Annotated in this window: 467 protein-coding genes, 6 tRNA genes and 14 pseudogenes (2 of these 487 only partly in view); 257 read left to right on the forward strand and 230 right to left on the reverse strand. The window is 65.2% G+C overall.

The window, feature by feature from the left end; all coding sequences use genetic code 11:
- The 4 genes from HMUK_RS03860 to HMUK_RS03875 all read right to left on the reverse strand — a co-directional run.
- On the reverse strand, positions 1-353 hold the 5' end (the start) of the coding sequence (locus tag HMUK_RS03860) for a hypothetical protein (RefSeq protein ID WP_015761790.1). It extends 640 nt beyond the left edge of the window; 353 of the gene's 993 nt are visible here — the first part of the coding sequence; it begins with the start codon at positions 351-353; its stop codon lies beyond the left edge, outside the window.
- Positions 354-573: 220 nt separating this feature from the next.
- Positions 574-1,293 (reverse strand): OapC/ArvC family zinc-ribbon domain-containing protein, encoded by a 720-nt coding sequence (locus HMUK_RS03865; protein WP_015761791.1) that lies wholly within the window; start codon positions 1,291-1,293, stop codon positions 574-576.
- Positions 1,293-1,673 carry a DUF2073 domain-containing protein gene (locus HMUK_RS03870; protein WP_015761792.1) on the reverse strand — a complete coding sequence of 127 codons (381 nt, stop codon included), beginning with the start codon at positions 1,671-1,673 and terminating at the stop codon, positions 1,293-1,295. Before HMUK_RS03870 ends, HMUK_RS03865 begins: the two co-directional genes overlap by 1 nt.
- Positions 1,674-1,679: 6 nt before the next feature.
- Positions 1,680-2,321: an Era-like GTP-binding protein gene (locus tag HMUK_RS03875; protein WP_015761793.1), complete on the reverse strand. Its 642-nt coding sequence runs from the start codon at positions 2,319-2,321 to the stop codon at positions 1,680-1,682.
- Positions 2,322-3,386: 1,065 nt separating this feature from the next.
- On the opposite strand from HMUK_RS03875, the gene HMUK_RS03880 reads away from it, so the two are divergent.
- Positions 3,387-4,937 (forward strand): Cdc6/Cdc18 family protein, encoded by a 1,551-nt coding sequence (locus HMUK_RS03880; RefSeq protein WP_015761794.1) that lies wholly within the window; start codon positions 3,387-3,389, stop codon positions 4,935-4,937.
- Positions 4,938-5,054: 117 nt separating this feature from the next.
- On the opposite strand, the gene HMUK_RS03885 is transcribed toward HMUK_RS03880, so the two are convergent.
- Positions 5,055-5,702, reverse strand: coding sequence for a S24/S26 family peptidase (locus HMUK_RS03885; protein WP_015761795.1), 648 nt, complete (start codon positions 5,700-5,702; stop codon positions 5,055-5,057).
- An 84-nt stretch (positions 5,703-5,786) separates the two neighbouring features.
- On the opposite strand from HMUK_RS03885, the gene HMUK_RS03890 reads away from it, so the two are divergent.
- The 3 genes from HMUK_RS03890 (at position 5,787) to HMUK_RS03900 (ending at position 9,118) form a co-directional block, all read left to right on the forward strand.
- Positions 5,787-7,370, forward strand: coding sequence for a DNA-directed DNA polymerase II small subunit (locus HMUK_RS03890; protein ID WP_015761796.1), 1,584 nt, complete (start codon positions 5,787-5,789; stop codon positions 7,368-7,370).
- Positions 7,371-7,423: 53 nt separating this feature from the next.
- Positions 7,424-7,696, forward strand: coding sequence for a hypothetical protein (locus tag HMUK_RS03895; RefSeq protein WP_015761797.1), 273 nt, complete (start codon positions 7,424-7,426; stop codon positions 7,694-7,696).
- A 129-nt stretch (positions 7,697-7,825) separates the two neighbouring features.
- The gene (locus tag HMUK_RS03900) at positions 7,826-9,118 is read left to right on the forward strand and encodes an O-acetylhomoserine aminocarboxypropyltransferase/cysteine synthase family protein (RefSeq protein WP_015761798.1); all 1,293 of its coding nucleotides are present in this window, start codon (positions 7,826-7,828) and stop codon (positions 9,116-9,118) included.
- Here HMUK_RS03900 and HMUK_RS03905 read toward each other — a convergent pair.
- From HMUK_RS03905 to HMUK_RS03920, 6 genes are all read right to left on the reverse strand, one after another.
- Positions 9,115-9,591 (reverse strand): hypothetical protein, encoded by a 477-nt coding sequence (locus HMUK_RS03905; RefSeq protein ID WP_015761799.1) that lies wholly within the window; start codon positions 9,589-9,591, stop codon positions 9,115-9,117. The genes HMUK_RS03900 and HMUK_RS03905 overlap by 4 nt on opposite strands.
- Positions 9,592-9,636: 45 nt before the next feature.
- Entirely contained in the window at positions 9,637-10,269 is a 633-nt protein-coding gene (gene serB / locus HMUK_RS03910) for a phosphoserine phosphatase SerB (protein ID WP_015761800.1), read from the reverse strand.
- A gap of 780 nt (positions 10,270-11,049) precedes the next feature.
- Positions 11,050-12,054 (reverse strand): hypothetical protein, encoded by a 1,005-nt coding sequence (locus HMUK_RS17025; RefSeq protein WP_015761801.1) that lies wholly within the window; start codon positions 12,052-12,054, stop codon positions 11,050-11,052.
- Positions 12,055-12,355: 301 nt separating this feature from the next.
- Positions 12,356-14,575 carry an ATP-dependent DNA helicase gene (locus HMUK_RS03915; RefSeq protein WP_015761802.1) on the reverse strand — a complete coding sequence of 740 codons (2,220 nt, stop codon included), beginning with the start codon at positions 14,573-14,575 and terminating at the stop codon, positions 12,356-12,358.
- 149 nt (positions 14,576-14,724) lie between these two features.
- The gene (locus tag HMUK_RS17030; protein ID WP_143723977.1) at positions 14,725-15,066 is read right to left on the reverse strand and encodes a hypothetical protein; all 342 of its coding nucleotides are present in this window, start codon (positions 15,064-15,066) and stop codon (positions 14,725-14,727) included.
- A 111-nt stretch (positions 15,067-15,177) separates the two neighbouring features.
- The gene (locus HMUK_RS03920; protein ID WP_015761803.1) at positions 15,178-16,149 is read right to left on the reverse strand and encodes a cation diffusion facilitator family transporter; all 972 of its coding nucleotides are present in this window, start codon (positions 16,147-16,149) and stop codon (positions 15,178-15,180) included.
- A 53-nt stretch (positions 16,150-16,202) separates the two neighbouring features.
- On the opposite strand from HMUK_RS03920, the gene HMUK_RS03925 reads away from it, so the two are divergent.
- Positions 16,203-16,706: a metallophosphoesterase gene (locus HMUK_RS03925; protein ID WP_015761804.1), complete on the forward strand. Its 504-nt coding sequence runs from the start codon at positions 16,203-16,205 to the stop codon at positions 16,704-16,706.
- Positions 16,707-16,865: 159 nt separating this feature from the next.
- On the opposite strand, the gene HMUK_RS03930 is transcribed toward HMUK_RS03925, so the two are convergent.
- Positions 16,866-17,540 carry an ArsR/SmtB family transcription factor gene (locus HMUK_RS03930; protein WP_015761805.1) on the reverse strand — a complete coding sequence of 225 codons (675 nt, stop codon included), beginning with the start codon at positions 17,538-17,540 and terminating at the stop codon, positions 16,866-16,868.
- A 139-nt stretch (positions 17,541-17,679) separates the two neighbouring features.
- On the opposite strand from HMUK_RS03930, the gene HMUK_RS18005 reads away from it, so the two are divergent.
- The 4 genes from HMUK_RS18005 (at position 17,680) to HMUK_RS17035 (ending at position 20,896) form a co-directional block, all read left to right on the forward strand.
- Positions 17,680-17,805 (forward strand): DUF7859 family protein, encoded by a 126-nt coding sequence (locus tag HMUK_RS18005; protein WP_015761806.1) that lies wholly within the window; start codon positions 17,680-17,682, stop codon positions 17,803-17,805.
- A 38-nt stretch (positions 17,806-17,843) separates the two neighbouring features.
- Positions 17,844-18,941, forward strand: coding sequence for an aminopeptidase (locus HMUK_RS03935; protein ID WP_015761807.1), 1,098 nt, complete (start codon positions 17,844-17,846; stop codon positions 18,939-18,941).
- A 197-nt stretch (positions 18,942-19,138) separates the two neighbouring features.
- Entirely contained in the window at positions 19,139-20,161 is a 1,023-nt protein-coding gene (locus tag HMUK_RS03940; protein WP_015761808.1) for a hypothetical protein, read from the forward strand.
- A 417-nt stretch (positions 20,162-20,578) separates the two neighbouring features.
- Positions 20,579-20,896, forward strand: a complete 318-nt coding sequence (locus tag HMUK_RS17035; protein WP_126967153.1) for a hypothetical protein — start codon at positions 20,579-20,581, stop codon at positions 20,894-20,896.
- A gap of 190 nt (positions 20,897-21,086) precedes the next feature.
- Here the strand turns inward: HMUK_RS17035 and HMUK_RS17040 are convergent, their stop codons facing one another.
- From HMUK_RS17040 to HMUK_RS03950, 5 genes are all read right to left on the reverse strand, one after another.
- Positions 21,087-21,569: a hypothetical protein gene (locus tag HMUK_RS17040; RefSeq protein ID WP_126967154.1), complete on the reverse strand. Its 483-nt coding sequence runs from the start codon at positions 21,567-21,569 to the stop codon at positions 21,087-21,089.
- A gap of 66 nt (positions 21,570-21,635) precedes the next feature.
- Positions 21,636-22,136 (reverse strand): hypothetical protein, encoded by a 501-nt coding sequence (locus HMUK_RS17045; RefSeq protein WP_126967155.1) that lies wholly within the window; start codon positions 22,134-22,136, stop codon positions 21,636-21,638.
- A complete protein-coding gene (locus HMUK_RS17050) occupies positions 22,136-22,618 on the reverse strand; it encodes a hypothetical protein (protein WP_126967156.1) in 483 nt (160 codons plus the stop codon). The genes HMUK_RS17045 and HMUK_RS17050 overlap by 1 nt, the downstream gene beginning before the upstream one ends.
- Before the next feature lie 84 nt (positions 22,619-22,702).
- Positions 22,703-23,671 carry a hypothetical protein gene (locus HMUK_RS03945; protein WP_015761810.1) on the reverse strand — a complete coding sequence of 323 codons (969 nt, stop codon included), beginning with the start codon at positions 23,669-23,671 and terminating at the stop codon, positions 22,703-22,705.
- The gene (locus tag HMUK_RS03950; protein WP_015761811.1) at positions 23,664-24,491 is read right to left on the reverse strand and encodes a hypothetical protein; all 828 of its coding nucleotides are present in this window, start codon (positions 24,489-24,491) and stop codon (positions 23,664-23,666) included. The genes HMUK_RS03945 and HMUK_RS03950 overlap by 8 nt, the downstream gene beginning before the upstream one ends.
- Positions 24,492-24,876: 385 nt before the next feature.
- On the opposite strand from HMUK_RS03950, the gene ilvA reads away from it, so the two are divergent.
- From ilvA to HMUK_RS03970, 4 genes are all read left to right on the forward strand, one after another.
- Positions 24,877-26,088, forward strand: a complete 1,212-nt coding sequence (gene ilvA, locus HMUK_RS03955) for a threonine ammonia-lyase (RefSeq protein WP_015761813.1) — start codon at positions 24,877-24,879, stop codon at positions 26,086-26,088.
- 39 nt (positions 26,089-26,127) lie between these two features.
- Positions 26,128-26,505, forward strand: coding sequence for a Rid family detoxifying hydrolase (locus tag HMUK_RS03960; protein ID WP_015761814.1), 378 nt, complete (start codon positions 26,128-26,130; stop codon positions 26,503-26,505).
- Between the two features lie 25 nt (positions 26,506-26,530).
- Positions 26,531-26,755 carry a hypothetical protein gene (locus HMUK_RS03965; protein ID WP_015761815.1) on the forward strand — a complete coding sequence of 75 codons (225 nt, stop codon included), beginning with the start codon at positions 26,531-26,533 and terminating at the stop codon, positions 26,753-26,755.
- A gap of 28 nt (positions 26,756-26,783) precedes the next feature.
- A tRNA-Ser gene (locus tag HMUK_RS03970) sits at positions 26,784-26,865 on the forward strand.
- 214 nt (positions 26,866-27,079) lie between these two features.
- Here HMUK_RS03970 and citZ read toward each other — a convergent pair.
- On the reverse strand, positions 27,080-28,216 hold the full coding sequence (gene citZ, locus HMUK_RS03975) for a citrate synthase (protein WP_015761816.1): 1,137 nt from the start codon (positions 28,214-28,216) through the stop codon (positions 27,080-27,082).
- A 223-nt stretch (positions 28,217-28,439) separates the two neighbouring features.
- Here citZ and HMUK_RS03980 point away from each other — a divergent pair, with 223 nt between their 5' ends.
- Positions 28,440-29,657, forward strand: coding sequence for a potassium channel family protein (locus HMUK_RS03980; protein WP_015761817.1), 1,218 nt, complete (start codon positions 28,440-28,442; stop codon positions 29,655-29,657).
- Here HMUK_RS03980 and HMUK_RS03985 read toward each other — a convergent pair.
- Entirely contained in the window at positions 29,654-29,911 is a 258-nt protein-coding gene (locus HMUK_RS03985) for a DUF7536 family protein (protein WP_015761818.1), read from the reverse strand. The genes HMUK_RS03980 and HMUK_RS03985 overlap by 4 nt on opposite strands.
- Before the next feature lie 122 nt (positions 29,912-30,033).
- On the opposite strand from HMUK_RS03985, the gene HMUK_RS03990 reads away from it, so the two are divergent.
- Together HMUK_RS03990 and HMUK_RS03995 are read left to right on the forward strand one after the other, a co-directional pair.
- Complete coding sequence (locus HMUK_RS03990; RefSeq protein ID WP_015761819.1) at positions 30,034-30,990, forward strand: succinylglutamate desuccinylase/aspartoacylase family protein; 957 nt, start codon at positions 30,034-30,036, stop codon at positions 30,988-30,990.
- A 42-nt stretch (positions 30,991-31,032) separates the two neighbouring features.
- Positions 31,033-32,109, forward strand: a complete 1,077-nt coding sequence (locus tag HMUK_RS03995; RefSeq protein WP_015761820.1) for a pyridoxal-phosphate dependent enzyme — start codon at positions 31,033-31,035, stop codon at positions 32,107-32,109.
- Here the strand turns inward: HMUK_RS03995 and HMUK_RS04000 are convergent.
- Positions 32,106-32,327 carry a DUF7511 domain-containing protein gene (locus HMUK_RS04000; protein ID WP_015761821.1) on the reverse strand — a complete coding sequence of 74 codons (222 nt, stop codon included), beginning with the start codon at positions 32,325-32,327 and terminating at the stop codon, positions 32,106-32,108. The genes HMUK_RS03995 and HMUK_RS04000 overlap by 4 nt on opposite strands.
- A gap of 141 nt (positions 32,328-32,468) precedes the next feature.
- Between HMUK_RS04000 and HMUK_RS04005 the strand changes: the two genes are divergently transcribed.
- Positions 32,469-34,148, forward strand: a complete 1,680-nt coding sequence (locus HMUK_RS04005) for a glycoside hydrolase family 9 protein (RefSeq protein ID WP_015761822.1) — start codon at positions 32,469-32,471, stop codon at positions 34,146-34,148.
- Between the two features lie 82 nt (positions 34,149-34,230).
- On the forward strand, positions 34,231-35,013 hold the full coding sequence (locus HMUK_RS04010; RefSeq protein ID WP_015761823.1) for a DUF7260 family protein: 783 nt from the start codon (positions 34,231-34,233) through the stop codon (positions 35,011-35,013).
- A gap of 32 nt (positions 35,014-35,045) precedes the next feature.
- Here HMUK_RS04010 and HMUK_RS04015 read toward each other — a convergent pair whose 3' ends face one another.
- Positions 35,046-36,308, reverse strand: coding sequence for a tRNA(Ile)(2)-agmatinylcytidine synthase (locus HMUK_RS04015; protein WP_015761824.1), 1,263 nt, complete (start codon positions 36,306-36,308; stop codon positions 35,046-35,048).
- A gap of 171 nt (positions 36,309-36,479) precedes the next feature.
- On the opposite strand from HMUK_RS04015, the gene HMUK_RS04020 reads away from it, so the two are divergent.
- Positions 36,480-37,448 (forward strand): transcriptional regulator, encoded by a 969-nt coding sequence (locus tag HMUK_RS04020; RefSeq protein ID WP_015761825.1) that lies wholly within the window; start codon positions 36,480-36,482, stop codon positions 37,446-37,448.
- A gap of 967 nt (positions 37,449-38,415) precedes the next feature.
- On the opposite strand, the gene HMUK_RS04025 is transcribed toward HMUK_RS04020, so the two are convergent.
- The 5 genes from HMUK_RS04025 to HMUK_RS04045 form a co-directional block, all read right to left on the reverse strand.
- Positions 38,416-38,670 carry a glutathione S-transferase N-terminal domain-containing protein gene (locus tag HMUK_RS04025; protein WP_015761826.1) on the reverse strand — a complete coding sequence of 85 codons (255 nt, stop codon included), beginning with the start codon at positions 38,668-38,670 and terminating at the stop codon, positions 38,416-38,418.
- A gap of 75 nt (positions 38,671-38,745) precedes the next feature.
- The gene (locus HMUK_RS04030; protein WP_015761827.1) at positions 38,746-40,146 is read right to left on the reverse strand and encodes an NCS2 family permease; all 1,401 of its coding nucleotides are present in this window, start codon (positions 40,144-40,146) and stop codon (positions 38,746-38,748) included.
- 78 nt (positions 40,147-40,224) lie between these two features.
- Positions 40,225-40,785 carry an orotate phosphoribosyltransferase gene (gene pyrE / locus HMUK_RS04035; protein WP_015761828.1) on the reverse strand — a complete coding sequence of 187 codons (561 nt, stop codon included), beginning with the start codon at positions 40,783-40,785 and terminating at the stop codon, positions 40,225-40,227.
- A 166-nt stretch (positions 40,786-40,951) separates the two neighbouring features.
- Positions 40,952-41,644: a phosphoribosyltransferase gene (locus HMUK_RS04040; RefSeq protein WP_015761829.1), complete on the reverse strand. Its 693-nt coding sequence runs from the start codon at positions 41,642-41,644 to the stop codon at positions 40,952-40,954.
- 65 nt (positions 41,645-41,709) lie between these two features.
- On the reverse strand, positions 41,710-43,119 hold the full coding sequence (locus HMUK_RS04045; protein WP_015761830.1) for a PAS domain S-box protein: 1,410 nt from the start codon (positions 43,117-43,119) through the stop codon (positions 41,710-41,712).
- 123 nt (positions 43,120-43,242) lie between these two features.
- On the opposite strand from HMUK_RS04045, the gene glmM (HMUK_RS04050) reads away from it, so the two are divergent.
- Complete coding sequence (glmM, locus tag HMUK_RS04050) at positions 43,243-44,607, forward strand: phosphoglucosamine mutase (protein ID WP_015761831.1); 1,365 nt, start codon at positions 43,243-43,245, stop codon at positions 44,605-44,607.
- Between the two features lie 4 nt (positions 44,608-44,611).
- Here the strand turns inward: glmM (HMUK_RS04050) and HMUK_RS04055 are convergent, their stop codons facing one another.
- The 6 genes from HMUK_RS04055 to HMUK_RS04080 form a co-directional block, all read right to left on the reverse strand.
- The gene (locus tag HMUK_RS04055) at positions 44,612-45,796 is read right to left on the reverse strand and encodes a DUF7118 family protein (RefSeq protein ID WP_015761832.1); all 1,185 of its coding nucleotides are present in this window, start codon (positions 45,794-45,796) and stop codon (positions 44,612-44,614) included.
- A complete protein-coding gene (gene hisI, locus HMUK_RS04060; RefSeq protein WP_015761833.1) occupies positions 45,797-46,162 on the reverse strand; it encodes a phosphoribosyl-AMP cyclohydrolase in 366 nt (121 codons plus the stop codon).
- Between the two features lie 37 nt (positions 46,163-46,199).
- Positions 46,200-47,204 carry a prepilin peptidase gene (locus HMUK_RS04065; protein ID WP_015761834.1) on the reverse strand — a complete coding sequence of 335 codons (1,005 nt, stop codon included), beginning with the start codon at positions 47,202-47,204 and terminating at the stop codon, positions 46,200-46,202.
- A gap of 92 nt (positions 47,205-47,296) precedes the next feature.
- The gene (gene fer, locus HMUK_RS04070; protein WP_015761835.1) at positions 47,297-47,686 is read right to left on the reverse strand and encodes a ferredoxin Fer; all 390 of its coding nucleotides are present in this window, start codon (positions 47,684-47,686) and stop codon (positions 47,297-47,299) included.
- 68 nt (positions 47,687-47,754) lie between these two features.
- Positions 47,755-48,951 (reverse strand): inorganic phosphate transporter, encoded by a 1,197-nt coding sequence (locus tag HMUK_RS04075; RefSeq protein ID WP_015761836.1) that lies wholly within the window; start codon positions 48,949-48,951, stop codon positions 47,755-47,757.
- Between the two features lie 78 nt (positions 48,952-49,029).
- Positions 49,030-49,719: an alanine-zipper protein gene (locus tag HMUK_RS04080; RefSeq protein ID WP_015761837.1), complete on the reverse strand. Its 690-nt coding sequence runs from the start codon at positions 49,717-49,719 to the stop codon at positions 49,030-49,032.
- A gap of 93 nt (positions 49,720-49,812) precedes the next feature.
- Between HMUK_RS04080 and hisA the strand changes: the two genes are divergently transcribed.
- Positions 49,813-50,535: a 1-(5-phosphoribosyl)-5-[(5-phosphoribosylamino)methylideneamino]imidazole-4-carboxamide isomerase gene (gene hisA / locus HMUK_RS04085; protein ID WP_015761838.1), complete on the forward strand. Its 723-nt coding sequence runs from the start codon at positions 49,813-49,815 to the stop codon at positions 50,533-50,535.
- 24 nt (positions 50,536-50,559) lie between these two features.
- Here the strand turns inward: hisA and HMUK_RS04090 are convergent, their stop codons facing one another.
- On the reverse strand, positions 50,560-51,633 hold the full coding sequence (locus HMUK_RS04090; RefSeq protein WP_015761839.1) for a TrmB family transcriptional regulator: 1,074 nt from the start codon (positions 51,631-51,633) through the stop codon (positions 50,560-50,562).
- Between the two features lie 122 nt (positions 51,634-51,755).
- On the opposite strand from HMUK_RS04090, the gene HMUK_RS04095 reads away from it, so the two are divergent.
- A complete protein-coding gene (locus HMUK_RS04095; protein ID WP_126967157.1) occupies positions 51,756-52,967 on the forward strand; it encodes an MFS transporter in 1,212 nt (403 codons plus the stop codon).
- A gap of 120 nt (positions 52,968-53,087) precedes the next feature.
- On the opposite strand, the gene HMUK_RS17485 is transcribed toward HMUK_RS04095, so the two are convergent.
- The gene (locus tag HMUK_RS17485) at positions 53,088-53,264 is read right to left on the reverse strand and encodes a hypothetical protein (protein ID WP_015761841.1); all 177 of its coding nucleotides are present in this window, start codon (positions 53,262-53,264) and stop codon (positions 53,088-53,090) included.
- A 418-nt stretch (positions 53,265-53,682) separates the two neighbouring features.
- Between HMUK_RS17485 and hisB the strand changes: the two genes are divergently transcribed.
- The 5 genes and pseudogenes from hisB (at position 53,683) to HMUK_RS04120 (ending at position 57,131) form a co-directional block, all read left to right on the forward strand.
- Positions 53,683-54,270: an imidazoleglycerol-phosphate dehydratase HisB gene (gene hisB, locus HMUK_RS04100; protein ID WP_015761842.1), complete on the forward strand. Its 588-nt coding sequence runs from the start codon at positions 53,683-53,685 to the stop codon at positions 54,268-54,270.
- Positions 54,267-54,794, forward strand: coding sequence for an amino acid-binding protein (locus tag HMUK_RS04105; protein ID WP_015761843.1), 528 nt, complete (start codon positions 54,267-54,269; stop codon positions 54,792-54,794). The genes hisB and HMUK_RS04105 overlap by 4 nt, the downstream gene beginning before the upstream one ends.
- 55 nt (positions 54,795-54,849) lie before the next feature.
- A complete protein-coding gene (locus tag HMUK_RS04110; RefSeq protein ID WP_015761844.1) occupies positions 54,850-55,878 on the forward strand; it encodes a YihY/virulence factor BrkB family protein in 1,029 nt (342 codons plus the stop codon).
- Between the two features lie 31 nt (positions 55,879-55,909).
- Positions 55,910-56,101, forward strand: a pseudogene (locus HMUK_RS04115) (dihydrolipoyl dehydrogenase); the annotation flags it as partial.
- 580 nt (positions 56,102-56,681) lie between these two features.
- Positions 56,682-57,131 carry a hypothetical protein gene (locus HMUK_RS04120; RefSeq protein WP_126967158.1) on the forward strand — a complete coding sequence of 150 codons (450 nt, stop codon included), beginning with the start codon at positions 56,682-56,684 and terminating at the stop codon, positions 57,129-57,131.
- A 101-nt stretch (positions 57,132-57,232) separates the two neighbouring features.
- On the opposite strand, the gene HMUK_RS04125 is transcribed toward HMUK_RS04120, so the two are convergent.
- The 5 genes and pseudogenes from HMUK_RS04125 to HMUK_RS04145 form a co-directional block, all read right to left on the reverse strand.
- Complete coding sequence (locus HMUK_RS04125; RefSeq protein ID WP_015761846.1) at positions 57,233-58,081, reverse strand: SDR family NAD(P)-dependent oxidoreductase; 849 nt, start codon at positions 58,079-58,081, stop codon at positions 57,233-57,235.
- Between the two features lie 203 nt (positions 58,082-58,284).
- A complete protein-coding gene (locus HMUK_RS04130) occupies positions 58,285-59,067 on the reverse strand; it encodes an ABC transporter permease (RefSeq protein WP_015761847.1) in 783 nt (260 codons plus the stop codon).
- Between the two features lie 19 nt (positions 59,068-59,086).
- Entirely contained in the window at positions 59,087-59,392 is a 306-nt protein-coding gene (locus HMUK_RS04135) for a hypothetical protein (RefSeq protein ID WP_015761848.1), read from the reverse strand.
- Positions 59,393-59,423: 31 nt separating this feature from the next.
- Positions 59,424-60,308: an IS1595 family transposase gene (locus HMUK_RS04140; protein ID WP_012807489.1), complete on the reverse strand. Its 885-nt coding sequence runs from the start codon at positions 60,306-60,308 to the stop codon at positions 59,424-59,426.
- A gap of 83 nt (positions 60,309-60,391) precedes the next feature.
- Positions 60,392-61,039: pseudogene (locus HMUK_RS04145) on the reverse strand (ABC transporter ATP-binding protein); the annotation flags it as partial.
- Between the two features lie 458 nt (positions 61,040-61,497).
- Between HMUK_RS04145 and HMUK_RS18215 the strand changes: the two are divergent.
- From HMUK_RS18215 to HMUK_RS04160, 3 genes and pseudogenes are all read left to right on the forward strand, one after another.
- Positions 61,498-61,611, forward strand: a pseudogene (locus HMUK_RS18215) (DUF5828 family protein); the annotation flags it as partial.
- A 148-nt stretch (positions 61,612-61,759) separates the two neighbouring features.
- Positions 61,760-62,077: a 2Fe-2S iron-sulfur cluster-binding protein gene (locus HMUK_RS04155; protein ID WP_015761852.1), complete on the forward strand. Its 318-nt coding sequence runs from the start codon at positions 61,760-61,762 to the stop codon at positions 62,075-62,077.
- 46 nt (positions 62,078-62,123) lie between these two features.
- Positions 62,124-62,735, forward strand: coding sequence for an IMPACT family protein (locus HMUK_RS04160; protein ID WP_015761853.1), 612 nt, complete (start codon positions 62,124-62,126; stop codon positions 62,733-62,735).
- A gap of 150 nt (positions 62,736-62,885) precedes the next feature.
- On the opposite strand, the gene upp is transcribed toward HMUK_RS04160, so the two are convergent.
- The 5 genes from upp to HMUK_RS04185 all read right to left on the reverse strand — a co-directional run bounded on the left by upp (position 62,886) and on the right by HMUK_RS04185 (position 68,284).
- Complete coding sequence (gene upp / locus HMUK_RS04165) at positions 62,886-63,563, reverse strand: uracil phosphoribosyltransferase (protein WP_015761854.1); 678 nt, start codon at positions 63,561-63,563, stop codon at positions 62,886-62,888.
- 58 nt (positions 63,564-63,621) lie between these two features.
- Positions 63,622-63,864 (reverse strand): hypothetical protein, encoded by a 243-nt coding sequence (locus HMUK_RS04170; protein WP_015761855.1) that lies wholly within the window; start codon positions 63,862-63,864, stop codon positions 63,622-63,624.
- A gap of 208 nt (positions 63,865-64,072) precedes the next feature.
- Positions 64,073-66,760, reverse strand: coding sequence for a TRAP transporter permease (locus HMUK_RS04175; RefSeq protein ID WP_015761856.1), 2,688 nt, complete (start codon positions 66,758-66,760; stop codon positions 64,073-64,075).
- Complete coding sequence (locus HMUK_RS04180) at positions 66,757-67,239, reverse strand: DUF1850 domain-containing protein (protein WP_015761857.1); 483 nt, start codon at positions 67,237-67,239, stop codon at positions 66,757-66,759. The genes HMUK_RS04175 and HMUK_RS04180 overlap by 4 nt, the downstream gene beginning before the upstream one ends.
- A 4-nt stretch (positions 67,240-67,243) precedes the next feature.
- Positions 67,244-68,284: a TAXI family TRAP transporter solute-binding subunit gene (locus HMUK_RS04185; RefSeq protein WP_015761858.1), complete on the reverse strand. Its 1,041-nt coding sequence runs from the start codon at positions 68,282-68,284 to the stop codon at positions 67,244-67,246.
- 216 nt (positions 68,285-68,500) lie between these two features.
- Between HMUK_RS04185 and HMUK_RS04190 the strand changes: the two genes are divergently transcribed.
- The 3 genes from HMUK_RS04190 to HMUK_RS04200 all read left to right on the forward strand — a co-directional run bounded on the left by HMUK_RS04190 (position 68,501) and on the right by HMUK_RS04200 (position 72,395).
- Complete coding sequence (locus HMUK_RS04190; RefSeq protein ID WP_015761859.1) at positions 68,501-69,220, forward strand: DUF5828 family protein; 720 nt, start codon at positions 68,501-68,503, stop codon at positions 69,218-69,220.
- A 548-nt stretch (positions 69,221-69,768) separates the two neighbouring features.
- On the forward strand, positions 69,769-71,154 hold the full coding sequence (locus HMUK_RS04195) for a PKD domain-containing protein (protein ID WP_015761860.1): 1,386 nt from the start codon (positions 69,769-69,771) through the stop codon (positions 71,152-71,154).
- Positions 71,155-71,210: 56 nt separating this feature from the next.
- On the forward strand, positions 71,211-72,395 hold the full coding sequence (locus HMUK_RS04200) for an inorganic phosphate transporter (RefSeq protein WP_015761861.1): 1,185 nt from the start codon (positions 71,211-71,213) through the stop codon (positions 72,393-72,395).
- A gap of 556 nt (positions 72,396-72,951) precedes the next feature.
- On the opposite strand, the gene HMUK_RS04205 is transcribed toward HMUK_RS04200, so the two are convergent.
- Positions 72,952-74,364, reverse strand: coding sequence for a hemolysin family protein (locus HMUK_RS04205; protein ID WP_015761862.1), 1,413 nt, complete (start codon positions 74,362-74,364; stop codon positions 72,952-72,954).
- Positions 74,365-74,482: 118 nt separating this feature from the next.
- Here HMUK_RS04205 and HMUK_RS04210 point away from each other — a divergent pair, with 118 nt between their 5' ends.
- The 3 genes from HMUK_RS04210 to HMUK_RS04220 are packed head-to-tail and all read left to right on the forward strand — an operon-like array spanning position 74,483 to position 75,886.
- On the forward strand, positions 74,483-74,746 hold the full coding sequence (locus tag HMUK_RS04210; protein ID WP_015761863.1) for a glutathione S-transferase N-terminal domain-containing protein: 264 nt from the start codon (positions 74,483-74,485) through the stop codon (positions 74,744-74,746).
- Positions 74,746-75,261, forward strand: a complete 516-nt coding sequence (locus HMUK_RS04215) for a redoxin domain-containing protein (protein WP_015761864.1) — start codon at positions 74,746-74,748, stop codon at positions 75,259-75,261. The genes HMUK_RS04210 and HMUK_RS04215 overlap by 1 nt, the downstream gene beginning before the upstream one ends.
- A gap of 43 nt (positions 75,262-75,304) precedes the next feature.
- Entirely contained in the window at positions 75,305-75,886 is a 582-nt protein-coding gene (locus HMUK_RS04220; RefSeq protein ID WP_015761865.1) for an L-threonylcarbamoyladenylate synthase, read from the forward strand.
- Positions 75,887-75,944: 58 nt separating this feature from the next.
- Here the strand turns inward: HMUK_RS04220 and HMUK_RS04225 are convergent, their stop codons facing one another.
- Positions 75,945-76,595 (reverse strand): CRISPR-associated protein Cas4, encoded by a 651-nt coding sequence (locus HMUK_RS04225; RefSeq protein WP_015761866.1) that lies wholly within the window; start codon positions 76,593-76,595, stop codon positions 75,945-75,947.
- A 90-nt stretch (positions 76,596-76,685) separates the two neighbouring features.
- Between HMUK_RS04225 and HMUK_RS04230 the strand changes: the two genes are divergently transcribed.
- Complete coding sequence (locus HMUK_RS04230; RefSeq protein WP_015761867.1) at positions 76,686-77,546, forward strand: polysaccharide deacetylase family protein; 861 nt, start codon at positions 76,686-76,688, stop codon at positions 77,544-77,546.
- Here HMUK_RS04230 and hjc read toward each other — a convergent pair.
- Complete coding sequence (hjc, locus tag HMUK_RS04235) at positions 77,543-78,061, reverse strand: Holliday junction resolvase Hjc (RefSeq protein WP_015761868.1); 519 nt, start codon at positions 78,059-78,061, stop codon at positions 77,543-77,545. The two genes, HMUK_RS04230 and hjc, sit on opposite strands and share 4 nt — an antisense overlap.
- A gap of 361 nt (positions 78,062-78,422) precedes the next feature.
- Entirely contained in the window at positions 78,423-78,575 is a 153-nt protein-coding gene (locus tag HMUK_RS17490; RefSeq protein WP_015761869.1) for a hypothetical protein, read from the reverse strand.
- A 243-nt stretch (positions 78,576-78,818) separates the two neighbouring features.
- Here HMUK_RS17490 and HMUK_RS04240 point away from each other — a divergent pair, with 243 nt between their 5' ends.
- A complete protein-coding gene (locus tag HMUK_RS04240) occupies positions 78,819-79,424 on the forward strand; it encodes a TetR/AcrR family transcriptional regulator (RefSeq protein ID WP_015761870.1) in 606 nt (201 codons plus the stop codon).
- A 138-nt stretch (positions 79,425-79,562) separates the two neighbouring features.
- Here the strand turns inward: HMUK_RS04240 and HMUK_RS04245 are convergent, their stop codons facing one another.
- Together HMUK_RS04245 and HMUK_RS04250 are read right to left on the reverse strand one after the other, a co-directional pair.
- Positions 79,563-79,952 carry a DUF2237 family protein gene (locus tag HMUK_RS04245; protein WP_015761871.1) on the reverse strand — a complete coding sequence of 130 codons (390 nt, stop codon included), beginning with the start codon at positions 79,950-79,952 and terminating at the stop codon, positions 79,563-79,565.
- 24 nt (positions 79,953-79,976) lie between these two features.
- A complete protein-coding gene (locus HMUK_RS04250) occupies positions 79,977-80,765 on the reverse strand; it encodes a class I SAM-dependent methyltransferase (protein WP_015761872.1) in 789 nt (262 codons plus the stop codon).
- An 87-nt stretch (positions 80,766-80,852) separates the two neighbouring features.
- On the opposite strand from HMUK_RS04250, the gene HMUK_RS04255 reads away from it, so the two are divergent.
- Both HMUK_RS04255 and HMUK_RS04260 read left to right on the forward strand, forming a co-directional pair.
- Complete coding sequence (locus tag HMUK_RS04255; protein WP_015761873.1) at positions 80,853-81,146, forward strand: hypothetical protein; 294 nt, start codon at positions 80,853-80,855, stop codon at positions 81,144-81,146.
- A 13-nt stretch (positions 81,147-81,159) separates the two neighbouring features.
- On the forward strand, positions 81,160-81,573 hold the full coding sequence (locus HMUK_RS04260; protein WP_015761874.1) for a GIY-YIG nuclease family protein: 414 nt from the start codon (positions 81,160-81,162) through the stop codon (positions 81,571-81,573).
- A gap of 79 nt (positions 81,574-81,652) precedes the next feature.
- Here HMUK_RS04260 and HMUK_RS04265 read toward each other — a convergent pair whose 3' ends face one another.
- From HMUK_RS04265 to leuS, 3 genes are all read right to left on the reverse strand, one after another.
- Positions 81,653-82,105 carry an acyl-CoA thioesterase gene (locus HMUK_RS04265; protein WP_015761875.1) on the reverse strand — a complete coding sequence of 151 codons (453 nt, stop codon included), beginning with the start codon at positions 82,103-82,105 and terminating at the stop codon, positions 81,653-81,655.
- A gap of 112 nt (positions 82,106-82,217) precedes the next feature.
- Positions 82,218-82,496, reverse strand: a complete 279-nt coding sequence (locus tag HMUK_RS04270; RefSeq protein WP_015761876.1) for a hypothetical protein — start codon at positions 82,494-82,496, stop codon at positions 82,218-82,220.
- A 66-nt stretch (positions 82,497-82,562) separates the two neighbouring features.
- Positions 82,563-85,322: a leucine--tRNA ligase gene (gene leuS / locus HMUK_RS04275; protein ID WP_015761877.1), complete on the reverse strand. Its 2,760-nt coding sequence runs from the start codon at positions 85,320-85,322 to the stop codon at positions 82,563-82,565.
- Between the two features lie 206 nt (positions 85,323-85,528).
- On the opposite strand from leuS, the gene HMUK_RS04280 reads away from it, so the two are divergent.
- Together HMUK_RS04280 and HMUK_RS04285 are read left to right on the forward strand one after the other, a co-directional pair.
- The gene (locus HMUK_RS04280; RefSeq protein WP_015761878.1) at positions 85,529-86,584 is read left to right on the forward strand and encodes a phytoene/squalene synthase family protein; all 1,056 of its coding nucleotides are present in this window, start codon (positions 85,529-85,531) and stop codon (positions 86,582-86,584) included.
- A gap of 67 nt (positions 86,585-86,651) precedes the next feature.
- The gene (locus tag HMUK_RS04285; protein WP_015761879.1) at positions 86,652-87,860 is read left to right on the forward strand and encodes an inorganic phosphate transporter; all 1,209 of its coding nucleotides are present in this window, start codon (positions 86,652-86,654) and stop codon (positions 87,858-87,860) included.
- On the opposite strand, the gene HMUK_RS04290 is transcribed toward HMUK_RS04285, so the two are convergent.
- From HMUK_RS04290 to HMUK_RS04300, 3 genes are all read right to left on the reverse strand, one after another.
- A complete protein-coding gene (locus HMUK_RS04290) occupies positions 87,853-88,308 on the reverse strand; it encodes a universal stress protein (protein WP_015761880.1) in 456 nt (151 codons plus the stop codon). The two genes, HMUK_RS04285 and HMUK_RS04290, sit on opposite strands and share 8 nt — an antisense overlap.
- Positions 88,309-88,772: 464 nt before the next feature.
- Positions 88,773-88,845: transfer RNA gene (locus HMUK_RS04295), tRNA-Gln, on the reverse strand.
- An 86-nt stretch (positions 88,846-88,931) separates the two neighbouring features.
- On the reverse strand, positions 88,932-89,651 hold the full coding sequence (locus HMUK_RS04300) for a hypothetical protein (protein ID WP_015761881.1): 720 nt from the start codon (positions 89,649-89,651) through the stop codon (positions 88,932-88,934).
- Positions 89,652-89,800: 149 nt separating this feature from the next.
- Between HMUK_RS04300 and HMUK_RS04305 the strand changes: the two genes are divergently transcribed.
- From HMUK_RS04305 to HMUK_RS04325, 5 genes are all read left to right on the forward strand, one after another.
- The gene (locus HMUK_RS04305) at positions 89,801-90,256 is read left to right on the forward strand and encodes a hypothetical protein (protein WP_015761882.1); all 456 of its coding nucleotides are present in this window, start codon (positions 89,801-89,803) and stop codon (positions 90,254-90,256) included.
- A gap of 46 nt (positions 90,257-90,302) precedes the next feature.
- Entirely contained in the window at positions 90,303-90,905 is a 603-nt protein-coding gene (locus HMUK_RS04310) for an IMP cyclohydrolase (RefSeq protein WP_015761883.1), read from the forward strand.
- 92 nt (positions 90,906-90,997) lie between these two features.
- Positions 90,998-91,360: a NifU family protein gene (locus tag HMUK_RS04315; protein ID WP_015761884.1), complete on the forward strand. Its 363-nt coding sequence runs from the start codon at positions 90,998-91,000 to the stop codon at positions 91,358-91,360.
- A gap of 96 nt (positions 91,361-91,456) precedes the next feature.
- On the forward strand, positions 91,457-92,281 hold the full coding sequence (locus HMUK_RS04320; protein WP_015761885.1) for a hypothetical protein: 825 nt from the start codon (positions 91,457-91,459) through the stop codon (positions 92,279-92,281).
- 54 nt (positions 92,282-92,335) lie between these two features.
- Positions 92,336-93,592, forward strand: a complete 1,257-nt coding sequence (locus tag HMUK_RS04325) for an MFS transporter (RefSeq protein WP_015761886.1) — start codon at positions 92,336-92,338, stop codon at positions 93,590-93,592.
- On the opposite strand, the gene prs is transcribed toward HMUK_RS04325, so the two are convergent.
- The gene (prs, locus tag HMUK_RS04330) at positions 93,593-94,441 is read right to left on the reverse strand and encodes a ribose-phosphate diphosphokinase (RefSeq protein WP_015761887.1); all 849 of its coding nucleotides are present in this window, start codon (positions 94,439-94,441) and stop codon (positions 93,593-93,595) included.
- 64 nt (positions 94,442-94,505) lie between these two features.
- The gene (locus HMUK_RS04335; protein ID WP_015761888.1) at positions 94,506-95,312 is read right to left on the reverse strand and encodes an HVO_0234 family beta-propeller protein; all 807 of its coding nucleotides are present in this window, start codon (positions 95,310-95,312) and stop codon (positions 94,506-94,508) included.
- 195 nt (positions 95,313-95,507) lie between these two features.
- On the opposite strand from HMUK_RS04335, the gene HMUK_RS04340 reads away from it, so the two are divergent.
- The gene (locus tag HMUK_RS04340; protein WP_015761889.1) at positions 95,508-96,500 is read left to right on the forward strand and encodes a DUF4349 domain-containing protein; all 993 of its coding nucleotides are present in this window, start codon (positions 95,508-95,510) and stop codon (positions 96,498-96,500) included.
- On the opposite strand, the gene hemL is transcribed toward HMUK_RS04340, so the two are convergent.
- From hemL to HMUK_RS04365, 5 genes are all read right to left on the reverse strand, one after another.
- A complete protein-coding gene (hemL, locus tag HMUK_RS04345) occupies positions 96,501-97,841 on the reverse strand; it encodes a glutamate-1-semialdehyde 2,1-aminomutase (RefSeq protein WP_015761890.1) in 1,341 nt (446 codons plus the stop codon).
- A gap of 49 nt (positions 97,842-97,890) precedes the next feature.
- Positions 97,891-98,370 (reverse strand): molybdenum cofactor biosynthesis protein MoeA, encoded by a 480-nt coding sequence (locus tag HMUK_RS04350; protein WP_015761891.1) that lies wholly within the window; start codon positions 98,368-98,370, stop codon positions 97,891-97,893.
- Positions 98,371-98,395: 25 nt separating this feature from the next.
- Positions 98,396-98,947, reverse strand: a complete 552-nt coding sequence (locus HMUK_RS04355; RefSeq protein ID WP_015761892.1) for a MogA/MoaB family molybdenum cofactor biosynthesis protein — start codon at positions 98,945-98,947, stop codon at positions 98,396-98,398.
- Positions 98,944-99,414 (reverse strand): cyclic pyranopterin monophosphate synthase MoaC, encoded by a 471-nt coding sequence (gene moaC, locus HMUK_RS04360; protein ID WP_015761893.1) that lies wholly within the window; start codon positions 99,412-99,414, stop codon positions 98,944-98,946. The genes HMUK_RS04355 and moaC overlap by 4 nt, the downstream gene beginning before the upstream one ends.
- 94 nt (positions 99,415-99,508) lie before the next feature.
- On the reverse strand, positions 99,509-99,718 hold the full coding sequence (locus HMUK_RS04365) for a hypothetical protein (protein ID WP_015761894.1): 210 nt from the start codon (positions 99,716-99,718) through the stop codon (positions 99,509-99,511).
- 197 nt (positions 99,719-99,915) lie between these two features.
- On the opposite strand from HMUK_RS04365, the gene HMUK_RS04370 reads away from it, so the two are divergent.
- Positions 99,916-100,740, forward strand: coding sequence for a molybdopterin synthase (locus HMUK_RS04370; RefSeq protein WP_015761895.1), 825 nt, complete (start codon positions 99,916-99,918; stop codon positions 100,738-100,740).
- Between the two features lie 2 nt (positions 100,741-100,742).
- On the opposite strand, the gene HMUK_RS04375 is transcribed toward HMUK_RS04370, so the two are convergent.
- From HMUK_RS04375 to hemB, 6 genes are all read right to left on the reverse strand, one after another.
- Positions 100,743-101,378, reverse strand: a complete 636-nt coding sequence (locus HMUK_RS04375; protein WP_015761896.1) for a chemotaxis protein CheC — start codon at positions 101,376-101,378, stop codon at positions 100,743-100,745.
- Between the two features lie 131 nt (positions 101,379-101,509).
- Positions 101,510-101,965, reverse strand: a complete 456-nt coding sequence (locus HMUK_RS04380; protein WP_015761897.1) for an Lrp/AsnC family transcriptional regulator — start codon at positions 101,963-101,965, stop codon at positions 101,510-101,512.
- A 7-nt stretch (positions 101,966-101,972) separates the two neighbouring features.
- Complete coding sequence (locus tag HMUK_RS04385) at positions 101,973-102,323, reverse strand: P-II family nitrogen regulator (protein ID WP_015761898.1); 351 nt, start codon at positions 102,321-102,323, stop codon at positions 101,973-101,975.
- Positions 102,316-103,641 (reverse strand): ammonium transporter, encoded by a 1,326-nt coding sequence (locus HMUK_RS04390; RefSeq protein ID WP_015761899.1) that lies wholly within the window; start codon positions 103,639-103,641, stop codon positions 102,316-102,318. The genes HMUK_RS04385 and HMUK_RS04390 overlap by 8 nt, the downstream gene beginning before the upstream one ends.
- A 447-nt stretch (positions 103,642-104,088) precedes the next feature.
- A complete protein-coding gene (locus HMUK_RS04395; RefSeq protein ID WP_015761900.1) occupies positions 104,089-105,363 on the reverse strand; it encodes a DUF6498-containing protein in 1,275 nt (424 codons plus the stop codon).
- Between the two features lie 121 nt (positions 105,364-105,484).
- Positions 105,485-106,465: a porphobilinogen synthase gene (gene hemB / locus HMUK_RS04400; protein WP_015761901.1), complete on the reverse strand. Its 981-nt coding sequence runs from the start codon at positions 106,463-106,465 to the stop codon at positions 105,485-105,487.
- 113 nt (positions 106,466-106,578) lie between these two features.
- On the opposite strand from hemB, the gene HMUK_RS04405 reads away from it, so the two are divergent.
- The 3 genes from HMUK_RS04405 to HMUK_RS04415 all read left to right on the forward strand — a co-directional run bounded on the left by HMUK_RS04405 (position 106,579) and on the right by HMUK_RS04415 (position 108,114).
- On the forward strand, positions 106,579-106,890 hold the full coding sequence (locus tag HMUK_RS04405) for a hypothetical protein (protein WP_015761902.1): 312 nt from the start codon (positions 106,579-106,581) through the stop codon (positions 106,888-106,890).
- A gap of 39 nt (positions 106,891-106,929) precedes the next feature.
- Positions 106,930-107,577: a DedA family protein gene (locus tag HMUK_RS04410; protein WP_015761903.1), complete on the forward strand. Its 648-nt coding sequence runs from the start codon at positions 106,930-106,932 to the stop codon at positions 107,575-107,577.
- 66 nt (positions 107,578-107,643) lie between these two features.
- Positions 107,644-108,114, forward strand: a complete 471-nt coding sequence (locus HMUK_RS04415; RefSeq protein WP_015761904.1) for an Lrp/AsnC family transcriptional regulator — start codon at positions 107,644-107,646, stop codon at positions 108,112-108,114.
- Here the strand turns inward: HMUK_RS04415 and HMUK_RS04420 are convergent.
- Positions 108,111-109,127, reverse strand: coding sequence for an amidohydrolase family protein (locus tag HMUK_RS04420; RefSeq protein WP_015761905.1), 1,017 nt, complete (start codon positions 109,125-109,127; stop codon positions 108,111-108,113). The genes HMUK_RS04415 and HMUK_RS04420 overlap by 4 nt on opposite strands.
- A 335-nt stretch (positions 109,128-109,462) precedes the next feature.
- Between HMUK_RS04420 and HMUK_RS04425 the strand changes: the two genes are divergently transcribed.
- Together HMUK_RS04425 and HMUK_RS04430 are read left to right on the forward strand one after the other, a co-directional pair.
- A complete protein-coding gene (locus tag HMUK_RS04425) occupies positions 109,463-110,950 on the forward strand; it encodes a proton-conducting transporter transmembrane domain-containing protein (RefSeq protein ID WP_015761906.1) in 1,488 nt (495 codons plus the stop codon).
- Positions 110,940-113,357, forward strand: a complete 2,418-nt coding sequence (locus tag HMUK_RS04430) for a DUF2309 domain-containing protein (protein WP_015761907.1) — start codon at positions 110,940-110,942, stop codon at positions 113,355-113,357. The genes HMUK_RS04425 and HMUK_RS04430 overlap by 11 nt, the downstream gene beginning before the upstream one ends.
- Before the next feature lie 9 nt (positions 113,358-113,366).
- Here HMUK_RS04430 and HMUK_RS04435 read toward each other — a convergent pair whose 3' ends face one another.
- Positions 113,367-114,098, reverse strand: coding sequence for a competence/damage-inducible protein A (locus HMUK_RS04435; RefSeq protein WP_015761908.1), 732 nt, complete (start codon positions 114,096-114,098; stop codon positions 113,367-113,369).
- Between the two features lie 43 nt (positions 114,099-114,141).
- Entirely contained in the window at positions 114,142-116,229 is a 2,088-nt protein-coding gene (locus tag HMUK_RS04440) for a (Fe-S)-binding protein (protein ID WP_015761909.1), read from the reverse strand.
- Positions 116,230-116,387: 158 nt separating this feature from the next.
- Between HMUK_RS04440 and HMUK_RS04445 the strand changes: the two genes are divergently transcribed.
- Positions 116,388-116,990, forward strand: coding sequence for a hypothetical protein (locus HMUK_RS04445; protein WP_015761910.1), 603 nt, complete (start codon positions 116,388-116,390; stop codon positions 116,988-116,990).
- Here HMUK_RS04445 and HMUK_RS04450 read toward each other — a convergent pair.
- Positions 116,987-117,250 carry a HalOD1 output domain-containing protein gene (locus HMUK_RS04450; RefSeq protein WP_015761911.1) on the reverse strand — a complete coding sequence of 88 codons (264 nt, stop codon included), beginning with the start codon at positions 117,248-117,250 and terminating at the stop codon, positions 116,987-116,989. The two genes, HMUK_RS04445 and HMUK_RS04450, sit on opposite strands and share 4 nt — an antisense overlap.
- Before the next feature lie 119 nt (positions 117,251-117,369).
- Positions 117,370-118,401 (reverse strand): radical SAM protein, encoded by a 1,032-nt coding sequence (locus HMUK_RS04455; RefSeq protein ID WP_015761912.1) that lies wholly within the window; start codon positions 118,399-118,401, stop codon positions 117,370-117,372.
- 105 nt (positions 118,402-118,506) lie between these two features.
- Between HMUK_RS04455 and HMUK_RS04460 the strand changes: the two genes are divergently transcribed.
- Positions 118,507-119,826, forward strand: a complete 1,320-nt coding sequence (locus tag HMUK_RS04460) for an MFS transporter (protein ID WP_015761913.1) — start codon at positions 118,507-118,509, stop codon at positions 119,824-119,826.
- A gap of 296 nt (positions 119,827-120,122) precedes the next feature.
- Here the strand turns inward: HMUK_RS04460 and HMUK_RS04465 are convergent, their stop codons facing one another.
- The 8 genes from HMUK_RS04465 to HMUK_RS04500 form a co-directional block, all read right to left on the reverse strand.
- Positions 120,123-120,500, reverse strand: coding sequence for a Rid family detoxifying hydrolase (locus tag HMUK_RS04465; RefSeq protein WP_015761915.1), 378 nt, complete (start codon positions 120,498-120,500; stop codon positions 120,123-120,125).
- Positions 120,501-120,531: 31 nt separating this feature from the next.
- Positions 120,532-121,380, reverse strand: coding sequence for an SDR family NAD(P)-dependent oxidoreductase (locus HMUK_RS04470; protein ID WP_015761916.1), 849 nt, complete (start codon positions 121,378-121,380; stop codon positions 120,532-120,534).
- 82 nt (positions 121,381-121,462) lie between these two features.
- A complete protein-coding gene (locus HMUK_RS04475) occupies positions 121,463-122,632 on the reverse strand; it encodes a mandelate racemase/muconate lactonizing enzyme family protein (protein ID WP_015761917.1) in 1,170 nt (389 codons plus the stop codon).
- Positions 122,633-122,700: 68 nt separating this feature from the next.
- Entirely contained in the window at positions 122,701-123,543 is an 843-nt protein-coding gene (locus tag HMUK_RS04480; RefSeq protein ID WP_015761918.1) for a carbohydrate ABC transporter permease, read from the reverse strand.
- Positions 123,540-124,478: a carbohydrate ABC transporter permease gene (locus HMUK_RS04485; RefSeq protein ID WP_015761919.1), complete on the reverse strand. Its 939-nt coding sequence runs from the start codon at positions 124,476-124,478 to the stop codon at positions 123,540-123,542. Before HMUK_RS04485 ends, HMUK_RS04480 begins: the two co-directional genes overlap by 4 nt.
- Before the next feature lie 3 nt (positions 124,479-124,481).
- The gene (locus tag HMUK_RS04490; RefSeq protein ID WP_015761920.1) at positions 124,482-125,783 is read right to left on the reverse strand and encodes an ABC transporter substrate-binding protein; all 1,302 of its coding nucleotides are present in this window, start codon (positions 125,781-125,783) and stop codon (positions 124,482-124,484) included.
- A gap of 135 nt (positions 125,784-125,918) precedes the next feature.
- Positions 125,919-126,722, reverse strand: coding sequence for a creatininase family protein (locus tag HMUK_RS04495; RefSeq protein WP_015761921.1), 804 nt, complete (start codon positions 126,720-126,722; stop codon positions 125,919-125,921).
- A 2-nt stretch (positions 126,723-126,724) separates the two neighbouring features.
- On the reverse strand, positions 126,725-127,825 hold the full coding sequence (locus tag HMUK_RS04500; protein ID WP_015761922.1) for an ABC transporter ATP-binding protein: 1,101 nt from the start codon (positions 127,823-127,825) through the stop codon (positions 126,725-126,727).
- A gap of 192 nt (positions 127,826-128,017) precedes the next feature.
- Here HMUK_RS04500 and HMUK_RS04505 point away from each other — a divergent pair, with 192 nt between their 5' ends.
- The 17 genes from HMUK_RS04505 (at position 128,018) to HMUK_RS16620 (ending at position 141,684) form a co-directional block, all read left to right on the forward strand.
- Complete coding sequence (locus HMUK_RS04505; protein WP_015761923.1) at positions 128,018-128,794, forward strand: IclR family transcriptional regulator; 777 nt, start codon at positions 128,018-128,020, stop codon at positions 128,792-128,794.
- Positions 128,795-129,433: 639 nt separating this feature from the next.
- Complete coding sequence (locus HMUK_RS04510) at positions 129,434-130,501, forward strand: DUF373 family protein (RefSeq protein ID WP_015761924.1); 1,068 nt, start codon at positions 129,434-129,436, stop codon at positions 130,499-130,501.
- 29 nt (positions 130,502-130,530) lie between these two features.
- Entirely contained in the window at positions 130,531-130,824 is a 294-nt protein-coding gene (locus HMUK_RS04515) for a hypothetical protein (protein WP_015761925.1), read from the forward strand.
- A 100-nt stretch (positions 130,825-130,924) separates the two neighbouring features.
- Positions 130,925-131,028 (forward strand) — tRNA-Arg (locus HMUK_RS04520).
- A 312-nt stretch (positions 131,029-131,340) separates the two neighbouring features.
- Positions 131,341-131,490 carry a hypothetical protein gene (locus tag HMUK_RS17495; protein WP_015761926.1) on the forward strand — a complete coding sequence of 50 codons (150 nt, stop codon included), beginning with the start codon at positions 131,341-131,343 and terminating at the stop codon, positions 131,488-131,490.
- Between the two features lie 592 nt (positions 131,491-132,082).
- The gene (locus tag HMUK_RS04530; RefSeq protein WP_223270930.1) at positions 132,083-133,627 is read left to right on the forward strand and encodes a hypothetical protein; all 1,545 of its coding nucleotides are present in this window, start codon (positions 132,083-132,085) and stop codon (positions 133,625-133,627) included.
- A gap of 175 nt (positions 133,628-133,802) precedes the next feature.
- Positions 133,803-134,477: a hypothetical protein gene (locus HMUK_RS17055; RefSeq protein WP_015761929.1), complete on the forward strand. Its 675-nt coding sequence runs from the start codon at positions 133,803-133,805 to the stop codon at positions 134,475-134,477.
- Positions 134,478-134,508: 31 nt separating this feature from the next.
- On the forward strand, positions 134,509-134,943 hold the full coding sequence (locus tag HMUK_RS17060) for a hypothetical protein (RefSeq protein WP_126967118.1): 435 nt from the start codon (positions 134,509-134,511) through the stop codon (positions 134,941-134,943).
- Positions 134,944-135,006: 63 nt separating this feature from the next.
- Positions 135,007-135,501 carry a hypothetical protein gene (locus tag HMUK_RS17065; RefSeq protein WP_126967117.1) on the forward strand — a complete coding sequence of 165 codons (495 nt, stop codon included), beginning with the start codon at positions 135,007-135,009 and terminating at the stop codon, positions 135,499-135,501.
- A gap of 117 nt (positions 135,502-135,618) precedes the next feature.
- Entirely contained in the window at positions 135,619-135,945 is a 327-nt protein-coding gene (locus HMUK_RS04535) for a hypothetical protein (RefSeq protein ID WP_015761930.1), read from the forward strand.
- A complete protein-coding gene (locus HMUK_RS04540) occupies positions 135,942-136,358 on the forward strand; it encodes a hypothetical protein (RefSeq protein WP_015761931.1) in 417 nt (138 codons plus the stop codon). Before HMUK_RS04535 ends, HMUK_RS04540 begins: the two co-directional genes overlap by 4 nt.
- 4 nt (positions 136,359-136,362) lie before the next feature.
- Positions 136,363-138,207, forward strand: coding sequence for a hypothetical protein (locus HMUK_RS17845; protein ID WP_015761932.1), 1,845 nt, complete (start codon positions 136,363-136,365; stop codon positions 138,205-138,207).
- Positions 138,207-138,395 carry a hypothetical protein gene (locus HMUK_RS04550; RefSeq protein ID WP_015761933.1) on the forward strand — a complete coding sequence of 63 codons (189 nt, stop codon included), beginning with the start codon at positions 138,207-138,209 and terminating at the stop codon, positions 138,393-138,395. Before HMUK_RS17845 ends, HMUK_RS04550 begins: the two co-directional genes overlap by 1 nt.
- 26 nt (positions 138,396-138,421) lie before the next feature.
- Positions 138,422-138,979 (forward strand): hypothetical protein, encoded by a 558-nt coding sequence (locus HMUK_RS04555; RefSeq protein ID WP_015761934.1) that lies wholly within the window; start codon positions 138,422-138,424, stop codon positions 138,977-138,979.
- Positions 138,976-139,791 carry a hypothetical protein gene (locus tag HMUK_RS04560; protein WP_015761935.1) on the forward strand — a complete coding sequence of 272 codons (816 nt, stop codon included), beginning with the start codon at positions 138,976-138,978 and terminating at the stop codon, positions 139,789-139,791. Before HMUK_RS04555 ends, HMUK_RS04560 begins: the two co-directional genes overlap by 4 nt.
- Positions 139,784-140,689, forward strand: coding sequence for a hypothetical protein (locus HMUK_RS04565; protein WP_015761936.1), 906 nt, complete (start codon positions 139,784-139,786; stop codon positions 140,687-140,689). Before HMUK_RS04560 ends, HMUK_RS04565 begins: the two co-directional genes overlap by 8 nt.
- A 149-nt stretch (positions 140,690-140,838) precedes the next feature.
- Positions 140,839-141,684, forward strand: a complete 846-nt coding sequence (locus HMUK_RS16620; protein WP_015761937.1) for a S1 family peptidase — start codon at positions 140,839-140,841, stop codon at positions 141,682-141,684.
- A gap of 256 nt (positions 141,685-141,940) precedes the next feature.
- On the opposite strand, the gene HMUK_RS04570 is transcribed toward HMUK_RS16620, so the two are convergent.
- Positions 141,941-142,963 carry a hypothetical protein gene (locus HMUK_RS04570; RefSeq protein ID WP_015761938.1) on the reverse strand — a complete coding sequence of 341 codons (1,023 nt, stop codon included), beginning with the start codon at positions 142,961-142,963 and terminating at the stop codon, positions 141,941-141,943.
- A gap of 116 nt (positions 142,964-143,079) precedes the next feature.
- On the reverse strand, positions 143,080-143,274 hold the full coding sequence (locus HMUK_RS04575; RefSeq protein WP_015761939.1) for a hypothetical protein: 195 nt from the start codon (positions 143,272-143,274) through the stop codon (positions 143,080-143,082).
- Between the two features lie 127 nt (positions 143,275-143,401).
- Here HMUK_RS04575 and HMUK_RS04580 point away from each other — a divergent pair, with 127 nt between their 5' ends.
- A complete protein-coding gene (locus HMUK_RS04580; RefSeq protein WP_015761940.1) occupies positions 143,402-144,457 on the forward strand; it encodes a tyrosine-type recombinase/integrase in 1,056 nt (351 codons plus the stop codon).
- A gap of 607 nt (positions 144,458-145,064) precedes the next feature.
- Here the strand turns inward: HMUK_RS04580 and HMUK_RS04590 are convergent.
- Positions 145,065-145,994, reverse strand: coding sequence for a halocin C8-like domain-containing protein (locus HMUK_RS04590; protein WP_164731977.1), 930 nt, complete (start codon positions 145,992-145,994; stop codon positions 145,065-145,067).
- A gap of 357 nt (positions 145,995-146,351) precedes the next feature.
- Between HMUK_RS04590 and HMUK_RS04595 the strand changes: the two genes are divergently transcribed.
- The 6 genes from HMUK_RS04595 to HMUK_RS04620 all read left to right on the forward strand — a co-directional run bounded on the left by HMUK_RS04595 (position 146,352) and on the right by HMUK_RS04620 (position 152,227).
- The gene (locus tag HMUK_RS04595) at positions 146,352-147,986 is read left to right on the forward strand and encodes a potassium channel family protein (RefSeq protein WP_015761943.1); all 1,635 of its coding nucleotides are present in this window, start codon (positions 146,352-146,354) and stop codon (positions 147,984-147,986) included.
- A gap of 202 nt (positions 147,987-148,188) precedes the next feature.
- Positions 148,189-148,467: a hypothetical protein gene (locus HMUK_RS04600; RefSeq protein ID WP_015761944.1), complete on the forward strand. Its 279-nt coding sequence runs from the start codon at positions 148,189-148,191 to the stop codon at positions 148,465-148,467.
- Between the two features lie 84 nt (positions 148,468-148,551).
- Positions 148,552-148,944: a DUF7383 domain-containing protein gene (locus HMUK_RS04605; protein ID WP_015761945.1), complete on the forward strand. Its 393-nt coding sequence runs from the start codon at positions 148,552-148,554 to the stop codon at positions 148,942-148,944.
- 176 nt (positions 148,945-149,120) lie between these two features.
- Positions 149,121-150,794 carry a thermosome subunit beta gene (thsB, locus tag HMUK_RS04610; protein WP_026190156.1) on the forward strand — a complete coding sequence of 558 codons (1,674 nt, stop codon included), beginning with the start codon at positions 149,121-149,123 and terminating at the stop codon, positions 150,792-150,794.
- A gap of 341 nt (positions 150,795-151,135) precedes the next feature.
- A complete protein-coding gene (locus HMUK_RS04615) occupies positions 151,136-151,678 on the forward strand; it encodes a putative phosphothreonine lyase domain-containing protein (protein WP_015761947.1) in 543 nt (180 codons plus the stop codon).
- Between the two features lie 339 nt (positions 151,679-152,017).
- Positions 152,018-152,227, forward strand: coding sequence for a DUF2061 domain-containing protein (locus HMUK_RS04620; RefSeq protein WP_015761949.1), 210 nt, complete (start codon positions 152,018-152,020; stop codon positions 152,225-152,227).
- 24 nt (positions 152,228-152,251) lie between these two features.
- On the opposite strand, the gene HMUK_RS04625 is transcribed toward HMUK_RS04620, so the two are convergent.
- From HMUK_RS04625 to HMUK_RS04635, 3 genes are all read right to left on the reverse strand, one after another.
- Positions 152,252-152,476, reverse strand: a complete 225-nt coding sequence (locus tag HMUK_RS04625; RefSeq protein WP_015761950.1) for a hypothetical protein — start codon at positions 152,474-152,476, stop codon at positions 152,252-152,254.
- 54 nt (positions 152,477-152,530) lie between these two features.
- The gene (locus HMUK_RS04630) at positions 152,531-152,827 is read right to left on the reverse strand and encodes a hypothetical protein (RefSeq protein ID WP_015761951.1); all 297 of its coding nucleotides are present in this window, start codon (positions 152,825-152,827) and stop codon (positions 152,531-152,533) included.
- A gap of 134 nt (positions 152,828-152,961) precedes the next feature.
- A complete protein-coding gene (locus tag HMUK_RS04635) occupies positions 152,962-153,483 on the reverse strand; it encodes a universal stress protein (RefSeq protein WP_015761952.1) in 522 nt (173 codons plus the stop codon).
- Between the two features lie 102 nt (positions 153,484-153,585).
- Here HMUK_RS04635 and HMUK_RS04640 point away from each other — a divergent pair, with 102 nt between their 5' ends.
- Positions 153,586-154,578 carry an alanine dehydrogenase gene (locus HMUK_RS04640; protein ID WP_015761953.1) on the forward strand — a complete coding sequence of 331 codons (993 nt, stop codon included), beginning with the start codon at positions 153,586-153,588 and terminating at the stop codon, positions 154,576-154,578.
- Here HMUK_RS04640 and HMUK_RS04645 read toward each other — a convergent pair.
- Positions 154,568-154,747: a DUF7535 family protein gene (locus HMUK_RS04645; protein ID WP_015761954.1), complete on the reverse strand. Its 180-nt coding sequence runs from the start codon at positions 154,745-154,747 to the stop codon at positions 154,568-154,570. The genes HMUK_RS04640 and HMUK_RS04645 overlap by 11 nt on opposite strands.
- Before the next feature lie 106 nt (positions 154,748-154,853).
- Between HMUK_RS04645 and HMUK_RS04650 the strand changes: the two genes are divergently transcribed.
- Complete coding sequence (locus HMUK_RS04650; RefSeq protein ID WP_015761955.1) at positions 154,854-155,438, forward strand: signal peptidase I; 585 nt, start codon at positions 154,854-154,856, stop codon at positions 155,436-155,438.
- 164 nt (positions 155,439-155,602) lie between these two features.
- On the opposite strand, the gene HMUK_RS04655 is transcribed toward HMUK_RS04650, so the two are convergent.
- The 5 genes from HMUK_RS04655 to lpdA all read right to left on the reverse strand — a co-directional run bounded on the left by HMUK_RS04655 (position 155,603) and on the right by lpdA (position 159,554).
- Positions 155,603-156,058 carry a peroxiredoxin gene (locus HMUK_RS04655; protein WP_015761956.1) on the reverse strand — a complete coding sequence of 152 codons (456 nt, stop codon included), beginning with the start codon at positions 156,056-156,058 and terminating at the stop codon, positions 155,603-155,605.
- Between the two features lie 2 nt (positions 156,059-156,060).
- On the reverse strand, positions 156,061-156,462 hold the full coding sequence (locus HMUK_RS04660) for an Hsp20/alpha crystallin family protein (RefSeq protein WP_015761957.1): 402 nt from the start codon (positions 156,460-156,462) through the stop codon (positions 156,061-156,063).
- A gap of 82 nt (positions 156,463-156,544) precedes the next feature.
- The gene (pheA, locus tag HMUK_RS04665) at positions 156,545-157,363 is read right to left on the reverse strand and encodes a prephenate dehydratase (RefSeq protein ID WP_015761958.1); all 819 of its coding nucleotides are present in this window, start codon (positions 157,361-157,363) and stop codon (positions 156,545-156,547) included.
- Positions 157,364-157,409: 46 nt separating this feature from the next.
- Positions 157,410-158,024 (reverse strand): hypothetical protein, encoded by a 615-nt coding sequence (locus HMUK_RS04670; protein ID WP_015761959.1) that lies wholly within the window; start codon positions 158,022-158,024, stop codon positions 157,410-157,412.
- A 111-nt stretch (positions 158,025-158,135) separates the two neighbouring features.
- Positions 158,136-159,554 carry a dihydrolipoyl dehydrogenase gene (gene lpdA, locus HMUK_RS04675; RefSeq protein ID WP_015761960.1) on the reverse strand — a complete coding sequence of 473 codons (1,419 nt, stop codon included), beginning with the start codon at positions 159,552-159,554 and terminating at the stop codon, positions 158,136-158,138.
- Positions 159,555-159,686: 132 nt separating this feature from the next.
- Here lpdA and HMUK_RS04680 point away from each other — a divergent pair, with 132 nt between their 5' ends.
- The gene (locus tag HMUK_RS04680; protein ID WP_015761961.1) at positions 159,687-160,526 is read left to right on the forward strand and encodes an alpha/beta fold hydrolase; all 840 of its coding nucleotides are present in this window, start codon (positions 159,687-159,689) and stop codon (positions 160,524-160,526) included.
- Here HMUK_RS04680 and HMUK_RS04685 read toward each other — a convergent pair.
- On the reverse strand, positions 160,523-161,080 hold the full coding sequence (locus HMUK_RS04685) for a MaoC family dehydratase (protein ID WP_174259131.1): 558 nt from the start codon (positions 161,078-161,080) through the stop codon (positions 160,523-160,525). The genes HMUK_RS04680 and HMUK_RS04685 overlap by 4 nt on opposite strands.
- Positions 161,081-161,351: 271 nt before the next feature.
- Here HMUK_RS04685 and HMUK_RS04690 point away from each other — a divergent pair, with 271 nt between their 5' ends.
- From HMUK_RS04690 to priL, 6 genes are all read left to right on the forward strand, one after another.
- Positions 161,352-161,654, forward strand: a complete 303-nt coding sequence (locus HMUK_RS04690) for an AbrB/MazE/SpoVT family DNA-binding domain-containing protein (RefSeq protein ID WP_015761963.1) — start codon at positions 161,352-161,354, stop codon at positions 161,652-161,654.
- A gap of 3 nt (positions 161,655-161,657) precedes the next feature.
- The gene (locus HMUK_RS04695) at positions 161,658-162,209 is read left to right on the forward strand and encodes a hypothetical protein (RefSeq protein ID WP_015761964.1); all 552 of its coding nucleotides are present in this window, start codon (positions 161,658-161,660) and stop codon (positions 162,207-162,209) included.
- 39 nt (positions 162,210-162,248) lie between these two features.
- Positions 162,249-162,794: a poly(R)-hydroxyalkanoic acid synthase subunit PhaE gene (locus HMUK_RS04700; RefSeq protein WP_015761965.1), complete on the forward strand. Its 546-nt coding sequence runs from the start codon at positions 162,249-162,251 to the stop codon at positions 162,792-162,794.
- A 3-nt stretch (positions 162,795-162,797) separates the two neighbouring features.
- Entirely contained in the window at positions 162,798-164,192 is a 1,395-nt protein-coding gene (gene phaC, locus HMUK_RS04705) for a class III poly(R)-hydroxyalkanoic acid synthase subunit PhaC (protein WP_015761966.1), read from the forward strand.
- Between the two features lie 85 nt (positions 164,193-164,277).
- Positions 164,278-165,018 (forward strand): beta-ketoacyl-ACP reductase, encoded by a 741-nt coding sequence (locus HMUK_RS04710; protein ID WP_015761967.1) that lies wholly within the window; start codon positions 164,278-164,280, stop codon positions 165,016-165,018.
- A 55-nt stretch (positions 165,019-165,073) separates the two neighbouring features.
- A complete protein-coding gene (gene priL / locus HMUK_RS04715) occupies positions 165,074-166,162 on the forward strand; it encodes a DNA primase regulatory subunit PriL (RefSeq protein WP_015761968.1) in 1,089 nt (362 codons plus the stop codon).
- A gap of 25 nt (positions 166,163-166,187) precedes the next feature.
- On the opposite strand, the gene HMUK_RS04720 is transcribed toward priL, so the two are convergent.
- The 4 genes from HMUK_RS04720 to HMUK_RS04735 all read right to left on the reverse strand — a co-directional run bounded on the left by HMUK_RS04720 (position 166,188) and on the right by HMUK_RS04735 (position 169,526).
- Entirely contained in the window at positions 166,188-166,397 is a 210-nt protein-coding gene (locus tag HMUK_RS04720; protein ID WP_015761969.1) for a DUF7472 family protein, read from the reverse strand.
- A gap of 55 nt (positions 166,398-166,452) precedes the next feature.
- The gene (locus HMUK_RS04725) at positions 166,453-166,962 is read right to left on the reverse strand and encodes a sugar O-acetyltransferase (protein ID WP_049940739.1); all 510 of its coding nucleotides are present in this window, start codon (positions 166,960-166,962) and stop codon (positions 166,453-166,455) included.
- A 123-nt stretch (positions 166,963-167,085) separates the two neighbouring features.
- Complete coding sequence (locus HMUK_RS04730; protein WP_015761970.1) at positions 167,086-167,262, reverse strand: ribbon-helix-helix domain-containing protein; 177 nt, start codon at positions 167,260-167,262, stop codon at positions 167,086-167,088.
- A gap of 101 nt (positions 167,263-167,363) precedes the next feature.
- Complete coding sequence (locus HMUK_RS04735; RefSeq protein WP_049940740.1) at positions 167,364-169,526, reverse strand: twin-arginine translocase subunit TatC; 2,163 nt, start codon at positions 169,524-169,526, stop codon at positions 167,364-167,366.
- Between the two features lie 110 nt (positions 169,527-169,636).
- Here HMUK_RS04735 and HMUK_RS04740 point away from each other — a divergent pair, with 110 nt between their 5' ends.
- Positions 169,637-171,433, forward strand: a complete 1,797-nt coding sequence (locus tag HMUK_RS04740; protein WP_015761972.1) for a twin-arginine translocase subunit TatC — start codon at positions 169,637-169,639, stop codon at positions 171,431-171,433.
- Here the strand turns inward: HMUK_RS04740 and HMUK_RS04745 are convergent.
- Together HMUK_RS04745 and larE are read right to left on the reverse strand one after the other, a co-directional pair.
- Positions 171,430-172,410: a sensor histidine kinase gene (locus tag HMUK_RS04745; RefSeq protein ID WP_015761973.1), complete on the reverse strand. Its 981-nt coding sequence runs from the start codon at positions 172,408-172,410 to the stop codon at positions 171,430-171,432. The genes HMUK_RS04740 and HMUK_RS04745 overlap by 4 nt on opposite strands.
- Before the next feature lie 91 nt (positions 172,411-172,501).
- Complete coding sequence (gene larE, locus HMUK_RS04750; RefSeq protein ID WP_015761974.1) at positions 172,502-173,371, reverse strand: ATP-dependent sacrificial sulfur transferase LarE; 870 nt, start codon at positions 173,369-173,371, stop codon at positions 172,502-172,504.
- Between the two features lie 198 nt (positions 173,372-173,569).
- Here larE and HMUK_RS04755 point away from each other — a divergent pair, with 198 nt between their 5' ends.
- Positions 173,570-174,319, forward strand: coding sequence for a ribonuclease H-like domain-containing protein (locus tag HMUK_RS04755; protein ID WP_015761975.1), 750 nt, complete (start codon positions 173,570-173,572; stop codon positions 174,317-174,319).
- Positions 174,320-174,475: 156 nt separating this feature from the next.
- Here HMUK_RS04755 and HMUK_RS04760 read toward each other — a convergent pair whose 3' ends face one another.
- Both HMUK_RS04760 and HMUK_RS04765 read right to left on the reverse strand, forming a co-directional pair.
- Positions 174,476-175,111: a rhomboid family intramembrane serine protease gene (locus tag HMUK_RS04760; protein WP_049940741.1), complete on the reverse strand. Its 636-nt coding sequence runs from the start codon at positions 175,109-175,111 to the stop codon at positions 174,476-174,478.
- A gap of 74 nt (positions 175,112-175,185) precedes the next feature.
- Complete coding sequence (locus HMUK_RS04765; protein WP_015761977.1) at positions 175,186-176,313, reverse strand: ORC1-type DNA replication protein; 1,128 nt, start codon at positions 176,311-176,313, stop codon at positions 175,186-175,188.
- Positions 176,314-176,595: 282 nt separating this feature from the next.
- Between HMUK_RS04765 and HMUK_RS04770 the strand changes: the two genes are divergently transcribed.
- A complete protein-coding gene (locus tag HMUK_RS04770; protein WP_015761978.1) occupies positions 176,596-176,883 on the forward strand; it encodes a hypothetical protein in 288 nt (95 codons plus the stop codon).
- A gap of 99 nt (positions 176,884-176,982) precedes the next feature.
- Here HMUK_RS04770 and HMUK_RS04775 read toward each other — a convergent pair whose 3' ends face one another.
- Positions 176,983-177,399 carry a plastocyanin/azurin family copper-binding protein gene (locus HMUK_RS04775; RefSeq protein ID WP_015761979.1) on the reverse strand — a complete coding sequence of 139 codons (417 nt, stop codon included), beginning with the start codon at positions 177,397-177,399 and terminating at the stop codon, positions 176,983-176,985.
- Positions 177,400-177,436: 37 nt separating this feature from the next.
- Positions 177,437-179,503 (reverse strand): helix-hairpin-helix domain-containing protein, encoded by a 2,067-nt coding sequence (locus tag HMUK_RS04780; RefSeq protein ID WP_015761980.1) that lies wholly within the window; start codon positions 179,501-179,503, stop codon positions 177,437-177,439.
- 87 nt (positions 179,504-179,590) lie between these two features.
- On the opposite strand from HMUK_RS04780, the gene HMUK_RS04785 reads away from it, so the two are divergent.
- Both HMUK_RS04785 and HMUK_RS04790 read left to right on the forward strand, forming a co-directional pair.
- The gene (locus HMUK_RS04785) at positions 179,591-179,968 is read left to right on the forward strand and encodes a universal stress protein (protein ID WP_015761981.1); all 378 of its coding nucleotides are present in this window, start codon (positions 179,591-179,593) and stop codon (positions 179,966-179,968) included.
- Between the two features lie 49 nt (positions 179,969-180,017).
- Entirely contained in the window at positions 180,018-181,562 is a 1,545-nt protein-coding gene (locus HMUK_RS04790; protein ID WP_015761982.1) for a glutamate--cysteine ligase family protein, read from the forward strand.
- On the opposite strand, the gene HMUK_RS04795 is transcribed toward HMUK_RS04790, so the two are convergent.
- The 5 genes from HMUK_RS04795 to HMUK_RS04815 all read right to left on the reverse strand — a co-directional run bounded on the left by HMUK_RS04795 (position 181,546) and on the right by HMUK_RS04815 (position 185,573).
- Positions 181,546-182,508, reverse strand: coding sequence for a metal ABC transporter permease (locus HMUK_RS04795; RefSeq protein WP_015761983.1), 963 nt, complete (start codon positions 182,506-182,508; stop codon positions 181,546-181,548). The genes HMUK_RS04790 and HMUK_RS04795 overlap by 17 nt on opposite strands.
- Complete coding sequence (locus tag HMUK_RS04800) at positions 182,505-183,233, reverse strand: metal ABC transporter ATP-binding protein (RefSeq protein WP_015761984.1); 729 nt, start codon at positions 183,231-183,233, stop codon at positions 182,505-182,507. The genes HMUK_RS04795 and HMUK_RS04800 overlap by 4 nt, the downstream gene beginning before the upstream one ends.
- Positions 183,230-184,303: a metal ABC transporter substrate-binding protein gene (locus HMUK_RS04805; RefSeq protein WP_015761985.1), complete on the reverse strand. Its 1,074-nt coding sequence runs from the start codon at positions 184,301-184,303 to the stop codon at positions 183,230-183,232. Before HMUK_RS04805 ends, HMUK_RS04800 begins: the two co-directional genes overlap by 4 nt.
- Positions 184,304-184,394: 91 nt before the next feature.
- Positions 184,395-184,868, reverse strand: coding sequence for a TIGR00725 family protein (locus HMUK_RS04810; protein ID WP_015761986.1), 474 nt, complete (start codon positions 184,866-184,868; stop codon positions 184,395-184,397).
- A gap of 93 nt (positions 184,869-184,961) precedes the next feature.
- Positions 184,962-185,573, reverse strand: coding sequence for a DUF7139 domain-containing protein (locus HMUK_RS04815; RefSeq protein ID WP_015761987.1), 612 nt, complete (start codon positions 185,571-185,573; stop codon positions 184,962-184,964).
- A gap of 241 nt (positions 185,574-185,814) precedes the next feature.
- Between HMUK_RS04815 and HMUK_RS04820 the strand changes: the two genes are divergently transcribed.
- Positions 185,815-186,750, forward strand: coding sequence for a GIDE domain-containing protein (locus HMUK_RS04820; protein ID WP_015761988.1), 936 nt, complete (start codon positions 185,815-185,817; stop codon positions 186,748-186,750).
- A 47-nt stretch (positions 186,751-186,797) separates the two neighbouring features.
- Here the strand turns inward: HMUK_RS04820 and HMUK_RS04825 are convergent, their stop codons facing one another.
- From HMUK_RS04825 to HMUK_RS04840, 4 genes are all read right to left on the reverse strand, one after another.
- Positions 186,798-187,541 (reverse strand): DNA polymerase sliding clamp, encoded by a 744-nt coding sequence (locus HMUK_RS04825; RefSeq protein ID WP_049940742.1) that lies wholly within the window; start codon positions 187,539-187,541, stop codon positions 186,798-186,800.
- 73 nt (positions 187,542-187,614) lie between these two features.
- Complete coding sequence (nirK, locus tag HMUK_RS04830) at positions 187,615-188,709, reverse strand: copper-containing nitrite reductase (protein WP_015761990.1); 1,095 nt, start codon at positions 188,707-188,709, stop codon at positions 187,615-187,617.
- Positions 188,710-188,940: 231 nt separating this feature from the next.
- The gene (locus HMUK_RS04835; RefSeq protein WP_015761991.1) at positions 188,941-191,268 is read right to left on the reverse strand and encodes a methyl-accepting chemotaxis protein; all 2,328 of its coding nucleotides are present in this window, start codon (positions 191,266-191,268) and stop codon (positions 188,941-188,943) included.
- A gap of 6 nt (positions 191,269-191,274) precedes the next feature.
- Positions 191,275-192,381 carry a BMP family lipoprotein gene (locus HMUK_RS04840; RefSeq protein WP_049940743.1) on the reverse strand — a complete coding sequence of 369 codons (1,107 nt, stop codon included), beginning with the start codon at positions 192,379-192,381 and terminating at the stop codon, positions 191,275-191,277.
- Positions 192,382-192,660: 279 nt separating this feature from the next.
- Between HMUK_RS04840 and HMUK_RS04845 the strand changes: the two genes are divergently transcribed.
- The 6 genes and pseudogenes from HMUK_RS04845 to HMUK_RS04865 all read left to right on the forward strand — a co-directional run bounded on the left by HMUK_RS04845 (position 192,661) and on the right by HMUK_RS04865 (position 195,882).
- Positions 192,661-193,449 (forward strand): 23S rRNA (uridine(2552)-2'-O)-methyltransferase, encoded by a 789-nt coding sequence (locus tag HMUK_RS04845; protein WP_015761993.1) that lies wholly within the window; start codon positions 192,661-192,663, stop codon positions 193,447-193,449.
- A gap of 78 nt (positions 193,450-193,527) precedes the next feature.
- A pseudogene (locus tag HMUK_RS18120) lies at positions 193,528-193,644 on the forward strand (hypothetical protein); the annotation flags it as partial.
- Positions 193,645-193,665: 21 nt separating this feature from the next.
- A complete protein-coding gene (locus HMUK_RS04850; RefSeq protein WP_394324822.1) occupies positions 193,666-194,046 on the forward strand; it encodes a hypothetical protein in 381 nt (126 codons plus the stop codon).
- Between the two features lie 102 nt (positions 194,047-194,148).
- A complete protein-coding gene (locus HMUK_RS04855; RefSeq protein ID WP_015761994.1) occupies positions 194,149-194,586 on the forward strand; it encodes a TRAM domain-containing protein in 438 nt (145 codons plus the stop codon).
- A 140-nt stretch (positions 194,587-194,726) separates the two neighbouring features.
- Positions 194,727-195,062, forward strand: a complete 336-nt coding sequence (locus tag HMUK_RS04860; protein WP_015761995.1) for a hypothetical protein — start codon at positions 194,727-194,729, stop codon at positions 195,060-195,062.
- A 37-nt stretch (positions 195,063-195,099) separates the two neighbouring features.
- Positions 195,100-195,882, forward strand: coding sequence for an SDR family oxidoreductase (locus tag HMUK_RS04865; protein ID WP_015761996.1), 783 nt, complete (start codon positions 195,100-195,102; stop codon positions 195,880-195,882).
- Here the strand turns inward: HMUK_RS04865 and HMUK_RS04870 are convergent.
- The 3 genes from HMUK_RS04870 to HMUK_RS04880 form a co-directional block, all read right to left on the reverse strand.
- A complete protein-coding gene (locus HMUK_RS04870) occupies positions 195,879-196,115 on the reverse strand; it encodes a hypothetical protein (protein ID WP_015761997.1) in 237 nt (78 codons plus the stop codon). The two genes, HMUK_RS04865 and HMUK_RS04870, sit on opposite strands and share 4 nt — an antisense overlap.
- A 57-nt stretch (positions 196,116-196,172) precedes the next feature.
- A complete protein-coding gene (locus HMUK_RS04875) occupies positions 196,173-197,171 on the reverse strand; it encodes a mannose-1-phosphate guanylyltransferase (protein WP_015761998.1) in 999 nt (332 codons plus the stop codon).
- A 586-nt stretch (positions 197,172-197,757) separates the two neighbouring features.
- Positions 197,758-198,051, reverse strand: coding sequence for a DUF7091 family protein (locus HMUK_RS04880; RefSeq protein ID WP_015761999.1), 294 nt, complete (start codon positions 198,049-198,051; stop codon positions 197,758-197,760).
- Positions 198,052-198,439: 388 nt separating this feature from the next.
- Here HMUK_RS04880 and HMUK_RS04885 point away from each other — a divergent pair, with 388 nt between their 5' ends.
- From HMUK_RS04885 to HMUK_RS04895, 3 genes are all read left to right on the forward strand, one after another.
- On the forward strand, positions 198,440-199,372 hold the full coding sequence (locus HMUK_RS04885) for a replication protein A (RefSeq protein WP_015762000.1): 933 nt from the start codon (positions 198,440-198,442) through the stop codon (positions 199,370-199,372).
- 1 nt (position 199,373) lies between these two features.
- Positions 199,374-199,985, forward strand: coding sequence for an RPA family protein (locus tag HMUK_RS04890; protein WP_015762001.1), 612 nt, complete (start codon positions 199,374-199,376; stop codon positions 199,983-199,985).
- A gap of 101 nt (positions 199,986-200,086) precedes the next feature.
- Complete coding sequence (locus HMUK_RS04895; protein WP_015762002.1) at positions 200,087-200,524, forward strand: hypothetical protein; 438 nt, start codon at positions 200,087-200,089, stop codon at positions 200,522-200,524.
- Here HMUK_RS04895 and HMUK_RS04900 read toward each other — a convergent pair whose 3' ends face one another.
- Positions 200,525-200,977, reverse strand: a complete 453-nt coding sequence (locus HMUK_RS04900) for a DUF5814 domain-containing protein (RefSeq protein ID WP_015762003.1) — start codon at positions 200,975-200,977, stop codon at positions 200,525-200,527.
- Positions 200,978-201,081: 104 nt separating this feature from the next.
- On the opposite strand from HMUK_RS04900, the gene HMUK_RS04905 reads away from it, so the two are divergent.
- Both HMUK_RS04905 and HMUK_RS17850 read left to right on the forward strand, forming a co-directional pair.
- Positions 201,082-201,152: transfer RNA gene (locus tag HMUK_RS04905), tRNA-His, on the forward strand.
- Between the two features lie 133 nt (positions 201,153-201,285).
- Positions 201,286-201,474: pseudogene (locus tag HMUK_RS17850) on the forward strand (hypothetical protein); the annotation flags it as partial.
- Here the strand turns inward: HMUK_RS17850 and HMUK_RS04915 are convergent.
- Genes HMUK_RS04915 through HMUK_RS04925 form a run of 3 tightly spaced genes read right to left on the reverse strand, consistent with a single transcriptional unit; the run spans position 201,423 to position 204,009 of the window.
- Entirely contained in the window at positions 201,423-202,610 is a 1,188-nt protein-coding gene (locus HMUK_RS04915) for a site-2 protease family protein (protein ID WP_015762005.1), read from the reverse strand. The pseudogene HMUK_RS17850 and the gene HMUK_RS04915 sit on opposite strands and share 52 nt — an antisense overlap.
- 48 nt (positions 202,611-202,658) lie before the next feature.
- Positions 202,659-203,258: a DUF5789 family protein gene (locus HMUK_RS04920; RefSeq protein WP_015762006.1), complete on the reverse strand. Its 600-nt coding sequence runs from the start codon at positions 203,256-203,258 to the stop codon at positions 202,659-202,661.
- 43 nt (positions 203,259-203,301) lie between these two features.
- Positions 203,302-204,009, reverse strand: coding sequence for a DUF4013 domain-containing protein (locus tag HMUK_RS04925; protein ID WP_015762007.1), 708 nt, complete (start codon positions 204,007-204,009; stop codon positions 203,302-203,304).
- 128 nt (positions 204,010-204,137) lie between these two features.
- Here HMUK_RS04925 and HMUK_RS04930 point away from each other — a divergent pair, with 128 nt between their 5' ends.
- The 14 genes and pseudogenes from HMUK_RS04930 (at position 204,138) to HMUK_RS04990 (ending at position 216,876) form a co-directional block, all read left to right on the forward strand.
- A complete protein-coding gene (locus tag HMUK_RS04930) occupies positions 204,138-206,231 on the forward strand; it encodes a DEAD/DEAH box helicase (RefSeq protein WP_015762008.1) in 2,094 nt (697 codons plus the stop codon).
- 176 nt (positions 206,232-206,407) lie between these two features.
- Positions 206,408-208,291 (forward strand): SLC13 family permease, encoded by a 1,884-nt coding sequence (locus HMUK_RS04935; RefSeq protein ID WP_015762009.1) that lies wholly within the window; start codon positions 206,408-206,410, stop codon positions 208,289-208,291.
- 65 nt (positions 208,292-208,356) lie between these two features.
- A tRNA-Pro gene (locus HMUK_RS04940) sits at positions 208,357-208,429 on the forward strand.
- 382 nt (positions 208,430-208,811) lie between these two features.
- On the forward strand, positions 208,812-209,027 hold the full coding sequence (locus tag HMUK_RS04945; protein WP_015762010.1) for a DUF7557 family protein: 216 nt from the start codon (positions 208,812-208,814) through the stop codon (positions 209,025-209,027).
- The gene (locus HMUK_RS04950; RefSeq protein ID WP_015762011.1) at positions 209,028-209,429 is read left to right on the forward strand and encodes a type II toxin-antitoxin system VapC family toxin; all 402 of its coding nucleotides are present in this window, start codon (positions 209,028-209,030) and stop codon (positions 209,427-209,429) included.
- A gap of 71 nt (positions 209,430-209,500) precedes the next feature.
- Positions 209,501-209,695, forward strand: a pseudogene (locus HMUK_RS18125) (hypothetical protein); the annotation flags it as partial.
- A 23-nt stretch (positions 209,696-209,718) separates the two neighbouring features.
- Positions 209,719-210,612 carry a hypothetical protein gene (locus HMUK_RS04955; RefSeq protein ID WP_015762012.1) on the forward strand — a complete coding sequence of 298 codons (894 nt, stop codon included), beginning with the start codon at positions 209,719-209,721 and terminating at the stop codon, positions 210,610-210,612.
- Positions 210,613-210,733: 121 nt separating this feature from the next.
- Positions 210,734-213,355, forward strand: a complete 2,622-nt coding sequence (locus HMUK_RS04960) for an ATP-binding protein (RefSeq protein ID WP_015762013.1) — start codon at positions 210,734-210,736, stop codon at positions 213,353-213,355.
- Positions 213,356-213,628, forward strand: a complete 273-nt coding sequence (locus tag HMUK_RS04965) for a DUF7854 family protein (RefSeq protein ID WP_015762014.1) — start codon at positions 213,356-213,358, stop codon at positions 213,626-213,628. It begins immediately after the preceding gene.
- A gap of 48 nt (positions 213,629-213,676) precedes the next feature.
- Positions 213,677-214,237 (forward strand): DUF7504 family protein, encoded by a 561-nt coding sequence (locus HMUK_RS04970; protein WP_015762015.1) that lies wholly within the window; start codon positions 213,677-213,679, stop codon positions 214,235-214,237.
- 39 nt (positions 214,238-214,276) lie between these two features.
- On the forward strand, positions 214,277-214,612 hold the full coding sequence (locus HMUK_RS04975) for a DUF7855 family protein (RefSeq protein WP_015762016.1): 336 nt from the start codon (positions 214,277-214,279) through the stop codon (positions 214,610-214,612).
- The gene (locus HMUK_RS04980; protein ID WP_015762017.1) at positions 214,609-215,406 is read left to right on the forward strand and encodes a DUF7856 family protein; all 798 of its coding nucleotides are present in this window, start codon (positions 214,609-214,611) and stop codon (positions 215,404-215,406) included. Before HMUK_RS04975 ends, HMUK_RS04980 begins: the two co-directional genes overlap by 4 nt.
- A 25-nt stretch (positions 215,407-215,431) precedes the next feature.
- Positions 215,432-216,205 carry a DUF7857 domain-containing protein gene (locus tag HMUK_RS04985; protein WP_015762018.1) on the forward strand — a complete coding sequence of 258 codons (774 nt, stop codon included), beginning with the start codon at positions 215,432-215,434 and terminating at the stop codon, positions 216,203-216,205.
- Positions 216,202-216,876, forward strand: a complete 675-nt coding sequence (locus HMUK_RS04990; RefSeq protein ID WP_015762019.1) for a MinD/ParA family ATP-binding protein — start codon at positions 216,202-216,204, stop codon at positions 216,874-216,876. Before HMUK_RS04985 ends, HMUK_RS04990 begins: the two co-directional genes overlap by 4 nt.
- 36 nt (positions 216,877-216,912) lie before the next feature.
- On the opposite strand, the gene HMUK_RS04995 is transcribed toward HMUK_RS04990, so the two are convergent.
- Complete coding sequence (locus HMUK_RS04995) at positions 216,913-217,773, reverse strand: transcription initiation factor IIB (protein ID WP_015762020.1); 861 nt, start codon at positions 217,771-217,773, stop codon at positions 216,913-216,915.
- A gap of 193 nt (positions 217,774-217,966) precedes the next feature.
- On the opposite strand from HMUK_RS04995, the gene HMUK_RS05000 reads away from it, so the two are divergent.
- Positions 217,967-218,473 carry a DUF7858 family protein gene (locus HMUK_RS05000; RefSeq protein ID WP_015762021.1) on the forward strand — a complete coding sequence of 169 codons (507 nt, stop codon included), beginning with the start codon at positions 217,967-217,969 and terminating at the stop codon, positions 218,471-218,473.
- A gap of 193 nt (positions 218,474-218,666) precedes the next feature.
- Here the strand turns inward: HMUK_RS05000 and HMUK_RS05005 are convergent, their stop codons facing one another.
- A complete protein-coding gene (locus HMUK_RS05005; RefSeq protein WP_015762022.1) occupies positions 218,667-219,380 on the reverse strand; it encodes a ParA family protein in 714 nt (237 codons plus the stop codon).
- 47 nt (positions 219,381-219,427) lie between these two features.
- Positions 219,428-219,847 carry an HIT family protein gene (locus HMUK_RS05010; protein ID WP_015762023.1) on the reverse strand — a complete coding sequence of 140 codons (420 nt, stop codon included), beginning with the start codon at positions 219,845-219,847 and terminating at the stop codon, positions 219,428-219,430.
- Between the two features lie 114 nt (positions 219,848-219,961).
- Between HMUK_RS05010 and HMUK_RS05015 the strand changes: the two genes are divergently transcribed.
- The 4 genes from HMUK_RS05015 to HMUK_RS05030 all read left to right on the forward strand — a co-directional run bounded on the left by HMUK_RS05015 (position 219,962) and on the right by HMUK_RS05030 (position 222,498).
- Entirely contained in the window at positions 219,962-220,342 is a 381-nt protein-coding gene (locus HMUK_RS05015) for a secondary thiamine-phosphate synthase enzyme YjbQ (protein WP_015762024.1), read from the forward strand.
- Positions 220,343-220,467: 125 nt separating this feature from the next.
- Complete coding sequence (locus tag HMUK_RS05020; RefSeq protein ID WP_015762025.1) at positions 220,468-221,709, forward strand: hypothetical protein; 1,242 nt, start codon at positions 220,468-220,470, stop codon at positions 221,707-221,709.
- A gap of 80 nt (positions 221,710-221,789) precedes the next feature.
- On the forward strand, positions 221,790-222,149 hold the full coding sequence (locus HMUK_RS05025; protein ID WP_015762026.1) for a helix-turn-helix domain-containing protein: 360 nt from the start codon (positions 221,790-221,792) through the stop codon (positions 222,147-222,149).
- Between the two features lies 1 nt (position 222,150).
- Positions 222,151-222,498 carry a DUF7521 family protein gene (locus tag HMUK_RS05030; RefSeq protein WP_015762027.1) on the forward strand — a complete coding sequence of 116 codons (348 nt, stop codon included), beginning with the start codon at positions 222,151-222,153 and terminating at the stop codon, positions 222,496-222,498.
- 125 nt (positions 222,499-222,623) lie between these two features.
- Here the strand turns inward: HMUK_RS05030 and ileS are convergent, their stop codons facing one another.
- Positions 222,624-225,893, reverse strand: a complete 3,270-nt coding sequence (gene ileS / locus HMUK_RS05035) for an isoleucine--tRNA ligase (protein ID WP_015762028.1) — start codon at positions 225,891-225,893, stop codon at positions 222,624-222,626.
- A gap of 89 nt (positions 225,894-225,982) precedes the next feature.
- A complete protein-coding gene (locus HMUK_RS05040; RefSeq protein WP_015762029.1) occupies positions 225,983-226,168 on the reverse strand; it encodes a hypothetical protein in 186 nt (61 codons plus the stop codon).
- Positions 226,169-226,313: 145 nt separating this feature from the next.
- On the opposite strand from HMUK_RS05040, the gene HMUK_RS05045 reads away from it, so the two are divergent.
- Entirely contained in the window at positions 226,314-227,135 is an 822-nt protein-coding gene (locus HMUK_RS05045; protein ID WP_015762030.1) for a bacteriorhodopsin, read from the forward strand.
- Between the two features lie 87 nt (positions 227,136-227,222).
- Here HMUK_RS05045 and HMUK_RS17505 read toward each other — a convergent pair whose 3' ends face one another.
- Complete coding sequence (locus tag HMUK_RS17505; RefSeq protein ID WP_015762031.1) at positions 227,223-227,393, reverse strand: hypothetical protein; 171 nt, start codon at positions 227,391-227,393, stop codon at positions 227,223-227,225.
- An 85-nt stretch (positions 227,394-227,478) separates the two neighbouring features.
- On the opposite strand from HMUK_RS17505, the gene HMUK_RS05050 reads away from it, so the two are divergent.
- A complete protein-coding gene (locus HMUK_RS05050; RefSeq protein WP_015762032.1) occupies positions 227,479-228,957 on the forward strand; it encodes a single-stranded-DNA-specific exonuclease RecJ in 1,479 nt (492 codons plus the stop codon).
- A gap of 25 nt (positions 228,958-228,982) precedes the next feature.
- Positions 228,983-229,222 (forward strand): hypothetical protein, encoded by a 240-nt coding sequence (locus tag HMUK_RS05055; RefSeq protein ID WP_049940744.1) that lies wholly within the window; start codon positions 228,983-228,985, stop codon positions 229,220-229,222.
- 11 nt (positions 229,223-229,233) lie between these two features.
- Here HMUK_RS05055 and HMUK_RS05060 read toward each other — a convergent pair whose 3' ends face one another.
- From HMUK_RS05060 to HMUK_RS05075, 4 genes are all read right to left on the reverse strand, one after another.
- Positions 229,234-229,641, reverse strand: a complete 408-nt coding sequence (locus HMUK_RS05060) for a hypothetical protein (RefSeq protein WP_015762034.1) — start codon at positions 229,639-229,641, stop codon at positions 229,234-229,236.
- Positions 229,638-230,324 carry an RAD55 family ATPase gene (locus tag HMUK_RS05065; RefSeq protein WP_015762035.1) on the reverse strand — a complete coding sequence of 229 codons (687 nt, stop codon included), beginning with the start codon at positions 230,322-230,324 and terminating at the stop codon, positions 229,638-229,640. The genes HMUK_RS05060 and HMUK_RS05065 overlap by 4 nt, the downstream gene beginning before the upstream one ends.
- A 124-nt stretch (positions 230,325-230,448) precedes the next feature.
- On the reverse strand, positions 230,449-230,697 hold the full coding sequence (locus tag HMUK_RS05070; protein ID WP_015762036.1) for a DUF7577 domain-containing protein: 249 nt from the start codon (positions 230,695-230,697) through the stop codon (positions 230,449-230,451).
- A gap of 497 nt (positions 230,698-231,194) precedes the next feature.
- Positions 231,195-232,097, reverse strand: coding sequence for an acyltransferase (locus tag HMUK_RS05075; RefSeq protein WP_015762037.1), 903 nt, complete (start codon positions 232,095-232,097; stop codon positions 231,195-231,197).
- A gap of 159 nt (positions 232,098-232,256) precedes the next feature.
- Here HMUK_RS05075 and HMUK_RS05080 point away from each other — a divergent pair, with 159 nt between their 5' ends.
- From HMUK_RS05080 to HMUK_RS05100, 5 genes are all read left to right on the forward strand, one after another.
- The gene (locus HMUK_RS05080; RefSeq protein ID WP_015762038.1) at positions 232,257-233,267 is read left to right on the forward strand and encodes a CPBP family intramembrane glutamic endopeptidase; all 1,011 of its coding nucleotides are present in this window, start codon (positions 232,257-232,259) and stop codon (positions 233,265-233,267) included.
- Between the two features lie 160 nt (positions 233,268-233,427).
- On the forward strand, positions 233,428-234,522 hold the full coding sequence (locus tag HMUK_RS05085; RefSeq protein WP_015762039.1) for an aldo/keto reductase: 1,095 nt from the start codon (positions 233,428-233,430) through the stop codon (positions 234,520-234,522).
- A gap of 87 nt (positions 234,523-234,609) precedes the next feature.
- Positions 234,610-235,530 (forward strand): ribonuclease Z, encoded by a 921-nt coding sequence (gene rnz, locus HMUK_RS05090; protein WP_015762040.1) that lies wholly within the window; start codon positions 234,610-234,612, stop codon positions 235,528-235,530.
- Between the two features lie 43 nt (positions 235,531-235,573).
- Complete coding sequence (locus tag HMUK_RS05095) at positions 235,574-236,509, forward strand: NAD(P)H-binding protein (RefSeq protein WP_015762041.1); 936 nt, start codon at positions 235,574-235,576, stop codon at positions 236,507-236,509.
- Positions 236,506-237,222 (forward strand): DUF7530 family protein, encoded by a 717-nt coding sequence (locus HMUK_RS05100; RefSeq protein ID WP_015762042.1) that lies wholly within the window; start codon positions 236,506-236,508, stop codon positions 237,220-237,222. The genes HMUK_RS05095 and HMUK_RS05100 overlap by 4 nt, the downstream gene beginning before the upstream one ends.
- On the opposite strand, the gene HMUK_RS17510 is transcribed toward HMUK_RS05100, so the two are convergent.
- The gene (locus HMUK_RS17510) at positions 237,223-237,396 is read right to left on the reverse strand and encodes a DUF5786 family protein (RefSeq protein WP_015762043.1); all 174 of its coding nucleotides are present in this window, start codon (positions 237,394-237,396) and stop codon (positions 237,223-237,225) included.
- Between the two features lie 117 nt (positions 237,397-237,513).
- Between HMUK_RS17510 and HMUK_RS05105 the strand changes: the two genes are divergently transcribed.
- Positions 237,514-238,509, forward strand: a complete 996-nt coding sequence (locus tag HMUK_RS05105; RefSeq protein ID WP_015762044.1) for a DUF5784 family protein — start codon at positions 237,514-237,516, stop codon at positions 238,507-238,509.
- 465 nt (positions 238,510-238,974) lie between these two features.
- On the opposite strand, the gene HMUK_RS05110 is transcribed toward HMUK_RS05105, so the two are convergent.
- Positions 238,975-240,702 (reverse strand): excinuclease ABC subunit C, encoded by a 1,728-nt coding sequence (locus HMUK_RS05110; RefSeq protein ID WP_015762045.1) that lies wholly within the window; start codon positions 240,700-240,702, stop codon positions 238,975-238,977.
- 81 nt (positions 240,703-240,783) lie between these two features.
- On the opposite strand from HMUK_RS05110, the gene HMUK_RS05115 reads away from it, so the two are divergent.
- Together HMUK_RS05115 and HMUK_RS05120 are read left to right on the forward strand one after the other, a co-directional pair.
- Complete coding sequence (locus HMUK_RS05115; protein WP_015762046.1) at positions 240,784-242,211, forward strand: APC family permease; 1,428 nt, start codon at positions 240,784-240,786, stop codon at positions 242,209-242,211.
- 1 nt (position 242,212) lies between these two features.
- Entirely contained in the window at positions 242,213-242,938 is a 726-nt protein-coding gene (locus HMUK_RS05120) for a universal stress protein (RefSeq protein ID WP_015762047.1), read from the forward strand.
- A gap of 13 nt (positions 242,939-242,951) precedes the next feature.
- On the opposite strand, the gene HMUK_RS05125 is transcribed toward HMUK_RS05120, so the two are convergent.
- Positions 242,952-243,530 (reverse strand): hypothetical protein, encoded by a 579-nt coding sequence (locus HMUK_RS05125; protein ID WP_015762048.1) that lies wholly within the window; start codon positions 243,528-243,530, stop codon positions 242,952-242,954.
- Positions 243,531-243,828: 298 nt separating this feature from the next.
- On the opposite strand from HMUK_RS05125, the gene HMUK_RS05130 reads away from it, so the two are divergent.
- The 3 genes from HMUK_RS05130 (at position 243,829) to HMUK_RS05140 (ending at position 245,243) form a co-directional block, all read left to right on the forward strand.
- Positions 243,829-244,173, forward strand: a complete 345-nt coding sequence (locus tag HMUK_RS05130; protein ID WP_015762049.1) for a hypothetical protein — start codon at positions 243,829-243,831, stop codon at positions 244,171-244,173.
- A 12-nt stretch (positions 244,174-244,185) separates the two neighbouring features.
- Complete coding sequence (locus HMUK_RS05135; RefSeq protein WP_015762050.1) at positions 244,186-244,848, forward strand: hypothetical protein; 663 nt, start codon at positions 244,186-244,188, stop codon at positions 244,846-244,848.
- Between the two features lie 131 nt (positions 244,849-244,979).
- Entirely contained in the window at positions 244,980-245,243 is a 264-nt protein-coding gene (locus HMUK_RS05140) for a hypothetical protein (protein ID WP_015762051.1), read from the forward strand.
- 63 nt (positions 245,244-245,306) lie between these two features.
- On the opposite strand, the gene HMUK_RS05145 is transcribed toward HMUK_RS05140, so the two are convergent.
- Complete coding sequence (locus HMUK_RS05145; protein WP_015762052.1) at positions 245,307-245,501, reverse strand: hypothetical protein; 195 nt, start codon at positions 245,499-245,501, stop codon at positions 245,307-245,309.
- Between the two features lie 248 nt (positions 245,502-245,749).
- Complete coding sequence (locus HMUK_RS05150) at positions 245,750-246,331, reverse strand: Hsp20/alpha crystallin family protein (protein WP_015762053.1); 582 nt, start codon at positions 246,329-246,331, stop codon at positions 245,750-245,752.
- A gap of 1 nt (position 246,332) precedes the next feature.
- Between HMUK_RS05150 and HMUK_RS17515 the strand changes: the two genes are divergently transcribed.
- The 4 genes from HMUK_RS17515 (at position 246,333) to HMUK_RS05165 (ending at position 249,327) form a co-directional block, all read left to right on the forward strand.
- Positions 246,333-246,605 (forward strand): hypothetical protein, encoded by a 273-nt coding sequence (locus tag HMUK_RS17515; RefSeq protein WP_164731976.1) that lies wholly within the window; start codon positions 246,333-246,335, stop codon positions 246,603-246,605.
- A gap of 57 nt (positions 246,606-246,662) precedes the next feature.
- On the forward strand, positions 246,663-247,346 hold the full coding sequence (locus HMUK_RS17520) for a hypothetical protein (RefSeq protein ID WP_164731975.1): 684 nt from the start codon (positions 246,663-246,665) through the stop codon (positions 247,344-247,346).
- A gap of 221 nt (positions 247,347-247,567) precedes the next feature.
- Positions 247,568-248,497: an ABC transporter ATP-binding protein gene (locus HMUK_RS05160; protein ID WP_015762055.1), complete on the forward strand. Its 930-nt coding sequence runs from the start codon at positions 247,568-247,570 to the stop codon at positions 248,495-248,497.
- Positions 248,494-249,327: an ABC transporter permease gene (locus HMUK_RS05165; protein WP_015762056.1), complete on the forward strand. Its 834-nt coding sequence runs from the start codon at positions 248,494-248,496 to the stop codon at positions 249,325-249,327. The genes HMUK_RS05160 and HMUK_RS05165 overlap by 4 nt, the downstream gene beginning before the upstream one ends.
- A 19-nt stretch (positions 249,328-249,346) precedes the next feature.
- On the opposite strand, the gene ligA is transcribed toward HMUK_RS05165, so the two are convergent.
- The 5 genes from ligA to HMUK_RS05190 all read right to left on the reverse strand — a co-directional run bounded on the left by ligA (position 249,347) and on the right by HMUK_RS05190 (position 256,494).
- On the reverse strand, positions 249,347-251,449 hold the full coding sequence (gene ligA / locus HMUK_RS05170; RefSeq protein ID WP_015762057.1) for an NAD-dependent DNA ligase LigA: 2,103 nt from the start codon (positions 251,447-251,449) through the stop codon (positions 249,347-249,349).
- Positions 251,450-251,565: 116 nt separating this feature from the next.
- On the reverse strand, positions 251,566-252,720 hold the full coding sequence (locus HMUK_RS05175) for a hypothetical protein (RefSeq protein WP_015762058.1): 1,155 nt from the start codon (positions 252,718-252,720) through the stop codon (positions 251,566-251,568).
- Between the two features lie 253 nt (positions 252,721-252,973).
- Complete coding sequence (locus HMUK_RS05180; RefSeq protein ID WP_015762059.1) at positions 252,974-253,678, reverse strand: bacteriorhodopsin; 705 nt, start codon at positions 253,676-253,678, stop codon at positions 252,974-252,976.
- Complete coding sequence (locus HMUK_RS05185) at positions 253,671-255,260, reverse strand: methyl-accepting chemotaxis protein (RefSeq protein WP_015762060.1); 1,590 nt, start codon at positions 255,258-255,260, stop codon at positions 253,671-253,673. The genes HMUK_RS05180 and HMUK_RS05185 overlap by 8 nt, the downstream gene beginning before the upstream one ends.
- Before the next feature lie 121 nt (positions 255,261-255,381).
- A complete protein-coding gene (locus tag HMUK_RS05190) occupies positions 255,382-256,494 on the reverse strand; it encodes a pyridoxal-phosphate-dependent aminotransferase family protein (protein ID WP_015762061.1) in 1,113 nt (370 codons plus the stop codon).
- Between the two features lie 383 nt (positions 256,495-256,877).
- Between HMUK_RS05190 and HMUK_RS05195 the strand changes: the two genes are divergently transcribed.
- Entirely contained in the window at positions 256,878-257,957 is a 1,080-nt protein-coding gene (locus HMUK_RS05195; RefSeq protein ID WP_015762062.1) for a DUF4397 domain-containing protein, read from the forward strand.
- 147 nt (positions 257,958-258,104) lie between these two features.
- Positions 258,105-259,061 carry an AAA family ATPase gene (locus HMUK_RS05200; RefSeq protein ID WP_049940871.1) on the forward strand — a complete coding sequence of 319 codons (957 nt, stop codon included), beginning with the start codon at positions 258,105-258,107 and terminating at the stop codon, positions 259,059-259,061.
- Positions 259,062-259,161: 100 nt separating this feature from the next.
- Here HMUK_RS05200 and HMUK_RS05205 read toward each other — a convergent pair whose 3' ends face one another.
- Genes HMUK_RS05205 through HMUK_RS05225 form a run of 5 tightly spaced genes read right to left on the reverse strand, consistent with a single transcriptional unit; the run spans position 259,162 to position 265,891 of the window.
- Complete coding sequence (locus HMUK_RS05205) at positions 259,162-259,620, reverse strand: pyridoxamine 5'-phosphate oxidase family protein (RefSeq protein ID WP_015762064.1); 459 nt, start codon at positions 259,618-259,620, stop codon at positions 259,162-259,164.
- Between the two features lie 46 nt (positions 259,621-259,666).
- On the reverse strand, positions 259,667-261,274 hold the full coding sequence (locus HMUK_RS05210; RefSeq protein WP_015762065.1) for a DUF7519 family protein: 1,608 nt from the start codon (positions 261,272-261,274) through the stop codon (positions 259,667-259,669).
- Positions 261,271-262,608 (reverse strand): DUF58 domain-containing protein, encoded by a 1,338-nt coding sequence (locus HMUK_RS05215; protein WP_015762066.1) that lies wholly within the window; start codon positions 262,606-262,608, stop codon positions 261,271-261,273. Before HMUK_RS05215 ends, HMUK_RS05210 begins: the two co-directional genes overlap by 4 nt.
- On the reverse strand, positions 262,605-263,231 hold the full coding sequence (locus tag HMUK_RS05220; protein WP_015762067.1) for a DUF7269 family protein: 627 nt from the start codon (positions 263,229-263,231) through the stop codon (positions 262,605-262,607). The genes HMUK_RS05215 and HMUK_RS05220 overlap by 4 nt, the downstream gene beginning before the upstream one ends.
- Positions 263,231-265,891, reverse strand: coding sequence for a transglutaminase domain-containing protein (locus HMUK_RS05225; RefSeq protein WP_015762068.1), 2,661 nt, complete (start codon positions 265,889-265,891; stop codon positions 263,231-263,233). Before HMUK_RS05225 ends, HMUK_RS05220 begins: the two co-directional genes overlap by 1 nt.
- 198 nt (positions 265,892-266,089) lie before the next feature.
- Here HMUK_RS05225 and HMUK_RS05230 point away from each other — a divergent pair, with 198 nt between their 5' ends.
- From HMUK_RS05230 to HMUK_RS05240, 3 genes are all read left to right on the forward strand, one after another.
- A complete protein-coding gene (locus HMUK_RS05230; RefSeq protein WP_049940745.1) occupies positions 266,090-267,382 on the forward strand; it encodes an O-acetylhomoserine aminocarboxypropyltransferase/cysteine synthase family protein in 1,293 nt (430 codons plus the stop codon).
- Between the two features lie 400 nt (positions 267,383-267,782).
- Positions 267,783-268,994, forward strand: coding sequence for a homoserine O-acetyltransferase MetX (gene metX / locus HMUK_RS05235; protein ID WP_015762070.1), 1,212 nt, complete (start codon positions 267,783-267,785; stop codon positions 268,992-268,994).
- A 60-nt stretch (positions 268,995-269,054) separates the two neighbouring features.
- Entirely contained in the window at positions 269,055-269,357 is a 303-nt protein-coding gene (locus HMUK_RS05240) for a DUF7130 family rubredoxin-like protein (RefSeq protein WP_015762071.1), read from the forward strand.
- A 94-nt stretch (positions 269,358-269,451) separates the two neighbouring features.
- Here the strand turns inward: HMUK_RS05240 and HMUK_RS05245 are convergent, their stop codons facing one another.
- On the reverse strand, positions 269,452-269,931 hold the full coding sequence (locus tag HMUK_RS05245) for a hypothetical protein (protein ID WP_015762072.1): 480 nt from the start codon (positions 269,929-269,931) through the stop codon (positions 269,452-269,454).
- 77 nt (positions 269,932-270,008) lie between these two features.
- Here HMUK_RS05245 and HMUK_RS05250 point away from each other — a divergent pair, with 77 nt between their 5' ends.
- Entirely contained in the window at positions 270,009-270,917 is a 909-nt protein-coding gene (locus tag HMUK_RS05250) for a ketopantoate reductase family protein (protein ID WP_015762073.1), read from the forward strand.
- 54 nt (positions 270,918-270,971) lie between these two features.
- Here the strand turns inward: HMUK_RS05250 and HMUK_RS05255 are convergent, their stop codons facing one another.
- The 6 genes from HMUK_RS05255 to HMUK_RS05280 form a co-directional block, all read right to left on the reverse strand.
- Entirely contained in the window at positions 270,972-272,015 is a 1,044-nt protein-coding gene (locus tag HMUK_RS05255; protein ID WP_015762074.1) for a lysylphosphatidylglycerol synthase transmembrane domain-containing protein, read from the reverse strand.
- Between the two features lie 2 nt (positions 272,016-272,017).
- A complete protein-coding gene (locus HMUK_RS05260; protein ID WP_015762075.1) occupies positions 272,018-273,538 on the reverse strand; it encodes a sulfatase in 1,521 nt (506 codons plus the stop codon).
- Between the two features lie 198 nt (positions 273,539-273,736).
- Entirely contained in the window at positions 273,737-274,489 is a 753-nt protein-coding gene (locus HMUK_RS05265) for a uroporphyrinogen-III synthase (protein ID WP_015762076.1), read from the reverse strand.
- The gene (gene cobA, locus HMUK_RS05270; RefSeq protein ID WP_015762077.1) at positions 274,482-275,309 is read right to left on the reverse strand and encodes a uroporphyrinogen-III C-methyltransferase; all 828 of its coding nucleotides are present in this window, start codon (positions 275,307-275,309) and stop codon (positions 274,482-274,484) included. The genes HMUK_RS05265 and cobA overlap by 8 nt, the downstream gene beginning before the upstream one ends.
- A complete protein-coding gene (gene hemC / locus HMUK_RS05275) occupies positions 275,306-276,439 on the reverse strand; it encodes a hydroxymethylbilane synthase (protein ID WP_015762078.1) in 1,134 nt (377 codons plus the stop codon). The genes cobA and hemC overlap by 4 nt, the downstream gene beginning before the upstream one ends.
- A gap of 85 nt (positions 276,440-276,524) precedes the next feature.
- Positions 276,525-277,070, reverse strand: coding sequence for a CDP-2,3-bis-(O-geranylgeranyl)-sn-glycerol synthase (locus tag HMUK_RS05280; protein ID WP_015762079.1), 546 nt, complete (start codon positions 277,068-277,070; stop codon positions 276,525-276,527).
- Positions 277,071-277,194: 124 nt separating this feature from the next.
- On the opposite strand from HMUK_RS05280, the gene HMUK_RS05285 reads away from it, so the two are divergent.
- Both HMUK_RS05285 and HMUK_RS05290 read left to right on the forward strand, forming a co-directional pair.
- Complete coding sequence (locus HMUK_RS05285; RefSeq protein WP_015762080.1) at positions 277,195-278,028, forward strand: proline dehydrogenase family protein; 834 nt, start codon at positions 277,195-277,197, stop codon at positions 278,026-278,028.
- Between the two features lie 63 nt (positions 278,029-278,091).
- The gene (locus HMUK_RS05290; RefSeq protein WP_015762081.1) at positions 278,092-278,757 is read left to right on the forward strand and encodes a DUF502 domain-containing protein; all 666 of its coding nucleotides are present in this window, start codon (positions 278,092-278,094) and stop codon (positions 278,755-278,757) included.
- Between the two features lie 816 nt (positions 278,758-279,573).
- Here the strand turns inward: HMUK_RS05290 and HMUK_RS05295 are convergent.
- The 5 genes from HMUK_RS05295 to HMUK_RS05305 all read right to left on the reverse strand — a co-directional run bounded on the left by HMUK_RS05295 (position 279,574) and on the right by HMUK_RS05305 (position 283,497).
- On the reverse strand, positions 279,574-280,512 hold the full coding sequence (locus HMUK_RS05295; RefSeq protein ID WP_015762082.1) for a branched-chain amino acid transaminase: 939 nt from the start codon (positions 280,510-280,512) through the stop codon (positions 279,574-279,576).
- Positions 280,513-280,776: 264 nt separating this feature from the next.
- The gene (locus tag HMUK_RS17085; RefSeq protein ID WP_126967113.1) at positions 280,777-281,076 is read right to left on the reverse strand and encodes a hypothetical protein; all 300 of its coding nucleotides are present in this window, start codon (positions 281,074-281,076) and stop codon (positions 280,777-280,779) included.
- Between the two features lie 57 nt (positions 281,077-281,133).
- A complete protein-coding gene (locus HMUK_RS17090) occupies positions 281,134-281,964 on the reverse strand; it encodes a hypothetical protein (RefSeq protein WP_015762083.1) in 831 nt (276 codons plus the stop codon).
- A gap of 182 nt (positions 281,965-282,146) precedes the next feature.
- Complete coding sequence (gene ribB, locus HMUK_RS05300) at positions 282,147-282,815, reverse strand: 3,4-dihydroxy-2-butanone-4-phosphate synthase (RefSeq protein ID WP_015762084.1); 669 nt, start codon at positions 282,813-282,815, stop codon at positions 282,147-282,149.
- On the reverse strand, positions 282,799-283,497 hold the full coding sequence (locus HMUK_RS05305) for a DUF120 domain-containing protein (protein ID WP_015762085.1): 699 nt from the start codon (positions 283,495-283,497) through the stop codon (positions 282,799-282,801). Before HMUK_RS05305 ends, ribB begins: the two co-directional genes overlap by 17 nt.
- A 167-nt stretch (positions 283,498-283,664) precedes the next feature.
- On the opposite strand from HMUK_RS05305, the gene HMUK_RS05310 reads away from it, so the two are divergent.
- Positions 283,665-283,937, forward strand: coding sequence for a DUF7520 family protein (locus HMUK_RS05310; RefSeq protein ID WP_015762086.1), 273 nt, complete (start codon positions 283,665-283,667; stop codon positions 283,935-283,937).
- Positions 283,938-284,077: 140 nt separating this feature from the next.
- Here HMUK_RS05310 and HMUK_RS05315 read toward each other — a convergent pair whose 3' ends face one another.
- The gene (locus HMUK_RS05315; RefSeq protein ID WP_015762087.1) at positions 284,078-284,365 is read right to left on the reverse strand and encodes a DUF5789 family protein; all 288 of its coding nucleotides are present in this window, start codon (positions 284,363-284,365) and stop codon (positions 284,078-284,080) included.
- Between the two features lie 117 nt (positions 284,366-284,482).
- On the opposite strand from HMUK_RS05315, the gene HMUK_RS05320 reads away from it, so the two are divergent.
- The 4 genes from HMUK_RS05320 to HMUK_RS05335 all read left to right on the forward strand — a co-directional run bounded on the left by HMUK_RS05320 (position 284,483) and on the right by HMUK_RS05335 (position 287,926).
- Positions 284,483-285,268: a PHP domain-containing protein gene (locus HMUK_RS05320; protein ID WP_015762088.1), complete on the forward strand. Its 786-nt coding sequence runs from the start codon at positions 284,483-284,485 to the stop codon at positions 285,266-285,268.
- Positions 285,269-285,313: 45 nt separating this feature from the next.
- Positions 285,314-285,478 carry a DUF6757 family protein gene (locus HMUK_RS17525; protein WP_015762089.1) on the forward strand — a complete coding sequence of 55 codons (165 nt, stop codon included), beginning with the start codon at positions 285,314-285,316 and terminating at the stop codon, positions 285,476-285,478.
- A 114-nt stretch (positions 285,479-285,592) separates the two neighbouring features.
- Complete coding sequence (locus tag HMUK_RS05325; protein WP_015762090.1) at positions 285,593-286,072, forward strand: cupin domain-containing protein; 480 nt, start codon at positions 285,593-285,595, stop codon at positions 286,070-286,072.
- Between the two features lie 699 nt (positions 286,073-286,771).
- Positions 286,772-287,926: a hypothetical protein gene (locus HMUK_RS05335; protein WP_394324820.1), complete on the forward strand. Its 1,155-nt coding sequence runs from the start codon at positions 286,772-286,774 to the stop codon at positions 287,924-287,926.
- Between the two features lie 129 nt (positions 287,927-288,055).
- On the opposite strand, the gene HMUK_RS05340 is transcribed toward HMUK_RS05335, so the two are convergent.
- The 5 genes from HMUK_RS05340 to alaS form a co-directional block, all read right to left on the reverse strand.
- Positions 288,056-289,282 (reverse strand): acyl-CoA dehydrogenase family protein, encoded by a 1,227-nt coding sequence (locus tag HMUK_RS05340; RefSeq protein WP_015762092.1) that lies wholly within the window; start codon positions 289,280-289,282, stop codon positions 288,056-288,058.
- 113 nt (positions 289,283-289,395) lie between these two features.
- Positions 289,396-290,115, reverse strand: coding sequence for a type 1 glutamine amidotransferase (locus HMUK_RS05345; protein WP_015762093.1), 720 nt, complete (start codon positions 290,113-290,115; stop codon positions 289,396-289,398).
- Positions 290,116-290,206: 91 nt separating this feature from the next.
- Complete coding sequence (locus tag HMUK_RS05350) at positions 290,207-290,986, reverse strand: alpha/beta fold hydrolase (protein ID WP_015762094.1); 780 nt, start codon at positions 290,984-290,986, stop codon at positions 290,207-290,209.
- A gap of 39 nt (positions 290,987-291,025) precedes the next feature.
- The gene (locus HMUK_RS05355) at positions 291,026-291,982 is read right to left on the reverse strand and encodes a DUF4013 domain-containing protein (protein WP_015762095.1); all 957 of its coding nucleotides are present in this window, start codon (positions 291,980-291,982) and stop codon (positions 291,026-291,028) included.
- Between the two features lie 51 nt (positions 291,983-292,033).
- Positions 292,034-294,808 carry an alanine--tRNA ligase gene (alaS, locus tag HMUK_RS05360; RefSeq protein WP_015762096.1) on the reverse strand — a complete coding sequence of 925 codons (2,775 nt, stop codon included), beginning with the start codon at positions 294,806-294,808 and terminating at the stop codon, positions 292,034-292,036.
- Between the two features lie 167 nt (positions 294,809-294,975).
- Between alaS and HMUK_RS05365 the strand changes: the two genes are divergently transcribed.
- Positions 294,976-295,449, forward strand: coding sequence for a DUF6789 family protein (locus HMUK_RS05365; RefSeq protein WP_015762097.1), 474 nt, complete (start codon positions 294,976-294,978; stop codon positions 295,447-295,449).
- Here the strand turns inward: HMUK_RS05365 and HMUK_RS05370 are convergent, their stop codons facing one another.
- Positions 295,450-296,418: a replication factor C small subunit gene (locus tag HMUK_RS05370; RefSeq protein ID WP_015762098.1), complete on the reverse strand. Its 969-nt coding sequence runs from the start codon at positions 296,416-296,418 to the stop codon at positions 295,450-295,452. It lies immediately after the preceding gene.
- Between the two features lie 55 nt (positions 296,419-296,473).
- Positions 296,474-297,214 (reverse strand): class I SAM-dependent methyltransferase, encoded by a 741-nt coding sequence (locus HMUK_RS05375; RefSeq protein WP_015762099.1) that lies wholly within the window; start codon positions 297,212-297,214, stop codon positions 296,474-296,476.
- An 86-nt stretch (positions 297,215-297,300) separates the two neighbouring features.
- Here HMUK_RS05375 and HMUK_RS05380 point away from each other — a divergent pair, with 86 nt between their 5' ends.
- The 4 genes from HMUK_RS05380 to HMUK_RS18220 all read left to right on the forward strand — a co-directional run bounded on the left by HMUK_RS05380 (position 297,301) and on the right by HMUK_RS18220 (position 299,247).
- Positions 297,301-297,735, forward strand: coding sequence for a DUF7534 family protein (locus tag HMUK_RS05380; protein ID WP_015762100.1), 435 nt, complete (start codon positions 297,301-297,303; stop codon positions 297,733-297,735).
- A gap of 49 nt (positions 297,736-297,784) precedes the next feature.
- The gene (locus HMUK_RS05385) at positions 297,785-298,225 is read left to right on the forward strand and encodes a DUF2391 family protein (RefSeq protein ID WP_015762101.1); all 441 of its coding nucleotides are present in this window, start codon (positions 297,785-297,787) and stop codon (positions 298,223-298,225) included.
- 107 nt (positions 298,226-298,332) lie between these two features.
- The gene (locus HMUK_RS05390; RefSeq protein WP_015762102.1) at positions 298,333-298,911 is read left to right on the forward strand and encodes a DUF7090 family protein; all 579 of its coding nucleotides are present in this window, start codon (positions 298,333-298,335) and stop codon (positions 298,909-298,911) included.
- Between the two features lie 177 nt (positions 298,912-299,088).
- Positions 299,089-299,247, forward strand: a complete 159-nt coding sequence (locus tag HMUK_RS18220) for a DUF7563 family protein (RefSeq protein WP_015762103.1) — start codon at positions 299,089-299,091, stop codon at positions 299,245-299,247.
- Between the two features lie 114 nt (positions 299,248-299,361).
- On the opposite strand, the gene glmM (HMUK_RS05395) is transcribed toward HMUK_RS18220, so the two are convergent.
- Positions 299,362-300,675 (reverse strand): phosphoglucosamine mutase, encoded by a 1,314-nt coding sequence (glmM, locus tag HMUK_RS05395; RefSeq protein ID WP_015762104.1) that lies wholly within the window; start codon positions 300,673-300,675, stop codon positions 299,362-299,364.
- Between the two features lie 91 nt (positions 300,676-300,766).
- Complete coding sequence (locus HMUK_RS05400) at positions 300,767-300,997, reverse strand: DUF7860 family protein (protein ID WP_015762105.1); 231 nt, start codon at positions 300,995-300,997, stop codon at positions 300,767-300,769.
- Positions 300,998-301,082: 85 nt separating this feature from the next.
- On the opposite strand from HMUK_RS05400, the gene HMUK_RS05405 reads away from it, so the two are divergent.
- Both HMUK_RS05405 and rpiA read left to right on the forward strand, forming a co-directional pair.
- Positions 301,083-301,340 carry a hypothetical protein gene (locus HMUK_RS05405; RefSeq protein WP_015762106.1) on the forward strand — a complete coding sequence of 86 codons (258 nt, stop codon included), beginning with the start codon at positions 301,083-301,085 and terminating at the stop codon, positions 301,338-301,340.
- Positions 301,341-301,409: 69 nt separating this feature from the next.
- Positions 301,410-302,090, forward strand: coding sequence for a ribose-5-phosphate isomerase RpiA (gene rpiA / locus HMUK_RS05410; protein WP_015762107.1), 681 nt, complete (start codon positions 301,410-301,412; stop codon positions 302,088-302,090).
- 60 nt (positions 302,091-302,150) lie between these two features.
- On the opposite strand, the gene HMUK_RS05415 is transcribed toward rpiA, so the two are convergent.
- Complete coding sequence (locus HMUK_RS05415) at positions 302,151-302,318, reverse strand: DNA-binding protein (protein WP_015762108.1); 168 nt, start codon at positions 302,316-302,318, stop codon at positions 302,151-302,153.
- A 245-nt stretch (positions 302,319-302,563) separates the two neighbouring features.
- Between HMUK_RS05415 and larB the strand changes: the two genes are divergently transcribed.
- The 4 genes from larB to HMUK_RS05430 all read left to right on the forward strand — a co-directional run bounded on the left by larB (position 302,564) and on the right by HMUK_RS05430 (position 305,484).
- Positions 302,564-303,331, forward strand: a complete 768-nt coding sequence (gene larB, locus HMUK_RS05420; RefSeq protein ID WP_015762109.1) for a nickel pincer cofactor biosynthesis protein LarB — start codon at positions 302,564-302,566, stop codon at positions 303,329-303,331.
- Between the two features lie 83 nt (positions 303,332-303,414).
- Complete coding sequence (locus HMUK_RS18225; RefSeq protein ID WP_015762110.1) at positions 303,415-303,564, forward strand: DUF7563 family protein; 150 nt, start codon at positions 303,415-303,417, stop codon at positions 303,562-303,564.
- Between the two features lie 88 nt (positions 303,565-303,652).
- The gene (locus HMUK_RS05425; protein ID WP_015762111.1) at positions 303,653-303,895 is read left to right on the forward strand and encodes a GIY-YIG nuclease family protein; all 243 of its coding nucleotides are present in this window, start codon (positions 303,653-303,655) and stop codon (positions 303,893-303,895) included.
- Between the two features lie 140 nt (positions 303,896-304,035).
- Positions 304,036-305,484 (forward strand): phosphoglucomutase/phosphomannomutase family protein, encoded by a 1,449-nt coding sequence (locus tag HMUK_RS05430; RefSeq protein WP_015762112.1) that lies wholly within the window; start codon positions 304,036-304,038, stop codon positions 305,482-305,484.
- A gap of 13 nt (positions 305,485-305,497) precedes the next feature.
- On the opposite strand, the gene HMUK_RS05435 is transcribed toward HMUK_RS05430, so the two are convergent.
- The 3 genes from HMUK_RS05435 to HMUK_RS05445 all read right to left on the reverse strand — a co-directional run bounded on the left by HMUK_RS05435 (position 305,498) and on the right by HMUK_RS05445 (position 307,646).
- Positions 305,498-305,878, reverse strand: a complete 381-nt coding sequence (locus tag HMUK_RS05435) for a GNAT family N-acetyltransferase (protein WP_015762113.1) — start codon at positions 305,876-305,878, stop codon at positions 305,498-305,500.
- A gap of 449 nt (positions 305,879-306,327) precedes the next feature.
- Complete coding sequence (samp2, locus tag HMUK_RS05440; protein ID WP_015762114.1) at positions 306,328-306,528, reverse strand: ubiquitin-like small modifier protein SAMP2; 201 nt, start codon at positions 306,526-306,528, stop codon at positions 306,328-306,330.
- Between the two features lie 47 nt (positions 306,529-306,575).
- Entirely contained in the window at positions 306,576-307,646 is a 1,071-nt protein-coding gene (locus tag HMUK_RS05445) for a polymer-forming cytoskeletal protein (protein ID WP_015762115.1), read from the reverse strand.
- Positions 307,647-307,769: 123 nt separating this feature from the next.
- Between HMUK_RS05445 and HMUK_RS05450 the strand changes: the two genes are divergently transcribed.
- Complete coding sequence (locus HMUK_RS05450; RefSeq protein ID WP_049940748.1) at positions 307,770-308,783, forward strand: AI-2E family transporter; 1,014 nt, start codon at positions 307,770-307,772, stop codon at positions 308,781-308,783.
- A gap of 19 nt (positions 308,784-308,802) precedes the next feature.
- On the opposite strand, the gene HMUK_RS05455 is transcribed toward HMUK_RS05450, so the two are convergent.
- Positions 308,803-309,591, reverse strand: a complete 789-nt coding sequence (locus HMUK_RS05455; RefSeq protein WP_015762117.1) for a sulfurtransferase — start codon at positions 309,589-309,591, stop codon at positions 308,803-308,805.
- A 257-nt stretch (positions 309,592-309,848) separates the two neighbouring features.
- On the opposite strand from HMUK_RS05455, the gene HMUK_RS05460 reads away from it, so the two are divergent.
- On the forward strand, positions 309,849-310,712 hold the full coding sequence (locus HMUK_RS05460; protein WP_049940749.1) for a sulfurtransferase: 864 nt from the start codon (positions 309,849-309,851) through the stop codon (positions 310,710-310,712).
- 152 nt (positions 310,713-310,864) lie between these two features.
- Here the strand turns inward: HMUK_RS05460 and HMUK_RS05465 are convergent, their stop codons facing one another.
- Both HMUK_RS05465 and HMUK_RS05470 read right to left on the reverse strand, forming a co-directional pair.
- Positions 310,865-311,341, reverse strand: coding sequence for a hypothetical protein (locus tag HMUK_RS05465; protein ID WP_126967112.1), 477 nt, complete (start codon positions 311,339-311,341; stop codon positions 310,865-310,867).
- 102 nt (positions 311,342-311,443) lie between these two features.
- Positions 311,444-311,995: an NADPH-dependent FMN reductase gene (locus tag HMUK_RS05470; protein ID WP_015762120.1), complete on the reverse strand. Its 552-nt coding sequence runs from the start codon at positions 311,993-311,995 to the stop codon at positions 311,444-311,446.
- A gap of 109 nt (positions 311,996-312,104) precedes the next feature.
- Here HMUK_RS05470 and HMUK_RS05475 point away from each other — a divergent pair, with 109 nt between their 5' ends.
- The gene (locus tag HMUK_RS05475) at positions 312,105-312,695 is read left to right on the forward strand and encodes a hypothetical protein (protein ID WP_015762121.1); all 591 of its coding nucleotides are present in this window, start codon (positions 312,105-312,107) and stop codon (positions 312,693-312,695) included.
- A 20-nt stretch (positions 312,696-312,715) separates the two neighbouring features.
- Here the strand turns inward: HMUK_RS05475 and HMUK_RS05480 are convergent, their stop codons facing one another.
- A complete protein-coding gene (locus HMUK_RS05480; protein ID WP_015762122.1) occupies positions 312,716-314,173 on the reverse strand; it encodes an amidohydrolase family protein in 1,458 nt (485 codons plus the stop codon).
- Positions 314,170-314,646 (reverse strand): SpoIIAA family protein, encoded by a 477-nt coding sequence (locus tag HMUK_RS05485; RefSeq protein WP_223270934.1) that lies wholly within the window; start codon positions 314,644-314,646, stop codon positions 314,170-314,172. Before HMUK_RS05485 ends, HMUK_RS05480 begins: the two co-directional genes overlap by 4 nt.
- Before the next feature lie 226 nt (positions 314,647-314,872).
- Between HMUK_RS05485 and HMUK_RS05490 the strand changes: the two genes are divergently transcribed.
- Together HMUK_RS05490 and uvrB are read left to right on the forward strand one after the other, a co-directional pair.
- Positions 314,873-315,751 carry a DUF106 domain-containing protein gene (locus HMUK_RS05490; protein ID WP_015762124.1) on the forward strand — a complete coding sequence of 293 codons (879 nt, stop codon included), beginning with the start codon at positions 314,873-314,875 and terminating at the stop codon, positions 315,749-315,751.
- A 426-nt stretch (positions 315,752-316,177) separates the two neighbouring features.
- Positions 316,178-318,232, forward strand: a complete 2,055-nt coding sequence (gene uvrB / locus HMUK_RS05495) for an excinuclease ABC subunit UvrB (protein WP_015762125.1) — start codon at positions 316,178-316,180, stop codon at positions 318,230-318,232.
- Positions 318,233-318,562: 330 nt separating this feature from the next.
- Here uvrB and HMUK_RS05500 read toward each other — a convergent pair.
- Positions 318,563-319,224, reverse strand: a pseudogene (locus HMUK_RS05500) (HD domain-containing protein).
- A gap of 215 nt (positions 319,225-319,439) precedes the next feature.
- Between HMUK_RS05500 and HMUK_RS05505 the strand changes: the two are divergent.
- Positions 319,440-320,318, forward strand: a complete 879-nt coding sequence (locus tag HMUK_RS05505; RefSeq protein ID WP_015762127.1) for an alpha/beta fold hydrolase — start codon at positions 319,440-319,442, stop codon at positions 320,316-320,318.
- 1,168 nt (positions 320,319-321,486) lie between these two features.
- Here the strand turns inward: HMUK_RS05505 and HMUK_RS05510 are convergent.
- The 4 genes from HMUK_RS05510 to HMUK_RS05525 form a co-directional block, all read right to left on the reverse strand.
- Positions 321,487-321,771, reverse strand: a complete 285-nt coding sequence (locus HMUK_RS05510; protein WP_015762128.1) for a type II toxin-antitoxin system RelE family toxin — start codon at positions 321,769-321,771, stop codon at positions 321,487-321,489.
- A complete protein-coding gene (locus HMUK_RS05515) occupies positions 321,764-322,045 on the reverse strand; it encodes a ribbon-helix-helix domain-containing protein (RefSeq protein WP_015762129.1) in 282 nt (93 codons plus the stop codon). The genes HMUK_RS05510 and HMUK_RS05515 overlap by 8 nt, the downstream gene beginning before the upstream one ends.
- 352 nt (positions 322,046-322,397) lie before the next feature.
- Positions 322,398-322,469, reverse strand: a tRNA-Thr gene (locus HMUK_RS05520).
- 67 nt (positions 322,470-322,536) lie between these two features.
- On the reverse strand, positions 322,537-323,184 hold the full coding sequence (locus HMUK_RS05525) for a DUF7114 family protein (RefSeq protein ID WP_015762130.1): 648 nt from the start codon (positions 323,182-323,184) through the stop codon (positions 322,537-322,539).
- 54 nt (positions 323,185-323,238) lie between these two features.
- Here HMUK_RS05525 and HMUK_RS05530 point away from each other — a divergent pair, with 54 nt between their 5' ends.
- Complete coding sequence (locus HMUK_RS05530) at positions 323,239-323,931, forward strand: enoyl-CoA hydratase/isomerase family protein (RefSeq protein ID WP_015762131.1); 693 nt, start codon at positions 323,239-323,241, stop codon at positions 323,929-323,931.
- Positions 323,932-323,957: 26 nt separating this feature from the next.
- The gene (locus HMUK_RS05535) at positions 323,958-324,665 is read left to right on the forward strand and encodes a DUF3105 domain-containing protein (RefSeq protein ID WP_015762132.1); all 708 of its coding nucleotides are present in this window, start codon (positions 323,958-323,960) and stop codon (positions 324,663-324,665) included.
- Positions 324,666-324,695: 30 nt separating this feature from the next.
- Here HMUK_RS05535 and HMUK_RS05540 read toward each other — a convergent pair whose 3' ends face one another.
- From HMUK_RS05540 to HMUK_RS05545, 3 genes are all read right to left on the reverse strand, one after another.
- Positions 324,696-325,529 carry an NAD+ synthase gene (locus tag HMUK_RS05540; RefSeq protein WP_015762133.1) on the reverse strand — a complete coding sequence of 278 codons (834 nt, stop codon included), beginning with the start codon at positions 325,527-325,529 and terminating at the stop codon, positions 324,696-324,698.
- A 484-nt stretch (positions 325,530-326,013) separates the two neighbouring features.
- Entirely contained in the window at positions 326,014-326,268 is a 255-nt protein-coding gene (locus HMUK_RS17095; protein WP_015762134.1) for a hypothetical protein, read from the reverse strand.
- A gap of 534 nt (positions 326,269-326,802) precedes the next feature.
- Complete coding sequence (locus HMUK_RS05545; RefSeq protein ID WP_015762135.1) at positions 326,803-327,183, reverse strand: VOC family protein; 381 nt, start codon at positions 327,181-327,183, stop codon at positions 326,803-326,805.
- Between the two features lie 207 nt (positions 327,184-327,390).
- On the opposite strand from HMUK_RS05545, the gene HMUK_RS05550 reads away from it, so the two are divergent.
- Positions 327,391-328,362: an aldo/keto reductase gene (locus HMUK_RS05550; protein ID WP_015762136.1), complete on the forward strand. Its 972-nt coding sequence runs from the start codon at positions 327,391-327,393 to the stop codon at positions 328,360-328,362.
- A 98-nt stretch (positions 328,363-328,460) separates the two neighbouring features.
- Here HMUK_RS05550 and HMUK_RS05555 read toward each other — a convergent pair whose 3' ends face one another.
- Both HMUK_RS05555 and HMUK_RS05560 read right to left on the reverse strand, forming a co-directional pair.
- Complete coding sequence (locus HMUK_RS05555; RefSeq protein ID WP_015762137.1) at positions 328,461-329,339, reverse strand: YkgJ family cysteine cluster protein; 879 nt, start codon at positions 329,337-329,339, stop codon at positions 328,461-328,463.
- Between the two features lie 48 nt (positions 329,340-329,387).
- Positions 329,388-329,765 (reverse strand): CBS domain-containing protein, encoded by a 378-nt coding sequence (locus tag HMUK_RS05560; RefSeq protein WP_049940750.1) that lies wholly within the window; start codon positions 329,763-329,765, stop codon positions 329,388-329,390.
- Between the two features lie 85 nt (positions 329,766-329,850).
- On the opposite strand from HMUK_RS05560, the gene HMUK_RS05565 reads away from it, so the two are divergent.
- The 3 genes from HMUK_RS05565 to HMUK_RS05575 all read left to right on the forward strand — a co-directional run bounded on the left by HMUK_RS05565 (position 329,851) and on the right by HMUK_RS05575 (position 332,640).
- Complete coding sequence (locus HMUK_RS05565; protein WP_015762139.1) at positions 329,851-330,684, forward strand: aldo/keto reductase; 834 nt, start codon at positions 329,851-329,853, stop codon at positions 330,682-330,684.
- 524 nt (positions 330,685-331,208) lie between these two features.
- Positions 331,209-332,057 (forward strand): NAD(+) synthase, encoded by an 849-nt coding sequence (gene nadE / locus HMUK_RS05570; RefSeq protein ID WP_015762140.1) that lies wholly within the window; start codon positions 331,209-331,211, stop codon positions 332,055-332,057.
- Positions 332,058-332,109: 52 nt separating this feature from the next.
- Positions 332,110-332,640: an HTH domain-containing protein gene (locus HMUK_RS05575; protein WP_015762141.1), complete on the forward strand. Its 531-nt coding sequence runs from the start codon at positions 332,110-332,112 to the stop codon at positions 332,638-332,640.
- A 195-nt stretch (positions 332,641-332,835) separates the two neighbouring features.
- Here the strand turns inward: HMUK_RS05575 and HMUK_RS05580 are convergent, their stop codons facing one another.
- Positions 332,836-333,117, reverse strand: a complete 282-nt coding sequence (locus tag HMUK_RS05580; RefSeq protein ID WP_015762142.1) for a hypothetical protein — start codon at positions 333,115-333,117, stop codon at positions 332,836-332,838.
- Between the two features lie 370 nt (positions 333,118-333,487).
- On the opposite strand from HMUK_RS05580, the gene HMUK_RS05585 reads away from it, so the two are divergent.
- From HMUK_RS05585 to HMUK_RS05615, 8 genes are read left to right on the forward strand one after another with little or no spacing between them, the layout of a single operon-like run.
- Positions 333,488-333,793, forward strand: coding sequence for a 30S ribosomal protein S24e (locus tag HMUK_RS05585; RefSeq protein ID WP_015762143.1), 306 nt, complete (start codon positions 333,488-333,490; stop codon positions 333,791-333,793).
- Position 333,794: 1 nt separating this feature from the next.
- Entirely contained in the window at positions 333,795-333,929 is a 135-nt protein-coding gene (locus HMUK_RS05590; protein ID WP_015762144.1) for a 30S ribosomal protein S27ae, read from the forward strand.
- Between the two features lie 21 nt (positions 333,930-333,950).
- Entirely contained in the window at positions 333,951-335,597 is a 1,647-nt protein-coding gene (locus HMUK_RS05595; RefSeq protein ID WP_015762145.1) for a bifunctional N(6)-L-threonylcarbamoyladenine synthase/serine/threonine protein kinase, read from the forward strand.
- A 33-nt stretch (positions 335,598-335,630) separates the two neighbouring features.
- Positions 335,631-336,092 carry a universal stress protein gene (locus HMUK_RS05600; RefSeq protein ID WP_015762146.1) on the forward strand — a complete coding sequence of 154 codons (462 nt, stop codon included), beginning with the start codon at positions 335,631-335,633 and terminating at the stop codon, positions 336,090-336,092.
- 42 nt (positions 336,093-336,134) lie between these two features.
- The gene (locus tag HMUK_RS05605; RefSeq protein WP_015762147.1) at positions 336,135-336,404 is read left to right on the forward strand and encodes a DUF5808 domain-containing protein; all 270 of its coding nucleotides are present in this window, start codon (positions 336,135-336,137) and stop codon (positions 336,402-336,404) included.
- A 47-nt stretch (positions 336,405-336,451) separates the two neighbouring features.
- A complete protein-coding gene (locus HMUK_RS05610) occupies positions 336,452-337,114 on the forward strand; it encodes a non-canonical purine NTP pyrophosphatase (protein ID WP_015762148.1) in 663 nt (220 codons plus the stop codon).
- Positions 337,107-337,415, forward strand: a complete 309-nt coding sequence (locus HMUK_RS17100; RefSeq protein WP_015762149.1) for a hypothetical protein — start codon at positions 337,107-337,109, stop codon at positions 337,413-337,415. The genes HMUK_RS05610 and HMUK_RS17100 overlap by 8 nt, the downstream gene beginning before the upstream one ends.
- Positions 337,412-338,191: an SDR family NAD(P)-dependent oxidoreductase gene (locus HMUK_RS05615; RefSeq protein ID WP_015762150.1), complete on the forward strand. Its 780-nt coding sequence runs from the start codon at positions 337,412-337,414 to the stop codon at positions 338,189-338,191. Before HMUK_RS17100 ends, HMUK_RS05615 begins: the two co-directional genes overlap by 4 nt.
- 7 nt (positions 338,192-338,198) lie before the next feature.
- On the opposite strand, the gene HMUK_RS05620 is transcribed toward HMUK_RS05615, so the two are convergent.
- Positions 338,199-338,666, reverse strand: coding sequence for a DUF7384 family protein (locus HMUK_RS05620; RefSeq protein ID WP_015762151.1), 468 nt, complete (start codon positions 338,664-338,666; stop codon positions 338,199-338,201).
- Between the two features lie 338 nt (positions 338,667-339,004).
- Here HMUK_RS05620 and HMUK_RS05625 point away from each other — a divergent pair, with 338 nt between their 5' ends.
- Positions 339,005-339,619 carry a hypothetical protein gene (locus HMUK_RS05625; RefSeq protein ID WP_015762152.1) on the forward strand — a complete coding sequence of 205 codons (615 nt, stop codon included), beginning with the start codon at positions 339,005-339,007 and terminating at the stop codon, positions 339,617-339,619.
- A gap of 69 nt (positions 339,620-339,688) precedes the next feature.
- Here HMUK_RS05625 and HMUK_RS05630 read toward each other — a convergent pair whose 3' ends face one another.
- Positions 339,689-340,300, reverse strand: coding sequence for an MBL fold metallo-hydrolase (locus tag HMUK_RS05630; RefSeq protein WP_015762153.1), 612 nt, complete (start codon positions 340,298-340,300; stop codon positions 339,689-339,691).
- Positions 340,301-340,481: 181 nt separating this feature from the next.
- Between HMUK_RS05630 and HMUK_RS05635 the strand changes: the two genes are divergently transcribed.
- The gene (locus HMUK_RS05635) at positions 340,482-340,664 is read left to right on the forward strand and encodes a DUF5786 family protein (protein ID WP_018257335.1); all 183 of its coding nucleotides are present in this window, start codon (positions 340,482-340,484) and stop codon (positions 340,662-340,664) included.
- Positions 340,665-340,703: 39 nt separating this feature from the next.
- On the forward strand, positions 340,704-341,264 hold the full coding sequence (locus HMUK_RS05640) for an endonuclease dU (protein ID WP_015762155.1): 561 nt from the start codon (positions 340,704-340,706) through the stop codon (positions 341,262-341,264).
- A 5-nt stretch (positions 341,265-341,269) separates the two neighbouring features.
- Here the strand turns inward: HMUK_RS05640 and HMUK_RS05645 are convergent, their stop codons facing one another.
- The 5 genes from HMUK_RS05645 to pspAB form a co-directional block, all read right to left on the reverse strand.
- Positions 341,270-341,926 carry a potassium channel family protein gene (locus tag HMUK_RS05645; protein ID WP_015762156.1) on the reverse strand — a complete coding sequence of 219 codons (657 nt, stop codon included), beginning with the start codon at positions 341,924-341,926 and terminating at the stop codon, positions 341,270-341,272.
- A 280-nt stretch (positions 341,927-342,206) separates the two neighbouring features.
- Positions 342,207-343,256, reverse strand: a complete 1,050-nt coding sequence (gene radA, locus HMUK_RS05650; protein ID WP_015762157.1) for a DNA repair and recombination protein RadA — start codon at positions 343,254-343,256, stop codon at positions 342,207-342,209.
- Between the two features lie 182 nt (positions 343,257-343,438).
- Complete coding sequence (locus HMUK_RS05655; protein ID WP_015762158.1) at positions 343,439-345,169, reverse strand: alpha/beta hydrolase; 1,731 nt, start codon at positions 345,167-345,169, stop codon at positions 343,439-343,441.
- A gap of 97 nt (positions 345,170-345,266) precedes the next feature.
- Entirely contained in the window at positions 345,267-345,731 is a 465-nt protein-coding gene (locus HMUK_RS05660; RefSeq protein ID WP_015762159.1) for a hypothetical protein, read from the reverse strand.
- A complete protein-coding gene (gene pspAB, locus HMUK_RS05665; protein WP_015762160.1) occupies positions 345,722-346,339 on the reverse strand; it encodes a PspA-associated protein PspAB in 618 nt (205 codons plus the stop codon). Before pspAB ends, HMUK_RS05660 begins: the two co-directional genes overlap by 10 nt.
- Before the next feature lie 2,037 nt (positions 346,340-348,376).
- On the opposite strand from pspAB, the gene HMUK_RS05670 reads away from it, so the two are divergent.
- The 6 genes from HMUK_RS05670 to HMUK_RS05695 all read left to right on the forward strand — a co-directional run bounded on the left by HMUK_RS05670 (position 348,377) and on the right by HMUK_RS05695 (position 354,985).
- A complete protein-coding gene (locus HMUK_RS05670) occupies positions 348,377-350,242 on the forward strand; it encodes an ABC transporter substrate-binding protein (protein WP_015762161.1) in 1,866 nt (621 codons plus the stop codon).
- Positions 350,243-350,446: 204 nt separating this feature from the next.
- A complete protein-coding gene (locus HMUK_RS05675; protein ID WP_015762162.1) occupies positions 350,447-351,454 on the forward strand; it encodes an ABC transporter permease in 1,008 nt (335 codons plus the stop codon).
- On the forward strand, positions 351,441-352,463 hold the full coding sequence (locus HMUK_RS05680; protein WP_174259132.1) for an ABC transporter permease: 1,023 nt from the start codon (positions 351,441-351,443) through the stop codon (positions 352,461-352,463). The genes HMUK_RS05675 and HMUK_RS05680 overlap by 14 nt, the downstream gene beginning before the upstream one ends.
- Positions 352,464-353,537, forward strand: a complete 1,074-nt coding sequence (locus HMUK_RS05685; RefSeq protein WP_015762164.1) for an ABC transporter ATP-binding protein — start codon at positions 352,464-352,466, stop codon at positions 353,535-353,537.
- Positions 353,537-354,592: an oligopeptide/dipeptide ABC transporter ATP-binding protein gene (locus tag HMUK_RS05690; RefSeq protein ID WP_015762165.1), complete on the forward strand. Its 1,056-nt coding sequence runs from the start codon at positions 353,537-353,539 to the stop codon at positions 354,590-354,592. Before HMUK_RS05685 ends, HMUK_RS05690 begins: the two co-directional genes overlap by 1 nt.
- A gap of 156 nt (positions 354,593-354,748) precedes the next feature.
- Positions 354,749-354,985, forward strand: a complete 237-nt coding sequence (locus HMUK_RS05695) for a hypothetical protein (protein WP_015762166.1) — start codon at positions 354,749-354,751, stop codon at positions 354,983-354,985.
- Here HMUK_RS05695 and HMUK_RS05700 read toward each other — a convergent pair.
- On the reverse strand, positions 354,982-355,905 hold the full coding sequence (locus HMUK_RS05700; RefSeq protein WP_126967109.1) for a HEAT repeat domain-containing protein: 924 nt from the start codon (positions 355,903-355,905) through the stop codon (positions 354,982-354,984). The two genes, HMUK_RS05695 and HMUK_RS05700, sit on opposite strands and share 4 nt — an antisense overlap.
- 442 nt (positions 355,906-356,347) lie before the next feature.
- Positions 356,348-357,226 (reverse strand): zinc metalloprotease HtpX, encoded by an 879-nt coding sequence (gene htpX / locus HMUK_RS05705; protein ID WP_015762168.1) that lies wholly within the window; start codon positions 357,224-357,226, stop codon positions 356,348-356,350.
- Positions 357,227-357,373: 147 nt separating this feature from the next.
- Here htpX and HMUK_RS05710 point away from each other — a divergent pair, with 147 nt between their 5' ends.
- The 6 genes from HMUK_RS05710 to HMUK_RS05735 all read left to right on the forward strand — a co-directional run bounded on the left by HMUK_RS05710 (position 357,374) and on the right by HMUK_RS05735 (position 363,523).
- On the forward strand, positions 357,374-357,880 hold the full coding sequence (locus HMUK_RS05710; protein WP_015762169.1) for a TspO/MBR family protein: 507 nt from the start codon (positions 357,374-357,376) through the stop codon (positions 357,878-357,880).
- A 60-nt stretch (positions 357,881-357,940) separates the two neighbouring features.
- The gene (locus tag HMUK_RS05715) at positions 357,941-359,056 is read left to right on the forward strand and encodes a 60S ribosomal export protein NMD3 (protein WP_015762170.1); all 1,116 of its coding nucleotides are present in this window, start codon (positions 357,941-357,943) and stop codon (positions 359,054-359,056) included.
- A gap of 85 nt (positions 359,057-359,141) precedes the next feature.
- Positions 359,142-360,302, forward strand: a complete 1,161-nt coding sequence (locus tag HMUK_RS05720; protein ID WP_015762171.1) for an outer membrane protein assembly factor BamB family protein — start codon at positions 359,142-359,144, stop codon at positions 360,300-360,302.
- Positions 360,303-360,357: 55 nt separating this feature from the next.
- Positions 360,358-361,440, forward strand: coding sequence for a class I SAM-dependent methyltransferase (locus tag HMUK_RS05725; RefSeq protein WP_015762172.1), 1,083 nt, complete (start codon positions 360,358-360,360; stop codon positions 361,438-361,440).
- A gap of 100 nt (positions 361,441-361,540) precedes the next feature.
- Positions 361,541-362,422: a hypothetical protein gene (locus HMUK_RS05730; RefSeq protein WP_015762173.1), complete on the forward strand. Its 882-nt coding sequence runs from the start codon at positions 361,541-361,543 to the stop codon at positions 362,420-362,422.
- A 207-nt stretch (positions 362,423-362,629) separates the two neighbouring features.
- Entirely contained in the window at positions 362,630-363,523 is an 894-nt protein-coding gene (locus tag HMUK_RS05735) for a hypothetical protein (protein WP_015762174.1), read from the forward strand.
- 18 nt (positions 363,524-363,541) lie between these two features.
- Here HMUK_RS05735 and HMUK_RS05740 read toward each other — a convergent pair whose 3' ends face one another.
- Positions 363,542-365,293: a helicase C-terminal domain-containing protein gene (locus HMUK_RS05740; RefSeq protein WP_015762175.1), complete on the reverse strand. Its 1,752-nt coding sequence runs from the start codon at positions 365,291-365,293 to the stop codon at positions 363,542-363,544.
- A 96-nt stretch (positions 365,294-365,389) separates the two neighbouring features.
- On the opposite strand from HMUK_RS05740, the gene HMUK_RS05745 reads away from it, so the two are divergent.
- Complete coding sequence (locus HMUK_RS05745) at positions 365,390-366,631, forward strand: type IV pilin N-terminal domain-containing protein (RefSeq protein WP_126967108.1); 1,242 nt, start codon at positions 365,390-365,392, stop codon at positions 366,629-366,631.
- Positions 366,632-366,642: 11 nt separating this feature from the next.
- On the opposite strand, the gene HMUK_RS05750 is transcribed toward HMUK_RS05745, so the two are convergent.
- A complete protein-coding gene (locus HMUK_RS05750; RefSeq protein WP_015762177.1) occupies positions 366,643-366,843 on the reverse strand; it encodes a DUF7561 family protein in 201 nt (66 codons plus the stop codon).
- 101 nt (positions 366,844-366,944) lie between these two features.
- Here HMUK_RS05750 and twy1 point away from each other — a divergent pair, with 101 nt between their 5' ends.
- Entirely contained in the window at positions 366,945-367,922 is a 978-nt protein-coding gene (gene twy1, locus HMUK_RS05755) for a 4-demethylwyosine synthase TYW1 (RefSeq protein WP_015762178.1), read from the forward strand.
- 10 nt (positions 367,923-367,932) lie between these two features.
- Here twy1 and HMUK_RS05760 read toward each other — a convergent pair whose 3' ends face one another.
- Together HMUK_RS05760 and HMUK_RS16645 are read right to left on the reverse strand one after the other, a co-directional pair.
- Positions 367,933-369,180, reverse strand: a complete 1,248-nt coding sequence (locus HMUK_RS05760; RefSeq protein WP_015762179.1) for a coiled-coil domain-containing protein — start codon at positions 369,178-369,180, stop codon at positions 367,933-367,935.
- A 131-nt stretch (positions 369,181-369,311) separates the two neighbouring features.
- Positions 369,312-370,135 (reverse strand): annotated as a pseudogene (locus HMUK_RS16645) (IS1595 family transposase); the annotation flags it as partial.
- A 615-nt stretch (positions 370,136-370,750) separates the two neighbouring features.
- On the opposite strand from HMUK_RS16645, the gene HMUK_RS17105 reads away from it, so the two are divergent.
- The 3 genes from HMUK_RS17105 (at position 370,751) to HMUK_RS16655 (ending at position 374,690) form a co-directional block, all read left to right on the forward strand.
- Positions 370,751-371,671, forward strand: a complete 921-nt coding sequence (locus HMUK_RS17105) for an alkaline phosphatase family protein (protein ID WP_015762180.1) — start codon at positions 370,751-370,753, stop codon at positions 371,669-371,671.
- Between the two features lie 94 nt (positions 371,672-371,765).
- Positions 371,766-373,202 carry a sulfatase-like hydrolase/transferase gene (locus tag HMUK_RS16650; protein ID WP_015762181.1) on the forward strand — a complete coding sequence of 479 codons (1,437 nt, stop codon included), beginning with the start codon at positions 371,766-371,768 and terminating at the stop codon, positions 373,200-373,202.
- Positions 373,203-373,220: 18 nt separating this feature from the next.
- A complete protein-coding gene (locus HMUK_RS16655; protein ID WP_015762182.1) occupies positions 373,221-374,690 on the forward strand; it encodes a flippase in 1,470 nt (489 codons plus the stop codon).
- A 103-nt stretch (positions 374,691-374,793) separates the two neighbouring features.
- Here the strand turns inward: HMUK_RS16655 and HMUK_RS18130 are convergent.
- Positions 374,794-374,876 (reverse strand): annotated as a pseudogene (locus tag HMUK_RS18130) (IS6 family transposase); the annotation flags it as partial.
- 345 nt (positions 374,877-375,221) lie between these two features.
- Here HMUK_RS18130 and HMUK_RS05765 point away from each other — a divergent pair.
- The 3 genes from HMUK_RS05765 to HMUK_RS05775 are packed head-to-tail and all read left to right on the forward strand — an operon-like array spanning position 375,222 to position 376,945.
- On the forward strand, positions 375,222-375,686 hold the full coding sequence (locus tag HMUK_RS05765; RefSeq protein ID WP_015762183.1) for a dTDP-4-dehydrorhamnose 3,5-epimerase family protein: 465 nt from the start codon (positions 375,222-375,224) through the stop codon (positions 375,684-375,686).
- Between the two features lie 3 nt (positions 375,687-375,689).
- Positions 375,690-376,763 (forward strand): glucose-1-phosphate thymidylyltransferase, encoded by a 1,074-nt coding sequence (locus HMUK_RS05770; RefSeq protein WP_015762184.1) that lies wholly within the window; start codon positions 375,690-375,692, stop codon positions 376,761-376,763.
- A gap of 2 nt (positions 376,764-376,765) precedes the next feature.
- Positions 376,766-376,945, forward strand: a complete 180-nt coding sequence (locus HMUK_RS05775) for a hypothetical protein (protein WP_015762185.1) — start codon at positions 376,766-376,768, stop codon at positions 376,943-376,945.
- Here HMUK_RS05775 and rfbD read toward each other — a convergent pair.
- Positions 376,942-377,832 carry a dTDP-4-dehydrorhamnose reductase gene (gene rfbD / locus HMUK_RS05780; protein ID WP_015762186.1) on the reverse strand — a complete coding sequence of 297 codons (891 nt, stop codon included), beginning with the start codon at positions 377,830-377,832 and terminating at the stop codon, positions 376,942-376,944. The two genes, HMUK_RS05775 and rfbD, sit on opposite strands and share 4 nt — an antisense overlap.
- Positions 377,833-377,884: 52 nt before the next feature.
- Between rfbD and rfbB the strand changes: the two genes are divergently transcribed.
- The gene (gene rfbB / locus HMUK_RS05785; protein ID WP_015762187.1) at positions 377,885-378,811 is read left to right on the forward strand and encodes a dTDP-glucose 4,6-dehydratase; all 927 of its coding nucleotides are present in this window, start codon (positions 377,885-377,887) and stop codon (positions 378,809-378,811) included.
- 2 nt (positions 378,812-378,813) lie between these two features.
- Complete coding sequence (locus HMUK_RS16660; RefSeq protein WP_079979646.1) at positions 378,814-379,272, forward strand: NUDIX domain-containing protein; 459 nt, start codon at positions 378,814-378,816, stop codon at positions 379,270-379,272.
- Positions 379,273-379,515: 243 nt separating this feature from the next.
- On the opposite strand, the pseudogene HMUK_RS17860 reads toward HMUK_RS16660, so the two are convergent.
- Positions 379,516-379,801 (reverse strand): annotated as a pseudogene (locus HMUK_RS17860) (UTP--glucose-1-phosphate uridylyltransferase); the annotation flags it as partial.
- 187 nt (positions 379,802-379,988) lie between these two features.
- On the opposite strand from HMUK_RS17860, the gene HMUK_RS05795 reads away from it, so the two are divergent.
- From HMUK_RS05795 to HMUK_RS05815, 6 genes and pseudogenes are all read left to right on the forward strand, one after another.
- Positions 379,989-380,843 (forward strand): IS5-like element ISHmu1 family transposase, encoded by an 855-nt coding sequence (locus HMUK_RS05795; RefSeq protein WP_015762189.1) that lies wholly within the window; start codon positions 379,989-379,991, stop codon positions 380,841-380,843.
- Positions 380,844-381,061: 218 nt separating this feature from the next.
- Positions 381,062-381,394, forward strand: a pseudogene (locus HMUK_RS17865) (ISH3 family transposase); the annotation flags it as partial.
- A gap of 144 nt (positions 381,395-381,538) precedes the next feature.
- Positions 381,539-381,997 carry a DUF4212 domain-containing protein gene (locus HMUK_RS05800; protein WP_015762190.1) on the forward strand — a complete coding sequence of 153 codons (459 nt, stop codon included), beginning with the start codon at positions 381,539-381,541 and terminating at the stop codon, positions 381,995-381,997.
- Positions 381,994-383,682, forward strand: coding sequence for a sodium:solute symporter family transporter (locus HMUK_RS05805; RefSeq protein WP_015762191.1), 1,689 nt, complete (start codon positions 381,994-381,996; stop codon positions 383,680-383,682). The genes HMUK_RS05800 and HMUK_RS05805 overlap by 4 nt, the downstream gene beginning before the upstream one ends.
- Complete coding sequence (locus HMUK_RS05810) at positions 383,682-384,152, forward strand: universal stress protein (RefSeq protein ID WP_015762192.1); 471 nt, start codon at positions 383,682-383,684, stop codon at positions 384,150-384,152. Before HMUK_RS05805 ends, HMUK_RS05810 begins: the two co-directional genes overlap by 1 nt.
- On the forward strand, positions 384,152-384,373 hold the full coding sequence (locus HMUK_RS05815; RefSeq protein WP_015762193.1) for a hypothetical protein: 222 nt from the start codon (positions 384,152-384,154) through the stop codon (positions 384,371-384,373). The genes HMUK_RS05810 and HMUK_RS05815 overlap by 1 nt, the downstream gene beginning before the upstream one ends.
- A 517-nt stretch (positions 384,374-384,890) precedes the next feature.
- On the opposite strand, the gene HMUK_RS05820 is transcribed toward HMUK_RS05815, so the two are convergent.
- Positions 384,891-386,297, reverse strand: a complete 1,407-nt coding sequence (locus tag HMUK_RS05820) for a signal recognition particle protein Srp54 (protein WP_015762194.1) — start codon at positions 386,295-386,297, stop codon at positions 384,891-384,893.
- A 92-nt stretch (positions 386,298-386,389) separates the two neighbouring features.
- Here HMUK_RS05820 and HMUK_RS05825 point away from each other — a divergent pair, with 92 nt between their 5' ends.
- Both HMUK_RS05825 and HMUK_RS05830 read left to right on the forward strand, forming a co-directional pair.
- Complete coding sequence (locus HMUK_RS05825) at positions 386,390-386,764, forward strand: cupin domain-containing protein (RefSeq protein WP_015762195.1); 375 nt, start codon at positions 386,390-386,392, stop codon at positions 386,762-386,764.
- 70 nt (positions 386,765-386,834) lie between these two features.
- On the forward strand, positions 386,835-387,485 hold the full coding sequence (locus HMUK_RS05830) for a bifunctional 4-hydroxy-2-oxoglutarate aldolase/2-dehydro-3-deoxy-phosphogluconate aldolase (protein ID WP_015762196.1): 651 nt from the start codon (positions 386,835-386,837) through the stop codon (positions 387,483-387,485).
- A 56-nt stretch (positions 387,486-387,541) separates the two neighbouring features.
- Here the strand turns inward: HMUK_RS05830 and ftsY are convergent, their stop codons facing one another.
- The 6 genes from ftsY to HMUK_RS05860 form a co-directional block, all read right to left on the reverse strand.
- Positions 387,542-388,645, reverse strand: a complete 1,104-nt coding sequence (gene ftsY, locus HMUK_RS05835; protein ID WP_015762197.1) for a signal recognition particle-docking protein FtsY — start codon at positions 388,643-388,645, stop codon at positions 387,542-387,544.
- Between the two features lie 7 nt (positions 388,646-388,652).
- The gene (pfdA, locus tag HMUK_RS05840; protein WP_015762198.1) at positions 388,653-389,111 is read right to left on the reverse strand and encodes a prefoldin subunit alpha; all 459 of its coding nucleotides are present in this window, start codon (positions 389,109-389,111) and stop codon (positions 388,653-388,655) included.
- Positions 389,108-389,281 carry a 50S ribosomal protein L18Ae gene (gene rpl18a, locus HMUK_RS05845; protein WP_015762199.1) on the reverse strand — a complete coding sequence of 58 codons (174 nt, stop codon included), beginning with the start codon at positions 389,279-389,281 and terminating at the stop codon, positions 389,108-389,110. The genes pfdA and rpl18a overlap by 4 nt, the downstream gene beginning before the upstream one ends.
- A gap of 173 nt (positions 389,282-389,454) precedes the next feature.
- On the reverse strand, positions 389,455-390,120 hold the full coding sequence (locus HMUK_RS05850) for a translation initiation factor IF-6 (protein ID WP_015762200.1): 666 nt from the start codon (positions 390,118-390,120) through the stop codon (positions 389,455-389,457).
- 3 nt (positions 390,121-390,123) lie between these two features.
- Entirely contained in the window at positions 390,124-390,402 is a 279-nt protein-coding gene (locus tag HMUK_RS05855) for a 50S ribosomal protein L31e (RefSeq protein WP_015762201.1), read from the reverse strand.
- A complete protein-coding gene (locus HMUK_RS05860) occupies positions 390,402-390,554 on the reverse strand; it encodes a 50S ribosomal protein L39e (protein WP_015762202.1) in 153 nt (50 codons plus the stop codon). The genes HMUK_RS05855 and HMUK_RS05860 overlap by 1 nt, the downstream gene beginning before the upstream one ends.
- A gap of 153 nt (positions 390,555-390,707) precedes the next feature.
- Between HMUK_RS05860 and HMUK_RS05865 the strand changes: the two genes are divergently transcribed.
- The gene (locus HMUK_RS05865) at positions 390,708-391,217 is read left to right on the forward strand and encodes a hypothetical protein (protein WP_015762203.1); all 510 of its coding nucleotides are present in this window, start codon (positions 390,708-390,710) and stop codon (positions 391,215-391,217) included.
- 73 nt (positions 391,218-391,290) lie between these two features.
- Here HMUK_RS05865 and HMUK_RS05870 read toward each other — a convergent pair whose 3' ends face one another.
- Positions 391,291-392,094 carry a ZIP family metal transporter gene (locus tag HMUK_RS05870; protein WP_015762204.1) on the reverse strand — a complete coding sequence of 268 codons (804 nt, stop codon included), beginning with the start codon at positions 392,092-392,094 and terminating at the stop codon, positions 391,291-391,293.
- Positions 392,095-392,290: 196 nt separating this feature from the next.
- On the opposite strand from HMUK_RS05870, the gene HMUK_RS05875 reads away from it, so the two are divergent.
- Positions 392,291-392,557: a hypothetical protein gene (locus HMUK_RS05875; RefSeq protein ID WP_015762205.1), complete on the forward strand. Its 267-nt coding sequence runs from the start codon at positions 392,291-392,293 to the stop codon at positions 392,555-392,557.
- Between the two features lie 8 nt (positions 392,558-392,565).
- Here the strand turns inward: HMUK_RS05875 and thpR are convergent, their stop codons facing one another.
- The gene (gene thpR, locus HMUK_RS05880) at positions 392,566-393,126 is read right to left on the reverse strand and encodes an RNA 2',3'-cyclic phosphodiesterase (protein WP_015762206.1); all 561 of its coding nucleotides are present in this window, start codon (positions 393,124-393,126) and stop codon (positions 392,566-392,568) included.
- A 70-nt stretch (positions 393,127-393,196) separates the two neighbouring features.
- Between thpR and HMUK_RS05885 the strand changes: the two genes are divergently transcribed.
- From HMUK_RS05885 to HMUK_RS05900, 4 genes are all read left to right on the forward strand, one after another.
- On the forward strand, positions 393,197-393,409 hold the full coding sequence (locus HMUK_RS05885; RefSeq protein WP_015762207.1) for a hypothetical protein: 213 nt from the start codon (positions 393,197-393,199) through the stop codon (positions 393,407-393,409).
- Positions 393,410-393,446: 37 nt separating this feature from the next.
- Positions 393,447-394,223 carry a tetratricopeptide repeat protein gene (locus HMUK_RS05890; protein WP_015762208.1) on the forward strand — a complete coding sequence of 259 codons (777 nt, stop codon included), beginning with the start codon at positions 393,447-393,449 and terminating at the stop codon, positions 394,221-394,223.
- Positions 394,220-394,510: a DUF424 domain-containing protein gene (locus HMUK_RS05895; RefSeq protein WP_015762209.1), complete on the forward strand. Its 291-nt coding sequence runs from the start codon at positions 394,220-394,222 to the stop codon at positions 394,508-394,510. Before HMUK_RS05890 ends, HMUK_RS05895 begins: the two co-directional genes overlap by 4 nt.
- 178 nt (positions 394,511-394,688) lie before the next feature.
- Positions 394,689-395,933, forward strand: a complete 1,245-nt coding sequence (locus tag HMUK_RS05900; protein ID WP_015762210.1) for an aminotransferase class V-fold PLP-dependent enzyme — start codon at positions 394,689-394,691, stop codon at positions 395,931-395,933.
- Between the two features lie 342 nt (positions 395,934-396,275).
- Here the strand turns inward: HMUK_RS05900 and HMUK_RS05905 are convergent, their stop codons facing one another.
- Positions 396,276-397,295, reverse strand: coding sequence for a zinc metalloprotease (locus HMUK_RS05905; protein ID WP_015762211.1), 1,020 nt, complete (start codon positions 397,293-397,295; stop codon positions 396,276-396,278).
- Between the two features lie 270 nt (positions 397,296-397,565).
- Between HMUK_RS05905 and HMUK_RS05910 the strand changes: the two genes are divergently transcribed.
- Positions 397,566-398,246 carry a DUF502 domain-containing protein gene (locus tag HMUK_RS05910; RefSeq protein ID WP_015762212.1) on the forward strand — a complete coding sequence of 227 codons (681 nt, stop codon included), beginning with the start codon at positions 397,566-397,568 and terminating at the stop codon, positions 398,244-398,246.
- 74 nt (positions 398,247-398,320) lie between these two features.
- Here HMUK_RS05910 and HMUK_RS05915 read toward each other — a convergent pair whose 3' ends face one another.
- Positions 398,321-399,112, reverse strand: a complete 792-nt coding sequence (locus HMUK_RS05915) for a hypothetical protein (RefSeq protein WP_015762213.1) — start codon at positions 399,110-399,112, stop codon at positions 398,321-398,323.
- 106 nt (positions 399,113-399,218) lie between these two features.
- Here HMUK_RS05915 and HMUK_RS05920 point away from each other — a divergent pair, with 106 nt between their 5' ends.
- From HMUK_RS05920 to HMUK_RS05945, 6 genes are all read left to right on the forward strand, one after another.
- The gene (locus HMUK_RS05920) at positions 399,219-399,539 is read left to right on the forward strand and encodes a DUF5783 family protein (protein WP_015762214.1); all 321 of its coding nucleotides are present in this window, start codon (positions 399,219-399,221) and stop codon (positions 399,537-399,539) included.
- A 333-nt stretch (positions 399,540-399,872) separates the two neighbouring features.
- A complete protein-coding gene (locus HMUK_RS05925) occupies positions 399,873-400,895 on the forward strand; it encodes an AAA family ATPase (protein WP_015762215.1) in 1,023 nt (340 codons plus the stop codon).
- Between the two features lie 4 nt (positions 400,896-400,899).
- Positions 400,900-401,085: a hypothetical protein gene (locus HMUK_RS05930; protein ID WP_015762216.1), complete on the forward strand. Its 186-nt coding sequence runs from the start codon at positions 400,900-400,902 to the stop codon at positions 401,083-401,085.
- 101 nt (positions 401,086-401,186) lie between these two features.
- Positions 401,187-401,639 carry an HTH domain-containing protein gene (locus tag HMUK_RS05935; RefSeq protein WP_126967203.1) on the forward strand — a complete coding sequence of 151 codons (453 nt, stop codon included), beginning with the start codon at positions 401,187-401,189 and terminating at the stop codon, positions 401,637-401,639.
- 85 nt (positions 401,640-401,724) lie between these two features.
- Entirely contained in the window at positions 401,725-403,743 is a 2,019-nt protein-coding gene (locus HMUK_RS05940; protein WP_394324818.1) for a heme-binding protein, read from the forward strand.
- A 288-nt stretch (positions 403,744-404,031) separates the two neighbouring features.
- Entirely contained in the window at positions 404,032-404,583 is a 552-nt protein-coding gene (locus HMUK_RS05945) for a hypothetical protein (protein WP_015762219.1), read from the forward strand.
- Positions 404,584-404,606: 23 nt separating this feature from the next.
- Here HMUK_RS05945 and sufU read toward each other — a convergent pair whose 3' ends face one another.
- On the reverse strand, positions 404,607-405,059 hold the full coding sequence (gene sufU, locus HMUK_RS05950; RefSeq protein ID WP_018257309.1) for a Fe-S cluster assembly sulfur transfer protein SufU: 453 nt from the start codon (positions 405,057-405,059) through the stop codon (positions 404,607-404,609).
- Positions 405,060-405,235: 176 nt separating this feature from the next.
- Here sufU and HMUK_RS05955 point away from each other — a divergent pair, with 176 nt between their 5' ends.
- On the forward strand, positions 405,236-406,495 hold the full coding sequence (locus HMUK_RS05955) for a PH domain-containing protein (RefSeq protein WP_015762221.1): 1,260 nt from the start codon (positions 405,236-405,238) through the stop codon (positions 406,493-406,495).
- Positions 406,496-406,550: 55 nt separating this feature from the next.
- On the opposite strand, the pseudogene HMUK_RS05960 reads toward HMUK_RS05955, so the two are convergent.
- The 3 pseudogenes from HMUK_RS05960 to HMUK_RS17870 form a co-directional block, all read right to left on the reverse strand.
- Positions 406,551-407,436: pseudogene (locus tag HMUK_RS05960) on the reverse strand (IS1595 family transposase).
- A gap of 239 nt (positions 407,437-407,675) precedes the next feature.
- Positions 407,676-408,238 (reverse strand): annotated as a pseudogene (locus HMUK_RS05965) (IS1595 family transposase); the annotation flags it as partial.
- Between the two features lie 2 nt (positions 408,239-408,240).
- Positions 408,241-408,672 (reverse strand): annotated as a pseudogene (locus HMUK_RS17870) (IS1595 family transposase); the annotation flags it as partial.
- A gap of 238 nt (positions 408,673-408,910) precedes the next feature.
- On the opposite strand from HMUK_RS17870, the gene HMUK_RS17530 reads away from it, so the two are divergent.
- From HMUK_RS17530 to HMUK_RS05980, 4 genes are all read left to right on the forward strand, one after another.
- Positions 408,911-409,066 carry a hypothetical protein gene (locus HMUK_RS17530; protein ID WP_018257082.1) on the forward strand — a complete coding sequence of 52 codons (156 nt, stop codon included), beginning with the start codon at positions 408,911-408,913 and terminating at the stop codon, positions 409,064-409,066.
- Positions 409,067-409,317: 251 nt separating this feature from the next.
- Complete coding sequence (locus tag HMUK_RS05970; RefSeq protein ID WP_015762224.1) at positions 409,318-409,896, forward strand: magnesium transporter; 579 nt, start codon at positions 409,318-409,320, stop codon at positions 409,894-409,896.
- Position 409,897: 1 nt separating this feature from the next.
- Positions 409,898-410,464 carry a magnesium transporter gene (locus tag HMUK_RS05975; RefSeq protein WP_015762225.1) on the forward strand — a complete coding sequence of 189 codons (567 nt, stop codon included), beginning with the start codon at positions 409,898-409,900 and terminating at the stop codon, positions 410,462-410,464.
- Between the two features lie 47 nt (positions 410,465-410,511).
- A complete protein-coding gene (locus HMUK_RS05980; protein ID WP_015762226.1) occupies positions 410,512-411,561 on the forward strand; it encodes a nucleoside recognition protein in 1,050 nt (349 codons plus the stop codon).
- Here HMUK_RS05980 and HMUK_RS05985 read toward each other — a convergent pair.
- Positions 411,558-411,971, reverse strand: coding sequence for a hypothetical protein (locus HMUK_RS05985; protein ID WP_015762227.1), 414 nt, complete (start codon positions 411,969-411,971; stop codon positions 411,558-411,560). The genes HMUK_RS05980 and HMUK_RS05985 overlap by 4 nt on opposite strands.
- An 80-nt stretch (positions 411,972-412,051) precedes the next feature.
- On the opposite strand from HMUK_RS05985, the gene HMUK_RS05990 reads away from it, so the two are divergent.
- Both HMUK_RS05990 and HMUK_RS05995 read left to right on the forward strand, forming a co-directional pair.
- Complete coding sequence (locus tag HMUK_RS05990) at positions 412,052-412,957, forward strand: lamin tail domain-containing protein (RefSeq protein ID WP_015762228.1); 906 nt, start codon at positions 412,052-412,054, stop codon at positions 412,955-412,957.
- A 61-nt stretch (positions 412,958-413,018) separates the two neighbouring features.
- Positions 413,019-414,122: a molybdopterin-dependent oxidoreductase gene (locus HMUK_RS05995; RefSeq protein WP_015762229.1), complete on the forward strand. Its 1,104-nt coding sequence runs from the start codon at positions 413,019-413,021 to the stop codon at positions 414,120-414,122.
- Here HMUK_RS05995 and HMUK_RS06000 read toward each other — a convergent pair whose 3' ends face one another.
- The 3 genes from HMUK_RS06000 to HMUK_RS06010 are packed head-to-tail and all read right to left on the reverse strand — an operon-like array spanning position 414,123 to position 415,755.
- Positions 414,123-414,755: an HAD family hydrolase gene (locus tag HMUK_RS06000; RefSeq protein ID WP_015762230.1), complete on the reverse strand. Its 633-nt coding sequence runs from the start codon at positions 414,753-414,755 to the stop codon at positions 414,123-414,125.
- A complete protein-coding gene (locus tag HMUK_RS06005; protein ID WP_015762231.1) occupies positions 414,752-415,168 on the reverse strand; it encodes an RNA-binding domain-containing protein in 417 nt (138 codons plus the stop codon). Before HMUK_RS06005 ends, HMUK_RS06000 begins: the two co-directional genes overlap by 4 nt.
- Positions 415,165-415,755 carry an AAA family ATPase gene (locus tag HMUK_RS06010; protein ID WP_049940753.1) on the reverse strand — a complete coding sequence of 197 codons (591 nt, stop codon included), beginning with the start codon at positions 415,753-415,755 and terminating at the stop codon, positions 415,165-415,167. Before HMUK_RS06010 ends, HMUK_RS06005 begins: the two co-directional genes overlap by 4 nt.
- Positions 415,756-416,046: 291 nt before the next feature.
- Here HMUK_RS06010 and HMUK_RS06015 point away from each other — a divergent pair, with 291 nt between their 5' ends.
- Positions 416,047-416,424 (forward strand): YccF domain-containing protein, encoded by a 378-nt coding sequence (locus HMUK_RS06015; protein WP_015762234.1) that lies wholly within the window; start codon positions 416,047-416,049, stop codon positions 416,422-416,424.
- On the opposite strand, the gene HMUK_RS06020 is transcribed toward HMUK_RS06015, so the two are convergent.
- The 4 genes from HMUK_RS06020 to HMUK_RS06035 form a co-directional block, all read right to left on the reverse strand.
- Complete coding sequence (locus HMUK_RS06020) at positions 416,425-417,267, reverse strand: polyprenyl synthetase family protein (RefSeq protein ID WP_049940754.1); 843 nt, start codon at positions 417,265-417,267, stop codon at positions 416,425-416,427. It abuts the gene before it with no gap.
- Positions 417,268-417,497: 230 nt separating this feature from the next.
- The gene (locus HMUK_RS06025) at positions 417,498-418,448 is read right to left on the reverse strand and encodes an electron transfer flavoprotein subunit alpha/FixB family protein (protein ID WP_015762236.1); all 951 of its coding nucleotides are present in this window, start codon (positions 418,446-418,448) and stop codon (positions 417,498-417,500) included.
- The gene (locus tag HMUK_RS06030) at positions 418,445-419,236 is read right to left on the reverse strand and encodes an electron transfer flavoprotein subunit beta/FixA family protein (RefSeq protein WP_015762237.1); all 792 of its coding nucleotides are present in this window, start codon (positions 419,234-419,236) and stop codon (positions 418,445-418,447) included. The genes HMUK_RS06025 and HMUK_RS06030 overlap by 4 nt, the downstream gene beginning before the upstream one ends.
- Before the next feature lie 115 nt (positions 419,237-419,351).
- On the reverse strand, positions 419,352-420,494 hold the full coding sequence (locus HMUK_RS06035; RefSeq protein WP_015762238.1) for a helix-turn-helix transcriptional regulator: 1,143 nt from the start codon (positions 420,492-420,494) through the stop codon (positions 419,352-419,354).
- A gap of 156 nt (positions 420,495-420,650) precedes the next feature.
- Between HMUK_RS06035 and HMUK_RS06040 the strand changes: the two genes are divergently transcribed.
- Positions 420,651-421,886, forward strand: a complete 1,236-nt coding sequence (locus HMUK_RS06040; protein ID WP_015762239.1) for a DUF7096 domain-containing protein — start codon at positions 420,651-420,653, stop codon at positions 421,884-421,886.
- A 31-nt stretch (positions 421,887-421,917) separates the two neighbouring features.
- Positions 421,918-422,379: a type IV pilin gene (locus HMUK_RS06045; RefSeq protein ID WP_015762240.1), complete on the forward strand. Its 462-nt coding sequence runs from the start codon at positions 421,918-421,920 to the stop codon at positions 422,377-422,379.
- A gap of 98 nt (positions 422,380-422,477) precedes the next feature.
- Here HMUK_RS06045 and HMUK_RS06050 read toward each other — a convergent pair whose 3' ends face one another.
- Entirely contained in the window at positions 422,478-423,098 is a 621-nt protein-coding gene (locus HMUK_RS06050) for a methyltransferase domain-containing protein (protein WP_015762241.1), read from the reverse strand.
- A 178-nt stretch (positions 423,099-423,276) separates the two neighbouring features.
- Between HMUK_RS06050 and ahaH the strand changes: the two genes are divergently transcribed.
- The 13 genes from ahaH (at position 423,277) to HMUK_RS06115 (ending at position 435,973) form a co-directional block, all read left to right on the forward strand.
- Complete coding sequence (gene ahaH / locus HMUK_RS06055) at positions 423,277-423,609, forward strand: ATP synthase archaeal subunit H (protein ID WP_015762242.1); 333 nt, start codon at positions 423,277-423,279, stop codon at positions 423,607-423,609.
- Complete coding sequence (locus tag HMUK_RS06060) at positions 423,596-425,836, forward strand: V-type ATP synthase subunit I (RefSeq protein ID WP_015762243.1); 2,241 nt, start codon at positions 423,596-423,598, stop codon at positions 425,834-425,836. Before ahaH ends, HMUK_RS06060 begins: the two co-directional genes overlap by 14 nt.
- A gap of 488 nt (positions 425,837-426,324) precedes the next feature.
- Positions 426,325-426,582 (forward strand): hypothetical protein, encoded by a 258-nt coding sequence (locus HMUK_RS06065; RefSeq protein WP_015762244.1) that lies wholly within the window; start codon positions 426,325-426,327, stop codon positions 426,580-426,582.
- Between the two features lie 24 nt (positions 426,583-426,606).
- Positions 426,607-427,191 (forward strand): V-type ATP synthase subunit E, encoded by a 585-nt coding sequence (locus HMUK_RS06070; protein WP_015762245.1) that lies wholly within the window; start codon positions 426,607-426,609, stop codon positions 427,189-427,191.
- Positions 427,188-428,264, forward strand: a complete 1,077-nt coding sequence (locus HMUK_RS06075) for a V-type ATP synthase subunit C (RefSeq protein ID WP_015762246.1) — start codon at positions 427,188-427,190, stop codon at positions 428,262-428,264. The genes HMUK_RS06070 and HMUK_RS06075 overlap by 4 nt, the downstream gene beginning before the upstream one ends.
- Positions 428,261-428,584 carry a V-type ATP synthase subunit F gene (locus HMUK_RS06080; protein WP_015762247.1) on the forward strand — a complete coding sequence of 108 codons (324 nt, stop codon included), beginning with the start codon at positions 428,261-428,263 and terminating at the stop codon, positions 428,582-428,584. Before HMUK_RS06075 ends, HMUK_RS06080 begins: the two co-directional genes overlap by 4 nt.
- Before the next feature lies 1 nt (position 428,585).
- Complete coding sequence (locus HMUK_RS06085) at positions 428,586-430,346, forward strand: ATP synthase subunit A (RefSeq protein WP_015762248.1); 1,761 nt, start codon at positions 428,586-428,588, stop codon at positions 430,344-430,346.
- A gap of 2 nt (positions 430,347-430,348) precedes the next feature.
- A complete protein-coding gene (locus HMUK_RS06090) occupies positions 430,349-431,764 on the forward strand; it encodes a V-type ATP synthase subunit B (protein WP_015762249.1) in 1,416 nt (471 codons plus the stop codon).
- 309 nt (positions 431,765-432,073) lie between these two features.
- Complete coding sequence (locus HMUK_RS06095) at positions 432,074-432,826, forward strand: bacteriorhodopsin (protein ID WP_079979647.1); 753 nt, start codon at positions 432,074-432,076, stop codon at positions 432,824-432,826.
- A gap of 149 nt (positions 432,827-432,975) precedes the next feature.
- Positions 432,976-433,710: a lycopene cyclase domain-containing protein gene (locus HMUK_RS06100; RefSeq protein WP_015762251.1), complete on the forward strand. Its 735-nt coding sequence runs from the start codon at positions 432,976-432,978 to the stop codon at positions 433,708-433,710.
- Positions 433,695-434,744 (forward strand): Brp/Blh family beta-carotene 15,15'-dioxygenase, encoded by a 1,050-nt coding sequence (locus tag HMUK_RS06105; RefSeq protein ID WP_015762252.1) that lies wholly within the window; start codon positions 433,695-433,697, stop codon positions 434,742-434,744. The genes HMUK_RS06100 and HMUK_RS06105 overlap by 16 nt, the downstream gene beginning before the upstream one ends.
- 83 nt (positions 434,745-434,827) lie before the next feature.
- Complete coding sequence (locus HMUK_RS06110) at positions 434,828-435,523, forward strand: V-type ATP synthase subunit D (RefSeq protein ID WP_015762253.1); 696 nt, start codon at positions 434,828-434,830, stop codon at positions 435,521-435,523.
- Between the two features lie 60 nt (positions 435,524-435,583).
- Positions 435,584-435,973, forward strand: a complete 390-nt coding sequence (locus tag HMUK_RS06115) for a DUF6276 family protein (protein ID WP_015762254.1) — start codon at positions 435,584-435,586, stop codon at positions 435,971-435,973.
- 295 nt (positions 435,974-436,268) lie between these two features.
- On the opposite strand, the gene prf1 is transcribed toward HMUK_RS06115, so the two are convergent.
- A complete protein-coding gene (gene prf1, locus HMUK_RS06125; protein ID WP_015762256.1) occupies positions 436,269-437,522 on the reverse strand; it encodes a peptide chain release factor aRF-1 in 1,254 nt (417 codons plus the stop codon).
- A 111-nt stretch (positions 437,523-437,633) separates the two neighbouring features.
- On the opposite strand from prf1, the gene HMUK_RS06130 reads away from it, so the two are divergent.
- The gene (locus HMUK_RS06130; protein WP_049940757.1) at positions 437,634-438,443 is read left to right on the forward strand and encodes a MinD/ParA family ATP-binding protein; all 810 of its coding nucleotides are present in this window, start codon (positions 437,634-437,636) and stop codon (positions 438,441-438,443) included.
- 18 nt (positions 438,444-438,461) lie between these two features.
- On the opposite strand, the gene argS is transcribed toward HMUK_RS06130, so the two are convergent.
- On the reverse strand, positions 438,462-438,928 hold the 3' portion of the coding sequence (gene argS / locus HMUK_RS06135; protein WP_015762258.1) for an arginine--tRNA ligase. Its footprint extends 1,309 nt past the window's final position; the window shows 467 of its 1,776 coding nt (coding positions 1,310-1,776); its start codon lies beyond the right edge, outside the window; the stop codon is at positions 438,462-438,464.

A 438,928-nucleotide genomic window follows, 5' to 3' on the forward strand; every position in this document is an offset into this window, starting at 1 on the left:
TTGGTCTGGAAGGTGTAGGTCGTCTTCCGTCGCTCTCGTACCGCCTCGGGAACACGCTCCTTCGAGAGGACCTGATCCATGTATCTGAAGATCGGATCCCCGTACCGCTCGGCCAGATCCACGCTCTCGAACTTCCGTTCCAGAATGTAGCGGTCTTCGTGACTCGGATCAGGACGATAGTGAGAGACGAGTCTCCCGTCCGCGTACACGGGTAACTGTTCGTCGTTACCTGGCCCCCCGGTACCGAGCGGTTGCACTGTACTGTCCGACGAACGGTCGGCGGTTGCGCTCTGTACCGCACCGAGTAGCGATGTGGAGGCGATGCCCTTGAGGAATTTTCTTCGTTTCGTCATTGCAAGCAGATTTTGGTTTAGAGCACAGTCAAAAAAAAACCTATTATCTCTATTTGATTTTCAACGAAGTGGTTTGTAGGCAATGTAGAGGTTGATATAAAAGATAACGAAGATCTGGAATTGAGACCGGGAGAGTCGGCAGAAATGGCAGAAAGTGTCTGAAACCGTTTTTGACGATATCGTTAACCGAAGCGCCGGCCAGCGAAAGACGCCGTCCGAGTCAGTCCCGAAAGTTCTCGGGAACCTGGATGCTGTAGCGGCCGTCCTCTTGGAGTGCGACGATGTACTCCTCGCGGTCGTACAGCTCCATCAGGTTCAGCTCGTACTGACCGGGTTCGAGCACTTTGATGCTCTCGAACTGGTCGTTGAGCTCCTCGCGGAGTTCTTCCAGCCCCGGTCGGTCCGCGCGGGGTTTCCGGTCGGCAGTTGGCTCGGCGTCGTCCTCGGCGGCGTCGGCCGAGACACGATCGGCCGGGGCTGACTCGGAGCGCTCCGTCTGGGCGGGGCGAGCCGACGCGGGATCGTCGGTCTGGACCGGCTGAAAGTGATGCTCACCGTCGTCTGACGGTTCCGCAGGGAGTTCGTCGACGGAGACCACGTCCGTGCGGGCGCTGGCCTGGGCGGTGTCTTCGGGACTGGGGCGAGGGTCCCCACGGTCGGGACCCGTCGTGTCGGGACCGTCGCTTCGGGTCGGCGACTCCCCGGCGGTGGCACTCCCCATCAGGTCCTTGACGGTCGCAGCGGTCTTGCCGACGGTCTGGGCGACCGACGATCCGCCGGACGGTTCCGGTGGATCTGGCGGTTCCGCCGCGGTGTCGACAGAGTCGGCACCGGCGGGTTTGAACTGGAACTTGTTGCCGCCACAGTCCGGACAGCCCGACAGCATCTCCTTGGAGCCGTCCGAGAACGTGCGGTCGCAGTTCGTACACTGGTGTGGCATTATTTCCGGGTGACGAGGGCACTGATGACGTTTTCGTCCTTGTGAAGCGTCTCGATCTGGTTGGCCGGCCCGATCACGGTGAGTTTCTTCGTCGACTGGGTGCCCATGAGTCGGTCGAGGAAGCTCGTGTCGGACGTCTCCGAGCGCGGATAGGTCTCGATCTCGATGCCGTTGAACTCGTCGGGACTGATCTCGGTCATCGTCACTTCGATCAACCGCGATTCCTCGTCCGGGGACAGCCCCTCTTCGAGGACGACGATCTTGCCGTCGCGGACGCCGTCGAGGATGTTCCTGATCTTCTCCATGGAGGTCAGTCCGTCCATCTGTTCGCCGCTGATCAGGTCGATCTGCACGCCGTCCTGTGGTTTTGCTTCAGCCATCCACGATCACCCGAAGTACTCCGCGATCTTGTCGTACACTTCGTCCATGTTGTCTCCTTCCAGGGCCGACAGCGGAATCGTCTCGTGTTGTGGGAACGCGTTGCGGATCCGCTGGACCGACGACTCTTCGAGGTCCGTCTTGTTCGCCAGAATCAGAACCGGCAGGTCCTGACTCTCGATGATCCCGATCAGCATGGTGTTGACCTGCGTGAACGGATCCGTCGAGGAGTCGAGCACGTAGATGACGCCGTCTACGTCCTCGCGGAGCCAGTGCATCGCCTCCGCGACCCCCTCGGTGGCCTCCCGCGAGCGACGCACGGCGTCGTCTTTCTCCATGTCGTGATCGAGGAACTCCTCGTAGTCGACCTTCGTCGTCACGCCCGGCGTGTCGACGATGTCGATGTTGACCGTCGCGCCGTTGCGCTCGATCTCGATGTCCTCTTTCCGGCGCGCGCGCCTCGTTTCGTGTGGAATGTGACTCTCGGGGCCGACGGCGTCACCGGTCCAGTCACGGGCGATTCGGTTGGCCAGGGTCGTCTTCCCAGCGTTCGGTGGGCCGTAGATACCGATACGCTTGGGGTTCTCTTCCGAGAACAGCGTCGATGCCGCGCGTGAAATACTGTCTTTGAGATCTGTGAGCAGTCCCATCCTCGTTCCTCCCGCCCGAACGTCCGTATTCGGGGGCTTGAGCGTAGTAGAAAGGCGAATTCACTTAAGGCTACGTCAGACAACCATACCCGAATTGATAGTACGTCGAAAGATACAGCGCGGAAACCTGTCGAGAAAACGCGACGGGGACGAGATAGGAAAGTTGCGGGACGATAAGTCAGCCTGGCGGGACGGTAAGCCAACCCGAGGGAGGAGTGGAGAACGGTAACAATCTGGGAGGGACTTCGAGGGGGAGCACAACACCCCCACCCCTTCGTTTCGACTGGAACGCCATAACCCCTCGTGGGGACCAGCGGGAGAGACGGGACTCGCGCGGGAAACCTACGGGTGGTTCGCGCGGGAGGTTTCGTCTGGAACGCTACTAGAGAGACGTGAGAACGTGTAGAACAGCGTCTAGAATACTAGATACGACTAATTACTTGTCTCTGCTTCTAGTGCGGCTTTGGTTTTCACGTATCATACATAAGTCTTCCCTCATCTAGTGAGACCTCGACAGACTGCCGTACCCCCCACCACCCTCTTCAACGCGTTCCACCCGAAACGAAGGGGTGGGGGGGTTCGTGAACTCCCTTCCGAAATCCCACTCGAAGCTGTTCGTCTCCTGCTAGCACCTCTCTCACGTCGACTCTCGAATACACCCGACAGTACAGACCCCCGTCCGTTTCTGGTCCGCCCGCTCCCGCCCGCCGACCGTTCTCACTGTCGACACTCTCCTCACTGTCGAGTGTGAATTCGTCACGAACGTCTCCGTCTCGGGGGAATGCCTGCAGGACCGGACAGCTATCCACATCTCGAAGGTACGGTGAAGCTGCGGTCAGTAACGACAGAGACACGAATCGGGGACCCGACGTAGGGCTGGATCGACAGGAGTCTCCGTTCCGACCGAAATGTTTAATATCGAGTCACCCACGGGTTCTTGTGGTTCAACTGGACTCGCGCCGTTCGGTGAAATTCGCGTACAACGTCTTTCCGAGCGGTCTCAGTCGCGATTCCACACTGCGCACCGGTCTTTCCACCTGAAACGAGGGGGTTGTCACCACGACTATGGACGAGACAGGAAACGACGCCGACCCGAACACGCCGGATCGAGAGTCCTCAGAGGAGACCGACGACGACCAGCCCGACCGCGACAACTTCGGGACGGATCTCGACGACGTGGTGCTGGACGACATCGACACGGGTGAGGACGGGGCCACTGACGAGGCGTCCCGTGGCCTCTTCGACGACCTTCTCAGCGGCGAGCCGATCTTCGAGAACAAGGAAGTTCTCCGTCCCTCGTACACACCACACAAGCTCCCACACCGGGAAGAGCAGATCAACAACATCGCGACGATCCTCGTCTCCGCTCTCCGTGGAGACACGCCCTCGAACATCCTCATTTACGGGAAGACGGGGACCGGAAAGACTGCCAGTGCCAAGTTCGTCAGCGAGGAACTGGAGACGACCTCACAGAAGTACGAAGTCCCCTGTATGGTCGAGTACATCAACTGCGAGGTGACCGACACGCAGTATCGCGTCCTCGCACAGCTCGCCAACAAGTTCATCGAGCAGAACCGGACGTACATCGGCGATCGCATCGAGGAACTCGATACGCTTCGCGAACGCGCGACCTCGAACCCGGACGGGGACCTACTCGCCGAGACCGACTTCGCGACCGTCGACGAGATCGACGCCGAAATCGAACGGCTCGAAGCCGATCGCGCGGAGTTCGAGGAAGTGCCGATGACCGGGTGGCCGACCGATCGGGTGTACAGCTCGTTTTTCGACGCCGTCGACTACCACGAACGCGTCGTCGTCATCATGCTCGACGAAATCGACAAGCTCGTCGAGAAGTCGGGCGACGACACGCTGTACAACCTCTCGCGGATGAACTCCGAGCTCGAACGCTCGCGGGTGTCGATCATGGGCATCTCGAACGACCTGAAGTTCACCGACTTCCTCGATCCCCGCGTCAAGTCCAGCCTCGGCGAGGAAGAGATCGTCTTCCCGCCCTACGACGCCACGCAGCTCCGGGATATCCTCGATCACCGCTCCGACGTGGCGTTCAAGTCCGACGCACTGACTGACGACGTGATTCCGCTCTGTGCCGCCTTCGCGGCCCAGGAACACGGCGACGCTCGGCGAGCGCTCGACCTGCTCCGGACGGCCGGCGAACTCGCGGAACGGGACCAGACCGACTGCGTCGAGGAAGACCACGTCCGACAGGCCCAGGAGAAGATCGAACTCGACCGGGTCGTCGAGGTGGTGCGGACGCTGCCGACCCAGAGCAAGATCGTCCTCTTCGCGATCATCCTCCTGGAGAAAAACGGCGTCCACAACATCAACACCGGGGAAGTGTTCAACATCTACAAACGGCTCTGCGAGGAGATCGACGCCGACGTGTTGACTCAACGTCGCGTCACCGATCTCATCAGCGAACTCGACATGCTGGGGATCGTCAACGCCGTCGTCGTCTCGAAAGGGCGCTACGGCCGGACCAAAGAGATCAGCCTCTCGGTCCCCATCGACGAGACCGAGGCCGTCCTGCTGTCGGACTCCCGGCTCGGTGACATCGAGGACGTGCAACCGTTCGTTCAGGCCCGGTTCGACAACTGACCGATCGGCAGGCTCGCTCGACTCGAAACGAAGGGATATCGTGCCGCTCGACACGCTCGTTCGCCCCTCTCTCTCTACAGGCGCGAGAACACCGCCGACTCGCTCGTCTCCCGACGATCAGGCCAGCGCTCGCTGGAGTTGGAGCCGGATGTTGCCCAGTAGTGGCACTCTCGTCTCGGCGGTCCCGACGACCCAGGACTTTCGGACCGGATCGCAGGCACCGGGGCCACAGCTCGGCAGCCCGTTGACCTGGTCGTAGCCGGCGTTGTTGTCACCTTTCGTCACGAAGCCGGCCGAGTCGGCCGGGCAGTTGCGCAGTTCCTCGCAGCTGTCGGCGTTGATGTAGGCGGGATCCGCCTTGTCGTACCAGTTTTCGCTCTCGTTGACCCAGAACATCGCTCGGTGGATCACTGGTGTGGACGCTCCGTCGCCGTCGGGCTGGAAGACGATCACGTCGCCGTCGTTCTGGAACGACCTGTAGCCGGTGTCAGCGCCGCGATTTGCGGGCACGACGCCGGTGTCGGCGTAGGCTCCCTCACCGGCGAAGCGGTCTTCGTCCATGACGAAGACGAGGTCGCCGGTGTCGATGTGTGGTTCCATGCTACCGGACTCGATCGCGACCAGCGGCGGCCACACGCCGCTGATCGCGAACAGCAACAGTCCGACTGCGACGACTGCGCCGGCACTGCTGACGAGATCGAACAGGTAGACGAGCCCGCCCGGTTGGTCGTCGTCGGGCGGGTTCGGACCGCGTGGCTCGCTCATCGTCGTAGAGTGCGTGGAAACGACGTATCAACCTTCTGTCTCGGAGTTCGCTAGCCTTTTCTCGACTGGTGTCTAGCTATCTGTGTGCCCCTGGAGACGCCGGCCCGACTCGTGAGCGAACTCGCCAGCCGTGGCTACAACGCCGAACGCGAGGCGGTGACGCTGCTCGCCGACGCCTCCGATCCGAATGTCGCCCTCGACCGTGCACTGGAAACGATTCCCGAGGACACGCTCGTCCTCTCGGCCGATCACGTTCGAACGGCCCTGGAGAGCGAGCACGACGCCGACGGTGGCCGATCCGGGAACGAGACGCGTCCGGCCGACACGACGAACCCGGCAGACACGGACCCCTCTGTTTCGACTGGAACTGGCCCCACCTCGTCGACCGATTCCGGCGGGTCGACTCCAGTCGAAACGGAGGGGTCTTCGACGGCTCGCTCGGTCCGCTCGTCCGATCCCGACCAGCGATCGATCGAGGTCCACAACGACATGACCGGTCAGTCGACCGGAACGGGCGAGTACTCGGATTTCGTCTCCGTCTTCCGGGACCGCTACGAGAAGCTCTCGAAGCAACTACGCGGGCGCGTGAACCACCGTCCCACGAACGCGCTCGAACGGATGAGCGGCGGCGAGGAAGCAGCCATCGTCGGGATGGTCTCGGATATCCGCTCGACGGCCAGCGGTCACTGGCTGATCGAACTCGAAGACACCAACGGCACGTTCCCGTGTCTGGTGATGAAAGACCGCGCCATCGCCGACCTCGTGCAGGAACTGCTGTACGACGAGGTGATCGCCGTCGACGGGACGCTGGCCGACGACGGCGGGATTCTCTTCGTCGACTCGCTGCACTTCCCCGATATCCCTCGGACTCACGACCCCTCGACGGCCGACCGGCCGGTTCAGGCGGCGCTGATCTCAGACGTCCACGTCGGCAGCCAGGAGTTCATGGCCGACGCCTGGCACCGCTTTGCAGACTGGCTCCACACCGAAGAAGCCGCCAACGTCGAGTACCTGCTGTTGGCCGGCGACATGGTCGAGGGGGTCGGCGTCTATCCCGACCAGGACGATGAACTCGACGTGGTCGACATCTACGAGCAGTACGAGCGCTTCAGCGAGTACCTCAAGGAGATCCCCGGCGACATCGAGATCCGGATGATTCCCGGCAACCACGACGCCGTCCGCCTCGCCGAGCCCCAGCCGGCCTTCGACGAGGAGCTTCGGGACATCATGACGGCCCACGACGCCCAGGTCCACTCGAACCCCGCTCTCGTGACGATCGAGGGCGTCACGGTCCTCATGTACCACGGCGTTTCGCTGGACGAGGTCATCGCCGAGTTGCCCGACGAGAAGGCCAGCTACGACGAGCCACACAAGGCGATGTACCAGCTCCTGAAAAAGCGCCACGTCGCGCCCCAGTACGGCGGTCACACGCGTCTGGCTCCGGAAGACCGGGACTACCTCGTCATGGAGGAAGTGCCGGACGTGTTCCACACCGGCCACGTCCACAAGCTCGGGTGGGGGAAGTACCACAACGTGCTGGCGATCAACTCCGGGTGCTGGCAGGCCCAGACCGACTTCCAGAAGAGCGTCAACATCGATCCCGACGCCGGGTTCGCGCCGATTCTGGATCTCGACACGCTGGACATGACCGTCCGGAAATTCGTGTGACGATCACACTGTTCGACCGTGCCAATTATTTTGTTGTCACACGAACTGAGTGTATGTTCGAACTGACGGCCCTTCGGGAACACAGAGCGGTAAAGCTGATCGCCGTACTCGTGATGGCCGTCCTCGTATCTGCGTACTTCCCGTATCTGGTGCCCGCGATCGGGGTCGCGTTACTGTACCTCGGCATCTCGTGGTATCGAATGGGGGGACCTGCGAGAAAGGGAGTCGGTTTCACCCTCGCCGCTGGTGGTGCGGTCCTGCTAGCAGTGTCTCCGGTCGTCTACGCTGGACTCGTGCGACAGCCGGGATTCGAAATGGTTCGGTAGGCAGGTAGCCTCCTTTTCCGAGACGAACCCGTTCGTGTTCCACCCGAAATACCGCCGCTATCCCGGACAGCGAGCGGTATCGACCGGTGTCGGCGGGACTTAAGACGGACCGGACAGACGTTCGAACGTATGAGCGACGACCGCGGATTCGAGACCGACGCACTGCACGTGGGACAGGAGACGCCAGAATCTCACGCGAACGCTCGCGCCCCACCGATCTACCAGACGACCTCCTACGTCTTCGAGGATGCCGAGGACGCGGCGGCACAGTTCGCCCTGGAGAAGCCGGGCCACATCTACTCGCGGCTGATGAACCCGACCACGGGCATGTTACAGGAACGTATCGCTGCACTCGAAGGCGGGGTCGGTGCGGTCGCGACCTCTTCGGGGATGGCGGCGCTGAATCTCGCGACCTTCCTGCTGGCCGACGCCGGGGACAACATCGTCACGGCGTCCTCGCTGTACGGCGGCACGTACACGTACTTCACTCACACCGCGCCGCGCAACGGCGTCGAGGCCCGCTTCGTCGATACGCTGGACTACGAGGCCTACGAGGAGGCCATCGACGAGGACACGGCCTACGTCCACTGTGAGACGATCGGCAATCCGTCGCTGGTGACCCCGGACTTCGAGCGACTGGCCGAGATCGCCCACGACAACGGCGTCCCACTCTTTGTCGACAACACCTTCGCGACGCCGTACCTCTCGAACCCGATCGAGCACGGGGCCGACATCGTCTGGAACTCCACGACCAAGTGGATCCACGGCCACGGCACGACCGTCGGCGGCGTCCTCGTCGACGGCGGAAGCTTCCCGTGGAACGAGCACGCCGAGAAGTACCCAGAGATCGCCCAGGACAACCCCGCCTACCACGGGATCAACTTCGACGAGACGTTCGGGCCTGCGGGGCTCACTTACGCCGCCATCGCGCGCGGCCTCCGTGACATGGGCAACCAGCAGTCCCCCTTCGACGCCTGGAACACGATCCAGGGCCTCGAAACCCTCCCGGTTCGGATGGAACGCCACTGCGAGAACGCGATGGCCGTCGCCGAGCACCTGGCCGACCACCCCGAGGTCTCGTGGGTCACCTACCCCGGACTCGACGACCACGAGACCCACGACAACGCCAGCGAGTACTTAGACGGTGGCTACGGCGGGATGATCACGTTCGGACTGGAAGACGGCTACGACGCCGCACGGGGCACCGTCGAATCCACAGAGATCGCCTCGCTGCTGGCAAACGTCGGCGACGCGAAGACGCTGATCATCCACCCCGCATCGACGACTCACCAGCAACTCACCGACGAGGAGAAGCAGGCCGCCGGCGTCACGAACGACCTCGTTCGGCTCTCCGTGGGTCTGGAGTCGGCCGACGACATCATCGCAGACCTCGACCAGGCGATCGAGCGGGCGACGAGCTAGAGGCCACTCAGCACGCCCGCCGCGCCGGCCACCAGCGGCACCAACACGAGCAGATACGCCGCCGCCGAGACGGCCCAGTCACGGGTGATCGTCCGCACCCGCTGGCGGGCCAAGCCCGGGCGCGGGAGGACGACGACGGCGAAGAACCCGACCATTAGGACGAGCAGGACGACCGCGGTCAGCAGGTACGTCACCACGCCGTCGCCGAGGACGTTCCCGACGAGCAACAGTAGCGTCACGTACAGCGGCCCGGTGAGCCAGCCCGCGGCGTGGTGGACGACGGCGGCGAGGCGCTTCGGTGCGCTGTCGGGGTTCTGCTCGGTCAGGACGCCCGACGCGACGAACGGCGGCGTCTCACCCTCTGGCAGGCGAGCCATCACCACGTCCATCCCGCGGGTCGCGAGCATCCCGGCGACGATGCCGAAGGTAATCAGTAGCGCCACTCCCGGTGAGACCGACGAGAGAATCGTCATACCAGTGGATGGGGTCGCCACCGACTTTGAAGCGATACCAAACGACTACAGCACGCTCTCGCCTTCGAGCAGCTCGGACAGCTCGGCCATCGTCTCGACGATGGTGTCACACGAGGGGGCGACCGCGGGCTTCGGGTCGAAGCCGACGGCCAGTCCCGCCACTTCCAGCATCGGGAGGTCGTTTGCTCCGTCGCCGACGGCGATCGTGTCGTCGCGGTCCTCGCCGACGACCGTCGTCACGATGTCTAAGGCGTCGTCCTTGGTGCCCTCGATGAGCGGCCCCTCGACCGCGCCGGTGAGCTTCCCGTCGGCGACGGGCAGGCGGTTGGCGACGATCGCGTCGACCTCTACCCCCTCGGCTTCGAGTGCAGCCTCGACGCCGCGTTCGAAGCCGCCGGTGAGGATACAGACGTAGACGCCCGCTTCGCGCAGGGCCTCGATCACGTCGGCCGCGCCGGGGCGAAGCTCGACCCGATCGAACGCCGCCTGTGCCGTCTCGTCGTCCATTCCCTCCAGCAGCGCACACCGCTGATAGAGGCTCTCCGCGTACTCGATCTCGTCGTTCATCGCCCGCTCGGTGATCTCGGCCATGTCCTCGGCCGTGTCGTTCTGATTGCCCAGCAGGACGGTCATCTCCGAATCTGAGAGGGTCCCGTCGAAGTCGAAGGCGACTAGCATTGTCAGGCGGTTTCTCGCGGAGGGTTTCAAAGGGTCCGGTTTCGAGTGGAGTGGTCGCGGATCGACGGGTTCGGTCGCGACGGGCTACGGCGTCGGCGGTGGCCCGTCGTAGCCGTCTATATCGATCGTATCCCTTTGCTCAGGAACGGACGATTACTGGCCAGTTGGGATAAATATATTTTCAGTACACAAATCTGATCCGTATAAACGCTTCAAGCTAGTCCCCTTCAAGAGATACAGAGTACCGTTATAATCTCATCTTTCGTCTATCGAGTTGTACCTAATATATTTATAAAATAATATAGAATTAAATTATTTATTATAGTATAAAAATATAGTATAAATCAATAAATAAAACTAAGTGGCTTGCCAACTTCCGAGGAGATATGTCGCTGTCAAGAGATATCTTGCTATTCAGCATCGTCTTGATGATCTGGTCAATTCAAGCTGAAATGACACCAGGTGGTTCCACAATCATTGTGGTTGCATCAATGGTATTTGCCTTGGCTGGACTTGCAGGTAGCATCTATCGTTCAGCGGATGAGATACTACTAGATTGAGGAAATCGGGAACTCAGAGTACGTTAATCAGAGAAATTATGCAATTTGTGGGCTCAAAAACAGTGGTTTTCCACCTCAGACTGCACAACAGCCTATCACGACTGGCTAAATAAAAATATAACAAACATATATGGTGACCAAAACTATACAGTGAAACCACTGTCTATGCAAGATCAGACTTGACCCGTGAAATAAAAACAAATGTCAAATATATATTGGCCTATCTTTTCACTCCGTCAATCCTAAGCGTTTCAACAGTAGCGTCAAAGTTCATCTTTGATCCTGTAGTCCACAACCCGCAACTCAGGCTGCCGCCAAATGCTACACCGATCCGATATTCGTTTCCCTCTCTAAACCCTTCCCAAGTCGCTGATTCTGTACTCCTTGCTGTGCCACTATCGTAATTCCTGCCAGTTTCACTTGCCGTAGTGATGTCGAAGTTGCTCTCACTACTGAAATTTCTCGTAATTGTTGTCTCCTTTGATAAATTCTGAACAAAATACCCCACCGAAATCCCAGTGTGGTTCTCATAGCCATCGACTTTATCAGACATCCCGAGCAAGAAATTTGCAGTTCCTAGTGCTATCGGGATATAGGCTGGTGGCACTGACTCGGGCGTAACTTTTGATGTGACCTGCTTTTTCACATCTTTCAAACGCTTCTTATTAGCACGACTTTTTCTCCCTGTTTTGTTTGATCGCTCGCTAGTCTGTGGGTCAACGTATTCAGTGTAGCCTGGATTAAGCTCATATTCGAGTTCTACGTCGATGAAGATGTCTAATTTGTCTGACTTGGCCTCAAACGGAGTCCCCATCACGACACCGAAAGTGTCCTTGGGACCAGCGGCTGTCCGTTGGGTCTGTCCACTGACATTACCAGTTGGACCAGATTCAACATCCAGATTATCAAAACCCTGATTTGTCACCCGGTCGGCCTCAAAACTGTCGGATTCTGTCTTTTTCAGCGTATCTCCAGGCTCAATTGTCGGAGGGTTCTTCTGTGAATTTGGAGGGAGACCAGATAGGATCACTCCATCACTAGTCAGCGTATTGGCCTCATCGTCATCCTCTGCTGTATCTCCCTGAACGCTGCCCGCTACTCCAATTGTCCCGACCGTGCTAGTTGCTACAAGTTGGGCAAACTTCCGCCTGCCAATTTTTCGTGACATCATAGACGCATTAACCAAGCATACATTTCTTCTTTTTGTCTGGAGCAATTTAGACATTACTGAGAACTAACTTTAATGAGAAAGAATAAGAGTACCATGTCGGCAGTGCTAGAAATGAATGACTTCATTGTCTATATTTGGATATGTGCGTGGCTTTTCGGATATTCATATCTATGAGTTGAAATCCAACCGTATACAGACAATAAAATAATATCACTTTGTCTATCTCATATCGTTAAAAAACCACAACATAATATAAAACACATAAATTTATAGGTGGGTACTGTTGTGATATACATAATATTGGTGGCGATTGAATAATGTCACAAGCCAGAACAGCACTTTGCATCCGTCGATCCTACGGCGTCGGCGGCGGCCCGTCGTAGCCGTCCACGTCCTGGTAGAAGTTCAGCATCGCGAACTTGAGCTTCTCTGGGTCGATGTCGATCATCTCCGCGCGCTCCTCCGGCGGGAAGGTTCCCCGCACCGCGTAGTCGTGCATCTCCATCTCGGCGGCCTCGGTGTAGCGCCGATCCAGCAGGATGCGGACGCCGAAGTCCTCGGGCGAGCGGACCACGCGGCCAAGCGCTTGCCGGGTCTTGCGGATCGTCGGGATCTCGACGGCGTAGTGCCAGCCCGCCTCCTCGTCGTCGCCGAAACTCATCGCGTAGGCGTTCTGGACGGCGTCCATCCGGTCGTCGAGGTGGGGGTAGGGGACGCCGACCACGACGACGGTCCGGGCGTCGTCGCCGTCGTAGCTCACGCCCTCGCCGAGCGTGCCCCACAGCGACGTACACAGGAGCGCGTCGTCCCGGTCGACGAACGAGTCTCTGAGGTCGCGGGCCTGCGTTCCGGGCTCGTCGAGGTACTGCTTCCCGTCTACGTCGACTCGCTCGTGGTATCGTTCGGCCTCGGCGTAGCTCGGGAAGAAGGCGAGCGTGTTCCCGGGCGTCATCTGGGCGGCGTCTTCCAGCACGCCAGCGACGGCGTCCTGGGTCGACGGATCGTCGCGTTCGCTGGAAAACAGCGCGGGGCCGTCGACGGCGTAGGTCCGTCTGCGTTCTTCGGGGAACTGCTCGCCGTAGGCCATCGCCTCGGCGTCGGTCAGTCCGAGCACGTCCTGGGTCACGTCGAAGGGTCGCAGCGTCGCGCTCATCAGCACCGACGCGTGCAGATCCGAGAAGAGGTCCCCGGTCACGTTCGAGGGGATGCAGGTGTACAGCTCCGCCCGACCGTAGATGTCGCCACTCTCTTCCCGGCGTCGGACACTCACCACGGGGTACTGTCCGAGGTCGTCGCTCTCTTCGAGCCACGCCGAGAGGAACTGGGCCGCCTGCAGGGTCTGACACTCCTTGCGCGTATCGAGGTCGCCCTCCTTGAACGCCTCCTCGTACTGCTGGTCCAGCTCTCGGCCCAGTTCCAGCGCCTGGTCGAGTTCCTCGTGGAAGCCGGGGCCGCTGTACTCCTGGAGGAAAGCGAGTGTCAGTTCGTCTCGGCGGTCGTCGTTGGCGATCGAGAGGTCGTACCAGTGGTCCTCGACCTGCTCGCGCTCGCCGAAGCCGAACGCCTCGTCGTAGGTCGTCCGCAGTGCCCGAAGGAAGGTCGCGAGCACGTTGTGAGCGGCCTCGCTTCTCGCGCCTTCGCCGCCCGAACCGGCCGCCGTCTCCTCGCTCTCGGCCAGTTCGTCGATGGCGCTCTCGACGGTCGTCTCGGTGAGGGTCCGACGAGCGTGGTCGCGGGCGGCGTTCTCGACGTTGTGGGCCTCGTCGAAGACGGCGACCACGTCCTCCGGGTCCCGGCCGAGCCACCGAAAGAACTGTTCGCGGATCATCGGATCGAGCAGGTGGTGGTAGTTACAGACGACCAGATCGACGCCCTCGACGCCCTCCTTGAGCAGTTCGTAGCCACAGAGCCCGCGGTCGTGGGCGTACTCGTACACGTCGTCGGGCGTGCGAACGTCCTCGTACAGCCAGGCGTAGAACTCGGTCGTGTCCACGGTGAGGTTCCGGTAGTAGTGATCGCAGATCGTCGCGTCCGTCTGTAGCTCTTCGAGGTCTTCTTCGACCGCCTGGAGTTCGTCCATGACGGCGTTGCGGGCCTCTAGCGCGTTCTCCTGGTTCTCGCCGTCGCTGGGGCCTTCGGTGGCCTGGTCGAGCAGCTCGCTCTCCTGGCGTTCCAGCTCGGCCCGTTCGCGTTCTTTGTCCACCAGGTCACGGGTGGTATCGCGGAGCGCCTGACACTCCTCGTAGTCGACGTCGATGTGACACATCGACCCCTTGCCACGGAAGACGACCGCACGGATCGACTCCTGAGCGGTGATCGCTCGGGCGTCCTCGACGAACTGACGCATCTGCTGGTGGACGTTGGTCGTGATGACGACGGTCTTGTCTGCCTGCCGGGCGTACTCCAGTGCCGGCACGAGCGAGGCCAGCGTCTTGCCGGTCCCGCAGGCCCCCTCGAAGAGCACGTCACGACCGTCGGTCAGCGCGTCGTAGATGCCGCCCATCGCCTCGCGCTGGTGGTCGTAGGGCTCCTCGTAGGGGAAGAAACGCAGATAGTCGTCGTCGGTCGTCGCCACGTCACTCTCTTGGCCGCTATCGGGCAAAAGGGTTCGGCCCTAGTAACGGATCGTGCTTCGTTCGACGCAGTGTGCTCGCTGGCGAAGGCCGTGACAGATTAGCATTTGGTGATTGAAAGTATTTACCGCTCGCCCATCTTCGATAGTCGCTACAATACAGCAGTGTCTCTGGATGATCGTTTGATCGTCCACAGAGTATAGCCAAATCCCGCAACAACGACGGAAAGGAGCAGGTAGGTGAACTGTCCACTCATCATTGCACCGGTAATGAGTGAGCCGAGTACCAACAAAACAACAGTATGCTCATAGTTACTGCTCCGAAGCGAAACCGACATTGAGAGGATCCAGGCTGCAAGTACGAAGCCTAGTATGAGGCTTCCCTGTATGATTAGAAGGTATCCAAAGACGATTGCAGCTATTCCTGCTCCAATCACGTCTAGCGGTTCTATTTTCCGAATATCCATATGGTTTATATGACCGCTCACGTACATCAATCCTGCGGCAATAGACAAAGTGCTGTTCAGATAGGAGGCCGAGCAATCCACTTTCGAGGCCTTCTCACCGAGGAATGAAGCCGCGCCTCCAAACAGTGCACTCTTCCCTCAGCTCTCCGGTTCGATGTACACCTTCTGGATGCCGGCACCCGTCGCTTTGAGCTGTGCTTCGATCGCGGTGATTCGCTCGTCGATCTCGTCTGTCTCCAGTCCGTCCTCGAACTGTACGTCTGCGGTCACCAGCACCTCCTCGGGACCGAAGTACACCGTCCGGAAACCGATGATCGACGTGACGCCCGGATGGGATCGGACGATGTCGCGCAGTTCCGCCTCCACGTCGGGCTGGAGGCTCTCGCCGAGGATGAGCCGCTTGTTCTCCCAGGCCAGCGCCAGCGCGAACCCCATCAGCATGAGCCCGATCAGCAGCGCGGAGAGCTGGTCGAAGACGGCGTTGCCGGTGAGCTGTTCGAGCGTGATGCCCGTCAGCGCGATCACGATCCCCAGCAGCGCGATGGTGTCCTCGGTGAGAGCAGTCAGCGTCGTCACGTCGCTGGTCTTGCGGAACGCCTCCCGGTAGCTGGTCCAGTCGTGATCTCCCATCTGGCGTTTCATCTCGGCGCGGGCCTTGTACAGTGCCCACGCTTCGAAGACGAAGGCTCCGATCAGGACGGTGTAGTTGACCCAGACTGGATCCAGCCACCCTGGCGGCGCGTAGCTCAGAAAGAGGAAATCGACCGTTTCACCCGCGTGCTGCCCGCCGCCGTGCCCGCCGCCGGTGAGCTGACTGTAGCCGTGTTTGGCGCTCTCCCAGCCGGCGATGCCAAAGAGGAACACCGAGACGAGGAAGCTATAGAAGAACTGAGACTTCCCGTAGCCGAAGGGGTGTTGCTGGTCGGCGCTTCGGTCGCTGAAGCGGATGCCGATCAACAGGAACACCTGGTTCCCGGTATCAGAGATGCTGTGGTACGTTTCCGATAGCATCGCCGCACTCCCGGTCAGGAGAAAGCCGACGAACTTCAGGATCGCGATCGCACCGTTCGCGACCAACGCGGCGAGGACGACCGACTTGCTTCCAGCCATTGTCTACGCGCTCTGGCGGCCCCAACTAAGTGTTTCTGGAACGGAACAGCGATATGCTCGCGATCATCTCGGACACGCACGGTACCGACGACCATCGACTCACCGGTCGGACGCTCGACGCCGTTCGCGAGGCCGAGATCGTCGTCCACGCCGGTGACTTCACGACCGAACGCGTCTACGAGGCCATCGCGGCCGAGACCGACGAACTCGTCGCGGTTCAGGGGAACAACGAGGAACCGGCTCTGGGGCGGCGACTCCCCACGACCGCGACCGTCGAGTGGCACGACCGGCGGTTCGTCCTCGCCCACGGCCACGAGCACACCGAGACGGCGCTGTCACTGCTGGCTCGTCAAGAGGCCGCAGACGTGGTGATCGTCGGCCACTCACACCGGCCGGAACTGTCGACCTCGCTCGGTCCGTTGCTGATCAACCCGGGGAGCTACGCCGATCCACGGCGGTATCGCCCTGCACACGCAGAAGTGGTGGACACTGGAAGCGAGTTGCGAGTAACGCTGTACGAGCCCGACGGAACGACGATAACGGAGGTGTGCCAGTGAATCTGGACTCACCAGCGTCGACGGATCGTGTGTCAGTCTGGTCACGGCCCGTACTGCGGTGGGCCGACGCAATCAGTAGTACACACCTGAGGTAAAAAGAGGCGACGGTAAGACAAAGAGCCGTTTGACAGACCTCCGAAGGTGGGTCAAGCGATAGTTTCACCGACCGAAGTGCCAGGCTGCGAACACTCCGAGGAGGACGACACAGCCGCCCGCGAAAAACGCTGCGCCCGGTGGAACGGCGTTTACAGCCGCTTGCGCACCACTCTGTGCGACGGTGCCGCCGTCGGCCGCGACCTGTCCCGCGCTCTCTGTCACGCTCCCGGCAGAACCGGACGGCAGATAGCTGCTCCCCGGCTGTCCCGTGCCGGCACTCCCCTCCTGGACGCCGCTTCCCAGCAGCGACCGACCCAGCAGTTCCTGGACGAACAGGCTGAGGACCCCCACGACGGCGACCCCGCCGAGCAGACTCGTCACCGCGCTGCGCAGCCCCGAGGTCTCCTGCTCGTCGCCCGCACAGATGACCAGCGGCTGGTCTGCGGGCGCGTACACGTCCATCTCTCGTCCCTTCTCGGAGTAGGCCGTGTCGGCGACTTCCACCGCACCGGCCGTTTCGAGCTTCTCCAGGTGGTACTGGGCGTTCTGGAGGGAGGTGTCGACGCGATCGGCGAGCTCGCCGGGCGGGGCCGGCTCCTCGTGTAGCTCCGCGAGTAACTTCCGGGCGGTCGCCGCCGACAACGCCGAGAGCACGTCGTCGGCGTCATCACTGTCGACCGAGATCACCCGAGGGTCCGCGTCGGTGACTGCGGGGTCTTTCGAGGGGAGCAGTGACATGCACTCTGGGTACGTACTACGACCGTATGAGTCTTTACCATACATCAAAGAGCTATTTTACAGACGCGAAAACCGGTCGAGCGGCCCGATTTCCGGACGTGCCGAAACGACTTTGTTCGGCCGGCTACAACGGCCGGCCATGCCCGGTTGGGAAGTGTACGCGATACTGGCGGTCCTGCTCCTGTTGGTCTTTTTCCTCTACCTGATGGTTCGCCGAACGGTGACGGGATTCAAAGAAGGGATCAAAGAGAGCCAGCGCAAGTAGACGAAACTGGTTAGTTCACGCACTCGGTGGCTGTCGATATGGACCCACGTGTCCGCGAACACGCAGAGATCGTCGCAGACCACTCCGTCGAGCTGCAGGCCGGTGACGACGTCGTCATCGACGCCCATCCCGACGCGGCGGACCTCGTGACGGCGCTCCACGAGGTGATCGCCGACCGCGGCGCGAACCCACTCACCGTCCAGGACCGCCTCGGTGCTCGCTTCCGACGCGCGTATCTGCGCAACCACGACGGCGACTTCGAGACGCCGGCACACGTCCAGGCGCTGTACGACGAGATGGACGTGTACATCGCCATCCGCGGCGGCGGCAACGCCACCGAGACCAGCGACGTCGACCCCGAGACGACCGCGGCCTACCAGCAGGCCCAGCAACCGCTGCTCGACGAACGCCTCTCGAAGCGGTGGTGTCTCACCCAGTACCCCGCCCAGACCAACGCCCAGCTGGCCCAGCTCAGCACGGAGGGCTACGAGAACTTCGTCTGGGACGCGGTCAACAAGGACTGGGACGCCGTCCGCGAACACCAGTCCCAGATGGTCGACATCCTCGACCCCGCCGACGAGGTCCGGATCGTCTCGGGCGACACCACCGACGTGACGATGAGCGTCGCCGGCAACCCGACGCTCAACGACTACGGCGAGCGCAACCTCCCCGGCGGCGAGGTCTTTACCGCCCCCGTCGCCGACAGCGTCGAGGGCGAGGTCCTGTTCGACAAGCCCCTGTACCATCAGGGCCGAGAAGTGACGGACGCATACCTCACGTTCGAGGACGGCGAGGTCGTCGACCACAGCGCGTCGAAAAACGAGGACGTGCTGACGGAAGTGCTCGACACCGACGCGGGCGCGCGCCGACTCGGCGAACTCGGGATCGGGATGAACCGCGACATCGACCAGTTCACCTACAACATGCTGTTCGACGAGAAGATGGGCGACACCGTCCACATGGCCGTCGGCCGCGCGTACGACGACACCGTCGGCGAAGACAACGAGCAAAACGACAGCGCCGTCCACGTCGACATGATCGTGGACATGAGCGAGGACTCGTACATCGAGGTGGACGGCGAGCGCGTACAGGAGGACGGGACGTTCGTGTTCGAGGACAACGAAATCGAGCAGTAGCGAACCGGAACGCTGCACGGCTGGTGCAGCGAAGCGGGGGAGACGACTCGTCTGGCGTTTACAGACCGAGACGCCGACGGCACGTGACCCGGGTCACCCGCTCGCGCTGGTGAGATCTCACTCGGAGGGTGTGTTCTGGTTCGAACATTGTTTCTGGAATACGAACACTCATATTGTTTTGACGAACTGGAAATAGCGTGTACCAGTTTACCCCTGACGAAATCGACAGCAGTCGAGCCAATCACCAGGCCGTTATTCAGGATGCAGAGAACATCGATGCGAAGCGGATTGGGAACCTCGGGGAGATCGCGTTCGAGCAGTTCTGCCGAGAGTATCTGCCAGCAGAGATGTGGGAGTGGCAGAACGAGGATGCGATCAGACGATGTAACCCGGAGAGTTTCGCGGGACACGACTTCGAGGTGTTCGGCTACGAAGTCGACGTGAAGACCTCTCGCGACGTGTCAGCGTTTCTCCCGGAGAATCTGGTCGAGATGGATTCAGCCGACGACATCATCGTGATGGTCTGGCACCGGGACAACGAAGACAGCCTGATTCTGCTCGGCTGGGAGCACGTCGCCACGCTCGAGTCGAAAGTCGAGACCGAGGAACAGTTCTCGGGGGACACTCCGGCGAAGCTCGACCACCTCGCCGCTCGGCCGATGAACGACCTCCAGGACCTCGGACCGAACACGGCGAACATGAACCAGAAACCGGAGAACCCGTTTCAGCCGGGTGATCGCGTCGAGAAGCGAGACGACGAAGATGCCTCGGTGGGGGTCGTCGTCGAGGTTCTGCCACCGGAGACGCAGATCGAACTATTCGGGCAGGAAATGGACGGCGAAGCCGTCCGGGTAGCGTTCCCCAGCTCGCTCGACGAGGGACCAGGCGACTGGCGAGACATCGAGCCAGCACTGTTGTCCTCGTACTGCGACGATCAGGACGTTAGCCTCTACACGTACAAGCACGAGAACCTGAAGTTCGCGGAGAATCCGTACACAGTCGGTGATTACGTTGTCAAGTCCTCACACGACGACCCGAACCTCGCCGTGGTCGTCGGGATCGACGGCGACGAGGTGAGTGTCGTCTACGAAGGTCCGACCGGAGAGGAAGTTGCACCGGCGAACCTCTCTGATCACTGTGACGACGAAGACCTGAAACGGTATCAATACTCACCTGACGAACTGGAGTTCACCACGCTCGAGGAGCACGGCGAGGATTAGACCTCGATTGTCCGATAATTCTCTTCGACCTGTTCCACTGGTTCTTCGATTTTCCGACCACACGCCACGCACTGGAGTCCGATCCGACTGCCGGGGAGCGTAACCGCCTCGATCGTCGCATCACACCCAGCGGGGCAACATAGCCATTCGTTCAGGGACATCGGATATGGATCAAGGATATGTGTGAGTAAAAGTGAGGGCCAACGCCGGAGTGAAAGTGAAACTGAAATTCACCAAACAGCGGCTGCGAAATATGTTTAGAATAATATTTACCCAAAATATTTTTTAATCTATATATAGGTTAATTATCTTTCAATTTTTAAATTTTCATAACAGAATCTGTAATCGGGTATAGTGGTTTTTATTACCGGGTGCTTCAGCGAAAGGCTGAAATTCTTAGAAAGACTTCCTTTATATATGAATGAAGCTATCCAAGAATATATATTTGTTTTTGCTATCATGATATTAATGTATGTACTCGTAAGGTACCAGTATCTAACGCCACGAATGATTGGATTTGACACAATTATCAGGAACACTCCTGATGAGAAAGCAGCATATATCATTTCAAATGTATACCTTCGGATTGGTGTCTTGTGCTTATTGGGTATCTTGATTGAGACCTTATTTCAACCACCAAGCTACTCACGAAATATTTTAATAGGAATTGCAATTCTTGACCAGCTAATAGTGATACTGAAGTTGTATTTTGAACACACATATAATGTGGGGTGACTGTAATTTATAGTGGGAACAATCCATTTTGAAAAGTATAATAGCTATCTGGTGTTTCGCACCCCGAAAAGGGTCATAGGACATGCAGTAGGGGGTTAGTGAGTTGAAGAACCGATTATCTCCAACCTTAGTTACAATCATATACTGTCACCGCATATTAATATAAATAAGTTTTATATACTATACTCACTTATTCTTCTTTTATGATATTATGGCTCTCAAATTCTGACTTTAGTCCATCAATATCAATTTGTTCACGGAACTTCTGATTCCCCAGCCTTATGGGGCGTGTAACTGACTCACCATCTTTTTGATAGACAATTAGTATTATTCGTCCCTGGAATGAATCCAACCCTTTGATCTCTTTTATATCTGCTATTTTTATTTTATCTGCTTTATTCATATATCCAAAATAACTAATTGCTTTATTAAAAATATAAGATAAAAATATACTAAATACTAGGATGCTGACCACAACCATCCCGATAGTTGATGGGTCAACACCCAATATTAATCCGAATATCGACAAGCAAACAGCAAATATTATCAAAATTTTCACCTTTATATCGGTCAGGACTACTTCGTATAAAGTTCTCCATATTGATTCACTAATATAAATATACTCGCTATCGAACTTAATAGATCCTCCCAAAATCCTATGTTCTTCAGCCATGATATTTATTTAATAGTTGCTATTTAACTCCTCAACGAATAAGGCTGACGATCCAAGATAGGGGATTTAAGCGAAGGCGGCTCCCCCTGTAGCCGTGGCAAGAATTCCAATGCCAGCCAGATACACTGATATGGCTGCAAGAGCTGCGATTACTACAACGGCGACAACAGCTGCCAGAACTGCAACTACGATATCACCCAAGGTAATATCATACCTATCTGCTAGCTCTCGCGCGAATTCCCACGCAAGGTCCTCAGCATCCTTTCTGGTGATACTATTTTCTCCCACACAAGTTTCAACACAGATTGGTGGCGAGGTGTCCTCAGATCCGATATATGCGCATATGTCTCCAGACTCATCAACCCCCATCCCAACGTAGAAACCAACGTCGAACTTAACAAACCCTGAATCCAGAGAGAGATCTCCGGACACCGAGTAGATCTGGGGAGTTCGCCCATAGGCACATTCCTTACGGCCAAGACTCACCGTATCCTGCATGGTTGAGCAGAACTCTCCACCTCCCACGACATCGGGAATAGCCTCACAATAGTCAATATTGACGCCCATTATTCTTCACCCTCCATCTGAACATCACTCGGAACTGGTCTGCTCTCAATCACAGTTGGTTCAAATGCCTTGTTTGATTGCGGAATTTTCAGTTTATAGACAGCACCGTCTCTCCAGAACTTCAGCCGGTTTCCTTTCATCCACTCAAGGTTTAGTGCCCCCGTCCGACTTTCCGAGGTAACCTGATAGATCTCATCTGGGGTTTGCTCTGCTTTTGTTACACCAGTCGCAATGAACAGTTCAACTGTCCCAGTGAAAACGGACGTTGAAAATGCCATACGATCATGATTCGGCTGCTTTGATCGTGTGGTAGAACCCAGCAATTCAATCGCGAGGTCCTTCACGGATTCATCGCTGTACTTGCTGTCTTCTATTGAGGGGTATTTTTCTTTTGCACTTACGACTAGCGGTGAGGAAGCAATGACTGCAGTACTTCCAACTCCTGCCAGTACATCTCTCCTACTGAGGTTGTTATTTCCCACATAGAGCGCTTAGTTCTAATCTCAGTTAAAGATTATTTAGGCACTCTAACTATGTTACAATTGCTACTATTGTCTTTCGGGGACCTAATTTTGGAGTTTAGAGAGTATATCCGACCAGGAGAGATCTTGTGAGAACAGATCCGATTCGAGGTTCCACGACCATGGTGCGGCGTCGTTGGGATCTGGTTCGTGGCCAGTCGGCTCGAGATCCTCAATCGACCCACCGAAGAGTTGGTCGGTCGGATGGTCACCGTCAGCAGGCCAGCGATCGTAGAACTCGACGACTTTCTTGTCGGTCTTGTAGTACGCCAGCGTCGCCATGCGCTTCAGCTCCGGGTGAGCGTCTTTCCCGGTGTGAATCACGTTGCCGCAGGCGTCGACGCCGATCTTGGCGAATCGCTTGGCGAGTGGTGTCCACTGGGTCGCGACCTCTCGACGATAGGTTCGAGCGTCGAAGTGCGTCGACGACTCGTCGATGAAGACGAACTTCGGAACGTCGCGGTGTTCCAGAAGGGTGACGGCGAGGTCGTGCGCGGAGGTCACGACTTCGTCGGTCAGGGGCCAGCTCCGGACGTTCGAGATGATCATGTACTCGTCGAGCTGGGTTTTTCGTAATTCAGCGACTAGGGACATGGTATTGGTCTTGCCTGTGTTGGGATTGCCCGCGCCGAGGATGAACGCCGGTGCCTCGTTGTTCTCGATCTCGTCAAGGAGCATCATTGGGAGCCGAAGCGTAGAGCTATCGAGATCCTGCTCGGTGACGCCGACCAAGTGCGACATGACCGAGCCGTTTCCGTTGGTGACGGCTTTGGTCGTCCGATCGGCGAGGTACTTCTCCAGCAGCGTCTCGCCGAGTTTCGACTCTTCGAACGATGTCGTGTCGAGATCGCCACGAGCGACAGCGTCTTCGACGAAGGACAGCGCTGCTCGATCCTGCGCGTCGTCGACGATTCCGGTGTGGGGATAGTATTGCTCATGTGTTTCGAGACCGCCACGAATCTGCTCGCGGAGCTTCGCCGCAGTGAGCAGGTGCTCGTCGACGCCATCAGTCACCGGCGGGCGCACCCCCGTTCCCAGCTCCGGCGAGATCAGCAAGGTCTTGGTCGAAGTCGATACGAACGCCGGGGGTTTCGGACTCCTGCGAGTTCTCTTCAGTCTCGCGAATCTTCCGCTCGAGGCCGAACTGCTCGATCGCGTTGTCGATCTCGTCGGTCAACCCCCCTCCTTCGTCTGGAAGGGTCCCGCGTTCGAACGTCGAGACGATCCGAAGCACGGCCTTCCGGGTGGCGTTACGGATGATCGTGAACGCCTGGGCTTCGATCGCGAAACCACGCTTGGCGTCTTCCTCGAGCTGGCCGCGACACTCCTCGACAGCTTGGAGTGTTTTCATCAGCTCGCGGTCGGACATCGTACCGCGCCAAGTGCCTTCGACAGTCTGTTCGTCGAGATTGACCTGCTTCCCGAAGGCGAGATCGGGACTCACTCGATCGAGTTGCCCTTCGGTGATCGTCCACTCGCTGAATCGCTGGCCGGGGATGCGGAAGATGCCGCCCTTCGTGTAGCGAGCGTCGACGTCGACGAGCCAGACGTACGTCGGTTCCCACAGCAGTGACCGGACCTTCTTGCCGGTCGGTCGACCGACGATCGGGATGATGATGATAGCTGTGAGGCCGATGATCTGGAGGTTGCGCGGGGGTTCGAAGCCGATGACCGACGCCAGAACGAACGGCCCGAGGCCGAGACCCGACGCCAGGAGCGTCAGGTTCTCGGTCAGCCAGCGGAACGCGCGGAACCAGCGAGATCGACTCGGGTCCTGCTCTGGTTCGTTAGTCTGTTCCGTCCGGGCTCGGGATCGCTCATGCGACGCGCTCACCTCGTTCGGTCGTGCCGACCTTGGCCGCTGCTTCGTACAGGACTGCGACGACGAGCAGCGCCACGAGTACTCGGAGAGCGTTCTTGTGTCCGATCATGAGTTTACTGGACTGGGACTCCCCAGGAGACGACCGTCGCGATAAACGCCAGCTGCATTCCGAGCGGCGTGTCGGCAGCCACGCGTCAGACGATCGTTCGGTCCGGCCCACGTCCTTCGGTTACACTTTCACTCCGCTTTCATCGCTTTTAACCCATCTCGTGTCCTTGGATCACTCGCGCACCCTCCATCGGTGGTGGGCACCATCCATTTCGTTCCCCTTTCCCGAACGTCGCCCAGCGACAGCTGTCGCGCCAACAGTAACAAGCACCGGGGTGTAACTGCCGGTATGCTCGCTTTCGATGACGTGCTGGCCGCCCGCGATCGCGTCGCCGAGACGGCTCGACACACCCCGCTCGACTACTCGCACACCTTCTCGTCGATGACGGGCGCAGACGTACACCTCAAGCTCGAACTGTTCCAGCGGACCGGCTCGTTCAAGATCCGCGGCGCGACCAACCGGATCGCGACACTGTCGGAGGGAGAACGCGAGGCGGGCGTCGTCACCGCCAGCGCGGGCAACCACGCCCAGGGCGTGGCGCTGGCGGCGACCCGTATCGGCGTCGATTCGACGATCGTCATGCCCGAACGCGCCCCCGTCTCGAAGGTCCAGGCCACCGAAAGTTACGGTGGGAACGTGGTCCTCCACGGGCGAGACTACGACGCGGCCGCCCAGAAGGCCCACGAGATCGAGCGCGAGTCCGGCCGGACCTACGTCCACGCCTTCGACGACGAGATGGTGATGGCCGGCCAGGGGACGATCGGACTGGAGATCTACGAGGACCTGCCCGGCGTCGACACCGTCGTCGTCCCCATCGGCGGCGGCGGCCTCATCAGCGGGATCGCGACGGCGCTGAAGGGCCAGGACGACGACGTGCGCGTGATCGGCGTGCAGGCAGACGGGGCGTCCAGCGTCGCCGAGTCCCTGAAGAAGGGCCACCGGATCGAACGCGATTCGGTCCAGACGATCGCCGACGGGATCGCGACCCGGACCATCGGCGACCGGACGTTCGAGGTGATCGAAGAGCGCGTCGACGAGGTCGTCACCGTCACCGATCCGGAGATCGCCGTCGCGCTGACGACGCTGCTGGAGCGGTCGAAGACGCTGGCCGAGGGAGCGGGCGCGGTCCCGCTTGCGGCCCTGCTCGAAGGGAAGTTCGACTACGAGGACGACGAGACGATCGTTCCGACGCTCTGTGGGGGCAACATCGACCTGAACACGCTGACGAACGTCATCATGCGAGGGCTGGTCGAGACCGGGCGGTACTGCAAGATCAGGACCGTCCTGGAGGATCGGCCGGGCTCGCTGGAGGAACTGGTCGAGGTGCTGTCGGCGGCCCAGGTCAACGTCTACGGCATCGAGCACGACCGGACCTCGCGGGACATCGCCATGAACGACGCCGAGGTCGAGTTGGACTTGGAGACGCGGGGGCCGGACCACGTCGCGGAGCTGCTCGATCGGCTCGAAGACGCGGGCTTCGAGGTCGAAGTCCTGGTGTAGCGCCCCACATTTATGCCCTCGCCGGTCGCGCGTTGACGTATGAAACGGATTGTCAGTACCGACGCCGCCCCCGCCGCGGTCGGAGCGTACAGTCAGGCCACGACGACCGACGACCTCGTCTTTACGGCCGGACAGATCCCGCTGACTCCCGAGGGCGACCTGCTCGACGAGGCCGCCATCGACGTACAGGCCCAGCAGGCCCTCGAAAACGTCGAGGCCATCCTGGAGTCGTCGGGCACGAGCCTCGACAACGTCCTGAAGGTGACGGTGTACCTCGACGACATCGACGACTTCGAGGCGATGGACGACGCCTACGAGAGCTTCTTCGAGAGCGAGCCGCCGGCCCGCAGCGCCGTCGGCGTCGACGAACTCCCGAAGGGCGTCGGCGTCGAGATCGAGGCGATTGCGACGAAGTAAAGGCTGACCGGCCCACAGCGTCGGTATGGACGATCGCACCAGAGAGAGCCTGCTGTGGGGGGTCGTCGGAACGCTGTCCTTTCTCGTACTCGTCCAGGGCTACGAGCTACTCGCCGCCGCCACGGTGACCGTCGGCGTCAAGGCCGGCGTCGCCCTGATGGTCGGCGTCACCACCACGGCAGTGACGACCGTCGCCCGCGATCGACTCCTCGACGCCCGGCGTCGCCCAACCGAGAACGAAAGCCCTTAATCACCCGCCCGCCGACGTTTCGATGCGTGCCAGGATGGCCGAACGGTAAGGCGCACGCCTGGAAAGCGTGTTCCCTTTCGGGATTCTGGGTTCAAATCCCAGTCCTGGCGTGATTCTGCCGCGAGCAAACTCGCGAGCGGCGACTCTCCCATCGAGAGGATTTGAACCCCTGGAAGTCGCAGCCCCGGAACGGCCGAGCGAAGTGAGGCCGCATGCCCGGACCGTCTTCCTCTGGGTTCAAATCCCAGTCCTGGCGTGATTCTGCCGCGAGCAAACTCGCGAGCGGTGACTGTCTAAACGTGGGCGAAAAAACTGAACGCCCGTCTATCGCTCGTCGAGGGGGACGAACGTCTGATCCGTCGGGCCGACGTAGCGAGCGCGGGGCCGGATCAGACGGTTGTTCTCGTACTGTTCGAGGACGTGGGCCGTCCAGCCGCCGACGCGGGACATCGCGAAGATGGGAGTGTAGATGTCGATGGGGATCCCCATCTGGTAGTACGTCGAGGCCGAGTAGAAGTCGACGTTCGGGGCCAGCCCCTTCTCCGCTTTGAGGTAGTCCTCGATGGCGGTGGACATCTCGTACCACTTGAGCGAGCCGGCGGCCTCCCCCAGTTCCTTCGAGCGCTGGCTGAGGATCTTCGCACGGGGGTCCTTGACGTTGTAGACGCGGTGGCCGAAGCCGGAGACGCGCCGTCCCTCGTCGAGTGCCGTCTTCACCCAGTCGATCGGGTCCTGCTGGGCGTCGTCGACCTCCTTGAGCATCTCCATGACGTCCTGGTTCGCGCCGCCGTGGAGCGATCCCTTCAGGGTGCCGATCGCGGAGGTGATCGCGCTGTGGAGATCCGACAGCGTCGAGGCCGTGACCATGGCCGAGAACGTCGAGGCGTTGATGCCGTGGTCGGCGTGGAGCACGAGCGCCATGTCGAACGTCTCGGCGAGCACCTCGTCCGGTGCCTCGCCGTTGAGCATGTAGAGGAAGTTCGCGGCGTGCGAGAGGTCTTCCCGCGGTTCGACGGCGTCCTGTCCGTCACGGAACCGGGCGAAGGCAGCCAGCACGGTCGGGATCTTGGCGGTGATCCGGCGACCTTTCCGGAGGTTGGCGTCGAGGTCGGTCGGGTCGGTTTCGGCGTCGGGATCGTGCGAGGACAGCATCGAGACCGCCGTTCGGAGCGCGGCCATCGGATTCTCGTCGGCGTCGGCGAGCTGCTCGACGGTCTGCATGACGTCGTCGTCGACGTGTCGCTCCTCGACCATCGCGTCGGTGAACTCGTCGAGCTCCGCTGCGTTCGGGAGGTGACCGTGCCAGAGGAGATACAGGACCTCCTCGAAGCTTGCGCCGGTCGCCAGGTCCTCGATCGTGTAGCCACGATAGACGAGTTTGCCCGCGTCACCGTCGATCTTGCTGAGCTCCGACTCGGTAACGAGGACACCCTCCAGACCTTGCTTGAGGTCGTCGGACATACGCAGAGAGTTTTTTACCTGCCGGGAAAAACATTGTCTTTCTGTGCGTCGCTTGCCCCGGTCTGTGGGGGAGATTTTTGAACGTTTAGCCATCGATCGGGTCGACAGTGGACGATCGTTCCGACCACCGGACAGAGTTCGACAGAACGGTGATTCGGAGCGGCCGACTCGGCGAGGCCGACACGGCGAATAGCTTTTGGCCGCCCCCCGCGCAGGTGGAGACATGTCGACCGAGGTGGCCTACGAGCCGGTCAGCGTCAAGGCGGTGCTGGCCGAGATGAAAGACACCGCCGAGCTGTTGATCGATCTCTCGTACTCGGCGGTGTTGCTGGGCAGCGACGAGGTCGCCGCGGAAGTGCTCGAACTCGAAGAGCGGATGGACGTGTTGCAGTTGCGCGCCCGGATGAGTCTGCTCATGGCCGCCCGGAACACGGAAGACGCCGAGGCGCTGGCTCCCGTGCTGGGGATGGTCGGAGCCGCGGAGAAGATCTCCGATGCGGCCGGCGACATCGCCAAGGTCGTGCTCGAAGACATCGGCCTGCCGGAGGCGATGCGGGCCACCCTCCCGGAGGCCGTCGAGACGATCGTCCGTGCGACCGTCGCGCCGGGGTCGCGACTCGCCGACGAGACGCTGGGCGACCTCAACCTCGAAACGGAGACCGGCGTCCGCGCCATCGCGGTCCGGCGGGCCGGCGACTGGCTCCTCAACCCCGACGCCGAGACGACCGTCGCGGCCGGCGACGTGGTGCTCTTTCGCGGCCCGGACGACGGAATCGGCGCGGTGTATCGGGACGCGACCGGCGAGGGCTACGAGCCACCGGCACCGCCCGAGAGCGACATCGAGGACCTGGAGCGGGCCGTCGACTCGATCGTGCTGATGAAGGACATGGGCGAGCTGGCCGTCGATCTGGCCTACGGCGCGGTGCTGTTCGACGACACGGATCTGGCCGAGGAGGTCGTCGAACTCGAAGCCGAGGTCGACGCCCTCCAGTCCCGGTTCGAGGCCTGGACGCTCCAGGCGGCCGGTCGCCACGACGACCCGATCTCGCTGCGCGGGCTCGTCCACCTGGCCCGGGCGACGGAGGTGATCTCCGACGCCGCACTGGAGATCAGCGAGGGCGTCTTGCGGGGCCTCTCGACACATCCCGTCGTCGCCGAGGCGGTCCGAGAGTCCGACGAGGTGATCGTCAGCGTCCCGGTCGCGGCCGACAGTGCCCTCGACGGCACCACGATCGGACGACGGCAGGTCAAGACGGAGACGGGAATGCGGATCATCGCCGTTCGCCACGCTGGCGCGAGCGACCGGACCGGACGCGAGGGGGGCGACTGGGAGGTGTCACCGGGGCCGGAGACGACGCTCGAAGCCGGCGACGTACTGATCGCGAAGGGGACGCGCAGCGGTGCCGAGCGGTTCGGGGCGCTGGCCGGCCAGCGCGACTAGAGCGACCGGATCTGGCGGATCGCCGAGCCGGCGACGAACACCGCAGTGATGAGCCCGCCCAGCGAGACGAACAGGACGAACGCCAGCCCGGCGTACAGCACCGCCGGCCGCTGGGCTCCGGGGATGACGACGAAGAAGGCGAAGACCGCCGCTGTGAGCAGCGCTGCCAGGAAGAAGCCGCGCTTGGCGTGAGTCGGGACGTTCAGCGCTGCCACGAGCGCGCCGGGGCCGGTGTCGGGCTGACTCTCTGACACGGCACTCCCTTGGGACGGCCCGAATAAGGAGCCGTCGGTTCAGCCCAGCCCGCGACCGCGAGCGGGTTCGCTACGGCGCGAATCCGAACCAGTAAAAGTCCCGGCCACTCAAAGTCGTTCAAATGGTTACCCTCGGGACGGCGACGGCCCAGCCGGGCGAGACGGACACGGGACGGCTGGCAGTCGGCGAAACACGGGACGGAAGCGAGGTCGGGCTGCCGGTCGCCGTCGTCAACGGGGCCGACGACGGCAAGACGCTGTACCTCCAGGCCGCGAGCGACGGCGACGAACTCAACGGCGTCGGCGTCGTCCAGCGGGTCGTCCCACGGCTCGATCCCGCCGAGATCTCCGGAACGATTCTGGTCGTCGGGATCGTCAACTACCACGCCTTCCAGGTGGCAGAGCACCGGAACCCGATCGACGACACGAAGATGAACCGGGCGTACCCGGGCAACGACGAGGGCACGTCCTCGGAGCGGATCGCCGCGGCGACGTTCGACGCCGCCACGCGAGCGGATCTCGTGGTCGATCTCCACCAGGGGTCGACCTCACAGATGATCGACGAGTGTCGCGTCCGCTGTGGCACGCGCCACCGTCTCCACGACGAGTGTCTCGAACTGGCGAAGGTGTTTGGCTGTGGGTACATCCTCGACCAGAAGGGCCCGGACGGCCAGCTCGCGCGGGCCGCACCGGACGAGGGCGTGCCGACGATAGATCCCGAGCTGGGCGGCTGTGTCGGCTGGGACGAGCAGTCGATCCAGCTGGGCGTCGAGGGCGTGTACAACGTGTTGCGGTACTACGGGTTCCTCGCGGAGTCTCACAGCTTCGAGGCCCAGACCCGCGCTCGGGGGTTCGACCAGTACGGCTCCCCGGCGGGCGGTCTCGTCGACTTCCAGAAGCAACTCGGCGACCGTGTCACACGCGGAGACACGCTGTACACGATCACCGACGTGTTCGGCCAGCAGAAAGACGTGGTCACCGCCCGCTCCAGCGGGATCTTCTGGCGGGCTCGACGCCTCCCTCAGGTCGCGACCGGCGAGTACGTCTGTTCGGTGGGCACCGACATCGACTCGGTGTAGCCGGGCGACAGATTTCCGTACCGGCGACCCGACACCACGACCATGTACCACTGCGAAGCCTGTGGCCGCGAGTACGGACCCGACGGCCCCTGGCGGTGTGCCTGTGGCCACGCCCTGGACTACGCTCGGCGACCGCTGCCCGACGCCGATAGCCCGCCGGACCCGACGACGCTGGACCGCGATCGCGGGCTCTGGAGCTTCGAACCGTTCCTCCCCGTCGAGCGTCGCGTCTCGCTGGGCGAGGGGTGGACGCCGCTGGTCGACGACGCGGCGTTCGACGCCCAGCTCAAGCTCGACTCCGTCTTTCCGACGGGGAGTTTCAAGGACCGCGGGGCGACGGTGACACTCTCCCAGGCCGACGCGCTGGGCGTCGAGCGGGTGGTCGAAGACTCTTCTGGCAACGCCGGACTGGCGATCGCGAGCTACGCGGCGCGAGCGGGGATCGACGCCGAGATCTACGTCCCGGCCGACGCCAAGCCGACGAAGCTCCGCAAGATCGAGCGGACCGGCGCGGACGTGGTCCGGATCGAGGGCACTCGCGGGGACGTGACCGACGCCTGCCACGACGCGCTCGACGGGGACGCCTGGTACGCCAGCCACGCCTGGCAGCCCGCCTTCTTCGCCGGGACGATGACCTGGGCGCTGGAGGTGGCCGCACAGCGCGGCTGGGACGTACCGGACGCGGTCGTCGTCCCGGTCGGTCACGGGACGCTCCTGCTCGGAGCCTATCGCGGCTTCCGGGCGCTGCGAGCGGCCGGCTGGACCGAGCGGGTGCCACGCCTGCTGGGCGCACAGGCCAGTGGCTACGCGCCGATCGCCGCCGGCCGGCCGGCCAGTGACGGCGAGGCCGACGACGCCAACGAGGTCGCCGACGGCATCCAGATCCACAGACCGGCGCGGGGCGATCAGTTGCTCGACGCCCTCGCCGCGACCGAGGGCACCGCCGTCGCCGTCGACGCCGCAGCCACCGAGCGAGCCCACGACCGCCTCGCGCGAGCCGGGTATCAGGTCGAGCCGACCTGCGCGACCGCGGTGGCCGGGCTAGAGCGGTTTCGAGCGGCGGGGACGATCACGGCCGAGGAGGACGTTGTGGTCGTCCTGTCCGGACAGAATTACTAGCGGCAGTCGGCGACGTCGACGGCGAACTCGGCGTCGACCGCGAGCCAGTGGGTCTCGGCGTCGACGGGGTCGATGTTCTCGGGATAGAGGATACACCGCTCTGAGTTGTCCGCACGCTCCTCGACGACGGCAGACAGCTGTTCGCTGGGGAACTCCTCCTGGGGGAGCGGTTCCGGGGCGATCGACGGATCGGGCTCGCCCGACGATGGCTGGCTCATAGCGCCACTGTTGGTCCCCGAGCGGTATTGTTACAGAGCGACTACCGGAACGTCGGAGACGGTAATCGCAGGCAGTCGGGGGCCTCCGGGCGGCCGTAAGTAGACCCTAAAGCTAAGCGGGCGGACGCGAATAGGCGGACGATGGAGATTCTGGTCAACCAACTCGGTTACGAGACCGATGGCCCGAAACGAGCGGTCTGTCGCGCGACAGAGCGCCACGACCTCGATGGCTTCGTGTTGCACGACGGGGACAGCGTCGTCTTCGAGGGGACGCCGGAGTTCGTCGGCGGCGTCGCCGACTGGGGAGAGTGGGTCTTCTGGACGCTGGAGTTCTCCTCGCTCACCGAGCCCGGCGAGTACACGCTCCGGGCCGGCGAGGCCCACTCGCGGCGCTTCGAGATCGGCGAGGACCTCCACAAGGAGACGCTCCTCTCCGATCTGCTGTACTACTGCAAGACCCAGCGTGCCAGCGGCGAGTACGACCGGGCCGACCGATCGGTGCCGTTCGTGGGCGACCGCGAGGGGACGGTCGACGTACGCGGCGGCTGGTACGACGCCTCGGGCGACATGAGCAAGTATCTGAGCCACCTCAGCTACGCCAACTACTTCAACCCACAGCAGATTCCGATCGTCGCCTGGGGACTGGCCGACGCCCGTGACAGACTGCACGACGGCGACCACAGGCTGGGCGGGGAACTCGACGCGCGACTGCGCGAGGAGATCCACCACGGCGCGGACTTCCTCGTCCGGATGCAGGACGACGCGGGCTACTTCTACATGACCGTCTTCGACCAGTGGTCCAAGGACGTGGACCGCCGAGAGATCTGTGCCTACGAGACCGAAGAGGGACACAAGACGATCGACTACGAGGCCGGATACCGCCAGGGCGGAGGGGTCGCCATCGCCGCGCTGGCTCGCGCCAGCCAGGTCGAGGGACCGGGCGCGTTCGACCGTGAGACCTACCGCGAGGCCGCGGTCGAGGGGTTCGATCACCTGCAGGCCCACAACACGGAGTACCTCGACGACGGGACCGAGAACGTCATCGACGACTACTGCGCGTTGCTCGCCGCCACGGAACTGGCCGCCGCCACGGACGACGAGCGGTTCCGGACGGCCGCCAGAGAGCGCGCTCAGTCGCTGCTGGACCGCCAGACCGGCGACGACCGCTACGACGGGTGGTGGCGTGCCGACGACGACGATCGCCCCTTCTATCACGCGTCCGACGAGGGACTGCCGATCGTCGCGCTGTTGCGCTACCGGGCGGTCGACGCCGACGGGCCGCTGGACGACGCCATCGTGAACGCGATCGAGCGCTTCTGGGGCTTCCAGACGACGGTCGGCGACGAGGTCACCAACCCCTTCGACTACCCGCGCCAGTACGCCAGACCGGTCGACGAGGACGAACCGCGCGCGTCGTTCTTCATGCCCCACGAGAACGAGACCGGCTACTGGTGGCAGGGCGAGAACGCCCGGATCGCCTCGCTTGCGACCGCGGCCGCGCGGTCGCGGGCACAGCTCGACGCGGAACTGGGCGAGCGCCTCGATCGGTTCGCCCAGGCCCAACTCGACTGGATCCTCGGGTCGAACCCCTTCGGCGTCTGCATGGTCCACGGCGTCGGCGCGCCGGAGCCGACCTACCACCGCCAGTTCCGCAACGTCCCCGGCGGCGTCCAGAACGGTATCACCGCCGGCTTCGAGAACGAGGCCGACATCGCCTACTGTCCCGAGCCCTGGGGCGACGACCACGCGCACCGCTGGCGCTGGGCCGAGCAGTGGATTCCCCACTCGGCCTGGCTGTTCCTGGCGGTCAGCTCGCTGTAGCGTAGGGAGCGGTATATAGGACACATAGCAACCGCCTACATCCCCCGTTCCGTCGCCACCGCTACGAGCGGAGACGCCACACATGCCAGAGACACGCCAGTCCCGGATCGAGCACGCGCTCGAACTGCTCGACCGGGAAGTGACCTACGCGAGCGACGAACGGTCCGCGTTCGAGCGGTTCCGGTCCCGCGTCCGGACGCTCGATCCGACGAGTCCGAGAGATCCCGGCGTCCAAGCGGGCGGCGGTGGCGTCGTCGCTCTGGAAACGGCCCCACCGCCGGACGCCGCGGCACGCACGGTCCGGCAGGCCTACGACGAGACGGTCCTGTCGGTGTCACACTTCGAGGCCGAGTACGGGGAGACGTTACGGCAGAACTTCGAGGCGGAGGTGGGGACCGAAGTCGCCGTCCAGGTGTTCGAGACCGGGCGGGTGACGCCGCCGGTCCACGACGCCCTGCTGGCGGCCACCGAGCAGGCGATCGAGGAGCGGACGACGTACCTGGAGACGCTCCGGACCGAACGGGAGTCGCTGTGTCGGGCTCGCGACCGGCTCGACGACTGCGAATCGCGCGCGGCCGAGCTCGGGACACGGCTCACGACGACGGACAGCCCGGACCGCAGTGGGATCGACGAACAGCTGCAGTCGCTCGAAGCGGTCTGTGAGGGCGTGGCCGAGACCAGACAGGAGCTTCTCCACGGCCGTTCGACCGCACAGCTGGTCGGCATCTCCGGTGAGACCCTCGTCCAGTTCCTCTACGCGGAGTGTACGGCGACGTGTCCGGTGCTGGCCGACGCCGCCGACTGCATCGAGACGATCCGACACCAGCGTCGGCGGTGTCTCACGCTGCCGGCCGCCACGTCGTGACGCCGCGCGACCTGCCCGTGGTGGTCGGCGACTCACCGCTCGGGGTGGCACGGGCCGTCGAAGCCGCCGCGGACGAGGGGCTTGGCGACGTGACGCCGCGCCACCGGCGGGACCTCGTACCAGCCGGGCTCGATCTCTCGGGCCAGCGGGCGCTCGACCTTGCCGTCGCGGTTGGTGTCACAGTCTCGACAGCGGTAGCCCTGATCGCGCCCGGCGCTGCTCATCGACCGACCGCACGCCGGACACTCCGGCGTGACCAGTTCCGTCTGGACGGGATCACGCAGCGCGAACTTCTCCAGTTTGAGCGTGCCGTCACCGACCTCACCACAGACCGTCAGCACGTCGCCGGGACGGAGCGCCCGGACCCGGTCCCGGAAGCGCTTGGTCGGCTCGAAGGCGGCACACTCGACCGTCGCGTCCCCGTCGGCCAGTGTGAAGAAGACGTGGCCGCCTTCCCGCGTTTCCGGTGGCTCGACGACGGTCCCGTCGGTCCGGTAGGCACTCCCGTCGGTCAGTGCGTCCAGGGGAGCCGACTGGAGGTGGGCGTCGGTCCCCTGATTCGTGACGAAGGTCCGGGTTCGATCGACGGGCTCGCTGCCGATCGCCGCCGCGACGCTGCGACAGGCCTCGGGATCGTCGCCGCGGATCCCGTAGAGGATCGGACAGGGCGTCCGGGGGACACAGACCGGATATCCCGACGCGTGATCGACGGTGTCCCAGACCGTCGGGTAGTGGCGGTCGGCGGCGGCGAAGACGGAGTCGGTGTCGACGGAGCGCTCGGTTCCCCAGCGGTCGCGCTCGCGGTAGGCGATGTGCTCGTACGTCCAGTCCCCGAAGGCCCGCCAGGCACCGACCGCGGCGAGCGCGCCGATCAGGCCGCGACCGTTGCCGACGGTCGTCGACTCGAAGCCGGCGTCGGCGATCCGTCGGCGGGCCGTCTCGACGTCGAGCAACTCGCGGACGGCGGCCCGGGAGTGGTCGGCGACGGCCTCGGGGACGGCCGTCGGATCACAGTCCGCGACGACCAGTCCGGGGTTCGTCCGGGGATCGTCGGCCGCCATGGCGAGCGCGTCGGCCCCGAGATCGAGTGCGCGATCGGCGGACACGTCACAGTGGACCGCCAGCGCGGCGTTGCCGCGAGTCTTGTGCTCGACGGCGGGGTCGAGTCGGACCAGGAGCGTCCGCTGGACCGACCCGCCCGCGGCCTCGATGCGCTCGGCCAGCCGCGTGGCTGCGAACGTCGTACACATCCCCTCGGTGCGGGAGTCGGTGTCGTCGAGGCCGATGACCGTCACGCCGTCGGCTACGCTGCGGGACGGTTTCGGCGTTTCGACTGGGCTGCCCAGCGGGAACCGTCTGCGCGTACCTGTCGTCGAATAGACGAGAATTGGAGATACAGCCGTCCTATCCCGGCGCAACGCATATATGCAGCGAATATCTTGTGTTATAGAGAGGGACGAAGTACTATGTCACGGTCGGCACTGGTCGAGAACGTCACGGCGATGCTGGGAGACGCTGGCTTCCTCGTCAGCGACCGGTGTGCGATTCGGCCGAAGAGCTTCGACGTTGCGGCGCGGCGCGGTGAGGACGTGTTGCTGGTGAAGATCCTGGGCAACATCGACGCGTTCGACGCCATGACCGGCGCGGAGATGCGACGCCTGGGCACCTACCTGAACGCGACGCCGATGGTCGTCGGGCTCCGGACCCGCGACGAAGAGCTCAAACCCGGCGTCGTCTACTTCAGACACGGCGTCCCGGTGCTGTCGCCGGACACGGCGATGGACCTGTTCGTCGAGGAGGTCCCGCCGCTGATCTACGCCGCGCCGGGCGGGCTGTACGTCAACATCGACAGCGAGGTCCTCGCGGACGCTCGCGAGGATCGGGACTGGTCGCTGGGGCGACTCGCAAAGGAACTGGGCGTCTCCCGTCGGACCGTCTCGAAGTACGAGGACGGGATGGACGCCTCCGTCGACGTGGCCGCAGAACTCGAAGAACTGTTCGACGCGCCGCTCACGTCGCCGGTCAGCGTCCTCGACGGGGCCGAGGAAGTTCGCGACGAAGAGGAGACGCCGGAAGATCCGGAGGTGGCTCCCGAAGACGAGTCGCTCGTGACGGTCTTTACCCGGATCGGCTTCGAGGTCCACCCGACGGACCGAGCGCCGTTCAAGACCGTCTCCGAGAACGAGCACGAGCGCCAACAGGTCCTGACCGGCCGCTCGGAGTTCACCAAGACCGCCGAGAAGCGTGCCCGGATCATGTCCTCGGTCGGGGAGGTCACCCGGACCCGCTCGATCTACGTGGTCGACGAACTCAAACGGGAGTCCGTCGACGGCACCGCCATCATCGAGCAAAGCGAGATGGAGGCCATCGACGACGCCGACGACCTGCGAGACCTGATCATGGAACGGGGCGAGGATCCCGAAGAAGTTGCGTGACAAAGGCCGCTCGTCACTGCTCCGAGCAGGACGGAAGTTAGGGCGCGCCGCTGCCGTACGTCTCGTCGAGGTACTCGACGATGTCAGACCCACCGTTTCCTCCTCGGGTTCGGTCTCTCCGTTCCCGAACCACTCGTCGCAAAACGTGGGCGAAAAGACCGTCCACTCGCTTCGCTCGTGGACGAAGAGAATCCTTACGCTGCGCCGCTCCCGTACGTCTCGTCGAGGTACTCGACGATGTCAGACCCACCTTTTCCTCCTCGGGTTCGGTCTCTCCGTTCCCGAACCACTCGTCGCAAAACGTGGGCGAAAAGACCGTCCACTCGCTTCGCTCGTGGACGAAGAGAACCCTTACGCTACGGTTCCGTACGTCTCGTCGAGGTACTCGACGATGTCAGACCCACCTTTTCCTCCTCGGGTTCGGTCACTCCGTTCCCGAACCACTCGTCGCAAAACGTGGGCGAAAAGACCGCCCACTCGCTTCGCTCGTGGACGAAGAGAACCCTTACGCTACGGTTCCGTACGTCTCGTCGAGGTACTCGACGATGTCAGACCCACCTTTTCCTCCTCGGGTTCGGTCACTCCGTTCCCGAACCACTCGTCGCAAAACGTGGGCGAAAAGACCGCCCACTCGCTTCGCTCGTGGACGAAGAGAACCCTTACGCTACGGTTCCGTACGTCTCGTCGAGGTACTCGACGATGTCAGACCCACCTTTTCCTCCTCGGGTTCGGTCACTCCGTTCCCGAACCACTCGTCGCAAAACGTGGGCGAAAAGACCGCCCACTCGCTTCGCTCGTGGACGAAGAGAACCCTTACGCTACGGTTCCGTACGTCTCGTCGAGGTACTCGACGATGTCAGACCCACCTTTTCCTCCTCGGGTTCGGTCACTCCGTTCCCGAACCACTCGTCGCAAAACGTGGGCGAAAAGACCGCCCACTCGCTTCGCTCGTGGACGAAGAGAACCCTTACGCTACGGTTCCGTACGTCTCGTCGAGGTACTCGACGATGTCGTCGGACTCGGCCATTCCTTCGACGCCGTTGTCGGGGTCGACGAGGACCGGGACGCCGGTCTGGCCCGAGACCTCCTCGACTTCGGTGCGCTCGTCGTGGGAGCGCGGGACCATGTGGGACTGGTAGTCGAGATCGAGTTCGTCGAGCTTGTCGATCACTTTCGCGCAGTACGGGCAGCCTTCCAGCTCGTACAGTTCGAGGTTCGTCATCGAGAGATAGTAGACGCTCGCGGTATATCAGCACCACGGTGGTGTGTGGCGTCCGGACACACCAGCAGATCGACCTCAGAGACTCGTGAGGATCCCGCTGGTTCGGACGACGAAGTAGACGATGAAGGCGGCGGCGAGGAGCCACTGACCGACCAGCACGTCGTCAAACTCTCCCTGTCCGGTCTTGACGATCGGGTAGGAGACGATCCCGGCGGCGATCCCGTAGGCGATCGAGTAGGTGAAGGGCATGACGATGATGGTGAGCGCGGCCGGCACCGAGTGTGCGAAGTCGTCCCACTGGATGTCGACGACGTTGCGCATCAGCAACACGGCGACGACGACCAGGGCGATGTGGGAGGCGTACTGCGGGATCGCCGCCGCCAGCGGCACGACGACGAGCGAGGCGAGGAAGAGGACGGCGATGACGAGCGCCGTCAGGCCGGTCCGACCGCCCTCCTCGACACCGGTCGCGGACTCGATGTACGTCGTCACCGTCGAGGTGCCGAGCATCCCGCCGATCGTCGTCCCGACGGCGTCGGCCATCAGCGGTTTGTCGATGTCGGGGAAGTCACCGTTCTCGTCGAGGAAGCCACCGGCCTGGCCCACGCCGACGAGCGTCCCGGCCGTGTCGAAGAAGTCCACGAAGAAGAACGTGAACACGATCAACGCGAAGGAAAAGGCCTCTACGTCGCCGAAGCCGCCGACGAACGCCCCCGCCAGCGGCGCGATGTTGTACTGTGCCTGGGGGATCGACTCGGGTGTGAGCACGCCCCGGGAGAAGACGCCGGCGGCGGTCAGTCCCCAGCCGACGAGCGTCGTCGTGAGGATCCCGAGGACGATCGCACCGCGGATCCGCGCCGCGTAGAGGACGAACGTCAGGAACAGACCGGCGACCGAGAGGATCGCGACGGGATTACTGGCGATGCTGCCGAGTGCTACCAGCGTCGCCGGGTCGTCGACGACGATCCCCATCGCCTGGAGGCCGATGATCGCGAGGAAGAGTCCGAGACCAGTCCCGACCGCGAACTTGACTGGTTCGGGAAACAGTTTGATCACGTACTCCCGTGCGCCGATAGCCGTGAGGACGATGAAGACGACCCCCTCGACGACGATCGCGGCGAGTGCAGTCTCCCAGGGAACGCCCAGAACGCCGATGACGGTGATCGCGAAGAAGGCGTTGAGTCCGAGTCCCGGCGCGAGGCCGAAGGGCCTGTTCGCGTAGAACGCCATCACGAACATCGCGATCGCGGAGGTGACGATCGTCACGACCGCGAGCATCTGGAACACTTCGCCCGGCGTGAACCCGTCGATAGCGATCCCGCCCGGGACACCGTCGTCCGGGAACGCCGTGAGGATCGCGGGGTTGACGACGACGATGTAACTCATCGTCAGGAACGTCGTGATCCCGGCCAGTACCTCCGTCCGAACGTCGGTGTCGTGTTCGTCAAGTCCGAAGAATCGTTCGAATACGCCCATCTACCTGTCACTCAGTCTTGTCGCTGTTAAACGTGACGAGAACGGCGGCGGCAGGTTAGCGTTTTGATAATTAGACGCTCACTCGGCAGCGTCGTCAGGCCGGTCGGCCAGCAGATCCGACGCCGTCACGAGCGAGGACAGTTCGAGGTCGTGCTCGGCGAGGTTCTCGCGGGCACCCTCTTCGCGGTCGACGACGACGAGCACTCGCGAGACCGTCGCACCCGCCTCACGGAGTGCCTCGGCGGCGTCGACGGCGCTCTGGCCGGTCGTCGCGATGTCTTCGAGGATCACGACCTCTTCGCCCTCGGCGAGGTCGCCCTCGATGAGGTTGGCGGTGCCGTACTCCTTCTGTTGCTTGCGCGCGATGACGTACGGCGTGCCCGTCTCGACGCTTGTGACGGCCACCAGCGGGACCGCACCCAGTGCGACGCCCGCGAGCGTGGTCCCCTCGGCGTACCAGTCGGCCCCGGCGAGCGTCTCGGCGAAGGCCTCGCCGATCAGTGCCAGACACTCCGGGTTCGTCTCGAAGACGTACTTGTCGACGTAGTAGTCGCTGGTCCCTCCGTGTGAGAGCTCGAACTCGCCGTACTTGACGGCGTCAGCGTCCCGCAGCGCGGTGATGAGTGCGTCGTTGGCCATACCAGCAGTCTGCAGTGTGGCCGGTAAAAGGCGTTGAAACGGTGCGACCGTCCGGGGGAGGACCAGCGAGTGACCCGGGAGGTATCATACGGATTATTGTAGCGATTTACCGGTGATCGTCTACTCCGTGGCGACGATCACCGGTAAGCAACTACAATAAACCGTATCAGTCGACGAGTCGCCAGCCGCCGTCGGCCCACTCGATCACGTCGCGTCGTTCCATCTCTGTGAGCACCTCGTCGAGACGGTCGGGCTGAGCGATCTCCATCTGGATGCGTTCGACGCCGTGATACTCCCGAAACAGGTGCCGGAGGTCGTCCTCGTCGTGGACTCGCTGGTCGCTCTTTGCCATCAGTCCCGAGAGGAGTTCGATCATGTCCTCGACGAAGTTCCAGGGGTAGACGACCCATGTCCACTCTTCGAGGCGTTCGCCGACGAAGTCGGGTTCGTGTTCGCTGGTGTCGAGCAGCTGTAGCGTGGCCGTGCGGACGCTCGCGGGGCCGGCCTCGCGGACGTAGTCGGCGGCGGTCTGGATCGACTTGCCGGTGTCGGCGATGTCGTCGACGACCAGCACGTCCTTGTCGGCGACGGAGTCGTCCGGCATCGGGTACTTGATCTTTGCCTCCTGGCCGGACTGGGCCGTGCCGACGTAGTGTTCGACCTTCAGACTCGTCAGGTCGTCCAGTCCGAGGAAGTCACAGAGACAGCGCCCGCCGAACCAACCCCCGCGGGCCAGCGCGACGACCACGTCGGGCTCGAAGTCGGCGGCCTTCACGTCGTTGGCGACGCGGCGACACAGGTCGTAGATGTACTCCCAGTTGGTGATGGTACACGAGAACTCCTCGGGGAGATCGCTCATACACGACCTGCGTGTGCGGGCGACCTTAAGCCGATTGCAACGGGTAGGCTTCCGCTCGATACGTGTCACTCCGGCGCTGGAGCGGCCGCACGCGGCAGGACGACGGTGATCGTGTTGCCCGTCTCGTCGTTGGTGGTAAACTCGATCCGGCCGTCCGAGAGATCGACGATCCAGTAGACCAGCCACAGTCCCAGCCCGGTGCTGTGGTACACGTCGCTCATCGGTTTGTCGCCGGTCAGCACGCGGTACTCGAACTCCGGCAGGGGCGGGCAGTCGTCGTCGATCACGATCACGATCTCGTCGTCGCGAACGGTGCCGGTGATCCGGACGGTCGGAGCGTCGCTCTCGGCGTGTTTGACGGCGTTCTCGATCAGCTCCGAGAGCGCGACTTCGACTTCCGCCAGCGCACTGGCGACGAGCTCGGGAGAGAGTGTCGTCTCGACGGTGGCTGCCGGGTAGCGAACGCGGACGCTCGCGAGCGCGGCGTCGACGGCCTCGGTCATATCGACGGTCGTCGGGCAGGCGGGCGACCGAAAGAGGTGGATCGTCTCGCGCTGTTTTTCGGTCGTCTGGAGGAGTGCCTCGCCGACCCGCCGGATGACTGCGGCCCGCTCCGGGGCGTCGACCTCGGGATCGTCGGCGATCAGCTCCGCCTGCCCGAGGATGGTCGTCATGTCGTTGCGGATGTTGTGGCGCAGGAGGTTGTCGACGACTGCGAGCTGGCGCTCCCGGCGGTTGCGATCGGTCACGTCTCTGGTGAAGCCGACGATGCGAACGACTTCCCCGTCCTCGACGATCGGCTCCGCCTGGACCCACACCCAGCGGTTGTAGTTCTCGCCCGGGTTGACCCGGTACTCCATGTCGACCGATTCGCCACGGGAGAGCGCCGCCATCGAGCGCTCGACGGCGGGCACGTCGTCGGGATAGACACAGTCCATAAACGCGTCCGTATCCGCCTCGATGGCGTCGACCGAGCCGCCGTAGACGGATTCGTAGGCGGGGTTGAGAAAGAGCAGCTCCGACCAGTCCCCGCTGAACATCCAGAGCACGTCGTCGGTGTTGGCCGCTAGCTCCCGGAGTCGCGTCTCGGTTTCGTCGCGCTCGCGTTCGGCAGTGACCCGATCCGAGATATCGCGCGAGCTGACGACGTAGCCGCCCAGCTCCGAGTCCGTCAGGTTAGACATCCGACTCTCCAGCCACACCCATCCCCCCTCGCGCTGGCGGTGGCGGTACTCGACGGTCACGTCGAGGAACTCGTCGTCGACGGCGATCGTCTCCTCGAAGCGGGTCCGAACGTAGTCCCGATCGGACGGATGCATGAACTCGAAGGCGTTCTCGCCGATCAGATCGTCTGGATCGTACCCGAGGATCGTCTTGGCCGCTCGATTGAGGTACTGGTAGGTCCCGTCCCGGTCGACGACCGCGATCTTGTCCTGCGCGTAGTCGAGGAGCACGCGATCGACCGGTCGGTTCATATCAGCGTGTATACACCGCGTGCGGGCAAAAGGATGGTGGTCGTTCACATGTGTCGGGCAGCGGGTGTCGAAAGCGACGGAGGCGGTAGCCCTAAGCCGGTCGGCACACGAGTGCACAGCGAGATGCACGTCTTCGGGTCCAGCGGCGTCAGAGGTGTGGCAAACGAGGAGGTGACACCGGCGTACGTCCTACAGATCGCACAGGCGACCGGCTCGGTGTGGGACGACGCCCGAATCGCGCTGGCACGAGACACGCGGACCAGCGGGGAGATGCTCGCGGACGCCGCGGCCAGCGGGCTGGCCAGCACCGGCCACTCCGTCGACTTGCTCGGCGAAGCGCCGACGCCGACGTTACAGGCCTACTGTGCCCGTCACGGCGTCCCCGGCATGATGATCACCGCCTCGCACAACCCGCCAGCGTACAACGGCGTCAAGCTGATCGGCGCGGACGGGGTCGAACTCGACAGGACCGTCCTCGACGACATCGAGGATCGCCTCGAAGCCACGGAGTTCGACACCGTCCGGTGGGACGGGCTGGGCCGGACGAGGGCGGTCGACGGAGCCGGCGACGACTACATTACTGAAGTCCTCGACACCGTCGACCGGACGGCGATCGCGGCGGCGGATCTGACTGTGGTCGTGGACCCGGGCCACGGAGCCGGCTGTCACACCAGCCCGACGTTCCTGCGAGAGCTCGGCTGTACCGTCCGCACCGTCAATGCCCAGCCCGACGGCCACTTCCCCGGTCGCGACCCGGAACCGATCGACCCGCACCTCGCCGACCTGCGAGAGTACGTCCGCACGACCGACGCCGACCTCGGCATCGCACACGACGGCGACGCCGACCGTGCGGTGTTCGTCGACGAGACCGGGACGACGATCAACGGCGACGCCGCACTCGCGGCGCTCGTCGAGGCGACCGTCGAACCCGGCGACACCGTCGTCTCGGCGGTCAACGCCTCACAGCGCCTCGTCGACGTCGTCGAGGCCGCCGACGCCGAGCTGACGCTGACCCGGATCGGCTCGACGTACCTCATCACGCGGATCCAGCAGCTCCGGGCGGCCGGCGAGACCGTCAGCGTCGCAGGTGAGGGCAACGGCGGCATCATCTTCCCGGGCTACCGGATCGCCCGAGACGGGGCCTACACCGCCGGGAAGTTCCTCGAACTCGTCGCCGAGGAACCCGCAAGCGAGATCGCCGCCCGCTTCGACGACTACGTCAACGTCCGCGCGGCCGTCGAGTACGAAGACGAGACAGAGCGCGCGGCGATGCTCGACGCCGTCGAAGCGGCCGCCACCGAGGCCGTCGCGGACCTCGATACGACCGATGGCTACCGGCTGAACTACGGCGACGGGTGGGTCCTGGCCCGTCCGTCGGGGACCGAGCCCGTCGTCCGGATCTACGCCGAGGCCCACACCCAGCAGCGGGCAGACGAGCTGCTATCGACCTTCGCGGACCCGATCGATCGAGTCCGCGAAGACGGGTGAGCGATCACGCCAGCCCCGACAGCTCGTCGAGCGCGTCACGGAGCGCGTCGCGTTCGGCCCGCAGGTCGGCGAGTTCGTCCGCGACCGCGCCCGTCCAGAGCCGTTCTCGCTCCGCGTCAGTCAGACGCTCGCGGGCGACCGCGCTGTCTCGCAGCCGATCGTACTCCGACCGGCGAGTGAGCGCCCGGACGGCCCGCAAGTCGTTCACCACGTCCGGGGCGAACCGGGCGACGACCGAGATCCGTTCGTTGCACTGCCAGCGCAGCGTGTCCGCCGCAGGCGGGGGCCAGCCGACGGTCAGGGGATCTGCGTCGAGCCGTTCGAGGTAGGTCTGGCTGGTCGCGACGGATCGCTTGAGGGCGTCGGCGTCCTCGACGTAGTGGTCCAGCTTCGACCGCGAGTACTCCGCGTACGCGAGCAGCTGCGGGATCGGCTCGGTGCCCGCCTCGTGGCCCCGGACGTACGCCAGCAGGTCCTCGGGCGGTTCGCGAAACGGGACCAGCGGGTACAGCGCCGTCGTCTCGACGAAGTCGAGTACCTCGCGGGCCGACGCGTTCGATCGGAAGGCGTCGAACGCGTCGGCGACGGCATCGTCGTAGCGCTCGATGGGGTCGCGGAGCCGCTCCGTCGGCGCGTCGAGGTCGGCCTCGCCCAGTTCGAGCAGGCGCTCGCGGTCGTCGATCCGGTCCGCGACGGTGTCGAGGCGACGCCGTGCGGCGCGTCTGGCCTCCCCGTAGCGCTCGCGGGCGTCCTCCCACTCGACGAGGGGGTCGGCCGTCTCCTCGGCGGCGTCGATGCGCTCGCGGACGGCCGCGAAGTCGTCCTCGGTGAGCCGGCGCTGCTGGAGGCGCTCGTCGATCTCCTCGAAGACGGTCCGCTCGGGCAGTTCCTCGTCGAGGTCGTTCGTGAAGTGGGCGATTCGGTCCTGGAACTCGATGAAGGCCGCGAAGTCGCCGTCGCCGGTCGCCCGGCCCTCGTACTCCGTCAGCAGCGCGCGAAGCTCCTCGCAGGCCGTCCGGAGGGCCCGCAACGAATCCTCGCCGGCCGGCGCGCGGCTCTCTTCGTTCACCGCGCGCTCTTCCGTCGCCCCCTCACTTCGTTCGGCGCCGACGCTCTCGACGCGCTCGCGGGCCGCCCGCCGGTCGGCGTCGGCTTGCCGGAGTCGCGTGACCGCGTCAGCGTCGGCCATCTACTCGTAGACGTCGTCGGGATCGAACACCTGCTCGCCGACGACCTCGCCGTCGACCGTGCGGTGGAAACAGGAGCGGTAGCCGGTGTGACAGGCACCGCCCTCCTGGTCGATCAGATAGAGGATCGCGTCCCCGTCACAGTCCATCCGGATCTCCTCGATTTCCTGCGTGTGGCCGCTGGTCCCGCCTTTCTTCCAGAGCTCGTCGCGGCTGCGCGAGTAGTAGTGGGCGTAGCCCGTCTCGCGAGAGCGTTCCAGAGCCGCCTCGGAGACGTACGCGAGCATCACGACCTCGCCGGTGTCGGCGTCCTGTGCGACCGCCGGCAGGAGGTCCTGTTCGTCGAAGGCGAGTTCGCCGTCGCTCATGAGCGGGCGAAGGCGTGTCCGCCGCATAGGTCTTCTGCTAGCCGAGCCCCAGCGTCCTGAGCAGCGACACCAGCACGTCGCCGTAGGTAATCGAGAGGACGAGTCCGGCGAACGTCGGCACGAGGAACGGGATTCCCGGCGAGATCCACACCTCGTCCTCGGCGGCGATCACGTCGAGACCGTCGCACAGCCCCTCGGGCGTGGTGCCGTACGCTCCGTCGATGTCGTCGAGGAACGCCTCCGCCCCCCAGGGGTCGTCGTAGTCGGCGGGCGATGGCGCGGGTGTCGTGCCGCCGTCGGTCCGAATGTTCCCGTCTCCGACCTCGCCGGGGACCGCCGGCAGGCTGTCGGGGTCCCGGTGGGCCGCCGGATCGGCGCGCAGCTCGGCCAGCGTACAGTCCCGCCAGCGCAGGTACATCCGGAGGGCGTCGAGGTCGAGCCCGCGGCGAGTGAACCCGTCGGGCGTCTCCAGCAAGAGCCCGTACTCCTCGGTCAGCTCCGGCGTCGCGACGGGCTTGCCGATCACCATCGGGAGCCCGACGCGACCGCGAGCGAGGTTCGAGGCGGCGACGCCGACCGGATACAGCGCCCCCGCGACGACCGTGTTCGAGAGGATCGTCAGCGAGAACACGCCGATCGCGGGCTGGAAGGTCGGAACCGTCGTCGTCGGCAGGTAGTAGATCGGGTACGCGGGAAAGAGCAGCGCCAGCACGTAGAACGCCTTCGTGTCGGCTCCGCCGAAGCTACCCATGTACCAGAACGCCGTCACCAGCGGGACGATGAACCCGAGGCTGATCGCCGCCTGGACGAAGAACAGTCGGTCGCCGCCGACGTAGGCACCGTACCCGTCCCAGGCGAGCAACGCGATCGCCAGCGCCGCCAGCGGGAGCCAGGCTCTGGTCGGGACCCGCCGGGTCTTGACGTCGCGATAGGCCGCCCACCCGAAGACGGGGATCGCGACGAGTCGGAGGAGATCCGAGGCCGGTGCCGCCACCCCGATTCCGGGGACGGTAACGAGACTGTCGAACGTCGAGGATAACACGAGCGGTGGATATCGGCCCACGAAGATATCACTTGCGGGGAGAAAGCGGGGCCGTTACCCCCAGGCCATCCGTGGCCGAGAACAGCAGGTCCTCAGATGACGCGGTTCTGCAGGTAGTCGAGGTGCTTCGCGTTGTACACGATCTTGACCTCGTCGGCGTCGGGGCTGCCGATGCAGGTCAGACGGACGTTCTTCTCTTCGACTTCCTCGTCGGAGAGGATCTGCTGCATGTCCATGTCGATCTCGCCTTCGACGACGATAGCTGCGCAGTTGGCACAGGCACCGGCGCGACACGAGAAGGGCCAGTCGTAGCCCTGGGCTTCGGCGGCTTCGAGGATGTACTCGCCCTCGTTGACTTCGAGCGTGCCGTAGTCCTCGTCCGAGAGGTCGGCGTCGGCGGCGTCTTCGAAGACGCCGTCGTCGTACATGTCCCAGCCTTTGTCGTCCACTACTTCGTAGTTGAGGTACTCAACTGTGGGCATCACCTGTTCGGTTGGCCCCCCGCACTGTTAGACTTTGCTGTTCCGCCCGAGCGGCCGCCGGAATTCGGTCAAAAAATCGGGACGAACTTGAACACCAGATAGGCGGCGAGCGTCGCGACCGCGGGAACGAAGTTTTGTGTGAGGATCACTCTCGCGGTCGTCTCCGGCTCGAACAGGTCGGCCGCCTTCGGAATGTCCTCGGGCTCGCCGATCGGCTGTTTGTGCTTTTCGCTCGGCGTGCCGGCCTGACCGCCGACGGTCGGCGCGTCGGGCGCGTCGGCGGTGAGTGCGCCGACCGACACCTCCGGAGTCTCGCCTTTGACCGTGTCCGAGATCGTCGTCGTCCGGGTGGCGCGGCCCCAGCCGAGCCCGACGATGCTCATCGTGGCGATGATGACGAAACTCGCCGGCACCCCCAGCGCCGAGAGGAAGGTGACGATGGTGGAGCTGACGGCCGCGACCAGCAGCGCCGCCAGCAGCGGGAGATCGGTGAGATCGTTCCCGACGGTGTCCATCGTCCGCCGGGCGATCGTGAACGCGCCAAGACCGATCGCGCCGCCGCCCAGCAGGATGGCCGGCGTCATCTCCAGGGAGTTGTTTCCGACCAGCGGTGCGACCGCGTTGGCGATGTTCGAGGCACCCGCGGCGAAGGCCATGTAACAGCCGATCCCGACGACCAGGAGCGTCCCGATCAGTTCCCGGCGCGTGGTGTTCTCGCCCAGCACCGGCCGCGGGACCGACCCCGACCGATCGAGGGCGAGCAGCGAGCCGTCGGTCTGTGGGATCGCGAAGCGCTCGACCAGCGCCGGGTAGAAATACCGGCCGATGACGCCGCTGACCCAGAACGCGATCACCGGCGAGACCAGCCACCAGGAGACGATCTCTCCCATCGCCTCCCAGTTGAGCGTCCCCTGGGCGATCCCCAGCCCCGCCATCGCGCCGACGGCCGTCATCGACGTGGAGGCGGGGACGCCGACGACGTTCGAGAGGAAGAGCGCGAACCCGATGAAAAAGAGCACGACGATGCTGACGAGCATCGTGAACTCCGAGGAGACGATCCCGCTGCCCAGCGTCTTGACGACCTCCCGGCCGACGAAGTGGCCGCCTGCGAGGGCGAAAATCGTCATCAGAGCGGCGGCCCCGAACTTCGAGAGCGTCCCAGCACCGACCGCTGGGCCGAAGGCGACGCCCGTCGAGGACCCTCCGATGTTGAACCCGACGAAGATCGCAACGAGAATACCGACCAGAAACAGTACTTCGACCATATCCGTGGCACGTCCCAGAGCCGTTAAAGGGTACCGACACCCGCTTTTGCGGGTGTTCAGCACTCACGTGTCACACGCTCACATATCGCTGTCGTCCCCGTCGTCGCCCTCCGTCCGCTCTTTTTCCGGCAGGACCTCGCGTTCGCGCTCGACGGTCTCTTTGACATCGTCTGCGACCTCCTTTGCCGTCCCGGTCTTCTCGCGGGCCTCGTCGGCCTTCTCGGTGGCTTCGTCGGCTTTCGCCGTGGCCTCGTCGACGCGTTCGGTCGCTTCACCGACCCGCTCGGCGGCGTCGTCGGCGGTGTCCGGGTCCGCGTCGGCGACCTTGTCGGTGACCTCGTCGACCTGTTCCGTGGCCTCGTCGACCTCCTTGGCCGCGGTCTCGACGTCGGTGGCGGCGTCCTCGACGGTGGCGGCCGTCTCGTCGAGTTCGTCGGCGACGGTCTCGACTTCCTCGGCGGCCTGTTCGAGTTGCTCTGCGGTCTCGGCGACCGTCTCGGTGCCGTACTCGTAGGCCCGCGCGATGACGACGAACTGGACGATACCCATCAGGACGAACAGCGTGACCGCGATCCCGACGGCGATCTCGAACGTCGAGACGACGGCGGCACCGAGGTCGACGACCCCGAAGACGAGCAGGGCATAGGCCCCGGCCAGTCCGGCGGTCGCGACGCCGGTCGCACGGGCAAACTGTCGGTACGCCGACGACTCGTCGAGGACGGCTGCCTGAAACCGAGCGAGCAGCCCGGGACCGGAAGATCGTGACATGCCTCCCTATCGAGTGGACGTGCGCATAAGGGTTCGGAACGCGACGGCCGGGACACCGATACCCTTTCACGGATCGCCGGCACACTGACGGGTATGTTTCCGGAGTTTGCGGTGATCCCGGCGGTGGACATGCAGGACGGGCAGGTGGTCCAGCTGGTCGGTGGGGAACGCGGGACCGGCAAGCGCTACGGCGAGCCTGTCGCGGCCGCCCGACGGTGGATAGAGGCCGGTGCGACGACGCTGCACCTGGTCGACCTCGACGGTGCCTTCGAGGGTGAGCGAGCGAACGCCGACGCGATCGACGCCGTCCTCGACGCCGTCGACGCGGACGTGCAGTTGGGCGGGGGCATTCGGACGGCCGAGGACGCGATCGACCTGCTCGACCGGGGCGTCGACCGGGTCATTCTCGGCACCGCGGCCGTCGAGAACCCCGACATCGTCGCCGAGATCAGCGAGGAACATCCCGAGAGCGTCCTCGTGAGCCTCGACGCCAAGGACGGCGAAGTGGTCGTCTCGGGGTGGACCGAGGGGACCGGGCTGGACCCGGCCGAGGCCGCGAGCCGCTACGCGGAGCTCGGTGCCGGCGGGATTCTCTTCACCGACGTGGACGTCGAGGGGCAACTGGAGGGGGTCCGCACGGAGCCGGTCCGGCGCGTCGTCGACGCCGTCGAGATCCCCGTGATCGCCAGCGGCGGCGTCGCGACCGTCGAGGACGTGCGAGCGCTCCGGGACGCGGGTGCGGCCGCCGTCGTCGTCGGCAGCGCGCTCTACGAGGGCGCGTTCACGCTCGAAGAAGCGATGGCGGCGGTCGAGTGACGATCGCCCGTACCGCCGGCAGTGTCAGGCGTCCCTGATCGTCACTTCGCGGGCGGCGTACTCCTCGTAGTACGGTCCCAGACCGCAGGCCTGGCCGCCGACGCTGACCAGTCCGTCGTCGGTCTCGACGACCAGCGAGTTCTCGATGGGGAAGGCGTTGTTCACCGGTTCGACGAGGTTCTGGCGCACCTCGCGGATCGGGACGCCCTCGAACTGGCGGGCCGTCTCGTCGGTGGTGGCGACCACGTCGAGGTCGGCGACGACGTCGTGGCCCGCCGTCGTGTGGAGGGCCGCGGTCGTCACGCCCGAGCGAAACAGCTCGAAGGTCGCCGGCAGCGTCGGTGGTTCGGCGACGAAGCGCTGTTCGCCCATGGGCCAGACGTTGCTGACGTAGTTGCCGAAAAAGCCAGAGGCGACCTCGTTCTGGTTGAACGCGAGCGCGTAGCCCCGGCCGTGGCGACTGGTGAGCATCCCGTGCGAAGCCAGCACGCCCCCCAGCGCGTCCCGAACGACGAACAGCGGCGGGCGGCCGTCCCAGCTCCGGACGACGTGTGCGTACCGACCGGGGTCGTCCATCTCGGCGACGTGCGACTCCGCGGACTCGCCGGCCAGCAGACAGTAGACGGTCAGTCCCCGCTCCCGGGCGTCGGCGAGCGCGTCGGCGACGGTGGGAAAGGCGTTCGACGGGACGATCGCGAAGACCTCTCGCTCCGCACGCGCCAGTTGGCGTTCGAGGCGGCGCTCGACGGTCTGGCTGGCGTGGACGACCTCGAACCCCGCGGCCGTCTCGGCCGGCTGATCGTACACGCTCTCGACGGCGGTCTCGAACTCCGAGAGGTGCATCGTCAGCGCGTCGACGGCCTCCTGGGGTGGTCGGGCGCGGAGCTTCGTCGGCGTCGCGCTCTCGTCGACGATGACCAGTCCGCGTTCGGCCAGTGCGGTCGCGATCTCGTAGACGTAACTCTGTGAGACGCCCGCGGCCTCCGAGACGGCCCGGGTCGTCGCTTCCCCCCGCTGTAGAATTACCAGGTAGGCGTCGACCTCCTTCGTCGAGAGTCCGAAGGCCGACAGCGTCTCCCTGATCTGGCTTTCACCCATGCGAGGACTTTTCTTATACTATTAGAAAAACTTTTCTCGTCGGATCACCACGCTTCGGCTATGACCGCAGGTGTCGCACGCACTGGCGCTCTGGCCCCGGACCACCGGACGGCAGGTGAAGCGTGACCGGGTCGAACCGCCGGCTCTGGACGGCGGCCCTGTTCGCGACGATGGCGCTGACCGGCGCGATCTTGATGATCCGTGGGCCGGTGATCCCGGAGTTGCGAACCGCCTTCGACGCGCCCGCGTGGCAGGTCGGTCTGATCAGTACCGCCGGCACCGCCGGCTACCTGGTCGTCGTCTCGATCGTCGGCTTCGGGGCCGGCCACCTGAAGCCCCACCGGTTGATCGTGGGCGGGCTGCTGGGCAGCGCGCTCTCGCTACTGGCGATGGGTGCGGCCCCGCTGCTGGCGGTGTTTCTCGTCGGCACGCTCGTGCGCGGAACGATGAACGGTGTGCTCAGAGGACTGAATCGGCCGATACTCAGCCACTTCTACCCGGAGAGCCGCGGCCGGATGTACAGCTACTACGACATGACCTGGGCCGCCGGTGCGATGGTCGGACCGATCGGCGTCGTCGCCGTCCTCGCAGTGGCCGACTGGCGGCTGGCCTACTACGGGCTGGCCGTCGGGATGGCACTGCTCGCCGTCGTCGTCTGGCGGCTCGACGCTCCCGCGGTGACGGGAACCGAGGAGCCGTTCGACCGTCGGGAACTGCTGGCGCTGCTTCGCAGGCCCGAGATCGCCGCGATGATCGTGGTGATGTTTCTGGGGACCGGCGTCGAGGGCGGACTCTTCCTCTGGTTGCCGACCTACGTGGACAGCGTCGTGCCGACCGGCGTCGCCGGCCTCGGCCTCTCGGCGGCGGCGCTGTCGTCGCTGTCGCTGTCGGTGATGATCGCCGGCTACGTCCCCGGTCGCCTCCTCTATGGCCGCCTCTCGGAGCGAGTGGGCTACCTCAAGATCCTCATCGGGATCCTCGCGCTCCTGGTCCCGACGTTCTACGCGACGTTCGTCCTCGCGACGGGACTGTGGCTCCTCCCCGGCGTCGTCGTCATCGGCGCGCTCATCTCCGGCATCTTCCCGATGCTCGTCTCCTACGCCACCGACGCCGTCCCCCGCCACAGCGGCCCCGTGACCGCCGTCGCCGCCATCTCCTCGTCGCTGGGCGTCGGCATCGCGCCCGCCGTGATGGGGTGGGTCATCAGCGGCTCGGACCCCGGCGCGGCAATGCGACTCCTGCTCGTGCCCCTCGTGGCCGCCCTCGCCGTGGTACTCCTCGCGCGAGTGGCCGAGCAACGGCGCGAACGGGCGGGCCTCTCCGTGGCCGACTGATACCGTCGGCTGTCACCGTTGCAAGACCTCCGTGACCACGGTGTCGCGACATGCCGTACGGAGTTCCAGCCGGCAGTATGAACGTTGCCGCTGGGGCTGCCGGGCGCGGACGACGCCGTCCTACCGCGAGGACCGCGCCGCCGGCCCCTCGGACTGGACGAACTTCGGGAGGATCAGCGCGTAGGCCCCGCCTGCGACCAGCAGCGCGCCGACGATGTCCGTCGCCATCGTGTGAAAGAGGAGCGCGCCCGCCAGCATGACCGCCGACGCGCCAGCCTGTACTTTCGCGTCGTCCATACGTCACACTCGTCGAAGATCCCCATAAGCACCCGGCAGACAGCCGTCTGACGCCGTTCCGTGGGTGTGGTCAGTCATCGACGGGCGGTGTTCAGATAGGCAGGGACTGCTAGAGCGGATACACAGAAAGCCCTCTGGCCGGCTATCACGTGGCGGCGACGCCGCCACGCTGTACTCGCTCTTTCATCCGCCAGAAGTCGGCCACTTGGGCCGTCTACGTGCCTGGTGGATGAAAGGGCGAGGCGCGGTAGACGGATCTGCGCCGGCACTATTCGACCGACGGGAGAATATCCGGCACAGATCCGTCTAGCGTGGCGAGGGCTTTCGGTGTCTGCAACGCAGAAAATGCAGCGGCTTCTCTGAGCACGACCCATCGCGGGGCGCAACCGCCAAATAGCCGGCCCGACACTACTGGCGTATGACCGACCGCACCGCGGCCGTCACCCGCGAGACGGCAGAGACCGACATCGAGGTGACGCTGGACGTCGACGGCGACGGCGAGTCGACGGTCGACACCGGCGTCGGCTTCTTCGATCACATGCTGGACTCGTTTGCGACCCACGGCCTGTTCGACCTGACCGTCCACTGTGACGGCGACTTAGAGATCGACGACCACCACACCGTCGAGGACGTGGCGATCACGCTGGGCGAGGCCCTCGCGGAAGCGCTGGGCGAGAAACGCGGCATCCGGCGCTTCGCCGACCGCCGGGTCCCGCTGGACGAGGCCGTCGCCGGGGTCGTCGTCGACGTGTCCGGTCGGCCCTACTTCGCGTTCGACGGCGAGTTCTCGCAGGGACGGGTCGGCGGGCTGACCAGCCACATGGCCAAGCACTTCTGTCGGTCGCTCGCGACCAACGCCGGGCTGACGCTGCACGTCGAGGTCGACGGCGAGAACGCCCACCACGAGATCGAGGCGCTGTTCAAGGGACTGGCGCGGGCGCTGGACGACGCCACCCGGATCGACGAGCGCCGGTCGGACGTGGCGAGCACGAAAGGCGAGCTATGAGCAGCGACACCGGTGGAGCGACGTTCGACACGATCATGGAGAAGTTCTCCGACTCGCCCGGCCAACAGCAGGTGATCCGCCTGCTGCTCGAACGGGGCTTCTCCGTCAACGACGACGGTCGAGTCGTCTCCGGCGGCATCGAGATTCCGAACACGGAGGTCGCCCGCGAGGTCGACGTGGACCGCCGTGTCGTCAACGCCACGACGAGCGCGATCCTCGAAGACGAACAGCTCACGCGCATCTTCCAGAACATCTCGGCGATCCCGAGCCTGATGGACCTGGCTCCGGTGCTGGATCTGACCGTGCTGACCGTCGCCGTCAGCAACGCCGAGGAGAGCGGCATCGTCGCGGCCGTCACCGACGCCATCGCGGACCACGACATCACGATCCGGCAGGTGATCTCCGAAGATCCGGAGTTCACCGACGACCCGCGCCTCTATGTCATCACCGACGAGGCCTTCCCCGGCGAGTTGATCACCGACATCAAGGCGCTGCCGTTCGTCCACCGGATCGAGTTGCAGTAGCGTTTCGGCGCGGCGGCGCTGTAGCTTTTTCCCGCTGGTCGCCCAACGACAGGCAATGAGTCGCTATCGCAACGTGGGGCGGTTCCTGCGTGCGGTCTACACGGAAGTCCGCGCCGAACGGATCACGTTCATGGCCGGGAGTATCGCCTACCACGCGTTCATCTCGCTGCTGCCGTTCTTGCTCGTCCTGTTACTGCTCGTCACGGAGTTCGGCGATCCAGAGACCGCGAGCCGACTGGTCGCGGCCATCGGGACGTACTTCTCACCGAACGAGAGCGGGCTCCTGACCAACGTCGTCGAAGGGGCGCGCAGCGAGACCAGCCTGTCGATCCTCGGCGTGCTGACGCTACTCTGGGGCGCGCTCAAGATCTTCCGCAGTCTCGACACCGCGTTCTCGGACATCTACGAGACCGGCGACGAGAACACGCTGGGGGACACCTTCGCCGACGCGATCGTGGTCCTTGTGGCGCTCGTGGTCGGCCTGCTGATCGTCGGACTGGCGAGTACGCAACTCTCGTTCGGCGACGGCCCGGTCGGGACCCTGCTGTCGAAAGTCGTCGCCGTCGCGGCGCTGACACTGGTATTTCTTCCCGTGTTCTACGTCTTTCCCGACACCGACGTGACCGTTCGCGAGGTCGTCCCCGGCACCGTCGTCGCCGCCGGGGGCTGGACCGCCCTCGAATCGCTGTTTCGCTACTACGTCGCCTTCACCGGCACCTCCGAGACCTTCGGCGTCGTCGGGACGATCCTCCTGATCGTCACGTGGCTCTACTTCAACGGCCTCGTCCTGCTGGTCGCGGCGGCGACGAACGCGGTCCTGGCCGGCCGTTCCGAGGACGTGGCCGCCATCGGCTGGGGCGAGGAAGAACTGGTCGAGACTGTCGAATTTGCCGAGCCCCTCGAAGAGATCTGTGGGGCCTTGGACGCCGGGGAGCCGGTGACCGTCCAGACCGGCGAGACCAGCGTGACCCTCCCGCCGGCGGACGAGCGCGACTGCAGCGTCGAACAGATCGACCGCCCGGACCTGCTGGGCGGCGACGAGGCACGGGGCCGGCTCGTTCTGCGCTGGGAAGGCGAGCGGTGACTCGCTGGGAGCGAACTGTGTGCCGCCGGGAGGACGAGGGATGACGACGGCGACCATCACCGTCGAGACCGGCTTCGTTCTGGGGGCCCAGATCGTCGGGCCGGAAGCCTCGGAGCTGATCGCCGAGGTCGGCCTGGCCATCGAGATGGGCGCGACCCTCGAGGATCTGAGGTCGACGATCCACACCCACCCGACCCTCTCGGAGGCGATCCACACCCGTTGAGTCGTCGGACCACGCCCGCGAGGCGATCAGTCCAGCGCCGGACACTGTTCGAGTGCCGCCGAGAGCCTCGGACACCACGGAGTCTGGGAGAGGCCCCGGCCCTGTCGGTGGGTAGTATACAAACCCAGGACGGAGGCGCACCGTTGCGCGACCCACTGCCGGTGTGGGGTGAGAAAGCGTGATACCGAGAACGGCACCCCACGAGAATATGACCAATTCCCTATAATTTGGAGTCCACTGGCAGAGAACAGCGGACGAACTCGATCGACGTGACGGAGAGGTCACTGTGCCTTCGGGTGACCCTCGATTTTTCAGAGGACGACAAGACGATAATTGATGGTTAAATTTACGTTACTGATTTCACAGTTATCTAATATAATATATCTATTCACATTTAATACCCGAAACTATGTCTGGGAAGAAAAGACCGACCGATGCAACGCTTCGAGAAGGTTTCGTCGAGGCAGGTCGCTCCCTCGTGTTGGACAGCGATCCAGAAGCCATCGACGGTGCCGATGTCGCAGCTGAGCTCGGCGTCGACGAAGACCGCTTTTACCGGTGCTTCGATAGCACTGGCGAGTTGCTACTAGAGATATACTCTCGGGAAGTCGAATCGTTTACCGAGCAGCTTCGCGCAGAACTGAGTGAGATCGGCGACGACAGCGAGGCGATCCGATTGTTCTTCGAACGATACCTCGCATTCTTCGCCGAGAACCCGTACATGGACGCCGCACGGTCGATCGACGACGCCTTCGGGCTCGCCCTCGAAACTCCCGAGCGGGCCAGAGCGTTCGAACGGACGCTACTCGAACAACAACTTCCACTCATCGAACAGGTCCAACAGCACAGCGACGGCCCGATAGCAGAGATGGATCCGGCCATCGTCTTCGGCTTTCTCCGACCGCTTCGGAGCCTCCACAGTGACGTACAGACATCGGATCGAGCATATTTCGAAGCGGTTCTCGACGCTCTCGTCGACGTGCTCGTTCGTGGTTTGACGAGTAATGGACCTGCCGAGCAGGTCCACTGACAGAAGTGACTACGTGAGGACCCGCCGGACGGAGCGGTTGCCGACCCAAATCACCGTCACGATCGGGCCGGAGCAGCGCGGCCAGCCACTCGTCGAGGCACTCATGGCCACTCCGCATCGACACCGACTACCGATGCGGTCGTCTCCCAGACCCGCTGGCGGACAGCCGGATCCTGCGCCTCCGGCGGGAGCTCGGCTGGGGCGTCATCTCGGTAATAACGGCCAGACCGAGTCTCGAAGCTCGGATCGGTGGCCAGCGAGACAAGTCGGTTCGCGGCGGTTCCCACGTCGACCCCCCAGAAGGGTAGGATATCCGCGACGCGAGCGAGCACTTTCCGCCACCACGGTACGTTCCGGACGATGTTGGTCCCGGGGACGAAGCCGGGATGAAAACAGTTCGCTGTGACGTCGCTGGGGTCGAGTCGCTCGGCCAGTTCCGCGATGAAGACCACGTTCGCCAGTTCGGCGCGAGCGTAGGCGTCGACCCAGTCGTATGCAGACCGCATCTGTAGGTCGTCGAACGCCAGTTCGCCGAGGCGATGGAGATGAGACATCGTCAAGACGATGCGGCTCGAAGTGTTCGCTCTGAGTCGACCGATCAACTCGTGGGTTAGCAGATACGGGGCGGCGTGGTTGACAGCCAGCGTCAACTCGACGCCGTCAGCAGTCTCAGTGCGGGTCGGTGAACAGGTCCCGGCGTTGTGCGCGAGCACATCGATACTGTCGTACTGACTGCGCAACGCAGCTGCTAAGGAACGAACAGCTGCCTGCGTGCCGAGATCAGCCTCGTAGAATCGTATCTCGCCCGCAGACTCGGTGTCGGCGAGTTCGCGACCGCGGTCCGCATCACGGCCCACTACGGCTACCTCTGCGCCACCCTCGGCTAACCGGATCGCAGCCTCCCGGCCGATACCGCTGGTGCCACCAGTGAGGACGATCGTCGATGTCATCGATTGCCCCCTGTCCAGCAACGCGGTTCGATCCCGACAGCTCGCACCGAGGCAGTGGGAGTCGACCGCGGTCCGAAATATCGGTGTCGGCGGTCGTCTCGTCGCTCTCGTCGGCGACGGCACGATACGTCGGTTTCAACAGTGAATCCGTATTCGGATCGAAGCATGCGTAGCGAGTACGATCGACAGTCGCAGTGAACCGCTCAGTAGTCGCCAAGGACGGCGAGCCGTCGTGCCCGGCGCTGACACCAGACGAACACGGCATAGCCCGCAACAAGGTAGAACAGCCCGGTCCCCAGCAAGAGCAGCAGCGAGACGGGATCGAAGTCCCAGAGGCGATAGCCATCGGTCATAGCCGCTTGCAGCATGGCGCTGCCCTGAGCCAGCGGAAGCAGTCGGAGTAGGTCGACGCCAGTCGTGGGCACAGCGACGAGGCCAGCCAACGCGAAATTACAGAGGGCGAGCCAACTGTCGACTTTCTTGTAGAGGACCGATATGCCACCGACCGCGAAGCCGATACCGAACACCGAACTGACAGACAGTAGCACGATCGGCACGATCGTGAGGAGATCCACCTGGAGCTGTTGGCCCGTGATCACGAGCATCCCCAGGAGCATCAACGTCGAAACGAGCCCGGCGAAGACGAGCGTAGCGAGTGCCTTCGTCAGGAGTACGACGTTGAATCCCAGCGGCGTGAGGAAGTGTCGCTCCATCGTCCCCCACTCGGATTCCTTCCAGATCGCTTTCCCCACGTCGATGAACGCGATCGTCGAAAGCGTCCAGAGGAAAAATCCGACAACGATACTGTCAAGCGACTTGTCGAACCCATCTCCGACGAGGGCACGGCCACCGAGGAAGATCACCCCGAAAATGAGGGCATAGGCGAGTAACAATCCGCCCGTATCGACCGGATATCTGAGATAGACGAGAAGTTCCCGCTTTGCAACAACGCGGATCAGGTTGGCGTACGACGCCCAGCCGCCCACAGCGGATCGGGCCCCCACGTCACTCACCCCCCGTCACTTCAACGAAGGCCTCTTTCATATCAGGGGTGTCGGTCGCGATGTCGACGATCCGTGCGCCTGCATCCTGAAATCGGTTCATGAGGTGGTACAGTCCGTCGCTGTCGACAGCGAGTCGCACGATCGTGCGTTCGTCTCGGGCGTCTATCGTCGCCTGAGGGAACCGCTCGTTGATCGCAGTCCGGACGGAAGTCGGGCAGTTCCTGAGGTCGATCCGGTATTCTTTCGTACCGAACATATCGAGGAGCGATGAAACGGTGTCGTCGGCGACGATTCGCCCGTCTTGCATGATACGCTCTTGTGAAGCACGTTGTTGATTTTCAGAGTGCGGCGTTGAGAGCATGTTTGAGTGCTTCGTCACCTGGTTTTCTGTAGAGTTCACGGCGGAGTTCGAAGGCTCTGAGATACGGCGTTAGCTTGTCTTTCGAGACGCCTCGATGGGGCGAGAGCCACCGTCGCGTCAGCGACGCGTGGCTCTCGCAGCCGTTGACGTGTACTTCGCCATCAGCGTATTCACCGTCGCTGTGGACGACGTATTTGCGGGTGAATGAGTCGTCGTCTTCTAGTGGGTCGTAGGCCCGAAATCCGTCCGTATAGACGGTCAGTGACTCCTCTTCGTGGTCAGCAAGCAGGAGTCGAACGGTCGATTCGTCAGCGGATTTCGCTGGCACGACGTACCGCTCGTCCGAACCACGATCGACGAGCGTGAACACCGGCGGTTTGTCGCCGTCGTACGATCCCCGTCCACGCGTGGACAGGCCACGCGAGCGCGACTCCTGGTCACGCTCGCGGCCTTTGAGACCAGCAGAGACGTACACTTCGTCGATTTCGACCGGTCCAGACAGCGTAATCGAAGGCGCGTCGAGAGTTCTGGCGAACTGCTCGACGTGCCGTCTCACCGTCCGGTAGGAACAATCAAGCTCTGCCTCGATTTGCCGAATACTCGTGTTGAACCGTAAGAACACGTAGATCGTGAAGTACCATTCTTTGAGCTTCAGCTTCGAGTGAGCGAAGATCGTGTCGGTCTTGTCGTTGAACGTGCGACCGCAATTCTTACACAGATACCGTTGATACACCCGGTAGCTGCCGTTTCTGACCGTCAGGTCAGAACGGCAGCGGGGGCACTCGACGCCATCACGCCAGCGAACCTGTTCCAGCAGGTCCGCTGCAGCCGATTCCGACACGAACCGGCTTATTGGGAACATATCGGGCACCGCTAGCGCGGTGCCCTTGCCCTCTTCGACTTTCAGCTCCAGCCATCGCTATCAACAATCTCCTTCGCAAGAGCGTGCATGATAATAACTCGATCACAGACGTCCTCAATGACGTCCATATCGTGACTCGAAAGCAGTACCGTCATGTCCTGCTGGTCGATCGTGTTTCGGAGTTCTTTCTTGAGTTGCCTGGTGCTTTCAACGTCCAGACCGAGTGTTGGTTCGTCGATACAGACGATCGATGCGTCGGTGACGAGGACGCTGGCCAGCGAAACTTTCTGTTTCATTCCGCGCGAGAGATTCCGGACCACCTCGTCGCGCTTCTCATCGATTTCAAACCGCTGGAGAATCTCGTCACACTCTTCGAGAACGGCATCTGGATCCAGACCGCTAATTCCGGCAAAATAACGCAGATTTTCCTCGACGGTCAGTCGCCAATAGTTGTTCCTCGCCCCCTCGAGCATCGCATCGATCTGTCGGTGGGCGAGTCGAGGACGGTCGTGAACGTCGACGCCACCGACCTCGACAGATCCCGAATCCGGAATCACCAGCCCGAGTATGGATTTGATCGTCGTCGTCTTCCCCGCCCCGTTCGGACCGAGCAGCCCCACCACCGAGCCGGGTTCGACGGTGAACGACAGGTCGTCCACCGCGGTCACCGCACCGTCGTCGAAACGCTTTGTGAGACCGTCGACCACGAGGTCTGGTGCGTCATTTGACATTTCTCTGTGATTTATCCGATGTATCTCCGGTATTTATTATCTTCGTTATCACCAAGTGACGACGACCCAGTCTGTCGAGCGGGAGATCGTTCGAGACGGATCCGATGACAGCCGATTTATAACTCTGTGAAACGGAGTGCGAGCGGAACGGACCGATCACGATAGTTCCGGGTACCGACACGACCGAGAACGTCGCAAGCAAGATCGGAGACACGACATTCCGATGGAATGGAGACAGCAATGCGTACGAGTCCTGTCTCGAACAGGGCGTTGTGATCGGACGGGACACAGAGGATGGGTATCGACGGGTCCACTTGCTCCGTCTTCTGGACTGTCGGCTGGACCCACCACGAGTGGAAAACTTATACTCGTACATCACAAATCACCCACGAACTGATGGGAACGCCAGTCCGTGATTTCAACGGCGACACCCGATAGCGCGACTATTCTACAGAACAATGAAAGACATCGAAGAGAGCGTCTCGGGCTTCAAGCGTCGTGGCGGCTGGGTGAACGTCGTCGAGCACGGCGAACGGATCGTCCAGGCGCTGCGCGAGCTGGACGACGAGGACGGCGTTGAGCAGATCGACCGCCCGGACCTGCTGGGCGGCGACGAGGCACGGGGCCGGCTCGTCCTGCGCTGGGAGGGCGAGCGATGAAACCCCGGGAGCGAACGGTGTGCCGCCGGGAGCGAACGGTACGCCACCGGAAGGACGAGGGATGACGACGGCGACCATCACCGTCGAGACGCCCGACGGCGCGGTCCGAGAGATCGACTGCGAGGCCGGGCGCGTGCTGCGGGACGTGCTGGTGGAACACGACCTGTCGCCCCACAGCCGCCTGGCCGTCGCCAACTGCGGCGGGCGCGGACTGTGTGCGACCTGTGGCGTTCGACTCGAAACGCCTCCCGAGGCCGACCACTGGCACGATCGGCTGGCCGACCGTTTCGGCTACCCGCGACTGTCCTGCCAGATCGAGGTCGTCGACGGAATGGCGGTCCGGATTCCCGAGAAGCGCGTCTGGGGCCGGCGAGAGTGACCGTCCGAAGGACAAGCTGTATGCCCGCTCCGGCACAACGGCCGCTGTGACCGACGAGGCGTACGACACCGTCGCGGGCCGGGGGGAGGCGGCCTTCGAGGTGCAGGGCTCCGAGTTTATCGGCCGGGTGTGTCCGGCCCACACCGTCGACGAGGCGGAGGCGTTCGTCGACGCCGTGAGCGGAGAGTACGCCGACGCGACCCACAACGTCCCGGCCTACCGGGTGCGGGCCGACCCCTTGCGCGAGTATTCGAGCGACGACGGCGAGCCGTCCGGCAGCGCCGGCAAGCCCGCGCTCAACGTCCTCCAGCAACGCGAAATCGAGAACGTCGCCGCCGTCGTCACCCGCTACTACGGCGGCACGAACCTCGGCGTGGGCGGCCTCGCCAGAGCGTACTCGCGGGCCGTCAAGGACGCTGTCGACGACGCCGGCATCACGACCGAGCGACCCCACGAGCGGCTGACGGTCACGGTTGACTACGACGACTCGGGAACGGTGCGTGGCATCGTCGAGAGCACCGGCGTCGAGTTCGACGCGAGCTACGAGGCGACGGTGACGTTCGATCTGCGGGTGCCGGTCGCGGAGGCCGACACCCTCCGTGAGCGCATCGCCAGCGCGACCAGCGGTCGGGCACGGATCGGTTCGTCAGACGACTAGATTTCCGGGCCGAGAACGGGTTCGATCGTCCGTTCGAAGTTCCACTGGAACTCCTACTGGACCGCCGTGTTGCGGATTTCCACCCGAAGAGAAGGGGTTCGTGGATCGTCGAACGAACCGGTGATATCCATCCGTCGACCGTCCGGGAACTTAATCAGTTCGGAACGCCCTGTCGCCGGCGTCGCCCAGGCCGGGGACGATGTAGCCGTCGTCGTCGAGTTCGTCGTCGATCGCGACCGTCAGCAGTTCCGCGCCGGGGTCGGCCTCGTTCAGACGGACCAGCCCCGGCGGCGCGGCCACCGCAGAGAGCACGAGGAGCTGCTCGGGGTCGGTCCCCTGCGAGCGGATCGCTTCGAGGACCGCGGCCATGGTCGAGCCCGTCGCGAGCATCGGGTCGGCGACGATGACGGTGTCGGTCGCGCGGATCTCCGGTAGCTTCACGTAGTCGATCGAGATAGGGAACGAGCCGTCGTCTGCCATCCCGGCGCTCTCGTCCCGGCTGGCCGAGATGACCCCCTGCCGGGCCCGCGGAAAGGCCTTGAGCAGTCCCTCGACGAACGGCGTGGCCGCCCGCAGAACGTTGACGATCACCACGTCGCCGAGCCCCTTGACGCGCTCGCCCATCGTATCCGTCAGGGGTGTCTGGATGGCGACGTACTCGGTCTCCATGCGGCCGTCGATGATCTCGTAGCCACAGATTCGACCGAGGCGGACCAGCCCCTTCCGGAACTCGACCTGTTCGGTCTCGACGTCACGGAGCCGCGACAGTTCGTCTCGTGCCAGTGCGTGGGTGATCACCTTCGCCTCGCCACGATCCTCGATAGCCATGCGCGAAGGCACGAGCGGGCGGCGCTTAACTGTTGATCGATCGCGCCGGAGCAGCGACCTACGCGTCGCCGGCCCGCGGCGAGAACGACAGGTCGGCCTCCGTCTCCTCCTGTCCGCTCTCGGGCGTCTCCGTCTCGGCTTCGTCGTCGTCCGTCCCGTCGTCGTCCGCGTCGTCGCCCGCGCCGTCGTCCTCGTCGGTACCGACGGCACCGCCACCGCCGCCGTCGCTACAGCCGGCCAGCAGGCCGATGCTCGTGAGTGCTGTCGCCCTGACGAACTGTCGTCGAGTGCTGTCGTCCATGCACCCGGTCCTGGGGGTGGGACCCATTTCGTTATGCGACTCGAATCGGGAACAGTTCGCTCTTATCCGACGGTAAGGACGGGTGGCAGATCGAGAGGCAGTTCTACCCTCGACTTATACTGCCGGCTGTAACTTCGTGAAGATCTTCGCCACCCCGGGGTGGCGAAATTGTTCACAGATTTATAGCCGGTAGTATTACCGGGCCCGGCTACGCGGCGTCGGCGGTCGCTCCGGAATCGCCGCGGGGGGCCGCCCGCCGGTTCTTCGCCAGCAGCGCGACCAGCATCGCGAGCCCGACGGCCCGGAGCAGCAGGTCGGCGGTCAGAGAGACCGAGCCGCCGCCGAGCCCCAGCAGCGCCGTCACGTCGTAGCCGGCCGACACCGGGAGCCCGGGAGCCATCAACAGGAGCGAGCTGACCGCCAGCCCGGCCCGTTCCCAGCGGTCGAGGGGCGCGTAGACGAAGCCGATCACGGTGCCGGCCAGCGCGACGACGCCGAGGAAGACGCCGACGACGGGGACGAACACCTCCGGGAGCGACCAGCCCAGATCCAGCAGATCGGCCGGGGTGGCGACGCGAAACTGCTCGCCCAGGGGTAGCTCCGCCGCGTCGTCCTTCTCCCGGAGCAAGACGATGCCGGGGACCAGCACGAACGCGAAGGGGACGATCGCCTTGTTGAGCGACAGCGAGAACGCCTCGATGCCCGTCTGGAAGGGGTCCGACTTCGCGATGCCCGAGGCCGCGTAGGCGGCGACGGCCACCGGCGGCGTGATGTCGGCGATGACGCCGAAATAGAGGATGAACAGGTGCGCGGCGAGTTCGGGGATACCGAAGGTCACGAGCGCGGGCCCCAGCATCGACACGAGGATGATGTAGGTGACCGTCGTCGGCATCCCCATCCCGAGGATGATCGACGCGATGGCGGTGATGACCAGCAGGAGGACCAGCGAGCCCCCGGCCAGCGAGCGGATGAGCGCGACTAGGTTCGGCCCCAGCCCGGAGACGCTGATCACGCCGGGGATGATTCCCGCAGCCGCGACCGCGACGACGACCGGGACCGCGGTCCGGGCACCGCTGTCCATCGACTTGAGCACGAAGGTACCGAGCCGAACGAGCCCGTTGTCGCCCGCCGCCGGGCGACCGACGGCCGTCGAGAGCCCGTCGGCGGCCTCGTCGACCGCGGGATCGAGCGCGAGCCACGACGCGGTCAGGCGCGGCTTCGAGAGCAGTGTCAGGACGCCCGCCGCGATCGCCAGTCGGCCCACGGTGCCAAGCGTCGCCGCGGCGGCCCCACCGATCGATAGCCCGCCCGGACCGCCGCCGCTCAGTGCGGCGACGAGGGGCGCGCCGGTCGACCACTGTGCGAGGAACTGCCCCAGGCCGAGCGCCAGGAGGAGGGCGACGAGTCGCCCCCGCGTTTCGTCGCTGTAGGCCGCGACGAGCGTGATCAGCGCGACGATGGCCACGAGCGTGAACCACGCCGAGCGCGCGACCGAGAGCCGAGCGCCGATGAGGTAGTACAGCAGGAGGAAGATGGGGACGAGGTAGAACCAGCCCGTCCAGAGGTGTCGCCGGATGTCGACGACCGAGTCGGGATCGAGCCCCCCGATACCCAGCCGCGAGGCCTCGAAGTGGACCATCACCCAGACGCCGAAAAAGAAGACGACGGCCGGGATCGCGGCGGCGACGATCACGTCGGCGAAGGGCGTCGCGGTGTACTGGACGATCAGGAAGGCCGCGGCACCCATCACCGGCGGGAGGATCTGACCGCCCGAGGAGGCCGAAGACTCCACGCCACCGGCGAACTCCGGGGAGTAGCCCGACCGTTTCATCAGCGGGATCGTGAACGCGCCGGTCGTGACCGTGTTCGCGATCGAGGAGCCGGAGATCGTCCCCATGAAACCACTCGCGAGGATCGACGCCTTCGCTGGCCCGCCCTTGCGCGTGCCCGTCGCCGCGTACGCGAGATCGATGAACCACTGGCCCGCCCCGGACATCTCCAGGAACGCGCCAAAGAGGATGAAGATGTAGATGAACTGCACCGACACCGTCACCGGAATACCGAAGACGCCGTTCTCCGTGTTGTACCAGAGGTTCTGGACGATCGAGGGCCAGGTCAGCTCCGGGATCGAGAGGACGCCGACGTAGGCCGCGTCCTGTGGGATCAACACGCCGAAGCGGGCGTAGACGATGAACGCACCCACGATGAAGACGAGATAGAGACTGATCGCTCGCCGCGTCGCCTCCAGGACGAGCAAGACGCCGACGACGCCCAGGACGAACGCGTAGGACACGTTCGTCAGCGGGCCGAGCAGGCCGGCAACCGGGTCGAGGAACGTGAACACCTCCTGGATCGGCCGACCGGCGGGCAGCCCCAGCGCGCGCATGCGCTGGATCTCTCGGAAGTCGGTGACGAAGTACGCGCTCGACAGCACCGTGACTGCGATCAGGAGGAGATCCGACGGCGTCACGCGGTCGAGGTCGGGATCGACGAACAGCCAGGCCAGTCCGTCACCGATCGCGTCCATCGCCGAGACGAGCGGGCTGTCGGGGCCGAGCCGAGCGGCCGTCCGCGCTCGGAGTCCGCTGCAGGCCCGCGCGAATCGCCCGTCGCCCGTGCTCCCGGGGTACAGCAGGAACGTCAGCACGAGCGCGAAACCGACGTGAATGGCGTTGATCTGCAACAGCTGCAGGGAGGCGAGTTCGACCTCGCCGAGGACGGGCAACTCGACGGCGAAGACGAACCCGCGGGCGGCGAACCACATCTGGTAGGCCGAAAAGAGGATGCCGACGATCGAGACGACGACGCTGGCCACCCGCCGCAGCGAGCGTTTGCGTTCGATCTCCTGGAGCAAGTCGTCGGCCGCGACATCGGTATCGGTGATGCGAGGAGTCATGTGACGTGATCGATCGCCACCGCCAGCGCCGGCCGGCGCTCGACGGTGATGCGGACGGCGCGTGCGTTCGAACGGTTCACCAGGTCGTAGCGCTGGTCGCCGACGTGGAGCCGATGGCCGGCGATCCGGCCCGGCTTGACCGTGATCGTCTCGAACGTCCCCGGCGGATCGTAGACGAACGAACCGTTCGCCCGCGTGACGTTGGCGTCGGCCGGCAGTCCCCAGCCGTACGATTCGAAGGTCATCCGGGTCATCTCTAACTGTCCGTCACGGACCCGGTAGGTGTCGACGACGCGCGTGCGCTCGACGCTGTGGGTGTACGCCAGCGCGACGCGCGTGTCCTCCTCGACCGGCGTCCGGAGGAGTACGTCGCCCGAATCGACCGACGAGACGACCAGCGTCTGCTGGGCCGGCAGCGAGACGCCGACGGCCGCCGTCACGAGGACTGCGGCGACCAGTCCGGGACGGAGCCACCCCATCGGATCAGGCGTCGAAGTAGGCCGCAGCGCCGGGATGGAGCTCGATCGACATCCCGTCCTGCGCCGAGTCGACGCCGATGAACTCCGTCTTGATCGTCAGCGCGTCGACGTTGTCGAAGATCGCGGCCGTCACCGTCTCGACCGTCGCTTCGGGCACGTCGGCGTTGGTCGCGATCATCGCCTGGACGGCGACCGTCTCCACGTCTTCGGAGACGCCCGAGTACGTCCCGCCCGGGATGGTGTCGTCCGCGAACCACGACGCCGCGTCCTTGACCGCCGTGCGGTTGTCGCCGTCGATGGGGACGATCGCGACGTCGTTGGTCGTCGCCAGATCCTCGATCGCCCCGACCGGCCAGCCCCCGACGACGAAGGCGGCGTCGATGTCGCCGTTCCGGAGCTGGTCGGCCGCCTGCGAGAACGAGGCGTTTTGCTCCTCGAAGTCGGTGATGCCGACGGCTTCGAGGATCTGGTTGGCGTTGACCTGCGTGCCGCTGCCCAGATCGCCCGTGTTGATCGTCGCTCCCGAGAGGTCAGACAGCTGCGAGATGCCGGTGTCGGAGAGGGTCACGACCGTGATCGTCTCGGGGTACAGCGTCGCGACGCCGCGCAGGTTCTCGACGGCGTTGTCCTGGAACGCGTCGATGCCGGTGCCGTTCTTCGCGAAGTACGCGATGTCGTTTTGGATCAGCGCGAAGTCGGCGTTCCCGTTGGCGAGGCTGCCGACGTTCTCGACGCTGGCCCCCGTCGACTGGACGTTCAGCGTGAAGTCGGTGTTGTCCTCGACGACCGTCTTGAACTCGTTCGAGAGCGGGAAGTATGTGCCGCCGGTCCCACCGGCGTGCCACGAGAGGCGGGTGTCGGCCTGGCCGTCGCCGCCGTCAGAGGATTCGGTGTCGGTGGCCGTCTCGTCGCCGCCGTCCATCCCCGTCTCCGTCGGTGAGTCTTCCGCACCGCCGCCGCCGTCGTCGCCGGCACAGCCGGCGAGTGCGGTAACGCTCACGAGTCCAGTCGCGCGGATGAATCGTCGTCTGGTGTGATCGCCCATAGACCGGCCGTACCACCGGACGACATTTCGTTATGAGACCCGAAACAGCCGGTAAGTCGGCCCTATGCTGGAGCGAGAGGTCGCTGCGATCGTCGGGAACGGGGCCGTCCGTGCCGGTCGGTACCACGCGTCCGACGAAAGCTTATGGTGCTGTAGCGACAAAATCCGCCAGCATCAACGGATGGACACCACGTCCACTAGCTGTTCTAATCGACCATGGAAGACATAGAAGAGAGCGTCTCAGGCTTCAAGCGCCGCGGTGGTTGGGTCAACGTCGTCGAACACGGCGAACGGATCGTACAGGCGCTGCGAGAGTTGGCGACCGACGAACGCGTCGACCAGCCAGTCGACGGCGACGCCCTCGAAGAGTTCGACGAGTGGCGACCGAAGAGCCACGAGCGACTCGACGAGGACGTCAACGAAAAGACCGCCGAACAGGCCCGCGTCGACGAGGGCAAAGGCGAACAGGCGGGGAAAGACCCCGACGACGACCTCCGGACGGCCGGCGAGAAACTCGCAGACTCCTACGAGAACCTCGACGAGCCCGACGAGGCCGTCGAGTCGTGGGGCGAGAGCTTAGACTACGTCGCCCGCGCCGCCGACTCGGCCAGCCGCAAGGCCCTGCGGACGGTCGAAGACACCGTCTACAAGAACGTGATGACCCAGATCGCACCGTACTACTTCGACAACGCGCTCGTGAGCGCGAACCTCCAGCGGGTCAACGGCGACGACCGCCCCGAGTACGTCTTCGAGATCAACGTCAACGACGACGACCTCAAGGAACGAGTCTCCAACCGCCTGGCGGACTTCGACAGCGACGTCGACCGGTGGCACGTCAACACCGAGAAGGAAGTCGAGGCCGCCGCCACGGCGGAGGGCGTAGAGGTGAGCGAGGAAGAGACGGGCGACGAGGAGACGGATGCGAAGACGAACTAAACGCTGCTCTGTCAGCGTTTAATTTCGGGTTCGTATCCGGGAGACGCCAAAACGAAATTTCGCTCGGCTTCCCTCGCTCAGTTCGTTTTGGCGTCGGAGAGGTGAGAGACGAACCGACGCCGTGAGAAACGAGACCAAGTAGCGGAGAATTTCCGGAGAGAGAGAGCGACTGCGGACCCAGATTACGACCACTATTTCTGGAAGAATCGCGGTACCGGATCGCACACCCCAGAATTACTCACGGAGTCGTTTCTCTATAATGAAAACACGAGGGTCTTGAGTGTCTTCTGTAAGTCGTTTTGTATCAGTAGATGAATTTCGTTAATTCGAAGCCGGGCACTTCGGTAACAGTTCCGTACTTCCCGAACGACTGTGTAAAATTATGAAGGACTTATGTGGGATTCTCACAACGTCTCCGACGGAGGTTCGGCCCTTCCCGGTTCGCGGCGGCGACCGTCGGGCTGTCGAGCGCCCGGGGTCGTCCGACACACCACTGGCATGGGACGCGTGGGGTTGGGGCCAAACGACTGCCTCCGAGAGTGACAACCATGGACAATTCACGCAGAGAGTTCATTCGTGCGGTATCGAGTACGTTCGTCCTCGCGGCTGGCGCTGGCACGACCGTGGCCGCGACGGACTGTGGCAACGTTGCCGAGTGGGACCCGGACGCGACCTACAACGGCGGCGATCAGGTGACCTACGAGGGGTCCCTGTGGACCGCCGAGTGGTGGACTCGGGGCTCCGCCCCCGAAGAGAGTAAAGCCGTCTGGACGCTCGAAGGGTCCTGTGGCGGCGACGGCGGGACGGGCAACGAGGGACCGACGGCGTCGGTCAGCGCGTCCGCGACCACGGTCGAGCCCGGAACGACCGTCGACCTCGACGGATCGGGATCGTCCGACGCCGACGGGTCGATCGCCAGCTACGAGTGGGAGTTGGGCGACGGGACGACGGCGACCGGGGCGACGACGAGTCACAGCTACGACTCGACCGGGGACTACACCGTCACGCTCACCGTCACCGACGACGGCGGAGCCACCGACAGCGCGACGACGGGGATCTCTGTCAGCTCCTCGTCGGGCGGCAACAGTGACGCCATCTTCTCCCCGTATCTCGGCACGTGGGGCGACATCCTCGGCGACACGCGGAACGCGAGCACCGACCGCGTCGTCCTCTCGTTCGTCGGCGACGGCACCGACGACGGGACGGTCACTCCCGCGTGGCTCACCGCGGACGGCGACCGGCCGCTCTCGGACCACGCCGACAAGATCAGCACGCTGCAAGACGAGGGCTACGACGTGTGGGTCGCCATGGGCGGCTGGGACGGCCGGATCGTCGCCAGGGACGCGAGCAGCGTCTCGGAGGTCAAAAGCGCCTACGAGACCGTCATCGACACGCTCGGCGTGACTCACATCGACATCGACGACGAGAACTACGACGAGCCCGGTCGTGACGGCACCTACTACGAGATGCGCAACGAGGCGCTCGCACAGATCCAGTCCGAGCGGCCGGACGTGAAAGTCACGTACACGGTGGCCGCCAGGCCCTCCGGGATCGTCAACGCCGACCACTGTCCCGGGAAAGACATGATCACCGACGCGCTGGAGAAGGGCGTCGAGCTGGAGTACATCAACATCATGACGATGGACTGGACCGACGTGGACACGACCCCCGAACGGGTCAAATCGGCCGTCGAGGGCACCGTCGACTGGATGAGCAACGTCTATCCCGACAAGAGCGAGGCACAGCGGCGCGCGAAGCTCGGGTTCCTCCCCAACGTCAACGAGTCCGAGTGGTCGGTCAGCGACACCCAGAACGTCGCCGACTACGCGAAACAGCAGGGGATCGGAAACGTCAGCATGTGGGCGCTGCACCGAGACACCAGCGACTACGGCCACTCCGACGCCCTCTACCCCGTCGAGAGCGGGAGCAACTGAAGCCGTCTCCCGCCAGCCGACAGCCTAATAGGGAGGCCGGCAAAATCCGGTGACAGATGGTCGCTGGGAGTACGCTCGGAACGCTCGTGATCGCCGCCGCAGCGAGTCTGTTCATGGCCTGGGCGATCGGCGCGGGATCGTCCGGCTCGACGCCGTTCGCACCGGCGGTCGGGGCCAACGCCATCTCGGTGATGCGCGCGGGCTTTTTCGTCGGGATTCTGGGTCTGCTCGGAGCGGTGTTACAGGGGGCCAACGTCACAGAGACGGTCGGGAGCGGGCTCGTCCTCTTTCCCGACGGTGGCGGCCTCTCGGCGATCGCGGCGACGATCGCGCTGCTGACTGCGGCAGTGCTGGTCGCGACCGGCGTCTTCACCGGCTATCCGATCGCGACAGCATTTACCGTCACGGGTGCGGTCGTCGGCGTCGGGCTGGCGATGGGGGGCCAGCCCGCGTGGCCGAAGTACCAGCAGATCGTCGCTCTCTGGGTCGGCACACCGTTCGTCGGCAGCGGCGTCGCCTACGCCACGGCCCGCTTGCTCCGCACAGAGAACGTCCGCGAGCGTCTCTCGATCGGTGGGCTGGCCGGACTGGTCGGCGTGTTACTGGCGAACGTCGAGTTCACGGGCCTCGGACCCGACGGCGGCCCGGGTGCCCTCTCGGTCGCACTCGCACGCACGTTCGAGGGCGGAACCGGCGGCCGGGCGCTGGTCTCGCTCGTGCTCGGACTCCTGGTCGCCACGCTGGTGTGGTACGACATCCGCGAACACGGCGAGCGAGCACAGCGGCGATTCCTGCTGGTGATGGGCGGGCTCGTCGCCTTCTCGGCCGGCGGCAGTCAGGTCGGGCTGGCGATCGGACCGCTGTTGCCGCTGCTCGATACGTTCACCGTCCCGATCGTCGCGGTGCTGCTTGGCGGCGGGATCGGCCTGCTCGCGGGCTCCTGGACCGGCGCACCCCGGATGATCAAGGCCCTCTCGCAGGACTACTCCTCGCTGGGGCCGCGCCGATCGATCGCGGCGCTGATCCCCTCGTTCATGATCGCACAGACGGCCGTGTTCTTCGGGCTCCCAGTCTCGTTCAACGAGATCATCGTCTTCTCGATCATCGGGAGCGGCGCGGCCGCTGGCGGCGGGTCGGTCAGCGGCGAGAAGATGGGCAAGACGGTGCTGGCGTGGGTCGCCTCGCTGGGACTGGCGCTCGGCCTCGGCTACGGCGTCTTCAGCGCCGTAGCCATCCTGTAGCCCACGTCGACGGCGAAACGGCGGTCTCGGACCGATCTCGCCAACTTATCTCGGTACCCGGGTGTGCGGAACGATCGGCGTCGCATCGCGTTCCGTCGCGCCAGCCGAGCCGTCGGAAGAACAGTCACTGTCGCTCACATCGTCGTCTACCGCTCGCGTTCGCGTGCCAATCGGGACAGTATCGTCGCACTGGTCTGGGGAGTGAATTGCCATACCAACCAAACGGTTGTCGACTGTATATATGATTCTTCGGCCATATAGCAACATATTCCTTATTTCTGCTAGAACACGTCCAGAGACACACCACAGCAACTCAGATATGACATCTTTTCGACCGCAGGTCTGAGACAGCACCTCGACCAGTACCGAAAGCGTCGGTCCGAGGGCGTCCGGGGACACAGAGACGGTTGTAGACGGCTCCAGTCGACCGCACGCCGACCACACTGTGTGGGGGTGTTCGAGAGCCTCTCGTCACCGGTCGAATCGGCGATTTCTGGACGACCAGAGTCGAGCGGCGACGTACAGTCGATCTGGTGAGTGTCGACACCGTCGCGTATCACTCGGTCGGCGTTTGTGTGGACGTGTCGCCATCGCTCTCGGTCTCGCCGTTCTCGCCGTCTTCGGGCTCGATACGCGACAGTCGCGCCTTCATGATGCGGGTGTTCTCGACCCGCTCGACGACGATCTCGACGCTGTCGAACTCGATGCGTTCGCCCTCCTCGACGAGGCGGCCCGCGCGGTTGAAGATGAAGCCGGCGATGGTCTCGAACTCCTCGCCCTCGGGCAGTTCGAGGTCCATCGCCTCGTTGACCTCCTCGATGTTGACCTCGCCTTTGACGACGACCTCGCCGTCGCCGACGAACTCGATCGGCTCTTCTTCCTCGCCTTCGAGGATCTCGCCGACGATCTCCTCGGTGAGGTCCTCCATCGTCACCAGTCCCTCGGTGGTGCCGAACTCGTCGATGACGATGACCATGTGGAGCCGTTCGCGGCGCATCTCCGTCAGGAGGTCGTCGACGTTTTTCGACTCGGGAACGTGCAGCGTCGGTTCGATGAGGTCCGCGAGTGCGGTCTCTGCGTCGCTGTAGTCCCGATCCCGGACCAGGTCCCGCAGGTGTGCGATGCCGATGACGTTGTCGAGACTCCCCTCGTACACCGGCACGCGGGCGTGGCCGCTCTGGACGCACTGCTGGATCGCCTCCTCGACGGAGGCGTCCTTCGAGATGGCCTCCATGTCCAGTCGCGGCGTCATCACTTCCTTGGCGATCGTGTTGTTGAACCGCAGCGTCCGCTGGAGCATCTCGCGTTCCTCCTCGTCGAGGACGCCCTCGCGCTCGCCGGTCTCGATGATGTCCTGGATCTCCTCGCGAGTGACGTACGAGGTCTCGATGGCCGAGCGGCCGCCGGTGACCTTGTTGACGATTCGAGTGAGATAGTCGAACAGGACGATCAGGGGCAACAGGACCTTCTCGGAGAACTTCAGCGGCTTGGCGATCCGCAGGGCCCACGACTCCGTGTTCTCGACGGCGTAGCTCTTGGGCGCGCTCTCGCCGAACAGCAGGACGATCGCGGTGATCCCGAACGTCGAGAGCGCGACCGCGAGGCCCTGCTGGCCGCTCCCGAGGTAGTACGTCAACAGCCCCGTCGCGATCGAGGACATCGCGATGTTGACGAGGTTGTTCCCCACCAGAATCGTCACCAGCAGCCGGTGTGGGTCCTCTTTGAGCCCTTTGAGGGTCTTCGACCCGGGGACGGCGTCCTCGACGAGGGCCTCGACGCGGTGGCTGGGCAGCGAGAACATGGCGATCTCCGACGAGGAGAAAAACGCCGACAGCCCGATCAAGAGGAGAATGATCCCCGCACCGATCCCGAGAAACACGTTCTCGGGCAGTTGGACGGGACCGTAGATGTCGACCTGTAGTGGCAAGGCTACCAGTGAATCGACTCCGACAGGGGGGTCAAGAGCCATCAACGTCTGAGTTTGCAGAGGGTGTGAATTAAACGTTGCCATGGGGTACCCCGCCGACGCGACACGGAATGCACACACCCGACAGAATTACCGGTCGCTCGCTCCTACGGGCGGGTGTATGAGCGACACCGCCATCACACTCTATCGGCTCCAGGCCTGCCCGTTCTGTGAGCGGGTCGTCCGTCGGCTCCAGGAGTACGGCCTCGACTACGAGTCACGGTTCGTCGAACCGCTGCACTCCGAGCGCGACGCCGTCAAGCGCCTGTGTGGAAAGCGAACCGTCCCGGCGATCGTCGACGAGCAGACGGGCGTGACGATGGCAGAGAGCGCGAACATCGTCGACTACCTCGATCGAACCTACGGCGAGGGAGGGGACGACTGATGGAGCTCGATTTCGACGTGGTCGATCTCGGTCCCGCAGACCACCCCGAGGTAGGCGAGCGAGCCCCCGACTTCACCCGTCCGCTGGTCACCGACGAGTACTGGGCGGACGTGTCCCTGTCCGAGCTGGTCGCCGAGGACGACGATCCGACGGTGCTGGTCTGTCACTCCATGGACGGGGCCTTCCCGGCGACGTACGCCTGGAACGAGATCCGCGAGCGCGAGTGGCACGCCGACGCCACCGTCGTCGGCCTGTCGATCTCGACGCCGTACGCCCACAAGCGCCTGCTCGACGAGCGAGAGCTGGGCGACGACTACCGGCTGTACTCCGATCCCGCCAACGGCGTCGCCGAGGCGTACGGCATCGTCAACGATCTCGACGGGATGAGCGGCGTGGCCGAGCCCCGGCCGGCCGTGTTCGTCCTCGATAGCGACCGGACGATCGAGTACGCCTGGGTCGCCACGGAGTGGCCCGACTTCCCGGACTACGACGCGGTCGAGGCGGTCATCCGATAGCGGTTCCAGCACGCTTTTTCGCGGCCCGGCCCACGTTCGGGTGATGAGTGATCTCGACCGCGCGGCCGACGCGATCGACGACGGTGAGCTGGTGATCTACCCCACCGAGACAGTGTACGGGCTGGCCGGCGACGCGCTCGACCCCGATGCCGTCCAGCGCGTGTTCGACGTGAAGGGCCGAGACCGCTCGAAGCCGGTCTCGCTCGCGGTGCCAAGCGTCGACGCGGCGACCGACTACACCGAACCCAGCGAGCGCGAACTGGCGTTCATGCGGGCCTTCCTCCCGGGCCCGGTGACGGTGCTGGCCAGGCGGCGGCCGTCGGTGCCCGACGTGCTGACCGCCGGGCGTGACCGCGTGGGCATTCGCGTGCCCGACCACGAGCTGGCGCTGGCGCTGCTGGAGCGAGTCGCGCCGATCACGTCGACCAGCGCCAACGTCAGCGGGGAGCAAAGCGCCCGGACGGTCGACGAGATCGGCGAGTCCGTCAGAGAGGGCACAGCAGTGGTCCTCGACGGCGGCCGGACGCCCGGCACGGAGTCGACGGTGGTCGACGTGGCCGCCGACGAGATCGTCCGCGAAGGGGCCGACTGCGAAGCGATCCGGGAGTGGCTGGCCGAGCACTGAGTGGCGCGCCGTCCGTTGCGTCCCGCTCGACCGGCGTCGTGTCTGCCGACGCCGGCTCCTACGAGAGCATGCTCGCAAGCGAGCGGGTCGTCGTGCCACACGTCTCGCGGTACTCGCAGGGGGCACACTTCGCGTCGCTGTCGACACGCGAGGGCGGGCCGTCGATCGTCTCGGCCGTCCTGACGGCCTTCCTGTAGGCCGCTTTCCGCCTGACCGTCAGGTCGATCTCGCGGACGACGCCGTAGGCCGGATACTCGGCGACGGCCCGCTCGACCGTCGTCTCGTGCTCCCAGGCGAGGGCCTTGGCCGCGGCCACGAGCCGGACGGTCTGGGGCTCCCAGACGCCTTCGTCGGGCGGCTCACCGGCGAAGACGAGCGACGGGACGAGCGGCGCTTCGAGCACCTTGTGAGCGATCCCGCGACACTCCCGGCCGGTCAGGAGGGCGTCGCGTCGCGGCGGGTCGACGAGCGCGTCCCAGTAGTCGAGCCGCCGTGCGAGCCGCCCGAGCCGCTCGCGGTAGGTGCCGGGCGAGACCTCGATGGGAGCGGCGAGCAGCGCCGCGTCGACCGACCGGAGAGTGTCGTACTCGAAGGCCAGCCGTCGCACGTCGTCGACGCCGTCGGGGATCGTGGGCTCGCCGTCGCGCCGTCGGTAGTAGAGCTTTCGCGGACAGTACGCCGCCGTCGCCAGGTCACGGAAGGTGTGCACGGACGCCCCTGGCCCCGTCACGGGTCATAAACGTGTGGCGCTTCCCGCTCGCGAGCAACACTTATCCCCGACAGTTCGAAACGAAGGGACATGCCCGACGGCCATCTCGTTCTCGTCTTCGACGACGGCTACGCGGCGGACTACGAACAGCTCTTGCCCGTGTTGCGCGCTCACGGCGCGCCCGCGGCGGTGGCGGTCGTGCCCGAGTGGCTGGGCGACGACGACCACCTCACGGTCGATCAGCTCGCTGCGCTGGCCGAGGCCGACTGTGAGATCTGCTCGCACGGGAGCCGCCACCGCTACCTCCAGGCCCACCACCTCGCGGCCGACGTGACCCCGGGCGAGGAGCGGGTCACCGTCGCCGCCGGCCACGTGTTTCCGGGGGAAGAACACGGCGTGCTCGCTGGCGATCGCTACGAGGTGACCGACGGCGACCGGACGACGACAGTGACGCTGGGGGAGCCACTCGCCGTCGGCGAAGAGACGGTCACCCTCGGCATCGAGCGCGAGATCGACGCCGCGTTCGACGGCGAGGAGGCGGTCCTGCGCCCGACAGAAGCGACGCTCAGAGACGAGATCGCCGGCGTTCGCTCGGCGTTCGATCGACTGGGCTACGATCCCGACGCCTTCGTCTTCCCGTACGACGCGGCCGACCCGCGAGCGTGGGCGCTGGCCGCCGAGACCTACGACGTGCTCCCCAACGCCGCCGTACGCTCACTGCCCAATCGGCCGGACACCGCACCGACGAGCTACCAGCGGTGCTACCTCGAACGGAGTCACCTCCGGCGAGCAGAGATCGAGACGTACCTCGACAGCGTCGCGACCCAGGGCGGACTGGGCATCCTGGCGGGCCACTCCGCCTGGGAGACGGTCCCGCCCGAGCGGGTCGCGTTCGTCATCGAGGCCGCGCGCCAGCGCGGGATCGAGGTGACGACCTTCTCCGGGCTCTAGAGCATCTCCGCGGCCTCTTCGACGCCGAGGTCGCCCCGGTCGAGCGCGGCCAGGATGTCGAGTGTCGCCTGGTCGGGGCCGTCTTCGCCGCCGATCTCGGCCAGCGTGACCTTCTCGCTGTGGCCCACGAACTCCTCGAAGTCGGTGCCCTCCGCGAGCGCCGTCTCCTTCTTGACGCGGTAGTTGCCGCCGTCGGTGGTGTAGAGGTCGCCGGGGTGGAAGAAAAACCAGTCCTCGCGGTCGAATCGCACGCCGATCCGGGGCTTCGCGCCGAAGTTCCGGGCGAAAAAGAGCAGCGCCTCGACCTCCTCGCCGTCGAGGTAGATCGGGTCGCCCGCGCTCGACTTCGCTTCGACGGCGTAGAACCGCTCGCCGTCGCCGGCCAGCACGTCCGGTAGTTCCCGTTCGGTCGCCGAGCCACTGGCCGGCGCGCGCATCACCGCGAAGCCCGCCTCGTCCAAGGCGTTGACGAGTTCGCGCTCGCGGCGGTCCCCTTTGGCGTTCGAGCCTACCATTACTCGACCGGTCGGTCTCGACGTATTTAAGCGCACGTTCGGCGCGTCGAGTGGAATCGGGAGTCGCATCGTAAGCTGGTAGCATGTAGATATGCTTTCATTCAGGGCGTTGTAGCTGCTTACCGGTGAGCGTCTTCCCCGTAGCGACGCTCGCCGGGGCAGTCCGACAACCGTCCGTATCAGAGTCAACATCCTCGAAAAAAGAAAGCAGGTGATCTTTCCAGCAGGGGCCAGAGACAGAGCTCCAAGCGCGACGATAGGATACTCGAACAGAAGTCATACTGCCGGCTGTCACTGTGTCACGATAGTCGCGACCGCGGGGTCGCAATGTTCTGTACAGACGGACAGCCGGCAGTATCACCTACATCATGGCCTCGTAGAAGATGCTCAGCGCCAGCACGAAGCCACCAGCTAGTCCGATACCAATCGCGGCAAAATCGTTCCCTGGGATCCCACTAGCTATAATCGCCAGAAAGAGACTCACCGCGATTCCGAGTTTTGTATCGTCTTTCATATCTGCATTTTAACATCTTAGATTTATAAATTGCACTTATTATAGACAATCATATGGTTGTTTCTTTCAATTTATACTGTGTTCTATCTGTCAGACTGAATATTCAATAGAGGTAGGATTTTGTCTGAGTCTCGATCCTGTAAGCTTCGAGTAGAACCGCATGTACGCTCCACGACGACGGTTAATTTCACGCGAGTTCGGGAGCGACAGTTTCTTGCCCCCTGACTGGATAGTCAGTCAACAATGACCACTGACGACGAGATCATGGAGGCCACGTTTGCGGCTCTGTGCAAGCACGGCTATGCGGATCTGACGATGCAGTCGATCGCCGACGAGTTCGAGAAGAGCAAGTCGCTGCTGCACTACCACTACGACTCGAAAGAGGACCTGATCGTCTCGTTCATGGAGCATCTCCTGGAGAACTTTCTGGAGGAGTTCGACGAGGACAGCGACGCAGAGCCCATGGACCAGCTGCTTCGCATGACCGAGATCGTCGTCGAGGGAGACGACAGCGAGGGCCCCGACGACGTGCACATGGCGCTGCTGGGGCTGCGCGCACAGGCACCCTACGACGAGGCGCTGCGCGCCCAGCAGGTCCGCAACGACTGTCATATCCGCGAGCTGATCGCCGACATCGTCCGGGACGGCATCGAGCAGGGCCAGTTCCGCGACGACGTGGATCCCGAGCGGTTCGCCGCGGCGTTCCGGTCCGCGATCGAGGGAGCCCAGTCACACGACGTGATCCTCGGCGCGGACGCGCCGACCGAGACGGCGCTGGCGGGCATCGAGGAGTACCTTCTCCGGGGACTTCTGGCGGACGGTGAGACCCTGGAGGGACGGACCGCGTGAGCGAGACGGCAGACCGGGACCTCACAGAGGGATCACTGCTCGGGCCGCTGGTGGCGCTGGCCGCACCGATCGTCTTCACCCAGCTGTTGCAGGTCCCGTACAACCTCGTCGATACCTTCTGGGTCGAGCGCACGGCGCTCACCGATCGTACGCGTGGGCTTCCAGCGTCGCCAGCTCGACGGTGTCCAGGACGGCCTCGTTGGTCGCGTCGAGCACCACCGGCGGTACCGTCGTCTCGGGGAGTTGCTCGCGGCGCGTCGCCCGGAGGGCCTCGACCCACCGCCCCAGACAGAGACACCAGCGATCGCCGGGTTCCAGACCGGGAAAGTCCAGTTGCGGTCGCGGTGTCAGCAGGTCGTTGCCCCGCCGTTTGCTGAACTGGAGGAACTCGTCGGTCATCACCGCACACAGTTCGTGGCGGCCGCGATCCTGCGGATGCTCGCCACAGCAGCCGTCCCGCTCGAAGCCAGTCTCCGGGTCGGTGCTGCACGGTTCGAGTGGCTCGCCCAGCACGTTCGTCTCGCTCATACCGATAGATGGGCGAGTAGTGGGTTATGTCTGGCGAGAGACGGACTCGCCTGGCACCGCGACGAACCGGAGTCGTCGGTAGTCCGCGGTCCAGGTCTCGGTGTCGGGGTCGTACTGCTCGGGACGGAGCCGATCCTCGACGGCCGCGACGACGGCGGCTCGCTCGGCGTCCGAGAGCGGTGCGAACAGCGAATCGCCGAACACGGCCAGCCACTCCCGCAGGCCGTCCGGGCCGTCGAGGTCGGTCGGCCGGTCGAACACCGTCGCCGACCGCACCGCGAAGCCGTGGCGCTCCAGCAGCGTCGCGTGCTCGCCGATCGTCGGGAAGTACCAGGGGTCGGCGGCGTCGTACCCCCGGTCGCGGAGTTCCGTCCGGACCGCCGCGACGATGGCGGCGACGTTCCCGCTCGCGCCCAGTTCCGCGACGTAGCGACCGTTGGGGGCCAGCGCCGCGGCGACGCGTTCGGAGACGGCGTCCTGGTCGTCGATCCAGTGCAGCGCGGCGTTCGAAAACACCGCGTCGAATCGCTCGTCCGTCTCGAACGCCGTGGCGTCGACGCAGTCGAACCGCAGGTCGGGGTATGCCGCGCGTGCCTGCCGGATCATCTCGCTCGACGCGTCGATCCCCAGTACGTCGCCCGCACTGCCGACCGCGTCGGCGACGGTCGCCGTGAGGTGACCCGTTCCACAGCCCAGATCGAGGATGCGCTCGCCGGGTCGCGGGTCGAGCAGGTCGACGACGCTGTCGCCGTAGTCGGTCACGAAGCCGGCTGCGTCGTCGTATCGTCCACCGTCCCACTCGTTGTCTGTCATAGATTCGCTTCGTCCGGCCCCGTACAAACGGTGTCGGTACCGGCCGGAAGCAGAACGCATACGGGGCCGGGCGGCCATCGTCCGGGCATGAGCGAGTTCGCCGACGACGTGCAGGCAGTGTTCGAATCGACAGGGGCAGACGAAGCGACCGCGGCGACAGCCGCCGAGAAGCTCGCGGCCTTCCGCGAGGAGTACGACGAGGAACTGACCGCCGACGCCGTCGAGCAGCAGTTCGCCGACGCGCCCGACGAGGCGTTCGTCCACGCCTACGACTGGCTGGTGGGCCACCTCGCGGCCGCGAACGACGACTGCACCGACTCCCGGGAGTACCGGCTCGAAGGGTTCGACAGCTTCGCGGCGGACCCCGAGGTCGGCGCGTGAGCGTCGTCCTGCGATGAGTGAGGGCGGCACCTACACCCTCCTAATCGAGCGGACCGAGGACGGCACACTCGAAGTGGGCGCGCTCGGTTCGCTGTCGTTCCCGTCGGGATGGTACGCCTACACCGGGAGCGCGCTGGGCAGCGGCGGCTTCAGCCGCGTCGACCGTCACGAACGCGTCGCGGCGGGCGACCACGACGTGCGCCACTGGCACGTCGACTACCTGCTGGGCGCGCCCGGGACCCAGCTCGATCACGTCGTCTGCTCGGCGGGCGTCGACATCGAGTGTGCGGTCGCCGACGCCGTCGCCGGCAGCCGCGTCCGCGAGTTCGGGAGCTCCGACTGCGACTGTGAGTCCCACCTCGCCTTCCACCCCGACCGGACGACGCTTCTGGACGCCGTCGATCGAGCACACCGGGCGAACCGGTAGCGTCGGCCGGTCATACTGCCGGCTGTCCGTCTGTACAGACCGTGGTCGCGAATATCGTGAAACGGTGACGCCGGCAGTATCAGGAACTGTTCCCGTCGGTCTCGGCGTCGGCGAGCGCCGCGTCCCGCAGTTCGCGTTCGGCGTCGGTCTCGGCCGTGAGTTCGGGGACACCGGTCGGCTCGCCGTCGTCGAGCGCGACGAAGACGAAGTGGCCTTCGGTCGTGACCTCCGTCTCGCCGGTCGTCGGATTCTCTCGTTCGGCGCGCACGCGGACGCGGACGCTCGTCCGTCCGGAGTCGTAGACGTACGCCTCCGTGAGCGCGGTGTCGCCGACGGGGATCGGGCGACGGAAGTTCAGTCCGTCCATCCGGGCGGTCACGCAGGGGTGGCCGGCAAAGCGCATCGCCGACATCGCGCCGATCTCGTCGAGCCACTTCATCACGATCCCACCGTGTGCGGTGTCGTAGTTGTTGGCGTGGTTGGGCTGGACGCGGTAGCGGTTCGTCAGATGGGTCGAAGCCAGCGTCGGCATGCGAGGCGCTTCGAGAGAAGCGGGGAAAAAGGCGCGGCTGTCGACTGTGTGTTGGCCGACAGCTTCGCCGCCCGTAGCGGCGAAGCGCTCCGCGAGGCGACGGTCGGCAGTGTCAGACCGCGACGCGCTCGACGCCGGGCTCGATCTCCTCGGTCTCGTAGTCGGACTCGCTCTCGCCCCGGCGCTGGCGGAGCCAGCGTGCGGCCAGCCCGATCGTCACGACAGCGGCGACGAGCCCGAGGAGCCACAGCGCTGAATTGCCGCCCGCGTCCGCCGTCGCCGAGTCGGCGACCGGTTCGTCCGGCTCGCTCGCGGGTTCGGCGTCGGTGGTCTCGTCTCCCAGGGGGTCCGCGACGTTGATCTCGAACAGGGTGACGTTGTCGAATGCCATACGAGAACCGAGGAGTGCCAGCGTCTTATATATACACCAACAGGAGCGAGTCCCACTGTGGATCGATCACGTGATGTGGATGGCGGGCTTGTTCGGCCGGGCTCTGTGTGCCTGCTCGCCGTCGGGCTCGGCTCGCCTGACGACCACGTCCGCGTCGAACTCCTCGGCGAACAGCCACGACGCCTGTTCCAGCACCGTCAGCTCCCGCTCGGGAGCCAGCACTGGCTCGAACCCGCCCGAACGGTCGGCCAGCTCGGCCGCGTAGTCGGCCGCCGCCTCGGTGCCGGGCACGGCGTCGGCGTCCATGATACGACCGACGACCGCCCCGTCTGCCGGCTGTCCCGCGGGTGTACTGCCGTCCCGAGAGCGACGGCTCCCCTCGCTCGCGGTCGAGTCTGGCTCCTGGTTCACCTCGCGAGCGATCTCGTAGGCGCGATAGCTCCAGTCGGGCGCGACGACGAGCTCGATCTCGTCTGGATCGGTGATCTCGACCACGTCGGTGATCTCGCGCACGTCAGCGAGCGTCGTCCGGACGAGTTCGCGCTCGGTGCGGTAGTCGGGGATGTCGTGCAGCGGCGTGGGCCAGTCGGCACCGGCGATCAGCCCCTCGCCGTCCAGCGCGGACCACAGCTCCTCGGCCAGATAGGGGGCGAGCGGCGCGAGCAGTTTCGTCAGCACGCGCAGCCCCCGACTGTACGCGAAGCGGTACGGGGTCTCGTACTCGCGGTAGCGTCGCAGCAACTGGGCGAACTGCTGGAGTTCGGTGACGACCCGGTGGAAGCGAAAGCGGTCGTACTCGTCGGTGACCGCGGCGATCGTCCGATCGATCTCCCGTTCGAGGTAGGCGTCGTGCGGTCTGCTCTCGGTCCGACCGCCGGCACCGTCGGTGAACGACAGCACCATCCGGTACACGTCCTGCTGGAACTCGTAGGCGTTGCTCACGTCCGTCGCCGTCCACTCGAAGTCCTGGCCGGGGTGTGCCGCCGAGAGGACGAACAGCCGCGTGGTCTCCGCGCCGTACTCGTGGGGAGCCACGTCGTTGCCCTTCGACTTGGACATCTTCTCGCCGCCGTGCAACACCGTCCCCTGGTTGACCAGCCGGTCGACGGGCTCGCGCCGGTCGAGCAGACCCAGGTCCGCCAGCGCGCGGGTGAAAAAGCGGATGTACAGCAGGTGAAGCACCGCGTGCTCGTCGCCACCGACGTACACGTCGACCGGGAGCCAGTCGTCGGCGACCTCGTTCTCGAAGGGAGCCGTCGAGAGGTCGGGGTTCAGGTACCGCAGGAAGTACCAGGAGGAGTCGACGAAGGTGTCCATGGTGTCGGTCTCGCGTTCGGCGGGGCCGCCACAGTCGGGACAGGTCGTCTGGACGAACTCGTCGCTCGCGGCCAGTGGGTTCCCCGTGGTCTGGACGAACTCGGGAAGTTCGACGGGGAGGTCCTCGTCGGGCACCGGCACCGCGCCACACTCCTCGCAGTGGACCATCGGGATCGGCGTCCCCCAGTAGCGCTGTCGTGAGATGAGCCAGTCCCGGAGCCGGTAGGTTGTCGCCGCCGTCACGGCGTCGTGGTCCAGCAAGCGCTCGCGGGCGGCCGCGCTCGCCAGCCCCTCGTAGGCCCCGTCGGCGACGATCATCCCCTCGTCGGTGTACGGGAGGGGCTGGCCGTTACGTTCTCCGTGTTCGCCGTCGTTGGGCGCGACGACTCGCTCGACCGGGAGGTCGTGTGCCGTGGCGAAGGCGTGGTCGCGCTCGTTGTGGGCCGGCACGCCCATCACCGCGCCCGTCCCCACGTCAGAGAGGACGTAGCTGGCGACGTAGACGGGGATCTCCTCGCCGGTGACCGGGTTCGTCGCGGTGAGGCCAGTGTCGACGCCGGCCGTTCCCTCGGCTCGGCCGTCCGCGGCGCGGTCGTGGAAGTCGTCGACCGCCTCGCTCGCTCCCGAGGACGTGCGCTGGGCGAGTTCGCGGGCGACCCCGTGGCCCGGCGCGAGGGCCAGATACGTCGCCCCGAAGACGGTGTCTGGCCGGGTCGTGAACACGTCGATCGGATCGCCGTCGATCTCGAAGGTGATCTGGGCACCCTCGCGGCGGCCGATCCAGTTGCGCTGGATCTCGCGGACGCTTTCGGGCCACCCGTCGAGGGCATCCAGGCCGTCCGCGAGTTCGTCCGCGTAGTCGGTGATCGTGAAGAACCACTGGTCGAGTTCGCGGGTCTCGACCGCGGTGCCACAGCGCCAGCAGACCCCCTCGCCGTCGGCGTGTCCCGGCGTGTCGTCGCGCACGTCGGCGTGACCGTCGCCCTCGTCGACCTGTGCGTCGGCCAGGACGGTCTCGCAGTCCGGGCACCAGTTGACCTGCGCGCCGGTGTACTCGACGAGATCGTTCTCGTAGAAGCGGGTAAAGAGCCACTGGTTCCACCGGTAGTACTCCGGCTCACAGGTCGTGATCTCGCGAGACCAGTCGTAGCCAAACCCCATCCGTTCGAGTTCGTCGCGCATCTGCTCGATGCACGTTCGAGTCCACGACTCCGGGTCGGTGTCGCGCTCGTAGGCGGCGTTCTCCGCCGGGAGCCCGAAGGCGTCCCACCCCATCGGGTGGAGCACGTCCTCGCCGTTCATCCGCCGGTAGCGAGCGACGGCGTCGGTGATCGCGTAGTTGCGGATGTGGCCCATGTGCAGCGAGCCCGACGTGTAGGGGAACATCCCCAGCACGTAGGTCCCCTCGCCGCGGTCGATCGCCGCGTCGTCGAGTTCGTACACGCCCTCGCGGTCCCAGACGTGTTGCCAGTACTCCTGGACGCGGGCGTGGTTGTAGCGGTTCGACATCGTCGTGCCCGGATGGTGGGAGGGTGGCACCATCACTGTTCTGCCAGCGAGAGCGTGACGCCGAGCGCGTGGGAGTCGACGAACGGAAACCTACATGATCTTTCGCAATGGTTCGGGCAGAACCACGGCGTCGGCGACGGCGAACGCGGGGCTGGCCCCATCTGTTGGGCGGCCTTTTTTGTACACCGAGCCGGAGTATACTCACAATGACCGGAGTGCCGCAGCAGGCGACGCTGGCTGACGATCGGACCTGGGCGTTCGAGGCCGTCCAGTCGGTCTCCCGGACGTTCGCGCTGAGTGTCGAGTTGCTGGACGAGCCGATGACGGAGTGGGTCTGTACCGGCTATCTCCTCTGCCGGACCGCAGACACGATCGAGGACGAACCGACGATCCCGATGGGCCGACGCGCCGAGCTCTTAGAGACCTTCGACGCGATGCTGGCCGAAGAGTCGGAGACGACCGTCGAGGACTTTCTCTCGGCCGTCGAGCCGGAGACGCCGGCCGACGGGGGCGACGACTGGGCCGTCCTCGGTCAGACCGACCGGATCGTCCGCCTCTGGCGGTCGTTTCCCGACCCCGTCCAGGACGGGATGCGCTCGATCACCCGCGAGATGGCGACGGGCATGGCGGACATCCTGCGCCGCCACGAGGACAGCGGCGGCCTCCGTCTGGAGACGCTCGACGAGCTCGAAGAGTACTGCTGGTACGTCGCCGGCACCGTCGGCCAGCTGTTCATGAAGCTCCAGACCGCCCGAGCCGACCCCGACGACCCCACGCCGGACCCCGAAGACGCCCGCGCGTTCGCACTCCTGCTCCAGCTCGTCAACATCGCCAAGGACGTTCGCGCCGACTGGGACGAAGAGCACAACGTCTACCTGCCCGGCGAGTGGCTCGCCGAGGAAGAACTCGACCACGAGGCCGTCGCCGAGCCCGAGCACTCGACCGCGGTCGCCCGCGTCGTCGGCCGGGTCGTCGACCAGGCCGCCGACTACGCACACGGTGCCCAGCGGTACCTCTCGACGGTCCCGGAGGGAGACAACGGCGGTCTCCTGGAGGCGACGGCGCTGCCCTACCTGCTGGCACTCGGGACGATCCGCGAACTCCGCGAACGGACCGTCGACGCCGTCGAACAGCCCGACGCGGTCAAGCTCGAACGCGAGGAGGTCGAGGCGCTGTTCGCCGAGGCCGAGGACGGCTTCACCCGCGACCAGGTCCGCGATCTCGCAGCCACGGTGCGAGCCGGTCCGTACCACGAGCAGTAGCGACCGACGACCCTGGCGCGAACGCTTTTGACAGTGCCCGTCGAACGGCCGGCATGGACCGGAATCGATGACCGGGGTCGCGTTCTGGTCGCTGGTCGGCCTCGCCTCGCTGACGAGCCTCGTGACGGCGTGGGCCCTCGGTGCGAACAGCAACTCCCCGCCGTTCGCGCCAGCGATCGGTGCGAACGCCATCTCGACGATGCGGGCGGCCTTCCTCATCGGTATCCTCGCCGCCCTCGGCGCGTTGACACAGGGCGGCGCGATCTCCGAGACCGTCGGCGCGGGGCTCATCGACGGCGTCCAGATCACGTCGCTTGCGGCGACGGCGGGGCTGCTCACCGCGAGCGCGTTCATGGCCTTCGGGGTCTACAGCGGCTATCCCGTGCCGGCGGCCTTCGCCACGACCGGCGCGATGGTCGGCGTCGGGCTCTCGCTGGACGGCGATCCCGCGATGGCCACCTACTGGCGGATCGGGACGTTCTGGCTCCTCGTGCCGCCTGTCTCGGGCGGCCTGGCGTATCTCACGGCGACGATCCTGCGCCGGGACGACATCCCCGAGACGGTCGGGGTCCCGCTGCTCGCGGCCATCGTCGGCGGGATCGTCGCGAACGTCCAGCTCGGCGTCGTCCCGACGCCCCCCGGCGTCCAGCAGGGTTCGATCGCCGGGTTTCTGGCGCGACAGGTGCCCACGCCGATCGTCGGCGGGCTCGACCTCGGCGTCGTCGGGTTCACGCTGGTGTTCGCGGCGGTGAGCTTCCAGTGGATCCGCCGCCGCACGCTGGCCTCGGTGGACCGCGGGATCAAGACCTTCCTCGTCGTGCTGGGCAGCGTCGTCGCGTTCTCCAGTGGCGGCAGTCAGGTCGGGCTGGCGACCGGACCACTGGAGAACCTCTACGGCGCCCAACTCGAACTGCCGGGGATCGTCCTGCTGGGACTCGGTGCCGCCGGCATCCTCGGCGGGGCGTGGATGGGCGCGCCGCGACTGCTCCAGGCGACTTCTCGGGAGTACGCCCAGCTCGGTGTCCGCCGGTCGATCGCCGCGCTCGTCCCCGGTTTCATCATCGCCCAGACCGCGATCGCGCTGGGGATCCCGATCTCGTTCAACAACATCATCATCTCCGGCGTGATCGGCGGTGGGCTGGCCGGCGGCTCGGCGGGCGTCTCCAGGCGAAAGATCGGCGTCACGCTGGCGTTCTGGGTGATCACGCTCGTGACCTCCATCGGGATCGGCTTCGGCCTCTACCGGCTCCTCGCGACGGTGCTCGGCGTCACCTGACGACGGTGACGGTCACCGGGGCCTCGCGGACGACCGCCGTCGCGACCGTCCCGAGCAGGCGCTTCGCGAGATCGCTGCCGCCGCCGTGACCGCCCATCACGATCTGGTCCGCGTCGTTGGCCTCGGCGTAGGCGACGATCGTCTCGGCGGGGTCACCCTCCTCGACGACCGTCTCGACGGGGTCACCCTCCTCGACGACCGTCTCGACGGGCTGGTCGGTACCGGCGGCCTGCTCTCTGGCGGCGTCTATCACGTCCGCCGCGTGCTCGCGAGCCGCGCCTCCCCGCACCTCGTCGGTCAGCACGCCGCTCTCGCTCATCGCGGCGTCGATCGGCGTCACGACGTTCAACACCGTGATCGGACAGTCGAAAACGTCCAGCGCGTGGGACAGCGCCGCCTGCGAGAGCGGCGAGCCGTCGAGGGGGACGAGGACGTGTGAGGGTCGCATACCGGAACCGTCGTCAGCCGGGATCAAAGAGGTGGGTGCTCGTGTCAAGTGCTATGGGTCGGCGAGTGTGCTCGCCGGGAAATTCGTCGCAAAAATAGTCCATCCTGGATATCGAACCGGAGCAAGACGGTCGCTCACTACGTTCGCGCTGCGACTTGCAGGGCTCGAATCCACTCCGTCGACGATTCCGCGGCTCGCGAGTTTGCGAGCCGCAGGAATAGTCCATCCTGGATATCGAACCGGAGCAAGACGGTCGCTCACTACGTTCGCGCTGCGACTTGCAGGGCTCGAATCCACTCCGTCGACGATTCCGCGGCTCGCGAGTTTGCGAGCCGCAGGAATAGTCCATCCTGGATATCGAACCGGAGCAAGACGGTCGCTCACTACGTTCGCGCTGCGACTTACAGGGCTCGAATCCACTCCGTCGACGATTCCGCGGCTCGCGAGTGTGCTCGCCGCAGGAATAGTCCATCCTGGATTCGAACCAGGGTCGAAGCCCCCAGAAGGCTTCAGGATTGGCCACTACCCCAATGGACTGTGTACCCCATCGTATCCGGCAGTCGCATATCAGTGTTACGGACGAGACGGTTCCGTGTGACCGTCTGCCATCCGATCGCCGGGGGCTACAGCGACACCGTCTCCAGGGACTCGGAGATCTCCTGGACGTGGTCGTTGTAGGCGGCGACGAACGCGCTCACGTCGTCGGCGTGGGCTCGCAGGTCGTGGGCGTCCGGGGGCTGGTACTGCGAGAGGAGGTAGACGCCGCCCTCGCCGCCGACCCGGAGGTAGTCCGCCCGCCCTTCCTCCCAGTTGAGTTCCCAGCGCGAGCCGTCGATCCGAGTCGTGAAGGTACCGTAGCTGTCGCCGCTGTAGCGGTAGAGCTGCTGGGCCATGGCGTCGGCGGCCTCCCGGAGCTCCGAGAGGATCGCCTGGCGGGTAGCGACCACGTCGTCGACGGTGGCGATCTCGGGGAACTCGGTCGAAACGTCGTCGAGGACGCCGTCGAGCGAGCGAACGTGGTCGTTGAACGCGGCGACGAACGCGTCGTAGTCGCTCATCGCCGTCGCCAGAGCGGACGGTTCGGGCGGTTGCTGGGTCGAGACGACGTAGATCTCGCGACCGCCCCGTTCGTAGCGGAGGTACTGCACGTCGCCGGCCTCGTATTTCAGCGTCCAGGAGGCGGCGTCGGTCTCGAAGGTCGCCTGTCCGTAGTCGCCGCCCTGGAGGCGGGCGAGTTCGCGGGCGATCTCACCCGCGTGGTCTGTGACCGCGGCGACGATCTCGTCCCGGCGCGCGGCGGCCGCGTCGGTCCCGACCACGTCGGCGTCCAGCCCCTCGATCATCGTCCACAGCGAAGGGTTCGAACGGCATAACGGCGGTGACTTCGGACGGGCGCAGAAAGACGAGCGTACCGTCGTGGCGGGGCGAATACGCCCGGATTATCCCGTGAACGATCGAGACAGTATAGCACCGGGCGGCCCCGAGTCGATGCATGGCTTCCGAAACTCCCGCTTCGAGCGTCGGCCGCGACGGGACGCCCGCCGTCTCCTCGCCGTGGGTGCGCGGCCTGGCGGCCGGACTGATCGGCGGGCTCGAGACGGGCGTGTTTCTGACAGTCGCCGCACCGGCTGTCCTCTCGGAGACGTTCCCGGCACTGGTCTTTGCGAGCGGGCCGGTCGTGGGCTGGCTCGTGCTCGCGGTCGCCAGCGCCGCGGCCGGGATCGTCTTTACGACCGTCGTCGAGCGACAGGCGCTCTCGACGACGGTCGTCCTCGGAATCGGATACAGCGTCGCGCTGTGGCTCGTCGCCGCGGTCGCGCTCCCGACCTGGCTCGGGGCGGTCGGAGCCACCGCCCCGCCGTTCCCGTGGTTCGATCCGACGCTGCTGGCCGGACTGGCCCTCTACGGTATCGTCCTCGGAATCGGACACTGGCTGTTCGGCCGGTGACGGGCAAAATCGACACCTCCTTACTTCGACCGCCGAACGAACGGATATGTACGTTGGACGGTTCGTCGTCGTCGGCCCGCAGGTCGGCGCGTACCGCGTCTCGTCGCGATCGTTCCCGAACAGGAGAGCCCTCGACCGTGACGGCACGATCACGGTCGGACCGACCGAAGACGCTCCCGAGACCGACAACCCCTACATCTCGTACAACGCCGTGCGGGAGACCGACCGGGGCGTCGTCGTCGGTAACGGCTCTCACGTCGACCCGATCGCAGAGAAGCTCTCGCTTGGCTACCCCGCGCGGGACGCCGTCGCCGAGTCGCTGCTGGCGCTTGACTTCGAGAAGGACGACTACGACACCCCGCGCATCGCCGGGATCGTCGGCGTCGATCCCGACGACCCCACGACGCGGGCCGAGGGCCACGGCGGCGTCATCGGGACGGTCCGCCGGGACGCGCTCCTGGTCGAAGAGGTCACCGAGCCGACGCTGGTCGCGACCTACGAGACGGACAGCCCGGAGGCGTTCGACCTGGAAGCGACCGACGCCGAGGAGATCGCCCGGGAAGTCTACGGCCACGAGTTCGAACACGCCGTCTGTGCGGCGGGCGTCACCGTCGACGGCGGCGTCGAGACCGCGATCTACAACGGCTAGGGCGCTCCAGTCCGCTTTTTACGGCTCTCGGCCGGAGTCCGAACGGGTCAGTCCAAAGGTCTAAGCAGGCGGGGCACCCATGTGTAGACACTATGAGCACGGAGACCGAAAGCGGCGACGACCTCGAGGAGCGTATCACGAACTTCCTGCGCCGGAACTTCCCGCAGATCCAGATGCACGGCGGCTCGGCGGCGATCCAGAACATCGACCGCGAAGAAGGCAGTGTCACGATCCAGCTCGGCGGTGCCTGTTCTGGCTGTGGGATCTCGCCGATGACGATCCAGGCGATCAAGACCCGCATGACCAAGGAGATCCCCGAGATCGACACGGTCCACGCCAACACGGGCATGGACGGCAGTGAGGGCATGGCCGGCGGTGCCAGCCCGTCGATGCCCGGCGACTCGCGGGGCGGCGAGATCGGCGGCGACGACGAAGGCCCCGAAGCGCCGTTCTAAGCTCCAAGCTTCTCCGTTTTTTCTCGTCGGTGAGCGACGGCTCCGCGCCGTGGAGCCGGGCCGTGGGATTATGCATCTCGCTGCCTAACTACGGGTATGCGTCTGGGGCCCCTCGCGCTCGTCGCCGTCGCGCTCCTGGCGGGGTGTGGCGGGCTGGTCGGCACGTCCACGGAGACGACGGTGACGCCGGCACCGGTCCCCGAACCGCCCGCCACCGAGTCGACCGGCAGCGCGATCGCACCGGGCGTCGGGGGTGCGCGGATCGTCGACGCCGACCGGCTGGCCCGAGCCCACCGAACGGCGATCCGGAACCGCTCGTACGTCTGGCAGGAGCGCCAGCGCGCGAGTCCCGTCGAGACGAACGAATCCGAGCGAATCGACACGCGGCTGTGGGTCGAGCGCGAGCGGCGCTATCGCTACGAGCTGTCGACCTCGTGGCGTCCGGTCAACACCTCCGAGTACACCGAGGGCGAGACGCGATACCGACGTGACGTGAGTCGCGCCGGCTTCACCTACTCGACGGCACCCGGAACGAACGTCACGGCACGCTACGGCCACCAGCCCGAAGTGGCGATCAGCCGGTATCTCGCGATCGGATCGGCCACCGTCGCGGCGACCACGGTCGACGGCCAGCGGTACTATCGGATCACGGGCTCGGCCGACACGTTACCCGTGACCGGTGAGATCAGCAACTACAGCGTCGAGGCACTGGTGGCTCCCTCGGGGTTCGTCCGCTCGCTGTCGGTCAGCTACGAGGACGTGATCGGCAGCAACCGCGAGCGGATCGACTATCGCTACCGGTACAGCGCCGTCGGCGAGACGACGGTCCAGCCCCCGGAGTGGGTCCGGGCGCGCTGGCCGGAGAACGTGACGACGGCGACGACCACCCCCACGGGGAGCGCGACCGATACACCGGACTGACACTTTCTTTGACTATCGAAACAATCTTTGTACTACAGGAGGAGTCCTCCACCAGTGACAGAACGCCAGAAACAACTGCGAGCGCTGTTTTTCACGCGATTCGCCGGTGCCTTCGGGCTGGTGACGCTCCTGACGCTGTTGCCGACGTACATCGAAGTCCTCGGGGCCGAGGGGTTCGTCGTCGGGATGTTCGTCACCGGCCTGACCTTCGCACAGGCAGTCGCGGTGATCCCGGTGTCGTACCTCGGGGACCGCTACGACAAACGGACGATCCTGCTCGTCGGCCTCGGGCTGGCAGCCGCCGTCTACGGTGCCTTCACGTTCGTCGAGACGAGCTGGGGGTTCGTCCTCGTCCGGGGGGTCCAGGGCATCGCCGCGACCACTGCCGGCCTGCTCGGACTCGCGCTCGTGGGCCAGTTAGCCAGGGACAGCAAACGCGGCAACACCATCGGCAAGTCGAACTCCTGGCGGTTCGCCGCGGACATCGGCGGGACGCTCTCGGCCGGGGTACTCTACGACAACTTCGGCTTCTCGACCGTCTTCGGGCTCCTGATGGTCGTCACCGGGCTGGCCTTCCTCGCGGTGCTCGCGTGGGTCGAGCCCGACGAGACGACCGTCGAGGAGTTCGCGTTCTTCGATCTGGCGGTCAACCGCCGGATCGCGACGATCACGAGCTTCCGGGCCCAGTACGCCGTCGCGGTGACGCTGGTCCGTAACTGGGTGCCGATCTTTGCCGGCGTCGCGGCCGCTCAGGGCGGACTGGGGTTCAACGCCGCCGTCAACGGTGCGACGGCGGTGAGTCTGACCATCGTCAGCGCCCGCTTCATGAACATGCTGAGCCAGCCGTTCACGGGCCGGCTCTCCGACCGGTTCGGTCGCGCGCGGTTCGTCTTCGTGGGCGGGCTCGCATACGGGATCGCCGCCCTCCTCGTCCCGTTCACGCCCGCGATCGGCTCCGCGCTGGCGCTCCCGGCCACGTTCCCCTACTTCGGCGAACTCTCCGCGGCGTTCCTCCCGCTGCTGGCCGTCAGTGCCCTGCTCGGGATCGCCGACTCGATCCGGGAGCCCGCCAGCATGGCGCTGTTCGCAGACGAGGGGACGGGTGAGGGCGTCGCCGCGAGTTTCGGGATCCGGGACATCGTCTGGCGACCGGGCGCGGTCGTCGCACCGCTGGTCGGTGGCTGGCTCATGAGTAGCGTCGGCATAGACTGGGTGTTCTTTCTGGGCGCTGGGGCCGCCTTCTCCGGCGTGATCGCGTTCGTCGGCATCCTCTCGTACGACCACGGGCGCGAGGGGCTGGCGAAGTGGTGATCAGAGTCGCTCGGCGACGGCGCTCGCGGCGCTCACGTCGCTGACGGCCCGTTCGATCGTGTCGGTGCCGTAGACCCGTTCGACGCCGGCACTCGCCAGCTTCGTCTGGGCGTTGGACGCCAGCATGGGGTGGACACAGGAGACGAAGACCCGGCCGGCCCCCCGGTCGTTCAACACGCCGACGGCCTCGCTCATCGTCGATCCGGTGGCGATGATGTCGTCGGCGACGACCACGTCCCGGTCGGCGACGGTCGCGTCGCTTGGCGAGATGTCGACCGCGCCGGTGTCGTAGTCTCTCTCTTTCTCGAAGTAGTCGACGGTCCCGCGCCCGTAGGCGTCTCGGACGGTCGTCGCGATGTCGACGGCCCCCTCGTCGGGCGAGAGAAAGAGCGGTTCGTCGAGCGTCGCGGGCAGCGGGTCGGCCAGGACGCCGGCAGCGTCGACCGGTTCGGCGGGCACGTCGAAAAAGTCGCAGACGGAGTCCTCGTGGGGGTTGACCGTCAGCACGCGGTCGGTGCCAGACGAGATGGCCCGTGCCATCGCACGCGAGGAGACGGGTTCGCCGGTTCGAAACGCCTCGTCCTGGCGGGCGTAGCCCATGTACGGCAGGACTGTGAGGACCTCGTCGGCACCGGCTTCGCGGGCGGCGTCTTGCAACTGGAGCAGTTCGACGTGGGCGTGATCCGAGAGCGTCGAGGCGACGACGACCGCCCGGTCGATCTCGTCGGGGACGCGCACGACAGACTCGCCGTCTGCGAAGTCCTCGTACTCGACGCGCCCGAGTGACTCGTCGCTCGCGTCGGCCAGCGCCGCCGCGAACGCCTGCGATTCCGAACCGGGGATGATCATGTTCGCCCATCTACCGGCCGCGCTAAACCCCTTTTCGGTTCCCAGAGAGCCCCGGTCCGGCGAGCTACGGCACGGCGACGCCGGTGACTCCGGCCAGCCCGAGCGCGCGCGAGCGCCACTCCGGTGCGCCGTCTTTCGCGGTCACCGGGTCGATCGCGACGGTGCCGTCGGCGGTGACCGTCACCGTCGCGGCGGCGTAGGCGACGTCGACGATCCCGGACACGGTCGGGTCGACCGCCGCCCACTCGCCGCTGGCGCGTGCGAAGAGATCGCCGTCGACGACTGCGTGTGCGCGGTCGCCGTCACGCTCGGCCGAGACGACGGTCGCGTCGCCGGCCAGTTCGGTCGTCCAGCCGTCGGCGAGACGGTCGACGCCGTCGGCGGTCCCGGCGTACGGTCCGGCGGCGGCCACGTCTCGGACGGCGTCCCCGCCCAGCGCGACGAGGTCGTCGCCGTCGATCCGGAAGCAGCCCTCGGCGGCCGCCACGAGGTCGCCGTCGACGGCGTGGGGCTCGTCGACAGCGCCCAGTGTCACCCACTCGTCGCCGTCGAGCCGGGCGAGTGTCCCGTCCTCGCTCGCGGCGACGACGCGCTCGTCGACGCCGACCGCCGTCGCCGGGCCGAAGCCGGTGGCGGTGAATCCCGCCTCGTCGCCGACCAGCACGTCCTCGTCGGTCGCGACCGCGAGGCGGCCGTCGCTGCCGGCGATGTCGCGGGCCGTACACCCGTGTTCGAGCCCGAAACGGCCGATCTGGTCGTCCGAGAGCGCCACCGTCGCCACGCCCATCTCGCAGGCGACGTAGGCGTGGACCTCCTCGCGGCGCTCCTCGTAGATCCGCTTCTCGTCGAGGGCGATGTCGTCGTCGCTCATGGGCGGGGGTTGGTCGGGTCGGCTGGAAAGGCTACCGCCTCACCGGTTCGGGACGCCGGTGTGACGGACGGCCCTCGGAATCTCGAAGCACGGGCCGGCGTCGGAGGCTGCCGAGACACACCACGTCGTGACTCAAAGCGGCCTTTCACCGTTCAGGGCCTTGATGCGACCGTCCGTCGTACGATCAGGCGACCCATGCCAACGATACACGTGACCAGACGACAGATCGCGCTGCTGGCCGTCGTCGTCCTCGTCGCCGTCGCCGGCTGTTCGGGTGCCCAAAACACCGCCGACAGCGGCGGCTCCGATCTGGGAATGCAGTCGGCCGGCGACGGCAGCGGCGGCAGTAGCGGTGGCGGCGGCGTCGGCAGCTACTACGACGCCGACGGGGATCGCGTGATCGTCCGCGAGTCCCGGATGGACCTGCGGGTCGACAACTTCACGCGGGCGTTTCGCTCGACCCGCGAGATCGCCGCGGCCCACGGCGGCTACGTCGGCGACCGCTCGCAGAACTCCCGGGGCGACTGGGACGAGGGCCGGATTACGGTCCGGGTGCCCCCCGAGAACTTCTCCGAGGCCCGCGACGACCTCGCGGTGCTTGGCCACGTCGAGGACGAGTCGGTGTCGGTCCAGGACTTCACCGACGAGTACAACGACCGCGAGGCCCGCATCGAGGACCTCCAGCAGGAAGAACGGGCCCTCGAAAGCCTGCTGAGCCGGGCCAACGACAGCGAGGAAGCCAGCGAGATCAGAAACGACCTCCGGGAGGTACGAGACGAGCTCCGAACCCTCCGCCAGCAACAGTCCTCGCTGGAGCGCCGTGAGGCCATGTCGACGATCCGGATCGACGCCCACGAGCCGGTGAGCGAGCAGCCACCCGAGAACTACCGCTCCTCGTTTGGCTTCGACGACGCGTTCATGGAGGCGTTCTACGGCGGCCTGACGGCGGTGAAGTACGTCGTCGTCTTCTTCGGCTACGCGATCCCGATCGGGCTCTCGCTGTTGCCGCTGGCGGCCTTCGGCCTCGTGCTCGTCGGCGGCTTCCGCCGGACTCGGCGGTTCGTCTCGGGAGCGATGAGCGCCGACTCGGAGAGGGCAAACGACTCGCCGGCAGTCGTCGAGACGAGCGGTGACGAGGCCGGGACGACCGACGACGGCGAGCCCGACGGCGGCGAGACCGACGAGTAGCTACAGGGCGTCCTTGTACGCTTCCAGCGCTTCGTCGATGTCCGCCTCGGTGTGGGCGTCACAGACGAACTGCGACTCGAACTGGTTGGCCGTGAGGAAGACTCCTTGCTCTTTCATCGCCGGCCAGAACAGGCGCTGCCAGCGCTCGGTCTCGGCCCGTTTGACGTCCGCCCCGGTCTTCGGGCAGGTCTCGAAGCGCTCACAGTCGGGGTCCTGCGTACAGCCGGCGTCACAGGGGCCGCCGGCCTGCGTGCCGTCGGCGTCGCGGGTGAACACCACCTTGAACATCGAGTCGGTGCCGACGACGGTGTACTCGGGTGCCTGATCCGCGAGGATGTCCGTCAGGCCGGCTCGCAGCCGTTCGCCAAGGCCGTTCACGTGGTCGTACACGTCGTTCTCGGCGGCGTAGCGCAGCGTCTCCAGGCCGGCGGCCATCGTCACGGGGTGACCCGAGAAGGTGCCCGACTGGAACACGTCGCCAGCGGGGGTAAACTGCTCGACGATCTCCGAGCGGCCGCCGACGGCTCCGACCGGGAACCCGCCCCCGACGATCTTGCCGAAGGTCGTCAGGTCGGGCGTGACGCCGAATTTCCCCTGAGCACACTGGAGGCCACCGACCCGAAAGCCCGTGATGACCTCGTCGAAGACGAGCAACGAGCCGTGGTCGTCACACAGCTCGCGCAGCGTCTCGTGGTAGCCATCGACCGGGTGGACGATGCCGTAGTTGCCCAGGATCGGCTCGGTCAGGACCGCGGCGATGTCGTCGCCGTGCTCGGCGAACAACTCCCGTGCGGCCTCGGCGTCGTTGAACGGCAGCGTCAGGGTGTGCTCGGCGAACTCCGGGGGGATGCCGGGACTGGAGGGGGCGGTGTGGTCGCCCTCGCCCTCGACCAGCGTCGACTCCTGTGCGCCGTGGTAGCCCCCCTGCATGACGACGATCTTGTCCCGGCCGGTGTAGGCCCGCGCCAGACGCACCGCCGACACCGTCGCCTCGGTGCCGCTGTTGACGAAGCGGGTCATCTCGACGCTGGGGACGTGCCGGCGGACGAACTCCGCCAGCTCGACCTCGACTTCCGTCGGCGCGCCGTACATCGGCCCCTCGGCGGCGCGTTGCTGGACCGCCGACTGGACCGGTTCGGGCAGGTCGTGGCCCAGCAAGAGCGGGCCGTAGCCCATCACGAAGTCGAGATATCGGTTTCCGTCGGCGTCGATGACGTGGCCGCCGTCCCCGCGCTCGACGAAGAAGGGGTAGGGCTGGGTCGCTCGCACCGAAGAGTTGACGCCGCCCGGCATCACCGACAGCGCCCGATCGTACAGCGATCGCGACTGCTCGTGGTTCATGGCCGTGGATTTGGCCCAGGTCGGAAAGATACTGTCGGTCGTGGAGCCGTCACCTCGACACGTCTGTCGTCTCCGCGACGACGGGCACCCGCTCGTGGCCGGCCGCGCCCAGCAGCGCGATCGTCCGCGCGGTCAGGAGCGTCCCCACGGAGACGGTCTCGCGGCCGCCAAGCGTCGTCGCCGAGAGGACGTTCTTGCCGGGGACCACCGGCTCTCTGAGCGCCACGTCGTCGTTTCGACGACTGGCGTCGTCCGTCTGGACGACCGCGTCCGTGGTCGGGGGAAGCGGTGCGCCCGCGGCGACCGCGACGGCAGTCCGCAACGGCGTCTCGGCCGGCGGCTCGTCGTGAGGAGCGAGGTCTGCGACCACGTCCATGACCACCGGGGCCGCCCGCCGCGTGTCCTCGACCTCGACGGCCGCGACGGCGTAGCCCGCGACGCGAGCGCGGTCGTACTCCGGGGTGGCGGCCGGGCGGTCCTCGGCCAGGACCGCGCCGCGGGCGTCGGCGAGGGAGACCTCGTGGCTCACGTGTCGAACGTCGCCGTCCGGGCGCTCATCGACCCGCCAGCCCGACGACGTGGCCGATCTCGGGCAGGAGCACGTCCTCGACGCCCAGCGCGATCGCGTCCGGGCTCCCGGGGAAGGCGTAGACGGCGGTCTCGCCGACGATCCCCGCGGTCGCGCGGGTCAACATTGCGGCGGTGCCGACCTGCTCGTGGCTCAGCCGCCGGAAGTACTCGCCGATACCGGGGATTTCGGGGTCCAACAGCGGCCGGACCGCCTCGATGGTCACGTCGTCGGGCGTCAGTCCCGTCCCGCCGGTGGTGACGATCACGTCGACCGTCGCTCCGCCGGCGCGCTCGCCCGCCAGCGTCTCGACGCGCTCGCGGATGGCCGCCGCGTCGTCCGCGACAACGTCGGTGACGGCGACGCGGTGGCCGGCATCCTCGATCGCCGCGCTCGCGACCGGCCCGCTCTCGTCCTCGTCGCTCGACCGAGAGGAAGAGATCGTCAGCACGGCGAACGCGAGGGTCTCGTCGGTGCCGTGGTGATGGTGGTGGCCGTGCTCGCCGTCGCCGTGATCGTGGCCGTGCTCGTCGCTCATGAGTCTCCCTTGACCTTCGCTTCCACGCGCACGTCCGAGATGCGCGTGTCCGGATACTGCCCGTCGGCGTCTTTCTCGGCGGACTTCACCATGTCCCAGACCGTCAGCAGGGCGCGGGTGACGCCGTTGAGCGCCTCCATCTCGACGCCGGTCTGGCCGGTCGAAGAGACTTCGACGGTGCTCTCGACGCCGTCCTCGCGGACCGCGAAGTCGACGGTGACGCCGTCGATCGCGAGCGGGTGACACATCGGGATGTCGTCCCAGGTGCGCTTGACGGCCTGGATCGCGGCGACGCGGGCCGTCGCCAGCACGTTGCCCTTCACGACCGCGCCGGTCTCGATCGACTCGGCCGTCGACGGTTCCAGGTCGATCCGTCCGCTCGCGACCGCCCGGCGGTCGACGACGGCCTTGTCGCCGACGTCGACCATCTGGGCCGCGTCGTCCTCGACGTGGCTGAACTCGTCCATACCGCCCGCAACGGCCGGGGCCTACAAACCGCTTTGTGCTTCTGTCGTTGGTCGTGTGGAAAAATCGAAGGTGGACTCGACCACTGGCTCATTCTCACGTCTGCGTGACAACGGTGTCCGTTTTCTTCCCGATAATCTTCACCGAAAACACGCGTTCTCGGGGAACGAGCTCGTAGACATCCCGACCGTCTTTTTCTCCCCTTTTGACCCTCCAGTGTTGGGTCTCGTCGTTGTATTCTATCTCGGAGCTATCGACATGTAGTTCCTGAACGCCGTCCGGAGTCTCGTATCTGATCGCAGGCATATCTTCACTTCGGATCGGACGGGTTTATCTCTGTGTCACGTCGGCTTGTCTGGGTGAACACGTCCCACAGAGGGAATCGGCGACCGTGTCGAGGGTTTTGGATGCTCGAACCCGTTTACAGTCACAAGTGCTACCGGTCGTTCCCGACGAGTGAGAGCCTGGGCAACGTATAGGTAGCTCGGGCAGCCAGTTCCGGTATGCACGTTCTGGGAGTCGCCGGCCCGTCGGACGCGGGGAAGACGACCCTCGTCGAGCGGGTCTGCGAGCGGTTGGCCGAGCGGGGCCGCGTCGCGACGATCAAGCACTGCACGCACGCGCCCGACGTGGACACCGAGGGCAAGGACACGGCGCGCCACCGGGCGGCCGGAGCGGCAGTGAGCTACGGTCTCGCCGACGACGCGTGGTTCGCGACGGGCGAGGATCGGGGCCTCGACGAGACGCTCGACGAACTCGCGCGGTCGTACGACTACGCCGTCGTCGAGGGGTACTCCGGGGCGCGGATTCCGACGGTGGCGCTTGGCGGGCGCGACCACGCCGGGCGACGGCTCGCGGCGGGCGAGACCGCGAGCGACGTCGACGCGGCGGCGCTGGTCGAGGCGCTCCACGACTGCGAGCCCTACGAGACGCTGGGCTCGCTCGTGGCACGGGTCAAAGCGTCGAGCGACAGCGACCGTGCCGGTGCGATCGCGACGTTTACCGGACGGGTCCGCGAGCGCGACGACCACGACGACACGCCGACGGAGTACCTGGAGTTCGAGAAGTACGAGGGCGTCGCCGAGGAGAAACTGGCGACCATCCGCGACGACCTCTGTGCGCGCGATGGCGTCTTCGAGGTCGCGCTGCACCACCGCACCGGCGTCGTCGAAGCCGGCGAAGACATCGTCTTCGTCGCCGTGCTTGCGGGCCATCGCCGCGAGGCGTTCCGAGCGGTGGAGGACGGGATAGACCGCCTCAAGGACGAGGTCCCGCTGTTCAAGAAGGAAGTGACCGTCGAAGACGCCGTCTGGGCGCACGAGCGGTAATACTACAGCAGATCGCTGGCCGTCGTGTCCTCTGCCACGTCGGTGTCGAGGTCGATGTCCTGAATCATCGCCACGAGGTCTTCGAGCTGGGGGAAGGTGTACACCGTCATGTCGATGTCCGCTCCCTCGGCGACGATGTGTGAGTCGACGACGAAGACGAGGTCGGAGTCGGGCCAGCCGCCCATCGAGTCGATGATCGTCGCCGTGTCGTCGACCAGCAGGCTCGGGGTCGTCATGTCGATGGTCGCGTCGAGGACGTTCGCCCACCCGTCGATGAAGCCGCTGGTCATGATGTTGCCGATCTCCTGGAGCGCCGACTCTTCCATCTCGGAGAACCCCTCGTCGGCCCCCTGGATACCGCCCATCATCTGTCCCGCCAGGCGCTTGCCGTGGTCGGGATCGAGGACGAACAGCACGTACCCGCCGGGAGCCTCGGTCAACTCGACGTAGATGCCGATTCGCTCGTCGTTTCCGAGGTGGGTCTTGACGTCGCCGATGTCGAGAAAGTTGATCTGAGAGGTCCGCACCGAGGCGTCGACACCGGTCAGTTGCGAGAGGTGATCGGCGACGGTGTCCGATCCCTCCTTGGCCATCTTGTTGAAGAGGTCGAGTTTCCGCACGTCGACTTGCAGGCTCATACGCTCGAATCGGGAGCCACTCGCTTAATCGCACCGCCGGGATTTCAGCGTCTGATACTCGGAGCCACCCGTCGTCGCGAGGACGGCACGCCGGTCGAACAGCGCGACGCCGGCGGCGTCGCGGACCGACGTTACTCCCCCTCGACGCGAAACTGTCCGTACTCCGTGACCGTGTTGAGCACGACAGACGTTTCGACGGCGGTGATGTCGTCGTCTGTCATCAGCTCCTTGATCCGTGCGTTCATCGCCGCGGTGTCCGTGAACTTCCCGATCGCGACCACGTCGTGGCTCCCGGTCACCTCGTAGACGCCGATCATCTGCTCGGCGTCGCCGAGTCGCTCCGGGACGCCGGGCAGTCCGTCTCCGTCGATCGTCAGCTGGAAGACGGCCGTCACGTCGTAGCCGAGCGACTCGTAGTCGATACGGGGCTCGTACCCCTCGATAACGCCGCGGGTTTCGAGCTGGTCGATCCGCTGGGAGACGGTCGGCTCCGCGATCCCGGTCGCCCCGGAGATGTCGCGGGGGCTGGCGCGGCCGTCCGCCAAGAGGGCGTTGACGATCCGGCGCTCGGTGTCGTCGACGTTCATCGAGCGATCAGACGGCGTCCGGTCCGCGTTCACCCGTCCGGACCTGGACTGCGTCCTCCACGTCGATCACGAAGATCTTCCCGTCGCCGGGCTCGCCGGTGTGTGCGCCTTCCTGGATCGCATCGACCACGTCGTCGGCCGGGATGTCGGCGACGACACACTCGATTTTGACTTTCTGGTGGAGATCGACGACGTACTCCTCGCCGCGCCACTGGCCTTTCTTGGCCGGCTGTGAACCGCGGCCGGAGACGTTCGTCACCGTCAGCGACGGCGCGCCCACTTCCGCCAGCGACTCCTTGACGTCGCCGAGCTTGTCCGGCCGCACCATCGCGACGACCATCTTGATCTCGTCAGTCATCGTTGGTCACCTCCGTGAAGTTCGCAGTACCACCGTCGGCGACGACGCCCTCGCCGCTGCCGAACTCGGGGTAGGTCTCGACGCCGTGCTCCGAGACGTCCAGGCCTTCCTGTTCGTGCTCGGGCGTGACGCGTGCCTGTCCGACCGCCTTGAGAGCGCCCCAGATGAGGCCGGTCGCGGCGACCGTCCAGACCGTGATGATCGCGACGCCGATCAGCTGCGTGACGAAGCCGTCGATCATGAAGCCGACGTTGGCACCGCCGGCCCAGGCGTCGACCGCGACGAAGGAGTACAGCAGGGTCCCGAGGACGCCCGCGCTCCCGTGGACCGGGAAGACTGCACATACGTCGTCGATCTGGAGGCGTTTCTCGACGAAGTTGAAGACGATCGGCAGCTGCGCGCCGGCGAGGCCACCGACGAGGAACGCACCCCACCAGGTCGTCGTGTTGGGAATCGCGGTGATGCCGACCAGGCCGGCGAGGAGACCGTTGGCGACGTACAGCGTGTCGACTTTGCTGGTCTTGACCCAGGAGATCAGACCGGCACCGATGGCCCCGCTGGCCATGGCGATCGTCGTCGTCATCGCGACACGCCCGACGTACGAGAAGTCGCCGAGCGCGATCGCGCCCTCTTCGATGCTGAAGACGGTCGCGGCGGTGCCGACGTTGAAGCCGTACCAGCCGAACGCGAGGATCAGCGTCCCCAGCACGGCGAAGGTCATCGAGTGGCCGGGGATGACGTTCGCGCTGCCGTCCTCGTTGTACCGGCCCATGCGCGGGCCGAGCACGTAGGCCGCCGTCAGACCGGCGATACCGCCCATCCCGTGGACGACCATGCCGCCGGCGAAGTCAGCGAAGCCCAGGCCGGCGAGCAGACCGCCGTCGTACCACGACATCCCGCTGACGACCGGGTAGATCACTGCGGCGATCAGGACCGTGTACGTGATGTACGCCCGGAGCTTCGCGCGACCGGCGACGGCCCCGGAGACGATCGTCGCCGCCGTCATCGCGAAGACGGCCCCGAACAGCCACGTCACCCAGCCCGACGAGCTACCGTTCATCTGCCAGGAGAGCCCAGCACCGCCGACCAGTCCCTCGACGGTCGCCCCGACGAGGAAAAACAGCGCGACGCCGACACTCCAGGTCAGGAGGTTCTTCGTCAGCTGGTTCGCGACGTTCTTGGAACGGACCTGGCCGGCCTCCAGCATCGCGAAGCCCGCGTGCATGAAGAAGATCAGGAACGTTACCACCAGTACCCACAGGAGGTTGACTCCCTCGACAATCGATTCTGGGTTCGACTGTAGTAGTTCGTACGTCATTGTTTTGGATCGTGTTTGAATTGCGTCTGAATGTCCATCTTTATCTCCACAGCGCCCGTCATCGTCAACTTGCTCACGGAAGTGGTCTTGCCGTAGCCCTACATAAGGATTTGCTTTACAATAACAGAGATAGGAGGGTGTTGCGTAGACGATCGTCCAGATTAAGGTATGATATTATCGATATAAGGTTGTATTCCGTCCAGAAAATCGCTGCCTGTCCGCCCGGATTTCGAACGTTCGTCAACCGGGCGAACGGCCGATTGCGGTGCTTCGGGGGTATTTCGCTCGCGCGCACCCACTGATACGGTTTATTGTAGTTGCGTACCGGTGATCGTCTACTCCGTGGCGACGATCACCGGTAAATCGCTACAATAATCCGTATGACAGCAGTGTCGCCGCGCCGGTCCCCAGTCGTGAGATGGGCGCGTCGGCGCTGCTCGCCCGGGCTCACGACCGGGATCGATCGGCCTCGCGGTCGAAGACCGACAGGATCGGCGTCGTCGCGGGGAGATGCGGGAGCAGGTACTCGTCGTCGGGCAGCTCGACGACGACCGTCTCGGTGCCGAGCAGCCGATCGAGGAGCGTCCGTTCGATCCGAACGGCCGTCTCGTCCCAGGGCTCGACGCGCCACAGCGAGACGCCGAACAGCCGGTCGTACGCGACGAGGGCGCGCTCGCCCTGCGCGGCGCGGTACTCGACTGCGCCGTATCGCAACAGGTGATCGACAGAGACGAGTGTCAGCGGAATCGCGACGCCGAGCGCGACCAGGAGGCCGACGACGAGCCAGGCGCTGCCGAAGGCAAACAGCGCCGCGACGGCCAGCAGAAAGACACCGAGAAACGCGGCCCCGGGGTGCTGTGGGAGACGCAACGCGCCACCGAAGACGCGACCTGCGAGTGTGGGTCGAACCCGGTCGGCCGCGGCGGCGGACACGCCCGCGACCGACTGGGGCTCGGGCGGGGCCTGGGACCACCCGTACGCCTCGTCGTACGAGACGAAGTAGACGGCGAGCCGGTCGCTGTACACGCCAAGGAAGTCAGAGGCGTACTTCAGACCGATAATCGCGATCAGCAGCGCCGGACCGACCGCGGTGGGATCGAGCGACCCCAGCGTCGTGTCGGGTCCGGCGCTGACGATGCCGACCATCGAGAGCGTGAACATACCGACGAAGAACACGGTGAAGATGCGAAAGACGACACCGCTGATGGCGGTCTGAGAGTTGTGGTTCCGGTACTCGCCGCGCAGGAAGTAGGTCCGTATCGTCGACACACCGGTGGTACAGAGGATCGCGAGCGTGGCCAGGGTCACGCTCGCGACCGTGTCGTCGTCGAGTGCCGACGTGCCCAGCGGGCCGACGAGGAAGGCACCGGCGAACAGCCAGACCCCCGCGACGACCAGTACCGCGATCGGGAGGGTCAGCAGCGTCACGACGTAGATCTGGAGGTCGGTCCACGGAACGTCGAGCGTCGGCCGGCGCTGTGCAACCGCCCCGATCAACAGCCCGTCGGTGTCGACCTCGGGCGGTCGGGCGGCAAACAGCGCACGCACGAACGCCCACACCGCGTCGACGCCCAGTTCGAACCAGTAGAGCACGAGGAGGGCGGCGACGTTCCACTCGAAGGCGACGACGCCGACGACCGGCACGGCGTTGGTGACGGTGATCTCTGCGAGTTCGAGCCGACGACTGTCCGTCGACGGAACGATCCGGCGGAGGGCGACCATCTACGCGTCGGTAGCGACGCTCGACAGATGAATGGCCCGGTAGTCCACCGTCCGATCTGGAGCCACGCCGTGTCACAATAGCGAGAGCTGGCGAGTGTGGCGACCACACCGCTGGGCAGCCTCAGAGGCGCTGGGCGATGTCCTCGGCGAAGTACGTCAGAATGAGGTCCGCGCCGGCCCGCTTGATCGAGAGCAGCGACTCACGGGCGACCGCGTCGAGGTCGAGCCACCCCTTCTCGCTGGCGGCGTGCAACATCGCGTACTCGCCGCTGACGTTGTAGGCGGCGACGGGGTGGTCGTACTCGCGGCGAATCGCGCTCACGATATCGAGGTAGGGCAGCGCGGGCTTGACCATCAGCACGTCCGCGCCCTGCTCTACGTCGAGGGCGACCTCCCGCATGGCCTCGCGGCCGTTCGCGGGGTCCATCTGGTAGTGTCGCCGGTCGCCGAAGGCGGGTGCGCCGTCGGCGGCGTCGCGGAAGGGACCGTAGAAGGCCGACTCGTACTTGGCCGCGTAGCTCATGATCGGCACGTCCGAGAAGCCGTCGTCGTCGAGCGCCTCGCGGATCGCCCCGACCATCCCGTCGGTCATGCTGGAGGGTGCGACCATGTCCGCCCCCGCGCGAGCGTGCGAGACCGCCGTCTTCGAGAGCAGTTCCAGGGTCGGGTCGTTGCGGACCGTCAGCGTCGGGTCGTCGGCCGCACCGTCCTCGACGATTCCGCAGTGGCCGTGACTGGTGTACTCACAGAGGCACACGTCCGTGATGACGTAGGCGTCGGTCTCGTCGGTGATCGACCGGACCGCGCGCTGGACGACGCCGTCGGTCGCCCAGGCTCGCGAGCCGCGTTCGTCCTTTGCCTCGGGGACGCCGAAGACGATCACCGCCTCGACGCCGGTCGCCAGCACCTCCTCGACGCGGTCGACGGCCGCCTCGACCGGGACGCGTTCGTGACCCGGCATCGTCTCGATGGGCACTCGCTCGTCGGTGGTGGCGTCGACGAAGATCGGCGCGATCAGGTCCGCTGGCGAGAGGGCCGTCTCGCTGACCAGCCCGCGGACGCCGTCGGTCCGGAGCCGGCGCGGTCGGCGTGTCGGTTGCATACGACAGTCTCGGTGGCTCGGCCCAATGAAGTCACCGCTCCCGGTGACCCAGCAGCGCCGGTCCGGCGAGCCCGTGGCGAACGTTTTCGGTCCCGTCGCCCGAACGGCGAGCTATGGCTGCTGGCACTGTGACCGTCGTGGGTAGCGCGCTCCTGATACTCGCCCTCGGCGTCCTGATCAGGTTCGGTCGCGTGACGACGCTGATCGCGGGCGTCGGCCCCGACGACAGCCCGGACCCGTCGGTGGTCGATCTCGTCGGCACGTACACGATCCTCGTCGGACTCGCTACGGGCGCGATGGCCGTCCTGACCTGGACCGGCGACGCGGGCGATCGGCTCTGGATCGCCTACACCGCAGCGATCGTCGCGAGTGCCGTGGTACTCGTCGGCTGGGTGAACCGCGCGCACCGCGGCATCGGCGGGTAACAGAAAGCATTTCCACCACAGGATCGTTGCCCCTGTCGAATGGCCTCTCTGGCGTTCCCCGCTCGCTCGCGGCTCCGGACGTGGGCCGAGGAGTACGGCCTGCTCGCGATCGCGCTCTCGTTCGTCGTGCTGGCGGGAGCCGGTGTGGCGCTGTTCGTCGTCGGCGACGAGCAGCTGGCCCGCGAGCTGATCCAGCGCTACGGGCTCGCGGCGCTGCTCGTGATCTTCGTCCTCGAAGGCGCGATGTTGCTGTATTTCGCCCCCAGCGAGGTGCTCGTCCCCGCCGCCATCGGCGCGCTGGCGACGACCGACGGCGGCTACGACTGGGGTGCGATCGTCGCCATCTTCGTGGTGGCCGTCGTCGGGGCGACGGCGGGCCAGACGACCCTGTTCGTGCTGGCCCAGCGGGGCGGCCGCGAGTGGCTCCTCCAGAAGCCGTGGTTCCGGGTCAGCGAGTCGAAGCTCGACCGCTTCGACGGCTGGTTCGATCGCTGGGGCCACGCCGCCGTCCCCGTCAGCAACGCGCTCCTGTTCACCCGCGGCATGCTGACGGTGCCGGCCGGCGTCGCCGAGATGCGCGTGCGGCGGTTCGCCGCGCTGTCGGCCGTCGGGACGCTGGTCTTCGAGACGTGGCTCGCGGTCTCGTTTTACTACCTCAACGAGGCCGGCCTCCTGTGGTTCCTGTGACAGACCGGTCGACGGCGAACTGGTCGGCTAACAAAGGTAAAGTGTCTCTGCGCTGGAGGTACAGGTATGAGCAACACGGGCCTCGACGACGTGGACAGAGCGATCCTGTACGCGCTGCAGGAAGACGCTCGCGACATGTCCTCGGGCGACATCGCGGAACGAACCGGCACCTCTGACAGCACGGTCCGCAAGCGCATCCAGCGCCTCGAAGGCGACGAGATCATCAAAGGGTACAGCGCCGAGGTGGACTACCAGGAGTCGGGCTATCCGCTCCGAATGTTGCTTTTCTGTACCGCGTCGATCCCGGAGCGGGGCGAGATCGTCCCGGAGATCCTGTCGATCGACGGCGTCGTCTCCGTCCAGGAGCTGGTCACCGGCGAGGAGAACCTCCTCGTGACGGTCGTCGGGGAGTCCGACAGCGACATCACGCCGGTCGCACAGGAGCTGCTCGACATGGGCGTGACGGTCGCCGACGAGGTGCTGGTTCGAAGCCACGAGACGACGCCCTTCGGGGAGTTCGACCCCGAAGACGTCTAACAGATCACGCGCTCGACGTCCAGCGCGGTCGCGCGCCGGACGACGCTCTCGACGGGGTGGCGTGAGCCGGCCAGATTGTCCGAGTCGCCGTCGAGGACGGTCAGGGCCGCCCGCTTGCCGGGCGCGACGACGCCACAGTCGAGGCCCGCGATCTCGGCACCGGCCGTCGTCGCCATCCGCAGTACCTCGCGGGCGCTCACGTCGAACTGCCTGACCGTGTACGCCATCTCTCGGAACATCGACGGCGGGTTCAACATGACGTTGTCCGTGCCGAGCGCGACGGTCGTGTGATCGAGCAGGTCTCGAATCGGCGGCCGGCCGACGCCGAGGACGGTGTTGGCGCGCGGGCACACCGCCACCGGGACGGACTGCTCGGCGACGCGTTCGAGGTGCTCCCCTGCGGCGTGAACCATGTGGACGAGCAGGTCCGGCTCCAGATCGAGCGCGGGGTGGATGTCCGTCTGGTCCGGTTCTCCGGCGTGGATGGCGAAGGGGACGCCCCGGTCGGCCGCCGCGTCGCGCTGTGGCCCGAAGTCGTCGTCGTTGGCACCGCTGGCTCCGAAGCCGTCGGCCACGTCGAGGACCGACGCGTCTCCGCTCCCGAAGACGAACGGATCGATCGACAGCGGCTCGGCGGCCTCCCGGAGCGTCCGCGCGCCCTCTCTCCCGAACTCCCGGAAGTCCAGCGTCGAGACGGTCCCGGTCCGCTGCATGAACCGAAGCGTCCGGCGCATCGCGGTCACGAGCTCGGCCCGGTCGGCGTCGGCCAGTCGACGGTGCTTCAGGCTGTCGGGCGGTGCGACCGCCGCGTCGAGCGAGAGCCCGACGGCGGCGTCTTTCGCGACCGCGTCACCGAGGTGGGTGTGTGCGTTGACGAACGCCGGCAGGATGATGTCCGTCGACGCCGTGTCGGTCTCCTCGACCGCCTCGATCCGGCCGTCTTCGACGACGACACGGCCCGTAACGGGTTCGAACGACTCACCGACGAGAACGGTTCCCTCTAACGCAGGCATACCCGTGGTGGTGTACAGGGAACGATATGGTTTTCTATATGCGATATTCGAACGATCCGGTAGCGTTATGGGCCAAGGTGGGCAAGCCGACAGCAGCGCGGCGGGGAACGCGAGAAGGGCCTCCGCGACGGTGACGACGTGTGCGAAACGCGTCGGTCCCGTGCTCGAAGCGCTCGAAGACCATCACGTTCTATAATCTACTTCTTCCAGAACGATCTGGTAGTATAGATAGATTTAATAGACAGTCTGTTCGTACATCCGGGTGAAGATGACCGATCGCTGTGATCGCGTGTGCCACGCGGGGTCACGGTGATCGGACGGAGACCGACCAAACGATGACCGGACAAACGCAGGCGACGACCGTAGGACAGCTACCGACGCCAGACGGCGAGGACTCGCGCGTCGCGGCGACACTGACACGAGTCGTGTGGTTCCTCTGTGTCGTGAGTGTCGGCGTGTTGGCGCTTCGGCTCCGGGGCAGCGGACCATGGGGGATCGACGGTCTCGTCGCGGTCGACGGCCTGACCGCCGTGATGTGGGTGACCGTCACCTTCGTCAGTGGGATCGTCCACAGCTACTCGCGACGCTACATGGCCGGCACCCGGACGATCGATCGCTTCTTCGGACGCGTGTTCGCGTTCACGCTGATCGTGATGGTCCTGGTTGCCGCCGACGCCCTCGCGCTGTTCGTGGCCGCGTGGCTCGGGATGGGGCTGGTGATGGCCGACCTGATCGGCCACGTCGAGGGGTGGCCACAGGCACGGGCCGCCGCCGCGCTCTCGCGCCGGTACTTCCTGGCCAGCACCGGCGCGCTCGCGGTCGCGCTCGGAACGCTGTGGTGGCACACCGGCGCGACGACGGTCTCCGGCGTCGCGCCGGCGCTGGGCGAAGCCTCCGGGACGGTCGTGCTGTTTGCCGCCACCGCGCTCGTGCTGGCGGCGATGATCCAGTCCGCGCTCGTCCCGTTCCACACCTGGCTCGTCTCTTCGATGACGGCACCGACGCCCGCCTCCGCGCTGATGCACGCCGGTTTCGTCAACGCCGGTGGCGTCCTGCTGGTTCGCTTCGCGCCGGTGGTCACCGTCGACAGCGCGTTCATGCTGGCCGTCGCCGTCGTCGGTGCGACCAGCGCGCTGTCGGGAAAGCTCCTGAAGACCGTCCGCACGGACGTGAAGGGGAAGCTCGGCTGTTCGACGGTCGGCCAGATGGGGTTCATGATCATGCAGGCCGGCCTGGGCTTTTTCGGGGCGGCCGTCACGCACCTCGTCTTGCACGGATTCTACAAGGGCTACCAGTTCCTGAGCTCGGGGAGTCAGGTGGCCCACGAGAGCCCGCAGTCGCCGACGGCCACCGATTCGGCGGGACCAGTCGGCGCGGTCGTGATCGCCGCCACCGCGCTGGCCGGTGGCGTCCTGTTCGCCGTCCTCACCGGGAAAGGGACGAAGCTGGACAGCGGGCTGGTGCTCGCGCTGCTGGTCGTGCTGACGGTGCTTCACGCCGCGCGCGATCTCGTCACGCGGTCGGCGCTGCCCGCGTCGGTTCGGTACGGAGCCGTCCCACTGGTGGCGTTGCCGGCGATCGGGATCTACGGCGTCGTCTACGGGACGATCGAGGGACTGCTGGGCGGACTGCCGGGAGTCGGAGCGACCGCGGAGCTGACGGTGGCCCACGGCCTCATCGCCGCCGCGTTCGTCGCCACGTACCTCGCGATCGAGCGCGGTGCCTACAAGCACAGCCAGCGCCTCTACGTGGTGCTTTTGAACGCCACACAGCCACCGTCCGAGACGCAACTGACCGCTACGGAGGAGTACAATGAGTACTGACGACGCGATCCACGAGAGTATCGAGACGGCAGCACAGACGGTCGGCTCCCGCTGGCCGTTGCACTCGTTCGTGACGGCCAACCCCCTCTCGGGCTTCGAGGACCAGCCCTTCCACGAGGCCGTCGCGGCCACAGCAGACACGCTGGGGAGCGACGGTTACCCAGACGCCGACGTGTTCCGCCGTGCCTGGGAAGACGGTCGGATCGACCCCGACGTCCTCCGGACCACGCTGCGCGAACACGGGTACGAGAGCGATCCCGAGACGACGCTCGATCGCATGGCGAACACGGAGCGGGCCGAGGCGACCGAGACGGCGACCGCCAGCGAGCGGGTGGACGCGGTGCTGACCAAGTGGCTGTCGGCGTTCCTCGATCAGGGACAGGCCAAGTGGCCGATGCCGGAACGCGAGGACGGCTTCTACGACGCGTTCCGCGCCGTCGCTCGCCACGACGGCGAGATCCCCGACGCCGAAGCGATCGCCGAGCTTCCGGACTGCCCGCTCGACGCCATCCGAGAGCAGCTCGTGAACGATCCCGTCGGAGAGTGGCCGGACATCTTCGAGTTCCACCTGGCCGCGTTGCCGGGCTGGACCGGCCTGCTCAAGCAGCGGGCCGACGACGGGGACGCCTGGCAGTCCGCGTACCCGATCACGCTGGCCGGCTATCTGGCGGTCAGGCTGACGCTGGTCGACCTGTTCGACGCCCCGCGCACGCCCGCGGAGGCAGACGGGGACGACGCCACGGTGGACGGGGCCGTCCCGCTCCCCGAGGTCTGGCTGACCGCCTGGGAGGCGACCTACCGCTCGGAGCTCGTCGCGGAGCTTACCGACGCAAGCGAGTCGGTCGCTGAGACCGACGAGGGGGACAGACCGGACGCACAGCTCGTCTTCTGTATCGACACCCGCTCGGAGATCATCCGCCGCCACGTCGAGGCCGCTGGCGACTACGAGACCCACGGCTACGCCGGGTTCTTCGGCGTCCCGATGCGCTACGAGGGACACGACTCGGAGGTGGCCGTCGACGCCTGCCCGCCGATCCTCGACCCACAGCACCGCATCGCGGATCGTCCCACGGACCGCGAGGTGTCACGCCACGCCGAACACGACCGCTGGGCGGCCATCCGCGAGGCGGGCGAGAGCGTGATCGGGCGGCTCCGCTCCAACGCGGCGACGGCGTTCAGCTACGTCGAGACCACCGGCGCGGGGTACGGGGCCGCACTCGCGGCCCGGACGCTGGTCCCCGGACGCGTCCACGACCTGCTCGACGCCGTCGACGATCGCACGCCCGACGACCACGCGGTCTGGGAGCCGGCCGTCGATCACGATCCGGACCACGCCCACGAACTCCCGGCGGGGCTGACGGTCGAGGAGAAAGTCGAGTACGCCGCGACGGCGTTCGAACTCATGGGCTGGGAGCAGTTCGCCCGCCTGGTCGTGTTCACCGGCCACGCGAGCCAGACGGCGAACAATCCCTTCGACGCCAGCCTCGACTGCGGTGCCTGTGCCGGCAACCCCGGCGGCCCCAGCGCCCGCGTCCTCGCCGCTGTCTGCAACGACGACGCCGTCAGAGAACGCCTGCGTGACCGCGGCATCGACGTGCCCGAAGACACCTACTTCCTGGCCGGCGAGCACAACACGACCACCGACGAGATCGAGCTGTACGCGGACGCCGTCCCCGAGACACACGCCGACGATCTCGACGCGCTCCGCGCCGATCTCGAAACTGCGCGTGCCGGTGCGGCCGCCGAGCGCGCCGACGACATGGGCGCGGACGGCGACGCGGGCCGTGATACGCACCGCCGCGCGGCCGACTGGGCAGAGACGCGCCCGGAGTGGGGGCTGGCGGGCAACGCCGGCTTCGTCGTCGGCCCGCGCGAACTCACCGACGGGCTCGATCTGGACGCCCGCGCGTTCCTCCACTCCTACGACTGGACGACCGACGACGAGGGCGACGCGCTCGAAGCCATTCTGACCGGGCCGATGGTCGTCACCCAGTGGATCAACGCCCAGTACTACTTCTCGACGGTCGACAACGCCGTCTTCGGCAGCGGCTCGAAGGTGACTCACAACCCCGTCGGCAACGTCGGCGTCTACCAGGGCAACGGCGGCGACCTGCTGACCGGCCTCCCGCTGCAATCGCTGATGGCTGCCGACGACGAACCGTACCACCAGCCGCTTCGCCTCTCGACGGTCGTCCACGCGCCCGTCGAGCGCGTCACCGACGTGCTCGCCGACAACCCCGAGGTCGCCGAACTGCTGGACAACGACTGGCTCCACCTCACCGTCGTCGACCCCGAGCAGGAGCACTGCGCGTTCCACTACGCCGAGGACCTGGAGTGGACGCCGATCTCGGAGGAGACGACACCAGCACAGGCGACCGCTGGGACGCCCTCGCCGGCCGACGACTGATCCGGTCGACTACTCGGGGCTGTCGACGCGTTGTGCGACCCACTCGGCCGCCGCGGCCACCTCCTGGGCGTCGGTCCCCGACACCTTCACCCGACCGTCCGCGTCCCCGTGTGCGGGGTAGCTGCCGACCGCCACGTCGAACCGCTCGCGAACGCCCGCGAGCACGTCCTTGAGCGCGCCCTCGGGCGTGACCGTCGGCACGGACTCGGCGACCGCGTCGCCACCGAACTCGTCGGCGACGCTGTCGAACATCGCCTGCAACTCCTCCGGGAAGCCGGGGAAGACGTAGACGTTCTCGACCACGCAGCCGGGGTTGAAGCTGGCCGCCGTCTGGAGCGGGCGGGCGTCCGCCGGCAGCGCCGCGGTCTCCTCGAAGTCCAGGTCGAAGTCGTGTTCCTCGTAGCGCTCGGGGTTCTCCTCGCGGTACTCGCGGGCCTTCTCCTCGACGCGCTCGCGGACGGCGGGCTGGACGGTCATCTCGCGGTCGAAGGCGTCGGCGACCGCTTCGAGGGTCACGTCGTCGGGCGTGTCGCCCAGGCCGCCCGTGACGATCACGGCGTCGAAGGCGTCGGCCCACTCCCGGACGTGGCGGGCGATCAGCGCCCGGTCGTCGGGGATCGTGAGCATCCGCGCGATCGTGACCCCGCGCTCGGTCAGCCGGCGGGCCAGCCACCCGGCGTTCGTGTTCTCCGTGTCCCCCGAGAGAATCTCGTCGCCGACGGTGATGAGTGCGACCTGCATCGGGCCGTCGTTAGATCCTCGGGGAGGTAAGTGTTGGCGACGGTTAGGCCGCGCTCTCGGCGGCGATCGCTTCGGCCAGCAGTTCGGTGACGCCGACGATCTCGATGTCGTCCTCGTAGTCGCCGGTCTTGCGGCCGTCCTCGTACATCGTCATGCACATCGGGCAGGCGACGACGAAGCGATCCACGGTCGCGCCCGCTTCGGTGTCCTCCAGGGCCTCGCGCAGGCGCTCTTCGCTGGGTTTTGCCTCCTCTTCGAGGTCCATCCAGAGGCCGCCCCCGCCCCCGCCACAGCAGAAGGAGTCGTCGCGGTTGCGGGGCATCTCCACGCGGTCGACGCCCGTCGCGTCGATCAGCGCCCGCGGGGCCTCGAACTCGCCGTTGTACCGCCCGAGGTGGCAGGGGTCGTGGTAGGTGACGGTGTCTGTGAGCGTCGCCGGCACGGCCAGTCGCCCGGTCTCGACGAGGTCGGCGACGACCTGCGTGTAGTGGGCCACGTCGTCTCCCTCCCACTCGCAGGCCTCGAACTCGGGGTACTCGTGTTTGAACGTGTTGAACGAGTGGGGGTCCGTACAGACGATCCGGCCGAACTCGCAGTCCTGGATAGCGGCCGCGTTGTCCTCGACGAGCATCTCGTAGAGCCCCTCCTCGCCGACGCGGCGCACGTCGTTGCCGTCGGTCTGCTCGTCCTCGTAGAGGATGCCGTAGGAGGCGTCGCTGGCTTCGAACACGCGGGCCAGCGCCTTGGCGATCTCCTGGTTGCGGTCGTCGTAGCTGGGGTAGTCGCCGACGTACCAGCAGTAGTCGACGGGCTCCTCGCGGGCGTCGGGCACGTCGAAATCCAGTTCCTCGGTCCAGTCGGGCCGCTTGCGTTCGGGTTCGCCGAAGGTGTTGCCCTGCTGGAAGACGTTCATCATGGCGTCCTGGACGTGTTCGTCCATCTGGCCCGACTCCGTCAGCCGGCGGTTCATCTCGGTGAAGTGAGTGAGGTGTTCGATCTCGACCGGACAGGCGTCCATGCAGGCCATACAGGCCATGCAGGACTCCATCGTCGCGCTGTCGACGACTGATGTACCCCCATCCGCGACGATGTCGACGGCCTCGCCCCCGGCGTCCCGTTCTTCGCGGTACTGCTTCAGGTCGAGGATCACGTCGCGCGGATCGAGCGGGCGGCCCGACTCCTTGGCCGGACACGCCGACGAGCAGCGGCCACACTTCGTGCAGGCGTCCTGATCGAGCAGCTGTTTCCAGGAGAAGTCGTCGATCTCGCTTGGGCCGATCTCCTCCGGGCTGGCGTCTTCGGGGACGCCGGGGAGGCGCTTGCCGGCCTTCTCGTCGCGAGTGACGACGTTGGCAAAGGACGACAGCATGTGGAAGGGCTTGGCGTAGGGCACCCAGGCGACGAAGGCCAGCGCCAGCAGCGAGTGGCTCCACCAGATCACGGGGTAGGCGGCGGCCGCCATCTCGGGGGAAACACCTGCAGCGGCGAGCCACTCCTTGCCCGCCCAGCCGACGAAACTCCACGTCTCGAAGCTCACGTTTCGGACCGCGCTCGTCCCGAGGATGCGGACGGCCTCGGTGACGTACCCGCCGACGCCGAGCAGGAAGAGCGCGCCGAGGAAGTAGTCGTCCTCGCGGGCGGTGTGGCGGCCGTGGAGCCGGTCCGTCCGGCGGACGTACCGCCGCCACATCGCGACGCCGACCCCGACGACGAACAACAGCCCCATCGCGTCCATCACGAAGGAATAGGAGAGGTAGAACTCGCCGACGAAGAAGGACTCGCCGGTCAGGGGCCGGTAGAGGTCCATGTCGATGCCCAGAATCGTCGTCCCGATCAGCAGCGTCAGGAACCCCCAGAAGACGAAGGTGTGCATCACGCCCGCGACGAGGTCGCGGTCGAACTGCTTGGCGTTGGTCAGCGCGAGGCGCGCGCCCGAGAGGATCCGCGAGGGAAGCGCGTCCAGGCGCGGGAACGGCTCGTCACTCCCGCGAGTGTAGCGTGTGAGACGCTCGTACACGCCGAAGGCGAACACGAGCAACGCCAGCGCCGCGAGGTAGTAGAACACCGCCTTGCCGACCGGTCCGATCTGCCAGAAGGTCGGTCTGGTGGTGGTCTGGAGTGGAACTGTCATGTGCTACCACGAACCGGAAGCCGCTTAAATTTTGCTCCGAACCCGCGCCGTCTTGCGAGAACGAGCCAGCCGTTTTGAGTTGTCTGCCTCGTCGGCGATCGCAGTCTTGCCACGTCGTCGACAGGTATAAACGGTAGAAGGCACAGAGATACGGTCCGATGGACGAGAAAACAGAGGAGCTCCGAGACATCTTCGTCGACGTAGCGGGCGAGGACACCGTCACCGAGCGCCAGGAGGACGGCCACGGCTCGCTACTCTCCGACGAAGGGGGTGTCGAGGAGCGCCTGCTGACAGTGATCGACCGTCTGTGCGAGCGCTTCGAGGTGGACACATCGCTGTCGGACGAGGCACTCGTCACGGTCGTCCGTCGCTACTACGAGGGCGACGACGACGCGGCCATCGCCGACGCCGTCGACGCCGACACCGACGTGGTCACCCGTGCCCGGATCGACCTCCACCTGCTCCGAGACGAGGACACCGACGCACCGTTCGACCTGGCACGACTGCGCGAGGCCGACACCGCCGAGACCGTCCGCGAGGAGTTCGATCTCACGGAGGCCGAACTGGCACGCTACCGGCGCGTCGTCACCGCCCAGACCCGCGCCCGGCAAGTCAGCGGTCGCTTCCAGAGCGAGTACGAAGACGTGCTCCACGACGCCGGGATCGGGACGGTGTTGACCGACGGCGTCCGTGACGACGGACTCGGGGAAGCGACCGAAGACATCGGCTCGCTGGAGGAAGACGCCGACGTGGACTTTTAACTACCCGAGATCGGCGACACTTCGACGTGCCCGTCGGCCCGAACCGTCACGTCGTGGCCCGCGTACGCGAACGTGAGCACGCCGAGCGTCTGGCGACCGCTGAACAGCGCGTCCAGCGCGTCCGGGTCGACGACTTCGTACAGCGGCGGGAGTTCCACCACCGGCTGTCCGGTGTGTGAACTGACCGCTCGGACGATCGCGGTACTTGGCTCCCACTCGTCGTCGATTTCGACACCGTTCCTACGTTCGGTCGCTGCCATGTTTCGCAGATATTCACGCCAATTAATAAAAGTTCGTCAGACAGTTCAATGGATTGTACGGACGGGTCGGTGCCCGGACATTGTCTTCGAATTATCATTCAGGCAGACGATCGGCAGTATCAGTCCCCAGCCGCCGACTGCCCGCCCCCCGGCTGCCCCGAGGACAGCGGCGTCCGTTCCACGACGGTCCCGTCGTACGTCGGGTGCTGCTCGACGATCTCACCCTTCTCGACGTCGCCGTCCTCGACCATCTCTTCGAGGAGCCACCAGGCGAGTTCGACGTGCTCCGATTTCACGGCGTAGAACTCCTCGGGCACGCCCAGTTCCTGCAGGCGGTCCTCGCCGACCCAGGTCTTGCCGTAGACGAGCGTGCCGTCGTCGGTGACCTCGTCGAACTCGCGGCCGATGTTGCGGGCCATGCGCTTCATCCGGGAGCGGTGCTGGGCGGCGTCCTTGAAGACGGAAGTACAGAAGTAGACCTTCTCGTGGTCGCCCATCGTCTCCAGGATCTCGTGGCTCCCCTCGACGGCGCTCATGTGGCCTTCCTTGCGCTCGAAGCCCTCCGCTTGCATCCGGCGGAAGTTCCCGTCGGACATCTCGAACTCGTTGATGTTACAGAAGTCGGCGGCCCCTTCGTCGAGAAAGTCGAGGAACTCCTCTTCGGCGCGGATGCCGGGAATCTCGAAGGCCGGTGTGAGACCTTCCTCGCGGGCGATGTAGAGGATCTCCTCCCACTCGGTGCCGTGGAGGTCGCCCCACTGTTCGAGGGGCGGGTGGAAACGGATCTCGTCGAGGCCCGCCTCGCTGAGGCGGCGCATGTTCTCGCGCCCGCCCGTGATCCCGGTGTAGAGGTGCGTGTGGTGGTCCTCGCCGAATTCGTCTTTCAGCAGTTCGAGGTAGTGACACGTTCGGTCCAGCGCCTCCTGGGGCTCGCCGCCCGTGATGGAGGTCCCCAGCGCGTCCATCAGTTTCGCCTCGGCGATCACGTCCTCGTCGGACTCGACGGGGCGCTCGTTCGCGTACACCTGATCGACGTTCTTGCGGTTCTCGCCCAGCGGACAGTAGAAGCAATCGCGCTGGTCACAGTAGCCGTAGACGAACATGACCATCTTCCCGCCCTCGGCACACTGTTCACAGCCCTTGGAGATCATTCAGTGCTCGGTCTTGTTCGTCCAGCGGCAAAAAGCGTCCGAAACGCGATCGCAGCGCGTCGGTCTCGTGCCCACTCGTAAGTACCGGCCGTCCGTACGGAGCGTATGGCCACCCGCTCGCGGCGTGGGCTCGCGATCGTCTTCGCCGTCGTCTTTCTGGACCTGCTGGGGTTCGGGATCATCATCCCGATCCTGCCCTACTACACGCGCACGTTCCCCGGCGGTACGGAGTTCGTCATCGGACTGCTGGCGGCCTCGTACTCGCTCATGCAGTTCGTCTTCGCTCCACTGCTGGGCTCGCTCTCGGACCGGATCGGCCGTCGCCCCGTCATCGTGGTGTCGCTCGGCGGCTCGGTGATCGCCTGGACCGTCTTCGGGCTGGCCGACGCGCTGTGGCTGTTGTTCCTCTCACGCATGCTCGCAGGTGCGATGGGTGGGAACCTCTCGACGGCACAGGCCTACGTCGCCGACGTGACCCCGCGAGAGGAGCGAGCGAAGTCACTGGGCCTGCTCGGGGCCGCGTTCGGACTGGGATTTATCTTCGGTCCCGGAATCGGTGCAGTGTTGAGTTTCGACGGCGTCGTCGCCGCCGTCGACGGCCTCGTCCCGGTCGTGGCCATCACCCGCTTCTCGCTGCCGAGTTTCGCCGCCGCCGCGGCGAGTCTCTGCGGCGTCGTCGTCACGCTACTGTTCCTGCCGGAGTCGCTGCCGGCCCCCGCCCGCGGCGACGAGACCACGCGGCGGCCGTCCCAGATCGCGCAGTTGGTGACGGCCGTCCGGACGACCGGGTTGCGAGAGCTGCTCGCCGCGTTCTTCCTCGTCTCCTTCGCGTTCTCGGGCGTCCAGATCATGTTCATTCCGTTCGTCGCCGACGTGTACGGCTACACGGCGAGTCAGAGCGCGCTCTTGCTCACCTATATCGGCGTGCTGTCGGTCGTCGTCCAGGGCGTGTTGATCGGGCGACTGACGGCGCGATACGCCACAGTGTCGCTGACGGTCGGTGGGACCGCGGTGCTCGCAGTGGGCGTCGGGCTCTTGCCGTTCACGAACTGGCTGGGAGCGAGCGTCTTCGATCTGACCGGCGTCGCACCGTTTCTCACCGGCGAGTTGCTGGCACTGCTGGCGGTGCTGACGCTGCTGCCGCTCGGCAACGGCGTGTTGTCGGTGACGCTGACGACGATCGTCTCCCAGCGAGCCTCCGCCGCGACCCAGGGGAGCGCGTTCGGCCTGACACAGGGTGCCGGCAGCCTCGCGCGGACGGTCGGGCCGATCGTGATGGGCGGGCTCTACACCGTGGTGGGTTACTGGTCGCCGTTCGTCGTCGGCGCGGTGTTGCTCGTCCCCGTCGGAGTGTTGGTCCTCCGTCTCGGGAACGCTCCGGAGCCGCCCGAGCCGCGGCCTGTCGATCCGGGCCACGTTCGATGAAGTGTGTACCCGTATTCGGGGAGATGTTCCCACCTTTCGCATATACGTCTCTTCTCTACACCAGACACACATATTATTCAGATATATGGACGTATACTCAACTTTCAGCAGCTAATTAGTCATCCCTGTCGTTACTTGCTCCCGGTTCTGATTCAAGAACGCCAGTATACAATCATAGAGGTAGCTTACTGGTCGGAAAAGCCAGTAGACGTAGCCAGGTTCGAAAATGCGGTCGTCAAAGCTACCGGCCGTTCCCGCCACAGCGGGCATCGCGGGGGACGGCCGAATGTCCCTCGCTACTCGCTGCGAGCGACGAGTTCGATCTCGACGCCGATGTCGATGGGGAGGCGGGACACTTCCATGGCCGCGCGGGCCGGGTACGGCTCGGACATGTACTCGGCGTACACTTCGTTGACCGCGTCGTAGTTGTCCATGTTGGTGACGTAGACGTTCGTCTTCAGCACGTCGTCTAGCGACGCGTCGGCAGCCTCCAGGATCGTCTCCAGATTTTCGAGGGTCTGTGCGGTCTGCTCTTTGATGTCTTCGGAGACGATCTCGCCGCTCTCGGGATCGACCGGCCCCTGGCCGGAGACGTAGATGCGGTCGCCGTCCTGCATCGCCTGTGAGAACGGTCCGATCGCGCTCGGTGCGTCGTCCGTATGGATTTCTCGCATACCAGAAGTCAGTCACAACGCGACATTGAATCTATCGATCTGGTCTGGTCGGGGGCTCGTCCGCGTGATAGATCTCGTTCTGGAAGGACATCGGCAGGCCACTCGTGAGCCCGCCGTCGACGACGATGTTCTCGCCCGTGATGAAGCCGGATCGCTCCGAGGCCAGGAAGAGCGCGGTGTCGGCGACCTCGTCGGGACGGCCGAACCGACCCAGCGGGTACTGATCGAGCCAGCGATCTCGGGCACTGGTCTCGTCGGCCCGCTCGTCGGTGTTTTCCATCTCCTTCTCGCGGCTCTCGGTCTCGATCGTGCCCGCCGAGAGGACGTTCGACCGGACGCCGTACTGGCCGTAGTGGCTCGCGATGTTGCGCGAGAGCGCCAACAGTCCGCTCTTGGCCTCGGAGTAGCCCGAGAGCCCGATGCCGAACAGCCCGTTGACCGAGCCGACGTGGACCATCGAGCCGCCGCCGGCCGTGGTCATCGCCGGCAGGGCCTCCCGAGCCAGCAGGTAGGGTCCCTTCAGGTTGAGTTCGAGCATCCACTCGAAGGTCTCCTCGTCACACTGGTGGAGCAGCTCCGCCGACTCGGCGGCTCCCCCGGCGTTGTTGACGAGCACGCGCAGATCGCCGAACTCCTCGATCGCGACGTCGACGAGATCCCGCACTGCGTCGGGGTCGGTAACGTCACACTCGACGGGGACGACCCGACCGTCGTGTTCCGCCGTGAGCCGTTCGGCGACCGGAGCCACGTCCTCGTAGGATCGCGAGCAGATCGCGACGTCGCCGCCGGCCTCGGCGAAGGTCTCGGCGATCTGCCGCCCGATGCCTCGTGACGCACCGGTCACTATCGCTGGTCGGTCCGCGAGGGACAACTCGATCATATCGATCTGACACACGGTCGCGGGTCCCAAGAAGGTTCCCCCGGGCGGCGAGAACAGAGCGACGACCTGTCGACGACGACAGCTATCGGACGCGGTACTCCTCGACGGTGTCGAGGTCCACGTCGATTCCGAGGCCGGGTTCGTCCGGCACGGTCATCCGGCCCTCCTCGACCGTGAAGGGGTCCGCGATGACGTCGTCTTCCCAGCCGTAGTAGGTCGTGTCCGGCGGGAGGGAAAATCCGGGGATCCCGTGGACCGCGTGCAAGATTGCGGCCGTCCGGATCCCGAGATCGAACGCGCAGTGGTGGGTGAAGGGAACGCCGGCGTCCTCGACGATGGCCGCCTGCTGTCGCAGTCCCGCGATGCCGCCCGCTGGCGTCAGATCGAGGACCGCCACGTCCATCGCACCGGCCTCGACGAGCGAGCGGAGGTTGTTGGGGATGTACGTGTCCTCGTTGGGAGCGATCGGCTGGCGGAGACGCTGGCGCAGTGTCGCCAGCGAGTCGTGGGCGTTGACGCGGATGGGCTGTTCCATGTACTGCAGGAAGATGCCGGACTCTTCGAGGGCGGCCCCGACGCGAACCGCCTGATCGAGCGACCACCCCTGATTGGGGTCCAGCCGGAACTCCAGTTGCCCGTCGACCTCGTCGTGCATCGCCTGGATGCGGGCCACGTCCTGTTGCCAGTCACGGCCGGCCTTGGTCTTGAGGACGGAGAAGCCGGCGTCGAGGGCTTCCTGGGCCTTCACGCGGGACTCTTCCGGAGAGAGGATACCCAGACAGAAGGCGAACTCGACCGCGCGGTCGTCGGCGGCGTCGGCACCGCCAGCGGCGGCGTTCATCGCGGTCGTCTGGTACGGTGCGGTCGCCCCGCCGAGCAGTTCGAAGACCGGCTTGTCGAGCGCCTTGCCGGCGATGTCCCAGCAGGCAGTCTCGACGGCGGCGAAGAACAGTTCGATGTTGGTGTACTCGATGAACACCTGTCGGCGGAGCCGTTCGACCTCGAAGGGCGACTGGCCTTCGATCAGCGGGCCGATTCCGTCTTCGATGATCGACTCCGTGGCCGCCGGTGAGAGGAAGGTCCGCATCTCGCCCCAGCCGGCGATGCCCTCGTCGGTGTCCACGCGGACGAGGACACGTTCCATCGATTCGACGCGTCCGTGGTTCGTCACGTACGGGCCGATGCCCAGACGTTCGTCGAGGTCCACCAGCGGTACGTCGACAGTCGTCGCTGTCACGTCGGTGATCTCCATGCTCACGTGTGCCAGCGGAGCCACAATGAACGTATCGGCTCTGGCCGACGAGAGAAGGGGTGGAGTCGTTACTCCTTGACCGCGCCGGCAGTCATGCCCGCGACGATGTACTCTTCGAGGAAGGCAAACAGGACCAACAGCGGCAGGATGCCGATCACGGAGACGGTCAGCATCATCCGCCAGTCGGTCTGGAGTGCCCCGACCATCGAGAACACCCCGCGTGGGATGTTGTACTTCCCCGCGTCGGTGAGGAAGGTGAGCACGAACAGCAGTCGGTTCCACGCGTAGAGGAACGTGTAAGTGATGCTCGCGACCAGCGCGGGCTTGGTCAGCGGGAGCACGATCTTGGTGAGGATCTGTCGCTGGCTGGCCCCGTCGATCCGGGCCGATTCCTCCAGTGATTCGGGAATCGTCTGGAAGTAGCCATACAGCATCCAGACGTTGAACGGCAGCGTGAACGCGGCCGCCGGGATGATCACCGCGAGGTACGTGTTGTAGATCCCGAACTGGGTGATGACGTCGAACAGGCCGACGATCAGCACCACCGGCGCGAACATCTGCACGACGAGGACGGCAAGCAGGAACGACCGCTTGCCGACGAAGTCGTTTCGCGCACAGGAGTACGCCGCCGGGATCGCCAGCAGCAGCGTCAGCGCGACGGTCCCCAGCGAGATGAGGAAGCTGTTACCGACCCACAGCAACACGTCGGTCTGGCCCCAGACCTCGATGTAGGACTGGACGGACGCTTCCGAGGGGAACAGCGTCGCCGGACTGGAGAAGATCTCCGACTCCTGCTTGAACGTACTGGAGAACATCGCGTAGAAGGGGAACATCATGATCCCCAGCAGCGCGATCAACACGCCGTAGAGACGGACTTTGCGGAGCTGGCTGCGCTCCTGGCCGGCCATCATAGTTCGTCACCTCCGCGGGTGTAGATCCGCAGGTAGATCACGGCAAACACCAGCAGGAACAGGAACCCGACGACGCTGTAGGCCGCGCCCCGGCCGAGGTTCCCGTTTTGCAGCCCGACCTGGTAGATCCAGATCACGAGCGTGGACGTGGTGTTGATCGGCCCGCCGCCGGTCATCGTCCAGATGGTGTCGAAGCTGACGAACGTCCAGATCGTCGACAGCAGCGTCGCGATCAGGATGACGCTCTTGAGCTGTGGGAGCGTGATGTAGCGGAACTGCTCCCACTTCTCCGCGCCGTCGATGGCCGCGGCCTCGTACAGCTCCTCGGGGATCGACTGGAGTCCCGCGAGGAAGATGATCGCCATGAACGGCGTCCCGATCCAGATGTCGGCCACGACGACGCCGAGCCAGGCGACTTCCGGGTTGCCGAGGATACCGATCCCCTGGTCGATCACGCCCAGCTTGATCAGGATCGCGTTGAGGTAGCCGTACTGGGGGTGCTCGATCCAGCGGAAGACGACCGCCGAGATCGCGTACGGGATCCCCCACGGGATGAGGAACGCGGTCCGGAAGAACTTCCGACCGCGGATGTCGCCCTTGAGGTGAATCGCGATCAGCAGGCCCAGCAGCGCCTTGCCGGCGACGCCGACCAGCACCCAGCGGCCGGTCTGCCAGAGCAACTGATAGAAGATGTCGCTCTGGAGGATCTCCACGTAGTGCTGGAAGCCGACGTACGTCTCGATCGTCGAGTCCGCCGGCGACTCGTAGAAGGACAGCCGGAACGTCTCCAGGATCGGCCACCCGACGACGCTCAGCAGGAAGATCGCGGCCGGCGCGATCAGGAGATACGCCTGACTGTGCTTCCGTAGGTACTGCAGTCCCCGTTCGAAACGGGAGCCGGCCGACGGCTCCGTGTACTCTTCTGCGATTCCCATCTGTTATTGCATCATCTCTTCGAGGTCCGCCTGTGCGTCGTCCAGGGCCTGCTGGGGGGACTTCTGGTCGCCCAGCGCTTCCTGGATCGCCTGGACCATGCGGTTGTTGAACTCGTTGAAGTTCGACAGTTTCGGCCGAGCGCGGGCGTACTGACCGGCCTCGATGAACGGTGCCCAGTTCTCCGAGTCCTGGAAGTAGTCGCGCTCGCCGACCGCCTCGACCGTCGGCATGAATCCCTTGCTGCTCGCGTACTCGAAGTGGCGGTCCTCGTCGAAGTAGAACCGTAGCAGGTCCCGCGCGAGGTCCTCGACCTCGGTCTGGGCGAAGATCGAAACGCCGTCGATCGTGTTCAGGCTGTAGCGGCCAGCGGGCCCCTCCGGCACCTGTGCGATCCCGTAGTCGAAGTCGGCGTCGCTGTCGTCGATGTTGATGCCCGTGTAGACGTGGGCGATGACCATACCCAGCGAGCCGGACTCGAACAGCTGACGGATGTCCTGGCGCGTCGAGGACAGCGGCGAGGACTGAGTGACGCCGTGTTCGAGGTGCAGGTCCGAGTAGAAGCTCAGCGCCTCGACGGCCCCATCGGAGTTGACGACCGGCTGACCCTCGTCGTCGATCAGGTCCGCGCCGTGTGACCAGTGGTAGTGGTAGTACTGCGAGCCGGTCTCGATGGCGTCGGCACCGGCCAGTCCCAGTGCGGGGGTGTCGGTCTCCTCGGTGATGGTCTGGGCCGCCGAGAGCATGTCGTCCCAGGTGTCGAGCTGGGGGTCCTCCGGATCGAGGCCCGCCGCCTCGAACACGTCCTTGTTGTAGTAGAAGCACTTGTTGGATGCGGCCCAGGGGGCAGCGTAGTACTCGCCCTGGTACATACAGCCGTCGGCCATGCCCTGGTAGAACTGGTCGCCGAACTCGCCTTCCATCATGTCGGTGATGGGGACGAGCGCTTCCTTGCCGACGAGCTGGGGGATCCAGCGGGCCGGCCAGCGACTTACGTCAGGTGCCTCGCCGCCGTCGACGCGGTTGTTGACCGTCTGCTGGGCGTTGTCCCAGGTGACGCTCGTGAAGTCAAGCGTGACGCCGAACTCCTCTTCGAAGGCCGCGTTGTTCTTCTCGAAGAACTCGGCGATGTTGTCGCCGACCCCCATCGTCAGGAACTGGATGGTCTGCTGATCGCCACCGTCGCTGCCGTCGCTGCCACCGTCACCGCCGTCGCTGCCACCGTCACCGCCATCGCCGCCATCGCCACCGTCGCCCATACAGCCGGAGATGGCGATGAGGCCACCGGCACCGATGGCTTCGAGCATTCGTCGTCGGTCGATACGTCCGTCGGAAAGTGAGTCTGGTTGTTCGCTCGGCATCTGACAGCATTGTTCACTCGATAGTATATAAATCCGCCGATTCATCAGGGTCGATTATTAAAAACAACAGCTAGCAAGCGGTCAAGCGTTGTGTTCGTGGATCGCGACCAGCAAGGCAGCGAGTTCGCTCGTGACGGCGTCGTAGATTCGGGCCCCCTTCTCGGCGCTGGCGAGCTCCGGCGCGCCGATGGCACCCGACTCGGAGTACTCGTCGAAGGACCGATACACCGAGACGGGACCGCCATCCAGGAGGTCGCCGCCGCTCCACTCGTAGTGTTCGTCCCAGAGAGTGCCCTCGCGCTTCGCGGCGTCGGCGACGAGGTCGGGCCGCAGGTGGAGCATCAGCGAGGTCTCGTACTCGCCGCCGTGGGCCATCCCACCGTCCTCGCTGTCCCGCAGCGCTCCGACTTCGTCGGTGGCTAGCGTGAAGTACGTCGTCCCCAGGACCTCGGCGTCGGTCTCGGTGCCGACGGTGCTGACGACGGCGTCGACGAGCGCCGCGTTGCCGCCGTGGCCGTTGACGAAACAGACGGCGTCGAAGCCGTTCTGGATGCCAGTCAGCGCCACGTCTTCGAGCACCGCACGGAGGTGGTCGAGCTCCAGCGACAGCGTCCCACCGAACGAGAGGTGGTGGGGCGAGAAGCCCGTCCAGACCGTCGGCGTCACGAGGACGGGAACGTCAGCGCCCGCCTGTTCGGTGCCACCGTGGACGACCGCGTCGACGAGGATGGTGTCCGTCGCGACCGGGAGGTGGTGGCCGTGCTGTTCGATGCTGCCGACGGGGACGACGAGGACCGACCCGTCGCTGTCGGCGACCTCGCGAATCTCCGCGTACGGTTTACCGGCCCATTCGCTGTCGGTCGCGCCGATTGAATCGTAGAGCATGCTCAGGCTGTCGGGATCGCTTCGGGTTCGTCGTCGATCGGGACGCGGTCGCCCGTCTCGTCGAAGAAGTGGATGTCCTCGATATCGAAGCCCAGCGAAACCGTCTCACCGGGCTCGGGATGGTACTCGCTGTCGACGCGGGCGATGATCTCGCCGTCGCCCTCGGGCGGATGCAGATAGAGGAAGTTGTCCGAGCCCATCGGCTCGACCACGTCGACGACGGCTTCGAGGTGGCCCTCGTCGGTGCCGACGGTCAGGTCCTCGGGGCGGACGCCGAGCGTGTAGGCACCGGCGTCGAGAGACACCCCGAGAGTCGTCTCGAACCCGTTGCCCGAGAGGTGGACGCCGTCGCCGCTTTCGGTCACGTCGACCTCGAAGAAGTTCATGCTCGGCGAGCCGATGAACCCCGCGACGAACTTGTTGTTCGGGCGGTCGTAACACACCTCCGGCTCGGCGATCTGCTGGAGTTCGCCGTCGTTGAGGATGGCGATGCGGTCGCCCATCGTCATGGCCTCGGTCTGGTCGTGGGTGACGTAGATCGTCGTCACACCCAGTTCCTCCTGGATACGCTGGAGCTCGGTGCGCATCTGGGTCCGCAGCTTGGCGTCGAGATTCGAGAGCGGCTCGTCCATCAGGAACACGTCGGGGTCTCGGACGATGGAGCGTCCGAGCGCCACACGCTGTTGCTGGCCGCCAGAGAGCTGCTTGGGGAGCTGATCGAGCAGCTCCGGAATTTCGAGGAGATCGGCGGCGTCGTTCACCCGCTCGTCGATCTCGGCGTCCTCGTACTCGTCGGAGAGACGCAGTCCGAAGGACATGTTCTCCCGAACGCTCATGTGGGGATACAGCGCGTAGTTCTGGAACACCATCGCGATATCGCGGTCCTGTGGTCGGACGTCGTTGACGATCTGGTCACCGATTTCGATCTCGCCCGAGGTGATCGTTTCGAGCCCCGCGATCATCCGGAGCGTCGTCGACTTCCCACAGCCGGACGGACCGACCATCACGAGGAACTCCCCGTCCCGGACGGTGAAATCTATCTCCTTGACCGCCAGAAGATCGTCGTACACCTTTGTGACATCAGAGAGACGTACCTTGCTCATGGCGACGTACACCACCCTGCGTTACTATGGTTAAAAAATCTATCGGCGGTCCGGAGAGCGACGGCGAGCGTGCCGACACAGGATGAAGCACGGTACAGCGGAGGACAGCGCCGTCTGCCGTCGCGTGAGAACGGCCCACAAGATCTATTTGACAATGGCAAACTTTACAGCCGGTGAAGTGGTACGGAGTACATGACGAACGACCGAACGCCACGACGAATTCAGTCGGTGGAGTTGGCGTTCGACATCCTCGAAGTGTTACGCGATTCGGGAGGGGCGACGGTGACGGAGGTCGCCGACCAGATCGATCGCTCACCGGGCACGACCCACACCTACCTCGCGACGATGGCAGACCGAGGGTACGTCCGAAACAGAGACGGAGAGTACCAGGTCGGACTGTTCGCAGTGCCACTCGGAGAGTACGTCAGAGGTCAGTCCCAGCTCTACCGGGTCGGCAAGTCGGAGGTCGACGAGCTAGCACAGGAGACCGGCGAGGCCAGCCACCTCGTGGTCGAGAGCCACGGCCGCGAAATCCCGCTGTACGAGCGGTTCGGCCCAGACGCCGTCGGCGAGACGCTGTACGAAGAGAACAAGGGCCACCCGCGGTGGAACCTCCACTGCTCTGCCGCCGGCAAAGCGATTCTGGCCCACACGCCGCCAGAGCGGCGCGACGAGATCCTCACGAACTACGAGTTCGCCGAACGGACGCCACAGACGACGACCGACGAGGCGTCGCTGCGCGAAGAGCTCGAAGCGGTCCGACAGCAGGGATTCGCACAGAACGACGAAGAGCAGATCACGGGGTTGCGCGCCGTCGGTGCGCCGATCCGATACGAGGGCCAGATTCGCGGAGCGATCAGTCTCTCGGCCCCGACGAGCAGGCTCCAAGGCCAACAGTTCGCCTCTGAGATTCCGGAGCGCGTCGTGCAGGCGGCAAACGTCGTCGAGATCAATCTCCAGTCCGCATGAGTGACTCATATTCGACAATAGTAAACGGCCGTGGTGACAACGTAATATAATTAACATCGGTACCGTCGTTAGATGAATTATTTATCGTCGTATTCATTTCGGAGAGCGATATCGACCTGTATTCGGGGTGAAATAAACACGGCGTTTTTTTGACGATGTCAAAGGACTGGGCACGGAACGACGATGCCATCTCGCGTTGGCGAGCAAACAGTCACACGCCGCCACAGTGCTCTGAGAGCGGTCCCGGTTCCGCCGAGGGATCAGTTCAGCGTTACACCGTCTGTCCGGCAGCAGATGCTACTACACCATCGAATTCGAGTCCATAGTTCACCAACCCCTAATCGTATTGGTTCTGGTTTTCTCTTTTGCCCCCATATTCTCAATGTTGGTTCCATATTTGGCATTTCTATCTATCTATAGACTGCCCTTCGCCACAAGTTCCGCATCTCTTTCGGATGATAGCCACACGATCTACTGTTTGGCTCTTGGACCGACGAAACCGACACCCGTGCTTGCAGCATCGCCCTCTCGACAGCGCCCGATACGGCGTACGTGTCTGACGCCGGAGACGACGACTACGGGCGGAGCGACGGCGGACGACAAAAGTGATTATACGGATCCCCCTCCTACTCCCGCTCGATGCTGCTGATACTGTGTGTCGACCTCGACGACGACCTCGGCCGCAAGACGGACTGTGAGACGCCCGTCGTCGGCCGCGACGCCGTCGAGTCGGCCGCAGTCGAACTGGCGACTGCCGACCCCGAAGACTCCGACGTGAACGTGCTGTTCGAGGGTGTTCACCTCTACGACTCCATCGACGACGAGGCCGTCGAGGTGGCAGCCGTCACCGGCGTCGACGGGAGCGACGTGGCAGCCAACCGCGCCGTCGGCGAGGAGGTCGACACGGTACTCGCGTCGCTGACCGCCAGCGAAGACGTGCGCGCACTGCTCGTGACCGACGGTGCCCAGGACGAGTCGGTCGTGCCCGTGATCCGCTCACGAATCCACATCGACGGCGTCCATCGCGTGGTCGTCCGCCAGGCACAGGACCTCGAATCGATGTACTACACGATCAAGCAGGTGCTCGACGACCCGGAGACCCGCGGGACGATCCTCGTGCCGCTGGGAATCTTGCTCCTGATTTATCCGCTGGCGATCCTCGCGAACTTCCTCGAACTCCCGGGGTCCGCCATCGGGATCATCTCCGGTCTGCTGGGCCTGTACGTCCTCGCGCGCGGTCTCGGTGCCGAGGAGACGCTGGACCGGACCGTCGACCGCGTCCGCTCGGGACTGTACGCCGGGCGCGTGACGGTGATCACCTACGTCGTCGCCGCGGCACTGATGGTCATCGGCGGCGTCAGCGGCGTCCGGACCGTCGAGTCGATGGCCGTCGAATCGGTCGCCGAAGCCATCGCCGGCCTCGTCTTCGGCTCCGTCCGGTGGTTCGCCGCCGCCGGCATCACCAGTAGCTTCGGCCGCGTCACCGACAAGTACCTCTCGGACAGCTTCGAGTGGCGCTACCTCAACGCCCCGTTCTACGTGCTGTCGATCGCGGCCGTTCTCTACGGCGTCAGCTCCTACTTCCTCGGTACGGCCACGATCGAAGAACTGGCCGTGGCACTGACGGCCGGCACACTGCTCGGCCTGGGCAGCACGCTCGCGTTCGCCATCGCCGAGACCCGCTGGCAAGGAGCCGATCCGGTGTAGTCAAGCGCCTGGCGTGCCAGGCCACCGCCATGTACGTCTCCAGAGCCGTCCGGTCGATCCGGGACGACCCCATCGAGGGGGAATCGGTCGGGCTGGTCCTCGAACCCGACGACGAGACCGATCCCGACGCCGTCGCCGCGGCCGCTCGGGCCGCCGACGCGACCGTCGAGCGCCGCCTCCAGTTCGGCGAACTCGAAGTGCGCGTCCCACACCAGCAGGTCGGCGACGTCTGTGCCATCGACGGACTGGCCGCCGTCGAGACCACCAACGCGATCGGAATCTACCCCGACGAAGCCGAAGAGGACATCGACCAGGAGGGGTGAGACGCCCGACCGCCCGTCGCTGGTCACCGCCCCGGACGACGCGACGGCCGCCAGTCCGAGTCGTACCGCTTTTGACTGCCCGGGGAGTACGCGGCGACGAGGGCACGTAGCTCAGTCCGGATAGAGCGTCGGACTTCTAACGCCGTCACGGCCGTGACGGTGGAAGCGATCCGACGGTCGTGGGTTCGAATCCCACCGTGCCCGTCCCGAAACCGTCGGTTCCGTACTTTTCCCGGATAACACGGTTATCAAGCCGTTCGTCATCCTCTCTCGACGGTTCTCGAATTCGATTTGAGAGCCAGAATTTGGTGCCCAACACAGGTGCGAACGCACCCCTCCGCCGTCTGGCATACTCTGTTACCGGGAGGTGGTCGGCGTGATCTCTCCCGATGGTTCTCCGTCTCGCGAGAGTTGGCCGTTCGATCCCAACGAGTTCGTCCGCGCGTCTCGCCTCCTGGAAGCGACTGACCGAGAAGTTCGCCAGGCGATCGAAGAGGTCAAGGACGGTGGTTCCCGATGAACGGGACCGCCTACGTCTGCGACGACTGCGGCGTCACGATCGTCGAGCGTGATCCCGACCAGACTGATCTCTGTCCAGTCTGTCGAACTGGGGGCGATCCCGAGCAGTATCCGCCGCTTAACCAGGAGCGAGGTGACTACCGATGACCTGCTGGTCCGAGTACGTTCACTACGACTGCGAGGACTGCGGCGAGATCTGCATCAACCACGAGGAGAGTGATCCCGCCCAGCTGGGCAAATGTCGCGGCTGCCACATCGACGATCTCGTCGAGGACTACGAGCAGCGACTTCGTAGCCAACACTCGACGAACACCACGAGCGACCGGCCGGAGGGAGCGACCCCCTCACATGGGGGTCCGACCGACGCCGGGAGCGCACGCCCCCAAGCGAAGCGCAGGGGGCATTCGTCAGGCGGTCGCGGTCGCGGTAGCGGTCTCGTCTCCGAGGACTCTGCGAACTCTGACTCATTCTAACCTTGTCTACGGACGAACCCACCACCGGCGGCTCTCGGCATACCAACTTGAACAACTCTGTAAACGACTCTGACGGGGGTAACTCACCGAAAATCGGTTCGGAGTTACCCACTCCGTACGAGCGCGTTTCAGAGTTCCACGAGGAATACTCCGACCGTGCTCACCTCCGCCTGTCGACAACCCATGGCGAACGACTCCGAGAGGAGTACACCCGAGAGTTCACGGAGAGCTACGAATCATCCGCCCCACGAGAGTGGGACGACCCAGTGAAAGGCCAGGAGGTCGTCCGCCGGGAAGCCGTCACTTGGGGAACCGCCGTACTCCGAACGCTCGAAGACTACGCCGATACCCGCCGGACGACAGTGAATCTCGAGAAAGGTCGTCCGTCAGATCCGGAGTATCAGGAGTGGTCCGTACAGGCTGAAACGCGCTGGTTCGCCAGCTACCAGAAGCGCTACTACGCCCAGATGAAAGGCTGGCTCCGGGAACTTTGCGGTGGCAAACGACCATCCGGAGAGTACACCGAACCCGACTTCGAGAATCCCCATGTGGCCCTCGTCACGCTATCGGCCTCGAGCGTCCCGAACGGTGATCGCGTCGGTCCGGTCGAACACGAACGGGTCCGTCGCGAGAGCTGGCAGGACGTGTATCACACTCTCCGGAACACCATGCGCTCGAAAGGCTACGAACTCGGTGACGACTGGCAGTACGACCGCCGTAGCGAGCCACACGCGGGCGAACGCGGCGGTGGCCTGAACCACTGCTATGGCCACGACCACATCGTGATCGTCGTCGACGGCGAGGTGGACGCGACAGACTTCCAGCCTGTCGTCGAAAAACACGTCGAGACGTGCGACTGGGCCGGTGAGACTGCACACGCCCTCGAGAAAGCCATCGAGGTGAAGGCCGCTGACGAGGTGGAACACCTGGCTGAGTACTGTGCCAGCTACGCGGCCATCAAGCCCGTCGATCTCCTCGAGCGGCCGATAGAGTACGTCGCGTGGGCCAGCGCAGTCAACGCGGCCAACGTAAAGACGGTCTCACGCTCTGACGCTGCCAAACACGCCGCCACTGCTGACGCCTGCCGACAACGCGCTGAGTCCCCACAGTGCGACCAGGACCGCGATCACGCTGAAGAGATTATCCCCTCGACACGTCGTGGATATGAACTTGAGTGTGCTGAATGCGGCAGTCCCCACGGGATCGACCAGGACCAGACACTAACAGCTGCCCGATCTCCGAACGACGGCCCAGCGATCGCCGACGGCGGCCTCGTCGATCGCGTCGAACAGCTCAAGGAGCGGTGGCCGTCCGCTCGAGCAGGTGCGACAGTCGGTGAACGACCACAACGTCGACGCTGGCGACTGGCGATCGAGGAATACCTCAAACAGAACCCCGAAGCAGACCCACCCGAGATACTGGGCCAGCTGCAACTGCCACCGGACGCTCGCGAGGTCCTAGCCGAGATCGAGGCCGGGATCGATCGAAGTGTACCCGTCGGCTTCGAGCGGCCGCCCGAGTGGCAAGTCAAGTCGATCACCGTCGGTGAAGAGGAGTATCCCGCTTCCTCCGGTAACGGCGTGACGATGGTCGAGACGAAGTTGCCCGTCGAACGAGTGTACGAAGAGTCGGTTCTATCGGAGCGCGACGACGTGACTCGCTGGCGTTGTGAGAAGACAAACGTCGCGATCGGCGGCCCTAATGCTGGTCGAAAGATGGCCGGCTATCTTGTGAAACAGGGGATCAAGCATCCATGGGTTATAGAAAGTTTAGTAGTTATTGAACACGTTCGAGGGTTAAATTCGATCTAGAGAGGCTTCACTCACTAGTTAAAATAGTAGTATACCTATATATAAAATATCATATATTAGTTATATATAAAACATTGTCTATTGGTTGTATTAAATATACTCATCTCGCATATATTATCCTGTTTCCCCATATTAATTACTTCACCATCATGTGTTCGAACTGGATAGCAATCCCATGGCAACATTTGATGTAACGGTATACACGTCAAAAGAGGCGCATAGTAATGATGGGTTTGACGCCCGAGATATGGCAATAGAATTCATCGAGGGCGCATTCAACCGCTCGGATAATCACAGTGTGGACGCCACTGCTTCCGATTCTATTGTTGACGCTCCGGTTGAGTACGCAAATGATCCATTCAAGGGCCCAATGCCTTGCCATAGTTATAGAACATGGTATGATGATTTGCTACACTGGTTCAGGGAATGGTTAGATTGTAATGAGCCATCGGAGATCGCAACAGACTGTAACCTACTGGTTACGTATGGTACCACCGGTGGACTTGGTGGAGGAGATGACGCCTATGCCTGTGTAGGAGAAAAATTGGTCCAATTCGATTCATATGAAGAATATGGATACGAAACAAAGCATGATTCAGTTGATACCCTCCTAGAAGAGCTTGGTCATGCGCTCGTATCCAATATGGAAAATGAGGATGATGATAAAGTAGCCCACGACTCTGGATATATATTCCATCATTCAGAGGGGAATACTATAACCCCAATAGGTATTACCGGAGATACAGACTATAACAACTGCAATGTATACGTGAATAAAGACAGATGGGATGGAGAAGGTTGGGAAGCAAGGTATTCACAATGTACTGAAGATAATTTCGTGAAAAATTAAAATGAGTCAAGAGCACAACCGAAGACGGTTTATGAAGTTTGTTGGAACTGGCGCATTGTCCGCTGGCTATGTTAGTACTGGATCTGCTCAGACAGATTCAGAGAGAGATGATAATAAACAAGAGATAGGCATATACAACCATTCTGATAAAGTTGCAAATATCGGAATAGAAATAGGAACGAGTGACAAAGTTATTTATAATAACAAGCATTCACTTCATGGGGCACGACTAGATCAGATACCAGATCATGCAGAAACAAACAAGCGATATTCTGTTTCTGAGCAATTGTCGAACTCAGCGAGGCTTGCAACATCTGATCACGCAATAATCCGAGTGCGGAGTGATAGTGGTGAAATGGAAAAGTTGTCAGTACCAGTGGACAGTGGACAAATCTCAGAAAGAGTTTCTGTCACCGCATATATTAGCTCTGATGGAGAATTAAAGTTAGAATATAGTGTTGATTAGAATAGACCATAAATAGAAGAATAGGTCCTAAAGTTTTTCTTTCTTTCGCACATCATAGCAATCATGGCAAGTCGAAGACTCCTGCTTAAAAAAGTAGGGCTCCTATCCATAGTTTCTCTTTCAGGGTGTATTAATAAAATTGGAGGAAGTACAGACGGCAGAAATGTGCCAACAGTAACCCAAGATTGTGACGCTTCTGCTCGACCTGATGGGAAATATCCTAGCTTTCCTAGAGAAATAACAAGAAATAATGTAGAGGGTTTTGTATTGAAGTTTGAGAAGGCTTGGGTTCAAGCAGAGATTAATGATAGTGGAGATAACTTCTCTGGTTTTGATGGCTGGGATAGTAGTGTATATCAAGAATTGGATAACGGATTTTTTGTTACCACCCGTATATCTGCTGATTACTCATCTGGAAAAAACGAGGAAGGTGGAACAGATCTTGGTAGTGAAGTATTCTCTGCTTGGTACTATATCAATTCAGATTTTGCCTTTCGCTCCCAGAGGGACACCGACGAACCGCCCAACAATGGTTGGCAGACGGTCGCTTGTGCCTGATTATTCTATTTTCTGTGCGACTATACAGCCATACCCATAACCCACTTTATAAAACTTAGCCATACTTCTATTTGTACTCAAGGGTTTTTGGGCGGATCTTGAAGATACAGTGTAGCAATGCCCAGTAAACCCGACTCCTTCGACGATCTCGAACCGACCGAAACCACCACGGACGACGGCGGAACCGATCGGATCGATCTCGATCCCGGCCAAGAGGTGGTCGGCACGATCACCGGCCTGAACCTGAACGCTGGGTACAACGGTGTGGTCGAGCTGGACGGCCGCCCGATGTACCTGAACAACCAGCTCAAGAACCAGATCATCGCGGCGCTCGTCGAAGGCAGTACGATGGGCGTTCGGATGTCCGAGGACACCGAGACCTTCGAGAACGACGACGGCGAGGAACAAGAGTACCACCCCAAGGAAGCGAGGTTCGACCGATGAGCAGCCAGTACAAGAACCGCGTGTCGGACATGGCGAGCGACTACATGAACATCCGGAGCCTTCCGGCGATGCTGTCGGTCGGCTTCATCCTCGCCAGTCTCTACCAGTTCGGCGGCATCTCCGACGTGACGCTCACCTGGCTCGCTGACTCTGGTGGCTACACCCTCACCAACCAGCACGCAATCATGGTATCGCTCGGAGCCTTCGCTGCGGCGTTCGCCTCCAGCGAGACCAAGCGCTTCGAACACTACGAGCGCTGGGAGCAGGTCGCGATCGCCGCCGGCCCGGGTGTGATCCTCGGCCAGCAGTACGTCACCGAAGTGAACGACTTCCTCCTCAGTCTGGGCGACCCGCTCGGGATGCAGCTGGCGTTCGGTGCGACGATCCTCTCCTGGGGAGTCGCGGTCCAGTAGATCCATGATCGGACACAAGAACGCGCTCCGACTGCTCGTGGCGCTGCTCGTCGTCGGGTCCGTTATCCCGGCCCCGGCAGTTGCCCAGTCGGATAACGAGTATTCCCACCAGTTCACTGGTGGGCCGCAAGGGGTCGTAGTCGACCAGAGTAACATCTCTGGCGACTTCACGGTCACAGTCTCCTCGACCGAGGTGACTGGTCGGTCTGGCCAAAAGACGCTGCTCGCGCAGAAACGGCTAGGTCCCGGTACCGAGGAGAAGATCGTCTTCATGAACGAAGGTGCCTACGACAACATCACCGTCGAGGTGACGATCCACGACAGTGGTGAGCCTGAGTTCATGGCTGAGTCCGATGTTGGGATCGACGTTCCGTACATCATCGGCCACACTGGTGGTGACGCTGATCTCCAGTGCAACAAAGACGAAAAGCTGTTCTCGATGACCAACCCGATGGTCGAGGTCGTGGACTGCACTCCGCCGGTGGATAATGGCGTTGACACCAGTCAGACTGATGCTGAACAGTTGAAGATCGATCTGTACCAGTCTGGTCAGAATGCAAAAGCCTCGAGCGACGTCTACCAGACCACGCTCGACAACTACCTTCAGGACACCGAGACGCAGGCTCGGATCATCGGCAAGAACGCTTACGTCCGGGCGCTGAACAATGGCAGCAGCAAGGCTGCTGCCAAGACTGAGGCCAAAAACGCCGTCGCTGATTACTACTCCACTCACGAGCGGAACCTCATCGCCAAGTGGAATCTGCAGGTGTCTAACTACGAGTATAACCGCGGTGTCGCTGTGAACGAATCACTCGATCAAAACGAGGAAGCCGTCTACCAGCGAACCGCCCCGACGTACCTCAATGGTACGATGGGTGCCAACGGTGATTACGAGCAGTTCCCCTACTTCGCCAACGTTGGCAGTAATTCGCTGACGCTGTCGAATGGTACTACGGTCTCTGCGAGTACGATCGTCTTCGATGAGGTGCAGCGAGACAGTACCGACGCCACCCACAACAACAAGGGAGAGGCTGGTACTCTGACGATGACTTCTGGTTACGTTGACTGGGAGGACTCCGTGGGCGATATCAACACTGTGTACGGTGTAACGTTCACTGGCCCCACGTCTGACTACGAAGATGTTGAGGCCATCGACTTGGCTGAGTACGAGGCCAAGTGGTCCGAAATCCAGTCCCAGAACACGCAGGTCCAGAACGACATGGACACTGTTGTCGAGAACACGTACGACGAGTACCAGTCGGGCGAGATCAACAACACCGATCTCGTCGATCCGTACGTGCTGTCCAACGACTTCAGTGCTGGTAACGAATACCAGTCGTGGTCTGCTGCCCAGCTGACGCTGCTCGGCACCAACAGCCCCGAAGCCATGGACACGATGGGCGAGTTCAACGTCACGACCGCTGACGGCACCACGCACACTGGTGTGCTCATGTCCCAGTCGAACCCGGCGAGTGGCCAGTTCGAGGTCAACACGACCTACGACACGGCCAATATCACCGGCCCGCAATTCGTGGTCACCGCTGATCGACTCGTCGAACTCGACGGCGAGTTCACGGTCGACTCGATCGAGACGACTGACGGCGAAAGCCGAGAGAACGTGACGATCGAGAAGACGACCTACGACACTGCGGACATCAACGTGACGCAGCTGGTCGAGTTGTACGAACAACTCAACAAGGAGCGCGCCGAGTGGGAAGCTCGCGAGCAGAACTTGCGTGGCGGCGCTGGCGGGTTCGCGTTCGGCAACAGTACGAGTCTCGGGATCATCGCCGCCCTCGCTGGCGGGATGCTACTCCTTCGAAACCGCGACGACGGAGGTCGGTACTGATGGTCTACTGGCTGGTGCTGAAAGCGATCCCGATGAAACCCGTCTCCGCGATCGCACTGCTCGGGTTCGGCCTCGAGGCGATGGGCGTCCCCGTGATCGGCCCAGCCGTAGATCTCGTTTCGCCACTCGTCGACGATGCGATCGGCTGGATAGAGTCACAACTAACTGCCTCGTGGCAGTTCTGGTAACACCATTCCCCTACCCGGTTTCAGACATGAATCACAACGTCGTTAGCATCGCGTTCGTCCTGCTCGTCTGTAGTACAGTCCTAGCTGGCGTCTCGATCGGTCAACAGACCGCCGGCAACACAGCAACTCCAGCGGATCCGTCAGGTCCTGATGGCGGTCCCTCGAACTACGAACTCGTGATCGACGAGAACGTCGGTGTCGTCGACTACAGCGTCGAGGACGGCGTGTTCGTCATCGAGTTCTATTCGGACGAGTTCAAATCCGTCACCCTCTCCGCAGCTCCGGATACAAGCAGTCAGTCCGGCTCGATCTCGTTCCGGTCCGTCGTCGTCGAGGCCGATACCAGGACGACCGTGCGTATTACTGCCTCGTCCGCCGTCTCGATGTGGACTGACGACAGTCTCGAACGAGAGCAAGCGTACTACATCCGCAAGCAGTCGGGCTTCATCGTCGACGGCCCGTGGACCGCTTCGGACGTTCGTGACGCCGCACTCGGCGGCGCTCTCGGCGTCGTGGTCGCCGTCCTGTACGAAGCAGTCGCCGCCAAGGTCGGTACGACCGAACGAGGTGAGCGCGTCGCATGAGCGACCCTGAAGCCGGACAGGAACAGCCCGCCGAACTGGACCAGGAGCCGAGTCGATCCCGGTGGTTCCGTGCGTTCCGATGGCTGACCGAGAACCTGACGCTTCTGGCGTCGGGTGTCGGTCTCGGCCTGTTCATTCTCGCGTCGGTCATCGGCTACGAACTCCCGCGCAATCTCAAGATCATCGGCCTCACAGCTATCATCATCGTCCCGATCGTCGGGCGACCGACCGGCAAGAAGGTCCGGTCGCTGTTGTGGGAACCGACGTACGTCTGGCTCGTCGACGTCGACGCTCGCTACACCAAGGGCGGCATCTTCCGCGTTCCTGGCCAGCGATTTAGCGAGTGGACGATCACCGAGGGCCAACTCGACTGGGTGAGTCCCGATCTCGCCTTTGGAAAGCAGGTCGATCTCGACGAGCAGACCGTCGAGGGCACCTGGCGCGGTACCATGTCCGACCGAGAGCTGATGAAAACGCTCCAGGCCGTCGAGGAGTGTCGCGGCCAACTCGAAGAGGACGCGAAGCGTGGCTTCGCCATCGAAGCCCAGGCGTTCACGATCATCCGCAATGCCACCCGGAAGGCCGTGCTGCGGATCGTCTCGATGTTCGAACGTGGGACCCTTCCAGACGAAGGAGAGGGGTTGACCGACGAGATCGACAACGCGATCGAGCAGTTCGGTCTCGAGCGGAAGATTCGCGAGACTGAAGAGGACTCGCAGGAGTCCGAAACCCCTGGCGTTCGTATCGACTTCGACCAAGACCTTGCTGATCTCGCCGGAGCTGGGAACGGAGGTGCGCCCGCCGATGACTGATGGCGTCGACGAACACTTGCTCACTGCGGCGAAGCTCTACGAGCAGGTCCGTGGCGATCTCGACGGCGACGATCGTCTCCTTCCGCATACCGGGATCGTCGACGATACCCAGGACCGAGCGGCGCTGTCGTTCCTCGAGACTGCGTTCCGAGAAGCCGACGAACTTCCCACTTCGTCAAGGACGTTCGAAGGTACGTCGCTCGGCCAAGTGCTTGCCTCGAAGCAAATCACCGGGACTGCAACCGAAGCCGTCGCCCAGGGCAACGGCTCGATCATGTCCCACATCGTCGGCGTCACCGAACAGGATCTCGATGCCTCCGCGCTACGGCTCCCTATGATGCTGCTCGAGGAAATAGAGAACAACGGCGCTCCGGCGTTCATCACTGCTGCCGGGAACCCGAACACCGGCAAAACGAACACGGCGATCCTGCTAATTCAGCTGCGTGCGCTCGATCGCGACGATCTCCTCGTACTGTCGAATGTTCGCACCTGGAATGAGACAGATATCGTCGTCACGTCGGCCCACGATCTCGCCGTGCAACTCCTCGAGCATCGCGACCGACCGAAAGCAATCCTGATCGACGAAGGATCGACCCACTTCGATGCTCGGACGAACCGGCGAGAAGTGGCCGAGCAGTACACTCCGCTGGCGAAGCGGTACGCAAAGCTCAACGTCGACCTAGAGGCTGTCGTCGTCCATACCGGTAAGGACCTTCATCCAGAGCGTAAGCGACTCTCCACGCTGGCAATATACAAGACTTCGAAGAAATCTGCTAATTTCTTCGAACACTGGCCTGCTGATGCCGACACACCCACAGATCAGTTGTTTGGTGGGAGTCTAGAGGAAATCGAAAAAGCCACCGGCTACGATCCCGATGACGCGGCTCCTTGGACCTAGAATCTTCAAGCTGGGCTTTTCGAAAAGGATATCGATTGGTCTGAATTACTCAGTAAGTTAAAAGAAGGCGGGCCTGAATATAGGAATGAGTAAAATACCAACCTGCTTTAGCGGTGATAGATATAAATATGAATCTTGTTAAACATTAGATGGGGATGAAGAATCAACTATCCGAATGGTATGATCCATCAGCAAATCCAGTTTACCAGACTATTACTAAAATCCGGTTTCCTCGGCAACAGGGACACGCTACTGGGTTTTTTTATAATAGTGATGATAAAACATATCTAGTGACTAACAGACACGTGGTTTCACCTGACGATGATGAGGTACAAGATCCAGATTCTATTCGAATATTTACACGTCCTGTTGACTCCTTAGGAGATCGAGAATATCACGATATCTCACTAAATGAAGGGGAAGGAAAGAGTTGGTTCACGCATCCAATTCACGATGCAGACATAGCTGTACTGCCTCTAGATTTTGAATTAGATTGTGTCAATCATAGGATTGGAATTGATGAAGAGCGTCCCGTTGAAACCGGAAGTCTGGCCTACAACGAGGATTCGATTCTTTCAGAAAAAGATAGGGTTCTCCCAGGTAATAGAGCACAAGTAGTCGGTTATCCAGGAGACTATGTAGATCAACAATATGGGTTCCCTGTGACAAGAAACGCCGTCGTTTCTACTCAATACGGTTTTCCGTTCGATGGGAATCCTATTTTTTTAACTGATGCCCGGATGCATCCTGGAACAAGTGGAAGCCCTGTGGTGGCTGGCCCGGAAACTCTCATTATACATGGTGGTCTTGATCTTTGGGGACCAGCGTATAAATTGCTCGGAGTGCATTCTGCTACCTTACAACAATCTACAGTCGATAAAGATGATGAGAGGATGTTAGAATTAAATACCACCTGGTATGCAGAACTGATAGAAGAGATTCTATTCTTAAAAGATACAGATATTGAAGAACTAGATGATCAAGAAAATAATTGAATATTATCCCCGCTTTTTTGTGGCCCAGATTAGTTTCACTTTCACTCCGGCGTTGGCCCTCACTTTTACCACTCCATATCCTTGGTCCATATCCGATGTCCCTGAATGAATGGCTATGTTGCCCCGCTGGGTGTGATGCGACGATCGAGGCGGTTACGCTCCCCGGCAGTCGGATCGGACTCCAGTGTGTGGCGTGCGGACGCAAAATCGAAGAACCAGTGGAACAGGTCGAAGAGAATTATCGGACGATAGAGGTCTAATCCTCGCCGTGCTCCTCGAGCGTGGTGAACTCCAACTCGTCAGGTGAGTACTGATACTGTTTCAGGTCTTCGTCGTCACAGTGATCAGAAAGATTGGCCGGTGCAACTTCCTCTCCGGTCGGACCTTCGTAGACGACGCTCACTTCGTCGCCGTCGATCCCGACAACCACCGCGGGGTTCGGGTCGTCGTGTGACGACTTGACGACGTAATCACCGACAGTGTACGGATTCTCTGCGAAATTCAGGTTCTCGTGCTTGTACGTGTAGAGGCTAACGTCCTGGTCGTCGCAGTACGAGGACAACAGTGCTGGCTCGATGTCTCGCCAATCGCCCGGTCCCTCGTCGAGCGAGCTGGGGAAGGCTACCCGGACAGCTTCGCCGTCCATTTTCTGCCCGAATAGTTCGATCTGTGTCTCCGGCGGTAGCACCTCGACGACGACCCCGACCGATGCATCTTCGTCCTCCCGCTTCTCGACACGATCGCCCGGCTGAAACGGATTCTCCGGTTTCTGGTTCATGTTCGCCGTGTTCGGCCCCAGGTCCTGGAGGTCGTTCATCGGCCGAGCAGCGAGGTGGTCGAGCTTCGCTGGCGTGTCGCCCGAGAACTGTTCCTCAGTCTCGACTTTCGACTCGAGCGTGGCGACGTGCTCCCAGCCGAGCAGAATCAGGCTATCCTCGTTGTCCCGGTGCCAGACCATGACGATGATGTCGTCAGCTGAATCCATCTCGATCAGATTCTTCGGGAGAAACGCCGACACGTCGCGAGAGGTCTTCACGTCGACTTCGTAGTCGAATACCTCGAAATCGTGTCCTGCGAAACTCTCCGCGTTACATCGTCTGATCGCATCCTCGTTCTGCCACTCCCACATCTCTGCTGGCAGGTACTCGCGACAAAACTGCTCGAACGCGATCTCCCCGAGGTTCCCGATCCGCTTCGCATCGATATTGTCTGCATCCTGAATGACAGCCTGGTGATTGGCTCGACTGCTATCGATTTCGTCCGGAGTAAACTGATACACACTGATACCATTTTATTTAACCACTATGAGTTTTCGTGTACCAGAAAGCACTCAGGAATTTCAACGACTCAACCCACCCACCGACCCACCCCCAAGTGGGTACTGGAAAATACCGTTTATTCCTCGTCGACGGCTTGCCGAACGGCCTCGACGACGAACTCCCGCCGTTCCTCGTCAGTCATCTCTTCGTCCAGCTCGTCGATCTCCTCCAGGACTTCGAGCTTCATCTTGATCGCGTCCCTGACCCAGCCAGATCGAGAATCACCGTAGGAGAGTGTACTATCGAGTTCGTCGAGTAGCTCCTGCTCCATATTGAAACTCGGCTGTACCATCTTGCTAACGTAGTGGATAGCCAATTGCTTAATTCCTGACTTGCCCAGTTGCTAACTTGCTTAGTTGCCAAAAGCTTATTACCAAGTAGCTAAATTAGCAACTCATATGCCCGACCCGGATCTCGAACCCATCTCGCCGGTCGAAGCCGTTGAGATGTACCACGATGCGATGGTCGACGAACTGGCGGAGTCGACCAGGAAGAGCAACAAACACCGGCTTCGTGCCTTCATCCAGTTCTGCGACGAAGAGGAGATCGAGAACCTGAACGATCTCACCGGGCGCGATCTCTACAAATATCGGATCTGGCGGCGAGAGGGCAACGGCGACGGTCGAGAGCCTATCAAGAAGGTCACCCTGAAAGGACAACTCGCCACGCTTCGGAGTTTCCTCAAGTTCGCTGGCGAGATTGATTCCGTGAAGCCAGATCTCTACGAACAGTTGTCGCTCCCGGCGATGAAAGGCGGTGAAGACGTATCGGAATCGACCCTCGACCCCGAACGAGCGCTCGATATTCTGGAGTATCTCGAGAAGTCCCAGCCCGGAAGCCGCGACCACATCATCATCGCCCTGCTCTGGGAAACGGGTGGCCGAACGGGCGCAATCCGTGGCCTCGACCTACAGGATCTCGATCTCGATGGCGACCATCCCCGATTCTCCGGCCCGGCAGTTCACTTCGTCCACCGACCGGAAACCGGTACTCCACTCAAGAACCAGAAAAGCGGCACTCGCTGGAACCGGATCAGTGAGAAGACGGCTGCGTTCATCGAGGACTACATCGAGTTCCACCGTCCCGACGTGACGGACGATCACGGCCGGGACCCTCTGCTGACCAGCGAGTACGGTCGTGTCGCCGGGAACACCTACCGGAGAACACTCTATCGGGTCACTCGCCCGTGCTGGCGCGGCGAGGAATGTCCCCACGATCGAGATCTCGACGAGTGCGAGGCAACGCATCTCGATCACGCGAGCAAGTGTCCGTCAGCTCGGTCACCCCACGACGTTCGGAGTGGCCGGGTCACCTACTACCGTCGAGAAGACGTCCCCCGGAAGATCGTCCAGGAGCGACTGAACGCGAGCGAGGACATTCTCGACCGACACTACGACCGTCGATCGAACCGCGAACAGGCCGAACAGCGCAGCGACTTCCTCCCGGACGTGTGATACCCATGTTACTACAATCCACATCGCGAACTGTCGGAAAGCAGGTTCCCACCGTGCCCGTCCCGAAACTGTCGGTTGCTTACTCTTCTCGGCATACCAACTCGAACAACTCTGTAAACGACTCTGACGGGGATAACCCACCGAAAATCGGTTCGGAGTTACCGACTCGCTACGAGCGCGTTTCAGAGTGATTGCTTTCGTGAGGATGCTCAGTAGCTTTTTATTGCCGTACTTGAGAAAGTGTGCGAGTCGCTCTCTGTATTCAGCACAACTGTTGGCTCCTGTTATCGTTTGAAGAATCCAATAAGGCCGCTACTACTGAATTTTGATCCTGGAATCCAAGCTAGCTTGTTTTAATCCAAAAAGCAGCGCTAGAATTTGAGATGCCGCTTCGACCGCGATGTCACGAGACGTAGTTCAAATACGACACCACGAGTGTCGGCACTCCCACAGCGACTGCTGTCGAGATGGCGACTCTGATGTTGCTTGGGACCGTCGTGAACCTGTTCATGACGTATAGGAGTGCAAGTGCTATCAATACGAAGATCAAATACACTCCGACCGTTCGGCCGAGGGACGCGCTATTCATAGGACGTAATTTATATTTTCAACATATGTTTATACGCCGGTCGGAACATATCTTTTTGTCTACTCCTCTGGTGGTGCATCCATAGACTGCGATCAGCGTACAGACCACAGCAATGAACGCCCCACAGGCGAATCCACCGATGCCTGCAGAACCGACGCCGATCAGACCGCACAAGAACCAGACCGGCGCCCCACACGTAGCGAAGCAGATCGCGTTAACAGCGGTCTTGCAGAGATCACAGGTGTAGCCTTGAGTTGAGACGCCACTGTCGGACGAGTCAACTCCAGCATTGATTCTGTCGAAATCCTCGTTCGTGACCGTGGCGGTTGTAACTTCTTCGCCGGTCGCGTCAACTAACTTGATCTCCTTAGAGACGGTAGCGGTTTTTCCTTCGACTTCGTCGAACTGGATCGGATACTCTTCGGGGGTGGTCATTCCCCTATCGACTACTTCGGCACCGGCGACGATGACTTCCTCGGTTTCTGCGTCGATACCGATTGTCGCATAGGCCTCATCACCCGACGTACCCTTGATTGGCGAATACGCGAAGTGCTTGGTTGTTTTCCGACCCGCTGCATCTTCCCCGCTGACTTCGAGGACTGTCGCATGTGCAACGCTAAATCGAACTTTTCCATCCAACTCGTCAGTTACATGCTTACGCAGGCTTCGAAACTCGTCGGTCCGTTTGAGTCTACCGAGGACTTTCGCGGATTTCGGTGGTTCGAGCGTCGTCTTTTCAAATCCGGCCGGATTTGCCTGAGCGGCTCCGGTACCGGTGAGCATCCCCAAACTAGCAGCGCTACAGGCGATACCGCTCAGAACCTTACGACGATTTATACTTCCAGAACTAGAATTCTGGCCGGTGGACTCGGACTTCGCCGGGCCGTCTCTCCTCTTTCGGTCGTTCATCGTTTCGGGACCAAAACTGTCCTGGTTGGAGTTTCTCATCCGCAATATTACTTTTAGCATATATATAAAAATTTTTGTCCTTGAGCAACGGTAGTGTTCTGATAAGAGAGAGTAACGTCATTCAGGCACGGAAAGCCCTGGCCCGCTATAGTAACAATTGAAATGATTTACACAGTGATCGCACTGCCGTCGTGCGGTCGGGTGTGCATTGATTTTCAATGGCTACTATAGCCCGATCTGTGGCGGATATTCTCTCTCCGCTCGAATAGTGCCGCCACAAATCGAGCGACGCGAGGGCTTTCGGTGTCTGTAACTCAGCAAGCGCGGTCGCTTATCTGAACACTACCCTCGGTGCAGGGAGAACCGTTTTTACCGAGGTCGATAAGACTGGAGTAGATGGACTCCTGGAAGCGACGGACTGCGCTGTACGTCGTCGGGCTGATCGGCGTCATGCTGGGCTTTACGCTCGTCTACGACTACGGCATGAGCGCGTTCGACGGTCGGCCACGGACGTTTCTGGAGGCTCTCCAGGTCGTCGTCGAGACGTTCACGACGACGGGGTACGGGTCAGACGCCAAGTGGGAGAGCCCCGAGATGCTCCTGCTCGTGACGGTGATGGACCTCACCGGCGTCGTCCTGATCTTTCTGGCGCTCCCGGCGCTGCTCTTTCCGCTGTTCGAGGAGGCCATCTCGACGAACGTCCCGACGACCGTCAAGAACGACATCGAGGACCACGTCGTCATCTGTCGCTACACGCCCCGCGGGGAGACGCTCGTCGGCGAACTCGACGCCTGGGGAGTCGATCACGTCGTCGTCGAGTCCGACCGCGAGCGGGCGACGGACCTCTACGAGGACGGCCACCGCGTCATCCACGCGGACCCACAGTCGGTCGAGGGGCTACGGAACGCGGGGCTGGCAGACGCCCGCGCGCTGGTCGCCGACGCCGCGGACGAAGTGAACACGAGTATCGTCCTCACCGCCCGCGAGGTCGACGACAGCGTCTCGACGGTCAGCGTCGTCGAGGAGCCAGACCGGGAGCGCTACCACGACCTCGCCGGGGCAGACCACGTCGTGTCGCCGCGTCGGCTGCTGGGCGAGAGCCTCGCCGGGAAGGTGACGACGAGCGTCTCGACGGCCGTCGGCGACACGATCGAGATCGGGCAGGACTTCGACATCGCGGAGCTGCCGATCCACCGCGGCAGCGATCTCGTCGGCCGCACGCTGGCCGACAGCAAGATCCGCGAGGAGTCCGGCGTCAACGTCATCGGGGCGTGGTTCCAGGGCGAGTTCGAGAGCCCGCCCTCGCCGGAGGCGATCCTCGACAACGGCACGGTGTTGCTCGTGGCCGGCCGCGAGGAACAGCTCCAGCGACTCAAGGACATGACGCTGTCGAGCGTCCGCCAGTTCGGCCACGGCGAGACCGTCGTCGTCGGCTACGGCGAAGTCGGACGGACCACGGCACGGGCCCTCGACCGGGCGGGGATCGACTACACCGTCCTCGACCACGAAGACAAGCCCGGCGTCGACGTGGTCGGGGACGCGACCGAACCGGACGAACTCCGGGCCGCCGGCATCGCGGACGCTCGCACCGTCGTGCTCGCGCTGTCCGACGACACCGACACCGAGTTCGCCACGCTCGTGGTCGGCGACCTCAACCCGGACGTGGAGATCATCGCCCGTGCCGAACAGACCGAGAACGTCCAGAAGATGTACCGCGCGGGTGCGGACTACGTCCTCTCGCTGGCGACGATCAGCGGCCGGATGCTCGCCTCGACGATCCTGGCCGACGAACAGGTGATCTCGATGGACGAGCAAGTCGAGATCGTCCGCACCGCGGCCGACAAACTCGCCGGACAGACGCTCGGACAGGCGCGCGTCCGGGCTCGGACGGGCTGTACTGTCGTCGCGGTCGAACGCAACGGCGACGTGATCACCGACGTTGGCCCGGACGTACACGTGGCGGAGGGCGACGACCTCGTCGTCGCCGGTACCGACGACAGCGTCGACCGGTTCCGCGCCATCTTCGACTGATACTGCCGGCTGTAACTGTTTCAAGGTATTCGCGACAAGGGGGTCGCGAAATTCTATACAGACTTACAGCCGGCAGTATGATACGGAGCGTGCGGTGTCCCGGTGAGCTGACGGCTGCAACCTCCGAGGCAGGGAGATTTCACCACTTCGAGGGCGGTCGTTTCACAGCCCTTTCGGTCCCTGGTCGCGTGTCTGCCGACAGATGCATCCCTCCCGTGTCGTCGCCCTGTGTTTCCTGGGGGTCAGTCTCCTCCTGGTCGCACAGCTCGGCCTCGTCTCCCCGTTCACGCTGACGTTGCCAACCGTCGTCCAGTTGCTCGGTGCCGCCATGCTCGTGCTGGGGAGCCTCTACGGACTGGTGCGCTACGAGGAGAACCCGATCGTCACCGAGTACGGCCCGGAAGCGTACCTCCTGATCGGTGCGAGCCTGTTCCTGTTCGTGGCGCTGGCGCTGTCGATCGCGCTCTCGATCGGTGTGTGACCGGTCCAGACGCGCCCTCGGAGATCTCGTGAGCAGCGGCGAGTGGCCCCGACAGCTAAGGGCACGCCGGGCGAGGGATCGACCATGACCGACTACCGCGCGAACTACGCGATGGTGTCCTTGCAGGAACAGCTGGGGCCGGACCCGAACGCGCTCGACGTACCGTGGGCGACGTTCTCGGCCGACGAGAGCGACGTACACACCTTCGACGTGCCGACGGCCGATCCCGTCGAGCCGTACGTCCAGATGCAGGTCTACGACGTGGGCAGCTACGACCACGAGCTGTTGATCAACGGCCAGGCGCTGTCTGGCTTCGACCTCCCGACGGGACAGGGCTGGCAGTACTGGATGGACACCGTCACGTCGGCACGCCTGCGCGAGGGCGAGAACACACTCCAGTTCCAGCGCGATACGACGACCGACGACAGCTTCGTCGTCGGGACGCTCACGGTCAACTGGAAGGAACCGGTCGATTAGAGCATATAAAAGATGGGGGAGCTGGGGGCCTCCCCGTGGCAACACTTCCCACGATATTCGTGTCGTTCGGGCGTCGTCCCCCGGTTTCTGCTCTCCTGGTCGTCGATTCGGCAATCCCGCCGACGGGGCAAATCCCGTACTTTTATATAGAAGCACATTCAATCAATCGAACGATTATGAGCCAGCGACAAATGCAGGGTCAGCCGATGATCATTCTGGGAGAGGACTCCCAGCGGATGAAGGACAAGGACGCACAGAGCCACAACATCTCGGCGGCCCGCGCGGTCGCGGAGTCGGTCCGATCGACACTCGGCCCGAAGGGGATGGACAAGATGCTCGTCTCCTCGCTCGGTGACGTGACCGTCACGAACGACGGCGTCACTATCCTCACGGAGATGGACATCGACAACCCGACCGCCGAGATGATCGTGGAGGTCGCCGAGGCCCAGGAAGACGAGGCCGGCGACGGCACGACGACCGCCGTCTCCATCGCGGGCGAACTGCTGAAAAACGCCGAGGAGCTCCTCGAACAGGACATTCACCCGACGGCGATCATCAAGGGCTTCGACCTCGCGTCGACGGAAGCCAAGAACCAGATCGGCGAGATCGCCACGTCCGTCGATCCCGACGACGAGGAACTGCTCAAGAAGCTCGCCGAGACCTCGATGACGGGGAAGGGCGCGGAGCTCAACAAGGAGCTGCTCGCCCAGCTCATCGTCGACGCGGTCAACGCCGTCACCGTCGAGGCCGCGGACGGCTCGGTCATCGCCGACCTGGAGTTCCTCAACATCGAGACCCAGACCGGTCGCGCGGTCTCGGACTCGGAGCTCATCGAGGGCGCGGTCGTCGACAAGGACCCGGTCCACGAGGAGATGCCGACCACCGTCGACGACGCCGACGTGCTCCTGCTCGACACGCCGATCGAGCTCGACGAGACCGAAGTCGACGCACAGCTCTCCGTCGACGACCCGAGCCAGCTCCAGAACTTCCTCGACAAGGAAGAACAGCAGCTCGAAGAGATGGTCGACGCCATCGCCGCGACCGGCGCGAACGTCGTCTTCTGCCAGAAGGGCATCGACGACATGGCCCAGCACTACCTCGCCAAGGAGGGCATCCTCGCCGTCCGACGGGCCAAGAAGTCCGACATCGAGTTCCTCCGAGAGGTGCTCGGCGCGAACATCGTCTCCGACGTACACAACGCCACCGCCGACGACCTCGGCCACGGCTCCGTCCGCCGGGACACCGAGGAAGAGCTCTTCTACGTCGAAGGCGCGGGCGAGGACGCACACGGCGTCACGCTCCTCCTGCGTGCCTCCACCGACCACGTCGTCGACGAACTCGAACGCGGCGTCCAGGACGCGCTCGACGTGGTCGCCTCGACCGTCGCGGACGGCCAGATCCTCGCCGGTGGCGGCGCACCCGAGGTCGAACTCGCCAGCCGCCTGCGAGACTACGCGGACGGCGTCGAAGGCCGCGAACAGCTGGCCGTCGAGGCCTTCGCCGACGCGCTGGAACTCATCCCGCGCACGCTCGCCGAGAACGCGGGACTGGACTCCATCGACTCGCTGGTCGACCTGCGCGCCGCCCACGAGGGCGGCGACGTACAGGCCGGCCTCGACGTGTACAGCGGTGACGTGGTCAACACGCTCGACGAGGGCGTCGTCGAGCCGGCCCACGCGAAGCGACAGGCGATCTCGTCGGCTGCCGAGGCGGCGAACCTCGTGCTCAAAATCGACGACATCATCGCTGCTGGTGACCTCTCGACCAGTGGCGGCGACGAGGAAGGCGGTCCCGGCGGCGCGCCCGGCGGCATGGGCGGTATGGGCGGCGGCATGGGCGGCATGATGTAGGAGCGGCGAGCGCAGCGAGGCGCTCCGAACTGCCGAGCGGGAGCGAACGGAGTGAGCGACACGCGAGGCAAGCCCACTTTTTGCTACACTCGCGGCCTAACGGCCGCTCGTTCGCGAAAACTTGGGGAAAAAGCGCGTCGGGCTCCAGTCGCGGCGCGTCCGCGCCGCGGTAGTTACTCGCCCCGACCGGTCCCTTCGCGACCGGAGAACCGGGCGACCTGCCGAGTCCTTCGGACCGCTCGGTCGCCCGGACGCTCGCAGTATTGGGTCCTTGCGTTCACTTTTACTTTCACTCCGGTTGGCTCGTATATTTATACAACCCTCATGAAGACACTCGGTGTATGCGATCACCACTCGAAATCGAAAATCGAGAGCAGTACTGGCTCCGAAGTCGAGATGTGAGTGACTCGTCGACGGTCGCTGGCGACGACTACTTCTCGGAGTACGATATCCTACGCGCCGACGAGATGACCACCGCAGATCTCCCACAAGCAGACAGCGACACCGTTCGGGAGATCGATCGTGACGCACTCGACCAGGAAATTCTCACCGGGAAGTGGCAGATCACGGGGTCGCCTGAACGAATCGAAGACCTGTTTCCGAAGCTCGTCGCCGACGCTGAGGACGGAATCGTCTGGGCGGTCAAGGCCATGACGACGTTCGGCTTCGAGAACCTCCCGATGTACGATGAGTACGTCCTGGCCGTCTACACACCGAATTACTTCGACCATGGAGACGTTCACCGCGTCAGGGACTACATCCGCACGGAGTACGGCGAGACTGGGGAGTTGTACTACAAGCCCGACATCTACACGAAGAAGGGTATCGACGCGACCACGGTCGGTAAATTCGGGCTTTCGACCCCTGCTCGATACGTCGAGTGAGAGCGATTCGATGACTGCCGACTACGATATCTGACCGGCCACACCCTCCGACGCCAAGGCGATGCTCGTCGCCCACGTCGCGGCCATCTTCGAACACGGTCCCGACTCGTACGCCGACCGACAGGTTGTGGTGTGGATGACTAAACCCGAGGGAAGGTTTGGGTGTGTCGAGGCAATCGAGACGGCGAAGTGTCGGTCGTCTGGATGGCACCCTCTCTAATTACACTTAATTAGTTTTTAGCGTCTTCGTTCTGTCTTTTGCCATGATCCGTTTTCAGTGCCTGCTGCCGGCGACTGACCGGTTGCGATCACTCTCCGTGATTTGAGGGATATGACACCGTGGAGACCCACCGTCGATCGATCCTGAAGGCTGCCTCTTATCGCCTGTTCGCCACGAGTGTGGTTTTCGGGGTCGCCGTCCTCTTTACCGGCGAGTTCGGGGCCTCGGCGAAGATCGGACTCTCGGCCGCGGTCGCGAAGACGGTGCTGTACTACGTCTGGGAACGGCAGTGGAGCAGCATCGAGTGGGGGCTGGCCCAACCGGAGTGACCGATCGAGAGTGACCATCTTCAGTCAGGTGGGGAGTGCGAAGACGAATCCGAGCAACACGAGCGGAACGGCGAACACCAGCGAGTACCAGACGCCGCCGACTGCCAGCAACAGCCACGTCGACGCCCCGTAGCCGGTGGGATCCCAGTCCAGTCCCGCTCGTGGGAGCCCGAGCGCGGCGACGGCCGGGAGGCCGACGGCGTAGCCGATCGTTCCGACGACCGCGACGTCGATCAGGCTGTTGCTCATACTGCCGGCTGTAACTTCGTGAAGATCTTCGCCACCCCGGGGTGGCGAAATCGTTCACAGATTTACAGCCGGTAGTATCAGCTGTGCGCCCGTCTGGGGGTCGTTCGACGCACCGCTCGCGAACACGGCGAGGAGTCCGCCGACGAACGGAAGCGACCCACAGAGGCCGGCGAGGACGTACGACGGGAGCACCGACCTCGTGGGTGGGAGCGTCCGGAACAGCGAGCGAACGCGCTTCGCGACCAGAAAGGGCGTCCAGAGGACGGTCGCGACGACGCCCGGTGCCAACAGCGTGGCGACGAGGTCGAGCCAGTCGGCGATCTGTGTCGACAGCGATTGGAGGGGGACCATACCGGGGTGTGTGTGACGACGAACAACCAGTTTCCGTCTCCTCGTGGCCCGGACGCGTCGGGCCGGTCGTCGGCCGGTTCGGTCTCACTCGGCCACACCGCGGCGAGGAATCGGCGTGCCCCGATCGGTCCCGGCTACGCGTCGACGGCTTCGACCTTCGAACCGCCACAACTGCGACACGTCGCGATTTCGGTTCCGGGGTCGCCGTAGTACTCTTCGCCACAGGACGGACATCGATGGGTCGGCTGCGTTCGCTCGTCGAGCCCGCCGGTGATCGTCACCGGAATCTCCGAATCGAGCATGACGGCCTGGCTGACGCTCCCAAAGAGCAGCGAGCCCAGCGGCGATCGCTTCCGACCGCCGAGGACGATCTGGTCGGCTCCGATCCGACTGGCCGCGTCGAGGATCTCGCTCGACGGGTCGCCGCTAGTGCTCATCGTCTCGACGGTGATCCCACGGTCCCGGAACCACTCCTGGACGTTGCGACCGGCCGTGATCTGCGTCGGCGACGTGTTCTCGGCGACGCTCTCGTCGTCGAAGACGTGCAACAGCGTCACCGTGATCTGGTCGCGGACGGCCGGCAACTCGCTGATAGCCCGAGCTTGCCCCATCGCACGCTCCTCGTCGCTGTCGATCGGCATGAGAACGTCGTACATTGCTATCGTACCTCACGAAAACCTCCGGCGAGCGAGCGTATTGTAAGTCGTTCCGTACCACCTCGCCCAGTGACTAAGTGAGAGGGGGACACAGGCAGACGTATGCAGACCTTACTGCTCGGACCAGATGCTGTCGACGAACACACGCCGCTCGCGGACGTGATCGCCGCCGTCTCCGACGCGTTCGGTGCGTACGCACGCGGCGACGTCGTCATGCCGGCCAAGTCCTACGTCGATCTCCCCCAGTACAACGGCGACTTTCGTTCCATGCCGGCCTACGTCGCCGCCGACGAGTGGGACGCCGCGGCGCTCAAGTGGGTCAACGTCCACCCGGACAATCCCGACTCGTACGACCTCCCGACAGTACTGGGGACGCTGATCTACTCCGATCCCCGCAACGGCTTCCCGCTCGCCGTGATGGACGGGACGCTCCTCACCCAGAAGCGGACCGGCGCGGCGTCGGCGGTCGCGACCGACCACCTCGCGGTCCCCGACGCCTCGTCGATGGGGCTGGTCGGTGCGGGCGTGCAGGCCTACACCCAGCTCGAAGCCATCGCCCAGGTCCGTGACATCGAGACGGTCGTCGTCGCCGATCAGGACGAGGCGGCGGTGCAGGCGTTCGTCGATCACTTCTCGGACCGCTTCGACGTGCGCGGCGGGACGATCGAGGAGGCCGCCGCCTGCGACGTGCTCTCGACGGTGACGCCCGTCTCGGAGCCGATCATCCACGCCGTCGGCGACCGGACCCACGTCAACGCGATCGGAGCCGACGCCGCCGGGAAACACGAGATCGCCGACGAGGTGTTGCTCGACGCGACGATCGTGATCGACGACTACGAGCAGTGTACTCACTCGGGCGAGATCAACGTCCCCTGGAGCGAGGGGCGACTGGACGACGACGACATCCACGCGGAACTCGGTGATCTCGTCGTCGGCGATCGACCCGGTCGAGACGGGATCGACGGCGTGACCGTCTTCGACTCGACCGGGCTGGCGATCCAGGACGTGGCCTGTGCCCACGTCGCCTACGAGAACGCCAGTGACGGGGGATCGGGGACCGACTTCGAACTCGTCGGGACCGACCTCAGTTCGTGAGCTTGTCGACCAGCCAGATCAGTGCGAGGATCGGCAACACCGGGAGCATGACGACGAGCATGCCGGCGAAGATGAGCCAGCCGATCGCGTTCATCTGACTGTCGTCGCTCTCGTTGGCCAGTGGCGTGACCGTCCGGAGTCCGGAGCCGCCGTCGGTTTCTGCTGCCATGTCTCGACGTTCGACGCCTGCGTTGATAATGCTCTCGGGTTCTATCGACGACACGCCGCCAGTCTGTGGTAATCACTCACAAACAATTATGTAGTTTCGACCACATATGTACGGTGTGAGTGATCGACATCCGAGCCACGGTCGCGGTCCCGCGCGTCCTCCCGAATCTCGGTCGCCGGTCCCCGGCTCGCGCGTGGTCTGGCGGGCGGTCGCCCTCTTGCTCGCCGCGTTCGTCCTCGTGAGCGTGTTCGGACAGATCGCCCCGATCAGCTACGTCAACAGCGGGAGCATGGCTCCGGCGCTGTCGACCGGTGACGGGTTCGTCGCGGTGCCGGCGGCCGTCGCCGACGATCCCGATCCCGGCGACGTGATCGTCTACCGCTCCCAGGAGATCGAGGCCGGCGGACTGGTCACCCACCGGATCGTCGGCCGGACCGACGGGGGGTTCGTGACGAAAGGCGACGCGAACCCCGTCACCGACCAGCAGGCCGGCGAACCGCCGGTTTCGCGCGATCGCATCGTCGCGCAGGTGTTCGCGGTCGACGGGCGCGTGGTCTCGCTGTCGGGTCTCGGGACCGTCTCGATGACGATTCGCAGCGCCGTCCGGACGAGTCCCGTCGGCCTCCCGCCAGCGTCGATGGAGCTGCTGGTGCTTGCCGCGGGTGCGGTGTTGTTCTGGCGCGGGCGGTGATATAGTAACGATTGAAACGATTTACACACCGATCGCACTGCCGTCGCGCGATCGGGTGTGCATTAATTTTCAATGGCTACTACACTGTCGGCTGTACGTCTGTACAGAATTTCGCGATTCCGTGCTCGCGAATCTCCCGAAACAGTTACAGCCGGCAGTATGAGTCACTCGGCGGGGTCGACGAGGCCGAGCTCGGCCAGATCCCGGAGCACGTCCAGAGCGTGGCCGTCCGGCCGGACGCCCTCGTAGAGGCCGACGACGCGCCCCGCGGCGATGACGAACGTCGTCCGGGCCACGCGCCCGTCGTCGAGGGCAACGCCGAAGGCGTCGGCGATCTCACCGTCGGGATCGGCCAGCAGGTCGAACGCGAGGTCGTGGTCCTCGGCGAACGCGCGGTGGCCGTCCACGTCGTCGGTCGAGACGCCGTAGACGGGGATTCCGGCGTCTCGATAGGTGTCGTAGTGGTCGTCGAACTGGCGGGCCTGGGTCGTCCAGCCGGCGGCGTCGTCTCGCGGGTAGCAGTAAAGCACCGTCGCACCGCCGAAGTCGGGCTCGACGCGCTCGCCCCACTGGTTCCGGGCGCTGATCGCCGGGGCGTCCGAGCCCGTGTCGAGCACCATCGTCACTCCACCGTGATCGACGTGCCGCCGTCGCTGGACTGCTTGCCCAGCTCGACGGTCAACACGCCGTCGTCGTAGCTGGCGGTCGTCGCCTCGGGAGCGACGGCCTCCGGGAGGCGGACCGTCCGACGGGCGGCCTGTCGGGGTCGTTCCCGCTTCACGTAGCGACCGTCTCGGTCCGGCTCGTCGTCGGCCGCACTGATCGTCAGCAGCGTGTCGTCTTCGAGGGTCACGTCGATGGCGTCGCTGGACCGGCCCGGGAGGTCGGCGCGGACGACGATCTCCTCGCCCGTATCGAGCACGTCGACGGGAACGCCCGTGCGCTCGGTGCCGAACTGCTCGCTCACGAGGTCGAAGGCCCGTTCCAGCTCTTCGAAGGGATCTGTCGGTGTCGAGTCGTCCATGCGTACCTGTTGGCTCGGAACCGGGATAAAAACCGTCGCTCGTACTGGGCCGGCGGTCACGCCGTGGGCCCTTCGCTGGCGATCAATTCAGGACGGTCTCGGAGTCGTACGAGCCCAGTCGCTTCACCCATCCCTTCTCGGCGATGGCTTCGATGTCTGCCAGTGCCTTCTGGGTCCGTTCCTCGTAGAGGCCGGCCTCCACGTCGACGTGGAAGACGTAGTCGCCCAGCCGCTCGCCGCTGGGGCGAGACTCCACCCGAGTGAGATTGATGTTGCGGTCGGCGAACGGCTCCAGCATCTCCAGCAGCAGTCCGGGGTAGTCGACGTTGGGGTAGACGATCAGCGAGGACTTCGAGCCCGCGTCGGACCGCTCGGCGAGCGGCGCGACGACCACGAAGCGCGTGGCGTTCGAGGACTGGTCCTGGATGTCTTCGGCCAGCACCTGCAGATCGGTGCCCTCGCCGCCGTTGTCCGGGTGGCCGATACCGGCGACCGACGGGTCGTCGCGGGCGCGCTCGACGCCGCGAGCGGTGGAGGCGACGGCCTCCAGCTTGGCGTCGGGGTAGTTGGCGTCGAGGTAGGACCGACACTGGGCCAGCGCCTGGGCGTGGCTGGCGACCAGTTCGAAGTCGCCGCGCTGGGCCAGCAGCGCGTGACGGATCGGCGTGATGATCTCCTTGACGACGGCGACCTCGTAGCCCGCGAAGGCGTCGAGGCTCTCCGTGACCGATCCCTCGATGCTGTTCTCGACGGCGACGACGCCGCGATCCGCCTCGCCGCCCGCGACCGCTTCGACGATGGCGGTCGGCGACTCTCGGAACTCGATCTCGTCGTCGTCGGCGACCGAGCGGGCTGCCCGGTGCGAGTAGGTTCCGGCCGGCCCCAGCGTGAGCATCTTCATACCAGCCGGTACAGCGCTCGACGTGAAAAGAATCGTGGTCGCGCGGCTACAGTCGCCGGAAGCGACGGTCGACGTACCAGTGTGCCACGAGGACGACGGCGCTGGCAGACAGCGCCCCGATGCCGACGGAGCCAAGCGACAGCCCGTACACCGAGCCCGCGAGGGGATTCTGTCCCATGGTCGCCACGTAGGACCCGACGGCGTCGCCGCCGAACAGCCCCATGGCGATCGAGCCGGTCGTGATCGCGATCGCGAACCCGCCCATTGCGAGGCTGACGCCACCGGCGAAGTCCTCGACGGTGAGGACCTGGTAGGCCTGTTGTTCGGTCAGGGGCGCGTGCTCGACGCGGTACAGCGCCGCCCCGACGAGCAAGGCGGCCGAGAAAAGCACCATCGTCCCGCCGAACGCGCCGAGCAGCGCGACCTTCGGCGTCGCGGTCATCGGGTCGGTCGTCGTCAGATAGCCGGTGACGCTGTCGGGATAGAGCCAGTAGAGTGGCACGGTCGCGGCAAGCACCGCGAGCAGGAGTCCCTGGACGCGCAGCTTCCAGGGGATCGGCTGTGTGAAAAGCGAGTCCCGCAGGACGCGCACCCGCTCGTAGGCCGAATCCGAGAGGACGGCGTCGGTGATTCCGTCGCTGCGCTGTTGTTCAGGTGACATCTGTCGTCTCGTTAGGCATGCCTTTCTTAATCTCAGACTTAACGCTTTCCCTTCAATATTCGCCGGTTGTTGCGGAAAGAATACGGGTACAGGCCAGTTCCGGTGGGTTCGTTACCGCGTGTGGATGGCTTCGCCGCGGGCCGCCAGCGCGGCCTCGTGGACGGCCTCCGAGAGCGTCGGGTGGGTGTGGATCGTGCCGGCGATGTCTTCGAGCGTCGCGCCCATCTCGATTGCCAGGCCGACCTCGGCGATGGACTCGGAGGCCTCCGGGCCGACGATCTGTGCGCCCAGGACGAAGCCGGTCTCGTCGTCGGCGACGATCCGGACGAACCCCGCTTTCTCGTCGACCGTCAGCGCGCGGCCGTTGGCCCGCATCGGCATCTGGCCGACGACGGGGTCGAACCCGGCGTCGGCGGCTTCCGCTTCGGTCATGCCGACGGTCCCGATCTCCGGTTCGGTAAAGACCGCGGCCGGAATCGCCTGGTGGTCCAGTGCGGCCGGCTCGCCCGCGACGACCTCGGCGGCGACCTCGCCCTCGGCCATCGCCTTGTGGGCCAGCATCGGCTCGCCGGCCACGTCGCCGACGGCGAAGACGTGCTCGGCGTCGGTCCGGGCCTGCTCGTCCGTCGCCAGGAACCCGTCCTCGTCGGGTTCGATGCCAAGTTCGTCCAGTCCCAGCCCGTCAGTGACCGCCTGGCGACCGACTGCGACGAGTGCCTTCTCGGCGTCGAACCGCGTCAGATCGCCGTCTTCGTCCTCCGTGTGGACGACGATCTCCTCGCCCGCCTGCTCCCAGCTGTCGGCCGCCTCCCCGAAGTAGAAGTCGACGCCGATCTCCTCGGCCCGTTCCCGGACCAGCGTGGCAATATCGTCCTCGAAGCCCGGCAGTGCCTCGTCCAGCATCTCGACGACGGTCACCTCGCTGCCGAGCTTCTGGAACACCGTCGACAGCTCCATGCCGATGTAGCCCGCGCCGACGACCAGGAGCCGCTCGGGCAGCGACTCCAGTGCGAGTGCCTCCTTCGAGGAGAGGATCGGGTCGGCGTCGAACTCGAAGCCGGGGACCTGGATCGGGCGGCTCCCCGTGGCGACGATCGCGTGCTCGAACTCGACGGTCTCCGAGCCCTGTCCGTCGCCGCCGTGGGCGATCCGTGCGGTGTGCTCGCCGGTAAACGTCGCCTCGCCCTCGATCAGTTCCACGCCGGCCGACTTCGCCAGCGACTCGACGCCCCGCGTCAGCCGGGTGACGACGCCGTCTTTCCACTCGACCATCCCGGACAGGTCGACCGCCGGGTCGGCGTAGACGCCCATCTCCTCGGCCTGGCCGGCCCGGTGGGCCACGTCTGCCCCCGAGATCAGCGCCTTCGAGGGGATACAGCCGTGGTTGAGGCAGGTCCCTCCGTAGGCGTCTCGCTCGACGAGTGTGGTGTCGACGCCGAGCTGAGCGGCCCGGATGGCGGCCACGTACCCGCCCGGCCCGCCGCCGACGACCAGCAGTTCCGTTCCTGTCGTTACGTCTCCGACGACCATACCGATGCCTCACACGGCCGCCTGAAAAAGACGACTGTCCCCGGCCAGCCGTCGGCCGCCGTCGCTGGCGTCGACGGCCGTCGCTGTCAGTAGTCCGAAGCCTCATGTCTCTCAGTCCCCGACTCCGAGGCGATGAACGAGTCGATCGAGTCGAACATCACGACGCTGTCGGTCGACGGCGACGACGTCACCGTCCGATATCTCACTGCCGGTGACGGACCGCCACTGCTCTTCTTGCACGGGATCGGACTCGACGCGGCGGCGGTGTCCGGCCGGTACGCGCTGCCCGCACTGGCCGAGGAGTACACCGTCTACGCGCTCGATTTCCCGGGCCACGGCGAGAGCGAGAAGCCCCGCCGAACGTATACGACGGACTACTACGTAGACACACTGTCGGCGTTCGTCGACGAACTCGGTCTCGCCGGCGCGAGCGTCGTCGGCGTGTCGATGGGTGGTGCGGTCGCGCTCGGCCACGCGCTCGACGGCGGTCGCCCCGAGCGGCTGGTGCTCGTCGACAGCTACGGCCTCGGTGCCGACGCGTACTGGCGGACCGGTGCCAGTCTCGCCCTCCGGATCCCGTTCGCGGACAGCCTGCTCTGGGGGAGCATGGGAACGCGCGCGGCGGTCCGGACCAGCCTCCGGACGATGTCCGGGGCGACCCTGCCGGACGAACTGGTCGACGACGTGTACGAGACGATCTCACCGGCGACCATGCGGACGCTCCGGAGCTGGCAGCGCCACGAGTTCCAGGCCGACGGTCTCCGGACCGACTACACGGAACGGCTCTCGGAGCTCGACGTTCCGACGCTGCTCGTCCACGGCTCGGCGGACCCGCTGCTCCCGGTATCGTGGTCGCAACGAGCGAGTGAGCTGTTACCAGACGGGCAGTTCCTGGCGGCGGAGGGCTGTGGGCACTGGCCACACAGGGAACACCCAGAGCGGTTCAATCGAGCGGTAACGGCGTTTCTCTAGCTCTCGTCGGGCATCTCGTCGATGAGGACGACGGCCTCGCCGTCGATGACCACGTCGCCGTCGTCGACGACGCGGGTCGTCAGGCGGTACTGGTCGTCGCCCAGATCCTCGACGATCTCGATTTCGGCCGTCAGACGGTCGTCGATGCGGACCGGGTTGTGAAACTCCAGATCCTGCGAGAGATAGATCGTCAGCCCCGGCAGCCGCGCGAGGGCGGCGCTGATGAGTCCGCCGACGAGCGTGCCGTGCGCGATCCGGCCGCGGAATCGGGTCTGCTCGGCGAAGTCGTCGTCGAGGTGGAGGGGGTTCGTGTCGCCGCTGGCGGCCGCGAACTGCTTGACGTCGTTGTCGGAGATCCGCTTCGTGAACTCGACGCGATCACCGACCCCGAGCCGGTCGGGGTTGTCGGCGCTCAGTTCGACGTGCCACTCGGGGAGGTCCTCGTCGGCCTCGATGCGTTCTGCCGGGAGCGGCTTGCCGTCCCCGTCGTCGTCCGGTCGGACGCCGAACGCCGCGAACGCTGCCCGATTGGCCGCCACCACGCTGTTGAACATGTGTGAGGACGTTTCTGTCCACGTGTCCAACAGCGGGTTGTCGTGAGATTCAGAACTCATTGCTGGAAGAGCATTGGTTCCTCCGATATTAAAGGGTGGTGGTAGTCGCTGTTCGTCGTTCAGACGGCTCCTACCGCTCGACAACGGCGCATTTCCGCCCGCGAACCTCCGTCTCGTTGCCAGGTCGGTTGCCGTCTGATGACATCTGATGGTAGTCAGTGGTGATGAACGGAAGCTTTATGTCGTTGAAAGGAATAGAGTGTAGTACCCGATGACCGACGAGAACGATGTCACGATGTGGCCCCCGATGTTCAAGGGAATGCAGGAAGCGAGCGAGCAGGCGATCGAATCCCAGCAGGAGATGCTCCAGCAGATGATGTCTGCCGGCAGCAGCATGCCCGGCTTCGACATGAACCAGCTCGGTGCGATGAGCCAGATGGCGACGTTCAAGACCCGCGTCCAGAGCGGCGGACGCATCTCCATTCCCGACGCCGAGCGAGAGGCCCTCGACATCGAGGAAGGCGACATCGTCCAGACAGTCGTTCTCCCGGTCAAGCGGAACCGCACGGAGTAACCTATGAGCCAGTACACAACCCCAGTCACCACGGCGTTCGAGATGCAGCGCGCGACGATCGAGCAGAGCCAGAAGGCGCTCAAACAGAGCATCGAGTTCCAGAAGAACATGAACGAGGCCATGCTCGGCAGCCTCGACAGCCAGGAGTCGGCACAGCGACGCGGCGTCGAACTCGCACAGACGGCCGTCCACAACTACCTCGACACCGTCGAGTCGACGGTCCCCGGCGTCGCACCCACCGTCGAGGAGATCCGAACGACCGTCGACGAGCAGTACGAGTTCCTGCTGGAGAACCACGCCGAGGTCTTCGAGAACGTCGAAGCGGAGTTCCACGAGGGCGCGGAGACTTACGACGAGATGACCGGCGACGTCGTCGCGGCGCTCGACGAGCAGATCGACCTGCTCGTCGAGGCCCACGAGGACCTCGAAGACCAGTCCGTCGAGGCCGTCGAGCAGTGGGGCGACCAGCTCGAAGACCTCCAGGACCAGGTCGAAGAGGTCCAGGAACAGGTCCGCGAAGTCCAGGAACAGGCCGCCGACGCCGTCGAGGCCTAAACCGTCGCACCTTTTTGTTCTGCACATCAACAACTTACTATGAGTGACACGAACCAGATGCAAGACGAGTGGACGGAGATGGTCGAACAGATGAACGAGGCCGTCTCCGAGTCGGTCGAACAGAACATGAAGGCACAGGCCGCCTTCGTCGAGTCGTGGGCCGACGCGGTCGAGGACTCGATCCCCGAGGAGGAAAACGTCGCCGAGGGCATCCAGGGGTACAACCAGGCCTACGAGGAGTGGATGAACGCCGCCGAGAAGATGCTCGAACGCACCGGCGACGCCGCCCAGGGCGAGGACGTGGACCCGACGGAGTTCCGCGACATCTGGCTCTCGTCGGCCAACGACGCGTTCAAACACGTGATGGGCACCTCCGCGTTCGCCGCCGCCAACGGCCAGCTCGTCGAGACCATGATGGAGATGCGCCAGCAGGCCGACGACGTGGCTCAGGACTCGATCGCCCAGATGGGCTTCTCGACGCGTGAGGACGTCGAAGAGGTCGGCGAACGGCTCGTCGAGCTGGAGCGTCGCCAGCACGAGGTCGAACAGAAACTCGACCGCATCCTCGACCACCTCGAGGAATAACACATGACGCCCGCAAATCCCTTCACGGCAGCACTCGACTGGCAGCGCCAGTCCCTGGAGGCGATGACGGAGGCCACCGACCAGGCCAGCGTCGCGCCCGAACGCATCGAGACGATGCAGTCCGTCGAGGTCGGCGAGACGCCCAGCGACGTGGTGTACGAGGAGAACAAGCTCCAACTGCTCCACTACGACGCCGAGGCCGCCGGGATCGACGTCCCCGAGGAGGACAGAGAGGAGGTCCCGATCCTCATCATCTACGCGCTGATCAACCGCCCGTACATCCTCGATCTGCAGGAAGAGCGGTCGGTCGTGCGCCGCTTGCTGGAGGCGGGCCACGACGTGTACCTCATCGACTGGAACGAGCCCTCCCGGCTCGACCAACATCTGACGCTCGACGACTACGTCAACCGTTACATCGAGAACTGCGTCGACGAGGTCTGTGAGCGCTCGGGCCAGGACGCGATCAATATTCTGGGCTACTGCATGGGCGGAACGATGTCGGTCATCTACACGGCGCTGCACCCCGAGAAGGTCAACGCGCTGGGACTGATGGCCGCGGGACTCTGTTTCGACCAGACCGGCGGCGTCCTCGAAGAGTGGGGCTCCGACGAGTACTACGATCCCGAGGACGTGACCGAGACGTTCGGCAACGTCCCCTCGGAGATGCTCGACGTGGGCTTTGCCCTGATGGACCCCGTCGACAACTACGTCTCGAAGTACATCCGCCTGGCCGAGAACATCGAGAACGAAGGGTTCGTCCGGAACTTCGGCCGGATGGAGCAGTGGCTTTCCGACGGCGTCGACGTGGCCGGCGAGGCCTACGTCGAGTTCCTGGAGAAGATCTACCAGGACAACGACCTCTACAACAATCGACTGGAGATCGGCGGCGAACACGTCGACCTCGACGACATCGACATGCCGATGCTCCAGTTGATGGGGGAGTACGACCACCTCATCCCACCGGAGGCCTCCAAGCCGTTCAACGAGGTCGTCGGCTCCGAGGACGTGACCACGATGGAGTTCTCGACGGGCCACATCGGCCTCTCGGTCTCGTCGAGCACCCACGAGAACCTCTGGCCCGACGTGTGTGACTGGTACAAGGAACGCAACCGACAGGCCGAAGCGTCGGACGACGACAGCGACGAGGCCGTCCCGATCGACGTGGAGTCGCCGGCAGACGACGCTGCCGAGAGCGACGACGGGGAAGCGGCCCACGAGAGTGCCGCGGACGCTCCCGACGTGGCGTCTGTCGACGGGATCGGTCCGACCTACGCCGACCGCCTGCGCGAGGCCGGCATCGAGACCGTCGACGACCTCGCAGGGCACGACGCGGCCGAACTGGCCGAGATCGCCGAAACGACCGAGTCTCGGGTCCGGGACTGGCTCGACCAGCTGTAGCCGGACGCCTCGACCGGAACATCACTTTCCTTCGTGGGTATCGTCCGGCGGACCGCTTTTCACGGCCGGGTGTGAACTGGTTGATATGCTCGACGGACAGACCTGTCTGGTGACCGGCTCCTCTCGCGGGATCGGACGCGGGATCGCCACGGACGTGGCGGCCCACGGAGCGACCGTGGTCGTCAACTATCGCTCCTCGGAACGAGCGGCCGAGGCGGTCGTCGACGAGATCGAGGCCGACGGCGGCGAGGCGGTCGCCGTTCGGGGAGACGTGTCGTCGTACGACGCCGTCGAACGGATGCACACGAGGATCCACGACGCCGTCGGCCCGGTCGACGTGGTCGTCAACAACGCCGGGATCACGGTCGACCGGACCTTCGGGGAGATGACCCGCGAGGACTGGGAGGCCGTCATCGACGTGAACCTCGGCGGCGTGTTCAACGTCAGCCACTGCTTCTACGACGACATCTGCGAGGCCGAGGACGGCCGTCTGATCAACGTCTCCTCGGTCGTCGGCCAGCAGGGCAACTACGGGCAGGCCAACTACGCGGCGGCCAAGTCCGGCCTATTCGGGTTCACCCGGACGCTGGCCCTGGAGATGGCAGCCACCGGATCGACAGCCAACTGCGTCGCGCCGGGGTTCGTCGCGACGGACATGCTCGACGAGGTCCCCCAGCGCGTCCAGGAGCGGATCCTCCAGCGGATCCCGCTGGACCGGTTCGCAACGATCGAGGACATCGCCCCCGTCGTGCGCTTCCTCGCCAGCCCGGAGTCGCGCTACATGACCGGCCAGGTGATCGGCGTCAACGGCGGGATGGACTGGTAGCACCTCGACGGAACGATCACCGAATTTATTCGCCCCCGCGTGATAGGGACGGGCGATGCAACCGCTCCACGCGCGCTACCCGTTCCTGCAGTCGGCCCGCGACGCCGTCGAGGAAGCGGCGGTCGACCTGGGTGAGGTCGTCGCCACCGACGAGGTCGTCGTCGAGCGCGCCCGCGAGCGCGTCGAGTGGGCGATCACCGACGGGAGCGTGGGCGATCCCCACCGACGCACGCGCGTGGAACTGCTGTCGTACCCGGTCGCGCGCGTGCTCGTCTCGCTCGTGAACACGCCGGTCTGTACGCGCAAGTACGCCCAGGCCGAGGCCGAGGCCGCTCGCGAGCGGTTCGTCGAGGAGTTTACCGCCGAAGACACCTTTAGCTACGGCGACAGCGAGTCGTTGTCGCTGTCGGCGCTGCTCGCGGAGTTCGACCTCACCGCCGCCGTCCACGAGACCGCGGACCGCTACCGGATCGACGTGGGGACGTACCTCGAACTGGCGGCCGACCAGTGGGGCGACGAGTGGCGACTGGTCAACCGGACGCTGACCGACGGCGAGGTGCCGGTGACGACCGAAGAGCTCCACACGCTGCTCAAGCAGGCGATTCGCCACCGGATCGACGACGGCCTGCCCTTCGAGGTGCCGGACGCCATCGCGGACGAGCTCGACGCGGAAGTCGAGTCGATCCAGGCGACGCTGTCGGAGATGGATCTGACTCGCGAGATCGACACGGTCGTTCCCGACCTGTTCCCGCCCTGTATGCAGCATCTCCTCGACGCGGTCCAGAAGGGCGAGCACCTGGAGCACCACTCGCGGTTCGCGCTGGCGGCCTTCCTGACCTCGATCGGGATGACGACCGACGAGATCGTCGAGCTGTTCCAGGTCAACCCCGGCTTCGGCGAGGAAGCGACGCGCTATCAGGTCGATCACATCCGCGGTGACACGAGTCCCACGGAGTACTCGACACCCTCGTGTGCGACGATGCAGTCTTACGGCGACTGCAAGGGGAAAGACGACATCTGCGAGGACGAGATCAACGAGTCACATCCGCTGAACTACTACGAACACCGGCTCGACGAGACCGACGACGAGGAGGTCGAAGACTGGCGCGAGAACGAGGCCGACGACGACGACGGTGAGGCCTGACGACGCGTCCGACGGCGATCGGCGTTCAGAACTCCCGGCGCTCCAGGAAGAGGCCGGCCGCCAGCATGACCACGACGAACGCCGCGATGGCTGCTACGAGTGCGATGCCACCCTCCTGCGTGAGGTCGCCGTTCGCTCCGTAGTTCGTACTCACGACGATCGTACCGGCGATGAACAGCAAGACGGCGACGGCCGACAGCGCGATCTGCGTGACCGTCTCCCGATCGAGAGACATGCTCGTCCGTATCCCCGGGGCCGGCAAAAGCGCTTCGAAGCCCGCGCCACCGGGGTCACAGCTCCTTGACGACCGTCGCCGGATTGCCGGCCACGACCACGTCCGAGGGCACGTCGTCGGTGACGACGGCTCCGGCGGCCACGACCGCGCGGTCCCCGACGGTCACTCCCGGCGTCAGGACGGCCCGGCCGCCGATCCAGACGTGATCGCCGCCGGTCACGGGATCACCCATCTCCAGTCCGGCAGCACGTTCCTCGGCGTCCAGCGGGTGCGTCGCCGTGTAGGCGTGGACCCCGGGACCGAGCAGACAGTGCTCGCCGAACGTGATCTCACACACGTCCAGGAAGACGCAGTCGACGTTCGCGTAGAAATCGTCGCCGACGTGGACGTTGAAGCCGTAGTCACAGCCCAGCGGTGGCTCGACCGTCGCCTCCCCGACCGTCCCGAACAGTTCGTCGAGTAGTTCCCGACGGCGTTCCCGTGGGTCGGGCGGCGTCTCGTTGTACGCACTGGTCAGTTCGTCGGCTCGGCTGCGCCCCGCGACTATAGTAACAATTGAAACGATTTACACACCGATCGCAGTGCCGTCGTGCGATCGGGTGTGCATTGATTTTCAATGGCTACTATAGCTCCGGACCGCTGGGATCGTAGGCGTTCCCAGCGAGCATCTTCTCTAACTCCGACGGCATCAGTACTCGTCGTCCAGTCGACCCTCTCGCTCGTCGATCTCGTCTAAGATGTCCAGCGTCTTGCGAACGGACGCTCGGATCGCCTCGCTGCGGTTGACGAACTTCCCCTCGTCGCCGACGTGCTTGTCCAGGTCGTCCAGTAGCTCCGCGGGCACTTCCACGCTGATCTTGGGCATAGCTAGGGTAGGGACGCCGCCGCACATAAAAACGGGTTTCCGGCCCGGCCCACCACGAGCGTGTCGAGCGTCCCGCGTCGGCGGTCATACTGCCGGCAGCGTCAGTCTGCCGGCTCGGCACCCTCGGGTGCCCGTCTGCCACCGAGGGTGTAGAGCCACAGCACCCCGAGACCGACGAGGAAGGCGATCGTCACCGGGACCGAGACGAGGAACATCGTGAAGATGCCCTTCGGCGAGAACAGGGCTCCGGCGACGAACACCCCGAGCGTGACGGTTCGCCAGCGGTCCTGGACCGACTGGAAGGTGATGATGTTCCCGCGGTGGAACAGCAACATCGTCACCGGGATCTCGAACAGCAGTCCGATCCCGACCGTCAGCGCGAGCACGAGCCAGCCGAACTTGGCGACGCGGTAGGAGATGATCATCCCCGACTGGAGCACGTCGAAGGCCAGCCAGGAGATCACCGTCGGGGCGACGTAGGTGAACCCGACGAGGCTCCCGCCGACCATCGACGCGATGACGGTCCCGCTCCAGATCCCGAGCACGCCACGCTGACCGCCGACGAAGCCACGCTCTTTCAGCGCCGGCCAGGCGAAGTAGACGATCAGCGGTAACACCGACACCGCGCCCAGGATCGCGGAGAACTTCACGATGAAGATCAGGTGCTCGACCGGGTGGAGGTTGACGAACGTCACGTCGGCCCGCATCGACGGCGGGAGGTTGCTGACGAACGTGTTCCGGATGTCGCCGATGCCCCCGGAGTACAGGAAGACGAAGGCGGCCCCGGAGATCGCCATGAACGTGCCGACGAACCAGATCGCCTTCGAGGTCAGCGAGTCGAGGATGAAGGCGATGTCGTGGTAGTAGCCGCCGATGTCGTCCTCGGTGGTCTCCTCCTCGGTGAAGGCGTTCATCACGCCGGCCGTCGTCGAGGTGACCACGTCGGCGTCGTCCTCGTCGTCGTCCTCGGCCGCTTCGCCCGTGCCAGCCATCGTGTCCTGGGCGAAGTCCCAGCGTCCCAGGATCGCCTCGGCCTTGTCCGGGTTCCCGTCGTCCATCGCCGACTGGGCCAGTTCGAGCGCTTCCTGCTCTTCCATCTCTTGGAACCGCTGGACCGGCGCGCTCCGGACGGCACCGGCGCTCAGCGGTTCGATGTCGATGGCCGTCGGATCGCCGTAGTTGCCCGCTTCGGCGGCCGCCACGTCGAGGGCCTGGATCATGTAGTAGTACAGGACGACGACCGCAGCCACCAGTCCGAACACGGCTGCGATGGCGATCGCGGTCGTCTCCGTTCCCAGTCCGAGCAGGTCCGGGCGAGCGACATCGCCGGTGAGCCGGTCGGAGGGGAACCACGCGGCGAACGCCCGGATGTACTGGAACGCGGGCGTCGCCAGCAGGTAGTACACCACGCCGCCGGCCACGACCGCCCCGGCGGCGAGCTTGTTCCAGCGCGTGCGTGCGACGCTCTTCGCACCGACTTCCTCGCCGGCCCGCTTTGTCAACACCAGTATCTTCGAGATACCGAGGCTGACGACGTACAGCCCGACGAGCGGCAGCGCCCACATCACCTGCGTGAACGGGTCCGGCGGCGAGAACAGCGCACCGAACCCGAAGATCAGGACCACCGCGACCCGCCAGCGGTCGCGGAACGTCTCGTAGGGGACGATGCCGGTGTAGCTCAGCGCACTCATAAACAGCGGGAGCTGGGCCGCCAATCCGAACGAGAAGCCAAGCAGCGCGACGAACCCGACCCACTTCGTGATCGAGTAGTCCGGTCGGAAGCCGGCGGCGTCGGCGTTTTCCGCCAGGAAGTCGAACATCAGCGGGAAAAAGAGGTTATAGGAGTAGAGGATCCCGCCGACGAACAGGCCGATAGCGATCAACAGCAGACTCCAGAGCTTCCACAGTGGCACCCTGTCGGCGGGCCACAGATCGCGTTCGCGCAGCGCGTCGCGGCTGTAGTAGATCAGGAAGGGGAGCGCGAGGAGGATGCCGATGACCGCCCCGATTTTCACCTGCAAGAGGATCACGTCGAAGGGCGTGACGGCGACGATGTCGGCCTCTTCGGCGGTCCGTTCGATCATGTCCGCCTTCAACCGATCCCACAGGAACTCCTGGAGCGCGTAGATCGTTCCGACGAGGCCGACGACCCAGACGATGAACACCTTCTGGAGGTGTTTTTGCGCGGCTCTGAGCATCGAGCCCATCGTCTCGCGGCCGCTCTGGACCGACCGCATCGTGTCTTCGTCGAGCCCCGTAGACATCTGGTCGGAGACTTGCCGACTCTGCGTTATCAATTTGTTCATCGCGCGAACGCTCCCGCCGGGACTGCGAAAAGAAAGTTTACAACAACGAGCAGCCAAGGGGGCCACAGATGGGCGACCGCGACGGCGACGACGAGCGAGCCAGCGAGGAGCCGGGCGACTCCCACTCGGAGGAGTCCCCGGCCGACGAGCAGCAGGTACCCTCGTCGACCGCCGTCGACGCGAAAGCCGACGACGCGTCCGACGCGACGGAGGACTCGGTGGAGGACTCGGCGGACCACCCGGAAGACGAAGACGGAGCCCCCGACTCGGACGACGATCCACAGGAGTGGTGGAAAGACCACGACCCAGAGAACGAAGTCGACGAGTCCGGCGACGACGAGGAGCTGTCGCCGGCCGCCCGCCGAGATCAGACGCAGGCACGCGGCGACGCCCGCCGGGCCGACGAGGCCGACGACTCGTCGGACGCCGACGATTCCGAGGACAGTGGGGCGGACGCAGACGACTCGTCGGACGCCGACGACGGTGATGCCGACGACTCGGAGGAGCCAAAGCAGGTCCACGCTCCCGGACCGACGCCGAAGGGGGGCGGTACTGCCGCCAGTGCGACGGCGCGGCCGACGCGCGATCGCGAACCGCCGTCGCCGCCGGACGACGTCGGGCCGTCGACGGCTCCCGACGACGAGGAGATGCCCCTGACCGAACACGTCGAGGAGATGGCGCTGCGGTTCCTGGCGGTCGGGCTCGTCATGTTCGGCGTCGCCGGGATCGTCGTGTTCTACGCCAACGACCTGATCAACTTCCTGTGGTACTCGTTCCTGGGCGATCCGGCGCTCTGTCCCGGCCCGGACTGCGGTGTCAAGCCCCGCGTCTACCACCCGCTCTCGCTGGTGCTCGCGCGTCTGAAGGTGTCGACGCTGGTCGGGCTGATCATCGCACTGCCGGTGGGCGTCTACCAAACCTATCGGTTCATGCGCCCCGGCCTCTACCCCCGCGAGCGACGCTACTACCTCGCGGCCGTGCCCACGAGCCTCGTGCTGGCCGTCGTCGGCGTCGGATTCGCGTACTTCGCCGTGCTCCCCTCGCTCTTTGCCTACTTCACGGAGTACAGCGAACAGGCGGCGACGACGGCGTTCGGGCTGACCGAGACGTTCAATCTCATGGTCCTGATGCTCGGGTTCTTCGCGCTGGTCTTCCAGATCCCGCTGCTGGTGATGCTGGCGATCATGATGGGCGTGACGACCCGCCAGTGGCTCGAAGACCGCCGGCTGTACTTCTGGGGTGGCTTCGCCGCCGTCGCCTTCCTCTTTAGCCCGGACCCGACCGGGATGGCACCGCTGATCGTCGCGGTGACGATGATCGTCCTGTTCGAGGGGACGCTGACCCTGCTTCGCTGGACCGGCACCGGTTCGCCGATCCCGACGGCCGAGGAGGCCGCAGACCGCCGGCCGGCCGCCTACCTCGCCGCGGCGCTGGGCGGTTACGTCGCCAGTAGCGGCCCGATCCCGCCGGGCTACTACGACGCGCTGCCACAGGTCGTGATCGACCAACTCGCGAGTTCGGGTGGGCCGATCGCGACACCGGCGATCATCGCGGGTGCGCTGATCGCGCTGTTCGAGATCGGAGCCTTCCTGCTCAGGCGCTACGGCCGCTCGCGGCGGGCGCTCAAGGCACGCCTCGCGGTCGAAGATGCCCGGATCCCCGTCTGGCTCGGTGCGGTCGTCGTCGGCTACTTCGGGAGCCCGACGCCGACGCTCGTCACCGCCGCTCGCGATCTGGCCCTGTCGCCGACGCGGGCGGCGCTGGTCGGTGTCGGACTGGTGGTCCTGTACGAACTGTTCGTCGCCGTGCTTCGCTGGCGTGAGGGCGACGACGACGCCCAGACGCCGACGACGGACGAGGCCTAGGCGTCTTCGAGCGACGAGATTCTGGACACTTCGAACCGCGTCCCGGACGATTCTCCCGCCGACTGCTGGTCCGTGACCGCGATCGACCAGCCGTGCGCGTCGACGATCTCGGCGACGATCGCCAGCCCGAACCCAGTTCCCGTGTCGCTGGTCGTGTACCCCCGCTCGAAGATCCGGTCGCGATCGGCCGGGCCGATCCCGTCGCCGTCGTCGGCGACGTAGAAGCCGTCGCCCTCGGGGAGGAGCCCGACCGTGACGGTCACGTCGTCTGCGGCGTGATCGACGGCGTTGACGAAGAGATTCGAGAGCAACCGGTCGAGCCGTCCGGGCGTGGTGGTGAGAGTCGCGTCGGCACGGACCCGAAGTCGTGCCCCGCCGGTGTCGATGCCCCGCCAGGCGTCTTCACACACCGACGCCAGCGACACCCGCTGGGGCTCGTCGACGGTGTCGCCCTGTCGCGCCAGGGTCAGGAGGTCGTCGATCAGACGCTGCATCCGCTCGTGAGCGTCTGCGAGCCGATCGAGGTGGGACTCGTCGCCGGTCTCTCTGTACAGTTCGAGCTGCGTGATCGCGAGCTGGATCGGCGTCTGGAGGTCGTGTGAGATGCTGCTGGTGAGCGTGTCGAGCCGCTCGCTCTGGCGTCGCAGTTCTCCACGGCCGTCGACCGCTTCGGGACTGCCGTCGACGAGCGCGTCGACGTGGTCGGCGAGCGCCGCCGTGGGATCCCCGTCGACGGCGACGCACTCGTCGACGACGCCGTCCGGGAGGTCGCTGGTCTCGGCGGCCAGCACCGTCACGGGGGCGTCTGCCAGGCGTGTCGCGTCTACTTCGCCGACGGGATCGACGACCACGACGGACGTACGGGGGTCGTCGAGAACGCGTTCGTCGGGTGTCTCCACTGCGAGCACCGACCCGGTGACGGCACGCTCGAAGGCGAGACCTCGCTCCTGTGGACCGACGTAGACGACCGGGGGCATATCCTGTCCGAGGTGACGCCGGTGCTAAATGATTGGCGTTTTAATCTCGCATTTCTCTTGTAGGAAATATAAATGGCCCGGCGGAGCCGCCTCACTCTCCGGTCGGGTACTCAGTCGAGAACACGTCTTCGACGACAGCGTCGTCCTCGGGGTCGTCGTCGGGGCTCACGCTCCCGGTCTGGTAGCCGTGGAGATCCAGCGTCACGTGGTCGAAACCGAGATCAGCGACGTGGTCGCGGGCGGCCCGGACGAAGTCGGGATCCAGCGCCACGTCGAGTTCGTCTTCGCCGACCTCGATGCGAGCGAGCCCGTCGTGGTCACGCACGCGGAACTGCTCGAAGCCCCACGTTCGCAGGAGCTGCTCGGCCTTCTCGACGCGAGAGAGCCGGTCCTCGGTCACTTCCAGTCCCGTGGGGATCCGGGAGGAGAGACAGGCCATCGAGGGCTTGTCGGCAACGGACAGGTCGTACTCGCGAGCGATCTCGCGGACCTCCTCTTTGGTGATGTCGTGTTCCAGCAGCGGCGAGTAGGCGTTCAACTCCTCGACGGCCCGGAGGCCGGGACGGTGCCCCTCGCCGGGGTCCGAGGCGTTGGTGCCGTCACAGACCACGTCGATGCCCAGCCGGCGGGCCTCGTCGTACATCGCCGAGAGGCGCATCGAACGGCAGTGATAACACCGTTCGTCGTCGTTGGCGACGAACGCCTCGCTGTCGAGTTCGCTGAACTCGACGATCTCGTGGCGGATGCCGATCTCGTCGGCGACGCGGTTGGCGTCGACAAGCTCGGCTTCGGGGAGCGTCTCGCTCTTTGCGGTACAGGCGACGGCGTCGTCGCCCAGCGCGTCGTGGGCGAGTGCGGCGACGACGCTGGAGTCGACGCCACCCGAGAAGGCGATCAAGACGCCCTCTCGGTCGGCCAGATCGGCCCGTGCGGCGTCGAGCTTGGTCTCGACGGCAGTCATGCACCGTCGTTCGGTGCGGACGGCCAAAAGCCCGTTGCGTTAGCCGTTCACAGGGTCGATCGCTGACACGATCGAAGGCGGCTCCGCTGACGCTTCGGTGGGACTCTCACGGCGGCGGATGAGACGCTCGCTTCGGTCGCCAAGACGCCGACCGACCGGACCGACTCATTTATGAGCGACCACACCACCTATGGGAGCGTGCGCGTCGAGAACAGTTTCATCGGGGTCCGCGGTGTCGGCGAGCAGACCGAACGAACTCTGTGGGAGTCCGGAATCACCCACTGGGACGACTTCGAGCCCAGCACCGTCGGACAGAAGACCGGCGAACGCATCGAGACGTTCATCGACGAGGGCCGAGGGCGACTGGCCGACGACGACGTGGCCTACTTCGACGAGCAGTTCCCCTCCGGCGAGCGCTGGCGGGTGTACGAGACGTTCGCCGAGCGGGCCTGTTTCTTCGACATCGAGACTACCGGGTTGGACCAGCAACGCAATCAGGTGACGACGGTGAGTTTCCACCAGGGCGGCGACACCGAGACGCTCGTGGCCGGCGACGACCTGACTGCCGAGGCGCTGTCGGCGACGGTCGGCGACGCCGACCTGCTGGTGACGTTCAACGGCAAGCGCTTCGACGTGCCCTTCCTCGAAGCCAACTTCGACGTGGATCTGGACCTGCCCCACCTCGACCTGCTGTACACCTGCAAGCAACTGGGCCTCAGCGGCGGGCTCAAACAGATCGAGCAGGACATCGGCATCGAGCGTGACCGACCCGACATCTCCGGGCAGGACGCCGTCCGCCTGTGGAAGGAACACGAGCGCGGCGAGGACGGGTCCCTGGAGACGCTGATCAGCTACAACCGCGAGGACGCCGTCAACCTCCGGACGCTGGCCGATCGGGTGACGACCCGTCTCGACGAGCGAGTGTTCGTCGACCCGGCCAGCCAGTAGCGCCACCCCTCTATTTCGAGTGCAGAACCCATCGACCCAAATCGAGTGCCATCTGTCTCTGCGGGGATGGTGGACTGGTCCAGTCGACGCCCTCTCGTACCGAACTCGCAGCCGTCTCATACTGCCGGCTGTACGTCTGTCCAACAGCCGGCAGTATCACGCTGGCTCTGGCTGGGCTCCCTTCTGGCGCGGGCGCAACACGTGGACGCGGCCGGCCACCAGCCCCAGCAACAGACCGGTGAAGTGTGCGACGAGCGCGACCTGTGGCCGGGCCGTGGCCAGCGTGACGACGACCGCGATCGCCGCGAAGGCCGCCAGTTGCAGTCGCGGGCTGAGCTGAATCGTACCGACGACGCGATCCGTGAGTCGGTTGCTGGTCAGCAGGTACCCCGCCAGTGCGAAGACTGCCCCGCTCCCGCCCAGTACGCTCACCTGGCCCGCGCCGCCAAGCACCGCACCCACCAGCGGCGCGAGCCACACCTCGGCGAGCCCCGAGAGCGCCCCCGCGACCACGAAGAAGGCGTGAAAGCGGGCCGGCGTCGTCTGGCGTTCCAGCAAGATTCCGACGACCGCCAGCGCGACCGCGTTCGCGACCAGGTGCGAGACGCCGCTGTGGGCGTAGACGCTCGTCACGACCGTCCACGGGTTGTGGGTCACCGGCGTCGTCAGCACGAACAGCGACTGCATCGCGACGCCACCCGCGACCAGCGACACGAGTTCCTGACAGAGAAACACCGCGAGGAACACGGCCAGGGTCATCACCGTCGGACTCCCCAGAAGTCGTCGTCGCATTACAGTCCGTACGGACCGTTGGCACAAAAAATCGCGGTCTGGACGGGGGTCGTCCCAGACGTACAGCCGCGGTATCAGAGCCGTTCGAGGACGGCCTCGGGATCGTACTGCAGGGTGAGTTCCCGCGAGCGCCCGCGGCCGTCGACGTTGGTGTAGGTGGCCTCGATGACGCCCAGCTGGTCGAGCTTGTTGATGATCTCGGAGTAGCGGGTGTAGCCCAGGTCGGTCTGGTCGTTGAAGGCGTCGTAGATCTCGCCGGCCCGCTGGCCGTCGTGCTGGGCGATCACCTCCGCGAGTGCGGCCTCCGACTCCGACAGTTCCCGCAGCCGTCGCGAGAGATGGACGTACTTGGACTTGTCGTAGGCGTCTTCCACGTCCTCGCGCTCGACGGTGCGGGACGCTCGCATCTCCGCGTTCATCCCCGCTCGGCGGAGCAGGTCGATTCCCACACGGAGGTCCCCGCCCTGCTTGGCGGTGAGTTCGGCCACGCGGTCGAGCACCGTCGTGTCGACGACGCCGTCGTGGAACCCGCGGTCGGCCCGCTCTCGCAGGATGCCGACGATCTCGGGCTCGTCGTACCTGTTGAAGTAGATCTCTTCGGGTCGGAAGACGCTCTGGACGCGCGTATCGAGCGCGTCGATCACGTCCAGATCGAGGTCCGAGGAGATGCAGATGACGCCGATCTTGGCCCCAGAGTGAGCCTCGTGGGCGCGCAACAGCGAGTATAGCGTGTCGCTGGCTTCGGACTCGTAGAAGAGGTAGTTCACGTCGTCGAGTGCCACCACCAGCACCTCCTCGCGCTCGACGAGGCGGTCGGTGATCTGGGAGAACAGCTTCTTGAAGGAGATGCCGGAGGAGGGGGGCTCGTAGTCGAATATCTCGGCGAACAGCCGCGAGAAGACGGCGTAGCGCGTCGAATCGACCTGACAGTTGACCCGCACCGCCTGCACGTCGGTCTGGGCGGTGAGTTCGTCGAAGAGGATCTGGGTCGCCGTCGTCTTGCCGGTGCCGGGCGGTCCGCGAGCGATGACGTTCAGCGGGCGAGAGCCACGCACGGCGGGCCTGAGCGCGTACTTCAGGTTCTCCATCTGGCTCTCCCGGTGTTCGAACGTCTGAGGGACGTAGTCGATCTCGAAGACGTGCTCGTCCCGAAAGACGGACTCGTCCCAGGAGAGCATCCCCTCCTCCGGGTCGTCGCTCATCACTTTCACCGCGGTCCGCGCGCCACTTAACGATTCCCCAGGGTGGCGAAACTGTAACTGCGGCGCTCCTCCCGTGATATTCGGGGAGTCGGCAGCAACCCTTCTCTGTGATCTATAGTAACAATTGAAACGATCTACATACTGATCGCACTGCTGTCGTGCGATCGAGTGTGTACTGAATTTCAATGGCTACTATAGTGGTTTCAAGACCAATTACCACGCATTTTTATGCCGTGTCTGTCCTACTATCATGGACAGGCGGCTAGAGCCCGTCAAACATAGATGATTGTCTCCGCTCTCACGACCCTGACATTCCTGCTGGGCTGTGTAGCCCTCGTTGCGATCATCTGGTACTTCACCAGCTATATCCTGAATCGAGAGGACGATTCGTTAGAGGGCATTGGGATCATGCTTCTGGTGCTCGCATATTCGCTCACCAATCAGGCGTATCAGCAGGTTGTGACTGTCGACGACACAACTATGGGCGTGCTTGATTTCGTCGGTGTCGCGTGTCTCGTCGTCGGCGTCGGTGTTCTCGTGCGACTGCGCTGGCGTCGGTCGTCCGCGTGACCAGCCAGCACGTCTTTGCCCTGCACTGTATCGAGCGATACTACTGGAACACTTACCCAACAACCACACCGATCATTGGTGGCTCACCCTCGCACCGCGCTACTCCTCGACGACGACCGTCCCGACCATCCCGTTTGCCACGTGGGGCGTGCAGATGTAGTCGTACGTGCCCGGGACCTCGAAGGTGTGCTCGAAGGTCTCGCCTTCCTGGCGGGTCTCGTAGCTGTTGCCCGCCTCGTAGCTGGCGAACGGTTCGGCACCCTCCGGAAGGGAGGCGCTGTCCCACCCGTCGGGCCGACAGCTGACGTTGTGGTTCGGGCTCTGGAACCGCCAGGTGACCGTCGTGCCCGCCGAGACGGTCAGCGGGTCGGGCTGGAAGACGTACCTGCCGTTCGGGCCGACCAGCACCTCGTCGTCGCCGGGCGTGGCCGTTTCCGAGTCGCCGCTGCTGGCACAGCCGGCCAGAGCGCCGGTCGCGGTCACGCCGGTCACGCGGAGGAACGTGCGTCGTCGCATTGTCGAACCACAGTGACGGAGGACCAAAGAGGATTCGCTACTCGAACTTCCCGAGTAAGTCGCCGTAAAAGTCGCTCTCGCTGTCGTCTGCCAGCTTCTCGACGATCAGCTCCGGCGTCGACCGGGCGAGCTGGCCCTTCACGGGCGAGCGATTGACCCGGAGTTCGCCGTCGACCAGTCCCTCGGCCTGAATCCCGTCGACGGTCAAATCGGCGTCGGCGGCGTCGATGATGTCGCCCGCGAGGTGAGAGACGAACACGCCCGTCGCGTCGCGCTCTGCCAGCGCTTCGAGGATGCCGGCGACGATCGTCGCCGCCGCGCCGGGTTCCGTGATCGACTCCAGTTCGTCGACCAGCACCATCACGCGGTCGGCGCGAGTGGCTTCCGGACTCTCGTCGACGCCCGCTACCAGCGCGCCGAAATCCCGCAGCGTCGCCTCGAAGGCCCCCGCGTCCAGCGTCCCCTGGGTCTTGGCGTGGTAGTGGAGTTCTCGCACCCGGCCGATCCGGGCGGACTCGGCCGGGACGGGCAGGCCCATGTGGGCAAGCGTCGTCACCAGCGCCACCAGGTCCAGCGTCGAGGTCTTCCCGCCGCTGTTGACCCCCGACAGCAGCGCCACGCCGTCGACGCGGTAGTCGACCGGTTCGACGGCTTCGAAGGGCACGTCCAGCAGCGGCGAGCGCCCGCCCTCGATGGCGAAGCCGGGATCGTCCGCGCCGTCTCGGGGCTCGCTCCCGTCCGACCGCTCCGAGGCGCTCCGTCCCTCGGGCTCTACCCCGCCGACCACGGGCATCGTACAGTCGAAGTCGGCGGCGAACCGGGCGATCGCGAGCTCGACGTCCAGTTCGAGCGCGGTCTCGACGAGGCTCTCGGCGGCCCCGCGCATCTCGGCGAGATCGTCGGCCAGCTCTCGTTTCAGTCGCGTGGCGCGCTGGTCCCGTGCGGCGGTCAGCTCCTCGCGCAGGCGCGAGACGGCCTCCTCGTTGTGTTCGACGGGGTAGGTCGGGTCGTCGGGGAAGGCCCGCCGTGCGACCGCCTCGGTGTCTGTCAGCCCCAGCGTCTCGATCAGGCGGTCGCGAGCCTTCGAGATGGCGGCATCGTACTCGTCGGCCAGCTCTCTGGAGAGCAGCGAGTCCACCCCGGCCCCTCGCTCGACGAGCGAGAGCAGGTCTGTCCCCTCGATGGTCACGTCTCGCTCTTCGATGGCCGCCCGGAGGTGGTCGTTGGCGGCGGATTCGGCCGTCGAGACCGCCGCATCGAGATCGTCGACGGCGACGGTCAGGCGATCGAGTTCGTCGTCGCCCCGCACGCTGCCGTCTTCGGCGAGCCGGTCCAGCGCGCTCTCCAGGGCGTCCAGATCACAGGGGGAATCGAGGTCGGCCACGCGGTGTACTGCGACGGCCGCCCGGATTCGGTCCCGGTTGCGCGTGAAAAACGCCAGCGGGCGCTCGGGGACCACGTCGGCCGGGTTCTCCAGTGCGTCGGGCTGGACGCGCACGTCGCCCTCCACGTCGAGGCCGGCGAAGGACTCGTCGAGGGCGACGACGGTCGCGTAGCTGCGACCCAGCTCTGCGAGCTGTCTGGCGTCGTCGACCACCTCGACGGTGACTTCCGGGATCGCCGCCTGTGCCTCGGCGTAGCGCTCGGCGTCGGTCGTCGCCAGACACCGGTCTCGGACGCGCACGTCGCTCGGGTCGGCGAGCGGTTCGACGCCCGCCAGGGCTTCGAGGACGGCGTCGTCCGGCTCTCGCTCCATCGCCGCTCGGGCTCGCTCCCGGACGCTCTCGATGCGTTCGGGGACGCCGCTGGGATAGATCGTCTCCAGACGCTTCCGGGCGTAGTCGGTGACGGTCCGGTCCTGTATCAGTCCCAGCGCATCGCGGTAAATCTCGCGTGCGCGACTGGTCGCGGCCCACCCGCCGGGGTCGTCGTGTTCGTCTCGGATGGCCGCTCGCGCGATTCGGGCGGCCCGTCCCTCGCTGATCCCCGGGGCCTGGGCCAGCGTCGCCACGTCGCCCTCGCGCAGCGCCCGCTCGGGGTCGTCGAGTTCGGCCAGTGCCGCCGCCGTCTTCTCCCCAACGCCGGAGACCGATTCGAGCTCCATCTACCCGATTGCTGCACCCCGGCGGAAAAAAGTCTCCCGCTCGTCGCGATCCCAACGGATTTGCCGACAGCGGTCGACCGAGCGGACATGACGGAGTATCTCGTCGCCACGTCGTCCGTCCACGTCACGGCCGCTGCCGCCGACTACCTCCGGGAGCGCCTCGATCCGGCGACCGACGAGGTCGTCGTCGTGGCGGTCCGCGAGGCCGCCAGTCCCGACCGCGACGCCGGTGACGCGGCCAACGTCGCCCGGTCGCGACTGGCCGCCGTCGCGCCGACGGTCGAGACCCCCGACGGCGATCCGACCGAGACGCTGCTCGATGCCATCGAACGGCGAGCGCCCGACGTGGTCCTGGCTGGGCCGAACCGGGGCGTCGAGGGAGCCGAGGGCGTTGGCTCGACCCTCCGGGCGCTCCTCGAACGAGCGGCGTGTCCGGTCGTCGTCGTCCCGCTGCCCGAACGCTGAGTGGTGTCGGGACGGCCGTTTTAACACTGGGGACGGAGAAGGCGATTGCATGTCCGCCTCGGAACTGGCCCAACGAGTGCGAGAGGCACTGTCGGTCGACGGCGACGAGTTCGAGGCCCGCGCCGCCGAAGAGGCCGAGTGGCTCAAAGCGGAGGTCCGCGACGGCACCTTCGACAACACCGAAGCGATCGTCGGACTGGAGCTGGAACTGTACGCCGTCGACGACCGGACCGACGCACTCCAGCGCGTGCCCCGAAACCTCCTGGAGCTGATCGGCTTCGAGAAGGAACTGGGGCTGCACAACGCCGAGATGCAGACCAGTCCCCAGCCGCTCAACGAACACGGACTGGAGGCCCAGCTCGCCGAGCTGCGGGCCAACCTCGCGCCCGCGCTCGAACAGACACACACGGAAAACATCCAGCTGGTCTCCGACGGGATGTGGACGGTCCCGCCCAACGGCGAGACCGCGAGTGGCTACCTCTGTGACTCCGTCGAGGAGCAGGGGATCCGCATCGCGACCAACATGTCCGCAGCGGTGCGCTACCACGCGATGGCGAACACGGACTACCCCTCCGGGATGGCCCTGGACGCGCCCAACGTCTCGCTGCAGGCCGACACCGTGATGCCCGAGAGCCTCATCACCTCCATCCAGCCCCACTACCAGATCCCGCACGCGCCGGATCTCCCGGAGTACTTCCGGTACGCGCTGCGGATCGCCGGCCCGCTGGTCGCGCTGGGCGTCAACTCGCCGTTCTTCCCCCCGGATCTCTACGACGACGTGCCCGACAGCCGGATCGTCGACGAGGCCCACATGGAACACCGGATCGGCGTCTTCGAGTCCGTGCTGAACCCGCGGGAGGACGAACGGACGAGCCGCGATGGTGCCGGGGCCGACGCCCAGGCGAAAGTCCGCTTCCCGAAGGACTTCGAGACCGTCGAGGCGGCCATCGACGACGTGGTCGCCGACACCACGATCGTCCCCATGGCGGCCTCGACTGGCGAGCGCTTCGACGACGCCTTCGCACACCTTCGACACAAACACGGCTCGTACTGGCGGTGGGTTCGGCCGGTGTTCGACGGCCCGACGCGGTCGGCCGCCAACGCCCGCATCGAGTTTCGGCCCCTGTCCGGGCAACCGACCGTCAGCGACGCCGTCGCCTTCCAGGCCGTGTTTGCCGGCCTGATGAAGAGCCTCTCCCGGCTGGAACACCCCGTACGCTCGCTGGAGTGGGAGACGGCCGAGGAGAACTTCTACGCGGCCGCTCGCGATGGGTTGCGGGCCGACTTCGAGTGGATCACTGCCGACGGCACCGAGACCAGCGCCGTCGACGAGATCTACGGCGAGCTGTTCGAACTCGCCCGCGAGGGACTGGAGGGACGGGGGCTCTCGACGGAGCAGGCCCTCGGGTACATCCAGCCGCTCAAGGAGCGGGTCGACCGGCGGCTCACTCCCGCCCGCTGGAAACACGAACAGGTCCAGACGGCCGTCGACGAGGGCGTCCCGCTGGCGGAGGCTATCTGGGGGATGCAGTCGCGCTACGTCGACCGCCAGTCCGAGACCCTGCTCGACGGGAGCTTCACCGACTGGCTGTAAACGTCTGTCCGGCTCGGACCGTCTCCAGGGCGTAGAGCCCGATCGCCAGCAGCACGATGGTCCCGCCGACTGCGATGCCGCCGAGATACGCGACGGTCACGCCTCCGACGACGGCCACCTGTGCCGCGACGACGCTCCGAGCGAGTGCATCGACGAAGCTCCGGGCTCGTGGCGTCGCGGTCGCGACGGGGACGACGAGCATCGCAGCCACGAGGATGATCCCGAGAATCTGCATCGCGGCGACGACCACGACGGCTGTCAACACGACCAGCAGCTGATTGAATCGCCGCACGTCGAGACCGGCGATCCGGGCGGCAGTCTCGTCGACGGTCACCGCGAGCAGCGGGCGGTACGCAAGGGTGACGACGGCGACGACGAGGGCCGTCAGCGAGATCAGCAGTGCCGCGTTTGGCCGTGTCACCGTTGCCAGCGATCCGAACAGGTACTGCTTGATGCCGACCGACAGTCCGCCACCGGTGGCGCTGATCAACACCGTCCCGAGTGCGAACCCGCCCGCGAGGACGATCGCCATCGACACGTCGCCGCTCGTTTCGGTGCGTGCTGTGAGCGTCTCGATGACGAGGGCCGCGACGACGGCTACGACGAGCGCGGCGACGTATGGCGAGACCGGGAGCCCGGTGACGGAGCCGACCAGTAGTCCGACGGCGACCCCGGCGAAGGCGGTGTGTGCCAGTGCGTCACCGATCATCGCCATTCGTCGGTGAACGAGGAAGCTACCGACCAGCGGCGCTGCGACGCCGATACAGACGGCTGTGACCAGCGCCCGCTGCATGAACGGGTAACACAGCAGTTCGATCCCGAGCGGTGCCCCGACGCCGCAGGCGACGGTGTCGACTGTCTCGAACAGCGCCGCTGGTTGGAGCTGTGCGACGCCAGCCAGGAACACCGACGCCACGACGACCGTGGCCGTTCTGCTGGCGCTCATGCGTGGTCGTGTCGCAATACGCGCTGGTTGTCGCCGTAGGCTCGCTCGAACCCGCCGCTGTCGTCCAGTTCTTCGGGTGGCCCGTGGAAGTGGAGTCGCCGGTTCAGGCAGGCGATCCGCGTCGCGTACTCCGTGACGACACCGATGTCGTGCTCGACGAGCACGATCGTCATCCCGTCCGCGTTCAGCTCGTGAAGCAGGCCGTAGAACGCTTCGCGTGCCGTCGCGTCGATCCCGACCGTCGGCTCGTCGAGGACGAGGAGATCGGCCGCGGCTGCGAGTGTCCGCGCGATGAACGCACGCTGGCGCTGTCCACCCGAGAGCCGGTCGAGCCGATCGGTAGCGAGGTCCTCGATCCCGACTCGCTCCATCGCTCGCCGGACGGCCGCTCGGTCGTCCGCGTCGAGCCCGCCGAAACGACAGTCTCGGCCCGTCTCGACGAGCTCTGTGACCGTCAGTGGCACGCCGCTGGCGGTTGCGGTCACGTCCTGCTGGACGTAGCCGACGCGGCCGGCGGCGTCGGCGGCGGGCTCTCCGAACAGGCGCACCGTCCCCGCGTCCGGTTCGCGCAGCCCCAGCAACAGCTCGACGAGCGTACTCTTGCCGGAGCCGTTCGGGCCGAGAATACCCAGAAACTCGCCGCGCTCGACCCGGAGACTCACCGACTCGACGACCGATGTCGCTCCGTAGCCGAAGCTCACGTCGTCCAGCCGAGCGGCCGTCATCGTGACCCCAGTGCCGTCTCCAGGGTCGGCAGGTTCACCTCAGACATGATCTGCTCGTAGCCCCAGCCCCGATCGGCCCACTCGCTGTGGCGTCCCGGCAACGCGGTGATCGGGAGTCGCTCGCGTGCCGACGTGTCGGAGACGATACCCGCTGCTGCCTGCTCTGACTCCATCACCGGCGCGAGCACGTGGTCGAGATCGTGGTCGCTGATGACGCGTTCGGCTCGCCGCAGGTCGTCGCTCGTCGGCGAGTCGTCGGGCGAGAGCCCCGACAGTGCCACGACATCGAACCCGTATCGACGGCCGAGATACTGGAACGCGTTGTGGCCCGCGACGAGGACCGTCTCGCGCTCCCGATCGGACAGCGCCGTCTCGAACGTCTCGTCGAGCTCCGAGAGTCGCTCTCGGTATCGGTCTGCGTTGTCAGCGTACGTTCCCGCGTTGCCCTCGTCGACCGCCCGTAGTCCTTCTTCGATCGTCTCGACGGCCGTTCTCGCACGCCGCGGATCGAGCCAGAAGTGCGGATCGACCGGTCTCTCGTCGTGGCCGTCCTCGTGGGCGGTGTCATGGTTATCATTGTGGGCGGTGTCGTGGTCCGCGTGGTCGTCGCTGTGACCGCTGTGTTCGGCGTGTTTCTCTCCGTGCACGGCGGTCGCGCTCCCGTGATCGTGCCCGCCCTCTTCGGGGACCGTGAGCAGGTCGACGCCGGCCCTGGCCTCCATGATCGCCGTATCGCTGTCTCCGGACTCGATGTTGGTGACCACGTCGTCGGCCCACGGCTGGAATCCGGGGGCCATGTAGACGAACACGTCTGCCTCGACGGCTCGCCGAGTCACGTCGGGACCCGGCTGCCAGCCGTGGCCGTGCTGACCGACCGGTACCAGTGTCTCGACGCTCGCCCGATCGCCCGCGACGTTCGACGCCAGATCTCCCAGGACGAAAAACGACGCCGCGACCGAGAGCGTTTCGTCGGTCCCACCGGCCGTACTGTCCAGACAGCCCGCCGTCCCCGCAGCTGTCGCTCCTGCCAGTACTCCGAGCCACTGCCGTCGTGTCGTGTGGTTCGTCATCCCTGTTATTAACTATACCTCTCTAGTTAATAAGCACTATTATTCTAGATCGGGATATTATTAACAGCAGCTCCGATAGTGACGACTGGATTCACGCTCTCTCGACGTAGTCGACGGCGGCCTCCGGCGTCGCGACGTGTTCGATCCCGTCGAGGCTCTCGATCTGGTGTGTTCCCAGCCCCGCGATGGGGCGGTCGAAGACGTGGCCGTACCCCAGCTCCGAGAGCGTCCCGCCACCGCCGTCGATCGCGATCACCGCGTCGCCGTTCATCACGACGACCGCGTTGCGTGCGTGGCCCAGCCCCGTCGCGATCGGCGTGTCGACGTACTCGTTGGCCGCCGCTCGGCGCTCGCCCGGCAGAATACCGATCGTGTGACCGCCAGCGCCGGGGCTGGCCGTCGATTCGCGCCCGTCCCGTGCGCCCCGACACACTGCCTCCATCACGCCACCCAGTCCGCCGCAGACGACCGCGTGGCCTCGTTGGGCGAGACACTCCCCCACTCGCCGGGCCAGTTCGTACTCATCGCTCGATACCGTCGAACCGCCGATCACGGACACGCGCATACTCGACGGTCGGGCTGGCTCACACTTCAGCGTCGGCTCCCGGTCTCGTCGAAAAGTGGTGCTCGCCTCGGTGGCGACTCGCTCTGGATCCTCCTACTCGTCGACTCGCTCTTCGAGTTCCCGGATGACCTGCTCGGTCTCGCCGCCGTCGCCCCGGACGACCTGCTTGTACTCCGAGTACTCCTGGCGAGAGAGCTCTACCGTCCTGGTCTCGCCCTCCCGCCGCAGTTCGAGCCGCACGGTGCCGTGTGGGTTGTTGCGGATCCGGTAGCCGGCGACGGCGGTGAAGACGAACCAGAACGCCAGCGACCCCCCGAGGAAGTACACCGTCGTGGTCGGGAAGGCCAGCGACTGGGCGGTCCCGGTCCACCGGGCCGGGTAGGCGTAGGCGAACAGGCCGACACCGACGACACAGAGGAGCGTGCCCGCGAGCACGCCGACGCGCTCGCGGCGCGTGGCCGGCAGGACGACGACGACCGACGCGAGCGACGCCGGGACTCCCAGCCCTGCGAGGACGCCGGCAAGCGACTGGGACTCGGTCGCGCTGTCGGCTCCCAGTAGCGTCCCGAGCGGCGTCGTCACGATGAGGATGCCGACGACGACGGCGAGTACGCCGACTGCGAACAGCACGACGCCCGCGTAGACGCGTCTCGGATCGCGCCCGTTCCAGCGGGAACCGCCGTAGGCGTCGCCGAGACTCTCCATACGCGGCTACTCGTGGTCGTCGTACAAAAGGGTCCGTCAGACGGTCGCAAGACGGAGCGGGCTCGCTGCGCTCGCCCTCGCGGCTCGCGTGTCGCGGTGCTCCCGCTCCCGGTTCCGAGGGCTCACTTCGTTCGCCCTCGCGGCTCGCGTGTCGCGGTGCTCCCGCTCCCGGTTCCGAGGGCTCGCTACGCTCGCCCTCGCTGTCCGCAGCGGTTAGGTACTCCCCGCTGGAACCCCCGCTATGGCCGATCCGTTCGGACTCTTTCTGGGTTTCGTGGCTCTCCTGGCCGTGGCCTTCCTCGCGGTGTACGCCTACTACGAGAGTGCCGGCGCACCGGCACCCGTCCGCACCCGCCACGGACTGACGCCGGGGCGGTCAGCGGCCGCCGTCGCTGTCGGCGTCGGCCTCGCCGTTCTGGTCGTCGCCGTCGGCGGGCGGGTCTCGTTCGAGGCGGTGTTGGCCAGCCGACGGTACGTCCTCCGAGTCGGTCTCTGGGTGGTCGTCGTCGTCGGAGCCTGCGAGGCAGTGGCCGGGGGCTACGGCTTCGCACGCCGGTGGTGGCAGTGCCGGCCCGACCGGGTCGACGCCACGGGGCGGGTCGAGGCGGGGACGACGGCGGTGTCCGGCACGGTCACCGACGACCACGCCGCCGCTGCTCCGGTGACCGGCCGCACCGCAGTCTGCTGGTCGTGGTCCGTCTCGGTCACCGGGCCGGGACTGCGACGCTACGACGAGGACGACCCCCACCGCACCGTCGACGGCGGCACCGGCGGCTGTCCCTTCGTCGTCGACGACGGGACGGGGCCGCTGTGTGTCGATCCCACGGACGCGACGCTCGCCGTCGACGGTGAGCGGTCGGTCGTCCGGCAACCAGACAGTGCGCCGCCCGACGGCTTCGCCGACCCCGCACCCAGCGTCGAAGCCGACTACGCCGACCGGCCACGCGAGTACACCGAGGCGGTGCTCCGGCCCGGAGAGACCGCGACCGTCTGGGGTGCGGTGGTGAGCGACGACGACGGACCGGTCCTCCGTGGTCCCCGGACCACGATCGTCGCCGGGTCGCCGGCCGGCGTCGCGCGGCGGTACCGCCGCCGGGCCGCTGGCTACGCTCTCGCCGGGATCGCGGGCGGGGCCGTCGGCGTCCTCGGCCTGCTCTGGAGCGTCGGCGGGCTCTGAGAGCGGCCGCTCGGACGGACTCTCGGAAAGACAGCGGCGAAAAGCGTCTATTCGCTCTGGATGCGCGGCGCGAGCATGTAGGTGACTGATCCCTGTCCCTCGGCGAAGTCGAAGTGCATCTTGACGGGGAACTCGTCGCCCAGTTCCATCCGGACCTCGGCGTCTTTCGGGATCGCCTTGTTCATGTTCTGCAGGTAGTCGAGCGAGAACAGCGAGTGAGCGTCGCCGGGCGTGAGATCGATCAGATCCTCGCTGTCGAGTTCGAGGTGGACGTCGTCGGTGTCGCCCTCCGCGTCGACGTAGAACAGTTCGTCGGTGGCGTCGACACCCAGCGCGATGTGATCGGAGACCATGTCGGCGGCGGTGACGGCACGGTCGATGTCTTTGCCCTCGATGACGACGTGGGCCGCGAGGTCGAGGTCGGGCAGGTCCGGCTCCTGTCGGATCGAATCGGGGTCGATCAGCGCGAGCGTGTACTCCAGCCCGTCGATGGCGATGTGGAGCTTGCGCGTCTCTTCGTCCAGTTCGAGGTGGACGAGCTGTCCGGCGTCGGCCATGCCAGCGATGTCTTCGAGCCGCGAGAGGTTGACACCGATGAGGCCCCCGTCGGTCTCGTAGGATTCGAAGGCTGCGGCTTCGAGTGTGAGATCGACCATCCCGACGTTGGCGGGATCGACGGCGCGAATTTCGAGGCCCTCCTCGTTCAGGTGGATCTTGCACTCGTCCACCAGCACGCTCACGGAGTCGAGTGTCGCCTGGAGCGTGTCTGCGCTCACGATGGCGTTGAACATCTTGGCCACGGCTACGCCCCCATCCATTAAAAAAGACGCCATTCACCGCGTGCGCGTGCGGCGACGACCGTCGTCAGGGCTCGGGGTCGAACACGTCGGTCTGTTCGTCGCCCTCCCGCATGATGACGGCCATGAAGCCCTTGCGAGCGACCCGGCTGAGAGCGTGATCCACGAGCTTGATCGGGCCGGGGACCTCGGCGTGCAGGGTCGTGATCGCGGTCGAGCCCGGCGGGACCGGCGTCGTCTCGACGAAGCGGTTGGGCTCTCCGGCGATCGAGCCCTGTTGCCACACCTTGTCCCAGACGGAGCCGATCGGGTGGTAACTGGACATGAGATTCGGACCGCCGGAGACGAAGTACACCCGAGCAGTGTCGCCCACGTCGATGCTGGGCGAACCGTAGCCGTCGGGGGTGATCGCGTACTTCTCGCCGTTCATGAGGACGTAGGTCGGCTCCTCGGCGGCCATCGCCTCCATGTCGAAGTCGTGGTGGCCTTCCTCTCCGGTCTCGCCGGTCGTGTACAGCTCGTGCTGGCCGAAGTAGAACTCGTGGTCCACTTCGGGCAGGCCGTCTTTGGGTTCGACGAGGATCAGCCCGAACATCCCCGACGAGATGTGCATGTCGAGGTTCGGCACGGCACAGTGGTAGATGAAGCTTCCGGGGTAGGTCGCCTTGAAGCGGAAGGTCTCGGTCTCGCCGGGGGCCACCATCGACGCCTCCGCGCCGCCGCCGGGGCCACGCACCGCGTGGAGGTCGATGTTGTGAGGCATCGAGTTGCCCTCCTCGTTGGTGACGGTCATCTCGACGGTGTCACCGCGACGGACCCGGATCATCGGCCCCGGGATCTGGTCCTCGAAGGCCATGTACGTGTACGTGACGCCGGGCTCGACCTCGGCGACCAACTCCTTGGTCGTCAACTCGACCTCGACCGTCTTCGGTTCGTCCCGATCGATCGGGTCGGGAATGTCGGTCGGGTCTGCGGCGATACGGTCGACGTCGGTCTCCTTGGCTGGGTTCATGCTTGGCTCCTGTGGGGTCGCGCGATCAGTCGTCGATACCTCGGTCGCCTCCTGGTTGCTCGGCGCGGTACAGCCAGCGAGGGCGGCCGTCCCGCCGACGCCGAGCGCCTTGAGCACGCGGCGACGCGTCGAGCGTGGAATGGATGACATTGAGATTGCCTCCGACATCCGCACCTTTCTGCCCAGACCACATATATACAGAAGCGGGTTCTCAGGCCGTCAGAAGCACCCGAACTGGTTCGGGATGGTATATAGGAAACACGGAGCCACAACACGACGATCGACGATAGCTGTGCCTTCGTACCGCGGACCGCCCGTCTGTAACGGCGGTCGGCGTCACGAGGTGGCTGACGCGGTCACGCAGTGACAGAGCAAAAGGTTTCAGTCCCCGCCGTCGGCTTTGGATTCGTCGTCGACAGTCGACTGGCGCTGTTGGGCGACGGTGAAGGCGTCGAGAGAGTCCGCGAGAGTCGTCGCGCGCTCGTTGAGCGTGGCGGCACTGCTCGCGATCTCGGCGACCGACGCCGTCTGCTCTTCGGCGGCGGCCGAGACTTGCTCTGCACTCTCGGTCACCTCCTGACTGATGTCGGTGACCTCGTCGACCTGGCCGACGACGCGTTGTGTGGCGTCGGCCTGCTCGTCCGTCGTCGTGCTGATGTCTTGGACACCTTGGTTGGTGTCCTCGATCGCGTCGACGATTTCTTGTAGCGTGGTGGAAACCTCTCGGACGGTTTCGACCCCGTTACTGATCTGATCTCTCGTCGTTCGGATGTCTGTGACCGTCTCGTCGGTCGCGTTCTGGAGTTCGTCGATCTGCGTCTCGATTTGCTCTGCCGCAGTCTTCGTCTCCTCGGCGAGATTCTTGACCTCGTCGGCGACGACATTGAACCCCTCGCCGCTGCCGTCGGCGTGGGCCGCCTCGATGTTCGCGTTGAGTGCCAACAGGTTCGTCTGTTCTGCGATGTCGGTGATAAAGTCGACGATCTCGCCGATCTCGTCCATCTGGCTCTGAAGTTCGAGCATCTGCTCGACAGCGGCATCCGAGCGAGACTCGATCTCGGCCATGTCGTCGATGGCAGAGCGGGCTGCTTCTCGCCCTGCCTTCCCGCGTTCGGCGGTCTCACCGGCCGTGTTGGCGACCGTCGCGGACGCGGACGCCACTTCTTCGATACTCGCCGAGAGGTTGTTCATGTCGCCGGCAGTCTCTTCGAGTGTCTCGTTTTGCCGGAGTGCTCCGTCGGAGATCTGCTGGATCCGTTCGGCGACTGTCTGGCTCGTGGTCTCTATCTCACCGGCACCGCTCGAGACCTCTTCACTCGCCGTCGCGACCTCCTCTGCGAAGGCCATCACGCTGCCGACGGTCGATTCGAGTTGGTCGATCATCGCGTTGAATTCCGTTGCGATCTCGACCATCGCCTCTTGATCGGTGTCAGGGTCCATGCGACGAGTGAGATCACCGTCTGCGACTGCCCGCATTACGTCGCTGTAGGCCGTGGCCTGCTCTTTGAGCTGCTGGCTGACTGCTTCTGCCTGTTGTCTCGCGGCCTCGGCTTCTTCACGTGCCGACTCGGCCTCTGAACGAGACTCTTCGGCCTCTTCGAGTGCCTCTTCGGCCTCGGTGATGCGTCGCCGGAGAGAGTTACGCATCGCGTCGAAGCTGTCGTACAGTCTGCCGATCTCGTCTTCTCGTCCGGTGTCGAGATCGACGTCGAGGTCGCCTGCCTCCATCTGTTCGGCTTGGCTTCGGAGCCGTGTCAGCGGGCTGATCGTCCGCTTGCCGAGTACGGCTCCGACGACGCCGAGCGACAGGAGTCCGAGCACCACGAGTAGCCCGACCGACTGGGCGACATCGTTACGGACGGCGAAGGCCGTCGAAGTCTCGACATCAGTCATGGCGACCCAGTCGGTGCCAGGAACGGTAGCGTACGCGTAGACACGGTCAGTCCCGATCCGGGTCGTCGTCCCGTTCACGGTTCCGTTCCGGATAGTCTCGAACTGCTGGGAGTGTTCCGTCGTCGACACTGTCCGGTCGATGTCGAGGACGGTCTCTCCGTTTTCGTTGACGATTGTGGTCCGCTGGTCGGTGTTCGATCCCTGAATCCGTTCGAGTTGTGGCTGGATCCGACTGACGACGACGACGTAGGAGTTGGGCCGCTGTGGGACGGAACTGGCAAACGCCATCACCGGCCGATCGTTGAGAACCGGCGAGCGGTACGAGCGGTCGGACTGCCAAACGTGACTGTTCTCACCTGGCCCTTCGGGCACCTCCGCGTCAGTCCACGGAGCGTCGACCTCGTCGAGTGAACGATCTTCGATCGGCAGCTCCGTGCTCGCGACGACCCGGTTCTGGCTCCTATTCACGTAGTGCATGCTCACGATATCTTCCGAAAGCAACTGGTCCTGCAACAGGATGTGGGCTGCTGCCGTTCGGTCGGATTGGAGTGGTTCGCCACTGGATACTGACCGGGTACTCGTTCGCATCTCTGCGACCCACGAACCGATCGACTCGCCCTGGAGTTTACTGGTCTCTTCCAGTTGCTGAGTCGTACTCCGTTCGACGGTCTCCTCGGCTTGGACGTAGGTCATCCCGCCGACCCCCGCAATGACTAGCATTACCGCGAGAAACGAGATCGCGAACTGTGCGGCGTACCGCTGGCGGACGAACGACGGCGTGAGTAGACGGCTGTAGCGCGTGAGTCGATCACCCATCTGTCGTCACCCCTCTACCTCCGTCGGAACCGTGATCTCTCCGGCGACGATGTCATCTCTCGATTGCTGGAGCGCTGCAGCGACCTCGTCGGGGACGGCCGGTTCCAGAGAAATACCGTATACCAGGTCGACGCCGTTGGCTTCGAGGCCCAACGAGACGACGCTGCCGCCCTGGAAGTCGGTCTCGACGATGTCCGAGGTGGCGCTGTAGACCGCGTTGTCGACGCGCTTGACCATGCTCGCGAGGATCACGTCGGCGTACTGTGGATTGCTCCGAGACTGGTCGGCGTCGACTCCGATCGCGTACCGGTTGGACGCTTGAGCGGCCTGAAAGACCCCGAGCCCTGCACTGCCTGCAGCGTGATAGACGATGTCTGCGCCCTCGTCGTACATCGTCTTCGCAGTATCGTACGCGCCCTCGATGTCACTAAAACTCCCCAGATACGACGAGCGGACGGTCACGTCCGAATCGGCGTAGTTCGTGCCGGCCCGGTATCCCGCTTCGAAGCGCTCGATCAGCGGATTCTCGACGCCGCCGACGAAGCCGACCGTCCGCTGGTCGGGGACCGTCGCGCCGGTCCCGAGATCGATCTCTCGACTCGTCAATTCGCCCGCAAGATGGCCGGCCTGGAACGATCCCTCATGCTCGCTGAAGACGTAACTGGTCACGTTCTCGGCGTCGACGACACCGTCGACAATCATGAACCGCTGCTCGGGATACTCGGATGCGATGTCGCTTAGTGATTCCTCCTGGACGAAGCCGATACAACAGAGGAGGTCGTAGTTGGGCAACCTGCTGTCGGCTAGTCGCTTCTGGAGCATTGCGATGTCGTCTCGGGTTTCCGGTTCGTGATTCGAGAACGAGATCCCGTAGTCGAGCCGTGCCCGTTGGATACCCCTGTTTGCCGCGTCGTTGAACGATCGATCGTCGAGTCCGGCGAGGGCGTATATCATGCCGACCTGCGTGGCGTCCTCGTCGACCTGTTCAGTCTCCATCTGCCGATCTGTCGACTCGTCATCCCCCGTGATGTCCGAGCAGCCTGCGAGCCCAGAAGCGCCGACACTGGCGGTTGCCCGGAGCAGTCGTCGTCTGGTAAACTGTGGGAAACTCATTGCACGTTACCTTCCAACCAGATCTATTTCATAAAGAGCATACCGTCCCAAATATCAGAAGCAATAATATGCATGGTAGAGAAATACATACATTGGTGTGGTCGCTCCAGAGAGCCGCCGCGACCACGCGAGACGAGCAGGCCGCCATCTGAATGGTGGCGTGTCGGTCCGGCCCCGATCTCTCATTCGATGTCCCTTTCCCCTTCGGCCGCGTCCATCAGTGTATGACCACCAGTACGTCCCGACACGGAGATCGAGTCACACGGAGGCGACCGTGACATGTCCGGTAAAGACGACTACTACAACAGGGCCAAACAGGAGGGGTATCGCGCCCGGTCGGCCTACAAGCTACAGCAACTCGACGAGACGGCCGGCCTGCTGGGCCAGAACCGAACGGTCCTCGACCTCGGGGCCGCACCCGGTGGCTGGATGCAGGTCGCTGCGGAACGCGTCGGCACCGGCGGCGTCGTGATCGGCGTCGACCGCCAGCGTATCGACGATCTCGACGACCCCGATCCGACGGTCGAGACGATCCGCGGGGACATGACCGACGAGTCGACGAAAGAAGAGGTGCGCGACGTGGTCGGTGCCGAGGGCGACGAGCGCCCGGTCGACGTGGTCATCTCCGACCTCGCGCCCAACATGACCGGTCAGTACGACCTCGATCACGCCCGGTCGATCCACCTCGCGCGTCAGGCGTTCGCGGTCGCCGAGGACGTGCTCGCGACCGGCGGGGACTTCGCGGTGAAGGTGTTCGACGGCCAGGACCTCGCCGACCTGGAGGCCGACATCGAGAGCGAGTTCGAGTACGTCCGGCAGGTCCGGCCCGACGCCTCCCGGGACTCGTCGTCGGAGCTGTACCTCGTCGCGAAGGGCTTCCTCACCGCGCCGGTCCGCGAGGGCGACACGGTAGAGGTGACCATCGAAGACGTGGGCAGCGAGGGCGACGGCATCGCCAAGGTCGAGGGGTACACGCTGTTCGTCTCCGGGACCGAAGCGGGCGACACCGTCACGGTCCGGGTCGACGACGTGAAACCGAACTTCGGCTTCGCACAGCCCGTCCAGTAGCGTCTCGGAGGGGTCGCCGAGCGATTTAGGTGTGTTCGGCACCAACCTGTTCGTACGGACACACCCGCTCGAACAGCCGTGTCCACCAGCTATGACGCTCATCGATCCTGCCGACGCTCCGCGCAAGACTGCACTGGCTCCCGACCTGCGACGACCGGCAGCTGTACCTGTCCCGACCACGAGATCAGAGGCCGGCGGTGCAAGCACGTTCGCCGGGTGGCAATCGAGATCACCGCCGATCGGGTCCCACCGCCGGGACAGGTCCGGGCGGCGTGTGACGCCTGCGGGACCGAGACGTTCGTTCCCGAGGACGCCCCGACGCCCCATCTCTGTGGGACCTGCGCGCTCGATCCGGGGACGGTCGTCCTCGACCGGGAGACGGGTGACCGGCTGGTCGTCGTCCGCGTCACCGATCGCCGGGCCGACGACGTCCGCGTCGACGCCGCCGACTGTACGGTCGCGGCCTACCCCACCAACGAGGGGTACCCGGCCGACGACGTCGTCGTCGAGGTGGCGTATCTGGGCGACGGCGACCGCCGGTACTCGTTCCCCCGGTCGCGGCTCCGGCGAACGGACGACGCTGCGCTGCTCGCGTGACCGAGCGCCGTCCCCAGGCCCCGACGTGCCCACACGACGCCGTTCGACTCCGAGAATCCGTCGCTCGTAAGCGTTTTGCCGACGGCCACAGTAGCCAGTCGCATGGCCGACTGTCCACTCGCGGACGACTGCCCCGAGTTTAGCGAGCGCATCGAGGGGATGGGGTGTCAACACTACGGCGACCGCGGTGGTGCCGAGTGGTGCAACCACTACAACCAGCCGATCTCGGACCTGAAGAGCCAGCCGGTCAAACTCGGCGAGGAAGTCGTCGTCGAGGTCGACGACATCCACGAGAGCGGTGCCGGCGTCGGCCGCACCGAGGACGGCTTCATCGTGATGGTCGACGGCCTCCTCCCACCGGCGAAGGCCCGCGTCCGGATCACGAAGGTCCGGTCGAACCACGCCCGCGCCGACGAGGTCGAGCGTCTCGAACTGGACGAGGACGACGACGGGGAAGACGACGAAGACGAGGGCTATCAGGGCGACGACGAGGAGGACGACGAGCGCCTCGGTAGCCGCGACAACTTCTGGGGCGGATAGCGCCGTCGGGGTGGACAGTCTCCCGTTTTTTCCCGGACACTGCCGGTGGATCATCGGATTTATTCGAGCCCGTCGGGCACGGTAGCCCGTGCCGTCGGCGTTCTCGCCCGAGTCATACGGACGGTTGTAGGAATTTACCGGTGAGCGTCTACCCCGTGGCGACGCTCACCGGTAAGCAACTACAACTTTCCGTATCAGACACCGCTCGCAGCGACGAGCACAGCGAGGCGTCCGTCGAGGCGACACTCGACGACGCGCTCGAACGGGTCGCCCACGGTGCGACGGTCTCGATTCCGGGCATCCTCTTCCAGCGCGCGCTCACGCTGGCCTTTACCGCCGTCCTGACGAACGGCTTCAGCGCCGGAGCCTACGGCGTCTTCGCGGTCGTCCTGCGGTGGCTGGGGTTCACACCGACGGAGCGACGACTGGCCGAGACGCTGCTCGACCGCTATCGCACTCGCCTGTCGAGGCGCTGACGACGACGTTTTGGGGCTGCCGCGCGCATCGGACCACATGGATCTGGAACTCGACGGCAACGTCGCACTGTGTACCGCAGCGACCAGCGGCCTCGGACTGGCGAGTGCCACGGCCCTGGCCCGCGAGGGCGCTCACGTCGCGGTCTGTGGCCGCACGGCGTCCCACGTCGACGACGCTCGCGAGCAACTCGAAGCGACCGGCGACGGCGACGTGCTGGCCGTCGAGGCCGACATCACCGACCAGGATCACGTCGCCGCCTTCGTCGAGGAGACCGTCGGCGAACTGGGCGGGCTGGACCACGTCGTCACCAGCGCTGGCGGTCCCTCCAGTGGGGACTTCCTCTCGACGACCGACGACGACTGGTACCAGGCCTACGACCTGCTGGTGATGAGCGCGGTGTGGACCACCCGCTTTGCCTACCCCCATCTCCGGGACTCGGAGGCCGGGACGGTCGTCAACATCACCTCCCGCTCGGTCAGAGAGGTCATCGACGACCTCGTGCTGTCGAACTCGGTCCGGCGGGCCGTCATCGGCCTCATGAAGACACAGGCCCGCGAGTTCGCCCCCGAGGTCCGGGTCAACGCGGTCCTCCCCGGCGCTCACGAGACCCCCCGAATTCAGGAACTGATCGAGGACGCCGTTTCCCGCGGGGAGTACGACAGCTACGAGCAGGGCCGGGCCGAGTGGTCCGACGCGCCGCTGGGCCGGATCGCCGACCCGCGAGAGCTGGGCGACGTGGTCGCGTTCCTCTCCAGTGCACGCTCGTCGTACGTGACGGGGACGGCACTGCCCATCGACGGCGGATCGATGCGGAGCTAGCGCCGCTCGGGTTCGTCGATTCCGCCGACGACGGTGCGCTCGCTGGCGACGGACTGCCAGACGACGATGCCAAGCGACGCGACCGCGACGATCGCCGTCAGCAGGTAGCCCGTGCTGTCGACGGTGTAGAGTTCGCCGGGGAAGAAAAACGACAGCGCCAACAGCCCGACGGCCGCGAACCCGACGATGAACGGAATGACGAACAGCCAGAACTGCCGGGCAGCGCCTGCCATGGCGTCGGTTACAGCCGGCTATGGCAAGACTTTTTCGGCAGTGCCGGTCGGGTCACGTCAGAACGCGTCCTCGTCTCGGAGGCGAGCGACGACCTCGCGAACGCGCTGGCTCTCGTCGGCGGGGACGACCAGCGTTCGATCGCCGTAACTCGCGACGACGAGATCGGAGACGCCGACGAGGCTGACGTGGCCGTCGGTCGCGACGACGTTGTCCGCCGCGTCGACGGTCACGGCGTCGCCGAGCACGGCGTTGCCGTCATCGTCCGCTGGCAGGTGCCGCGCCAGTGCGTCCCACGCTCCCAGATCGTCCCAGGCGAAGTCGGCGGGCACGACGAACACGCCCTCGGCCCGTTCGAGGACGGCGTAGTCGACGCTGACCGGATCGACGGCGTCGAACCCCCGTTCGGGTTCGTCCCGCTCCAGTGCGTCGACCAGATCCGACAGCGGCGACGCCCGCGCGGCCGACAGCAACGCCTCGGGCGTCCACGCGAACATGCCGGCGTTCCAGTAGCAGCCACGGTCGACGTATTCCGTAGCAGTCTCACGGTCCGGCTTCTCGTGGAACTGCCTGACCGTCTCGTACCCCTCTCGGCTCTCTCCGGGCTCGACGTAGCCGTAGCCCGGTTCCGGGCGCGTCGGTTCCACACCGACGGTCACCAGCCCCTCCGTTTCGACTGCGGTGTGAGCCGCCCGTCGCCCGACGGCCTCGAAGCCGTCGCCGACGACGTGGTCGCTTGGCACCGCAAGGAGCACGCAGTCGCCGACCTGCTCGCGGATCCGGTGGGCGGCGTAGACGAGCGCGGGGCCGGTGTCTTTCGGCGCTGGCTCGGTGAGGACGGCGGCCTCGGGCGCGTGGTCGTGAACCGCGTCGGCGAAGGCCTCGCGAGTGAGGACGTACGTCTCGTCGGCGAAACTGACTCGCTCGACGGCTCTGGTCAGCAGCGACCGGTCACCGCCGAACGACTGGAACTGTTTGGGCTGGTCGGCCCTGCTGGCCGGATAGAGGCGCGTCCCGGTCCCGCCGGCCAGCACCAGGGCAACGATGGGGCGCTCCATACCCCCGCTTTCGACGGGTCGGTGCCTGAAGCTTGGGGACCGCCGCCCCGGAGTTCGGTCTGATTCTGTTCCGGGCGGCCGGGGTCGCACGGCCGAGCACTAAAGCTCGCGACGCTCGCTAGCAGTCTCCGAAAGCGGTGCCAACAGGCACTGAAAGCCCTCGACACGCTCGCGGGCGCTGGCAGACATCTCCTCGCTCACTGCGTTCGCTCGGATAGGGGTCGGCCAGCGCCTCCGCTCCTGTTACTCACCGCGAGACGCGTCTCGCTCTTTCGCTCCACCAGGAGAGCACGCTCTCCTGACCCTCGCTCACTCCGTTCACGAGAACACCAGGATACAGCAGACAGCACCGAGCCACGACCTCCCCAGCCGAGTCGCTCGTTCGCGTTGCTCACTCACTCCTCCCTCGCACACTGTCGTCGCTCGACGGAGCGAGCGACAGCGCGCGCCAACGTCGCTGCTGTCGGCACTCGCACGGTTCACTCGACCGAACGCAGTGAGATCGAGCCTTTTTCGTCGACGTTTTCGCGCGAGTGGTCCGAGCGCGGCGCAGCCGCGACTCGAACCCGAAGCGGAAAAAGGTCGGTCACCACGTCTCGACGCTGCCCGCTTTCACGTCTTCGGCACAGCCCTGGCAGTCGGGGTGGTCGGGATCGAAGCAGGCCGGGCGCGCCTGGTCGTCGAGGCGGACTGCGCGGCGCTCGGCGTAGCGTCGACAGACGATGCGAGCCTTCCCGTCGTCGTTCTGTGGGAGATCTGCGAGCGCGGACCGCTTGGCGTCGGTGTAGGCCTGTTTCGCGTCCTCGATCTGGCGGCCCGCCGACCGGAGGGTCGTCCTGATCATCTGCTGAAAGAGGCTCGTCCGGTCGTCGTCGGCCATACGTACCGTTTCGGCTCGCGCCTCAAGAATCTTCTCTGGCAACTGGCAGCGGTGTTCAGATAAGAGATAGAGAGTAGCGTGATTCAGGTACCGAAAGCCCTCGCGTCGCTCGACCGCTCCGGGGCTCGCTGCGCGCCGTCGGTGCTTACGTCGCCCGGGAGGGCTTTCGGTGTCTGCAACTCAGCAAGCGCGGTCGATTCTCTGAACACAACCCAACTGCCGTGACGGCCCCCGATCGGTGCCGGGCCGGATCTGACAACGACGCCGGAGACGGGGCCGCCGAGGAGGGCGTCGCTTTCACTTTCAGTGTGGTTGACGAGGGTTTATGTACCGAGACGACCAATCGACAGGTGTCTCCCATCGAAAACACGCGGAGACAGAGACACCAATGACCGATTTGCATACCCCTGCGACAGAGATACAAGAGCAGTTCGACGACCAGCTCGACGTGACCGTCGACGAGATCGAGGAGCGCCTCGAAACGCTGGTCGAGGAGTACAAGGTCCCGCTCAGCGAGGCCCGCCGCAGCGTCGTCAACACGTACCTCGACGACGCCGGCATGGACCGCGACCAGCTCTCGGGCGGTGGCGGCAACGAGCACGTCGACATCGCCGACGTGGACGCACCCGAGGAGTGGATCGACGTGACCGCGAAGGTCGTCGAGCTGTGGGACGCCACGGCCGACGCCGTCGCGCAGGTCGGCCTGCTGGGCGACGAGACCGGGACCATCAAGTTCACCAAGTGGTCCAAGTCCGACCTCCCGGAACTCGAAGAAGGGCAGGTCTACGAGCTTCGAAACGTCGTCACCGACGAGTACCAGGGTCGCTTCTCCGTGAAGCTCAACCGGACGACGACCATCGAGGCCGTCGACGAGGAGATCGAGGTCGGCGACGACGCCGTCGAGGTCGAGGGCGCGCTGGTCGACATCCAGTCGGGTAGCGGGCTCATCAAGCGATGTCCCGAGGAGGACTGTACGCGGGTCCTCCAGAACGGCCGCTGCAACGAGCACGGCGAGGTCGAAGGCGAGTTCGACCTCCGCATCAAGGGCGTCCTCGACGACGGCGAGGAAGTCACCGAAGTCATCTTCGACGAGGAAGCCACGGAGAAACTGACTGGCATCTCGCTCGAAGAGGGCAAGGAGATGGCCATGGACGCACTGGACACGACCGTCGTGGCCGACGAGATGCGCCAGAAGGTGCTGGGACGGTACTACCGAGTCACCGGCCCGACGCTCGGCCGATACGTCCTGGCGAACGAACAGGAGCGACTGGACGGGCCAGTGGACGCAGAGGCGATGCTGATCAAAGCGAGGTCGATCTGAGATGGCTGCAACACCCACCCGCGAAGTCGCACGCCGCGTCTTCGCCAGCGAGTTCAACGACGCGAGTTACACCTTCAAAGAGTCCGACGACGAGCGCGCTCCCGTCTACGTCCTGTTGCCGACGGGCGAGCGGGCCAACCGCGTGTTCCTCGTCGGCACGCTGACCGAGACCGAGGACGTCGGCGAAGACAGCGAGTACTGGCAGGGACGAGTCGTCGACCCCAACGGCGACACGTTCTTCATGTACGCCGGCCAGTACCAGCCCGACGCCGCCTCGATGCTGCGGGAACTGGAGCCGCCGGCCTACGTCGCCGTCGTGGGCAAGCCCCGCACGTACGAGACCGACGACGGCGAGGTCAACGTCTCGGTTCGTCCGGAGTCGATCTCGCAGGTCGACGAGGCGACCCGCGACCGCTGGGTCGTCGAGACCGCCCAGCGAACGCTCGACCGGATCCAAGCGTTCGACGACGAGGACGGTGCCGAGATGGACGAGTACGTCCAGATGGCAGGCGAGCAGTACGACCTGCCCGTCGAGAACTACCGACGCGCCGCGGTCGGCGCACTGGAGAGCCTCGAAGGCGAACAGCGAGAGACGACCACCGCCGAGCAGTAGCCCGACTGCCGGCACCCGTTCGTTTTCTTCCGGTCCCCTGCCAGCCGTGCGATCGTCTGACAAACGGTTAAGTATGATGCGGGGACAAACCCAACACAACGATGAGCAACAAGAACAAGACGATCTCGTTCCGGGTCAGCCAGGAGAAGTTCGAGACCCTCCGGGGCATCGCCGAGGAACGAGACATCTCGCTGTCTGCGGTGTTCCGTGACTACGTGGATCTCCTCGTCGCTCACGACGGCCAGGTCGAGGTCGTCCCCGAACACGAACTCAACGAAGCGACGGACACCGAGGAGACGACCGAGAGCTTCCCGCCGAAAGTCGAGGTCCCCAAGAGCTTCGTCCGAGAACACGAGCGACTGGAGTTAGAGGCCGACCACCTCCGCGAACAGCTCGAAGAGCACAAGCGCTACGTCACCCAGCTCCGCCAGCAACTCGACGAGCACGACCAGGAAGACATCGTCCAGCTCGAAGATCTCGACGGCGAGGACGACGACGACGCGTCCTACCGCATCGGTAGCTTCGACGATCTCGACTAGCTACACCAGTTCGTCTCTGCTCTCGCGTGCCTGCTTCGCTACGTCCGGTTTTTCGTCTACGTCTGCCAGTGCCTCGACTGCTTCGAGCGTCCTGACCGAGTCGTCCAGAAAGGAGAGCACGTCGCCGGGATAGGCGTACAGCATGTAGTCGTCGCCCATCACGTCGACGATGGCGTCGGGTCCCAGTCCCTGTGCCCGCAGCTCCAGGAGGTACCGGACGAACTTCTCCTCGGGACAGCCACAGTGGGGGTTTGCCTGACAGTCACAGTCGAGGAAGTCCTCGGCGAAATCGAGGACCCGATCCTGGCTCGCCTCGTTGAGCTTCGCGAGTCCCTCGCCCTGGAAGAGGATGTCCAGCGTCGCGCCCTTGAACGCGCCCTTCGGGAACGAGGTCTCAAGCTGTGAGGCCAGCTGGCGGTGGTTCTTGACGTAGATCTTGTCGGTGATGGCCACGCTTAGGGACCGTTGGGGTGTGGCGTGTAAAAGCGTCTCGAAGGCCGTACGGAGTCGTAACGTATATCAGTTCCAGCGGGATATCTTAGAACGCCTCATCCGTGTCCGGGTTGGGGTAGTGGTATCCTCCAGCCTTGTGGTGGCTGGGACGTGGGTTCAATTCCCGCACCCGGACTGGTTAATTTTTCGACAAATAATACTCGACAGCAGCCACCGCCATAGTTTCACTTCCACCACGGTCGGCCCAGATATATATTTCATAGCGAAAAATAAGAAATTGATGGCGGAGAATGAGTGTCCAAACTGTGGCCGAGCGGGACGCGCATACACTGGACAACGTCGTCTCGCTGTGTCCGGCGTGTCACCGGCGGGCGGAGTTCGGCGGGATCTCACGCGAGGAACTGCGGTGGCGAGCGGGGATCGTCGTCGAACCAGTCGACTCTTCTCACGTCTGCGGTTCGAAGACGGTCGCCTCGCCCTCGTCGTCGGCCCTGTAGTCGGGATTCTCCTTGATGATCGTCAGTGCCGTCATGATGTCGCTGCGGGTGAGCAGTCCCCGGAACGCGTCGGCCTCGTCGAGGACGATCAGGCGGCCGACGTTGTTCCCTTCCAGTTCCGAGAGCGCGGTCATCACGTCCTCGTCGGGGGCGACGGCGATGAGTTCCGTGGTCATGATGTCGCCGACGGTGTAGGCGTCCCGTTCGACTTCCCGCACGGCGCGGGCGTCTTCAAGCGTGACGAGGCCGACGATCTCGCCGTTGCGCTCGACGGGGTAGCCGGTGTGGCGCTCCTCGAACATCGTCCGGATGAGTTCGCGGACCTTCGTGTCGGGATCGACGGTGGTCACGCGGTCGGCGGGCGTCATCACGTCGGCGACGGTGACGCCTTCGAAGGCCGCTCGCATGACCGTCTGGCGGGACTCGCCGGCCGCGCCGATGTAGATGAAGAAGGCCAGGCCGATCAGCAGCGGATTGAAGGGTGGGAACAGTCCGAACAGCGCCAGCAGGATCGCGAACCCCTTCCCGACCTCGGCCGCGATCTCCGTGGCGCGAGCGTAGGGGTTCGACCGCGCGAGCAGAGCCCGGAGGATGCGGCCGCCGTCCATCGGGAACCCCGGTAACATGTTGAAGACGGCCAGCGCGACGTTCATCAGCGCGAGGTAGCCGAGGACGAAGCGGACGGCAGCGAACGTCGTCGTCCCGCTGGGGACCAGCACGAACCCGACCAGCGAGACGATCCCGACGAGGACGCTGACGACGGGGCCGGCCAGCGCGATGAGAAACTCCTGTCGCCAGTCTTCGGGCATCTCGTCTAACTGTGCGATGCCGCCGAACAGCCACAGCGTGATCGACTCGATCGGGTAGCCGTAGCGGATCGCCACGAGTGAGTGGCCCAGCTCGTGGAGGACGACGCCGGTAAACAGGCCGATCGCGGCCGCGATGCCCAGCAGCCACGGCAGGAGACCGGTGGTGAGGACTGCCGGGTCGAGGTTCCCACCGAACCGGTTGAGCAACTCGACGGTCGGCTCGACCTGCGAGCCGATGATCCACGCGAACAGTGGCAACACCAGCAGGAAGGTCAGGTCCAACTGGATCGGAATGCCGAAGGCACTGCCGATACGGAATCGTCGCATAGTCGTCGCTTGTCGTGGGAGGGGCTTAAGCCCCCTGCGTGACCGACCTTAGACGCCGAGCCACTCGTCGTTGCGGACGCTGTAGCCGTTCTCGCGACAGAACGTCGCGGCTTCTCGGCGTACGGCTCGCGATCCGGGTAGCTTGCCCGTCTCGTCGACCCGTTCGACGATCCAGTCGGCCATGTACTGGATTCCCTCGTCGTCGTCGTCCGCGTCGATCGCTTTCAGTGCCCGGAACGTCTTCTCGTAGGCTTCTCGCTGCGAGGTGCCCAGCGAGGTCTGCTGGATCGACTGACAGTGTTCGACGATGCGTTTCATCGCCGCGGCGACGGTCGGACGCTGGACGCGGGTCCGGACAGTCGCCGGCTCGTCGAAGATCTCCTGGTCGGTCTCTGGGAGGAGCTCCGCGACCGTGTGGACGTTCGCGTCCGACTCGACGGTCCGGTCTCCGACGGCTTCGACGACTTCCCGCGCTGTCGCGGGGAACGACAGCGCGTCCAGTTCCGTCTCCAGTTCGCCCAGTGTCCGCTCGTCGACGGGCGGCTCCGTTTCGTCGTTGCGTTCGAGCGCGGTGAGGATGTCCCGCTCGCGCTGGCGTCGGTCGGCGTTGTCTGCCTGTTCGTCTCGTCCGCTCTTGTTATCTGCCATTGTGAATTATTAACTGCCTTACCTGATAACTCTGTGGTCGACATTATGCGACGCTCGTGTTCTCGTCTACCGTCGACTCGACGTGCGTGTCGGTCGCAGAGGCGAACCCGTCTCCGAGGAGCCATCCCGCGATGATCAGGGCGTAGAAGCTCAGGAAGACACCGACGATCCCACCGAGGATCGGGACGACGTTGAGTGCTCCAGCGAGGACGCCGACGACGACGTTGAGCGCGATCACGTAGAGCCACGCGACGGCGTAGTCGCGTGACGTGACGGCAGTTCTGATGACGGCCACGTCGAATCCGGCACCGAACGACCGCTCTCTCGCGTAGTTTGCGACGCCCGCCAGTCCGACGTAGCCAAAGACGATCGCCAGCACCCACCAGAGGAGCAGGCCGCCGAACAGTCCCAACAGCCCCAGTCCCGCGGCGGTTTCCGAGCCGGTCGCGAACGCGACGATCGAGCCCCCGACGAACACGCCGAACACGACTGTCGGGACGAACTGGTAGACGAACGTGATGACCGCCGCGACCAGCCCCTCCTTGAGCAGTGATTCCCACTCGTCGAAGACCGGTGGCTCGCGCGCGTCCTCCATTCCGGCCCGGATCGCCCGGACCGTATAGCCCGTGACCACGAAGATCGGCACCACGAACACCGCGAGTAGCGTCGCTACTCCGCCGATCGCGACGGTCACGATCCAGTCGTCCGACTCCATCGGATACCGTGCCAGTTCCTCGATATCGGGTTCCATATTTATGTTGTTGCCTTCACATTTATGCGGCGTAAGCGTTCGCGTCGGATCTCTGCCGAGTGGCTGCCAGCTACTCACACCGACGAGGTTCCGAACCGCTCAAATAGCTCCGCCGCGTTCGTCCAGGCGTGTCTCAGCAGGTCGCACGCGTCGATACGCTGTTCCTCCACGAGCACGGCGACGACTACCGAGTCGTCGTTCGTCGGGACGGCGGTCGAGTGTTTCACGGCGTGCTCGAACTCAAACAGACCGACGCCGGGCCACGGCCCCGTCGGCTCCGGATCAAGCGCGGGGCCAGCGAGGACCTGCGCAGTCCCGACCAGTTCGTCGAACTCGCCCGTCGGGCCTCGCGGATCCGCATCTCCGAGCAGACCTCCGGACGGGGCCGCGAGGAGCTACGGGCGATGCTCAAGGGCTACCAGCTCTCCGCGAAGGTCGTGCGTACCTGTCGGTACTGTGCCTCCAGTGGCCGGTACTCGCCGATTACGAGCGAGACGGCGATCAAAGCCGACGACGAACACATCTGTCCGGACTGCGCTCGCGAGGAACTGGACCGCGAACTCGCACTCAACGGGGGGATCACCGGCGACGCCCAGGCTCGCCTCGAAGAGCTCCTGCTGGACGTGCAGGACCTCGATCGCATCGAGAACCTCCTCTCTGGCGAACTCGATCCCGACCTGACGAAGTTCGACGAGATCTCGGCGACCGTCGACGACATCGACCTCGTGCCCGTGGACTCGCTCGATCTCCACCCCGGCATCCAGCAACACCTCGAAGGCCGCTTCGACACGCTCTTGCCGGTCCAGAGTCTCGCCGTCGAGAACGGCGCGACCGACGGTAGAGACCAGCTCGTCGTCTCTGCAACGGCCACCGGGAAGACGCTGATCGGTGAGATGGCCGGTCTCGACCGCGTGTTGAACAACAAGGGGAAGATGCTGTTTCTCGTCCCGCTGGTGGCGCTGGCAAACCAGAAGTACGAGTCGTTCGCAGAGCGCTACGGCGACATGGTCGACGTGTCGCTGCGTGTCGGATCGAGTCGGATCGACGGCGACGGCAACCGCTTCGACCCGAACGCCGACGTGATCGTCGGCACCTACGAGGGCATCGACCACGCGCTGCGGACCGGCAAGGATCTGGGGGACATCGGGACGGTCGTCATCGACGAGGTCCACACGCTCGGCGAGGGCGAGCGTGGCCACCGCCTCGACGGGCTCATCTCGCGGCTGAAGTACTACTGCGAGCAGGGCGAGACCGTGGAACAGTCTCGGAAAGGGCGAACGGGCGACGCCCGTGAGCAAAACGTCGGGCTGGACGGCACCCAGTGGATCTACCTCTCGGCGACGGTCGGCAACGCCAGCGACCTCGCCGAGAAGCTCCGGGCGAACCTCGTCGAGTTCGAGGAGCGTCCAGTCCCCATCGAGCGCCACGTCACCTTCGCCGACGGACAGGAGAAGACCCGCATCGAGAACAAACTCGTCAGGCGAGCCTTCGACACGAAATCGAGCAAGGGCTACCGGGGCCAGACCATCATCTTCACCAACTCCCGACGGCGCTGTCACGAGATCTCCCGGAAACTGGAGTACGACTCGGCACCGTACCACGCCGGACTGGACAACAAGCGCCGCCACCGCGTCGAACAGCAGTTCGCCGACCAGGACCTCGCCGCGGTCGTCACGACGGCGGCGCTGGCCGCCGGGGTCGACTTCCCGGCCTCGCAGGTCGTCTTCGACTCGCTGGCGATGGGCATCGAGTGGCTGTCGGTCCAGGAGTTCAGCCAGATGCTCGGCCGCGCCGGCCGGCCGGACTACCACGACAAGGGGACGGTCTACCTGCTGGTCGAACCCGACTGCTCCTATCACAACAGCATGGAGATGTCGGAAGACGAGGTCGCGTTCAAACTGCTCAAAGGCGACATGGAGCCGGTCATCACCGAGTACGACGAGGCCGCGGCCGTCGAGGAGACGCTGGCGAACGTCACCGTCGCTGGCGACCAGGCAAAGCGGCTCAACGACCGCATGATCGGCGAGGTCCCGACCAAGCACGCGCTGGGCAAACTCCTCCAGTACGAGTTCATCGACGGGCTGGAACCGACGCCGCTGGGCCGGGCCGTGACGCGGTTCTTCCTCGCGCCAGATCAGGCGTTCGCGATCCTCGATGGCATCCGCAAGGACCTGCACCCCTACGATATCGTCGCGGAGATGGAGCTGCGAGATCGGGAGTAACACGACCGATCTCGTCTATGGCGAGCGGGAGCGAAGCGACACGCGAGCTACGGGACCGCGACTAACAGGAGCGGCTCGGGATAAGCGAGCGCGAACGCGACCGGCCCGCGAGGGTGACGTTTTTATTCCCGCCGGTCCCCTCCTCTGCTGTGACACTCCCTCCGATCACGCCGGCAATGGCGTTCGTCTTCGCCGTCGTCGCCGGTGCGCTCGTCCTCTTCGCGACCGAGCGCGTGCCCGTCGACGTGACCGCCATCGGCGTGATGGTTGCACTGCTGGTCGTCGAACCGCTGACCGCGCTGCTGGCCGACGCCGGAGTGCTGGCCGGGCGACTCTACGTCCTCCACGAGCCCGGCGACGCCGTCGATCCGGTGGCCGTGGGGCTCTCGGGCTTTGCCTCTCCGGCGACGATCACCGTCCTCGCGATGTTCGTCCTCTCGGCGGGGGTCCAGCGGACCGGGGTAATCCAGATTCTGGGGGCCAAGGTCGCCGCTCTGACCGGTGACAGCGAGTCCAGACAGCTCGGGGCGACCGTCGGCATCGTCGGGCCGATCTCCGGGTTCATCAACAACACGGCGGCCGTCGCCATCCTGCTGCCCATGGTGACAGACCTCGCACACAAGGGCCAGACCTCTCCCTCGAAGCTGTTGATGCCGCTCTCTTTTGCCTCGATGTTCGGAGGGATGCTCACGCTGATCGGCACCTCGACGAACATCCTCGCCAGCGACCTCGCCGGCCGACTGGCGATCGAGGACCCGGCGCGGTACGGCGACCTCCACGCGTTCTCCATGTTCGAGTTCACACAGCTCGGCGTGATTCTCCTGGTGGTCGGCTCTCTGTACCTCATGACGGTCGGTCGCTGGCTCACTCCCGAACGCATCAAACCGCGTGGCGACCTGACCCAGGAGTTCGAGATGGCCGACTACCTCACCGAAGTCGTCGTCCGCGAGGACTCGCCGATCGTCGGCCAGACCGTCCACGACGCGCTGGAAGCGACCGACCTCGACATCGACATCGTCCAGCTAATCCGAGATCGCCGGACCTTCCTCGAACCGCTCGGTGCGAAGTCGATCCGGGCCGGTGACGTGTTCGCGATCCGGACCGACCGGGACACGCTCGTCGAACTGCTCGACGCCGAGGGCCTGGACGTGGTTCCCGACGCGGTCGTCGGCGAGGCGGAACTCGAAGCGGCCGAGGAACGACAGAACCTCGTCGAGGTCGTGATCGCACCGGGCTCGGAGCTGGTCGGCGCATCGCTCCGGTCGACGAACTTCCGACAGCGCTACGACGCCAACGTCCTCGCGCTCCGACGCGGCGGCGAGTTGATCCGCCAGCGGATGGACCGGACGACGCTTCGCGTCGGCGACACGCTCCTGATTCAGGGGGCCGGCGACAGCATCGACCGCCTGAACAACAACCCGAACTTCATCGTCGCCCGCGAGGTCGAACGCCCCGACTTCCGGAAGTCGAAAGTCCCCGTCGCCGTCGGTATCGTCGCCGCCGTCGTCGCCGTCGCGGCACTCACGCCGGTCCCGATCGTCGTCTCGGCGCTGGCCGGCGCGCTCGGGATGATCCTCTCTGGCTGTCTGCGCTCCTCGGAGATCTACGACGCCGTCCAGTGGGACGTGATCTTCCTGCTCGCGGGCGTCATCCCGCTGGGGCTCGCCCTGGAGGCGACCGGCGGAGCGACGCTGCTGGCCGACCTCCTCGTGCTCGCCGCGCCGTCGTTCCCGCCGCTCGTGGTGCTCGGGCTGATGTACGTCGTCACGGCGGTCCTGACGAACATCATCTCGAACAACGCCAGCGTCGTCCTCATGATCCCCGTCGCCGCCGAGGCCGCCGTCCAGCTCGGAGCCAACGCCTTCGCGTTCGTGCTGGCCGTGACCTTCGCCGCCTCGACGGCCTTCATGACGCCCGTTGGCTACCAGACGAACCTCTTCGTCTACGGCCCCGGTGGCTATCGATTCACCGACTATCTGCGGGTCGGCGCGCCGCTACAGGCGGTCTTTGCCGTCGTCACGACTCTGGGCATCGCCTACTTCTGGGGCCTGACTCCGTGACAGGATGTGTCTATGTGCCACCGCAACGAAACCCTTTACTCAGCGACGGCCACATCTGTTGGTACGGGATCGTGGGTTAGCCTGGTATACTTCGGGCCTTGGGTGCCCGTGACCCCGGTTCAAATCCGGGCGATCCCATCCACCTTTTTCATCGTCGCCCTTCCTCGCGAGCCTGCGGCTCGCTGCGGCGAGAGCTCCTCGAAAAACGTGGGCGAAAAAGACTCTCCGAGTCGCACCTCCGGTGCGCTCGGAGTGAAACGCCTCGCTTCGCTCGGCGTATGCCTGACGCCACGAAGCCTTTCGGGATGGCCGACAAGAATCGAAATGAGGCCCTGCTGAGAGTAAGCCCGCGAGGGCTTCGACTTCGAGGCGTGGAAGGCCGCCGAGCGGCTGGACACGTCTCGATCGACGATCAACCGTGCGCTGGACCGCGCTGACCTGTACGGTCTGTAGAGCGCGAGACCGTTGACTGGCTGTCGCGGCGAAAGAGATATCAAGCAGCTGTATACAACGTATACATATGACCACGATTCGAGTCAACGACGAGGTGAAGGAACGACTCCGAGACCTGAAACGGGACGACGAGAGTTTCAACGATCTGCTGGACCGTTTGAGCCGGAGCGAGAAGGACGTGGAAGCAATTGCCGACTCACTCCCGCCTGTCGACGACGAAGATATTGAGCGGATGGACAATGCGCGGGATCGGTTGAACGACTCGCTGGAGGAACGCCGGTAGATGATCGTCCTCGACAGAGACGTTCTTGTGAAGCTGCGCAACTCCAACGAGACAGTCGTTCAGCACCTCCAGCAGTACAGCACACGCGAGTGGACGATCCCTTCACACGTCGCCTGGGAATCGTTTCAATACCATAGCACTCGGGCGGAGATGCTACAAGAACAGCACCATCTCCGGTCGAACTTCGACAGGATTCTCTCCTTCACAGCCGATACAGCACTTGAAGCCGCCTACATCGATCAGAAGCTACAGTCACAGGACGTGACTCTCGACGCGGTCGACCTGCTGAATCTGGCGACCGCCCACGAAGCCGGTGGGATGTTCGTCACACACAACAGGAATGACTTCGACAAGGAGCCGATTACGCAGTTAGCCGATGTCGACGTTGTACGCACCGAGTGAATATCTCGCGTCGGGAGAGCAGTACCCAGCGTAGGATTGCCCCGACACTGCCCGAATAGAACAGCAGTTCGGACGACGTGAGCGCCAACACGCTTCGCCACAGCGTTGCGTGGTGGATGCTCCAGGCAGCGGATGGAAACACGCTCTCCGACGTTCGAAACCGACACATACAGCCGACAGTATCAGTGCTGTCTGCCGATTCGACAGAGCAGAATCGACCGCACGACGGCGGCGATTGTCCGTCTGAGTGGACAAAGCGTTTGTAACCGGGTACGGAAGTGTGGCAGAGATGGTCAACACGACGAAGTTGCTCTTGGGTCTCACCTTCGTACTGGTGCTTTTGATAGTGGACGTGCTCGTCTCGTATTTCACTGGCACCCTGGGCGAAGGCGTTGCGACGTTTCTCATCCAGGCGCTCGGGACTGTTGCCACCCTCCTTTTCGTCGGAGCGACGTTTCTCACGGTCCGTCAAAACCGAAAGACGATCCAGGAGCTCAGAAAGGATCGAGAAAAGCAAGTCGTCATCGACGAACTCCAGTACGTCATCCAGCCCGCGATAGATCGCCTCGCCGGGAACATCGAGAAGCTGGAAGCGGGTTTCGTCGGCTGGAAACCCGGCGACCAAGCATTTCCAGCAGACGAGCAGTGGGAGCCCGAGGGTGGGCTTTCGATTCAGAAGCCCCTCTCGAAGACGCAGACGGACGAGGCAGCACTGTTGCGTTCGAAAGAGCGCCACCCGGAGTTACACTCGGAACTGGAGTCGTACGACACGACGGTCGATGACTTGACTGCGGCGGCACGTGACGTGGTGCGGACAGCTGGTCCCGAACTGACGGCAAAAGTCGAACGTGACGTGCCCCGGTTCGACTTCTCTCGGGGGAGCATGAGTGTCGACCCGCCGCGGCTTTTGTCGTATCTCTTAGACGGCGAGGGGCGGGAGTACCGAGACCTCCATACCGGCTGGTCGCAGCTACTCGAACAGCGCGGAGACGAATTCCGGGCGCTCCTCGACGAGGTTGCTCTCGAAGAGCGCCAGCAACTCCGCAACGAGAAGCGTCGAACGCTCGCCGAATCACGACGGCTGCGGTCCGATCTCATCGAGATACGGAACACGCTCCAGGAGGAGTACGGGATCTCGGTCAACGAATTCACGCGGGAGAATCTCGTCGAGAGCGCCACATAACGACTACTGCAGCCGTCGAGATGGTCCGAACTGGCTGATACGGGCACCTGTCGTCCGGCACTGACTACTTCCACCCCGGTTTGCGAACCTTCTTGAGCGAGGACGCACTATCTCGGTTCCAATGGCTACCGGCGTCGACAACACCGAACTCACCGACGCGTTCGAGGAGTTCTACCGGGACTACTACCGCAACGAGATCGGTGAACTCGCCCAGAAGTACCCCAACGACCAGAAGTCGCTGTGGGTCGACTGGGACGACCTCTATCGCTTCGACCCCGACCTCGCGGACGACGTGCGCAACCGTCCCGAGCAGATGCAAGACTACGCCGAGGAGGCGTTGCGCCTGTACGACCTGCCGGTCGACGTGAAGCTCGGCCAGGCCCACGTCCGCTTTCACGACCTCCCCGAGTCCGAGGACATCCGTGCGATTCGCCACGAGCACCACGGGATGCTCATCGCCGTCCAGGGGATCGTCCGCAAGGCCACCGACGTTCGGCCAAAGGTCACGAACGCCGCCTTCGAGTGCCAGCGCTGTGGCACCCTCACCCGGATTCCGCAGGTCGCCGGTGACTTTCAGGAGCCCCACGAGTGCCAGGGCTGTGAGCGCCAGGGCCCCTTCCGCCTGAACATGGACCAGTCGGAGTTCGTCGACGCCCAGAAGATCCGTGTCCAGGAGTCCCCCGAAGGACTGCGTGGCGGCGAGACCCCCCAGGCCATCGACGTGAACATCGAGGACGATATCACCGGCGAGGTGACCGCCGGCGACCACGTCCGCGTGACCGGCGTCCTCAAACTCGACCAGCAGGGCGACGACCGCAGCCAGTCGCCGATGTTCGACCTCTACATGGACGGGATCGACGTCTCCATCGAAGACGAGCAGTTCGAGGACATGGACATCACCGAGGAGGACAAGAAAGAGATCATCGAACTCTCCAACGAGGACGACCTCTACGACAAGATGGTCGGTGCGATCGCGCCCTCGATCTACGGCTACGAACGCGAGAAACTCGCGATGATGCTCCAGCTGTTCTCCGGGGTGACCAAACACCTCCCGGACGGCTCTCGAATCCGTGGCGACCTCCACATGTTGCTGATCGGTGATCCGGGTACGGGGAAGTGCCTCAGCGGTGACACTCATGTGACGCTCGGTGATGGCTCTGAGGTTCCGATTCGAACGCTTGTGGAAGACAACCTCGACGACCCAAAACCCGTCGATGATGGCGTTTGGGACACTGTCGACTTCGAGGTGCCATCGTTGCAGGAAGATGGGACTATTTCCCAGCAGCAGGCAACGAAGGTCTGGAAGCGTGAGGCACCGGAGCAGCTGTATCGGATTCGGACGGCGACGGGACGAGAACTCGATATTACTCCGTCACACCCGTTGTTTGTGCAGTCTAACGGTCGGTTCGAGGCTGTGAAAGCCGAACAGCTGACAGCCGGGCAGATGATCGCGTGCAAGGGCAATAACGACGAGACCGAACACGGGCAGAGCACCGTCGCAGCGGACGGTGGGGTAGTCACTGCCCAAACTGATCGAATCGAATCCATCGAGCCAGTCGAACCGGAGGACGAGTGGGTTTACGACCTCGAAGTCGGGGGAACACACAACTACGTCTCCAACGGCGTCGTTTCCCACAACTCGCAGATGCTCTCCTACATCCAGAACATCGCACCACGGTCTGTCTACACCTCCGGGAAGGGATCCAGCAGCGCAGGCCTTACCGCAGCGGCTGTGAGAGACGACTTCGGCGACGGCCAGCAGTGGACGCTGGAGGCGGGCGCGCTCGTGCTCGCGGACCTCGGGATCGCCGCTGTCGACGAGCTCGACAAGATGAATCCCGACGACCGCTCCGCGATGCACCAGGCCCTCGAACAGCAGGAGATCTCCATCAACAAGGCCGGGATCAACGCGACGCTGAAGTCCCGGTGTTCCCTGCTGGGGGCGGCCAACCCCAAGTACGGCCGGTTCGACCAGTTCGAGCCCATCGGCGAGCAGATCGATCTCGAACCCGCGCTGGTCTCACGGTTCGACCTCATTTTTACGGTGACCGACGAGCCCGACGAGGAGGAAGACCGGAACCTGGCGAGTCACATCATCCAGACGAACTACGCGGGGGAACTCCACACCCATCGCGTGGAGAATCCCACCTCGGACTACAGCCAGGAGCAGGTCGACGCCGTCACCGAGGAGGTCGCGCCGACGATCGAGCCGGACCTGTTGCGAAAGTACGTCGCTCACGCGAAGACGAGTTGCTTCCCGACGATGACCGAGGAGGCAAAGACCGAGATCGAGGACTTCTACGTCGATCTGCGGGTCCAGGGGACCGACGAGGACGCCGCGGTGCCGGTGACGGCCCGAAAGCTGGAGGCGCTGGTCCGTCTCTCCGAGGCGTCGGCGCGGATCCGACTCTCGGACACGGTCGAGAAAGAGGACGCCGAGCGGGCGACGACGATCGCTCGCTACTGCATGGAGCAGATCGGCGTCGATCCCGAGACGGGCGAGTTCGACGCCGACGTTGTCGAGACCGGCACCTCGAAGAGCCAGCGCGACCGGATACAGAACCTCAAGGGAATCATCTCCGACATCGAGGAGGAGTACGACGAGGGCGCGCCGGTCGACGTGGTCGTCGAGCGAGCGGAGGAGGTCGGAATCGAGGAGTCCAAGGCCGAACACGAGATCGAGAAGCTCAAGCAGAAAGGCGAGGTGTACGAACCACGGACCGATCACCTGAGGACGACGTAGATGGACCGCATCTCAGCACTCCGGAACGTCGAGGACGCACTGGCTCGCTTCGAACAGGGGGAGTGTTCGCTGACCGATCTCGAAGCGGAGGTCCGGGGCGTCTTGCGAACCTACGCGACCGACTTCGACGGGGAGTTGCAGGCCTACCGCGCGGACGGCGGCGACGCCGACGGCGTCGTCGTCCTGGCGAGTTCGCGCCCGGACGCCCGCGACCGAGTCCAGGCGCTCGTCGAGTCGCCGGGCCGCTTCGAGGTGACGCCGGTCGATCCCTGATCTGGCAGTGGAAAGGGATTTGCGGGTGTAGTCCCTGTGGTTCCGGTAATGCAGTCCGTGATCGACCGGTTGGACGGTGTGACGACGCTCCTGCTCTGTGGGTCGTGTGCGCGGACCGACGAACTCTGTGGGCGACTGCTGGCCGAGGGCGGTGCTGCGGGCCGGACGGTGCTGTGGGTCTCTTTCGGGCAGTCGCCGTCGGAGTGTCTCGACGACACGGTCGCGGCGGACGCCGATCGTGCCGTCCTCGCGGTCGGCACGACCCCGGCGGGCGAGCGAGACGACGACGTCACCGTCGAGGTGATCTCGACGCCCAGTGACCTCGCGGCGCTGGGGATCAAACTCAGCCAGTTCATCGCGGAGACCGACGGCGAGCTGACGGTGTGTTTCGACTCGTTGACCGAGCTGCTCGGCCACGTCGCGGTCGAAACGGCCTACGAGTTCCTGCACACGGTGACCCGACAGTGCTACCTCGCGGACGCTCGGGCCCACTTTCACCTCGATCCGGCGGCCCACGACGTACAGACGGTCGCCTCGATCACGTCGCTGTGCGACGCTCGTGTCGACCTCGACAGCACGCCGCCGGTCCGCGTTCGAAACGACCGCTAGTCCGTAAATTTAAACACTGAAAGCGAGGATCGTGGGCGTATGTTCCTCGTGATCACGTACTCGCGGTCGGCACGGTCGTCGCTGCGCAACGTCACGCGGGCCCACGAGGAGACGACTGTCCGGCAGTTCGGCCGCGCGGCACTGCTCGCAGGGACGGCCTTCGGGGCGTTTCAGGCGTGTCGGCTCCGCGAGAAGCACGGACGGGACGTACAGGTCGAACGCGTCGAGCGGTTCGTTCCGGCGGACGTGCCCGCCGACGTTCGCGAGGCTGCCGAGGCCTACGAGGACCGCGACCAGCCGTCGGTTCCCTATCGCCAGTTTTCCGTCGGGACCGACCACCCCGGGCCGTCGGCGCTCCGGGAGCGAGACCTGTGATCGTCCGGACGGCAGACCGAACGTGGTGTGGCAGCGTCGCGGACCTCCGGGCGACCGGCGTCTCCAGCCACCAGGTCGCCGATGCCGTCCGCGGCGACGACGCCCCCTGTCGCGTCCACTGTCCCCCACCGGGACCGCTCTTCGACCGCGTGGGACACGTCCACCCGGAGATGGGACTCCGGGTCCGGCCGGCGCTCGCGGTCGCCGCCAGGACTCGCGGCCTCACGCCACCACAGGCCGACGAGATCGAGCGACTGCGGGCCGAGCGAGACGAGATCGACGTGGACGAGCGGGTGCCACAGCACGCGACACCGCCCGAAGACGATCCGGCGGCTCTCGAAGAGCGCGTCGCCGAACTCCGCGGTCGGATCTCGGCACTGCGAGCTCACGATCTGGACGCCAGCGACGAGCGGGCGGCACTGCGTGAGGCTGCCGCGCGGCTGTCGGAGGCACAGACGACCCGTCTCGCGGCCGCACAGACCCGGCAGGCGACACGCGAACAGCGAGATCGACGCCAGCGTCGCCTCCGCCTCGACGACCGGATCGCCAACCGCGAACGCGACGCGCGCTCGTGGCTGGTCGAGCGCGTCCGCGGGCCCTACGAACGGGCCGTGTTCGCGCTCGATCCCGGTGCCGACCCGTTCGACTGTGACCCGACGACCGCCGCTCTGGCGATCCTCCGTGTCGGGACCCAGCGAGGGCCGGTCGTGCTCGCGACGGAGCAGTTTCCGACGCCGGCCGCCGCGGCCGCCTGGGTCGAGGGACCAGTCGTCGCCTGCGGTCCGGACGTTTAAATCGCGTGACGGGGCCACCGACCGTATGGTTTCGGTGGATGCGAGTGCGACGGCAATCGACGGTGTGACGCTCGTGACGGTCTCGCTGGCCAGCGACGGGCTCGCCCGTCGGGTCCGCGTCGAACAGCGACTCGACGGTCCGGTCTGGCCGCCCCGCTGTGAGGGCGAACCCGAGCCCGGCTGGGACGAGTCGGGGTACGAGGGCGTCGTGCCGGCCGACGGACGGCTCGCGCTGGGATACGCGACGCCGGCACCACCGGCTCGACAGCCGGTCGCGGTCGAGGAACGCGAGGTCGTCCCGGACGCGGAGGACGCCGCTGGCGAGGACGCGACGGCGGTCCTCCAGCGGCTCGGCGATCCGTCACCGCCCCGTGATGGGGTGCCCGCACCGGCGGCCGTCCGGGCCGACCCGCGTCCCGACTGTGACACGGCCCCGGCGGTCGAGGAGACGCCGGACGATCCCGGTCACGTCCCCGCTCCCGAGCAGCCCGCGGGCGACGAGTCGACGGAGCAGACAGTGCCGGACCGACGAGCGGGCTCGACAGATCCGGTGACCGACTGGCTCGACGGCGTCGAGGAGCGGGTGACGACTCTCGAACGACTGGACGCCGTCGAGACGGTCCCCGAGGCGACGACGACCCTCCAGTCGACGGGTGGACTCGCGCCCGGCCGGCGAGCAGCCCGCGCGTGTGGCGCCGACCGACGCCGGCTCCTGGCGGTCGCAGACCGAGCACGCAGGCTCGCAGATCGGATCGAGGCGACCGATCCGCCGCTGTCGTCGCTGGAGCGACTGGCATGATCCTGGCCGTGACGGGCGGCAAGGGCGGCGTCGGGAAGTCGACGGTCGCGTACAACCTCGCCGCCAACCTCGACGCCGTCGTCGTCGACGGCGACCTCGGGATGGCAGACCTGCCCGCCGACCACGGGCCGGATCTGCACGACGTACTCGCCGGACGTGCGGATTCCGTTGAGGCCGTCAGAGAGGGGCCGCCGGTCTCGATCCTGCCGTGTGGACGCAGTCTGGCCGGCGCTCGTGCCGGCGATCCCACGGCGCTCGTCTCCGCGATCGAAGCCGTCGAGCGCGCCTACGGCGACGTGGTCGTCGACTCTCCGGCGGGGTTGCGAGCCGATGTCGGTCTCCCGCTGTACGTCGCCGACGCGTGTGTGCTGGTGACCACCCCGTCCGAATCGGCCGTTACGGACGCGGTCCGGGTTCGTGAACTGGCACGGGAACTCGACGCCGGCCTGGCACGCGTCGTCCTCAACCGCGCGGACGACGGCGCGAACCCCGACCCCGTCGCGGCGACGCTCGGCGCGCCGGTGACCACGGTGCCCGACGACGCAGTCGTCGCGGACGCACAGGCCGCTGGCCAGCCGGTCTGTCGGGCGTCGCCGGGAACGCCCGCCTGCCAGGCGTTTCGATCGCTCGCCGACGCCGTCGAACGGGTCTGTCGCGGCCACCGCCCGTAGCTGCTGTTCTGTGCCGTTTGTCGCCGACCGTCCGTATCAGTCCTGGAGGGCCTGATACGTCGACCGAAGCGTCACCGGACTCACGTCTGCGACGGCGGCCGCCCGAGCCTGCGTCAGCTCGTAGTCCGCCTCTCGGGCGGCGGTGTAGAGACACGCGGCGGCGACGCCACCGGGGTTCTTGCCTGCGATCAGATTGCGCTCTGCTGCCAGATCAGCCAGTGCCGTCGCTCGCCGTTCGATCTCGTGGGGAACGTCGAGCTCGCTCGCGAAACGCGGGAGATACTCGCGCGGATCGATCGGACCCGTCGGCAGTCCCAGCTCGCGGTTGATCGCGTCGTAGGCGACTCGTAGCTCGCCGGTGCTGGCCTGAGCGTCGGCGGCGACCTCCTCGACGGTCCGTGCGATCTCGCTCGTGCGACAGGTCGCGTACACCGCTGCGGCCGCGAACCCCTCGATCGACCGTCCCACCAGGAGATCGGCCTCCTGTGCGGACTCGAAGAGGACACAGGCCCGATCTCGAATCGTCGACGAGAGGTCGAGCCGACTCACGAGCCGCCGAATCTCGATGAAGCCGATGCGCTGGTTCCGATCGCGCTTCGAGCCCGTCTGGGCGCGGCTGTGCTCCCGACGGAGGCGCGCCATCTGGCGGCGCTTGCGGCCCTTGAGCCGGGTCGATCGTCCGATCTCAGTCGAGAGCCCGCGGTCGTGGCGCGAGCGGGTCAGCGGCGCGCCGGTGCGTGCCTTCTGCTCTCCGTCGTCCTCGAACGACCGCCACTCGGGGCCGCGGTCGAGCTGATCCTCGTCGACGACGAGGCCACACTGGGTACACACTGCTTCGCGTGCCGATGCGTCGATCGCGCCGTCACACTCCGGACATCGCTGTGCCGTTTGACTCATTGTATTTCGAGATTGGTCCGGATGGAATATTTAAAACCGGGTCGTTCGGCCGGTGATCGGAGGTTTTTCGAGAATTTTACCGACCGGTAACCGGTAGGTAACACGTCAGTGTGGCCGGTCGAACCCGTCACCGACCAGCGCCGGCTTTCGACGTTCAATGGGTTTAAATTACGTGAGAGATGAACTGATGGTAATGACCCTCTCCGAGATCGCGGCCGGGATCGAGGTGACTGCCACCCAGCGCCAGCACGGCGTGGCGTCGGTCGATCGAACGGAGGGAACGCTGGCGGAACGCCTCGACGGCGTCGGGACCCGGCTCCCCTGTGATCCCGAGCGGGCGGCGACGCTGGTCGAGGCCTACGCGGCGGGCGAGAGCGTCGGTGACGCCGGTCGGGCGGCGGGACTCACACCGCTTACGGCAGCCAAGACGCTCCACCTGTGTGGCGAACACGTCTGTCCGCTCAGCCCGCGCCAGCGCGACGTGCTCGACGACTGGCTATCGGGCGACCTCGCTCGCAGCGAGGCGGTCGCACTCACCGGCGCGAGCGAACGCGAGTTCGCGCTGGCGACGTACGTCGCAACGCACGAACCGATCGCCGACGCACGCGAAGCGCTCGAAGGCGCGCTGACAGACGGTCGAGGGACCGACCGACAGGCGTCGCTGGGCGACGCCGTCGAGCAGCCGTCGGATCTGCTCTGATACGGTTTATTGTAGTTGCTTACCGGTGATCGTCGCCACGGAGTAGACGATCACCGGTAAATCGCTACAATAATCCGTATGAGACGGGGGAGACGCTCACCGGTACGTCGCTACAACTGTCCGTATGCGGCCGTGGCCGTCACCGTCGTCTCATCCCCGGTTACGGTTCGACACGGCGGGCCAGCCAGCGGTGTCACCTCAGCAGACCCTCTTCTGGGAAGTCGAGATCGAGCGAGCAGCGACACAGGGCTTCGGTCATCGCCGCGACAGCGGGTGCGAACTCCGTGTCGGGATCGATCGCGGTCGGCTCCGTCGCGCCACGTTCGGCGGTCGGGAGCTCGTAGTCCGCCGACAGCGCTGCCTCGCCGTCGGCGAACGTCCCGACCACCGCGTCGGCGTCGAATCCCAGGTCGACGAGCCGCCCGCGCATCCGGGGCAGGTGGTCGTTGCCGCGCCGGGTCGCCGGTGCGACGAGCGCTCGTCGATCGGCCCCTCGGACCGCTGCGACGGCCTGGTTGTCCGCGATCGGGGGCACGTCCAGCAACACGTGGTCGTACCGTCCCGCGGCGTGGTCGATACACGTCTCCAGTCGCTGTGCCGCGTCGACCGTCTTTGCGCGTGCGAGTCGCTCGAACGGTGCGTGGGCGGGATACAGTGCCACCTCGCCGTCCAGCTCGGGCCACCCCGGAACGGCGGCCTCCGAGAAGCCGGTCTCGTCGACCAGGACCGCCGTGAGATCGGGGTCCAGTCGCCCCTCGACGTAGGTCGACAGTCCCTGTGTGTCGAGCGCGGCGTCGAGGACGGCGACCGAGTTGCCGTCCCGCGCCAGGGTCGCCGCGGTCTCGACGACGGTGCGTGTCGTGCCGACGCCGCCAGCGACGCCGACGAACGCGAGCGTGTCTGCCATCGTAATCTTCGGTCACTCGCCACAGAATAAAAAGGACCGGACTCCGGTTACGGCTCGATCGCGGCTTCGATCTCGTCGAGTTCGTCGTCCGAGAGGTCGGGCCGGGACCCGAACATCGCGTGGATCGGACCGCCGCCGTCGCCCTCGAAGCGGGGGACGACGTGGGCGTGGACGTGGGGGACCTCCTGACCGGCGTCCTCGCCGTTGTTGAAGGCGACCGTCGTGGCCGGTGCGTCGACGGCGGCCTCGACGGCCGGGACCACCTCGTGAAGCGCACTGTACAGGCCCGTCGCTTCCTCGGCCGGCACGTCGTCGAGACGCTCGTGGTGACTCTTCGGGATCACGAGCGTGTGGCCGCGAGCCAGCGGGTTCGCGTCGAGGAACGCGACGGCGTCGTCGGTCTCGTGGACGATTCGGCCGGGGATGTCGCCGTCGACGATCGAACAGAAGATGCAGTCCTCGCTCATACTCTCCCGTGCGTCCGGCGACCAAATCAAAGTTCGCCACTCGTCCGTCGGTGCCCGCGACGCTCGACCGCGGATATCGACCGGTTCACGTTCTCCGCCGTCCACGTCTGAGCCATGCCGACGTTCACAGTCGAGACGGACCGCCGCTGTCAGGCCGTCGACGTGACCGAACGGGTCGAGTCGGCGCTGCCCGCCGATGCAAACGGAACTGCGACGATCTTCGTCCAACACACGACGGCCGGCGTCGCCGTCAACGAGGTGGAGTCTCGCTTGCTCGGTGACTTCGAGTCGATGCTGACCGATCTCGTGCCCGACGACGGGTGGGACCACGACCGACTCGACGGCAACGCCGACGCCCACCTTCGGACGCTGCTGCTCGGACCGGGCGAGACCGTTCCGGTCGACGAGGGTGCCCTCTCGCTCGGGACCTGGCAGTCCGTGTTGCTCGTGGAGTGTGACGGTCCACGACGGCGGACGGTGACGGTTCGAGCGTGACGACCGATCGTCCGATACGCTCCGGTCGCTTCTCAGACGGCGTATAAACCCTTCGCCGATGCTTGCCGGCGCGCGGTCGACGACCCGGTATAAAGGTGTCCGGCTGTCATCGATTACGTACCACGATGGTTCCACTAGACGACCCCTCCCGACCGACGCGTCGCTCGGTTCTCCGCCGCGGCGCGACGGCCGTCGCGATCGGTCTGACGACCGGACTCAGCGGCTGTACTGGAAGCTTGCCACCGCTGAGCAGCAAACCGAGGTACGGCCGCGTCGACGTTCCGGACGCCGGTCCGCCGAAGTACCGCCGCTGGCTCCCCGCGGGGTGGGACAGCGAAACGGACGAAGACTGGGTCATCACCTACGCCGAGCCCGGTCCGTTCGAGGGCCCCGTCCCCGAGGAGTTCGTCGCCAGGCGGGGGTTCCACAAGCTGGAGCTCGACTACTTCGGCATCGGCTACGAGAACTACGACAGCCTCACGATCACGAACCTCGCCACGGTGATCGAGGCCGAGTTCACCGCCGACGATGTCGCCGCCACGCTCGCGGACACCGGCTACGAACCCGACGGATCGTATCGCAGCTACGACGTGTACTCCCGTTCGGACGTACGCAGACGGGCTGCAGTACGAGACGGCGTCGTCGTCTGGGCAAGCGCAAACGAGCACAACGCCCCGGATATCGAGGGGACGATCGACGCCGGACACGGCCACACGGAACGGTATCACGAGCAAAACGACGCGTTCGAGGCGGTCACCGACGCGGCCGGTGCGAGCAGAATGTTGTACATCGGCGGCTCGCATCCCGGACTCAACCCTGAAATTGCCGAACTCGGTGCCGACGCGTTTCGGATCGACGACGGTGTCGCCTACCACCTGCTGATCGAACGGTACGAATCCGCCGCTGACAATTCCGCAGACAGGACAAAAAGCGCCCTCGAACAACAGCGACACGAACTCACCAAGGAGGCACGAACCGTCGATGTCGAGGCCGACGGCCGATTCGCGACGGTCTCCGCCCGGGTGCCGACCCGGCCGAACCGCGAGCGCGATCCGATCGACGATCCGCCACAGGTCACCTGGGGCGGAAACTTCGATCCCGCGGCTCGAACCGTCACGCTTCGTCACGAGGCCGGCGAGTCGGCTGATTCAGATCTGATCTGCTACGACATCGACACGCCAGAGGACGGGGGAGAGGTCGAGAAGAAACCGCTCTGGCCCGACCAGAAGACGGTGAGTACAGGTGACGAGACGACCATCGACCTGAGCGACGAGCCTACCGCAGACGGGATCAGAGTGGTGTACGGACCGGCGGACGACGTTGGCTTCCGGATGCTATTCTCTCTGCCACTGGAGGACGAGCGATGACAGTCGCGATCGCGTCTCGTCTCACACCTTCCCAGACGACACGACCTCGGACGGCCGAGAGGAAACTATTTGTTCCACGTATGTCAGACAACGCTGTGAGCGAGGAGCCAGACGTTGCCGATGTCGTCGGCCTGCTCGACGACGAGCACGTTCGGTCGATCCTCGTCGCGACGAGTGCGGAACCGCTGTCGGCGAAGGAACTGGGAGAGCACTGCGACCTCTCGGTGTCGTCGATCTACCGCCGGGTCGACGAGCTCTGTGACTGTGCCCTCCTCGCCGAGCGAACGCGACCGCGCCGCGACGGCCACCACGAGACGGTGTACGTCTCGACGCTCGACCGGTTCGAGCTGACGATCCGCGACGGCGAACTGGACTGGACGATCGATCGGACGGAGAGCGACCCGGCCGACGAGCTCTCGCGGATGTGGGGACAGCTCTGAAATGAACGTCTTCAGCGCGCTCACCGACTTCACCGGCGTCGTCGGCCTCGCTGCCGGAGCGGCGGCGACCGGCTCCGCCCTCGTTGGCCTCTACATCGGCGGCCAGGCCTATCGCGGGCTCCGACGCAACGACGACCCCTCGATGCGGTATCTCTCGATCGGGATGATCCTGCTCTTCGGCGTGACGTACGTCCTGGCGCTGGCTGGACAGGGGCTCCTCACGTTCCGCATCGTCTCGATTCGCTACCAGAACGTGTTCCGGCTGATCGTCCGTCTCCTCCAGTTCGGCGGGCTCCTCCTGATCGCCTACTCCCTGCGTATCGCGACCGACGCTCGAACTGAGAACTGATAGCTGCTCGCCCCGCTGGCGCTTCCGCCGGTCGTGATCCGTCTTCTCGGTGCAGTGTGACCGTTTCCCCGGTCGACCGCACGCAGTCGTGCGGTCGATCCGGAACAGATCTACAATACTCCGTCTTAGTCGTCTGCTTCGGCGGTCTCGACGGTGGCGATGGCGATCTCCATCTCGACGCCTTCGACCGACCAGGTCTTGCGGTGGCCGTCCTCGACATCGCCGAACTCGTCGGCGCGGACCTCCTCGGCGATGAGCTGCTCGTGTTCGCGCACGAGCTCGTCGATGCGCTCGTCGGCGACAGCGAGATCGAGGCGGATGCGCTCTTCCAGGTCCAGTTCCAGATCCTTGCGCATCTCCTGGACGCGGCGGATGACCTCGCGTGCGTATCCCTCGCTCTCGATGTCCTCCGTGAGCGTGGTGTCGACGTAGACGACGCCGTGGCCGCCCAGTGCCTCGAACTCGGTGCTCGCGACGCCTTCGGGCGTCTCGCGGCGGAACGACACCATCTCGTCGGTGAGCGCGACGGATTCGCCGAGCGCGTCCGAGACGGCGGCTTCCAGCGTGTCGAGGCTGGCTTCGTCGACGCGGGCCTCGTTGAGCGCGTTCATCACGCGGCCGGCGTCGTCACCGAAGGCCGGGCCGAGTTCGCTCATGTCGGCCTCCGCGGAGTAGGCCAGTTCGCCCCAGGCGTCGCCGCCGCCGACGATCTCGACGGTACGGGCGTTGAGCCGGTCGGCGACGAGGTCGGTGTGGGCCTCGATGGCCGCGGTGACGTCGTCGCTGTCGGTGTCGATCACGACGCGCGTGACCGGCCAGCGGAGCTTGCGCTCGGCCTGCTGGCGGGCGTTCGAGCCGGCCTCTTCGACGGCGCGGGCGACGGTGACCTCGTCTTCGAGCGTGGGATCTCGCAGTTCGTCGTCGACCGTCGGCCAGTCGCACATGTGGACCGTCGGGTGCTCGCTCTCGCCGGTGAGCGTCCCGTAGATCTCCTCTGCGACGAACGGCGTGAACGGTGCCAGCAGCGCGACGACCTCGCGGAGCACGCGGTACAGTGTCGCGTAGGCGGCCCGTTTGGACTCGCTGTCGTCTTCCTCCCACATGCGCTCGCGGACCAGCTGGACGTAGTAGCGGGACACGTCCTCGACGACGAAATCGAGGATCCCCTCGATGGCGTCGTCCTGACGGAACTCCTCCATCGCTTCCGTCGCTTCGGCCTCGACCGTCTGGAGCCGCGAGAGCACCCACTCGTCGGCCAGGTCCAGCGTCACGTCGTCGATCCCGGTCCCTTCGGCGGCATCGCCGCCTTCGGATCGTTGCGACTCCGTCGCAACGCGCGGCGAGAACCCGTCCATCCGCATGTACGGCAGCGGGAAGCGAAAGACGTTCCAGAGGATGTTGAGCCGTCGCTGCATCTCCTCGGTCCCGTCGTACGAGAAGTTCATGTCCTCGCCGCGGGCGGCGAGCGACAGGAGGAACGCGCGCATCGGGTCCGCGCCGTAGTCGTCGATGACCTCGCCGGGGTCGACGCGGATGTCCCTGGACTTGGACATCGCGCGCCCGTCGGGCATCAGCGCGTGGCCGTGCATCACGACGCGCTCGTAGGGACTCGCGCCGACCGCCGCCGTCCCCATTCCGAGCTGGGACCAGAACCAGCCGCGGGTCTGGTCGTGGGCCTCGATGATGAGGTCGGCGGGCCACAGTTCGTCGAAGGCCTCGGTCTCGGAGGGGTAGTCGATCGTTCCCCACGTCGCGACGGCGGAGTCGAGCCACACGTCGAACACGTCCGGCACCCGCTCGTAGGTGACCCCGTCTTCGGTGATCGTCAGGTCGTCGACGGTGTCCTTGTGGAGGTCGACGGTCTCGGGGTCGATCTCCTGGTCGACGGCGTCGGCCAGCTCCTCGCGGTCGCCGACGACGATGGCGTCGTCCATGTCGCCGCTCCACTCGACGGGCTCGCCGTCGGCGTCCTCGCTGGGCAGCCAGATCGGGACCGGTGTCCCCCAGTACCGCTGTCGCGAGACGTTCCAGTCGGGGGCCTCCTCGACGAAGTTCCGGAAGCGGTTCTCGCGGGCCTCGTGGGGGTACCACTCCGAGTCGTCGATGTTGGCAAGCAGGTCGTCTTTGATGTCCGTGATCGTGATGAACCACTGGTCGGTGACGATCTGGACGATGCCCGTGTCACAGCGCCAGCAGTGGCCGTAGCTGTGTGTCGTCGTCTCGGCGGCCAGCATCCGACCGCGCGCTTCGAGGTCGTCGATGATCTCGTCGTCGGCGTCTTTGACGAACTGGCCTTCGTACGTGCCGGCGGCCTCGTCGTAGACGCCGTCCGGACCGACCGGACAGAAGATCTCCAGTCCGAGTTCGCGCCCGCGCTCGAAGTCTTCCTCGCCGTGGCCCGGTGCGGAGTGGACCAGCCCGGTCCCCTCGCCCTCGGTGTCGACGTACGGTGCTTCGTACACCTGTCCAGCACCATCGCCGTCGGGTGCGTCGGGCACTTTCTCGCGAAGCGGGTGGTCGTACTCCCAGCCAAGCAGGTCCTCGCCGCTCAGTTCCTCGACGATCTCGTAGTCGTCGTACCGACCCGCCCGGAGTACCTCGTCGACCTTCGGCTCGGCGACGTACAGCAGTTCCGTTTGGCCGTTTCGGGTCGCCTCGACGCCGACGTACGTCCCCTCGCCGTCGACCGCGACGAAGGTGTTTGCCGGGATCGTCCAGGGCGTCGTCGTCCAGACGACCAGATTCCCCTCGCGGTCGGCGAGGTCGAACTTCACGTAGATCGACGGGTCCTCCACGTCCTCGTACTCGACCTCGTTGTTGGCGATGGCGGTCTCACAGCGGGGACACTGGGTGATCGAGCGCTGGCCCTGCTCGACGAGATCGCGCTCGTGAGCGCTGGCAAAGCCCCACCAGGCGGCCTCCATGTACTCGGGCTCGACCGTCCGGTAGGGATTGTCCCAGTCCATCCAGACGCCGAACGACTTGAAGTCCTCTTGCAGGCCTTCGAGGCTCGTCTCGGCGAACTCCCGGCAGGCGTCGACGAAGTTCTCGACGCCGAACGCCTCGATGTCTTTCTTGTTCCGGAACTCTTTCTCCTCCTCGACTTTGGTCTCGATCGGCAGGCCGTGCATGTCGTAGCCCGGCCGGTCGGTCACGTCGTAGCCGCACATTCGCTTGTAGCGGATGTACACGTCCTTGAGGCTCTTGTTCCAGGCGTGGCCCATGTGGGCCGAACCGGACGTGTAGGGCGGTCCGTCGACGAAGAAGAAGTCCTCGCCGTCGGCCCGGTGCTCCACTGTCTTCTCGTAGGCGTCGATATCGTCCCAGTACTCGAAGACCCGCTCCTCGACCGCGGCGGGGTCGTACTGGTCGTCGACGGGGGCGAAGCGTTCCATACCCGACTACAGCGACGCCGGGACTAAAGGACAATCGGTTGTGTGTGACCCCGCCGCGGGGCACGCCGAGACGCCCGGCCGGGTCGTCCCTACACCTCGCGCTGGAGCAGGAGACTGACCGTCTCCCCGGTCTTGTCGGTGATCGGAGCGGCGACGTCCCACCCCTCCGCACCGAGCTCGTTCAGCTCGTCCATCGGGGGCGCGACATCGCCGCCGAGCCCCGCGATCATCACTTCGCTGTCGACCTCGATCGTTCGGTACTCGTAGGAGGGCATGCGTTCACCGGCGCGGCCACGTCGCGGCCGTCCGCGAGGTGGTCGGCGACGGATCGCTCCGTTCCTCGCATCGGTAAAAATACGCGCCCGATACTGTCGGTTTGGTATCGCCTACTTAAGTCAGTCGGACGATAGAACTATACACATGTCAGCAACCACCACTCTCTTGCAGGCCACACAGTCGGAGGCGGTCACGGCGATCGAGAACGACGTACTGTTGAGTTCGTCGCTGTGGGCGAACGTCGCCCTCGCCGGGCTGGCGATCCTGTTGTTCGTGTACATGGGCCGCAACGTCGAAGCGCCGCGGGCGAAGCTCATCTGGGGGGCGACGCTGATGATACCGCTGGTGTCGATCTCCAGTTACCTCGGCTTGCTCTCGGGGCTGACGGTCGGCTTCATCGAGATGCCGGCGGGGCACGCACTGGCCGGCGAGGAGGTCATGAGCCAGTGGGGCCGATACCTCACGTGGGCGCTGTCGACGCCGATGATCCTGCTGGCGCTGGGGCTCCTGGCGGATGTCGACATCGGTGACCTGTTCGTCGTGATCGCGGCCGACATCGGCATGTGCGTGACCGGGCTGGCCGCGGCGCTGATCACGTCATCGTACGGGCTCCGGTGGGCGTTTTACCTCGTCAGCTGTGCCTTCTTCCTCGTCGTGCTGTACGCCATCCTGGTCGAGTGGCCACAGAGCGCGACGGCGGCGGGCACCGACGAGATCTTCGGAACGCTGCGGGCGCTGACGGTGGTCCTGTGGCTGGGCTACCCGATCATCTGGGCCGTCGGTATCGAAGGGCTGGCGCTGGTCCAGTCGGTCGGACTCACGTCCTGGGGGTACTCGGCGCTGGACATCGGCGCGAAGTACCTGTTCGCGTTCCTGCTGTTGCGCTGGGTCGCTGCGAACCAGGACGTCGTCGGGCAGCCGAGCCTCGACACTCACTCCGAGGGGACGGCCCCGGCCGACGACTGATCCTGTCGGCCGTACCGCTGCAAGCTATTCGCTACGGACAGGTAGCCGCTCTGAGACGGCCAGCCGCGACCGTCTCGGCCAGTCCGACTACTCGGCGAAGTAGCTGGTGAAAAAGCCCGAGAGGAACGAGGAGATGGCGACCGCCAGTGCCATATCGCCGAGTCCCCACGGTCCGTCGTCGTCGGCCAACGCGACCGTGACGCCGACGCTGACGACAAGTGAGACGATTCCGTTGACGAGGTGCTTTCCGAAACCCATACGCCCTCTTCGTCGGCCAGCGTCTCCACTCTTTCGCCGAGATGGACCGGAGATTTAAACCCGATCAGGGACCAACCTCGCGCCGATGGGACCAGTCCCCGACCTCGACGACGTTGCGACCGCGTGTGCCCAGCGGCTCTGTCGCGCGGATCGCGTACTGTTGGCGTCACACATCGACGCCGACGGCCTGACCAGTGCCGCCGTCGCCTCGCTGGCACTGGAGCGGGCCGGAATCCCCTTCGAGGTCGTGTTCAAGAAGCAACTCGACGAGACAGAGATCGCCTCGATCGCCGCCCGCGAATACGACACCGTCCTCTTTACCGACTTCGGCAGCGGGCAACTCGACGTGATCAGCGAGCACGAGCGAGCGGGCGACTTCGAGCCCGTGATCGCCGACCACCACCAGCCGGCCGTCGTCGACGGGCAGCGCCCGTCTGCCAGTGGGACGGACTCTCACCCTGCCGAGACGGAGTTTCACCTGAACCCGCTGCTCGTCGGCCTCGACGGGGCCTCGGAGCTGTCGGGTGCGGGCGCGAGCTACGTCCTCGCGCGGGCGCTGGCCGAGGTCGGCGAGACCGAGCCACCCGACGGGAACCGGGACCTGGCCGGTCTGGCCGTCGTCGGCGCTGTCGGTGACATGCAGGCCGTCGACGGCGAACTCGTCGGCGCGAACACCGGCATCGTCGAGGAGGGCGTCGCGGCCGGCGTCCTCGAAGAGGGGACCGACCTGACGCTGTACGGCAAGCAGACCCGGCCGCTGCCGAAGCTACTGGAGTACGCCACGGAGGTCCCGATCCCCGGCATCTCCAACGACGAGGCCGGCGCGATCCGGTTTCTCGAATCGCTCGGGCTCGACCTGAAGCGGTCCGGCGAGTGGCGCACGTGGGCGGACCTGACCGACGACGAACGCCAGACCGTCGCCAGCGCGCTGGTCCAGCGGGCCGTCGAGCGCGGCGTGCCCGCCGACGACATCCAGACGCTGATCGGCACGACGTACACGCTGACCGAGGAGCCGACGGGGACGGAGCTGCGCGACGCCAGCGAGTTCTCGACGCTGTTGAACGCGACCGCCCGCTACGAGCGTGCCGACGTGGGCCTTGCGGTGTGTCGCGGCGACCGCGAGGCCGCGCTCGACCGCGCCCAGACGCTGCTCTCGAACCACCGTCGGAACCTCTCGGAGGGACTGACGCTGATCCAGGAGCGGGGCGTGACCCACGAGGACAACGTCCAGTGGTTCGACGCCGGCTCGGCGATCCGCGAGACGATCGTCGGCATCGTCGCCGGCATGGCGCTGGGGACGGCCGGCGTGGACGCCGACAAGCCGATCCTCGCGTTCGCCAGCAAGGACGACGACGAGACGAAAGTCTCCTCGCGCGGGACCGGCCCGCTCGTGGGACGGGGCCTGGACCTCTCGGCGGTGATGCGCGAGGCGGCCCGTTCGGTCGGCGGCGACGGCGGCGGCCACGACATCGCGGCCGGCGCGACCGTTCCGGCGGGCGAAGAGCAGGCCTTCGTCGACGCCGCCGACGAGATCGTGGCCGACCAGCTCGGCAACAAGAGCTAACTACCTGCCTCACCGAATGCGGGTGATGGACGAACGGGACGTCTTCGACCTGCTACTCGTCGTCGGGGTGTCGCTGGCCGCGTACGTCCACGTCTACGGGCTCGCCGATCCGCTCGCGACCGCCGACGAGATCGCGGCCCTGCTGCTCGCGTTGGACGTACGGGTCTACCTCGTGCTCGGCAGCGTCACGGGCGTGTTCTTCGTCGCCTACCTCGTGGTCTATCTCCCACAGAAAGACACCAACCGTTCGGTCCGACGCTCGTAGAGGACTGGGCGTCAGCGATCGAGAAAGTCCGGTAGATCGAGCGCCTCGGTGCTGTCGACGTCCTGCCGATCGAGGAGTTCGGTCGGATCGAGCGCCGACGGGAGCCCGTCTCGACCGCCGGTCGGGCGGTCGTCGGGGTCGACGAGGATCGTCTCGCCCTCGACGAGGTCCGCCCAGACCGCGTCGCCGTCGGCGTCCGTCGACTCGGCGGCCGCACGGGCCTCCTGGCGGCCCTCTCGGTAGGCGAGTTCGACCATGCTCCGGTTGTAGTTGGTCGCCATCTCGTCGTAGATGGCCTCCAGTTCCTCGCGGTTGTACTCACCGAGTCGCTCCGCGACGCCGATGGCGTAGGCCCGCTCGGTGGCCTCGTCCTTGTCGAGGGCGTCCCACTCGTCGTACTCGGCGTGGTACAGGCTCATGATTCTACTTTCTCGCTCGGGTGGACCCGGAGTCCGGTGTCGGAGAAGCTGATCCGTCGGATGTCACAGTCGATGGCGGTGCCCCGCATCTTGATGACCTGGAGCCCGCGGGTCATGCTCCCGCTATCGAGGAAGTTGTGGAAGAAGACGACGCCGTGGGCGAGGTAGTGCTCGTCGGAGTACGACGTGGGGTCGGTCATCTCGGAGATGAGCAAGACGGTCGCGTCGGTCTGTTTCAGCGCCGAGAGAAAGCCGGTGATCTCCTCGGAGACGTCCGTCAGAAAGTGCTGGAGCAACATCGTCGAGTCGACGACGACCCGTTCGACGTTGTTCTGCTCGATGAAGGCGACGAGGCGGCTCGTCAGTCCGCCCTCGGAACCGAACTGGGTGATGGTCCGCTTGCCGCTCTCGGTGACGAGGTTGAGAAACTGGATCGCATCGGACTGCATCGCGCGGTCGAACCCGAAGTCGTAGCCGGCCATGTCCTGCATCAGCTCTTCTTTGGTCTCGTGCATCGTCACGTAGAGACAGTCCTCGCCCCGCTTGGCTCCCTGCGTGATGAACTGTGCGCTGAACGTCGTCTTGCCGCTTCCGGGCGGACCGCTGATCACGTAGAGCCGGTTCTCCAGCAACCCACCCTCCACGAGCTCGTCGAATCCCGGCACACCACTCTCGAGTCGCATACCGCTAGTCACAGCGAATCACGTAATAGGTGTTTTCGCTCCGTTTTCACGCCTGATAACTCACAGACGTGAACCGAACGAGGGCGGACCCGTCGGGCGGAGCGACGGTGACCGACCTCGTCGGTCACTGGAGACGGGCCCCACACTGCCGGCAGTAGACGAACGCGGGGTCGTTCTCGTTGTGCGTGCCACACTCGCGGCAGCGGCCGCCGCCAGTGGGATCGCCCGCGTCGACAGACGCCGGGGCGGCGGTGTCCACTCGGCTCGGCGTCGCGTCGGGTGCGGGGTCGTCACGCTGGAAGTACCGGTAGAGCAGCAACTGCACGAGCCCGAACCCGAGGACGTACGCGACGAGCCAGAACACCACGTCCATACCGTGTGATTCGGTACCGAGGAACTTGGCTGTTTCGGCAGGTTCTCATACGGACGGTTGTCGTCCTGTACCGGTGAGCGTCTACCCCGTGGCGACGCTCACCGGTGCGCAACGACAACGTTCCGTATCAGAGACGATAGTTCGGCGGGTCCCGTCGAACGGCGGTGTTCAGATAAGAGATCGAGAGTGGCGGAAGTAAAGCACCGAAAGCCCTCGGCCCGCTCGGCGGTTCTGTGGCGGATATCCTCACTCCGCTCGGATAGTGCCGCCGCAGAACCGCCGAGCGGGCCTCGCCCTTTCATCCGCCAGGTATCGGCTATTTGATCGTCTGAACCCTGGCGGATGAAAGGGCGAGTGCAGTTGCGGGAACCCGGACCCCGCAAGCACCTACTGGAGCGCAGCGTGGGTCCCGGGACCGCAACTGCACGAGGGCTTTCGGTGTCTACAAGTCCACTGACGCAGTCGCTTATCTGAACACTACCCATCGAACAGATCCCTCACCGATCGGGCGGGGACAGATCGCGACCGAACTCGTCGAACTGGGTGACGTCGTCGGGGACCGTACTGTCGAGTTTGCGCTGGTCGCGCCGGTCGACGTTGGCACCGTCGAGCGAGTCGGCGACGGACTCCCAGCCGTCCTTGATGGCGACGCTCTCCGCGGGGGTGCCGGCCGCGATGTGGTGGGCGGGTACGTCGCGACTGACCGACGACTTGGCCGCGAGAATCGAGTTCTCGCCCAGTCGGACGCCGGCCCGGACCATCGAGTCGTAGGTGACCCGAGCGTCGTCTTCGATGATCGTGTGGTAGTTGTCGACGTGGGTCTGGTCGACCGAATCGTGGTCGTGGGTGTAGACGTGTGCGTCGTCGGAGATAGAGACGCGGTCACCGATCGTCAACCGTCCGCGGTCGTCAAGGTGTACGTCGTCGTGGATCACGACGTTGTCACCGACGGTGATGTTGTGGCCGTAGGTGAACGTGATCCCCTTGAAGAACCGGCATCCGTCGCCGACTTCCTCGAAGAGGTGCTCCGCGATCATCCGTCGAAAGCGCAGCGCGAACTCGACGTTGTCCGCCATCGGCGTCGCGTCGAACTGTCGCCAGAGCCACTGGAGGTACTTCGACTCCGAAAAGGCGTCTTCGTCTTTCTCCGCGTAGTACTCGCTCTCCAGGGTCGCGTTACAGGGATCGTACCCCTGCAGACGGACCCGCTCGGCCGGCGACACGTCCTCGCCCGACTGCCATCGCTCGTAGGCCTCCCGGTCGCCGTGGAGGTCGACCAGCACGTCCTCGACGACGTCGCAGGTGTCCTCGTCGCTCGCGAGGCGCTCGTCGACCTCGGAGATGAACGCGCGCAGGCCCTCCTCGGCCAGCGGCGGCAGCGAGACGTGGCGCTTCGTCATACTGCGAGGATGGCGGTGCCCGCTGATATGGGTTTCCGTTGCGTCGCCGTTACCGCCGAGTAACCCGGCGACGTGGCCGTAACGTGGCGATCGGACCCGGAGAATGAGGGGCTCCGAGAAGGGGAGCTACTTTGCCCCCGCCGCCCGCACCGTCGGGCAATGGCGCGATCGGATCTCATCACGGAGGTACGCCGCGTGCTCGTGAACCCGCGGGAACGACGCCTGCGAGCGGGCTGGCGACTGCTCGTCGGACTGCCGGTGCTCCTGTTCGTGCTGGCGGTCGCGGGCGTCGGTCAGCGGGCGGTACAGGCCATCCCGCTCACGGTGCCAGTGCTCGCGGGTGGGGCGATCCTGGCGGGAGCGCTGTTGTCCTACGGTGCCGGGACGGGCACGCTGGTCGGGCTCTCGTGGTGGCTCGGCGGGCGGACCCTCGCGGGACTGGGACTGGGCGGCGACGGCTGGTGGCGCAACCTCGGGTTCGGACTCGCCGTCGGGGTCGCGATGACGACGGCGATCTTCCTCGTCGAGTTGGGGCTGGGGCTGATCGCTGTCGACGGCGTACTCGTCGCGAGACCGACGAACCAGCTCGGCGTCGCCCTGCCGGTAGTGGTCGCCGTTCCGGTCACGCTCCTCTTTTTCGTCGGCGTCGGCGTCTTCGAGGAGGTGCTGACGCGTGGCTACCTGCTGAACAACATTGCCGAGGGGCTGAGCGGTGTCGGACCGGTCGGCAAGCGGGGCGCGGTCGCGGTTGCGGCGGCCGTGACCAGCGCCGTCTTCGGCCTGTTGCACCTGACGAACCCCAGCACGACGCTGTTTTCCACGCTCAACATCACCGTCGTCGGCCTGTTTTTCGCCGCGACCTACGTCGTCACCGACGATCTGGGAATCCCGATCGGGATCCACATCACGTGGAACTTCTCGCTGTCTTCGCTGTACGGCTTCCCCGTCAGCGGACTCGCGATGCCGGGGACCGTCCTCTCGGTCCGCCAGACCGGTGCCGACGTGGTGACCGGCGGCACGTTCGGCCCGGAGGGCGGACTGATCCTCTATCTCGGGCTCGCAGTCGGGATCGCGCTCACCTGGTGGTGGGTCCGCCGAGTGGACGGCGCAGTGCGTTTTCGGACCGACATCGCCGACCCCGATCTGCGCGATCCGCCCCGCCCCGAGTGATACGGACGGTTGTAGCAATGTACCGGCGAGCGTCTCCCCGGTGGCGACGCTTACCGATACGCAACGACAACGTTCCCTACGAGACCGGGCAGGCAGCGCCGGTGTCCTCGCGTGTGCCGGGACCAAGAGGGCTAAGTGCGCGCATCCGTAACGTCGGGACATGAACGAGCGGGAACTCGGAACGTCAGGCGTCGAAGTTTCGGAGATCGGTTTCGGGGCCTGGGTCGTCGGCACCGACTGGTGGGGCGACCGCAGTCGCGACCAGGCCATCGAGATGGTTCACCACGCCATCGACCAGGGCGTCACCTACTTCGACACCGGCGACGTGTACGGCCACGGGGCGAGCGAGGAACTAATCGGCGAGGCCCTCGCGGAGTATCGCGAGGACGTGACGGTCTCGACGAAGGTCGGCTACGACTTCTACAACAACCCTCAGGCCGGCCACGGGGAACTCCCCAAGCGGATCGACGGCGAGTGGATCCGAGAGGCGCTTGACGACTCGCTGGAGCGGCTCGACATGGAGTACGTCGATATGCTCATGTTGCACAACGCCAACGCCGACGAGGTCGACGCGGACGTGCTGGCGACGCTCGACGAGCTCCGAGAGGAGGGCAAAGTCGAGGCGATCGGCTGGGCGCTCGGCCCCTCGATCGGCTGGCTGGCCGACGGCGACGCCGCCGTGCAAAACGAGTTCGACGCCCTCCAGACGGTCTTCAACATGTTCGAGCAGGTGCCGGGCCAGCACTTTCTCGACACCATCCGAGAGCTGGACGCCGACACCTCCGTCGTCGCCCGCGTGCCCCACTCCTCGGGGCTGCTCAACGAGCAGGTCACGCCCGACACCGAACTCGGCGAGGGCGACCACCGCTCTCACCGCCCAACCGAGTGGTACGAGACCGGCTGGGAGAAAGTCGACAGCGTTCGGTTCCTGGAGCGCGCGGACGGCGCGAGCGGTGACGAACCGCGAGGGGACCACGCCGACGGCCGGCGAACGATGGCCCAGGCTGCCCTCCAGTGGCTGCTGTACCACGACGAAGTCGCGAGCGTCACGCCGACGTTCCGGACCGCCGCCGACATCGACGAGTGGGCCGGCGCGCCGGCCACGCCGGCCCTGTCCGACGCGGAGTACGAGCGCGTCCAGGAGCTGTACGCGGACAACTTTGGCGTCGACCGCGACGACGGGATGGACCAGCTCCGGTCCTCGGTCGGCGGCGAGGACTTGGACGAGACTGGGACGGCTCCGGCAGACGACTGACCGGCGGCGCTTCTCTCCTGCGATCCGGACGCACGGAGCGCTTCGAAATTCGACACGGGTTTATCCACGCTCGCCCAGAACCAGAGCATGCGCGTGACGTTTCTCGGGACGAGCGGAGCGGTACCGACGACCGAGCGCAATCCCAGTGCGCTGTTCGTCAACAGAGACGGCGACAAGCTCCTGTTCGACTGCGGCGAGGGCACCCAGCGCCAGATGATGCGCTTTGGAACCGGGTTCGCCGTCGACCACGTCTTCGTCACGCACACCCACGGCGACCACGTGCTGGGGATCCCCGGTCTCCTCCAGACGTTCGACTTCAACGACCGCGAGGAGCCCTTGGCGATCCACGCGCCCGCCGGGACGCGAGGGACCATCGAGGACCTCGTCTCGGTCACCGGCGACACGCCCTCGTTCCCGGTCCGGATCACGCAGGTCTCGGCCGGCGACACCGTGCTCGACGGCGACGGCTACGAGGTGCGGGCGATCCGCACCCAGCACCGCTGTCAGTCGGTGGGGTACGCCGTCGTCGAGGACGACCGCAAGGGCCGGTTCGACCGCGAGAAAGCCGAGGAGGAACTCGGGATCGAGCCCGGCCCGAAGTACTCGAAGCTCCACCGCGGCGAGCCGGTCGAACACGAGGGGCGGACGATCCAGCCCGAGGCGGTCGTCGGCCCCGATCGGCCCGGCCGGACGCTGGTCTACACCGGCGACACCCGCCCCACCGACTCCGTCGTCGAAGCCAGCGAGGACGCCGATCTGCTGGTCCACGACGCCACCTTCGCCGACGACTGGGCGGAGCGAGCGCGCAAGACCGCCCACGCCACCGGTCGCGAGGCCGCCGAGGTCGCACAGGAGGCGGGGGCCAAACGCCTCGCGCTCACCCACATCTCGACGCGCTACGGCGGCAATCCGACACCGATCCTCTCCGACGCCCGCGAGGCCTTCGACGGCGAGGTCTTCGTCCCCGACGACGGCCGCCGGATCGACGTGCCCTTCCCCGACGAGTGAGGTCGGGCCCAACAGTTACGGTAGCCTGGCACACAGTAGAACCATGAACGTGCTGGTCACCGGTGCGACCGGCTTCGTCGGCGGGAACCTCGTGCCCGCGTTGCTGGAGCGGGGCCACGATGTCCGGGCGCTGGTCCGGGATCCGACGGGGTACGACGGACCCGACGACGTCGAGGTCGCCGTCGGCGACCTACTGGAACCGGACAGCTTCGACGACGCGCTCGACGGGATCGACGCCGCGTACTACCTCGTCCACTCGATGCGTGCCGGTGCGGACTTCGAGGAGCGCGACCGGACCGCGGCGCGGAACTTCGCCGAGGCCGCCAGCGAGGCGGGCGTCGACCGCGTCGTCTACCTCGGCGGGCTGGGCGAGGAGACCACGGAGCTGTCCTCGCACCTCGAATCGCGACGGGAGGTCGAACGGCTGTTGCGAGACGGCGACTACGACCTGACGACGCTGCGGGCGGCGATCATCATCGGCGACGGCTCGGCGAGCTTCGAGATGGTGCGCCAGATGGACCGCCGGCTACCGGTGATGACGACGCCACAGTGGGTCGAGACGCCCAGTCACCCCATCGCCATCGACGACGTGATCGCCTACCTCGTCGGGGTACTGGACGTGCCCGAGACCGCGGGCGAGACCTACGACATCGGCGGGCCCGAGGTGCTGTCATACGCGGAGATCCTCAAACGGACCGGCAAGGTGATGGGCACCGGCGAGCCCTACATCATCCCGATCCCCGTCCTCTCGCCGCGGCTGTCTTCGTACTGGATCGGCTTCGTCACCGACGTACCCACCAGCGTCGCACGGCCGCTGATCGAGGGGCTGAAAAATCCCGTCGTCGCCAACGACGAGCCGATCCGCGAACTGCTGCCCGTCGAGCTGACGCCGTTCGAGACCGCGGTCGAGCGGGCGCTTGGCAAGCGCGAGGCCCGCCTGGCCGTCGAGCGGCTCCCGGCGGAGGTCCGGTCCCGGTGAGTCAGGACCGGCGACCGCTCCGGTACGGAGAGACGTGGGTCTACGAGAGCATCGTCGGGGCGCTACCGGGGATCAGCCTGCCGGCGTGGGCGGCCGTCGCCATCCAGTTGCTCGTCTTCGAACTCGGCGTGCTCGTCCTGGCGGCGTACTACGACCTCTGGGCGGCCGCGGTCGCCGGCACGGCCGCGGTCGTCGTCGCCGCGATCGGCAGCGTCGAGATGCTGCGGATCGGGACGCTGGTCCGCCGGATCGACGTGCCCGGCGACTATCGCGACCTCCTCTTTAGCTCGAACGTCGAGGTCGTCCTCTCGGTGCTCGCCTACATCGCGCTGGTGACCCACCTGTTCGTCTTCGATCCCCAGCAGGGCGGGGAGACGCTGGTCGGGCGGCTGTTCGGCCCCGACCAGCCGATACTGGTCGTCTACCTGATGTTGCTGGTGCTGTGGGACGTGTGTTATCGGATCGGCACCGGCTGGTGGGCCGCGATCACGTCGCTGTGGCGGTCGGCCCGCTACCGGTTCGACCCGGAGACCGCCGCCGTGTTGCGCCGGGCGGATCTGGAGATCCTCGGGTTCGGACTGCTCCAGCTCGTGTTGGTCCCGTTCGTCCTGGAGTTTCGGGTGCTGCTCGCGGCCGTCCTGGCACACGTCGTCGCGGTGACGGTCGTGATGTCGCTGTCGGTGTTCCTGCTCGGTCGACAGACGACGGCGTAGCTACGAGGATTTGATCTGCTCGAACTGGTCGAGCAGTTCTTCGGTCGAATCGCTGGAGTCGTACTCGACTTCGCCGTGGTACGCTGTCCGGTCGTCGTCTTCGCTCAGATCGACGTCGCTGTTCTTGCGCTCGCGGCGTTCGTGTTCGTCTTCGTCATATGCGCCCATCGACATTGATTACCACACTCAATGTAATGTGGTAGTAGTTATCAATGTAACGGTCAAATGAACTGCTGCTGACAGTTATGTCCATGCAGAACCCTCAAACGGGCTGGGCGCGTACGGTGATTCGTGGCAGGCCCGATTCGATTCCGACGCTCGTCCGAACGCTGGAACGCGGGACGAGTACACGACGCCCTCTATCAGCCGCTCGACGCGAAGTTCGGCGCGACCACGGCCGATCCGTGGTACCGCCCGCCCGACGGCTACGAAGCGCGCCGCATTGCGATGGACAACGGCGACCTCGCGCTGTTTTGCTGGTCAGACGACGACGCCTACTGGCTGGGCAACACCGAGACGCCGAAGACGCTGTGGCGCACGAACAAGTGTAGCTTCGAGGAAGCGCCACACGGCGTCGCCCGCTGGGGGAAACGCGAACTACTCGCCCAGCTCGAACAGGAGGACCCGTGGTTGGCCGAATACGACCACCTGGCCTGGTTCTTCCTGCCGGTCTTCTTCTCGAAGGACGGCCGGGAATCGACGCGAGCGTTCTTCCGGGACCACGCCGGTGGGTTCCCCGACGCCGACCGCGAGGCGGCGCTGTCCTTCTACGAGGAACTGCTCTCGACGGGGCTGCTCGACGATCACCGCTACACGATGGCGAGCAAGCTCGGGACCAGCGACGGCGTCGACCTGACCAGAATGCAGGCGACGATGGGCGAGTTCAACGCCGCCAAGCTGCTCGCCGACGCGGGTCACGACTTCGAACCTGAGGTCGAACTGGGGTCGGGCCACGCGCTGGACTTCCAGGTCGACGACATCCTCGTCGAAGTGACCCGTCCCCAGCCGACGAACCGCCGCAAGATCGACTCGCCGATCCACGCGGTCAAGGCCAGCGGCGACGCCAAGACCCGCGACCAGATCGCGATCCACGGCAACGCCGCGCTGTTCGTCGACTGCTCGTCGTTCCCCGACGACGACTGGCGACGCATCCTCGGCGAGCGCCCAGACGTGGGCCACGAGCCCGCCGTCGTCTTCCGGATGCGCCCGGACGGCACGACCGAAGGCTACGTGAAGGGCACCTTACACCTGGACGTGGCCGGCGAACTCGAACTGCCGGCCCGGTAGAGAAGTGGCTCGTTACGGCCTGGAACCCGAAAAGCGTGAGCCGGAGAAGACAGATCGGCATATACACAGCTTGCAGTCTTTGGTGCTGGGAATATACCGTGACGATCGATGTTTCGATCTACGAGCCCGTGCAAAAATATTATATCGATATGATACGAACGCCCAGATTGATGTCATCTATCCTGTATAATATGTACGATCCCGACGTTCGAGCATTGTGGACTACCCTACTGGGTTCAACGTTTATATTGGCGCTATTCCTGGTAAACTTTGACCTCTCCAATCCATATTTTGTGGTTGGTATACTCGTCACTGGTCTCGTTGTCGCGTTTTCGGCTACTATCCTGATCCGGGAAGTAGGCAACTAGCTGGATCAGTGCAGAATACCCATCTTACAGAAGTTACTCTCTCCCCGGTACAACGCTGTAGAACGCCGTTCCTCGTCGTCATTCCTCTCGAAAGCGCTCAGGACAGCCGCGAGCGAATGGTCTCGGCAGTCCCCGCGCCGACGCCCTCGACGGCCAGCAGCTCCTCCGTCGAGGCCGCCCGAACGTTGTCGACGCTCCCGAAACGCCTGAGCAGTCGCTTGCGGGTCTCGGGACCGACGCCGGGGACCTCGTCCAGCGCCGTCGTGACCTCGTCGCGGACCGTCTGGTGGTACTGGACGGCAAAGCGGTGGGCCTCGTCGCGAACTCGCTGACAGAGGTGGAGCTTCGGGTCGTCGTCGTCCCAGTCGTGCGTGCCAGTGGGAGTCACGACCAGTTCCTCGTCCTTGGCGAGTGCCACGGCCGGCACGTCCCAGCCGGTATCGGCCAGCGCGTCCCGGGCCGCGCCGAGCTGGCCGTCGCCGCCGTCGATCAGGAGGAGGTCGGGGTCGGGGCGGTCGTCCCGGTCCTCGATCGCTCGTTTCGCCCGCCAGCGAACCAGCTCCCGCATGTTGGCGTAGTCGTCGTTGCGCTCCGTGAGCTTCTTGCGGCGGTAGTCGCGCTTGGCGGCGTCGCCGTCGACGAAAGCGACGTTCGACCCGACGACGGCCCGACCCTGCGCGTGGCTCACGTCGAACCCCTCGATCCGATCGGCCGAGTCGAGAGCGAGCGCGTCGGCCAGCGCGGCGGTGTCGTCGCGTGCCGGCCCGCCACGGCGGGCGTTCTTCAGCGCGAGATCGACGAGTGTCGCCTCTCGGCCCGCACCGGGGACGCGCACGTCGACGCCCTCGCCCGCGAGCCACTCGACCACGTCCTCGCCGGGGCGTTCCGAGCACAGCACCGCCTCCGGAAACTCGCGCTCGGCATAGTACTGGGTGATAAACGCCGAGAGTACCTCGCCGACGCCGTCGCCGTCGGGCGCGTCGAGCCCGTGGCGCTCGCGATCGATCAGCTGGCCGTCGGCGGCGTGCAGGCGGGCGACGGTCGCGCGTTCGCCCTCACGGACGGCCCCCAGCACGTCGACGGCCCGTTCGTCGCGGGTCGTCTGGACCGCGTCGTCGGCGTCGCCGTGGAACGCCTCGACGGCTTCGAGCTTGTCCCGGCAGTTGGCCGCGCGCTCGAACTCCTGGGCCTCCGACGCGGCGGCCATCTCCCGGCGGAGCGGATCGGCCAGCACGCCGGTCTCGCCGCCGAAGAACCGCTCGACGCTCTCCACGTCTTCGGCGTAGTCGACAGCAGAAATCTCGCCGGTACAGGGCGCGGTACAGAGCCCCATCTCGTAGTCCAGACACGGTCGGTCGCGCCCCTCGTACTTGTGGTCGGAACACCCCCGCAGCCCGTAGGTCTCGCGCAGGGCCTTGACGACGGTCTCGACCCGGCCTTTGTCGGTGAACGGGCCGTAGACGGTCGCGCCCTCCTCTGGATCGCGGGTGACCTCGATCCGGGGCACCGGGTGGTCGGTGAGCTGGACGAGCGGATACGACTTGTCGTCTTTGAGCCGGACGTTGTACGGCGGCTGGTGGCGTTTGATCAGGTTCGCCTCCAGCAAGAGCGCCTGCGTCTCCGTGTCGGTGACGCTGAACTCGATCGACTCGGCGCGCTCGACCATCTGTGCGATCCGCGCGGACCGCGGATCGGCGTAGGAGCGGACCCGGTCGCGCAGGTCGACGGCCTTGCCGACGTACAGCACGCGGTCGGCGACGAAGTGGTAGACGCCGGGCTCTCGGGGGAGAACGTCGGCGGCCTCGCGGACCCCGGTCGCGTCCATCGCGGTGTCGTTGGCACTGGGCGGCTTTGAACGTCACGCACCGGGACCAGATTTATCAGCCATCTGGGAGACAATCCACGTATGGGCCAGCCTGGTTCCGGAGACGAGGCGAGCGGTGTAAACGTCGACGGGGAGTCACCGACGGCACCACCGGAGCGAGTGACCGACGAGACGACGGTCCACGACGACGCCGAACTGGAGCGGACGATCGGTCTCGTCGGCGGACTCGCCATCGGGATCGGGACCATGATCGGCGCGGGGATCTTCGTCTTTCCCGGGCTCGCAGCCCAGAACGCCGGGCTGGCGGCCACGCTCTCTTTTGCCATCGGCGGCGTCGTCGCGTTGCTGGTGGCGCTGCCGGCCTCGGAGCTGGCCACGGCGATGCCCCGAAGCGGAGGGGGCTACTACTTCATCTCCCGGGGGCTCGGGACCGCCTACGGTTCGGTCGTCGGACTGGGGCTGTGGCTCGGGCTGGTGTTTGCCTCGGCGTTTTACCTCGTCGGTCTCGGCCACTACGCGACTGCCGTACTCGCGGAGGTCGGCGTCGCTCTGTCTGTCAGTCCGGTCGTCCCGATCGGGCTGGTGTTCGCCGTGGCACTGACCGCACTGAGCATCGGGGGAACGGAGAACACGGCCACGCTCCAGAACGCCGTGGTCGGGATCTTGCTCGTCGTGTTGACGGTGTTTCTCTCCTACGGCGTCCTCGACGCCGTCGGCGTCTTCGGCAGGCAGAGCGCGCCAGAGCAGTTCTTCTCGCAGGGCGTCTTGCCGGTGTTCTCGACGGCCGCCCTCGTGTTCACGTCGTACCTGGGCTTCGCACAGGTCGCGACCGTCGCGGGAGAGATCAAGCAACCGGGGCGGAACCTCCCGATCGCGATGGTCGGCTCGGTGCTGGTCGTCACCGTCTTCTACGTGGTGACGATCTTCGTCGCGACGAGCGCGTTCGGGGCCGACCAGTTGGGCCGATTCGGGGAGACGGCGATGGTCGAAGTCGCTCGCGACTTCCTCGGCGTTCCCGGTGCGGTCGCGATCCTCTTTGCCGGCCTGCTGGCGACGTTTTCGAGCGCGAACGCCTCGATCCTCAGCGCCTCGCGGGCTGTCTACGCACTGAGCCGGGACGCGCTGTTGCCCCGCAAGGCCAGCGAGATCAACCTCCGGTACGGAACGCCCCACGTGGCGCTGCTGTCTGCCGGCGGCCCAATCCTCGTCCTCGTCGCGACCGGACAGGTGGAGCTCCTGGCGGAAGTCGCCTCGTTCCTCCACCTCGTCATGTACGCGTTGCTGTGTGTTGCACTCCTCGTGTTGCGACGGCGAGACCCGTCCTGGTACACCCCCAGCTACACGGTCCCCGGCTACCCGGTCGTGCCGGCACTCGGTGCGGTCGCCAGCGTCGCGCTGATCGCGTTCATGCAGGTGGCGTCGATCGCGATCGGCCTCGCGATCATGGCGGTCGCGTACGGCTGGTACCGGTACTACGCCGGTGACGTATCCCTCAAAGGAGCTGTCTAACATGAACGGACCACCAGTACTCGTCCCGATCCGCGTCCTGGACGGCGAACCGATTCCCGACGGCGTGCCCGAGCTGCTCGCGAACGCCCACGTCGTGTTGCTTGGCTACCACGTCGTCCCCGAACAGACCGCACCGGGACAGGCCCGGCTGCAGTTCGAGGAGCGGGCGACCGAGCGCCTCGACGAGTTCGAGTCGCTGTTCGAGCGTACCGGCGCGACCACCGAGCGACGGCTCGTCTTCACCCACGACGGCCAGCAGACGATCGATCGAACGATAGCGGAACACGACTGTCTGGCCGTCCTCGTCCCGAACTCGACGCAGCCGCCCGAAGACGTGCTCGTCGCGGTCCGAGGGACGGTCGGCGTCGACCGCCTCGTCCGCGTCGTCGCCGGGCTGTTCGCGGAGAGCGAGGTCGGCGTGACGCTGTATCACGTCGCGGCCGACGGGGAGACCGACGAGGACAGCCAGACGCTGCTGGACGGACTCACCGACCGGCTGGCAGAGCAGGGCGTCGAGCCGTCGCGCCTCGAAACGGCGGTCGACCGCGACGCGTCGCCACTGGACGCGATCGTCGAGACGGCCGCCGAGTTCGACGCCGTCGTCATGGGCGAGTCCGACCCGTCACTCTCGACGTTCGTGTTCGGGATGCCGACCGACCAGGTCGCCGAGCGGTTCCTCGGCCCGGTCCTCGTCGTCCAGCGCAGCCCCGAGTCGGAGGATCGGTGACGCCCGGCGTGGATCACGACTCGCGCGGGAGAATCACGGATTCCAGTCGCGCGGCGACCTCGGCAGCGTCTTCCGGCGCTGGCAGCCGCAGGTCCGCCTCGTCGCCGGCCACGGAGACGACGAGTTCGGCCTCGCGCGACCAGGCGTAGACGCCCAGCACGACCGCTCCGAACAGCAGTGCCAGGGCACCGAAAAGCGTCAGTAACTCGTCTAGCTGGGCCATCAGCGAGAGGAACGTCTGGAGCAGTCCCAACATGCCCCCCATCCCGACCTGTCCCGCGCTGGCCCCGATCTCGATGCCCTCGACCATCGAGTCGAGGCTCACGGTCTGGCCGGCGATCAGCAACACGCCACCCACGACGAGGGCCTTGATCGCCCGCTGGAGGAAGGCCCACTCGCCGCTGGTCTCGGCGGCGACGCCGACGACGTTCGGTCGATCCACGTCCCGGAAGTTCGCGCCCTCGCCGCCCGGCGTGAACACGAGCACGCGGTGGGACGTGACCACGACGCCCCCCTCCCCGATCCGGACCCGCTCGATGGACTCTTCCCCGTCGTACAGGAGTTCGTCGGCCCGGTCGAGCCAGCCAGTCATTGCCGGCCGTTTGCGAGCCCCCGGTATGAATCTGCTGGCGGGAGTACCAGAATCGAGAACGGGAGTCGTGATCGATCGAGCACTGTCACCGAACCCCACCTGTCTGTACAGGAGACAGGTCAGCGTCTCGACTGGGCAGTCTTTAAATAGCTCGCCGCACAGATGCGTCGTATGATCAATCCGGACCGGCCTGTAGCCGACGCCGACAGCGCCGGAGCGTGCGAAACTACCGGATCCATCGACGAGAGGACGTTCGAAAGCGAAGGACATATCAAACATAGCGCAATAGGTCAGGATAATGCTGAGTAGTGCCGGTGACGACACTCGCCCGTCGAAACGACAGGGGGACGACGGGAACGACACGGTCGACGACGAGTTCGAGTCGCAGTACGAAGCGATGGACGGCGACGAATTCTTCCAGCTTTTGACCGAAGAGACGGCCAAGAGCGCCGGGATCGAAGTCGAGGAACTCGCCGAGATGCCGATCCACGAGTTCGAAGAGCGATCCGACATCGAGATCACGAAGCCACACCACCCCAACGGTGCCAGAGAGGGGTACAAGGACACCGACCGGCTCGACGTGGTCGACAGGTCCGAGTACCGGTCACGTCGAGAGCGAATCAAGCAACGGCTGGGTCTCTAGCTCCGTCAGCGCATGGAGGACCGCCAGTCACCACTCGACAGGAGCGATCTCGACGATCTGCGCAACAGCGTCGTCGACGACCCCGAGACTGAAGCGGAGATTCTGACCGAGCTCGAACGCCTCCTCGGAGAGCCCTACGAGCGGGCAAAGCGGACACACATCTGGGCCGAAGAGGAGCGCGGTGAACACAACTGGGTCGCGATGACGAACTTTCGGGACGCACTGGACCACATGAGCAAGATCTTCAACGATCTGGAACAGGACGACATCGACGGGGCCAGAGAGAACCTCGGCGAGATGGAAGCACACATCCAGCGTGCCGCGTTCGACAGCGCACAGTCCGTTCCCGACAAGAAGCTCGACCAGTACTTCAACGAGCGGGTGCCACCGACGCTGTACACGATCACCCGACTGGACGCCCCGAGCAAGGCAGAGAGCGAGCGCCGCCTCCAGACCATCCGTGAGCAGATGGTCAAAGGACGCGAAAAGAAGGCCAAGTCGATGGAAGAGAGCGTGAAAGCGTTCAAAGTCGCCGACGACCACATCTCGAAGCTACTGCAAGGGCTCCCCTCGCGGCGGGAAGTGCAGTACCGGCTCATCATCCTCGGCGGCGTCTTCGTGTCGGTCGTGGCGCTGCTGTTGACGATCGCCTCGTTCAACGTCGGCGTCCTGTGATACGGACGGTTGTAGGCGTTTACCCAGTCGACCGCACGACGGCGTGCGGTCGATCTGGTAAAGACCTACAACTTTCCGTATGAGGCCGCCGGACCCACAGGCCCTAAACCGTCGGCGTCGAAGGGAGCGTAATGACCGAGACCGTGCAGTGCTGGCTCGTCGAACGGGACTACTGGGACAAGAACCTCGTGACGCTGGTGTACGCGACGCCGGACGGCGAGCGCGCACAGACGAGTCAGCGCTCGACGACGATGTTGCGCCAGCAGCCACCAACCGCGGCCACGGAGGTCCCGGTCGAGGACCTAGAGCCCGTCGAAGACAGCGACGACCGCGAGCGGTACGCCCGCGAGGTCGAGCGCGTCCGCGAGCAGTTTGCGCCCGACGACAAAATATAGCCGGCAGTACGAGTCGAACACGCGATACCCACCAGCCGAGCAGTTCGAGCGGGACCGGCAGCGTCAATCGATATATCGGCGCGGCTCGGTCTCGTCGCCGCCGTCGACGGCGATCCGCTGTGTCGGTTTGAGATAGGTGACCCGGACGTGGCCCGCCGTCGCCAGCGGCTCGACGCTGACGTTGCTGGCCTCGTCGGGAATGTCGACCTGCTCTCCGTCCGTTCTGACTTCGGACACGATGCGATAGTGCTGTGACATGGTTCGACAGTGTCCGTGTGCGACCGGTTCACGCACGGCGCTCTTACACACGGCTTACTCGGTGGGTTAGAAAAGGATTTCGCCTGATGCGCGAACACGAACGGATCCCGGCGACGGCACGCCCGTCGCCGGTAAGAACGGCTTATACTGCCGGCCGTGACTGTTTCGAGATATTCGCGACCACGGGGTCGCGATATTCTTCACAGAGTACAGCCGGCAGTATTACAGCGTGTTTGCGGACCGCTCGGCTACTGGAAGCCGATGCGGTGGTGGTTATCGCGTGCCTGCTCGGATTTGGGCAGCGTGATCCGACAGACGCCGGCTTCGTGTTTCGCCTTCGCCGCCTCGATGTTCGCCTCGACCGGCAACTGGAGGTAGCGCTCGAAGCGGGTCGGGCGCTCCTGGGTGAGCAGCGTCTCGTCGTCGTCGATCGAGAGGGTGCGGCTGGCGGCGATCCGCAGCACGTCGTCGTCGACGTCGAGCTGGATGTCGTCCTCGTCGAACCCCGCCATGTCGACCAGCACGAGCAGCTCGTCTGGCGTCTCTAGCACGTCGACCGGCGGCTGCTGTGTCGAGATCTGTGTCGACGTTACCGCCGCCCGTGTCGGTTGCTGTCCCTGAATGGACTGCATACCGGCGGATTGCTGGCTCGCCTGTGCGGGCTGCTGGACGCCTGTCTGCGTCGCGCTCCAGCCCTGCTGGGCCGCGCCGGTCGCGGCCTGTGAGAGTTGCCGGGCGTCGGTCACGTCGGGCACAGTTCCCTGGGCGACGCGCTGTGGTGACTGGACGGACCGCCACTGAGGAACCGCCTGATAGGGTTGCCGAGACATCGTGTCGTTACCGGAGCCCGCCGGTGGGGCTTTGCTGGCCGAGCGGTGGCTGTGTGGCGAGATCGGACTGGATCGGGTCGCGTCCGGACTGAAAGGAACTACCCACCTCGCCGGTCGACGGCTCCAGTTGGTTCGGGAACTGGCCCGACTGAGCGGCCCCGGCGAAGCGGCCGGAGTGCTGTCCGGTGGACTGGTCCGTCGGGAGTTGCTGAGACGAGAACTGATAGTGGCCCGCCAGGGCGGGCTGCTGGGCGGCCGGCTGTTGAGTGGGTAGCTGCTGAACGGCCGGCTGTCGAGCCGATACCTGCTGAGCAGACGGCTGCTGTGCAGCTTGCTGAACGGGTTGCTGCTGTGCGACCGGCTGCTTGGCGATTGGCTGCTGAACGGGTGGCTGCTGTACGGCTTGCTGGGCGGTCGGTTGCTGGGCGGCCGGCTGTTGAGCCGATACCTGCTGAGCAGACGGCTGCTGTGCAGCTTGCTGAACGGTCGGCTGCTGTGCGGCTTGCTGGGCGGCCGGCTGCTGGGCGGCCGGTTGCTGTGCGGCCGGTTGCTGTGCGGCCGGCTGCTGAGCGACCGGTTGCTGAGCGGCCGGCTGCTGGGCGATCGGCTGTTGAGACGATGCCTGCTGAGCAGACGGCTGCTGTGCAGCTTGCTGGGCGGCCGGCTGCTGTGCCGGTTCCTGTGTGATCGGGCGCTGCGGTGGCACCTGTGTGGCTGGCGACTGGCCCGCTATCGGCTGTTGATTCGGGAGTTGCGCGGCCGCCGGCTGCTGACTCGTCTGCTGGGCTGCCTGCGGGACGGCTCCGCCGGCGGGTTCCATCGTCGAACGCGGTGGGATCTGCTGCTGTGTCGGCTGTGTGGCTGGCTGCTGGCTCGCGCGGTTTGGCTGGCTATACATGTCACTCGCCATGGGCTGCTGTTGCTGGTGTGTCATCGATGTACCTCCGGTGGCGCGCCGGTGTCCCACGTCGGGAGCCGACGGCGCAGTCGGCCGTACTACCGGCCCCCGTATTAAACGTAGAGACGATTAGAGCGTGTTCAGGCCGTAGCTCCGAAATACCGTCGGATAACCGACTCTATCCGGTCCGTGGAAATCGAGAAGGCTCGCCAATAGAGTGAGATACGCCGACGTTACCCGAGTACGTCGTTCCTGAGCGGGTCCGCGTGTCGTCGGCGGCTGGGCGTGACGAGTCAGTTCCACGAAGATTTTACGTCACCGGGGTAAATTCGGCGCGTATGGCTGCAATAGAACTGGACGGAGTAACGAAGCGGTTCGACGGCGTGACCGCGCTACAGGAGGTGGATCTCACCGTCGAAGAGGGTGAGATCTTCGGCTTCCTCGGCCCCAACGGCGCTGGGAAGTCGACGAGCATCAACATCCTGCTGGACTTCGTCCGGCCCACGGAGGGTCGCGCGGAGGTACTGGGCTACGACTCCTACGAGGACTCCACGCGGATCCGCGAGCGGATTGGTGTCCTCCCGGAGGGCTACGACGTGTACGATCGGCTTACCGGACTCCAGCACCTGGAGTTCGCGATCGAGTCGAAAGACGCCGACGACGACCCGCACGCCCTGCTGGATCGGGTCGGCCTCAGCGAGGAAGATGCAAAGCGCAAGGCGGGAGGCTACTCCAAGGGGATGTCCCAGCGTCTCGTGCTGGCGATGGCGCTGGTCGGCGAGCCCGACCTGCTGATCCTCGACGAGCCCTCCTCCGGGCTCGACCCCAACGGCGCGCGGATGATGCAGGAGATCGTTCGCGAAGAGAACGAACGCGGCGCGACCGTCTTCTTCTCCTCGCACATCCTCGGGCAGGTCGAGGCCGTCTGTGACACCGTCGGGATCCTCAGAGAGGGCGAACTGGTCGCCAAAGACACCATCGAGGGGCTGCGAGCGGCCTACGACACCGGCCTCACGCTGACGGTCACCGTCGGCGGGACCGCCAGCCAGATCGACGACGGTGTGGCTGCCGTCCGGGCACTGGACGCCGTCTCCGACGTGCGTGCCGACAGCGACGCGATCACGGTCACCTGCGAGGGCGACCAGAAGATGGCGGTCCTGAACGCGCTGGAAGACGCCGAGGTCAGCGTCGAGGACTTCGAGACCGAGGAGGCGTCGCTCGACGACGTGTTCAGCTCCTACACCGAGCGCCAGGAGGCCGAAGCATGAGCTGGCAGGCCGTCGCGCGCAAGGACTTTCGGGACGCCTCGCGATCCTACCTCCTCTGGGGGCTGACGATCGGGTTCATCGCGCTGGTCTCGCTGGCGGCGGCGGTGCTCGGGTGGGTCCAGTCGAACCCCACCTCCACGGACATCCTCGGAGTGCTCCACATGCTGTTCCAGTACGTCGTCCCGCTGATCGCGATCGCGATCTCGTTCGGGGCGATCGTCAACGAACGAGACTCCGGGTCGCTGAAGATCCTGCTATCGCTCCCCCACTCCCGGACGGACGTGATCCTGGGGAAGGTGCTGGGCCGGACGGCCGCGTTCGTCGTCCCGCTCGTGCTGGGCATGGTCGTGCCCGCCGTGGCACTCCTGGTCGTCGGCGTCGAGTTCGAGGCCGCGAAGTACTTCGGCTACCTCCTGTTTGCGACGCTGTTCGGCGTCGCGTTCGTCTCCGTCGCGACGGGGATGTCGGCGACCTTCGAGTCCCGCTTCCGCGTGCTGCTGGCCGTCTTCGGCTTCTACTTCGTGTTCAACATCCTCTGGCGGGCGATCAACACCGCGTCGTTCGTCATCGTCCTCACGCTCAGCGGCCAGTGGCCCAGCTGGATGCCACTGACCGTCCAGGAGACGCTGCGCGTGTTCCAGTTGCTCAGCCCGACGGGTGACTTCCAGATCCTCCGACAGGCGCTGATGAACGACGTGCTGTTCGCCTCCGAGGTCTCTCAGGGACTGCCGGACTTCCGGCTCCAGCTGGGCGCGATGGCGATGCTGCTCGTCTGGATCACGCTGCCGATCCTGATCGGTATTCTCCGGTTCGAAGAAGCGGACCTGTAGCCGTCTCGGGACCGCGCTCTCAGTTCTCGATCCCGCGGTCGGCGAGCAACTCCTCGAACGATTCTTGATCGATCGTCTCGACGCCTTCCGCCTCGGCGTCGTCGCGCTTGGACTGTCCGGGGTTGTCGCCGACGACGAGATAGTCGGTGTTGCCCGAGACGCTGCTTGTCGCAGAGCCGCCGTGGGCCTCGACCAGATCCTGTGCCTCGCTGCGGGTGTATCCCGCCAGCGAGCCCGTGAACACGAACGTCTGTCCGTCGAGCGCGTCGCCGGTCTCCGTGTCGGCCGGCTGGGGGTCGACGTGGTCGAGCAGGTCGTCGAGCACCGCCTCGTTGCGCTCGCCACGGAAGAACTCGCAGATGCTCTCTGCGACGACCGGCCCCACGTCGTCGACGGCCTCGAACGCGTCCGTGTCGCCGGCCGCGCCGGCCTCGCGGATCGCCTCGAAGCTCCCGAACTCGCGGGCGAGATTCCGGGCCGTGACCGTCCCCACGTCGTGGATCCCGAGCGCGACGAGGAAGTTCGCCAGCGGCGGCTCGCGGCTCGCGTCGACCTCCGCGACGAGGTTTTCGGCGCTGCGCTGGCCCCACCCCGAAAGGGCGGCCAGTTCGTCGACGGTCAGATCGTAGAGGTCCGCCGGGCTCTCGACGAGCTCCGCGTCCAGGAGCTTCGCGACGGCCTTCTCGCCCACCCCCTCGATGTCCAGCGCGTCGCGGCTCGCGTAGTGTTCGATCGCGCGCTCGCGCTGGGCGGGGCAGGCGAGCCCCCCGGTACAGAAGGCCATCGGCCCGTCGCGCTCGACTGCGCTCTCACAGACCGGACAGCGGTCGGGGAACGAAAACGTCGCTTCGCCGCTCGACTCGACGACTTCGACCACGTCCGGGATCACGTCGCCGGCTCGCTTGATCCGGACCGTGTCACCGGCGTCGACGCCCAGTTCCTCGATCTGTGCGGGGTTGTGCAGCGACGCCCGCGAGACGGTGACGCCGCCGACCTCGACGGGATCGAGCAGCGCGACCGGCGTCAGCCGGCCGGTCCGGCCGACCTGGACGGCGATGTCGCGCAGCGTCGTCCGTTCCTTGCGAGCGGGGAACTTGTAGGCGAAGGCCCACCGCGGGGCGCGGCTGGTCGCCCCCAGCAACTCACAGGCCCGGCGGTCGTCGACCTTGATCACGACGCCGTCGATCTCGTAGTCCAGATCGTCTCGCGCGTCGAGTTGCCGGTCCCGGTAGTCGATGGCGGCGTCGATGTCGTCGACGACAGTCGTCCGGTCACAGACGCGCAGTCCCCACTCCGGAAATCGCTCGTGGAGCGCGCCGTGGGAGTCGAAGTCGACCGACGCGTCGAGGACGCCGAACAAGAAGATCGACAGCGGCCGCTCGGCCGTGACCGAGGGGTCGAGCTGTCGCAACGTCCCGGCCGCGGCGTTGCGAGGGTTCGCGAACGGGTCCTCGCCCCGTTCGATCCGCTCGCTGTTGTATGCCGTGAAGGCGTCCCGGGGCATGTACACCTCGCCCCGCACGGCGAGATAGTCGGGGTAGTCACCGCGCAGGCGCTGGGGGACGCTGGCGATCGTGCGGACGTTCTCGGTCACGTCCTCGCCGACCGCGCCGTCCCCTCGGGTCGCGGCCCGCTGGAACTGGCCGTCCTCGTAGACGATCTCGACGGAGAGCCCGTCGAACTTCGGCTCACAGAAGTACTCGATCTCGCCGTCGTAGCCGGCGTCGGACAGTCGATCCCGCACTCGGCGGTCGAACTCTCTGACCTCGCTGGCCTCGCCGCCCTGGTCGATCGAGCCCATCGGCGCGACGTGTTCGACCGACGCGAGTTCGTCGAGCGGTTCGCCCCCGACCCGCTGGGTCGGACTGGCCTCGCGATCGAGGTCGAAGGCGTCTTCGAGGGCTTCGAGCCGGGCGAACAGCGCGTCGTAGGCCCGGTCCCCGATCACCGGATCGGCCAGCACGTAGTAGCGGTGGTCGTGGTACCGGATCGCCTCGCGGAGCCGCTGGGCCTGCTCGCGGGCCTCGTCGTCGGAGAAATCCTCGACCGGCTCGAACTCGGTGGGCGGGTCCTCGACGTAGGGGTTGTCCGGCGGTGGTGTCGCCTCCGTCTCCGAACTCATAGGCTATGGCAGTGGCCGTCGGGGGTTAAAAGGAGCCATCCCGAGTGGCGACGACGGGGGTGAGCCGTCACCGAGGAATTGGAGACCGTCCAACGGGTCCGCTCGGTCGGAGCGTCCTACCGCGGGCAGCCGACGTCGTCGGCCGGTTCGTCGGTGCCGTAGTGGTTGGCCTCGTACTCGACGTTCGCCCAGTCGCCGGTGTTGACCTGCGTGATCGCGCTGCCGTCCCAGTCGGCGGGGGTTGACTTCGGCTCGTCGGCGTTGTAGAACCAGTTGTGGTGCACGTCGGCCACGTCGTCGGGCGTGCCCCGGATGGCGACGGCTTCGGGCTCGCCGCCGTCCTGGACGTGGGCGACCGCTTCGACGGTGTTGTGGTGGATCTCCATCGTCGTTCCGCCGGGCTCGTGCTGATCGATGACGTGGTCGACCGTCTCCGGTCCGAAGTGGTTGTACCGGGCGGTGTAGCCGCAGTTGCCGCTGCCGGCGACGCTGTGGCGGTTGTAGTTGAAGTAGTTGTACTCGATCAGGGGCTGGCCGCGGGTGACGCTGACGCCGTAGCCCAGCCCGTCCATCGGGTTGTGGTGGACGTCGTTGTGGTGGACGTGGGTGTCGGTGAAGGGTCGGATGGCCGCGTGAGAGAAGCCGAAGACTTCGTTGTTGTCGATCTCGACGCCGCTGTCGGCGACCTGCAGGCCGATACTGACCGGGCCGTCGGTAAGGTCGACGTACTCGTCGTACTGGCCGCTGACGCGCAGTCCCGTCACGCGGGCGTTCGCGCGGACGACGAACATCGGCCACGGGAGATCGGTCGTCTGGAGGTGGCCGCCGGGTGCGCCGTCGATCCCGCGGTCCGAGGCCAGCGTGACGCCCTCGGGGATCGACCACTCCGCACCGCCCATGTCGATGGTCGCGTCGCCAGCGACGTACACCACGTCGCCACTGGACGCGCTCCCCAGCGCGTCCTGGAGTTCGCTCCGGGTACCGACGGTAACGTCTGCCTGATCCGGTCCGACGGTGCGCTCGTATCCGGTGCCGCCGCCGACGACCGGTGCGTCGTTCGCGTCGCCGTCGCCCGCCGGTTCGGACGCGCGGCCGGTCACGTCGTCGTCGGCCTCGGCGGCCGATTCGGAGTCGCGTGCGCTCGCAGCGCCAACGCCCACGCCGCTCATGAGCATGAGGCCAGTCAGTTCCAGACAGCGGCGTCGGCTGACGGGCAGGTCGGTCTGTGTCGTCGGTGCAGTACGGTTCCGGTCGCCGTTAGGTTCCGGCATAATCGAGTACAGTGATCTTACCGGTAAAGGGGGTTTTTACGGGGTGGCAACCGGGTTGTCACACCCACAGCCCAGCGACGGTCGGACGCTCGGCAGTTGCTTGCCAGTTCGGTGCGAGCCGAGCCGGGCGAGAACGGTTCGATTACCCCGTGACAGGTCAGCATTATCGCGAGTAAGGCACGATTACGGCTTCGAGCGGGGGTCTCAGTGGTCCGGCACAGAACGGTGCGCGCGAGCGAGTCGGGTGGCAGTGCTAGTCGGCCGGGGTCGTCTCGGACGCGGTCGTCGGACGCAGCGACGCGGAGCCGACCGCGTCGAGGTTCGCCAGCAAGAACCCGGCAAAGCCCACGCGGATGAGGACGGCCATGTACTGGCTGATCGCCAGCGAGACGAAGGCGTCGAAGACGCCGAACAGCGCGATGACGGCGTAGGCGATCAACATCCCGATGAGGAACAACACCAGGTTCCGGGCCTTCCAGTGGAGGAGCCGGCGCTGCTCGGGCACTCCCCGTGTCTGCGTCCAGACCGGCCCCAGGAGGTAGGCGGCGATCGCGAGGTGCCCGCCGACGACGACCACCAGACCGATCAGGGCGACGATCCCGCCCGAGACCGCCGCGACCTCGAAGGCGATGCGCTGGACGACCGGCGTGAGCACGATGGCCGCGAGCGCGCGACCCTCCACGTCGGCGAGTCGCGCCATCACGGCGTACAACACCCCGTACGCGATCATCGATTCGACGAACAGCGGGACGACGACTTCGCTACCGTTGACCGTGATCGTCCCGACGCCGGCAGCGACGACCGCCGACGCCACTCCGGCGAGCGCGACGACCAGCACGATTGGGGTACAGAACCGGCGGTGCTCCGGTGAGACCTGGCGGAGCCACCCCCACAGGACGACGAGCGCGACTGCGTAGACCACGGCGGTGAGACCGTAGACGGTCGTCGCCTCAATCATCGTCGTCACCCGCCGTTGCGCTCGCGGTCTGGACTGCTCCGGTGTGGTCCGTGTCTCTGGTCTCGAACGAATCCAGCAGCGCCATCAGGTCGGCCGTCTGGTCGTTCAGGTCGTCGGCGCGCTCGCGAACGCCACGCATCGTCGACGCCGTCTGCTCGGCCGTGTCGGCCAGCTCGTTCGAGCGAGTCGCCACCTGCTGGGCGGACTCGGCGACCTGGTCGAGCGCTGCCGAGACCTCCTCGGTGGCGGCCGCACCGTCGTCGGTCGCGCGGGCGATCTCCGCCATCGCGTCGTCCACGTCGTCGACGGTCTCGGTCAGCGTGCCCAGCGTCTCTCCGGCTTCGGTCACCGTCTCGACCCCGTCGTCGATCCGGCGGCGCGTCAGCGCCATCTCCTCGGTCACGCCGTCCACGTCGTCGCGGGCACCGTCGACGATCGACTCGATCTCGTCGATGGCGTCCTGGGTCTGCTCGGCCAGCCCCTTCACTTCGTCGGCGACGACGGCGAACCCGTCGCCACCGCTCCCGGCGTGAGAGGCCTCGATGTTGGCGTTGAGCGCGAGCATGTCGGTCTGCTGGGCGATCTCGTCGATGAGTCCCGTCGTCTCCGCGACCTCGTCCATCCGGTCGTCGAGAGCGGCGACGAGCCGGTCGAGTTCGTCGACGGCGTCGGCGACGTGTTCGATCGTCTCGACTGCCTCTTCGGTGCGCTCTGCGCCGGTCGCGCCGACCTCGGCGGCTTCGGTCGCCCGCCCCGCGACCTCGTCGGTCGTCGAAGCGACTTCCTCGATCGTCGCCGAGAGGTCGTTCGTCTCGGCGACCGCGCTCTGGAGGCGTTCGGCCTGTCCGGACACGTCACTGGCGAGTTCGCGGATGTCGGTCGCCAGCGACTCGTTGAGGCGCTCGACCTCGGCGGCGTCCTCGGCGACGGCCCCGCTTGTCTGTTCGACCGTCGTCGCGAAGGCCCGAATCTCGCCGACAGTATCCGAGAGGTCGACGGTCATCGACTCGTAGGCGTCGGCGATCCGTTCGATCGCGTCGACCTCGCTGTCGGCCGTCAGGCGGTGGGTGAAGTCGCCGTCGGCGGCGGCCGCCATCGCGTCGCCGATCGTCTCGGCCTGATCGACCAGTCGATCGTTGAATTCCTCGGCCTCGGCGCGGGCCGCTTCGGCCTCCGACTTCGCCTGTTCGGCCTCTTTGCGAGAGGCCTCCGACTCTTCGAAGGCCGACGTGAGCGAGTCGCGCATGCTGTCGAACGCGTCGGCGAGCCGGCCGAACTCGTCGGCCCGATCGACCTCGGGAGTGGCGTCGAGGTCGCCGTCCTCGATGGCGGCGGCCGCGTCGGTGAGCTGTCTGAGCTCGACCGCGACGTTGCCGGCCAACACGATTCCCAGCAGGCCGAGGTTGAGCGTGACGACGAAGACCGTCCCCGCGAGCCCGGCGAGTCCGGCCTCCGGCGAAGTGGCGACGTGGGCGGCAAAGACCGCACCGAAACCGACCGTCACTCCCAACGTGATCGCCAGCGCCGTGCCGATGCGGCGGCTGTACTGCGAGGCGAGCCACGTGACTGTCCGTGATTGCATCTTATTGGAAACAAATCCGATACGGCTCTTGAAGCTGTGGCCCCAGATTCCACAATTGATAACGCAACGGGCTCGATCGGCCCGCTGGCAGCGACGGCCGACGGCGTGTGACGGCTCGGCGTTACAGGTCTGCGACGTCCTCGATGGCGTCGGTCAGCGTCCGGATCGACTCGACATCGTGTTCGCCCATGTGGCCGATCCGGAACGTCTCCTCGCCAAGCGCGGAGCCGTAACCGTTCGAGAACACCATGTCGTACTTCTCGGACACCTCCTCGATGGTCCCGGCCACGTCGATGCCCTGCGTGTTCTCGATACAGGAGACCGTCTGGGACTCGTACCCCTCCTCGGGGAACATGTCGAAGTGATCGCGCGCCCACTCGCGGGTGTACTCGGCCATCTCGCGGTGGCGCTGGTCGCGCCCGTCGTGGCCCTCTTCGAGCATGTGTTTCATCTGCTTGCGGTAGGCCAGCATGATCGGGATTGCGGGCGTCGAGTGGGTCTGTCCCTTCCGGTCGTAGTAGTCCAGACAGCGCTGGAAGCCGCCGTACCACGAGGCGGACTCCTTCTCGATCTCGCGATCGTAGGCGTCGTCGCTGACGACACAGACGGTCAGTCCCGGCGGCATGGCGAACGCCTTCTGGGTCGAGGCGAAGATCACGTCGACGTTGTGCTGGTCGATGTCGACGTAGTCACCGCCGAGCGAGGAGACGGCGTCGACGACGAAGTAGGTGTCCGGGTACTCCGCGACCACGTCGCCGATCTCCTCGATGGGGTTGCGGACGCCGGTCGAGGACTCGTTCATCACCGTCGCGACCACGTCGTAGTGCTTGTCGCTCGATTCGAGTTCGGCGCGGATGTCCTCGGGCTTGATGGCCTGTCCCCACTCGTATTCGAGTCGGTCCACGTCCTTGCCGAGGCGCTCGGCGACGTTGGCGTGGCGCTCGCTGAAGCTGCCACAGGTCGGGACGAGGATGTTCTCGTCGACGAGGTTCAGCGTCGATGCCTCCCAGAACTCCGTCCCGGAGCCCGTGAGGATGATCACGTCGTTGTCGGTACCCAGGAACGTCTTCGTGTCCTCGACGATGGTCGTGTAGAGGTCGGTCATCCGGTCCATCCGGTGGCCGAACATCGGCTGAGCCATCGCCTGGATCACGTCGTCGCGGACCTCGGTCGGGCCTGGAATGTACAGCGTCTTGTCGGGATAGTCGTCCGTGTATTCGCTTTTTTTCGTCACTGAAGCCACCTCTCAGTGTTGTAAACGGTCGTCGCCGAACGGTATGGTAGTTGTGATACCGTCCGCACGACTCCAGGTATAGTAGCCATTGAAAATCAATGCACACCCGATCGCACGACAGCAGTGCGATCGGTGTGTAAATCGTTTCAATTGTTACTATAACCTCGCCTTATCTCCCCTGGCGGCGTCGCCCCGTCGATACGGTTCGCTTTTCGGGTCCGTACCGGTGGATCGCCCCGAGCGACAAGCGATCGTTATCGAGCGAGCACGGAACAAACGACCGGCTTACTCCAGAGCGCCGTGGCGGGCGCGGGACGGCGACTGCGGCGGGCGAGCGCTTGCTCTCGCATAACAAAGGGGGAGAGGGCGGATGACTCTACTGCATGCCAGACAGCACACGCGGTACAGCACTCGTATTGGTCCTCTCGGTCGCGCTCGTGGCGAGCGCGGCCTTCGTCGGGGTCGGCTTCGGCCAGCAGGCCGAGGACGACGCCGACAACACGGAGTTGAGCACACAGAACACGTCGTACCTGCGCGTCGCCCACGCCGCGCCCGGCGCGACGTCGGTCGACGTGTACGTCGACAACGAGACGGTCGCCGAGGGCGTCGCGTTCGACACGTTCAGCGACTACATCGCCCTCGAATCGGGCAACCACACGATAACGCTCACCGTCGTCGACAGGCCCGACGAGGTCGTGTTCAACGAGACCGTCGACCTCGAACCGCGGTCGGTGACGACCGTGACCGCGGCCATCGCCGCGAACGACAGCGAGGGCGGGGTCGTCCCCGTGGCCTACGACGACAGCGCCGCCACGCCGGCAGACGACGAGGCTGCACTCCGGATCGCTCACCTCTCGCCGAACGCGCCGGCAGTCGACATCGTCGCCGTCGAGAGCGGCGAGGACAACGCCACCGAGGAGACGGCGACAGAGACGGAGGCAAACGAGACCGACGAGACCGAAGAGACCGACGAGACCGCGACCGGTGAGACGGTCCTCGCCGAGAACGTCTCGTACACCGATGCGACCGAGTACGCGAACGTCCCGGCCGGCGACTACACCGTCGAGGTCAGAGTCGCGGCCGAGGACAACGACGGATCGGTCGTCGCCAGCACGGACCTCTCCCTGGAGAGCGGCGTCGCCCACACCGCCTGGGCGCTCGGGAACGTCCCCGAGGACGGCGAGGAGATGCCACCGACCTTCCGCGTCGCCACGACCCAGGACGCCAGCAGGACCATCGACTTCCCGGGCGCGGAAAACGAGACTGAACAGACGGACACCGAAACGGAAGCCGAAGACGGCGAGACGACCGACGAGGAAACGACCGACGAGGAAGAGACAACTGAGGAAGAGACGACCGACGAGGAAGAGACGACCGACGAGGAAACGGCCGACGAGGAAGAGACAACTGAGGAGGAAGAGACGACCGACGAGGAAGCGACGGAGACCGAAGCCGCGACGTAGCCGCTCACCCCCTCGCTTTTTACCGAGCACCAGCCGTCGATCCTGGGACCCATCCCGATAGCCCGATCGCTCGATTCTCGATCAGCGGGCCGGCGACCATCTGACGTTTCGACCAGACTTATGCCGTCGCTGGCCGACCACTCGTGTATGGATCACGAGACCGCCGGCCGGGCCTGCGCCGAGATTCTCGACGCCGTCGGGAGCGCGGTGATCGCCGAGGACGCCTTCCTGGAGGCCGTGCTGACCGGCGTCCTCGCACGGGGCCACGTCCTGCTGGAGGACGTACCCGGCACCGGCAAGACGCTGACCGCCCGGAGCTTCGCGAACGCGCTCGATCTCTCGTTCAACCGCATCCAGTTCACGCCGGACCTGTTGCCGGCCGACATCACCGGGTCGAACGTCTACAACGAGGGGACGGGGAGCTTCGAGTTCGCGCCGGGGCCGATCTTCGCCAACGTCGTGCTGGCCGACGAGATCAACCGCGCCCCGCCCAAGACACAGGCCGCGCTGCTGGAGGCGATGGGCGAGGGCCAGGTCACCGTCGACGGCGAGACCCACGCGCTGCCCGAGCCGTTTTTCGTCATCGCGACGCAGAACCCGGTCGAGCAGGAGGGGACCTTCGGGCTGCCCGAGGCCCAGCGGGACCGCTTCGTCGTCAAGACCGCGATGGGCTACCCCGACTTCGACGGCGAGCGAGCGCTGATCGACCGGCGGGCCGACCGCACCGCACAGGCACCGAGCGTCACGGCGATCGTCGACGCCGAGCGGATCCCCGACCTCCAGCGCGTCGCCGAGACCGTCACCGTCGACGGGAAGCTCAGGGACTACGTCGTCGAACTCGGGCGGGCGACCCGCGCCGACGAGCGCGTCGACGTCGGCGTCTCGCCGCGCGGGATCCAGCGGCTGTTCGAAGCCGCTCGCGCTCGCGCCGTCATCGAGGGGCGGGACTACGTCGTCCCCGAGGACGTACAGCGGGTCGTCCGCGACGTGTTCGCTCACCGACTGGTGCTGACCGCCGACGCGAGCGTCCGCGAGGTCGACCCCGACGAGGTAGTCCGGGACGTGCTCGATCGGATCGAGGTGCCGGCCGTCTCGCCGACCTGAGCGCCGGACCGATCGGATCGTCAGACTGCCGGCTGTGACTCTGTGACCGATGTCGCCACCCGAGGTGACGACGGTCGCCGCGACGTGACGGCCGGCAGCATCACTCGTCGGCGAGACTCGGCGCGAACGATTGGTCTCTTGCGACCACCGTCTCGGGCGAGAACCGGACGAACGACCACCGCTCCGGATCGAGGTCGACGAATCGCGGGTCCCACTGGTCGGGATCGTCGCCGAGGTAGTTCCCCAGCAGCCGTCGCACGCGGTCGGCGTCGAGCGCGACCAGTTCGGCGCGGCCGCGCATGCCGACGTGGTGGACCCGGCCGCTCGTCGGCTCGGCGTCGACGACGGCGACGGCGCTCTCGGGGCGGGCCTCGATGCGCCCGGTGTAAGACTTGCCGACGGTGTCACCGAGAATCCAGACGTACTCGTCCTCCCACAGGAACCACAGCGGGGAGACGCGAGGCTCGCCGGTCGGAGCAGTCGTCCCGAGAAAGCAAAACAGCGGGCGTGCGAGCACCTCGTCGATCGAGCTTTCGAGCGTGTTTTCGACGATCTCCATGCCGGCGAGTCGGACCGCCCCCAGGTAAGGATTGTACTCGCACCGATCACCGCAGCGCGACCAGCAACGCCAACAGCCCCGCGACGGCGACGACCAGGCCGGCGACGACGGCCCCGTCGGCGACGGTGACCGCACCGACGGCGGCGTCGGTCACGGCCACGGCGACGGCGACGCCGACCCCGCCGATGGCCAGCGTTCCGGTCGTGTGGACCAGTTCTGCCCGACGGGTGTCGGCCCGCCGTCCGATCTCCTCGCCCAGCGTCGTCCCGAACTCGCCCACGTCCCAGACGAGGACGGCCGCGACGAGACTGGCAAACAGCAGCGCCGTCGGAACGCCGACGACGCCAGCGAACGCCGCGACCACGAAGAGTGCGCCACTGGCGATTCCGACGCCGGCAGTGCGGTCGTCGAGGTACTTCGTGAGCAAGACGAGCCACAGACACATCGCCACGACCGCGGCGACCAGCAACACGAAGCCGACGCCGGTCAGGACGATCGGGACCGGGCCGTAGAAGTCGACGACGGAGCCAGACAGCTCGCGAAACTGCGGGCCGAACTCGCCGGGCAGCGTCGCAGCGACCCAGCCGCGAGCCGCCGACAGGACCGGGCCGGCGACGAGGGCGGCCGCGACCAGCACCCCGCTCCCGGCCGCGAAGGGCGCGACCGCGGCCCCGATCCGGTCGGCAGCGGTCTGGGCGGTCCGCCGGAGCACGGCGACGGCGACGAGCGTCGCGACACAGAGGACGATCACACGCCACGCGAGCCTGCGAGCCGGCGGCGCGGTCGTCACCGCCGTCAACAGGTCGAAGGCGGGCGGCGTCACCACCGACTGGAGCCGCTCGGGCGGGAACACGTAGTCGGTGAAGAACCCCACGGGAACCCCGAACCCGGCGACGACGGCCGCCCGGAGCAGCCACGACCGGACGCTCGCGACGGCGCGCTCGACCGCCGGATCGGTCGTGAGTTCGGTGAGCGGCAGGGCACCGACGGTCCGTCGGACGACCAGAAGCGCGGCCGCGACGAGCAACAGGAACGTCGTCACGCTGGGTCGGACCGCTGGGGGCTCGAAGACGACCGTCGTGGCCGTCCGGAGCACGTCGCCGAGGACGGCCCCGACCCCCGGTGCGTCGCGGGTGGATTCGAGATACCGGAGGGCCTCGCTGGCGACGAGGACCAGCCCCACTCCGAGTGGCGGTATCGTCGTCTTCAGCGACGCCTCGGCGGTCCGCCTGGCCGTGTCTCGATCGAGGACGTGTCCGATCGCCACGCTCGCGCCGAAGACGGCCGCGGCCGCGCCGACGACGACCATCGCGCGGGCCGACAGGTCGACGACGGTCGCCGGCAAGCGGGACAGCGACTCGACGGGGAAGAAGACGCCCGCCAGGACGATGACGGTCCCGACCGTCGCAGCGACGACGCCGACCCCGATCGGGAGCGCGAGCAGGCTGGTCAGGACGGTCCCCAGCGTGCGGTGGCGGTCCCAGCCGGCGGTCCAGACCGCCAGTGCGAGCGCGACCGCGCCCGCCCCGCCGAGCGCGGCCGGCACCGCGACGCCGATCGCTCGCACGAGCACCGTCGCTGTCAGCAGCGTGACGAACACGACCAGCCCCGTGCTCGCCGTCGTCGGCCGCCACTCAGTGCGATCGTCGATCATCGGTTGAACAGCTCCGCGAGCGAGGCCCGCATGGCGATGTCGATCGGTTCGTCGAGGTCCCAGTCGATCAGCGTCGCCCCGGTCAGCTCCACCGACTGGAGGCGCAGCCGGCGTTCGAGCGCGACGACGGTCTGGGCCGGTCCCTCGCCGCGAGTCACGTCGGGACTGACGACGGTCGTCGGGTAGCTCCGCGCCCGGAGGCTCGTGATCAGTTCGGTCGGCCAGTCGTCGAGCAGCGGCGAGAAGACGACGACCTGAGCCGTCGGCGGGAGGCGAGCGAGCAGCGACTGGATGTCGGGGACGGTCCGATCCGTCGGGGTCTCTGCCCCCTCCCGCTCGCCGCCGTCGGGGGCGACGCTGTCGCGTGCGGCCGCCGACTGGACGCCGTCGAACAGACGACTCGCCTGCGGGCTCTCGACGCCGCCGTCGGGGTCAGCCCAGGCCAGTCCGTCGGGGCCGAGCCCGCCCACGAGATCCTCGTCTGCGAGCCCGACGGCGGTGACGCTGGCGACGACACTCGATCTGGACAGGGCATCGAGCAGACGCTCGGCGGCGTAGGCGGACAGCTCGGCACCCGTCGGATACCCCGCTTCCGGCGTCACCCGCGTCGGGGGGCGTGCGTCGACGACCAGCACCGTGCGGACGGCCTGTTCCTCGCGGTACTCGACGGTCGTCAGTTCGCCGGTCTTGGCCAAGCGCCGCCAGTCGATTCGCGAGACCGGATCGCCCGACTGGTAGTCGCGGGTCGCGTGAAACTCCAGCCCGCTGCCGCCGCTGTCGGTCGGGAGCGTGCCGGCGCGGGGCAGCGTCGCGTCGGCCAGCGGTGCCTCGGCGACCACGTTGGCACAGGTCAGGGCGGTGTCGCCCGTCGCGGCGACCGTCGCCGTGGCGATCTCGGTGGCCGCCAGCGGCCGGATTCGAACGACGGGGTCCTCGAAGGCGTAGGTCCCCCGCTTCGAGCGGACGGCGTACTCGACGGTCGTCGACTCGCCCGGCCGCAGCGAGCGACAGGCCCGCGGCGAGCCCGAGACGACGGTCAGCTCGGCGGGGACGCCGTCGACGATCCGAACGTCGGTCAGGGTCCGCCGGCCGGTGTTCTCGACGGTCAGCGTCACGTCGACCGGATCGCCCGGCGTCGGTGCGGCGGCGGCCACGGTCCGGTCGGCGTCGAGGTTGGCTCCCGACGGGACTCGCGACAGCGACCCGACCAGCACGGAGGCGAGGGGGATCGCCGCCCCCGCGAAGAGGGCCGGTTCGGCGGCCAGGAGACCGACGCTCAGTAGCGTCACCGTCCCCGCGAGCGGGACGCCCCAGCGCCGGACGCGGTCGGTCACGGCCACCCCTCCGTGAGCCCGCGCGTGGCACGGACCGTGCGGTGCAGTCGGCGTCGGCGCTCGGCCGCCGGATCGAGCCAGAGCCTGAGACGCGACCACAGCGAGTGCGACGGCCCCTCGTCGTCCGAGAGGAGGGCCGCGGCGGTCCGGTCGTCGGTCCAGTCACCGCGCTCGACCGCTCGCCGGGCGTCCTCGGGGCCACAGCCGGCCGTCTGTGCGTAGGCCGCCGTGGCCGTCTCCCGAAACCGCTCCCGGACGGCGTCGAGCGCCTCGTCGTCGCCCGCGATGGCGTCGTCGATCGTCGCCGCCAGCGCCGCGCCGGTCCGACGCTGGCGTGCCGTCGTGACCGCCTCTGGCGGTTCCGCGGTCGCGGCGTCGAACGCGTCTCCGCCCTCCCCAGCGCGGCTCGGTAGCGTCGCCGACCGGGCGGCGACGAGCAGGTAGAGTCCGGCGAGGAGGCTGCCGGCCAGCAACAGCTGGCGCGCGTTCGCCGCCTCGCCGAGGGTCACGAGCGGATCGACGGGCGCAACCGACAGCAGCGTCTCGGGAGCGAACAGCAGCCCGGCGGCCAACGCCGTTGCGACCGTCCCCACGACGCCGAACAGGACGACCCGGACCCGCATCAGCCGGCCACCTCCGGCTGGCCGCCGGGCGCGTCGCCGTCGGCGTCGTCGGCGCGCTCGACGGCGCGCTCGATCTCGGCGACGGCGTCGGCGACGGCCGGCACCCGTTCCGTGGGTTCGCGCTGGCCGTACTCGACGGCCCGGAAGGCGTCGACGATCGTCCAGACCGCGTCGGCCGGGAGGTCGTCGACCTCGACGGCGTGGGCGGCGATCGCCTCCGGCGTTCGGCGCTCCGGCCGGGCCACGGAGACGTGCCCGAGGAACTGCGACCACCCCTCTCTGATCGTCGCGTGAGCGTCGTCGGACCCGCCGTCACCGTCGCCGGCAGGGGCGAGCGGCTCGAAGCGGGCGGTCACCGCCGACTGGACGCCCCCCGACCGGTCCGCGAGCCAGCGCCGGAGCGCAGCCAGCAGCGCGGCCGGCGAGACGCGGCCGGTGACGAGCGCGCGCAGGTGCTCGACGGTCAGCACCGTCCGCCGGTAGAGCCGACGGATCGCGCGATCGAGCACCGATCCGAGCCCCACCAGCGCGACGACGACCAACTGCCCGCTCCGGGCGAGCGCCGCCGCGATCCGTCTGGGCGTGACTCCGTAGCGGCGAGCCAGCGCGACCGCGGCGAGGACGGCGACGAGGAGGGCGGCTGCGACCGCCGCCAGGTTCGCGTACAGCCCCTCCAGAGCGGTCCGTCGAGACTGGCCGTACTGCGAGACCGCGACGGTCGCGCTGTCTGCCAGTGGCAGCGAGACCGTCGTCGTGCCGTCGACGCCGGTCGTCCCGATCCGTTCGCCGTCCAGCGCGACGGTCGCGCCGGCTGTCGGTTCGCCCGCCACGGTCGCGTTGACTCGGGCGTCGGTCAGCGGGAGGGCCAGCGGTGCCGTCGGCTCGACGCTCACGTTCAGTCGCCCGAGCGTGAGCCTCCGGGTGCCCTCGACGGCACCGCGACGCACCTCCAGGGTCGTCTCGCCGGGCTCGTCCGGCAGACGCACGGTCGCCCGGCCCCGATCGTCGGTCGTCGCGACCTGCTCGCCCGACAGTGTCACCGCCGCCCGCCGGAGCGGCTCCCCGTCGACGAGCGCGAGCACCGACACCTCGCTGCCGGTGGTGAGATCGCCGCTCACGGAGATCGCCGCGGTCGTGTTCAGGTCGAAGGTCTCGGTGTCGCGGGTCGCGGGGCCGGCCGGTCGGAACAGCCGCCCGTTCTCGCGGCTCGGCGCGCCGTAGACGACGACCCGCTCGTCGGCGGTGCCGGCGATCGTCACGTTGAGCGTCGCGGCGTAGGGGACGGTGGCGGTCACGTTCCCGTCCGTGGCCGTGGCACCGACCGGCTCGCCGTTGAACAGGACCTGTGCGCCCATCACCGGAACGCCATCTTCGGTGACGGTCACGGTCACCGGCACGCCGGGGACGGCCGTCCGGTTCAGCGACACGTCGTAGCCGTCGGCGGTGTCGTCTCGCTCGGTCGGCGTCGGTGTCGCCGTGTCCGTCGCGGTCGGCGTGTCCGTCGGGGGCTGGTCCGCCGGTGTCGGTGTGGGTGTCGCCGTGGGCGGCTCGTCGTCGAGCGCGGCCCGCTCCTGTTGCTGGCGTTCGGCCGCCGGCGTCGCGTCGAAGCGGACCCAACCGACCTCGGGGAAGTAGACCTCCGTCCAGGCGTGAGCGTTCATCCCGCGGACGGTGTAGCTGTTCTCGCCGACCTGCTCGCCGGTGGAGTAGCCGACGACGTAGCGGGCGGGAATGTCCTGACTGCGCAGCATCGCGACCATCGACGTGGCGAAGTACTCGCAGTACCCCGTCTCCATGTCGAAGACGAACTGCGTCGCGACGCCGGCCTCCCGCTCGGGATCGTGGCTGGCGTTCAACGAATAGGCCTTGTTCGATTCGAGCCACCGCTCGATCGTGCGAGCGGTCTCGTAGGGACCGTCGGCGTCGGCCGTCAGGTCGTCGGTGAACGCCCCGAGGCGGCCCTCGCTGTCGGCCGGGAGCTGGGTGTATCGGTCCTCGATCTCGGCCGGATAGTCCCGACCGGCCTGGCTCAGTACGGCCGGATCGTCGGCCGGGCGCTGACTGACGCCGGTGTAGCTGGTCCCCTGCGGGACGGCCCTGTCGGCCGTGATCGCACCGTTCTCGGTGATCGAGACGCCCGGCCGAGAGACCTGGGTCGGCCGCCAGACGGTCGGGAGCGACGCGGCGCTGCGTTCCAGGGTCACCTCGTAGGTGACGCGTTCGTCGCGAGCGCCCTCGACGGGCAGTTCGCCATCGACCGGCGTCGTTCCCTCGCGTCGCTCCCAGCCCGTGCCCGTGTACTCGCCGTAGGCACCCGTGCGCCAGTAGCTCGCCTGCGTGCTCTGGACCCGGAAGTGGACGTCGTCGCTCCGTGATCGCAGGGCCGACTCGCCGCCCAGCGACCCGCCCACGTCGGTGCTGTCGCCGGGACTCAGCGCGCCGAGCCCGCCGCCACCGCCCGAGCCGCTGCCCCCCGACCCACCCCGGACCTCCTCGGGGATCGGGACCAGCGACGAGGCGGGCGAGTCGGTCCCCGCGGGCGACAGCGCCGGCACCGCGGTCGTCGCCACCACCAGCGCGAGCAGCGTGACTACCACGAGTGCGACCCGCGAGTAGTCGCGCGTGCCGCCGACCTCGAAGAGAGATTCGTCATCTGCCATGGCTCGTCGATGTGGGACGACCGGCCGGGACGTGACTGAAGATGGACGTACGTCAGTCGTGGCGCGATATAAGCTTTGACCAGACGGGACGGTCGCTGGACGGGCGGCCGCCGACGGCGACCCGCCAGCGGACGACGCACCTGCGAGTTTTGCCGTAACTCGTGGTTATAGATGGCTAGAGCAATATGCGTGTTGTACATGACTGACGACACCCAGGGGTTCGGAACGCGCTGTGTTCACGCCGGCCAGGAGGAGCCCGATCCGGCGACGGGCGCGCGTGCGCCACCGATCTACCAGACGACGTCGTACGTGTTCGAGGACGCCGACACCGCCGCCCAGCGGTACGCCCTCGACGACACCGGCAACGTCTACTCGCGGTTCGACAACCCGACGGTGTCGATGCTGGAGCGGCGGCTCGCGTCGCTGGAGAACGGGACCGCGGCGGTCGCCACGGGCTCGGGGATGGCCGCGCTCGACGCCGGCACGTCCATCCTCGCGAGCGCGGGCGACAACGTCGTCACGGCCGCCTCGATCTACGGGGGGACCCACTCCTATCTGGCCAACATGGGACCTCGCCGCGGCATCGAGACGCGCTTCGTCGACACGCTCGACCCACAGGCCTACGCCGACGCCATCGACGACGACACCGCCTACGTCCACTTCGAGACCATCGGGAACCCCTCGCTCGTGACGCCGCCGATGGAGGCGATCGCCGAGATCGCTCACGACCGTGGCGTCCCCGTCTTCGTCGACAACACCTTCGGCACGCCGTACCTCTGTAACCCGCTGGATCACGGCGTCGACCTCGTCTGGGAGTCGACGACCAAGTGGATCCACGGCTCGGGGACGACCGTCGGCGGCGTCCTGGTCGACGGCGGCTCGTTCCCGTGGGCGGAGTACCCCGAGAAGTTCCCGGAGCTGGGGGCCCCCAATCCGGCCTTCGACGGGATCACCTTCGCCGAGCGCTTCGAGGGCGAGGCGTTCGCACACGCGGTCCGCCAGCGCGCCGTTCGCTCGCTGGGCGACGGCCAGAAGCCCTTCGATGCCTGGGCCACCCTCCAGGGGTGTGAGACGCTCAAGCTCCGGATGCAACAGCACTGCGAGTCGGCGATGGCCGTCGCCGAACACCTCCGGGACCACCCCGAGGTGGCGTGGGTCACCTACCCCGGCCTCGAGAGCCACGAGACCCACGACAACGCGAGCCGCTACCTCGACGGCGGTTACGGCGGCATCGTCACCTTCGGCCTGGAGGGGGGCTACGACGCCGGCCGCGAGGTGTGCGAGCGGACCGATCTCGCGCAGTTCCTCGCCAACATCGGCGACGCCAAGACGCTCGTGATCCACCCCGCGAGCACGACCCACGCACAGCTCAGCGAGGACGAACAGCGGGCCAGCGGCGTCACGCCGGACCTGATCCGCTGTAGCGTCGGCATCGAGGACACCGAGGACGTCGTCGCCGACCTCGACCGCGCCATCGCGGAGGCCAGCTAATGTTTCGAGAGCAACGAGAAGACTGTCTCCGGAACAGAGACACCGAAAGCCCTCGTACAGTTCCGGTCCCGCGACTCCCTGCGCGCGCTCGCTTCGCTCGCGTGCTTGTGTCGTCGGGGTTCCCGGAACTGCACTCGCCCTTTCATCCGCCAGGCTCGTGGATAGCCCCACAGTCTACGCCCTGGCGGATGAAAGGGCGAGGCGCGTCTCGCGTCGTCTGTGCAGGCGCTATCCGAGCACTGCGAGGATATCCTGCACAGACGGCGTCGAGCGGGTCGAGGGCTTTCGGTGTGTTCACGAACGTAGCGAGTGACTGTTCGAACGCCGATCGAAGCGAGTCGTTCGGTACCTTCAGGTCGTTCGATACCCCTTGTGGAGAGACATCAACACGAGGCACACGATGGACGTAGACCACCAGACCCTCTCGCTGGGCGAGTTCGAGTTCGCCTGTGGCGAGACGATCCCCGAGCTCGAAGTCGCCTACGAGACCTACGGCGAGTTCGACGGCGACAACGCCGTCCTCGTCTGTCACGCGCTCACCGGCAGCGCACACGTCGCCGGCCGCGGTCGCTTCGAAGACTCCGATCAGGCCTTCGCCTGGTGGGACAACATCGTCGGCCCGGGCAAGGCCATCGACACGACCGAGTACTACGTGATCTGCGTGAACGACCCCGGCTCCTGTTATGGCACGTCCGGGCCGGCCTCGACGAACCCCGAGACGGGCGAGCCCTACGGGACGGCGTTCCCGCCGGTGACCGTCGGCGACTGGACGGAGGCCCAGCGGGCCGTACTGGACGAGTTGGGGGTCCCCCACCTCCACGCGGTCGTCGGCGGTAGCGTCGGCGGCATGAACGCACTGGACTGGGTCAAGCGCCATCCTGATCACGTCGAGCGCGTCGTCGCCATCGCCGCCGCCGCGCGACTCGATTCGCAGTGTCTCGCGCTGGACGGCATCGCCCGCCGAGCGATCACGACCGACGACGACTGGAACGGGGGCGACTACTACGGCGACGACCGCCCGGACCCGGACGACGGGCTGGCGCTGGCCCGGGAACTCGGCCACGTGATGTACCTCTCGAAGGCGACGATGGAGCAGCGCTTCGGCCGCCGGGCCGCCACGAGAGAGTACGAGCGAGCCTTCCCGACGGACCCGGCGGGCCGCTTTTTCCCCTACCGGGACGTGGAGTCCTATCTCGATCACAACGCCACGAAGTTCGTCGACCGCTTCGACGCCAACAGCTACCTCTACCTGACTCGGGCGATGGACAACTACGACCTCTCGTCGGGCTTCGAGTCCGACGCGGACGCCGTCGCCGCTTTCGACGGCGAGGCGCTGCTGATGTCCTTTACCGGCGACTGGCACTTCACGACAGCACAGTCCGAGGAGCTGGCCGAGTCGTTCCGCGAGACCGACACCGCGACCGCACACCACGTGGTCGACTCCGACTACGGCCACGACGCCTTCCTCGTCGAGCCCGATCGCGTCGGCCCGCCCGTCGCGGACTTCCTCGCTGACGGCGTCGGTGGCAGCGCCGTCTCCGACACCACCGACGACGACGACGGCGACGACGGTCCCGACCACGCACCGGTCCACACGAGCCTCTTCTCGTGATCGGGACGAGCTGTTGTCCCAGTGACCTTTATTGGCGTGTGGTGTGAACTGTGTTACACAATGTCAGAGATGCCAGACGCGGCCAGCGACATGGGACTGGGCTTCGGAGAGACCGTCTACGACGAGGACGGCCAACGGCTCGGCACGATCCGCGGGTTCGACGAGCGGGGGTTCTACGTCACGCTCGACGGCGGCATGGCCGCCATGTCGATCGAACACGTCCGCGCCGGTGAGTCCGGCGAAGCCGAACTGATGTGGCGCTGCTGGGACTGTGGCGCGATGGGCGAGATCGAGGACATCCCCGAGGAGTGTCCCGACTGCGGTGCGCCAAAGGAGGACATCTACTACTGGACGGAGGATTAGGGGGCGGCCCGAGGGAACGAGGACCGGTCCGCGGAACAGACGAACGGCGACCGCGGGGAGCCAGCGCCCTGCGGACGGCGACCTGTCGCCCCCGCTACGAGACGCCTTCGAGTCGCTCCCGCAGCGACGACGGCAGCGACGACTCGACGGCCTCAATCGCCTCGTCGGGCATGGCGAACGTGAACCGTTCGTCGCGCCGCGTGACGATCGCGAGTCCGTCGGCGTCTCGAACCACCAGCGTGCGGATCTCCGGGGACACGTCTGCCAGCGCGTCGAAGGTGTCGCCGGTCAGTGGAACCGATCCGGTGGTCTCCTCGTGGCCGACCGCCACGTCCGAGTGGGCAGCCAGATCGGCCAGCGCGTGGCGGACGCGGTCGCGGTCGTCGCGTCGGCCGGACCCCACGCGGACGGTGGCCGCGGCCGGTGATCGGGGGCTCTCGTCGAGCACCGTCGCCAGCAGCTCGATCGACGCCAGTTCCGGTGCCGTCGCCGGGACGACGAGACGGTACCGCGGCGTCTCGGCCGGCCACTCGGCGTCGTCGAGGGGCTCGTCGGAAGCGGATCCGTCGGTCATACCCGTCGTTGGCGACGGCGCGGCAAGTGGGTGGTGATCCCCGTCGCGTTTTTCAGCACCCGCGACGGAGTGGGCGCATGGAGATCGTCGTCTTCGGAGCGGGCAGTCTCGGCAGTCTGATCGGGGGGCTGCTGGCACGCAGCCACGACGTGACTCTGGTCGGGCGCGAGCCACACGTCGGGACGGTCGAGCGGTCGGGGCTGGCGATCGAGGGCGCGATCGACGCGCACGTGAGGCCGGCCGCGGGGACTACATCGCCCGCCGCGGCAGACCTCGCCGTCGTGACGGTCACGGCCGGCGACACCGACGCCGCCGCCGCGGCGCTCTCTGACACGGCACTCGACGCCTGCCTCTCGCTGCAAAACGGCATGGGCAACGAGGCGACGCTCGCCGAGCGACTGGGCTGTCCCGTCCTCGCGGGCACCTGCACCTACGGCGCACGCCTGACCGAGCCCGGCGTGGTCGCGTGTACCGGCGTCGGCGAGGTCGTGCTGGGTCCCCGCGAGGGCGGCCGCTCCGAGCCGGCCGACCGCGCTGGGGCGGCGTTTACCGACGCCGGTGTCGAGACCACCGTCGCCGACGACATGCCGCGACGGCTCTGGGAGAAGCTGGCGGTCAACGCCGGAATCAACGCCACGACGGCGCTGGCCCGCGTCCCCAACGGCGCGCTCGTCGACGGTCCGGCACGGCGGGTCGCCGAGCGCGCTGCACGGGAAACGGCGGCCGTGGCCCGCGAACACGGCGTCGATCTGCCGGACGAGCGGGCCGCCCAGATAGCGATGCAGGTGGCTACGGACACCGCCGCGAACCGCTCCTCGATGTTGCAGGACGTGGCCGACGGACGACAGACCGAGATCGACGCGATCAGCGGCTACGTCGTAGAGCGGTCTGGGGGTGTGGCGGTCCCCGTCAACGAGACGCTGACCGCGCTCGTGCGGGCGTGGGAAGACGAGAACAGTACGGGACGACGCTATAGTAGCCATTGAAAATCAATGCACACCCGATCGCACGACGGCAGTGCGATCGGTGTGTCAATCGTTTCAATTGTTACTATAGCTCCGACGGAGCACGAACACCGCGGCCGCGCCGCCCACGAGGAGCGCGAAGACGTAGCTCGCGACCCGGTAGAGAATCGAGATGGCGGTTGCTCCGTCGCTGGCGATCGGCGTGAGCGCGACGATCAGAATCACCAGGAACGCCTCGACCGCGCCCGAGCCTCCCGGCGAGGGCGCGAGTCCGCCCAGCGTGCTCGCGGGGACGATGAAGAAGACGAGCAAGAGCGGGATCGCCGCGTCGCCGACGGCCATCGCGACGAAGTACAGCGGGAGCGCGAAGAAGATCCAGCCGACGTACGAGTAGCCAAGTGCCCGCACGAGCGCTCTCCGGTCCGTCGCGATCCGATTGAAGGCCTCGTCCAGTTCCGCAAGGCGGCTCCGGAGCCCGTCGACGGTCAGGCGCGGCAGGAGCCGGACGATCGGGACCACGACGCTGGCACCGACTCGTCGCAGGGACAGCCGGTAGCGCCAGCCGACCGCCGCGAGCACCGGGACTCCCAGCGCGACGGCGAACAGCGCCACAGCGAGTGGCTCCAGCACTGCCGGCAGCGACGACTGGTAGAGCAGGGCCGCAAAGCCCACCCCGGAGAAGGTGACGAACGGAAAGAGGTTCAGCAGGTCCGCCGTGACGACCGAGGCCAGCGCGTCCTCGTAGCTGGCGTCCGTGTCTCGCGAGAGGACGTAGGCGATGAAGGGCTCGCCCCCGGCCTGGCCCAGGGGCGTCACGTAGTTGGCGAACGTCGCGGCGTAGTAGGTCACGACCAGTCGGCGAAACGACTCGCGGACGCCGGCCACGTCCAGGACGATCTGCCAGGCTTTCCCCCAGAACGTGAGACAGAGCAGCGTCGAGAGACAGCCCATCGCCAGCCAGCGCAGGTCCGCCGTCGCCAGCCGATCGAGGACGTTGCGCGTCCCGACGAACTCGACCAGCACGGAGAGAACGAGGCCGGCGACGGCGAACCCCAGGACGATCTGGACGACTGTCCGACGGTCGAACAGGTCACCGATCCCGCCTGCGTCGTCGCTCACGATCAGTCGATGTAGCCCAGGTCTTTCAGGCGATCCTTCGCGTCGTCGTCCATCGAGTCCAGCACCTCGCCGTCGGTGCCGTCGGCCTCGTCGGGCCAGTCGGCGTCGACGCGGTCGACGAAGTCGGAGAGCTCCGCTTCGAGGTCGACCAGCAGTTCGTCGTCACTGCCCGCACGGTCCTCGGTCTCGCCGGGGTCGCTGTCGATCCGGTACGCCTCGTCCGGGATGCGCGTACAGTGGATGTACTTGCCCTCGGGCGAACGGGCCGCGCCCATCCGAGAGTAGAACCGCGAGTCCGTCTCCAGGGCGATGCCGGCCGCGCTGGCTTTCCCCTCCAGCTGGCGGAGCTCGACGACCGGCTGGTGGTACTCGACGAAGCCCACGTCACCGCGGGGGCCGTGTGCGCCCGCACCGTTCGAGGCCGTCCCGGCGAACTCGCGATACTCCGTCGAGAGCAGGGAGCGAGCGGGATCGAGCGAGACGCCGTCGCCCGCGACGCCGGTCGCGTCCAGCACGGAGTGATACAGGTCGACGAGTTCGACGACCGTCTCGTCGTCGCGTTCGGGCTCGATCTCGGGGTGCTTGACCATGCAGGGGACGTTCACCAGCGGATCGTAGATGCAGAACTCGTGGCCGTAGAGGCCGTGTTCGCCGTGCAGTTCGCCGTGGTCGGCCGCTACGACGACCATCGTCTCGTCCCACTGGCCGGTCTCCTTGAGGTGGGTAAAGAGCCGGTCGAGCTGGTCGTCGATGTGGCGGATCTCGGCGTCGTACAGCCCCTCGATGTCGTCCCACTCCGCGTCGTCGATGTCGCGAGCGCCGCAGTTGAACTCCTTGGAGTTCTGGCACACCTCGGCCGAGTCGACGCCGGGCGCGAACTGCTCGACGTACTCCTCGGGCGGGTGGTAGGGGAGGTGGGCGTCCATCAGGTTGATGAACGTGAAGAAGTTCTCCGAGTCGTCGATGAAGTCCATCGTCTTGTCGATCACGGCGGGGGTCTTCGTGTCGCCCCCGCCCTCGGAGGCGAAGTACTCGTGGAACTTGTTGCCCAGCTGGACCATCCGATCGGCGACGCCCCGCAGGGTGTCGCTGTCGTTCATCGTCTGCCAGATCCGGGCCAGCGGCCCCGAGAGGAGTTCGCTGGGCATGATCTGGAAGAAGTTGTCGTGGTCGTCGAACCCCGCGGTGAGGTTCGTGTAGGGCGTGATCCAGGCGTTCGAGGAGTAACAGGCCGTGTCGTAGCCGGCCGCCGACAGCGACTCGGCCAGCGTGGTCGCCCCGTCGAGATAGGGGTCCTCCTGTGTGGCCTCGTGTTCGGAGGGGTACAGCCCCGTAAACAGGGAGGCGTGGACCGGCAGGGTCCAGGGGGCCGGCGCAACGGCGTGTTCGAAGACCGCCGCTTCCTCGGCGAACGCCTCCAGGGTCGGAGTCGTCGGCTCGTCGTACCCGTACGCCGAGAGGTGGTCCTTGCGGACCGTATCGAGCACGACGAAGAGCACGTTCGTCCCGTCCGCACCAGTCATACTGAGTACGGCATCGTCCACGAGTTTAAAGACCGCGTTTCGCGGCTCTGGGTGGCCTCCGAGCGAGCCGGCCGCCCGACCCGCTGCTCATACTGCCGGCTGTAACTTCGTGAAGGTCTTCGCTACCCCGGGGTGGTGAAATCGCTCACAGATTTACAGCCGGTAGTCTCAGTTGCTGTAACGTCACAGCCCGCAGCGTCACTCGCGGTGACTCGGCGCGGCCGCCTCGACCGCCGTCGTCGCCAGTGTCTCGAAGTCGGCGGTGTCGGGAACGACGTCGACGTCGATGCCCGCGTCCGTGGCCGTCTGTCGGGTCGGCTCGCCGATCGCGCCGACGACGGCGTCGTTCAGCCCCTCGACAGCGTCCGCTCGAATTCCTCGCTCGTCGGCCGCAGCGAGGAAGTGTCGAACGGTCAGCGAGGAGGTGAACAGTGCGGCGTCGAGGTCGCCGGCCGCCGCACGCTCCGTCGACGCTCCGGCCCCCTCTGGCCGGACGAGTCGGTAGAGGATCGTCTCGTGGACGTACGCGCCGGCCGCTTCCAGTCCGTCGGTCAGGACCGCCGAGCCGTGATCCGAGCGCGCCACCTCGACGCGCGCGCCGTCGACGCTCTCTTCGAGCGCGGCGACCAGTCCGGTCGAGGAGTACTCCTCGGGCACCAGATCGACCGCGTAGCCGGCGTCTTCGAGCACGTCTGCGGTCGGCCGGCCGATCGCACAGACTGTCGCGTCGCCGGGGTCCCACCCGGCCTCTGTGGCCAGTTCGACGCCGGTCTTGCTCGTGAGGACGACGTAGTCCGCGTCGGATCGGGGCGTCGCCCCGGTCGCCTCGACGGCGAGCATCGGGTCCGGGACCGGGTCGGCACCGAGCGACTCCAGCAACTCGACGGCCTGGGTGGTCCGCTCGTCGTCGGGGCGGAACACGGCGACGCTGAGCCGCGGTTCCTCACGCATCGCCGTCACCGCCGTCGTCGACCGCCTCGTTCTCCGGCTCCCGATCGGCTCCGACGAGGAACTCCAGGACGTCCGCGCGCGTCGCCGCTACGTCGCCGATGACGGTGATCGCTGGCGGCTCGATGCCGGCCGCGTCGCGGGCGGAGACGATACTGTCGAGGGTCCCCGTCGCGACCTGCTGGCCCGGCCACGTCGCGCGCTCGATCAGCGCGACCGGTGTCTCGGGGTCCATGCCGGCCTCGCGGAGCGCGGCCGTGTAGTCGGGCAGCTTGCCGACGCCCATCAGCACGACGATGGTGCCGCCGGTCGCGGCGAGTGCCGCCCAGTCGACGGCCGACTCCGCTTTCGTGGGGTCTTCGTGGCCGGTGACGAACGACACCGACGACGCGTGGTCGCGGTGGGTGACCGGGATGCCGGCGGCCGCCGGACCGGCGACGGCCGACGTGATTCCGGGGACGATCTCGACCGGAACGCCGTGCCGTGCGAGGTGGACGAGCTCCTCGCCGCCGCGGCCAAACACCGTGGGATCCCCGCCCTTGAGCCGCACCACGTCCTTGCCCTCGCGGGCCAGCTCCACGAGGCGACGGTTCGTGTACTCCTGGGGCGTCCACTCGCCGCCCGCGCGCTTGCCCACGTCCTCGCGTTTCGCCTCGGGGATCATGCCGATGATCTCCGGACCGGGGAGCTTGTCGTGTAACACCACGTCGGCCGTTTCGAGCAGTCGCTTGGCCTTCACCGTCAGCAGTTCCGGATCGCCGGGGCCGGAGCCGACGAGGTGGACCGTCCCGGTCGCTTCGCCCTCGCCCGTGTCGTCGCTCATTCGTCGCCGGCTCCCTGGGCCGTCGCCGCGTCGCCGCCCTCGCCCGCTCGCTTGGCTTGCTCGATGAGGTCTGCTCCACCCTGTTCCGCCAGATCGGCGGCGAACGCTCGCGCGTCGTCGACGTGGCGATCCGCCGAGAGGTCACGCGTGGCGGCGACCTCCCGCTCGCCCGCCTGGTCGAGGACGCGCACGGTCGTCCGGATCACGCTGCCCTGCAAGATCGCGTGGACGCCCAGCGGTGCGACACACCCCCCGCCCAGCTCGTCGAGGACGGTCCGCTCGACGGTCGTCTCCGCCCGCGAGCGCGGGTGGTCGAGGGCGTCGTTGAGTTCCCGTGCGAACTCGTCGTCGGTCGCGGTGACCGCCAGCGCCCCCTGGCCGGGCGCGGGGACGAACGTCCCGGTCGGGAGCGACTGGTACTCGACGTGGTGGAGCAGTCCGGCCCGTTCCAGGCCCGCGCGAGCGAGGACGACGGCGTCGTACGCCGTCTCGACCTCGCGGCCCAGCGCCTGCCGTTCGATCTCGGTGAGCCCGTCGAACCACGTCTCTACGTCCTGCTCGTACGGGAATTCGTACTCCTCGTCGTCGACCTTCTCTTTTTGCTCTTTCTCGGCCTCGCTGCGCTCCTCGTGTTCGGACTGGAGGGTCGGCGCGAGCAGCTTCTCGATGCGCGTGTCGACGTTGCCACGGAGCGGTTGCACGTCGAGATCCGGTCGCTCGGCCAGCAGCTGGGCCTTTCGACGGAGGCTCGACGTGCCGACGGTCGCGCCGTCGGGCAGCTCATCGACGGTGGCTCCGTCCGGCGTCACCAGCACGTCGTCGGGTGATTCCCGCTGGGGCACGCCAGCGACGACCAGCTCCTCGGGCTGTTCGGTCGGCACGTCTTTCATCGAGTGGACGGCGGCGTCGACCTCGCCGTCGACGACCTGTTCGTCGAGGCTGCGGACGAACGCGCCGGTCTTGCCCAGCCGGTGGATCAGTTCGTCCCGGATCTGATCGCCTGTCGTCTCTACCTCGACGATCTCGACCGTGTACCCCCGCGCTTCGAGCGTCTCGGTGACGGTCGCGGCCTGACGCAGGGCCAGGTCCGAGCCCCGCGTCGCCAGTCGCACCGTCGTCGCTGTAGTCATACACGGTGGTCGTCGGCCAGCGTAGAAAAGCCCACCACTTTCGTCGCTCTCGGCGAACGCGCCCCACGCGATCCCGGCCCGCCGATCACCACGGCTCGTCTTTCAGCCCCAGCGCGTACGCGATGCCGTTGGTGACGACGTGCAAGAGCGGCGTGATCACGACGACTGCGACCAGTACTGACGGCCGAAACGTCGCCAGCGCCCACTCGGGTGCGAACAGCGTCGCCAGTGCGAGCGCCCCGACGACGAAGTCGAGCTGGTCGAGCCCCGGGAACGCCGCCCCGCGTTCGCGACCGGTGCGACGCTTGAGGAACGAAGCGCCGATGTCGCCGACCATCGCACCGAGTGCCAGCCCCAGGCCGGCCACCACCGGGAACGGGTCGGCGACGACCCCCAGCGTCGCGGCGACCGGCTCGTAGACGGCGTTGAGCGCCAGCGCCAGCGCCGTCCCCGCGAGCGTTCCGGCAGCGGTCCCGCGCCAGGTCTTCCCGTCGCCGAGGAGTCGCCGGCCCCCCCAGCTCCGTCCCCCGTCGATCGGCCGTCCCCCTCCGGCGAGGACGGCCGCGTTGTTGGGGACGTACGCCGGTAGCATCGCCCACAGCGCCGTCGCCACGATCGCGAGTACGTCCATGTCGCGGTGCTGTCCCGCGGGCGGCTTAACGTCGGCGACTCCCCGCGGCACCTGACCGGCCACGCCGCGGAACAGATCTCCTCGGTGACAAACCTCATAGGTAGGCGGGTCTTACCGGCAGACGATGATTCCGCCACTGGCCCGGCGGTTCGTCGCGGGTGAGACGACCGCCGGAGCACTGGAGCACGCGCGACAGTGCAACGAGGAGGGGATCGGCGTCATCCTGAACCAGCTGGGTGAACACTACGACCGTCGCGAACCGGCCAAGGAGGCCGCCGCGACCTACGAGTCCCTCGTCGAGGAGATCGATCTGGCGGGGCTGCGCGCCTGCCTCTCGATCAAGCCCTCTCAGCTGGGTCTCGACGTGAGCGAGCAGCTCTTCGAGTCGAACCTCGACAGCGTCGTCACGCACGCCGCGGCCCGCGACGTGTTCGTCTGGATCGACATGGAGGACCACGAGACGACGGACGCGACGCTCGACGCCTTCGAGCGACTCGCCCGCCAGACCGACGGCGGCGTCGGGCTCTGCGTGCAGGCGAACCTCCGACGGACGCCCGACGACCTCGAACGGCTGGCCGATCTGCCGGGGAAGATCCGGCTCGTCAAGGGCGCGTACGATCCGCCGCCGTCGATCGCGCTCCAGGACAAGGCCGAGATCAATCAGGCCTACCGCGACCAGTTGCGATACCTCTTCGAGCACTTCCAGGGCGAGGTCGCCGTCGGCAGCCACGACCCGGAGATGATCGACCTCGCCGCGTCGCTGCACGACGAGTACGGGACGCCGTACGAGGTCCAGATGCTGATGGGCGTTCGCGACGACGCCCAGCGCTCGCTGGCGACGGACTGCGAGGTCTGGCAGTACGCTCCCTACGGCGGCGAGTGGCTCGCGTACTTCTATCGACGCGTCGCAGAGCGGAAGGAAAACGCGTTGTTCGCCCTGCGGGCGATACTCTCCTAGCTGGCAGTCGTCTGACAGAGACGAAGGGAAGGGCTGATAACGGGTGAGGGCTACGGACACCACATGGCCTCGGCGACGTGGAAACGTGACTTCGCGAGCGGACTGATCATCCTGCTCCCCCTGTTGGTGACGGTCTACGTACTCGCCTACCTCTACGGCATTCTGGCCTCGTTACCGCTCGCGAACGTCATCACCCCCGAGCGGCTCGCTCCGCTGCTCAACATTTCGGCGGAACACCAGCTGATGACACAGCTGGTGACGTTCGTCCGCGTGCTCACGACCCTCGCGGTCTTCGTGCTCCTCGTGTTCTCGATCGGCTATCTGATGCGGACCGCTTTCGGCGACGTGATCGAACAGGCCCTCGACGACATGATGAATCAGGTCCCCGGTCTCCGCGTGGTGTACAACGCCTCGAAGATGGCCGTCGAGACGGCCGTCTCGGGGGCCGACGAACTCCAGACGCCGGTGAAACTCGAAGTGTGGGACGGGCTGCGGATGACGGCGTTCAAGACCGGCCAACAGACCGAGGACGGACGGGACGTGCTCTTCTTGCCGACCGCGCCGAACATCACGACCGGCTACGTCATCGAAGTCGAGCCCGACGCCTACGAGGAGACCGACGAGCGCGTCGAGGACGCGCTGACTCGGATCCTCTCGGCCGGCTTCGGCGACGCCGAGGAGAATCACACGCAGGTGCCGGCCGGACTCGTCGACGCCGACGACGACTAGACTACCACCTTTTTCCAGCGGGGGTGCGCTCCGCGCACCCCGCTTGCAAAAACGTGGGCGAAAAAGACCGGAATCGCCGACGGCGATTCCGGTGAACCGGGCGACCTGCCGGGTCCTGACGGACCGCTCGGTCGCCCGGATGCTCACAGCCATTGTTTGGTCAGTATATACACTCGTTCTTTCGACAAATCCGCCGTGTAAGAGCGGGAAACAAAGACTTAGGAATCGCTCAAGACAGCGATTTTATGTAGCTCACAAGAGAGAGTGATCGAATATCTCTACCGTCACCTTGACAAAATCAGAAGTGCCGCTGCAAGAACTAACACACCAATAGTAACATAAAACAACACTTGAGGGCTGGTGATTAGAACTGCAAACAAAATGAGGTACCCAATAATGACGTATGCAGAGATTATTTTCCAGTCGCGTGTGATGGCGTCAGCCGAGTGATTCATCGGTTTAGTAGCTTTCAATCTATGTTCATTTGTGCCACGGAAATAGATTCGGTTAACTCGCACATCTACCAAACAGCAGATTCTCCGGAGACACTATGAGACGAACCCAAGTATAGCAGCCGTGTCACTCAAATCAACTCCTGACGAGACGGTGTCTCACGGCGCAGCGCTGACTCCATCAGCGTCGATTCCACGAGGGGGACATCACCCGAGAACTCGATCTCGTCGTGCCAGATCTGTAGTTGCTTCGTGCGGGTGTCAAACGACTCGCGCCGCCACTCATACGGATTATTGTAGCGATTTACCGGTGATCGTCTACTCCGTGGCGACGATCACCGGTAAGCAACTACAATAAACCGTATCAGACGTACTTGAACCAGTCGTCGTACTGCTCGGGTGGCTCTTCGAGGATGTCGAAAAACCGCGTCTGGATCTCGTCGGTGACCGGCCCCTTCGTTCCGGCACCGATCTCGTTGTCGTCGACGCTGCGGATCGGCGTCACCTCGGCGGCGGTGCCGGTGAAGAACAGTTCGTCGGCGGCGTACAGCTCGCCCCGCGAGATGGTGGCGTCGTCGTGGACGGTGTAGCCCAGATCCTCGGCGAGGGTAATGACGCTGCGGCGGGTGATGCCGTCGAGGATCGACTCGGCCAGCCCGGTCGTGTAGATCTCGCCGTCGCGGACGAGGAAGATGTTCTCGCCCGGCCCCTCGGCGACGTTGCCCTCCTTGTTGAGGACGATCGCCTCGCCGTAGTCGTTGCCCTTTGCCTCCAGCGAGGCGAGGACGCTGTTGACGTAGGCTCCCGTCGTCTTCGCGCTGGTCGGGATCTGGCTGGAGGCGTGCTTGCGCCACGAGGAGATCGCCGTGTCGATACCCTCTTCGAGCGCTTCCTCGCCGAGGTAGGCACCCCACGGCCAGACGCCGATGGCGGTCTCGACTGGCGACTCGCTCGGGTTGAGCCCCAGCGGGCCGTAGCCGTAGAAGGCGATCGGGCGGATGTAACACGACTCCAGCCCCTCCCGACGGATCAGCTCGACGGTCGCCTCGGTGAGTTCTTCCGGCGTGTAGGGAATCTCGATGTCGTAGACCTTCGCCGACTCGTACAGTCGGTCGAGGTGTTCCTCCCAGCGGAAGATCGCCGGGCCGTCGTCGGTGTCGTAACAGCGCACGCCCTCGAAGACGCCGGTGCCGTAGTGTAGCGCGTGAGTCAGGACGTGGACCTGTGCGTCCTCGAAGTCGACGAACTCGCCGTCCTGCCAGATCGTCTCGACCCCTTCGAACATCTCCGGGCGCTCGCTCATCGTGCCCACCCCTCGCGTGTGGCGTGGCGATCACAGCACTGTCCGCAACCAGTGTCCTCGAAGTGCATACCAGGGCATTGCGGCCCATCGTTAAGAGTGTTGACGATGTACGAGTCGATCTGACACACCGCGAGAACGTTCGGCGAGAGCGCCGGTTACGCGAGTCGCTCGACCAGCGCGCTGTCCTCGACGTAGGCCAGTCCCTCGCGGTCGGCATTGGTTCTAATATCTATAGGGCGAAAATACACTATATAAGAAACCGATTCAGGAGAATATTTTGAGTGCCCACAGTACGGCGGCAATGGTCATGAGAATAGTTCCAATATACCAAATCCATGCTTTCGATAGGATACGGGCCCCATCACTATCGAAAGACGGAATTTTACCTGATTTTCCACCAATTGCGTAAAGCATACCACTTGCTATCATTAATATACCCGCAAGTGTCATTCTATTCAATACAAAGTGAAAACGCAAATCAGATTCAACGAGCCCGTCAAGAGTTATAATTGTACCAAGTAATACAGTAGACAATCCAAATGAAATTTTACCCATTCTTCCCATATCTTTTACACTCCTGAATAATACCCAAGAACCATATTATATTTTTGGCAAATATAATCAACCGCAGAGATCTTCCGCGTACTCTTCTTTGATACAGGCGTTAACTGTATCTTTACAGCCCAAACAATCTACGTTACCCAATAGACCCTGGGCGATCAAAGCGAGTACACACGCGTAGCATGCTGGATTATACCAGCTGGGAACTAATTTACAGCCACTACAACCAACGCCTGTGGCAGCGATACTAGTAATCCGACCCAAGCATTCTCTGGACGGAGAGCAATTCACCCCAGTTTCAATACGGCAAGTATCACATTCACCTTCAGGAGGGTCATACCAGACTTCATTACCAACACCTTGCGTACGCAACGTATTGATACTGGTCGAATCAGTCTTGACAATGTCGCCGTCAACATAATATCGTTCAGACTGGAGTGTTGAACCAGTAGACACAATGTTGTAACCTGCTACCGTGGGTTCGTTTTCGTTTACTTCTTCTGGATAAGTATCTAATTGATCTATCCCATTATCGAGAATGAATTTTTCTGTCTCGTCTGTATCTTCGTAAACTGCTGACACGACAACCCTCTCTTCTCCATTTTCTTCGGTTACTCGTGTTGCACTCGCAGATTGCATCGTAACACTTCGTTTACCACCCTCAGCCGAATCAACAACCATCTCACGCCAGATCTTTCTCCACTCTCTACCAGTTCGCGCCCTTTGTATGGCCTCCCACTTTTCCCAACCCGATAGCTCCACCACGTCCATACCTGATAGGTTCTCTGATACTTCTTGGGCAGTGACAGTGCCGGCTGAAACTGTCGTTAAACTGGCTGTACCGAGTGATTTGAGTGCCTTTCTTCTGGATATTTTATTCTCTTCGGGCATCGAGTTACTATATATCTCCAAGTAAAAAAAGCTTTCATATTTCAAATATTTAATATTAGATCTACAAGATGTTTTTAAATAGTTGGAGAATCGCTAATAATCTCCCCTGACGACATGATATGAGTCGTTCATACGTCCTGCGCAGTATATGAGAGAAAAAAATCAACGCATTTTGTAGATTTTCACATCAGCCGTTCGACGAGAGCGCTCCCCTCGACGTAGGCCAGCCCCTCGCGCTCGGCGTAGGCTCGCGCCGCCGCCGGCGTCAGTGCGCCGCCGGTCTCGTCGTCGAGCATCTCACAGACCACGACTGCCGGGGGCTGGTCGGCCGCCGCGGCGACGGCCAGCCCGAGTTCGGTGTGTCCCAGCCGGTCCGAGAGCAGTCCGGGCGCACCGCGCAGCAGCGTCACGTGGCCCGGCGACCGGAACTGTTCGGCGAAGGTCGTTCCGTCGGGCTCGCTCGCGGCCCCTGCGAGTTCGGTGATCGTCAGCGACCGGTCCTCGTCGGTGATGCCGGTGTGGGTGTCGCGGTGGTTGACCGTCAGCGAGAACGACGAGCGTTCGTCGTACCCCAGTTCGTGATCGGCGGCACTGGGGTGATCGAGCGACTCCTGCATGAACGGCAGGTCGAACGAATGGGCCACCGAATCCGAGAGCGCGACACAGACCAGTCCGCCGGCGTCGTTGCGCAGTCGGGCGACGGCGTCGGGCGTCACTGCGCCGGCCGGATACACCAGATCGACCTCGCCCTCGCGATCGGCCGCGTCGTGGATCAGGATCGGCTGGCCGCGGCCAAAGGCCGCGATGGCGTCGTCGGCACCCGTCGCTGCCTGCTCACTGCTCCGAGACATGGACAGTCACCTCGTCACCGTCGGCCAGGCCGACCACGTCGCGGAGTTTCTCCGGGGCGATCACTTCCAGCTGGCTCTCTCCGTGGTGGGTTCGCTCGGGGGCGATGACGTGGGCGGGCTCGTACTCGCTGTCCCCGGCGACGACGGAGGCCGGATAGCAGTACGCCGGGCCGTACGTTCGCTCGTCGTCCTCCCAGCCCTCGATCGTGACGGGCTCGAAGGCGCTCAGCCGAGCGCGCTTGCGGACGCTCTCGTCGACGAGGTCGACGTTGAGCGTCCCGGCGAAGGGCTCGTAGCCGAGCTTGTCGATGAACTGCTCCATGTACCCTGGCAGCGTGATGTAGTGTCGCCCCTCGCCCATGCCGGAGGTGACGATCCCGCCCAGATCGACGCCGACGGCTCCCTCGAAGATCCGTCGGTAGTCGGCGTACTCTCGCTGGAGAGCCCGCTCGCCGACCTCGCTGATCTGGATGAGCTGTCCGTCGCCGACGATGTCCCGATCGATCATCTCCGCTTCCTCCAGCCGCTGGAGCCGCCGCGAGGCGGTCTGGTTGGAGGCGTCCAGCCGGTCGGCGAGCGCCGAACAGGACTCCTTTCGCTCGCCTTCGATCGCGCCGTCGAGGGCCAGCAACTTCAGCGTCGCCAGCTCGTCGTGGCCGACGGCCCGCGTTGTCTCTGCCATGCACACGAGTTGGCACTATCGCGGGAAAAGGATAACGAATGTGTCATCCGTCACAGTTCTGGAACGGGCGGCAACGGGACTGGCGTTGTCCTCGCTCGTTCCCGGTAGCCACTTGCCCGTCGAGTCGTTACGACCGGTATCGCCGTCGAGCAGGCGGCCACACTATCATGAACGAAACGGATTCGACCACGTCGGGGCGGCGCGTCGTCGGCTGGGTGTTCGTCGCGGCGCTGGCGCTCGGCGTGGGCTTCGGTGCCTTCGTCGGTCTCGTGATCAGCAACGACGCCGCCGTCCCGGTCGGTCTCTTCGGCGTCCAGTTTCGCCCTACGCCACTCAACATGGCCAGCTACGGCGGCGGTGCGGTACTCGCGCTGTCGGGACTCTTCTACGTCGTCATGCGCTACACCCGCCGGTACGACGACGAGATCGAGTCCGTCTGATCGCCGCTGTCGCCGAGCGCGTCCGACCCGGCACGAGCGGAGCGAGTGCCGTTCACCCCGAGCGCCAGCAGCGCTCGGGGTGTGTTTTCGCCCACTTTTTGCGATCGGGGTCGCCGTCGGCGACCCCCGCGGTACACGGTCTAGAAGGAGACCTGGTCCGGGCCGTCCTCGCCCATCGCGATCGGATCGCGGTCGGAGTAGCCCTTTCGACCGATGCCCTTCTGACTGACGGCGCTGTAGGCCGCCAGTCTGGCCTCGTTCTCGGTGTCGTAGGTCTCCTCGGTCAGGCGGCCCAGAACGTCGGCAATCGTCTCCGAGCCGTTGGGCAACTCCAGGGTGAGGTGGCCGTGGGCCTCGATCAGATCGGTCGTCGTCGCGGGGTAGCTCTGTGCCGTGAACATCTCGTCTGCGCTGTCGAACAGTCGCATGGCTCTGGAAAGTTAATGAACGATAATAAACCTTCATTATTAATAATTAATACACTCCTTAATGTGTATAAGGGCCACGACCCGAAGTGGCTTGGGCTCCGGCGGCCAGGCTCCGGTATGACTGTCGCGGACCTCCACGTCCACACGCAGCGCTCGGACGGGACGCTGTCCCTCGACGAGGTGCCGGCGGCCGCACGGCGCGGCGGCCTCGACGCCGTCGCGGTGACCGACCACGACCGGCTCTCGCCCGACCTCGACGCCCCCGTGACGACACGCGAGGGGATCACGGTCGTCCACGGGATCGAGCTCCGGGTCGAGGCCGGCCAGCAGCGTCTCGACCTGCTCGGCTACGGCGTCTCGCCGACGGACGCGCTGGTCGCCGAGTGCGAGCGCATCCAGCGAAACCGGGCCGAGCGCGGGGCGGCCATCGTCGACTGCGTCGAGGAGCGACTGTCCGTTTCGCTGCCGATCGAACCGCGGCCCGGACTGGGTCGGCCACACATCGCACGCGCGATCGCGGAAGTCAGCGACTACGACGTCGACGGCGCGTTCGCCCACCTCATCGGCGACGACTGTCCGTGTTACGTCTCCCGCGAAGTCCCCTCTTTCGAGCGGGGCCGTGAGTTACTGGCCGACGCGTGCGGACTCGTGGGGCTGGCCCATCCGCTGCGCTACGACGACCCCGAGAGCGCGCTCGCGCTCTGTGACACGCTCGACGCCGTCGAAGGTCCCTACCCCTACGCCGACGACCCCGACCTGTCTGCCGTCGACCGGGCCATCGAGCGCCACGACCTGCTGGTGACCGGGGGGAGCGACGCGCACGACGACCGGCTGGGCCTGGCCGGTCTGGACAGCGCTCAGTGGGAGCGCGTCCGGGACGCCCTGGACGTGTCGCCGGAGTGACCGGCGAACGGAGCATTCAATGTCACAGGGACCCAACCATGTCGTATGCAATGTCACTACTGCGAGAGTGAAGCGGACATCGCAGTCGAGAAAGACGGTATCTCTGTGGGGGTCTGCAAGACTCACTTCCGCGAGCAACTCGAAGAACTCGAAGAGACCGAGTGGCTCGGCGATCTCGACGAGGAGCTCGACATCGACCGAACGGAGTGATGCGGAACGTCGTCGTCGCGTACCGGTGACCGTCGCCACGGGGGAGACGTTCACCAGTGCATTCCGACGACCGTCCGTACGAGGACTTTTTCGGCCGGCAGTCCCAGCCCGTGTATGGAACGGACCAGCATCGACGACGTGGACGCGCGGATCGGTCCCGCGGCCGTCAAGCGAGCGCTCGGCCCGGCGCTGGAGACGACCGAGGTCGCTCTCAACTACTACGAACTCGCGCCCGGCGACAGCTTCGGCTTCGGCTATCACCGCCACAGCGATCAGGAAGAGGTCTTCTACGTCTTTCAGGGGACCGCCACCTTCGAGACCGAGGACGGGCCGGTAGCGGTCGGTCCCGACGAGGTGATCCGGTTCGCGCCGGGCGAGTGGCAGCTCGGTCGCAACGCGGGCGACGAGCGAGTCGTCGCACTGGCCGTCGGTGCTCCCGAAGCCAGCGGCGACACGGAGATGGTACGTGCGTGTCCCGACTGTGAGGAGCGAACCGAACAGACCGTCGACTGGGCCGACGACGGCGACGCTCTCGTGACGCTGTGTGTCGACTGCGGTGCCAGAACCGGGCGATTCGAATATAGTAGCCATTGAAAATCAATGCACACCCGATCGCACGACAGCAGTGCGATCGGTGTGTCAATCGTTTCAATTGTTACTATAGCTACTCGAAGGCGTCGATGCCGGTCAGATCGGCCCCGAGGATCAGCGTGTGGATGTCGTGAGTCCCCTCGTAGGTGTAGACGGTCTCCATGTTTGCGGCGTGGCACATCGACGGGCTTTCGCCGAGGGGTTCGCGTCACGAACCCAAGGCGAAAAGCGGTCGTGCTTATACCGCCGGCTGTACGTCTGTACAGAATTTCGCGACCCCGTGGTCGCGCAGATCTTGAAACAGTTACAGTCGGCAGTATTATTCCACAACTTTGCGGCGCAGCTCTGTCGTTGCGTCCGAGCGTCATTGCTCGGTGGAATACGAGATCCGAAGTACTTATTTCAACCACTACGCTTCTGGTTGGTATGCCACGCCCGGCCACCGTACTCCTTGTCGTACTCGTTTCCGTCGGTGGTGTCGGACTGGTGCTCTCGACGAACGTCGTCGCGCTCGACGAGGACGGGATGCCGGCGGTAGCGGAACTGCAGCAAGACACGGATCCACTCGTCGCCGATACGGACGATGACGGTCTCGACGACGGTTCCGAAGTCGACGAGCTCGGGACGGATCCAGTGGTCGCCGATACGGACGATGATGGTCTCGACGACGGTTCTGAAGTCGACGAGCTCGGGACGGATCCAGTGGTCGCCGACACGGACGAGGACGGTCTCGACGACGGTTCCGAAGTCGACGAGCTCGGGACGGATCCAGTGGTCGCCGACACGGACGGCGACGGTCTCGACGACGGCTCCGAAGTATATACGCACGAGACGGGGCCGATGTCGGCCGATACAGACCACGATGGACTCAACGACAGTACCGAGATCGAGATCCACGGAACAGACCCCACCTCGGCCGACAGCGACGCCGACGATCTCGAAGACCTCGACGAAATCGAGCTTCACGGCACAGATCCTGCGGCAGCCGACACGGACGGGGACGGCCTCGACGACGGTGCCGAAGTGTACCAGCACCGAACTGGCACGACGACAGCTGACACGGACGGTGACGGTCTCGACGACGGCACAGAGATCGAAGTCCACGGTACGGATCCCACGGCAGCCGACACGGACGGAGACGGCCTCGAAGACGCTGCCGAAATCGAGATTCATGACACGGACCCCCTACAGGCCGACATGGACGGGGACGGTCTCAAGGACGGTGACGAAGTCGACCACGACGCGCTTGACGAGGCAGATCCATTCCGTATGGATATTTTCGTCGAGGTAGACTACGTCGAGGGATACAAACCGCCGACGCGATCTCTGGAGATGGTCAGGGAAGCGTACGCGGCGGCACCGATATCGAACCCGGACAGTTCAACTGGTATTCGACTCCACATCAGTTACGGCGAGGCGATCGATACTGACGGTCGCGTTAGTCTCGACGAGCTGCGGCAACGTTACACGCCCGTATACTTCGATCACGAAGACGACGGTTACCACTACGGCATCGCGGTCGGCGACGCTCGGCACGACGCCCGCTCCGTCGCTGGGGTAACCCAAGGCTGGGGCGACAACAGACCATTTCTCTTCGAGACGGCCCGAGACGACAGTGACCAGACGCTACCCGACGACTCCATCGCGAGTACATTCATGCACGAACTGGGCCACTCGAACGGGATCCGACCGAACGACTACGAGGGCGTCGACTCGAAGGCTGTCAGTACAGACCGCTACGAAAGTGCGATGAACTACAACGCTCCGAATGGGTACGTGGGCTACAACGACGGAGTGCCGTTCGACGACTGGGACCACATCGAGCACCACCTCCACACGCCGGACGTACGAGACTGATACTGTCGACTGTCACCGCCTCAACCCGCATCTCCGGAGACAGTAGTCGCCACATGTCACTGCACAGCCAGCGGTGTATGTCGTCGCGTTTCGTTGTGTGAGAACGCAGTCCGCTCGCGATTCGAGTAGCTACTCGAAGGCGTCGATGCCGGTCAGATCGGCCCCGAGGATCAGCGTGTGGATGTCGTGAGTCCCCTCGTAGGTGTAGACGGTCTCCATGTTTGCGGCGTGGCGCATCGGCGGGTAGTCGGTCGTGATCCCGTTGCCCCCCAGCATCTCGCGGGCGGTCTGTGCGACCTCGCGGGCCATCCGGACGTTGTTGCGCTTGGCCATCGACACCTGCTGGGGGCGCAGATCGCCGCGTGCTTTCAGCGTCGCCAGCCTGTCGGCGAGCAGCTGTGCGGTCGTAATGCGGGTCGCCATCTCGGCGAGCTTCTCCTGTTGGAGCTGGAAGCGGGCGATCGGGCCGCCGAACTGCTCGCGGTCGGTCGCGTACTCGCGGGCCGCCTCGAAGCAGTCTCGGGCGGCCCCGACCGCGCCCCACGCGATGCCGTAGCGTGCTTCGGTGAGACAGGACAGCGGCCCTTTCATCCCCTCGACGCCGGGCAGGAGGGCGTCCTCTGGCACCCACGCGTCCCGGAGGTGGATCTCGCCGGTCGAAGAGGCCCGCATCGAGAGCTTCCCGTCGATCTCGCTGGTCTCGACACCGCCAGACCGGTCGGTCTGGCGAGGCTCGGTCTCGCCTTGCTCCTCCGAGACGCCCTCACTGTCCAGATCGACGAGAACGCCACGAACGGGATCGTCGGTCTCGGCGTCCCCGTCGTCGATCTTGCACCAGATCACGGCCACGTCGGCGATCGGCGCGTTCGTGATCCACGTCTTCGTTCCCGAGAGCCGATAGCCGTCCCCGTCGGGCACCGCAGTCGTCTCCATGCTCGCCGGGTCAGAGCCGTGCTCTGGCTCTGTCAGGCCGAAACAGCCGACGGCGTCGCCCGCGGCGAGGTCGGGCAGCCATCGCTCTCGCTGGGCCTCGCTTCCGAACTCGTGGATCGGATACATCACCAGCGCGCCCTGGACGCTGGCCATCGAGCGCACGCCGGAGTCGCCGGCCTCCAGTTCCTGCATGAGCAGGCCGTACGAGCGGGGACTCACTCCCGGAAGCGTTCCCCACGACAGCGTCGGCGCGAAGAAGTCCAGTTCGCCCATCGCCTCGAACAGGTGGTCGGGCGAGGTCCCGGACTCGAACCACTCGCCGATCTCGGGGCGAACGTGCTCGTCGACGAACTCGCGGGCGGTGTCGCGGATCATACGTTCCTCGCCGTCGAGGTCGCTCTCCAGGTCCAGATAGTCGAGCATACGACGGCTACGCGTGGCGCGGGCAAAAGTGTGGTCCGCGGTGACGAGAGCCGTGGCGACCGGAGTCGATGGGGCCGATCGCGCTCGTCCACGTTGCCAGTGTGTTGCTGCCGTCAGTCGTCTGCGGCCGCGACGCCGCCGGACTCTCCCGTCCCGGCTCGCCCTCGGAGGTACTGCGTGAAGTTGTCGAAGAGGCGTTTTGCCTCGCAGGCGGCGTCGTAGTTCTCGGACGTGATCCCGTCGAGGACCTGCTGTATCCGTTCTTCGGAGAGCTGATCGTCCTTGCCTCGGGTGACCTCGCGGGCCGTCTCGGTGTCGTACTCGGGGTGGAACTGCACCGAGAACACGTCCTCGGTCTGGAACCCGTGGATGCCGTAGTCGTTGGCGGCGAACTGCTCGGCTCCCGGTGGCAGCTCGACGACGCGGTCGGAGTGGGTCGTAAAGACGGTGAACCGCTCGTCGACGCCGTCGAGCAGTTCGCTGGTGCCGTCGTGTTCGACGGTGCGATAGCCGATCTCGTACTCGTCCATCGGCTCGACCTCGCCGCCCAGTGCGTGTGCGAGCAGCTGGTGGCCGAAACAGACGCCCAGGAACGCCACGTCGCGCTCGACCGCGTCGCGGACCCACGAGGTCAGGTCCGCGATCCAGGGCTCCTCCCAGTAGACGGAGGCGCGGGACCCGGTGAGGAGACAGCCGTCGAACGCGAAGGTGTCTGGCAGTTCGCGTTCGGTCACGTCGTACTCGACGAGGTCGGCGTCTAGCTCCCGCCGGAAGTTCCGGCGGTTGAGCGCCCCGTCGTGGGCCGCGTTCAGCAAGGCGATCCTGAGGCTCATCACTCCTATTCAGCGGGTCGAGCCACAAAAGCGTACAGATACGTGGCCGTATTTGCCGATCTCCGCGACGCCGCTGTCGCGGGTCGGCCGGTCACGCGTCGTCGGTCTGTTCGTCGAGCCAGCCAAGCACCGCGTCCGAGACCGCGGCGCTCTCCTCGACGAAGGCCCAGTGGCCGCCCTCGACGGCGCGGTACTCCCCTCGCGGGAGGTCCGCGGCCAGGGACTCGCCGGCCGACGCCGGAACGATCTCGTCGTCGACGCCGTGCAGAACCAGCGTGGGCAGCGTGATCTCGTACAGCGGCGGGGCCTCGAACGCCCGCATCGCGGCGGCCTGTGCGTCCCACGCCGCCGGGTCGGCGTCGTCGGCCTGTCGCCACTCGACCATCTCCTCGCGGATGGTGGGGTGGTCGGTTAGATCCGATGCGAACGCGGTCTGTAGCGACGTTTCGAGCGCCGCGCGGTCGTCCAGCGAGGCACGGAGGTCGTCCAGCTTGTCGGTCACCGCGTCGCCGCTGGCGGCGGTCCCGAAGAGCGTCAGCGACGCCCCACGGTCGTACTCGTGGGCGTAGGCCAGGGCGACCATCCCGCCCAGTCCCGCGCCGACGAGGTGGACCCGCGCGACGCCGGCATCGGCAAACACCGCCTCCAGATCGGCCGCGAGTCGGTCGACACTGTAGGGCCCCGGCGGCGCGTCCGAGCGCCCGGTCCCGCGGAGGTCCCACACGAGGCTCTCGTATGGGCCGGCGACGACGCCGTGTTGCCAGCTCCAGAGCCACGCGCCGGCCCCCACGTCGTTGACGAACGCCACTGTCTCGCCGTCTCCGTCGCACTCGTAGTGTACTGCGACGCCGTCGGCTGTCGCGGTCGGCATAGTCGAACCGTGGCTCGCGAGCCCGTTGTGCGTATCGGTTCACCGAACGGGCTCGTCGGGAGCCGTCGGAACGACGCCCTCGGCGGCGGCCTGGCGGTAGTAGTACCCCCACAGCACTCCCAGCGAGTAGGTCCCCCAGGCCCGGACGACGACGGGGCCGACGAGCGTGATCACCGACAGCACCGCCGCGACGGCGACGGCGACGATCCCGGCGATCCAGGCGAGCCACGCTCTGACGTACGTCCCCGAGGTCGCGAACCGACCGGTCGACGCCCGCGAGAACGCCGTTCGCAGCTCGCCGGTCGCGGCGTAGACCGTCAGCGACGCCGGGAACGGGTAGAGTCCCAGCACGCCGGTCGTCACGCCCAGTGCGATCCCGAGCGGTTCGTCGACGGTCCAGACCGCCGCTGTGGCCCCCCCACCGACTGCCAGGATCGCCCCGTAGAGCCCCGCCACGAGCAGGCACTGGAGCCCGCCGACCAGCGACTCGCCGTAGTCGTCGAACGCCGGCCGCTCGCGCTGGCCCCGCGCGACCGCGCCACAGAGACGGAAGCCGTACCCGACGGTGACGAGCGAGAAGACGGGCAACACGAGCGCGAGCAGCTCCACGATCCCGCCGACGATCAGCGGCCGGTAGTCCTCCTCGACCGGATAGGTCGCCGCCACGCCGAACGACCAGCGACCGGCGAAGGGCGACGGCCCCGACGGGTCCGTCGACGGCGGGGCGTCTTCGTCGGCCCCGTCCCCGTTCTCACCGCTCGCGAGCGTGTCGTCGATCCCCGCCAGCGGCTTCGACTCCTCGTCCCCGGCCCCGTTCGTGGCGTCGCCCCCACCGGAGTCGGCGTCGCCCCCCTCATCCCAGGGCACCTCCGGCTCGGGCGGTCCCGGGAACGCGTCTCCCGGCGGCTCGATCCGGTGCCTGACCGCCTGCCCGCAGGACGGACACGTCTGTGTCTCGAAATCCGTCTTCGTCCCGCAGGCCAGACAGTATGGCATCACTCGCCCCTTCTGGGGCGGAATAAAAGTAGCTTGGTACTCCGGGAGCGGTTACGCGTTCGCGACCTGCCGGAGGATCTCCGGCGCGTCCGCGAGGGCGTCGTCGAGCTTGTCGGCGTCGGGACCGCCACCCTGTGCGAAGTCCGACGGACCGCCGCCGCCGCCGCCGACGCGGCCGGCGAGTTCGCCGACGACCTCGCCGGCGTTGACCGCGACGCCGTCGGGAACGGCGACGACGAACTGCGCACCGCTGGCACCGGAGCCGAGTACGGCGATCGAGCCCTGGTCGACGACGGCGTTGGCCTGGGCCCGGAGTTCGTCCATGTCGGCGTCGATGCGCTGGACGACGGCGGTCGTGTCGGCGACCTCGATCTCTTCGCTGTCCCCGCCGCCGCTGGCGCGGGCCTCCGCGAGCTGTTCCTTGAGGTCCTCGATCTCCTTGCCCCGCGCTTTCCACTCGTCGAAAAAGCGTGCGGCGGTGTCGGGCACGTCCTCGGTGGCCACGTCGTAGAGCTCGGCGGTCTCGTAGAGGGCGTCCTCGATTTCGTGGGTGGCGTCGATAGCGGCATCGCCGGCGGCGAAGGTGAGTCGGATGACGCCGTCCTGGATGCGCTCGGTGTTCAGCAGCTTGATCGCCCCGATGTCGCCGGTCCGGCCGACGTGGGTGCCACCGCAGGCCTGCACGTCGTCGGCGACGTGGATCAGGCGGATCTGCTCGCCGGTCGGGATCCCGCCCTGGTAGAGGTCGAATCCGTGCGCTTTCTCGGCCTCGTGGCGATCTGGCCACTCCTGGGTGACGGCGGCGTTGTCCATCACGATCTCGTTGGCGCGGTGCTCGATCTCCTTGACCTGTTCGCGACTGATCGACTCGTAGTGGCGGATGTCGATCCGCGAGGAGTCGGTTCCCTTCTGTGCGCCGGCCTGGCGGACGTGCTCGCCCAGCACTTGCCGGGCGCTGTGGATGACGACGTGTGTCGCGGTGTGGTGGCGCATCAATCGACGGCGACGGGTGGCGTCGACCTGTCCGCGGACGAACTCTCCCGTTCCGGGGTCCTCGTCACAGGTGTGGACGATGACGCCGCCGTGGACCTGTACGTCGGTCACCTCGCCGGTGACGTCGTCGGTCGAGATGGTCCCGTGGTCCGGGGGCTGGCCCCCGCCTTCGGGGTAGAACATCGTCTGGTCGAGCACCACGTCGTAGTCGCCGTCCTCGCGGTCGAACACTTCGAGGACGACCGCCTCGAACTCCATGCGCTGCTGGTCCTCGTAGTAGAGCCGGTCGGTCTCTGGGAGTTCGTCGAGCCGTTTCTCGTGTGGGACCGTCGCGTCCTCCTCGAAGGCCTGGCCGCCGCCGTGGCGGTCGGCGACGAGTCCGTAGAAGTTGTCGGGTACGTCCACGTCGACGCCGCGCTCGGCGGCGATCTCCGCGACCATGTCCGGCTGGATGCCGTGGGAGTCGTACAGCTCGATCAGCTCTTGCACCGGAATCGGCTCGTCTTTCTCGGCGTAGTCGTCGGCCAGCTGGCGGACCTTCCGGCCGCCACGGTCCAGCGTCTCGCGGTACTTTTCGACTTCGGTCCGGACGATGTCGCGGATGGTGTCGCGGTTGTCGTAGCCCAGCCGGTCGGCCTGCATGTCGACGAGTTCGTCCAGGGGCGCGTCGACGCCGACCGTGTCGACGAGGCGCTTGGTGCGACGCAGCACCATCCGCGCGAGATAGCCCGTGCCGACGTTCGAGGGGACGATGCCGTCGCCGAGCATGTACGCGAGCGTCCGGGAGTGGTCGGCGATGGCGTAGATGTCTTCGAGGGGCTCCATCAGCTCGACGAGCCGCGCCGTCTCGACGCCCAGCTGCTCGGCCATGGTGTCGCGGGCCGCCTCGACGTCCTCGGCCTCGTCGATGTCCATGTGGCCGGCCAGCTTGGCCGCCCGGAAGACGATCTCGTCTTCCTCGTCGGTGTAGTCGAGCCCGGCGTTGTCCCGCAGGAACTCGATCATCTCGGGGTAGATCGCCTCGTAGACCGTCGGGGTCCCCTGGCTCATCCAGGTCCAGCGTTCGATCCCGTACCCCGTGTCGACGACCCGGCGGTCCATCTCCGAGTAGCTGTTGCCGTCTTTCATCTCGTAGTCGCCGTCGGGGTCCTGCTCGAACTGCATGAACACGAGCGTCGCCAGCTCCAGGCCCTGGTAGATCACCTCGAAACACGGCCCGGCGTTGCCGCCGCCCACCCACACGTCCTCGATGAGGGTCAGCTCGCTGCTGTCGACGCCGAGTTCCTCGAACAGCTCGACGCAGTACTGGACGGTCTCTTCCTTCCAGTACACCTCGCCCTCGTAGGCGTAGCCCGCCCCCTCGTCGGCGTTGAACGCGTGGTGGCCGCCCATCTCGAAGGCCATCGTGTGACGCCCGGTCTTGCCGACGTTGTCGATGTCCTGCATCCGGATGCAGGGCTGGGAGACCACGAGCGGGTTCGACGGCGGCGGCGACTGGCCCGTCGTGACGTGGGGCTGGAAGTCGTAGATCGACGCCTGCGTCAACAGTACGTCGTCGCGCCAGCGGTTGGCGGCGACGGGATAGGGGTCGACCCGCCCGTGGTCGCGCTCTTCGAAGAAGGAGAGAAACGTCTCGCGCATCTCTTCGAGCGAGAGCGTCTCCTCGAAGCCGGGGTCGTCGATGAAGCCGTACTCGGCACAGGGCGGCTCACCGCAGGTCTCGCGGGAGGCGTCGCGCGTCCAGAAGTGATCGCCACACGTCCCACACGTCAGCCGCTCGAACCCCTCCTTCTCGAAGTAGTCGAGTCGATATTCGTCGGCGAGGTCGCTCATTGGGATACTGTTGGCCCAGCAGCGGGTAAAACAGTTCCGAAGGCTCAATCCGTGGCAGCCGGCGTGACGCGCCGTCTGCCGACGCCGGTGTTAAGCGTTGCCCGGTCGTGCCAGACGCGCCACGACCACCACACGAGTTTTATCTCCCCCTTCGATTCTCCGGCCGCATGTCAACAGAAAACGTCGACGCGCAGCGAACCGCGACCGGGACCGCCGACTGGAAGGCCGGCGTCCTCGGTGGCATCGCTGGCGCGCTCGCGATGGGTGTACTGGTGCTGGTGATGAACGACGCGACGCTCGCCGTCGCGATTCCGTCGCTGTACGGCCTCGCGCCGCCGCCCAACCCCGGTCTCGGGATGGTCGTCCACGTCTCTCACGGGGCCGTGCTGGGCCTCGGCTTCGCCGCGCTCGCACAGGCACTCGACGTGCGAGAGACGAACCGTCTCGTGGGACTCGGCCTCGGCTGGGGCGTGCTCACATGGGTCGGACTGGCCGCGCTGGTGATGCCGGTCTGGCTGAGCGTCGTCGGGTCGCCGGCCTCGCCGCCGTTCCCGAACTTCGCGCCGCCGTCGCTGCTGTGGCACGCCGTCTACGGGCTGGTGCTGGGCGTCGTCGCGGCCGCACTGCGAACCCGGCTCTGATCAGTCGTCAAGGCTCAGCGACGCCAGCATCGCCTCCAGCTGGATTCGCTCGTTCGCGCCCTCGGTGATCCGGTAGTCCGTCTCGCCGACCCGGTCGAGGATGCGCACGGCCTGCTCGTCCGGCACGTCGAACTCCCAGATCGAGCGGTGGAGCTGGTCGATGATGTCGCCACCGGCGATCCCCTCGTCGGTGATGAGATCGTCGAGCTGGGAGCGTGCGGCCGTGAAGTCGCCGTCGATGGCGTCCTGTACCATCCCCTGAATCACCTCGGGGCGGGCCGTCGAGGTGATCGCGAAGACCGCTTCCTCGTCGACAACGTCGCCGGAGACCGACGCCGCCTGCAGCCCGTTGATCGCCTTGCGCATGTCGCCCCCGGCGGCGTAGACCAGCGCGTCGACGCCGTCGTCGGTGAGCTCGATCCCCTCCTCGTCGGCGATGTGGCGGATCTCCGCCTCGACGGCCTCGTCGCCAAGCGGTGAGAAGCGAAAGACGGCACACCGCGACTGGATGGGGTCGATGATCTGGCTGGAGTAATTGCAGGACATGATGAAGCGGACGTTGTTCGAGAACTGCTCCATCGTCCGGCGGAGTGCTGACTGGGCGTCAGAAGTAAGCGCGTCGGCCTCATCAAGGAATATTATTCGGTAGTCGACACCGCCGAAAGAAGTCCGTGCGAAGCTCTTGATCCGGTCTCGGACCACGTCGATCCCGCGCTCGTCGGAGGCGTTCAGTTCGAGGAAGTGCTCTTGCCAGTCGTCGCCGTACAGTTCCCGGGCGATGGCGGTCGCGCTCGTGGTCTTCCCGGTTCCGGCCGGTCCTGCGAACAACATGTGACTCAGGTCGTTTCGATCGACGTAGCTCTGCAGGCGCTCGACGATCGTCTCGTGGCCCACCACGTCCGAAAGCGTCTGCGGGCGGTACTTCTCGATCCAGACTTCTTCCCGGCCCGAACGCTCGACCTCGCTCATGGGAGAGTGGAGGGCGGGGCCGGCCTTAACTGGTTTGAAACTGCGAGGTCGCTGGCTACGCTGTGTTGACGCCGACGGTCAACAGCGTTCCGTACTCGCGGTATCGCTCGACCATCGCCTCGCGCGTCTCCCAGTCCTCGGTCGGGAAGTCGCTCTCGGCGGGGATCTCCGTCTCCGTGTCGGGGATCCGGTCCTGGCTCGCGACGGCGAAGCCGGCCTCGCGGAACGCCTCGCGGTACTGGGCCTCGCTCCACAGCAACATCGGCACGCCGACCAGCTCCTCCCACTCGTGGGAGTGGACGTGCTCCTCCCAGCGATTCACGGCGCAGTAGAAGGTGCCGCCGGGACGCAGGACTCGGCGGAGTTCGGCGAGCACGGCGTGTGGGTCCTGTGCGTAGTAGAACGCCTCCATCGAGAAGCAGTGGTCGATGCTGTCGTCGTCGAAGGGCAGATGCTCGAAGTCACCGATAGCGAAGCCGACCCGCGGGTCGTCGGTGTAGGAACTGGCGTTGTGGGCCATCTCCGGGGCGGCGTCGATGCCGTAGACGCGGCCCGCGCCCTTCGTCTCGCGCAGGGCGCGGCCGGCGTAGCCGCTGCCACAGCCCAGGTCGAGGACGGTGTCGCCCTCGTCTCGCGGGTCGCTTCGCTCCTCGCTCGACTGTTCCGAGTCGCTGCGCGCCTCGCTCTCGACGGGCATTCGAGCCAGCACGTGCTTGGCCGTGTGCCAGTGGCGTCGTTCCATGCCCTGATCCTTGCCCGAGCGGGCCCACTCGTCGAAGGCGTCGCTGACGCTCATAGGCGATCGAACGCGGGGACGGGACAAAACCGGTTCGGAAGATCGTGACCGAAACCCTCATTTTCTGTGTCTCTGTGGGAGAAATTATGGCTGTCGAGCCCCCCGTTCTGGCCCTCCTCCCGACCGACCTGTCACTGGCGCTCGTGGCCGCGCTCGGACTCGCCCCTCCTCTCTGTCTGGTGGCGTTGCTCGGCTACTGGCTCTATCGCGACGCCGAGGCCCACGGCACCCGCGCTCCGATCCTGCTGGTGCCCCTGGCCCTGTTCGCGCCGTTCGGACCGCTGCTCTATCTGTACGCTCGGCGCGACTGGGAACGAACTCGCACGAAGACCGAGCGAGATCGCCGCGTCGAGACGGTGCTCGTCGCCCTCGGTACGGCGTTTGTCCTCGGCATGATACTGACGCCGCCGGACCCGGTCACACAGGCCATCGCACTGCCGGTGCTCACGCTCGTGGCGCTCCCGGTCGCTTACTTTTTCGTCTACCGCGACGGCTGGGCGCGCGTCCGGAGCGCGCTGTAGCCCGTGTGAAACGCCGGGGGTTTTTCCTGTCCCAGATCGGAGAGCACGTATGGCACGGCCACCGCGGTATCGCATCGCCGACAGCGCTCAGCAACTGGTCGGTGGCTTCCTGCTGGCGGGTCCGTTCGTCGTCACCGAGGAGGTGTGGGTGCTGGCGGCCAACATGACCTACGCACACGCCCTCCTCGTCGTCGCCATCGTCTTCGCGATCGGCTACGGTGCGCTGTACAAGGCCGACGACGACCGCGATCCCGACACCGAGGCGGAGGTCGCCGGTGTTCCGATCCGGTTCGTCTCGCTGATGGGCGTGTCCTTTGGCTCCGTGGCGATTCTGGCACTCGCGCTCACCGCACCCCAGACGTTCCTCGTCGAGGCGGAGATCCTCCCAGATCCGACCCGGATGGCGGTCGCCAGGACGACGGTGAAGGCGATCTCCGTCGGCGCGATCTTCAGCGTCGTCGGGGCCGCGACCGCCGACAGCGTCTTCTGACGGCTCTCTGAACGCCCGTCCGTCCCCCGACCGCGTCCGGGGTGCTCACACATCCCGACGAAAAGCGACCGATACTCTAAAGCGCGCCGGGCACACTTTGGGACCACATGGAGTATTCCCTCGCCATCGAGAACACGCCCGAGTCGATCCCGGGCGGGACGGGCGTCCTCTTGTTGCATCCGAGCACCGGCGAGACGGACCGACTGGACACGGACTTTCTCAGTACCGACACCGACCACCTGCTGGTCGTCTCGACGCGGACGACGGCTCGCGAGGTCGAACAGAAGCTGGAGTACTACGAGGTCGACGAGGACCGGGCGACGATCCTCGATACGCTGTCGGTCGAACGGGGCTACACGCGCCGCAAGTCCGACAACGTCCAGTACGTCTCCGCGCCGGACGACTGGGCGGCCATCGTCGAGCAGACCGAGCAGTTCCTCGCGGACCACGAGGGCAAGCGGCGGGTGACCTTCGACTCCGTGACGGAACTGATCTACTACGCCGACGAGGACCAGGCCGTCGAGGCGCTCGGCCAGCTGCTCGACCTGCTCGCCGAGTACGACGCCGTCGGGCTGTTCCACCTCGCCCGCGGCGTCCACGACGACGAGACGCTCGACCGCTTCCGGGAGCTGTTCGACGGCGTCGTCGAACTCGACGAGGACGGCTCGATCACCAGCCAGTTCTGATACGAACGGTTGTAGGCGTTTACCCAGTCGACCGCACGACGGCGTGCGGTCGATCTGGTAAAGACCTACAACTTTCCGTATGAGACGGCCCGGCCGTCGCCGTCAACGCCGAACCGCGACCGCGCTCGCATCGAGGAACGAACCATTAAGAGGCCAGATTTCCTTGTTGAGAGACGTATGCCGGAATGCCAGAACTGCGGTAACTTCGTGACGGCTGACTACGCACGGGTCTTCACACCCAACGGGGTCGATGCACCGCGGGTCTGTCCGCAGTGCGAGGACAAGATTCGCGACGGCGCGGGCGTTCGGGAAGCCCGGTCGACACGCCGCGGATAGTCTCCGATCGTCGCGCGGTATGACAGACACGCGAACGCTGCGGTTTCTCTCGTCGCACGTCGTGCTACAGTCGAGCGCGCGTAGCGAGCGCTCGGTCGGGGAGTCCCGCCGGTCTCACTCGCGGGCCCCGGCGACGGCGTCGCGTGCGATCTCGAAGGCGTCCCTCGCCCGCTCCTCGTCTCGTGCCTCGGCGGTGATCCGGACCAGCGGCTGGGTCCCGCTGGCCCGGACCAGGAACCACGCGTCCCCGAGGTCGACCCGAACGCCGTCGAGCGTCGCCACGTCGTCGTACTCGGCCGTGATCCGGTCGGCCAGGCGATCCACGACGGCGCGCTTGTCCTCGACGGCGATACTCTCGCGGCGGATCGGATAGTCGGGCACCGCGGCGACGCGTTCCCGAAGCGGCTCCTCGGCGTGGAGCGCCACGAGCCGGCAGGCCGCGAGGGGGCCATCGGGACACAGCGTCTGGTCTGGCCAGATCCAGGCCCCGCTGGGCTCGCCGCCGAAGGCGACGCCCGGCCGGCTCGCTCGCTCGGCCACGTACACGTCGCCGACGGGCGTGTACGTCACCGCCACGTCGGCCTCTGCGAGGAAGTCCGCGACCGCGAGGCTCGTGTCGACCGGCACCGCGACGGTGTCGCCGGGCGACGCCGCTTCGCGGGCGAAGACGGCCAGCAGTTCGTCTCCGGAGACGAAGCTTCCGTCGGCCGTCGCCGCCCGAAGGCGGTCGGCGTCGCCGTCGTGTGCCACGCCGAGTTCGGCGTCCGTGTTCGCGACCAGCGCCGACAGGGACGCGCAGTTGTCCGCGGTCGGTTCGCTGGGACGGCCCGGAAACGAGCCGTCCGGCTGGGCGTTCAGCGTCTCGACCGCACAGCCCAGCTCCTGGAGCGCGTCGACGCTCACGCCGCCCGCGCCGTTACCGAGATCGACGGCCACCGGCGGTGCGTCCGCCGGAGCGAGCGAGACGGCGTCCGCGATCGTCCGCGCGTGGCGCTCGCGGCCGTCCCACGTCGTCCGCGTGCCGAGCTCGTCCCACGCTTCCAGATCGGCGACGCCGTCGCGGACCCGCTCGGCGATCCGCTCCCGGCCGGCCTCGTCGAACGCCTGCCCGGAGGGCTGCCAGAGCTTGATCCCGTTGTCTGGCGCGGGGTTGTGCGAGGCCGTGATCGCCGCCCCGGCGTCGGCGTCGCGCCACCCGACCGAACGGGCGACCGTCGGCGTCGCCGCCACCCCCAGGTCGATCACGTCGGTCCCGGACTCGCGCAGTCCCGCCGCCAGCGCGTCGGTCAGTAGCTCGCCGGACTCGCGAGGGTCGCGACCGACCACCACCCGATCGGCCTCGACGCCCAGCGCTCGACCCACGTCGAGGGCGAGTGCCGCCGTCACGTCCTCGCCGACTGGTCCCCGGATGCCGCTCGTGCCGAACATACCGACAGGTCGCGAGAGCGTGATAAAAAGTATGCGTCGTCTAGTCGCCGACGCTCGTCACTTCGGTCCACGGCACAGTCTCGCCCGCCGATCACTCTGTGAGCGGGAGGACGATCCCGAACAGGAACGGAGTCACGAGCGCGATCACCAGGCCGACCAGCTCCAGGTCGAACAGCAGCGTCTGCTCCCAGCCGGGGACCGGGCCGCCGATCGCACCGGCGGCGGTCCCACCGAGGCCGCCGATCGCGAACAGGGCGACACCCAGGAGGAAGCTTCGTTTCGTCAGCGTCGCGTAGTCGACGTTTCCGTACCGTCCTGCCATGGTTGGAACTCCGACGACGGAAGCCATAGTGGTTGCGATCCCGCGAACCAAAAGGTACTCGGCACCGACTCCGGTGGATCTGTGCATGGACTCGGAACTGTTCGATCTGTTTCCCGAACTCGTCGAGTTGCTCGTCGCCGGCCTGAGCACCGCCGTGCTGTCGGTCGCCGGCACGTACGTCGAGCGGTTCGCGTTCGCGACGATCCAGACCGGCGACACGACCGCGGGCGCGTGGGCCGCCTTCATGGGCGTCGCCATGCTCTTTCTCGCCTACGTCGTCGTCACCGACCGCCTCGTGCCGACGCTGTTCGAGGTCACGGGACGCGCCGGGTCGTCCGAGTGAGACTGCCGACTCGCGAGCCCGCCGCCTCGGAGAACAAACGTTTTGTCCGCGTCCGTGGACCCTCCGGACATGAAACAGGGCGGGAGCGACGACGCGAAGCGTGCGGCGGGAGAATCGGCCGCCGAGGCCGTCGAAGACGGGATGGTGGTCGGGCTCGGGACCGGCTCCACCGCGGCCCACGCGATACGGGCCATCGGCGCGGCCGTCGACGCCGGGCTGGACGTGACCGGGGTTCCGACCTCGTTTCAGTCCCGCGAACTCGCGCGGGAAGCGGGGATCCCGTTGACCGACCTCGACGCCGCCGAGATCGATCTCGCGATCGACGGCGCGGACCAGGTCGCTGGCGGGTGTCTCGTCAAGGGCGGCGGCGCGGCCCACGCCCGCGAGAAGATCGTCGACACGGCGGCCGACCGGCTCCTCGTCGTCGTCGATCCGACCAAGGAGGCGGACGTGCTCGACCACCCGGTCCCACTCGAACTGCTGCCGGCCGCCAGACGGCCCGTCGCGGCGGCCGTCGAGCGACTCGGCGGGGAACCTGAGCTTCGCCGCGCCGAGCGCAAGGACGGGCCGGTGGTGACCGACAACGGTAACCTCGTGTTCGACTGTGCGTTCGGTGCCATCGCCGACCCCGCCGCGCTGGCGGCGGACCTCGCGACGATCCCCGGCGTCGTCGAGCACGGCCTGTTCGTCGACGTGGCCGACGAGATCCACGGCGGGACGGCTGACGGCGTCACCGTTACCGAACTGTAGCCACCGATAGCGCCACGGCTGGTCGGTTCGCGTCGAAAAAATCGATCGAGGGTGTCGGCCTTACAGGTCGCGCGGCTGGACGGTCTTCCGGTCGTTGGCCTCGGCTCGGCGGGCGGCGTCTGCGAGCAGCTCCTCGACCTCGTCGTCGAGGGCTGTGTAGAAGTCGGAGGCAACGTTCATGTCATCGAGCTCTTCCTTCACGGCTGCTTTGACGATTAGGTCTGCCATACAGAGAACGTGTTCCAGGTGCCATGTTAAATACTTTCCTGAATCATGGCCCTCTCGCCGGTATTGACGGGGGTTTGAGCCACTTTGACACTCGACACCCCATATAAATATGGCCGATCTGGCTCGCTTCGGGGTGGCCTCGACCACCGAAACCGCCGCTGGCGACCGCTGGTGTGTCGCTCGCGCGCGAACGCGGCGGGCGAACAGTTGGAAAGAGTCGAGTGTGCGCGCTCCAGAGAGTGGGTATGCGCGAACTACTCGACGCCGTCGCCGCGGGCGAGGTCACGCCCGCCGAGGCCGAGGCGGAACTCGCCGGCTACGCCACGGGTGAGGCCGGTCGATTCGACGCGACCCGGGAGCAACGCTCCGGCGTCCCGGAGGCGGTGCTGGCGGACGGAAAGACACCGACGGAGGTCGCACAGCTGGCCGCGACCGCGCTGTCGACGACCGGTCGAGCGATCGTCACCCGGGCCGACGAGGCCCAGGCCGGTGCGGTCCGAGAGCGCCTCGACGACGTGGCACCGGCGGCGACGCTGTCCTGGTCCGAGCGGTCCCGCTGGCTCGTGGCCCACGGTCCGGAGTACGAACGACCCGACCTCGACGCCAGCGTCGGCGTCGTCACCGCCGGCACCTCCGACGCGGTCCCGGCGGGCGAGGCGGCGATGATCGTCCGCGAGATGGGGGCCGACGTGGAGCGCGTCGACGACGTCGGCGTCGCCAGCCTCGTCCGCGTCGTCGACCAGCTCCCGGCCCTGCGCGAGCAGGACGTGTTGATCGTCGCCGCCGGTCGCGAGGGGGCGCTGCCGACGGTCGTCGCCGGCCTCGTCGACGTGCCGGTGATCGGGCTCCCGGTCTCGACCGGCTACGGCCACGCTGGCGAGGGCGAAGCGGCGCTGTCCGGCATGCTCCAGTCCTGTACCGCCCTCTCGACGGTCAACGTCGACGCCGGCTTCACGGCCGGCACGCAGGCCGGGCTGATCGCCCGCCAGATCGACGATGCGAGCGGCGCGTAACGCCCTAACTGTGTTGGCATGTGAGGCTATGGAACTGGCTCCCATACGTGTGAGTGCCGGACGCCGAGAGACCGGCTTCAACCATGCCAGAGTGCGATCACTGCGGCGCGCACGTGTCGGATCGTTTCGCTCGAGTGTTCGCGGACAAGAGCGGCAACGTCCGCGCCTGCCCGAGCTGTTCGGCGAACGCTGGAATCGCCGAGGTCGCCCGAGAGCGCGCCCACAAGGTGTGAGGCCCGACTGGGCCACCCGTACCGTGGTACTAGTACCACGCGACGCCCTGTTCTGTCGACGAACTCCCCAGCCCCGGGCACGCGACCGATGAGCGACCACTACGTCTACGTCCTGCGCTGTGCCGACGACACGCTGTACACGGGCTACACGACGGACGTACAGCGCCGCGTGGCCGAACACGACGCCGGCGAGGGCGCGAAGTACACCCGCGGTCGGACGCCCGTAGAGCTGGTCCACGTCGAGTCCTTCGAGAGCCGCTCGGCCGCGATGAGCCGCGAGTACGAGATCAAGCAGTACTCGCGGGGGCGGAAAGAGCGACTGATCGAGTGATATAGTAACAATTGAAACGATTTACACACCGATCGCACTGCCGTCGTGCGATCGGGTGTGCATTGATTTTCAACGGCTACTATACTGTCGGCGGTAGCGCGGACGGGAGCTTTTTGCCGGCCGGGGTTGCACTGCCAGCCATGACAGACGCAGACGCCGAGGCCATCGCCTTCGGTACCGACGGCTGGCGGGCGACGCTCGACGAGTTCACCGACGAGCGGGTCCGCATGGTGGGCCAGGGAGTCGCGACCCACCTCCGCGAGTCGGGCCACGACGGCGAGACGGTCGCCGTGGGCTACGACGCACGCGCTCACTCCCGAGGGTTCGCCGAGGAACTGGCCCGCGTGCTGTGTGCGAACGGCTTCGACGTGGTGTTGCCCGACCGAGACACGCCGACGCCGGTCGTCGCGTGGACGGTCGAGTCCCGCGGGCTGGCCGGTGCGCTGATGGTGACGGCGTCGCACAACCCGCCGGAGTACAACGGCGTGAAGTTCGTGCCCGCCGGGGGCCAACCGGCGCTGGCCGACGCGACCGACGCCGTCGAGGCGGCGCTGGCCCGACCGGACCCGCTGCCAGAGCCCGAGTGGGGGAGCGTCGAGGAGACGGACCTGCTGGCGGCGTACCTCGACCACGCGGTCGAGTTCGCCGGAGAGAGCCGCGACGACCCGGTCGATCTCGACGGGCTGACGGTCGCCTACGACGCGATGCACGGCAGCGGCCGCGGCGTCACCGACCGCCTGTTAGAGCGGGCCGGGGCCGACCTCGTCCGCCTGCGCTGTGAGCGAGACGCCGACTTCGGCGGTGGCGCACCGGAGCCCGTCGCCGAGCGCGTCGAGGCGCTGATCGAGCGGGTCCGAGACGGCGACGCGGACCTCGGGATCGTCAACGACGGCGACGCCGACCGGATCGGCGTCGTGACGCCCGACCGCGGTTTCCTCGATCCGAACCTCTTCTTCGCCGCGGTGTACGACGACCTGCTGGCGACACGCGGGCGCGGGCGACCGGAGGGTGCTGGATCGGCCGGCGTCGTGCGGACCGTCTCGACCAGTTCGATCGTCGACCGCGTCGCCGCGGCCCACGGCGAGTCGGTCCACGAGACCGCCGTCGGCTTCAAGCACGTCGCCGCGGCGATGGCCGAACACGACGCCCTGATGGGCGGCGAGGAGTCGGGCGGGTTCGGGCTCACCGCACACCTCCGCAACAAGGACGGCGTCCTGCTGGCGCTGCTGGCCGCCGCGGCCGCACACGATCGGCCGCTCGACGAGCGCGTCGACGCGTTGCTGGCCGAGCACGGCGAGATCCACCAGGGCCGGATCAGCGTCGACTGTCCGGACGACCGCAAGGAGCGCGTGCTTGGGGCCCTGGAGTCGGCGCTCCCGGACAGCGTGGCCGGTCGCTCGGTCGACTCGGTCTCGACGGTCGACGGCTTCAAGATGACGCTGGCAGACGGCACCTGGCTCCTCGTTCGCCCCTCCGGCACCGAGCCCAAGCTCCGGGTGTACGCCGAGGCGACGAGCCGCGAGCGGGTCGACGAACTGCTCGCCGCCGGGCGCGAGATCGTCACGCCCCTCGTCGCCAGCGCGGAGTGATATCGTCGAGACGCTACGCACGCTCCAGGCGACCGCGATAGCGTGACTCGGCCTCGCCGACCGGCTCGATCGCGAACCCGAGCGTCTCGTAGAACGGCCGGACCCGCTCGTCGAACGTCGCCACGAGCCGCCCACGTTCGGCCAGCGCCCGCTCGACCAGTGCCGAACCGATCCCCTGCCCGCGTCGGCGACGGCGGACGGCGACGCTGACGATCCGATCGCCGTCCAGTACGAGCGCCCCCAGCACGCGCTCGCCGTCGTCGGCGACCGCGAGCAGGGTCTCGCCGCGCCGGAGACTCGCTTTCAGCCGGGCGGGCTCGGTCTCCAGGGCCGCCCCGTCGAGGACGTTCGCGACGGCAGCCCGATCGGCCGGCGTCGCCTCGTGGACCCGCATCGTCTCGTACTGGCGAGCCCCGCCAGAAAGTGTTTCCCTCTCTCGGGACGATCGTGTTCAGATAAGAGATCGGTGCAGGCAGTCTGAAGCACCGAAAGCCCTCGGCTCGCTCGGCGGTTCTGCGGCGGATATCCTCACTCCGTTCGGATAGTGCCGCCGCAGAACCGCCGACCGCGCCTCGCCCTTTCATCCCCCAGGATTCGGCTGTTTACCGGTCTAAACCCTGGCGGATGAAAGGGCGAGTGTAGTTGCGGGAACCCCGACGAAGTCTGCTCACGGGCGCAAAGCGCCCGTTCGCACGGCCAGAGGGACTCGGAGAGTCCCTCTCGGCAAGCACGCGAAGCGCGCGCAGCGAGTCGCGGGACCGCAACTGCACGAGGGCTTTCGGTGTCTACAACGCAGCAAATGCAGCGGCTTATCTGAACACTACCCTCGGAACGGCACCACGCTCACCCGCCTTTGACCAGCCGGACCACGCGGACGTGGTCCGTCTCGACGGGCTGATCTTCCGGGACTGGCGTGCCGTCGACCAGGATCGAGACCGTGTGGGGGCTGAGGTCGGTCGGTGCCAGCAGGTCGGCGTAGCTGTCCCCCGCCGCGATCTCGACCTCGCGGGTCTCGCCCCCGACGATCTCGACTGTCACGCGCATACGGTTCGATTCGGACGGTCGCCCTTGAGCGTGTCGCCAGACGACCCTCAAGCCGACGGCTCGGCGTCGCCAGCGGCCGGCTCGGGGGTGGGGCCGGGATCGTCCTCGTCGCTCTGGTAGCGATCGTACATGCCGAGGACGAGCGCGCCGAGCCCGACCAGCACGACGACAGCTTCGACGAAATCGCCGAGGATCGGTACGAACTTCACCGCAGCGACCCCGAGAACGCCGACCAGTAGCGCGAGCCACCGGCTGTCTCGACCGATCCGTTGGAGGAGCCAGCGGCCGAGGGCGAACCGGCCGTACAGTGCGCCCGCCCACACGAGGAAGACGTACGCGACCATGCCGGCGATCGACAGCGGGATGCCGACCAGCGTCACGAACAGCAGCACACAGACCATTGGACCGCCGACGAGCGCGAGCAGTCCGAACGCCCCCATCCGCAGGGGATCGTCGGTCACGTCGTCGGCGACGCTCGTCGAGAAGCGGGGAAACGCCACCACGAGGACGGCCCCCGCGACGAGGTTCGCGAGGACGCCGTAGGCGGTGAAGGTCCCGGTCGGCAACGCGAACGACGGGCCACTGGGGCTGACGGTCACGTTGTCGGTCCGCTCGACTGTTCCGCCGACGGTCGCGCCGTCCGCGCGGTTCAGGTTGCCGTCGTAGGTCAGATCGCCGCGGATGTCGGCGGTCGGCCCGAGCGTGATCTCTTCGGCACCGATCTCGACGTTGCCGTCGATCCGTCCGTCGACGGTGGCCGAGCCGGCTCCGGCGGTCAGGTTGCCGCCGATCCGAGCGCCCTCGTCGACCGTCACGGAACCACCAGCCCCCTCGACGTCGCCGCCGACGGTTCCGCCGATGTCGAGAGTGCCGGCAGCCGCTTCGACGTCGCCCTCGACCGTGCCGTCGATGATAACGGTGCCGCCGGTGGCTTCGAGGTCTCCCGTGACGGTCCCTTCGACGACGACCGTGCCGCCGACCGCTTCGAGGTCGTCGTCGATCGTCTCGCCCGGGCCGACCGTGACTGTCCCGCCGGTCCGGCTGGCTGCGGCCGCCGTCCCGGGGAGCGCTCCGACCACGAGGATCACTACGAGCAGTGCGCAGAGCGTGCGTCGCATATCCGACCTTCACCGTCGGGCGACATAAAACGGAACTCGGAGCTTCTCGGTGGGAAACTGTGTCCGAGTTCGCCCGCTTCCCCGCGCGGAACGCTTTTGAGACCGGGGGAAATGTACTGTGGCATGCGAAGACGACAGGGAGTGCTCGTCGGGCTGGTCGCCGCGACGGGCTTGCTGACGATCGTGTTACTCTGGAGCGTCGTGACGACCGTCTTCTTCGCCATCACGGTCGCGTACGTCCTCTATCCACTGCGCCGGCTGCTCGTCGAGCGAGGGACCCACCGTCGGATCGCCGCCGCCGCGGCGACCAGCGTCGCGTTCCTCGCCGTCGCAGCCCTGATCGTCCCGTTGCTGTGGTCGCTGTATCGCCGCCGTGACACGCTGCTGGCGTATCTCCGAACCCTTCCGACTTCCTTCGAGTTCGAGGTGCTGGGGATGCCGTTTGGCTTCGAAGTCGGATCGCTGGCCGCCACGGCTCGTGTCGCGATCACCAACCTCGCCGTCGAGGTGGCCGGGAGCGCGCCGATCATCGGCCTGAAGCTGTTTCTCTTCACGCTGCTCGTGTACGCGCTCCTGTTGCGGCCGAGTGCCGCACCGGCGGTCGTCTTCCGCGCGGTCCCCGAAGAGTACCAGTCGCTCGTCCGCACGATGCACGAGCGGACCAGAAACACCCTGTACGCGATCTACGTCCTCCAGGGGGCGACGGCGCTCGGGACCTTTCTCATCGCCTACCTCGTCTTCGCCGGTCTGGGTTATCCCGGTGCCTTCGGACTGGCAGCCGTGGCTGGCATCCTCCAGTTCGTTCCGGTGGTCGGCCCGAGCATCCTGATCGCGGTGGTCGCCGCGACGGATGTGGTCGCCGGAGATCTGACCGGGGCGGCCACGCTGCTGGTGATCGGACTGGTCTTCGTCGGCTTCCTCCCCGACGCGATCATCCGGCCACAGCTCGCTCCCTACACCGCAGACATTCCCGCGAGCCTCTATTTCATCGGCTTTACCGGCGGCGTGCTCTCGATCGGGATCGTCGGGTTCATCGCCGGCCCGCTCGTCGTCGCGCTGTTCGTCGAAGCCGTCGAGTTGCTCACGAACGAGCGGCCGACGGTCCAGCGACAACTGGATTCCGAACACACGGAGTAGGTCCTCGACCGCCAGACGGTCAGTTCTCGCCGGTCTCCAGGGGACGGTCCTGTGCCGTCCACTCGGTGAGACTGCCCTCGTAGAAGGCCAGATTGTCGTATCCGAGGTGACACAGGACGACGTAGGTGTGGCTGATCCGGCGCGCCGTGTTACAGTAGAGGACGATCCGCGCGTCGGGGACGATACCGCGGGATTCGAGCAGTTCGCGGATCTCTGCCTCGGGGCGCAGCCCGCGACTGTCGTCGTCGACCAGTTCGCGCCAGTCCAGCTGGACCGCACCGGGGATGTGACCCTCCTCGTACTCCCATCCCTCTCGGGTGTCGACGATCACGGCGTCGCCGCCGACGGCTTCGGCGACCGCGTCGGCGTCGACCAGCGGCGTCTCGGCCGGTGGCTCGATCGCGTACTCCGTCGGCGTCGGCGCGGGCGTCTCGCCGGTCGTCTCGCGTTCGAGTTGCCACGCCGAGAAGTCCCCGTCGAGCAGGTGCAGCGCCGCGGGGTCGTGGCCGTACAGCGCCGCCGTCACGAGAAAGCGCGCGGCGAAGACTCCGTGCGTGTCGTCGTAGGCGACGATCTCGTCGCCGTTGGAGATTCCCGCCTCCGAGAGCAGCGCCGCGAAGTGCGCTCGCCCGGGGAGCATCCCCTCGTCGTGCTCGCCGCTCTCGTCGGCGCGAAACGCGTCGAAGGGGACGTTGACCGCACCCGGGAGGTGGCCGATGCCGTCGTACTCCCAGGCGTCGCGGACGTCGACCACGCGCACGTCGTCCAGACGCTCTGCGAGCCAGGACTGGGACACGATATCTGTCATTGCCCGTCCGTTTCGGACGCGACGGCTTGAAACCGTCCGTCTCGGCCGCTCGAAGATAGCGGAGATATTTTCCAGCCCGCGGCCCGCCGTCCGGACCGAACCGCCAGCAGTCGGGGAGCGCCGCCGGAACCGTGCGAAATATTCGCATACTAATACGTCCGACAAGGGGCAGAAACTGCCGCCAGAGGGGAGGAGTGGCGGGCTATGCCGAGAGAGGGTGGGGTTATATGGACGGGGTGCATATTTTGGTCTGTATTATGAGCGACTACGCAAACGACGTTCTCGTCACCGCGGACTGGGTCGAGGACAACCTCGACTCGTTCCAGAGCGACGATCCCGACCACCGACTGGTCGAGGTCGACGTAGACACGGAAGCGTACGACGAGGCCCACGCGCCCGGCGCGATCGGCTTCAACTGGGAGACACAGCTCCAGGACCAGACCACCCGAGACATCCTCTCGAAGGCAGACTTCGAGGACCTGCTCGGGAGCCACGGCATCAGCGAGGACTCGACGGTCGTCCTCTACGGTGACAACTCCAACTGGTTCGCCGCCTACACCTACTGGCAGTTCAAGTACTACGGCCACGACGACGTTCGGCTCCTCGACGGCGGCCGCGAGTACTGGCTCGACAACGACTACACGACCACGGACGAGGTCCCCGAGTTCTCCGCAGTCGAGTACGAGGCCTCCGGCCCGCGCGAGTCCATCCGCGCGTACCGCGACGACGTCGAGAACGCCATCGAGAAGAACCTCCCGCTCGTGGACGTTCGCTCCCCCGAGGAGTTCTCCGGCGAAGTGCTGGCACCCCCGGGCCTGCAGGAGACCGCACAGCGTGGCGGCCACGTCCCCGGTGCGAAGAACATCTCCTGGGCGGCCGTGACCAACGACGACGGCCGGTTCAAGGACTTCGACGAGCTCCAGGAGCTGTACGCCGACGAAGACATCGACGGCGACGAGACGACCGTCGCCTACTGCCGCATCGGCGAGCGCTCCTCGGTCGCCTGGTTCGCGCTCCACGAACTGCTGGGCTACGACGACGCCGTCAACTACGACGGCTCCTGGACCGAGTGGGGCAACCTCGTCGGCGCGCCGATCGAGAAGGGCGAAGCGGACGACTGAGCACCGCGACGGAGTTCGCTTCGAATCGGAGCGGAGAGGCCCTGGGCCGACCCGCGAAGAAGAGCAACTGAACTGGTTCACCTCGTTTTTCTTCGAGCGCTGACCCGGAAGCGACGGGTACAGCACCGCGGGGCAGCGACAGAACTTCGCGACTAGCCGGTCAGCCAGTACCGCGTCTGATCGACGGTCGTCGAGAGCCACTGGCCGTGGACGCGGCCCGGCCCGGGCTCGAACACCGCGTCGAAGACGAGGTCCCGGCCGTCGATACGCAGTTCTCGGAGCGTGAGCGTGCGCTCGCTGGCCCAGGTCGCGAGGCGCGCGTCGCCACACTCGTCGAGTTCGAAGTAGGTCGCTGGCGTCCGATCGGTCGTGAACGTGTACTCCCGGTCGCCGTAGGAGAGCGTCTCTTCGACGATCTCGCCGAAGGCGAAGGCGATCCGGCACTGCTCGCGCGGCTCGTCGGCTCGGTCGCTGTCGACGCGGCGGCGACGGTCGACGTCGTAGCCCCACTTGCGCGCCCACCCTTCGAGGAGGCGCACGTCGATCCGCGGGTCCGACCTCGACCGGCCGCCGTCCCACAGGACGTGATACTGGGACGGTCGCTCGTCGCCGAGGTGCTGGTCGAACATGGTGGTGGGATTCGACTGAGCCATCATATACCTGTATGGTCGTTCACCGATGCTGCCGGCGACCGACATCGCTTCAGACTTCGATAATCGGGCGGGGACCCGCTATACTGCGGCTTTCGGTTCGGTCGCGGCGTTGGCCGCGACCATCCGACCGAGCGTTCGCACGCGGGCCTCGATGTCGGCGTCGACGAAGGCTCCGTCGTCGTCGAAGGCGTCGGACGCGTTGCGGATCCCGACCTCGTGGGGGAGCGTCCAGCCGTGGACCGTCCGGACGCCGGTTCGGAGGTGTTCCAGCGCCGGGCCGTAGGAGCCACCGCCGGCAGTCGCCAGCAGTCCGACCGTCGTGTCCCTGAACTCGTCGCGCCCCAGGTAGTCGAGCGCGTTCTTCAGCGCCGACGACACCATACCGTGGTACACCGGCGTTCCGAGCACCACCGCGTCGGCGTCGGCGATCAGCGCCCGCAACGCCCCGGCGTCGCCCCGGTCGCGGTCGTCGGGATCGAACAGCGGTAGTTCCCACTCGCGGAGGTCTACCAGTTCTGTCGTCGCGCCGGCCGTCTCTGCGGCCGACAGCGCGTGTTCCAGTGCCAGACACGTCGTGCTCGTCTCGCGCAGACTACCGCTGATGGCGACGACGAGCGGGGACTCGCTCATGACAGCGTGTCTGGACCCCGACGGGCTTAACCCCCGTGGTGGCACCTCGACGAGGTGGTTGTCTGTCGAATCCCGGCAGTTACAAGCCCTGGCGACCGTAGCGACCAGTATGGACGCTCAGGAATTCGTCGACACGGTCAGTTCCGAGAACAAGACGGCGCTCTCGCGGCTCGGCTCCTCGAAGGCGCTGTACGCGCTCACCGGCGGCGAGATGGACGAGGGACCGATTCTGGCAGGTGCGGCCGACCGCGCGCACTACGCTGGCGAGACCGTCGACGGGTGGGCGGGAGAGACCTTCGAGGCGGCCGCCGACACCGCCAGCGACCACTACGAGACGATCGTCGACAAACTCGGCGACCACGAACCGGGCGAGCGGCCGGCCATGTTCGAGACGCTGGCCCGACAGGACGAGACGGCCGCCCGTCTCGGCGGACTCGTCGGCTGGACGCTCGTCGCCAAGAAGACCGACGAACAGCTCACGGGATTTTTCGTCGGACAGGCCGACCCCCAGACCTCGCAGGTGTTTCGCGACCTGGGTGGCGACATCGAAGCCCTCCGCGAGCAGGCCCTCGACGCGCTGGCCGAGGACGGCGACTGGGACGCCGCCGAGGCCGCAGCGAGCGCGGTCGTCCAGGCCGCCTACGACGACTACTTCGAGACGCTCGAAGACCTCGGCGTGAACCCCAAGCCGGTGTGCTGATCGGCCGCTCTCGCGTGCCCTCACCTGAACACGTCTCGGAGCTTCTGTGCGCCGATCCGTCCGAGTAGCTTCGCCGGTCCGCGCTTTGGCGCGTCTGCGAGCACGTCCCGGGGTGCCGGTGGCTCGGGCGTTCCGAGTCCGAGGTCCCACTCGGTCGCCGCCGTGAACTGCTCGACGGCCGCGGTGGCCCGCTCGCGGACCGCTTTCGCATCCATCGTCTGAACGACCCCGTCCTCGACGACCACCTCCCCGTCGACGACGACGGTCTCCACGTCCGAACGGCGGGCGCTGTTCGCGATCTGTGCCGGCACGTTCGTCAGCGGTGTGAACTTCGCCTGCTCTACGTCCAGTACGATCAGATCCCCGCGAGCGCCGGGGACGAGGCGGCCGACCGACTCGATGCCCACCGCGTCGGCGCTCTCGGCGGTGAGCATTCGGACCAGCGCCATCGAGTCGTACTGCTGTGCCCCCGCGTCGAGGTTGGCCAGCAGCCGCGCCGAGCGGGCCTCTTCGAACAGGTCGACGGAGTCGTGCCAGTAGTGGTCGTCCAGACCGAGGCCGACGGCCACGCCGGCCTCGCGCAGGTCGGCCACCGGCGTCCAGGGAGTCTCCGGATCGAGGTTGTAGTAGCCGAAGATGGACGGGCAGTGTGCCACACCGGCGTCGGCCCCGCTCATCCGCTCGATGTCTCTCTCGTCGGCGACGCGGAAGTGCGCGCCCACGAGCCGGTCGTCGAGCAGCCCGACCGCGTCCAGCAGCGCGAGCGAATCGTCGCTCCCGTTCGCACGGGCCATCTCGTCGCTTTCGCCAAGCTCCAGCAGGTGCGTGTGGACGGGCACCTCCGGGTACTCGGCCGCCAGGTCTGCGACGCGCTCCCAGAGGTCGCGCGTACACGACCAGTCGTCGTGGGGACAGATGGCGGCGCTGATCCGTCCGTCGTAGCTGCCGTGGAACTGCTCGACGAACGAGCGGGCCTGCTCGAACTGTGCGTCGACCGGCCGGTCCCAGAACAGATCCGACAGCATGGGTCCCATCACTGCCCGCAGACCCGCCTCGCCGAGAACGTCCGCCCCCAGCGCTGGACGCACGTCCATCGTGTTGACCGTCGTCACGCCCCCCTGGAGGTGAGTCAGAGCCGCCAGCTCGTACCCCGCTCGCAGTAGGTCGTCGTGCTCGCTGGCCATGTCGGCGATCAGCGGCGTCATCTGGGCGAACAGCTCGACCGGTCCCATCTCACTGAAGGCACCCGTCAGCGCGGTCCCTTCCAGGTGTGCGTGGGCGTTGACGAGCCCGGGGAGCACGAGCCGTCCCGCTCCGTCGAGGACGTGGTCGGCGTCGATCTCGGCGTCGCCCGCCCGGCTCTCTCGGACTGTGGCGATGTCGCCGTCTCGGACCACGACGGTACCGGACTCGTAGACGCGGTTGCGCTCGTCGACGGTTACGACGACCGCGTCGTGGACGACGAAGTCCGCCGTCACTGTGACTCCTTCCCACGATCGACCGGGAGTTCCCCGGTCCGGACCCAGGTGCGAGCCGCCTCGCGTTCCCCCGGACCGAAGTACCGCATCTCATCGGGACTGACCGGCCAGACCGGCGCGATGGCTCGCCAGCAGTCGAACAGTCCTCGCGCCCAGACCGAATCGCCGACGGCAGCGTAGCGACCGATGTCGAACGACGACCCCCGTCGGAGGTCTGGTAGGATGCCGTAACAGTTCGAGAGAGCCGATCGAGCGGTCCAGTCGACCGTCTCCTCGTAGAGGTGGACGGTGTCGTGTGCGTCGGTCGTCGCCGAGAGGAGCCGGTAGAGGTCCCTGAACCCGGCGGGCGAGCAGTCGCCGACTCGAATGGCGACGACGGCCGGTTCCGGCTCGGTCAACACTTCGAACATCGCGTCGTTCGGATCGGGCCGGTAGTCGTCGAACGCGGCCGTCACCGTCTCGCGATCGATCATGGTCGGCGATTCGATGACCTGATTATTAAACTGGCTGCTATTATATGGGTAATTATACGCAATCTCTAGCATAATCTTGGTTCTAAATTGTTAAACAGTCGTCTTACTTCTGCTCTCGGTCGAGGCCTGTGGCCCAGCCACCGCGCTCGCTGCGTGGCCGACCACCTGCTTTCGAGCGGGCTCGCCGAGGAAGAAGATTCATGTATCTGGTGGGACCAGTTGGGACATGGATAGTTCTCTCGACGCCGTCCGGGCGGACGACGACCTCGCCGTGGCGCTGTCGGTCGTCCTCGACCGTGCCGAGGCGGGTGACGGAACCGTCGCGTGGACGGATCTCCAGGGACAGATCGATCCCGCCGAGTGGGGCCGACTGCTCGACCACGGCGTCGTCGTCCCGGCTGGTGATCGCTTCGTCGTCGACGACCCGACCGCGGCTCGCGAACTGCTCGCACAGCGAGACCTCGACGGCGCGGACTCCGACGCCCCCGAGACCGGCGGCTGGTCGCGCGCGGACAAGCTGGCAGGGGTCGGCGCACTCGCGCTGATGGCGAGCTACCAGTTGCCCGGCGGGCGCGAACTGGTCGGCCAGAGCGTCAACACCGTTCTCGGACCGCTCGCGGCACAACTGCCCTTCGTCGCGACGATCACACTGCTTGCGGTCGTGACCGCGCTGGCCTCGACGACGATTCGCCGCCGGCTCCGGTCGAAAGAACGGATGGAGCGGCTCAAGACGCGGATGAACGACGTGCGCGAGCGCCTCGACGCCGCCCGTGATCGCGGCGACGACGAGGCGGTCGAACGGCTCCGGGCCGAACAGCAGGAGCTGATGACCCGGCAGCTGTCGATGTTCAAGCACATGCTCCGGCCGATGGCCTGGACGGTGCTGATCTCGGCACCGATCTTCCTGTGGCTGTCGTGGCTGGCCGTCGCGCCCGCCGCCGCCATCGCGCCGACGGCGACGGTGTTCCCGATGCTCGGCCGAATCACCTGGACGGCCAAACTGATCGGACCGCTGCACGTCTGGACGGTGTGGTACATCGCCACCTCGATGCTCTCGGGGCTGACGATCCAGCGGACGATGGACCGGATCGGCGTCGGGACCTGATCCGGCGGCGATTTCTGTCGGATATATTTTCACCGGAGGTCGAGTCATCGCTCGTCCCCCTGGCTATCGAATCTCACTGCACACCCGATCGCGCCGACGTGGTGCGGTCAGTGTCGCCCGTCGACTCCTGCCATCCGAGCCCGCGTTCTCTCGCTCGCTCTGGTCTCGTCGCTGGTGCCCGGTGTGGTATAACGCCGGCAACTCCGACGACGCTTCCCGGAGATGCGGCGTCGAACTCCCTGTCGCCAGCGCTTCGTCGTCGACCGCGAGTGGCCGCCACTCACCACATTCGATATAGCGTACAGCGGTTTATCACTTCGCGATCCACATTCTGACTCTCTCCGCAAAACACGGCCGAAAGCGTGGAGAACCGGCGAATTCGCCCAAAGCACACCGCTCAAGTCGATCGAGCCCTACTGTCGGACAATGAGCGACTCCGGCCCACTGTCTCCGGACCGACCGGACGCCGAGACGGCGTTTCGCGTCGATGCACCGTTCGAGCCAGCCGGCGACCAGCCAGACGCCATCGAGCAGCTCGTCGACGGATATCGACGGGGAATGGACAAACAGACCCTGCTGGGCGTCACTGGGTCGGGCAAGACCAACACCGTCTCGTGGGCGATCGAAGAGCTCCAGCAGCCGACGCTGGTCATCGCCCACAACAAGACGCTGGCGGCCCAGCTCTACGAGGAGTTTCGGAGTCTCTTCCCCGACAACGCCGTCGAGTACTTCGTCTCGTACTACGACTACTACCAGCCCGAGGCCTACGTCGAGCAGACCGACACCTATATCGACAAGGACGCCTCGATCAACGACGAGATCGACCGCCTCAGGCACTCTGCAACTCGCTCGCTGCTGACCCGTGACGACGTGATCGTCGTCGCTTCGGTGTCGGCGATCTACGGGCTGGGTGACCCGCGCAACTACGTCGACATGAGCCTCCGGCTGGAGGAGGGCCAGCAGATCGAGCGCGACGAACTCCTGGGCCAGCTCGTCGACCTGAACTACGAGCGCAACGACGTGGACTTCACCCAGGGGACCTTCCGCGTGCGGGGCGACACCGTCGAGATCTACCCGATGTACGGCCGCTACGCCGTCCGGGTGGACATGTGGGGAGACGAGATCGACCGGCTCGTGAAGATGGACCCGCTGGAGGGCGAGGTCGTCAGCCAGGAGCCCGCCGTCTTGCTCCACCCGGCAGAGCACTACTCGATCCCCGAACAGCGCCTCCAGCGGGCGATCGAGGAGATCGAGGACATGCTGGCAGATCGCATCCGCTACTTCGAACGACAGGGCGATGCCGTCGCGGCCCAGCGCATCGAGGAGCGAACCACGTTCGACCTGGAGATGATGAAAGAGACCGGCTACTGCTCGGGGATCGAGAACTACTCGGTCCACCTCTCGGACCGTGAGAGCGGCGAAGCGCCCTACACCTTGCTGGACTACTTCCCCGAGGACTTCCTCACCGTCGTCGACGAGTCCCACCAGACGATCCCCCAGATCAAAGGCCAGTTCGAGGGCGACAAGTCGCGCAAGGAGAGTCTGGTGGAGAACGGCTTTCGCCTGCCGACCGCCTTCGACAACCGCCCGTTGACCTTCGAGGAGTTCGAGGAAAAGACCGACCGGACGCTGTACGTCTCGGCGACGCCGGGCGACTACGAGCGCGAGGAGAGCGGGCAGGTCGTCGAACAGATCGTCCGTCCGACCCACCTCGTCGATCCCGCGATCGAGGTCGCAGACGCCAGCGGCCAGGTCCAGGACCTGCTCGAACGGATCGAATCGATGCCCGACGAGGAGCGCGTGCTGGTGACGACGCTCACCAAACGCATGGCCGAGGATCTCACCGAGTATCTCGAAGAGAGCGGCGTCGACGTGGCCTACATGCACGACGAGACCGACACGCTGGAACGCCACGAACTGATCCGGTCGCTGCGGCTGGGCGAGATCCAGGTGCTCGTCGGCATCAACCTCCTGCGGGAGGGACTGGACATCCCCGAAGTGAGCCTCGTCGCGATTCTCGACGCCGACCAGGAGGGGTTCCTGCGGTCGGAGACGACGCTCGTCCAGACGATGGGGCGGGCCGCCCGCAACGTCAACGGCGAGGTCGTACTCTACGCCGACGACACGAGCGACGCGATGCGGTCGGCCATCGAGGAGACCCAGCGCCGCCGCCAGATCCAGCAGGCGTACAACGAGGAACACGGCTTCGAGCCGACCACCATCGAGAAGGAGATCGGCGAGTCCTCGCTTCCGGGTGCCGAGACGGACACCAGCGACGTGGCCGGTGACGGTCCGGCCGACGCCGACGAGGCCGCCCGACAGATCGACCGGCTCGAAGCCCGGATGGCCGAGGCGGCCGACAACCTGGAGTTCGAACTCGCTGCGGACATCCGCGATCGGATCCGCGAGCTACGCGAGGAGTTCGAACTCGACGGTGGCGACGACGGTGGCGTGCCGGCCCCCGGCCCGGGTGAGTTCTGATACTGTCGGCTGTCTATCTGTGACGATTCCGCCACCCTGGGGTGGCGGATATCTTCACGAGGTTACAGCCAAGTGTGAGGTCCGATATCCGTTCGAGACGGACACGGCTCTCGTATTTGTCGTTACGACACATTTGACGCCGTTTACCGGCCGTTTGTGGCCGTGGCGACTGTTTTCACGGACATGCGCCTGGCCACGCTATAAATCATTATCCGCGATATCAAAGTGGCGTCGGAACGGATTCGCCGAGCTCGCAGCGACGGCAATAGCGACCGCTCTCGTGTGCCGATGCGTGATCCGGTCACCGGAATCGAGATTGTCGGCGATCGATCAGGCGTCGGCTCGCACGCCGATCTCGCTCTCGAACTGCTCGAAGAAGCCCTCCATGAAACGCCACCGCGATCTGCCGAGCCGCCGGGCCGGTGGCGTGTGTAGTTGCTCCAGCCGTTCGCGCGCCCACTCTCGGAGGAGCGAAACGTCGGGACGGTCGGTCGTCGCTTCGTGTGTCGAGGCGTCGTCGAGGTGTGCGTACTGGGTCCCCGTTCGCCCCGATCGTTCGCCGACGACACACGCGAGTCGGACGATCCCGACCGTGCCGGTCGCATCGAGCTTGTCGGCGTCGAACAGGAGCTTCGCTTCCGGGCTCTCGGGCTCTGGTGAACTCGATCGGATGCTGTGGGTCCGCAGGCAGTGTGCGATCGCGTCGATTCGGTCGGCGGCGACGCCTTCGTCGGCCAGCAACTCCCTGGTTTCGGCGGTGGCCCACTCGTCGTGGTCGTCGATTTCGCCGACGCGCTCCAGCGGGCGGCCGATGTCGTGGAGCCACGCGGCCGCGGACAACACGTCTCGATCGACAGCGCGGTCCACCTCTCGGCGAGTCGCACGGAGAGATCACGGACCCGTTTCGCGTGGAACCGATCGTGTGCCGGGAGGGCGAGGTCGTAGTACGGCATTGCCAGCGATCGTGCGAGCGAATCGAGTGTGGAGGGCATCGCTCGGGGCGTCGTCGACCGGTAAAAAAGCGATTGTGGAACACGACGCCGTTCCCCAAGCGCCGGTTCGCGGACCGACCGATTCCGTTCTCTATCGCGGATAGTACTTTATGACGCGTCTCGTCGGGACGGAGTTGTACCCGACGAGGAGACTGATGAGACGCCGCTGGGCGGGCAGCGCGTGGATTTTTGCTGCCGGCGGTCGTCGTCCCTGTATGCCGATCACTGAGACGGTCACCGCCGACGGTCTGGCGATCCACTTCCTCGAAGCCGGCGATCCGGCGGCTCCGACGATCGTCCTCCTGCACGGCGGGATCATCGACGCGGCTCGCGTGTCCTGGGGCGAGGTGATCGAGCCCCTGGCCGCGGACTGTCACGTCGTCGCGCCGGATCTCCTGGGGTACGGCCGGAGCGGCGTCGACAGCGAGGGCACGGACGGCCGGACGGTTCTCCCACCGGGCTCCTACCCGGTCGGCCGGCACGTCGACGCTATGACGGGGTTTCTCGATGAACTGGCCGTCGACACGTTCTCCATCGCCGGGCTCTCGCTGGGCGGTGCCGTCGGACTCGGCCTGGCACTCCGCCGTCCCGCTCTCGTCGACGATCTGCTGTTGATCGACAGCTACGGACTGGGACGGGCGCTGCCAAACGGGCGACTCTCCTACGGCCTCGCACGTGTGCAGCTGTTCAACCGAATCGCTATCGCTCTGTTCCGCCGGAGTCGTCGACTCACGAGGGCGAGTCTCGGCGGGATCGTCGCGGATCTCGACGGCCTCTCCGAGGCGGCGGTCGATGCAGTCTACGAGGAAGTCCAGCGACCCACTGCCGGGGTCGCGTTCCGTCGCTTCCGCGAGGCCGAGGTGACGCGCTCGGGATACCGGACCGTCTACGTCGACGAGCTACCGGAGCTTGCGGTCCCGACACGACTCCTCCACGGCCGCCACGACGAGGTGGTCCCGCTGTCCTGGGCCGAGCGGGCGGCCGATCGCATTCCGGACGGTGAACTGGTGGTTCTCGACTCGTGTGCTCACTGGCCGCCTCGCGAGGCTCCGTCGACGGTGGTCGAACACGCCCGCGAAATCGCGGTTCGCTGAGCGCTCTCGCGGACGGTCTGGTCGCTTCGGAAGCTGTCACAGCGTGACCTGCACTCTCGGGAATATACCGATATTCGCGATACGAAAGCGCGGAGTTACCGCTGGCCGATTCGGTTCTGCGCGTCGGCCTGCGATCGCAGCCCTCTCACGGCGTCCGATCTCGCTGTTCGCGTTCGTTGCAGAAAGCCAACGGGGATTCGAACCCGACGCCAGACCTCGCTCTGCCTGGTCCGGCGTGATTCAAATCACGATTGCGACGCCAGCGATTTCAGCAGTTGCTCGGCGACAGAACGCCTCGCAGAAGTGAAAACTGACAAGCCTAGGCCGGAATTTGAACCCGGGCTCTCGTCCTTACCAAGGACGCGCTTTACCGAGGTGGCCTTCGGCCCTGAAAGCGGCTACCCTTGCTGCGAAATCCCACTTTGCGTGCTTCTCATCTCTCTATCAGCAACTCTATTTATAAAAGAACCGGGGACTCGACCCCGTATGCCGTCTGTGGACGCAAGAAATCGACAACCGTGTTCGGGTGAGTGTTGCCATACTTGGCACATCAGAATTCTGTGGGGTTCGAGTGGTTCAGCTGGATGGCTCCCTTCATCGAGTCGGATAGCTCTGTTGGAACCCTCTTAGTTCGATACCTGTCCGACTGAACAGCCAATAGGTAGATGTGCGTAGTTAACTGCTCAGCTCTCTGCTAAGAAGTAGCCGCCGATCGTCACCGAAAGTACTTACAGACTCAGAAGAAAACAATTTTTATGCCTGCATTCGGCATTGGAACCCCGATATTCCTCACCTTACAAGCCCTCATCTCGTCGTTCGTCTACTCTGAGGCGAAAAAGTATGGCTCACGTTCCCCGTTAGTCGTGGGAGTATCCGTATTCGTACTGGGAGTGGGCCTTGCATTCATATTCAGTACTGTCATCGGATTAGTTGCAGTCGAATTTCTCGTCATACTTATTTACCTTCTTGGAGTGAATGCTGCCAAACGACGTTCCACATCCGCCTGAACGGTTCTGTTATCCGTTTCTCCTGTACTTACCGAAGCTACTCACAACATCGAGGAGCAGAAGAAACAATCCACTTCGATAAGGTAGCTCACGACCGACGACAGGGACAAATCTGCTGAATCCTCTACCTGTATCTCGCCGCATCGAGGATGTTCCATTACTTAGTCGTCGTCAGCGGTGTACGCGCCGTCTCGACGCTTGATACGCGCGACGACAAGCCGCTGGTCGTCCTGACGGAAGGTCACAGAGAGCCGAAACCCCCCGATGCGTATTTTCTTGTGCGGACTGTTCTGGAGTGGCTCCCCGTAGTCGGGCGGGTCGCGCCACGGCGAGGAGACGATTTCATCGAGCTTGTCGAGTATCCGGTCTTGGTCGGCGGGGGAAAGTCCATCAAGGTCGTTCTCGGCTTTCGAGGAGAGTTCCCACGTCCACCCGTCGTCACTCATCGCTCGTGCCGAACCGCTCGCGGGCTTCCTCCGCGCTCGTCGTCCGTTCCTCGCGGATGTCCTCCTCCGCTTCGAGCAGGGCGACGAGTTCGTCGCGGTCGAACGTCGGGAACTCGACGGCGTCTCGAAGCGTGTACCGGATGAACTCGCTCCGACTGTTGAACCCGCGTCCTTGCCACGTATCGTCTATCTGTTCGAGGAACGACTCGGTGAGCTTGAAGTTCACCGTGGCGATGTCGTCTCCGCCGTCGTCGTTTGTGGCCGCTTCAGACATATAGACGTAATACGCTGGTCTTACCAATAGTCGTTTCGGCAACACTCTATTCGCCGCGTAATCGTCGTGAATGGCCGTATCGAGGGATATTCTATCAGTTTCCTGACTACACTTCACTCGTTCCTCTGCGAGCGCAGATTAGCGAAATCAGTGCGTCCCTGAGGGGATGCGCTCCCGGTCAACTTCGGGGCTATCCCGCCGCAGTCTGCGGGTTGATTTGTGTGTGCTGACAGTTTGGAGGATCACTATACAGCGAGGGATACCCTGTTTAGTGAGACAAGGCTGTTTTGAATATGTTGTGTTCAAGACAGACAAATCCGTAAAGTGTGTACAAGGAGTGTACGGCAGAAAGAGCCTAGGCCGGGATTTGAACCCGGGCTCTCGTCCTTACCAAGGACGCGCTTTACCTCTAAGCTACCCAGGCGCGCATTCATCCGTTGTCCGGAGTTGTCTTTAGGCGTTACGATTCGGGGACGGCACGCCACTCTCTCTCAGTGGTCGGCCGAGGTGCGGACGCCGTCGGCGCTCGTGGCGTCGTTCGTCAGCGTCGCGAGCGTCTCGCGGACGTCCTCGTCGGCGAACGTCTCGACGGGTGGCAGCCCGTCGGTCACGAGGTCGCTGGCGTACTCACGCAGGCGTGGCGTGGGTCGGTTCCCGGCGGCGGTGACGCCGGCCACGGCGGCGAGTTCGAGCACGTCGGCCTCGAGGTTCCGATCGAGCGTGGGGTCGTCGGTTTCGCGGCGGACGGTCTGGTCGGTACCGAACGCCCGGACCACGTCGACGGCGGCGTCGGCGGCCTCCGTTCGGGCCAGCAGGTAGAACCCACGCGAGACGAGGATGTCGGCGATGAGAACGTCCAGGTCGGCGGCGTCGCGGTCGCCGCCCGCCCAGGGGTCGTCGTGGGCGAGCGCCCGCGTCAGCCGGAGTCCCTCGTAGATCAACTGGACACCGGCGGCGCGGTCGCTGATGCCGTCGAGCTGTCCATCGCAGCCGGCGGCGCTCGCGCTGACGAGCGTGCAGACGCCGGGCGTCATCGAGGCGGCGTCGAGCCGGTCCTCGATACGGTCGCGCAGACGAGCGGGGTCGACGTCGTCGACTGCCGCCAGTGCGGCTCGTCGGACCGCAGCGGCTTCCTCCATTACCTTCGCCTAGCGACGGGAAGGGCAAAGACCTTTGGAAACGTCGGATCGGGCATGGGGACGATACGGACCGAGCGGACGGGCGAGGTACTGGTCGTGACGATCGACCGGCCCGACAGCCGCAACGCGCTGACGGCCGACGCGCTGGCGGTGCTGCGAGATCGACTCGCGGACGCGAGCGCGCCGGTAGTCGCAGTTCGGGGCGCTGGGTCGGCGTTCTGTGCCGGCGCGGATCTGGCCACCGTCGACGCCCTCGACGGAGACGACGCGCGTTCGTTCTCGCGGCTGGGCCAGGCCGTCGCGGACGCGCTGGCTGGCTACGACGGGGCGACCGTCGCGGCCATCGACGGGCCGGCACGCGGCGGGGGCGTCGAACTCGCGCTGGCCTGTGACCTGCGGGTCTGTACGCCCCGCTCGACGTTCGCCGAGTCGGGCGTGACGCTGGGGCTGTTCGGCGCGTGGGGCGGGACCGATCGGCTGGTCGGCACCGTCGGCCGGAGCGTGGCGATGGACCTCTCGCTGTCCGGTCGCGTCGTCGACGCCGAGGAGGCACTGCGGGTCGGCCTGGTTTCGCGGATCGTCGACGATCCTCTGGCGGTCGCACACGCGGTCGCCGACAACGACGCCGGAGCGGTCCGGACGATCAAGGGGCTGCTCGCCGAGCCGGCCGACGGCGACCGCCAGTTCGAGCGGGAACGCGAGGCGTTCGCGGCCCTCGTCGAAGCGCGGGCCAAGCGCAAGGATTGAAGCCGTCGCACGCGCACCACGAGACAATGGTTGACTGTGAGTACTGTGACGGGTCCTTCGACAGCGAGGACGCGTACCTCGATCACCTCGGCAGCGCCCACGAGGGTGAGCTGGGGTCGATCGATCAGCGGCGGGTCGCCGAACACGACGGGAGCGACGAGAGCCCGAGCCTCTCGCTGGGGCCGGCTATCCTGATCGGTGTCGTCGGCTTCTCGATCGCGGTCGTGGTCTACGTCGTCGTCTTCATGGGCGCGGGCGGTGGTGGATCGAGTCTCCCAGACAGCGGCGATCAGGCGGTCGTCTCGCAGGTGACGACTCAGGAGTCCGAGGGGCGGACCCACGTCGACCGGGGCACGGAGCTCACCTACGAGCACATGCCGCCGACCTCCGGGCCACACTACGCCGACTGGGCGACGGGGGGGTACTACGACGACGAGACGGCCCCGCCGCTGGGTGAGGTCGTCCACGCGCTGGAACACGGGGCGATCGTCGTCTACTACGACCCCGACGGTATCGATCCGGACGTTCGCGAGAGCTTCCGGCAGTACGGCAATCGCTACACGGACGACTTCATGAGCTTCCTCGCGGTCCCGACGCCGGTCGAGGACCCGGAGGCGACCTACGTCCTGACGGCCTGGACCAAGCGCCTCGACATGGACGAGTACGACGAAGAGACCATGCGGCAGTTCATGGCAGAGTACATCGGTCGCGGGCCCGAGCAGCGGGTCCGCTGACGCCTCGCCCGTCCGAGCCGTCACCGGCGGTCAGAACAGCGGGTCGGGACCCGGCGGCGCGGCGCGCTTGTGCTCGCTCCCCTCGTAGAGGGTCCTGACGTGTTCGACGGCGTCCTCGTCGACGCCGATCTCGGCGGCCGTCGCCGAGGCGGAGACGCCGCCCTCGACGTGGAGCGCGAGGATCGAATCGAGCGTCGGGTAGTCGATGCCCAGCTCCGCCTCGTCGGTCTGGTCGAGCCACATCTCGGCGCTCGCGGTCTTCTCCGCGAGGTCGTCCGGGACGCCGACGTGTGTGGCGAGCTGGCGGACCTGGCCCTTATACAGGTTCGCGATCGGGTGGCAGTCCACGGCACCGTCGCCGTACTTGGTGAAGTAGCCCACCAGCGCCTCGCTTCGGTTGCCCGTCCCGAGGACGATCGAGTCCCGGTGGTTGGCGGCGAGGTAGTTCAGTACGGCCCGACAGCGCACCCGGAGGTTGCCGACGGCGAGCTGATCGCCCTCGGCGTCGGGGTACCCGTCGAGGAAGGCGTCGGCGATCGGTTCGACCTCGATCACGTCGTACTCGATGTCCAGCAGCTCGCTGGCGACGCGCTCGGCGTCGCTCATGTTCGCCTCGCGGTTGACCTCGCTGGGCATCACCAGCCCGTAGACGTTCGCTGCGCCCAGCGCCTCGACGGCCAGATGCGAGGTGAGCGTGCTGTCGATCCCACCGGAGAGCCCGATGATCGCCGTCTCGACGCCGGCCGCGTCGGCCTGCTCGGCGATGAAGTCGGTGATGTGGTCGCGATACGCTTCCAGTTCCGCCTCGGAGAGAGTCAGATCCAGCGGATCGTCGGCTCGCTGGACCGGTTTCGCTTCTGCCATCGTATCCCGAAGAAGGGACGCTAGCGACTAATACCCCACCGAGTCGCCCCCAGGAGTGGACGATCGGTCAGTCTCAGGTGTCGCTGCGACGTTCCTCAGTGTCGAGACTCGGCGGGTATGATATGGGCCTATGTGCAGGCGACACGTGCTTGCCGGCAGCTGTCACATTCGTCAGTGGGCATTGGATGCCCACAGACACGAATAAAATGTATCAAGTAAATCTCGAACGAGATATCCACATGTCGGGTACACTTTCTGATTGATAGATCAAGGAGTGAGCTGGCTGTAGCAAGAACTGATTACAAAGATATCATATATCGGCAGAGGGACACTGGAAATGAATAGTTAGAGATTTGACAGATCTACAACCTTGTTAATCATCCCGCAGTTTGGGGTGTGTCCTAGCACGGTTGAGCTGTTGATTTAGGAACAGTAGAACTGATCCCTCTCAGCTCAGTCTGACAATTGGAAGAATATCTTCTCTTTACGATTTCACACCAATACCAATTTGATAAAATAAAAATGGTATAAGAACTATGGAAAGTGTGAGAGAAAAAGTAACAACTGAGAGGATTATCGGGAGTTCGACGTACCAAACTGTATCGGGCACGATTGGTCCCATTGCAAATATAATGACCACTGCGACGGCTAGGGAAACCATTCCTGCGAAGAATATCTCTAACCGGCTTGACCATGCGCTCTCTCGCATGAGGAGATACTCTTTCGGCGGAATTTCCATATTCCACACACTAATTCGACTGTGATAAATGTGCGGGACACTCCGCAGGCGGTGTTCAGATAAGCAGCAGCACTGACTGACATATAGACACCGAAAGCCCTCGGCACGCTCGGCGGTTCTGTGGCGGATATCTTCACTGCGTTCGATAGTGCCGCCGCAGAACCGCCGACCGCACCTCGCCCTTTCATCCACCAGGAATCGGCTGGTTCACCGTCTGAAACCTGGCGGATGAAAGGGCGAGTGCTGCGTGACGGCGGAGCCGTCACGTTATAGCCGGCCGGTTCCACCGGCCGGCCCTTGCGGGAACCCCGGCGAAGTCTGCTCACGGGCGCAAAGCGCCCGTTCGCACGGCCAGAGGGACTCGGAGAGTCCCTCTCGGCAAGCACGCGGAGCGCGCGCAGCGAGCCGCGGGACCGCAACTGCACGAGGGCTTTCGGTGCCTCGACGATGCTACTCTCGATCTCTTATCTGAACACTACCACTCCGCAGCAGGTTGCAATCTTTCTGATTGGCGAGTGAATGTGGCTGCCGAAATCAGTCGCTCGACTCCAGCGGCTCCACGAACTCCAGCACGTACCCCTCGGGGTCCTCGACGAAGGCGACGTAGGCGTCGGCCGGTTCGATCACGGTGGGTGCGGTGACGACGGTCGCGCCCTGCTCTGTGGCGCGCTCGACCATCGCCTCGGTGTCGTCGACGGTGAGTGCGACGTGGTCGACGTCCGCGCGGTTGGGCGCGATCGGCGTCGTGCGGTCGGGGTCGTGCCGGAGCTGCAACTCGCCGTGGTCGCCGCCGACGTAGACGTTCTCGACCCCGTCGAGCGTGAACGACCACTGTCGTTCCAGCCCCAGTTCGGTGTAGAACTCGACCGCGCGATCCATCTCCGAGACCCACAGCGCGACGTGTGCAACGTCCATGATCGGACGTGCGCGGCCCGGTAGTTGTGTGTATCGACTCGGTAGCGCTCCGATAAGAGAGTGAGGGCCGAGGGCTTTCGGTGTTTGCACACCGGTATCTCGGCTGCGCATGTGAACAGGACCACCGACTCCGGCGGGCCAGTTTTCGCGGCCGGCGTGTCAGAAGCTTGCCGTTGACTACTTGGTCAGTCCCCACGACCCCCGTGTATGGAGTACACGACACTCGGCTCGACCGGGATCGAGGTCTCGAAGATCTGTCTGGGCTGTATGAGCTTTGGCAGCGGCGACGAGTGGATGCTCGACCGGGACGACTCCGAGGCGCTGATCGAGCGCGCGCTCGAACTCGGGATCAACTTCTTCGACACGGCCAACGTCTACTCGACGGGCGAGAGCGAGGCGATCCTCGGCGACGTGCTCGGCGAGTACGACCGCGACGAGCAGGTCGTCGCCACGAAGGTGTTCGGCGAGATGGGCGACGATCCCAACAGGCAGGGGCTCTCGCGGAAGGCGATCGAACAGGAGCTGTCGGCCTCGCTGGACCGGCTGGGCATGGACACCGTCGATCTCTACCAGATCCACCGCTGGGACTACGACACGCCCATCGAGACGACGCTACGGGCGCTGGACGACGCCGTGCGGCGCGGCCAGGTGCGTCACATCGGAGCGTCGTCGATGTGGGCCCACCAGTTCCAGCGGGCCCTGCACGTCAGCCAGCGGGAGGGGCTGGCCCGCTTCGAGACGATGCAGGACCTCTATCACCTCACCTACCGCGAGGAGGAACGCGAGATGTATCCCGTCTGCGAGCAGTGGGACGTGGGCGTCATCCCGTGGAGCCCCCTCGGCGCGGGCTATCTGACCCGCCCCCACGAGGCGTTCACTCGCACGACGCGGGGCGAACACGAGAAGGAGAACATCGGGCTCCCCTACGACGAGGGGCCGGGGAGTCGGGAGATCAACGAGCGCGTTCAGGAACTGGCCGACGAGAAGGGCGTGACGATGGCCCAGATCGCGCTGGCCTGGCACTTCGAGAACGAGTACACCGACGCGCCGATCCTCGGCACGTCGAGCATCGAACACCTCGAAGCGGCCGTCGAAGCACTGGAGATCGACCTCTCGGCGTCGGAGATGGAGTACCTCGAAGAACCGTACGAGCCGGTCCCGGTGTACGGCCACGAGTGATACTGCCGGCTGTCGACCTGTGACCGATTTCGCCACCCGTAGCGACCCCCGCCACGCGGTAACGAACGGGGAGCGGGTCCGATACGTCACGCCAAAGCTCACTCGACGGCGTCCCAGCCCGGCGTCGGCGGTGCACCGTCGTCGTCCTCGATCTTGCGTGCGCAGTCGGGGTCCGGTGCCGGCTCGCCGACCGCGTCGGCGATCGTCTGCCAGCGCTCGATCGTTCGCCCGGTCCACGACGGTGCGTCCCGTGCGCGCTCGTGGTACCGCTCGTACCAGTCGTCGCTGACGGCCCCGGTCCCGGGTGCGGAGGCAGCCGCGACGGCGACGAACTCCGCGCGGTCGGCGGCCGTCAGCTCGTCGGCGACGAGGCGAGACACGACGCCGGAGAGGCGCTCGGGCTCGGGGTGTGCGAACAGCTTCGAACCCAGCGCGGCCGGGCCGAGCAACGGCGTAGCGCCGTCCGGCGGTTCGTCGTCCCGGAGTCGCTCGCCAGCGGCCTCGCCGGGTGCGTGCGCCTCGACGCGCTCGCACTCGGTCTCGACGGCCAGCGAGAGGTTCTCGCCGGGGTAGGCTCCACAGGTGTCCGGATACAGCTCGCCGCCGTGGAGCCGACACTGCAGGGTCACGGGATCGAGGAAGACACAGCTCTCCAGCCAGGTGGGGTCGGCGTCGAACGGCGCGACGGGTTTGGGCGGCTTGCGAAGGCCGACGTAGAACGCCGGCCGACCGTCGATCGCGGCGACGCTGTGCCCGTCGATTCTGACGCCGTCGTCGTCGGCGAACAGGCGGGGCGTGAGGGCGTCGCCGTGACCGCGGTCGACGAACGCACGCACCTCGGCGCGGGTCAGCGGGACGAGGTTGGCGGTCTCGTCGAGCGGCTGGCGACTGCCGCGCCGCTCGTGATCGATGTCGGCGTCGGTCAGGGGCCGCCAGTCGATACAGCAGCCGGCACACCCCTCGCAGTCGACTCTCATGTTCGACCGTTCGGGCGTGCGGGAGAAAAGGCCCCGTCCCGAGACGCCCTAGGCGAACTCGCCCGTCGTGTCTGTCGAGGAGACCATCCCGACGTAGTCGCCGTGATCGTCCATCACCGGGAGGTGTTTGATGCCGAAGTTGGTCATCATGGCCGCGGCCTCGTTGAGTTCCGTCGTCGTCTCGACGCGCTCGACGGGAGAGGTCATCACGTCCGCGACTCGGGTTTCCGTGAGGTCCGCGCCCTCGGCGACGGCGTGGACCACGTCGGTCGTCGTGACGATCCCGGCGTCCGCTCCCGGGACGAAGAGCCCGTTGACGTTCGATTCGCGCATCTGCTCGGCGACGGCCCGGACGGTCGCGTTCGGGCTCGTCGTCTCCAGCGGTGTCGACATCACGTCCTCGACGAGGACAGTGTCGGAACTCATACCACGACTGTCGTGGCCAACTGTCATTGTCCTTTCCCTCCTTCGACGCCGCGACGTTCTTTGTGGTCCCGGCGCAACGTCGGCTATGGAACACGTCGAAGCCGGCGGCGCGTCGATCCCGAAGATCGGACTCGGAACGTGGCAAAACACCGGGACAGCGTGTACCGAGACGGTTCGGACCGCTCTGGATCTCGGCTATCGACACGTCGACACCGCGCAGGTGTACGACAACGAGCGGGCGGTCGGCGAGGGGATCGCCGCGGCCGACGTGGATCGCGACGACATCTTCCTGACGACGAAGGTGTGGCGCTCGAACCTCCGGCGCGAGACGGTCGTCTCGACGGTCGAAGAGAGTCTGGCGAAACTCGGCGTCGACTACGTGGACCTGCTGTTGATCCACTGGCCCCACCCGCGAGTTCCCGTCGAGGAGCCCCTCGACGCGATGGCCGAACTGCGCGAGCGGGGACTGGTCGAACACCTCGGCGTGAGCAACTTCACGCGGTCGCAGCTCCGGGCGGCCGCCGACGCCGTCGACGGCCCGATCGTCGCCGATCAGGTGCTGTACCATCCCTACAAGGAGCAGTCGGCGCTGCGAGAGTACTGCGTCGACGCGGGGATCGCACTGACGGCCTACAGCCCGCTCGCGCGGGGGCGAGTCCTCGGAGACGATCTGTTGGCCCGGATCGGCGACCGCTACGACCGGAGTCCGGCACAGGTCGCGCTGCGCTGGCTGGTCCAGCAGGACGGCGTCGTCGCCATCCCGAAGAGCACCAGCCGCGATCACCTGGCCGACAACCTCGCAGTCTTCGAGTTCTCCCTGACCGACGACGAGATGGCCCGCATCCACGAGCTGGAGGGTGGCTTCAAGACGAAGCTTCGCAACCGTCTGCCCGCGCTGATGCGCCGGCTGCCCGTCTGATAGCGGTCGGCGTCGCGATCGACGGGTGGGTGTAGCGACCTATAGTAGCCATTGAAAATCAATGCACACCCGATCGCACGACAGCAGTGCGATCGGTGTGTAAATCGTTTCAATTGTTACTATAGCGGTGAGCGGCTCTCCCGTGGCGACGGCCATCGGGAAGCGAGGAGTCCGTCCGAGACCGTCGTTCGGTCGGTGTGTCTCGCCTTTCGCTGGTCACTATACCTGTACTAGGTCCTCTCAGAGACCCCCATCCATTAGTTCCCCTGGTAGGGAATCACTATCAGTAGCGAGTCGAACTGCTGGTACCGTGTACTGCACGCCACGATCTGTGATCGGGTCGTCCGGCCGACAGCCGACGCCGTTTGTCCGACGGCCGGCGACAGCTATCGCGCCGGCCGTCTCCGTCTCACGAAGAGCGCTCTCCCGAGGGCGGGACAGCCGGCACACCCGTGAGCCCGGCGGTGTCCGCCCCCCGGAGCGACACGGTCGCGGTTCGCGCTCGCCGCCGGGCGGTGGTCGCCGTGAGTGACTCGAACCGCAGCCCGTCCGACGCTGCACTGGCCCGCGAGGGCTCCGATCTTGCGACCGAGCCGGAGGCGGTCCAGGGACTCCGCGAGCAGTTGCCCCGCTTCGTCGAACGGACGCTCGAACGGGCCGGTGCCGAGGGCGTCGTCGTCGCGCTGGACGGGCGCGTCGGTTCGACGGTCGCGGCGGTGCTGGCGATCGAGGCCGTCGGCGTCGATCGGGTCTGCGGTCTCGTGTTGCCGGCCAACATGAACGACGAGGCTTCGGCCAGGGCGGCGGAGGCGGTCGCGTCGATGCTGTCGATCGAGTACGAGCGACTCCAGTTGCGCCCGCTGCTCTCGGCGTTCCAGCGCGTGCTCGGTGCCAGTGGGGAACCGGCCGACGACGTCGTCGCGCTCGACAACGCAGGCGAACGGTTCCGGATGGCGTGTCTGTACTACGTCGCCAACACGACCGATCGACTCGTGCTCGGCTCCGTCGATCGCACCCGGCGGCTCCTGGGATCGACGACGAAACACGGGGACGACGGCGTCGACCTCGCGCCGCTGGCACCGCTCTACCGCACCGAGGTGCGAGCGCTCGCGAGAGCGGTCGACGTGCCGTCGGATATCCTCGACCGGTCGACGCGGACGGCGGGACGCGCCGACAGCGACCCGGAGCAACTCGGCGTCGACCCCGAGACTCTCGACGAGATCCTCCACGCTCTCGTCGACGAAGCGCAACCACCGGCCGCCGTCGCCGAGCGACTCGCCGTCGATCGAGCGACGGTCCAGCGGGTCCGGCAGTGGCGAGAAACCACCAGACACAAGCGCCGCCCGCCGCTGACGCCGTCGATCGATCTCTAGTAGTCACGACCACGAAACTCATGGTTGCTGACCGTCAACAGACAATTAACGAATGAACGCGAACGACATCGACCTCTCTCCGACGCAGACTCAGCTCGTAACGACGCTCATCAACGAACACGAGACCGCGGACGGCCCGGTCACGAGCGGTCAGGTCGCCGAGATACTGGACCGCAGCTCGGGCACGGTCCAGAACCAGCTCACGACCCTCCAGTCGATCGGGCTCGTCGAGAGCGTCCAGGGGCCCACCGGCGGGTACGAGCCGACGCCAGCGGCGTTCGCCGCGATCGGTCGCGAGCCGATGGACGACGCCGAGACGGTGACCGTCTCGCAGGCGTTCGACCGGATCGACGCCACGGTCGAGGAGATCGACCTGACCAACGTCCATCACCCGACGGAGTGTACGGCACACGTCTCCCTCCAGGGGACCCTCGACAGTATCGAGGTCGGTGATCCGGTCGTCGTCGGGCCGACGCCCAGCGCCGATCTGGTCGTCGCGGGCGAAGTGACGGCCGTCTCCGAGACCGCCGACGAGCTGGTGCTCGCCGTTCGACGCATGGACGCGCCGGTAACCGAGGAGTAGATGACGGCGACCTCGCCGCGGTGGCGTCGTCGCAGCGAAAACCAGTCGTGATGCAAAGAGCGTGGCGTCTCGTTCTCACACCGTCGGCTGTCACGGCGTGACGGACAACGGTCTCATACGGACGGTTGTCGTTGCGTAGCGATGCGCGTCGCCACGGAGGAGACGGTCACCGGGACAGTCCGACAACCATTCGTATCACAGCGGGGCGATGCTGACGGTCACGGTACCGACGCCGGGGACGGTGACCCGACGAGGCGTATCGTTCGTCCGGCGGACCAGCGCGGCCAGTCCGAACTGCGTGCCTTTCACCGCGAGTGCCGTCGCGGCGAGCGCCGTCGCGGCCGCGAGCGGATAGCTCAGGGCGACGAGAGCGGCGACGAGGAGGACGGGGAAACCGACCAGCGTCGCGAACGACGGGGAATTGACTGCGGGACCACGCTCGGATCGTGTGCGAAGATGGGATGTGTTCGATGACATTGTGAGTGCTCCGTGGGGGCGAGCGGTCGCGGGACCACTGCCGTACCTACAACGATACTCTCGCCATACAAAAAGTTTCAGAAAGCCGATTGGTTTTGAGAGGTGGTACCATTACACATTCTGTAGAAATGCTTTTCACGCTCCGAAATGCGGTGCAACAGTTACCACGGTATTCGATTTCTCAACTCTGCTTTCTTATATTTCATCTCGTAGTACCCTGGCGACGGGGCCGTGTCGTCTCCGTCGATCCGGCTCTCTGCTCGGGTGTCGGTCGCGACGCCGTCGGGTCTCGCCCCGCCGCGAGGTGGGTAGCTGTACGCCGTTCGAAATCCTTTTACGCGCTTCAGGGGCAATGTAGGGACAACGAACCATGGAAATCGACATCATCAAAGAAGACGACAACCCGATGTTACACCGGACCGACGTTCGGTTCGAGGTGCGACACGACGAGGCGACGCCGTCGCGACTCTCCGTGCGCGACTCGCTCGCGGCCAAGCTCAACAAGGACGCCGAAGAAGTCGTCGTCCACGAGCTCGACACGAAGTTCGGGATGCGAAAGACCGTCGGCTACGCGAAAGTGTACGACGCGCCCGAGTTCGCCCGCGAGGTCGAGCAGGACCACATGCTCGAACGCAACAAGATCGTCGCCGACGGCGAGTCGGGTGAGGAGGCATAAGATGGCCCGTCACGAGTACTACAGCGACGACGGTCAGATCGAACGCGAGCAGTGCCCCCGGTGTGGCGACACCTTCCTCGCCGAGCACGACGACCGCAAACACTGCGGCAAGTGCGGCTACACCGAGTGGGAGTAACGCCCGCATAGCGGCTTCACAATGCGCGTTCTCGGCATCGAAGGCACAGCCTGGGCAGCCAGTGCTGCGATCTTCGAGGCGGACGAAAGTGAGCTTCGAGATCCCTCGGCGGCCGCCAGTGGCGACCACGTCTTCATCGAGACCGACGCCTACCAGCCCGACAGCGGCGGCATCCACCCCCGCGAGGCCGCCGAACACATGGGCGAGGCGATCCCCAAGGTCGTCGAGCGCGCGCTCGACCACGCCCGCGAGCGAGCGCCCGACACGGAGACGGGCCCGCCCATCGACGCCGTCGCCTTCTCGCGTGGCCCCGGCCTGGGTCCGTGTCTGCGCATCGTCGGGACGGCGGCCCGAGCCGTCGCCCAGCGGTTCGACGTGGCGCTGGTCGGCGTCAACCACATGGTCGCACACCTCGAAGTCGGACGCTACTTCTCGGGGTTTTCCTCGCCCATCTGCCTGAACGCCTCGGGTGCCAACGCGCACGTCCTCGGGTACCGCTCGGGACGGTACCGCGTGCTCGGCGAGACGATGGACACCGGCGTCGGCAACGCCATCGACAAGTTCACGCGCCACGTCGGCTGGTCTCACCCCGGCGGTCCCAAGGTCGAAGATCACGCGACGCGCGGGACGTACGTCGATCTCCCCTACGTCGTCAAGGGGATGGACTTCTCGTTCTCGGGAATCATGTCCGCCGCCAAGCAGGCCACCGACCGTGGTACGCCGGTCGAGGACGTCTGTCGCGGGCTCGAAGAGACGATCTTCGCGATGCTGACCGAAGTCGCCGAGCGCGCCCTCTCGCTGACTGACGCCGACGAACTCGTCCTCGGGGGCGGCGTCGGCCAGAACGAGCGCCTCCGATCGATGCTCGCGGAGATGTGTACGCAGCGCGGTGCGGAGTTCTACGCGCCGGAACCGCGCTTTCTCCGGGACAACGCCGGGATGATCGCGATTCTGGGCGCGCGGATGTACGCGGCCGGCGACACGCTGTCGATACCCGACTCCGGCATCGACTCGGACTTCCGGCCCGATCAGGTCGAGGTGACCTGGGATGCGGGCGAACCGGTCGCTCGCGTCGGCGGCGACGCCGACGAGATTCAGGGGGCCGAGGCGCTCGTCCGCTTCGAGGGCGACCGCGTGATCAAGGAGCGCCGTCCCCGCTCGTATCGCCACCCGAAGCTGGACGAACGGCTGCGTTCGGAGCGCACCAGACAGGAGGCCCGCCTCACCAGCGAGGCCCGCCGGCACGGCGTTCCGACGCCAGTGATACACGACGTCGACCCACGGGACGCCCGGATCGTCTTCCAGCGAGTCGGCGATCGAGAACTGCGCGACGGGCTGACCGAGGAGCGGGTGCGGGCGGTCGGGCGACAGCTCGCTGCGATCCACGACGCCGGCTTCGTCCACGGCGATCCGACGACGCGGAACGTCCGCGTCGGGGCGGGCGATCCGGGCGTCTTCCTCATCGACTTCGGACTGGGCTACTACACGCGAGACACCGAGGACCACGCGATGGACCTGCACGTCCTCGATCAGTCGCTGGCCGGCACCACTGACGACGCCGAGCGACTCCGTGCCGCCGTGGCCGACGCCTATCGGACCGCGAGCGAACGCGACGACACCGTCCTCGACCGTCTCGACGCGATCGAGGATCGCGGCCGATACCAGTGAAAATTAAGTGGGCCCCGCCAGACCGCTCCTGACATGGACGACGCACTCGTCGTACTCGATACGGACGAACGTGGTCGCGAACTGTTGACCGAGGCCGCGCAGCTGGCCGGTGGCGCGGACGCGCGCCTCCACGTGCTCTCCCTGCTCACCCACGAGGCGTTCGAAGAGAAACGCGAGTCTCTCGACGCCGTGGCCGCGGAGGAACACACGAGCTACGACGACGGCGTGATCATGGACGACGTTCACCAGGACGCCGAAGCAGCCGTCGAGGAGGTCGTCGGCGACTACGACGTCGAGTGGGACGTCGTCGCGGGACGCGTCGGACAGGCCGAAAACGAGGCCGACCGCATCCTCGAAGCCGCCGCGGACAACGACATCGACCACGTGTTTCTCACCGGCGACCAGCGATCGCCAACCGGCAAGGCGGTGTTCGGTGACCGGGCCCAGGCCGTGATCATCAACTTCGACGGCCCCGTGACCTCGCTGCTGGGCTGAGCGAGGAAAAACGACTTAACGCGGCGTGCCGTACCGGATTCCATGGCCGACAAACCACAGTCCGGCGAACTCTTCGGAGTGCCGTACAACTTCGAACGCCCGAGCGTTCGACGGATGCTGTCCTCGTACTGGCAACCCGGCGACTCGATGCTCGTCGAGAAACCGTTCGGGATCGGGTACTCGCTGAACCTCGCCAACTGGCGCTCCTGGGTCGTCCTCGCGGTCGTCGGCGCACTGGTCTGGCAAGAGCAGGGCGGCATCGAGGAGGAGCCAGACGCCGAGGACGAAGCGGTCGAAGTCGTCGTCGACTGAGTCGCGAACATCGACGGCTATTTTCCCGTCCTCGCCCGACTCGCGGTATGCTCAAGTTCGTCACGACCAACCCCGGGAAGGTCCACGAGGCCAGGGAGTACCTGGGCGCGGAGACGGTCGAGCAGTTCGACTTCGACTACACGGAGGTCCAGGGCGACGACCTCGCTGCCGTCGCCGCCCACGGCGCACGCGAGGCCTACCGGGCGGTCGGTGAACCCGTCATCGTCGACGACTCCGGTCTGTTCGTCGACGCGCTCGATGGGTTCCCCGGCCCGTACTCCTCGTACGTCGAAGACCGGCTCGGCATCGAGCGGGTCTGGCGACTCACCGAACCGGAAGACGACCACAGCGCCGCCTTCGAGACCGTCGTCGCCTACTGCGACGGCGACGGCTTCGAGGCCGCACCGAGCTCCGTCGATCACGACGACCGGCGCGGACACGACCTGGCCGCCGACGAGCGGGGCGGAGCGACCACCGACGCGCAGGTCGACGGTGAGACGCTCCCGGTGAAGCTGTTCCGGGGGCGCGTCCCCGGAACGATCGTCGCACCGCGAGGGGACGGCGGCTTCGGCTTCGACCCGATCTTCGAACACGACGGCGCGACCTTCGCCGAGATGGACACCGAGCGGAAAAACGCTGTCAGCCACCGCGGCCGGGCGCTTTCGACCTTCGCCGAGTGGGTCGAGACGACGGGTCGGATCGATGACTAGCGAGGGGCGACACGAGCGAAGCGAGTGTCGGCCCTCGCTGAATGCGAGCGGGAGCGAGGGGAGTGAGCGACACGCGAGCACGGAGCGAAGCGAGTGTCGGCCCTCGCTGAATGCGAGCGGGAGCGAGGGGAGTGAGCGACACGCGAGCACGGAGCGAAGCGAGTGTCGGCCCTCGCTGAATGCGAGCGGGAGCGAGGGGAGTGAGCGACACGCGAGCACGGAGCGAAGCGAGTGTCGGCCCTCGCTGAATGCGAGCGAGGCGCGCCGCGCCTCGAAAGCGAATGGGGGGACAGTCTCATGAGCGACAGCGAGGCAGCGGGGACGGCCCTGATCACGGGTGCCAGCGCCGGGATCGGTGCGGCACTGGCCCGGGAGTTCGCTCGCCACGGACACGACCTCGTCCTCGTGGCCCGCCGAGAGGACCGTCTCGAATCACTCGCGGCCGACCTCGAACGCCACGGCGTCACGGCTCACGTCGTCGCGATGGATCTGGCGGCGGACGACGCGCCCGATCAGCTGTGGGCGACGCTAGAGGACCGTGGCATCTCCGTCCAGACGCTCGTCAACAACGTCGGCGTCGGCACGCACGGCCCCTTCGCGGAGAGCGATCCCGACGCGGAGCGGAGACAGCTCCAGCTCAACGTCTCGGTGCTCGTCGAACTGACCCGCCGGTTTCTCGACGATCGGGACGCCGGGCAGGTCCTCAACGTCGGTTCGGTCGCGGGCTTCGTCCCCGGCGCGTACATGGCGGGCTACTACGCCAGCAAGGCCTACGTCAACAGCTTTTCCCAGGCGCTGGCGGCCGAGCACCGGGACAGCGCCCTCGACGTGACGGTGCTGTGTCCCGGCCCGACCGAGACGGAGTTCCAGGAGCGGGCGGGGATGGGCGACTCGGCGGTCGGTCGCACGCTCTGCTACACGCCCGAACGGGTGGCGCGGGCGGGATACCGGGGGCTCCAGCGCGGCGACCCCGTCGTCGTGCCGGGGCTGGCGATGACCGTCCTCGTGGGTCTGCTCTCGTTCGTCCCGCGCCCACTCCAGCGGTGGGGAAGCCGGCTCGTCAACGGGAATCGCTGACGGCGACCTACGCCCGCGGGTCGCTGTCCGGTCCGGGGTAGTCGCCGTCGTGGGTCGCCTCGTACACCGCCGCGGGGTCGAACAGCCGGGCGAACGCGTCCGGCGGACGGACGCTGAGGTCGGCGTGGGGCTGGATCGAGAGTCCCGTTCTGGCCGACCGGAGCGTGTCGTCGTACGACAGCAGGTGCGTGGCCTCGCCGCGGTAGGCGGCGGCAAGCCCCGGGTGGTCGTCGGGCGGGTGCTCGACGCAGTCACACGCCGTCGTCACGCGCTCGCGCCAGTCGGCGGCCAGCGAGGCGTCTGCGAGACCGGCGATCACCGCCTCGGCGTCGTCCAGCAGCGGGACGCTGGCGACCAGCGTCACCCAGTCGTGTCGGCGCACGTGATCGAGCGCGGCGCGGGCGTCCCCACCGACGAGGAGGTCCACGGCGAGTACGTCGGCGTCGGCCACGACTCGGGTCGACTCACCCGTCACGGCGTCGCTCCTCCAGTGCCGAACGCACGCTCTCGACGCTCGCCTCGTACTCCGTCGCTCGCTCGAAGAGTTCCTCCCAGGTCACGCCCGACGGGAGGGACGCACGCGAGAAAAACCCACGGACTACGCCGCCGTCGAACGCCCGTCTGACGGGTATTTATGTACGGCCGTCCTGACCCGTCGACACGGGCGCGCACACCGACTGTACATTCAGTCTCCCATCCTCCCGAGCGCGCCCGGACACCGCAACCCACCCCTCTCTTTGGTGCGCGAGCCGATGCGCTGACACCGGATCCCACAGAGACTTACGTCGGCCCCACGCAGTGGACGCCGAAGCGATGAGCAACACCGCCACAGAGCAGACCAGACCGGGATTTCCGGGCGTCAGCGTCGTCGAGGCGCTCGGCGTCCTCGCCGTCTTGCTGGCGCTGCAGTTCCTCTACGCCGCGAGTGGCTTCGCCGACGGTGTCCTGACGATCGCCCACCGGATCGCCTACATCATGACGACCGCGCTGGCCTGTACCTGGACGCTGCGACTCCACGACGGCTTCTCGCTGAAGTTCATGGGCGTCACGGTCGGCCTCGTCGCGGGCGGGATCGTCTCGATCGTCGCGTTCGCGACCGCACCGCCCCTGGCCGTGACCGCCGCCGCGATCGCCGTGCCGGTGGTCTTCGGGATTGTGGTCCGTCTCACCGACGCGCTCCCCAACTGGACGGGGACGCACACGACCCTCTTGCTGGTCGTGCTCGGCACGACGGCGATGTTCGTCGCGGCCGCCCCTCGCGATGTCGGCTCGCTCGCGTCCGTCGGTTTCGGGATCGAGATCGTCCCCGTCACCGACGGCCTGTCCAGCCGGCTCGAAATCGTTCGGGACGGCGTGACCAGCGTCGTCCACGCGCCGCTCGCCGCCGTGGGTGCCGGGCTGTACGTCCTCGGTCGCGTGTTCGAGTGACACGTAGCGAGCGGAAGCCCACCCTGAACGGGTGGGTCAGAGCGACAGCATGGCCATCCAGTCAACGCGCTACTCCTCCGGGTACTTCGGCTCTCGGCGTTCTGCCCGTTCGAGCCCGCGTTCGACGACCGCTCGAACGTCGCCCTCGAAGACGCTGCCGTGACCGGCGTACATCGCCGTAACCGACTCGGGGAGCCGGTCGAGGAGGGCCCGAATCGACTCGACGAGGCGATCGCGAGACTGGTCGGGAGCGTCGGTCCGGCCGAAACTACCGTCGTCGAACGCGCCGTCGTCGTGGACGACCACGTCGCCGGAGAACAGCGCCGTCTCGGAGACCAGCGAGACGTGGTCGTCGGCGTGGCCCGGCGTGTACACGACCGTACAGTCGTGGTCACCGACGGTGACGGTGTCTCCGTCGGCGAGTGCGTGGTCTCGTCGCGGGTGGTCGCCGTAGGCGTACAACTCGGCGTCGAACGCGTCGAGGACGGAGGCCAGCTCCGCGACGTGGTCGCCGTGCTGGTGGGTCAGGACGACGCGATCGAGTTCGTCGACGTGGTCTCTGATCGCGTCCACGACGCCGACGTACGCACCGGCGTCGACCAGCGTCGTCTGTTCGCCCGTGACCAGATAGGCGTTGCAGGTGAACGTCTCCGCGCCGTCGGTGACGGTGTAGACTGCCATCGTTCCCGATAGGGGTGGCTCGTGTTTCAGACTGCCGACTGTCCGGCCGTGAGAGACGCCACATCCGAGGTGGTGACGGCCGTGTCACTGCGCAGTCCTGTTTTCTCAGTGTCGTGTACTGCGACGGTAGCGGCAAAACCGCCGAGCGATTTATCACGGGGAATCTATAATGGTTACGTGTATGGGGTTTGGGAGCTACGACGAATCCGAACAAGACAATCAGGAGTACGACACAGAGTACGACGACGAGGATGGACTGTCCACCTCGGAAAACGAGCACGACGGTGACGTGGAGTTCGAGTTTACGGCCTCGAACGACGAACTACTGGATCGGCTCGACGACATCAAAGGCGAGAACACGTAATCGAAACCGCCAGACTGCGGGCTCGGGAGTAGTTTCGAGATGAAAGCCGGCGTCCGCGCGCTGGGCGTCGCAGAGTCGTATCGAGGGTCGACGAGCACGCTGGCCGGCGTCGTCGTTCGCGCCAGCCGGGTCGTCGACGGATTCGTTTTCGGCAGTTGCACGGTCGGTGGCAGCGACGCGACCGCCGAGATCGCCGACATGGTCGATCGGCTCGGCCGCGAGGACGTTCGGTACCTGCTGGTCTCTGGCATCGCGCCCGCGTGGTTCAACGTCGTCGATCTCGCCGAACTTCACGACGCCACCGGACTCCCGGTCTGTTCGATCACCTACGAGGAGAGCGAGGGGCTCGAATCGGCGATCCGGGACGCGTTCGACGATTCCGCGGTCGTGGACGATCGGCTGTCGACCTATCGAGCCCAGCCAGAGCGCCGTCCGGTCTCGGTCGCCGACGGAACGGTGTACGTCCGGAGTGTCGGCATCGACGTGGACCGGGCCGGCGAGGTCGTTCGCGCGTTCACGCCCGAGGGGGGACGGCCGGAACCGCTCCGGGTAGCGCGGCTGGCCGCCAGCGCTGCCGACGCCGCTGACCGAGAGCAGTAAGCCGACTACGTGCCCTTGAGCGACGTTCGCACGTCGTCGAGCGTCCCGGGACTGGCCATGACTGCGACGGTGTCGCCGGCAGCCAGCTTCGTCCGTGGGAGCGGGATCGTCATCGGTTCGCGGTCGCTCCCGTGCGCGTAGATCCGCGCGTCGCCGGGGAGATCGAGCGCAACGACGCGCTCGCCGACGACGGGCGATCCGTCGGGGACGGTGACGCTGGCGACCGAGAGCTGTTCGGTGAGGTCTGCCAGGACGTTGAAGTCCCCGCCCAGCAGCGCGGTCTTGGCACCCGCCGCACCGAGTCGCTCGGGGTAGACGATCTCGTCGACGTCGGCGGCGTACTTCTCGTAGATTTCCTCGCGGTAGTCGGCGTCGATCCGGAGGACGGTCCGACAGCCGTGTTCCTTGCCGATCATGCAGGCCGCGAAGTTGGTGTTGAGGTCGCCGGTCAGCCCCGCGATGGCGTCGGCGTCGTCCAGCTCCGCCTCTTCGAGGACGGACTCGTCGTTGCCGTCGCCTCGGACCGTCTCGAACCCCTCCTCAGCGCTCCGATCGGCCTTGTCGAGGTCGTTCTCGACGATGACGACGGCGTGGCCCTCGCTGTCCAGGATGCGTGCCGTCCGCGTCCCGACCCGACCGTAGCCGACGATGACGAACTTCATACCGCGTGGTACGTCACCATCCCACAAAATGCTGCCGCCCGATCGGTCGGCGACTGGGTTCGACGGACGTGAGCTAATCCCACGTCACGAACCCCCTCGTTTCGGCTAGAGATCGACCCCCGTCTTGCGGTTCTTCTGGACCACGTTCACTTTCACCGCGGTGCGTCAGACGCGCGAAAGACGCAGGATATCGGCGGGTTCGAGGGGAAACGGAGGGGTCGTGGTGAGTGTTCTCACCCCGTTGCGGGGGCCGGTCTCGAACGGCGGGCGTCGCCGTGAGTCACTCGTCCATCAGGCCGCCCTCTTCGACGCGCATGACCGCTTCGCCGTCCGGGAGGTTCGGCGCGTCGACGAGCTTGACGATTCGCTTGTTCCCTTTAGACTTCCGGAGGTAGATGCGGAACGTCGACGTGTGGCCCAGAATGTTCCCGCCGATGGGCTGGGTCGGGTCGCCGAAGAAGGAGTCGGGGTTGGCTGCGACCTGATTGGTGACGACGACGGCGGTGTTGTTGAGGTCGCCGACGCGCATCAGGTCGTGGAGGTGCTTGTTGAGCTTCTGCTGGCGGTCGGCCAGTTCGCCACGACCGACGTACTCGGCGCGGAAGTGGGCGGTCAGCGAGTCGACACAGAGCAGGCGGACCGGAAAGTCGTCGTCCTGACTCTCGCTGGCGATCTCCTGGGCCTTCTCTGCCAGCAGGATCTGGTGGTTGGAGTTGAACGCCTTCGCGACGTGGATCTTGTCGAGGACGGACTCGACGAGCGCTTCCAGCAGTTCCTCGTCGCCCGCGTCGGCGTCGCCCGCTTCCTCGACGATGCCGTGAAGCACCATCGTGTCTTCGAGAACGTCGTCGTCGAGGCCGCGGACCATCTGATCGATCCGCTCGGGGCGGAACGTGTCCTCGGAGTCGACGAAGATCGCGCTCCCCTCCAGACCGCCGTGTTCGGCCGGTAGCTGGACGGTCACCGAGATCTGGTGGGTGACCTGGGACTTGCCGGCCCCGAACTCGCCGTACACCTCGGTGATCGACTGGGTCTCGATGCCACCGCCCAGCAGGTCGTCGACCTCCGAGACCGACCAGGTGAGCTTCCCGATCTGTTCGCGACGCTCCAGAACGGTCGCGCCGGTCTCGAACCCGCCGATGTCGGCGGCCTCTCGGGCGGCCTGGATGATGTCGGCCGCCGACGACTCGCCGATGTCGGCCGTGTTCGACAACTCGCCGGGGGAGGCGACGGCGATTCCCTGATAGCCGTCGAAGCCGTTGTCCTTGAGCTTCTCCGCTGTGGCCGGACCGACGCCCGGCAGCTCTTCGAGGTCCTCTGATGTGGACATACACGTGGCTTGTGCGTCGGGGGTAATAAACCTCCGTTAACAGTAGAGTGAAAGTGAAAGTGGCCGCCAGCGAGGGGACACTCGCCAGTCGATGCGAACGTTCAAACGAGAGGAGCGGCCCGTCGTCGGAAACGGACGGTGAACGGAGAGTCGACCGGATGGCAGGAGAGCCGACCGGACGGCTACAGCGGCGCGTGCGTCGCGGTCCCCGCGACGAGGACCAGCGCCACGAGCAGACTGTTGACGAACGCGCCGACCCAGACGCGACCGGTCCGCCGGAAGAAGTACGTGGAGACGGCGGTGACGATCGAGAGCAGGGCGACGAACTGGAGGGCGACGATCGTCAGGAGCGGCTGGCCGAAGGGTGAAGGACTACCGGCCAGCAGGACGCCGTACTGTACCGCGAGGAGCAGGACGAACCCGCCGACGACGGCGATCCAGTTGTGGGCCAGCGCCTCCCGGAAGGAGCGGTCGCCGGTTCGGAGCTGGCCGTGCAGTAGCAGCTCCAGTGCGAGGAAAAACAGCGTCAACGGCACCAGGTACACCAGCGCGATCCGGAACTGCGTGAGCGTCGGGAGCTTCATCGCGAACACCCAGAAGCGGAAGTCGGTGCCAAAGAGGTAGCCCACGGCCCCGAGCGTGCCGAGGAAGCCACCGACGATCGTCGCCGCCGCGACGGCCGAACGGGCGACCGTTCGCCAGCCGTCCGTGTCGAACCCGTAGCGCGCGAGCGAGTCACGGTCCGACCGATAGTGCCACGCGCCGACCAGCCCGGCGACGATCAGGCCGTTCCCCAGGGCCCACACCATCACGCCGTTGGTGATCTGCTGGGGGAACAGCCAGCTGATCGGGACGAACCCCTGGCCGACGAGGTTCAGCGGGAAGTAGGTCACCACCGGGACGAGTGCGGCCACCGCGACCGCGCCGTACCAGCTTCGCCCCTCGACGCCGGCCGGCTCGGGTACCGTCCGGCGGAGATCCGAGAAGCGCCGGTCCGAGAGGACCATCGCTCCGAAGGGGAACAGGAAGAGGACCCCGCCGAGCAGCGAGGCCAGCGTTCCCAGCTCTTTGAGCCACCAGATCTGGTTGCCCGGCGGTAGTTCGTCCTCGCCGTCCAGCGTCACCTGCATCCACTCGACCGCGTCGCCGACGGCGGTCGTCGAGAGGTGGTCGCCGGGGTGGGTCGTCGACGGAGTGTACAGACGGCGAGCGGTTCCGTCTTCGAGACTCCCGTAGGTCCGTCCCTCCTCGACGGGTTCGTCAGTGCCGAACAGCGTCTGGAGCTTCTCGCTTCGCTCGACGTTCGACGCGTGGGGCACACCCCACATCAGCATCGAGAACTCGTCGTACTCGCTGAAGACGACGGCCGTGTTGCGCGGGAAGGTCGCGTTGCCGTCGGCGACCCCCGAGTTCCCCGTCGAAGAGCCGACCAGCGCGACCGACTCGTAGCCGTCCCGGTCGCTCTGGGCCGCTGCGACGCTGGCCCAACCGCCCATCGAGTGCCCTTCGAGCCCGACGTTGTCGTCGTCGACGAACGCCAGCGACCGCATATACGACAGGGCCGGTGGGCCGCCGAAACCGTTCCCGAACGCTGGGGGATCGGAGTGGCCGTGACCGGCCTGATCGATCGCCAGGACGACGAACCCGCGACGCGCGAACTCGATGGCGAACGGGGACTGTGTCTCGCGGGTGTTGATGTAGCCGTGGGTCGCGACGACCCCCGGGCTGGGATCGTCGGCACTAGCACCGGGCGGGACGTACAGGGTCCCGTGGATCATCTGTCCGTCCGGAGCGGCAAAGCGCACGTCTCTGGTCTCGACGCTTCCGCCGTCGGTCTGGACCAGGTACGCGACCGTACCGCCACCGAACACGAGCAGGAGTGCGATGAACAGGACTGTCGTCTTTCGTGTCATCCTATACCGCGTTGCAGATGCATGTACAAATACTTTTCCAGTATTGAGAAATGAGTGTATATTAGTTACCAGCGTTAGCACGACGGATGGCGGTGGACTACAGTAGATTCGAGCCGAGCGCGGCGAGCGAGAGGCTCCCCGCGAACACCGCGACCGAAAAGACCCCCTCGGGCGCGGACACGAACTGCTCGCCGACGAGCCCGACGAGCAGGACGGCCCCTGCGAGGGTCGAACGGCGGGGACTGTCGGCCAGCGAACCGACGAACGTTCGGAGCTGCCAGCCGAGCGTGTCGAGACCGTCCCGGAGTCGCTGACCGACCGGGCGGTTGTCGTCGGGGTCGTCGGCCGGTTCGAACGCAGTGAGATCGTCGCGGTCGACGGTGAACACCTCACCGGTGTGCTCGCGGCGCGCGTCCGCGTCGGCGACCCGGAGTAGCGTCACCGTCTCGCTGCCCGTTCCGACCACGCGGTAGACGCCGGGCGCGGCGTCGGGCTCGATCGCCGCTGGCTCCGACAGCGAGACGTGATCCGAGACCGCGACTCCGTCGGGCGTCACTCCCACGGGTGGTTCCCCGGCCGGTCGGGCCACAGCGGGTACCAGTACTCCTTGTCCGGTTCGACGGTCAGCTCGCCGTCGAGGTTCGAGTCCAGCTTGAACTCGGCGGAGGCCTCCCGCTCGTGGCTCTCGTCGGCTTTCGGTGCGAACGGGTAGTACGCGCCCCGCCGGAAGGAGTACACCCAGTAGACGAGCTGCCCGTCGCGTTCGCGCTCGAAGGCGAAGACCGCAGCCAGGAGTCGGGACCCGTACCGTGCCTCGATCAGCGTGTCGGCGGCGAAGTGGATCGACGTGACCAGATCCTCGAAGCCGTCGTCGTGCAGGACGATCCAGTCGTAGCCGTGTTCGTCGGTCGTGAAGTCGGCGGTCGTTCCCGTATCCACTTCGCCGGCTTCGAGGATCGCCTCGACCTCCGCCATCGCGTCCTGAAAGTCGGTGTTGTCGACGTCGGCGAAACACAGCGCGGCATCGCCGGTCGGGGCGTAGCCTAGGTCGGCCTCCATTGTGACGTAGGCCGTCGACATCCCGAAGAGGTCTTCCGGGTCGGCGTCCCGAGTCGCGTCGGCTTCGGCCTTCGTCCCGAGGATGCTCTTGAGTCCGTCCAGCAGTCCCATACACGTCCCGTGGAGGCGTATGCCCTTATGTGTTGTAGAACGGAACTATCTGGCCATGTCGGACAGAATTATACGATCTAAGAAGTAAATGTGCAACTTTCACTAACGTATATCTGGTTAGGGATTTTATATACCTCATTTCTCACACCAAATGAGAAGATATGAATATAAAAACGTCCAATAACTGCACTTCAGAGAGATATACGGACAGAAATGACGGCCGATAGCTTGATATCCTCATACGCTGCTTCGCGAGACGGATACGGGGATCGACGGCCTCGGTTCGGTGACGTGTAGTCACGACGCGCCGTTTCGACGCCGTGTCGATAGTACCAGTGTTACGCCTCTCTGGTGTTCACTATTAGGAAATAACAACACGATCTTTCGCACTGTACACGGCTGGGTCGGACCACTCCAGCCGACGTGTGTTTCCCACTGTCTGGGTTGTCCCCTACTGGAGGAACCCACGGCCTCTGGTTATTAGGGTCCTCGACATATCCGGTGTAACGGATTTTTTCACTGTTGGGTGAGTGGACCGTACGGTGTTCCGGGTAGCTGACTCACTTCTCAGGGCTGTCGGCACTGGTTCTTGAGGAGAATCGTCTTCAGAGTCCGACTGGTGATACGGCAGTCTCTGGTAACAATAACGATTGTACCACTATTACGTTTTTGCCCGACGTTTCTTGATAGTATATGTATGCCGGTTGTTCAGGACACATCCGATGTTTGTTTCTCATGACGAAAGTCAACGGGGAACACGGGTCATGTGAACTCTCAACAACGTACAGGGAAGCCGTTGAGTGGGTCACTGCGGTCGAACTCGGAGATGAACCCCATGATCGAAAATGCCGACGGACAGTCGTGTCGAGACCATCGCCGCTATATAGAAACGCTCAGGAAGCTTAGGGGAAACACTCTCAGAGAGATACTCAACCGAAACATGGTTCGGGAGCCCGCGTCTCTCGCGTATCGTCGAATCTTCCCTCGCTGTCCGCACTGTCAGTCTCACCGCTCTGAACTACCGATCACGTTCGGGGATAGACGACCGACGGCATCGCTAGTCCAGTTCCAGCCGGTCGAGATGTGTTTCGGTCCGGTCGTCGGGCGTACGCGGTCCCGTACTGTTAGCCGTAGCTTCCCGAAGATATTCTCTGCTCTGGAGTGGCGAAGTCGTTTACAGATGTACATCTGACAGTATCAGCATCGGACGCCCCACGCGCTTGACTCTGGCCGTCCTCCAAACACTCAAGATGTGAGACAGTGTAGAAACGTGATAATACGGCCTCACAGACACTGTTCGGGAAGTACGACAACAGGCTTTCGACGACTGTGGGACGAATACGCAAACCTTCTCGTCGGAGACTATATCGCGGATTTAAGCGGCTAACAGCTGAACTATCTCTCGCCGTGACTACCAGCGCACTCCCAGTGCTCTCTCCGTGCTCCTGGTTACTCTCCCGTACTGATGCGGAATGCACGTCGAGAGACGCTCTGACCCTGCTCTAGGCAGACGACGCTCGAACGATGGCCTGTCGGTCGAACCCCCAACGAACTGCTGTCGATAGTTGTCCCGGCCACCATCGATAGTGATGGTCTTGGCTGCCTGCCACAATAGACTCGCTCACACGGGTACGCCGACGCTCCGGTCTCAGATGCTACCGGCGTTCGCCATCGACGTACTCCATCGTGTACCGGGTCGGAACCTTCGGAGAGAAGCACTTTCGTCGGTGCCTCGTCGGCGCTGGGCTGTCTCTGGCTGTGGTGCCTGCTCACCGATTGCTCGCTTCGGGCCACAACGATATTGTGTAATGCTCGAACGACTATGCCGGTCACAATTCGGCAGACGTTGCCATCTGCAGGCCACTTGCGGTTCGGTGTGTGGCCCAATACCATCTGTTCGACATTCGCGCTGAGGCTCGGGTTTTCCGACATAGGCCGAAAAAACGTTAGCTAGCTTCTTCAAATCCTTATCTGAACCCCCTGTGTAGAATTATCCAAAACCTTTATTATCAGACAACGACGCGGGATAACGTGGATATGGCAGACAAGTCCAACGACTACAAAGACGTTCTTAGCCGCCGCCGGTTCGTCGCGCTGACAGGCGCGGCAGGTGCTGCTGCACTTGCCGGCTGTGACGGCTCGGAAGGTACGGATGACAGTACGCCGGCCGACGAGGGTGGGGACGACGACACGTCGACCGAAGACGACGACATGTCGACCGAAGACGACTCGATGGAAGTCGCCGACGTGCGACACCGCAGCGGGACGAGCCTCTCGCCCGCGGACATCCAGTTCAACCCGTGGGGCCAGAACACCGCACAGATCTCGAACGAGCTCATCTTCGATCCGTTCGCGGAGTTCAACTACGCTACTGGCGAGTACGTTCCCGCGATCATCGAGGAGTGGGAGTACACGGGCGATACCTTCGAGATGGTCATTCAGGAGGGTGCGACCTGGCACGACGGCGAGCCCGTCACGGCCCAGGACCTGGCGACCTATCTCCGACTCGACCGCGAGTCGGGCAGTTCGATCTGGGACTGGGGCAGCGACGTCGAGGAGATCGACGACCGGACCGTCGCCATCACTATCGAGGGCGACATCAACCCGTCGCTGATCGAGTTCTCCGTGATGGAGAATCGGCTCACCACCAAGCACTCCCGCTACGGCGACGTTCTCTCGGAGACGCAGAACGCGGACGACAACACGCCGCTGACGGAGTTCGTCGACGACGAGCCGATCGGCAACGGGATCTTCCAGTACGGCGAGGCCGACGAGCAGGTAATTCTCACCGAGCGCCACGCCGATCACCCCAACGCCGACAACGTCAACTTCAAAGAGTACGCCTTCCAGTACTTCGACGGCAACACGGCGATCCACCAGGCGCTGCTCTCGGGGAACATCGAGAGCATGTTCGCCATCTACACGCCGGGCAACGTGGTCACCGACCTGCCTGACTCGATGAACGAGTACCGCACGCCACGGAACGGCGGCGTCGGGATTATCCCCAATCACAATCACGACCACCTCGGTCGACGCGAGGTCCGTCAGGCGATCGCCTACGCCATGAACCGAACGCAGGTCGCGGCGAACTCCGACCCGCGTACCAAGGTTGCCCCGCGCATCCCCACGGCACTGCCCAACGCCCAGCTCGAGAACTGGCTCGGCGACTCCATGGAGGACTTCGAGACGTACGGTCGTGAGTCCAGTGAGGTAGAGAAGGCAGCGAGTGTGCTCAAGGAGGCCGGCTACAGCCGCAACGGCGACGACGTGTGGGAGGACGAGGACGGCAACACCCTCTCCTTCGAACTCATCGCGCCCGGTGGCTGGTCCGACTGGGTCACTGCGATGGAGTCCGTGGCCGATCAGCTCAACGCCGCCGGCATGGACGTGGAGTTCTCGACGGTGCCGTTCGGTGACCTCGGCGGATCCGACGGCCGCTGGGCACAGGGGAACTTCGACGCGACCGCCGAGTACTGGACTGCGGCGTTCGCGCGTGCCGCTCACCCGTACCACAACCTGCGCCACCAGATGGTCAACCCCAAGGCGACGCTGCGCGAAAACGGCTACGCCTATCCGGGTGCTGTCGAGGACCGCGGCGGTTCCGAAGCCGACATCACCGTTCCGGCACTCGACGGCTCGGGCGAGCTGACGGTCAACCCGGTCGAGGACGTCGGTACGCTCGGTTCGACCAGTGACAGCGACACTGAGGCCGAGCTCGCGCTCGAACTCCTCTGGGTCTCCAACCAGGATCTCCCGATGATCCCGATCCAGGAGGGGCTGAACCAGACGTTCATCTCCTCGAAGCGATTCGATATTCCGGCCGAAGACGCCGAAGTCGCCCAAGTGCAGTACGCGAACACCTGGCTCCCGCGCCAGGGCGAGATGACCTACAACGGCAACTAACGGACAGCTACCTGGCCCGGATCCCTGGGTGGGAGGTCGGGGCCACGCCGCTGTCGTCGCGAGCGTCGGTCCACCGCATCGACGGAGTGACAGCGAGCCTGCGACCGACGCAGTTGACGAACTGACGTTTTCCTCGGGGACACCCGGTTCGGCGAACCGCCAGGAACCGTAATCCATATTTGTGTGAAGCGTAAGGACTCCATCATGCGCTACTACGCAGAACGGGTAGCTCGCTCCGTGTTAACGGTGTGGGCCGCCGTAACACTGACCTTCGGAATCCTTCGACTGATGCCAGGGGGACCACTGGTACAGCTCCGGGGGCAGCTATCTCGACGGAACATGTCACCGGAAGAGATAGAAAACCAGATGGCAGTGTACAAGGAACGACTCAACTACGCGGACGCTCCGATCCACGAGCAGTACATCACCTACGTTTCGAGCCTGCTCCAGGGAGACTTCGGGGAGTCGCTCAAGGAGGGCGAGCCGGTCCTCCAGCTCATCGGCGAGGCGCTCCCGTGGACGGTGTTCGTCATGACGGTGGCGACGATCCTGATCTTCGCGATCGCGATCGTCTGGGGGGCGCTGACAGCGTACAGGGAGGGATCGACGTTCGACAAGGTCTCCTCGGTGGCCGGTGTGCTCCTGGGATCGATCCCGTTCTACGTGTTCGCGTTCATCCTGTTGCTGTTCCTGGCCTACGAGAACAAGTTCTTCCCGGCCAGCGGGCGGATGACGCCGTTGACCGATGTGGAACTGACGGTCGATTTCATCGTCGACGTACTACACCACGCGGCGCTGCCGATCGCGTCGGTCGTCGTCGTCCAGGCCGGGCTCCAGATGCTGTCGATGCGTGGGAACAGCATCCAGGTGCTGGGGGAGGACTACGTCCGTGTGGCCAGACTTCGTGGGCTCTCTGACCGCCGGATCTCGACGCGGTACGTGGCGAGAAACGCGATCTTGCCGATGTACACCGGCTTCCTGACGCTGATCGGCTTCAACATCGGAAACTCCGTAATTCTCGAACAGGTGTTCACCTATCGAGGGATCGGGTACGTCATGTTCGACGCGCTCGAAGTCCAGGACTACTCGATACTGATGGGCGTGTTCCTGGTGTTTACCATCATTCTCGTCGTCGCAGTGCTGATCGCAGACCTGACCTACTCATGGGTCGATCCGCGGGTCAAATCGGGTGATGCAAGTGAAGCATACTGACTCAGACACGGACGGTGAAGAGTTCGTCTTCGAAACACAGACCTCGACTGTCGAAACGTCTCGCAGCGAACGACTGCGAGACTTCTACGAGGAGTTCATCTACAAGCCGGGTCTCGTCGCCCTCGACGACTCGCGGACCCTCATCGGCGGCGTGATCCTCTTCGTGTTCATCCTCATCGCACTGATCGGAACGCGGGTGTATCCCGCACCGGTCACCAACCAGGTCGAGCGGAGCCTCAAGCCGTTCGAGACGATGAACGCACCGCTGGGATCGAACCCGTCGGGCACCGACCTCCTCGCGCAGGTCATCCACGCGACGCCGTCGATGCTGATCCTGGTGACCGCGGGTGCGGTCTTCTCGACGTTCATCGCGGTCTTTACCGGGACCGTCTCGGGATACAAGGGCGGTACGACCGACCGCGTCATCACGACGATCTCGGACATCGCGATGTCGATCCCGGGGCTCCCGCTGGTGATGGTGCTGGCCGTGACCATCAAGCCCGAGAATCCGGCCGTCGTGGGGATCCTCCTCACGATCAACTACTGGTCGGGGCTCGGCCGAGCGATCCGGTCGCAGGTGCTGACGCTGCGCGAGGAGTCGTACGTCGAGGCCTCGCGGACGATGGGTGTGAGCACTCGACGGATCCTGACGAAAGACATTATCCCGAACCTGATGCCGTACATCCTGGTCAACTTCGCGTTCGCCGCGCGATACTGCATCTTCGCTGGCGTCGGGCTGTACTACCTCGGCGTGTTGCCGGCGGACCTGGCAAACTGGGGACTCCAACTCGACAGTGCGTACAACGACTACAGCGCACTCGTCGGGAGCGGCTCGGAGTATCTGGTGATCGTTCCGATGATCCCCATCGCTCTGCTGTCGCTCTCGCTGGTGTTGCTCGCCCAGGGCCTCGACCGGATCTTCAATCCGCGCGTTCGCACTCGGCTGGCCGGGGAGTCGGAGTCGATCGAAGAAGAGGACGACGACGTCGTCCACACGGGGGGCGTCTAAATGGCCAGTACGACCGTCGAAACTCGCGAGCCAGACGCGGAGGATCCCGTCGTAGAGATCCGGAACGCCTCGGTGACCTACGACGACGGCAACTCCTACGTCCTCGATCACGTCTCGATGGACGTTCACCGTCACGAAGTGATCGGCGTCATCGGCGAGAGCGGTTCGGGCAAGTCGATGCTCGCCGAGTCGATGCTGGACTCGATTCCAGATCCCGGCATATTGCGCGGACAGGTCACGTACAACCCGACTGAGGGCGAGCCCATCGACGTGCTCGACCTGACCACCGAAGAGCTGCGACAGCTCCGCTGGGAAGAGATCTCGATGGTGTTCCAGGGCGCGATGTCGTCGTTCAACCCGACGATGCGCGTCGGAAAGCACTTCGAGGAGACGCTGTCCGCCCACGACGCGGACGTCGACGAGGGGCTGGCGTTCGCCCGCGAACTGCTCCAGGACCTCTATCTCGAACCCGACCGCGTGTTGAACTCCTATCCTCACGAGCTGTCCGGCGGGATGCAACAGCGGGCCCTGATCGCCCTGTCGCTGGTGCTGGAGCCCGAGCTTCTCGTGATGGACGAGCCGACGGCGGCGCTTGACCTGCTGATGCAGCGCTCGATCCTGCGACTGCTCCGGGAGCTCAAAGAGAAGTACGACCTGACGATGGTCTTTATCACGCACGACCTCCCGCTCATCGCGGCACTCGCAGACAGACTCGCGATCATGTACGCCTTCCACCCCGTCGAGATCGGACGGACCGAAGAGATCGTTCGGAACGCGGCCCACCCGTACACGCGGGCGCTGCTGAACTCGACGCCGAACCTCGACGCACCCATCGAGGAGATGGTCCCGATTCCCGGTTCGCAGCCGGCACCGATCAACGTGCCAGACGGCTGTGCGTACCATCCGCGGTGTCCGCTGGCCGACGAGCAGTGTCGCTCTTCGGAACCGGACTACGCGTCGATCGGCGACCGTCACGCGTCCGCGTGCTACCACTGGGAGGACGCACGGGACGAAATATCGCTCAACTACTCGGAGAACCTTGGCGACGCCGCCCGCTCCGGAGGTGACGAGTGATGCCGGGTGACGAAGTCGTGTTGACCCTCGAAGACGTCGAGGTTCACTTCGAGAACAAGTCGTCGCTCCTCGATTTCGGTGGTGAGTCCGAGACCGTCAGAGCCGTCGACGGCGTCTCACTCGACATCTACGAGCGCGACGTGATCGCACTGGTCGGCGAGTCGGGCTGTGGGAAGACGACGCTGGGCAAGACTTCGATCGGTCTCCAGCGACCCACCGGCGGCTCGGTGAAGTACCGGGGCGAAGACATCTGGGACATCCGTGACGGAAAGGTCGACACCGACACCGAGTGGGCCGACATCCGCCAGTCGCTCCAGATCATCCACCAGGACCCCGGCGCGTCGCTGAACCCGAACCGCCGGCTCGTCTCGATCCTCTCGGAGCCGCTCCGACAGGTCAACCCGAACCTCTCGAAACAGGAGAAGCGCGAACGCATCTACGCGCTCTTAGAGCGTGTGGGTATGACGCCGGCTGCCGACTTCGCCGAGCGCTACCCACACCAGCTCTCGGGCGGCGAACAACAGCGCGTGGCCCTCTGCCGGGCGCTGTTGATGAATCCGGACGTGATCTTGGCCGACGAGGCTATCAGCGCCCTGGACGTGTCGCTGCGCGTCGAGATGATGGACCTGATGCTCGACCTCCAAGAGGAGTTCGACACGTCCTACGTGTTCATCAGCCACGACCTCTCGAACGCTCGTTACTTCACCGCCCACAGCGGCGGGCGAATCGGCGTGATGTACCTGGGACAGATCGCCGAGATCGGTCCGGCCGAGGCGATGATCCAGGATCCCCACCACCCCTACACCAACGTCCTCCGGTGGGCGACGCCGGACCTCTCCCTGCAGGACGCGGGCGAGGTCCCGATGCGCAAGATCGACATCCCGGACCCGATCGATCCGCCGAAGGGCTGTAACTTCCAGACGCGGTGTCCAGAGGCCCGAGAGGCCTGCCGACAGGCGGACCCACAGACCTACCACGCGGAGAACCAGCGCGTCAGGTGCTTCCGCGAGGACGAGGACCACGAGTACTGGGAGAGTCCGGAGCTGACGGACTAGTCCTGCCCACGGTCCGTCGGGAACGTCGCCGCCACGGTCGTGAGACGGTGACGGCTGACAGTAGCAGCGGCCCGCCCGTTCGTTTTTCTTCGACACCCTGAGCTGACGCCAGTGGACAGAGCAAGACTCTTGTCCACTCACCGGTAGTACACGTCCATGGCGCGTTTCGAGGCCTTCTGGCGGACCATGTGCGCGTACCGGTCGTACATCTGGCTCGCCGTCATGGTCCACATCTTCTTGCTCTTGCTCGCGATCTTCGGACTGGTGGTCGGGCAGCCGGGAACGGCGTCGTACACCCTCTCGATCGTCAACGTCGGCCTGCTGACGGTGTCTGGTGGGACTGCCTTCCTCGTGTTCTACACGTGTACTCGCCGCGAGAGAGAAGAGTACTAGGCGTCGGCCTGTGCCTCGATGAAGGTCGCCGTCTCGCTGGCCAGTTCGCGCAGGTCCTCGTCACGCTGCTCGTCCTCAGCAACGTCACGAAGCGGCTCGATCGCGGCCGGCGGTGCGAGAAAGCCCAGTGCGGCGACTGCCGTACTGACCGTTGGCGTGTCCTGGTGAGCCAGTAGTTCGACGAGGGGATCGACGGCACCGTCGACGAGCGTCGGATCGTGTTCGGCGACGGACGCGACGATGTTCGCGACCGTCGTCAACACCCCCACGGCGTCGCTCTCGCTGTCGAGTACGGCGACCAGCGTCGGAATGTGGTCGGCGACCGCTTCCGGCTCGATCGACGCCAGCTCGGCGACCATGTTGGCCGTGACGACTCGCGTCGCCCACTGGCGTTTGGTCTCGTCTTCCGAGACCATCTGGTAGAACTCCTCGCGCTGGGGATCCGGCGCTTCACCGGCCCGTCCGTCGGTGAAGTCTACTTCCGGATCCTCGATCGTTCGATCGACCAGTTGCTGGAGGTGGGGACGGTAGGCGTGTGGCATCGTCGTGATCGACTCGCGCACGAACTGGACGGCCGCCAGCTGCAGAATCGGCGGGTCCTGATCGAGCAGGTCGACGATCGGTCCGACCGCGTCCTCGACGGCCTCGGGCGCTTCGCCGACGAGCGAGGCCAGCGCCAGCGCGCTGTGGAGCTTCACGTTCGTCCGCTCGTGTTCGAGGTTGGCGATCAACTGCGGGGCGTGTTCGACCGCTGTCGCGGGGTCGTCGTCCGCGACGGCGGCGGCGACCCGCACGGCGTGGGTGCGAACGAGGTTCGTCTCGTGTTCGAGTCCCGACCGGAGTACGTCCGCCGAGACCTCGTCGGCCGACACTGACTCGATGTCGTGTGTCAGGACACCGTGGCTAAGCGAATCACTCATCGTCCATCGAAGGACGCCGACGCCAATAATGGTGGCGATGGGGACCGTCACCGGTTCCGTCCCGCCCGCGTTCGTCACGGGAGGACGGTCCGTACCGTCGACACGGACGCCCCCGCCACGTCACACCGCGACGGTCGGCACAGAGACGAAACAGCTCGCGTATGGTTCTGTGTTTCTGGCTGTCTCCAAACAGTAACGCGTCAGTAGCTCTTCGCTCGCCTCAACTGTGGTATATCGAAGCGCAAGTGGGCTATACACAGTATGCTGGGGAGAATTGCGTTCGGAGTCCGGCGTCGCGCTTCGAGAACGCGCCGTTCTCTTTTCGCAGACCGAGAACTTCGAAGCGGTCCCGAAGACGAACCTGCTCGGCGCTCTCGGATTTCGGTGTGTACTCTGTCTGATTCCTAATTACGAGAAATCGACAGTTACGTGAAGGTGATAGTTACCGCTGTTCCAGCTCCCGCTCCAGGTCCTGTAGTCGATCGATTCGCTGTTCCGTCGAGGGGTGCGTGCTGAACAGCTTCCCGACGAAGCCGGACTTGATCGGGATGATGAAGAAGGCGTTCATCTCGGCCTGATCGCGCATGTCCTCTTTGGGGACCTTGTCCATTCGGCCGTCGATCTTCATCAGCGCCGTCGCGAGCGCCGAGGGGTTGCCGGTGATCGACGCGCCGCCGCGATCGGCGGCGTACTCCCGGTAGCGGCTCAGCGCTCGGATGAGGAGGAACGAGACGATCCACACCACGAGCGAGACGAGGATCGCGACCAGCACCGGCGCGCCGCCGTTGCCCCCGCGGTCCCGCCCGCCCGAGAACAGCCAGCCCCACCGGACGACGAGGAAGGCGATCGTCGAGAGGAACGAGGCGATGGTCATCACCATCACGTCGCGGTTCTTGATGTGGGCCAGCTCGTGGGCCAGGACCCCCTCCAGTTCCTCCTGATCCAGCGTCTCCATGATACCTGTCGTCACGCAGACGGCCGAACTCTTCTTCGAGCGGCCGGTCGCGAAGGCGTTGGGGACCCGAGAGTCGGCGACGGCGACCGTCGGCTTCGGGAGGTCGGCCTGCTGGGAGAGGCGCTCGATCGAGCGATGGAGCTCCGGGTACTCGTCGGGTTCGACCTCGCGGGCACCCATCGAGTACAGCGCCAGTTTGTCGCTGAAGAAGAACTGTCCCAGCAGGAACACGCCCATCCCCAGGATCGCGATACCGAAGAAGCGAGTCTGAGTCATCACCGCGACGAAGACGATGTACAGCGCGAACAGCAGGAACATCGTCAGGATCATGCGAGCGCGGAGACCCCAGTCTGTTTGCCACTCCATACCCGTGCTACGAGGGTGACGAGTAAAAGGGTTGTTCGACGGAGTGCGAGTGGTTCTCAGCGCCGTCTCCCGGTTTCTGGCACGCAACGGTACCGACGGAGCCGATTCGACCACAACTGCTTTGTTTCTGTTGGCTGTGTTATCTGTATGTCGTTCACCGACGCTGCTCCCGATCGGTTCGATCGTCGCGATCTCCGCTGGGCACTGGCGTCCGTCGTCCTCGTCAACGTCGTCGGCGGCGTCCCGGCCGTGCTCGGTGGTCCGGAGTCGGCGTGGTTCGAGGGGCTGGTCGAGCCCGCGATCTATCCGCCGGGCTGGGCCTTCGGCGTCGTCTGGACGGTGCTCTTTACGCTGCTGGGCGTCGCCGTCTTCCTGGTCGCCCGCGTGGGGCTGGACGAGCGTCGCGTCCGGGTCGCACTGGGGCTGTTTGTCCTCCAGTTCGCGTTCAACGTCGCCTGGACGCCGGTCTTTTTCGCGCTCCAGCGACCGCTGGCCGCGCTCGGGGTGATCGTCGCGCTGGCGGTCCTGATCGTCCCGACGATGTGGGCCTTCGATCGCGTCGACCGCCGGGCGGCGGCGCTGCTGGTCCCCTATCTCGTCTGGGTCCTGTTCGCCGCGCTGTTGAACTACCGGTTCTGGGTACTGAACGCCTGAGGATTCGGTCCCGACTCCGGAACGCACGACTTAACCGCGACAGCCACCAACGGCGTCCCAATGAGTCGATCCGGAGCCTTCTGCCCGCGCTGTGGCGACGAGATACCGGACCACGAGCGCGAGCGCCCGAGCGTCGCGGGCCAGCACGACCCCGACAGCGTGCTCTGTGACGGCTGCTACTTCGAGGAGTTCGATCTCGTCGACGCGCCGGACCGCATCGAGGTCCGGGTCTGTGCCCAGTGTGGTGCCGTCCACCGGGGCAACCGCTGGGTCGACGTGGGTGCCGAGGACTACACCGACATCGCCGTCGACGAGGTCAGCGAGGCCCTGGGCGTCCACGTCGACGCCCAGTCGGTCGCCTGGCAGGTCGCGCCCGAACAGGTCGACAAGAACACGATCCGGATGCACGCGGAGTTCTCCGGAGTCATCCGGGAGACGCCGGTCACCGAGGACGTGGTCGTCCCGGTCAAGATCAGCCGCCAGACCTGCACGCGCTGTGGCAAGATCGCGGGCGGTTCGTACGCCTCGACGGTGCAGGTGCGGGCCGACGAGCGCACGCCGACCGACGACGAGGCCGACCGCGCCAAGGAGATCGCCCACGAGGTCGTCGACGAGATGGAGGCGACGGGCGACCGGGACGCCTTCGTCACCGAAATCTCCGAGCCCGAGGAGGGGGTCAACATCAAGGTCTCGACCAACAAGATCGGGATGAAAGTCGCCCGCCAGATCACGACCGAGCTGGGCGGGACGTTCACCGACAACGAGACGCTGGTCACCGAGGATTCGGACGGCAACGAGGTGTATCGGGTCACGTACGCGATCCGGCTGCCGCGCTATCGCCCCGGCGAGGTGATCGATCCGGCGGACGGCGACGGTCCGGTGTTGGTCCGCTCGGTGCAGGGCAACCTCAAAGGGACGCGCCTCGCGACGGGCGACCCCTTCGAAGCGTCCTTCGAGGACGAAAACGCCCCCGACGCCCGTCGCCTGGGGAGCGACGCCGACGCCGAACGGACCACTCTCGTCGCCGTCGAGGACGAGCGTGCGGTTCAGGTACTCGACCCCGAGACATACGAGGCCAAGACGATCCCCCGGCCCGACTACCTCGACACCGACGCCGACGAGGTGGCGGTCCTCAAACACCGTGAGGGGCTGCACGTCGTGCCCGACGAGAGCTGACGAGAGAGTTCGGGACGCGTCCCCGCCTGCTGTTGTCGTCCAGACAGAAGATACTTACCGGCAGACGCTGGCCCCGTTCGCACGGATGCAACGCCGCCAGTTCCTCGCCGCGACCGGCCTGACGCTTCTCGGTGGCACCACCGGCTGCGTGGGCCAGCTCTCCAGTCCGCTCGCGCCGACGAGTGACGAACCGATCACCGTCGACGAGACGTGGAATCAGCCCGGTGGCGGGCCGGGCCGCGCGTACGCCGCCGCAGGGGCCGGACCAGGCGGAGCCATCGAGTCGCGGTGGCGGTTCTCGGACGGCGACAGCCACCTCGAACCGATGGCTATCGCAGACGACACGGTGTTCGCAGCCAGCAGTCGCACCGTCGTTGCCCTCGACGCGAGCCGCGGGACGGAACGCTGGCGCGCGGCAGTCGACTCGGACGACGACTGGCTCGCCGTGGGGCCGGACCACCTCTTTCTGCCCGACGGTTGGATCGAACGGGATCCGGGAACGGCCAGTGTGACGCCGTATCCCGAATCGTCGCCGGAACAGGACCGATTCGTCCTCCTGGAGGACCTGTTCGTCTACGTGACAGAGGACGCGGTCGTCGCGGGGCGACCCGGTGCCGACGAGGCGCGGTGGCGGCGGCACCTCGACAGGCCCCACTCGCTGTGTGGCGTCGCCGGGCAGCTGGTCGTGGTCGCCACTGAAGTGGGGATCTACGGCCTCTCACTGACTGACGGCAGCCAGCAGTGGGCACGCGAGGACCTGTGGTCGGAGGCGAGCTTCGTCGCAGCTGCCGGGGCGGACGAGCGCGTCTACGCGACGACGTGGACGCGGGATGCGACCGTCTTCGCGCTCGACGCGGCGACCGGCGAGACGGCCTGGACGCACGAACCACCGACACAGGTCACGCTCACGGCCGATTCGAACCACGTCGTCCTCGGCGGGCTTCCCGATGTCGAACCGATGAACCGCGTCGACGTCCTTGACGCGGCCGGCGATCGCCAGTGGGTCGTACCCACCGACAGCAACGACACGACGGTCCACGTGCCGGTCCTCGCCGACGGCGTCGTCTACGCCGCCCACGTCGCCGACTGCTTCGCTTACGACCTGGCCAGCGGTGAGGAACTGTGGTCACTCTCGCCGGACGGTCTCTTGCCGCGTGATCTCTACCCGCTCGGCCAGCCCCTCGTCGCCGGTGACGGCCTCTTCCTCGAACAGGACGGGGCCGTGTACGGTTTCGGCCCCGCCTGACGGCCGAACGGTCGACACGAAACGGGTTTCCGTCCCGACCGCCTGTCGTCCCACGATGAGCGCAGACGATCGACTGGCCGTCGTCGTCGCCCGCGACCGCACCCAGACGGTCATCGACCGGCTCCGAGAACTGGACGCCTACGACGACGACCGGACGGTCCAGCCGTGGGACGACGACAGCGTCGCCGTCCCGGTGACCAGCGTCCCCGCCGACCTCGCCGTTCGAGACGTGGTCCGTCAGGTCGGCGAGCCGAGGCTCCGCGATCTGGACGACTACCTCCGTGAACGAGGGTGGACCGACGCGGAGATCGACCTGGCACCCGCTTCCTGGGCCGTCGTCGGCAGCGTCGTCCTCGTGGATGTCGGCGACGCGCCACGACCCGAGGAGGTCGGCGCGGCACTCTTACAGCTCCACGGCGAGGCCGACACCGTCCTCTCGCGGGGGCCGATCACCGGCGAACACCGCGAGCCCGCGGTCGAGGTCATCGCCGGCACCGGCGACACCGAGACCGTCCACCGCGAGCACGGGACCGCCTACGCGCTGGACCTCGCCGAGGTGATGTTCTCGCCGGGCAACAAGGCCGAGCGGAGCCACATGGGCGCGGTCGTCCGCGAGGCCCGCGAGCGCAGCGAGCCCTCGGAAACGGGAGCGGGAGCAGCGCGACACGCGACCGGCGAACGCGAGCGGGTGCTCGACATGTTCGCCGGCATCGGCTACTTCACGCTCCCGATGGCCCGCGCCGGGGCGACGGTCACTGCCGTCGAGCGCAACCCCGTTTCCTTCCGGTACCTGATCGAGAACGTCCAGCTCAACGAGGTCGCCGACCGGGTCCAGCCCTACCGGGCCGACTGCCGGGACGTGACTCCGGACCTCGCCGCCGACCCGGTCGACCGGATCGTGATGGGCTACTACGAGGCCCACGAGTATCTCGACGCCGCACTGCCGGCGCTGGCTCCCGGCGGGGTCGTCCACATGCACGAGGCGACGCCCGACGGACTGGTCTTCGAGCGACCGATCGAGCGGATCGAGGCCGCGGCCGCCGACGCGGGCCGGGGCGTCGAGATCCTCGACACTCGCCGGGTCAAAAGCTACAGCGAGGGCGTCGCACACGTCGTCGTCGACGCCCGGATCGAGTGATTGTGTCGGCGTCCGCTCGGGGTCGCGAACGGCTCCCAGCGGTGACTGCCGCCCGTCCGTCTCCGGAACCTATTCGTCGCTGGTCTCGGATCGGACACGTATGCGCCGTCGCTCGTTCCTCGCGACCACGACGACCCTCGCCCTCCCGCTGGCCGGTTGTATGCGCCCGGACTACGGCTCGCTGACGATGACGGCGATGGCGACGGACGCCGCGATCGCCCGCCGTCACGCCGAGGACCTCGATGCCCTTCCGCCGGACTCGCGTGCCCTCGTCAGAGACGCCATCGACGGCGAGACGCCAGCCAGAGCAGACACCGGTCCCCCGTTCGACGCCGACCGGCCGTTCGAAGACGACGGCGCGTACTACGACATCGGGTACGAAGTCGTTGAGCGCCGCGCTGGCACCCAGTACGATCTCCGGATCGACTACGATCCCGTCGCGGAGCCGTCGTCGGTCGTCGCGTACGCCGACCTCCCGGCCGTCGACAGGCGTGCCCTCTCTCGGCTCTTGCCGCCGCCGGCAGACTCTCCGACCGGCAGGGGTTTCGACGTAGACGTTGCCGACACGTACCTCGACGACACCGCGAGCGTCCTCGTCCCGGAGCCGGAGTACGAGGCGGTCTCCTACGACGGCACGGCCTACCGGGTCGGCGTCGGCGGGAGCCGGGAGATCGAAGTCGACCGATACCAGTACAGCGCCGAGCGGATCGCCGACAGCCCGGCGGCGTTGGGCCGTCAGCTGCGCGAGCGGTACCTGTTCACGCTCAGCGGACTCCCAGAGGCCGAACGAGAGATCGTCCTGGAAGCCGCCGCAGAGGGCTACTACCCCGACAGCCCGAGCCGGGCGTTCCGATCGCTGACCGAACGGCTCGGCGCACACGAGCCGGTCCGTTCGACGGCCGGCACCGGCCACTGGCTGGTCCGGTACGACGGTCGGGTGTACTGGGCGGAACTGTCGACGCCGGGCGAGACGACGCCGTAGCACCTCGAAACGCCTATCCGTCCTCACTGGCAACGCGTGGGTATGGATCGACAGCAACTCCTCGCGATCGTCCTCGTCTTGCTCATGGTGGGCTCGTCGGCCGCCTACGCACTCTCGATGTTCTGATCGGGCCGGCCGTTCGGTCGCCGCGCCGACTGTCGCTGGCGTATCACAAACTATTCACCATCCCCTACAGTTCTCCGACGTATGCGCCGCCGAACATTCCTCGCGACCGCAGCGACCGCCGTCGCCCTCCCCCTCGCAGGCTGTGGCCACCCCTACGACGGTTCGCTCTCGATGAGCGAACTGACGAGCGACAGCGCCATCGCCGAGCGATACGCCGGTGAGACGGAGGGGCTACCGCCCGAACGAACGGCACTGATCGACGCCGCCATCGCCGGTGAGAAACCGACACGAGAGGGCCGGTATCCGCCCTACGAACGCGATCGTCCGGTCGAACACGAGGGCGCGTACTACCGGATCGCTCACGAGGTCGTCGACAGCCGTACGGAGACCCGATACACGATCGATATCGACTACGATCCGGCCACGACGCCGTCGTCGGTGATCGCCTACGAGGACCTCCCCGACGCCGACAAGACGGCGCTGGGCGAGTTGATCCCGCCGATGGCGGACCATCCGGACAACGACGGGTTCGACGTCGGTCGCACACACCGGTACGACGACGTTTCCGAGAGCGTCCTGGCGTCCGATCCCGCCTACGAGGGGATCTCTCACGACGGGGCGACGTACCGCGTCAGGGTGGCCGACGGCGGCGAGGTGACGATTGAGACCTACGAGTACAGTGCCGAGCGGGTCGCCGAGAGCGCCACCGACCTGGGCGCGCAACTGCGCGAGCAGTACCTGTTTACCCTCTCGGGGCTCTCCGAGGCCGAGCGCGAGATCGTCGCCGAGGCGATAGACGGGAGCTACTTCCCCGACGGCGGCGAGGTGCCCGACGCGTTTCGGTCACTGGCCGATCGCTTCCGCGATCGGGCGGGTATCGACACCACCGAACACGGCGGGACGTGGCTGGCTCGCTACGAGGGCACCGTCTACTGGACTGACCTGCAGTACCCGCCGGAGGCGGACTCTCAGTAGGATCGACGACCGTCCGTCTCACTCCGTGTCCCACACGTCGGCCATCGGGCTCTTACTGGAGCGTCGCCGGGACCGCGAACGGGACCGCCCGCTACCGGCTCCGTCGTCGGTCGAACCACCGGAGCCGCCGCCACCGAGCGCGCTCGCGGGGTCGAACGCGGGCAGCTCCGGCGGGGCCATCCGATCGACCTGATCGGCGAACCAGTCGGGCATGTCGACGCGGGCCCGTTCGAACAGGTCCAGCAGCGACGAGTCCGCGAGATAGGTCGCGCCGTGGTCGTCCGGGGCACGGACGACGCGGCCACAGGCCTGAATGACCGTCCGAAGCGCCGTGCGGTAGTACCACCCCCACTGGCCGTCCTCCAGGCGCTGGGCGACCCGCGAGTCGCGGGTGTTGGGGTACGGTGCCTTGCAGATCACCTGCCAGCGACAGAGATCGCCCTCCAGGTCCAGCGCCTCTTCCATCTTCACCGAGAGGAACACGTCCGGGTCGTCGCTGCGCTTCCAGGCGGTGAGTTGCCCGTCGCGGTCCTCGCTGTCGTGGCTCCGCAGGCGCGATCCGACGCCGAAGTCGACCAGTAGTTCGTCCAGTTGCTCTGCGATCGCGTAGGAGTGACAGTGGACCAGCCCCTTCTCGTCGGGGTGGTGTTGCATCGCCCGCACGACGATACGGGCGATCTTCGGCAGCGTCTCCTCGCGGTGTTCGTAGGTCATCTTCCCCTGGGTCACGTCGTACAGCGGCCGGTGCTCGACGGGGAAGGTGTGGCCCACGTCCACGAGCGCGACGTTGTCCGGATCGAGCCCGACGTTGGCACAGAACGCCTCCTTGTTGAGGATCGTCGCCGACAGCAGGGCGTGGCGGTGGCCCCGACCCCAGACCGTGTGTTTGAGGTACTTCTCCGGGTCCAGCGGTTTGATCGTCACGCTCCCGCCCTCGCCGTCTGGCTGGTCGACGACCCACGTCGTCACGCTCTCAGGATCGCGGTAGTCCTCGACGAACCACGAGAGGTCCTGCCGGAGTTTGTTCAGTCGGTCGCGCTCTGCGACTTCCTCGGCGGTCAGCTCCTCTTGCTGGCGCAGTTCCTGCACCCGGCGCTCGCCCACGTCGGCGAGTCGCTGGGCGTAGCCCGCGGCGTCTTCCAGATCGTCGACCGCCTGGGGCCTGGTGTCCTCCCAGACCGGCACCGTCTCGGGACCGAGTTCGATCGTCGCGTACATCTCCGCCCAGTCGCCCAGCCCGTGGGCCTCGTCGATCACGACCACGTCGCGCGGGCCGAACACGTCCGAACCGGCCGTCTGCATGAAGTAGGCAAGCGTCATCGCCGCGACCGGCCGGTTCGAGGCGATCGCGCGGTCGGAGAAGTACGGACAGCGGTGTTTCACCTGACAGTCGAACTTCCGCTCGCGGGCACAGGGTGCCTGATCGACCGGCGTGTCGGTCTCGCCCGGCAGGATGCAGTCGTAGTTGTTCTTCCCGCGGATCACTTCGAGATCCGAGAGCAGCGGGTCCTCGGCCACGTCGTCTAGCTGTGAGACCTGCGGCGTCGTGTAGTAGGCGTCGATGACCTCCTCGGCCCCGGCCTCTCCCGCTGTCCGGGCACAGCCGGCGATGGCACGCGCGAGCAGGGACTTGCCGCTCCCGGTCGGCGCGCGCACCAGCACCACGTCGTTGCCGGCCGCGAAGGCGTCACGGATGTCGGCCAGCGCCTCCTCCTGGTTCCCCCGGTATTCCGGGGCCGGAAACTCGTCGAAGATACGGGCGGGATCCACGAGGGATGGCAACCGTGCGTCGCTCGTAAAACTGCCGGTCAGCGCAGCGCCGTCGAGACGAACAAGTACTTGCCTCCTGCGACGATGGCCCACAGTATGGATCAGACACGCCGCGCCCTCCTCCGCGCGGTCCCGCTGAGCGTGACGGCCGGGCTCGCCGGCTGTTCGGCCCTCTCTGGCGACGACGAACCGGCGACGGACACGGCGACCGACACCCCGACCCCCGAGCCGGTCCTCGACGGGGACTCGTCGGCCACGGAGTGGCTGTTCCCGCCGTCGGCGCTGGAACGAGACAACTACCCATTCGTCACGCTGCACCCGTCGGCGATGCTCGAATACGCCGACGCGCTGCCCGAGGCGCGAGTCAGCAACCTCCAGTCCGACATCGGGCTGAGCGGCTTCGACACGATCGGCTCGCTCGACGGCCTCTACCAGTTCGGGCAGGGCGTCGCAGTCTACGACGGTCCGTTCGACCGCGATCCCCTCGTCGCGGAACTGACTGAAGCGGGCTTCGAGGAGATCGGGGCCACTCACGGCTTCGACCGCTACACGCCCGACGACGAGCGCCTGGTCGCCGTCGGCGAGAGCGACGTGTTGCTCGTCGACCTCCGCGGTGGCGACCTCTCCGTGACCGCCGACAGCGTCGCCGGAGCGGCCCTGGACGCGGTGACCGGCGAGGGCGACCGCTACCAGGACGTGAGCGACGACTGTGCGACGCTGCTCGACGCGCTCGGGACCGGCCACGTCCGCACCGGCCGGATCGGGTCGACGGCACTCGACGGCGACGGCGGCGTCGCTCAGGGCGCTCGCTGGCGAGTGGACAGCGAGACGACGGCCGTCACCGCCGCGACGGTCTTCGAGAGCGCGGACGCGACGGACGAAGACGCCGTGGCCTCTTGGGCCGCCGCGTCGGGCCCCTTCGGTGAGACCGCGCCAGCGACCGCGAGTGATGGCCGGGTCGTCTCGGCGACGGCCGACGTTCCGACCGGCGAGTTGGGGCCGTTCGAACTCTCCTCGTCGCCCGACGCGGCACCGCAGGTCGCGCTGGACTTCGACTACGACGCCGACGCGGGGACGGTCACCGTCACCCACAACGGCGGCGACAGCGTCCCAGCCACGCGGCTCGAACTCCGGGGCGACGGCTTCGCCGAGCGCGACAGCGCCGACCAGAGCGAGTCCGGACTGTGGAACGGCGAGACCAGCGGTGACGACGAGACGGTCGTCGCCGGTGACAGCGTCGTCGTCGGTGTCACACCGACGTACCGTCTGTTCGTCCTGTACTCGCCCGAGTCCGGCCGCGGCGTGACGCTTGGCTCGTCGAGCGGTCCCGAGGCCTGATACTGCCGGGGCTACAGCGCCGCCACGTCGTCGGCGGTCACGTCCTCGTCGGGGAGCCGGTCGATACAGTCGAAACAGAGGAAGTGCTCGGTGTCGTCGACGAGTTCCAGCGTGATCCCGCCGGTCGGGGTGTGCTCCTGGGTCCAGATGTTGGCGATGCCACCGGCGATGGTCACTTCGACGCCACAGCCGTCACAGGGCTGGGTTGTCATAGCTCGCCTTCGGCCGGGAGAGTGGAAAACGCGTCGGTGACGCCGCCTCGAACGGCTGTGGACGGAAGGATGTTTCAGGCTCCCGGTCTATCGGCTCTACAATGAGCGAATCGGACGGGCCAAAACAGGTCGACGACCCGGACTACCACAGCGAGAACCACACGGCCGCCCAGACGTGTGGCTGGACCGCCAACGCCCTGCGTGGCGAGGGGAAGTGTTACAAGTACATCTTCTACGGCATCGAGTCCCACCGCTGCATCCAGATGACCCCCGTCGTCAAGTGCAACGAGCGGTGTGTCTTCTGCTGGCGCGACCACGCGGGCCACGCCTACGAACTGGGCGACGTGCAGTGGGACGATCCGTCGGCGGTCGCCGACGCCTCGCTGGAACTCCAGAAGAGACTGCTCTCCGGGTTCGGCGGCAACGAGAAGGTCCCTCGGGAGCGCTTCGAGGAGGCGATGGAGCCCCGTCACGTCGCCATCTCGCTGGACGGCGAGCCGTCGCTGTACCCCTACCTGCCCGAACTCATCGAGGAGTTCCACGACCGGGACATCACCACCTTCCTGGTCTCCAACGGGACCAACCCCGACGTGCTCGACCGCTGTGACCCCACGCAACTGTACGTCTCCGTCGACGCGCCGGACCGCAAGACCTTCGACGACACCGTCAAGGCCGTCGAGGACAGCGCCTGGGACTCGCTGATCGACACCCTCGACGTGCTGGCCGACAAAGACGACACCCGCACCGTGATCCGGACGACGCTCGTCAAGGGCCACAACATGCACCACCCCGCCTGGTACGCCGCGATGTGCCAGCGCGCCGACGCGGACTACGTCGAGATGAAGGCGTACATGCACGTCGGCCACTCCCGCGGGCGACTCGACCGAGAGTCGATGCCCAGCCACGACGAGGTGCGGGCGTTCACCGAGGAGGTCGGCGGGTTCCTCCCCGAGCACGACACCATGAAGGAAGTCGAAGAGTCTCACGTGACGCTACTGGCTCGCGAGGACGAGACCTGGGTGCCGAAACTGGAGAAGAGCAGCGAGTTTTGGGAGCGCGATCCGGTCGTGAGTTACTGATACCGTCCGGTCAGTCCTCGCCGCCCCACTGCCACTGGGCGCGTTCGGCCTTCGTTTCGAGCGCGTCGATCCTGTCCGCGAAGCTGTCGCCGGCCTCCGGGTGTGCGTCCGAGAGCTGTTCGGCCCGGCGGAGGCGTTCGAGCGCTCGCTCGTAGTAGTCGGCGGCGTCCGCGTGTCCCTCGCCCCGTTCGTCGCCCTGAGCCGCCAGTTCGGCGGCCGCCGTCGAGAGCGCATCGACGCAGCGATCGACCACCCAGACCAGCTGGAACCGAACCATCTCCTCGGTCACGCCCCCGGCGGCCGTCCACCCGACGGCGGCGATGGCCCTGTAGCGATCGAGCGCGTCTTCCCAGGCCTCGACCCGCTCCGGGGCCGTCGCCGCATCGAGCGCGTCCTGACAGCGCTGCTCTGCGCGCTCCAGAACCGTCGCCGCGAGTTCGTCGTGCGTCTCACGGAGCGCTTCGAAGCGGTCCTCGATGGCGTCGTCGATCTCGCTGGCCCCGTCGAGTGACTCGCCGGCCGCGACCAGTGTCTCGAAGGCGGTCTCGTAGTCGCCGTCCTCGTGGGCGCTGCGAGCCGCTTCGAGTCGCGTCTCGACCTCGTCGGCCGTCGCCACTGCACAGAGCCGGTCCAGTTCGTCTTCGACGGGCTCGATCTGTGCCCGCATCGCCGCCGTCGGCGCGTCGTCCTCCTGGGTCGCACAGTGGTAGGCCTTCGAGAGCCGGGCGCGTGCGTGCTGTCGGTGCCGGTCGACGGTTTCCGACGCCTCGATCGCCTCGCGCAGCGCGTCGAGCCCGGCCCGTGCGTCGTCGAGTGCCGTCGACAGCTCGGACCAGCACGAGCCGACGCGGTCGACGTACGCCTCGGCGGCCGCGGCCTGCTCGGCGTCGATCGGGTGGAAGACGACGGACTCCGCCGGAGTCCGGACGGTCAGTGTCGTCCGTAGCAGCCCGTCGTCGAACGTCGACTGTGTGACCCCACCCAGGGCGAGGGTCACCATCGCCGTCGTCGGCTCGTCGCCCAGCAGCGCGTACAGCCGGTGGTCCGTCACGACCACGTACGCACCGTGGCTGTCGTCGGGCTCGATGCTCGTCGTTTGCCCGTCGACCGTGTGTTCGATCGCGCTGGTGCTTGCCAGGACGTACTGTGTGGTTTCCTCGTCCCTGAGGAGCGATTCGAGCGGCCCGGCACCGAGCTCCGCGATCGTCGGTTCCCCCCGGACGGTCTCCCTCGAAAGTTCGCTGATTCGGTCGAGCATTGAGTGGCCCCCGAAGTGCAATCCCGTTGCTGTCCGATTATAACTATCGATCCGGTAGGTAAAATTCGGGATACGTTCTTGTGAGACACATTGTTGATTTTCAGAAACGACACCGAGAGCCTGTTTGAGTGCTCCGTCTCCGGTTTTCTGTAGAGTTTGCAGCAGAGCTGAAACGCCCACAGATGCGGCTTTAACTTGTCTTTGGAGATTCCTCGGTGGGCGAGAGCCACCGTCGCGCCAACGACGTGTGGCTCTCGCAAGTGTTGACGTGAATGTCGCCATCAGCGTATTCACCGTCGCATGGACGACGAATTTGCGGGTGAATTCGTTGTCGTCCTCTAGCGGTTTGTTGGCCCGAAGTCCGTCTGTGTAGACAGTCAGAGACTCCTGTTCAGGATTCGTCAGCAGGAGTCGAATAGTCGATTCATCGGCGGATTTCTCTGGCACGACGTACCGATCATCCGAACCACAATCGACCAGCGTGAACACCGGCGGTTTGTCGCCGCTGTACGATTCCCGTCCACGCGTGGACAGGCCACGCAAGCGCGACCAGGATCGCGCTTGCACCTTTGAAGCCAGCAAAGACATACACTTCGTCGATTTCGACCGGTCCAGACAGGCTGATCGAAGGCGCGTCGAGCGCTCTGACGAAGCGCTTGATGCGACGTCTCACTGTTTTGTAGGAACAATCGAGTTCTGCCTCATCTGCCGAATACTCGTGTTAAACCGTGAGAACACGTATATCATGAAGTACCACTCTGTCAGCAAGAGCTTAGAGGTGAGCGAAGATCGTGCCGATCTTGTCGTTGAACGTCCGCCGCAATTCTTACACAAATACCGCTGATACACCCGATAGCTGCCGTTTCTTACCGTCAGATCAGAACGGTAGCGGGGCACTCGAAGCCATCACGCCAACGAACCTGTTCCAGCATTCCGCTGCAGCCGATTCCAACACGAACCGGCTTTTGGGAACATATCGGGCACCGCTAGCGCGGTGCCCTTGCCATCTTCGACTTTCAGCACCAGCAGCTCTCGCTATCAACAATCTACTTCACAAGAGCAGTTGATGTAACAGGGCCGCCGAACGAGATGGCTCTCGTCTGCGACTGTGCGTCTACGATCGCTTTATCGAGTTTGGTTCCGACACATGTCGCATCTGCTCTGTTGAATAACGTGGTTTGCTGGACATACCAGGTCTGAGTTGGCCTGTCAGTTGGTAAGCTGCATTGTCTCAGAACGGGGATCAATCACCACTCGCCCAGAGTCCGCTATTCAACACGGCAGTCATCTCAATTATCCAAACTATATCGCATTCATCAAGAACAATACGCTTCCATTGGGGTCAACCTTTCGCGGATCACTTCCATAACTCCCATCGGGTTCCTAGATCAAGTAGCTGGAATGGTATCTAATCAACAGATAGCAGCTGGATTGTCCACACTAGAACGGATGGAGTGACATTTTAATGCGATCGTCAGCATTTTCTATTTGGATGTCCAATCATGTGTATGATTGAAAATGGACAGCATGGTATTAGCGTGTATGCAACTCAACGGATAAATTTTTCGAAATGAAAGAGACGAAAGAACTTATCAGGGAAGTGTTCAATTCCTTTTGGTTTGGGGCCACAAGTAGGTGGCCAGTAGGAACAAATATATATGAGCATGAATGGGACGTGTTAGTTATCCTTGATGCGTGTCGAGTTGATGCGCTTAAGTCGATTGAAAATGAATACAGTTGGTTAAACGGTACTGACGAGATCTGGTCAGTCGGTAGTTCTTCTCATGAATGGATGGCCAATACTTTCAGAAAAGAATATTTAAAAGATATTCGTGGTACTGGACTTATTACATCCAACCCATTTGCAAGCCGCGTTTTCGACGATAGGAACCACCCTCCACATGACTATACCACTCTGTTTGATATTGCATCATGGAATACGGTTGAGAGGCAAGACTTTGGCTCTACAGAATGGTGTTTTGGCCATTCACATGAGTTTGAGGATAGTTTTTCCCCTCCACCCGCGGAACACATGACTGAAAGAGGTGTAATAGCAGGAAGAGAACAGAATCTGGAACGGTTGATTATTCACTATTTTCAACCCCATCGTCCGTATATTCATAATGCTGTAAAGGATGGTACACTAAGCGATATTAATAAGTACCCATACGACTCATGCCGGAGCGGTGTGATCACTCGTTCCGAATTGTGGGATAGATATCTCGATAATCTTAGGTATGTCCTCGACAATGTTGGAGTCTTACTCCAAAATATCGATGCTGAAAAAGTAGTTATAAGTGCGGATCATGGTGAGTTATTGGGAGAGCTTGGTGAATTTGGTCATCCAGAAGGAGTACCCCATCCGAAATTGAAGAAGGTCCCCTGGGTAACAACAACTGGAAAAGATAATAAAACGATAACACCAAAAAACAATATTCAGATAAATAATAGGCCGGTTGAAGAACAGTTGGAAAACCTAGGATACTTATGATACTGTGAAGTACACTTATCAGAAGGTACTGAGATAGCGTACATATTTCAGAATGTATGTGCGAACAAAAGGCTATATCCGTCTTGAATAAAACATGACGAACATATTGTTAATTGTGATGGACAGTGTACGAGCGAAGAATACCTCATTACACGGATATAAGAGAGAGACAACTCCTTATCTTAAACAATTCGCTAATGGAGCAACTACCTATCAAGAGGCTAAAGCTCCTGGAGTGGATAGTGCGACATCTCATACATCCATATTTACTGGTTACGATGTCCCACAACATCAAGTTGTATCGGGTGAAGATACACTCAAAACGGGCCATTCCGCGTGGGAATATCTTACGAAGGATGGCTTTGAGACTGCGCTTTTTACGCCAAACCCATTTTTTTCCGATAGAGATATCGGTCTTGGAGAAGGGTTCGATAAGAAGTTCTTCGGAAAAGACTACGACTTGCCGTTTAGGCGGGGACTTAATCCAAGGAAATACACAAATAAAGGTGACGAGAGATGGATAGATTTCCTATATGATTCTATAAGAGAGATTCGGCCACTATCTTCGATAGGTAACGGATTAGTGATGAAAGCAGATGAAATTTCCCCACTTCTTATTGAACCGCACTATAATGATCGGCCAGCGAGTATCTTTGCATCTGAATTTACTAAATGGGTTAAGGACCAATCGGAACCGTGGGCCGCTTGCATAAACTTCATGGATGCACATACACCGTTTTTCCCAAAAAGAAAATTTGATAATTGGTCTGAAAGATACCACTGGAAGATTCAAGACAAGATAAATCCGCCATGGGATTTTATTTCTAAGGAAGAATCCTCCTGGAAATTTGAAGCACTAACTCCCCTCTATGATGCCAGCATAAGTCAGATAGACAGCTCAATTGGAAGAATAATAAATCATCTTAAAAAGGAGGGAAAGTATGATGATACCCTTATTATCGTGACTTCCGATCATGGGGAGGCATTCAACGATCAAAGCCGAGTCAAACCCGAGCTTAACCTAGTTCACCATAGTATCGGTATTCATGAGAGTTTACTTCACGTTCCACTTGTTATTAAATACCCACACCAAAATGAGGAAAGACACGTACACAAGCCAGTATCATTGACTGACTTATATAAATTAATTAAATATCCCGGAGACGATATTGGGATGGTTGATAGGCTACTAGATGAATCACCAATAATTTCAGCGATGCCTAGCTATCAGACTCGGTCTGATGGTATGATTGACAGGCTAGAAACACACGCACCAAACGCATCAACTTATAAAGGTTGGGCATACGCAATCTATGAGCAAAATGGTGATGGAATTAGAAAACATATCCAATGGGAAAACAGATCTGCTCTTGTAAAAATAGATGGCACGTATTCTTTTCGTGATGGACATCCAGACAAACAGATTCTCGAACATGCTACCAAACTTCAAGATGCTGATGTGGCGAGAAAACAAACTAACGAAGTTACTGCGGACATCGAATCACGTTTAACAAACCTTGGATACAGATAATAAGTCTGTTAACCAATAATGAGTGATAATAGAAATAGCTATTTGGCAACAATACTTGAAGGAGTAGGAGTGTATACAATTGGGAAGGTACTATCAAAACTTACATATTTTATAATTAATCTCCTCCTAACTAGTCTTTTGGGTGCATCTTTGTATGGAGTGTTTTCATTTGTGAAAACCATAATCAATTTTTCTTATCGAATAGGCAATCTCGGCACACATAAATCGATCCTTCGTTTCATCCCCATGTATAGATCGAAAAAGGACCGGGACTGGATTTTCACTGTGTCACTGGCCATAAATATTTTTTCAAGTATATCAATATCAGTTTTATTATACACTTCCGCTCCAGCCATCAATGAAATATCAATAAATCATGATTTTGGGACTGCCTGTATAAGAATATTCTCAGCTTATTTACCATTCCATATGATTACAAATTTATTTATTGACTTTTCGCGCAGTCTCAAGAAACCCATGCTACAGGCAAAAATTCAACATATTATTGTTCCTAGCTCCCGCCTTTTAGCTGTAGGAGTTGCTTTTATGATCTCTGGTTCATTATTAGATGTAGTTTATTTATGGATGTTTTCAGGAGTATTAAGTTTCTTAGTAGCGGTCTTCATTCTGGGGAGTCATTCCGGGGTTTCTTTATCAACTACATCGGACAAAGCCTCAATAAAAAAGTTCCTCAACATATCACTTCCATTGACATTCACAGAGATTGGATCTCTCCTTACGAAGCGTGTTGATATTCTTCTTATTGGGTACTATCTAACTAGTGAAGTTGTTGGCGTGTATAATATCGCTGCAGTATTAAGTGATATATTAACTCTTCCGCTTACGGCGGTGAATCAATTATTTCCCGCTGTTTCTTCTGATCTTTATCAGCAAGGAGATCTTGATGAACTGGAGAATGTCTATAGAGCAGTCACTCGTTGGGCATTCACACTATCATTGTGGATGGGTGCCGGGCTAATAGTATTCCGTAGTGATATCCTTGGATTGTTCGGCCAGGATTTTATAATTGGTAAAACAGTACTTCTTCTGTTTGTTATTGGTCAGGTACTGAATGCTTCCGCAGGACCAAGCGGATACTTACTTGCAATGAGTGGGAATCAATATGTTACCTTAGCTAACCAGGTCATATTAGCAATTCTTAACTTGTCATTTAATATAATTCTAATCCCAAGAGTTGGTTTTGTTGGTGCAGCAATTGCTACAGCAGCAGTTCTTGGACTTGTTAATATGATACGTGTTGTAGAAATATGGGTGTTAGAGGGGGTCCACCCATACTCAAGAGAATATTATAAACCGGTGGTTTCGTTTTTAGCGACGGTAGTATCTCTTATTATTATTCGAAGTATTCTACCATTATTTGTCTCAATGATAGTTGGCGCTATTATCGGAACGATAATATTCTACAGCATAATATATAGTTTGGGAATAAATGAGCTAGATAAAGAATTGATAATTAAATTGAGTTGATTCCAATACAGACAGACTCTAGGACAGCATCAACGACGAAGTATTGGGATTAAGACAAGCGATGAAGTCGCTGTATATAGTTCATCACCTCCTCTTCTGCCGTTCACCCGTTAAGCGCTTGATTCGGTCTTTGTGGTTGTAATGGTATCGAAACCGTCGCAACCACCGTCTCGCGCTGAATTGACTGCCCACCAGACGAATGAACGTACTCAATTCGCATCTTGCATACACCTAATTCAAGACCGCGCCGTGAATACGATCGACACCCAGTAATTCTAAGATAGCGATCGTCTACCTGATCGACGGCCCTGCCGTGTGAGGGACGAACCCCAAATAGCCGAATGTGTGTCGGGGTGCACTCGTTCTACTAATGTCTGGACTGTCTGTTTCCAACGCTTCTCTGAGCGGGTCTGCAAGTGCTATGAACACCACTCGCTACAGCTAGTTCACCTCTCAGTCCCTCAACTAGATAGTGCAGAGATAGTATATCGACCAAAAAAGGAATATGTATGCCGGAGCAAACCTTTAGTGATGATAAGCGGTGTAACCCTTCGCGACCTACAAACAAACACAGATGAACGTGGTCATCTGGTTGAGGTATACCGGGAAGACTGGGATGAGTACGATCCATCCCCACAAATGTCCTACTACTCGATGACTTATCCCGGCGTCACACGCGCGTGGCACAAACACCACCACGGCCAGATAGATCATTTCGTCTGCCCGAAAGGACGGATTAAGGTCGGCGTCTACGACGACCGCGAGGACTCGCCATCGCAGGGCGAGCTCGATACCTTCGTTATCGGTGAGCACAACCAGAAAGTCATCCGGATTCCGGGTGAGTGTTGGCATGGATTCAAGGCTATCGGTGACGAACCGGCATTCCTCATTAACTTCCCATCAAAGCTCTACGACTACGAAAACCCTGACGAAGAACGGCTCCCATATGATACAGACAAAATACCTTTGGACTGGGACGAAAAACCCAGCGAGTGACCAATGAAAGGCGTCCTTCTCTCAGGTGGCACGGGCTCACGCCTGCGCCCGATCACCCATACAGGGCCGAAGCAACTTGTACCAGTAGCAAACAAACCCGTTCTCGAGTACGCGGTCGAAGACCTCCGGGGCGCAGGTATCACCGAGATCGGCGTTATCCTCGGGAACAAAGGCCGTAACGAAATCCAGAAACTGCTAGGCGACGGCTCCGACTATGGCGTTGAGATCACGTACATTGTCCAAGGAAACCCCCTCGGCCTCGCACACGCTGCGGGCTGCGCGCGTGACTTCGTCGGCGACGACGACTTCGTGATGTATCTCGGGGACAACATCCTCAAATCGGGCGTCACCGATCTCGTCGAAAGCTTTGAGGCGGGTGACTACGGTGCCGGGATCGCGCTGCAAGAAGTCGACGACCCGCAGGCGTTCGGGATCACCGACATCGACGACCAAGGCAACGTCACAAAACTCATCGAGAAGCCCGACGAACCGCCAACGGATCTCGCGTTGATTGGGATGTACGTCTTCTCGCCGGCGATATTCGACGCTATCACGGAACTCGAACCGTCCTGGCGCGGTGAACTCGAGATTACGGACGCCATCCAGCGCCTCCTCGACGACGGGTACGAGATCGACTCGCACGTCGTGACGGGCTGGTGGAAAGATACCGGCAAGCCCGAGGACATCCTCGAAGCGAACCGTCTCGTGTTGAAAGACAAGGAACTGAATATATCAGGTACTATTGAGGACGGCGCAGAGACTGACGGCCAGATCGAACTTGCGGACTCCGCGATCATCGAAGCGGATGCGGTCGTCCGTGGACCCGTCTCAATCGCCGAGAACACGACGATCAAAGACGGAACGTACGTCGGGCCGTACACCTCGATCGGGGCAAACTCCACCCTGGAAGACATCCACATCGAAAACAGTGTCGTCATCGGCGACTCCGATATCACCGCCGACGGTCGGATCGTCGATAGTCTCCTCGGGCGCAAGGCGAACGTCGAGAGTGCGGCGGAACTCCTCCCGGAGGGGCGTCGTCTCGTCATCGGTGAAAACTCTCAGCTCAAACTCTAACGATGCGTATCATCACTCACACCTGTCCGGTCTGTGATACCGTCGTCGCGGCGAACGAACTCGAGGACAATCGCGTGATGAAGTGTCCGGGACTCCGCTGTCAGGAAGTGCTCCGCTTCGAGGAGCTTTCCGAAAACGCACGTGAGCACTTCCTCGAGTACCGAGAGCGCTACCAGATCTAGCGGAATGCGTCCCGGACTGCTTCAACATCCTCGCGTATCGTCGGCTGGGACCGCCCCAGCGTCGACTCTACATGTTCAACATTAAGACAGCTGTACGTTGGTCGTGTGGCGTCTCGTTCGACATCTTCTATCGACCCTTCGCTGAGCAGATCTTCACCAGCGTTGACGTACTCGGCGATCATCTCCCCAAACTCGTAGGGGGAGACACACGACGAACATGCAACGTGGAAGAGCCCAGTGGCGTCCTGCCCAATCAGATCGAGCAGTGTTTCGGCGGCCTGACCGGCACGTGTCGGCGTCACCCACTGGTCAGTGAACAGCGGAACGGTCTCGTCCGACTGGTGACGATTACGAATCCATGCTGGGAATCCAGTAAGGTCACCACGACTCCGGTGGATACCCCAGACGAACGAAAGGCGAGCGATAAGTGTCTCTGGCACTTCACCATGGACTGCCTGCTCGCCCACTAACTTCGACTGCCCGTATACTTGGGCTGGGTCAGGATCCGCCGACTCACTGTACGGTGTACGCTGTGTCCCGTCGAATACGTAGTCCGTTGACACGTGGATAAAGTCGACGCCATTGGCGTCACAGTCTGTGGCCAGCTCGCCTGGTGCATTACCGTTGAGTACGTATGCCTGTTCAGGATTTGTTTCACACCCATCAACATCCGTCATTGCAGCACAGTTGATGACCACGTCCGGGTCATGTTCAGCGAGGGTCTCGTCAAATGTGTCGTGTTCACCGAGGTCGAACTGCGTGAGCGGGATATCGAACGCTGGCTGTGTCGAGTGATAGGTTCCACAGACGTCCCACCCGCGTTGCTGACCTGCCAGTACGACGTTACTGCCTAGGAGTCCATTTGCACCGACGACGAGGAGTCGCATACTGTAGTGTTCCGACAGTAATGTAAATAGGTGCTGCGAACATGGGCTATACATGCGAATACTCGTCACTGGTGGTGCTGGGTTCATCGGCTCGAACTTCGTCCACCACGTCCTCGACGAACACGAGGATGATGAAGTGATCACGCTAGACGCGCTGACGTACGCAGGCTCGAAGGACAATCTCGATGGCGTACTCGACGATCCACGCCACGAGTTTGTCGAAGGAGACATCCGCGACCACGATCTTGTCACTGATCTCGTCGACGATATCGATGCAATCGTCAACTTCGCGGCAGAGTCCCATGTTGACCGGTCAATTGAAGGTTCGAAACCCTTCGTGACGACGAATGTTCAGGGGACGCAGACACTCCTCGACGCAGCTAACGAGGCAGATATCGATCGCTTCCTCCAGATTTCGACGGATGAAGTGTATGGCCAGATTCTCGACGGCAAGTTTTCCGAAAACGACTCGCTCAATCCTCGAAACCCGTACGCTGCAACGAAGGCCGGTGCGGACCTCCTCGCACAGAGCTTCCAGACGACCCATGATCTTCCCGTCCTCATCACGCGTACCTGCAACAACTTCGGCCCGCGTCAACATCCCGAGAAACTCATCCCAAAATTCATCCAGAACGCCGACAGTGGTGAGGAGCTGCCTGTATACGGCGATGGATTGAACGTCCGTGAGTGGATTTACGTTGAGGATAACTGCCGAGCACTTGATATTATTCTCCGAGAGGGTGATGTCGGCGATGTCTACAACATCGGGAGTTACGCCGAGAAAACGAACCTCGAAGTCACAGAAGCGATTCTGGACGCCGTCGATGCAGACGACGACCTGATCACATTTGTGGACGACCGCGCTGGCCACGACCAGCGGTACGCACTCGAAACCGAGAAGATTGAAGCACTCGGTTGGAAACCGGAGTACACGTTCGAAGAGGGTCTCGAACGAACAGTTAACTACTACCTCAACTGATCATGGCTGACACAGAGAAACCAATCCCTCCGATGGAGTGGCAAGCAATCGTGAAGAACGTCCCCATAGTCTCTGTCGATCTCGTCGTCGAACACGATGGCGGTGTGCTCCTTGGAAAGCGGAAAAACGAGCCCGCCAAAGGAGAATGGTTCGTGCCCGGAGGAACTGTACTGAAAAATGAGACGCGTACCGATGCAGTCCATCGCGTCGCCGACGAGGAAATTGGAGAACAAGTCGTCATTGACGAGTGTCTCGGAACATACGAACACTTCTACGATGCGTCCGAGATCAACGGCGTCGATTCGAAACACTACGTGGTGACCGCGTACCGATGCCATATCGAATCTAATAATTCAGATATCAGCAGCGACGACCAACACAGCGCATTCGAAGTGTTTCACCCTCCCTTCGACAAATACCATCCATACGTCGAACGCTATCTGAACGATCTTGACTACTGACGACGAGTACGACGACGAAGCCTTGAACTATGGACAGTGGCGTATGTTACGCCCATACTTCCCCTTCCTGTAACCGTCACTCAGCCTTGACCCAATTCTCGGGATAATCTTCGTCGATCCGTCACGCCTCAAGCCCGATATCATCAATCGTTCCCCCGCTCTGGATCAACAAGTCATCGCCTAGCTAATCTCAGTACCTCACAAAGCATCGCCAGTTAACCGGACCTGAGTCACCTGTTCTTTCTCGTGCTGGCGCCTCATTACGCTTCGAAGTTCGCCTAGAACACGTTGTCGCCGAGCATGAGTCGTCGTCGACGTGCTCCTCAACGGTGAACAGTGCGTGCGCGAGCCCCTGCTGTTCGCGCTAGTGGGCGTACATGATCGGAATCCTCTCATACGTATTGCCGTAGCGGTCGATGATCTTCTCGTTAAGATACCCCACGACGATGACGACGAACTCGTCAGCACCGTGCTCGGTGAGCGGCCGTAGTCACGTTACCTCACCCTCAGCTAACACGACAGCTTGCATACACTGAGAGTGCTGGGACACCCAGATATTTTTGTTCGCTTGGCACTCTGTTCACGAGCCCACCGCTGGACACGGGCAGCTTCAGCCCGCGTCCGGCTCCCGGTAGGTCGCTAGGATACTAACACCGCATGCGTTCGGGCGTGTTTAGACGCTAGTAAGAGCGGCTAAATGTCTAACTTACTAGGGAGTGAAGCGGGAAGACGAGTTTGTGTCCAGCAAACTCGCCCGCTTCACTGATCGGGTTGTCTCGCTTGCTCAAAAAGCCGTCGTCGGCGAACCAGATCCAGCGTACGAAGAAGGAGAAAACGGCTACGCAGATTGGGTGATCGTGGCGATTCACGGCCTCCGCGAGTATCTTGATCACACGTATCGGCGGTTGCTGGACGTGCTCCACGAGATGCATGGAATTGTCGCTAAACTCGACCTAGCGGTGGCTGATCTGCCTGATTTCACGACCGTGTGTGCGCGCAAGCAGGATCTGGAAATGCGTATTTGGCGCGTCTTGCTGCGGCTGTCGGCGGAGTTGCACGACCTCGGTGATGTTCAGGCAATTGACGCAACCGGCATGGATCGGATTGCTGCCAGCCAACACTACGCAAAACGGACGAACTACACGTTCGAGGCGGTGAAAACGACCCTTCTGAGTGACTGCAAGACTGGTGCGATCCTAGATATACATTGCTCGATGAAACAACCGCACGATTCCAAGATCGGCTGGCAGATGGTCAAACGCAATCTCGACAAACTGAATATTCTCACCGCCGACAAAGGCTACGACTGGTGGTTACTTCGCCAAAGACTGCGTGCAGAAGGCGTTAAACCGGTGATCAAGCACCGCGAATTCGGCTGGCACGGCATCGCCAACAATTTCTTGCAAGATGATACGATCTACCATCAACGCTCGAACGCCGAATCCACGTTTTTCGCGCTGCGACGCAAATACGGCGAGATCGTTCGGGCTCGAACCTGGTTCGGTCAGTTCCGCGAACTCGTTCTGAAATGTGCTGTCAGAAACATCGAACTCAGCGTCAGCCACTCATGACCGTGAAATCACGCGTCTAAACAAGGCCTATTAGAGTATATACCTCGCGCCTTCTGCCCAACTATTGTACAGCTAAATTCGCGCTTAAGTCCGTGCTTTCGACATCCGACGATTCTATACAACCTCAGATATATGAATAATATTTGGTGGGAATTATTGTATGACAGGCACCTACTATCTAAATTTCACTATATCACAAAGCCGATTAGATAGAACGTCTGCTTGCTGATGGTGGATTCAAGACCAAGCAAGCAGGTGAAATCCACGAAGACCAACTCCATATCCTTCTCATCAACACGCTCAGCGATAAATTGACTTGACATCGGCGCTAGGCTGAAATCGAAGCTAAGGAGATCTACGAGGTTCTCATCGAGATATACACCGACGGACCTCGGTCTCTACGCTGTGTGGTTCCAGTGAGAACTCACCGCCTACGAATACGGTTCTCTACCATCTCCGGACGAAGTTCGAGCCGGACCAACTTGTACGAGTCGCTAACACACTCCTTCGGCGAGATGTCGTCGAATTTTCCCGAGTCAGTGGTGGTCTGTGTGCCATTCACAGATTTCACCCGAGAAGAATCGAGCACCCCCGCCCTTTCAGCGTCTCCAGTTCAATGACCTTTGTTTGAACACTACCACCCATTTCGACCATAGAGTTTTCAAACAGGCGTTAGTACCGGCCCAGTGTACATCATGAAAAATGGTGATGCTGGCAGCGACAGGACAGTCGACTCGTCGGCCGACGAGTCAACGACCGATTCGGAACCGCGGCCGGACGGCGGCGTCGCGACCGGCGACGAGGTGGCGTACCTCGACGCAGAAGTCAACATCTTCAGTCCGTCGACGCCGTTCATGCGCGACCACCTGCGGATCATCTGGTCGGGCTTCGTCGCGTGGCTGCTCATCGTGTTCGGCCCGGTGTCGCTGACGCCGATCATCCCCGGCGTGATGACGGCACCCATCCCGGTCATCGGGTTCCCGCTGCACTACTTCCTGGTCGGGATCGGCGCGCCCGTCGGCGCGTTGCTCCTGTCGATCTGGTACGCCCGCAAGCGTGACGCCCTCGACGAGGAGTACGGGATCAGCCACGAGACCGAGCCCGAGCCGGAGACGGAGGTCGCGGCCGCGGCCGACGGAGGGACGGCCGAATGAGCGGGCTCCTCCTCCAGTCGGGCCTGCTCCCGGAGGGGCTGGAGATTTCCTTCAAGCTCATCCCCGGGATCATGGTCACGGCCATGCTCTTGCTCTTTCTGGCGGTCGGCTACGTGTTCAAGGTGGCAGACACCGAGGGCATGTGGGTCGCCGGCCGCTCGATCGGCAACGTCGAGAACGGGATGGCGATCGGCGCGAACTGGATGTCTGCGGCCTCCTACCTCGGGATGGCCGCGACGATCGCGCTGTTTGGCTTCTACGGACTGGCCTTCGTCGTCGGCTGGTCGACGGGCTACTTCATCCTCCTGATCTTCATGGCCGCCCAGATGCGCCGGTTCGGGAAGTACACCGCGCCGGACTTCGTCGGCGACCGGTTCAACTCCGACAGCGCACGCGCGATGGCGGCCGTGACGACGTTCCTCATCGGGTTCGTCTACGCGATCGGTCAGGCCCGCGGAATGGGGCTGGTCGGACTGTACATCTTCGGCGACATCGGCATCCCCGGGCTCTCGGGGTACCAGTCGATGGTCGTGTTGATGATGGCGATCACGGTCGGCTACCTCACGCTGTCGGGCATGCTGGGCGCGACCAAGAACATGACCGTCCAGTTCGTCATCCTCATCGTCGCGTTCCTGGCCGGCCTCTACGCGGTCGGGTACACCCAGGGGTACTCGACGGTGTTGCCCCAGCTCGAGTACGGTCGACTGATCGGCGCGCTCAGCGCCGAGTTCAGCGAGCCGTTCACCACCGAGAGCTACTACACGTGGATCGCGACGGCCTTCACGCTCGTCGTCGGGACCTGTGGCTTGCCCCACGTACTGGTGCGGTTCTACACGGTCGAGAGCGAGCGGACGGCCCGCTGGTCGACGGTCTGGGGCCTCTTTTTCATCTGCCTGCTGTACCTGAGCGCGCCGGCCTTCGCCGCCTTCGGGACCGACCTCTACGCCAACGAGATCGGTGCCGTCTACGGCGATCCCGGGATGTCCAGTGCCGCGGGCGACGTGATCGTCGTGCTGGCGACCCAGCTGGCGGGACTGCCAGAGTGGTTCGTCGGCCTCGTCGCTTCCGGCGGGATCGCCGCCGCGATCGCGACGACCGCCGGCCTCTTTATCGCCGGCTCCTCGGCGATCTCTCACGACATCTACAAGGGACTGATCAACCCCGACGCGACTCAGCGCCAGCAGGTGTTGGTCGGTCGCCTGAGCATCGTCGCGCTGGGCGTCATCACGACGCTCGCGGCGCTGGATCCCGCAGCACCGATTGCCGCGCTGGTGACCTACGCGTTCTCGCTCGCGGGCTCCGTGCTCTTCCCGATGTTCTTCCTCGGGCTCTGGTGGGAGAACACGAACCGACAGGGCGCACTGGCCGGGATGTCGACCGGCCTCGTCGTCTGGCTCATCCCCATGGTCAACGAGGTGGTCCCGAGCTACGGGCTCCTCGCGGGTGCAGCCGGCTCTGACGGCGTGCTCTCGGCCACCCTCGCACAGTGGCTCCCGGCGATCGGCTCGGCGCTCGTCGCCGCACCGCTGGTGTTCGTCGTCACGATCGCCGTCTCGATGGCCACAGAGGAACCGCCACTGGAGACCAAGCGGATGGTTCGCCAGTGTCACAGTCCGGAACCGATGGGACAACAGCAGACGGCCGAAGAGGTCGTCAGCGGTGCGGAAACGCCGGGTGATGACTGATGTACGACAACATCCTCGTGCCGACGGACGGTAGCGACACGGCCGAAAGCGCAGTCGAGCACGCGATCGACATCGCCGCGAAGTACGACGCGACGCTACACGCGCTCTACGTCGTCGACATCGACGCGACCAACTACTCGCTGGGCACCGAACAGATCGACCGCATCCGTCGGGGCGACCTCGACGAGATGACGGAAGTCACCGACGAGGCCGAGAAGGCCACCGGCTACGTGGTCGACCGGGCGGCCGAGCACGGTCTGACCGTCGAGGAACACGTCACGGCTGGCCAGCCGGCCCGAGCGATCCGGAAGTTCGTCGAGGACAACGAGATCGACCTCGTCGTGATGGGGTCGCACGGCCGGTCGGGGCTCTCGCGAGTCGTCCTGGGCAGCGTCGCCGAGAAGGTGCTGCGCCGGACTCGCCTGCCCGTCCTCGTGGTCGACGCACACGGGGAGGGCGACGAGGCCTGATGGGCGTCCTCGAGACGATCGGCGAACACGTCCGGGAACACCGCTCGGGCATGCTGGTCGACCTGGCCTTCGCCGTGATCTGGGTCACGGTCGTGACCCTGCTGTTCGATCTGCTGGCCGGGCCACAGTGGGCCTACTACCTCACGATGGGAGCCGGCGTCCTCGCCTACTACGGCTTCTTCTGGTCGCTCGCGGCGGCCAGAAGTGAAGGCGAGGGCTGACAGCAGGGAAAGACCCGGTCCAGAAGCAGCAACTGATCGATTGCAGACACCGAAAGCCCTCGCGGCGATTGACCGCTCCGAGACTCGCTGCGCTCCAGCAGGTGCTTGCTTCGTCTGGGAGGGATCAATCGCCACTCGCCCTTCCATCCGCCAGGCAAGTAGTACGCCAAACCGGGAGACTCCTGGCGGATGGAAGGGCGAGTGCAGTTCCGGGAACCCGGACCTCACAAGCACCGCAGGAACGAGGAGAGCAGTGTGGGTCCCGGGAGTCTCGTGAGCGGAGCGAACGAGACCTCGAAAGACGAGCGTAGCGAGTCTTTCGGTGGCGGAACTGCACGAGGGCTTTCGGTGTCCTGTGCCCGATATTGACCCATTATCGAATGCCACGCCAGAAAGCGGAATCGCTTTTTTCCGGCCGGCGTAGTCGGGGGTATGACGCGGCCGCTGTTCGTCCAGTCGCCGTAGCTCTACGTCCTCTTCGAGACGGCGTGTCTGCTGGCGCTGCGGGAGAGAGGAGTCAGTCGCCGAAGGGGCCGCCACCGCCGCCCATTCCGCCCATGCCGCCGCCGGGGCCGCCGCCCTGCTGTTGCATCTGTTGCATCATGCGTTCCATGTCGCCCTCGCCCATCCCCTGGAACTGGTTGAGCATCTGGTCCATCTGCTTGTGCTGCTGGAGCAGTTCCCGGATGCGTTCCTCGGGCTTGCCCGATCCGCGGGCGATGCGCTCGGTGCGGGACTGGCCGACGACGCGGGGATTTTCCAGTTCCTCCTCGGTCATCGAGTCCATGATGACCTCGAAGTCACGCATCCGCTCCTGGGTCACGTCCATGGCGTCGTCGGGCAGCTGGTCCATGAGCCCGCCGCCCAGCCCGGGGATCATGTCCATCACCTGGTCTAAGGGCCCCATGTTGTTCATCGCCTCCATCTGCTTGCGCATGTCCTTCAGGGTAAAGGAGCCCTCCATCATGTCCTCGGGCTCCCAGTCGCCCTCCTCCTCGCCGGTCTCCTCCATCGCGCGCTCGACGCGCTCGGTGAGCTGCTTGAGGTCGCCCATGCCGAGCAGCCGCGAGATGAACCCCGACGGCTCGAAGCGCTCGATGTCCTTGACCGTCTCGCCGGTCCCGAGGAAGGCGATGGTGGAGTCGGTCTGGTCGACGGCCGCCAGCGCGCCCCCACCTTTCGCCGTGCCGTCGAGTTTCGTGATCGCGACGCCGTCGATGCCGATGGCGTCCTCGAACTCCTGGGCCTGGTCCTTCGCGGACTGGCCCATCGCGGCGTCGATCACCAGCAGGTTCCGGTCGGGCTGGACTTCCGCACCGATGCGCTCGATCTGGTCGATCAGCTCCTCGTTGAGCCCGTCACGACCGGCGGTGTCGACGATGCGCACGTCGGCGTCTTCCGTCGCCGCCAGCCCCTCGCGAGCGATCTCGACGGGATCGTTCGAGTCCTCGTCGCCGTAGAACTCGACCTCGGCGTTGTCGGCCATCTGCTTCGACTGGTCGTACGCGCCGGGACGGTCCGTGTCGGTCTGGATCACCGCCGGCCGCAGCCCCTTCTTCGAGAACCACCACGCCATCTTTGCCGCGGTCGTAGTCTTCCCCGACCCGTAGAGGCCGGCGAGCATGATCGTCTGGTTCTCCAGCGGGATCTCGGTGGACTCTCCCACCAGATCCACCAGTTCCTCGTAGACGATGCGCAAGACCCAGTCTCGCGGGGTCGTGCCGGCGGGCGGTTCCTCGTCTAACGCTCGCGATTTGATACCGTCAGAGAGGTCCTGGACCAGCCCCACGTCCACGTCCGCTTGCAGCAGCGACCGCTGGATCTCCTTGACGATGTCCTCGATGTCCTCCTCGGAGATGCGGGACTTGCCACGGAGATCGTCGAGCGTCCCCCGCAGGGAACTGCCCAGATCGTCGAGTACCATTTGACGGAGATACGCGACCCCGTCGTTAAAGCCTTTGTCTGCTGGGTCGCCCTCTCGACACCTACATACCCGCGCCGGCCGTGTCGCCGGGCGTGGCCTACCACCAGATCGACCCCGACGAGATCGACGCGACCCCGGACTACCCCTGTGATCGACGAGCAGTCTCCGACCAAGTGGACACGTCGCTGCTCCACCTCGCGCGCTACACCATGGCCCCCGGCGAGCAGCTCCCTCGCGTCTACCACGCACACCGCCAGCGCGAGGAGGCGTTCGTCGTGCTCTCGGGGACCCTCCACGTCGAGACGCCCGACGAGGCGTTCGTCGTCCCCGAGGGCGAGGTGTTCCTCGCCGAGCCCGAGAGCCCTCATCGGGCGTACAACCCCGACGACGCGGACGAGTCGGTGACTGTGATGGGGACTGGTGCGCCGAAGACCGACCCGGCGATCCCCTACGACGACGCGGAGTGAAGCGTCCGGGGTTCTCGGATTCGGCGGGCAAAGAGATGGGCTTTAGTCGCCGCCCCCCACATCCTCGCTCATGACGAACAAACAGGCCGTCATGGACAGCATCGTCGACAGCGGCGTCACCGCAGTCATGCGCGGGATTCCCGAGGACGACATCGTCGACGTGGCCGAAGCCATCCACGCGGGCGGCGTCACCGCACTCGAACTGACCGCCGACGCCAAGCGTTGCAGCGAGATGATCGCGAAGGTCGACCGCGCGCTGGCGGGCACGGACGCCGTCATCGGCGCGGGCACCGTCATGGACGGCGCCGCCGCGCGCAACGTCATCGAGGCCGGCGCGGAGTTCGTCCTGGCACCCAATCTCAACGAGGAGGTCATGGAAGTGTGCAACCGCGAGAGCGTCGTCGCCATCCCCGGCGTCATGACGCCGACCGAGGCCGACGCGGCGATGGCCGCCGGTGCGGACATCCTGAAGATGTTCCCCGCCTCGACCGTCGGCCCGGACCACATCGGCGCGCTCCAGGGCCCGCTCGGTGACGTGCCGATCATGCCGACCGGCGGCGTCTCCGCGGACAACGTCGACGACTACTTCGACGCCGGTGCGGTCGCGGTCGGTGCCGGCTCCGCGCTGGTGAACTACGAGGCCATCGAGGCCGGCGACATGGACGGCGTCCGCGAGCAGGCCGCGGAGTTCGTCCAGGCCGTCGAAGACGCCCGGAACTGATCGCCGACGGCTCTCGTCGACGCGGAGACCGCGTAAAAGACAGAGTGCCGGCAGCGTCAGGCGTCGAGCAGCCGGTCGACGACTTCTTCCGGATCGAACCGTTCGAGATCGTCGTACCCCTGGCCGGTGCCCAGGAAGAGGATCGGTTTCCCGGTGACGTGTGCGATCGAGATCGCCGCCCCGCCCTGTGGATCGGCGTCGGCTTTCGTCAACACCGCGCCGTCGATCTCGGCGGCCTCGTCGAACTCGCGGGCCCGGTTGACGGCGTCCTGTCCCGCGACTGCCTCGTCGACGAAGATGGTCATGTCCGGATCGATCACGCGGTCGATCTTCTCCAGTTGGGCCATCAGATCGTCCGAGGTGTGGAGCCGGCCGGCCGTGTCGCCCAGCACCACGTCGGTGTCGTTGGCCTCGGCGTACTCGACGGCGTCGTAGATCACCGCGGCCGGGTCCGACCCCTGTTCGTGCGAGATCAGCGTCCGATCGAGGTTGTCGGCGTGCTTCTGGAGCTGTTCGTTCGCGCCCGCGCGGTAGGTGTCGCCGTTGGCGAGTACGGTCGAGAGCCCCTGTCCTTCGAGCCGTTCTGAGAGCTTGGCGATGGTCGTCGTCTTCCCGACGCCGTTGACGCCGGTGAAGATGATGACGACCGGCTTGTCGGCCGCTCGAATCCGCTGCTCGAAGTCGAACTGGCCGACGCTGATCACGTCGTACAGCGACTCGCGGAGCGCGTCACGGACGAGATTCCCCGTACTGGAGAGCCGACGGCGCGTCTCGCCGACGAGGTTCTCCTCGACGCCCGAGAGGATCTCTCCGGCGACGCCCATCTCCACGTCGCTGGAGAGCAGAGCGAGCTCCAGATCGTCGAGGTGGTCCTGGAGGTCCTCCTCGTCGATGATCGACTTGCCGGTGGCGAGGATCTTGGCTTTCTCGGTCAGGCCACGGTCGTCCTCTTCCGACGCATCGTCCGTGTCGGCCGCCGGAGCGTCCGCCGTGGCCGCGTCCTCTGTGGGAGCGGCGTCCGTCTGTTGGGCACCGCTCTCGGGTGCCGCGCTGTCGGCCTCGGCAGCGTCTTCCTCGATGGCCTCCTGTGCCTCGTCGTCGACGTCTTCCTCGACGTCGGAGGTGAAGCTACCGAGCTTGTCTTTCAGTCCGTCGAACATCGGCCCCTTACTCGTCGTCGCCTTCTTCCTGCTGTTGCATCATCTGCTGCATCTGCTGTTGTTGCATCTGCTGGGCCTGCTGTTGCATCTTCTCGGCCTCGGTCTCGAGCTCGGCGATGTCGGATTCGAGGTCCTCGATGCGGTCGTCGATGGTGTCTTGCTTCGTTTCGAGGCTGTCGATGGCTCCGGCTTCCGCGCGCTCTGCGGCGTAGCCGCCACCGAGCGAGACGATGACCTCGTCGATGTCCTGAATCTCGGCGCGGAGGTAGGCGTCGCCACCCAGCGGGACCTGCACCGTGTCGCCGCTGTCGAGCGTCTCGATGGCCTCGATGGCCTCGTCGATCTCGGTCTGCTCGTTGCGCAGGGACTCGATCTCCTCTTCGATGGCTTCCTGCTCCTGTTCGATCTGTTCGATCTCCTGCTGGATCTGCTGCATCTGGCCGCCACCGCCGCCACCGCCCATCATTGTGCCACCTCGCTGATCTCGACCTGCGTGCGCTTGAGGCCGTGCTCCGAGCCGAAGGCGGCGAACGCTCGGTCTCGCGCGACGTTCTCGTTCGGTGCTTCGACCGTCTTCTCGAAGGGCTGGTTGCCGTCACGGGATTCGAACGTCCCGGTGACCGTAAATTCACTCATGCCTCTGGATGCGGCGGGGATAGGGAAGTATCTTCTCCTTGCGCGACAGCGAACGGGCGTCGCCGATCGATTCGCGCCCAGCGCACGGCGTTCGTCTGAGACTGACGGTACGTGCGAAACGGTGTGGCCAGAGCGCCACCAAGAGAACGGCAGAGCCGATCGCCGACGGAAAACTAGTCGATGTATCCCAGTGCGTCCTCGATCCGACCCAGCTCCGGACCGGACGTGTCGTCGCCGACGACGTAGCCGTTGGTGTTTGCCAGCAGGCCAGAGCCCACCAGCGGTCCGCCGTAGTTGACCGTTCCAATGTCGGCGGGCACGCCCAGGAGCGCTTCGAGGGCGTCGAGCTCCGGGTCCGTCGACTTGGGGTGACAGAGGACGCCGCGGTTCGTCGCGACGGCGGCGGTCCCGACAGTCTCGACGTCGGCGAGCGTCCCCCGCTCGACCGGCACGTCGAGTGCGTCCTCGACGACCGAGACGGCTTCGTCCGAGAGATTCGCGTGGACGTACGCACCGGTGTCGTTACAGAGCACCACGTTCCCGGCGGCGTTGATCCGGCCGGGGAGTTCGTAGACCGGGAGGTCGACGGCGTCGATGATCCGGTCGATCTCCCGGTCGCGGACGCGACTGGAGACGAGGAGTCCGTTCTCGTTGCCGGTCGCGAGTGCTCCGACGGTGCCGGAGCCGCCGACGTTAGTCGGGACGACCGGCACGTCGAGTTCGGCACCGAGTGCGTCCTGTAGCGACTGCTCGATGTCGGGGCGAACCAGCAGACAGTCGTCCGTCGCCCGTGCGAAGACACCGACGTACGACGAACCCGAGAAGGCCGCGCGGAGCAAGATTTACTCTGCAGTCTCGGCTTCCACGACGTTCTCGCCCTCTTCGTCGAATCGGGCGGCGCGTACGCGGAGCTTGCTCGGCGGGTTCGACCGACCGCGTTCCCAGATCGCTTCGTTGATCGATGGGTCGAGGCGGACGGCGTCCTCGTCGACGGCGAAGTGCTTCGCGAGGTGTTCGCGGACGATGGACATCGCCTTGTCTGCCTTCTTGTGGTTCGCTTCTGCGTCTGCGTCGCGGAGCGGAACGGTGACGACCCGTTCCTCGAAGTCGTTAGCGCTCATTATTCGTCAGTGTTGCCTCGTCGCCAGTTGCGACGCTTGTGGTTGCGCTGGACATCGCGGTCGGTCTTGAGCATGACCCACGCGGGGATGCGGCTGTTCTGGCGGTCGAGCTTTGCCAGGCGCTTCTTCTGGGCTTTCGATTTGTTGCTCATGATGTGCGTCTCTTCCGCGCCGTAGCTTAAATGTGTGTTCTTTTCGGTCAGCGTCGGTCCCACCGTCGACTGCCACGGCGCTGTGCAGGGAGTTATCAGAGATGGAAACTGGCCAGACAGTATTATGCTGTTGTGATCGTGATAGTATCAGCAATGAAAAGGCGGAGATTTCTGCGTTCTACCGGCGTCGCAGTGTCGCTTGGAGCCACCGGTTGTCTGGGACTGGGTGGAGAAGCGATCGTGAGCGTTCAGGAGAGCGTCCGCGTCGAGCCCGGTAGCGGCTGGGTCGAGAAGATACCGGACGTATCCGACACCGGCGGTGCCGTCTCGTACACGGTCCGGTCGGACGACCGCCGCTTCGACGTGTATCTGTTCGTGGGCGACGACCAGTACGAGCACTACGACGCGTACGTCAAAGACGAGGAGCCCACCGAGACCCCGGGCGGCCACGAGGAGTTCAGCAAGGCCGCGGTCCCGAAGCCGGACGACGAGTCGACCTACGAGGCGTCGACCCAGAACGGCGCACGGGAGTCACTCGACGTGGCCGGCCCGTACTACTTCGTCGTCGACCACTCGAACTATCGGATGGAGAACCGCGTCGACGAGTACGGCGAGCCCCTCAGCGCGTTCGTCGACCTCGAAGTCGTCAAGAATCGCATCTAGGCGACGGGAGTCGCCGAAATCGCGGCCCTCGCCGTCGTGTGGTCGACCGGCCAAATTCCGACGACCGTCCGTCTCAGACGAACGCCAGTGGCACCATCAGGAGGACGCCGGCAACCGCTCCGGTGACGAGTTCCTTCCGACCGCCGTCGGGGAGGTCGCGCCCGTATTCGAGGGCTTCCGGAACGAACTCCGTGACGACGAGATACACCATCGCCCCGGCTGCGAAGCCGAAGCCGAAGGGCAGAAACTCCCGTGCCAGTCGGACGAACGCGAAGGCGATGACCGCACCGATGGGCTGGGGCAACGACGAGAAGACGGCCCACCACACCATCTTCCACTCGCTGACCCCCAGCGTCCGCAGCGGGATCGAGATGGCGACGCCCTCGGGGACGTTGTGGATCGAGATAGCGACGGTCATGAACACCGCGAGCACCGGGAGTCCGAGCCCGAGGACGGTGACGGTCTCAGCGCCGGCCAGCCCCAGTTCGGCGAAGCTCACGCCGACGGCGACGCCCTCCGGGAAGCTGTGGACCGTCAACACCCCGAGGATGAGGACGAGCTTCTTGAAGTCGGCCTCCTCGAACGCCTCGGGGTGGTGGTCGTAGGAGTCGACGACGCGGTGACCGACGACCACGAGCACGACCCCCGCCAGCAGTCCGGGCACCAGCAGAATCGGCGACCCGTAGGCGAGCCCCTCCCGGACGAGTCCGAACAGCGACGCCGAGACCATGATCCCGGAAGCGACGCCCCACAGCGCGACGTTCCAGCGATCGCTGAAGTCGTCGACGACGAAAAACGGGATCGCGCCGAGCCCCGTGGCCAGCGCCGTGAGCAATCCAGCGACGAAGACCAACACGAGATTCTCGACGAGGGCCATATCGGATCTTGCGGATACGACGCCATAAGACCTATCACGAATCCGATGTTTTTGGGAGCCCTAAATCCGGCGGCAGTCCTAATACACTTTCAACTGTTACGTCGTCCTTGTACTGGTGGATCCCGGTATAATACATCGAACTGTACTAACCCCCTATTGGAGAACGCTTATACAAGATTTCGTGGAATTCAGAAACATGTCTACGGTGAAGCCGCCGAATAGTGAAGGTACGTTCGTTATCGAGAGTGCAGTCAGAGACGACGGCTCGGTGACGGTCCGGGAGGCCGGCACGACCACGACGCACCACGTCGTCGACTACGCCGACTCGCTCGTCCGCGAGAAGTTGGCGGCCCGGCCGGTCGGCACCACGGTCAGGCTCGCACTCGCACCGGCCGACCCGACGGGCCAGGAGTGGATCGCGACCCGGATCAAGCCGGGCGCACCACTCGGGCTGGGTCCCTGATCGGCCGGTCACGACAGCGGCACCGACGCGATCGTCGAGTACAGCGGCCCCGCGTCGGTGTGGACGCTCTCGGTCAGTCGGATCTCCTCGACGCGGCGCGTGCCCGCAGTCGGATCGCGCTCGCGAACGAGCTCCTGGACCAGTTCCTTGTCACCGGCGTGGTTCATCCGGGCGAGCGTGACGTGTGGCGTGAACTCGTGGTCGGACGGTTCGAACCCCATCGCGGTGGTCCGGTCCTCGATCGCGTCGTGGAGGCGAGTCAGCTGCTCGCTTCCGGCGTCGACGCCCAGCCACACGACGGTGATGTAGTCCAGACTCGGGAAGACGCCGAGCCCCTCGAAGCTGACGGTGAACGGACCGACGCCGCTGTCGGCGACGGCCGCGTGTAGCTCCTCGACGAGCTCGTCGACGCGGTGGGGCTCGGTCTCTCCGAGGAACTGCAGGGTGACGTGGGCCTGCTCCGGGTCGACGTGGTTCAGGCCGCTGGCGTCGACGAAGGGTTCCTGGACCGTGGCGACCGCCTCGGCCAGCCCGTCCAGTCCGACGCTGACGAACAGTCGCTTGCTCATACGGAACGATCGGGCGTCGCTGACTTGAGTCTTCCACAACCACTATTTCGCCCGCCGCACACGAGCCGATATGGAAGACGTTGCCGCCCTGCAACGGACCGTCCGCCGCTGTACGGCAGTCGTCGTGGTCGCCGTGGGACTCCTGGTCGGGGCCGTCAGTCCGGGAAACGTCCCCGTCGCCGCGCTCCTCGTCGTCGGTAGTCTCCTGTACCTCGCTGTGAGTGCCGTCTACGTTTCGCCAGACGCCGCCGAGCCCGACGCGACCGCCGCGGACGGCGAGTGACGTAGCCCTTAACCATCCTGACCGCCAACCCCGGAGTATGACTGATCCAGAGCGCGACGACCACGAGTTCTCCTCGGGGCAGGGTTTCGACGAGCCCTACGAGGGGTTCGACATCGATCCGCCCGAGCTGGCCGTCGACACGGACAAGGTCGATCCGGTCGACTCCCGAGTCGTCACCGACATCCTCGACGAGCAAAACGTCCCGACCGACGCGGTCGACGCCGAGAAACTGCTCGACGTGGGCGTCTCGTACGTCCACATCAACCGCCACGAACAGGCCGCCGAGACCTTCGAACGGGCCGCCCGATTCGCCGACGACGAGCGGATCGAACAGGAGGCCTGGACCAACAAGGGCGCGGCCCACGCCGAGATGGAAGAGTGGGACGCCGCCATCGGTGCCTACCGGGAAGCCCTCAACGTCGAGGAAGAGAGCGACGCTGGCGGTGCGCTCGGGGACGACGCGCCGAGCGCGAGCAACGAGCACGCGGCCACGGCCGAGACGAACCTCGCGTACGCGCTGTGGGAGTCCGGGCGGACCGAACAGGCGCTCGAACACGCCGAGCGGGCGGTCGAGATCGATCCACGGTTCGCCGAAGCCTGGTACAACCGCGGTTTCTTCCTGCTGGAGCGTGGGCTGGCCGAGGACGCCGTCGACGCCTTCGACAACGCCACCCGCCTGGGCTTTCGCAACCCCGACATCCTCGAAGAGAAGGCCCGCGCATTAGAGGAGATGGAAGAGTACGAGCGCGCCGAGAAACTGGTCGAGGAAGCCGAAGAGATGCGCGAAGAGGCCGAACAAGAACTGCTCGAATGATCCTCAACGAACGCGAGACCGACGAGGGGACGCTGGTCTCCGTGTGCGATCCCGACATCATCGGCGAGACCTTCGACGACGGCGAGATCTCGCTGACCGTCGACGAGGGGTTCTACGACGGGGAGGAAGTCGACGAGCAGACCGTCCTCGACAGCCTCTCGCAGTGTACCGTCGCCAATCTCGTGGGCACCGAGACCGTCACGCTGGCAGTCGAACACGGGTTCATCGACGAGGAGAACGTGCTGGACATCGACGGGACGCGGCACGCACAGCTGCTCTGGATGTGACGGGACAGGGATCGTCGAGTGGGTGGCCGGCGGCGGCTCGTACTGCCGTCCGTCCGTCTGGGCGGCATCTCGCGTCCGGAGTCGCGGACGCCTCGAAACAGTGCGAACCGGCAGCACAACGTGGCAACGAACCGACGAACCGAAGGAAAGTTCCCCGTCGGGGCCTACGCTGTAAGTAATGAGTCACAGTGAGACAGAGGCCCTCGACGTCGAGTCCATCCGGGACGAGTTCCCGATCCTCGACCGGGAGTTCGACGGAACGCCGCTCGTGTACCTCGACAACGCGGCGACGAGCCAGACGCCGGACCAGGTCATCGACTCGATCAGTCACTACTACCGACACTACAACGCCAACGTCCACCGCGGCCTCCACCAGCTGAGTCAGGAGGCCTCGATCGCCTACGAGGAGGCCCACGACCGGGTCGCGGAGTTCATCGGGGCGAGCGGCGGGCGCAAAGAGGTCGTGTTCACGAAGAACACGACGGAGTCGATGAACACGGTCGCCTACGCGTGGGGGCTCGCCGAGCTGGGCCCCGGCGACGAGGTCGTCCTCACGGAGATGGAACACCACGCCGCGCTCGTGACCTGGCAACAGATCGCCAAGAAGACCGGCGCGACGGTGAAGTTCGTGGAGGTCGACGAGGACGGACGCCTCGACATGGACCACGCTCGCGAGCTGATCACCGACGACACCGAGATGGTCAGCGTCGTCCACGTCTCGAACACGCTGGGGACCGTCAACCCCGTCTCCGAGCTGGCCGACATCGCCCACGATCACGACTCGCTGATCTTCGTCGACGGGGCGCAGTCGGTGCCACACATGCCCGTCGACGTGGAGGCCATCGACGCGGACTTCTTCGCCTTTTCGGGCCACAAGATGTGTGGTCCGACCGGCGTCGGCGTCCTCTACGGCAAAGAGCACCTGCTCGACGCGATGCAGCCGTACCTCTACGGGGGAATGATGATCGAGAAGGTGACCTTCGAGGACTCGACGTGGCACGAACTCCCCTGGAAGTTCGAGGCCGGCACGCCGGTCATCAGCGAGGGGATCGCACTCGCCGAGGCCTGTGACTACCTCGATTCGATCGGGATGGAGCGCGTCCACCGCCACGGCACGGAACTGGCGGCGTACGCCTACGACCGCCTCCAGGAGTTCGACGACATCGAGATTCTGGGGCCGGGCGGCGACGAACGGGCCGCGCTGGTCTCGTTCGACATGGACAACGTCCACGCCCACGACGTTTCGGAGATTCTCAACGCCAACGGCGTCGCCGTCCGCGCGGGCGATCACTGTACGCAGCCGCTACACGACAAGCTCGGCGTCTCCGCGTCGACGCGGGCTTCGTTCTACATCTACAACACTCGCGAGGAAGTGGACGCGCTGGTCGACGCACTCGATCAGGCCCGCGAGCTGTTCGCGTAGCGGACGAGCATCCGCGCCATAGGCGCGGTTCACCGGTCCGACTGCAGGAGGTCCGGCGTTTTTCGCCCACGTTCGCAAGAGCGCCGCTCTTGCGAGCTCATCAGAGATCGAAGATTTCTGAGGACGTTTTTGCGCAAGCGGTTCGCGAGTACAGCGAGCGAACCCGCAGAGCAAAAAGGTGGTCTCGCAACACTCGCGAGGAAGTGGACGCGCTGGTCGACGCACTCGATCAGGCCCGCGAGCTGTTCGCGTAGCGAGTGGTCCCCCTCACGAGTCGCGGTCCCGCGAGCGAGGTGACACGATCCGTGGGCGAAGGCAGCGGCCGCCGGCCTGAGGGCGGCGTCAGCCGCCGTCACCGGGCTGGTGGCGCTCTCGGGCGACGTACTGCCACTCGTCCCGGCCGAGCCCATCCGTGCCGTTCGAGTAGGCGAGCTGGTCGTACAGCCCGTTGTAGTTCATGACGCTGTCGTACTCCTCGGTGGAGTACGTCTTGCTGTCGACGCCTTCGGCTCGGCCGTCGAGGCCGAAGGCGTGTCCCAGTTCGTGCATGAACAGCGACGCGGTGAGTTTCGGCGCGTCGAAGGTCTGCATCGCGACGATGCCGGGGCGGCCGGCACCGACGTAGCGGGGCTGTCCGTCGTAGGCCACGTCGTCGGCCAGGACGACGTAGTAGTACGCCGAGCCGCTGGCGTCGAAGTGGTCCTCGCGGAAGTCGTACATGTCGTCGCGCGGTCCGGGCCTGTCGGTAGAGTAGACGGTGGCGTTGCTTTCGAGCCCCCGGTCGTCAACGAGGACGTGTATATCGATCCCCGACCCACCGCTCGGGTTCTCGACTGGGGCGTCCGCGAACGTCCGCTCGATCAGGTCGACGGCGGCCTCGCTCAACCGATTCTCGCCGGTCGCGTCGACCTCGACGTAGATGTCGTGTTCGAGCGGGTCGGCGTCGGGGTACAGCGGGTCGTCGACCTCGGTACCGTCCGGGATACCGTCACCGTCCGTGTCGGGATCTGTCGGGTCCGCTCCCAAGCTGCGTTCCCGCTCGTCGATCAGCCCGTCGGCGTCGGTGTCCGTCGCGTTCACCGACGCGGTCGAACCGTCGGGCTCGGTGGTACCGCCGACGCGCTGTCGTCGAATCGCGGCTCCGTCGGTTTCGGCGTCGTCGGCGTCGACCAGCCGCTCGGCCACTGTCGCGCCGCCGGCAGGGCGGACCTGCGTCTCGTCGTCGCTGACCGACACCGCCAGTGTGCCGCTGGCGACCGCTGCGACGACCAGCAGGGCGGTGACGACGTGGATCGGACCCACGCTCACGGCGTCGACGGGCGCGGCGAGTCGACCGCGACCGCCTCGTGGCCGGCTAGCCATCGCTCTCCCCCAGGTGGCTATCAGAACCGATACTAGTGCCCGAGACGGCGTGGTTCGACCACCGACGGCGAACGGGTCCTGTCGCCGCCCAAGCGAGTGAGCGGGCCGACAGAGCGATACGCATACGAATAGAAGGAGGTGACTAACGGGACATAAGACACGCCGTCAAATTATCGGAGCTGATACTGCATCGCTCCGAGCGTCCCGAGCGGGTGGGCACGGCGCGGCGAGTGGCGCTACTTTTTTCCGGGGTGTCGTAAATCACACAGTATGAGCCTGAGTGAGCGGTTGCGGCGCAGTTTCGTCGCCGGCCTGATCCTCCTCGCGCCGCTGGTCGTGACCGTCTACGTAATACGGACACTCGCCAACTGGACGCTCCAGCTCGTGGAACCGATCGTCGCCAGTACGCGACTGGCGAGCTACACCGGCGACGACCAGCTGCTGGCCCAGTTCGTCGCGATCGGTGCCGTCCTCGTCGCAGTGGTCGTGCTCGGCTCGCTCGCACAGCGCAACGCCGGTCGACAGCTGTTCGGCAACGTGGGGCGGATCGTCAACGTCGTGCCGCTCGTGAACACGATCTACACCAGCGTCCGACAGGTCGCCAACTCGCTCGTCGACCGCGACGAGGCCTACGAGAGCGTCGTCCTCGTGGAGTACCCCCGCGACGGGATCTACTCGATCGGTCTCGTCACCGGCGACAGCCCGGTCGACGTAGACGCCTTCGGCGGGGAATCGGTGTACAACGTCTACTTCCCGAACAGCCCGAATCCCACCGGCGGGCGTCTCGCGCTCGTCCCCGAGAGCGATCTCCACGAGACGGACATGAGCGTCAAGGCCGGGCTGCGCCTGCTCGTGACGACCGGCGTCACCGAAGACGGCGAGCCGAAGTCGGTTCCGGCCGTGTCAGGCGAGACAGTTGCGACCCGCGACGAGACCCCAGACCATCGGTAGCGGCGGTTCGCCAGCCGACACACCAGTCTTTCTGGACAGACTGTCGAACAGATGCCCGATCGGCACCGGCCGAACTACGTCCTCGCACCCTCGCCACGCAATCGATGACCGAACACCGCGAGCACCGTCCCCAGAGCGAATCCGACGGCAATCGGTCCCGCCCAGGACAGCACCACGGGTACCGTCCAGCGCCAGATGACTGGCCCGAGCAGTGCGAACAGGACGGCGAGGGTGCCTCCCCGAACGATCACCGTCCGGGGCATCGCGAGGCGACTGCCCCCGAGCACGCCCATACCGTACGCGAGGACCGCGCCCACGCCACAGGCCAGACAGAAGCGAACGACGTGGAGGAGCCACTGAAACGGGTGCAGCGGCGGCAGGTCGCCACGGACGACCGCCCGAACGACGGCGGCGTCGAGGAGCCACGACGTGAGCGGCCAGTACGCGACCGCGACCGCTCCCGCGAACGCGACGACACCACCAGTGAGAAACGAGGCGAATCGGCGGCGTCGCCGCCACGGGCCCGGGAGCGTCGCACGCTGCCACCACTCGAAAGCGAGACGTACCGTCCCGACACAGAGGCCGAGGACCCCGGCGACCAACAACTTCGAGATCAGCACGTCGAACGGCGTGACCGTACCGAGAGTGACAACGGTCGCTTCCGGAAGCCGTCCGGCGAGCGGATCATCGACGAGTGCCGGCCAGACGAACCGGTGGAAGACGACGAGGGAAACGCCAGTCGTGACCAGGCCCTCACGGAACGCGCGCCGGACCACGCCTGGATAGTGCAACGGAGTCGTGAGCAACCGAAAGAGGGCGTCGAGGCGGCCGCAGAGGGAGTGGTCGCTACCGCGACGAGGACACATACCCGTCAGTTGCCCCGAACACACCCATCAATTTTCTGTTGTGTCCGGTCGTGACGACGACCAGGAATTCGATGCCGACTAGTAGCGTCGGCGGCTTGCTCCGGGTATGACCGCGTTCGATCCCGAAAAGTTCGAGGACAAGTACGAACACTACTTCACAGAGCTACAGAAGGCCTACAAGCAGGCCTTCGAGGTGATGAACGACCGCTACGACTCGGAGCTGATCCACGCCATCGACCAGCAGATCCTCAACGAGTCCGAACCGGTCTACGAAGGTGACGGCGAGTTCGGGATCGACCTCCCGGAGGACCCGACCGAACGCCTGACCGCGATCGTCGTCGACGACGAGAAGCTGGAGACCGTCCTGGAGCGCTACGTCGAGGAACTGGAGTCCCAGCATCGGACGATCTTCGGATTCGAGGAGTAGCGAGACGCCGACCGAAGTGCGGTCTCGAAAACGCGAGCGGAGGGCGACCCGCGGGAGAGCGGGCGGTGACACTCCCGCTCGCCGCTTCCGAGGGCCGTGACTCACTCCGTTCGTCACGCCCCTCGCTGCTCACGTGTCGTTCACTTCATTCGCTCCCGCTCGCCGCTTTCGAGGGCCGTGACTCACTCCGTTCGTCACGCCCCTCGCTGCTCACGTGTCGTTCACTTCATTCGCTCCCGCTCGCCGCTTTCGAGGGCCGTGACTCACTCCGTTCGTCACGCCCCTCGCGCGCATCCGGAAAATCCATACCCGTCGCTGGCCAACGACGATTCGATGGACGCACCCCTGTGGACCGAGAAACACGCCCCATCGCTCGCAGATATCCCCCAGCCACAGGCTCGCGAGCACCTCCAGGGCGCGATCGAGGAGCCGATGAACCTCCTCGTTCACGGACCGATCGGGGCGGGCAAGACCGCGGCCGTGCGGGCGCTGGCCGAGGAGACCCACGAGAACCCCGACGCCGACCTCGTCGAGATCAACGTCGCCGACGTGTTCGATCTGAGCAAGAAGGAAGTCGCCAACGACCCCCGGTTCTCGTCGTTTATCGACTCGAAGCGCCGACGTGACTCCTCGAAGGCGGACCTGATCAACCACGTCCTCAAGGAGTCGGCGAGCTACACGCCGATGTCGGGCTCGTACAAGACGATCCTGCTGGACAACGCCGAAGGGATGCGAGAGGACTTCCAGCAGGCGCTGCGTCGCGTGATGGAGCAGTACTACGAGGCGACGCAGTTCGTGATCGCGACGCGCCAGCCCTCCCAGCTCATTCCGCCGATCCGCTCGCGGTGTTTCCCGATCGTGATGCGTGCGCCGACCCACGAGGAGACCGTCGGCGCGCTCGAACGAGTCGCCGAGAGGGAGGGGGTCGACTACGACGCGGACGGCCTGGAGTACGTCGCGGGCTACGCCGACGGCGACCTCCGCCAGGCGGTGCTGGCCGCCCAGACAACCGACGAACAGGCGGGCGAGATCACGATGAACACCGCCTACGAGGCTCTCAACGCCGTCGAGGCCGACGACCAGGTCGAGTCGATGATCGCGGCCGCCGAGGCCGGCGAGTTCACCGACGCGCGTGCGACCCTCGACGATCTGCTCGTCGACGAGGGCCACAGCGGCGGAGACGTGCTCGAAGACGTACTCGCGGTCGTTCGGGCTCGCTACTCGGGCGATCGCGTCGCCGAGATCCATCGGATCGCCGGCCGGATCGACGCCGACCTCGTCGAGGGGACAAGCGACCGGATCCACGTCTCACATCTGCTGGCCGAGATCGGCGAACTCGCCCGGACGGGAGAGTGATCGCATGACCTACTGGGAGAACGTCCTGACGGTCGCCCTCGGAGCGACCCTCGCGTTCGGCGTGGTCGATCTGAGCGGTCGATTCCTCGCGGTCCCGCTGTTCGCCGGCAGTGCTCTCCTCGCGTGGGGCTTGTTTGGCGGGATCGAGGAGGCAGTCAGGCGGGGTCGCGCCGACGAGTCCGAGGACTGATCGGGACCGCGCGGTCGAGACTACTCGACGCTGCCAGGCATGAGCGATATTCAACATTTCCAGCAATACTTTTCAATTGAGTATCAGTAGTACCAGCCGGAATGAGTCAGGTTTCCACCGCGGCGGGATCCGTACAGATCTGCATGCGACGCTTCGCACCGGACGCGGCCCAGCAACGGCAACGAGACGTCCTCGAACGGGTGGAGAAACTGGCCGAGGAGGGCCTCGTCGAGGAGGTGACCCACGAGTGGTGGAGCACGCGCGTCTGTACGCCGGGGACAGACGACAGCGAGGGCTCTTCCTGTCCGATGATCGTCGAGGAACTGCTCGACGCCGCCGATGGAACGTCGATCTCGTTGCAGCCGGCCTTCCGTCGCGCGACGGGCCACGAGACCGCGGACTCGGACGTGCTCTACCTCCCGGTGATCTGCCTGGTCGTGCGCGAGGACGGCGAAGTCGCGGGGATCTATCCGGCCTGTGACGGCCAGACCCACCACCGCGTCGAGGACGCACTCGACCGGATCGAGTCCGGCGAAGGCGTCTCGAACCTCTAGATAGCGGGCCACGGCGGAGGCCGGTATCGGCCACCCGTGGCTCGACATGGGAAGCTTCCTTAGGATCGAAGCAGTAGCTACGGTCATGAAACGAGAGCCGCCACAGACCGAAGAGGGCTGGTACGTGTTGCACGACCTGCGCCACGTCGACTGGGACGCCTGGCGGGCGGCCCCCGAACGGGACCGCGACCGAGCGTTGACCGACGGGATCGACTATCTGGAGTACTTCGAGGCCGTCGAGGACAGTTCGGAGGGGCAGTCGGCGGTCTACACCGTGCTGGGCGACAAGGCCGATCTCATGATCTTGCACCTGCGGCCGACGATGGCCGACCTGGACGCCGCCGAGCGGCAGTTCGAGCAGACCGAGTTCGCCCGCTACACCGAGCAGGCCACCTCCTACGTCTCCGTGACGGAGGCCTCGGGCTACACCGAGAAGGCCCGCGAGTACTTCGACGGCGAGGTCGACGACGACTCCGGGCTGGCACAGTACATCCAGGCCCGTCTACACCCCGACATCCCCGACGAGGAGTTCGTCTGCTTCTACCCGATGAGCAAGCGTCGCGAGCCGGACCAGAACTGGTACGACCTGCCCTTCGCCGAGCGGGCCGAACACATCAAGCGCCACGGTGACATCGGCCGTCAGTACGGCGGCAAGGTCGAGCAGATGATCGCCGGCTCGATCGGCTTCGACGACCACGAGTGGGGGATCACGCTCTGGAGCGACGACATGACCCACGTCAAGGACCTGCTGACTCAGATGCGCTTCGATCCCTCGACCTCGAAGTTCGCCGACTTCGGGCGCTTCTACGTCGGTCGCCGATTCGCGCCGTCGGACCTGCCGGCGATGATGAACGGCCAGCGCGTCCCGTCCGCGGGCGCGAACGCATCGGGAGCGACGACCGACGGACGCGCCCAGCCCACCGACGGAGACCATCCCGGTACCCGCGAGACCGCGACGGCCGGCCAGTCCGGCGACGCGGGCAGTCACGGCGGCGTCCATCCGGGCAGTTCCGCCGAGGGCGACCACCCCCACGACGGCGGCGACGTGGCCAGCCGAGACGGGGAAGCCGACGAGGCGAGCGAGAGCGGCGACGGCCACCCCGATGGCGGCGGCCGTCCAGACCCCGGTGACGCGTCCTACGAGGAGACCGACGACCTCGCACAGCGCCTCGCCACGATGGGGCTGTCCGAGGGCGAGGACTACGACGCTGGCGACTACGGACTGCTGTTCTACTCGGAGAGCGACGCCGAGGCACTGGCCGACGAAGTCGCGGATCTCCGGGAGAGCTTCGACCACTACGACCGCCACGTCGCGACGACCGTGCGCGCCCAGAGCGGCCGGGCGGCCGTCGTGAGCATCTGGACCGCACAGGAAGCCGCCGAGACCGCCGCCGGGTTCCTGGGCGACGTGTCCGGGGTCAGCGACACCTACGGGGGCCGCCTCGGCGAGGGAGCCGCCGACGAGCCCGAGCCGACGACGGCGAACTCCAGCGAGGAGATCCAGCAGCAACTTGCCGATGCAAACGTCTACGCCGGACAGCCGAACGGAGAGGACGTGTTCGCGCTGGTGCTGTACTCCGAGGCCGACCCCGAGACGCTGTCTACCGAAGTGACCGAGCTCACGGAGAGTTTCGATCACTACGACACACACGAGGGCACTGCGGTCTACGAGGCCGGCGAGCCCCTCGACGCCGCGACGGCGGACGCCGACCAGCCCCGAGCGGCCGTCGTCAGCCTCTGGGAGACCCAGAGCGCCGCCGACACGGCGAGTGGCTTCCTCACCGACCTCCCGGGGATCGTCGGCCGCCCCGACGAGGGCGACGGTTTCGGCACGATGGGGATGTTCTACACCGTCGAGCCGGACCACCGCGAGGAGTTCGTCGAGACCTTCGACGAGGTCGGCGAGCTACTCGACGAGATGGACGGCCACCGAGAGACGACGCTGCTGGCGAACCGCGACGACGTGAACGACATGTTCATCGCGAGCCAGTGGGACAGCAAGGAAGACGCGATGGCGTTCTTCCGGTCGGACGAGTTCGCCGAGACCGTCCAGTGGGGCCGAACAGTGCTCGCAGACCGTCCTCGGCACGTCTTCCTCGCCTGAGAACGGCCACGAGTGACGCGAGTGGCCGCTTTTTCGCCACCGGGAGAGCAAGCTCTCCCGAGCCCACACTCGCTTTGCTCGCGTGGACCGCGTTTTTGCGCGAGGGTTCCCGCAACGAACGGAGTGAGTGAAGAAACCCGACGCGGAAAAAGGAGGAGTTGGGGGCGGACGGTGCTGACCGACCGTCCGCGCCACGTCTTCCTAGCATAGCGAGGGGGCACCACGGTCACTCTAACCGCGTTTTGAGCGACGGAACGTACTTTGTCGGTCGAGGCGGTGCGTGCGTGTATGAACCGACGCGGCTTCCTCGCGGCACTGACCGGCGGCGGCCTCGCCGCGGCCAGTGGCTTCTCGACGCATCGACCGCGCCTGATCGATGGCGCGCGGCGCGGTCGGGGTGACCCCGTCTCGGTGACGCGGACGATCACCGACGAGTCGATCACGTACGACGCCGATCGAGGAACGGTCCGCTATCCGACGCTGGTCGGGAGCGACGGGCCGATCGAACACGAGTCGGAACCGTTCGTGCTGTGGGCGAACCGGCGCTGTGCCAGCGTCGGCTCGGAGGTCGTGCTCCCGGCGATCGCGGATCGCGTCGACGGAGAACCGACCGGGATCGGGAAGGGAGTCAGCGGTACGTCCTTCGGGCTGGCGATCACCGTCTCGGCGACGACGACACGCGACCGCGATGGGACCGTCGTCAGCGAACCGAGCGTCCCGCTGGAGCGACTCGTGGCAGTGACGCCAGCGAGCGTCTCCGCCACGATCCAGTTCGACGGGCGAGAACACACCCGCCACGTCCCGGTGTTCGTCGAGGAGAGCGAAGTGAGCTACCTGTAGCGAGGCGAGCGAAAAGTCGGGTGCTACTGGGCGTCGTCGGGCACGTCGGCGTCGTCCTCTTCGGTTCTGGTCGTTTCCACGTCGAGTTCGCCGAAGTAGATGTCCGCGCCGTCCTGTGCGACCTTCTCGGCCAGCACGGCACATTTGACCCGCATCGGGGAGATATCGACGCCGAGCATGTCGACGACGTCGTCGCGGTCCATCTCGTCGAGTTCCTCGATGGACATACCGTGGAGCTGTTCGGAGAGCATCGAGGCCGAAGCCTGGGAGATGGCACAGCCGTCGCCCCGGAACGCCACCCGTTCGATCGTCTCTTCGGCGTCGTCGAGGACGACGTCCATCTCGATGGTGTCGCCACACATCGGGTTCTCGCCGACGTGGGTGAACGTTGGCTCCTCGATCTCCCCGTAGTTGCGAGGACTCTTGTAGTGATCGAGGATCTGCTGTCGGTACATATCGGAGCCGCCAAGACCCATTGTTGGAGGCGAGTAGGGGAGTCCCGGGCAAAAGGGTTCCGGGGCCGCCACAGTCCCGAACCTCCCAGATCGTCCGGCGAAGCCGTCGGATCTGTCGACACGACGACAGACGTTCACGGACGATCACCGAAGAGTATAATTGCAACAGCGTTGTTAATAGTTCTCAAGGGACTTCGATGTTCGATCGAATCAGTGAGCTGTCGAATAAGTCGCTGTCGAACGGTGAGACTCCGTCGGCCGACGAACTCGATGGTGGGCCGCTGGCGTCGCTGCTGGGAGAGGGGGAGACACTGCAACACGTCGTCGCCGGGAACGGTGGGCTCGATCACACGACCAACGGACGCTCGACGTCGATCGAGCCAAGCGGCGGCCACACGGCGTACATGGTGGTCACGGACCGTCGCGTCTACTTCGTGCTCGGCGACGACCCGGAGACGGCCGAGGTAACCTTCCCCCACGCGGAGATCACGAGTGCGGAGTTCAACAGCGGACTCCTCAACGCGACGATACTGGTCAAGATCGCCGACGGCTCCGTCCGGTTCACGCCCAAAGACGCCGATCAGGGGGCGACGGTCACCGACTACATCGAACGGATGGCCACCGCCTGGGGGGAGTTCGACGCCGCTCTGACGGACGCACGGAACACGATCGAGGAGATCGAACAGCGACTCGCCAGCGGCGAGGAGACCTCGCGGCTCGTCCAGGGTGCCAGATCCTACATCTCGAACGCCCACCACGCCGCCACCCACGACGACGACGCGCCCACGGAGCGCATGACCGAGCTGATCGAACCCGTCGAGAACCGACTCGACCAGCTCTGTGTGGCCATCGACACCGAGCAAATCGAGTCGCTGCTGGCCGAGGCCCGCCAGGCCAAGGTCGAGGGCGACCACGAGACGGCTTTCGGAACGCTCGCTCGCGCTCACTCGACGATCGCCGACGGGCGCAAGGCCGTCACCGACGGCGGGGTCCTCGACGCGATCAACGAACTGGGATCGACCTACGACGAGCTCGTACAGATGACCTTCGAGGACGCGACGGCGGCCTGCCACCGCGGGCAGTCGACGGACGATCCCGCGGACGCGGTCGACGCCTGGCGGGAGGCACGCCAGCGCTACCGGGCCGCGCTCTCTGCGGACTGGGACGGCGAGGCGAGCGTCAGCGCCAAGGCCCTCGAATTCCAGCTTGCGTGGGTGACCCAGCGCCTGATCGACGCCCACATCGACTACGGCGACGCGCTCGAAGCCGAGGGCGACGAGATCGACGACAGCGACGAGGCGACCGACCGCTACGAACGAGCCAAACGACAGCTCACCCGCGCACGAGAGCTCGCGAGCCAGCACACGTACGCGACCGCGCCGGTCTCGACGGAGCGACTCGACGGCATCGAAGAGAAGATCGAGCTCGGAGCGTGGCAGTGGGGCGGGACCGAGTAGCCCATCGTTGTCGGTACAATATCCCGAACGCTCTTGTGAAGCACGTTGTTGATTTTCAGAGTGCGGCGTTGAGAGCATGTTTGAGTGCTTCGTCACCTGGTTTTCTGTAGAGTTCACGGCGGAGTTCGAAGGCTCTGAGATACGGCGTTAGCTTGTCTTTCGAGACGCCTCGATGGGGGCGAGAGCCACCGTCGCGTCAGCGACGCGTGGCTCTCGCAGCCGTTGACGTGTACTTCGCCATCAGCGTATTCACCGTCGCTGTGGACGACGTATTTGCGGGTGAATGAGTCGTCGTCTTCTAGTGGGTCGTAGGCCCGAAATCCGTCCGTATAGACGGTCAGTGACTCCTCTTCGTGGTCAGCAAGCAGGAGTCGAACGGTCGATTCGTCAGCGGATTTCGCTGGCACGACGTACCGCTCGTCCGAACCACGATCGACGAGCGTGAACACCGGCGGTTTGTCGCCGTCGTACGATCCCCGTCCACGCGTGGACAGGCCACGCGAGCGCGACTCCTGGTCACGCTCGCGGCCTTTGAGACCAGCAGAGACGTACACTTCGTCGATTTCGACCGGTCCAGACAGCGTAATCGAAGGCGCGTCGAGAGTTCTGGCGAACTGCTCGACGTGCCGTCTCACCGTCCGGTAGGAACAATCAAGCTCTGCCTCGATTTGCCGAATACTCGTGTTGAACCGTAAGAACACGTAGATCGTGAAGTACCATTCTTTGAGCTTCAGCTTCGAGTGAGCGAAGATCGTGTCGGTCTTGTCGTTGAACGTGCGACCGCAATTCTTACACAGATACCGTTGATACACCCGGTAGCTGCCGTTTCTGACCGTCAGGTCAGAACGGCAGCGGGGGCACTCGACGCCATCACGCCAGCGAACCTGTTCCAGCAGGTCCGCTGCAGCCGATTCCGACACGAACCGGCTTATTGGGAACATATCGGGCACCGCTAGCGCGGTGCCCTTGCCCTCTTCGACTTTCAGCTCCAGCCATCGCTATCAACAATCTCCTTCGCAAGAGCGTTGAGCTCTTTTTCCCGGTTTTCAGAACACTTCACCGCGGAGCTGAAATGCTTGGAAATACGGTGTACGCTCGTGTGAAGCACGTTGTTGGTAAATCAGAGGACGGTTCGAACGATTTCTTTGAGCGCTTCTTCACCGGGTTTGCGTAGGATTCGTCAGCGAAGTTGGAATACTCTGAGATACGGCGTCAGTTTGTCTTTGGAGACTCCTCGCAGGTATTCACGTGTGCGTCTCCATCCACGTATTCACCCTCGCTGTGAATGACCGCTTCTCGCTGGTAGTGCTCGTCGTCTTCGAGTGGATCGTACGCTCGAAATCCATCAGTATAGCTGGTTAGCGACTCTTCCTCGCAGTCGCCGAGGAGGAGTCGCACGGTCGATTCGTCAGCGGATTTCGCCGAGACAACGTAGCGCTCACCCCTGCCACGATCGACCAACGTGAACACCGGTGGTTTGTCACCATCGTACGATCCTCGTCCACGCGTGGACAGACCACGCGAGCGCGACTCTTGATCGTGCTCGTGGCCCTTCAGCCCCGCAGTCACGTAGACTTCGCCGATTTCGGCCGGGCCAACGAGGCTGATGGCTGGCGCGTCGAGCGTTCTGGCGAACTGCTCGACGCGCCGCCATAGTGACCGATACGAAACGGGGAGTTCAGCGTCCAACTGGTGGATACTCGTGTTGAACCGAAGAAACGAGTAGAACGCGAACAAGAGCTTGTCGGGAGCTTGTCCTCAGCGTATGTTCCACGTCCGCTCGTGAACAGGTCGCACTCGTGGCCCTTGAGACCCACTTTCATGTAGAACTCGTCGGTCTTAACGGGGCTTTCGAGGTATGGTTGAGGCAAGCGCGTTCAGCGCTTGCAGGAAGCGCTGACACGCCGGTGGACCGTCTTGTAAGAAACGTCAATTTCTGCGTCTAGCTGCCTGAGACTCGTGTTCAAGCAGATGTGGATGTAGACGGCGAGAACTCACTTTCTGAGCGCGACCGTATAGTATTCGAAGATTGTGCCAGTCTGATCGTTGAATGTGCGGTCGCAATTATCCCATAGAAGCTCTGAAACACTCGATAACTGCCGTACCGAATCACAGATCGGCACAGTAGCGTGGGAAATAGGCCGTCGCGCCGAGACGAACGCCTTGATTGGCATCATCGTTTGTCGGGTGATACGGTCACGTCACCCTTGCCTGCTGTGACTTCCAGTTACTGGTGAGAACTGACCAACAATCTTCTACCCAAGAGCGTCCAATCATTGTCCTATAGTGTATTGGAATTCAATATTAAACACTCAACACCACCTAGTTAATTCTTCTATATTACTTATACTAAATTATTTGAAGAATAGTTCGAATAGGCGTTAAATATATTCTCCCGGAAATACAATGTACGCTATGAATAGTGAGAAGATACTTATTATCGTGGGTCTGGGCTTCTTTGTCGTAGGGTTGGCTTCGCTCTACGAACCAAAACTCGACATGGCTCTCTCAATGGGATATTTTGTGCTTTCGTTCTATGCCTTTTTCAAATACGTTAGATACAATAGGTGAATTGAGTGTGTGAATGAAATGTATAGAAACTCTCAATAGAATACATTTGACTGTCGTTTTGTTGTTGGTGAAGATGCTGGGTGCTTCTTGAATTGCTGTCTCTCGATCGCCGTTACGTGTGCGTCGATGCGTGGCGTGGATGAGACGGCCCTCACCGAAGGCTCGAATCACAGTCCTGTCCTCCCGCCCGTCTGATCGTCGACTGTATCGAGCCACGGGTGTTTTTGTTGGACCCAACCGTTCGGTCGTCAATGACGGTCCGCGAGGTCGCCGCGGAGGCCTACCGGGAGACGCTCCCGGTGCTGGTGTTGAGTGCGATCGGCGGCCTGTTCGCCGGGCTCGTCCTGGTGGGGATGGAGGCAGAGCTCGCGGCCGTTCCCGGCCTGCTGGTCCTGGTGCCGGCGCTGCTCGCGACGCGGGGCAACGTCTACGGTTCGCTGGGCGCGCGGCTCGGCTCTGCGCTCCACCAGGGTGTCATCGAACCCACGCTCGACTTTGGCGACGAGCGGCTCAACGCCGCCATCGCCGCGGCACTGGCGAACGGCATTCTCGTCAGCGGGTTCGCGGCCGTGCTGGCTGTGGTCGTGCTCCGCGTGCTGGGTAGCGAGTCGGCCGGCCTCGCGACGCTCGTCGCGATCGCGCTGATCGCCGGCCTGCTCTCCGGGCTCTTGCTGACAGTGGCCGTCGTCACGGTCGTCGTCGTCGGCTACCGTCGCGGGCTCGACCCGGACACGCTCGCCGGGCCGGTGGTGACGACGACGGGCGACGTGGTCGGCATCGCGACGATGCTGGTGGCCGCTCGGATCGTGCTCGCCGTCGGGGGTGGCTGAGATGGTCGAGGGGTCGGCCGAGTGGTCGGTGTCCGGCATCGTGCGGACGATGCTCCCGCTGCTGTGCGTGTTGACCGCGATCGAACTGGTCAGCGGACTCGTCCTGGAGTCCTTCGAGGCGACGCTGCTGGCCGCGCCGTCGCTACTCCTGCTCGTCCCGGTGACCATCGGGATGGGCGGGAACCTCGGCAGCGTGCTCGCCGCGCGGCTCTCGACGGCGTTTCACCTCGGCCTGCTCTCTTTTTCGCCGACGGACGACCGCCTCGCGGGCAACGCCGTCGCGACGATCGGGCTCTCGCTGACGGTCTTTCCGCTGGTCGGTGCCGGCGCGTGGGGGCTGACCGCCGTCGTCGGCGAGACGGGGCTCACACTGGCCACCGTGGTCCTGATCGCGCTCCTGAGCGGCCTCGTACTGTCGGTGCTTGCCGTCGTCGTCACCGTCGTCACGACCTACGCGGCCTACCGCTATCGGCTGGACCCGGACGACGTGGTCGTGCCCGTCGTCACCAACGTCTGTGACGTGCTGGGCGTGCTGGTGCTGTTCGGCGTCTACCGGGTCGTGGCGTGATCGGCCGGGACTGACGCGCCTTTGCTCGTCAGGTCCTCAGCACCGCCGTGCAGTCACACGTCGCCCTCCAGTCGGTCGGGCCGGTCGTCGATCTGCTCTGGGGGACGGTGCTCCCGCGGGTGGGAACCATCGCCGTCACGCTGGCGCTGGGCGTGTTCCTCGCCGACCTCGCCGTCGCCTTCGGGATCGTCGAGTACATCGCGACGCTCTCGAAGTACCTCACCGAACCGGCGAATCTCCCTCGCGAGGTCGGGACGGCGATCCTGGCGACGACGGCCTCGCCGACCGCGGGCTACGGGATGCTCGCGGAGTTTCGCGAGTCGGGCGTACTCGACGACCGCGCGACGCTGGTGGCCGTCACCATCAACACGTTCTTCGGGTTCGCCCAGCACATCTTCACCTTCTACGCGCCCGTCCTGATCCCGATTCTGGGGCTCCGAGTGGGACTGCTGTACGTCGGCGCTCGCGCGGCCATCTCGCTGGCGATCACGCTCGTTGGCATTCTCGCAGGCGCACTCTTGCTCTCGAATCGCAACGTCGACCGCAGCCGGATGCCCGAGGTGGCGGACCCGACCGAGGAGCACGGCACCGCTCGCGAGAAGCTCCGGGACGCGGCGGCGTCGACCGCCGAGAAGCTCCGGGACATCCTGCCGCGCCTGCTGGTCATCTACGCGATCGTTGCGGTGCTGGTCGCGTGGCGCGAGATCCCCGCACTGGTGACGCTCGTGGCGGTGCTGAGCGAGTCGAGCGCTGGGGGTATCGTCCCGTCGCTCTCCGAAAGTGTCGGCACGTTCACAAGCGCCGTCGGGCTGCCAAGCGCCGCCGTCGGCGTCGTCGCGGTCTACACCATCGACACCACCAACGGCTCGATCGTCCTCGCGCCGTTCGTCGAGAACGGGACCTTCACCCCTCGTCAGGCCGTCGCGACGATGCTCGTCGGCGGGATCGTCTCCTTCGCCGTCTCGACGTTCAAGCGCTCGATCCCGTTCCAGTACGGCATCTGGGGCGCGGAGTTCGGTTCGAAAGTGATCGCCGTCAACACGACGCTGAAGATCGTGTTCATCGCACTCGCGGTGGTCCTGTTGCTCGTCCCCTAGACGAGCGGCCCCAGTCCGCCCCGATCGACGAACCGATCGGTCCCGTACCGGACGAGCGCCTCGGCGAGGCCGGGCACCAGTGCGAACCCCAGCAGCAGCGGCCAGACGACGAGGTACGAACTGAGCGGATGGAGGTGGGTCCCGTAGGCCCACTGGTGCACCGTCTTGCCCAGCAGCCAGAGCGTCGCGGCCGCCGGTGTGACCAGCGACAGTCGGACGAGCAGGTACAGCGGGACGGCACCGATCAGGAAGAGGCCGACGAGGGCGTAACCGACGCCGAAGGCGGTCGCGGCCACGTCGTCGGTCGCCCAGTACACGCCGTTCGCGCGCAGCCACGCGAACACGACGGCCGCGTAGACGATACCACCGACGGCGGCGATGACGCGAGGGTCGCGGAGCCTGGAGGGCATCGTCCGTCACTGCAGCCCCCTCGCACATCAATCTCGTCCCGACGCTAGAGCTTTGGGTCTCCCCGGCCACCGGCCATACGATGGACCGTCGGCGCTCACTGCTCGTCGCCCTGGTGGCCCTGGCCGCCCTCGCCGGCTGTCTCTCGGGCGGGCCACAGACGCCAGCCGCGCCCGGCGACGCCGTCCCGGCAGGGAGCGACACCGTCAACGCCACGGTCACCCGCGTCGTCGACGGCGACACCGTCGAGATCCGATACGACGACGGGACGTTCGACACCGTCCGGCTGCTCGGGATCGACACCCCCGAGACCCGCGGCGGGACGAACCCCGCGGAGTTCGAGGGCGTCCCCGACACCGCGGCCGGCCGGGCCTGTCTCGAACGGGCCGCCGGCAACGCGACCCGCGCCCTCGAAGCCCTCGTCGGCGGCGAGCCGGTCGTCGTCGCTGTCGACCCGCAAGCCGACCGACGGGATCGCTACGATCGACTGCTGGCTCACCTCGTCGTCGACGGCGTCGACGCCAACGAACGGCTCGTCGAGCGGGGCCACGCGCGGGTCTACGACAGCGCGTTCTCGCGCTCGGACCGGTTCTACGAGCACGAACGGGCCGCGCGGGACGCCGGCCGCGGCGTCTGGGCCTGTGTGGACCCCGCCACGCCGACTGGCGGCGTCGGCCTCCGGGTCGTCGCCGACGCCCCGGGCGACGACCGCGAGAACCCCAACGGCGAGTACGTCGTCGTCTCGAACTCCGGGGGCGACCCGCTCGCGATCGGCAACTGGACGGTCACCGACGAGGCCGGCCACAGGTACACCTTCCCGCCGGGCGCGACGGTGCCCGCGAACGGTTCGGTCCGACTCTACTCCGGTTCGGGGACCGACACCGCCACCGAGTTCTACCGCGGGAACGGCCCGATCTGGAACAACGACGGCGACACCGCCACCCTGCGCGCCGCGAACGGCACGGTCGTCGCCGCGGCGTCGTACTGACCGTCCGCGCGCTTCGCGGGCCGCGCGACACCCACAAACCGATCCAGTCCCAAGCGCAGGTATGCGCCGGCCGGACTGGCTCCCGACGCGGCCGCTCCCCAGACTCGAACCTGGCCCGCGAGTCCTCGACTGGAGCCTCGCGGCCGCGGTCGCCCTCATTCTCGCGACGGGTGTCTACAGCCTCGTCGCGGGCCGGCCCGGACAGGCGTGGGTGTTCGATCTCCACGCGATCGGCGGGCTCGCGCTCGTGGTCCTCCTGGTCTTCAAGCTCCGCAGAGTCGCGCCACGGGTCACGCCCGATCGGCTCACCGCTCCCAGAGTGCTCTCGCTATCCCTCGCATTCGTCACCGCGGCGGCGCTCGCGACGGGGCTGTGGTGGGTGCTTGGCGGTTCCGTCTCGATCGGCCCGTGGGGGCTGTTGAACCTCCACGTCGGCGTCGGGCTGGTCGTCCCGGTCGTCCTCCTCTTGCACCTGCGCCATCGGTTTCACGACCCACGGAACGTGCCGAGCCGCGACCGCCGCACAGCACTGCGGTACGCCGGCATCGCCGGCATCGCGGCCCTGACCTGGCGGAGCCAGCGAGTGCTCAACGACGCCCTCGATACGGCCGGCGCGGACCGGCGGTTCACCGGCTCTCGCGAGGTCGGGACGGACGAGGGCAACGCCTTCCCGCCGACGAGCTGGATGGCCGACGACCCCGATCCGATCGACAGCGACGAGTGGGTCCTGTCGGTCACCGGCCGGGTCGCCAGTCCCGCGACGTTCGGCGTCGACGACCTGGAACTGGACGATCTCGAGGGTGCCGACGAGCGGCGGGCCGTCCTCGACTGCACCAGCGGCTGGTACTCCGAGCACGACTGGCAGGGCGTCGCGGTCGCGGACCTGTTGGCGGCGGTCGAACCGGACGACGCCGCCCGGTGGGTCCAGTTTCGCTCCGTGACGGGCTATCGCTGGTCGCTCCCCATCTCGGAGGCCGAGGACGCACTGCTGGCGACCCACGTCGACGGCGACCGCCTCACACACGGTCACGGCGCGCCGATGCGACTGGTCGCGCCGGCACGACGCGGCCTCCAGTGGGTCAAGTGGGTCGACGAGGTCCGGCTCTCTCGCCGCCGCGAGATCGGCGAGTCGGTCGCGATCTTCGTCAGCGGCTTCGAGGAGTGATCACAGCATCGCGGTGAGGATCGCGAACAGGTCCGTCTCGGCGTCCTCGTACTGCACCGGCACGAAGCCGGCCTCGCGGGCGGCCACCACGTCCGACTCGTGGCTGTCGCCGACCATCACGTACTCCTCGGCGTCGACACGCTCGCGGACGGCGTCGTAGGGGTCGCCGTCGGTCTTGTGCCCGCCCACGTCGTAGGAGATCACCGTCTCGTCGAAGTCTGCGAGGTCGTGGCGGTCGATCTTCGCGCGCTGCCACTCGCCGACGCCGTCGCTACAGACCACGAGCGTCGTCGCCTCGTCCGCGCCCAGTTCCGAGAGGCAGTCCCGCGCGGCCGACGACACGCCGGTCGCCGCGAGCTCCTCGTCTCGCAGCGCCGCCACGAGCGCGTCGACGTTCACGTCGTCGGTGTCGATCTCGGCCTCCGCCAGCGCGGCCCGCATCCCCGCGTGGTACGGCTCCGGCTCACACTCCTCGAACGTATCGAAGAAACCGGTCTCGTAGGCCTCGACCATCTCCTCGGTCGCGGTCCCGATCTCGCGTTCGAAGGCCGTCGTCAGTATCTCGTCGAACGAACGATCGTACTGGACCAGCGTCCCGTCGAGGTCGAAACAGATCGCCGTCGTGGTGGTCATTCGGTGTCGATGGGTGCGCCGTCCTCGGTCGGCGGTGCGATGGCGTCGATGAAGGCCTCGGCCGACGGCTCGGTCACGCGCACCTGGACGTGGATGTCCCCGAGCTCTGCGGGCCCGCCCACCGAGAAGTTGATCCGCCCCTCGAAGGCCGCCTGCTTGTTCAACTCGAATGTGAACGTGTCGTCGTCGAGCGTGTCGAAGAAGACGCCCCGGGCCGTGTCGAGGATCTCCTCGCGGTGGAGCAGCTCCGAGACGTGGCTCATGTCGTGACACTCCGCGACGATCTGGTCGCCCTCGTAGCTGGGATCGGCCGTCGGGAAGATGTTCGTGACGGCGTCGGCGACCCGATCCGTCACCTCGGTGTCGTGGACCGGCGCAGTTACCCGCACGTCGACGCTGTAAACCGCGCTCATGCGTCCCCCTCCGCGGCGTCGTACTGGCTCCGGTAGGCGTCGATGCCGTCGGCCAGCAGCGTCCGCACCTTCGACTGGAACGCCTCCAGACTGTCGGTGTTGTCGATGTGTACGTCGGCCCGTTCCATGGCCGCGTCCATTCCGAAGCCTCGCTCGCGTTCGTCGCGCTCTTCGAGGGATTCACCGCCGTCGTCGCGATCGCCGTCTCGGCCCCGTTCTGCCAGCCGCGCTTCCCGGACCTCGAACGGTGCCTCGATGCTGACCAGCGAGAACGACGCCCCGAACGCCTCCTCGAAGGCGTCGACCTCCACGTCCGACCGGACGCCGTCGACCAGCACCGCGTCGCTCGACGCGAGCTCGTCTTCGATCAGCGGGAGCGACCGCTCGGCGATGGCCGCCGGCCCGTTCTCTTCGCGAAGCGCCGTCGCCACGCGGCCGTGCTCGGTCGCCGGATCCAGCCCGCGGTCCCGACACTCCGCACGGATCACGTCTCCCATCGTCACGACCGGCACGTCCAGCTCGCGGGCGACGTTGGCGGCCTCGCCCTTGCCGCTGCCCGGTAGCCCGACCGTCGCGAGTACTCTCATGGTGCTGGGATAGTCGCAGCCGTCGCTTAAGCACTGTGCTCCACCCGCGACAGCAAGCATATACCTGCCCGCGATCTACCGCAGACTATGGCTCAACGCTCTCTGGTCGTCTGTGCTCTCTGGTTCGTCTTCGACGACCGTTTTCCGCGTCGGGTCTCCTCGCTCGCTCCGCTCGCTGCGGGGACCCTCGCGCAAAACCGTCGATGAAAAAGGCAGCCACTCACTCCGTTCGTGGCTGATGCTGCTCTCCTCGCCCGCAAGCATATACCTGCCCGCGATCTATCGCCCGACATGGCTCAACGCTCGCTGGTCGTCCGTGCTCTCTGGTTCGTCTTCGTCGGCTGGTGGCTCACGCCGATTCTGGTCAACGTCGCGTGGCTGTTGAACGTTACCGTGATCTTGCTTCCGTTCGGGATCAAGCTCATCAACCTCGTCCCGACGGCGCTGACGCTGGCCGAACCCCGATCGCTGGCCGAGGGAACCGGCGCGTCACAGCCGTCGCTCGTGGTGCGGGCGATCTACTTCGTGCTCGTGGGCTGGTGGCTCTCGTGGCTGTGGGCCAACGTCGCCGCCGCGCTGTCGATGACGATCGTCGGCATTCCGATCGCGATCTGGCTGTTCAACCGGCTTCCGTACGTCACGTCGCTGTACCGATTCCACGGGCGATAGCTACCGCTCGCGGACGACGACGAACTCCGCCAGATCCTGCAGGTACTCCGTCGCCTGGCTGTCGTCGGTGTCGACGGTCGCGAGCGCTTCGAGCGCGGCGTCGGACTCCGCGCGAGCCCGTTCGTTGGCCTCCGCTGGCGTGAGATCGGTCACCTCGACGAACGAGGGGCGGTCCATCTCGGCGTCCTGGCCGGCGGGCTTGCCCAGTTTCTCCGCGTCGGCCGTCGCGTCGAGCACGTCGTCGCGCATCTGGAAGGCGACGCCGACCCGCTCGGCGTACTGGCCGAAGGCTTCGACCGTGTAGGCGTCGGCGTCGGCCGCGATCGCGCCCAGCTCCGCCGCCGCCCGGAACAGCGCGCCGGTCTTCCGGCGGGCCAGCTCGATGTACTCGGTCTCGTTGGTCGGTTGGCTGACGAGCTCGGTCGCTTCGCCCTCGCCGAGTTCGACCATCGACTCGGTCACGGCCTGCATGGCTCGCTCGTCGCTGGAAAAGAGTGCGAACGCTTCGCCGAGCAGCCCGTCGGAGGCGATGATGGCTGGCCCGTGGCCGAAGGCCGCCCACGCCGAGGGCGTCCCGCGACGCACGTCGGACTCGTCGATGATGTCGTCGATCACCAGCGAGGCGTTGTGGACCAGTTCGATCCCGACCGCGAACTCCACCGCGTCGGCGGGCTCTCCGCCCAGCGCCTCACAGACCAGCACCGTCACTGTCGGCCGAACGCGCTTCCCTCCGGCCAGGGCCACGTGGCGGACTTCGTCGGCGAGTTCGTCGGGTTCGACCCCGTCGAGGACGGCCTCCAGCCGTTCCTCGACGCGGTCCCGACGCCGCTGTAAGTACTCCATCATCGGTCTTTAGGACTACCCCAAAAAGTACCTACTCATCCGTCTGCTTCTGGCCTCGTCTCTGTGCCGGCTTCTGCGGGCCTCGACACCGGAGCCCTCTTGTACCCGCGGCACTGACGAGCACACGACGGCACGGTCGGCCAGCGATCTTTCGGCCCGCGTGGTTTCCACGCGTGGTTCTCGCTGGCTTTCCTACCCCGTCTCTCGAACACCGACGAGCGACGGCGTTCTCACTCGAACTGCTCTATCAGCGCCGGTACCACGTCGAAGAGGTCGTCGACGATCCCGTAGTCGGCGATGTCGAAGATCGGCGCGTTGGGGTCGTCGTTGATCGCGACGATCGTGTCTGCGCCTTTCATCCCGGCGACGTGCTGTACCGCGCCGGAGATGCCGATGGCGATGTACACGTCCGGCGTGACGACCTTGCCAGACTGGCCGACCTGCCTGTTTTTGGGCAGCCAGCCGTTGTCGACGATCGGGCGGGACGCCGACAGCGTCGCGTCGAGTGTGTCGGCCAGGTCGCGGATCAGATCGAGGTTCTCCTCCTCCTCGATCCCGCGACCGATCGAGACGAGCACGTCGGCTTCCGAGATGTCGACGTCGCCGCCGCCGACCTCCTGGAAGCCGGTGACCGTCGATCGAATCGCCGATTCGTCGATCGTCGCCTCGAAGGGCTCGACCGTGGCGTCGCCGTTGCCCTCGGCCGCGGGCCACTCGGCGGGTCTGATCGTGACTGCGGTGCTGTCGGCGTGACTGTCGATCGTGGTCTCGACCTTCGAACCGTACAGCTCTCGGGTGGCGGTCAGTCCGTCGTCGTAGGCGAGATCGACGGCGTCGGTGATCAGCGGTAGGCCGACCCGGTTCGCGACGGCCGGCGCGTAGTCGAGCCCGTTGACGCTCTGGGGCATGAGCAGTACCGTGGGATCGACCTCTTCGGCCAGTTGCGTGACCGCTTGCGTGTACACGTCGTGGTTGAACTCCTCGCCGTGGGCGACCGTGTGGATCACGTCGACGCCGTCGCGGTCGAGCCGATCGGCGTACTCCTCGACCGAGCCGCTGACGACGGCCACGTGGAGGTCCCCGTCGGTCGCGTCTGCCAGCTCGCGGCCGGCGGTCACGAGTTCGTGGCTCACGTCTCGCAACTCGCCGCGGCGGTGTTCGGCGACGGCCAGGACCGTCATTGGCCCACCCCCCGTTCGGCGAGCAGGCCAGCCAGCTCACCGGCCGTCTCCTCTGGCGTGCCTTCGTACAGCGTCGCGTCACCCTCGGATTCTGGCTCGTACAGGGCGGTCTGTTCGATCGGGCTGTCCAGCGCCGTCGCGTCGAGCCCGATATCGTCGAGCGTCTTCTCGGCCAGCTCCTTGCTCTGGGCCTGTCGAATCCCGCGGAGGCTGGCGTAGCGGGGGTCGTTGATCCCGGTCTGGATCGTCAACACGGCGGGCAGCTCCACGTCGGTCAGCTCTTCGACGCCGCCTTCGAGTTCGCGGTGGACGTGTGCGACGCCCGCTTGGGCGTCGAGATCGAGCGCGTTGACGACGGCCGCCCACTCGGTCCCGAGCTGGTCGGCAAGCGTCACGCCGGTCGCGCCGAGGCTGTCGTCGGCCGACTGGACGCCCGTGAGTATCAGGTCGGGGTCTTCCTGTTCGGCAACGGCCGCAAGCAGGCGCGCTTTCGTCGCGGGATCGAGCATCGCGTCGTCGTCGAGGGCGTCGTCCCAGACACGAATCGCGCGATCGGCACCCTTCGCCAGTGCCTGTCGGATCGTCTCCTCGGCGTCACTGGGGCCGATCGTCACCGTCACGACCTCGACGTCGTCGAGGGATTCGGAGAGCTGGACGGCTTCCTCGACGGCGTACTCGTCCCACTCGTTGAGGTCGGCCGTGACGTACCGATCGTCGATGTCGAGTCCGTCGATCTCGAACTCGTCGTCGACTGCGGTCACCTCCTTTACCGTGACAAGGACTTTCATACCACGCAGTGGGGCCGGCCGCCCGATAAACGTTTCCGAACCACTGGCCACGCGACGAGAGTTTTTTCGGAGGGCCGGCACTCCCCGCGGTGTTCTCCTGGGGTTCGCGACGGTCTCAGTTCTCGATGTCCGTGACGTCCTCGTCCGGGAACGAAATCAGGTTCTCGCGTCCGATCCTGAGCTTGTCGATCTGGCCGTCCTCTTCCATCGAAGAGAGCAGCTGTGAGACTTTCGCGTTCGACCAGCCGGTCTCTTTGACGATGTTCGCCTGCTTCATTCGTCCGCCGTTGCGCTCCAGCAGCAGTTCGACGCGTTCCTCGTCGCTGAGCAGCTCTTCGTCGATTTCCTGGTCGGGCGCTTCGTCGGTCTCTGCCGGGGCCGCCGTCGGCACGGTCGCAGGCGGCTCGTCCCCGTCGTCCTCGGACTCGGTCGCGAGGGGACCGGCGTCGAACGCGTCGCGGTCGATGACGCTGTCGTCCCGAAGCAACAGCACGTAGACGCCGGAGGCGGCGACCACGGCACCCAACAGGGCGAGCCCGCCCCAGAGCAGCGACGACCCGCCGTCGGGGTCCCCATCGGGGCCTCCACCGGGGGACGACGGCGAGTTAGAGGGTCCCTCCGCTCCGGGAGTGTAGGCGAGTTCGAGTTCGGACTCCGTGAACGTCGTCGGACCCTCCCAGACGATCTGGCCGTCCCGCACCTGTTTCGGGACTGTCCGGATCCCGGCTCCCGGCGGCAACTCGAGGACGAGCGTCTGGTCCGCTTCCAGGCCGGTCAGCCAGGGATCCGTGGTGTTGTACACGTCGTCGACGTACCGGGTCTCACCCTCCGAGCGCGCGAAGTTGGTCCAGGTAAAGGACAGCGTCAGCGTCCCGTTGGTGAGATTGCTGCTTCGTCGTACGTCGCGCAGTTCCATCGGGCGGCCGGTCGCTTCGCTCGCGGCCGCGTTCGCCCGCCGGAACGCCGACAGCCCGAGCGTGTCCGCTTCGCCCTCGGTGAACCGCTCTGCCGTCGTTTTGAAACTGTTTCGCTCCTGCTCGTTCGCGACGTCGAAGCCACTGGCGGTGACAGAAAACGTGGCGTTACCGTCAGACCGAAGCTGTATCAGGATCGTCGTGTGGCTGGCGGTCGACGACGCTGTCGGCGGGGGCGTTTGCTGGGCGTCGACACCGCCGACCACGCCACTGGTGGCCGCAACTGGTGCCGAGAGCACCACCAGCAGGAGGGCGAAGTGGGCGGCTCGTAACCGGTGTGACATCTTCACCCCGTGACTGTGCTGCCCGAGAGGAAAACGCTTTCCATCACGGGATAAAACGTCAGCGTCGTCGTTGAAACGTCTCGCGGACTCTCGTCGGAGAACACCGATCCCACGGAAGAGAGGGATTTTTGTGGGACGGGGGAGAAGGGCGTAACAATGCGTCCCGCCACCGTCTCGATCCTCGCCCTCCTCTTCGTCGTGCTGTCGCTGCCCGCCGTAGTTGCGGGTCCTGTCCCCGCTGAACAGGGGACGGCGGCGCAGTTCGACGATCCGTCTCCGGTGATCGTCCCGATCCAAGAGTTCGCCAACTACCTGACGATTCCGCCTGGCAACGTGACGGTCTCCGACCACGGAGCCGTCAACGTCAACACCGGGACGGCAGTCGCGACCGACGCCGCGTCCCTCCGCGGACAGCATCGGACGACCGCCTTCGAAAACGAGTTCTACGACACCTCCTCGACCAGCGAGCGGTCCGAGATCATCCGCTCGGAAGTGAGCTGGGCAGAGACCAGGTCCGACGAGTTGCGCGTCCGACGCGCCGGTGCCATCGAGGCGTACGCCTCCGGGACGATATCCACCACGAAGTTCGTTCGGACGATGGCACTGATCGACACCGAAGCACGGCAGATCTCGGCGACGATCGGTCGGGTCAAAGACGTCGCCAGACGGTCGAGTTACTCGCTTCCGAGGCGACTCGACACGCGTATCGAGAATCTCAGAGGCGAGGTCGAGGTGCTCCGCGGGCCGGTCGCCCGACGTGCCAGCGAGGCCGTCACCGGTGACCGGCGGATCGAATCGGTCTACGTCGAAAGTTCGGACTCGGGGTACACGCTCGCGATGGTCGACGGCGACTCGTACTACCGCGAGACGTATCTCGCCGACGAGCGTCGGCCCGAGGCCACCGATCAGTTCCGGGAGAGCGACCTCTATCTGGTCAACGCGGCCAACCGTCGTGGCATCGAGCTGTACCCCTGGGTGACAAACGACACCTCGCCGTCCGGCCAGGCGCTCGGCGAGACCGGCATCTACCGGTTCCGGGCCGAGTACACCAGCGGCGACCTCACGGCGTATCTCGACGGCGGGACCACCAACGTCTTCCGGGAACACCAGCGCCAGTCGCTGGCGGCGATTCCGGTTACCGACACGGTGACCGAACAGGACGACTCGCTCCGGCTCCGGATCAATCGGACGTACGAAACCGGGCCGATGCACGTCCGGCTGGTCGACAGTGTGACCGGCGAGCCGGTGTCCGGAACCGTCCGGATCGACGGCGAGTACGTCGGGACGACCGGTGCGGACGGGGCCCTCTGGACCGTCGAGCCACGCCCCGGTGTTCCGCTGACGGTCCGCACCGACGACGGCACCGTCTTCGACGCCCGGCTCCCACCCTGACGTTCAAACCGGAACGGGCCACACCGGCCGTATGGACCGGGCCACCTCGCCGGTCGTCGGTGTCGCGCTACTGCTCGCGCTGACGGTGCTGGCCGCGACCGCGGTCGGCACCGCCGCTGTCGCTCTCGATACCCCGACCCCGGCACCGACGGCGTCGTTCTCGCTGACGGCCGACGCCGCAACCGACACGCTGGTCCTGACACACCGAGGCGGCGACACCGTCTCAGTCGAGCGACTGCGGCTGGTCGTCACGGTCGGCGGGGACGAACTCGACTCCCAGCCGCCGGTGCCGTTCTTCGCCGCCGAGGGGTTTCGAGGCGGCCCCACCGGCCCGTTCAACAGCGCCGACGACGGCACCTGGAGTGGCGGCGAACGGGGATCGTTTCGAATCGCGTCGACGAACGCACCGCTGCCGGCAGCTGGGGATACCGTCGTGGTCCGGCTCCTCGCCGGTGACACGATCGTCGGGACCGTCCGCGCGACTGCGAGCTGACGGCCTGTACGAGCGTCACCACACCGACGCGGCGAGTCGTTTCTCGGCGGCCGCCTCGACCGTCTCGTACGGCCTATTGTAGATCGGTCCCGAAGATCTTACTCGGGGACGCGTGCGATCGTGGTGATGGCCTTCGGACTTCCCGGTCTGTTCTGCTGAATGAAGTGCTCGAAGTCGGTGAAGCCAGCGTCTTCGAACATCCGGTCGGCCTCGTCCTCGTCGTAGAACAGCATGATCGCGTCCGCGAGCTTCTGGAAGACACTCTGGCTCGGGTAGTCCGGACCGACGATCAGCACCCGTCCGCCGGGCTTGGTGATCCGCCGGCACTCTTCGAGCGCGTCGACGGGGTTGGGCCAGTACTCGATCGATCCCGACGACCAGACCACGTCGAACGTGTCGTCTTGGAAGGGGAGTCGTTCCGCGTCGCCGCGGTGGAACGCGACCGGACCGCGCTTGCCGAACTTCGCGTACGCCTTCTCCAGTTGGTGGGCGCTCTGGTCGAGCCCGTAGACGTGTTCGGTCGCTTCGAGCAGTCCCTCCGTGGCGAAGCCGGTGCCACATCCCACGTCGAGGACGTGATCGTCCGGTTCGATGTCGAGCTTCGCGATCGCCTCGTCGCGCATCTCCTCGTTCCAGATGAATGGGTTGACACGGTCGTACACCTTCGAGAGGTACTTGTAGAACGTCCGCGCACGCGACTTGTTTTCGAGGACTCCCATTGCTCAGGGTTTGGGCTTGGCAAGCATAATTGCCCCGGATCGTCGTCGCGGTGACACGCCCACTCCGCACCGGTGGCGGTCGACCGGTCGTTTTTTCACGGCTCCTCGCACCCCACAGAACCGGGCCAACTTCGCAACTACCAAATAGCCGCTACAGCAACGTCAGGGTGATTAGAGAATGCCACGGCCAGAAGTTCTCGACCGTATCAAAGCGGCCGAACAGGACGCCGACGACATTGTCGACGAGGCCGAACAGGACCGTGAGCAACGACTCGAAGACGCTCGCGAGGAAGCCGAGCAGATCCGCGAGACGGCCCGAGAGGAGGCCCAATCGGCAGCCCAGGAGCGTCTCGAAGAGGCTCGTGCCGAAATCGAGGCCGATCGCAAGGAACTGCTCGAAGAGGGCGAGCAGGCCCGCGACGATCTCGAATCGCGCGCCCAAGAGCGCACCGAGGACGTGATCGAACACGTCACAGAACTGTTCGAGGAGGCGGTACATGCTCAGACCTGAGCGAATGAGCCGCGTCTCGGTGACCGGCTCGAAACGCGTCATGGACGACGTCATCGAGACCGTCCACGACCTGGGTCTGTTGCACGTCACCGAGTACGACGGCTCGTGGGACTACTTCGAACCCGGCGACCCGGCCGAAGGAGCCGAAGACGGCTCTGAGAAGCTCGTCACCGTCCGCTCGCTCAAGTCGATCCTCGATGTCGACGAGGCCGACGCCGGCCCGACGCGGCTGGTGACCGACGAGGCACTCGACGAGGAACTCGAAGAGATCCGTCAGACGGTCAACGAACTCGACGACCGACGCGACGAACTCACGGACGAACTCCGAACGATCGAAGACGAGATCCAGACGATCGACCCGTTCGTCACGCTGGGGATCGATCTGGACCTCCTTCAGGGGTACGAGAACCTGTCCGTGGTCGTCGGCGAAGGCGACATCGAGACCGTCCGGGACGCACTCGCACACAGCGACGTCGACCTCTACCAGTTCTTCCAGGAAGACGACGTCATCGCGGTGGCCGCACGCACGGACGAGGACACGCTGCAGGATGCTCTCGTCAGCGCGACGTTCACGGAGCTGACGGTACCCGACAGCGAGGCCGATCCCGAGTCCCACCGCGAGGAACTTCAGCACCGCAAACAGCAACTCGAATCGAAGCTCACGACCGTCGAGGACGAACTCGAAGACCTTCGCCTCGACGTCGCCGGTTTCCTGCTCGCGGCCGAGGAGAAGCTGGCGATCGACGTGCAAAAGAGCGAGGCCCCGCTGACGTTCGCGACGACGGAACACGCCTTCGTCGCCGAGGGGTGGATCCCCTCGGATCGGTACGCGGACCTCGCGGAAGCGCTGACCGACGCCGTCGGCGAGGCGATCGAGGTCGACGAACTCGAACGAGCAGACTACAGCGACGAGGGCCACCCGGAGTCCACCGAGACGGTCGAGACCGACGACTCCGGCGGCTCGGGCGGCGCGTCGACCGGCGAGACCGTCGAGGCGTCCGCCAGCGACGAGACCGAGAGTCAGGAGGTCGCCGCCGACGGCGGACTCGTGACGATGGGCGACAGCCGCCCGCCGGTCATCCAGGACAACCCCGGCGTCGTCAAGCCGTTCGAGGCGCTCGTCGAGATCATCAACCGACCCCAGTACGACGAACTCGACCCGACGGTCGTCTTCTTCCTCACGTTCCCGGCGTTCTTCGGGTTCATGATCGGTGACCTCGGCTACGGGATCCTCTACATGGGACTTGGCTACTGGCTGTTGAAGTCCTTCGACAACGACGTGGTCAAGAGCCTGGGCGGTGTCGGCCTGCTGTCTGGCCTGTTTACCGCCATCTTCGGCGTGTTGTACGGTGAACTGTTCGGTCTCCACCAGCTCGGAGATATCCTCTGGAACGGTCATCCGCCGATCCACAAGGGGCTCCAGCCACACTACCTGGCGTACGGACAGGCCTGGCTCCTCGTCAGCGTCATCGCTGGCGTGCTTCACCTCGTCGTCGGCCGGATCTTCGACTTCTACAACAACCTCGATCACGGCCTCGGTGAGGCGATCATGGAGAGTGGCTCGTGGATCCTCTTCACCGTCGGCCTCTGGCTGTGGGTGTTCACCCGGACCGCCATGGGACCGAAGCCCTCGTTCATGTTCGAGGTGTTCGGCAGCGGTGAGGGCGCGGCGCTGCCGATCGGCTTCACCGGCTTCCCCGTGCTGGAGCTGTTCCGGGTCCCGCTTGGCGGGTTCGACCTCGTGGTCGGCGTCGCGCTGGCCATGACGATCGTCGGACTGATCATGGTCATCGCCGCCGAGGGCGGGATCGGTCTCATCGAGTCGATCACTCAGGGCTTCGGGCACGTCGTCTCCTACACCCGGATCGCTGCGGTGCTGCTGGCCAAGGCCGGGATGGCACTCGCCGTCAACCTGCTCGTGTTCGGTGCGACCCTCCACGGTGGAGAGTTCCACCTGATCTGGTTCATGTCCGAGGAGCCAGTCGCCGACGACGTCGTCTTCCAGGGGCTGCTGAACCTCGACGGGTCGATGGCGATCGTCGGCCTCCTGTTCGGGCTCGTCCTCCTGGTGCTCGGGCACCTGCTGGTGCTCGTGCTCGGGATCACCTCTGCCGGCCTCCAGGCCGTCCGTCTCGAATACGTCGAGTTCTTCGGCAAGTTCTTCGAGGGCGGCGGCAAGGCCTACGAGCCGTTCGGGTACGATCGCGAGTTCACGACCGAGGAGTAACCGACGGCCAACAGCGTTTTCTCGGCGCGTCGTCCGTTCTTCGAGAGACAGTATCGAACGGTGTCCCGTTTCTGGCGAACTCGACAGCGACCGGTACTGTGTCGTCGTCTGACACGCTGTGGCGGCGACAATCGGGAGTGCGCGCCGTCGGACCTCGGCGACGTTCCGGGAATGTCGCTTGGCCAACGAGTCTCCGGCGGTGCTTACAAAACGGACAGATATCTCACGTTCTGTGGATGATCGTTTGTTTAAGATCTGGTCTGCAATTCATATCGCCATTTCTTCGCACAGCGTCGCCTCGCGGGTCGTTCGTACGAACTAATTTCACCCGGTCCGTGGCCGAGTACTTGCTAGGCGTTCACGTCCCAAGGACCCAGCCGAGACGGCCTAAACCAGCCGAGCAGGGCCGTGACCATCTGTTTTGGGAAGCTTTATGACTCCGGTATGGCCATATGCGCTTGTCCGGAACCAACTACAGGATTCCAACAATGTCATCCGCACTACTCCAAGCGTTTGTCGGTAGTACCGCTGCTGCACCTGCAATCCCACCGCTGGCCGCCGCCGCGCTGGCCGTCGGACTCGCCGCAATCGGTGCAGGCTACGCGGAACGTGGAATCGGTGCCGCCGCAGTCGGTGCGATCGCGGAGGACGACTCCATGTTCGGTCGTGGCCTGATTCTGACAGTGCTCCCGGAGACCATCGTCATTCTGGCACTGGTCGTCGTGTTCCTCACGCTGGGACAGTAGACTCCACCCCTTTCAAACCCATTTATGAGTCTTGAAACAGTCGCAGAGGACATCCGAGACGAGGCCCGCGCGCGTGCAGAGGAGATTCGTATCGACGCCGACGAGCGCGCCGAAGAGATCATCGAGGCGGCCGAGGCCGACGCCGAAGAGATCCGCGAACAGCGACAGGCCGAGGTCGAACGCGAAATCGAGCAGGAGCGAGAGCAGAAACTCTCCAGCGCGAAACTGGAGGCAAAGCAGGAGCGACTCGAGGCTCGCCGCGACGTACTCCAATCGGTCCGCGACAGCGTCGAAGCGGAGATCGCCTCCCTCGAGGGCGATCGTCGAGAAGAGCTGACGCGGACGCTGCTCGACGCTGCCACGGCGGAGTTCGACGACGACGCCGGTGTGCAAGTGTACGGGCGAGCCGACGACGCCGACCTGCTGGAGTCGATCCTCGCCGACTACGACGGCTACGAGCTGGCCGGCGAGTACGACTGTCTGGGCGGCGTCGTCGTCGAGAGCGAGAGTTCGCGTATCAGCGTGAACAACACGTTCGACTCCGTTCTCGACGACGTCTGGGAGAACAACCTGCGAGACATCAGTTCACGGCTCTTCGAGGAGCAATGACCGTACGCTTCGAAGAACAGAACTGGGAAAGCGCAAACTACGAGTACGTCATCACGCGTGTCCGCTCTCGTCGGGCGAAGCTGTTCGACGACGACGACTACCGGAAGCTCGTCCGTATGGGTCCCTCCGAGATCTCCCGGTTCATGGAGGAGACGGAGTACGAGACCGAGATGAACGCCCTGGGAGCGCGATACAGTGGCGTCGACCTCGTCGAGTACGCGCTAAACCGGAACCTCGCCAAGCACTTCGAGGACCTGCTGCGCTGGTCGGACGGGCGACTGTACGACTACGTCGCCCGCTACCTCCGGAAGTTCGACGTGTGGAACGTCAAGACGATCGTCCGGGGGATCTACTCCGAGGCCGACGCCAAGGAGGTCGAAGACGACCTGATTCGTGCCGGCGAACTGTCCGAGCAGCTGCTCGACCAGCTCGTCGCCGCCGGTTCGATCGAGGAGGTCGTCGAACTCCTCGACGGCACGATCTTCGGCGACGACCTCGCCGAGGCGTACCAGGACTACGAGGACAGCGGCGTACTCGTCCCGCTGGAGAACGCGCTCGACCGGGCGTTCTACGACGTGTTGCTCTCGGGGCTGCCCACGCAGCCGGAAGTCGACTCTCCGACTGGCCTGTACGTCTCCTTTCTCACGGCCGAGATCGACTTCCGGAACCTCCGGAACGCCCTTCGACTCGCTCGCAGCGGGGCGGAGATCGATCCGGCCGAGTACCACATCGAGGGCGGTCGCCTGTTCGACGCCGACGAGATCGGCGCACTCGCAACGAGCACCGACCAGCTCGTCCAGCGGGTTCGTGAGAGCACGTACGGCGACGACCTTGACGCGGCACTCGACACCCTCGAAGCGGCCGACAGCCTCATCGAGTTCGAGTACGCCCTCGACGCGGCACTGCTCGAGTACTCCGATCAGCTGTCGAACCGCTACCCGCTGTCGGTCTGTCCGGTCTTATCCTACATCCTCGCCAAGGAGCGCGAGGTCGACAACATCCGAGCGATCGCTCGGGGCCGCGAGGCCGGACTCGACAGCGACGAGATCGAACAGGAGCTGGTGATACTATGAGTCAGGAGATCGGTGTCATCGGCAGTCCCGACTTCACGACGGGGTTCCGGCTGGCCGGCGTACGGAAGTTCGCCGACGTGCCGGACGCCGACAAAGACGAGGAACTCGACGCTGCCGTCGAGGAGATGCTCGACGACGAGGAGATCGGTATCATCGTGATGCACGACGACGACCTTGAGCACCTCTCGCGCGGGGTGCGCAAGGACGCCGAGACGAGCGTCGAACCGGTGATGGTGACACTCGGCGGCGGCACCGGCAGTGGTGGCCTGCGCGACCAGATCAAACGCGCGATCGGAATCGACCTGATGGAGGAAGACTAATATGAGTCAAGCGACAGAATCCGACGTCCGTGAAGACGGCGTCATCGACAGCGTCTCGGGGCCAGTCGTCACGGCGACCGGCCTCGACGCCCGGATGAACGACGTGGTGTACGTCGGTTCGGAAGGGCTGATGGGCGAAGTGATCGAGATCGAAGGCGACATCACCACGATCCAGGTGTACGAAGAGACCTCCGACGTCTCTCCGGGCGAACCGGTCGAAGGGACCGGTTCCCCACTGTCCGTCGACCTGGGTCCAGGGATGCTGGACGCGATCTACGACGGCGTCCAGCGCCCGCTGGACGTTCTCGAAGAGAAGATGGGATCGCCCTACCTCGACCGCGGCGTCGACGCTCCCGGGATCGACTTAGAGAAGACCTGGGAGTTCGAGCCCGAAGTCGAGGCCGGCGACGAGGTTTCCAGCGGCGACATCGTCGGGACCGTCCCCGAGACGCCCAGTATCGACCACAAAGTGATGGTGCCTCCCGACTCCGACGGCGGCGAAGTCGTCGCCGCCGAGTCGGGTAACTTCACCGTCGAGGAGCCGGTCGTCGAACTCGACACCGGCGAAGAGATCCAGATGCGCCAGGAGTGGCCGGTGCGCCAGCAGCGTCCCTCCGAGGAGAAGCAGACGCCGACCACGCCACTGATCTCCGGCCAGCGAGTGCTCGACGGTCTGTTCCCCATCGCGAAGGGCGGGACGGCCGCGATTCCCGGTCCTTTCGGGTCCGGGAAGACGGTCACCCAGCACCAGCTCGCCAAGTGGGCCGACGCGGACATCGTCGTCTACGTCGGCTGTGGCGAGCGTGGCAACGAGATGACCGAAGTGATCGAGGACTTCCCCGAGCTGGAGGATCCGACCACCGGCAACGCGCTGATGGACCGGACCTGCCTCATCGCGAACACCTCGAACATGCCCGTCGCAGCGCGTGAATCCTGTGTCTACACCGGAATCACGATCGCGGAGTACTTCCGTGACATGGGCTACGACGTGGCACTGATGGCCGACTCCACCTCCCGGTGGGCCGAGGCCATGCGGGAGATTTCCTCCCGCCTCGAAGAGATGCCCGGCGAAGAGGGGTACCCGGCCTATCTCGCCGCGCGCCTCTCGGAGTTCTACGAGCGGGCCGGCTACTTCCAGAACATCAACGGCTCCGAAGGGTCGGTCTCCGTCATCGGGGCGGTCTCGCCGCCGGGCGGGGACTTCTCCGAACCGGTCACCCAGAACACGCTGCGTATCGTCAAGACGTTCTGGGCGCTGGACGCGGACCTGGCGGAACGCCGCCACTTCCCGTCGATCAACTGGAACGAGTCGTACTCCCTGTATCGCGACCAGCTCGACCCGTGGTTCGTCGAGAACGTCCGCGACGACTGGCCCGAGAAGCGCCAGTGGGGCATCGACACCCTCGACGAGGAAGCGGAACTTCAGGAGATCGTCCAGCTCGTCGGGAAGGACGCGCTGCCGGAAGACCAGCAGCTCACGCTGGAAGTCGCACGCTACCTGCGTGAGGCGTGGCTCCAGCAGAACGCGTTCCACCCGACGGACACCTACTGTGAGCCCGAGAAGACCTACCGTATCCTCGACGCCATCAAGACCTACAACGACGAGGCGTTCGACGCGCTCGACGCCGGGGTCCCGGTCGAGGAGCTGACGGATCTCGAGACCGTCCCGCGGCTCAACCGGATCGGTGTCCAGGAGGAGTACAACGAGTACATCGACGAACTCGAAGCGGACATCGAGAGCGAAATTCAGGAGCTGTACTAACGATGAAGAAAGAATACGAGACAATCACGGAGATCAGCGGCCCGCTGGTGTTCGCGGAAGTCGACGAGCCGGTCGGCTACGACGAGATCGTCGAGATCGACACCGGCGACGGCGACGTTCGCCGCGGCCAGGTGCTGGAATCGACGAGCGACTACGTCGCGATCCAGGTCTTCGAGGGAACGACGGGGATCGACCGCAACTCCTCCGTTCGCTTCCTCGGCGAGACGATGAAGATGAAGCTCACCGAGGACCTGCTGGGGCGTGTCCTCAGCGGTTCCGGTGACCCGATCGACGGTGGTCCCGAGATCGAACCGGACGAGCGTCGTGACATCGTCGGCAAGGCGATCAACCCCTACTCCCGGGAGTACCCCGAGGAGTTCATCCAGACCGGCGTCTCCGGTATCGACGGGATGAACACCCTCGTGCGCGGACAGAAACTGCCGATCTTCTCGGCGTCGGGGCTGCCCCACAACGATCTGGCACTCCAGATCGCCCGTCAGGCCAGCGTCCCGGAAGAGGAGGAAGGCGACGACGACGAGGGGTCGGAGTTCGCAGTGATCTTCGGGGCGATGGGGATCACCCAGGAAGAGGCAAACGAGTTCATGGACGACTTCGAGCGCACCGGCGCACTCGAACGCTCCGTCGTCTTCATGAACCTCGCAGACGACCCGGCCGTCGAGCGAACGCTCACCCCGCGGCTGGCACTGACGACCGCGGAGTACCTCGCCTTCGACAAGGGGTATCACGTGCTCGTGATCCTCACGGACATGACCAACTACTGTGAGGCACTGCGCGAGATCGGTGCCGCACGAGAAGAGGTCCCGGGTCGCCGTGGCTACCCCGGATACATGTACACCGACCTGGCACAGCTCTACGAGCGTGCGGGTCGAATCGAGGGTCGCGAGGGCTCTGTCACCCAGATCCCGATCCTCACGATGCCGGGCGACGACGACACGCACCCGATCCCGGACCTGACCGGCTACATCACGGAGGGCCAGATCTACATCGATCGGGACCTCAACAGCCAGGGGATCGAACCGCCGATCAACGTCCTGCCGAGCCTCTCGCGGCTGATGGACGACGGGATCGGCGAGGGACTGACCCGTGTCGACCACGCGGACGTGAAAGACCAGATCTTCGCCGCCTACGCGGAAGGTGAGGACCTGCGCGACCTCGTCAACATCGTCGGCCGCGAGGCGCTGTCGGACCTGGACAACAAGTACCTCGACTTCGCCGACCGGTTCGAGACGGAGTTCGTCGACCAGGGGATCGACACCGATCGCTCCATCGACGAGACGCTCGAACTCGGCTGGGACCTCCTCTCGATGCTCCCAAAGGACGCACTCAACCGTATCGACGAGGAGCTGATCGAGGAACACTACCGCGAAGACGAGACCCAGGAAGTCACCGCGGACTGACGCTCCGTTTCCGTCTATTTTTTGCCAGTCGTGATCTGGTCGCCAGCGGCCGCACTTTCTCGGTGCGACAGTCTCGGTGCGACCCGTTCGAGCGCCGAGTGGTCGTCTTCGGAGAGGACGGCGAGTCCCACCGCCGTGCTGTGGTTTCCCTTTCGGCAGATTTTGCCGCACGGACGAAGCCGCTCTCCCCGGTGTCTGTGTTTGATTCGCGTCTCCTCGCCGGGCTCGGGAAGGCGTACCAATCCCTGTTGGCATGGGCTGTTTAAGTGTCGGGCCGTTATTACAACATGAACCATGTTACAGTCTGGCATGAGCACGTACGTACCGGGCGGCGAAAGCATATTCCTGTGGGTCGGGACGGCAGGAATGTTCCTGGGGATGTTGTACTTCATCGCCCGGGGCTGGAGTGTCTCCGACCAGCGTCGCCAGAAGTTCTACATCGCGACGATCATGATCGCCGCGATCGCCTTCGTGAACTACCTCTCGATGGCACTGGGTTTCGGTGTCACGACCATCGAACTCGGCGGCGAGGAACGGGCGATCTACTGGGCGAGATACACCGACTGGCTGTTCACGACGCCGTTGCTGCTGTACGACCTCGCCCTGCTGGCGGGGGCCGACCGGAACACGATCTACTCGCTGGTCGGTCTGGACGTGCTGATGATCGGTACCGGCGCGCTCGCGACGCTGTCGGCGGGTTCGGGCGTCCTCCCGGCGGGTGCCGAACGCCTCGTCTGGTGGGGTATCAGCACCGGCTTCCTGCTGGTCCTGCTGTACTTCCTGTTCAGCAACCTCACCGACCGAGCGAGCGAGCTCTCGGGTGACTTGCAGTCGAAGTTCTCGACGCTGCGCAACCTGGTGCTGGTCCTGTGGCTCGTGTACCCCGTCCTGTGGTTGGTCGGGACCGAGGGCCTCGGACTCGTCGGCCTCCCGATCGAGACGGCCGCGTTCATGGTGCTCGACCTGACCGCCAAGATCGGCTTCGGTATCATCCTGCTCCAGAGTCACGCGGTCCTCGACGAGGGCCAGACCGCGTCGGAAGGCGCAGCCGTCGCCGACTGATCGCGGCTCCCCTCTCGCCACTCCAGTCGAAACACTCAGGGCGATCTGCCCGATAGTGTGACCGAGCGGACCGTGGTCGCCACGGCGGTCCGCCCGACGCACCGTCCGCACAGCGCCGTCTCAGTACATCCGCGTTTCAGTACGTCACAATGGCCGCTTTCACATACGTCCAATTTCACGCGCTGTTCGTCCTCCCGGCGCTTGCGGTGCTCGTGGGGGTAGCGGGAATGCGCTCGCGCGCGACACGAAGCGAGGTCCGCCCCCTCGCCGTCGCCGTCATCATCGCAGTAGCGATGCTGTACACCGTGCCCTGGGACAACTACCTCATCTTGCGGGGCGTCTGGTCCTACGGCACCGACAGCGTCGCGGCCGTCATCTGGCACGCGCCCATCGAGGAGTACCTGTTTATCCTCTTGCAGCCACTGGTCGCCGCGCTGTGGCTGCACGTGATCTCGCCGGGGATGCCGGCGAACGACGAGACGACGGTCTCCGCTCGTGATCGGGTGGTCGGGGCTGCGGCGGGAGCGCTCGTCGGTCTCGTCGGCGTGGCTCTCCTCACGAGCGACGCGACCTTCTACCTCGGTGCGATCGTCGCCTGGAGCGGCCCGGTGCTCGCGCTCCAGTGGGCCGTCGGATGGCCGTACCTCCTCGCTCGGGGACAGACGCTCGTCGTAGCCGTCTTCGCGCCGACGGCGTACCTCTGGATCGCGGATCGCGTCGCCCTGGAGTCGGGCATCTGGATCCTCTCGGAGCAGTACACGACGGGGCTGGCCGTCCTCGGCCTGCCACTCGAAGAGGCCGCGTTCTTCCTCGTGACAAACGTCTTCGTCGTACAGGGGTTGCTGTTGTACCCGTGGGTGATCGACCGATGGCGGTCGAGGTAACCGCCGATCGGGGCCGACGGCTGCGGTCGGGCCGTCGACGCCTCGCTCGCTGGACCTTTCTGCCGGCCTGGCTGGTGCTCGGTGCTGTCACGGTCGCCCACATCCTGGGCGTGTCGACCGCCGTTCCGGTTCGCTACGGCGTCTTGCTGGTGACGCTGCTCTGTTTCGGACTGCCACACGGCGCTGCCGACCACCACTCGGTCGCACGAACGCTCGGCGTCGACCTCACGCCTCGGTTCCTCGCGGCGTTCTGTGCGGGGTATCTCGGACTCGCAGTGCTGTACACCGCCGTCTGGTTCCTCGCACCGGCCCTCGCGTTCGTCGCCTTCGTCGCACTGACGTGGTTTCACTGGGGACAGGGCGACGTGTATCCGCTGGCGACACTCGCCGACGGTCGCCACCTCGACAATCGAGCCGTCGCAGCGCTGACGGTAGTCGTCCGCGGCGGCCTCCCGATGTTGGTCCCGCTCGTCTTCTTTCCGGATCGATACGCCGCTGTCGCCCGGACGGTCGTCTCGCTGTTCGACCCCGGTCGGACCGGGTCGCTCGCGCCGCTGTTCACCCAGGAGGCGGGCATCGTCGCCGGGGTCGGATTCGCCGCCATCACGGTGGTGACGCTGGCAGCCGGGCTCGCAGTGGCCGGTCCGAGACGCGCCTGGCTCCTCGACGCCGCCGAGACGGCGCTGCTGTGGGGCTTTTTCGCGGTCGTTCCGCCGGTCCTCGCGATCGGGGTCTACTTCGCCCTGTGGCACTCGGTACGCCACATCGCCCGGCTGACCGAACTCGACGGGGTCGCGCTGGCGGCACTGGACCGCGGTGCCGTCGCCCGTGTGGTCGGTCGCTTCACGCGAGACGCGCTTCCGGCGACGGTCGGCGCAGTCGTCCTGTTTGGCGGCCTCGCACTGGCCGTTCCGACGACGGTGGCCGGCGTCTCCGAGGTCGGCGGGCTGTATCTCGTCTTGCTCGCGGTGCTGACCCTGCCCCACGTCGTCGTCGTCACCTGGCTCGACGTGCGACAGGGAATTTGGGGGTAACGACCGCGTCAGTCGGTGATCGGCCCCGTCCCGGCCGTGGGAACTGTAAAAGGTTATCCGACTGGGCCCGTAACGCCCCGATAATGGCCAAGGACGTCAAACCCACCCGGAAAGAGCTGATGCGAATCGAGGATCGCATCGACCTCTCGGAACGGGGCCACGACACGCTGGAGAAGAAACGCGACGGCCTCATCATGGAGTTCATGGACATCCTCGACCAGGCACAGGACGTTCGATCCGACCTCGACGACTCCTACGGTCGCGCCCAACACGCGATCAACATGGCTCGGGCGATGGACGGCGACGTGGCCGTCCGCGGTGCCGCGGCCGCACTGAAGGAGCATCCTGAGCTGACGACCCAGTCCAAGAACATCATGGGCGTCGTCGTCCCCCAGATCGAGTCCAGCAAGGTCCGTAAGTCCCTCGACGAGCGTGGATACGGCGTCATGGGTACGTCGGCCCGGATCGACGAGGCCGCCGACGCCTACGAGGAACTCATCGAGAACATCATCCTCGCGGCCGAGGTCGAGACCGCGATGAAGAAGATGCTCGAGGAGATCGAGACCACCAAACGCCGCGTCAACGCGCTGGAGTTCAAGCTGCTGCCCGATCTGTACGACAACAAGGAGTACATCGAGCAGAAGCTCGAAGAACAGGAGCGCGAAGAGATCTTCCGCATGAAGAAGATCAAGAACAAGAAAGAGGAAGAGGAGGCTGCAGCCCGCGAGGAAGAGAACGCGGAGGCCGAAGAGGCCGCCGCCGTCGCCGCCGACGACTGACCGGCGTCGACGCCCCTTTTCGCCGCCGAGCTTTTGCCAGTGCCACGCCCACGTCAGTACATGGACTGTCCCGAGTGTGGCCACGAGACCGTCGTCTTCGCCGTCGATCCCGAACTCCGGGAGTACCTCCCCGGCGATGATCCGGGCGCGTCGCTGTGCCCGCGGTGTCTGTCCGTCCGTCCCGCCGTGGAGCCGCCAGCCAGCGAACCGGACTTTTCGCCCCTCGGCGACGCGTTTCCCGATGGCGGGGCCGCCGTCCCGATGGCGCTGTTGCTCGGCCTGCTCTCCTCGCTGGCGCTGTATCGCGACGAGATCGCCGCGCTGCTGGAGCGTGTCGAGCGTGCCGGCACCGATCCACTGCTGGTGATCGATAGACTCGACGCCGATCCCGGGATCGAGAGCGAGGTCGACCTCGGCCGTCGTCGCCACCAGCTCGAACAACTGCTGTGACGATCTCGCGGGGATCGTCGGCGGAACCAAACTAGTAAGGTATCGGTTATTTATATGTATGGGCTATACAACCATGTGCGGCATCAGGACGTGGACGTTCCAGTCCACGACGCCACAGCGGTGTTGTGCCCACTCACCATCCCCACCCCACCACAACATCATCCTTCCCATGCCACCTTGGACGTGCCGCACCCGGTCGCCCTGTCCCGGGCGACCGTGCCTCTGACTTTCGGACGGTTCACACGAAGCGCCAGCCATCGCTTCCCGTCCGTCTTTGCACCGAAAAACGCGTCCGTTAGACGCCGGTCGAGTAGCGCAGGAGTCCGGCGACGCCGCCGAAGGCCGACAGGAGCTGTTCGCCCTTCTCGAAGTCCGTCGAGATGAACAGCGTCTCGGTGCCGCGCTGCTGGGCGATCTCCATGAGGTGGTCGATCGCGTCCTCGCGTTCGGCCTCCTCGGCGGGGACGGTCTCGCTACACCGCGAGCAGTCGTGGTCGTCGATCGACGCCGACCGGTCGACCATCTCGTACTCGTCGTGGCCGTTCTCACAGGTGTAGGTGAGCACGTCCTTCCGGAGGTCCTCGGAGATGAGCAGGCGGTCGACCGACCCCATGATGAGGTTCTCGCGGGTCGGCCCGAAGCCGTAGGTCGCCAGATCGCCGTCGTGGAGCTCCTTGAAGAACTCCTCCATGGCCTCCTTGTCCTGGAGGATCTCGTGTTCGGCCAGCACCTCGCTCGCGGCGTCGACGAGATCGTACAGTCCGGACTCGTCGGTGTAGGCCACGTCGAACTTCCCGAGGACGTTGTCGCCGAGTTCGTGGTGGAGGTAGTCGCCGTCGAGGAACTCGTCTTTGGTCGGGGAGGGACCGCCCACGAGGATGCCGTTCATCTCGTGGCGACGCGAGACGAACAGGTCGTTGGCCATCTCGGCGACCTCCTGATAGAAGTTGTCGATGGCCTCCAGGCGCAGCCGTGCGAACCGCTGTGCGGACTGACCACCTTTCCGCTGCTTGCCCGGGACCAGCGACGAGGCGGACTTGACGGGTTCGACGCGCTTGCCCTTGAGCCAGCCGACGTTTGCCTCGCGCCGGTCGAGGACGATCAGGCCGAACAGTCCCTTGTCGGCCAACATCTCGTCCAGTGGCTCGGTCAGGAAATCCGAATCACAGTGGTAGCGAAACGACTCGATGGGGTCGGGCGGACTCTCTAGGACCTCCGTGACCATCTCGGTGCGTCCACCACTGGAGTCGACCGCACCGGAGAACAGGACCATCCCGTTCTCGGGCGGTGCGTTCCCGTAGTAGCGAAGCCGGTCTTTGATGCTGGTCAGGGCGTCCTGGACGTTGGTCCGGGTCTGCTTTGACTTGATGTTGGACGCTTCGGAGTGTTCCTGTGTGACGTGGGCGACGACGTCGCTGATCTGCTTGTCCTCTGGTACGTAGATCGTCACCAGTTGCGTCCCGGATCCGTCGTACCCCTTGAGCTTCTCGATGACTTTCTTGAACTCGTATTTTTGTTTGTCGGATTGCTCCTGCTCGGACTCGCTCATTGGGTCAACGTTGGCTGAGCGCGGGTAAGTAACTGTTGACAGCGAGAGCCGTCGATCACGTGTGACGGGCGGCTTTATATGATAGCCAACCTTGGGCTACGGTATCTAACTATGGCGGGCTACGTGTGTACCATCGCGGGTGGCAAAGGCGGGGTCGGCAAGACCACGACGGCGGTCAACGTCGGAGCCGCCCTCCAGGAGGCGGGCCACGACGTCGTCGTGGTCGACGCGGACCTCGGGATGGCGAACCTCGGATCGATGCTCGGCATCGAGCATCGCGCTTCTCTCCACGAAATCCTCGCCGGGGACGCGGCGGTCAGTGACGCCCTGACCGACGCACCGGGCGGACTGACGATCATCCCCGGCGAGCAGTCCCTGGAGGCGTTCGCGGACGCCGATCCGGCGAAGCTGCGCAAGGTGATCAAGACGCTGCGCAACGCCTACGACGTGGTCCTGATCGACACCGGTGCGGGCCTGAGCCACGAGGTCGCCGTTCCGCTCGGCCTGGCCGACGGCATCCTGCTCGTGACGACACCGGACGACGTGGCCGTCGGTGACACGGTGAAGACGGCCCAGCTGGCCGACCGCATCGACGGGGACGTGGTCGGCGTGGTCGTCAACCGCGTCACCAGACACACCGACATCGCCGAGATCTCCGAACGGCTCGGCTTCGAGTTGCTGGCGGTCATCCCCGACGATCAGGAGGCCACCGCCGTCGAGCCCCTCGTGCTCAACGCGCCCGACAGTCGCGCTGCGAGCGCGTTCGACCAGCTGTCCGAGTCGATGGCGGCGATGTTCTTCCGGGGCGAGCGGGCGGCCGACCTCGAGACCGTTCTCGAAGAGACGTGGTTCGTCGACGAGACCGACGACGACGAGGAAGAGGAAGACGAATCCGGCGGCGTCTTCGGTCTGTTCAGCTGATTTTCCGGCCGCTCGCGCTCACATCGAACGGGGAGCCGCGATGCCGATGGCGTCTAACGCGTTCGCAATCGCGTGTCTGGCCGCATCGACGAGCGCGAGGCGCGCCCGCTTGGTGTCCGGATCGGCGTCCAGTACCGGACACTCTCGGTAGAAAGTGTTGAACTGCTCGGCGAGCGTGCGTGTGTAGGTCGCGACGACGTGGGGGCGGTGTTCGTCGGCGGCCTGCTCGATCACGGCGGGGAACCGCGCGATCTCTCGCAGGAGGTCCCGTTCGGCGTCGGTCGCCAGCGGGGCCGCGTCGAGATCTGCGGCCGTCGATTCGGGCTCTCGCTCTTTGCCCTCCTCCACAGCGTGTTCCGCCTCGCTGCGGATGCCACAGCACCGCGCGTGGACGTACTGGACGTACGGTGCCGACTGCGCCTCGAAGTCGAGCGCGCGGTCCCACTCGAAGGTGATCCCCTTCGTCGGCTGTTTGGAGACGATGT

Source organism: Halomicrobium mukohataei DSM 12286, from assembly GCF_000023965.1.
Lineage (GTDB): Archaea > Halobacteriota > Halobacteria > Halobacteriales > Haloarculaceae > Halomicrobium > Halomicrobium mukohataei.

What these genes read in the sequence shown, in the direction of transcription:
- HMUK_RS05720 (WP_015762171.1), top strand. Translation starts at nt 359,142, where the DNA reads ATGCAACGCCGCCAGTTCCTCGCCGCGACCGGCCTGACGCTTCTCGGT.
- HMUK_RS04555 (WP_015761934.1), top strand. Translation starts at nt 138,422, where the DNA reads ATGAATCACAACGTCGTTAGCATCGCGTTCGTCCTGCTCGTCTGTAGT.
- HMUK_RS04780 (WP_015761980.1), bottom strand. Translation starts at nt 179,503, where the DNA reads ATGGAGCTCGAATCGGTCTCCGGCGTTGGGGAGAAGACGGCGGCGGCA.
- HMUK_RS05095 (WP_015762041.1), top strand. Translation starts at nt 235,574, where the DNA reads ATGAACGTGCTGGTCACCGGTGCGACCGGCTTCGTCGGCGGGAACCTC.
- HMUK_RS05465 (WP_126967112.1), bottom strand. Translation starts at nt 311,341, where the DNA reads ATGTTCGACCAGCACCTCGGCGACGAGCGACCGTCCCAGTATCACGTC.
- HMUK_RS05535 (WP_015762132.1), top strand. Translation starts at nt 323,958, where the DNA reads ATGGTTGACTGTGAGTACTGTGACGGGTCCTTCGACAGCGAGGACGCG.
- HMUK_RS05375 (WP_015762099.1), bottom strand. Translation starts at nt 297,214, where the DNA reads ATGAGCGTCAGCGACGCCTTCGACGAGTGGGCCCGCTCGGGCAAGGAT.
- HMUK_RS04680 (WP_015761961.1), top strand. Translation starts at nt 159,687, where the DNA reads ATGAACGAGTCGATCGAGTCGAACATCACGACGCTGTCGGTCGACGGC.
- HMUK_RS04990 (WP_015762019.1), top strand. Translation starts at nt 216,202, where the DNA reads ATGATCCTGGCCGTGACGGGCGGCAAGGGCGGCGTCGGGAAGTCGACG.
- HMUK_RS05595 (WP_015762145.1), top strand. Translation starts at nt 333,951, where the DNA reads ATGCGCGTTCTCGGCATCGAAGGCACAGCCTGGGCAGCCAGTGCTGCG.
- HMUK_RS05195 (WP_015762062.1), top strand. Translation starts at nt 256,878, where the DNA reads ATGCCAGACAGCACACGCGGTACAGCACTCGTATTGGTCCTCTCGGTC.
- HMUK_RS05910 (WP_015762212.1), top strand. Translation starts at nt 397,566, where the DNA reads ATGAGCCTGAGTGAGCGGTTGCGGCGCAGTTTCGTCGCCGGCCTGATC.
- HMUK_RS05920 (WP_015762214.1), top strand. Translation starts at nt 399,219, where the DNA reads ATGACCGCGTTCGATCCCGAAAAGTTCGAGGACAAGTACGAACACTAC.
- HMUK_RS16650 (WP_015762181.1), top strand. Translation starts at nt 371,766, where the DNA reads ATGACGAACATATTGTTAATTGTGATGGACAGTGTACGAGCGAAGAAT.
- HMUK_RS04960 (WP_015762013.1), top strand. Translation starts at nt 210,734, where the DNA reads ATGGCTACCGGCGTCGACAACACCGAACTCACCGACGCGTTCGAGGAG.
- HMUK_RS04075 (WP_015761836.1), bottom strand. Translation starts at nt 48,951, where the DNA reads ATGGTCGAAGTACTGTTTCTGGTCGGTATTCTCGTTGCGATCTTCGTC.
- HMUK_RS04595 (WP_015761943.1), top strand. Translation starts at nt 146,352, where the DNA reads ATGGACTCCTGGAAGCGACGGACTGCGCTGTACGTCGTCGGGCTGATC.
- HMUK_RS05220 (WP_015762067.1), bottom strand. Translation starts at nt 263,231, where the DNA reads ATGCGGGTCCGGGTCGTCCTGTTCGGCGTCGTGGGGACGGTCGCAACG.
- HMUK_RS04690 (WP_015761963.1), top strand. Translation starts at nt 161,352, where the DNA reads ATGACCGACGAGAACGATGTCACGATGTGGCCCCCGATGTTCAAGGGA.
- hemL (WP_015761890.1), bottom strand. Translation starts at nt 97,841, where the DNA reads ATGAACCACGAGCAGTCGCGATCGCTGTACGATCGGGCGCTGTCGGTG.
- HMUK_RS05485 (WP_223270934.1), bottom strand. Translation starts at nt 314,646, where the DNA reads ATGATCGATCGCGAGACGGTGACGGCCGCGTTCGACGACTACCGGCCC.
- HMUK_RS04460 (WP_015761913.1), top strand. Translation starts at nt 118,507, where the DNA reads ATGGCCACCCGCTCGCGGCGTGGGCTCGCGATCGTCTTCGCCGTCGTC.
- HMUK_RS04055 (WP_015761832.1), bottom strand. Translation starts at nt 45,796, where the DNA reads ATGGCCGACGCTGACGCGGTCACGCGACTCCGGCAAGCCGACGCCGAC.
- HMUK_RS04105 (WP_015761843.1), top strand. Translation starts at nt 54,267, where the DNA reads ATGAGCAGCGACACCGGTGGAGCGACGTTCGACACGATCATGGAGAAG.
- HMUK_RS05770 (WP_015762184.1), top strand. Translation starts at nt 375,690, where the DNA reads ATGAAAGGCGTCCTTCTCTCAGGTGGCACGGGCTCACGCCTGCGCCCG.
- HMUK_RS04210 (WP_015761863.1), top strand. Translation starts at nt 74,483, where the DNA reads ATGAGCGACACCGCCATCACACTCTATCGGCTCCAGGCCTGCCCGTTC.
- HMUK_RS06115 (WP_015762254.1), top strand. Translation starts at nt 435,584, where the DNA reads ATGGACTGTCCCGAGTGTGGCCACGAGACCGTCGTCTTCGCCGTCGAT.
- HMUK_RS18005 (WP_015761806.1), top strand. Translation starts at nt 17,680, where the DNA reads ATGCCCGGTTGGGAAGTGTACGCGATACTGGCGGTCCTGCTCCTGTTG.
- HMUK_RS05805 (WP_015762191.1), top strand. Translation starts at nt 381,994, where the DNA reads ATGAGCGGGCTCCTCCTCCAGTCGGGCCTGCTCCCGGAGGGGCTGGAG.
- HMUK_RS05735 (WP_015762174.1), top strand. Translation starts at nt 362,630, where the DNA reads ATGCGCCGCCGAACATTCCTCGCGACCGCAGCGACCGCCGTCGCCCTC.
- HMUK_RS04245 (WP_015761871.1), bottom strand. Translation starts at nt 79,952, where the DNA reads ATGAGCGAGACGAACGTGCTGGGCGAGCCACTCGAACCGTGCAGCACC.
- HMUK_RS03905 (WP_015761799.1), bottom strand. Translation starts at nt 9,591, where the DNA reads ATGACGATTCTCTCGTCGGTCTCACCGGGAGTGGCGCTACTGATTACC.
- HMUK_RS05925 (WP_015762215.1), top strand. Translation starts at nt 399,873, where the DNA reads ATGGACGCACCCCTGTGGACCGAGAAACACGCCCCATCGCTCGCAGAT.
- HMUK_RS05285 (WP_015762080.1), top strand. Translation starts at nt 277,195, where the DNA reads ATGATTCCGCCACTGGCCCGGCGGTTCGTCGCGGGTGAGACGACCGCC.
- HMUK_RS04815 (WP_015761987.1), bottom strand. Translation starts at nt 185,573, where the DNA reads ATGGAGAGTCTCGGCGACGCCTACGGCGGTTCCCGCTGGAACGGGCGC.
- HMUK_RS05340 (WP_015762092.1), bottom strand. Translation starts at nt 289,282, where the DNA reads ATGCTCGACTATCTGGACCTGGAGAGCGACCTCGACGGCGAGGAACGT.
- HMUK_RS04290 (WP_015761880.1), bottom strand. Translation starts at nt 88,308, where the DNA reads ATGCGACCCTCACACGTCCTCGTCCCCCTCGACGGCTCGCCGCTCTCG.
- HMUK_RS05610 (WP_015762148.1), top strand. Translation starts at nt 336,452, where the DNA reads ATGCTCAAGTTCGTCACGACCAACCCCGGGAAGGTCCACGAGGCCAGG.
- HMUK_RS05475 (WP_015762121.1), top strand. Translation starts at nt 312,105, where the DNA reads ATGGACGCTCAGGAATTCGTCGACACGGTCAGTTCCGAGAACAAGACG.
- thsB (WP_026190156.1), top strand. Translation starts at nt 149,121, where the DNA reads ATGAGCCAGCGACAAATGCAGGGTCAGCCGATGATCATTCTGGGAGAG.
- HMUK_RS04030 (WP_015761827.1), bottom strand. Translation starts at nt 40,146, where the DNA reads ATGGGCGTATTCGAACGATTCTTCGGACTTGACGAACACGACACCGAC.
- HMUK_RS17095 (WP_015762134.1), bottom strand. Translation starts at nt 326,268, where the DNA reads ATGGAAATTCCGCCGAAAGAGTATCTCCTCATGCGAGAGAGCGCATGG.
- priL (WP_015761968.1), top strand. Translation starts at nt 165,074, where the DNA reads ATGCAACCGCTCCACGCGCGCTACCCGTTCCTGCAGTCGGCCCGCGAC.
- HMUK_RS06020 (WP_049940754.1), bottom strand. Translation starts at nt 417,267, where the DNA reads ATGGAGTACTTACAGCGGCGTCGGGACCGCGTCGAGGAACGGCTGGAG.
- HMUK_RS05540 (WP_015762133.1), bottom strand. Translation starts at nt 325,529, where the DNA reads ATGGCAGAAGCGAAACCGGTCCAGCGAGCCGACGATCCGCTGGATCTG.
- HMUK_RS17845 (WP_015761932.1), top strand. Translation starts at nt 136,363, where the DNA reads ATGATCGGACACAAGAACGCGCTCCGACTGCTCGTGGCGCTGCTCGTC.
- HMUK_RS05945 (WP_015762219.1), top strand. Translation starts at nt 404,032, where the DNA reads ATGAACCGACGCGGCTTCCTCGCGGCACTGACCGGCGGCGGCCTCGCC.
- HMUK_RS05225 (WP_015762068.1), bottom strand. Translation starts at nt 265,891, where the DNA reads ATGGCAGATGACGAATCTCTCTTCGAGGTCGGCGGCACGCGCGACTAC.
- HMUK_RS04040 (WP_015761829.1), bottom strand. Translation starts at nt 41,644, where the DNA reads ATGAGCGATCTCCCCGAGGAGTTCTCGTGTACCATCACCAACTGGGAG.
- HMUK_RS17525 (WP_015762089.1), top strand. Translation starts at nt 285,314, where the DNA reads ATGCAATGTCACTACTGCGAGAGTGAAGCGGACATCGCAGTCGAGAAA.
- HMUK_RS05615 (WP_015762150.1), top strand. Translation starts at nt 337,412, where the DNA reads ATGAGCGACAGCGAGGCAGCGGGGACGGCCCTGATCACGGGTGCCAGC.
- HMUK_RS05855 (WP_015762201.1), bottom strand. Translation starts at nt 390,402, where the DNA reads ATGAGCGCTAACGACTTCGAGGAACGGGTCGTCACCGTTCCGCTCCGC.
- HMUK_RS04995 (WP_015762020.1), bottom strand. Translation starts at nt 217,773, where the DNA reads ATGAGTCAAACGGCACAGCGATGTCCGGAGTGTGACGGCGCGATCGAC.
- HMUK_RS04945 (WP_015762010.1), top strand. Translation starts at nt 208,812, where the DNA reads ATGACCACGATTCGAGTCAACGACGAGGTGAAGGAACGACTCCGAGAC.
- HMUK_RS05995 (WP_015762229.1), top strand. Translation starts at nt 413,019, where the DNA reads ATGCGCCGGCCGGACTGGCTCCCGACGCGGCCGCTCCCCAGACTCGAA.
- HMUK_RS17505 (WP_015762031.1), bottom strand. Translation starts at nt 227,393, where the DNA reads ATGGGTTTCGGAAAGCACCTCGTCAACGGAATCGTCTCACTTGTCGTC.
- HMUK_RS04915 (WP_015762005.1), bottom strand. Translation starts at nt 202,610, where the DNA reads ATGCGACGATTCCGTATCGGCAGTGCCTTCGGCATTCCGATCCAGTTG.
- HMUK_RS05865 (WP_015762203.1), top strand. Translation starts at nt 390,708, where the DNA reads ATGAAAAGGCGGAGATTTCTGCGTTCTACCGGCGTCGCAGTGTCGCTT.
- HMUK_RS05800 (WP_015762190.1), top strand. Translation starts at nt 381,539, where the DNA reads ATGAAAAATGGTGATGCTGGCAGCGACAGGACAGTCGACTCGTCGGCC.
- HMUK_RS05730 (WP_015762173.1), top strand. Translation starts at nt 361,541, where the DNA reads ATGCGCCGTCGCTCGTTCCTCGCGACCACGACGACCCTCGCCCTCCCG.
- HMUK_RS04415 (WP_015761904.1), top strand. Translation starts at nt 107,644, where the DNA reads ATGAGCAACACGGGCCTCGACGACGTGGACAGAGCGATCCTGTACGCG.
- HMUK_RS04655 (WP_015761956.1), bottom strand. Translation starts at nt 156,058, where the DNA reads ATGGTGCTCGACACGGGCTCGGACGCCCCGGCGATCAGCGCCCGGAAC.
- HMUK_RS05295 (WP_015762082.1), bottom strand. Translation starts at nt 280,512, where the DNA reads ATGAGCGAGCGCCCGGAGATGTTCGAAGGGGTCGAGACGATCTGGCAG.
- HMUK_RS04370 (WP_015761895.1), top strand. Translation starts at nt 99,916, where the DNA reads ATGCACGTTCTGGGAGTCGCCGGCCCGTCGGACGCGGGGAAGACGACC.
- HMUK_RS17100 (WP_015762149.1), top strand. Translation starts at nt 337,107, where the DNA reads ATGACTAGCGAGGGGCGACACGAGCGAAGCGAGTGTCGGCCCTCGCTG.
- HMUK_RS05935 (WP_126967203.1), top strand. Translation starts at nt 401,187, where the DNA reads ATGAGTCAGGTTTCCACCGCGGCGGGATCCGTACAGATCTGCATGCGA.
- HMUK_RS05210 (WP_015762065.1), bottom strand. Translation starts at nt 261,274, where the DNA reads ATGATCGACGATCGCACTGAGTGGCGGCCGACGACGGCGAGCACGGGG.
- HMUK_RS04270 (WP_015761876.1), bottom strand. Translation starts at nt 82,496, where the DNA reads ATGGCATTCGACAACGTCACCCTGTTCGAGATCAACGTCGCGGACCCC.
- HMUK_RS05040 (WP_015762029.1), bottom strand. Translation starts at nt 226,168, where the DNA reads ATGCCCTCCTACGAGTACCGAACGATCGAGGTCGACAGCGAAGTGATG.
- HMUK_RS04800 (WP_015761984.1), bottom strand. Translation starts at nt 183,233, where the DNA reads ATGACGGCCGCTCGGCTGGACGACGTGAGCTTCGGCTACGGAGCGACA.
- HMUK_RS06070 (WP_015762245.1), top strand. Translation starts at nt 426,607, where the DNA reads ATGAGTCTTGAAACAGTCGCAGAGGACATCCGAGACGAGGCCCGCGCG.
- HMUK_RS05260 (WP_015762075.1), bottom strand. Translation starts at nt 273,538, where the DNA reads ATGACTGGTGCGGACGGGACGAACGTGCTCTTCGTCGTGCTCGATACG.
- HMUK_RS05630 (WP_015762153.1), bottom strand. Translation starts at nt 340,300, where the DNA reads ATGGCAGTCTACACCGTCACCGACGGCGCGGAGACGTTCACCTGCAAC.
- citZ (WP_015761816.1), bottom strand. Translation starts at nt 28,216, where the DNA reads ATGTCCGACGACCTCAAGCAAGGTCTGGAGGGTGTCCTCGTTACCGAG.
- HMUK_RS05070 (WP_015762036.1), bottom strand. Translation starts at nt 230,697, where the DNA reads ATGGACGTGGTGTTCTGGCTCGTCGCGTACGTCCTCGGGTTCGGGCTC.
- HMUK_RS04195 (WP_015761860.1), top strand. Translation starts at nt 69,769, where the DNA reads ATGGACAATTCACGCAGAGAGTTCATTCGTGCGGTATCGAGTACGTTC.
- HMUK_RS04365 (WP_015761894.1), bottom strand. Translation starts at nt 99,718, where the DNA reads ATGCCTGCGATCAGATACGAGACTCCGGACGGCGTTCAGGAACTACAT.
- HMUK_RS18225 (WP_015762110.1), top strand. Translation starts at nt 303,415, where the DNA reads ATGCCAGAGTGCGATCACTGCGGCGCGCACGTGTCGGATCGTTTCGCT.
- pheA (WP_015761958.1), bottom strand. Translation starts at nt 157,363, where the DNA reads ATGAAGATGCTCACGCTGGGGCCGGCCGGAACCTACTCGCACCGGGCA.
- HMUK_RS04185 (WP_015761858.1), bottom strand. Translation starts at nt 68,284, where the DNA reads ATGGGCGATCACACCAGACGACGATTCATCCGCGCGACTGGACTCGTG.
- ahaH (WP_015762242.1), top strand. Translation starts at nt 423,277, where the DNA reads ATGCCACGGCCAGAAGTTCTCGACCGTATCAAAGCGGCCGAACAGGAC.
- HMUK_RS05940 (WP_394324818.1), top strand. Translation starts at nt 401,725, where the DNA reads ATGAAACGAGAGCCGCCACAGACCGAAGAGGGCTGGTACGTGTTGCAC.
- HMUK_RS03900 (WP_015761798.1), top strand. Translation starts at nt 7,826, where the DNA reads ATGAGCGACGACCGCGGATTCGAGACCGACGCACTGCACGTGGGACAG.
- HMUK_RS05970 (WP_015762224.1), top strand. Translation starts at nt 409,318, where the DNA reads ATGACGGTCCGCGAGGTCGCCGCGGAGGCCTACCGGGAGACGCTCCCG.
- HMUK_RS04335 (WP_015761888.1), bottom strand. Translation starts at nt 95,312, where the DNA reads ATGAGCGACGACGACATCGCCCTCGACGAGAAGCGGATCTACGAGGAG.
- HMUK_RS04490 (WP_015761920.1), bottom strand. Translation starts at nt 125,783, where the DNA reads ATGCTCGAAGCCATCGGTGCCGGTGGCCTCATCGCCATCTCCGGCTGT.
- HMUK_RS05045 (WP_015762030.1), top strand. Translation starts at nt 226,314, where the DNA reads ATGTCAGCAACCACCACTCTCTTGCAGGCCACACAGTCGGAGGCGGTC.
- HMUK_RS04320 (WP_015761885.1), top strand. Translation starts at nt 91,457, where the DNA reads ATGCGTCTGGGGCCCCTCGCGCTCGTCGCCGTCGCGCTCCTGGCGGGG.
- HMUK_RS17090 (WP_015762083.1), bottom strand. Translation starts at nt 281,964, where the DNA reads ATGCCCGAAGAGAATAAAATATCCAGAAGAAAGGCACTCAAATCACTC.
- HMUK_RS17065 (WP_126967117.1), top strand. Translation starts at nt 135,007, where the DNA reads ATGGCAAGTCGAAGACTCCTGCTTAAAAAAGTAGGGCTCCTATCCATA.
- HMUK_RS05605 (WP_015762147.1), top strand. Translation starts at nt 336,135, where the DNA reads ATGGCCGACAAACCACAGTCCGGCGAACTCTTCGGAGTGCCGTACAAC.
- HMUK_RS05425 (WP_015762111.1), top strand. Translation starts at nt 303,653, where the DNA reads ATGAGCGACCACTACGTCTACGTCCTGCGCTGTGCCGACGACACGCTG.
- HMUK_RS05815 (WP_015762193.1), top strand. Translation starts at nt 384,152, where the DNA reads ATGGGCGTCCTCGAGACGATCGGCGAACACGTCCGGGAACACCGCTCG.
- HMUK_RS04700 (WP_015761965.1), top strand. Translation starts at nt 162,249, where the DNA reads ATGAGTGACACGAACCAGATGCAAGACGAGTGGACGGAGATGGTCGAA.
- HMUK_RS04580 (WP_015761940.1), top strand. Translation starts at nt 143,402, where the DNA reads ATGCCCGACCCGGATCTCGAACCCATCTCGCCGGTCGAAGCCGTTGAG.
- alaS (WP_015762096.1), bottom strand. Translation starts at nt 294,808, where the DNA reads ATGAGCGACCTCGCCGACGAATATCGACTCGACTACTTCGAGAAGGAG.
- HMUK_RS05205 (WP_015762064.1), bottom strand. Translation starts at nt 259,620, where the DNA reads ATGGAGATCGTCGAAAACACGCTCGAAAGCTCGATCGACGAGGTGCTC.
- HMUK_RS05885 (WP_015762207.1), top strand. Translation starts at nt 393,197, where the DNA reads ATGGAAGACGTTGCCGCCCTGCAACGGACCGTCCGCCGCTGTACGGCA.
- phaC (WP_015761966.1), top strand. Translation starts at nt 162,798, where the DNA reads ATGACGCCCGCAAATCCCTTCACGGCAGCACTCGACTGGCAGCGCCAG.
- HMUK_RS05390 (WP_015762102.1), top strand. Translation starts at nt 298,333, where the DNA reads ATGGAGTATTCCCTCGCCATCGAGAACACGCCCGAGTCGATCCCGGGC.
- HMUK_RS04950 (WP_015762011.1), top strand. Translation starts at nt 209,028, where the DNA reads ATGATCGTCCTCGACAGAGACGTTCTTGTGAAGCTGCGCAACTCCAAC.
- HMUK_RS03875 (WP_015761793.1), bottom strand. Translation starts at nt 2,321, where the DNA reads ATGGGACTGCTCACAGATCTCAAAGACAGTATTTCACGCGCGGCATCG.
- HMUK_RS04495 (WP_015761921.1), bottom strand. Translation starts at nt 126,722, where the DNA reads ATGCTCTACGATTCAATCGGCGCGACCGACAGCGAATGGGCCGGTAAA.
- HMUK_RS04110 (WP_015761844.1), top strand. Translation starts at nt 54,850, where the DNA reads ATGAGTCGCTATCGCAACGTGGGGCGGTTCCTGCGTGCGGTCTACACG.
- HMUK_RS17040 (WP_126967154.1), bottom strand. Translation starts at nt 21,569, where the DNA reads ATGGCTGAAGAACATAGGATTTTGGGAGGATCTATTAAGTTCGATAGC.
- HMUK_RS04670 (WP_015761959.1), bottom strand. Translation starts at nt 158,024, where the DNA reads ATGTCACCTGAACAACAGCGCAGCGACGGAATCACCGACGCCGTCCTC.
- HMUK_RS03980 (WP_015761817.1), top strand. Translation starts at nt 28,440, where the DNA reads ATGTCGACCGAGGTGGCCTACGAGCCGGTCAGCGTCAAGGCGGTGCTG.
- HMUK_RS05470 (WP_015762120.1), bottom strand. Translation starts at nt 311,995, where the DNA reads ATGAGCGAGTCCCCGCTCGTCGTCGCCATCAGCGGTAGTCTGCGCGAG.
- HMUK_RS05760 (WP_015762179.1), bottom strand. Translation starts at nt 369,180, where the DNA reads ATGCTCGACCGAATCAGCGAACTTTCGAGGGAGACCGTCCGGGGGGAA.
- htpX (WP_015762168.1), bottom strand. Translation starts at nt 357,226, where the DNA reads ATGGAGTGGCAAACAGACTGGGGTCTCCGCGCTCGCATGATCCTGACG.
- HMUK_RS05820 (WP_015762194.1), bottom strand. Translation starts at nt 386,297, where the DNA reads ATGGTACTCGACGATCTGGGCAGTTCCCTGCGGGGGACGCTCGACGAT.
- HMUK_RS04825 (WP_049940742.1), bottom strand. Translation starts at nt 187,541, where the DNA reads ATGTTCAACGCCATCGTGAGCGCAGACACGCTCCAGGCGACACTCGAC.
- HMUK_RS05645 (WP_015762156.1), bottom strand. Translation starts at nt 341,926, where the DNA reads ATGAAGTTCGTCATCGTCGGCTACGGTCGGGTCGGGACGCGGACGGCA.
- HMUK_RS03885 (WP_015761795.1), bottom strand. Translation starts at nt 5,702, where the DNA reads ATGAGCGAGCCACGCGGTCCGAACCCGCCCGACGACGACCAACCGGGC.
- HMUK_RS04465 (WP_015761915.1), bottom strand. Translation starts at nt 120,500, where the DNA reads ATGCGAGAAATCCATACGGACGACGCACCGAGCGCGATCGGACCGTTC.
- HMUK_RS04795 (WP_015761983.1), bottom strand. Translation starts at nt 182,508, where the DNA reads ATGAGCGCCAGCAGAACGGCCACGGTCGTCGTGGCGTCGGTGTTCCTG.
- HMUK_RS04260 (WP_015761874.1), top strand. Translation starts at nt 81,160, where the DNA reads ATGAGTGAGGGCGGCACCTACACCCTCCTAATCGAGCGGACCGAGGAC.
- serB (WP_015761800.1), bottom strand. Translation starts at nt 10,269, where the DNA reads ATGCTAGTCGCCTTCGACTTCGACGGGACCCTCTCAGATTCGGAGATG.
- HMUK_RS04645 (WP_015761954.1), bottom strand. Translation starts at nt 154,747, where the DNA reads ATGGCAGCAGAAACCGACGGCGGCTCCGGACTCCGGACGGTCACGCCA.
- HMUK_RS04170 (WP_015761855.1), bottom strand. Translation starts at nt 63,864, where the DNA reads ATGGACGACAGCACTCGACGACAGTTCGTCAGGGCGACAGCACTCACG.
- HMUK_RS05110 (WP_015762045.1), bottom strand. Translation starts at nt 240,702, where the DNA reads ATGGACGCGACCGGGGTCCGCGAGGCCGCCGACGTTCTCCCCCGAGAG.
- cobA (WP_015762077.1), bottom strand. Translation starts at nt 275,309, where the DNA reads ATGAGCGACGACACGGGCGAGGGCGAAGCGACCGGGACGGTCCACCTC.
- HMUK_RS04125 (WP_015761846.1), bottom strand. Translation starts at nt 58,081, where the DNA reads ATGACATCGACGATCGTCCTCACTGGTGGCACCAGCGGTATCGGCCGG.
- HMUK_RS05430 (WP_015762112.1), top strand. Translation starts at nt 304,036, where the DNA reads ATGACAGACGCAGACGCCGAGGCCATCGCCTTCGGTACCGACGGCTGG.
- HMUK_RS05585 (WP_015762143.1), top strand. Translation starts at nt 333,488, where the DNA reads ATGGAAATCGACATCATCAAAGAAGACGACAACCCGATGTTACACCGG.
- HMUK_RS06015 (WP_015762234.1), top strand. Translation starts at nt 416,047, where the DNA reads ATGGCTCAACGCTCGCTGGTCGTCCGTGCTCTCTGGTTCGTCTTCGTC.
- HMUK_RS05355 (WP_015762095.1), bottom strand. Translation starts at nt 291,982, where the DNA reads ATGCCATACTGTCTGGCCTGCGGGACGAAGACGGATTTCGAGACACAG.
- HMUK_RS05370 (WP_015762098.1), bottom strand. Translation starts at nt 296,418, where the DNA reads ATGAGCGAGGTCGAGCGTTCGGGCCGGGAAGAAGTCTGGATCGAGAAG.
- HMUK_RS17025 (WP_015761801.1), bottom strand. Translation starts at nt 12,054, where the DNA reads ATGTCTAAATTGCTCCAGACAAAAAGAAGAAATGTATGCTTGGTTAAT.
- HMUK_RS17055 (WP_015761929.1), top strand. Translation starts at nt 133,803, where the DNA reads ATGGCAACATTTGATGTAACGGTATACACGTCAAAAGAGGCGCATAGT.
- HMUK_RS17035 (WP_126967153.1), top strand. Translation starts at nt 20,579, where the DNA reads ATGAATGAAGCTATCCAAGAATATATATTTGTTTTTGCTATCATGATA.
- HMUK_RS04140 (WP_012807489.1), bottom strand. Translation starts at nt 60,308, where the DNA reads ATGTTCCCAATAAGCCGGTTCGTGTCGGAATCGGCTGCAGCGGACCTG.
- HMUK_RS06090 (WP_015762249.1), top strand. Translation starts at nt 430,349, where the DNA reads ATGAAGAAAGAATACGAGACAATCACGGAGATCAGCGGCCCGCTGGTG.
- HMUK_RS04390 (WP_015761899.1), bottom strand. Translation starts at nt 103,641, where the DNA reads ATGACGTACGAACTACTACAGTCGAACCCAGAATCGATTGTCGAGGGA.
- HMUK_RS06085 (WP_015762248.1), top strand. Translation starts at nt 428,586, where the DNA reads ATGAGTCAAGCGACAGAATCCGACGTCCGTGAAGACGGCGTCATCGAC.
- HMUK_RS05905 (WP_015762211.1), bottom strand. Translation starts at nt 397,295, where the DNA reads ATGGCTAGCCGGCCACGAGGCGGTCGCGGTCGACTCGCCGCGCCCGTC.
- HMUK_RS04090 (WP_015761839.1), bottom strand. Translation starts at nt 51,633, where the DNA reads ATGGGTGAAAGCCAGATCAGGGAGACGCTGTCGGCCTTCGGACTCTCG.
- HMUK_RS04005 (WP_015761822.1), top strand. Translation starts at nt 32,469, where the DNA reads ATGGAGATTCTGGTCAACCAACTCGGTTACGAGACCGATGGCCCGAAA.
- HMUK_RS04820 (WP_015761988.1), top strand. Translation starts at nt 185,815, where the DNA reads ATGGCCGATCCGTTCGGACTCTTTCTGGGTTTCGTGGCTCTCCTGGCC.
- HMUK_RS04175 (WP_015761856.1), bottom strand. Translation starts at nt 66,760, where the DNA reads ATGACTCCTCGCATCACCGATACCGATGTCGCGGCCGACGACTTGCTC.
- HMUK_RS05450 (WP_049940748.1), top strand. Translation starts at nt 307,770, where the DNA reads ATGCGAAGACGACAGGGAGTGCTCGTCGGGCTGGTCGCCGCGACGGGC.
- HMUK_RS04240 (WP_015761870.1), top strand. Translation starts at nt 78,819, where the DNA reads ATGACCACTGACGACGAGATCATGGAGGCCACGTTTGCGGCTCTGTGC.
- HMUK_RS05870 (WP_015762204.1), bottom strand. Translation starts at nt 392,094, where the DNA reads ATGGCCCTCGTCGAGAATCTCGTGTTGGTCTTCGTCGCTGGATTGCTC.
- HMUK_RS04420 (WP_015761905.1), bottom strand. Translation starts at nt 109,127, where the DNA reads ATGCCTGCGTTAGAGGGAACCGTTCTCGTCGGTGAGTCGTTCGAACCC.
- ftsY (WP_015762197.1), bottom strand. Translation starts at nt 388,645, where the DNA reads ATGTTCGACGGACTGAAAGACAAGCTCGGTAGCTTCACCTCCGACGTC.
- HMUK_RS04180 (WP_015761857.1), bottom strand. Translation starts at nt 67,239, where the DNA reads ATGGGGTGGCTCCGTCCCGGACTGGTCGCCGCAGTCCTCGTGACGGCG.
- larE (WP_015761974.1), bottom strand. Translation starts at nt 173,371, where the DNA reads ATGACTGCCGTCGAGACCAAGCTCGACGCCGCACGGGCCGATCTGGCC.
- HMUK_RS04080 (WP_015761837.1), bottom strand. Translation starts at nt 49,719, where the DNA reads ATGTCACGATCTTCCGGTCCCGGGCTGCTCGCTCGGTTTCAGGCAGCC.
- HMUK_RS04045 (WP_015761830.1), bottom strand. Translation starts at nt 43,119, where the DNA reads ATGAACCGACCGGTCGATCGCGTGCTCCTCGACTACGCGCAGGACAAG.
- HMUK_RS03880 (WP_015761794.1), top strand. Translation starts at nt 3,387, where the DNA reads ATGGACGAGACAGGAAACGACGCCGACCCGAACACGCCGGATCGAGAG.
- HMUK_RS05385 (WP_015762101.1), top strand. Translation starts at nt 297,785, where the DNA reads ATGGCACGGCCACCGCGGTATCGCATCGCCGACAGCGCTCAGCAACTG.
- HMUK_RS04010 (WP_015761823.1), top strand. Translation starts at nt 34,231, where the DNA reads ATGCCAGAGACACGCCAGTCCCGGATCGAGCACGCGCTCGAACTGCTC.
- HMUK_RS05875 (WP_015762205.1), top strand. Translation starts at nt 392,291, where the DNA reads ATGTCTACGGTGAAGCCGCCGAATAGTGAAGGTACGTTCGTTATCGAG.
- HMUK_RS04430 (WP_015761907.1), top strand. Translation starts at nt 110,940, where the DNA reads ATGAGTACTGACGACGCGATCCACGAGAGTATCGAGACGGCAGCACAG.
- HMUK_RS04875 (WP_015761998.1), bottom strand. Translation starts at nt 197,171, where the DNA reads ATGGAGCGCCCCATCGTTGCCCTGGTGCTGGCCGGCGGGACCGGGACG.
- HMUK_RS05675 (WP_015762162.1), top strand. Translation starts at nt 350,447, where the DNA reads ATGCGCTACTACGCAGAACGGGTAGCTCGCTCCGTGTTAACGGTGTGG.
- HMUK_RS05230 (WP_049940745.1), top strand. Translation starts at nt 266,090, where the DNA reads ATGACTGACGACACCCAGGGGTTCGGAACGCGCTGTGTTCACGCCGGC.
- HMUK_RS17495 (WP_015761926.1), top strand. Translation starts at nt 131,341, where the DNA reads ATGAACGGGACCGCCTACGTCTGCGACGACTGCGGCGTCACGATCGTC.
- HMUK_RS06040 (WP_015762239.1), top strand. Translation starts at nt 420,651, where the DNA reads ATGCGTCCCGCCACCGTCTCGATCCTCGCCCTCCTCTTCGTCGTGCTG.
- HMUK_RS05810 (WP_015762192.1), top strand. Translation starts at nt 383,682, where the DNA reads ATGTACGACAACATCCTCGTGCCGACGGACGGTAGCGACACGGCCGAA.
- HMUK_RS05020 (WP_015762025.1), top strand. Translation starts at nt 220,468, where the DNA reads ATGGTTCCACTAGACGACCCCTCCCGACCGACGCGTCGCTCGGTTCTC.
- HMUK_RS06100 (WP_015762251.1), top strand. Translation starts at nt 432,976, where the DNA reads ATGGCCGCTTTCACATACGTCCAATTTCACGCGCTGTTCGTCCTCCCG.
- HMUK_RS06110 (WP_015762253.1), top strand. Translation starts at nt 434,828, where the DNA reads ATGGCCAAGGACGTCAAACCCACCCGGAAAGAGCTGATGCGAATCGAG.
- HMUK_RS05245 (WP_015762072.1), bottom strand. Translation starts at nt 269,931, where the DNA reads ATGACCGACGGATCCGCTTCCGACGAGCCCCTCGACGACGCCGAGTGG.
- HMUK_RS17510 (WP_015762043.1), bottom strand. Translation starts at nt 237,396, where the DNA reads ATGTCGATGGGCGCATATGACGAAGACGAACACGAACGCCGCGAGCGC.
- pfdA (WP_015762198.1), bottom strand. Translation starts at nt 389,111, where the DNA reads ATGATGGGCGGTGGCGGCGGTGGCGGCCAGATGCAGCAGATCCAGCAG.
- HMUK_RS04710 (WP_015761967.1), top strand. Translation starts at nt 164,278, where the DNA reads ATGCTCGACGGACAGACCTGTCTGGTGACCGGCTCCTCTCGCGGGATC.
- HMUK_RS05055 (WP_049940744.1), top strand. Translation starts at nt 228,983, where the DNA reads ATGGACGAACGGGACGTCTTCGACCTGCTACTCGTCGTCGGGGTGTCG.
- HMUK_RS04805 (WP_015761985.1), bottom strand. Translation starts at nt 184,303, where the DNA reads ATGACGAACCACACGACACGACGGCAGTGGCTCGGAGTACTGGCAGGA.
- HMUK_RS04600 (WP_015761944.1), top strand. Translation starts at nt 148,189, where the DNA reads ATGCATCCCTCCCGTGTCGTCGCCCTGTGTTTCCTGGGGGTCAGTCTC.
- HMUK_RS04720 (WP_015761969.1), bottom strand. Translation starts at nt 166,397, where the DNA reads ATGTCTCTCGATCGGGAGACGGTCACGCAGATCGCGCTGTCGGCCGTC.
- HMUK_RS04965 (WP_015762014.1), top strand. Translation starts at nt 213,356, where the DNA reads ATGGACCGCATCTCAGCACTCCGGAACGTCGAGGACGCACTGGCTCGC.
- HMUK_RS04190 (WP_015761859.1), top strand. Translation starts at nt 68,501, where the DNA reads ATGGAAGACATAGAAGAGAGCGTCTCAGGCTTCAAGCGCCGCGGTGGT.
- HMUK_RS03870 (WP_015761792.1), bottom strand. Translation starts at nt 1,673, where the DNA reads ATGGCTGAAGCAAAACCACAGGACGGCGTGCAGATCGACCTGATCAGC.
- HMUK_RS05975 (WP_015762225.1), top strand. Translation starts at nt 409,898, where the DNA reads ATGGTCGAGGGGTCGGCCGAGTGGTCGGTGTCCGGCATCGTGCGGACG.
- HMUK_RS05625 (WP_015762152.1), top strand. Translation starts at nt 339,005, where the DNA reads ATGAGCAACACCGCCACAGAGCAGACCAGACCGGGATTTCCGGGCGTC.
- HMUK_RS04510 (WP_015761924.1), top strand. Translation starts at nt 129,434, where the DNA reads ATGCTGCTGATACTGTGTGTCGACCTCGACGACGACCTCGGCCGCAAG.
- HMUK_RS05365 (WP_015762097.1), top strand. Translation starts at nt 294,976, where the DNA reads ATGTCAACAGAAAACGTCGACGCGCAGCGAACCGCGACCGGGACCGCC.
- upp (WP_015761854.1), bottom strand. Translation starts at nt 63,563, where the DNA reads ATGGCTATCGAGGATCGTGGCGAGGCGAAGGTGATCACCCACGCACTG.
- HMUK_RS06005 (WP_015762231.1), bottom strand. Translation starts at nt 415,168, where the DNA reads ATGAGCGCGGTTTACAGCGTCGACGTGCGGGTAACTGCGCCGGTCCAC.
- HMUK_RS05305 (WP_015762085.1), bottom strand. Translation starts at nt 283,497, where the DNA reads ATGGCAGAGACAACGCGGGCCGTCGGCCACGACGAGCTGGCGACGCTG.
- HMUK_RS17085 (WP_126967113.1), bottom strand. Translation starts at nt 281,076, where the DNA reads ATGGGAAGAATGGGTAAAATTTCATTTGGATTGTCTACTGTATTACTT.
- HMUK_RS03990 (WP_015761819.1), top strand. Translation starts at nt 30,034, where the DNA reads ATGGTTACCCTCGGGACGGCGACGGCCCAGCCGGGCGAGACGGACACG.
- HMUK_RS04810 (WP_015761986.1), bottom strand. Translation starts at nt 184,868, where the DNA reads ATGCGCGTGTCCGTGATCGGCGGTTCGACGGTATCGAGCGATGAGTAC.
- HMUK_RS05400 (WP_015762105.1), bottom strand. Translation starts at nt 300,997, where the DNA reads ATGGCAGGACGGTACGGAAACGTCGACTACGCGACGCTGACGAAACGA.
- HMUK_RS04375 (WP_015761896.1), bottom strand. Translation starts at nt 101,378, where the DNA reads ATGAGCCTGCAAGTCGACGTGCGGAAACTCGACCTCTTCAACAAGATG.
- HMUK_RS03995 (WP_015761820.1), top strand. Translation starts at nt 31,033, where the DNA reads ATGTACCACTGCGAAGCCTGTGGCCGCGAGTACGGACCCGACGGCCCC.
- nirK (WP_015761990.1), bottom strand. Translation starts at nt 188,709, where the DNA reads ATGTCATCCATTCCACGCTCGACGCGTCGCCGCGTGCTCAAGGCGCTC.
- HMUK_RS03930 (WP_015761805.1), bottom strand. Translation starts at nt 17,540, where the DNA reads ATGTCACTGCTCCCCTCGAAAGACCCCGCAGTCACCGACGCGGACCCT.
- HMUK_RS03965 (WP_015761815.1), top strand. Translation starts at nt 26,531, where the DNA reads ATGGACGATCGCACCAGAGAGAGCCTGCTGTGGGGGGTCGTCGGAACG.
- HMUK_RS05380 (WP_015762100.1), top strand. Translation starts at nt 297,301, where the DNA reads ATGGCTGTCGAGCCCCCCGTTCTGGCCCTCCTCCCGACCGACCTGTCA.
- HMUK_RS17485 (WP_015761841.1), bottom strand. Translation starts at nt 53,264, where the DNA reads ATGGACGACGCGAAAGTACAGGCTGGCGCGTCGGCGGTCATGCTGGCG.
- HMUK_RS04840 (WP_049940743.1), bottom strand. Translation starts at nt 192,381, where the DNA reads ATGAGTTTCCCACAGTTTACCAGACGACGACTGCTCCGGGCAACCGCC.
- HMUK_RS05405 (WP_015762106.1), top strand. Translation starts at nt 301,083, where the DNA reads ATGGACTCGGAACTGTTCGATCTGTTTCCCGAACTCGTCGAGTTGCTC.
- HMUK_RS04265 (WP_015761875.1), bottom strand. Translation starts at nt 82,105, where the DNA reads ATGCCGACGCTGGCTTCGACCCATCTGACGAACCGCTACCGCGTCCAG.
- HMUK_RS05185 (WP_015762060.1), bottom strand. Translation starts at nt 255,260, where the DNA reads ATGCAATCACGGACAGTCACGTGGCTCGCCTCGCAGTACAGCCGCCGC.
- HMUK_RS05085 (WP_015762039.1), top strand. Translation starts at nt 233,428, where the DNA reads ATGAACGAGCGGGAACTCGGAACGTCAGGCGTCGAAGTTTCGGAGATC.
- HMUK_RS04440 (WP_015761909.1), bottom strand. Translation starts at nt 116,229, where the DNA reads ATGACAGTTCCACTCCAGACCACCACCAGACCGACCTTCTGGCAGATC.
- HMUK_RS06035 (WP_015762238.1), bottom strand. Translation starts at nt 420,494, where the DNA reads ATGTCACACCGGTTACGAGCCGCCCACTTCGCCCTCCTGCTGGTGGTG.
- HMUK_RS04380 (WP_015761897.1), bottom strand. Translation starts at nt 101,965, where the DNA reads ATGAACGTCGACGACACCGAGCGCCGGATCGTCAACGCCCTCTTGGCG.
- HMUK_RS04540 (WP_015761931.1), top strand. Translation starts at nt 135,942, where the DNA reads ATGAGCAGCCAGTACAAGAACCGCGTGTCGGACATGGCGAGCGACTAC.
- hisA (WP_015761838.1), top strand. Translation starts at nt 49,813, where the DNA reads ATGTTTCCGGAGTTTGCGGTGATCCCGGCGGTGGACATGCAGGACGGG.
- HMUK_RS04955 (WP_015762012.1), top strand. Translation starts at nt 209,719, where the DNA reads ATGGTCAACACGACGAAGTTGCTCTTGGGTCTCACCTTCGTACTGGTG.
- HMUK_RS05350 (WP_015762094.1), bottom strand. Translation starts at nt 290,986, where the DNA reads ATGCCGACCGCGACAGCCGACGGCGTCGCAGTACACTACGAGTGCGAC.
- HMUK_RS16660 (WP_079979646.1), top strand. Translation starts at nt 378,814, where the DNA reads ATGGCTGACACAGAGAAACCAATCCCTCCGATGGAGTGGCAAGCAATC.
- HMUK_RS04395 (WP_015761900.1), bottom strand. Translation starts at nt 105,363, where the DNA reads ATGGTCGCCCTCCGCCGGATCGTTCCGTCGACGGACAGTCGTCGGCTC.
- HMUK_RS06075 (WP_015762246.1), top strand. Translation starts at nt 427,188, where the DNA reads ATGACCGTACGCTTCGAAGAACAGAACTGGGAAAGCGCAAACTACGAG.
- lpdA (WP_015761960.1), bottom strand. Translation starts at nt 159,554, where the DNA reads ATGGTCGTCGGAGACGTAACGACAGGAACGGAACTGCTGGTCGTCGGC.
- HMUK_RS05955 (WP_015762221.1), top strand. Translation starts at nt 405,236, where the DNA reads ATGTTCGATCGAATCAGTGAGCTGTCGAATAAGTCGCTGTCGAACGGT.
- rpl18a (WP_015762199.1), bottom strand. Translation starts at nt 389,281, where the DNA reads ATGAGTGAATTTACGGTCACCGGGACGTTCGAATCCCGTGACGGCAAC.
- radA (WP_015762157.1), bottom strand. Translation starts at nt 343,256, where the DNA reads ATGTCCACATCAGAGGACCTCGAAGAGCTGCCGGGCGTCGGTCCGGCC.
- HMUK_RS04975 (WP_015762016.1), top strand. Translation starts at nt 214,277, where the DNA reads ATGTTCCTCGTGATCACGTACTCGCGGTCGGCACGGTCGTCGCTGCGC.
- HMUK_RS05745 (WP_126967108.1), top strand. Translation starts at nt 365,390, where the DNA reads ATGGATCAGACACGCCGCGCCCTCCTCCGCGCGGTCCCGCTGAGCGTG.
- HMUK_RS05635 (WP_018257335.1), top strand. Translation starts at nt 340,482, where the DNA reads ATGGGGTTTGGGAGCTACGACGAATCCGAACAAGACAATCAGGAGTAC.
- HMUK_RS04835 (WP_015761991.1), bottom strand. Translation starts at nt 191,268, where the DNA reads ATGGGTGATCGACTCACGCGCTACAGCCGTCTACTCACGCCGTCGTTC.
- HMUK_RS05180 (WP_015762059.1), bottom strand. Translation starts at nt 253,678, where the DNA reads ATGATTGAGGCGACGACCGTCTACGGTCTCACCGCCGTGGTCTACGCA.
- HMUK_RS04985 (WP_015762018.1), top strand. Translation starts at nt 215,432, where the DNA reads ATGGTTTCGGTGGATGCGAGTGCGACGGCAATCGACGGTGTGACGCTC.
- HMUK_RS05525 (WP_015762130.1), bottom strand. Translation starts at nt 323,184, where the DNA reads ATGGAGGAAGCCGCTGCGGTCCGACGAGCCGCACTGGCGGCAGTCGAC.
- ligA (WP_015762057.1), bottom strand. Translation starts at nt 251,449, where the DNA reads ATGAGTTCGGAGACGGAGGCGACACCACCGCCGGACAACCCCTACGTC.
- HMUK_RS06010 (WP_049940753.1), bottom strand. Translation starts at nt 415,755, where the DNA reads ATGAGAGTACTCGCGACGGTCGGGCTACCGGGCAGCGGCAAGGGCGAG.
- thpR (WP_015762206.1), bottom strand. Translation starts at nt 393,126, where the DNA reads ATGAGCAAGCGACTGTTCGTCAGCGTCGGACTGGACGGGCTGGCCGAG.
- HMUK_RS04925 (WP_015762007.1), bottom strand. Translation starts at nt 204,009, where the DNA reads ATGGAACCCGATATCGAGGAACTGGCACGGTATCCGATGGAGTCGGAC.
- HMUK_RS05250 (WP_015762073.1), top strand. Translation starts at nt 270,009, where the DNA reads ATGGAGATCGTCGTCTTCGGAGCGGGCAGTCTCGGCAGTCTGATCGGG.
- HMUK_RS17530 (WP_018257082.1), top strand. Translation starts at nt 408,911, where the DNA reads ATGAATAGTGAGAAGATACTTATTATCGTGGGTCTGGGCTTCTTTGTC.
- HMUK_RS04890 (WP_015762001.1), top strand. Translation starts at nt 199,374, where the DNA reads ATGGCTGCAACACCCACCCGCGAAGTCGCACGCCGCGTCTTCGCCAGC.
- fer (WP_015761835.1), bottom strand. Translation starts at nt 47,686, where the DNA reads ATGCCCACAGTTGAGTACCTCAACTACGAAGTAGTGGACGACAAAGGC.
- HMUK_RS05030 (WP_015762027.1), top strand. Translation starts at nt 222,151, where the DNA reads ATGAACGTCTTCAGCGCGCTCACCGACTTCACCGGCGTCGTCGGCCTC.
- HMUK_RS04385 (WP_015761898.1), bottom strand. Translation starts at nt 102,323, where the DNA reads ATGACTGACGAGATCAAGATGGTCGTCGCGATGGTGCGGCCGGACAAG.
- HMUK_RS06130 (WP_049940757.1), top strand. Translation starts at nt 437,634, where the DNA reads ATGGCGGGCTACGTGTGTACCATCGCGGGTGGCAAAGGCGGGGTCGGC.
- HMUK_RS04885 (WP_015762000.1), top strand. Translation starts at nt 198,440, where the DNA reads ATGACCGATTTGCATACCCCTGCGACAGAGATACAAGAGCAGTTCGAC.
- HMUK_RS05115 (WP_015762046.1), top strand. Translation starts at nt 240,784, where the DNA reads ATGGGCCAGCCTGGTTCCGGAGACGAGGCGAGCGGTGTAAACGTCGAC.
- HMUK_RS06095 (WP_079979647.1), top strand. Translation starts at nt 432,074, where the DNA reads ATGAGCACGTACGTACCGGGCGGCGAAAGCATATTCCTGTGGGTCGGG.
- HMUK_RS05990 (WP_015762228.1), top strand. Translation starts at nt 412,052, where the DNA reads ATGGACCGTCGGCGCTCACTGCTCGTCGCCCTGGTGGCCCTGGCCGCC.
- HMUK_RS06065 (WP_015762244.1), top strand. Translation starts at nt 426,325, where the DNA reads ATGTCATCCGCACTACTCCAAGCGTTTGTCGGTAGTACCGCTGCTGCA.
- HMUK_RS04470 (WP_015761916.1), bottom strand. Translation starts at nt 121,380, where the DNA reads ATGATCGAGTTGTCCCTCGCGGACCGACCAGCGATAGTGACCGGTGCG.
- hisB (WP_015761842.1), top strand. Translation starts at nt 53,683, where the DNA reads ATGACCGACCGCACCGCGGCCGTCACCCGCGAGACGGCAGAGACCGAC.
- HMUK_RS05765 (WP_015762183.1), top strand. Translation starts at nt 375,222, where the DNA reads ATGATAAGCGGTGTAACCCTTCGCGACCTACAAACAAACACAGATGAA.
- rnz (WP_015762040.1), top strand. Translation starts at nt 234,610, where the DNA reads ATGCGCGTGACGTTTCTCGGGACGAGCGGAGCGGTACCGACGACCGAG.
- HMUK_RS05490 (WP_015762124.1), top strand. Translation starts at nt 314,873, where the DNA reads ATGGATAGTTCTCTCGACGCCGTCCGGGCGGACGACGACCTCGCCGTG.
- HMUK_RS05690 (WP_015762165.1), top strand. Translation starts at nt 353,537, where the DNA reads ATGCCGGGTGACGAAGTCGTGTTGACCCTCGAAGACGTCGAGGTTCAC.
- HMUK_RS04695 (WP_015761964.1), top strand. Translation starts at nt 161,658, where the DNA reads ATGAGCCAGTACACAACCCCAGTCACCACGGCGTTCGAGATGCAGCGC.
- hjc (WP_015761868.1), bottom strand. Translation starts at nt 78,061, where the DNA reads ATGGTAGGCTCGAACGCCAAAGGGGACCGCCGCGAGCGCGAACTCGTC.
- HMUK_RS04305 (WP_015761882.1), top strand. Translation starts at nt 89,801, where the DNA reads ATGGCTTCCGAAACTCCCGCTTCGAGCGTCGGCCGCGACGGGACGCCC.
- HMUK_RS04560 (WP_015761935.1), top strand. Translation starts at nt 138,976, where the DNA reads ATGAGCGACCCTGAAGCCGGACAGGAACAGCCCGCCGAACTGGACCAG.
- HMUK_RS04650 (WP_015761955.1), top strand. Translation starts at nt 154,854, where the DNA reads ATGTACGGTGTGAGTGATCGACATCCGAGCCACGGTCGCGGTCCCGCG.
- HMUK_RS04770 (WP_015761978.1), top strand. Translation starts at nt 176,596, where the DNA reads ATGATTGTCTCCGCTCTCACGACCCTGACATTCCTGCTGGGCTGTGTA.
- HMUK_RS04790 (WP_015761982.1), top strand. Translation starts at nt 180,018, where the DNA reads ATGTCCGCCTCGGAACTGGCCCAACGAGTGCGAGAGGCACTGTCGGTC.
- HMUK_RS05895 (WP_015762209.1), top strand. Translation starts at nt 394,220, where the DNA reads ATGATCCTCAACGAACGCGAGACCGACGAGGGGACGCTGGTCTCCGTG.
- HMUK_RS05435 (WP_015762113.1), bottom strand. Translation starts at nt 305,878, where the DNA reads ATGCGGGTCCACGAGGCGACGCCGGCCGATCGGGCTGCCGTCGCGAAC.
- HMUK_RS05510 (WP_015762128.1), bottom strand. Translation starts at nt 321,771, where the DNA reads ATGAGTGACGACGGGTGGACGTGGGAACTCTCCTCGAAAGCCGAGAAC.
- HMUK_RS05130 (WP_015762049.1), top strand. Translation starts at nt 243,829, where the DNA reads ATGCTGAGTAGTGCCGGTGACGACACTCGCCCGTCGAAACGACAGGGG.
- HMUK_RS03935 (WP_015761807.1), top strand. Translation starts at nt 17,844, where the DNA reads ATGGACCCACGTGTCCGCGAACACGCAGAGATCGTCGCAGACCACTCC.
- HMUK_RS06080 (WP_015762247.1), top strand. Translation starts at nt 428,261, where the DNA reads ATGAGTCAGGAGATCGGTGTCATCGGCAGTCCCGACTTCACGACGGGG.
- HMUK_RS04340 (WP_015761889.1), top strand. Translation starts at nt 95,508, where the DNA reads ATGCCAACGATACACGTGACCAGACGACAGATCGCGCTGCTGGCCGTC.
- HMUK_RS05900 (WP_015762210.1), top strand. Translation starts at nt 394,689, where the DNA reads ATGAGTCACAGTGAGACAGAGGCCCTCGACGTCGAGTCCATCCGGGAC.
- HMUK_RS05145 (WP_015762052.1), bottom strand. Translation starts at nt 245,501, where the DNA reads ATGTCACAGCACTATCGCATCGTGTCCGAAGTCAGAACGGACGGAGAG.
- HMUK_RS04895 (WP_015762002.1), top strand. Translation starts at nt 200,087, where the DNA reads ATGAGCAACAAGAACAAGACGATCTCGTTCCGGGTCAGCCAGGAGAAG.
- prs (WP_015761887.1), bottom strand. Translation starts at nt 94,441, where the DNA reads ATGATCATCCCCGGTTCGGAATCGCAGGCGTTCGCGGCGGCGCTGGCC.
- HMUK_RS05545 (WP_015762135.1), bottom strand. Translation starts at nt 327,183, where the DNA reads ATGGACGTTGCACACGTCGCGCTGTGGGTCTCGGAGATGGATCGCGCG.
- HMUK_RS05120 (WP_015762047.1), top strand. Translation starts at nt 242,213, where the DNA reads ATGAACGGACCACCAGTACTCGTCCCGATCCGCGTCCTGGACGGCGAA.
- hemC (WP_015762078.1), bottom strand. Translation starts at nt 276,439, where the DNA reads ATGACTACAGCGACGACGGTGCGACTGGCGACGCGGGGCTCGGACCTG.
- HMUK_RS05695 (WP_015762166.1), top strand. Translation starts at nt 354,749, where the DNA reads ATGGCGCGTTTCGAGGCCTTCTGGCGGACCATGTGCGCGTACCGGTCG.
- HMUK_RS04435 (WP_015761908.1), bottom strand. Translation starts at nt 114,098, where the DNA reads ATGCAGGTCGCACTCATCACCGTCGGCGACGAGATTCTCTCGGGGGAC.
- HMUK_RS05280 (WP_015762079.1), bottom strand. Translation starts at nt 277,070, where the DNA reads ATGGACGTACTCGCGATCGTGGCGACGGCGCTGTGGGCGATGCTACCG.
- HMUK_RS04025 (WP_015761826.1), bottom strand. Translation starts at nt 38,670, where the DNA reads ATGACGAACCTCGAACTGTACGAGCTGGAAGGCTGCCCGTACTGCGCG.
- HMUK_RS04575 (WP_015761939.1), bottom strand. Translation starts at nt 143,274, where the DNA reads ATGGAGCAGGAGCTACTCGACGAACTCGATAGTACACTCTCCTACGGT.
- HMUK_RS05000 (WP_015762021.1), top strand. Translation starts at nt 217,967, where the DNA reads ATGACCCTCTCCGAGATCGCGGCCGGGATCGAGGTGACTGCCACCCAG.
- HMUK_RS04515 (WP_015761925.1), top strand. Translation starts at nt 130,531, where the DNA reads ATGTACGTCTCCAGAGCCGTCCGGTCGATCCGGGACGACCCCATCGAG.
- HMUK_RS16655 (WP_015762182.1), top strand. Translation starts at nt 373,221, where the DNA reads ATGAGTGATAATAGAAATAGCTATTTGGCAACAATACTTGAAGGAGTA.
- HMUK_RS05265 (WP_015762076.1), bottom strand. Translation starts at nt 274,489, where the DNA reads ATGCGTGAGGAACCGCGGCTCAGCGTCGCCGTGTTCCGCCCCGACGAC.
- pspAB (WP_015762160.1), bottom strand. Translation starts at nt 346,339, where the DNA reads ATGGGACTGCTGGACGGACTCAAGAGCATCCTCGGGACGAAGGCCGAA.
- HMUK_RS04410 (WP_015761903.1), top strand. Translation starts at nt 106,930, where the DNA reads ATGGCCTCTCTGGCGTTCCCCGCTCGCTCGCGGCTCCGGACGTGGGCC.
- HMUK_RS04020 (WP_015761825.1), top strand. Translation starts at nt 36,480, where the DNA reads ATGTCACGGTCGGCACTGGTCGAGAACGTCACGGCGATGCTGGGAGAC.
- HMUK_RS04135 (WP_015761848.1), bottom strand. Translation starts at nt 59,392, where the DNA reads ATGCAAGACGGGCGAATCGTCGCCGACGACACCGTTTCATCGCTCCTC.
- HMUK_RS05325 (WP_015762090.1), top strand. Translation starts at nt 285,593, where the DNA reads ATGGAACGGACCAGCATCGACGACGTGGACGCGCGGATCGGTCCCGCG.
- HMUK_RS04685 (WP_174259131.1), bottom strand. Translation starts at nt 161,080, where the DNA reads ATGTTCAACAGCGTGGTGGCGGCCAATCGGGCAGCGTTCGCGGCGTTC.
- HMUK_RS05125 (WP_015762048.1), bottom strand. Translation starts at nt 243,530, where the DNA reads ATGACTGGCTGGCTCGACCGGGCCGACGAACTCCTGTACGACGGGGAA.
- HMUK_RS06045 (WP_015762240.1), top strand. Translation starts at nt 421,918, where the DNA reads ATGGACCGGGCCACCTCGCCGGTCGTCGGTGTCGCGCTACTGCTCGCG.
- HMUK_RS17060 (WP_126967118.1), top strand. Translation starts at nt 134,509, where the DNA reads ATGAAGTTTGTTGGAACTGGCGCATTGTCCGCTGGCTATGTTAGTACT.
- HMUK_RS05670 (WP_015762161.1), top strand. Translation starts at nt 348,377, where the DNA reads ATGGCAGACAAGTCCAACGACTACAAAGACGTTCTTAGCCGCCGCCGG.
- HMUK_RS06050 (WP_015762241.1), bottom strand. Translation starts at nt 423,098, where the DNA reads ATGGGAGTCCTCGAAAACAAGTCGCGTGCGCGGACGTTCTACAAGTAC.
- HMUK_RS05455 (WP_015762117.1), bottom strand. Translation starts at nt 309,591, where the DNA reads ATGACAGATATCGTGTCCCAGTCCTGGCTCGCAGAGCGTCTGGACGAC.
- HMUK_RS17030 (WP_143723977.1), bottom strand. Translation starts at nt 15,066, where the DNA reads ATGTACGTGAGCGGTCATATAAACCATATGGATATTCGGAAAATAGAA.
- HMUK_RS04480 (WP_015761918.1), bottom strand. Translation starts at nt 123,543, where the DNA reads ATGATGGCCGGCCAGGAGCGCAGCCAGCTCCGCAAAGTCCGTCTCTAC.
- HMUK_RS04615 (WP_015761947.1), top strand. Translation starts at nt 151,136, where the DNA reads ATGCGATCACCACTCGAAATCGAAAATCGAGAGCAGTACTGGCTCCGA.
- HMUK_RS05010 (WP_015762023.1), bottom strand. Translation starts at nt 219,847, where the DNA reads ATGAGCGAGGACTGCATCTTCTGTTCGATCGTCGACGGCGACATCCCC.
- HMUK_RS05715 (WP_015762170.1), top strand. Translation starts at nt 357,941, where the DNA reads ATGAGTCGATCCGGAGCCTTCTGCCCGCGCTGTGGCGACGAGATACCG.
- HMUK_RS04785 (WP_015761981.1), top strand. Translation starts at nt 179,591, where the DNA reads ATGACGGAGTATCTCGTCGCCACGTCGTCCGTCCACGTCACGGCCGCT.
- prf1 (WP_015762256.1), bottom strand. Translation starts at nt 437,522, where the DNA reads ATGAGCGAGTCCGAGCAGGAGCAATCCGACAAACAAAAATACGAGTTC.
- HMUK_RS05320 (WP_015762088.1), top strand. Translation starts at nt 284,483, where the DNA reads ATGACTGTCGCGGACCTCCACGTCCACACGCAGCGCTCGGACGGGACG.
- HMUK_RS05655 (WP_015762158.1), bottom strand. Translation starts at nt 345,169, where the DNA reads ATGACACGAAAGACGACAGTCCTGTTCATCGCACTCCTGCTCGTGTTC.
- HMUK_RS05515 (WP_015762129.1), bottom strand. Translation starts at nt 322,045, where the DNA reads ATGTCTGAAGCGGCCACAAACGACGACGGCGGAGACGACATCGCCACG.
- HMUK_RS06105 (WP_015762252.1), top strand. Translation starts at nt 433,695, where the DNA reads ATGGCGGTCGAGGTAACCGCCGATCGGGGCCGACGGCTGCGGTCGGGC.
- HMUK_RS04870 (WP_015761997.1), bottom strand. Translation starts at nt 196,115, where the DNA reads ATGGCAGGCGCTGCCCGGCAGTTCTGGCTGTTCGTCATTCCGTTCATC.
- HMUK_RS18220 (WP_015762103.1), top strand. Translation starts at nt 299,089, where the DNA reads ATGCCGGAATGCCAGAACTGCGGTAACTTCGTGACGGCTGACTACGCA.
- glmM (WP_015761831.1), top strand. Translation starts at nt 43,243, where the DNA reads ATGCACGTCTTCGGGTCCAGCGGCGTCAGAGGTGTGGCAAACGAGGAG.
- HMUK_RS05065 (WP_015762035.1), bottom strand. Translation starts at nt 230,324, where the DNA reads ATGCGACTCGAGAGTGGTGTGCCGGGATTCGACGAGCTCGTGGAGGGT.
- HMUK_RS05060 (WP_015762034.1), bottom strand. Translation starts at nt 229,641, where the DNA reads ATGAGCCTGTACCACGCCGAGTACGACGAGTGGGACGCCCTCGACAAG.
- HMUK_RS04315 (WP_015761884.1), top strand. Translation starts at nt 90,998, where the DNA reads ATGAGCACGGAGACCGAAAGCGGCGACGACCTCGAGGAGCGTATCACG.
- HMUK_RS16620 (WP_015761937.1), top strand. Translation starts at nt 140,839, where the DNA reads ATGGGGATGAAGAATCAACTATCCGAATGGTATGATCCATCAGCAAAT.
- HMUK_RS06000 (WP_015762230.1), bottom strand. Translation starts at nt 414,755, where the DNA reads ATGACCACCACGACGGCGATCTGTTTCGACCTCGACGGGACGCTGGTC.
- HMUK_RS04935 (WP_015762009.1), top strand. Translation starts at nt 206,408, where the DNA reads ATGGCGTTCGTCTTCGCCGTCGTCGCCGGTGCGCTCGTCCTCTTCGCG.
- HMUK_RS04285 (WP_015761879.1), top strand. Translation starts at nt 86,652, where the DNA reads ATGACCGGGGTCGCGTTCTGGTCGCTGGTCGGCCTCGCCTCGCTGACG.
- HMUK_RS05640 (WP_015762155.1), top strand. Translation starts at nt 340,704, where the DNA reads ATGAAAGCCGGCGTCCGCGCGCTGGGCGTCGCAGAGTCGTATCGAGGG.
- HMUK_RS04445 (WP_015761910.1), top strand. Translation starts at nt 116,388, where the DNA reads ATGGACGAGAAAACAGAGGAGCTCCGAGACATCTTCGTCGACGTAGCG.
- HMUK_RS04635 (WP_015761952.1), bottom strand. Translation starts at nt 153,483, where the DNA reads ATGTACGACGTTCTCATGCCGATCGACAGCGACGAGGAGCGTGCGATG.
- HMUK_RS05165 (WP_015762056.1), top strand. Translation starts at nt 248,494, where the DNA reads ATGAGCTGGCAGGCCGTCGCGCGCAAGGACTTTCGGGACGCCTCGCGA.
- HMUK_RS05015 (WP_015762024.1), top strand. Translation starts at nt 219,962, where the DNA reads ATGCCGACGTTCACAGTCGAGACGGACCGCCGCTGTCAGGCCGTCGAC.
- HMUK_RS05830 (WP_015762196.1), top strand. Translation starts at nt 386,835, where the DNA reads ATGACGAACAAACAGGCCGTCATGGACAGCATCGTCGACAGCGGCGTC.
- HMUK_RS05930 (WP_015762216.1), top strand. Translation starts at nt 400,900, where the DNA reads ATGACCTACTGGGAGAACGTCCTGACGGTCGCCCTCGGAGCGACCCTC.
- HMUK_RS05555 (WP_015762137.1), bottom strand. Translation starts at nt 329,339, where the DNA reads ATGAGAGTCGACTGCGAGGGGTGTGCCGGCTGCTGTATCGACTGGCGG.
- HMUK_RS04505 (WP_015761923.1), top strand. Translation starts at nt 128,018, where the DNA reads ATGACGAACGACCGAACGCCACGACGAATTCAGTCGGTGGAGTTGGCG.
- HMUK_RS05565 (WP_015762139.1), top strand. Translation starts at nt 329,851, where the DNA reads ATGGAACACGTCGAAGCCGGCGGCGCGTCGATCCCGAAGATCGGACTC.
- HMUK_RS05710 (WP_015762169.1), top strand. Translation starts at nt 357,374, where the DNA reads ATGTCGTTCACCGACGCTGCTCCCGATCGGTTCGATCGTCGCGATCTC.
- HMUK_RS04215 (WP_015761864.1), top strand. Translation starts at nt 74,746, where the DNA reads ATGGAGCTCGATTTCGACGTGGTCGATCTCGGTCCCGCAGACCACCCC.
- rfbB (WP_015762187.1), top strand. Translation starts at nt 377,885, where the DNA reads ATGCGAATACTCGTCACTGGTGGTGCTGGGTTCATCGGCTCGAACTTC.
- glmM (WP_015762104.1), bottom strand. Translation starts at nt 300,675, where the DNA reads ATGTTCGGCACGAGCGGCATCCGGGGACCAGTCGGCGAGGACGTGACG.
- HMUK_RS04155 (WP_015761852.1), top strand. Translation starts at nt 61,760, where the DNA reads ATGACGACGGCGACCATCACCGTCGAGACGCCCGACGGCGCGGTCCGA.
- HMUK_RS06030 (WP_015762237.1), bottom strand. Translation starts at nt 419,236, where the DNA reads ATGAAAGTCCTTGTCACGGTAAAGGAGGTGACCGCAGTCGACGACGAG.
- HMUK_RS04280 (WP_015761878.1), top strand. Translation starts at nt 85,529, where the DNA reads ATGACCGGAGTGCCGCAGCAGGCGACGCTGGCTGACGATCGGACCTGG.
- HMUK_RS04865 (WP_015761996.1), top strand. Translation starts at nt 195,100, where the DNA reads ATGGATCTGGAACTCGACGGCAACGTCGCACTGTGTACCGCAGCGACC.
- HMUK_RS04550 (WP_015761933.1), top strand. Translation starts at nt 138,207, where the DNA reads ATGGTCTACTGGCTGGTGCTGAAAGCGATCCCGATGAAACCCGTCTCC.
- HMUK_RS04845 (WP_015761993.1), top strand. Translation starts at nt 192,661, where the DNA reads ATGTCCGGTAAAGACGACTACTACAACAGGGCCAAACAGGAGGGGTAT.
- hisI (WP_015761833.1), bottom strand. Translation starts at nt 46,162, where the DNA reads ATGAGCGACGGCGAACTCGCCTTCGACGAACAGGACCTCCTGCCGGCG.
- leuS (WP_015761877.1), bottom strand. Translation starts at nt 85,322, where the DNA reads ATGTCGAACCGCTACAACCACGCCCGCGTCCAGGAGTACTGGCAACAC.
- ribB (WP_015762084.1), bottom strand. Translation starts at nt 282,815, where the DNA reads ATGTCTCGGAGCAGTGAGCAGGCAGCGACGGGTGCCGACGACGCCATC.
- pyrE (WP_015761828.1), bottom strand. Translation starts at nt 40,785, where the DNA reads ATGGCCAACGACGCACTCATCACCGCGCTGCGGGACGCTGACGCCGTC.
- sufU (WP_018257309.1), bottom strand. Translation starts at nt 405,059, where the DNA reads ATGGGTCTTGGCGGCTCCGATATGTACCGACAGCAGATCCTCGATCAC.
- HMUK_RS05560 (WP_049940750.1), bottom strand. Translation starts at nt 329,765, where the DNA reads ATGAGTTCCGACACTGTCCTCGTCGAGGACGTGATGTCGACACCGCTG.
- HMUK_RS05505 (WP_015762127.1), top strand. Translation starts at nt 319,440, where the DNA reads ATGCCGATCACTGAGACGGTCACCGCCGACGGTCTGGCGATCCACTTC.
- rpiA (WP_015762107.1), top strand. Translation starts at nt 301,410, where the DNA reads ATGAAACAGGGCGGGAGCGACGACGCGAAGCGTGCGGCGGGAGAATCG.
- HMUK_RS05050 (WP_015762032.1), top strand. Translation starts at nt 227,479, where the DNA reads ATGGGACCAGTCCCCGACCTCGACGACGTTGCGACCGCGTGTGCCCAG.
- HMUK_RS17045 (WP_126967155.1), bottom strand. Translation starts at nt 22,136, where the DNA reads ATGGGCGTCAATATTGACTATTGTGAGGCTATTCCCGATGTCGTGGGA.
- HMUK_RS05890 (WP_015762208.1), top strand. Translation starts at nt 393,447, where the DNA reads ATGACTGATCCAGAGCGCGACGACCACGAGTTCTCCTCGGGGCAGGGT.
- HMUK_RS06025 (WP_015762236.1), bottom strand. Translation starts at nt 418,448, where the DNA reads ATGACGGTCCTGGCCGTCGCCGAACACCGCCGCGGCGAGTTGCGAGAC.
- HMUK_RS05685 (WP_015762164.1), top strand. Translation starts at nt 352,464, where the DNA reads ATGGCCAGTACGACCGTCGAAACTCGCGAGCCAGACGCGGAGGATCCC.
- HMUK_RS04200 (WP_015761861.1), top strand. Translation starts at nt 71,211, where the DNA reads ATGGTCGCTGGGAGTACGCTCGGAACGCTCGTGATCGCCGCCGCAGCG.
- HMUK_RS04765 (WP_015761977.1), bottom strand. Translation starts at nt 176,313, where the DNA reads ATGAGCGACGACCCGGAGGAGGGGATGCTCTCCTGGGACGAGTCCGTC.
- twy1 (WP_015762178.1), top strand. Translation starts at nt 366,945, where the DNA reads ATGAGCGAATCGGACGGGCCAAAACAGGTCGACGACCCGGACTACCAC.
- uvrB (WP_015762125.1), top strand. Translation starts at nt 316,178, where the DNA reads ATGAGCGACTCCGGCCCACTGTCTCCGGACCGACCGGACGCCGAGACG.
- HMUK_RS04355 (WP_015761892.1), bottom strand. Translation starts at nt 98,947, where the DNA reads ATGAGCGACGAGCACGGCCACGATCACGGCGACGGCGAGCACGGCCAC.
- HMUK_RS04000 (WP_015761821.1), bottom strand. Translation starts at nt 32,327, where the DNA reads ATGAGCCAGCCATCGTCGGGCGAGCCCGATCCGTCGATCGCCCCGGAA.
- HMUK_RS05775 (WP_015762185.1), top strand. Translation starts at nt 376,766, where the DNA reads ATGCGTATCATCACTCACACCTGTCCGGTCTGTGATACCGTCGTCGCG.
- HMUK_RS05025 (WP_015762026.1), top strand. Translation starts at nt 221,790, where the DNA reads ATGTCAGACAACGCTGTGAGCGAGGAGCCAGACGTTGCCGATGTCGTC.
- HMUK_RS04450 (WP_015761911.1), bottom strand. Translation starts at nt 117,250, where the DNA reads ATGGCAGCGACCGAACGTAGGAACGGTGTCGAAATCGACGACGAGTGG.
- HMUK_RS04745 (WP_015761973.1), bottom strand. Translation starts at nt 172,410, where the DNA reads ATGCCCCCGGTCGTCTACGTCGGTCCACAGGAGCGAGGTCTCGCCTTC.
- HMUK_RS04300 (WP_015761881.1), bottom strand. Translation starts at nt 89,651, where the DNA reads ATGATCGAGGGGCTGGACGCCGACGTGGTCGGGACCGACGCGGCCGCC.
- HMUK_RS04855 (WP_015761994.1), top strand. Translation starts at nt 194,149, where the DNA reads ATGGCCGACTGTCCACTCGCGGACGACTGCCCCGAGTTTAGCGAGCGC.
- HMUK_RS05445 (WP_015762115.1), bottom strand. Translation starts at nt 307,646, where the DNA reads ATGCGACGCACGCTCTGCGCACTGCTCGTAGTGATCCTCGTGGTCGGA.
- HMUK_RS03960 (WP_015761814.1), top strand. Translation starts at nt 26,128, where the DNA reads ATGAAACGGATTGTCAGTACCGACGCCGCCCCCGCCGCGGTCGGAGCG.
- HMUK_RS05150 (WP_015762053.1), bottom strand. Translation starts at nt 246,331, where the DNA reads ATGTCTCGGCAACCCTATCAGGCGGTTCCTCAGTGGCGGTCCGTCCAG.
- HMUK_RS05580 (WP_015762142.1), bottom strand. Translation starts at nt 333,117, where the DNA reads ATGTCATCGAACACATCCCATCTTCGCACACGATCCGAGCGTGGTCCC.
- HMUK_RS05140 (WP_015762051.1), top strand. Translation starts at nt 244,980, where the DNA reads ATGACCGAGACCGTGCAGTGCTGGCTCGTCGAACGGGACTACTGGGAC.
- HMUK_RS05600 (WP_015762146.1), top strand. Translation starts at nt 335,631, where the DNA reads ATGGACGACGCACTCGTCGTACTCGATACGGACGAACGTGGTCGCGAA.
- HMUK_RS17105 (WP_015762180.1), top strand. Translation starts at nt 370,751, where the DNA reads ATGAAAGAGACGAAAGAACTTATCAGGGAAGTGTTCAATTCCTTTTGG.
- HMUK_RS04640 (WP_015761953.1), top strand. Translation starts at nt 153,586, where the DNA reads ATGCAGACCTTACTGCTCGGACCAGATGCTGTCGACGAACACACGCCG.
- HMUK_RS04740 (WP_015761972.1), top strand. Translation starts at nt 169,637, where the DNA reads ATGGGCGACCGCGACGGCGACGACGAGCGAGCCAGCGAGGAGCCGGGC.
- HMUK_RS03920 (WP_015761803.1), bottom strand. Translation starts at nt 16,149, where the DNA reads ATGGCTGGAAGCAAGTCGGTCGTCCTCGCCGCGTTGGTCGCGAACGGT.
- HMUK_RS04205 (WP_015761862.1), bottom strand. Translation starts at nt 74,364, where the DNA reads ATGGCTCTTGACCCCCCTGTCGGAGTCGATTCACTGGTAGCCTTGCCA.
- HMUK_RS04255 (WP_015761873.1), top strand. Translation starts at nt 80,853, where the DNA reads ATGAGCGAGTTCGCCGACGACGTGCAGGCAGTGTTCGAATCGACAGGG.
- HMUK_RS04425 (WP_015761906.1), top strand. Translation starts at nt 109,463, where the DNA reads ATGACCGGACAAACGCAGGCGACGACCGTAGGACAGCTACCGACGCCA.
- hemB (WP_015761901.1), bottom strand. Translation starts at nt 106,465, where the DNA reads ATGCAACCGACACGCCGACCGCGCCGGCTCCGGACCGACGGCGTCCGC.
- HMUK_RS03895 (WP_015761797.1), top strand. Translation starts at nt 7,424, where the DNA reads ATGTTCGAACTGACGGCCCTTCGGGAACACAGAGCGGTAAAGCTGATC.
- HMUK_RS05700 (WP_126967109.1), bottom strand. Translation starts at nt 355,905, where the DNA reads ATGAGTGATTCGCTTAGCCACGGTGTCCTGACACACGACATCGAGTCA.
- HMUK_RS04660 (WP_015761957.1), bottom strand. Translation starts at nt 156,462, where the DNA reads ATGGACGACTCGACACCGACAGATCCCTTCGAAGAGCTGGAACGGGCC.
- HMUK_RS04220 (WP_015761865.1), top strand. Translation starts at nt 75,305, where the DNA reads ATGAGTGATCTCGACCGCGCGGCCGACGCGATCGACGACGGTGAGCTG.
- HMUK_RS04500 (WP_015761922.1), bottom strand. Translation starts at nt 127,825, where the DNA reads ATGAGCAAGGTACGTCTCTCTGATGTCACAAAGGTGTACGACGATCTT.
- HMUK_RS04475 (WP_015761917.1), bottom strand. Translation starts at nt 122,632, where the DNA reads ATGGAGATCACCGACGTGACAGCGACGACTGTCGACGTACCGCTGGTG.
- HMUK_RS04405 (WP_015761902.1), top strand. Translation starts at nt 106,579, where the DNA reads ATGGCTGCTGGCACTGTGACCGTCGTGGGTAGCGCGCTCCTGATACTC.
- HMUK_RS04485 (WP_015761919.1), bottom strand. Translation starts at nt 124,478, where the DNA reads ATGGGAATCGCAGAAGAGTACACGGAGCCGTCGGCCGGCTCCCGTTTC.
- HMUK_RS05080 (WP_015762038.1), top strand. Translation starts at nt 232,257, where the DNA reads ATGGCGCGATCGGATCTCATCACGGAGGTACGCCGCGTGCTCGTGAAC.
- HMUK_RS05005 (WP_015762022.1), bottom strand. Translation starts at nt 219,380, where the DNA reads ATGGCAGACACGCTCGCGTTCGTCGGCGTCGCTGGCGGCGTCGGCACG.
- HMUK_RS05075 (WP_015762037.1), bottom strand. Translation starts at nt 232,097, where the DNA reads ATGACGAAGCGCCACGTCTCGCTGCCGCCGCTGGCCGAGGAGGGCCTG.
- HMUK_RS05575 (WP_015762141.1), top strand. Translation starts at nt 332,110, where the DNA reads ATGAACGCGAACGACATCGACCTCTCTCCGACGCAGACTCAGCTCGTA.
- HMUK_RS03925 (WP_015761804.1), top strand. Translation starts at nt 16,203, where the DNA reads ATGCTCGCGATCATCTCGGACACGCACGGTACCGACGACCATCGACTC.
- metX (WP_015762070.1), top strand. Translation starts at nt 267,783, where the DNA reads ATGGACGTAGACCACCAGACCCTCTCGCTGGGCGAGTTCGAGTTCGCC.
- HMUK_RS05160 (WP_015762055.1), top strand. Translation starts at nt 247,568, where the DNA reads ATGGCTGCAATAGAACTGGACGGAGTAACGAAGCGGTTCGACGGCGTG.
- HMUK_RS17490 (WP_015761869.1), bottom strand. Translation starts at nt 78,575, where the DNA reads ATGAAAGACGATACAAAACTCGGAATCGCGGTGAGTCTCTTTCTGGCG.
- HMUK_RS04625 (WP_015761950.1), bottom strand. Translation starts at nt 152,476, where the DNA reads ATGAGCAACAGCCTGATCGACGTCGCGGTCGTCGGAACGATCGGCTAC.
- HMUK_RS05750 (WP_015762177.1), bottom strand. Translation starts at nt 366,843, where the DNA reads ATGACAACCCAGCCCTGTGACGGCTGTGGCGTCGAAGTGACCATCGCC.
- samp2 (WP_015762114.1), bottom strand. Translation starts at nt 306,528, where the DNA reads ATGCGCGTGACAGTCGAGATCGTCGGGGGCGAGACCCGCGAGGTCGAG.
- rfbD (WP_015762186.1), bottom strand. Translation starts at nt 377,832, where the DNA reads ATGCGACTCCTCGTCGTCGGTGCAAATGGACTCCTAGGCAGTAACGTC.
- HMUK_RS05860 (WP_015762202.1), bottom strand. Translation starts at nt 390,554, where the DNA reads ATGAGCAACAAATCGAAAGCCCAGAAGAAGCGCCTGGCAAAGCTCGAC.
- HMUK_RS05985 (WP_015762227.1), bottom strand. Translation starts at nt 411,971, where the DNA reads ATGCCCTCCAGGCTCCGCGACCCTCGCGTCATCGCCGCCGTCGGTGGT.
- HMUK_RS05310 (WP_015762086.1), top strand. Translation starts at nt 283,665, where the DNA reads ATGAACGAAACGGATTCGACCACGTCGGGGCGGCGCGTCGTCGGCTGG.
- HMUK_RS05135 (WP_015762050.1), top strand. Translation starts at nt 244,186, where the DNA reads ATGGAGGACCGCCAGTCACCACTCGACAGGAGCGATCTCGACGATCTG.
- HMUK_RS04310 (WP_015761883.1), top strand. Translation starts at nt 90,303, where the DNA reads ATGTACGTTGGACGGTTCGTCGTCGTCGGCCCGCAGGTCGGCGCGTAC.
- HMUK_RS04230 (WP_015761867.1), top strand. Translation starts at nt 76,686, where the DNA reads ATGCCCGACGGCCATCTCGTTCTCGTCTTCGACGACGGCTACGCGGCG.
- HMUK_RS04880 (WP_015761999.1), bottom strand. Translation starts at nt 198,051, where the DNA reads ATGGCCGACGACGACCGGACGAGCCTCTTTCAGCAGATGATCAGGACG.
- HMUK_RS05345 (WP_015762093.1), bottom strand. Translation starts at nt 290,115, where the DNA reads ATGAGCCTCAGGATCGCCTTGCTGAACGCGGCCCACGACGGGGCGCTC.
- HMUK_RS04735 (WP_049940740.1), bottom strand. Translation starts at nt 169,526, where the DNA reads ATGTCTACGGGGCTCGACGAAGACACGATGCGGTCGGTCCAGAGCGGC.
- HMUK_RS05915 (WP_015762213.1), bottom strand. Translation starts at nt 399,112, where the DNA reads ATGTGTCCTCGTCGCGGTAGCGACCACTCCCTCTGCGGCCGCCTCGAC.
- HMUK_RS04455 (WP_015761912.1), bottom strand. Translation starts at nt 118,401, where the DNA reads ATGATCTCCAAGGGCTGTGAACAGTGTGCCGAGGGCGGGAAGATGGTC.
- HMUK_RS06060 (WP_015762243.1), top strand. Translation starts at nt 423,596, where the DNA reads ATGCTCAGACCTGAGCGAATGAGCCGCGTCTCGGTGACCGGCTCGAAA.
- HMUK_RS05725 (WP_015762172.1), top strand. Translation starts at nt 360,358, where the DNA reads ATGAGCGCAGACGATCGACTGGCCGTCGTCGTCGCCCGCGACCGCACC.
- HMUK_RS05460 (WP_049940749.1), top strand. Translation starts at nt 309,849, where the DNA reads ATGAGCGACTACGCAAACGACGTTCTCGTCACCGCGGACTGGGTCGAG.
- HMUK_RS03865 (WP_015761791.1), bottom strand. Translation starts at nt 1,293, where the DNA reads ATGCCACACCAGTGTACGAACTGCGACCGCACGTTCTCGGACGGCTCC.
- HMUK_RS04970 (WP_015762015.1), top strand. Translation starts at nt 213,677, where the DNA reads ATGCAGTCCGTGATCGACCGGTTGGACGGTGTGACGACGCTCCTGCTC.
- HMUK_RS05550 (WP_015762136.1), top strand. Translation starts at nt 327,391, where the DNA reads ATGGAGTACACGACACTCGGCTCGACCGGGATCGAGGTCTCGAAGATC.
- HMUK_RS05200 (WP_049940871.1), top strand. Translation starts at nt 258,105, where the DNA reads ATGGATCACGAGACCGCCGGCCGGGCCTGCGCCGAGATTCTCGACGCC.
- ileS (WP_015762028.1), bottom strand. Translation starts at nt 225,893, where the DNA reads ATGGAACGCTTCGCCCCCGTCGACGACCAGTACGACCCCGCCGCGGTC.
- HMUK_RS04605 (WP_015761945.1), top strand. Translation starts at nt 148,552, where the DNA reads ATGACCGACTACCGCGCGAACTACGCGATGGTGTCCTTGCAGGAACAG.
- HMUK_RS05315 (WP_015762087.1), bottom strand. Translation starts at nt 284,365, where the DNA reads ATGCGACTGTTCGACAGCGCAGACGAGATGTTCACGGCACAGAGCTAC.
- HMUK_RS04565 (WP_015761936.1), top strand. Translation starts at nt 139,784, where the DNA reads ATGACTGATGGCGTCGACGAACACTTGCTCACTGCGGCGAAGCTCTAC.
- ilvA (WP_015761813.1), top strand. Translation starts at nt 24,877, where the DNA reads ATGCTCGCTTTCGATGACGTGCTGGCCGCCCGCGATCGCGTCGCCGAG.
- HMUK_RS05175 (WP_015762058.1), bottom strand. Translation starts at nt 252,720, where the DNA reads ATGCCGGAACCTAACGGCGACCGGAACCGTACTGCACCGACGACACAG.
- HMUK_RS04535 (WP_015761930.1), top strand. Translation starts at nt 135,619, where the DNA reads ATGCCCAGTAAACCCGACTCCTTCGACGATCTCGAACCGACCGAAACC.
- HMUK_RS05530 (WP_015762131.1), top strand. Translation starts at nt 323,239, where the DNA reads ATGGGGACGATACGGACCGAGCGGACGGGCGAGGTACTGGTCGTGACG.
- HMUK_RS04920 (WP_015762006.1), bottom strand. Translation starts at nt 203,258, where the DNA reads ATGGCAGATAACAAGAGCGGACGAGACGAACAGGCAGACAACGCCGAC.
- HMUK_RS04250 (WP_015761872.1), bottom strand. Translation starts at nt 80,765, where the DNA reads ATGACAGACAACGAGTGGGACGGTGGACGATACGACGACGCAGCCGGC.
- HMUK_RS05240 (WP_015762071.1), top strand. Translation starts at nt 269,055, where the DNA reads ATGTCAGAGATGCCAGACGCGGCCAGCGACATGGGACTGGGCTTCGGA.
- HMUK_RS04730 (WP_015761970.1), bottom strand. Translation starts at nt 167,262, where the DNA reads ATGCCCAAGATCAGCGTGGAAGTGCCCGCGGAGCTACTGGACGACCTG.
- HMUK_RS04630 (WP_015761951.1), bottom strand. Translation starts at nt 152,827, where the DNA reads ATGGTCCCCCTCCAATCGCTGTCGACACAGATCGCCGACTGGCTCGAC.
- HMUK_RS04590 (WP_164731977.1), bottom strand. Translation starts at nt 145,994, where the DNA reads ATGAGAAACTCCAACCAGGACAGTTTTGGTCCCGAAACGATGAACGAC.
- larB (WP_015762109.1), top strand. Translation starts at nt 302,564, where the DNA reads ATGCGCGAACTACTCGACGCCGTCGCCGCGGGCGAGGTCACGCCCGCC.
- HMUK_RS05290 (WP_015762081.1), top strand. Translation starts at nt 278,092, where the DNA reads ATGGCCTCGGCGACGTGGAAACGTGACTTCGCGAGCGGACTGATCATC.
- HMUK_RS05415 (WP_015762108.1), bottom strand. Translation starts at nt 302,318, where the DNA reads ATGGCAGACCTAATCGTCAAAGCAGCCGTGAAGGAAGAGCTCGATGAC.
- moaC (WP_015761893.1), bottom strand. Translation starts at nt 99,414, where the DNA reads ATGGACGAGTTCAGCCACGTCGAGGACGACGCGGCCCAGATGGTCGAC.
- HMUK_RS05590 (WP_015762144.1), top strand. Translation starts at nt 333,795, where the DNA reads ATGGCCCGTCACGAGTACTACAGCGACGACGGTCAGATCGAACGCGAG.
- HMUK_RS04775 (WP_015761979.1), bottom strand. Translation starts at nt 177,399, where the DNA reads ATGCGACGACGCACGTTCCTCCGCGTGACCGGCGTGACCGCGACCGGC.
- HMUK_RS04760 (WP_049940741.1), bottom strand. Translation starts at nt 175,111, where the DNA reads ATGCGACGACGACTTCTGGGGAGTCCGACGGTGATGACCCTGGCCGTG.